At 64.4% G+C, this 461,373-nt stretch carries 390 protein-coding genes, 12 tRNA genes, 1 other RNA gene, 1 pseudogene and 1 riboswitch (2 of these 405 only partly in view); of the genes and pseudogenes, 155 read left to right on the top strand and 249 right to left on the bottom strand.

What is annotated here, in order from left to right; all coding sequences use genetic code 11:
• The 3 genes from lpdA to aceE form a co-directional block, all read right to left on the bottom strand.
• Positions 1-171: the 5' end (the start) of a dihydrolipoyl dehydrogenase gene (gene lpdA / locus ACEN8U_RS20085; protein WP_310106581.1), read on the bottom strand. 1,593 nt of this gene lie to the left of the window's left edge; only the first 171 of its 1,764 coding nucleotides appear in the window; its start codon is at positions 169-171; the stop codon falls past the left edge of the window.
• A 262-nt stretch (positions 172-433) separates the two neighbouring features.
• Positions 434-2,101 (bottom strand): dihydrolipoyllysine-residue acetyltransferase, encoded by a 1,668-nt coding sequence (gene aceF / locus ACEN8U_RS20080; RefSeq protein WP_041745559.1) that lies wholly within the window; start codon positions 2,099-2,101, stop codon positions 434-436.
• An 85-nt stretch (positions 2,102-2,186) separates the two neighbouring features.
• Positions 2,187-4,883: a pyruvate dehydrogenase (acetyl-transferring), homodimeric type gene (aceE, locus tag ACEN8U_RS20075; RefSeq protein ID WP_015003196.1), complete on the bottom strand. Its 2,697-nt coding sequence runs from the start codon at positions 4,881-4,883 to the stop codon at positions 2,187-2,189.
• Between the two features lie 275 nt (positions 4,884-5,158).
• On the opposite strand from aceE, the gene fixL reads away from it, so the two are divergent.
• The 3 genes from fixL to folD all read left to right on the top strand — a co-directional run bounded on the left by fixL (position 5,159) and on the right by folD (position 9,587).
• Positions 5,159-7,675: an oxygen sensor histidine kinase FixL gene (gene fixL, locus ACEN8U_RS20070; RefSeq protein WP_035493787.1), complete on the top strand. Its 2,517-nt coding sequence runs from the start codon at positions 5,159-5,161 to the stop codon at positions 7,673-7,675.
• Entirely contained in the window at positions 7,672-8,316 is a 645-nt protein-coding gene (gene fixJ / locus ACEN8U_RS20065) for an oxygen response regulator transcription factor FixJ (RefSeq protein ID WP_006051254.1), read from the top strand. The genes fixL and fixJ overlap by 4 nt, the downstream gene beginning before the upstream one ends.
• Before the next feature lie 410 nt (positions 8,317-8,726).
• A complete protein-coding gene (gene folD / locus ACEN8U_RS20060; protein WP_013588936.1) occupies positions 8,727-9,587 on the top strand; it encodes a bifunctional methylenetetrahydrofolate dehydrogenase/methenyltetrahydrofolate cyclohydrolase FolD in 861 nt (286 codons plus the stop codon).
• A gap of 261 nt (positions 9,588-9,848) precedes the next feature.
• Here folD and ACEN8U_RS20055 read toward each other — a convergent pair whose 3' ends face one another.
• The gene (locus ACEN8U_RS20055; protein WP_015003199.1) at positions 9,849-11,015 is read right to left on the bottom strand and encodes an acyltransferase family protein; all 1,167 of its coding nucleotides are present in this window, start codon (positions 11,013-11,015) and stop codon (positions 9,849-9,851) included.
• Between the two features lie 293 nt (positions 11,016-11,308).
• Here ACEN8U_RS20055 and ACEN8U_RS20050 point away from each other — a divergent pair, with 293 nt between their 5' ends.
• Positions 11,309-13,417, top strand: a complete 2,109-nt coding sequence (locus tag ACEN8U_RS20050) for a M3 family metallopeptidase (protein ID WP_015003200.1) — start codon at positions 11,309-11,311, stop codon at positions 13,415-13,417.
• Between the two features lie 161 nt (positions 13,418-13,578).
• Here ACEN8U_RS20050 and ACEN8U_RS20045 read toward each other — a convergent pair whose 3' ends face one another.
• Positions 13,579-14,871, bottom strand: a complete 1,293-nt coding sequence (locus ACEN8U_RS20045) for an amidohydrolase family protein (protein ID WP_015003201.1) — start codon at positions 14,869-14,871, stop codon at positions 13,579-13,581.
• A 207-nt stretch (positions 14,872-15,078) separates the two neighbouring features.
• On the opposite strand from ACEN8U_RS20045, the gene ACEN8U_RS20040 reads away from it, so the two are divergent.
• Positions 15,079-15,777, top strand: coding sequence for an aspartate/glutamate racemase family protein (locus ACEN8U_RS20040; protein ID WP_015003202.1), 699 nt, complete (start codon positions 15,079-15,081; stop codon positions 15,775-15,777).
• 145 nt (positions 15,778-15,922) lie between these two features.
• On the opposite strand, the gene ACEN8U_RS20035 is transcribed toward ACEN8U_RS20040, so the two are convergent.
• The 4 genes from ACEN8U_RS20035 to ACEN8U_RS20020 all read right to left on the bottom strand — a co-directional run bounded on the left by ACEN8U_RS20035 (position 15,923) and on the right by ACEN8U_RS20020 (position 18,414).
• Positions 15,923-16,264: a hypothetical protein gene (locus ACEN8U_RS20035; protein WP_368608187.1), complete on the bottom strand. Its 342-nt coding sequence runs from the start codon at positions 16,262-16,264 to the stop codon at positions 15,923-15,925.
• Entirely contained in the window at positions 16,249-16,851 is a 603-nt protein-coding gene (locus tag ACEN8U_RS20030; RefSeq protein WP_015003204.1) for a type VI secretion system amidase effector protein Tae4, read from the bottom strand. Before ACEN8U_RS20030 ends, ACEN8U_RS20035 begins: the two co-directional genes overlap by 16 nt.
• Positions 16,841-17,413: a hypothetical protein gene (locus ACEN8U_RS20025; RefSeq protein ID WP_310106598.1), complete on the bottom strand. Its 573-nt coding sequence runs from the start codon at positions 17,411-17,413 to the stop codon at positions 16,841-16,843. The genes ACEN8U_RS20030 and ACEN8U_RS20025 overlap by 11 nt, the downstream gene beginning before the upstream one ends.
• Before the next feature lie 924 nt (positions 17,414-18,337).
• Positions 18,338-18,414: transfer RNA gene (locus ACEN8U_RS20020), tRNA-Met, on the bottom strand.
• Positions 18,415-18,709: 295 nt separating this feature from the next.
• On the opposite strand from ACEN8U_RS20020, the gene xth reads away from it, so the two are divergent.
• Positions 18,710-19,489 carry an exodeoxyribonuclease III gene (gene xth / locus ACEN8U_RS20015; protein WP_015003206.1) on the top strand — a complete coding sequence of 260 codons (780 nt, stop codon included), beginning with the start codon at positions 18,710-18,712 and terminating at the stop codon, positions 19,487-19,489.
• Between the two features lie 47 nt (positions 19,490-19,536).
• Here the strand turns inward: xth and ACEN8U_RS20010 are convergent, their stop codons facing one another.
• The 4 genes from ACEN8U_RS20010 to glnA all read right to left on the bottom strand — a co-directional run bounded on the left by ACEN8U_RS20010 (position 19,537) and on the right by glnA (position 26,092).
• The gene (locus ACEN8U_RS20010) at positions 19,537-21,681 is read right to left on the bottom strand and encodes a prolyl oligopeptidase family serine peptidase (protein ID WP_015003207.1); all 2,145 of its coding nucleotides are present in this window, start codon (positions 21,679-21,681) and stop codon (positions 19,537-19,539) included.
• A gap of 145 nt (positions 21,682-21,826) precedes the next feature.
• A complete protein-coding gene (gene ntrC / locus ACEN8U_RS20005) occupies positions 21,827-23,344 on the bottom strand; it encodes a nitrogen regulation protein NR(I) (RefSeq protein ID WP_015003208.1) in 1,518 nt (505 codons plus the stop codon).
• A gap of 47 nt (positions 23,345-23,391) precedes the next feature.
• The gene (gene glnL, locus ACEN8U_RS20000; RefSeq protein ID WP_013588946.1) at positions 23,392-24,534 is read right to left on the bottom strand and encodes a nitrogen regulation protein NR(II); all 1,143 of its coding nucleotides are present in this window, start codon (positions 24,532-24,534) and stop codon (positions 23,392-23,394) included.
• Positions 24,535-24,676: 142 nt separating this feature from the next.
• Positions 24,677-26,092, bottom strand: a complete 1,416-nt coding sequence (gene glnA, locus ACEN8U_RS19995) for a type I glutamate--ammonia ligase (RefSeq protein ID WP_013588947.1) — start codon at positions 26,090-26,092, stop codon at positions 24,677-24,679.
• Between the two features lie 437 nt (positions 26,093-26,529).
• On the opposite strand from glnA, the gene ACEN8U_RS19990 reads away from it, so the two are divergent.
• Positions 26,530-26,994, top strand: coding sequence for a rhodanese-like domain-containing protein (locus ACEN8U_RS19990; protein ID WP_015003210.1), 465 nt, complete (start codon positions 26,530-26,532; stop codon positions 26,992-26,994).
• Positions 26,995-27,104: 110 nt separating this feature from the next.
• Here the strand turns inward: ACEN8U_RS19990 and ACEN8U_RS19985 are convergent, their stop codons facing one another.
• The 4 genes from ACEN8U_RS19985 to ACEN8U_RS19970 form a co-directional block, all read right to left on the bottom strand.
• Positions 27,105-27,935, bottom strand: a complete 831-nt coding sequence (locus ACEN8U_RS19985; RefSeq protein WP_015003211.1) for a competence/damage-inducible protein A — start codon at positions 27,933-27,935, stop codon at positions 27,105-27,107.
• Positions 27,936-27,972: 37 nt separating this feature from the next.
• A complete protein-coding gene (locus tag ACEN8U_RS19980) occupies positions 27,973-28,806 on the bottom strand; it encodes an EI24 domain-containing protein (RefSeq protein ID WP_015003212.1) in 834 nt (277 codons plus the stop codon).
• 150 nt (positions 28,807-28,956) lie between these two features.
• Positions 28,957-29,952: a sterol desaturase family protein gene (locus ACEN8U_RS19975; protein WP_015003213.1), complete on the bottom strand. Its 996-nt coding sequence runs from the start codon at positions 29,950-29,952 to the stop codon at positions 28,957-28,959.
• A gap of 72 nt (positions 29,953-30,024) precedes the next feature.
• A complete protein-coding gene (locus ACEN8U_RS19970; RefSeq protein ID WP_013588952.1) occupies positions 30,025-31,044 on the bottom strand; it encodes a beta-propeller fold lactonase family protein in 1,020 nt (339 codons plus the stop codon).
• 578 nt (positions 31,045-31,622) lie between these two features.
• Here ACEN8U_RS19970 and ACEN8U_RS19965 point away from each other — a divergent pair.
• Positions 31,623-34,562: a YadA-like family protein gene (locus ACEN8U_RS19965; RefSeq protein WP_015003214.1), complete on the top strand. Its 2,940-nt coding sequence runs from the start codon at positions 31,623-31,625 to the stop codon at positions 34,560-34,562.
• A 362-nt stretch (positions 34,563-34,924) separates the two neighbouring features.
• Here the strand turns inward: ACEN8U_RS19965 and hrpA are convergent, their stop codons facing one another.
• A complete protein-coding gene (gene hrpA / locus ACEN8U_RS19960) occupies positions 34,925-39,142 on the bottom strand; it encodes an ATP-dependent RNA helicase HrpA (RefSeq protein WP_015003215.1) in 4,218 nt (1,405 codons plus the stop codon).
• A gap of 23 nt (positions 39,143-39,165) precedes the next feature.
• Here hrpA and argA point away from each other — a divergent pair, with 23 nt between their 5' ends.
• The 3 genes from argA (at position 39,166) to proP (ending at position 43,229) form a co-directional block, all read left to right on the top strand.
• Positions 39,166-40,554: an amino-acid N-acetyltransferase gene (gene argA / locus ACEN8U_RS19955; RefSeq protein ID WP_013588955.1), complete on the top strand. Its 1,389-nt coding sequence runs from the start codon at positions 39,166-39,168 to the stop codon at positions 40,552-40,554.
• 109 nt (positions 40,555-40,663) lie between these two features.
• A complete protein-coding gene (locus tag ACEN8U_RS19950) occupies positions 40,664-40,939 on the top strand; it encodes an oxidative damage protection protein (RefSeq protein WP_013588956.1) in 276 nt (91 codons plus the stop codon).
• Between the two features lie 790 nt (positions 40,940-41,729).
• The gene (gene proP / locus ACEN8U_RS19945) at positions 41,730-43,229 is read left to right on the top strand and encodes a glycine betaine/L-proline transporter ProP (protein WP_238558521.1); all 1,500 of its coding nucleotides are present in this window, start codon (positions 41,730-41,732) and stop codon (positions 43,227-43,229) included.
• 84 nt (positions 43,230-43,313) lie between these two features.
• Here the strand turns inward: proP and ACEN8U_RS19940 are convergent, their stop codons facing one another.
• The 5 genes from ACEN8U_RS19940 to ACEN8U_RS19920 form a co-directional block, all read right to left on the bottom strand.
• Positions 43,314-43,802 carry a metallophosphoesterase family protein gene (locus tag ACEN8U_RS19940; protein WP_015003218.1) on the bottom strand — a complete coding sequence of 163 codons (489 nt, stop codon included), beginning with the start codon at positions 43,800-43,802 and terminating at the stop codon, positions 43,314-43,316.
• 175 nt (positions 43,803-43,977) lie between these two features.
• Positions 43,978-44,784: a hypothetical protein gene (locus ACEN8U_RS19935; RefSeq protein ID WP_015003219.1), complete on the bottom strand. Its 807-nt coding sequence runs from the start codon at positions 44,782-44,784 to the stop codon at positions 43,978-43,980.
• 2 nt (positions 44,785-44,786) lie between these two features.
• Positions 44,787-45,362 carry a TMEM175 family protein gene (locus ACEN8U_RS19930; protein WP_015003220.1) on the bottom strand — a complete coding sequence of 192 codons (576 nt, stop codon included), beginning with the start codon at positions 45,360-45,362 and terminating at the stop codon, positions 44,787-44,789.
• A gap of 88 nt (positions 45,363-45,450) precedes the next feature.
• A complete protein-coding gene (locus tag ACEN8U_RS19925) occupies positions 45,451-46,851 on the bottom strand; it encodes an FAD-containing oxidoreductase (RefSeq protein ID WP_015003221.1) in 1,401 nt (466 codons plus the stop codon).
• A 127-nt stretch (positions 46,852-46,978) separates the two neighbouring features.
• On the bottom strand, positions 46,979-49,282 hold the full coding sequence (locus ACEN8U_RS19920; RefSeq protein ID WP_041745565.1) for a putative bifunctional diguanylate cyclase/phosphodiesterase: 2,304 nt from the start codon (positions 49,280-49,282) through the stop codon (positions 46,979-46,981).
• Between the two features lie 248 nt (positions 49,283-49,530).
• On the opposite strand from ACEN8U_RS19920, the gene ACEN8U_RS19915 reads away from it, so the two are divergent.
• Positions 49,531-50,118, top strand: a complete 588-nt coding sequence (locus ACEN8U_RS19915) for a lysozyme inhibitor LprI family protein (protein ID WP_015003223.1) — start codon at positions 49,531-49,533, stop codon at positions 50,116-50,118.
• Between the two features lie 88 nt (positions 50,119-50,206).
• On the opposite strand, the gene ACEN8U_RS19910 is transcribed toward ACEN8U_RS19915, so the two are convergent.
• Positions 50,207-50,551: a transcriptional regulator gene (locus ACEN8U_RS19910; RefSeq protein ID WP_015003224.1), complete on the bottom strand. Its 345-nt coding sequence runs from the start codon at positions 50,549-50,551 to the stop codon at positions 50,207-50,209.
• A 59-nt stretch (positions 50,552-50,610) separates the two neighbouring features.
• The gene (locus ACEN8U_RS19905) at positions 50,611-52,035 is read right to left on the bottom strand and encodes a PLP-dependent aminotransferase family protein (RefSeq protein ID WP_015003225.1); all 1,425 of its coding nucleotides are present in this window, start codon (positions 52,033-52,035) and stop codon (positions 50,611-50,613) included.
• A gap of 161 nt (positions 52,036-52,196) precedes the next feature.
• Here ACEN8U_RS19905 and ACEN8U_RS19900 point away from each other — a divergent pair, with 161 nt between their 5' ends.
• Entirely contained in the window at positions 52,197-54,557 is a 2,361-nt protein-coding gene (locus ACEN8U_RS19900; RefSeq protein ID WP_015003226.1) for an FdhF/YdeP family oxidoreductase, read from the top strand.
• A 4-nt stretch (positions 54,558-54,561) separates the two neighbouring features.
• Here the strand turns inward: ACEN8U_RS19900 and ACEN8U_RS19895 are convergent, their stop codons facing one another.
• The 6 genes from ACEN8U_RS19895 to ACEN8U_RS19870 all read right to left on the bottom strand — a co-directional run bounded on the left by ACEN8U_RS19895 (position 54,562) and on the right by ACEN8U_RS19870 (position 60,439).
• Positions 54,562-55,065, bottom strand: coding sequence for a M48 family metallopeptidase (locus ACEN8U_RS19895; RefSeq protein ID WP_015003227.1), 504 nt, complete (start codon positions 55,063-55,065; stop codon positions 54,562-54,564).
• Positions 55,066-55,119: 54 nt separating this feature from the next.
• Positions 55,120-56,418 (bottom strand): L-fuconate dehydratase, encoded by a 1,299-nt coding sequence (locus tag ACEN8U_RS19890; protein ID WP_041746308.1) that lies wholly within the window; start codon positions 56,416-56,418, stop codon positions 55,120-55,122.
• A gap of 45 nt (positions 56,419-56,463) precedes the next feature.
• Positions 56,464-57,405, bottom strand: coding sequence for an ABC transporter substrate-binding protein (locus tag ACEN8U_RS19885; protein ID WP_015003229.1), 942 nt, complete (start codon positions 57,403-57,405; stop codon positions 56,464-56,466).
• 91 nt (positions 57,406-57,496) lie between these two features.
• A complete protein-coding gene (locus ACEN8U_RS19880; protein WP_015003230.1) occupies positions 57,497-58,522 on the bottom strand; it encodes an ABC transporter permease in 1,026 nt (341 codons plus the stop codon).
• A gap of 16 nt (positions 58,523-58,538) precedes the next feature.
• Positions 58,539-60,050: a sugar ABC transporter ATP-binding protein gene (locus ACEN8U_RS19875; RefSeq protein WP_041746310.1), complete on the bottom strand. Its 1,512-nt coding sequence runs from the start codon at positions 60,048-60,050 to the stop codon at positions 58,539-58,541.
• Positions 60,051-60,354: 304 nt separating this feature from the next.
• Positions 60,355-60,439, bottom strand: a tRNA-Leu gene (locus ACEN8U_RS19870).
• Positions 60,440-60,620: 181 nt separating this feature from the next.
• On the opposite strand from ACEN8U_RS19870, the gene ACEN8U_RS19865 reads away from it, so the two are divergent.
• From ACEN8U_RS19865 to ACEN8U_RS19840, 6 genes are all read left to right on the top strand, one after another.
• Positions 60,621-61,688, top strand: coding sequence for a LacI family DNA-binding transcriptional regulator (locus ACEN8U_RS19865; protein WP_015003232.1), 1,068 nt, complete (start codon positions 60,621-60,623; stop codon positions 61,686-61,688).
• Between the two features lie 83 nt (positions 61,689-61,771).
• On the top strand, positions 61,772-62,851 hold the full coding sequence (locus ACEN8U_RS19860; RefSeq protein WP_015003233.1) for an ABC transporter substrate-binding protein: 1,080 nt from the start codon (positions 61,772-61,774) through the stop codon (positions 62,849-62,851).
• The gene (locus tag ACEN8U_RS19855; protein WP_015003234.1) at positions 62,848-63,672 is read left to right on the top strand and encodes an ABC transporter permease; all 825 of its coding nucleotides are present in this window, start codon (positions 62,848-62,850) and stop codon (positions 63,670-63,672) included. Before ACEN8U_RS19860 ends, ACEN8U_RS19855 begins: the two co-directional genes overlap by 4 nt.
• A 49-nt stretch (positions 63,673-63,721) precedes the next feature.
• Complete coding sequence (locus tag ACEN8U_RS19850) at positions 63,722-64,627, top strand: ABC transporter permease (protein WP_015003235.1); 906 nt, start codon at positions 63,722-63,724, stop codon at positions 64,625-64,627.
• Complete coding sequence (locus ACEN8U_RS19845; RefSeq protein WP_238558522.1) at positions 64,624-65,742, top strand: ABC transporter ATP-binding protein; 1,119 nt, start codon at positions 64,624-64,626, stop codon at positions 65,740-65,742. The genes ACEN8U_RS19850 and ACEN8U_RS19845 overlap by 4 nt, the downstream gene beginning before the upstream one ends.
• 44 nt (positions 65,743-65,786) lie before the next feature.
• Positions 65,787-66,614 (top strand): phosphodiesterase, encoded by an 828-nt coding sequence (locus ACEN8U_RS19840; RefSeq protein WP_041746312.1) that lies wholly within the window; start codon positions 65,787-65,789, stop codon positions 66,612-66,614.
• A gap of 21 nt (positions 66,615-66,635) precedes the next feature.
• Here the strand turns inward: ACEN8U_RS19840 and ACEN8U_RS19835 are convergent, their stop codons facing one another.
• The gene (locus tag ACEN8U_RS19835) at positions 66,636-67,151 is read right to left on the bottom strand and encodes a DUF2569 domain-containing protein (RefSeq protein ID WP_015003238.1); all 516 of its coding nucleotides are present in this window, start codon (positions 67,149-67,151) and stop codon (positions 66,636-66,638) included.
• A gap of 186 nt (positions 67,152-67,337) precedes the next feature.
• Between ACEN8U_RS19835 and ACEN8U_RS19830 the strand changes: the two genes are divergently transcribed.
• Positions 67,338-68,552 carry an MFS transporter gene (locus ACEN8U_RS19830; protein ID WP_015003239.1) on the top strand — a complete coding sequence of 405 codons (1,215 nt, stop codon included), beginning with the start codon at positions 67,338-67,340 and terminating at the stop codon, positions 68,550-68,552.
• Here ACEN8U_RS19830 and ACEN8U_RS19825 read toward each other — a convergent pair.
• The 5 genes from ACEN8U_RS19825 to ACEN8U_RS19805 all read right to left on the bottom strand — a co-directional run bounded on the left by ACEN8U_RS19825 (position 68,549) and on the right by ACEN8U_RS19805 (position 70,863).
• Entirely contained in the window at positions 68,549-68,977 is a 429-nt protein-coding gene (locus ACEN8U_RS19825) for a response regulator (RefSeq protein ID WP_015003240.1), read from the bottom strand. The genes ACEN8U_RS19830 and ACEN8U_RS19825 overlap by 4 nt on opposite strands.
• A gap of 20 nt (positions 68,978-68,997) precedes the next feature.
• Positions 68,998-69,630, bottom strand: a complete 633-nt coding sequence (locus ACEN8U_RS19820) for a response regulator transcription factor (RefSeq protein ID WP_013338705.1) — start codon at positions 69,628-69,630, stop codon at positions 68,998-69,000.
• 115 nt (positions 69,631-69,745) lie between these two features.
• Entirely contained in the window at positions 69,746-70,318 is a 573-nt protein-coding gene (locus tag ACEN8U_RS19815; RefSeq protein ID WP_013588982.1) for a ferritin-like domain-containing protein, read from the bottom strand.
• 95 nt (positions 70,319-70,413) lie between these two features.
• Positions 70,414-70,575, bottom strand: coding sequence for a DUF1328 domain-containing protein (locus tag ACEN8U_RS19810; protein WP_006052455.1), 162 nt, complete (start codon positions 70,573-70,575; stop codon positions 70,414-70,416).
• A 111-nt stretch (positions 70,576-70,686) separates the two neighbouring features.
• Positions 70,687-70,863: a DUF1328 domain-containing protein gene (locus tag ACEN8U_RS19805; RefSeq protein WP_013338703.1), complete on the bottom strand. Its 177-nt coding sequence runs from the start codon at positions 70,861-70,863 to the stop codon at positions 70,687-70,689.
• A gap of 255 nt (positions 70,864-71,118) precedes the next feature.
• On the opposite strand from ACEN8U_RS19805, the gene ACEN8U_RS19800 reads away from it, so the two are divergent.
• Together ACEN8U_RS19800 and ACEN8U_RS19795 are read left to right on the top strand one after the other, a co-directional pair.
• The gene (locus ACEN8U_RS19800) at positions 71,119-72,657 is read left to right on the top strand and encodes a sensor histidine kinase (RefSeq protein WP_015003243.1); all 1,539 of its coding nucleotides are present in this window, start codon (positions 71,119-71,121) and stop codon (positions 72,655-72,657) included.
• A 219-nt stretch (positions 72,658-72,876) separates the two neighbouring features.
• The gene (locus ACEN8U_RS19795) at positions 72,877-73,011 is read left to right on the top strand and encodes an entericidin A/B family lipoprotein (protein WP_006052452.1); all 135 of its coding nucleotides are present in this window, start codon (positions 72,877-72,879) and stop codon (positions 73,009-73,011) included.
• Positions 73,012-73,287: 276 nt separating this feature from the next.
• Here ACEN8U_RS19795 and ACEN8U_RS19790 read toward each other — a convergent pair whose 3' ends face one another.
• Positions 73,288-74,082, bottom strand: coding sequence for a DUF4397 domain-containing protein (locus tag ACEN8U_RS19790; RefSeq protein ID WP_015003244.1), 795 nt, complete (start codon positions 74,080-74,082; stop codon positions 73,288-73,290).
• A 360-nt stretch (positions 74,083-74,442) separates the two neighbouring features.
• Between ACEN8U_RS19790 and ACEN8U_RS19785 the strand changes: the two genes are divergently transcribed.
• Positions 74,443-76,491: an NADPH-dependent 2,4-dienoyl-CoA reductase gene (locus ACEN8U_RS19785; protein ID WP_015003245.1), complete on the top strand. Its 2,049-nt coding sequence runs from the start codon at positions 74,443-74,445 to the stop codon at positions 76,489-76,491.
• Between the two features lie 190 nt (positions 76,492-76,681).
• Here ACEN8U_RS19785 and ACEN8U_RS19780 read toward each other — a convergent pair whose 3' ends face one another.
• From ACEN8U_RS19780 to ACEN8U_RS19760, 5 genes are all read right to left on the bottom strand, one after another.
• Complete coding sequence (locus ACEN8U_RS19780) at positions 76,682-77,611, bottom strand: EamA family transporter (protein ID WP_015003246.1); 930 nt, start codon at positions 77,609-77,611, stop codon at positions 76,682-76,684.
• A 431-nt stretch (positions 77,612-78,042) separates the two neighbouring features.
• Positions 78,043-78,273 (bottom strand): pentapeptide MXKDX repeat protein, encoded by a 231-nt coding sequence (locus ACEN8U_RS19775; RefSeq protein WP_015003247.1) that lies wholly within the window; start codon positions 78,271-78,273, stop codon positions 78,043-78,045.
• Between the two features lie 109 nt (positions 78,274-78,382).
• Positions 78,383-79,174, bottom strand: coding sequence for a molybdopterin-dependent oxidoreductase (locus ACEN8U_RS19770; RefSeq protein WP_015003248.1), 792 nt, complete (start codon positions 79,172-79,174; stop codon positions 78,383-78,385).
• Between the two features lie 31 nt (positions 79,175-79,205).
• Positions 79,206-79,844 carry a cytochrome b/b6 domain-containing protein gene (locus tag ACEN8U_RS19765; protein WP_015003249.1) on the bottom strand — a complete coding sequence of 213 codons (639 nt, stop codon included), beginning with the start codon at positions 79,842-79,844 and terminating at the stop codon, positions 79,206-79,208.
• Positions 79,845-79,873: 29 nt separating this feature from the next.
• Positions 79,874-80,716, bottom strand: coding sequence for a DUF1223 domain-containing protein (locus ACEN8U_RS19760; protein WP_041745571.1), 843 nt, complete (start codon positions 80,714-80,716; stop codon positions 79,874-79,876).
• Between the two features lie 573 nt (positions 80,717-81,289).
• On the opposite strand from ACEN8U_RS19760, the gene ACEN8U_RS19755 reads away from it, so the two are divergent.
• The 6 genes from ACEN8U_RS19755 (at position 81,290) to ACEN8U_RS19730 (ending at position 88,540) form a co-directional block, all read left to right on the top strand.
• Complete coding sequence (locus ACEN8U_RS19755; protein WP_015003251.1) at positions 81,290-81,709, top strand: GreA/GreB family elongation factor; 420 nt, start codon at positions 81,290-81,292, stop codon at positions 81,707-81,709.
• A 213-nt stretch (positions 81,710-81,922) separates the two neighbouring features.
• A riboswitch (TPP riboswitch) is annotated at positions 81,923-82,041 on the top strand.
• Between the two features lie 130 nt (positions 82,042-82,171).
• A complete protein-coding gene (gene thiC, locus ACEN8U_RS19750) occupies positions 82,172-84,103 on the top strand; it encodes a phosphomethylpyrimidine synthase ThiC (RefSeq protein ID WP_041746314.1) in 1,932 nt (643 codons plus the stop codon).
• 265 nt (positions 84,104-84,368) lie between these two features.
• Positions 84,369-84,581 (top strand): glycine zipper 2TM domain-containing protein, encoded by a 213-nt coding sequence (locus ACEN8U_RS19745; RefSeq protein ID WP_015003254.1) that lies wholly within the window; start codon positions 84,369-84,371, stop codon positions 84,579-84,581.
• Between the two features lie 263 nt (positions 84,582-84,844).
• On the top strand, positions 84,845-85,360 hold the full coding sequence (locus ACEN8U_RS19740; RefSeq protein WP_015003255.1) for a hypothetical protein: 516 nt from the start codon (positions 84,845-84,847) through the stop codon (positions 85,358-85,360).
• 290 nt (positions 85,361-85,650) lie between these two features.
• Complete coding sequence (locus ACEN8U_RS19735) at positions 85,651-87,249, top strand: L-lactate permease (protein ID WP_015003256.1); 1,599 nt, start codon at positions 85,651-85,653, stop codon at positions 87,247-87,249.
• Between the two features lie 364 nt (positions 87,250-87,613).
• Positions 87,614-88,540, top strand: a complete 927-nt coding sequence (locus ACEN8U_RS19730; RefSeq protein WP_015003257.1) for a DMT family transporter — start codon at positions 87,614-87,616, stop codon at positions 88,538-88,540.
• Between the two features lie 475 nt (positions 88,541-89,015).
• On the opposite strand, the gene ACEN8U_RS19725 is transcribed toward ACEN8U_RS19730, so the two are convergent.
• Positions 89,016-89,171, bottom strand: a complete 156-nt coding sequence (locus ACEN8U_RS19725; protein ID WP_015003258.1) for a hypothetical protein — start codon at positions 89,169-89,171, stop codon at positions 89,016-89,018.
• A 186-nt stretch (positions 89,172-89,357) separates the two neighbouring features.
• The gene (gene bamC / locus ACEN8U_RS19720) at positions 89,358-90,596 is read right to left on the bottom strand and encodes an outer membrane protein assembly factor BamC (protein WP_013588998.1); all 1,239 of its coding nucleotides are present in this window, start codon (positions 90,594-90,596) and stop codon (positions 89,358-89,360) included.
• Between the two features lie 346 nt (positions 90,597-90,942).
• On the opposite strand from bamC, the gene ACEN8U_RS19715 reads away from it, so the two are divergent.
• From ACEN8U_RS19715 to ACEN8U_RS19705, 3 genes are all read left to right on the top strand, one after another.
• Complete coding sequence (locus tag ACEN8U_RS19715) at positions 90,943-91,398, top strand: DUF2844 domain-containing protein (RefSeq protein ID WP_015003260.1); 456 nt, start codon at positions 90,943-90,945, stop codon at positions 91,396-91,398.
• A gap of 39 nt (positions 91,399-91,437) precedes the next feature.
• Positions 91,438-92,715, top strand: coding sequence for a DUF3443 domain-containing protein (locus ACEN8U_RS19710; RefSeq protein ID WP_015003261.1), 1,278 nt, complete (start codon positions 91,438-91,440; stop codon positions 92,713-92,715).
• A 142-nt stretch (positions 92,716-92,857) separates the two neighbouring features.
• The gene (locus ACEN8U_RS19705; RefSeq protein WP_310106891.1) at positions 92,858-94,759 is read left to right on the top strand and encodes a glycosyl transferase family 1; all 1,902 of its coding nucleotides are present in this window, start codon (positions 92,858-92,860) and stop codon (positions 94,757-94,759) included.
• A gap of 199 nt (positions 94,760-94,958) precedes the next feature.
• On the opposite strand, the gene ACEN8U_RS19700 is transcribed toward ACEN8U_RS19705, so the two are convergent.
• A complete protein-coding gene (locus ACEN8U_RS19700; protein ID WP_015003263.1) occupies positions 94,959-95,537 on the bottom strand; it encodes a hypothetical protein in 579 nt (192 codons plus the stop codon).
• 302 nt (positions 95,538-95,839) lie between these two features.
• On the opposite strand from ACEN8U_RS19700, the gene leuA reads away from it, so the two are divergent.
• Positions 95,840-97,558 carry a 2-isopropylmalate synthase gene (gene leuA, locus ACEN8U_RS19695; RefSeq protein ID WP_041746316.1) on the top strand — a complete coding sequence of 573 codons (1,719 nt, stop codon included), beginning with the start codon at positions 95,840-95,842 and terminating at the stop codon, positions 97,556-97,558.
• A gap of 205 nt (positions 97,559-97,763) precedes the next feature.
• Here leuA and ACEN8U_RS19690 read toward each other — a convergent pair whose 3' ends face one another.
• The 8 genes from ACEN8U_RS19690 to ACEN8U_RS19655 all read right to left on the bottom strand — a co-directional run bounded on the left by ACEN8U_RS19690 (position 97,764) and on the right by ACEN8U_RS19655 (position 107,594).
• The gene (locus ACEN8U_RS19690; RefSeq protein WP_015003265.1) at positions 97,764-98,531 is read right to left on the bottom strand and encodes an amino acid ABC transporter ATP-binding protein; all 768 of its coding nucleotides are present in this window, start codon (positions 98,529-98,531) and stop codon (positions 97,764-97,766) included.
• On the bottom strand, positions 98,531-99,208 hold the full coding sequence (locus ACEN8U_RS19685; protein ID WP_013338679.1) for an amino acid ABC transporter permease: 678 nt from the start codon (positions 99,206-99,208) through the stop codon (positions 98,531-98,533). Before ACEN8U_RS19685 ends, ACEN8U_RS19690 begins: the two co-directional genes overlap by 1 nt.
• A 22-nt stretch (positions 99,209-99,230) precedes the next feature.
• Positions 99,231-100,013, bottom strand: coding sequence for an amino acid ABC transporter substrate-binding protein (locus ACEN8U_RS19680; RefSeq protein WP_015003266.1), 783 nt, complete (start codon positions 100,011-100,013; stop codon positions 99,231-99,233).
• Between the two features lie 352 nt (positions 100,014-100,365).
• Positions 100,366-101,817, bottom strand: a complete 1,452-nt coding sequence (hydA, locus tag ACEN8U_RS19675) for a dihydropyrimidinase (RefSeq protein ID WP_015003267.1) — start codon at positions 101,815-101,817, stop codon at positions 100,366-100,368.
• 50 nt (positions 101,818-101,867) lie between these two features.
• Positions 101,868-103,379: an NCS1 family nucleobase:cation symporter-1 gene (locus ACEN8U_RS19670; RefSeq protein ID WP_015003268.1), complete on the bottom strand. Its 1,512-nt coding sequence runs from the start codon at positions 103,377-103,379 to the stop codon at positions 101,868-101,870.
• Positions 103,380-103,470: 91 nt separating this feature from the next.
• Positions 103,471-104,799: an NAD-dependent dihydropyrimidine dehydrogenase subunit PreA gene (gene preA / locus ACEN8U_RS19665; RefSeq protein ID WP_015003269.1), complete on the bottom strand. Its 1,329-nt coding sequence runs from the start codon at positions 104,797-104,799 to the stop codon at positions 103,471-103,473.
• A 67-nt stretch (positions 104,800-104,866) separates the two neighbouring features.
• The gene (locus tag ACEN8U_RS19660; RefSeq protein ID WP_015003270.1) at positions 104,867-106,216 is read right to left on the bottom strand and encodes an NAD(P)-dependent oxidoreductase; all 1,350 of its coding nucleotides are present in this window, start codon (positions 106,214-106,216) and stop codon (positions 104,867-104,869) included.
• Between the two features lie 70 nt (positions 106,217-106,286).
• The gene (locus tag ACEN8U_RS19655) at positions 106,287-107,594 is read right to left on the bottom strand and encodes a Zn-dependent hydrolase (protein WP_015003271.1); all 1,308 of its coding nucleotides are present in this window, start codon (positions 107,592-107,594) and stop codon (positions 106,287-106,289) included.
• Positions 107,595-107,935: 341 nt separating this feature from the next.
• Here ACEN8U_RS19655 and ACEN8U_RS19650 point away from each other — a divergent pair, with 341 nt between their 5' ends.
• Positions 107,936-108,649, top strand: a complete 714-nt coding sequence (locus ACEN8U_RS19650) for a TetR/AcrR family transcriptional regulator (protein WP_041746318.1) — start codon at positions 107,936-107,938, stop codon at positions 108,647-108,649.
• A 19-nt stretch (positions 108,650-108,668) separates the two neighbouring features.
• Here ACEN8U_RS19650 and boxA read toward each other — a convergent pair whose 3' ends face one another.
• The 4 genes from boxA to ACEN8U_RS19630 all read right to left on the bottom strand — a co-directional run bounded on the left by boxA (position 108,669) and on the right by ACEN8U_RS19630 (position 114,271).
• Entirely contained in the window at positions 108,669-109,913 is a 1,245-nt protein-coding gene (boxA, locus tag ACEN8U_RS19645; protein WP_041746319.1) for a benzoyl-CoA 2,3-epoxidase subunit BoxA, read from the bottom strand.
• A gap of 85 nt (positions 109,914-109,998) precedes the next feature.
• Positions 109,999-111,426: a benzoyl-CoA 2,3-epoxidase subunit BoxB gene (boxB, locus tag ACEN8U_RS19640; protein ID WP_015003274.1), complete on the bottom strand. Its 1,428-nt coding sequence runs from the start codon at positions 111,424-111,426 to the stop codon at positions 109,999-110,001.
• Positions 111,427-111,493: 67 nt separating this feature from the next.
• Positions 111,494-113,164: a 2,3-epoxybenzoyl-CoA dihydrolase gene (boxC, locus tag ACEN8U_RS19635; protein ID WP_015003275.1), complete on the bottom strand. Its 1,671-nt coding sequence runs from the start codon at positions 113,162-113,164 to the stop codon at positions 111,494-111,496.
• Positions 113,165-113,278: 114 nt separating this feature from the next.
• Positions 113,279-114,271 (bottom strand): helix-turn-helix transcriptional regulator, encoded by a 993-nt coding sequence (locus ACEN8U_RS19630; protein ID WP_310106907.1) that lies wholly within the window; start codon positions 114,269-114,271, stop codon positions 113,279-113,281.
• Between the two features lie 182 nt (positions 114,272-114,453).
• Between ACEN8U_RS19630 and ACEN8U_RS19625 the strand changes: the two genes are divergently transcribed.
• From ACEN8U_RS19625 to ACEN8U_RS19595, 7 genes are all read left to right on the top strand, one after another.
• Positions 114,454-114,921, top strand: a complete 468-nt coding sequence (locus ACEN8U_RS19625) for a DUF4863 family protein (protein WP_015003277.1) — start codon at positions 114,454-114,456, stop codon at positions 114,919-114,921.
• Positions 114,922-114,929: 8 nt separating this feature from the next.
• Positions 114,930-116,525, top strand: a complete 1,596-nt coding sequence (locus ACEN8U_RS19620; protein WP_015003278.1) for a 3,4-dehydroadipyl-CoA semialdehyde dehydrogenase — start codon at positions 114,930-114,932, stop codon at positions 116,523-116,525.
• A 149-nt stretch (positions 116,526-116,674) separates the two neighbouring features.
• Positions 116,675-118,279, top strand: a complete 1,605-nt coding sequence (locus ACEN8U_RS19615) for a benzoate-CoA ligase family protein (RefSeq protein WP_015003279.1) — start codon at positions 116,675-116,677, stop codon at positions 118,277-118,279.
• Between the two features lie 8 nt (positions 118,280-118,287).
• Positions 118,288-119,202: an alpha/beta fold hydrolase gene (locus ACEN8U_RS19610; protein ID WP_015003280.1), complete on the top strand. Its 915-nt coding sequence runs from the start codon at positions 118,288-118,290 to the stop codon at positions 119,200-119,202.
• A gap of 72 nt (positions 119,203-119,274) precedes the next feature.
• Positions 119,275-119,610: a hypothetical protein gene (locus tag ACEN8U_RS19605; protein WP_041745574.1), complete on the top strand. Its 336-nt coding sequence runs from the start codon at positions 119,275-119,277 to the stop codon at positions 119,608-119,610.
• An 81-nt stretch (positions 119,611-119,691) separates the two neighbouring features.
• On the top strand, positions 119,692-121,803 hold the full coding sequence (locus tag ACEN8U_RS19600) for a phosphocholine-specific phospholipase C (RefSeq protein ID WP_015003282.1): 2,112 nt from the start codon (positions 119,692-119,694) through the stop codon (positions 121,801-121,803).
• A 260-nt stretch (positions 121,804-122,063) separates the two neighbouring features.
• Positions 122,064-123,863: a methyl-accepting chemotaxis protein gene (locus ACEN8U_RS19595; RefSeq protein ID WP_015003283.1), complete on the top strand. Its 1,800-nt coding sequence runs from the start codon at positions 122,064-122,066 to the stop codon at positions 123,861-123,863.
• Positions 123,864-123,904: 41 nt separating this feature from the next.
• Here ACEN8U_RS19595 and ACEN8U_RS19590 read toward each other — a convergent pair whose 3' ends face one another.
• The 3 genes from ACEN8U_RS19590 to ACEN8U_RS19580 form a co-directional block, all read right to left on the bottom strand.
• Entirely contained in the window at positions 123,905-124,285 is a 381-nt protein-coding gene (locus ACEN8U_RS19590; RefSeq protein WP_041746323.1) for a DUF5594 family protein, read from the bottom strand.
• An 82-nt stretch (positions 124,286-124,367) separates the two neighbouring features.
• Entirely contained in the window at positions 124,368-124,556 is a 189-nt protein-coding gene (locus tag ACEN8U_RS19585; protein WP_015003285.1) for a hypothetical protein, read from the bottom strand.
• 169 nt (positions 124,557-124,725) lie between these two features.
• Complete coding sequence (locus ACEN8U_RS19580) at positions 124,726-125,634, bottom strand: LysR family transcriptional regulator (protein WP_015003286.1); 909 nt, start codon at positions 125,632-125,634, stop codon at positions 124,726-124,728.
• A gap of 141 nt (positions 125,635-125,775) precedes the next feature.
• On the opposite strand from ACEN8U_RS19580, the gene ACEN8U_RS19575 reads away from it, so the two are divergent.
• From ACEN8U_RS19575 to ACEN8U_RS19565, 3 genes are read left to right on the top strand one after another with little or no spacing between them, the layout of a single operon-like run.
• Positions 125,776-127,896 (top strand): 3-hydroxyacyl-CoA dehydrogenase NAD-binding domain-containing protein, encoded by a 2,121-nt coding sequence (locus ACEN8U_RS19575; protein WP_041746325.1) that lies wholly within the window; start codon positions 125,776-125,778, stop codon positions 127,894-127,896.
• A gap of 60 nt (positions 127,897-127,956) precedes the next feature.
• Positions 127,957-129,165 carry an acyl-CoA dehydrogenase family protein gene (locus ACEN8U_RS19570; RefSeq protein ID WP_015003288.1) on the top strand — a complete coding sequence of 403 codons (1,209 nt, stop codon included), beginning with the start codon at positions 127,957-127,959 and terminating at the stop codon, positions 129,163-129,165.
• Between the two features lie 15 nt (positions 129,166-129,180).
• The gene (locus ACEN8U_RS19565; RefSeq protein ID WP_015003289.1) at positions 129,181-130,335 is read left to right on the top strand and encodes an acyl-CoA dehydrogenase family protein; all 1,155 of its coding nucleotides are present in this window, start codon (positions 129,181-129,183) and stop codon (positions 130,333-130,335) included.
• Positions 130,336-130,580: 245 nt separating this feature from the next.
• Here ACEN8U_RS19565 and ACEN8U_RS19560 read toward each other — a convergent pair.
• The 15 genes from ACEN8U_RS19560 to ACEN8U_RS19490 all read right to left on the bottom strand — a co-directional run bounded on the left by ACEN8U_RS19560 (position 130,581) and on the right by ACEN8U_RS19490 (position 144,598).
• A tRNA-Pro gene (locus ACEN8U_RS19560) sits at positions 130,581-130,657 on the bottom strand.
• Between the two features lie 62 nt (positions 130,658-130,719).
• Entirely contained in the window at positions 130,720-131,127 is a 408-nt protein-coding gene (locus ACEN8U_RS19555) for a MerR family transcriptional regulator (RefSeq protein ID WP_028363555.1), read from the bottom strand.
• 45 nt (positions 131,128-131,172) lie between these two features.
• A complete protein-coding gene (locus ACEN8U_RS19550; protein WP_006052505.1) occupies positions 131,173-131,583 on the bottom strand; it encodes an integration host factor subunit alpha in 411 nt (136 codons plus the stop codon).
• Between the two features lie 69 nt (positions 131,584-131,652).
• Positions 131,653-134,088, bottom strand: coding sequence for a phenylalanine--tRNA ligase subunit beta (gene pheT / locus ACEN8U_RS19545; RefSeq protein WP_015003290.1), 2,436 nt, complete (start codon positions 134,086-134,088; stop codon positions 131,653-131,655).
• Positions 134,089-134,232: 144 nt separating this feature from the next.
• Positions 134,233-135,246 carry a phenylalanine--tRNA ligase subunit alpha gene (gene pheS, locus ACEN8U_RS19540; RefSeq protein WP_015003291.1) on the bottom strand — a complete coding sequence of 338 codons (1,014 nt, stop codon included), beginning with the start codon at positions 135,244-135,246 and terminating at the stop codon, positions 134,233-134,235.
• 158 nt (positions 135,247-135,404) lie between these two features.
• The gene (rplT, locus tag ACEN8U_RS19535; RefSeq protein WP_006052502.1) at positions 135,405-135,764 is read right to left on the bottom strand and encodes a 50S ribosomal protein L20; all 360 of its coding nucleotides are present in this window, start codon (positions 135,762-135,764) and stop codon (positions 135,405-135,407) included.
• A 29-nt stretch (positions 135,765-135,793) separates the two neighbouring features.
• A complete protein-coding gene (gene rpmI, locus ACEN8U_RS19530; RefSeq protein ID WP_006052501.1) occupies positions 135,794-135,991 on the bottom strand; it encodes a 50S ribosomal protein L35 in 198 nt (65 codons plus the stop codon).
• Positions 135,992-136,249: 258 nt separating this feature from the next.
• Entirely contained in the window at positions 136,250-136,774 is a 525-nt protein-coding gene (infC, locus tag ACEN8U_RS19525; RefSeq protein ID WP_075643713.1) for a translation initiation factor IF-3, read from the bottom strand.
• Positions 136,775-136,823: 49 nt separating this feature from the next.
• A complete protein-coding gene (thrS, locus tag ACEN8U_RS19520) occupies positions 136,824-138,731 on the bottom strand; it encodes a threonine--tRNA ligase (RefSeq protein ID WP_041746327.1) in 1,908 nt (635 codons plus the stop codon).
• Between the two features lie 267 nt (positions 138,732-138,998).
• A tRNA-Val gene (locus ACEN8U_RS19515) sits at positions 138,999-139,075 on the bottom strand.
• A 214-nt stretch (positions 139,076-139,289) separates the two neighbouring features.
• Positions 139,290-141,533, bottom strand: coding sequence for a RelA/SpoT family protein (locus ACEN8U_RS19510; RefSeq protein ID WP_013589034.1), 2,244 nt, complete (start codon positions 141,531-141,533; stop codon positions 139,290-139,292).
• A 72-nt stretch (positions 141,534-141,605) separates the two neighbouring features.
• Entirely contained in the window at positions 141,606-141,959 is a 354-nt protein-coding gene (locus tag ACEN8U_RS19505; protein WP_013589035.1) for a RidA family protein, read from the bottom strand.
• Positions 141,960-142,040: 81 nt separating this feature from the next.
• The gene (locus ACEN8U_RS19500) at positions 142,041-142,952 is read right to left on the bottom strand and encodes an alpha/beta fold hydrolase (protein WP_041745582.1); all 912 of its coding nucleotides are present in this window, start codon (positions 142,950-142,952) and stop codon (positions 142,041-142,043) included.
• A 297-nt stretch (positions 142,953-143,249) separates the two neighbouring features.
• A complete protein-coding gene (locus ACEN8U_RS19495) occupies positions 143,250-143,891 on the bottom strand; it encodes a CoA transferase subunit B (RefSeq protein ID WP_013589037.1) in 642 nt (213 codons plus the stop codon).
• A 2-nt stretch (positions 143,892-143,893) separates the two neighbouring features.
• On the bottom strand, positions 143,894-144,598 hold the full coding sequence (locus ACEN8U_RS19490; protein WP_013589038.1) for a CoA transferase subunit A: 705 nt from the start codon (positions 144,596-144,598) through the stop codon (positions 143,894-143,896).
• Positions 144,599-144,745: 147 nt separating this feature from the next.
• Here ACEN8U_RS19490 and ACEN8U_RS19485 point away from each other — a divergent pair, with 147 nt between their 5' ends.
• Positions 144,746-145,291, top strand: a complete 546-nt coding sequence (locus ACEN8U_RS19485; RefSeq protein WP_013339932.1) for a LuxR C-terminal-related transcriptional regulator — start codon at positions 144,746-144,748, stop codon at positions 145,289-145,291.
• An 18-nt stretch (positions 145,292-145,309) separates the two neighbouring features.
• On the opposite strand, the gene ACEN8U_RS19480 is transcribed toward ACEN8U_RS19485, so the two are convergent.
• Together ACEN8U_RS19480 and ACEN8U_RS19475 are read right to left on the bottom strand one after the other, a co-directional pair.
• A complete protein-coding gene (locus ACEN8U_RS19480; protein WP_015003296.1) occupies positions 145,310-145,753 on the bottom strand; it encodes an acyl-CoA thioesterase in 444 nt (147 codons plus the stop codon).
• 80 nt (positions 145,754-145,833) lie between these two features.
• Positions 145,834-146,610 carry an SDR family oxidoreductase gene (locus ACEN8U_RS19475; protein WP_013589040.1) on the bottom strand — a complete coding sequence of 259 codons (777 nt, stop codon included), beginning with the start codon at positions 146,608-146,610 and terminating at the stop codon, positions 145,834-145,836.
• Between the two features lie 188 nt (positions 146,611-146,798).
• On the opposite strand from ACEN8U_RS19475, the gene ACEN8U_RS19470 reads away from it, so the two are divergent.
• Positions 146,799-148,472, top strand: coding sequence for an electron transfer flavoprotein-ubiquinone oxidoreductase (locus ACEN8U_RS19470; RefSeq protein ID WP_413658620.1), 1,674 nt, complete (start codon positions 146,799-146,801; stop codon positions 148,470-148,472).
• A 72-nt stretch (positions 148,473-148,544) separates the two neighbouring features.
• Here the strand turns inward: ACEN8U_RS19470 and ACEN8U_RS19465 are convergent, their stop codons facing one another.
• The 4 genes from ACEN8U_RS19465 to ACEN8U_RS19450 all read right to left on the bottom strand — a co-directional run bounded on the left by ACEN8U_RS19465 (position 148,545) and on the right by ACEN8U_RS19450 (position 153,830).
• Positions 148,545-150,023, bottom strand: coding sequence for a tetratricopeptide repeat protein (locus tag ACEN8U_RS19465; RefSeq protein ID WP_015003298.1), 1,479 nt, complete (start codon positions 150,021-150,023; stop codon positions 148,545-148,547).
• A gap of 50 nt (positions 150,024-150,073) precedes the next feature.
• Positions 150,074-151,174, bottom strand: a complete 1,101-nt coding sequence (gene aroC, locus ACEN8U_RS19460; protein ID WP_013589043.1) for a chorismate synthase — start codon at positions 151,172-151,174, stop codon at positions 150,074-150,076.
• 99 nt (positions 151,175-151,273) lie between these two features.
• Positions 151,274-153,238 (bottom strand): MFS transporter, encoded by a 1,965-nt coding sequence (locus ACEN8U_RS19455; protein ID WP_041746329.1) that lies wholly within the window; start codon positions 153,236-153,238, stop codon positions 151,274-151,276.
• A 133-nt stretch (positions 153,239-153,371) separates the two neighbouring features.
• Complete coding sequence (locus ACEN8U_RS19450; protein ID WP_013589045.1) at positions 153,372-153,830, bottom strand: CBS domain-containing protein; 459 nt, start codon at positions 153,828-153,830, stop codon at positions 153,372-153,374.
• A 273-nt stretch (positions 153,831-154,103) separates the two neighbouring features.
• Here ACEN8U_RS19450 and ACEN8U_RS19445 point away from each other — a divergent pair, with 273 nt between their 5' ends.
• The 3 genes from ACEN8U_RS19445 (at position 154,104) to ACEN8U_RS19435 (ending at position 156,862) form a co-directional block, all read left to right on the top strand.
• Positions 154,104-155,504: an O-acetylhomoserine aminocarboxypropyltransferase gene (locus ACEN8U_RS19445; protein ID WP_041745587.1), complete on the top strand. Its 1,401-nt coding sequence runs from the start codon at positions 154,104-154,106 to the stop codon at positions 155,502-155,504.
• Positions 155,501-156,334: an alpha/beta fold hydrolase gene (locus tag ACEN8U_RS19440; RefSeq protein WP_015003301.1), complete on the top strand. Its 834-nt coding sequence runs from the start codon at positions 155,501-155,503 to the stop codon at positions 156,332-156,334. Before ACEN8U_RS19445 ends, ACEN8U_RS19440 begins: the two co-directional genes overlap by 4 nt.
• Before the next feature lie 207 nt (positions 156,335-156,541).
• Entirely contained in the window at positions 156,542-156,862 is a 321-nt protein-coding gene (locus tag ACEN8U_RS19435; RefSeq protein ID WP_015003302.1) for an Mpo1-like protein, read from the top strand.
• 44 nt (positions 156,863-156,906) lie between these two features.
• On the opposite strand, the gene ACEN8U_RS19430 is transcribed toward ACEN8U_RS19435, so the two are convergent.
• Positions 156,907-158,220 carry a YihY family inner membrane protein gene (locus tag ACEN8U_RS19430; protein ID WP_015003303.1) on the bottom strand — a complete coding sequence of 438 codons (1,314 nt, stop codon included), beginning with the start codon at positions 158,218-158,220 and terminating at the stop codon, positions 156,907-156,909.
• Between the two features lie 154 nt (positions 158,221-158,374).
• Here ACEN8U_RS19430 and wrbA point away from each other — a divergent pair, with 154 nt between their 5' ends.
• Genes wrbA through ACEN8U_RS19410 form a run of 4 tightly spaced genes read left to right on the top strand, consistent with a single transcriptional unit; the run spans position 158,375 to position 161,825 of the window.
• Positions 158,375-158,977: an NAD(P)H:quinone oxidoreductase gene (gene wrbA, locus ACEN8U_RS19425; protein ID WP_015003304.1), complete on the top strand. Its 603-nt coding sequence runs from the start codon at positions 158,375-158,377 to the stop codon at positions 158,975-158,977.
• Positions 158,974-159,492 (top strand): DUF2069 domain-containing protein, encoded by a 519-nt coding sequence (locus ACEN8U_RS19420; protein WP_015003305.1) that lies wholly within the window; start codon positions 158,974-158,976, stop codon positions 159,490-159,492. The genes wrbA and ACEN8U_RS19420 overlap by 4 nt, the downstream gene beginning before the upstream one ends.
• Positions 159,493-159,539: 47 nt before the next feature.
• Complete coding sequence (locus ACEN8U_RS19415; protein WP_015003306.1) at positions 159,540-160,958, top strand: FAD-binding oxidoreductase; 1,419 nt, start codon at positions 159,540-159,542, stop codon at positions 160,956-160,958.
• 48 nt (positions 160,959-161,006) lie between these two features.
• Positions 161,007-161,825 (top strand): metallophosphoesterase, encoded by an 819-nt coding sequence (locus ACEN8U_RS19410; RefSeq protein ID WP_015003307.1) that lies wholly within the window; start codon positions 161,007-161,009, stop codon positions 161,823-161,825.
• Positions 161,826-161,886: 61 nt separating this feature from the next.
• Here the strand turns inward: ACEN8U_RS19410 and ACEN8U_RS19405 are convergent, their stop codons facing one another.
• Together ACEN8U_RS19405 and ACEN8U_RS19400 are read right to left on the bottom strand one after the other, a co-directional pair.
• On the bottom strand, positions 161,887-162,045 hold the full coding sequence (locus tag ACEN8U_RS19405) for a hypothetical protein (RefSeq protein ID WP_167330877.1): 159 nt from the start codon (positions 162,043-162,045) through the stop codon (positions 161,887-161,889).
• 294 nt (positions 162,046-162,339) lie between these two features.
• The gene (locus ACEN8U_RS19400) at positions 162,340-163,278 is read right to left on the bottom strand and encodes a LysR family transcriptional regulator (RefSeq protein WP_015003309.1); all 939 of its coding nucleotides are present in this window, start codon (positions 163,276-163,278) and stop codon (positions 162,340-162,342) included.
• Between the two features lie 168 nt (positions 163,279-163,446).
• Between ACEN8U_RS19400 and ACEN8U_RS19395 the strand changes: the two genes are divergently transcribed.
• The 4 genes from ACEN8U_RS19395 to ACEN8U_RS19380 are packed head-to-tail and all read left to right on the top strand — an operon-like array spanning position 163,447 to position 168,265.
• A complete protein-coding gene (locus tag ACEN8U_RS19395) occupies positions 163,447-164,979 on the top strand; it encodes an efflux transporter outer membrane subunit (protein ID WP_041745592.1) in 1,533 nt (510 codons plus the stop codon).
• Positions 164,980-164,990: 11 nt separating this feature from the next.
• Positions 164,991-167,201, top strand: coding sequence for an FUSC family protein (locus tag ACEN8U_RS19390; RefSeq protein WP_015003311.1), 2,211 nt, complete (start codon positions 164,991-164,993; stop codon positions 167,199-167,201).
• Positions 167,191-167,391 (top strand): DUF1656 domain-containing protein, encoded by a 201-nt coding sequence (locus ACEN8U_RS19385; RefSeq protein WP_041745594.1) that lies wholly within the window; start codon positions 167,191-167,193, stop codon positions 167,389-167,391. The genes ACEN8U_RS19390 and ACEN8U_RS19385 overlap by 11 nt, the downstream gene beginning before the upstream one ends.
• Positions 167,392-167,404: 13 nt before the next feature.
• The gene (locus ACEN8U_RS19380; protein WP_013589059.1) at positions 167,405-168,265 is read left to right on the top strand and encodes an HlyD family secretion protein; all 861 of its coding nucleotides are present in this window, start codon (positions 167,405-167,407) and stop codon (positions 168,263-168,265) included.
• 100 nt (positions 168,266-168,365) lie between these two features.
• Here the strand turns inward: ACEN8U_RS19380 and ACEN8U_RS19375 are convergent, their stop codons facing one another.
• Positions 168,366-170,042 carry a methyl-accepting chemotaxis protein gene (locus ACEN8U_RS19375; protein WP_041745596.1) on the bottom strand — a complete coding sequence of 559 codons (1,677 nt, stop codon included), beginning with the start codon at positions 170,040-170,042 and terminating at the stop codon, positions 168,366-168,368.
• Positions 170,043-170,460: 418 nt separating this feature from the next.
• Here ACEN8U_RS19375 and ACEN8U_RS19370 point away from each other — a divergent pair, with 418 nt between their 5' ends.
• Entirely contained in the window at positions 170,461-171,750 is a 1,290-nt protein-coding gene (locus ACEN8U_RS19370) for an MFS transporter (protein WP_015003313.1), read from the top strand.
• A 293-nt stretch (positions 171,751-172,043) separates the two neighbouring features.
• Positions 172,044-173,936: a propionate--CoA ligase gene (locus ACEN8U_RS19365; protein ID WP_041746331.1), complete on the top strand. Its 1,893-nt coding sequence runs from the start codon at positions 172,044-172,046 to the stop codon at positions 173,934-173,936.
• Here the strand turns inward: ACEN8U_RS19365 and ACEN8U_RS19360 are convergent.
• Positions 173,933-174,883, bottom strand: a complete 951-nt coding sequence (locus tag ACEN8U_RS19360; protein ID WP_015003315.1) for a 5'-methylthioadenosine/adenosylhomocysteine nucleosidase — start codon at positions 174,881-174,883, stop codon at positions 173,933-173,935. The genes ACEN8U_RS19365 and ACEN8U_RS19360 overlap by 4 nt on opposite strands.
• Positions 174,880-177,243: a UvrD-helicase domain-containing protein gene (locus ACEN8U_RS19355; RefSeq protein WP_015003316.1), complete on the bottom strand. Its 2,364-nt coding sequence runs from the start codon at positions 177,241-177,243 to the stop codon at positions 174,880-174,882. Before ACEN8U_RS19355 ends, ACEN8U_RS19360 begins: the two co-directional genes overlap by 4 nt.
• A gap of 126 nt (positions 177,244-177,369) precedes the next feature.
• Here ACEN8U_RS19355 and ACEN8U_RS19350 point away from each other — a divergent pair, with 126 nt between their 5' ends.
• The gene (locus ACEN8U_RS19350; protein ID WP_310106945.1) at positions 177,370-180,270 is read left to right on the top strand and encodes a valine--tRNA ligase; all 2,901 of its coding nucleotides are present in this window, start codon (positions 177,370-177,372) and stop codon (positions 180,268-180,270) included.
• Between the two features lie 71 nt (positions 180,271-180,341).
• Entirely contained in the window at positions 180,342-181,223 is an 882-nt protein-coding gene (gene galU, locus ACEN8U_RS19345) for a UTP--glucose-1-phosphate uridylyltransferase GalU (RefSeq protein ID WP_041745598.1), read from the top strand.
• A 132-nt stretch (positions 181,224-181,355) separates the two neighbouring features.
• Here the strand turns inward: galU and ACEN8U_RS19340 are convergent, their stop codons facing one another.
• The 4 genes from ACEN8U_RS19340 to ACEN8U_RS19325 all read right to left on the bottom strand — a co-directional run bounded on the left by ACEN8U_RS19340 (position 181,356) and on the right by ACEN8U_RS19325 (position 184,676).
• A complete protein-coding gene (locus ACEN8U_RS19340) occupies positions 181,356-181,583 on the bottom strand; it encodes a sulfurtransferase TusA family protein (RefSeq protein WP_041746333.1) in 228 nt (75 codons plus the stop codon).
• A gap of 153 nt (positions 181,584-181,736) precedes the next feature.
• On the bottom strand, positions 181,737-182,786 hold the full coding sequence (locus ACEN8U_RS19335) for a Gfo/Idh/MocA family oxidoreductase (RefSeq protein ID WP_413658619.1): 1,050 nt from the start codon (positions 182,784-182,786) through the stop codon (positions 181,737-181,739).
• Complete coding sequence (gene iolG, locus ACEN8U_RS19330; RefSeq protein WP_015003321.1) at positions 182,783-183,802, bottom strand: inositol 2-dehydrogenase; 1,020 nt, start codon at positions 183,800-183,802, stop codon at positions 182,783-182,785. Before iolG ends, ACEN8U_RS19335 begins: the two co-directional genes overlap by 4 nt.
• Positions 183,795-184,676 (bottom strand): MurR/RpiR family transcriptional regulator, encoded by an 882-nt coding sequence (locus ACEN8U_RS19325; protein ID WP_015003322.1) that lies wholly within the window; start codon positions 184,674-184,676, stop codon positions 183,795-183,797. Before ACEN8U_RS19325 ends, iolG begins: the two co-directional genes overlap by 8 nt.
• A gap of 243 nt (positions 184,677-184,919) precedes the next feature.
• On the opposite strand from ACEN8U_RS19325, the gene ACEN8U_RS19320 reads away from it, so the two are divergent.
• The 7 genes from ACEN8U_RS19320 (at position 184,920) to iolB (ending at position 193,993) form a co-directional block, all read left to right on the top strand.
• Positions 184,920-185,966, top strand: a complete 1,047-nt coding sequence (locus tag ACEN8U_RS19320) for a sugar ABC transporter substrate-binding protein (protein ID WP_013589071.1) — start codon at positions 184,920-184,922, stop codon at positions 185,964-185,966.
• A gap of 139 nt (positions 185,967-186,105) precedes the next feature.
• A complete protein-coding gene (locus ACEN8U_RS19315) occupies positions 186,106-187,254 on the top strand; it encodes an ABC transporter permease (protein ID WP_015003324.1) in 1,149 nt (382 codons plus the stop codon).
• 13 nt (positions 187,255-187,267) lie between these two features.
• Entirely contained in the window at positions 187,268-188,110 is an 843-nt protein-coding gene (locus ACEN8U_RS19310) for an ATP-binding cassette domain-containing protein (RefSeq protein ID WP_051156754.1), read from the top strand.
• 63 nt (positions 188,111-188,173) lie between these two features.
• A complete protein-coding gene (locus tag ACEN8U_RS19305; RefSeq protein WP_051156755.1) occupies positions 188,174-190,258 on the top strand; it encodes a bifunctional 5-dehydro-2-deoxygluconokinase/5-dehydro-2-deoxyphosphogluconate aldolase in 2,085 nt (694 codons plus the stop codon).
• Positions 190,255-192,237: a 3D-(3,5/4)-trihydroxycyclohexane-1,2-dione acylhydrolase (decyclizing) gene (gene iolD, locus ACEN8U_RS19300; protein ID WP_015003327.1), complete on the top strand. Its 1,983-nt coding sequence runs from the start codon at positions 190,255-190,257 to the stop codon at positions 192,235-192,237. Before ACEN8U_RS19305 ends, iolD begins: the two co-directional genes overlap by 4 nt.
• 11 nt (positions 192,238-192,248) lie before the next feature.
• On the top strand, positions 192,249-193,196 hold the full coding sequence (iolE, locus tag ACEN8U_RS19295) for a myo-inosose-2 dehydratase (RefSeq protein ID WP_015003328.1): 948 nt from the start codon (positions 192,249-192,251) through the stop codon (positions 193,194-193,196).
• Positions 193,193-193,993, top strand: coding sequence for a 5-deoxy-glucuronate isomerase (iolB, locus tag ACEN8U_RS19290; RefSeq protein WP_041745601.1), 801 nt, complete (start codon positions 193,193-193,195; stop codon positions 193,991-193,993). Before iolE ends, iolB begins: the two co-directional genes overlap by 4 nt.
• Positions 193,994-194,011: 18 nt before the next feature.
• On the opposite strand, the gene ACEN8U_RS19285 is transcribed toward iolB, so the two are convergent.
• From ACEN8U_RS19285 to ACEN8U_RS19245, 9 genes are all read right to left on the bottom strand, one after another.
• Positions 194,012-196,285 (bottom strand): hypothetical protein, encoded by a 2,274-nt coding sequence (locus ACEN8U_RS19285; protein WP_167330886.1) that lies wholly within the window; start codon positions 196,283-196,285, stop codon positions 194,012-194,014.
• Between the two features lie 318 nt (positions 196,286-196,603).
• Positions 196,604-197,323 (bottom strand): ABC transporter ATP-binding protein, encoded by a 720-nt coding sequence (locus tag ACEN8U_RS19280; protein ID WP_015003331.1) that lies wholly within the window; start codon positions 197,321-197,323, stop codon positions 196,604-196,606.
• Complete coding sequence (locus tag ACEN8U_RS19275; RefSeq protein WP_015003332.1) at positions 197,320-198,084, bottom strand: ABC transporter ATP-binding protein; 765 nt, start codon at positions 198,082-198,084, stop codon at positions 197,320-197,322. Before ACEN8U_RS19275 ends, ACEN8U_RS19280 begins: the two co-directional genes overlap by 4 nt.
• Positions 198,081-199,403: a branched-chain amino acid ABC transporter permease gene (locus ACEN8U_RS19270; protein ID WP_015003333.1), complete on the bottom strand. Its 1,323-nt coding sequence runs from the start codon at positions 199,401-199,403 to the stop codon at positions 198,081-198,083. The genes ACEN8U_RS19275 and ACEN8U_RS19270 overlap by 4 nt, the downstream gene beginning before the upstream one ends.
• Entirely contained in the window at positions 199,396-200,334 is a 939-nt protein-coding gene (locus ACEN8U_RS19265) for a branched-chain amino acid ABC transporter permease (RefSeq protein WP_015003334.1), read from the bottom strand. The genes ACEN8U_RS19270 and ACEN8U_RS19265 overlap by 8 nt, the downstream gene beginning before the upstream one ends.
• A 4-nt stretch (positions 200,335-200,338) precedes the next feature.
• A complete protein-coding gene (locus tag ACEN8U_RS19260) occupies positions 200,339-200,794 on the bottom strand; it encodes an acyl-CoA thioesterase (RefSeq protein WP_015003335.1) in 456 nt (151 codons plus the stop codon).
• Positions 200,795-200,897: 103 nt separating this feature from the next.
• Positions 200,898-201,428 (bottom strand): NUDIX domain-containing protein, encoded by a 531-nt coding sequence (locus tag ACEN8U_RS19255; protein ID WP_015003336.1) that lies wholly within the window; start codon positions 201,426-201,428, stop codon positions 200,898-200,900.
• Positions 201,429-201,445: 17 nt separating this feature from the next.
• Positions 201,446-202,477, bottom strand: coding sequence for a threonine aldolase family protein (locus ACEN8U_RS19250; RefSeq protein ID WP_015003337.1), 1,032 nt, complete (start codon positions 202,475-202,477; stop codon positions 201,446-201,448).
• A gap of 150 nt (positions 202,478-202,627) precedes the next feature.
• Positions 202,628-204,076, bottom strand: a complete 1,449-nt coding sequence (locus ACEN8U_RS19245) for a YbfB/YjiJ family MFS transporter (RefSeq protein WP_015003338.1) — start codon at positions 204,074-204,076, stop codon at positions 202,628-202,630.
• A gap of 259 nt (positions 204,077-204,335) precedes the next feature.
• On the opposite strand from ACEN8U_RS19245, the gene ACEN8U_RS19240 reads away from it, so the two are divergent.
• Positions 204,336-205,298 (top strand): LysR family transcriptional regulator, encoded by a 963-nt coding sequence (locus ACEN8U_RS19240; protein WP_041745603.1) that lies wholly within the window; start codon positions 204,336-204,338, stop codon positions 205,296-205,298.
• 274 nt (positions 205,299-205,572) lie between these two features.
• Here the strand turns inward: ACEN8U_RS19240 and alaS are convergent, their stop codons facing one another.
• Complete coding sequence (gene alaS / locus ACEN8U_RS19235) at positions 205,573-208,197, bottom strand: alanine--tRNA ligase (protein WP_015003340.1); 2,625 nt, start codon at positions 208,195-208,197, stop codon at positions 205,573-205,575.
• 376 nt (positions 208,198-208,573) lie between these two features.
• On the opposite strand from alaS, the gene ACEN8U_RS19230 reads away from it, so the two are divergent.
• A complete protein-coding gene (locus ACEN8U_RS19230) occupies positions 208,574-209,794 on the top strand; it encodes a CaiB/BaiF CoA transferase family protein (RefSeq protein WP_015003341.1) in 1,221 nt (406 codons plus the stop codon).
• A gap of 280 nt (positions 209,795-210,074) precedes the next feature.
• On the opposite strand, the pseudogene ACEN8U_RS19225 reads toward ACEN8U_RS19230, so the two are convergent.
• Together ACEN8U_RS19225 and ggt are read right to left on the bottom strand one after the other, a co-directional pair.
• Positions 210,075-210,635: pseudogene (locus tag ACEN8U_RS19225) on the bottom strand (RBBP9/YdeN family alpha/beta hydrolase).
• Positions 210,636-210,765: 130 nt separating this feature from the next.
• The gene (ggt, locus tag ACEN8U_RS19220) at positions 210,766-212,529 is read right to left on the bottom strand and encodes a gamma-glutamyltransferase (RefSeq protein ID WP_041745607.1); all 1,764 of its coding nucleotides are present in this window, start codon (positions 212,527-212,529) and stop codon (positions 210,766-210,768) included.
• Between the two features lie 452 nt (positions 212,530-212,981).
• Here ggt and ACEN8U_RS19215 point away from each other — a divergent pair, with 452 nt between their 5' ends.
• Complete coding sequence (locus ACEN8U_RS19215) at positions 212,982-214,691, top strand: glutamine--tRNA ligase/YqeY domain fusion protein (RefSeq protein WP_013589092.1); 1,710 nt, start codon at positions 212,982-212,984, stop codon at positions 214,689-214,691.
• A gap of 127 nt (positions 214,692-214,818) precedes the next feature.
• Here ACEN8U_RS19215 and ACEN8U_RS19210 read toward each other — a convergent pair whose 3' ends face one another.
• Together ACEN8U_RS19210 and ACEN8U_RS19205 are read right to left on the bottom strand one after the other, a co-directional pair.
• Positions 214,819-215,280, bottom strand: coding sequence for an NUDIX hydrolase (locus ACEN8U_RS19210; protein ID WP_041746338.1), 462 nt, complete (start codon positions 215,278-215,280; stop codon positions 214,819-214,821).
• Positions 215,281-215,389: 109 nt separating this feature from the next.
• Positions 215,390-215,779: a hypothetical protein gene (locus ACEN8U_RS19205; RefSeq protein WP_015003345.1), complete on the bottom strand. Its 390-nt coding sequence runs from the start codon at positions 215,777-215,779 to the stop codon at positions 215,390-215,392.
• 143 nt (positions 215,780-215,922) lie between these two features.
• Between ACEN8U_RS19205 and ACEN8U_RS19200 the strand changes: the two genes are divergently transcribed.
• Positions 215,923-216,246 (top strand): hypothetical protein, encoded by a 324-nt coding sequence (locus tag ACEN8U_RS19200; RefSeq protein WP_238558523.1) that lies wholly within the window; start codon positions 215,923-215,925, stop codon positions 216,244-216,246.
• Between the two features lie 68 nt (positions 216,247-216,314).
• Here the strand turns inward: ACEN8U_RS19200 and ACEN8U_RS19195 are convergent, their stop codons facing one another.
• A complete protein-coding gene (locus tag ACEN8U_RS19195; protein ID WP_041745609.1) occupies positions 216,315-217,769 on the bottom strand; it encodes a cytochrome-c peroxidase in 1,455 nt (484 codons plus the stop codon).
• A gap of 210 nt (positions 217,770-217,979) precedes the next feature.
• On the opposite strand from ACEN8U_RS19195, the gene ACEN8U_RS19190 reads away from it, so the two are divergent.
• Positions 217,980-219,557: an acid phosphatase gene (locus ACEN8U_RS19190; RefSeq protein ID WP_015003348.1), complete on the top strand. Its 1,578-nt coding sequence runs from the start codon at positions 217,980-217,982 to the stop codon at positions 219,555-219,557.
• 142 nt (positions 219,558-219,699) lie between these two features.
• On the opposite strand, the gene ACEN8U_RS19185 is transcribed toward ACEN8U_RS19190, so the two are convergent.
• Positions 219,700-219,776 (bottom strand) — tRNA-Arg (locus tag ACEN8U_RS19185).
• 78 nt (positions 219,777-219,854) lie between these two features.
• Positions 219,855-220,685, bottom strand: coding sequence for an undecaprenyl-diphosphate phosphatase (locus tag ACEN8U_RS19180; RefSeq protein WP_013589098.1), 831 nt, complete (start codon positions 220,683-220,685; stop codon positions 219,855-219,857).
• A gap of 699 nt (positions 220,686-221,384) precedes the next feature.
• On the opposite strand from ACEN8U_RS19180, the gene ACEN8U_RS19175 reads away from it, so the two are divergent.
• From ACEN8U_RS19175 to ACEN8U_RS19140, 8 genes are all read left to right on the top strand, one after another.
• A complete protein-coding gene (locus ACEN8U_RS19175) occupies positions 221,385-222,293 on the top strand; it encodes an aldose 1-epimerase (RefSeq protein ID WP_015003349.1) in 909 nt (302 codons plus the stop codon).
• 153 nt (positions 222,294-222,446) lie between these two features.
• Positions 222,447-223,193, top strand: coding sequence for a peptidoglycan DD-metalloendopeptidase family protein (locus ACEN8U_RS19170; protein WP_051156757.1), 747 nt, complete (start codon positions 222,447-222,449; stop codon positions 223,191-223,193).
• A 100-nt stretch (positions 223,194-223,293) separates the two neighbouring features.
• Positions 223,294-223,620 carry a hypothetical protein gene (locus tag ACEN8U_RS19165; RefSeq protein WP_013589101.1) on the top strand — a complete coding sequence of 109 codons (327 nt, stop codon included), beginning with the start codon at positions 223,294-223,296 and terminating at the stop codon, positions 223,618-223,620.
• Positions 223,621-224,565: 945 nt separating this feature from the next.
• Positions 224,566-224,874: a DUF2288 domain-containing protein gene (locus ACEN8U_RS19160; RefSeq protein WP_015003351.1), complete on the top strand. Its 309-nt coding sequence runs from the start codon at positions 224,566-224,568 to the stop codon at positions 224,872-224,874.
• Complete coding sequence (locus ACEN8U_RS19155; protein WP_015003352.1) at positions 224,871-226,247, top strand: MATE family efflux transporter; 1,377 nt, start codon at positions 224,871-224,873, stop codon at positions 226,245-226,247. The genes ACEN8U_RS19160 and ACEN8U_RS19155 overlap by 4 nt, the downstream gene beginning before the upstream one ends.
• A gap of 284 nt (positions 226,248-226,531) precedes the next feature.
• Positions 226,532-226,708 (top strand): hypothetical protein, encoded by a 177-nt coding sequence (locus tag ACEN8U_RS19150; protein ID WP_013589105.1) that lies wholly within the window; start codon positions 226,532-226,534, stop codon positions 226,706-226,708.
• Positions 226,709-226,937: 229 nt separating this feature from the next.
• Positions 226,938-227,096 (top strand): DUF3309 family protein, encoded by a 159-nt coding sequence (locus tag ACEN8U_RS19145; RefSeq protein ID WP_006051997.1) that lies wholly within the window; start codon positions 226,938-226,940, stop codon positions 227,094-227,096.
• Between the two features lie 73 nt (positions 227,097-227,169).
• Positions 227,170-227,246, top strand: a tRNA-Pro gene (locus ACEN8U_RS19140).
• 817 nt (positions 227,247-228,063) lie between these two features.
• Here the strand turns inward: ACEN8U_RS19140 and ACEN8U_RS19135 are convergent.
• On the bottom strand, positions 228,064-228,549 hold the full coding sequence (locus tag ACEN8U_RS19135) for a hypothetical protein (RefSeq protein ID WP_310106971.1): 486 nt from the start codon (positions 228,547-228,549) through the stop codon (positions 228,064-228,066).
• A 3-nt stretch (positions 228,550-228,552) separates the two neighbouring features.
• A complete protein-coding gene (locus ACEN8U_RS19130; protein WP_015003353.1) occupies positions 228,553-231,153 on the bottom strand; it encodes a glycoside hydrolase family 19 protein in 2,601 nt (866 codons plus the stop codon).
• A gap of 438 nt (positions 231,154-231,591) precedes the next feature.
• Between ACEN8U_RS19130 and sixA the strand changes: the two genes are divergently transcribed.
• Complete coding sequence (sixA, locus tag ACEN8U_RS19125) at positions 231,592-232,050, top strand: phosphohistidine phosphatase SixA (RefSeq protein ID WP_015003354.1); 459 nt, start codon at positions 231,592-231,594, stop codon at positions 232,048-232,050.
• Between the two features lie 348 nt (positions 232,051-232,398).
• Complete coding sequence (locus tag ACEN8U_RS19120) at positions 232,399-233,211, top strand: GNAT family N-acetyltransferase (protein WP_013589107.1); 813 nt, start codon at positions 232,399-232,401, stop codon at positions 233,209-233,211.
• A gap of 118 nt (positions 233,212-233,329) precedes the next feature.
• Here ACEN8U_RS19120 and ppx read toward each other — a convergent pair whose 3' ends face one another.
• Entirely contained in the window at positions 233,330-234,955 is a 1,626-nt protein-coding gene (ppx, locus tag ACEN8U_RS19115) for an exopolyphosphatase (RefSeq protein ID WP_015003355.1), read from the bottom strand.
• Positions 234,956-235,157: 202 nt separating this feature from the next.
• On the opposite strand from ppx, the gene ppk1 reads away from it, so the two are divergent.
• Complete coding sequence (gene ppk1 / locus ACEN8U_RS19110) at positions 235,158-237,221, top strand: polyphosphate kinase 1 (protein WP_041745614.1); 2,064 nt, start codon at positions 235,158-235,160, stop codon at positions 237,219-237,221.
• A gap of 107 nt (positions 237,222-237,328) precedes the next feature.
• Here the strand turns inward: ppk1 and phoR are convergent, their stop codons facing one another.
• The 11 genes from phoR to ACEN8U_RS19055 all read right to left on the bottom strand — a co-directional run bounded on the left by phoR (position 237,329) and on the right by ACEN8U_RS19055 (position 249,533).
• A complete protein-coding gene (gene phoR / locus ACEN8U_RS19105; RefSeq protein WP_015003357.1) occupies positions 237,329-238,642 on the bottom strand; it encodes a phosphate regulon sensor histidine kinase PhoR in 1,314 nt (437 codons plus the stop codon).
• Between the two features lie 45 nt (positions 238,643-238,687).
• A complete protein-coding gene (gene phoB, locus ACEN8U_RS19100) occupies positions 238,688-239,389 on the bottom strand; it encodes a phosphate regulon transcriptional regulator PhoB (RefSeq protein ID WP_006051991.1) in 702 nt (233 codons plus the stop codon).
• Positions 239,390-239,415: 26 nt separating this feature from the next.
• Positions 239,416-240,120 carry a phosphate signaling complex protein PhoU gene (phoU, locus tag ACEN8U_RS19095; protein ID WP_013589111.1) on the bottom strand — a complete coding sequence of 235 codons (705 nt, stop codon included), beginning with the start codon at positions 240,118-240,120 and terminating at the stop codon, positions 239,416-239,418.
• A gap of 27 nt (positions 240,121-240,147) precedes the next feature.
• A complete protein-coding gene (gene pstB, locus ACEN8U_RS19090; RefSeq protein WP_013589112.1) occupies positions 240,148-240,996 on the bottom strand; it encodes a phosphate ABC transporter ATP-binding protein PstB in 849 nt (282 codons plus the stop codon).
• Positions 240,997-241,013: 17 nt separating this feature from the next.
• Positions 241,014-241,910 (bottom strand): phosphate ABC transporter permease PstA, encoded by an 897-nt coding sequence (gene pstA / locus ACEN8U_RS19085; protein ID WP_013589113.1) that lies wholly within the window; start codon positions 241,908-241,910, stop codon positions 241,014-241,016.
• Complete coding sequence (gene pstC, locus ACEN8U_RS19080) at positions 241,907-242,908, bottom strand: phosphate ABC transporter permease PstC (RefSeq protein ID WP_015003359.1); 1,002 nt, start codon at positions 242,906-242,908, stop codon at positions 241,907-241,909. Before pstC ends, pstA begins: the two co-directional genes overlap by 4 nt.
• 203 nt (positions 242,909-243,111) lie before the next feature.
• Positions 243,112-244,143: a phosphate ABC transporter substrate-binding protein PstS gene (pstS, locus tag ACEN8U_RS19075; protein WP_015003360.1), complete on the bottom strand. Its 1,032-nt coding sequence runs from the start codon at positions 244,141-244,143 to the stop codon at positions 243,112-243,114.
• A gap of 331 nt (positions 244,144-244,474) precedes the next feature.
• Positions 244,475-245,833 (bottom strand): phosphoglucosamine mutase, encoded by a 1,359-nt coding sequence (gene glmM, locus ACEN8U_RS19070; RefSeq protein WP_015003361.1) that lies wholly within the window; start codon positions 245,831-245,833, stop codon positions 244,475-244,477.
• A 26-nt stretch (positions 245,834-245,859) separates the two neighbouring features.
• Positions 245,860-246,672, bottom strand: a complete 813-nt coding sequence (folP, locus tag ACEN8U_RS19065; protein WP_015003362.1) for a dihydropteroate synthase — start codon at positions 246,670-246,672, stop codon at positions 245,860-245,862.
• A 172-nt stretch (positions 246,673-246,844) separates the two neighbouring features.
• Positions 246,845-248,734 carry an ATP-dependent zinc metalloprotease FtsH gene (gene ftsH / locus ACEN8U_RS19060; RefSeq protein WP_013340014.1) on the bottom strand — a complete coding sequence of 630 codons (1,890 nt, stop codon included), beginning with the start codon at positions 248,732-248,734 and terminating at the stop codon, positions 246,845-246,847.
• 136 nt (positions 248,735-248,870) lie between these two features.
• Positions 248,871-249,533, bottom strand: coding sequence for an RlmE family RNA methyltransferase (locus ACEN8U_RS19055; RefSeq protein WP_015003364.1), 663 nt, complete (start codon positions 249,531-249,533; stop codon positions 248,871-248,873).
• Positions 249,534-249,746: 213 nt separating this feature from the next.
• Between ACEN8U_RS19055 and ACEN8U_RS19050 the strand changes: the two genes are divergently transcribed.
• Complete coding sequence (locus tag ACEN8U_RS19050; RefSeq protein ID WP_013589119.1) at positions 249,747-250,274, top strand: YhbY family RNA-binding protein; 528 nt, start codon at positions 249,747-249,749, stop codon at positions 250,272-250,274.
• Positions 250,275-250,356: 82 nt separating this feature from the next.
• Here ACEN8U_RS19050 and ACEN8U_RS19045 read toward each other — a convergent pair whose 3' ends face one another.
• The 6 genes from ACEN8U_RS19045 to gloB all read right to left on the bottom strand — a co-directional run bounded on the left by ACEN8U_RS19045 (position 250,357) and on the right by gloB (position 259,403).
• Positions 250,357-250,866: a DUF4149 domain-containing protein gene (locus tag ACEN8U_RS19045; RefSeq protein WP_015003366.1), complete on the bottom strand. Its 510-nt coding sequence runs from the start codon at positions 250,864-250,866 to the stop codon at positions 250,357-250,359.
• A gap of 20 nt (positions 250,867-250,886) precedes the next feature.
• Entirely contained in the window at positions 250,887-251,363 is a 477-nt protein-coding gene (greA, locus tag ACEN8U_RS19040; RefSeq protein WP_013589121.1) for a transcription elongation factor GreA, read from the bottom strand.
• Positions 251,364-251,594: 231 nt separating this feature from the next.
• Complete coding sequence (gene carB / locus ACEN8U_RS19035) at positions 251,595-254,849, bottom strand: carbamoyl-phosphate synthase large subunit (protein WP_310106981.1); 3,255 nt, start codon at positions 254,847-254,849, stop codon at positions 251,595-251,597.
• Positions 254,850-255,004: 155 nt separating this feature from the next.
• A complete protein-coding gene (gene carA / locus ACEN8U_RS19030; protein WP_013589123.1) occupies positions 255,005-256,174 on the bottom strand; it encodes a glutamine-hydrolyzing carbamoyl-phosphate synthase small subunit in 1,170 nt (389 codons plus the stop codon).
• Between the two features lie 610 nt (positions 256,175-256,784).
• Positions 256,785-258,455, bottom strand: a complete 1,671-nt coding sequence (locus tag ACEN8U_RS19025; protein ID WP_041746342.1) for a transglycosylase SLT domain-containing protein — start codon at positions 258,453-258,455, stop codon at positions 256,785-256,787.
• A gap of 156 nt (positions 258,456-258,611) precedes the next feature.
• A complete protein-coding gene (gene gloB / locus ACEN8U_RS19020; RefSeq protein ID WP_015003369.1) occupies positions 258,612-259,403 on the bottom strand; it encodes a hydroxyacylglutathione hydrolase in 792 nt (263 codons plus the stop codon).
• Between the two features lie 18 nt (positions 259,404-259,421).
• Between gloB and ACEN8U_RS19015 the strand changes: the two genes are divergently transcribed.
• From ACEN8U_RS19015 to ACEN8U_RS18995, 5 genes are all read left to right on the top strand, one after another.
• Entirely contained in the window at positions 259,422-260,294 is an 873-nt protein-coding gene (locus ACEN8U_RS19015; RefSeq protein ID WP_041745618.1) for a class I SAM-dependent methyltransferase, read from the top strand.
• Positions 260,291-260,737: a ribonuclease HI gene (gene rnhA, locus ACEN8U_RS19010; RefSeq protein ID WP_013589127.1), complete on the top strand. Its 447-nt coding sequence runs from the start codon at positions 260,291-260,293 to the stop codon at positions 260,735-260,737. Before ACEN8U_RS19015 ends, rnhA begins: the two co-directional genes overlap by 4 nt.
• Positions 260,738-260,847: 110 nt before the next feature.
• Complete coding sequence (gene dnaQ / locus ACEN8U_RS19005; protein ID WP_013589128.1) at positions 260,848-261,582, top strand: DNA polymerase III subunit epsilon; 735 nt, start codon at positions 260,848-260,850, stop codon at positions 261,580-261,582.
• A 48-nt stretch (positions 261,583-261,630) separates the two neighbouring features.
• Positions 261,631-261,705, top strand: a tRNA-Val gene (locus ACEN8U_RS19000).
• A 507-nt stretch (positions 261,706-262,212) separates the two neighbouring features.
• Positions 262,213-264,090, top strand: a complete 1,878-nt coding sequence (locus ACEN8U_RS18995; RefSeq protein ID WP_015003371.1) for an ABC transporter ATP-binding protein — start codon at positions 262,213-262,215, stop codon at positions 264,088-264,090.
• A gap of 72 nt (positions 264,091-264,162) precedes the next feature.
• Here ACEN8U_RS18995 and ACEN8U_RS18990 read toward each other — a convergent pair whose 3' ends face one another.
• The 3 genes from ACEN8U_RS18990 to ACEN8U_RS18980 all read right to left on the bottom strand — a co-directional run bounded on the left by ACEN8U_RS18990 (position 264,163) and on the right by ACEN8U_RS18980 (position 266,972).
• The gene (locus ACEN8U_RS18990) at positions 264,163-264,627 is read right to left on the bottom strand and encodes a DUF2214 family protein (protein ID WP_015003372.1); all 465 of its coding nucleotides are present in this window, start codon (positions 264,625-264,627) and stop codon (positions 264,163-264,165) included.
• Positions 264,628-264,772: 145 nt separating this feature from the next.
• Entirely contained in the window at positions 264,773-265,627 is an 855-nt protein-coding gene (locus tag ACEN8U_RS18985; protein WP_015003373.1) for a hypothetical protein, read from the bottom strand.
• Positions 265,628-265,907: 280 nt separating this feature from the next.
• On the bottom strand, positions 265,908-266,972 hold the full coding sequence (locus ACEN8U_RS18980; protein WP_013589132.1) for a glycosyltransferase family 4 protein: 1,065 nt from the start codon (positions 266,970-266,972) through the stop codon (positions 265,908-265,910).
• 668 nt (positions 266,973-267,640) lie between these two features.
• Here ACEN8U_RS18980 and ACEN8U_RS18975 point away from each other — a divergent pair.
• Complete coding sequence (locus ACEN8U_RS18975; RefSeq protein ID WP_049799295.1) at positions 267,641-269,512, top strand: ABC transporter ATP-binding protein; 1,872 nt, start codon at positions 267,641-267,643, stop codon at positions 269,510-269,512.
• Between the two features lie 115 nt (positions 269,513-269,627).
• Here the strand turns inward: ACEN8U_RS18975 and otsA are convergent, their stop codons facing one another.
• Entirely contained in the window at positions 269,628-271,094 is a 1,467-nt protein-coding gene (otsA, locus tag ACEN8U_RS18970) for an alpha,alpha-trehalose-phosphate synthase (UDP-forming) (protein ID WP_015003376.1), read from the bottom strand.
• 82 nt (positions 271,095-271,176) lie between these two features.
• Positions 271,177-271,926 carry a trehalose-phosphatase gene (gene otsB / locus ACEN8U_RS18965; protein ID WP_015003377.1) on the bottom strand — a complete coding sequence of 250 codons (750 nt, stop codon included), beginning with the start codon at positions 271,924-271,926 and terminating at the stop codon, positions 271,177-271,179.
• Positions 271,927-272,440: 514 nt separating this feature from the next.
• Between otsB and ACEN8U_RS18960 the strand changes: the two genes are divergently transcribed.
• Genes ACEN8U_RS18960 through ACEN8U_RS18950 form a run of 3 tightly spaced genes read left to right on the top strand, consistent with a single transcriptional unit; the run spans position 272,441 to position 274,445 of the window.
• Positions 272,441-272,998: an SCO family protein gene (locus tag ACEN8U_RS18960; protein WP_051156790.1), complete on the top strand. Its 558-nt coding sequence runs from the start codon at positions 272,441-272,443 to the stop codon at positions 272,996-272,998.
• Between the two features lie 9 nt (positions 272,999-273,007).
• On the top strand, positions 273,008-273,490 hold the full coding sequence (locus ACEN8U_RS18955) for a copper chaperone PCu(A)C (RefSeq protein WP_015003379.1): 483 nt from the start codon (positions 273,008-273,010) through the stop codon (positions 273,488-273,490).
• 34 nt (positions 273,491-273,524) lie between these two features.
• Positions 273,525-274,445 (top strand): cytochrome c oxidase assembly protein, encoded by a 921-nt coding sequence (locus ACEN8U_RS18950; protein ID WP_015003380.1) that lies wholly within the window; start codon positions 273,525-273,527, stop codon positions 274,443-274,445.
• Between the two features lie 72 nt (positions 274,446-274,517).
• Here the strand turns inward: ACEN8U_RS18950 and ACEN8U_RS18945 are convergent, their stop codons facing one another.
• From ACEN8U_RS18945 to uvrC, 7 genes are all read right to left on the bottom strand, one after another.
• Positions 274,518-275,042 carry a GNAT family N-acetyltransferase gene (locus ACEN8U_RS18945; protein ID WP_015003381.1) on the bottom strand — a complete coding sequence of 175 codons (525 nt, stop codon included), beginning with the start codon at positions 275,040-275,042 and terminating at the stop codon, positions 274,518-274,520.
• A 338-nt stretch (positions 275,043-275,380) separates the two neighbouring features.
• The gene (locus tag ACEN8U_RS18940) at positions 275,381-276,139 is read right to left on the bottom strand and encodes a TraB/GumN family protein (protein ID WP_041745620.1); all 759 of its coding nucleotides are present in this window, start codon (positions 276,137-276,139) and stop codon (positions 275,381-275,383) included.
• Between the two features lie 166 nt (positions 276,140-276,305).
• Positions 276,306-276,379, bottom strand: a tRNA-Cys gene (locus tag ACEN8U_RS18935).
• A gap of 98 nt (positions 276,380-276,477) precedes the next feature.
• Positions 276,478-276,553 (bottom strand) — tRNA-Gly (locus ACEN8U_RS18930).
• A 75-nt stretch (positions 276,554-276,628) separates the two neighbouring features.
• Positions 276,629-276,704, bottom strand: a tRNA-Gly gene (locus ACEN8U_RS18925).
• A gap of 247 nt (positions 276,705-276,951) precedes the next feature.
• Positions 276,952-277,545: a CDP-diacylglycerol--glycerol-3-phosphate 3-phosphatidyltransferase gene (pgsA, locus tag ACEN8U_RS18920; protein WP_013589141.1), complete on the bottom strand. Its 594-nt coding sequence runs from the start codon at positions 277,543-277,545 to the stop codon at positions 276,952-276,954.
• Between the two features lie 186 nt (positions 277,546-277,731).
• Entirely contained in the window at positions 277,732-279,954 is a 2,223-nt protein-coding gene (uvrC, locus tag ACEN8U_RS18915; RefSeq protein ID WP_015003383.1) for an excinuclease ABC subunit UvrC, read from the bottom strand.
• 152 nt (positions 279,955-280,106) lie between these two features.
• On the opposite strand from uvrC, the gene earP reads away from it, so the two are divergent.
• The 4 genes from earP (at position 280,107) to ACEN8U_RS18895 (ending at position 284,471) form a co-directional block, all read left to right on the top strand.
• Positions 280,107-281,309 (top strand): elongation factor P maturation arginine rhamnosyltransferase EarP, encoded by a 1,203-nt coding sequence (earP, locus tag ACEN8U_RS18910; RefSeq protein ID WP_041745622.1) that lies wholly within the window; start codon positions 280,107-280,109, stop codon positions 281,307-281,309.
• Positions 281,310-281,706: 397 nt separating this feature from the next.
• Entirely contained in the window at positions 281,707-282,264 is a 558-nt protein-coding gene (gene efp, locus ACEN8U_RS18905) for an elongation factor P (protein WP_013589144.1), read from the top strand.
• 261 nt (positions 282,265-282,525) lie between these two features.
• On the top strand, positions 282,526-282,732 hold the full coding sequence (locus ACEN8U_RS18900; protein ID WP_041745626.1) for a CsbD family protein: 207 nt from the start codon (positions 282,526-282,528) through the stop codon (positions 282,730-282,732).
• A gap of 356 nt (positions 282,733-283,088) precedes the next feature.
• Positions 283,089-284,471, top strand: coding sequence for a sigma-54-dependent transcriptional regulator (locus ACEN8U_RS18895; protein ID WP_015003385.1), 1,383 nt, complete (start codon positions 283,089-283,091; stop codon positions 284,469-284,471).
• 87 nt (positions 284,472-284,558) lie between these two features.
• Here the strand turns inward: ACEN8U_RS18895 and nagZ are convergent, their stop codons facing one another.
• The 22 genes from nagZ to ACEN8U_RS18785 all read right to left on the bottom strand — a co-directional run bounded on the left by nagZ (position 284,559) and on the right by ACEN8U_RS18785 (position 305,032).
• On the bottom strand, positions 284,559-285,587 hold the full coding sequence (nagZ, locus tag ACEN8U_RS18890; RefSeq protein WP_015003386.1) for a beta-N-acetylhexosaminidase: 1,029 nt from the start codon (positions 285,585-285,587) through the stop codon (positions 284,559-284,561).
• A 67-nt stretch (positions 285,588-285,654) separates the two neighbouring features.
• Positions 285,655-286,095, bottom strand: a complete 441-nt coding sequence (gene acpS / locus ACEN8U_RS18885) for a holo-ACP synthase (RefSeq protein WP_015003387.1) — start codon at positions 286,093-286,095, stop codon at positions 285,655-285,657.
• A gap of 26 nt (positions 286,096-286,121) precedes the next feature.
• Complete coding sequence (gene pdxJ / locus ACEN8U_RS18880; protein WP_015003388.1) at positions 286,122-286,886, bottom strand: pyridoxine 5'-phosphate synthase; 765 nt, start codon at positions 286,884-286,886, stop codon at positions 286,122-286,124.
• Positions 286,883-287,803, bottom strand: coding sequence for a DNA repair protein RecO (recO, locus tag ACEN8U_RS18875; RefSeq protein WP_015003389.1), 921 nt, complete (start codon positions 287,801-287,803; stop codon positions 286,883-286,885). The genes pdxJ and recO overlap by 4 nt, the downstream gene beginning before the upstream one ends.
• Complete coding sequence (gene era / locus ACEN8U_RS18870) at positions 287,790-288,689, bottom strand: GTPase Era (RefSeq protein WP_028362844.1); 900 nt, start codon at positions 288,687-288,689, stop codon at positions 287,790-287,792. Before era ends, recO begins: the two co-directional genes overlap by 14 nt.
• A 52-nt stretch (positions 288,690-288,741) precedes the next feature.
• On the bottom strand, positions 288,742-290,175 hold the full coding sequence (rnc, locus tag ACEN8U_RS18865) for a ribonuclease III (RefSeq protein ID WP_041745628.1): 1,434 nt from the start codon (positions 290,173-290,175) through the stop codon (positions 288,742-288,744).
• 205 nt (positions 290,176-290,380) lie between these two features.
• Complete coding sequence (gene lepB / locus ACEN8U_RS18860; protein ID WP_013589153.1) at positions 290,381-291,274, bottom strand: signal peptidase I; 894 nt, start codon at positions 291,272-291,274, stop codon at positions 290,381-290,383.
• An 18-nt stretch (positions 291,275-291,292) separates the two neighbouring features.
• The gene (lepA, locus tag ACEN8U_RS18855) at positions 291,293-293,086 is read right to left on the bottom strand and encodes a translation elongation factor 4 (protein ID WP_015003391.1); all 1,794 of its coding nucleotides are present in this window, start codon (positions 293,084-293,086) and stop codon (positions 291,293-291,295) included.
• Positions 293,087-293,311: 225 nt separating this feature from the next.
• On the bottom strand, positions 293,312-293,584 hold the full coding sequence (locus ACEN8U_RS18850) for a glutaredoxin family protein (RefSeq protein ID WP_015003392.1): 273 nt from the start codon (positions 293,582-293,584) through the stop codon (positions 293,312-293,314).
• Positions 293,581-295,092: a DegQ family serine endoprotease gene (locus ACEN8U_RS18845; RefSeq protein WP_015003393.1), complete on the bottom strand. Its 1,512-nt coding sequence runs from the start codon at positions 295,090-295,092 to the stop codon at positions 293,581-293,583. The genes ACEN8U_RS18850 and ACEN8U_RS18845 overlap by 4 nt, the downstream gene beginning before the upstream one ends.
• Before the next feature lie 35 nt (positions 295,093-295,127).
• Positions 295,128-296,171, bottom strand: a complete 1,044-nt coding sequence (locus ACEN8U_RS18840; RefSeq protein WP_015003394.1) for a MucB/RseB C-terminal domain-containing protein — start codon at positions 296,169-296,171, stop codon at positions 295,128-295,130.
• A gap of 4 nt (positions 296,172-296,175) precedes the next feature.
• Positions 296,176-296,808 (bottom strand): sigma-E factor negative regulatory protein, encoded by a 633-nt coding sequence (locus tag ACEN8U_RS18835; protein ID WP_041745630.1) that lies wholly within the window; start codon positions 296,806-296,808, stop codon positions 296,176-296,178.
• A gap of 81 nt (positions 296,809-296,889) precedes the next feature.
• A complete protein-coding gene (gene rpoE, locus ACEN8U_RS18830; protein WP_006051939.1) occupies positions 296,890-297,489 on the bottom strand; it encodes an RNA polymerase sigma factor RpoE in 600 nt (199 codons plus the stop codon).
• 115 nt (positions 297,490-297,604) lie between these two features.
• On the bottom strand, positions 297,605-297,988 hold the full coding sequence (locus ACEN8U_RS18825; RefSeq protein WP_041745633.1) for a protein YgfX: 384 nt from the start codon (positions 297,986-297,988) through the stop codon (positions 297,605-297,607).
• A gap of 115 nt (positions 297,989-298,103) precedes the next feature.
• On the bottom strand, positions 298,104-299,342 hold the full coding sequence (gene fabF / locus ACEN8U_RS18820; RefSeq protein ID WP_013589160.1) for a beta-ketoacyl-ACP synthase II: 1,239 nt from the start codon (positions 299,340-299,342) through the stop codon (positions 298,104-298,106).
• A gap of 243 nt (positions 299,343-299,585) precedes the next feature.
• A complete protein-coding gene (gene acpP / locus ACEN8U_RS18815) occupies positions 299,586-299,825 on the bottom strand; it encodes an acyl carrier protein (RefSeq protein WP_004197638.1) in 240 nt (79 codons plus the stop codon).
• Positions 299,826-299,976: 151 nt separating this feature from the next.
• The gene (fabG, locus tag ACEN8U_RS18810; RefSeq protein ID WP_015003398.1) at positions 299,977-300,726 is read right to left on the bottom strand and encodes a 3-oxoacyl-ACP reductase FabG; all 750 of its coding nucleotides are present in this window, start codon (positions 300,724-300,726) and stop codon (positions 299,977-299,979) included.
• A 73-nt stretch (positions 300,727-300,799) separates the two neighbouring features.
• Positions 300,800-301,735: an ACP S-malonyltransferase gene (gene fabD / locus ACEN8U_RS18805; protein WP_015003399.1), complete on the bottom strand. Its 936-nt coding sequence runs from the start codon at positions 301,733-301,735 to the stop codon at positions 300,800-300,802.
• A gap of 94 nt (positions 301,736-301,829) precedes the next feature.
• A complete protein-coding gene (locus ACEN8U_RS18800) occupies positions 301,830-302,819 on the bottom strand; it encodes a beta-ketoacyl-ACP synthase III (protein ID WP_013589163.1) in 990 nt (329 codons plus the stop codon).
• Positions 302,819-303,925 carry a phosphate acyltransferase PlsX gene (gene plsX / locus ACEN8U_RS18795; RefSeq protein WP_035482186.1) on the bottom strand — a complete coding sequence of 369 codons (1,107 nt, stop codon included), beginning with the start codon at positions 303,923-303,925 and terminating at the stop codon, positions 302,819-302,821. The genes ACEN8U_RS18800 and plsX overlap by 1 nt, the downstream gene beginning before the upstream one ends.
• 172 nt (positions 303,926-304,097) lie before the next feature.
• Positions 304,098-304,277: a 50S ribosomal protein L32 gene (rpmF, locus tag ACEN8U_RS18790; protein WP_006051932.1), complete on the bottom strand. Its 180-nt coding sequence runs from the start codon at positions 304,275-304,277 to the stop codon at positions 304,098-304,100.
• A 101-nt stretch (positions 304,278-304,378) separates the two neighbouring features.
• Positions 304,379-305,032 carry a DUF177 domain-containing protein gene (locus ACEN8U_RS18785; RefSeq protein ID WP_041745637.1) on the bottom strand — a complete coding sequence of 218 codons (654 nt, stop codon included), beginning with the start codon at positions 305,030-305,032 and terminating at the stop codon, positions 304,379-304,381.
• A 297-nt stretch (positions 305,033-305,329) separates the two neighbouring features.
• Here ACEN8U_RS18785 and ACEN8U_RS18780 point away from each other — a divergent pair, with 297 nt between their 5' ends.
• The gene (locus ACEN8U_RS18780) at positions 305,330-305,947 is read left to right on the top strand and encodes a Maf-like protein (protein WP_041745639.1); all 618 of its coding nucleotides are present in this window, start codon (positions 305,330-305,332) and stop codon (positions 305,945-305,947) included.
• Complete coding sequence (locus ACEN8U_RS18775) at positions 305,944-306,663, top strand: SAM-dependent methyltransferase (RefSeq protein ID WP_015003403.1); 720 nt, start codon at positions 305,944-305,946, stop codon at positions 306,661-306,663. Before ACEN8U_RS18780 ends, ACEN8U_RS18775 begins: the two co-directional genes overlap by 4 nt.
• Before the next feature lie 50 nt (positions 306,664-306,713).
• Here ACEN8U_RS18775 and ACEN8U_RS18770 read toward each other — a convergent pair whose 3' ends face one another.
• From ACEN8U_RS18770 to ACEN8U_RS18755, 4 genes are all read right to left on the bottom strand, one after another.
• Complete coding sequence (locus tag ACEN8U_RS18770) at positions 306,714-307,718, bottom strand: S49 family peptidase (protein WP_015003404.1); 1,005 nt, start codon at positions 307,716-307,718, stop codon at positions 306,714-306,716.
• Positions 307,719-307,803: 85 nt separating this feature from the next.
• Entirely contained in the window at positions 307,804-308,226 is a 423-nt protein-coding gene (locus ACEN8U_RS18765) for a Rieske (2Fe-2S) protein (RefSeq protein WP_015003405.1), read from the bottom strand.
• A complete protein-coding gene (locus tag ACEN8U_RS18760) occupies positions 308,223-308,882 on the bottom strand; it encodes an HAD-IIIA family hydrolase (RefSeq protein WP_013589170.1) in 660 nt (219 codons plus the stop codon). The genes ACEN8U_RS18765 and ACEN8U_RS18760 overlap by 4 nt, the downstream gene beginning before the upstream one ends.
• Positions 308,875-309,912, bottom strand: coding sequence for an RluA family pseudouridine synthase (locus ACEN8U_RS18755; protein WP_015003406.1), 1,038 nt, complete (start codon positions 309,910-309,912; stop codon positions 308,875-308,877). The genes ACEN8U_RS18760 and ACEN8U_RS18755 overlap by 8 nt, the downstream gene beginning before the upstream one ends.
• Before the next feature lie 728 nt (positions 309,913-310,640).
• On the opposite strand from ACEN8U_RS18755, the gene ACEN8U_RS18750 reads away from it, so the two are divergent.
• The 5 genes from ACEN8U_RS18750 (at position 310,641) to ACEN8U_RS18730 (ending at position 317,599) form a co-directional block, all read left to right on the top strand.
• Positions 310,641-313,895, top strand: coding sequence for an Rne/Rng family ribonuclease (locus ACEN8U_RS18750; protein WP_413658618.1), 3,255 nt, complete (start codon positions 310,641-310,643; stop codon positions 313,893-313,895).
• A 202-nt stretch (positions 313,896-314,097) separates the two neighbouring features.
• Entirely contained in the window at positions 314,098-315,207 is a 1,110-nt protein-coding gene (gene moaA / locus ACEN8U_RS18745) for a GTP 3',8-cyclase MoaA (protein WP_015003408.1), read from the top strand.
• A gap of 9 nt (positions 315,208-315,216) precedes the next feature.
• The gene (mobA, locus tag ACEN8U_RS18740) at positions 315,217-315,855 is read left to right on the top strand and encodes a molybdenum cofactor guanylyltransferase MobA (protein ID WP_015003409.1); all 639 of its coding nucleotides are present in this window, start codon (positions 315,217-315,219) and stop codon (positions 315,853-315,855) included.
• 62 nt (positions 315,856-315,917) lie between these two features.
• Positions 315,918-317,237 (top strand): gephyrin-like molybdotransferase Glp, encoded by a 1,320-nt coding sequence (gene glp / locus ACEN8U_RS18735; RefSeq protein WP_015003410.1) that lies wholly within the window; start codon positions 315,918-315,920, stop codon positions 317,235-317,237.
• 86 nt (positions 317,238-317,323) lie between these two features.
• Positions 317,324-317,599 (top strand): hypothetical protein, encoded by a 276-nt coding sequence (locus ACEN8U_RS18730; protein ID WP_006053283.1) that lies wholly within the window; start codon positions 317,324-317,326, stop codon positions 317,597-317,599.
• Between the two features lie 180 nt (positions 317,600-317,779).
• On the opposite strand, the gene ACEN8U_RS18725 is transcribed toward ACEN8U_RS18730, so the two are convergent.
• The 5 genes from ACEN8U_RS18725 to pncB form a co-directional block, all read right to left on the bottom strand.
• Positions 317,780-319,237 (bottom strand): DNA recombination protein RmuC, encoded by a 1,458-nt coding sequence (locus tag ACEN8U_RS18725; protein WP_015003411.1) that lies wholly within the window; start codon positions 319,235-319,237, stop codon positions 317,780-317,782.
• Entirely contained in the window at positions 319,234-320,223 is a 990-nt protein-coding gene (locus ACEN8U_RS18720; protein ID WP_015003412.1) for a 2-hydroxyacid dehydrogenase, read from the bottom strand. Before ACEN8U_RS18720 ends, ACEN8U_RS18725 begins: the two co-directional genes overlap by 4 nt.
• 54 nt (positions 320,224-320,277) lie before the next feature.
• A complete protein-coding gene (locus ACEN8U_RS18715; protein WP_015003413.1) occupies positions 320,278-321,681 on the bottom strand; it encodes a sodium:proton antiporter in 1,404 nt (467 codons plus the stop codon).
• Positions 321,682-321,798: 117 nt separating this feature from the next.
• The gene (locus ACEN8U_RS18710) at positions 321,799-322,461 is read right to left on the bottom strand and encodes a LutC/YkgG family protein (protein ID WP_015003414.1); all 663 of its coding nucleotides are present in this window, start codon (positions 322,459-322,461) and stop codon (positions 321,799-321,801) included.
• A gap of 156 nt (positions 322,462-322,617) precedes the next feature.
• Positions 322,618-323,814, bottom strand: a complete 1,197-nt coding sequence (gene pncB / locus ACEN8U_RS18705) for a nicotinate phosphoribosyltransferase (RefSeq protein ID WP_015003415.1) — start codon at positions 323,812-323,814, stop codon at positions 322,618-322,620.
• A 298-nt stretch (positions 323,815-324,112) separates the two neighbouring features.
• Between pncB and fdxA the strand changes: the two genes are divergently transcribed.
• The 8 genes from fdxA to ACEN8U_RS18665 all read left to right on the top strand — a co-directional run bounded on the left by fdxA (position 324,113) and on the right by ACEN8U_RS18665 (position 328,765).
• Positions 324,113-324,436: a ferredoxin FdxA gene (gene fdxA, locus ACEN8U_RS18700; protein WP_013340080.1), complete on the top strand. Its 324-nt coding sequence runs from the start codon at positions 324,113-324,115 to the stop codon at positions 324,434-324,436.
• A 115-nt stretch (positions 324,437-324,551) separates the two neighbouring features.
• Positions 324,552-324,627: transfer RNA gene (locus ACEN8U_RS18695), tRNA-Asn, on the top strand.
• 62 nt (positions 324,628-324,689) lie between these two features.
• Positions 324,690-324,765 (top strand) — tRNA-Asn (locus ACEN8U_RS18690).
• Positions 324,766-325,050: 285 nt separating this feature from the next.
• Complete coding sequence (locus tag ACEN8U_RS18685; protein ID WP_041746349.1) at positions 325,051-325,545, top strand: CreA family protein; 495 nt, start codon at positions 325,051-325,053, stop codon at positions 325,543-325,545.
• 123 nt (positions 325,546-325,668) lie between these two features.
• The gene (locus ACEN8U_RS18680; RefSeq protein WP_015003418.1) at positions 325,669-326,499 is read left to right on the top strand and encodes a helix-turn-helix transcriptional regulator; all 831 of its coding nucleotides are present in this window, start codon (positions 325,669-325,671) and stop codon (positions 326,497-326,499) included.
• Between the two features lie 49 nt (positions 326,500-326,548).
• Positions 326,549-327,313, top strand: a complete 765-nt coding sequence (locus tag ACEN8U_RS18675) for an AzlC family ABC transporter permease (RefSeq protein WP_041745644.1) — start codon at positions 326,549-326,551, stop codon at positions 327,311-327,313.
• Entirely contained in the window at positions 327,310-327,639 is a 330-nt protein-coding gene (locus ACEN8U_RS18670) for an AzlD domain-containing protein (RefSeq protein ID WP_015003420.1), read from the top strand. The genes ACEN8U_RS18675 and ACEN8U_RS18670 overlap by 4 nt, the downstream gene beginning before the upstream one ends.
• Positions 327,640-327,997: 358 nt before the next feature.
• The gene (locus ACEN8U_RS18665; RefSeq protein WP_015003421.1) at positions 327,998-328,765 is read left to right on the top strand and encodes a DUF4088 family protein; all 768 of its coding nucleotides are present in this window, start codon (positions 327,998-328,000) and stop codon (positions 328,763-328,765) included.
• A 99-nt stretch (positions 328,766-328,864) separates the two neighbouring features.
• Here ACEN8U_RS18665 and ACEN8U_RS18660 read toward each other — a convergent pair whose 3' ends face one another.
• The 3 genes from ACEN8U_RS18660 to ACEN8U_RS18650 form a co-directional block, all read right to left on the bottom strand.
• The gene (locus ACEN8U_RS18660) at positions 328,865-330,997 is read right to left on the bottom strand and encodes an ATP-dependent helicase (RefSeq protein ID WP_310107320.1); all 2,133 of its coding nucleotides are present in this window, start codon (positions 330,995-330,997) and stop codon (positions 328,865-328,867) included.
• A gap of 305 nt (positions 330,998-331,302) precedes the next feature.
• Entirely contained in the window at positions 331,303-331,584 is a 282-nt protein-coding gene (locus tag ACEN8U_RS18655) for a hypothetical protein (RefSeq protein ID WP_015003423.1), read from the bottom strand.
• 157 nt (positions 331,585-331,741) lie between these two features.
• Positions 331,742-332,242 (bottom strand): hypothetical protein, encoded by a 501-nt coding sequence (locus ACEN8U_RS18650; protein ID WP_041745646.1) that lies wholly within the window; start codon positions 332,240-332,242, stop codon positions 331,742-331,744.
• A 397-nt stretch (positions 332,243-332,639) separates the two neighbouring features.
• Between ACEN8U_RS18650 and ACEN8U_RS18645 the strand changes: the two genes are divergently transcribed.
• The 5 genes from ACEN8U_RS18645 to fumC all read left to right on the top strand — a co-directional run bounded on the left by ACEN8U_RS18645 (position 332,640) and on the right by fumC (position 339,332).
• Positions 332,640-332,858, top strand: a complete 219-nt coding sequence (locus ACEN8U_RS18645) for an RNA-binding S4 domain-containing protein (protein ID WP_013589190.1) — start codon at positions 332,640-332,642, stop codon at positions 332,856-332,858.
• Between the two features lie 429 nt (positions 332,859-333,287).
• Positions 333,288-334,700 carry an MATE family efflux transporter gene (locus ACEN8U_RS18640; protein ID WP_310107019.1) on the top strand — a complete coding sequence of 471 codons (1,413 nt, stop codon included), beginning with the start codon at positions 333,288-333,290 and terminating at the stop codon, positions 334,698-334,700.
• A 495-nt stretch (positions 334,701-335,195) separates the two neighbouring features.
• Positions 335,196-336,155 (top strand): ketopantoate/pantoate/pantothenate transporter PanS, encoded by a 960-nt coding sequence (gene panS, locus ACEN8U_RS18635; protein ID WP_015003427.1) that lies wholly within the window; start codon positions 335,196-335,198, stop codon positions 336,153-336,155.
• 112 nt (positions 336,156-336,267) lie between these two features.
• The gene (locus tag ACEN8U_RS18630) at positions 336,268-337,917 is read left to right on the top strand and encodes a phospholipase D family protein (RefSeq protein ID WP_051156791.1); all 1,650 of its coding nucleotides are present in this window, start codon (positions 336,268-336,270) and stop codon (positions 337,915-337,917) included.
• Between the two features lie 14 nt (positions 337,918-337,931).
• Complete coding sequence (gene fumC / locus ACEN8U_RS18625; protein WP_041745650.1) at positions 337,932-339,332, top strand: class II fumarate hydratase; 1,401 nt, start codon at positions 337,932-337,934, stop codon at positions 339,330-339,332.
• 70 nt (positions 339,333-339,402) lie between these two features.
• On the opposite strand, the gene ACEN8U_RS18620 is transcribed toward fumC, so the two are convergent.
• The 4 genes from ACEN8U_RS18620 to ACEN8U_RS18605 all read right to left on the bottom strand — a co-directional run bounded on the left by ACEN8U_RS18620 (position 339,403) and on the right by ACEN8U_RS18605 (position 342,869).
• On the bottom strand, positions 339,403-339,909 hold the full coding sequence (locus ACEN8U_RS18620) for an acyl-CoA thioesterase (RefSeq protein ID WP_013589195.1): 507 nt from the start codon (positions 339,907-339,909) through the stop codon (positions 339,403-339,405).
• A 94-nt stretch (positions 339,910-340,003) separates the two neighbouring features.
• Positions 340,004-341,167: a GlxA family transcriptional regulator gene (locus ACEN8U_RS18615; RefSeq protein ID WP_041745652.1), complete on the bottom strand. Its 1,164-nt coding sequence runs from the start codon at positions 341,165-341,167 to the stop codon at positions 340,004-340,006.
• On the bottom strand, positions 341,167-342,318 hold the full coding sequence (locus tag ACEN8U_RS18610; RefSeq protein WP_015003432.1) for an MFS transporter: 1,152 nt from the start codon (positions 342,316-342,318) through the stop codon (positions 341,167-341,169). Before ACEN8U_RS18610 ends, ACEN8U_RS18615 begins: the two co-directional genes overlap by 1 nt.
• A 419-nt stretch (positions 342,319-342,737) precedes the next feature.
• Positions 342,738-342,869, bottom strand: coding sequence for a hypothetical protein (locus ACEN8U_RS18605; RefSeq protein ID WP_013589198.1), 132 nt, complete (start codon positions 342,867-342,869; stop codon positions 342,738-342,740).
• Between the two features lie 217 nt (positions 342,870-343,086).
• Between ACEN8U_RS18605 and ACEN8U_RS18600 the strand changes: the two genes are divergently transcribed.
• A complete protein-coding gene (locus tag ACEN8U_RS18600; RefSeq protein ID WP_041746355.1) occupies positions 343,087-343,800 on the top strand; it encodes an ArsR/SmtB family transcription factor in 714 nt (237 codons plus the stop codon).
• 272 nt (positions 343,801-344,072) lie between these two features.
• Positions 344,073-346,532 (top strand): DUF6600 domain-containing protein, encoded by a 2,460-nt coding sequence (locus ACEN8U_RS18595; protein ID WP_015003435.1) that lies wholly within the window; start codon positions 344,073-344,075, stop codon positions 346,530-346,532.
• Between the two features lie 89 nt (positions 346,533-346,621).
• Here ACEN8U_RS18595 and ACEN8U_RS18590 read toward each other — a convergent pair whose 3' ends face one another.
• Both ACEN8U_RS18590 and ACEN8U_RS18585 read right to left on the bottom strand, forming a co-directional pair.
• Positions 346,622-347,593, bottom strand: a complete 972-nt coding sequence (locus ACEN8U_RS18590) for a thymidylate synthase (protein ID WP_041745654.1) — start codon at positions 347,591-347,593, stop codon at positions 346,622-346,624.
• Between the two features lie 312 nt (positions 347,594-347,905).
• Positions 347,906-349,300: a sigma-54 dependent transcriptional regulator gene (locus ACEN8U_RS18585; RefSeq protein WP_013589202.1), complete on the bottom strand. Its 1,395-nt coding sequence runs from the start codon at positions 349,298-349,300 to the stop codon at positions 347,906-347,908.
• 534 nt (positions 349,301-349,834) lie between these two features.
• Here ACEN8U_RS18585 and ACEN8U_RS18580 point away from each other — a divergent pair.
• Positions 349,835-350,182, top strand: coding sequence for a hypothetical protein (locus ACEN8U_RS18580; RefSeq protein ID WP_081588224.1), 348 nt, complete (start codon positions 349,835-349,837; stop codon positions 350,180-350,182).
• Positions 350,183-350,297: 115 nt separating this feature from the next.
• The gene (locus ACEN8U_RS18575) at positions 350,298-350,798 is read left to right on the top strand and encodes a dihydrofolate reductase (protein WP_013589204.1); all 501 of its coding nucleotides are present in this window, start codon (positions 350,298-350,300) and stop codon (positions 350,796-350,798) included.
• A gap of 36 nt (positions 350,799-350,834) precedes the next feature.
• On the opposite strand, the gene pmbA is transcribed toward ACEN8U_RS18575, so the two are convergent.
• Positions 350,835-352,205, bottom strand: coding sequence for a metalloprotease PmbA (gene pmbA / locus ACEN8U_RS18570; RefSeq protein ID WP_013589205.1), 1,371 nt, complete (start codon positions 352,203-352,205; stop codon positions 350,835-350,837).
• A 268-nt stretch (positions 352,206-352,473) separates the two neighbouring features.
• Here pmbA and yjgA point away from each other — a divergent pair, with 268 nt between their 5' ends.
• Positions 352,474-353,085, top strand: coding sequence for a ribosome biogenesis factor YjgA (gene yjgA / locus ACEN8U_RS18565; protein ID WP_015003439.1), 612 nt, complete (start codon positions 352,474-352,476; stop codon positions 353,083-353,085).
• Positions 353,066-353,722 (top strand): molybdopterin adenylyltransferase, encoded by a 657-nt coding sequence (mog, locus tag ACEN8U_RS18560; protein WP_015003440.1) that lies wholly within the window; start codon positions 353,066-353,068, stop codon positions 353,720-353,722. Before yjgA ends, mog begins: the two co-directional genes overlap by 20 nt.
• 15 nt (positions 353,723-353,737) lie before the next feature.
• Here mog and orn read toward each other — a convergent pair whose 3' ends face one another.
• Positions 353,738-354,349 (bottom strand): oligoribonuclease, encoded by a 612-nt coding sequence (gene orn / locus ACEN8U_RS18555; RefSeq protein WP_015003441.1) that lies wholly within the window; start codon positions 354,347-354,349, stop codon positions 353,738-353,740.
• A gap of 165 nt (positions 354,350-354,514) precedes the next feature.
• Here orn and ACEN8U_RS18550 point away from each other — a divergent pair, with 165 nt between their 5' ends.
• Genes ACEN8U_RS18550 through ACEN8U_RS18540 form a run of 3 tightly spaced genes read left to right on the top strand, consistent with a single transcriptional unit; the run spans position 354,515 to position 357,064 of the window.
• Entirely contained in the window at positions 354,515-355,774 is a 1,260-nt protein-coding gene (locus ACEN8U_RS18550) for a M48 family metallopeptidase (RefSeq protein WP_015003442.1), read from the top strand.
• Positions 355,771-356,742: a ribosome small subunit-dependent GTPase A gene (gene rsgA / locus ACEN8U_RS18545; protein WP_015003443.1), complete on the top strand. Its 972-nt coding sequence runs from the start codon at positions 355,771-355,773 to the stop codon at positions 356,740-356,742. Before ACEN8U_RS18550 ends, rsgA begins: the two co-directional genes overlap by 4 nt.
• 1 nt (position 356,743) lies before the next feature.
• Entirely contained in the window at positions 356,744-357,064 is a 321-nt protein-coding gene (locus ACEN8U_RS18540; RefSeq protein ID WP_015003444.1) for a putative signal transducing protein, read from the top strand.
• Positions 357,065-357,181: 117 nt separating this feature from the next.
• On the opposite strand, the gene ACEN8U_RS18535 is transcribed toward ACEN8U_RS18540, so the two are convergent.
• The 6 genes from ACEN8U_RS18535 to rpsP all read right to left on the bottom strand — a co-directional run bounded on the left by ACEN8U_RS18535 (position 357,182) and on the right by rpsP (position 361,516).
• Positions 357,182-358,120, bottom strand: coding sequence for a CobD/CbiB family protein (locus ACEN8U_RS18535; protein ID WP_013589212.1), 939 nt, complete (start codon positions 358,118-358,120; stop codon positions 357,182-357,184).
• A 113-nt stretch (positions 358,121-358,233) separates the two neighbouring features.
• Entirely contained in the window at positions 358,234-358,953 is a 720-nt protein-coding gene (locus ACEN8U_RS18530) for an NUDIX hydrolase (protein WP_015003446.1), read from the bottom strand.
• A gap of 91 nt (positions 358,954-359,044) precedes the next feature.
• A complete protein-coding gene (rplS, locus tag ACEN8U_RS18525; protein WP_013340112.1) occupies positions 359,045-359,431 on the bottom strand; it encodes a 50S ribosomal protein L19 in 387 nt (128 codons plus the stop codon).
• A 145-nt stretch (positions 359,432-359,576) separates the two neighbouring features.
• On the bottom strand, positions 359,577-360,344 hold the full coding sequence (gene trmD / locus ACEN8U_RS18520; protein WP_015003448.1) for a tRNA (guanosine(37)-N1)-methyltransferase TrmD: 768 nt from the start codon (positions 360,342-360,344) through the stop codon (positions 359,577-359,579).
• A gap of 38 nt (positions 360,345-360,382) precedes the next feature.
• Positions 360,383-361,117 (bottom strand): ribosome maturation factor RimM, encoded by a 735-nt coding sequence (gene rimM, locus ACEN8U_RS18515; protein ID WP_041745657.1) that lies wholly within the window; start codon positions 361,115-361,117, stop codon positions 360,383-360,385.
• A gap of 144 nt (positions 361,118-361,261) precedes the next feature.
• Entirely contained in the window at positions 361,262-361,516 is a 255-nt protein-coding gene (gene rpsP, locus ACEN8U_RS18510) for a 30S ribosomal protein S16 (protein ID WP_013340116.1), read from the bottom strand.
• Between the two features lie 177 nt (positions 361,517-361,693).
• On the opposite strand from rpsP, the gene ACEN8U_RS18505 reads away from it, so the two are divergent.
• On the top strand, positions 361,694-362,869 hold the full coding sequence (locus tag ACEN8U_RS18505) for a PQQ-dependent sugar dehydrogenase (RefSeq protein WP_041745659.1): 1,176 nt from the start codon (positions 361,694-361,696) through the stop codon (positions 362,867-362,869).
• Positions 362,870-363,133: 264 nt separating this feature from the next.
• A complete protein-coding gene (locus ACEN8U_RS18500; protein WP_015003451.1) occupies positions 363,134-363,601 on the top strand; it encodes an NINE protein in 468 nt (155 codons plus the stop codon).
• A gap of 25 nt (positions 363,602-363,626) precedes the next feature.
• On the opposite strand, the gene ACEN8U_RS18495 is transcribed toward ACEN8U_RS18500, so the two are convergent.
• Together ACEN8U_RS18495 and ACEN8U_RS18490 are read right to left on the bottom strand one after the other, a co-directional pair.
• Positions 363,627-364,772 (bottom strand): PA0069 family radical SAM protein, encoded by a 1,146-nt coding sequence (locus tag ACEN8U_RS18495; RefSeq protein ID WP_015003452.1) that lies wholly within the window; start codon positions 364,770-364,772, stop codon positions 363,627-363,629.
• A gap of 128 nt (positions 364,773-364,900) precedes the next feature.
• Positions 364,901-365,401, bottom strand: a complete 501-nt coding sequence (locus ACEN8U_RS18490) for an Lrp/AsnC ligand binding domain-containing protein (RefSeq protein ID WP_015003453.1) — start codon at positions 365,399-365,401, stop codon at positions 364,901-364,903.
• 167 nt (positions 365,402-365,568) lie between these two features.
• Here ACEN8U_RS18490 and ACEN8U_RS18485 point away from each other — a divergent pair, with 167 nt between their 5' ends.
• Positions 365,569-366,855, top strand: a complete 1,287-nt coding sequence (locus ACEN8U_RS18485; protein WP_041745661.1) for a D-amino acid dehydrogenase — start codon at positions 365,569-365,571, stop codon at positions 366,853-366,855.
• 145 nt (positions 366,856-367,000) lie between these two features.
• On the opposite strand, the gene ACEN8U_RS18480 is transcribed toward ACEN8U_RS18485, so the two are convergent.
• From ACEN8U_RS18480 to ACEN8U_RS18455, 6 genes are all read right to left on the bottom strand, one after another.
• Entirely contained in the window at positions 367,001-368,791 is a 1,791-nt protein-coding gene (locus tag ACEN8U_RS18480; RefSeq protein WP_015003455.1) for an acyl-CoA dehydrogenase, read from the bottom strand.
• A 120-nt stretch (positions 368,792-368,911) separates the two neighbouring features.
• Positions 368,912-369,847 carry an electron transfer flavoprotein subunit alpha/FixB family protein gene (locus ACEN8U_RS18475; protein ID WP_015003456.1) on the bottom strand — a complete coding sequence of 312 codons (936 nt, stop codon included), beginning with the start codon at positions 369,845-369,847 and terminating at the stop codon, positions 368,912-368,914.
• Between the two features lie 16 nt (positions 369,848-369,863).
• Entirely contained in the window at positions 369,864-370,613 is a 750-nt protein-coding gene (locus ACEN8U_RS18470; protein WP_028360816.1) for an electron transfer flavoprotein subunit beta/FixA family protein, read from the bottom strand.
• Positions 370,614-370,850: 237 nt separating this feature from the next.
• Positions 370,851-371,648 carry a MetQ/NlpA family ABC transporter substrate-binding protein gene (locus tag ACEN8U_RS18465; protein WP_015003458.1) on the bottom strand — a complete coding sequence of 266 codons (798 nt, stop codon included), beginning with the start codon at positions 371,646-371,648 and terminating at the stop codon, positions 370,851-370,853.
• A gap of 15 nt (positions 371,649-371,663) precedes the next feature.
• Complete coding sequence (locus tag ACEN8U_RS18460) at positions 371,664-372,317, bottom strand: methionine ABC transporter permease (RefSeq protein WP_015003459.1); 654 nt, start codon at positions 372,315-372,317, stop codon at positions 371,664-371,666.
• Positions 372,307-373,341, bottom strand: a complete 1,035-nt coding sequence (locus ACEN8U_RS18455; RefSeq protein WP_015003460.1) for a methionine ABC transporter ATP-binding protein — start codon at positions 373,339-373,341, stop codon at positions 372,307-372,309. The genes ACEN8U_RS18460 and ACEN8U_RS18455 overlap by 11 nt, the downstream gene beginning before the upstream one ends.
• Before the next feature lie 248 nt (positions 373,342-373,589).
• Here ACEN8U_RS18455 and ACEN8U_RS18450 point away from each other — a divergent pair, with 248 nt between their 5' ends.
• Positions 373,590-374,522 carry an alpha/beta hydrolase gene (locus ACEN8U_RS18450; RefSeq protein ID WP_015003461.1) on the top strand — a complete coding sequence of 311 codons (933 nt, stop codon included), beginning with the start codon at positions 373,590-373,592 and terminating at the stop codon, positions 374,520-374,522.
• Positions 374,523-374,543: 21 nt separating this feature from the next.
• Here ACEN8U_RS18450 and ACEN8U_RS18445 read toward each other — a convergent pair whose 3' ends face one another.
• Together ACEN8U_RS18445 and ACEN8U_RS18440 are read right to left on the bottom strand one after the other, a co-directional pair.
• Complete coding sequence (locus ACEN8U_RS18445) at positions 374,544-375,344, bottom strand: enoyl-CoA hydratase (RefSeq protein ID WP_015003462.1); 801 nt, start codon at positions 375,342-375,344, stop codon at positions 374,544-374,546.
• Between the two features lie 133 nt (positions 375,345-375,477).
• Positions 375,478-376,401, bottom strand: a complete 924-nt coding sequence (locus tag ACEN8U_RS18440) for a histone deacetylase family protein (RefSeq protein ID WP_015003463.1) — start codon at positions 376,399-376,401, stop codon at positions 375,478-375,480.
• Positions 376,402-376,688: 287 nt separating this feature from the next.
• Here ACEN8U_RS18440 and mltB point away from each other — a divergent pair, with 287 nt between their 5' ends.
• The gene (mltB, locus tag ACEN8U_RS18435; protein WP_015003464.1) at positions 376,689-377,846 is read left to right on the top strand and encodes a lytic murein transglycosylase B; all 1,158 of its coding nucleotides are present in this window, start codon (positions 376,689-376,691) and stop codon (positions 377,844-377,846) included.
• 136 nt (positions 377,847-377,982) lie between these two features.
• On the opposite strand, the gene cysM is transcribed toward mltB, so the two are convergent.
• The 17 genes from cysM to gyrA form a co-directional block, all read right to left on the bottom strand.
• On the bottom strand, positions 377,983-378,885 hold the full coding sequence (gene cysM / locus ACEN8U_RS18430; RefSeq protein WP_015003465.1) for a cysteine synthase CysM: 903 nt from the start codon (positions 378,883-378,885) through the stop codon (positions 377,983-377,985).
• Positions 378,886-379,139: 254 nt separating this feature from the next.
• Positions 379,140-379,505 (bottom strand): ComEA family DNA-binding protein, encoded by a 366-nt coding sequence (locus ACEN8U_RS18425; protein ID WP_013589233.1) that lies wholly within the window; start codon positions 379,503-379,505, stop codon positions 379,140-379,142.
• A 76-nt stretch (positions 379,506-379,581) separates the two neighbouring features.
• Entirely contained in the window at positions 379,582-380,574 is a 993-nt protein-coding gene (gene rfaD / locus ACEN8U_RS18420; protein WP_013589234.1) for an ADP-glyceromanno-heptose 6-epimerase, read from the bottom strand.
• Positions 380,575-380,719: 145 nt separating this feature from the next.
• Positions 380,720-381,727 (bottom strand): D-glycero-beta-D-manno-heptose-7-phosphate kinase, encoded by a 1,008-nt coding sequence (gene rfaE1 / locus ACEN8U_RS18415; protein ID WP_051156758.1) that lies wholly within the window; start codon positions 381,725-381,727, stop codon positions 380,720-380,722.
• Positions 381,693-383,096 carry a UDP-glucose dehydrogenase family protein gene (locus tag ACEN8U_RS18410; RefSeq protein WP_015003467.1) on the bottom strand — a complete coding sequence of 468 codons (1,404 nt, stop codon included), beginning with the start codon at positions 383,094-383,096 and terminating at the stop codon, positions 381,693-381,695. Before ACEN8U_RS18410 ends, rfaE1 begins: the two co-directional genes overlap by 35 nt.
• Before the next feature lie 81 nt (positions 383,097-383,177).
• Positions 383,178-384,353 carry a lipopolysaccharide assembly protein LapB gene (gene lapB, locus ACEN8U_RS18405; RefSeq protein WP_015003468.1) on the bottom strand — a complete coding sequence of 392 codons (1,176 nt, stop codon included), beginning with the start codon at positions 384,351-384,353 and terminating at the stop codon, positions 383,178-383,180.
• A 70-nt stretch (positions 384,354-384,423) separates the two neighbouring features.
• On the bottom strand, positions 384,424-384,717 hold the full coding sequence (locus ACEN8U_RS18400) for a lipopolysaccharide assembly LapA domain-containing protein (RefSeq protein WP_013589238.1): 294 nt from the start codon (positions 384,715-384,717) through the stop codon (positions 384,424-384,426).
• A 333-nt stretch (positions 384,718-385,050) separates the two neighbouring features.
• Entirely contained in the window at positions 385,051-385,374 is a 324-nt protein-coding gene (locus tag ACEN8U_RS18395; protein WP_006050255.1) for an integration host factor subunit beta, read from the bottom strand.
• 106 nt (positions 385,375-385,480) lie between these two features.
• Positions 385,481-387,214 carry a 30S ribosomal protein S1 gene (rpsA, locus tag ACEN8U_RS18390; protein WP_013589239.1) on the bottom strand — a complete coding sequence of 578 codons (1,734 nt, stop codon included), beginning with the start codon at positions 387,212-387,214 and terminating at the stop codon, positions 385,481-385,483.
• Positions 387,215-387,388: 174 nt separating this feature from the next.
• The gene (gene cmk / locus ACEN8U_RS18385; protein WP_013589240.1) at positions 387,389-388,075 is read right to left on the bottom strand and encodes a (d)CMP kinase; all 687 of its coding nucleotides are present in this window, start codon (positions 388,073-388,075) and stop codon (positions 387,389-387,391) included.
• A gap of 35 nt (positions 388,076-388,110) precedes the next feature.
• Positions 388,111-389,415 (bottom strand): 3-phosphoshikimate 1-carboxyvinyltransferase, encoded by a 1,305-nt coding sequence (aroA, locus tag ACEN8U_RS18380; protein ID WP_015003469.1) that lies wholly within the window; start codon positions 389,413-389,415, stop codon positions 388,111-388,113.
• Positions 389,416-389,476: 61 nt separating this feature from the next.
• A complete protein-coding gene (locus ACEN8U_RS18375; protein ID WP_015003470.1) occupies positions 389,477-390,418 on the bottom strand; it encodes a prephenate dehydrogenase in 942 nt (313 codons plus the stop codon).
• Positions 390,419-390,470: 52 nt separating this feature from the next.
• On the bottom strand, positions 390,471-391,583 hold the full coding sequence (hisC, locus tag ACEN8U_RS18370; protein WP_041745662.1) for a histidinol-phosphate transaminase: 1,113 nt from the start codon (positions 391,581-391,583) through the stop codon (positions 390,471-390,473).
• An 86-nt stretch (positions 391,584-391,669) separates the two neighbouring features.
• Complete coding sequence (gene pheA / locus ACEN8U_RS18365) at positions 391,670-392,752, bottom strand: prephenate dehydratase (RefSeq protein ID WP_013589244.1); 1,083 nt, start codon at positions 392,750-392,752, stop codon at positions 391,670-391,672.
• Positions 392,753-392,852: 100 nt separating this feature from the next.
• Positions 392,853-393,935 carry a 3-phosphoserine/phosphohydroxythreonine transaminase gene (gene serC, locus ACEN8U_RS18360; RefSeq protein WP_013589245.1) on the bottom strand — a complete coding sequence of 361 codons (1,083 nt, stop codon included), beginning with the start codon at positions 393,933-393,935 and terminating at the stop codon, positions 392,853-392,855.
• Positions 393,936-394,282: 347 nt separating this feature from the next.
• Positions 394,283-394,885: a DUF2059 domain-containing protein gene (locus tag ACEN8U_RS18355; RefSeq protein WP_013589246.1), complete on the bottom strand. Its 603-nt coding sequence runs from the start codon at positions 394,883-394,885 to the stop codon at positions 394,283-394,285.
• A gap of 121 nt (positions 394,886-395,006) precedes the next feature.
• Positions 395,007-397,643: a DNA gyrase subunit A gene (gyrA, locus tag ACEN8U_RS18350; RefSeq protein ID WP_015003475.1), complete on the bottom strand. Its 2,637-nt coding sequence runs from the start codon at positions 397,641-397,643 to the stop codon at positions 395,007-395,009.
• 476 nt (positions 397,644-398,119) lie between these two features.
• Between gyrA and ompA the strand changes: the two genes are divergently transcribed.
• From ompA to ssrA, 4 genes are all read left to right on the top strand, one after another.
• Complete coding sequence (gene ompA, locus ACEN8U_RS18345; RefSeq protein ID WP_013340148.1) at positions 398,120-398,767, top strand: outer membrane protein OmpA; 648 nt, start codon at positions 398,120-398,122, stop codon at positions 398,765-398,767.
• A gap of 195 nt (positions 398,768-398,962) precedes the next feature.
• A complete protein-coding gene (ubiG, locus tag ACEN8U_RS18340; protein WP_013589248.1) occupies positions 398,963-399,661 on the top strand; it encodes a bifunctional 2-polyprenyl-6-hydroxyphenol methylase/3-demethylubiquinol 3-O-methyltransferase UbiG in 699 nt (232 codons plus the stop codon).
• Between the two features lie 28 nt (positions 399,662-399,689).
• A complete protein-coding gene (locus ACEN8U_RS18335; RefSeq protein ID WP_015003476.1) occupies positions 399,690-400,403 on the top strand; it encodes an HAD family hydrolase in 714 nt (237 codons plus the stop codon).
• 174 nt (positions 400,404-400,577) lie between these two features.
• Positions 400,578-400,947: a transfer-messenger RNA gene (ssrA, locus tag ACEN8U_RS18330) on the top strand.
• Positions 400,948-401,155: 208 nt separating this feature from the next.
• On the opposite strand, the gene ACEN8U_RS18325 is transcribed toward ssrA, so the two are convergent.
• The 5 genes from ACEN8U_RS18325 to ACEN8U_RS18305 all read right to left on the bottom strand — a co-directional run bounded on the left by ACEN8U_RS18325 (position 401,156) and on the right by ACEN8U_RS18305 (position 407,583).
• Complete coding sequence (locus tag ACEN8U_RS18325; RefSeq protein ID WP_051156759.1) at positions 401,156-402,664, bottom strand: TolC family outer membrane protein; 1,509 nt, start codon at positions 402,662-402,664, stop codon at positions 401,156-401,158.
• Positions 402,657-404,759, bottom strand: coding sequence for a peptidase domain-containing ABC transporter (locus ACEN8U_RS18320; RefSeq protein WP_015003478.1), 2,103 nt, complete (start codon positions 404,757-404,759; stop codon positions 402,657-402,659). Before ACEN8U_RS18320 ends, ACEN8U_RS18325 begins: the two co-directional genes overlap by 8 nt.
• Before the next feature lie 2 nt (positions 404,760-404,761).
• Complete coding sequence (locus tag ACEN8U_RS18315; RefSeq protein WP_041745663.1) at positions 404,762-405,955, bottom strand: HlyD family efflux transporter periplasmic adaptor subunit; 1,194 nt, start codon at positions 405,953-405,955, stop codon at positions 404,762-404,764.
• Between the two features lie 122 nt (positions 405,956-406,077).
• Positions 406,078-407,037, bottom strand: a complete 960-nt coding sequence (locus ACEN8U_RS18310; RefSeq protein WP_041745664.1) for a hypothetical protein — start codon at positions 407,035-407,037, stop codon at positions 406,078-406,080.
• Positions 407,038-407,295: 258 nt separating this feature from the next.
• A complete protein-coding gene (locus ACEN8U_RS18305; RefSeq protein ID WP_148281808.1) occupies positions 407,296-407,583 on the bottom strand; it encodes a hypothetical protein in 288 nt (95 codons plus the stop codon).
• Positions 407,584-407,864: 281 nt separating this feature from the next.
• Here ACEN8U_RS18305 and ACEN8U_RS18300 point away from each other — a divergent pair, with 281 nt between their 5' ends.
• Positions 407,865-408,224, top strand: coding sequence for a hypothetical protein (locus ACEN8U_RS18300; RefSeq protein ID WP_041745665.1), 360 nt, complete (start codon positions 407,865-407,867; stop codon positions 408,222-408,224).
• A 134-nt stretch (positions 408,225-408,358) separates the two neighbouring features.
• On the opposite strand, the gene ACEN8U_RS18295 is transcribed toward ACEN8U_RS18300, so the two are convergent.
• On the bottom strand, positions 408,359-408,622 hold the full coding sequence (locus ACEN8U_RS18295) for a hypothetical protein (protein WP_015003482.1): 264 nt from the start codon (positions 408,620-408,622) through the stop codon (positions 408,359-408,361).
• Between the two features lie 124 nt (positions 408,623-408,746).
• Positions 408,747-409,826: a substrate-binding domain-containing protein gene (locus tag ACEN8U_RS18290; protein ID WP_015003483.1), complete on the bottom strand. Its 1,080-nt coding sequence runs from the start codon at positions 409,824-409,826 to the stop codon at positions 408,747-408,749.
• A gap of 134 nt (positions 409,827-409,960) precedes the next feature.
• Between ACEN8U_RS18290 and ACEN8U_RS18285 the strand changes: the two genes are divergently transcribed.
• The 4 genes from ACEN8U_RS18285 to ACEN8U_RS18270 are packed head-to-tail and all read left to right on the top strand — an operon-like array spanning position 409,961 to position 415,226.
• On the top strand, positions 409,961-410,446 hold the full coding sequence (locus ACEN8U_RS18285; protein ID WP_015003484.1) for an NAD(P)H-dependent oxidoreductase subunit E: 486 nt from the start codon (positions 409,961-409,963) through the stop codon (positions 410,444-410,446).
• Entirely contained in the window at positions 410,443-412,002 is a 1,560-nt protein-coding gene (locus ACEN8U_RS18280) for a formate dehydrogenase beta subunit (protein WP_310107058.1), read from the top strand. The genes ACEN8U_RS18285 and ACEN8U_RS18280 overlap by 4 nt, the downstream gene beginning before the upstream one ends.
• 15 nt (positions 412,003-412,017) lie before the next feature.
• The gene (gene fdhF, locus ACEN8U_RS18275; RefSeq protein WP_041745669.1) at positions 412,018-414,963 is read left to right on the top strand and encodes a formate dehydrogenase subunit alpha; all 2,946 of its coding nucleotides are present in this window, start codon (positions 412,018-412,020) and stop codon (positions 414,961-414,963) included.
• Positions 414,964-414,971: 8 nt separating this feature from the next.
• Positions 414,972-415,226 (top strand): formate dehydrogenase subunit delta, encoded by a 255-nt coding sequence (locus tag ACEN8U_RS18270; protein WP_015003487.1) that lies wholly within the window; start codon positions 414,972-414,974, stop codon positions 415,224-415,226.
• Between the two features lie 16 nt (positions 415,227-415,242).
• Here ACEN8U_RS18270 and ACEN8U_RS18265 read toward each other — a convergent pair whose 3' ends face one another.
• From ACEN8U_RS18265 to ACEN8U_RS18255, 3 genes are all read right to left on the bottom strand, one after another.
• Positions 415,243-416,970, bottom strand: a complete 1,728-nt coding sequence (locus ACEN8U_RS18265; RefSeq protein ID WP_015003488.1) for an FAD-dependent monooxygenase — start codon at positions 416,968-416,970, stop codon at positions 415,243-415,245.
• A 134-nt stretch (positions 416,971-417,104) separates the two neighbouring features.
• Positions 417,105-418,358, bottom strand: a complete 1,254-nt coding sequence (locus ACEN8U_RS18260) for a cation diffusion facilitator family transporter (RefSeq protein ID WP_015003489.1) — start codon at positions 418,356-418,358, stop codon at positions 417,105-417,107.
• Positions 418,355-418,714, bottom strand: coding sequence for an ArsR/SmtB family transcription factor (locus ACEN8U_RS18255; RefSeq protein ID WP_051156792.1), 360 nt, complete (start codon positions 418,712-418,714; stop codon positions 418,355-418,357). The genes ACEN8U_RS18260 and ACEN8U_RS18255 overlap by 4 nt, the downstream gene beginning before the upstream one ends.
• Before the next feature lie 123 nt (positions 418,715-418,837).
• On the opposite strand from ACEN8U_RS18255, the gene ACEN8U_RS18250 reads away from it, so the two are divergent.
• Positions 418,838-420,685 (top strand): tetratricopeptide repeat protein, encoded by a 1,848-nt coding sequence (locus ACEN8U_RS18250; RefSeq protein ID WP_015003491.1) that lies wholly within the window; start codon positions 418,838-418,840, stop codon positions 420,683-420,685.
• A gap of 162 nt (positions 420,686-420,847) precedes the next feature.
• Here the strand turns inward: ACEN8U_RS18250 and ACEN8U_RS18245 are convergent, their stop codons facing one another.
• Entirely contained in the window at positions 420,848-422,149 is a 1,302-nt protein-coding gene (locus ACEN8U_RS18245) for an MFS transporter (protein WP_041745671.1), read from the bottom strand.
• Between the two features lie 308 nt (positions 422,150-422,457).
• Here ACEN8U_RS18245 and ACEN8U_RS18240 point away from each other — a divergent pair, with 308 nt between their 5' ends.
• Together ACEN8U_RS18240 and ACEN8U_RS18235 are read left to right on the top strand one after the other, a co-directional pair.
• Entirely contained in the window at positions 422,458-422,991 is a 534-nt protein-coding gene (locus ACEN8U_RS18240; RefSeq protein WP_041745676.1) for a GNAT family N-acetyltransferase, read from the top strand.
• A gap of 336 nt (positions 422,992-423,327) precedes the next feature.
• On the top strand, positions 423,328-424,629 hold the full coding sequence (locus ACEN8U_RS18235; RefSeq protein WP_015003494.1) for a hypothetical protein: 1,302 nt from the start codon (positions 423,328-423,330) through the stop codon (positions 424,627-424,629).
• A gap of 67 nt (positions 424,630-424,696) precedes the next feature.
• On the opposite strand, the gene ACEN8U_RS18230 is transcribed toward ACEN8U_RS18235, so the two are convergent.
• The 3 genes from ACEN8U_RS18230 to ACEN8U_RS18220 all read right to left on the bottom strand — a co-directional run bounded on the left by ACEN8U_RS18230 (position 424,697) and on the right by ACEN8U_RS18220 (position 429,187).
• A complete protein-coding gene (locus tag ACEN8U_RS18230) occupies positions 424,697-425,425 on the bottom strand; it encodes a DUF2968 domain-containing protein (protein WP_310107069.1) in 729 nt (242 codons plus the stop codon).
• A 343-nt stretch (positions 425,426-425,768) separates the two neighbouring features.
• Complete coding sequence (locus tag ACEN8U_RS18225) at positions 425,769-427,301, bottom strand: gamma-glutamyl-gamma-aminobutyrate hydrolase family protein (protein ID WP_041745683.1); 1,533 nt, start codon at positions 427,299-427,301, stop codon at positions 425,769-425,771.
• Between the two features lie 128 nt (positions 427,302-427,429).
• Positions 427,430-429,187, bottom strand: coding sequence for a cation:proton antiporter (locus tag ACEN8U_RS18220; protein ID WP_015003497.1), 1,758 nt, complete (start codon positions 429,185-429,187; stop codon positions 427,430-427,432).
• 168 nt (positions 429,188-429,355) lie between these two features.
• On the opposite strand from ACEN8U_RS18220, the gene ACEN8U_RS18215 reads away from it, so the two are divergent.
• The 10 genes from ACEN8U_RS18215 to guaD all read left to right on the top strand — a co-directional run bounded on the left by ACEN8U_RS18215 (position 429,356) and on the right by guaD (position 442,458).
• Entirely contained in the window at positions 429,356-430,039 is a 684-nt protein-coding gene (locus tag ACEN8U_RS18215; RefSeq protein ID WP_015003498.1) for a DUF2848 domain-containing protein, read from the top strand.
• Between the two features lie 22 nt (positions 430,040-430,061).
• Positions 430,062-431,411: an MFS transporter gene (locus tag ACEN8U_RS18210; protein ID WP_041745684.1), complete on the top strand. Its 1,350-nt coding sequence runs from the start codon at positions 430,062-430,064 to the stop codon at positions 431,409-431,411.
• 175 nt (positions 431,412-431,586) lie between these two features.
• Positions 431,587-432,267, top strand: a complete 681-nt coding sequence (locus ACEN8U_RS18205) for a GntR family transcriptional regulator (RefSeq protein WP_013589273.1) — start codon at positions 431,587-431,589, stop codon at positions 432,265-432,267.
• Between the two features lie 77 nt (positions 432,268-432,344).
• On the top strand, positions 432,345-433,724 hold the full coding sequence (locus tag ACEN8U_RS18200; protein WP_015003500.1) for an amidase: 1,380 nt from the start codon (positions 432,345-432,347) through the stop codon (positions 433,722-433,724).
• Positions 433,725-433,840: 116 nt separating this feature from the next.
• Positions 433,841-434,350 (top strand): disulfide bond formation protein B, encoded by a 510-nt coding sequence (locus ACEN8U_RS18195; protein WP_015003501.1) that lies wholly within the window; start codon positions 433,841-433,843, stop codon positions 434,348-434,350.
• Positions 434,351-434,708: 358 nt separating this feature from the next.
• Complete coding sequence (gene xdhA, locus ACEN8U_RS18190; protein WP_015003502.1) at positions 434,709-436,253, top strand: xanthine dehydrogenase small subunit; 1,545 nt, start codon at positions 434,709-434,711, stop codon at positions 436,251-436,253.
• On the top strand, positions 436,253-438,718 hold the full coding sequence (gene xdhB, locus ACEN8U_RS18185; RefSeq protein ID WP_041745686.1) for a xanthine dehydrogenase molybdopterin binding subunit: 2,466 nt from the start codon (positions 436,253-436,255) through the stop codon (positions 438,716-438,718). The genes xdhA and xdhB overlap by 1 nt, the downstream gene beginning before the upstream one ends.
• Positions 438,719-438,835: 117 nt before the next feature.
• A complete protein-coding gene (xdhC, locus tag ACEN8U_RS18180) occupies positions 438,836-439,852 on the top strand; it encodes a xanthine dehydrogenase accessory protein XdhC (RefSeq protein WP_015003504.1) in 1,017 nt (338 codons plus the stop codon).
• Between the two features lie 61 nt (positions 439,853-439,913).
• Positions 439,914-440,996 (top strand): adenosine deaminase, encoded by a 1,083-nt coding sequence (locus ACEN8U_RS18175; protein WP_051156760.1) that lies wholly within the window; start codon positions 439,914-439,916, stop codon positions 440,994-440,996.
• Between the two features lie 94 nt (positions 440,997-441,090).
• The gene (guaD, locus tag ACEN8U_RS18170; RefSeq protein ID WP_041746365.1) at positions 441,091-442,458 is read left to right on the top strand and encodes a guanine deaminase; all 1,368 of its coding nucleotides are present in this window, start codon (positions 441,091-441,093) and stop codon (positions 442,456-442,458) included.
• 18 nt (positions 442,459-442,476) lie between these two features.
• Here the strand turns inward: guaD and ACEN8U_RS18165 are convergent, their stop codons facing one another.
• A complete protein-coding gene (locus tag ACEN8U_RS18165; RefSeq protein ID WP_015003507.1) occupies positions 442,477-443,709 on the bottom strand; it encodes an NAD(P)/FAD-dependent oxidoreductase in 1,233 nt (410 codons plus the stop codon).
• A gap of 120 nt (positions 443,710-443,829) precedes the next feature.
• On the opposite strand from ACEN8U_RS18165, the gene ACEN8U_RS18160 reads away from it, so the two are divergent.
• The gene (locus tag ACEN8U_RS18160; protein WP_041745688.1) at positions 443,830-444,558 is read left to right on the top strand and encodes a class I SAM-dependent methyltransferase; all 729 of its coding nucleotides are present in this window, start codon (positions 443,830-443,832) and stop codon (positions 444,556-444,558) included.
• Between the two features lie 72 nt (positions 444,559-444,630).
• On the opposite strand, the gene ACEN8U_RS18155 is transcribed toward ACEN8U_RS18160, so the two are convergent.
• The 18 genes from ACEN8U_RS18155 to ACEN8U_RS18070 form a co-directional block, all read right to left on the bottom strand.
• Positions 444,631-445,083 (bottom strand): excinuclease ABC subunit A, encoded by a 453-nt coding sequence (locus ACEN8U_RS18155; protein WP_015003509.1) that lies wholly within the window; start codon positions 445,081-445,083, stop codon positions 444,631-444,633.
• 69 nt (positions 445,084-445,152) lie between these two features.
• Positions 445,153-445,578 carry a hypothetical protein gene (locus ACEN8U_RS18150; RefSeq protein ID WP_015003510.1) on the bottom strand — a complete coding sequence of 142 codons (426 nt, stop codon included), beginning with the start codon at positions 445,576-445,578 and terminating at the stop codon, positions 445,153-445,155.
• Between the two features lie 47 nt (positions 445,579-445,625).
• The gene (locus ACEN8U_RS18145; RefSeq protein ID WP_015003511.1) at positions 445,626-446,867 is read right to left on the bottom strand and encodes a beta-ketoacyl-[acyl-carrier-protein] synthase family protein; all 1,242 of its coding nucleotides are present in this window, start codon (positions 446,865-446,867) and stop codon (positions 445,626-445,628) included.
• Positions 446,864-448,090 (bottom strand): beta-ketoacyl-ACP synthase, encoded by a 1,227-nt coding sequence (locus ACEN8U_RS18140; protein ID WP_015003512.1) that lies wholly within the window; start codon positions 448,088-448,090, stop codon positions 446,864-446,866. Before ACEN8U_RS18140 ends, ACEN8U_RS18145 begins: the two co-directional genes overlap by 4 nt.
• Positions 448,090-448,815, bottom strand: coding sequence for a 3-ketoacyl-ACP reductase FabG2 (locus ACEN8U_RS18135; RefSeq protein ID WP_015003513.1), 726 nt, complete (start codon positions 448,813-448,815; stop codon positions 448,090-448,092). The genes ACEN8U_RS18140 and ACEN8U_RS18135 overlap by 1 nt, the downstream gene beginning before the upstream one ends.
• On the bottom strand, positions 448,812-449,297 hold the full coding sequence (locus tag ACEN8U_RS18130; RefSeq protein ID WP_041746367.1) for a hotdog family protein: 486 nt from the start codon (positions 449,295-449,297) through the stop codon (positions 448,812-448,814). The genes ACEN8U_RS18135 and ACEN8U_RS18130 overlap by 4 nt, the downstream gene beginning before the upstream one ends.
• Before the next feature lie 5 nt (positions 449,298-449,302).
• Positions 449,303-450,487, bottom strand: coding sequence for a beta-ketoacyl-[acyl-carrier-protein] synthase family protein (locus tag ACEN8U_RS18125; protein ID WP_041745689.1), 1,185 nt, complete (start codon positions 450,485-450,487; stop codon positions 449,303-449,305).
• The gene (locus tag ACEN8U_RS18120) at positions 450,484-452,943 is read right to left on the bottom strand and encodes an MMPL family transporter (RefSeq protein ID WP_015003516.1); all 2,460 of its coding nucleotides are present in this window, start codon (positions 452,941-452,943) and stop codon (positions 450,484-450,486) included. The genes ACEN8U_RS18125 and ACEN8U_RS18120 overlap by 4 nt, the downstream gene beginning before the upstream one ends.
• Positions 452,943-453,611, bottom strand: a complete 669-nt coding sequence (locus ACEN8U_RS18115) for a LolA family protein (RefSeq protein WP_041745690.1) — start codon at positions 453,609-453,611, stop codon at positions 452,943-452,945. The genes ACEN8U_RS18120 and ACEN8U_RS18115 overlap by 1 nt, the downstream gene beginning before the upstream one ends.
• Positions 453,599-454,030, bottom strand: coding sequence for an acyl-CoA thioesterase (locus tag ACEN8U_RS18110; RefSeq protein WP_015003518.1), 432 nt, complete (start codon positions 454,028-454,030; stop codon positions 453,599-453,601). Before ACEN8U_RS18110 ends, ACEN8U_RS18115 begins: the two co-directional genes overlap by 13 nt.
• The gene (locus tag ACEN8U_RS18105) at positions 454,027-455,640 is read right to left on the bottom strand and encodes an HAL/PAL/TAL family ammonia-lyase (RefSeq protein WP_015003519.1); all 1,614 of its coding nucleotides are present in this window, start codon (positions 455,638-455,640) and stop codon (positions 454,027-454,029) included. The genes ACEN8U_RS18110 and ACEN8U_RS18105 overlap by 4 nt, the downstream gene beginning before the upstream one ends.
• Positions 455,627-457,351, bottom strand: a complete 1,725-nt coding sequence (locus ACEN8U_RS18100) for a glycosyltransferase family 2 protein (RefSeq protein ID WP_015003520.1) — start codon at positions 457,349-457,351, stop codon at positions 455,627-455,629. The genes ACEN8U_RS18105 and ACEN8U_RS18100 overlap by 14 nt, the downstream gene beginning before the upstream one ends.
• On the bottom strand, positions 457,351-459,045 hold the full coding sequence (locus tag ACEN8U_RS18095; RefSeq protein WP_015003521.1) for an AMP-binding protein: 1,695 nt from the start codon (positions 459,043-459,045) through the stop codon (positions 457,351-457,353). The genes ACEN8U_RS18100 and ACEN8U_RS18095 overlap by 1 nt, the downstream gene beginning before the upstream one ends.
• Positions 459,042-459,707, bottom strand: a complete 666-nt coding sequence (locus ACEN8U_RS18090) for a membrane protein (RefSeq protein WP_015003522.1) — start codon at positions 459,705-459,707, stop codon at positions 459,042-459,044. The genes ACEN8U_RS18095 and ACEN8U_RS18090 overlap by 4 nt, the downstream gene beginning before the upstream one ends.
• Entirely contained in the window at positions 459,707-459,958 is a 252-nt protein-coding gene (locus ACEN8U_RS18085; RefSeq protein WP_027212374.1) for an acyl carrier protein, read from the bottom strand. The genes ACEN8U_RS18090 and ACEN8U_RS18085 overlap by 1 nt, the downstream gene beginning before the upstream one ends.
• A 2-nt stretch (positions 459,959-459,960) precedes the next feature.
• Positions 459,961-460,260: a phosphopantetheine-binding protein gene (locus ACEN8U_RS18080; protein ID WP_013589298.1), complete on the bottom strand. Its 300-nt coding sequence runs from the start codon at positions 460,258-460,260 to the stop codon at positions 459,961-459,963.
• Positions 460,235-461,029, bottom strand: a complete 795-nt coding sequence (locus ACEN8U_RS18075; RefSeq protein ID WP_041745692.1) for a lysophospholipid acyltransferase family protein — start codon at positions 461,027-461,029, stop codon at positions 460,235-460,237. Before ACEN8U_RS18075 ends, ACEN8U_RS18080 begins: the two co-directional genes overlap by 26 nt.
• Positions 461,013-461,373, bottom strand: the final stretch of a protein-coding gene (locus ACEN8U_RS18070; protein WP_041746369.1) for a beta-ketoacyl synthase chain length factor. Its footprint extends 443 nt past the window's final position; only the last 361 of its 804 coding nucleotides appear in the window; its start codon lies off the right edge, out of view; it ends in the stop codon at positions 461,013-461,015. The genes ACEN8U_RS18075 and ACEN8U_RS18070 overlap by 17 nt, the downstream gene beginning before the upstream one ends.

Genomic DNA, 461,373 nt, shown 5'->3' with positions numbered 1-461,373 from the left:
CTTGACGGTGCCGGCGGTATCGCTCGGCACTTCCATGGAGGCCTTATCGGACTCGAGCGTCAGCAGCGACTGTTCCTGTTCGATCGTGTCGCCCGGTTTGATATTGACTTCGATGACATCGACGTCCTTGAAGTCGCCGATATCCGGCACTTTTACTTCGACGAGACTCATAGTGTCCCCTTCTTGTGTTGATGGTGGTGCACAAAGAACCCGTATCCGTCCGCCGAAAAGCTGGCAGCGCGGCGGACAGAATCACCCTTTGCCGTCCGCCCAAGGACGCGCCTTTCTTTGCTTACTTTTCTTTGGAAGACGAAGAAAAGTAAGTGCCGCCCCGCACAAGGGGCAGCGCTAATGGACCGACGTGAAAACAGGTTCTACAGAAGCGCGGATCACCGCCAAACACCCAGCAGCGCCCCGCGCAAAAACACCACAATCAAAGAATCACACGCCGAAAATCGGCAAGAATCGACCCAAGATACGCATTGAACCGCGCAGCCTCAGCACCGTCGATCACACGATGGTCGTACGACAGCGACAGCGGCAGCGTCAGACGCGGCACGAACTGCTTGCCGTCCCACACCGGCTTCATCGCGCCGCGCGACAAACCGAGAATCGCGACTTCGGGTGCGTTGATGATCGGCGTGAAGTTCGTGCCGCCAATGCCGCCCAGCGACGAAATCGAGAAGCAGCCGCCTTGCATCTGATCGGGCTTGAGCTTGCCTTCGCGCGCAGCCTTCGACAGGTCGGTCATTTCCTTCGCGATCTCGACGAGGCCCTTCTTGTCCGCGTCCCGAATCACCGGAACGACGAGACCGTTCGGCGTGTCCGCAGCAAAACCGATGTGGTAGTACTGCTTGAAGACGAGATTGTCGCCGTCGAGGCTCGCGTTGAAGGTCGGGAACTTCTTCAGCGCCGACACGACCGCCTTGATCACGAACGCCAGCATCGTGATCTTCACGCCGGCCTTTTCGTTTTCCTTGTTCAACTGCACGCGCAGCGCTTCGAGCTCGGTGATGTCCGCCTCGTCGTTGTTCGTGACGTGCGGGATCATCACCCAGTTGCGGTGCAGGTTCGCGCCGGAAATCTTCTTGATGCGCGACAGCGGCTTCGCCTCGAACGGGCCGAACTTCGAGAAGTCGACCTTCGGCCACGGCAGCAGGTTCAGCTCGCCGCCCGCCGCCGCAGGCGCGGCAGCACCGGCGGGCGCCGCGCGCTGGCCCGTCATGACGCCCTTGATGAACGCGGTGACGTCGGCTTGCGTGATGCGGCCCTTCGGACCCGTGCCCTGCACTTGCGTCACGTCAACGCCCAGTTCGCGCGCGAACTTGCGCACCGAAGGCGAAGCGTGGCTGATGCGGCGCGTGCCGCCCTCGCCTGCCGGAATCAGCGGCGCCTGCGCGAGCGCGGACGGCGAGGCCGGTGCGGGCGACGGCGCGACGGGCGCGTCCGACGGTTTCTCGGCTTCGTGTTTCGGCGCGGCGGCGGGTGCCGGCGCGGGCGCTGCCGCACCGCCTTCGGCTTCCACCACGACGATGACCGAGCCTTCCGACACCGTATCGCCGACCTTGACCTTCACTTCCTTGACGACGCCGGCGGCCGAGCTCGGCACGTCCATGGTCGCCTTGTCGGATTCCAGCGTCACGAGCGACTGCTCTTTCTCGACGCGATCGCCGACCTTCACCGCGACTTCGATCACGGGAATGTCTTTGTAGTCGCCGATATCCGGCACCTTGACTTCCTGAAGGCCACCGCCGCCCGCTGCCGGAGCCGCGGCGGGCGCGGGCGCTGCGGCCGGTGCAGGTGCCGCAGCCGCAGCCGCAGCCGGAGCCGGGGCCGGAGCGGACGCCGCCGCACCGCCCGCCGCGCCGTCCAGCACGACGATCAGCGAACCTTCCGACACGTTGTCGCCCACCTTGACCTTGACTTCCTTGACGACGCCGGCGGCCGAACTCGGCACGTCCATGGTCGCCTTGTCGGATTCCAGCGTCACGAGCGACTGCTCTTTCTCGACGGTGTCACCCGCCTTGACCAGCACCTCGATCACAGGAATATCCTTGTAATCGCCGATGTCCGGCACCTTGACTTCGATCGCTTGACTCATTGTTAGTGTCTCCTGGGCCGCGCACGCGGCCGCCCCCGATCGCTCAGGGACGGCGCGCACGCCGTGGCACACGGGGAATGATGCCTTAGACGGTCATCGGGTTGGGTTTGGCGGGATCAAGGTTGTACTTCTTGAGCGCCTCGGCGACCACCTTGCGTTCGATCGTGCCTTCGTCTGCCAGCGCGTTCAGCGCGGCAACCGTGACCCAGTAGCGGTCCACTTCGAAGAAATGACGCAGCTTCTCGCGCGTGTCCGAGCGGCCGTAGCCGTCCGTGCCCAGCACGACGAAACGTTGCGGCACGAACGCGCGGATCTGCTCGGTGAGCGCACGCACGTAGTCGGTCGAAGCGATGACCGGACCTTGCGCGTCCTTCAGCAGCTTCTCGACGTGCGAGAGCTTTTTCTCTTCCGTCGGATGCAGGAGGTTCCAGCGCTGGACTTCGTGGCCTTCGCGCGCGAGTTCGGTGAAGCTCGGCACGCTCCACAGGTCGGCAGCGACGCCCCAGTCGTTCTTCAGCAGGTCGGCGGCGGCGATCACTTCGTTGAAAATCGTGCCCGCGCCCATCAGTTGCACGCGCGGCGCCTTGCTGTCGGCCTCGGCCTTGCGGAACGCATACATGCCCTTGATGATGTCCGACGCCACGTTCTCACCCTGCGGAATCGCCGGGTGCTCGTAGTTCTCGTTCATCACCGTGATGTAGTAGTACACGTCTTCCTGTTCCGCGACCATGCGGCGCAGGCCGTCCTGCATGATGACCGCGAGTTCGTAGCCGAAGGTCGGGTCGTAGCTGATGCAGTTCGGCACCGAGGCGGCCCACAGCAGCGAGTGGCCGTCTTCGTGCTGCAGACCTTCGCCGTTCAGCGTGGTGCGGCCCGCCGTGCCGCCCAGCAGGAAGCCGCGCGAGCGCATGTCGCCCGCGGCCCATGCGAGGTCGCCGATACGCTGGAAGCCGAACATCGAGTAGAAGATGTAGAACGGAATCATGATCTCGCCGTGCGTCGAGTACGACGTCGCGGCTGCGATCCAGTCCGACATGCCGCCGGCTTCGTTAATGCCTTCCTGCAGGATCTGACCGGTTTCCGACTCACGGTAGAACATCAGCTGATCGGAATCTTCCGGAATGTACTTCTGGCCGTCCTGGTTCCAGATGCCGATCTGACGGAAGAGACCTTCCATGCCGAACGTACGCGACTCGTCCGGCACGATCGGCACCACGCGTTTGCCGAGCGCCTTGTCCTTCAGCAGGATGTTGAGAATCCGCACGAACGCCATGGTCGTGGAGATTTCGCGGCCCTCGCCCGTGCCCTTCAGAAGCGGCTCGAATGCCGACAGGTCCGGCACCGGGAGCGACTCGGCCTTCTGGCGGCGCGCCGGCAGATAGCCGCCGAGTTCCTGGCGGCGGGCGCGCATGTACTCGAGTTCTTTCGAACCTTCTTCAAACTTGAGGTACGGCACGTTGACGAGATCTTCGTCCGAGATGGGCAGACGGAACTGGTCGCGGAATTTCTTCAGCTGCTCCACCTGCATCTTCTTCTGCTGGTGGGTAATGTTCATGGCCTGGCCGGCTTCGCCCATGCCGTAGCCCTTGATCGTCTTCGCGAGGATGACGGTGGGCTGACCCTTTGTCTGAGTGGCTTCGTGGAACGCGGCGTAGATCTTGTGCGGATCGTGGCCGCCGCGGTTCAGGTTCCACACGTCTTCATCCGACCAGTCGGCGACGAGCGCCTTCAGTTCCGGCGTGTTGAAGAAATGCTCGCGCACGAATGCGCCCGACTCCGACTTGTACGTCTGGTATTCGCCGTCGACGACTTCCATCATGCGGCGCATGAGCGCGCCCGACTTGTCGCGTGCGAAGAGCGCGTCCCAGCGGCTGCCCCACACGACCTTGATGACGTTCCAGCCGGCGCCGCGAAATTCGCTTTCCAGTTCCTGGATGATCTTGCCGTTGCCGCGCACCGGGCCGTCGAGGCGCTGCAGGTTACAGTTAATCACGAACACGAGGTTGTCGAGGCGCTCGCGGCCGGCCATGCCGATCGCGCCGAGCGATTCCGGTTCGTCCGTTTCGCCGTCGCCGAGGAAAGCCCACACCTTGCGGCCATCGGTCTTAGCGATGCCGCGCGCCTGCATGTACTTCATGAAGCGCGCCTGGTAAATCGCCATGATCGGACCGAGGCCCATCGACACGGTCGGGAATTGCCAGAAGTCCGGCATCAGCCACGGGTGCGGATACGACGAGATGCCCTCGCCGCCCACTTCCTGGCGGAAGTTATCGAGCTGCTGCTCGGTCAGGCGGCCGAGCAGGAACGCGCGCGAGTAGACACCCGGCGACGAGTGACCCTGCACGAACACGAGGTCGCCGCCATGCTCGGGCGACGGTGCGTGCCAGAAATGGTTGAAGCCGACGTCATACAGCGTGGCTGCCGACGCGAACGACGCGATGTGGCCGCCGACGTTGGTGTCCTTGCCGGCGCGCAGCACCATGGCGATGGCGTTCCAGCGGGTGTACGAACGGATGCGGTGTTCGATGTCCTGGTCGCCGGGAATTTTCGCCTGGCGCGAGACCGGAATCGTGTTGATGTACGGGGTGTTGGCGGAGAACGGCAGGTGTTCGCCATGCACGCGGGCAAACTCGATCTGCTTCTCGATCAGGTAATGGGCACGGTCGGGGCCAACAGCAGAAATCACGCCATCCAGCGCTTCGAGCCACTCGCCGGTTTCCTGGGGATCGTCGTCTTTTTCAGCGGCGACATATTTCATGACTTCGTCGGGTACAGCGGACATGCTCGTCTCCTGGATATAGAGGAACGCTCTGTGAACAGACGACGCGGACGAAGCACGGCCGCGGCAGCTTCGGCCGATTGTAATAAGGGTCCTGACGTCGGCGCAACAAAATTTTCGAATTACGAGATTGATTCTCATAATGCGAAAAATTGTTGCGGCGCAACCTGATTTGACTGCCTTTGAGCCGATACGTCGGCTAGTGTGCGCCGATTAGCGGCACTTTCCGTGATTTTTTGCGCCATTTGCGAGGGACGCGCTGCGCTACAATGCCACGCATGTTCACCGAACGGCTTTTCGCTCGATCGGCGCGCACCGCTGGTTCGCCGGCGGATTCGTCGCCGTCCTCCCGCTGGCACCATGGGCCATGGTGGTCCAATTCCTATTTGCTCACGCCGCTTCTGTCGATCCTCGTGTTCCTGGTCGTCATGAGCCTGATTTTGTGGAGTCTGAACCGGCGCGAGCAGCAGCAGCAGGAAGACACGCTTTACCGCAACGTCGCCTGGGCGCAGCAGCAGATCCGCCTTTCCATGACGGGCGCGCAGGAACAGATCCAGGCGCTCGCGCGCGACCTCGCCGCGGGCCATGCCGATCCTCATTCGTTCCAGGTGTCCACCACGGACATCATGCAGGGGCATCCCGAAATCCTCTACATGAACTGGTACACGAGCCAGCAGCAGCCGCGCTGGCCTAATACCGCGTTGCCCGTGTTCGGCCAGCGTCTTGCGAGGCCGAACGACACGCAAATGGACGAGGCGGTCAAAGCCGCCTTTGCCGAGGCGCGCAGCACGCGCCGCCAGGTCTACTCGCCGCTCATCTACGACGACGTCGGCAACGGCTACATCACGCTGCAGACGCCGGTGTTCCGCGACCGCGACTTTCTCGGCTCGATCGCCGCCGTGTTCTCGGTGGAAGGCATTCTCAAGCACGACATTCCGCCTGAGCTGTCGGCCAAGTACAAGATTTCGATCATCGACGCGAACAACCGCGAGCTGACCACCACGTCCACGCGGCCGCGCCTGCCGCGCGACATGTTTTACGACCTGCCGCTCGACCCGCCGGGCCAGGGCGTCTCGGTGCGCGTGTACGCGTTCCCGCAAATGACGAACTTCACCAACAACACGCTGGTGTGGCTCGTCGCGGGTCTGTCCTGCTTCGTGCTGTGGAGTCTGTGGAGCCTGTGGAAACACACGCGGCAGCGTTTCGAGGCGCAACAGGCGCTGTATGCGGAAGCCTTCTTCCGTCGTGCAATGGAAAACTCCGTGCTGATCGGCATGCGCGTGCTCGACATGCACGGCCGCATCACGCACGTGAATCCGGCGTTCTGCCGCATGACCGGCTGGGACGAAAGCGACCTCGTCGGCAAGACGGCGCCTTTCGCGTACTGGCCGCGCGACGCCTATCCGGAAATGCAGCGCCAGCTCGACATGACGCTGCGCGGCAAGGCGCCGTCGTCGGGCTTCGAGCTGCGGGTGCGCCGCAAGGACGGCTCCACGTTCCATGCGCGCCTTTACGTGTCGCCGCTCATCGACAGCTCGGGTCGGCAGACCGGCTGGATGTCGTCGATGACGGACATCACCGAACCGAAGCGGGCGCGCGAGGAACTTGCCGCCGCGCACGAGCGCTTCACCACCGTGCTCGAGAGTCTCGACGCCGCCGTGTCCGTGCTCGCCGCCGACGAAGCCGAGCTGCTGTTCGCCAACCGCTACTACCGGCACCTGTTCGGCATTCGCCCGGACGGCCATCTGGAACTGGCGGGCGGCGGCTTCGACAGCTCGCAGGCGTCCTCGGATTCGATCGACATGGTGGACACCTTCGCCGGCCTGCCCGCCGCCGCGCTGACCGAGAGTACGGCCGACGCGCAGGAAATCTATGTGCAAAGCATCCAGAAATGGTTCGAGGTGCGCCGTCAGTACATTCAATGGGTGGACGGCCACCTCGCGCAGATGCAGATCGCAACCGACATCACCACGCGCAAGCAGGCGCAGGAACTGTCGCGCCAGCAGGACGAAAAGCTGCAATTCACGAGCCGCCTCATGACGATGGGCGAAATGGCCTCGTCGCTCGCGCACGAACTGAATCAGCCCCTCGCCGCGATCAACAACTATTGCTCCGGAACCGTTGCACTGGTTAAATCGGGTCGGACGACGCCTGACAATCTGCTGCCCGTGCTCGAAAAGACCGCCCAACAGGCGGTGCGCGCCGGCATGATCATCAAGCGGATTCGCGAGTTCGTGAAACGCAGCGAGCCGAAGCGTCAGGCCACGCGCGTCGCGGACATCGTCGCGGACGCCGTGGGTCTCGCGGAAATCGAGGCGCGCAAACGGCGCATTCGCATCGTCACCGACATGCGCTCGCGGCTGCCGGTCATCTACGTCGACCCGGTGCTGATCGAGCAGGTGCTGGTGAACCTGTTGAAGAACGCCGCCGAGGCCATGGCGGAAGCGCGGCCCAACGCGGTCGATCCGGTGATCCGCGTGGTCGTGCGGCTGGAAAGCGGCTTTGTCTGCATCAGCGTCGTCGACCAGGGGCCGGGCGTCGACGAAGCAACGGCCGAGCGGCTGTTCGAACCGTTTTACAGCACCAAGTCCGACGGCATGGGCATGGGGCTGAACATTTGCCGTTCGATTATCGAATCGCACCGCGGTCGTCTGTGGGTGGTGAACAACGTCGAGTCCGACGGCCACATCACGGGCGCCACGTTCCACTGCAGTCTGCCTATTGGAGAGCCTGACGGCCCGAGCAACGGCGGGTCCGAGGCGCCGACACCACAAACCGTTACGGGAGAGCTATGAACAGCCCAGTCACCACACAGGAAACTGTCTTTGTCGTCGACGACGACGAGGCCGTGCGAGATTCGCTGCGCTGGCTGCTGGAGGCGAACGGCTACCGCGTGCAGTGCTTCTCCAGCGCCGAGCAGTTTATCGACGCGTGGCAGCCGCACCAGCATCCGGGCCAGATCGCCTGCCTGATTCTCGATGTGCGGATGTCCGGCATGAGCGGACTGGAACTGCAGGAACGCCTGATCGCCGACAACGCGTCGCTGCCGATCATCTTTGTGACGGGCCACGGCGACGTGCCGATGGCGGTGTCCACGATGAAAAAAGGCGCGATGGACTTCATCGAAAAACCGTTCGACGAAGCCGAACTGCGCAAGCTCGTGGAGCGCATGCTCGACAAGGCGCGCAGCGAAAGCACCAGCGTGCAGCAGCAGCGCGCGGCGGCCGAGCGTCTCGGCAAGCTGACCGCGCGCGAGCATCAGGTGCTCGAGCGAATCATCGCGGGCCGCCTGAACAAGCAGATCGCCGACGACCTCGGCATCAGCATCAAGACGGTGGAAGCCCACCGCGCGAACATCATGGAAAAGCTCAACGTCAACACGGTCGCCGATCTGCTGCGACTCGCGCTGTCCAACAAGCCGCAACCGGCACAATAAGCGTCGGCGGCGCGCGCGGCACTCGCCGCGGCGCGCCGCGCACCGTCGGCCGGATGGATGCTGTCCGGCTCGCCAGCGGGCTTTCGTCCGCTTCGTTGGTCCGCTTTGTTGGTCCGCTTTGTTGGTCCGCTTTGTTGGTCCGCTTCGTTGGTCCGCTTAGCCAGTCCGCTTGGTCCCTTCTGTCCGGACTCGCGCCCCAGCTTCTGCACTTCCTTGCACCGCCGCCTGGCATCCTTGATGCGGACCTCGGCGGCCTGGCCGCTCGCGCCGGTATAATGACGGACTTTGCAGCCACGCCTATCGCCGATCGGCTTCGCGCGCTTTTCCTGTGCCGACCCATTGCTGCCGAAAAGCGCCATCGTGCGCGGCACGCGCTGCTCCGCTTTCCACACTGCCCCTCTCGACCGACCATGACTGCCAAACTGATCGACGGCCTCGCCCTCTCCAAGACCCTGCGCGCCGACGTCGCCGCGCGCGCCGCCGCCCTGACCGCCCGCGGCCATCAGCCGGGCCTCGCCGTCGTGCTGGTCGGCGACAATCCGGCCAGCGAGGTGTACGTGCGCAACAAGGTCAAGGCGTGCCACGACAACGGCCTGGGTTCGTCGCTCGACCGCTATCCGGCGGACCTGTCCGAAGCGGAGCTGCTGGAACGTATCGACGAACTCAACCGCGACCCGCGCATCCACGGCATTCTCGTGCAACTGCCGCTGCCGCCGCATATCGACAGCCACAAGGTGATCGAGGCGATCGCCCCTGAGAAGGACGTGGACGGCTTTCACGTCGCCAACGCGGGCGCGCTCCTGACCGGCCAGCCGCTGTTCCGGCCGTGCACGCCTTACGGCGTGATGAAAATGCTGGCCGCCTATGAGATTCCGCTGCAAGGCGCGAACGCGGTGGTGATCGGCCGCTCGAACATTGTCGGCAAGCCGATGGCGCTGCTGCTGCTCGAAGCCGGCGCCACCGTCACGATCTGCCACAGCAAGACGCGGGACCTGGCTGCGCACACGCGCCACGCCGACATCGTGGTCGCCGCCACCGGCCTGCGCAACATTCTGACCGCCGACATGGTGAAGCCGGGCGCTGCGGTGATCGACGTCGGCATGAACCGCGACGAGGCCGGCAAACTGTGCGGCGACGTCGACTTCGCGGGCGTGAAGGAAGTGGCCGGCTACATCACGCCGGTGCCGGGCGGCGTCGGTCCGATGACCATTACGATGCTGCTGGTGAATACCATCGAAGCTGCTGAGCGCGAGGCCGCCCGCAAGGGCTGAAGCAAAAAGGAAAGCGCTGGGCAACTGCCAGCCCGGCGCTTTCAACTCGCTACGCAACCCACGATGCGACGAGCGGCGCAACCCACCGCTCGACTCACTGCTCCACCGGCACCCCACCGACATTAACCATCAACCGCGCGTCCAGCATCCGCGTGCCGTTGATTCACGCTGTCCGGTTCATGGGTGTCCGTCGTCTTGGTACCCCGCCTCGCATTACACTCTCATATCAGTTCAAATCCGCGCTGGCTGACTGCAGCCCCCTCAGCGCACGGTTTGACGCGCGCCGCGCCCGGCGCCCGCCGCCGCTTCCCCCGTCGCCTCCGCCGCCACCGTGCGCCGACGCGCGAGGCGCGCGCGACACCACATCAGCACCGGGCGCTCGACGCAGTGCCACGACACAGCCGCACACAGCAGGATCAACGGCGCGGCGACCAGCACGGCCGTCACGTGGCTCAATTGCGGCGCGATATTCGCGACGCATTGCTGCACCATGAAGCCATACAGATAGATGCCGTACGAGTAGTCATGGCGCGGCACGAAGCGCCGCAATAAGGGCGTCGTCCCGGCCCACAGCACTACGTACACGAAGGCCAGATAGAAGAGCGGCTGTGCGCCCGCCGTGTCGCGGAACACCAGAAACACCATCGTGAACCCGAGCACCGCCAGACCGCCGATGCTGATGCGCTCGCGCCAACCATACAGCAGCATGCCGAGCATGAAAAACGGCTCCGGCCAGAACGAATAGCCGCCGGGCGTCTCGCTGAAGTCGCGCAGACCAATCTGCACGAGCGGCAGCGAATGCGGGCCGAGATGCGGCGCCACATGCACGCGCAACACGAACGCGGCAATCCCGAGCGCCGCCGCCAGCGCCGCGCCGCGCGGGCTCGACAACAGCCCGAGCATGCCGGTCACGAGCACGATGAGGTAGCAGCGCACTTCGAGCGGCAGCGTCCACAGCGGAGCGCAGACGTCGACGGGAAAACGGTTGTGTTCAAACACGCCGGGCAGCGCCCAGCCGGTTTTCATGACGATGGTGGAAAAGTTGTCCAGGTTCGACCACGTCATGCCCGAGCTGAAATACGCTCGCAAAGGCAAAGTCGTAAATAGCGGCCCGACGACGAACACCGTCACCAGCGAGCCGAGCGCCACCGCCGGCCACAGGCGCGCGATGCGCAGCACGGCGAAGCGCGGCACCGAGCGTTGCCGGTCGAAGCTCGCGGTCACGAGCATGCCGCTCAGCAGGAAGAACGCATAGACACCGAGCGCGCCGAAGCCGTCGAAACCGAGCGCGTTCTGCACCCAGTCGCTCGTGCCGTCCGGCGCCTGCAGCAGATACGAATGACCGTAGACGACGGACACGGCGGCCACGAGCCGCACCAGGTCGAAGTTGTTGCCGTTGCGCGATAGAGCATGCGAAAGCGGGTGCATCGAGACCTCTGGCAGGAAAACGCCGGCAACCGCGAGCCCGGTTGCCGTGCGACCGCTCGACAATGAGCGAGGGACACGTCAGGATGCGGCGCGGCACTCTTTCGCACCGTTCGCTTTCGCACAGAAGCGCCGCGGGCCGCGACATCTGGTAATTTGTAGGCCGGCATTGGAATCGGCCCACCCTGCCCCAATAATGTCGATGTCAGGTGCACAACCGGCACCGCCGCGCGCGCGGCGCCGCGCACCGGCTAAAGTACCGAATACCCGTTCACCCGCGTCAGACAGGAAGCCTCATGTCCACTACCGTCCCGAATCACGACAATCCGCTCCTCGATTTCTCCGACCTGCCGCGCTTTGGCGAAATCCGCCCCGAACATGTCACGCCCGCGCTCGACGTGCTGCTCGCCGACGCCGCAGCCGCGGTGGAGCGCGCGGCCGAGCCCATCACACCGGCTTCGTGGGCCGATGTCGTCGAGCCCGTCGAGCGCGCGACGGAACCGCTGTCGCGCGCGTGGAGCATCGTCGGTCATCTGAACGCCGTCGCCGATACGCCCGAACTGCGCGCCGTGTACGGCGAAAACCTGCCGCGTGTCACCGAATTCTGGTCGAGCGTCGGACAAAACCTCGCGCTGTACGAGAAATACAAGGCGCTGAACGCCAGCGACGACTTCGCATCGCTCACCGGCGAGCGCAAGAAGATTCTCAGCAACGCGCTGCGCGACTTCCGACTGTCGGGCGCGGAATTGCCCGAAGACCAGAAGCCGCATTTCGCCGAATTGCAGGAACGCCAGGCCGCGCTGTCGAAAGCGTTTTCAGATCACGTGCTCGATGCGACCAACGCGTATGCGTACTTCGTGGAAGCCGGCAATGAGACGGAACTCGCCGGCCTGCCCGACGACGTGATCGAAGCCGCGAAGGAAGCAGCCGAGCGCGAAGGCAAGAGCGGCTATAAATTCACGCTGCATTTCCCGTCGTATTTTCCGGTCATGCAGTACTCGGAAAACAGGCCGATGCGCGAAGCGATGTACCGCGCCTATGTGACGCGCGCGTCCGAGCTCGGTCCGCAATACGGCAACGGCAAGCCCGAATGGGACAACACGGCGGTGCTCGCCGAGCAGCTGAAGCTGCGCGCGGAAGAAGCGCACATGCTCGGCTACCGGAACTTCGCCGAAGTCTCGCTCGCGCCAAAAATGGCTGAATCGCCGGAACAGGTCATGGCGTTTCTCGAAGACCTCGCCACGCGCGCGCGGCCGCATGCCGAGCAGGACTGGAAGGAGCTGCGCGAATTCGCGGCCGGTGAACTGGGTCTCGCCGACCTGCAACCCTGGGACATGACGTTTGCCGCCGAGCGCCTGCGCCAGAAGCGCTATTCCTTCTCCGAAAACGAAGTCAAACAGTACTTTCCGGAAGACGCCGTGTTCAAGGGACTGTTCAAGGTCACGGAGACGCTCTTCGGCGTGCGTATTCGCCGTGACGAGGCGGCCGTGTGGCATCCGGACGTGCGCTTTTTCCGCGTCGAAAACCAGGACGGCGGTCTCGTCGCGCAGTTTTACCTGGATCTGTACGCGCGCGAAGGCAAACGCGGCGGCGCGTGGATGGACGACGCGCGCGGCCGTCACAAGCATACGCACGGCGGCGTGCAAACGCCGGTGGCCTATCTGACCTGCAACTTCTCGGCGCCGGTCGGCGGCAAACCCGCCTGCTTCACGCACGACGAAGTCATCACGCTGTTCCATGAATTCGGCCATGGGCTGCATCACATGCTCACGCGTGTCGACGAGCTCGGCGTCTCGGGCATCAACGGTGTCGAGTGGGACGCGGTCGAACTGCCGTCGCAATTCATGGAGAACTTCTGCTGGGAGTGGGACGTGCTCTCGGACATGACATCGCACGTCGACACCGCCAGGCCGCTGCCGCGCGAACTGTTCGACAAGATGCTCGCCGCGAAGAATTTCCAGAGCGGTCTCGGCACTTTGCGGCAGATCGTGTTCTCCATGTTCGATATGCAATTGCATACCGGCTTCGACGTGGATGGCACGAAGAACGCGACGCAACTTGCGAGCGAGATCAACGAGCGCTTCCACGTCGTGCCGCAAGCGCCCTTCTCACGCTGGCCGAACACGTTCAGCCATATTTTCGCGGGCGGCTATGCGGCGGGCTACTACAGCTACAAGTGGGCCGAAGTGCTGTCCGCCGACGCCTACGCGGCATTCGAAGAAGCCGCCCAGGCGGCGAGCGGCAGCGTGCTCGATCAGACCACGGGCATGCGTTATCGCAAGGAGATTCTGGAGGTCGGCGGCAGCCGCCCGGCCATGGAATCGTTCAAGGCGTTCCGCGGACGCGAGCCGAACATCGACGCCTTGCTGCGGCACAGCGGCATGGCGCCGGCCGCGGCGCATTGACCGCTTGCTGTGAAGCGTTGAGCGAACGCGCGGCGCGGGTTCTGCTGTTCCAGCGCCGATAAACGAAAGCCGGTGTTCCGCGCGAGCGGGCACCGGCTTTTTTGTCTGCTCATGCGATGGCGCGCGTGCTCGCCGATTGACGTGCGCGCGGCGCGCGGCAGTCAGTCGCGGTGCAGCTTGAAATCCACTTCGGCAGGACGCCCTTCGAGCGACAGCGCCGCGCGCGCCGCCGGCGCCCGGCTCACCACTTTGCCCCGGCTGATGACCGCGAGACGCGCCGCGCGCAGGCGGATCGCTTCGACGGGATCGCGTGCGTCGAGCAGCACGAGATTGGCGGCGCAGCCCGGGGCGACGCCGTAGCCGCCCAGACCGAGAATGCGCGCGCCGTTTACCGTGACGGCGTCGAAGCAGGCGTGCATGCCGTCGACGCCCGTCATCTGCGCGACGTGCAAGCCCATGTGCGCGACCTCCAGCATGTCGCCGGAGCCCAGGCTGTACCAGGGGTCCATCACGCAATCGTGACCGAAGGCGACGTTGATGCCGGCCGCCATCATCTCCGGCACGCGCGTCATGCCGCGCCGCTTCGGATACGTGTCGCTGCGCCCCTGCAACGTGATGTTGATGAGCGGATTGGCGATGGCCGACACGCCCGATTCGCGCATCAGCGGCAACAGCTTGCTCACGTAGTAGTTGTCCATGGAATGCATGGACGTCAGATGCGAGCCGGTGACACGCCCCTGCAAGCCGAGCCGCAGCGTTTCGGCCGCCAGCGTTTCGATGTGGCGCGACAGCGGATCGTCCGATTCGTCGCAGTGCATGTCCACGCGCAAGCCCTGTTCGGCCGCGTACTCGCACAACATGCGCACGGATTGCGCGCCGTCCGCCATGGTGCGCTCGAAATGCGGAATGCCGCCGACCACGTCGACGCCCATTGCGATGGCGCGCTTGAGGTTCTCGAAAGCGCCGGGGCTACGCAGCACGCCGTCTTGCGGAAAGGCCACGAGTTCCAGATGCAGATACGGCGCCACGCGGCGCTTCACCTCGACAAGCGCCTCAACGGCCAGCAGGCGCGGGTCGCACACGTCGACGTGACTGCGGATCGCCAGGAGCCCGCGCGCCACCGCCCAATCGCAGTACTGCAGCGCGCGCTCGATCAGCGCCTCCTGCGTGAGCTGCGGCTTCAGTTCGCCCCACAGCGCAATGCCTTCGAGCAGCGTGCCCGACGCGTTCACGCGCGGCAAACCGTAGGAAAGCGTCGCGTCCATATGGAAATGCGGATCGACGAAGGGCGGCGTGACGAGCGAGCCGGCGGCGTCGATTTCCTCGCGCGCGGCGGCGGCGAGGTTTGCCTCGACTGCGACGATGCACCCGGCTTCGATGCCGATGTCCACCGGATGCCGCGCTTGCGGCGCAGTGCGTGGCGGCAGCATTGCGCGGCGGATGATCAGATCCATATCTCGCTCCTTTTCTGTGGGCGTTCGCGGGATGGTTGACGACGATTCTATCGGCGTCAGAAAGGCGGCGCGGACTTTGTGCAAATGTGGCGGATAAATTCGAGATCCCGTACTGGCCGGCAGCGCGAAATCCGTACCGGCAACTCGCGCCGCGGCACCCCTATACTCGGCTCAGTCTTGCAGATTTGTTCATTCGGGAGCGCGCAGATGAAAACGATAGGGGTGATCGGCGGCATGAGCTGGGAGTCGTCCGTCGAGTACTACAAACTGCTCAATCGCCACGCGAAGGCGCGCCTCGGCGGTCATCACAATGCGCGCAGCCTGATGCTGACCGTCGACTTTGCGCCGATCGAAGCGAATCAGCGCGCGGGCGACTGGCACGCGCTCGGCGAGCAGATGGCGGATGCAGCGCGCCAACTGGAGCGCGGCGGCGCCGAACTGGTGATGCTCGCCACCAACACGATGCATCGCGTGTATGAATCCATCGAGCGGGCCATTCACGTGCCGTTCCTGCATATTGCGGATCCGACCGGCAGCGCGCTGCGCAAAGCGGGCGTCGAACGGGTCGGCCTGCTCGGCACCCGTTATACGATGGAGCAGACGTTTTACACGGGCCGGCTGCGCGAACGCTACGGCCTCGAGACGCTCGTGCCCGACGAAGCGGAGCGCGCCGGCGTGCATCGCATCATTTACGACGAACTGTGTCACGGCAACGTGAAGAGCGAATCGCGTGCGGTGTATCAAACTGTGATCGAATCCCTGCGCGCACGCGGTGCAGAGGCGGTGATTCTCGGCTGCACGGAAATCACACTGCTGATCAAGCCGGAAGACTCGGCGCTGCCCGTTTTCGATACCACGGCGCTGCATGCGCAAGCGGCTGTGGAGTGGGCGATTGCCAGTGAGTGAGGCGGCAACGCGCACTGCAGCGATGCGTGACGCGGTGCCGTCGGCAGGCTCACGCGACTCACAAACCGCTCGAGCTCACGCGTGAACTGCTGTGCGCGTTGCTCAACGAAAAGCCTCGCCGATGCGGGGCGTTCAAGCTGCTCAGTCAACGCCAGATAGCGGCATAGAAGATCATATAGAAAGAAACCGTACCTAAAGCGAGTAACAACGCCGTGCCGATTCGCGGTGCAGTGCTATTGGCGGTTCTAAATCCTGCCATTGCCCAAATGATGGTCGGCGCGAAGATGAACGCGGCGATAAACGCATAGCGGAAGGCTGAGACGTCGCAATGCTCAATGTCCCAACAGCCGCGCCAACGCGTCATGAACAGCGGCCACGATAGCCGCTGCGACAGTCGACTAATCCATAATGCCGATTGCCACGACAACACCATGCCGACGCACATATAAGCGATTGACCACCCGACGCGCTTCACTTGATTTCCCAAAAGAGAATCTGTTTCGATTTGCCGAGGTCGGAGTACCACGCCGACGATATGCCGAGCGTGAAGCGCATAAATGTATCGACCGCACCACCGAAGCCTGGCGAGGTCAGTTTGCTGCCGTTCCATAGATCAATATGGCCGCCGCTTGCACTGTCAGTGCTCTCCTCGTCGCGTGTCCAGTATTGCGAGAACTGAACGATCCCGGTACGTCCCCTGATGACATCTTGCCAGTACGGCCCGGTTATGTCTTCAGCTTGAGGCAGTCCCGCAAAAGGTTGCAGCTTGAGCCATTGTCCCATCTCATCGGCACGCGTTGCCGTTGCCTTACCGTCCAGAATGATGCGACCGATGCTCGGCTGGCTGGAAGAAGGTCGAACCAACTTTGAGGAAAACGACTTCATGTCGATACCGACGCGATGGAGTGCAACGCTCATGCGAATGGCGCATTGATTCTTGTACGCGGGGTTGGCGTACGGGTTGCTGCCTGGATAGTTCGCCCAAAGCTGCGCGAACGACACCGTTTTTAATGGCACCTCCTTGATCGAGCCCGGCGTGCCGTTCGTACGTACAAGGGTCTTTTTATTCGGCATTGTTCCACCCCTCCTGGATCAGGGCTTCTTCGCCCCAATAGACCGTATAGGAAGCGGCGGCGTCGGTGAACACACGCGGCAACAGTCCGCGAGCATCAACGCGCCCGCTATGCACCGCACCCGCCGATGTTTCGATGAAGTACGGATAGCCGACAATCGTGGAATGATCGCCAGTGGTCAGCACCTGTTCGTCATAACCTGCTGCGAATGCGGTACCGATTGATGCACCGGCAACGGCCTTACCCGTCAATCGGGCCGCGTCTTCCGCCGAAAATTTCATGCTCATATTTCGCTGCGCGAAGAACACGGGCGGCGGCGTGCAACCGCATATATTGATATCTCCGCTTAGCGCCCATTGCTCGCCGTTTGGGCCGGTGCCCGGCCAACGCGGCCCTTGGGGCGCTATGTAACCCTCCTGTTTGCACGCGTTGCACCATGTCTTCATGTAGAGCGTTGAAATCTGGATGCGCGGCGGAGGGTTCGAGCACGAAACAGAATCAAGTCCTTCGATAACCGTCGCTTCGCCGCCCCGATCCCCCATACCAAGGAATGAGCGGATCATGCAGCTTCGCCTACGAATAAACCGGGTTCATCGTCTGTGACGAAGACGGTTGATAAACGCGGTGCGCGATGAGAGCGATTGCTAACGGCATCGCCGTCCTCTGGCTGGCTACCGACGACAGCGTGACGGTGCGTACAGCGACCGTTGCAAAATGCGAACAACATCCCTTTTCGTTCTTGATCTGCCATTCCACGGTCTCCAGTGAGTAGAAAAGGCGACAGGCGGATGAACCAAGCGGCAGCCTGCGACGGGTAAACGAAGCGTGGATGCCATCGTCGGTGGACCGTCAAGAGGTGGATATCAGCCAATTCCGAAACAGGGCGCGATCTATTCCACACGCATAGCCGCGTAGTCAAGTTTGAGATTGCACAATTTCCGCCTAAGTCTCGGGGACCACTCATCGTCCACGCTGACAGGTACCGATGCACAGCGCAAGCCGCTCGTGCGCGTTGCCAATTTGACGACCTCTCGCCCTGGTCAGGTCATTCGTGGGGGGCGTGTGCGCCGCGCTCGCGATCGTGCTAATGCGCTGATGCGCTGATGCGCTGATGCGCTGATGCGCTGATGCGCTGATGCGCTGATGCGCATGAAAGAATCAGCGTAAGCATAGTGGACCGCTGCGGGGTAACGCAGAACGGTCATGCTACGGATAGGTCGCCGCCGTTGGATCAGCGGTTCGGAGTTGCATGACAACCCATTGCCCCGCTAATCGCCGAGGCATACCTGCGACTGAACGTAGGCGGATCGTGGCCACAGAGACATTCGGGGGGCTCAACAGATAGGCAACAAAAAACCCGCTCGTGGCGGGTTCAGTTTTTTTGCATGCCGGCATAGCATGGCGCGGCGATTGTCCAGTGACGGACTAAGAACAAATCGGCGCAATCATCTTGGAGACAGAAAACCGGCTACATGCGTTGCTGTTATTGGTTGCGGGGACAGGATTTGAACCTGTGACCTTCGGGTTATGAGCCCGACGAGCTGCCAGACTGCTCCACCCCGCGTCAGAGAAAAGAGATTGTATAGGGATGTGGGGGAAACGTCAACCTGCTACCGCAGAAACGTCGCCGGTTTTCTACAAAACGCGGAGCACATCGGCACATTGCTTCGTCATCCTTATCGAACCGCAAGCGCGGCAACGGGCTCTCGGCGCACACATCCACGCCCCTCTTCGCCACGACTGGCTGCGTCACCGTTGATTCTCGCTTGCCGTGAGACGATCCGACGACGCGAAAATCCTCGCTGCGCCTCCACGCTGGTAAGCTACGGCTCCTGCGCCATTCAGCTCGAGAATTTCCCGTGAAAATCGCCACCTGGAACGTCAACTCTCTCAAAGTCCGTCAGCAGCATGTGATCGACTGGCTCGAAACGAGCCGGACCGACGTGCTGTGCCTTCAGGAATTGAAGCTGCCCGACGAGAAGTTCCCGCGCGCCGAGCTGGAAGAGAAAGGCTACCGGAGCTGGTTCGCGGGCCAGAAGACGTACAACGGCGTCGGCATCCTCGTGCGCGAGGGGCTTTCTGTCGACGAAGCCAGCGTCGTGCGGAACATTCCGGGCTTTGAAGACCTGCAGCAGCGCGTGGTCGCGGCGACCGTCCACGGCGTGCGTGTCATTTCCGCGTACTTCCCCAACGGCCAGGCGCCCGGCACGGACAAGTTCGCGTACAAGCTGCGTTGGCTCGCCGCGCTGCACGACTGGGTCAGAAGCGAGATGGCGCTGTATCCGAAGCTCGCGCTGCTCGGCGACTACAACATCGCGCCGGACGATCGCGACGTGCACGATCCGAAGGCATGGGAAGGCCAGAATCTGGTGTCGCCCGAAGAACGCGCCGAGTTCGTGCGCTTGACGGAGCTCGGTCTCGTCGACGCCTTTCGCCAGTTCGATCAGCCGGAAAAAATCTACTCGTGGTGGGACTACCGGATGATGGCGTTCCGCCGCAACGCGGGGCTGCGTATCGACCACATTCTGCTGTCGAAGCCGCTCGCCGAAACGTGCACATCATGCGAAATCGACAAGGTGCCGCGCAAGTGGGACCAGCCGTCGGATCACGCGCCGGTGGTCGCGCAAATAGGCGCGTAACGGCAGACAGGCGCAGCGACCGGCGACCGGCCACGCGCTCCCTCCGCTCAAGCCGAAGCGCCCAACGTTCCCCACAGGAACCCGAACACCATCGCGTCATGCTCGGCCTGCTCCAGCTCGTCGGCGCCGCCGTGCCCGCCTTCGGTGTTCTCGCGATACCACACGTTGTCTACGCCGAGCGCCTGCATGCGCGCCGCCATCTTGCGCGCGTGGCCGGGATGCACGCGATCGTCGGCGGTCGAGGTCGTGAACAGCACCGGCGGATACTTCACGCCCGCCGACACGCGATGGTACGGCGAATAAGCGGCGAGCACGCGCGCGTCGTCGGGATCGTCCGGATCGCCGTATTCGTCGATCCATGACGCGCCCGCATGCAGCAGGTGATAGCGGCTCATGTCGAGTAGCGGCACCTCGCAGACCACGGCGCCGAACAGCTCGGGACGCTGCACCATGCACGCCGCCACCAGCAGGCCGCCGTTGCTGCCGCCCTGAATGCCGAGCTGCCTGGCGGTCGTCACGCCGCTCGCAACGAGCGCCTCGGCCACCGCGATGAAATCGTCGAAGGCGCGTTGCCGGTGTTCGATTTGCGCCGCCGTATGCCAGCGCGTGCCGAACTCGCCGCCGCCGCGAATGTGCGCGACCACATACACGCCGCCGCGCTCGAGCCAGCCGATGCCCTGCCCCGTCAGATAGCTCGGCAGCAAGGGAATCGCGAAACCGCCGTAGCCGGTCAGAAGGCACGGCCGCGCCGGTTGCGCGACTGCCGCCTCGCCGGCGGAATCCATGCGTGCAGCCGTTTGCGCGTCGCGCGGGCCGATCACCGTGTACGGCACACGCGTGCCGTCCGCGGAAACCGCATGGCCGCCCGTCACCGTGAAGCGCGTGGCGTCGAACTGCGTCGGCCAGCGGTCGAGCAACGCCCAGTCGTTCAGATCGTCGCGGGCAAGATCGGCGAGCCAGTACGCGGGCGGCCGCAGATAGTCGTCGGTATCGACGAACACTTCATCGTTCAGCGTCGACTCCACCGGCGAGACGTCGGCCTGTCCGTCGTCGCGCGACGGAAAGACGCGCTGTTGCCACTGCCACGTCTGCGCGGCGGATTGCGTCGGCGCGAACAACAAGGTCCTGTTCTGTACGTCTTCCAGATACGACACGATGAGCTGGTTGCGCGTATGCGTCCATTCGCACGCGGACGTCTGCGAAGTCGGCATGAACAGCGGCGTCACCTCGCGCTCGCCGCGCATGAACGCGTCCTCGCGAATCGCCAGCAACGCGCCGCCCGGATACACGACGTCACGGCAGTGCCAGTCGAGCCGCGGCTCGAGCAGAAGCCAGCCCTGCCAACCGCTCACCGCCACATGCGAGGGCACGTCATAGCGGCGCCAGGCATCGGCGGCAACGGGCGTGCCATCTGCCATCTCGAGATAGTACGTGTGCGAATCGAAGAAATCGACGCTGCTCACCACCGTGTGGCGCTTTTCCACCGGATCGTAATGCGCTTCCACGCCGATGTCGCCATGCGCGCCTCTGAACACAACCGGCGCGTCGGCGAGCGCGGTGCCGCGCGTCCAGCGCCGCACCTCACGCGGATAGCCCGAGCGCGTGAGGCTCTTGCGCCCATTGTCCCAGCCGACGTAAAGCGTATCGCGGTCGATCCACGACGCCGTGTGCTTGCCCGCCTTCGGGATCGCGAAACCATCGTCAAGAAAGCGCCGCGCGTCGATGTCGAACTCGCGCACCACCAGCGCGTCCGAGCCGCCGGGCGACAGCGTGATCAACGCGCGGTCGCCGTCCGGATAGAGAATGTCCAGTTCGACGCACACCCAGGGCGTGCCCTCCGCCTCGCCGAGCGCGTCGAAGTCGATCAGGTTCTGCCAGTCAGGCTTGCCGGCGCGCCACGCCGCCCACGGAGTGCGCCGCCACAGCCCTTTGGGATTGTGCTCGTCCTGCCACAGGTCGTATGCCCACTCTTTCCAGCGATCGGGAATGACGGGGCGCTCGCGCGGCAGATAGGCATCGGCGAGCCGTTGCCTGAGCGCCTCGAATGGCGCGCCGCTGCACCACGCGGCGCGCGTGCGGGCATTCTGCTTCTCGACCCATGCCAGTGCATCGGGGTCGTCGAGCGCTTCGAGCCAGAGGAAAGGATCGGGGGAAAGCGGCCAGGGAGAAACAACGGAAGAAGCGGAAGGCATCGTGGGCTGTCGGATGAAAACAGCGTTGATTATGCCTTGCCGCGGCTCGAACACGCTCGGGTGCGGCTCCGACACGTATGGAACGCGGCTCCGACGCGGGCAGAACTCGGGGTGACCGCTCCCGCACGCGGTCAACCCCGAGCTCTCACGGTTCCAGGTTCAGTTCCTGAATCTTGCGCGTAATCGTGTTGCGGCCGATGCCAAGACGCTCCGCCGCCTCGACTTTGCGCCCGCGCGTGAAGTCGAGCGCCTCGCGTATCACCGCGGCTTCAAAGCGGCGCGCGAGTTCGTCCATCACATCCGCGGAATTCTCGCGCAGCAGGCGCGCGACTTCGGTGCGCAAGCCGCCTTCCCATGCGCTCACGGGCGCCGCGACTGGCATCCCGCCCACCGTGCCGGCCTGCGCCGCGGCACTCGCCCCATTGATCGGCGCCGTGGCCGCGAGGCTCGCGTCCGCCATGCCGATCGCCGCACCGCCACCGCCGGCAAGATCCGTCGCGCCCGCCTGAGCGGGACTGAGATCCGGCGGCAAATCCTTGATCTCAATGGTCTGCGCAGGCGCCATCACCGTGAGCCAGTTGGCGAGATTCTCCAACTGCCGCACGTTGCCCGGAAACGGCAGCGACGCGAGATAAGCGAGCGCTTCCTCAGAGACGCGCTTGGGCTCCACGCCCAGATCACGCGCGCTCTTTTGCAGGAAGTGCCGCGTGAGCAGCGGAATATCTTCGCTGCGCTCGCGCAACGCCGGCAAACGCAAGCGAATCACATTGAGACGGTGATACAGGTCCTCGCGAAACAGTCCCTGACGCACGCGCGATTCCAGATTCTGGTGCGTGGCCGCGATCACGCGCACATTGGCGCGCAGCGGATTGTGACCGCCGACACGATAGAACTGGCCATCCGACAGCACGCGCAACAGCCGCGTCTGCAGATCGAACGGCATATCGCCGATTTCGTCCAGAAACAGTGTGCCGTTCTCCGCCTGCTCGAAACGGCCCTGGCGCATGGCCTGCGCGCCGGTGAAGGCGCCGCGCTCGTGACCGAACAGTTCGGACTCCAACAGATCTTTAGGAATCGCCGCGGTGTTCAGCGCAATGAAGGGACCGTTCGCGCGTGGGCTATGTCGGTGCAACGCACGCGCGACCAGTTCCTTTCCGGTGCCCGATTCGCCGGTAATGAGCACGGTTGCGGCGGAATGCGACAAACGGCCGATCGCGCGAAACATGTCCTGCATGGCGGGCGCCTGGCCGAGCATTTCCGGTGCATCGGCGACGCGCTCATCCCACGTCTGCTCGCCGCGCATGCTTTCGTCCACTGCGCGGCGGATCAGCTCGACCGCCTTGTCGATGTCGAACGGCTTCGCCAGATACTCGAAGGCGCCGCCCTGGAACGCGGCCACCGCGCTGTCCAGGTCGGAGAACGCCGTCATGATGATGACCGGCAGACCCGGCACCTTGTCGCGCACGGTTTGCAGCAGTTCGAGGCCCGAGCCGCCCGGCATCCGGATGTCGGACACCAGTACCTGTGGGCTTTCGTGGTCGAGTGCCGCCGACGCCTCGCGCACGTTCGCGAAGCTGCGCGTCGCGAAGTTCTCGCGCGCGAGCGCTTTTTCGAGCACCCAGCGAATCGATTGATCGTCGTCTACTATCCAGATCGGCTTCATATAGGTCTGTCAGAAGTCTTGAGATGCCTGCGGTGAACACAGGCGTGTCAGTAGTCGAGCGGCAGCAGAATCTGAAACTCGGTGTGGCCGGGCCGGCTTTCCACTTCGATCAGGCCGTCGTGCTGCTGCACGAACGTCTGCGCGAGCGTGAGGCCGAGACCGCTGCCGTCCTCACGCCCCGATACGAGCGGATAGAAAATGCGGTCGCGGATGTCCTCGGGAATGCCCGGGCCGTTGTCGACAATATGCAAGTCCAATGCCAGCTTACATAAGCGTTTCGACACCGTGATCTTGCGCGCAATGCGCGTGCGCAATTCAATGCGCGCGTCGCCTTGCGAAATGCGTTCGCGCAGCGCCTCGGCTGCATTGCGCACGATGTTCAGGAGCGCCTGGATCAGTTGCTCCTTGTCGCCGCGCAGGTCCGGCACGCTCACGTCGTAATCGCGCTCGATGGTGAGGCCGCGCGGAAACTCGGCGAGAATCACCTGGCGCACGCGCTCGCAGACTTCGTGAATGTTCACGTCGCCGACGATATGCGGATGGCGGTGCGGCTCCAGCAAACGGTCGACGAGCGTTTGCAGCCGGTCCGATTCCTTGATGATGACCTGGGTGTACTCGCGCAACTCGTCGCGCTGACGCTCGCCGAGTTCGAACTCGAGCAGCTGCGCCGCGCCGCGAATGCCGCCGAGCGGGTTCTTGATTTCGTGCGCGAGATTGCGGATCAGCTGTTTGTTGACGGCCGTGAGGTCGTTGATGCGCTCCTCGCGGTCGCTGCGCAAATGGCGCTCGTTCTCGAAGAGTTCGAGCAGCACATAGTCTTGCGCGCTTTCCAGAAAGCCGACGATCGCGTGGACGTGCAGCGGCTCGTGACCGGGCCGCTCGAGCACGGCATCGAGATGCGTCGCGTGAAAACGGTGGGCGGCAATCGCGGTGATGGTCGCGATCAGTTCGTCCGCATTCGAGAAGATGTCCGGCCACGCCATCTGCGTCAATTGCTTGCGCGAGAGCTCGAGCATCGACTCCGCCGACGGATTCGCAAACGCGACACGCAGCGTGCGCTTCTCGAGGATCAGCACGACGGTCGGCAAGGCCTCGAAGCCCGGCAACAGTCCGGAGGCGACGAGCTGCGCGTCGTCCGACAGCGTGTCGACGTGCCCTTTTCTCGCCTTGATCAGATTTTTTAGAACCATCTTGCAGTCTGGCCGATAGGAGATGGTGGCAAACCACTGCGCCGGTCTAACGAAAAAGGGACGGCGCCGCCGTCCCTTCGTGACCGATCGCGAGCGTCGGACAACGCGCTTCGCCGTTCGACAGGCGAAGCGCCATTGCCGCTTACAGCGAGTAGTACATTTCGAATTCGATCGGGTGCACCGACTGACGATAACGCTGCAGCTCGTTCGTCTTCAGTTCGATGTACGCGTCGAGCATCGAGTCCGTGAACACGCCGCCGCGCGTCAGGAATTCGCGGTCGCCGTCCAGCGCGTCGAGTGCCTGGTCGAGGCCGGCGCACACGGTCGGGATCTTTGCATCCTCTTCCGGCGGCAGGTCGTACAGGTTCTTGTCGGCAGCTTCGCCCGGATGGATCTTGTTCTGCACGCCGTCGAGACCCGCCATCATCAGCGCGGAGAAGCACAGGTACGGATTCGCCATCGGATCGGGGAAGCGCGTTTCGATACGGCGGCCCTTCGGGTTGCTCACGTGCGGAATACGGATCGACGCCGAACGGTTGCGAGCCGAGTAAGCGAGCTTCACGGGTGCTTCGAAGTGCGGCACGAGACGCTTGTACGAGTTCGTCGACGGGTTCGTGATCGCGTTCAGCGCGCGAGCATGCTTGATGATGCCGCCGATGTAGAACAGCGCGAATTCCGACAGGCCTGCGTAGCCGTTGCCCGCGAACAGGTTCTGACCGTCCTTCCAGATCGACTGGTGAACGTGCATGCCCGAACCGTTATCGCCGACGACCGGCTTCGGCATGAACGTGGCCGTCTTGCCGTACGTGTGCGCGACGTTCTGGATGATGTACTTCATCTGCTGCAGCCAGTCGGCGCGTTGCACCAGCGTCGAGAACTTGGTGCCGATTTCGTTCTGGCCCTGGCCCGCGACTTCGTGGTGATGCACTTCGACCGGAATGCCGATCTGCTCGAGCAGCAGACACATTTCCGAGCGGATGTCCTGGAACGTGTCGACCGGAGCGACCGGGAAGTAGCCACCCTTCGTGCCCGGACGGTGGCCGGTGTTGCCGCCTTCGAATTCCTTCGACGACGACCACGGTGCTTCTTCCGAACCGATCTTGACGAAGCAGCCCGACTGGTCCGTGTTCCACTGGACGGAGTCGAAAATGAAGAATTCCGGTTCCGGGCCGAAGAAGGCCGTGTCGCCGAGACCCGAGCTCTTCAGATAGGCTTCGGCGCGCTTGGCGAGCGAGCGCGGGTCGCGCTCATAGCCCTTGCCGTCCGCCGGTTCGACGACGTCGCAGGTCAGCACCAGAGTGGATTCTTCGTAGAACGGGTCGATGAAGGCCGTGTTCGCGTCCGGGACCAGCAACATGTCCGATGCTTCGATGCCCTTCCAGCCGGCAATCGATGAACCGTCAAACGCATGGCCGCTTTCGAACTTGTCTTCATCGAATGCCGACACCGGCACCGAAACGTGTTGCTCTTTGCCGCGCGTGTCGGTGAAACGGAAGTCGACAAACTTGACGTCTTCGTCTTTGACGAGTTGAACGACGTCGGCCACGGATTTACTCATAACCTATCTCCTGATTAACGAATTCGGCGGATTCAGCCGCCGCCCAATCTAGCTGACCCGTCCCGGCGCGTCCACCCCTCAATTGTGAAGAGCGAATATGAAAATTAGCCGTCGCAGATCGATCGGCGCTAATAAAGCAGCAACTGTGCCATGTATGCGCCAACACGGCGCGCAGGCACGCGGCGCGCGCGTCGGCGGGGAATGCGCGCACCGAAGGGTATGCAGCCCTTAAATTAGCGCGACCGCCATCGCACCAGAATGGGGCGTTTCAGGAAGCGAGGCGGCCGCATATCTCTCTTTTGGTGCATTCGCTGGATTTTGCACCATTTGTGAGCATAACGCACCGCCGGACGAGGCGCTCGGCCCCTCACGCCCAGCCGCCCTCGCGGCCGCAAGACGGCGCGCTAGAATAATCCTTTACCCGAGGAGACCGACGCATGAGCTCGCTAGAACAGCTGTATTCGCAAGCGGACAAACGCCGCACCGACAATCAGTTGCCGTATGCCGGCGCGCTCTCGCCGGCCGAGGCGTTCGAGCTGCTGCAGCTCGATCCGCGCGCCCGTCTCGTGGACGTGCGCACGCGCGCCGAACTCGACTGGGTCGGCCGGCCGGTGGTCGGCGACGGGCAGTATGCGCACGTGGAATGGACGCGCTATCCGGGCGCCGTGCCGAACCAGGAATTCCTGAGCCAATTGGGCGACGTGGCGTCGCCGGATACGCCGGTGCTGTTTCTGTGCCGCAGCGCCGCGCGCTCGAAGCTCGCCGCGATCGCCGCCGCACAGGCCGGCTTCACGAAGGCTTATGACCTGCTGGAAGGTTTCGAAGGCGACAAGGACAGCCAGGGCCACCGCAAGACGGTATCGGGCTGGTGTTTCCGCGGCTTGCCGTGGATCGGCGCATAAGAGCCCACACGCCCACGGCTGCGGGCCGCGTTCGCAGCCAGCCTCGCCGCACGCACGAGCTTGGCCAGCCGGCTCGGTAAAGTCGCTGGAGTGGGCAGGGCTGGCAAAGATCAGCCGCGCGGTTTCGCCGCCGCGGCCTCGTGCTCGACGATGTCGCCGCCGAGCAGATGCACGCCTTCGCGCAGCTTGACGAACGCCGCCGCTACCGCTTCCGGCTCGCCCTTCACACCCAGGTCTATGTGATGGCGCGCGTAGACGCCGCCGCGCTCGGCGTCGCCGACGCTCGGCAGGCTGAACACCCGCACGCCCGGAAAATCGTGCTCGATTTTCTCCATCAGCGGCGTGAGACGCGACTCCGGCAACTCGAAGACCAGCAGCGACTTTTCCGAGTGCGGCATCGCGTGGTGCAGATGCGCGTAGTGCGTGTCGAGCACCCACTCGATCATCGGCCACGCCATGACGGGGAAGCCCGGCACGAAGTAGTGCTCGCGGATCGAGAAGCCGGGAATCTTGTTGTAGCCGTTCGGAATGATCGCCGCGCCTTGCGGATACGTGCCCATGTTCAGCCGGTGCAGATTCTCCGGCGAATTCAGATCGAGCGGCGTGGCCGCTGTCGCCGGATACATGTCGCGGATGCGCTCCTGAATCAGCTGCTGCGCCTCTGGATGCAGTTGCAGCGGCACGCCGAGCGCGGCCGCCGCGCATTGACGCGTGTGGTCGTCCGGCGTCGCGCCAATGCCGCCCGTGGAGAACACGATATCGCCGGACTCGAACGTGCGCCGCAGCGTGGCCGTGATGCGCTGCGGATCGTCGCCGATGTACTCCGCCCAGCCGAGCGACAATCCGCGCGCGCCGAGCAGTTCGATGACTTTCGGCAAATGCTTGTCGACGCGCCTGCCCGACAGGATTTCATCGCCGATGATAATGACGCCAAATGCCATTGCCGCCTCTTGGGTTATCTCGTTCGTTAATCGGTAGTCAATACGGAACCGGCGCGGCGTGCCGCCCGCCGCCGGCCTCGTCCGCGCGCATGCGCTGCAGCGCCCGCAGACAGTAGTAGCCGAACCAGAGCGCCGAAAACACGAGGATGAACGCGTAGATCCAGATCGTCACCGCGGTGATGACCGGAAACAGCACCACGAGCCACACCGACGACGCCCACAGTAGCGTCGGCAGCGAACCGAGCAGACCGCTCCCGACGCCGATGAGCAGCAGCGGCAAGCGGAAGCGCCGCAGCAGCGCGCGCCGTTCGTCGCGGGTGGCGTGCAGCGCGAGTGCGTCGTACGTCATCACGCGGTAAGTCAGCCAGCCCCACAGGAGCGGCGGAATCAACGCGAAAAACGGCGGCACGAGCCACAGCGGCAGCGTCACGATCAGCAGCACGAGACATACCAGCGTCGTCCACAGCGCCTCACCGAGGCTACCGTACCACGTTCCGCCGCGGCGCATTTCGAGGCTGGCGAATTGGCGCGTCGACAGAAAACGGATGACGGCCGGCATGGAGAGCGTGGCGATAAGCAGCAGGACCGTGACGACAATCAGCGGGATCGTCATCGCGATCACGAGGAACGGCGCAATAGCCGCATGCAGCGCCGAAAAGCCGAGCGAATCGAAGAGGTGGTAAAGCGTGACGGTGAACGACCAGCTCTCGAGCCAGCTGCGGGTCGCGCCGATCAGCGTCTGCCACGAAAACCACAGGATCACGCCCCACCCGACCGTTGCCGCGACGAACGGCATAAAGGTCAGCCAGAGCATGCGCGGGTGGAGCGCGCTTGCGAGTGCGCGCCCGAACGAGCGCAAAAGGTCATTCATGCGAGCCAGTGACGGTGAGTGCAACGATCAATGAAGGAAGCGACGCAGCGGTCGTTGAATACGGACCGCGAGGGCAAACGTGGACAGCATAAACCACGTGACGGGCCGCCGGGGAGACGGACGGCGCACGAAAAAGAAAGTCGGGTGGGTTCAGAGCGCGGTCGCACCGCCCTCGGTGCGGCGCCGTGCGGTAAGGCGCCGGCCGATGCGCACGAAGGCAAGCCAGTGCTGCGCCCAGAAGCCTTCGCCGTATGCACGCCCTTGCAACTGGTCGCTGATGCCGGTCGGCTCCAGGTCGCGGCTCCACGACACGCTGCGAAACAGCATGTCCCACCACGGAAAGAGCACGCCGAAGTTGCAGCCGTATTTCAGGCCCTCGTGACCATAGCCGATCGCATGATGGCGCCGATGGAACGTCGGGCTGACGAGCAGACGCTCGCCGAGCCAGCCGAAGTACAGGCGGATGTTGGCGTGCTGCACGCTCTGCGCGAGATTCGTGATCGCGACCAGCACGACGAACTGCGACGGCGGCACGCCGATCACAAGCGCGATGACCGCGAAAAACGACGCCTGCAGCAGGTCGTCGAGCAGATGATTGCGGTCGTCGGCCCACAGCGACATTTGCTGCTGGCTATGGTGCACCGCGTGCAACTCCCACCACACGCCGATGCGGTGCTGCCAGCGGTGATACCAGTAGCCGGCGAAGTCGAGCGCGAGCAGGTACATCGCGAACGTGACGAGCGGCTCTGTGGTCACGCCCGGCCACAGGTTGTCGAATTCGATATTCGAAATGTTGTGCAGACGCAGCCACGCCTGAACATTGTCGAAAAATGGCTGCAGCGCGAAGAAAAAAAACAGGTTGAGAATGCCGAGCTTGGCGATCCACGTATAAATGACGTCGACGCGCACGGCCTTGCGGTTGTCCCATTGCTCGACCGGACGCAGCGCCTCGAGCGGCCGCAGGATCGCGTACATGGCCAGCACCTCGAGGACGCCCACGATCACCCAGTAAAGGCTGTCGTAGGTGTCTTCGTCGTAGTCCATCAGATCGAAGTGGAACAGCAGCGGCTGCACCACGTTGACGTACAACAACGTCTGCGCGGCGGAGACGAAGTTGTCGAGTGAGGAGAAGATCAGATGGAACATGGCGCTGGTCGGTGACTTCGATCTGGGCGGCTCGCTATCGCGCGGCAACGCGCAGCTGGAATATCTCCATTATCACGCGCCGTTCGGCGCCGTGACCGGCGCGCGGTTAAAGAAATAGATGCCGTGCGGCGAGCGGCCGACGGCGATCGTCTGGATCAGCTTGCGCGTGCTCAGGTCGATAACGCCGACGTGCTTCGCAAAGCGGAACGTTACCCACAGATAGCGTTTGTCGGCGGAAAGTTCCATGTCGTCGGGGCCGGGCATCAGACCGGTGATGTCGCCGACGTTGGTGAGCGATTCTTCGTCGATGATGCTGATCGTGCTCGCCACCCGGTTCGACACCGCGACGTGCCTGCCGTCCGCGAGCGAGCGGAAGTTGTGCGCGCCGTTGCCCGTATGGATCGTCTTGACGATCTTCTGCGTGTGCCAGTCGACCACGGCGACGTAATCGGCGCCCGTCATGCCGACGAGCAGATACTTCTCGCCCGGCGTCATCCACAGCCCCGCCGGCACCTTGCCGACCTTCATTTTCCACTTCACGGTTTGCGTGGGCAGATCGATCGCGGCGAGTTCGCCCGAAACCTGCAGCGTGACGAAGACCGTTTTGCTGTCGTTCGTGAAAGCCATGTGGCTCGGCATGACGGCGAGCGGCAGACGCGACGCGAGCGTCATCTGGTTTTTCTGGCCGTCGTAGTGATAGATGTCCAAGCGGTCAAGGCGCAGCCCGGTCGTGACGAGCCACTTGCGATCAGGCGAAAAGCCGATCTGGTACGGGTCTTCGATGTTTTCGACCCAGCGCTGGACTTGCCCGGTTTTCGGGTCGACGAACATCAGATTGTTGGACACCGAGTTCGCGACGATCAGCGAGGAATTGTCCGGCGTGGCCATCAGGTGATGCGGTTCTTTGCCGGTCGGCACCGTGCCGATGACCTGACGGGTCGTCTCGTCGATGAGGCTCAGCGTGGCTTCGGCGGAATTCAGCACGATCACGTTGTTGGCGCGGGCCGCCGGAGAAAAAAAGCCTGCCGCGGCGGCGAGAGCAACGCCTGCGGCGAACGTGGCTGTGACGCCGGGAAGAAAAAATTTACGCATGAAAACTCACTTCGGAGAACGGCTGTCATTGTAGAACGTTTGCCGCTGCCTGCGGTTGACGCAAGTCGGGTTCAGCGACGAGGAAAATGAAGGGCCGGATGAAGGCTGGCGGCGGCCCTCAAACGGGGGATTGGGCGCCATTTTCTAATGGACAGGCTCTCTTAAATCATTATTTGCTTATTAAGAATTAACTCAGCTCAGCCAGCCTTCGCTAAGAACCAATTCGATAATTCTCATTGGTTTTTAACTGCAGCGCAAAAAATCCGCTGTCGATTAAGACCACAAAATCGGTTTTGCATATTTCGGATTTGGCTTATTGGTGCGCTCAGCGCCTGACGCAGACAATCGTGCGCACTCATCGTCCAGCCTCTTTTTAACCTGGGGCGCAGCGAGTGAGCGCGATCAATGCGGCTGAACAACGGACATACACGACCGCAACAACAATTAACGGCAGAAGAAACACGGCGATTAGTCATCATTATTCGCCGTGATCCAGTACGCCCCCAATGGACGATGACCCGTCCACCGATTATCGCGCCGCGCCGCCCCGAAAATAGCAGCACGGAGTTTTAGAATAAATGAATAAAGTCCATCACTCAGTCTGGTGTGAAACGACGGCGACGTGGGTAGCCGCGCCGGAGACATCCACAGCGAAGAAGAAGCGCGGAAGCGTACGGAGAAAAGTTGTCGTCGCGACGGTGCTGGCCGCGGCGGTGTTGGCCGGCCCGGACGCGATGGCGGCCGGTTTGGACGCGACCGAGGCCGGACCGTTCGCCAATGCCTCAGGAGACTTCGCAGTTGCTGTCGGCTTCAACGCGACTGCTTCGGGCGCCATTGCCGTTGCCGAGGGTGCAAACGCAATTGCTGCGGGCGACGGCTCTATCGCGCTCGGCGCGAACGCCGCCGCAACCGGCTCGGGCTCCACGGCGACGGGCCTGGCTGCGAGGGCGGCGGGCGATTTGTCCACCGCCACAGGGGCGATTTCAGCAGCCACGGGTGCACGGTCAGTGGCGACCGGGTTCAATGCGCTCGCGAGCGGCGTCGATTCGATCGCGGCAGGCTCAGGAGCACTCGCGCGCAACGACGCCAGTGCCGCGTTCGGCAGCGGCGCTCAAGCCAACGGAACGCTCTCTACCGCGCTCGGCTATCACGGGAGCGCGTCAACCGCCGCATTGTCCGGCGGAGCGTTTGCCACGGCCGCAGGCGACTATTCGGTCGCCCTCGGGTACACGGCCGTGACCAGCGGGTTGAGTTCGGTGGCGCTCGGCTATGCGGCCAACGCCTCGGGCAACAATGCGTTCGCGGCCGGCCCCTCGGTGATGGCCGCAGGCGACAACTCCACGGCACTGGGCTATGCCGCCTCCACGACGGGCCTCAACTCCGTTGCGCTCGGATCTGCCGCCACGGCTTCGGCGGACAACAGCGTCGCGCTCGGTGCCGGGTCGAAAACAGGCACTGACCTCACGACCCCCGCATATGTACCCGCCGGCGCAGATCCCGCGACCATCGCCGGTATGAATGCGACAGGCGAAGTGTCGGTCGGCTCCGCAAACAACGAGCGGCGCCTGACCAACGTCGCCGCGGGCGCGGCCGCTACCGATGCCGTCAACGTCAGCCAGTTGCAAGCAGCCACTGCAGGCGTGTCGCGGTACTTCAAGGCGAATGGGCTGAACGACGGCACCGACGACGCATCCGCCACCGGCACGAACGCTGTCGCTATCGGCAGCTCCGCTCTGGCCACCGGCGCCAATGCGGTCGCTATTGGCAGCTCGGCGCTCGCCACCGGTGAAGCCAGCTTCGCCGCCGGCACGAACGCCGCGGCGCAGGGCGCGTTCAGCACCGCCGTCGGCGGCTTCTCCAGCGCAGTCAACGACGGCTCCACAGCTCTCGGCTATCAGGCAAGCGCGACGAACGACAACGCCACGGCACTCGGCTACCGCGCCAGCGCAACGGCGCCGAATTCGGTCGCACTCGGCCAGGGTTCGCTCGCCGATCGTGCCAACACCGTCTCCGTCGGCTCCGCAGGCAACGAACGCCAGATCACCAACGTCGCCGCCGGCACCGCGGACACCGACGCGGTCAACCTGAGTCAGCTGCAAGCCGTCAGTGCCAACGCCTCGCGCTACTTCAAGGCGAATGGGCTGAACGACGGCACCGACGACGCGTCCGCCACCGCCGCGAACGCTGTCGCCATCGGCAGCTCCGCTCTGGCCACCGGCGCCAATGCGGTCGCTATCGGCAGCTCGGCGCTCGCTACCGGTGAAGCCAGCTTCGCCGCCGGCACGAACGCCGCGGCGCAGGGCGCGTTCAGCACCGCCGTCGGCGGCTTCTCCAGCGCAGTCAACGACGGCTCCACTGCTCTCGGCTATCAGGCAAGCGCGGCGAACGACAACGCCACGGCACTCGGCTACCGCGCCAGCGCAGCGGCGCCGAATTCGGTCGCACTCGGCCAGGGTTCGCTCGCCGATCGTGCCAACACCGTCTCCGTCGGCTCCGCAGGCAACGAACGCCAGATCACCAACGTCGCCGCCGGCACCGCGGACACCGACGCGGTCAACGTCGCCCAGCTGAAAGCGGTAAGCGACCAGGGCGCCGCCACCGCCGCGAAGCTCGACGGCGCGGTCATGTACGACCGCAACGCCGACGGCAGCGTCAACAAAAATAGCGTCACGTTAGGCGGCGATGCAGCGAGCGGCGGCACGGTGCTTCACAACGTCGCGAATGGCGTCGATCTTTCCGATGCCGTCAATGTCGGTCAACTGAATGCGGCCATCGGGGCGGTCAACAACGCCGTCGTCAACGCGGCCAACCCGTTCTTCAGCGGCGAAGGCGATCGCGACACGGAGGGTGCGGTGTCGACGGGCACGCACTCGCTTGCCGCGGGCGCCAACGCCCAAGCCACCGGCACCAACAGCAGCGCAATCGGCGCCGGCGCGTCTGCAACCGGCAGCAGCGCGACAGCGGTCGGCGCCAACTCTTCCGCAAGCAGTAACAACGCAGCGGTATTCGGCGCAAACTCTTCTGCTATCGCCAACAACGCGACCGCCCTCGGCGCAGGCGCCACTGCTAGCGCTGCCAATTCCGTCGCACTGGGCCAAGGATCTGTGGCGGATCGTGCGAACACGGTATCGGTCGGTGCCGCGGGCCAGGAGCGCCAGATCGCCAACGTCGCCGCCGGTGTGCAAGGTACCGACGCCGTGAACGTCAACCAGTTGCAACAGAGCGTGAGCGGCGCAGTCGGCGAGGCGCGAAGCTACACGGACGACCAGATCCGCTCGGCACGACGCGATTCGTACGGCGGCACCGCGTCTGCGTTGGCCATGGCAGGTCTGCCTCAGGCGGTCCTGCCCGGCCGCGGCATGGTCGCGATGGCCGGTGGCACCTATGGCGGACAGTCGGCGCTGGCCATCGGCGTGTCGCAGTTGTCGGAGACCGGCAAGTGGGTCTACAAGCTGCAAGGCAGCACGGATTCGCGCGGCCAGTTCGGCGCATCGGTTGGGGCAGGCATGCATTGGTAAGCGGGTGCGGCGTGACGGCACCCTGTCGCGCCGTCCCGCCAGTGCATGGCGCAACATAGGTAGTTTGTCACCAGCAGGTAGGCGCGGGCTCGACAGCGGCCCGCGCGTGTTTGCGCGTGGTGCGCTCCACCGACAATGGAGCGTGCCACGCGCCTTTTTTCATCTCGGGAAAAGTCAGAAGCGGGAAACGCGTGCACTGCCGACGCAGGCACAACCGCAAACCACCGGCGAGCAGCTGCCCAGAGTGCAAACACATCACCCGCGACCGCGCCCCGAAGAGTCGAAGCCGAAATAGCAGCGAGGCAAGCGGCAAGCGGCAAGCGCGAATCAGACTCGCCAGCCGCGCCGCCCACTCTGCCCCTTCACCGCTGCATCGAATCCCACACCTTATAAAGCCGCTTGACCGACACCGGCATTGGCGTGCGCAGTTCCTGCGCGAACAGCGACACACGCAGCTCTTCGAGCAGCCAGCGGAACTCCGACAGACGCGCGTCCGGCACGCCGCCGCGCTGCGCGACCGCCCGCTGGTAGTGCTGCAACAACGGCTGAAATTCTGCGAATTGCCGCGTATCGCGTGCGGGGTCGGCCTTCAGCTTGTCGATGCGCAACCCAATGCCCTTCAGATAGCGTGGGAAATGCGTGAGTTGCGAATACGGCGTATCGACCACGAAACGCTTGCTGACCAGCGCGTCGAGCTGAGTCTGCATGTCGGCATGGGCCGCCGCGAACGGCCTGGCCTGCACGAGCTTCTTCAGCACGGCCGCGTATTCGCCGAGAATCTGGCCGACCAGCCGCGCGATTTCCTGCGCCAGCAAGGTGAGCCGGCTGCGTCCTTCATCGCGGCGCGTGTGAAAGCTGACGTCGTCGTCCGGTAGCGGATCTTGTAGACACGCGCGGTCGAGCGCGGTGTCGATCAGCTGATCACGCAGCTCTTCCTGCGTGCCGCGCGTCATGAACTGCATCGCCATTTCGCGCAAGCCCGGCAGATTTTTCTCCAGATACTTGATCGGCTCCTTCAACTGCAAGGCGAACAGTCGACGCAAGCCCGCGCGATGAATCCGCGCCGCCTCGTCCGGCGAATCGAACACCTCGACGTCGCAATGCGTGCCGCGGTCGACGAGCGCCGGATAGCCGAAGAGCGTCTGCCCGCCGCGGCGAATTTCGAGCAACTCGGGCAGCTTGCCGAAATTCCACGTGGTGAGGTTTTCGTAGATCGCGGTGCCGGCGGTCCGCTCGCCCGGCTCGGGCGTCTGCGGCCCGGTCGAGGAGGCGCTTTTACCGCGCGCGCCCGGCGCCACCGGCGCGGCCCCGCCCGTCCCCGCCGCGTCCGCGAGCGCCGCGCCCGCCGCGCTCGACGCGATCTTCTGAAAATGCTGCTGCGCCTGCCCGCCGAATTCCGCGCGCAGTTGCGCCAGATTGCGGCCCATCGCGAGCTGCCGCCCGTGCTCGTCGATCACCTTGAAGTTCATGAACAGATGCGGCGGCAGCGTCTCGAGCTTGAAATCCGCCTGCTTGAGCGCGACCTGCTTCTCTTCGCGGACATCGGCAATCAGCGCTTCGAGCAGACCGCCCGCGGCAAAGCGCGGCGCCTCATGCCGCTCGACGAAGCCGGCCGCGTACTCGGGCAGCGGCACGCAGTGGCGGCGCAATTTCTGCGGCAAGGACTTCAGCAGCAGCTGCGTCTTCTCCTTGAGCATGCCGGGCACGAGCCACTCGCAGCGCCGCGCGTCCACCTGATTCAGCGCGAAAAGCGGCACGGCGAGCGTCACGCCGTCGCGCGGCGACCCCGGCTCGAAGTGATAGGTGAGCGCCATCTCGACGCCTGCCATCGTCATCCGTTTCGGGAACAGGTCGGTGGTCACGCCGGCAGCTTCGTGGCGCATCAGATCGTCGCGCGACAGGTACAGCAGGCGCAGCTTGTCCTCGGGCTGGCCGCTCTTCTTCACCTCGTCGCGATACCAGCGCTCGAATGCCGCGCCCGTATAAATGCCCTTCGGCAGCGCCTGGTCGTAAAAGCCGTAGATCAGCTCATCGTCGACGAGCACATCCTGACGGCGCGACTTGTGTTCCAGTTGCTCGATGTCGGCGAGCAACTTACGGTTGTGCGAGAAAAATCCGAGCTTCGTGTCGAATTCGCCTTCGACAAGCGCGCCGCGAATGAACAGCTCGCGCGCCCGCGCCGGGTCCTGCTTGCCGAAGCTCACGCGGCGGCGGTGATAGATCGGCAACCCGTACAGCACGGCGCGCTCGAACGCCGACACTTGCGCCGCGCGCTTTTCCCAATGCGGCTCGGACAGCGATCTCTTCAGCAGATGCGCGCCGATCTTCTCGATCCATTCGGGCTCGATCCTCGCGATGCAGCGCGCGTAGAGACGGCTCGTCTCGACCAGTTCCGCCGCCATCACCCACTTGCCCGCTTTCTTCACGAGCGCGGAACCCGGCCACAGATAAAACTTGATGCCGCGCGCGCCGAGGTAATACGGCTCGTCGTCGGCTTTCAGGCCGATATTGCCGAGCAGGCCCGTCAATAGCGCAAGATGGACCTGCTCGAACGTGGCCTCGGCTTCATTCAGACGCCAGCCGTGCTCGCGCACCACCGTCAGGAGCTGCGAATGGACGTCGCGCCATTCGCGCAGCCGCACTTGCGACAGGAAGTTCTTGCGACATTCCTCGTGCAGTTGCTTGTTCGACTTCTTGTGCGAAATTGCCTCTTCGAACCAGTTCCAGATCTTCAACCACTGTAGGAATTCGGAGCGCTCGTCGACGAAACGGCGATGTGCCTGGTCGGCCTGTTCCTGGGCCTCAATCGGCCGGTCGCGCGGATCCTGTACGGACAATGCACTCGCGATAATCAGTACTTCCTTCAGCGACTGCTGATCGCGCGCGGCGAGAATCATCCGGCCGACGCGCGGATCCAGCGGCAGGCGCGCGAGCTCGCGGCCGAGCGGCGTGAGCTGGTTGTCGTCGTCGACGGCGCCGAGTTCGTTGAGCAGTTGATAGCCGTCGGCGATGGCGCGGCCGGGCGGCGGCTCGATAAATGGAAACGTCTCAATCGCCGTCAGATGCAGCGACTTCATGCGCAGAATCACGGAAGCGAGCGACGAGCGCAGAATCTCCGGATCGGTAAAACGCGTGCGGCTCTGATAATCGCTCTCGTCGTAAAGACGAATGCAGATGCCGTCCGCCACCCGCCCGCAGCGCCCTGCCCGCTGATTCGCGGCGGCCTGCGAAATCGGCTCGACCTGCAACTGCTCGACCTTGTTCCGATACGAGTAGCGCTTCACGCGCGCGAGGCCCGTGTCGACCACATAACGGATGCCCGGCACGGTGAGCGAGGTTTCCGCCACGTTGGTCGCGAGCACGATGCGCCGCGCGTTCGAAGTGCGGAACACGCGCTCCTGCTCGGCGGCGGAAAGCCGCGCGAACAGCGGCAAGATTTCCGTGTGCGGCGGATGGTGCTTGCGCAGCGCCTCGGCGGCATCGCGAATTTCGCGCTCGCCCGGCAGGAACACCAGCACGTCGCCGGGACCCTCGCGGCACAATTCGTCGACGGCGTCGACGAGCGCCTCCATCAGATCGCGGTCCGTTTCGCGCTGCGTCTTCGGCCGATCGCCGCGCGACGACGCGCCCGTTCCGCCCGCCGTGCCTTGCGCCGCTTTGACGGCAGCGCTTTCTTCCGCGACCGGACGGTAGCGCACCTCGACCGGATACAGGCGGCCGCTCACTTCGATCACCGGCGCGGGTTTGTCCTCGCTGCCGAAATGGCGCGCGAAACGATCGGCGTCGATCGTCGCCGAGGTCACGATCAGCTTCAAATCCGGGCGCCTCGGCAGAATTTCCTTCAGATAGCCGAGCAGAAAATCGATGTTGAGGCTGCGCTCGTGCGCCTCGTCGATGATGAGCGTGTCATACGCCTTCAGCAGCGGGTCGGTCTGCGTCTCGGCGAGCAGAATGCCGTCCGTCATCAGCTTGACCGATGCGCCCGGCGACAGGTTGTCGGTAAACCGCACCTTGTAGCCGACGACTTCGCCGAACGGCGTGCCCAGTTCCTCGGCGATGCGCCGGCCCGTTGCCGAAGCGGCGATGCGGCGCGGCTGCGTGTGGCCGATCAGCCCCGAGCCGCCCGCGCCGAGGCCGCGACCGAGCGCGAGGCAGATCTTCGGCAGCTGCGTGGTTTTGCCCGAGCCGGTCTCGCCGGACACGATCACGACCTGGTTTTCCGCAATAGCTTTTGCTATCTCGTCACGGCGGCCGGAAACGGGCAGCGCCTCGGGAAACGTGATGGGCGGAATGGGATTCGGCTCGCGAGCGGGCCTCGATTCGCGCGGCTCGCGGGTGGCTTTCGGCTCGCGCGGCTCGCGGATGGCCTTCGGCTCGCGGCTGGCGTTGGCCTCGCGCGGAGCACGATGCGGCTCGCGCGCCTTGCGGGGCGCGTTCGGCTTGCCACGGTCCGCGTCCTGTTCGGGACGGCGCTTCGCGTCCTGTTCGGCGCGGCGCTTCGCGTCGCCGGCCTTCGTTTGATCGGCGGCCGGCGCCGCATTCTCGTTCGCCGCGGCGGGACTTTTGGGTACATTCGACATGGGGGCGCATTATAATCCCGGGCATGAATTCCCAAACCGACCTCGTCCCCGCGCCCGCGAGCGTTCCGGCCCCTGCTGGAGCATCGGAAGACCTCGCCCAGCACGCGCAATTCGTCGACTGGATGCGCTCAGTCGCCCCTTACATCCACGCGTTCCGCAACAAGACGTTCGTCGTCGGGTTCGGCGGCGAAGTGGTGCATCAGGGGCTCCTGAATGCGCTCGTGTCGGACATCGCGCTGCTGCAGGCCATGGGCATCCAGATCGTGCTGGTGCACGGTTCGCGCCCGCAGGTCGAGGAGCAGATGAGTCTGCACGGCGTCGAGTCCGAGTTTTCGCACGGCATGCGCATTACCGACGCGCGCGCGCTCGAATCCGCGAAAGAAGCGGCCGGCGAAGTGCGTCTGGACATCGAGGCGGCCATCAGCCAGGGCTTGCCGAATACGCCCATGGCGCACGCGCACATCAGCGTCGTGTCGGGCAACTTCGTGACGGCACGCCCCGTCGGCATTCTGGACGGCGTGGACTTCGCGCACACCGGCGTGGTGCGCAAGATCGACGCCGATTCGATCCGCCACTCGCTCGCGAGCCGCAAGCTCGTGCTGCTCTCGCCGCTCGGCTTTTCGCCCACCGGCGAAGCATTCAATCTGTCGATGGAAGACGTGGCCTCCGCCGCCGCGATCGCATTGCGCGCCGACAAGATCGTGTTCCTGACCGAAACGCCCGGCCTCATGCAAGCCGGCGAGGACGGCCCGGAGCTGATCCGCGAACTGTCGCTCGACGACGCCTACAAGCTGCACGAAAGCGGCGAGGTCACCGGCGACGCGGGCTTCTATCTGAAGCACTCGATCCGCGCGTGCCGGGGCGGCGTGGCGCGGGCGCACATCATCCCCTACGCGCTCGACGGCAGTTTGCTGCTCGAACTGTTCCTGCACGACGGCGTCGGCACGATGATCTCGTACGAGAACCTGGAAAGCCTGCGCGAAGCCACGCCGGACGACGTCGGCGGCATTCTCGCGCTGATCGAGCCGCTCGAGTCCGACGGCACGCTGGTGCGGCGCGGGCGCCATCAGATCGAGCGCGACATCGACCACTTCTCGGTGATCGAGCACGACGGCGTGCTGTTCGGCTGCGCGGCGCTGTATCCGTACACGCAGGAGCGCATCGGCGAAATGGCCTGCCTGACCGTCGCGCCGGAAGCGCAAGGCACGGGCGACGGCGAGCGCCTGCTCAAGCGCATCGAGCAGCGCGCGCGGGCGCGCGGCCTCACGCGTATTTTCGTGCTCACCACGCGCACGGAACACTGGTTCCTGAAGCGCGGTTTCGTGAAGGTCACGGTCGACGACCTGCCCGAAGACCGCCGCCGACTGTATAACTGGCAGCGCAAATCGCTCGTGCTGATGAAACAGCTCTGAGCGGCCCCCTATAAGCGACCGGCCGTCGTCGAATGATCCGGTCATTTATTTTTTATGGGCCGGCGTCAGTGCTGAAGCACTACGCCGGCCGACAGAGGAGAAGCCCAACATGACTCGTATGGTTCAATGCGCGAAGCTCGGCAAGGAAGCCGAAGGCCTCGATTTCCCGCCGCTGCCGGGCGAACTCGGCAAGCGGATCTACGAAAGCATCTCGAAGGAAGCATGGCAAGCGTGGTTGAAGCAGCAAACCATGCTGATCAATGAAAATCGTCTGAACATGGCCGACCCGCGCGCGCGCCAGTACCTGATGAAGCAGACCGAGAAGTTCTTCTTCGGCGAAGGCGCGGACACCGCGCAGGGCTATGTGCCGCCTGCAGGCGAATGAACGAATGACTGGTGAGCGCTCGATCGCAGCAATCGGGCGTCACGCCCTTACCTGCACCACAACGAAATCCGCGCCTCATGCGCGGATTTTTTTCGCACGAACACTTCGTCGCTCAACCTCCGGCGAGCGCCCGCAAAACTCCCCAAACGGTACATTTTCAGGCCGTTTTAAGCCCCTTCTCCAGACCGCCCGATTGCCCGAATCCCGCTCCCGGCAAGGGATTGCGCGCCGTTCACCGCCCTCCCCGGCGAATCCGGGTTTGCACGATCCTCTGCCATCGTGCTAACATGTGTGTCGTTCCAACAGCAATTCACCTTCATTCGCGTTCTCTGACCTTGCGACACATAGTGCGTGCACTGCGAGTGCCCGCACTGCGGCGTGTCCATCGCGATGGAACAGTTTTTATACAAGAAGGCTTGTCGGTCGTATCGCAGGTTGAGTCAGTTCTGAGGGTCGTCCCGAAGGCGTCGCAACCGCGAATCAAGCACCGGCCTTTTTCGTTTCAAGCCTTCCCGTGACGTGGAATCCGGCGCCGAGCCGCCCGCGTCTTCATGCGCCTGCCCCCCTTTCACGGCCACGCAGGTGCAACAGTCAGCACAATCTAGACGAGTGTTTTTTCGCGACCTGGCTCGCGAGGCACGGGCACTTGCTGTTTTCGCTGCTTGCGCAGCGTTTGGCGAGTCTTTTGCGTTTTCTTTCTATGCGCGCCCACTTTTTCGCCGTCGCGGCGAGAAGGCCCTCGCCCCGTTTCTCGAAACAACACTTCCCAGCAACCGTGGCGGAACGCATCATGAGTTTCGTCGCAGTCATCGGAGTTTTTACCTTGACCGCTTCCAGCAACGGCTTCTGGCGACACCAACAAGAACAACGCCTTTCCCTCGACGACATCACGGTCGTCGACCACTCTCTCTTGAAGCGTGCCGTCGGCGCCATGGCGCTTGGCAACGCAATGGAATGGTTCGACTTCGGCGTGTACAGCTACATCGCTGTCACGCTCGGCAAAGTGTTCTTCCCGTCGTCGAGCCCGTCCGCCCAGTTGATCGCGACCTTCGGCACGTTCGCCGCCGCGTTTCTGGTGCGCCCGGTCGGCGGCATGGTGTTCGGGCCGCTCGGCGACCGCATCGGCCGTCAGCGCGTGCTGGCAATGACCATGATCATGATGGCGCTCGGCACGTTCGCCATCGGGCTGATTCCGAGCTACGGGTCGATCGGCATTCTCGCGCCGGCCCTGCTGCTCGTCGCGCGTCTGGTGCAAGGCTTTTCGACCGGCGGCGAATACGGCGGCGCGGCGACCTTCATCGCCGAATTCTCGACGGACAAGCGCCGCGGCTTCATGGGCAGCTTTCTCGAATTCGGCACGCTGATCGGCTATGTGCTGGGCGCGGGCACGGTCGCCGTGCTCACCGCGACGCTGTCGAACGACGCGCTGCTGTCGTGGGGCTGGCGTGTGCCGTTCCTGATCGCCGGTCCGCTCGGACTCGTGGGTCTCTACATCCGCATGAAGCTGGAAGAAACGCCCGCGTTCAAGAAGCAGGCCGAGCAACGCGAAGCCGAGGAAAAGGCGCTGCCGAAGCAGTCGTTCCGTCAGTTGCTCGTGCAGCAATGGAAGCCGCTCCTGCTGTGCGTCGGCCTCGTGCTGATCTTCAACGTGACCGACTATATGGCGCTCTCGTATCTGCCGAGCTACCTGTCGGCGACGCTGCACTTCAATGAATCGCACGGCCTCTTCATCGTCCTCCTCGTGATGGTGCTGATGATGCCGGCAACGCTCGCGGCCGGCCGCCTCTCGGACGCGATCGGCCGCAAGCCGGTCATGCTGTTCGGCTGCGTCGGTCTCTTCGCGCTGTCCATTCCCGCGCTCCTCCTGATCCGCATGGGCACGGTGCTGCCGGTGTTCGCCGGCCTGATGATTCTGGGCGTGCTGCTCTCGTGCTTTACGGGCGTGATGCCCTCGGCGCTGCCGGCCCTCTTCCCGACGAAGATCCGTTATGGGGCGCTGGCCATCGGCTTCAACATTTCGGTGTCGCTGTTCGGCGGCACGACGCCGCTCGTGACCGCGTGGCTCGTCGAGCGCACCGGCAATCTGATGATGCCCGCGTACTACCTGATGGGCGCGTCGCTGATCGGCATCGTCTCGGTCGTCGCGCTGCGCGAAACGGCCCGCAAGCCGCTGCTCGGCTCGGGTCCGTGCGTGGCGACGCGCGCCGAAGCACACGCTGTGCTGCGCGGCGAACGTGAAGCCGAAGAGATGGACGAAGGCTACGCGGCGACCGCTACGGCGCGCGCGTGATCGCGGCAAACGCAGTGCAATGCTGCGCTCGTCGTGAAGACTTGAAGTAGTGGACAAAGGGTCGGCGCAAGAGCCGGCCCTTTTTCATTCCAGCAACACATCGACCCTCGCCTCGGCGTGTGCGCCTTCGATGGTCAGCAGTCCCGCCGAAACCGGCAGCTTGAAACGCCGCGGCCCCGCGCTGCCGGGGTTGACGAACAGCACGCCGTCGCGCTCGCTGATCGACGGCTTGTGCGAGTGGCCGGTCACCACGACCTTGATGCCCTGTGTGCGCGGATCGGCTGGCACCTCGGCCATGTCGTGCACGACCAGAATCACGACCTGCTGCACGGTAAGCGTCGCATGGGTCGGCAGCGCCGCGGCCCACTCGCCCACGTCGTTATTGCCGCGCACCACCGTGAGCGGCGCGATCTGCGCGAGCGCGTCGAGCACCGCCTGATTGCAGATATCGCCGGCATGGATGATGGCGTCACAGTTGGCGAGATACGCGAGCGCTTCCGGCCGCACGAGGTTATGCGTGTCGGAGATCAGGCCGATGCGGCTCGACGGCGGACGATGTTGGGCTGGAGTCATGAAGGAAGTGTTGGCAAAGCTCCGCTTTGCGAGCAAACGACGCGCCCGCGGGCATCTCAATCGACCGGCGACCGCAGCGACGTTTCGCAGCTCGCTCGGCCGTGCTTTGCGCCACGCCCAGCCCACACGCGGCGAACGCTCGCGTGCAGACGGCCGCTCCCATACTCGCGCGAGACTATTCGACCCGCCGCTGCAACGAAGCCTCCGACGATCCTGCTCGCACCGGCCGCCGCGCATCCAGCATGCGCCGCGTCGCGCCTTGCACGACGATCGAAATCGCCGACGCGCACGCAAAGCTCGCCCACACGCCATAGCGTGGCAGCATTGCCGCGGTCGCCGCGAAGAACGCCGCGAACGAGCCGCGCCCCACTACCATGCCACGCATCAGCAACGCGACGAAATGGGGCCCGTGCTCGCGCTGTGCCGACACGGCAAGCACAATCCCGAGCAGCGGAAAGACCGACAGCAGGCCGCTCCAGGTCGCCCCCATCGATGCCGACAAGCCAGTGACCGCAAGCGTCAACAGCGCGCCGGCGAGCATGCGCGCGACGAGATCCGCCCGCCCGGCCCGCGCGGCCGGCACCTGTCCCGCGACGCGCGGCAAAACGCTCTGCGAAATCGCGACAGCCGTGCAAGCCGCCGCAACGGCCCACGCGAGCGAGCGCGGCAGTTGTGCGAGCAACAGCGCCGCCACGAGCCACGCGCTCATGCCCGCGACGACCGCGACCGGCCACGACAAACGGCGGCAACTCAACGCATACGCAAGGTTGAATGCTTCCGACGCGGCAATCGCCGCAATCGAGGCAACCGACGCCTGCGCCGCGAACGACGGCCCGCGAGCCAGCGCGAGCAGCAGCACGATCGGTCCCGCGACGACCGGCAGGCCCGCGAGCCAGCCCGCCACCGACGGTCCCCACATGCGCCCCGCCATCGTCAGCGCGGCGAGAAACGCCGGCACGAGCGCGAGCTTCAACGCGAGCATGCTCAGGCTTCCAGAACGTGTTCGATACGCCTGTCCGGCACGAGCCACCACGCCGCCGCGAGTGCATAGAGCGCCGCCGATGTCCACGGCGCCACGAACGCGAGCACGATGCCCGCCAGATAAATGGCAACGGAAACCTTGCCCTTGAAGTCGTTGCCGACCGCCTTCGCCAGCGCGGAATCGCGGCCGTGCTGGCGAACCAGCAAGCGCGTCAGAATGAAATAGGCGATTGCCGACATGAACAGCACGACGCCGTACAGCGCGGTCGGCCACGAAGCCAGGTGATTCTCGCCGACCCAATGCGTGACCGCGGGCAGCAGCGACAGCCAGAAAAGCAGATGCAGATTCGCCCACAGCACGCCGCCGTTGACCTTCTGCACTGCATGGAACATGTGGTGATGATTGTTCCAGTAGATGCCCACGTAGATAAAGCTCAGCACATACGCGCAGAACACCGGCACCAGCGGGCGCAGCGCGGCGAGGTCGAAGCCTTCCGGCACCTTGATTTCGAGCACCATGATCGTGATGATGATGGCGATCACGCCATCGCTGAAGGCTTCGACGCGTCCCTTGCCCATCGGCTGTTCCTCGAGTGAATGCGGTTGAATGGCCCGCGATTATCCGCGATGCCGCGACGCCTTGTCGATCCGCGCGCCACGCCCCCTGCTACTTCAACGGCTTCAGCCCGTCGAGCAAGGTGGGGATCAATTCGCTGATGGTCGGATGGATGTGCATCGCGTATTGCAAGGTCGGATAAGGCGCGCCCGCCGTCATGATGTCGATGAACGTGTGGATCGCCTCGTCGCCTTCTATGCCGTGAATCGCCGCGCCGAGAATCTGCTTGCTGCGCGCGTCGGCGAGCACCTTCATGAAGCCGTCGGTTTCGCCGCGTTCGCGTGCGCGGCCCACGCGCGACATCGGCATCGTCGCGATCAGCGCATCGCGTCCGCTCTTGCGCACGTCCTCTTCCGAGAGCCCGACGCGCGCGAGCGGCGGATCGACGAAAACGGCATAGGCCATGATGCGCGTGTCGACCGTGCGCGCACCGCCGTCGAGCAGATTGGCCGCGACGATCTGGTAATCGTCATAAGACGTATGCGTGAAAGCGCCGCGCCCGTTGATGTCGCCGATCGCCCAGATGCCCGGCACGTTGGTGCGCAGCTGGCCGTCCACGGGAATCGTGCCGTGCCGGTCCACTTCGATGCCGGCGGCGGCGAGGCCGAGGTCGTCGGTATTCGGTTCGCGGCCGGTCGCAAAGAGCAGGTGCGACGCCTCCAGCGCCGGCACATTCTGTTCGAAGCCGATGCATACTTCATTCGCGCGATGCGGATGCGGCTCGACGCGCGAAGGCTGCACGCCGAAGCGAAACTCCACGCCCTCGCGCGCCAGCACTGTCTGCACGGACTCGGCGAGATCGGCGTCCTCGCGCGTGAGCACGCGCTCGCCGCGCACGAGCACGGTCACCTCGCTGCCGAAGCGGCGAAACACCTGCGCGAATTCGAGCGCGATATAACTCCCGCCGACAATCACCAGCCGGCTCGGCAGCTCGGTGAGCTCGAGCAGGCTCGAGTTGGTGTAATAGCGGATTCGCTCGATACCTTCGAGCGGCGGCACCACCGCCCGCGTGCCGGTATTGAGGAAAATTTCGCCCGCGCTCAGCTCATGCAGCACCGTGCCGTCCGCCCCGCTGATGGACAGCGTATGCGGCCCCGTGAAGCGCGCGTGGCCGTTGAATACGGTGACGTTTTCCGTGCCGCGCAGCCATTGTTCGACGCCGTCGCGCGACTGCCCGATGATCTTGTCCTTGCGCGCTTTCACCGCCGACAGATCGACGTTGACCGCCCCGCTCACCAGCACGCCGAGCCGCGCCGCGTGGCGCGCCACGTGCGCCGCCCGCGCGCTCGCCACATACGCCTTGGTCGGCGTGCAGCCCACGTTCACACAGGTCCCGCCGAACGCCGCGCGCTCGACGACCGCCGTGCGGCGGCCGCTCTTGCCAAGACGCACGGCGAGCGGCGCGCCGCCCTGGCCGGTGCCGATCACGACTGCGTCGAAGTGCTGTGCCATGGCGACTCTCCTCGCGGCTCGGATGCCGGTCGTTGCATCTTACGCCCAGTCGCCGTCACGCTTGTGCCACGCTGCCAATTAGCCGTGGTCCGGCCGCCTTGTCACACCGGACAATGCGCGGTGCGGCTCAGGTGACCGCCGGCGCATACGCATCCGCCAGCGCGCGCGCATAGGCGCTCGCGCCGACCGGCCGGCTGTACAGATAGCCCTGCTGCTTGTCGCAATCGATGGAACGCAGAAACGCCGCCTGCTCGGGCGTTTCTACGCCTTCCGCGGTGACGTTCATGCCGAGCGAATGCGCCATGGCCACGACGGCCTGGGTGATCGCAATCGAATCCCGATGATCCGGCAAACCGGCGACAAACGACCGGTCGATCTTCAGGTTATGCAGCGGAAAGCGCTTCAGATACGACAGCGACGAATAGCCGGTGCCGAAGTCGTCGACGGAAATACGCACGCCCGTCGCGCTCAGCGCGAGGAGCATGGGAAGCACGGTGTCGCTGTCGCTCATCAGCAGCCGCTCGGTGATTTCCAGTTCGAGCGCCGCCGGTTCGAGCCCCGACTGGTCGAGGCAGCGCCTGATGCGCTCGACGAGCCCGTCGTTGAACTGGCGCGGCGACAGATTCACGGCGACGATCAGCTCGGGCGCGAGCGTGCGCCGCCAGTGCGCCGCCTGCTCGCACGCGTGCGCGAGCACCCATTCGCCGATCTCGGCGATGAGGCCCGCGTCTTCGGCAACCGGAATGAACTCGGCCGGCGAGACGTTGCCGAGCTCGCTGTTGTACCAGCGCAGCAGCGCCTCCGCGCCGATGGTGCGGCCGTCCTGGCTATCGACGATCGGCTGATAGACGAGGCTCAGCTCGTTGCCGGCGAGCGCGCGGCGCAGCGACTGCTCGATCAGGAAGCGGCGCTGCAACTGCTGATTGAGCTCGGCGGTAAAGAACTGGAAGTTGTTGCGGCCGCGCTGCTTCGCGTAATACATGGCCGAGTCGGCGTTGCGCATCAGCGTGGGCGCGTCCTGGCCGTCGTCCGGAAAGCGGCTGATGCCGATCGAGGCGCCCAGGTAGTACTCGTTATCCGCCACCGCGAACGGCACGGCGATTTCATCGAGGATGTGGCGGGCAAGCGCGATCAGCCGTTCGCTGCAGTCGCAGGCGCTGACCACGATCACGAACTCGTCGCCGCCCACGCGCGCGAGCGTGTCGTCCGGGCCGACGCAACCGGCGAGCCGCCCGGCGACGCTTTTCAGGAGCGCGTCGCCGGCCTCGTGACCGGCGGTGTCGTTGACCTTCTTGAAGCCGTCCAGATCGACGAACAGGACCGCGACGCTCGCGAGCTCGCCGGTGCCGTCCGGCCCGCCGGGCGCGAACAGGCTGTTCATCCGCTCGGTCAGATAGGCGCGGTTGTATAGACCGGTGAGCGAATCGCGGGTAGCGAGGAATTTGAGCTGGCGCTGTGCCTCGCGCACCGGCCCGATGTCGGTGAAAGAAATCAGCACGGAGTCGGGCTTGCTCTGGCCCGGCTTCAGGATCGGCACGACGTTCTCGGTGATCCAGATGACCTCGCCGCTCACGAGCTCGATGGCGAGCGTGACGCCGAGCATCGGTTTGCCCGTGGCGAGCACCTGGTTCGTGGGCCGCTCGTCTTCCGTCACGGGCGAGCCGTCCTCGTGAAAGCCGCGCACCATCACCGTGCGAATGCTGCGTCCGACGATCTGCGGCCCCGTGCGCAGCATGCGCTGCGCGCTCGGATTGCAGGCCAGCACGACGCCCTCGCGCGACTGCACGACAATGCCTTCGATCAGATGATCGACGACGAGCCGGTGATGCTCCTCGCTGTTGGCGAGGCGCTGCGCCATGGCGTCCTGATGCACGGCGAGACCGACGCTGCGGCTGATGTCGCGCAGCATGGTCTCTTCCTGCGGAGTCGGCCGGCGCGGCTCGCGATAATAGACGGCGAACGCGCCGAGCATGACGCCCGCGTCGTTTTCGAACGGCACCGACCAGCACGCGCGCAGCCCGTGCGGCAGCGCCAGCGCGCGGAAGTCCGCCCACAGCGGGTCGGTTTCGATGTCCTCGACGACCACGAGGCGCCGCTCGTACATCGCGGTGCCGCACGAGCCCGCGCGCGGGCCGATCGCCGCGCCGTCGATCGCCGTGCTGAAGCGCCTTGGCAACGACGGTGCGCCGCCCATGCGCACATGCATGCCGTCTTCGTCGAGCAACAGGATGGAGCAGGACGCGCCCGCGCCCAGCAGCGCTTCCGCGCGCAGACACACCTCATCCAGCAACTCCGGCAACGGCGTATTACGGGTGATGAGCCGCAATACGCTGCGCTCCGACGCGAGTACCTCTTCGGCCAGATCCGGCCGGTAACGGCCATCGCCGGGCGTTGCTTCCACCTCCCTACATGATGTCGCTTCGCGGTTCATATATGCCCCCCAACCCAACATCGGCAAGTTTATGTAAGCAGCGCATCAGGGTATACCCGTCAAATGCCCGAAGACCCTGTTGGAAGCGCCTGTATTTGCCATGCCTTGCACTATCGCGGCGCCGGCCACACCGCGCAAGGCAATATCTGGTAATCACCTGTCCGAATTGCTGCTTTTTCCGCCGTCCGCATGAGGTGCGATCGGACCATCATCCGTTGCATGAGAAACCCTGCATCGCGTGAACCGTCATGAAAATCGTCCGCCCCGCTCTGATCGCCGCGCTGCTGATTGCGCATTCGTCCGCTCACGCCGCGAGCTTCGATTGCAGCAAGGGGCGCTCGCTCGCCGAAAAAATAATCTGCCACGACCCGGCCCTGTCGCGCCTCGACGATACGTTGGGACAACTCTACTGGAAAGCGCGGCGAAAAGTGAGCGACCGGCGCGGCTTCATCACCGACAGCGACAACAAATGGGCCTGGCGCGAGACCCATTGCCGGGACGCCGCGTGCCTCGGGACGTGGTATGCGACGCGCATCGACGAATTGCGGCAACTGATCGCGAGCATGCAGGCGGGTGCGGGCGCGGCCACTGCCGCGGCCGCGCCGCCGCATTCCGGCGATGTGTCCAGCCCCGCGCAATCCGAGCCCGCGCGCCAACCTTCGATGTCCGCGCCTTCCGCCGTCGACGCCGCCATGCTTCAGTGCACCGCCGCGCATCCGGGCCTTGCGATCGGCGAGCCTTGCTCGAGCGTGCTCAGGCAGAACGGCAGTCCGTGGAAGTACCGGCCACACGGCGGCGACTGGTTCTGCGGCGTCGCGATGCTGGGGCGTTCGTGAAAACGCACATGAGAACGCACATGAGAACGCACATGACGACGCACTTAAGGACGCAAACATGCGGCGCCCGGCGCAGCTTCGCAGTCCACTAGTGCAGCCTCGGCGGCACGTCCTGACCGGAAGAGTCCGGCTCGGGCGCGTCGTCGTCCGCGGGACCGCCCTCGCCGAACAGCCCGGCGCACACATCGCGCCCGGTTTCGGTGAGCCGCGCGGTGCCCGCGCCTTCCTCGTTGAACGTCGTGCTCACGAGACCGCCGTCGACGAGCGCCGTCAACTGCCGCCGCAGCACGCTCATCGGCACGTTCGCCTGCTTCGAGAGCCGCGCGAGCGACCACGCGCCGCCGGGCGTCGCCCGCGCGGGCAGTTCGGTGTGCGCACGCCAAAGCTGCCTGAGCACGGCGAGCAGCAGCGGGTCGATCTCATCGTCATCCATTCGTGTCTCCTTGTATTATCCGTCGGCCGCCTGTCTGCGAGCCCTGACGGTACGGCTTCTCACACCATCTGCGTCACCAGCTCGCCGAGTGTCTTCAACGCTGCCTCGCTTTGCGTCGTCCACGGATAGCTGTAGTTGAGCCGGATGAAATGGCGGTAATGGTTGCGCGTAGAAAACATCATGCCGGGCCCGACGGTGATGCTGCGCGCGAGCGCCGCCTGGTAAAGCTTCATCGAATCGATGTGCTCCGGCAGCTCCACCCACAGCACATAGCCGCCTTGCGGCGCGGAGAGGCGCGTGCCCGCCGGAAAAAAACGCCGCACCATCGCGCTCATGATGCTCGCCTGCTGGCGATAGACCTTGCGAACGTGCCGCAGATGCCGGTCGTAGCCGTCCTGGCGCAGATAATCGGCCACGGCGACCTGCGGCACCGAGGGCGTCGTCAGCGTGTTCAGGAACTTGAGCTTCTCGACCTGCGCGCGAAAGCGTCCCGGCAACGCCCAGCCGATCCGGTACGAAGCGGTCAGGCTTTTGGAAAACGACGCGCAATGCAGCACCAGGCCCTGCGTGTCGAAGCTTTTCAGGCTCGCGGGCCGGGCCTCGCCGAAATACAGCTCCTGATACACATCGTTTTCGATGACGGGAATCTGATGCACGGCGAGCAATTCGACCAGTTGCCGCTTGCGCGTGTCCGGCATCTGAAAACCCAGCGGGTTCTGGAAGTTCGGCATCACCATGCAGGCGGCGATCTTCTGGCGCGCGATCACCTGCGCGAGCGCGTCCAGATCGATTCCGTCGACGGGATGGGTCGCCACCTCGATCGCCCGCATGCCGAGGCGCTCGATGGCGTGCAGCATCGCGTAATAGGTGGGCGATTCGACGGCGACCGTGTCGCCGGGCCTCGCGACGGCCTGCAGACTCAGGTTGATCGCCTCCGTCGCACCGACCGTGATGATGATTTCCCCGGGATCGACCGGCATGCCGTTTTCCGTGTAGCGGCGCGCGATCTGCCGGATCAGTTCGGGGTTGCCCGGCGGCAGATCGTCGAGCAGGTTCCAGCTTGCCTGACGGCGCGCAATCGCGTTCGCATACTGATTGATGCGCCGCCACGGAAAGAGCGATGGGTCCGGATACGGCGAGCCGAACGGCACGGCATCGTGCGCGCGGATGCTGCGCAGCGTGGACAGCACGAGCCGGCTCACGTCAACTTCCGCGGCGACGGGCGGCGCGGGCGTGCCGTTGCCGCGACGGGTTTCGGGCCGGAGCGCGGCGAGCGCCGCTTCGCGTACGAAATAGCCCGATTGTGGCCGCGTTTCGACGAGGCCGCGGCTCTCAAGCAGGGCATATGCATGCAGCACCGTCTTGATGCTCACGCCGTGCTGCTGGCTCGCCTGCCGCACCGACGGAATCCGTTCGCCCGCCGCGAACACGCCGCGGCGCACGGCTTCGGCGATTTCGTCGGCGAGCTTTTCGTAGAGTTTCAAGGACGTGGCTCAATAAAGACGGATTTCCCGCGCGTCAGTCTATGACAAAACGCAGTAACTGTATCCCTTCCCTTTTTGTTTTTCTGTATGCTGCACTGCGATTGGAACACAGTAGGCTTGTCCCATCGGCCAAAAGCCATGACAGACCACGCGCGGCAACCATGAAGAACACCGACATTCGCAGCACATCCGGCGCCCACGCGAGCCAGAAAGCCCGCGGCGACGCCCGTATCGAGCCGTACACCCACCCGGCGGCCGGCTGGGGCGCGCTCAAGTACGTCGCCATCAACCTGATCAAGGAAAAGGTGACGGGCGGCAATTACCGCACGCTGCTCAAGCAGAATCAGCCCGACGGCTTCGACTGCCCCGGCTGCGCGTGGCCCGACCGCGAGCACGCGTCCACCTTCGAGTTCTGCGAGAACGGCGTGAAGGCCGTGGCCGCCGAGGCCACCAGCAAGCGTGTGACGCCCGCATTCTTCGCGGAGCACACGGTCGCCGAACTGATGGCGCAGTCCGACTTCGAACTGGAACAGCACGGCCGCCTGACCGACCCGCTCGTCTATGACGCGATCAGCGACCGCTACGTGCCGATCGGCTGGGACGAAGCCTTCGACCTGATCGCGAGCCACCTGAAGCGCCTCGACGATCCGGATCAGGCGGCGTTCTACACGTCGGGCCGCGCGAGCAACGAGGCCGCGTTCCTGTACCAGCTGTTCGTGCGCATGTACGGCACTAACAATTTCCCCGACTGCTCGAACATGTGCCACGAAGCGACGAGCCGCGGCTTGCCGGGCACCGTCGGCATCGGCAAAGGCACAGTCACGCTCGACGACTTCGAACACGCCGACACGCTGCTCATCTTCGGTCAGAATCCGGCGACCAACCACCCGCGCATGCTCGGCGAGTTGCGCGAATGCGCGAAGCGCGGCGCGACCATCGTGTCGATCAACCCACTCAAGGAGCGCGGGCTGGAGCGTTTCGCAAGTCCGCAGCATCCGGTGGAAATGCTCACCCTCGGGAGCACGAAGATCAGCTCGGTGTTCATTCGCCCGAAGGTCGGCGGCGACTTTGCGCTCATCAAGGGCGTCGCCAAGCGCGTGATCGAACTCGACGACGAAGCGCAGGCGTCTGGCCTCGAACGCGTGCTCGACGTCGCGTTCATCGCGGAACATACGGTGGGCTTCGAAGCGTTTGCTGAAGATTTGCGTGCCGAAAGCTGGGACACGATCGTCGCGGAATCCGGCGTGCCCTATGAAGACGTGCTCAAGCTCGCGGACATCTACGCAAAAGGCCGCGCGGTGATCTCGACGTGGGGCATGGGCCTCACCCAGCACAAGAATTCGGTGGCGACCGTGCAACTGCTGTCGAACCTGATGATGATGCGCGGCAACATCGGCCGGCGCGGCGCGGGGCTGTGCCCAGTACGCGGACATTCGAACGTGCAAGGCGACCGCACGGTCGGTATCGAGGAAAAGCCTACGCAGGCCTTTCTCGACCGGCTCGGCGAGGTCTACCGTTTCGAGCCGCCGCGCGAGCATGGGCTCGACGTCGTCAACACGATTGCCGCGATGCTCGACGGAAAAGTGAAAGTGTTCATCGGCCTGGGCGGCAACTTTTCGATCGCGACGCCCGACACGCCGCGCACGTGGGAAGCGATGCGTTCGTGCGATCTCACGGTGCACATCACGACGAAGCTGAACCGCAGCCATCTCGTGCACGGCCGCGATGCGCTGATTCTGCCGACGCTCGGCCGCACCGAAATCGATCTGCAGAACGGCGTCGCGCAAGGCGTGAGCGTCGAGGATTCGATGAGCATGGTGCATATCTCGTACGGCATGAACAAGCCGGCGTCCGAGAATCTGCTGTCGGAGATCGCGATTGTCGCGCGCATGGCACATGCGACGCTCGGCAGCGACAAGGTCGACTGGCTCGCGCACGCCGCGGATTACTCGCTGATTCGCGACGGCATCGCCAAAGTGATCGACGGCTTCCACGATTACAACGAGCGGCTCAAGCGCCCCGGCGGCTTCCATCTGGGCGTCGCGTCGCGCGAGCGGATCTGGAAAACGCCGAGCGGCAAGGCGCAGTTCCTCGTGCATGCCATTGCGCTCGACACGCCGATTCATCACGCGCGCAAGGAGCATGGCGAGCGCCTGCTGACCCTGATGACAACGCGTTCACACGATCAGTACAACACAACGATTTACGGACTCGACGACCGTTATCGCGGCGTGTACGGACAGCGTCGCGTGCTGTTCGCGAACCGGGACGACATCGCGATGCTGGGCTTCGCAGCGGGACAGCGCGTGGATATCACGAGCGTGTGGGCCGACGGCATCGAGCGTCATGCGGACGGTTTTCTGCTCGTCGAATACGACATTCCGCGCGGTTGCCTCGGCGCCTACTATCCGGAAACGAATCCGCTCGTGCCGCTGTCGTCGGTCGCGGACGGCGCGGGCACGCCCACTTCGAAGTCGATTCCTGTGTTGCTGAAGGCGTCGTCGGTAGAAGCGGTGGCCTGAGGTATCACGCCTGCACCTTCGCCAACTCGCGGTGCGTGAGATAGAGCCGCAGATCGAACTCGATCTGATGGTAGCCCGGCTGCATGAACTCGCAGAGGCGGTAAAACGCCTTGTTGTGATCGCTTTCCTTCAGATGCGCGAGTTCATGCACCACGATCATCTTCAGAAATTCCGGCGCCGCCGCCTTGAAGAGCGACGCAATGCGGATTTCCTTCTTCGCCTTGAGCTTGCCGCCCTGCACGCGCGAAATGCTGGTGTGCAGGCCCAACGCATGGCGCATCACGTCGAGCTTGCTGTCGTACGTCACCTTGTCGATCTGCTCCGCGCTGCGTAGATGTTCGCGCTTTAACTCGGCGCAGTAGGTGTAGAGCGCGCGATCGGTCTGCACGTCGTGCGTGTTCGGATAGCGCGCGGCGAGGTACGGGCCGAGTTGTTCGTCGGCGATGAGTTTCTTCACTTTCTCGAGCAGCGCGGGCGGATAGCCGCTCAGGTATTTCAGGTGGTGCATGGTATCGGGGTCGCGCGAAACGTCCAGTTTACACGGCTCTCGCGCGACGATGCCTCACACGCGCCACACCGGCCCGCCGGGAAAATCATGCTGATCGAGCGATGCCGCGTGAATTTCGATGCTGTAGCCGGGACGTTGCGGCGGCAAATAGCGCCCGTTGCGGATCACCACCGGGTCGACGAAATGCTCATGCAAATGATCGACGTATTCGAGCACCCGGTTCTCGAGCGACGCGGACACACAGATATAGTCGAATAACGAAATATGCTGGACGTACTCGCATAAACCGACGCCGCCCGCGTGCGGGCACACCGGCACGCCGAACTTTGCCGCCATCAGCAGCACGACGATCACTTCGTTCAGACCGCCGAGGCGGCAACTGTCCACCTGACAGAAGTCGATCGCGCGTGCCTGCAGCAACTGCTTGAACATCACGCGGTTATGACAGTGCTCGCCGGTTGCCACGCCGATCGGCGCAAGCCGCTCGCGAATGGCGGCGTGGCCGAGAATGTCGTCGGGGCTCGTCGGCTCCTCGATCCACCACGGGTCGAATTGCGCGAGTTGCCGCATGTTCGCGATGGCTTCATCCACATCCCACACCTGGTTGGCGTCCATCATCAGCTTGCGGTCCGGGCCGATTTCCTCGCGCAGAATGCGGGCGCGGCGCAGATCTTCGGCGAGATTGCCGCCGACTTTCTGCTTGAAATGCGTCCACCCTTGCGCGACGCCTTCGCGCGCGAGGCGGCGAATCTTGTCGTCGTCATAGCCGAGCCAGCCCGCGGACGTCGTGTAAGCCGGGTAGCCGTGCGCGAGCATCTCCTGCTCGCGCGCGGCCCTGGTCCCGGCATGACGATGCAGCATCGCAATCGCTTCCTGCGGCGTCAGCGCGTCGGTCACATAGCGGAAATCCAGGCACCGTACGAGTTCTTCGGGACTCATGTCGACGAGCAGCTTCCACACCGGCTTGCCTTCCGCTTTCGCCCACAAGTCCCAGACCGCGTTGACGACGGCCGCGGTGGCCAGATGAATCGCGCCCTTGTCCGGGCCGATCCAGCGCAACTGGCTGTCCGAGGTCAGCGCGCGCCAGAAGCCGCCCATGTCGGCGGCAATCTCCCGCAGCGTTTTGCCGACGACGAGCGGCGCAAGCGCCTCGACCGCCCTCACGCAGATCTCGTTGCCGCGGCCGATCGTAAACGTCAGACCGTGGCCCACGAGCCCTTGCGGCGCATCCGTTTCGAGCGTGACGTAGGTGGCCGAATAATCGGGCGCGGCGTTCATCGCATCCGAGCCGTCGAGCGAACGCGAAGTCGGAAAGCGGATGTCGCGCACCGACAGCCTCTTAATCGTAGTGATCGTGGTCATGTCACACGCTCCAGGACGGCTGCATTCACGCGACGATCAATCGTAGAGTACCGCGGCGATCTTCGGATCGTTCATGTTGCTCTTGTCGTACCAGTAGAAACCGGTATCGACTTTCTTCGGCAGCTTCTCGCCCTTGAGCGCCTTGACCGCGGAATCGACCACACATTTGCCGATGCCGATCGGGTTCTGCGTGATCGCGCCGGCCATCAGCCCGGAATTAATGTCCTCCTTCTGCTCCTTGCCCGAGTCGTAGCCGATCAGCACGAGCTTCTTGCCCGACTCCTTCACGCCGATCGCCGCGCCCTCCGCGGAGCCTTCGTTGGCGCCGAAGATGCCCTTCAGGTTCGGGTTCGCCTGAATCATCGCCTTGGCGATTTCCGCCGATTTCAGATGGTCGCCGCCGCCGTATTGCACCGACACGATCTTCACGTTCGGATGCTTGCTCTTCATCTCGTTGAGGAAACCGTCGCGCCGGTCGATGCCCGTGCGGCTCGTCTGATCGTGCACGATTACACCGACTTCGCCGGCATTGCCGATGGCCTCGGCCATCTTGTCGGCGGCGAGCGCGGCGGCCGCCAGATTGTCGGTCGCGCAGGTCGTGAGCGGGATGTCGCTGTCCACGCCGGAGTCGAATGCGATGACCGGAATCTTTGCGGCCTGCGCTCTTTTCAGCAGCGGAATGGCCGCCTTGCTGTCCAGTGCGGCAATGCCGATGGCTTGCGGCTTTTTCGCGAGCGCGGCCGACAGCATGTCGATCTGCTTGTCGACCATGGCCTCGGTTTCCGGGCCCTCGAACGTGATGCGCACCTTGTGTTCCTTCGCGCCCTGCTCCGCGCCGGCTTTGACCGCCTGCCAGAACTGATGCTGGAAACCCTTGGAAATGAGCGGAATATAAACGTCCTCCGCGTGAGCAAAATTCACTGCGCCGACGAGCGCGCTCACGCCGACCACGACGCCGAATGCTTTTCGATTCAACATGGACTCTCTCCTCCTAAGGTGTGGACCCTTCTTCTTCGCTGTCGGGGATGCGTTGCAGTGCCGCCCCTTGTTGATGTTGTCCGGTGCAGGCTCAGCGCTTCCTGCGTCGCAGGATGTCGGCGTAGACCGCGAGAATGATGATGAGACCCGTCACCACGATCTGCCACTCCTGGGCGACGGACATGATGCGCAAGCCGTTGGTCAGCACGCTCATGATGAACGCGCCGATGATCGTGCCGAGAATCGTGCCGGAGCCGCCCGAGAGCGACGTCCCGCCGATCACGACCGCGGCAATCGCTTCGAGCTCGTAGCCCTGGCCAAGCGCCGGTTGCGCCGAGTTCAGGCGCGACGCGATGAGCAGCCCCGCGACGCCGCAAATCGCGCCGCCGAGGCCATAAATGGCGATCTTCCAGCGGTCGACGTTCACGCCGGAGAGCCGCACCGCTTCTTCGTTGCTGCCGAGCGCGAAGGTATAGCGGCCGAGCGCCGTGCGATTCAGCGTGAGCGAACTGACGATGGCGAGGAAGAACAGGATCAGCACGGCGTTCGGAATCGGCAGGCTCGGCAACAGGTAGCCGATCAACGAGTCCTGCGAAATCATGTAGAAATTTTCGGTGTCGGTGAAATAGATCGGTTTGTCCGCAGATACGACAAGCGAGAGCCCCTTCAGCAGCAGCATCATGCCGAGCGTCGCGATGAACGGCGGGATTTTCATCTTCGCGGTGAGGGTGCCCGAAATGGTCCCGCAAAGCGCGCCGGTGCCGATGGCGGCGAGCACGCCGAGCCACATCGGCAAATGCCAGTAGGTGAGGAACACGCCGCAAATCACCGCCGTGAAGGTCATCAACGTGCCGACCGAGAGGTCGATGCCGCCCGTGATGATGACGAAGGTGGAGGCGATGGCGAGCACGCCGTTGACCGCCGTCGCCTGCAGAATGCCGAGGATGTTATCCATCTGCATGAAAGCCGGCGACGCAAAGCTGAAGAACACGAGCAGCAGAATCAGGCTCGTGAACGCCAGAAGCTTCTGCAAAGCCGTCGGCGAAAAAATGCGGGCCTTCAGGCCGCTCAGGCGCCGCTCGCCGGCCAGCGCGGGGGAATCGGATGGCAGTGTCATGGGGTCCTCGCGAGGCTCACGCCGCTTTGAGTGTTTGGCGCTGCGTGGCCAGATGCATGATGCGCTCCTGCGTCGCCTCGTTGGCGCCGAGCTCGCCGGTAATGCGGCCCTCGCACATCACGACGATGCGGTCGCTCATCCGCAGAATCTCCGGAAGCTCCGACGAAATCATGACGATGGCCTTGCCTTCGTCCGCGAGCGAGCGAAGCAGCTTGTAGATTTCGCTTTTGGCGCCGACGTCGATGCCGCGCGTGGGTTCGTCGAAGAACAGCACGTCGCAGTCGCGCTCGAGCCATTTGGCGATGACGATCTTCTGCTGGTTGCCGCCGGACAGCAGCCGCACTTCCTGGCTTGGCGACGGCGTGCGAATCGCGAGCAGACTGATGAAATGGGTCGCGCGGCGCCGCATCCGCGCGCGGCGCAGGAAGAAGTTGAACGACAGGAAGCTTCGCAGGTTCGACATGACGATGTTCGACTCGACGTCCATGCCGGTGGCGAGCCCGAAGCGCTTGCGGTCTTCCGACAGATAGCCGATGCCTTGCGCGACCGCATCGCTCGGGTTTCTGATCGTGGCTTTCGCGCCTTTCACGAGGATTTCGCCGGACTCAACGGGGTCCGCGCCGAACACCGCGCGCGCGACCTCGGTGCGGCCTGCGCCCATTAACCCGGCAAAGCCGAGAATCTCGCCCTGACGCAAGGTAAAGCTCACGTCGCGCACAAGCGGGCCGGCGTTGAGATGCCTGACTTCCAGCGCGGCCTCCCCTTGCGCCGCGGCGCGCGCGGCGGGCGCCACGTCTGTGAGCGTGCGCCCGACCATCATGCCGATGATGGCCTCGACGGTCGTATTGGCGGCGTCGACCGTGGCGACATATTCGCCGTCGCGCAGCACGGTGACACGGTCGGCGATCTGCTTTAACTCGTCCATCTTGTGCGAGATGTAGACGACGCCCACGCCCCGTCCTTTCAACTCGCGGATGATGCGAAAGAGCTCGGCGATCTCGGCGTCGTTCAGCGCGGAGGTGGGCTCGTCCATGATGAGCACGCGCGAATCGAACGAGAGCGCCTTGGCGATTTCGACCATTTGCTGGCTCGCGACGGTCAACTCGCCGACCAGCGCGCGCGGGTCCAGATTCACATGCATGCGTGAAAGAATCTCGCGCGCTTGCGCGTTCAGCCTGTCTTCGTCGAGAAAGAGGCCAAGCCGCCCGCGCGGCTCGCGGCCGATGAAGATGTTTTGCGCGACCGTCAGGTGGTTCATCAGTTGGAGTTCCTGATGAATGATGCCGACGCCCGCCGCTTGCGCGTCACGCGGACACTCGAATGACACCGGCTGGCCGTCGACGAGAATATCGCCCGAATCGCGCCTGTACACGCCGGCGAGGATTTTCATGAGCGTGGATTTGCCGGCGCCGTTCTCGCCCATCAGCGCATGGACTTCGCCCGCCAGCAGTTCGAACTGGACGTCGTGAAGCGCCCGCACGCCGGGAAAGCTCTTGCTGAGCTTGTTGACGGAAATGAGGGGGGTCATGGCGCGGAGCCGGCGAAGGGCGCGGCGCGCGCGCAGCATGCGCTTGCCTCAACCCGGGAGACGGGTCGCGAAAGCGCCGGACGGCGCGAGGTTGTTTGACTGAAATCGCAACGAGAAGCCAGGCACATGCTCGCCCCCCCCCAAACCGATGTCCGACGATTCTACGACGCCCGGCGGTAAGGCCTCAAGATCAGGCATTCCCCAGTGTCTGGAGTGGTTACGTGAGTGCGGGTTTGCGCACAGTGTGGGATGGGTGGGGTCGAGGGAATGGGGGCGACCGGTTTGCGAAGCGTGGGAAACAGCATGGTGCCGGGGACCGGACTCGAACCGGCAAGCCGTGAAGCGGCGGATTTTAAGTCCGCTATGTTTACCAATTTCATCACCCCGGCGAGGGTGGGGAAAAACGCGTGGACGCGCATTCTACCATTGGCCGCAGGGCCGGCAAAACGTACGCATGACCCGCCTGCCCGGCGAACGAGCCCCCCCTCCGCCATCACTCCCCAAGTCATCGGCGAGTCATAAACCTCCCCGATAATCCGCTCCGAAAACGTTTACAACCGAGCGGAAATCATGACCCCGACGATCAAGGATGTCGCTGCGCACGCGGGCTTTTCCATCGCGACGGTCTCGCGCGCGATCAACGCGCCGCACACCGTAAGCCCCGTCACGCTCGACAAGGTCCGGCAGTCCATCGACGCCCTCCAGTTCCGGCCGAGCCCGCTCGGCCGTCAGCTGCGCGGCGAGCGCACGCGCCTGATCGGCGTGATCGTGCCGACGCTTGCGAATCCGGTGTTCGCCGAATGCCTGCAAGGCATCGACGAACTCGCGGCAGCGCAGGGCTACCGCCTCATGCTGATGACCACCCAGTACGACGCCGATCGCGAACGCCGCGCCATCGAAACGCTGCGCGAACATCGCGTGGAAGGCCTCATTCTGACAGTCGCCGACGCCGACACGCATCCGCTGCTCGATCAACTCGACCGCGACGGCCTGCTCTACGTGCTGATGCACAACGACACCGAACGGCGCCCATCGGTCTCGGTCGACAACCGCCTCGCTGCCTATGAAGGCGTGCGCATGCTGATCGCGCACGGCCATCGCCGCATCCTCATGCTCGCGGGCACGCTCGCCGCTTCGGACCGCGCACGCCAGCGCCACCTCGGCTACGCGCAGGCCATGCAGCAGGCCGGGCTCACGCCCGCGCCCGCGCTCGAAGTCGATTTCAACGCCGACGAACTAGCGCCCTCCGTGCTCGCGCATCTGACGCAAGGCGCGAACCGCCCGAGCGCTCTCTTTTGCAGCAACGATCTGCTTGCGATGGTCGTGATGCGCGGCCTGCGCCGCGCGCGTCTGCAGATTCCGCGCGACATGTCGATTCTCGGTTTCGACGGCCTCGCGATGGGCGAGCTGCTGTCGCCGCCGCTCGCGAGCGTCTGCGCGCCGAATCGCGAGATCGGCTGCGCGGCATGGCGGCGTCTGCTCGCGCGCGTCACCGGCAGCGACGCGGGCCGAGGCGCTGCGCCGCTCGCGCTGACGCTGCCGCACAGTGTGCGCGAAGGCGCGACCATCGCCGCCATTTCGAACCATCACGGCAGCGCTGCACTGCATGCGCGCCCGCACCTTCATCTCGAGTCCTGACTAACTCGCTGGGATTCGCTGAACCCCTCGCCTCAAACAACAACCCTGAACCACCCGCTCTTGTCCCTTCCTGGAGAACCGCAGTGACCCGCTTTTCCATACGCCTTGCATCGCCGCTTACATCGCTGATGCGCCGTCTCGCGCAGTCCACCGTCGTCGCGCTGGGCGCCGGCGCCGTCGCGACCGCCGCCCTTGCCGTCGTCATGCCGCAAAGCGCACACGCCGACGAAACCGCCATCTGCTACAACTGTCCGCCGGAATGGGCCGACTGGGCAAGCCAGATCAAGGCCATCCAGCAGAAGACCGGCATTCGCGTGCCGTTCGACAACAAGAACTCCGGCCAGTCGATTGCGCAACTCATGGCCGAGCAGAAAAGCCCCGTCGCGGATGTCGTCTATCTCGGCATCTCGTCCGCATTCCAGGCGAAGGACAAGGGTGTGGTCGAGCCGTACAAACCCGCGCATTGGGACGACATTCCCGCGAACCTGAAGGACCCGCAAGGCTACTGGTTCACGATCCACTCGGGAACGCTGGGCTTTTTCGTCAACAAGGACGCGCTCGAAGGCAAGCCGGTGCCGCGCTCGTGGGCCGATCTGCTCAAGCCCGAATACAAAGGCATGATCGGCTACCTCGATCCGTCGAGCGCGTTTGTCGGCTATGCGGGCGCGGTCGCCGTGAATCAGGCGCTCGGCGGCTCGCTCGACAACTTCGAGCCGGGCCTCGACTGGTTCCGCAAGCTCAAGGCAAATGCGCCGATCGTGCCGAAGCAGACCGCCTACGCACGCGTCATGTCCGGCGAAATCCCGATTCTGCTCGACTACGATTTCGATGCCTATCGCGCGAAATACAAGGATCACGCCAATGTCGAATTTGTGATTCCTAAAGAAGGCACGATTTCCGTGCCGTATGTGATGAGCCTCGTGAAGGGCGCGCCGCACGAAGCAAACGGCAAGAAAGTGCTGGATTTCGTGCTCTCCGACGAAGGCCAGAAACTGTGGGCCGACGCTTATCTGCGCCCGGTTCGCGCGAATGCGATGAGCCCGCAGACTGCCGCGAAATTCCTGCCCGCCAGCGACTATGCCCGCGCCAAGCCGGTCGACTTCGGCAAGATGGCCGAAAAGCAGGCGAGCTTCGGCGAACGCTATTTGCAGGTGATGCATTGAACGACATCACGTTCCCGTTGCGCTGGCGCATCGCACTGCTCGCGCCGGCGCTCGCGGTTTTCATCGCGTTCTGGCTGCTGCCGATGGGGGCGCTCGCGCAGCTGAGCGGCGACGGCCACGCGTTCGCCACCTATCGCGCGATGCTGACGAATCCGCGCTACATGTCGAGCCTCGGCGCAACCGTCGTGCTGTCCGCGGCGGTGACGGCTGCCACGTTGGTACTCTCCGTGATTGCCGGTTTGCTGCTCGCGCGCCGCGACTTCGCGTTCAAGCGCACGCTGCTCGCGTTGCTGACCTTCCCGCTCGCGTTTCCCGGCGTGGTGGTCGGCTTCATGGTCATCATGCTGGCAGGACGCCAGGGGCTCGTCGGCGCGTTGTCGCTCAAGCTCACCGGCGATCGTTGGGTATTCGCGTATTCGATGAGCGGGCTTTTTCTCGGCTATCTGTACTTCTCGATTCCGCGCGTCATCGTCACGGTGATGGCTTCGGCCACCAAACTCGATGCGTCGCTCGAGGAAGCCGCGCGCTCGCTTGGCGCATCGCCATGGCGCATTACACGCGACATCGTGTTGCCTGCGCTGTCGCCCGGTCTGATCGCCGCGGGCGCGGTGTGCTTCGCCACCGCGATGGGCGCGTTCGGCACGGCGTTCACGCTCGCCACCGACATCGACGTCCTGCCGATGACCATCTACACCGAGTTCACGCTCAACGCGAACATGGTGACGGCGGCGGGCCTGTCCATCGTGCTCGGCATCGTCACATGGGCGGTGCTTGCTCTCGCCCGCAGCGTGAGCGGCTCTGCCGTCGCGGCCAGCGCATGAGCGGCGCATCACGGCCGCGGGCCGCCTCAACGGAAAGAAAAAGCTTCTTATGAACTCGATCACTGCTACTTCACAGCCTGCCGGCGAGCGTCGCTCGCGCGTTCGCATGCCCGATGCCAGAGCATGGCTCGCGGCGGGCCAGTGGTTCGTCACGCTGTCGCTGTGCGCGTTTCTGATCGTGCCGGTCGCGATGTCGATCCTCGCCGGTTTGACGGTCAACTACTTCAAGGGCATCGCGAGCGGCTTCACGCTGCGCTGGCTCGGCGAAGTGTGGACGCAGTACCACGGCTCGGTGTTTCTCTCGCTCGAAGTCGCGGCTGCGACGCTCTTCATTACGCTGTTCACGGGCGTGCCCGCGGGCTATGTGCTCGCGCGCAGCAAGACGCGGCTCTCGCGCGTCATCGAAGAGTTTCTCGTGCTGCCCATTGCGCTGCCCGGGCTTGCCTCCGCGCTGGCGCTGCTCGTGGTGTATGGCGGCTTCACGATGTTCCGCATGAGCGTCGCGTTTATTGTCGTCGGCCATGTCGTGTTTACGCTGCCGTTCATGGTGCGCGCCGTCGCCGCCGTGTGCGCGAGCAGCGATCTGCGCACGCTGGAAGAAGGCGCCGCGAGTCTCGGCGCGAGCTTCATGCAGCGCTTCGTGACCATCGTGCTGCCCAATGCGAGGCCCGGCATCGTGGCGGGCGCACTCGCGGTGCTGACGCTTTCCATCGGCGAATTCAATCTGACGTGGATGCTGCACACGCCCGACACCAAGACGCTGCCGGTCGGTCTTGCCGACACCTACGCGTCGTTGCGCATTGAAATTGGCAGTGCCTACACGATTCTCTTTTTCATCATGACGATGCCGCTGCTCGTCGCAATGCAATGGCTCGGCGTCGATGCGACCGGCCAGCGCAACGCGGCAAAAAAACGCGGCGCCGTTTCTGTTTCGAAGTCCAAAACGACGCCATGACACTTGCCTCAGCTTCCTCCTCCGCTTTTTCCACTGCTTCTTCTTCCGCTTCGGCCTCCCGTGCCGCCTCGGTGCCGATCACGCTGACGCAGTGCGCGAAAACGTTTCGCGGCTCGCGTGTGCTCGAACCGGTCGATCTGCGCATTGAAGCAGGCGAGACACTCGTGCTGCTCGGCCCCTCCGGGTGCGGTAAAACGACCACGCTGCGCATGATCGCGGGCCTCGAAACACCCGACGCGGGCGGCCGCATCGCATTCGGCGACGACGACGTCACCGCGCTGCCCATTGAAAAACGCCAGGTGGGCATGGTGTTCCAAAGCTACGCGCTGTTCCCGAACCTGACGGTGCGCGGCAATATCGGCTATGGTCTGAAAATCCGGCGCATGCCGGCAGACACCGCGCGGCAACGCGTCGACGAACTGCTCGCCATGATGCGTCTCACCGCGCACGCCGACAAACCGATCGATCAGTTGTCGGGCGGCCAGCGTCAGCGTGTCGCGCTCGCACGCGCGCTCGCCGTGCAGCCGCGCGTGCTGCTGCTCGACGAACCGCTCACGGCGCTCGACGCCCGCTTGCGCGACGCGTTGCGCAGCGAGATGAACGCGCTGCTGCGCGAACTCGGCATCACGACAATCTATGTGACGCATGACCAGGCCGAAGCAATGGAACTGGGCGACCGCATCGTCGTGATGAGCGCGGGGCGCATCGAGCAGATCGGCTCGCCGCGCGACATTTACTATCGGCCGGCGAATCGCGCGGTCGCGCAGTTCGTCGGCACGATCAACCGCGTTGCCGGCGAGCGCCGCGGCAGCATGCTGACGACGACAGGCGGCGCCGTGCCGCTGCCCGCCGCGCAGGCGAACGCGTTGGCAGAGCGCGACGCGAAGCACGAAATTTTCTTCCGCCCCGAAGACGCGTTTCTCGCCGATCCGGCTCACGCGCAGCTGCGCGGCTGCATCGAAAGCAGCGCATTTCTCGGCGAGCGCACGCGCCTCACGATCAGCGGCGCCGCCCCCGATGCGCTGCTCATCGACGTCGCGGGCCGTGTCGAACTCGCGCGCGGCACGCCGGTCGGCATCTCGATCGGGCAGGACGCGCTGATTGCGCTATCGTAATGACGCCGCGCGTTGCACTCGCGCGCAACAATGAGGATGACCCCATGCTGCTGGCTCAAATTAGCGACCTGCATATCAAACGGCCCGGCGCGCTCGCCTATCGCCGCGTCGATACTGCGGCCTATCTGGAACGCTGCGTCGCCGCGCTGAACGCGCTCGATCCTCGTCCGGACGCCGTCATCATGACCGGCGATCTCGTCGATCAAGGCGAACCGCAACAGTACGAACACCTGAAGGCGCTGCTCGCACCGCTTGAAATTCCCTACTTTCTGCTCGTCGGCAATCACGACGACCGGGCCGCGTTGCGCGCGGCGTTTCCCGATCGCGCGGAACTGCACGGTGGCGGCGAGTTCGTGCACTACGCGCTCGACGTCGGTCCGCTGCGCCTGATCGCGCTGGATTCGATGGTGCCGGGCCACAGCGCCGGCACGCTATGCGACGCGCGGCTCGCGTGGCTCGCGGCGCAACTCGACGCGGCGGGCGGCAAGCCGACGGTGGTCGCGCTGCATCATCCGCCGTTTGCGTGCGGTATCGGACATATGGACAAACTGCGGCTCGATCCCGCCGCGGCGAGCCGCCTCGCAGCGCTCATTGCGTGCTATCCGAACGTGGAGCGCGTGATCTGCGGACATGTGCATCGCCCGATGTTCGTGCGCTTTGGCGGCACCATAGCGTCGGCCATACCGGCGCCCGCCCATCAGGTGGCGCTCGATCTGCGCGACGACGCGCCGTCCGCCTTCATGATGGAGCCGCCCGCGTATGCGCTGCATCGTTACGAGCCGGGCGTCGGCATTGTCACGCACCACGCGTATGTCGATTCGGCCGAGGGTCCGTATCCGTTCTATGAGCCGGAAGGCGCGCTGATCGATTGAACAGGCCTCGTGGCGACGCCCTCAGCGGTTCACAAAGATTCGACGCACGCGCCGGGACGCCCTGAAATAAGGGATCCCGAGCGCGGCGGCGACAATGGCCTGCAGCGGACCGTCGAACGGAATCGCAATGTCCACGCCGATTGCGTGCGTCATATAGGCACTCGCCAGATACGCGCCGATTCGCATGGTGAGAATTGCCCCGAGCCACACCTGCACATGCGACGGCAAGCGCGCCGACCTGCGCCACGCGAGCAGCGCGAACCACCCAACGCCCGCGACCATGAAGGCACCGGTCACTACGTCGAAAGCGGTCATGGCGATCACCGTGCGATACCACCCATGCGTTTGCGGCCACGTGAAAACCGCAAGCAGTTCCCATTCGAGCAGCATTTTCAGCGGGTCGCGCAGCGCCATGGCGGTGGCGAGCGCCCACGCCGTGAGGCAGATCAACGCGACAATCAGGCATCCATCGATGCGCTGTGGCGCCAGCCCGGCTTGCGTGCCGCGGCGGGTCGAACGGGAGGTGAGCTCTTTCATCGGATCGTGCGAAGTTGGCCGGAATAGCGCGCCGATTCTACGAACCCGCGCCCGTCGAACCTCGCATTTTTGTCACAACACCGCGTTGCGCAGACCTGGCAGCGCGGCAGCACGATCCGGTTCGCTCCGGTATGATCGGCACGCTTGAGGACCGCGCATGGGCCGGTCCGCCGACTGCCCTCTTTCATGTCCACGTCCAACGCGTCCACACCCGTTTCCGCCGACCCGTCGCTGCGGGGTCTGCTGCTTCTGCTCGCCACCATTGCCGGCGTGGCGGTCGCGAATATCTATTACAACCAGCCGCTTCTCGACAACTTCCGGCAATCGTTTCCTGCGAGCGCTTCGTGGGTCGGCGTCGTGCCGGCGGTTACGCAGCTGGGCTACGCGGCCGGCATGCTGCTGCTCGCGCCGCTCGGCGATCGCTTCGACCGGCGCGCCTTGATCCTGCTGCAAACCGCGGGCATGTGCGTCGCGCTCGTCATCGCGGCCACCGCGCCGGCGCTGCCGGTGCTGATTGCCGCGAGCCTCGCGATCGGCGTGCTCGCCACCATTGCGCAGCAGGCCGTGCCGTTCGCGGCCGAACTCGCGCCGCCGTCCGAGCGCGGTCATGCGGTGGGCACGGTGATGAGCGGCCTGTTGCTCGGCATTCTGCTCGCGCGGACGGCGGCCGGTGTCGTCGCGCAATACTTCGGCTGGCGTGCGGTGTTCGCCGCGTCGGTGGTGGCATTGCTCGCGCTGGCGGTGGTGATCGTTCTGCGTCTGCCGAAGAGCAAGCCGACTTCGACGCTGCCGTACGGCAAGCTGCTCGTGTCGATGTGGCATCTGGTCGTCGAGCATCGCGCGTTGCGTGAGGCGTCGCTGACGGGTGCCGCGCTCTTTGCCTCCTTCAGCATCTTCTGGTCGGTGCTCGCATTGCTGCTGGCGGGGCCGCCCTTTCACCTCGGACCGCAGGCAGCGGGCCTCTTCGGCATTGTCGGCGCGGCGGGCGCGCTTGCCGCGCCGCTCGCGGGCAAGTTCGCCGATCGGCGCGGACCGCGCGCGATCATCACCCTCTCTATCGTGCTGGTCGCGATTTCCTTCGTGGTCTTCGGCTTCTCGGCGAAGAGCATCGCGGGGCTCGTGATCGGCGTGATGGTGCTGGATGTGGGCGTGCAGGCCGCGCAGATTTCGAATCAGTCGCGCATCTATGCGTTAAAGCCGGACGCGCGCAGTCGCGTGAATACCGTGTACATGGTTGCGTATTTCATCGGCGGAGCGCTGGGTTCCGCGGTGGGTGCGGCTGTGTGGCCGGTATTCGGATGGGTGGGCGTGAGCGTGGCAGGCTTGCTGTTCGCGGGCCTTGCCGCCTGGAACCATCTGGCGCTGCAAGCGAGAATGAAAACCAACGAGGAGCGCGCCTAGCCGTGACTGCGCGCGAATGCGTACTCGTGCAGCGCGTCGATCACGCGGTCGAATTCGAACGACTTGTCGTAGAAGTGCCGCACCCCGTACTGCTCGCAGCGCTCGCGGTACGCCGGCAACGCGTGATTCGTGAGCACCGCCGCGAACACCGAGTCGATCAGACCTTCGCGCTGCAAATAGGCCAGTACGGGCACGCCCGAGCCGCGTTTCAACTGCAGGTCGACGATCACCGCGTCGAACGCTTCGTCGCCGAGCAGCGCGATGGCTTCGTCGGCGGAATCAGCATAGGCAGCCACGCGCAGCGAACCCGACGCGTCGATGGCCTCCACCAGACTGCGGCGGATCAGCGGCGAATCTTCGATAAGCAGCACGCGCAGCGGCGCGCGGCTGGCTGACTCGGCAACAGGATTCGATTCGCTGTTCATCGGGATCTCTCGATCGTCCATTATTCGATCAGGCCGTTCTTGATCGCGTAGTAAGTGAGATCGGCGTTGTTGGCGAGGCGCATCTTCTCGAGCACGCGAGCCCGGTACGTGCTCACCGTTTTCACGGAGAGGTGCAACTCCTCGGCAATCTGCGTGGGGATCTGCCCCGCGGCCAGCTTGCAAAAAATCTGGAACTCACGCTCGGAGAGCGCCTCGTGCGGCCGCGCCGCCGCCGGCTTGTCCAGGTTGTCGGCCAGCGTGTCGGCCACCGCCTCGGACAGGTAGCGATGCCCGCGCGCCACCGCGCGAATCGCCCGCACGATTTCGTCCGGTTCGCAGTCCTTGTTCAGATAACCGTTCGCGCCCGCGCGCAGCAGGTTGATCGCGTACTGACTCTCCGGATAGCCGGAGAGGATCAGCACGCCCTGCTCCGGGCGCACCTGCTTGATGACGCGCAGGGTGTCGATGCCGTTCTTGTCCGGCATCGCAATGTCGAGCAGGACGACGTCGAATGCCTGCTCGCGGACGAGGCTGATGGTTTCGTCGCCCGTGGCGGCTTCCGCCGCGACGCACATATCCGGCTCGTCGGCGACGAACTGTCTGAAACCCCCTCGGACGATCGCGTGGTCGTCAGCTATCAACACTCGAATCATCGGCTTGGTGTCCGTACGATGGAGTCGCTCCAAAGCAGACATTGTAATGATCTCGCGCAGCATTTCGACATGAGGGCGGCCGCCGCCGGCCGCACGCTCGTGCTGCCGGGCACGCTCACTCGCGGCCCTCGAGCAGATCGGCCATGTCGTCCGCATGCTCTTCCTCGACCGCGAGAATTTCTTCGAAGAGACGCCGCGTCGTGACGTCCTTCTCGCCGAGATAGCGGATGATCTCGCGGTAGGTGTCGATTGCGATACGCTCGGCAACCAGGTTCTCGCGGATCATGTCGGTGAGGTTCTCGCCTTCCTTGTACTCGGAATGCGCGCGCGTCTTGAGGCCGTCCGGTGCGAAGTCCGGCTCGCCGCCAAGCTGCACGATGCGCTCGGCGATGCGGTCGGCGTGCTCCTGCTCTTCGGCCGCGTGCTCCGCGAATTCCGTGGCCACGGCTTCCGAGTTGATGCCTTTTGCCATGAAGTGATGCCGCTTGTAACGCAGCGTGCAGACGATTTCCGTCGCGAGCGCGTCGTTGAGCAGCTTGAGCACCGTGTCGCGGTCCGCGCCATAGCTTTGCGTCACGGGCCCATCCGACATGTGCTTGCGGGCGTCGTCGCGGATCTTCTGGATGTCCATCACGAACGGATCGCTCGACTGAGATGCCGCGCCCTGGGCGCGAGGTGTGTTCGCCATTGAGTTTCTCCTTTATCCGTATTGAGGGAATGGGCGCATCGCAAGGCGTGCCCGCGATGCGCCGTGACGGTGATGGCCGGCTCTAAGGGTCGGCTCTACGTTCGGAACACGCCGAGCAGCAACGTGACCACGAACACGACGAGGAAGATGTAGAACAGTATCTTGGCGATTTCGGCCGCACCCGCGGCGATGCCGGTGAAACCGAACACCGCGGCAATAATGGCGATGACGAAAAAGACGATGGCATAGTGAAGCATGGCAACTCTCCTTCTTGTTGGTATCCGCGTGGATTCTCGTGCTTTGCGCTACGCGAGCGCCGCTTGGGGAACGCGCCCGGTCAAGGACGCCTCGAAAGACCGGAAGCGGCGCTAATCGACAATTTTTTTCGTCACCACGAAGCCGAGCACGAGGAAAACCACGCACAGAATCACAAATACGACGAACAGGAACTTCGCGATGGCCGCCGCGCCCGCAGCGATGCCGGTAAAGCCAAGAAGGCCGGCTATCACCGCGATGACGGCGAAGAACAACGCCCACTTCAGCATGATGGCTACCTCCTGAAACAATGAATGAGATCAGGGTTCATCCTATCCAGCGGCGGCGGCGGGCGCATTCCGACGCGCTCCGGTTTTCGTGTGAGAATCCGCTTACATTCGATTACGGCAGCGTTACGGCGCCCGCATTTGCCGGTGGCAGCGGCGCCCTGCGGCGCTCGCGCGAGGGCGACGAGCGCTACACTGATCCTATTCAGGGAGTCGAAGGTGTCAAACGTGCAGAACGCGCCAGATTGGCGGAACGACATGCAGCATGTAGCAGGACACGATGCCGGACATGAGCCCGGACACGAGGCACGGCATCAGGCGCAAATCGAAACGGGAAACCACGCGCAAGCCGAAGCGCCCTCCCGCAGCGCCGCCGCACGGCTGAGCGCCTGGATGCGCACCCGCAGCTGGGCGATCGCGATGACCGTGGCCATCGTGATCACCGTCGGCGGGCTCGTCATTCTGGAGACCGCGCGCGAGCGCATTGCAGCCGAGTACGAGACGGCGCTCGAAGCGCGCGACGTCACCGTGCAATTGAGCGCGCTGGCGAGCCAGCTATCGCGTTTGAGCGCCCAGCAAAACGAGTTTCTTCTGACGAAGCGCGACGACGCGGCCCACGCCTTCTGCGCGACCGCGACACGCATTCGCGCGAGCGAAGAACCGCTGCAGCGCTTTTACCGCGGCCCAAAGGCCGATAGCGCCGAGCTCGCGAGCTTCACGCAGATTCGCGCGCTGATCGACGCTCGCATCGGCGCCGGCGCTGCGGCATTGCAGCGCGCCGCGGCGCAACCGCTCGATCTGGCCGCATGCGGCAGCACGAGTGGTGCGCAAGCGGTGGACGCGGCGCTCGTCGACAGCACGCTCAGCCTGCTGCGCGACAACGAAGAGCGCCGCGCGCAGCACGCGCTCGCGGCGAGCCGCGCCGATCAGCGCATCTCGACACTGTGCGCGGCGGGGCTGTCGGCGCTCAATATCGTGTTGTTCATTCTGCTGTTTCGCAACCTCGGCATCCAGATCGACAGGCAGGCACGCGTGCAGCGCCAGTTGATCACGCAGCAAGGCGAACTCGACCAGCTCGTCAACGAACGCACGCGTCAACTGGAAGCACTCGGCTGGCATCTGCAAGCCGTCAGCGAAAACGAGAAAACGCAGCTTGCGCGCGAACTGCATGACGAACTCGGCGCGATCCTGACCGCGAGCAAGATGGACGTCGCGTGGGCGAACCGCAAGCTGAAGGAGAGCGCTCCCGACATCGCGCAGAAGCTGCAGCGCGCGCTCGCCAACCTCGATCAGGGGATCGCGCTCAAGCGCCGCATCATCGAGGACATGCGACCCACCGTGCTCGCGAACTTCGGTCTCGTGACCGCGCTGCGCACGCTCGCCGACGAAGCGGCGCAGCGCAACAACTGGACGCTGAACCTGCGGCTTCCCGCAGACGATATTCAACTCGACGAGCAAACGGAAATCGCGCTTTTTCGCGTCGCGCAGGAAGCGCTGACGAACGCGGCGAAATACGCGCGCGCGTCGCAGGTGTCGATCGGTCTGCAAATCGGCACGGGCGAGGTAACGCTCGATATTGCCGACAACGGCGTGGGCATCATGCCGGCCGACCTCAAGCGCACGCATACGCATGGCCTTCTCGGCATGCGCCAGCGCGTCGCCGCGCATGGCGGGCGCTTCGACATCCGGCGAGGCGTGCCCAAAGGCACCGACATTCATGTGGTCATGCCACGCGCGAGCGCCGCCTCGCAACCGGGCAGCGACGCCTCGTCCGCACCGGCGAACACGCATTTATGAACGCCGCGCCAATGCCCCCGCACACGCGCCTGTAGGAGTGCGCCGACGCCAACACCAGAGCGCGCCTACAACAAAATCGCAGCGCAGCCGACAGCGCGGCATGCGCCCTTTTTTTAACATGCAATCAGACCGGATCGACTGGCGCAAGCCACGGTCGGCAGCTAGCAAAACCGCTAGCGGGCCACGTCAACCGATACCTTCTCGACAAGGAGAACTTCCATGAATCGACTGATCGCTTTGCTCCTCATTGCAGGCACGGCCGCGCTGGCCGGTTGCAACACGATGGCAGGTGCCGGCCAGGATATCTCGAAGGGCGGCGACGCCCTCACCAATCAGGCTGAAAAGGCGAAGTAAATCGCCGCTTCCTGAAAGCCATGCGTCGTGACGGCGCGTGGCGCATCGCCGTGATGCATCGTCGACGCCCGCTGCGGGACACCGCAGCGGGCTTTTTATCGTCTGCGACTCGCGCCTGCTTCGAGGCTCGCATGCATCGCGGTGATAGGCGCGTGCAGCGCCGCCAACCGTCTGCACAAACAAAGCGGCGACCCACTTGCGTGGATCGCCGCCCCGTCCTCCCCAGGACTTGCCGCTATGCCATGCGCTGCAGTGCGCGCATGCTTGCTAGCGAGCTTATACGCCCGTCAGCGTATTCGAGAGTTCGACGCTCGGTGTGCTGGTGTTGCCGTTCTGCACGATCAGCAGATGAATCTGACCCGCCGCCAGCTGGCTCAGCGCACCGCCGATCGGCACCGACGTGATGAGCCAGTCGGCGTTGTTGGACAAGGTGAACGACTGCGACTGGTAGATCGGCGTCTTGCTGCCCGCCGCGGTCGCGATCAGCACATACTGGCCACCCGATACGTAGATCGAGTCCTGGCCGCTCGCCGGGACCGCGTTCTTGAACGCGACGCCTGCCATGGTCGGCGAGACGCTGCTGATGTTGGTGTTGCTCGCCTGCACCAGATACAGGTCGAGATTCGGCGCGTTGCCCGATGCATTGAAGCCGCGCACGCGCGCGCTGTTGGACAAGAGGCCCTTGTCGAACGGATCGTCGATCAGGCCGATGTCCGGCGCGGCACTGCCGGGTAACGCGAGCACGGTGTATTCGTGGCCCTTGGCGACATTCGCGAAATTGCCGCTCGCGAGCGGGGTCGTCGTGCCGGTTGCCGCGTAGGCGACGTTCGTCGAGCCGGTGTTGATGTTGGTGAAGTTCGTCACGCCCTTATACGAGACATTCGTCTGCCCCGACGGTGCGCTGCCGTTGACGAGAAAATCCACCGCTGGCCCGCTCGGGATCGCGTGCACGAAATGGATTTCCGGGTTGGTGAGGCCGAGTTCCTTGCCTACGTCGTCGGAGCCTCCACCGCACGCGCTCAGCACGGATGCAACGGCAATCATGGCCGCCATGGTTCGAATCAGTTTCATTCTGTTCACCTATCTCGATGTCGGGCTTTCCGCCCATTCATATGCGGGCGCACGCTCTGGACGGCACCATCAGAAACCGTGTTTTGCATCATTCGATCGGTCCCGTTCCGGCTGTCCTTGGCGAAGCACTCCCTCCTATCCCTGCGCGCAGTACGCCGTTTTTAGCGGCGCCGCGCGGTCCATGTCGATGGACGCACCCAATGAGCAATGCCTGTGCCGCGACGATCGAATTGGCTTATGTGCGCGCGAGAATGTCTTGTCCGGCAACATGCCGCGAGCATTAGAAGCTTTCCTCTGATGGTGGGCATGATCGCGCGGTGTATCGTGCGTGCGCACCCCATACTTACAACGGCAGCCTGTATGTCTTACCAACGCTTACTCGCTGAGCTCGATCTCGGCTTTACCCGCTTGCGCAATCGCGTCGTGATGGGCTCCATGCATACGGGCATGGAAGACCGCTTCTGGAATTACCCGAAGCTCGCCGAATACTTCCGCGAGCGCGCGCGAGGCGGCGTGGGGCTCATCATTACAGGCGGCATTTCGCCGAATCGCGAAGGGTGGCTGCTGCCGTTCGGCGGCACGCTCAACTCAGTGTTCGACCTGCGCAATCATCGGCGGCTCACGCAAGCGGTTCACGAGGAAGGCGGCAAGATCGCGCTGCAGATCCTGCATGCGGGTCGTTACGGATATCAGCCGTTCGTTGTGTCCGCATCGGCGTTGAAGTCGCCGATTTCGAAGTTCAGACCGCGCGCGCTCAGCATCGCCGGCATTGAGAGAACCGTGCGCGACTATGCGCGCTGCGCAAGACTCGCGCAGCGCGCGGGCTATGACGGCGTCGAGATCATGGGCAGCGAAGGCTATCTGGTGAACCAGTTCCTCTGCCCGCGTACCAACCGGCGCACGGACCGTTACGGCGGCAGCATCGAGAACCGCATGCGGATTGCGCGCGAAATCGTCGAGCGGGTGCGCGAGGCCTGCGGAGAGCGCTTTATCGTCGTATACCGGCTTTCGCTGATCGACCTGGTGGAAGGCGGCAATACGTGGGAGGAAACCGTGCAGGTCGCACGCGCGCTGGAGGCGGCCGGCGTCACGATCTTCAACACCGGCATCGGCTGGCATGAAGCGCGCGTGCCGACCATCGTCACCTCGGTGCCGCGCGCCGCGTTCGCCGGATTGAGCGCGCGCCTCACGGCCGCCGTGAACGTGCCGGTGATCGTCTCGAACCGCATCAACACGCCCGAGGTCGCGGAGGCCCTGCTTGCCGACGGCGCGGGCGACCTCGTCTCGATGGCGCGGCCGCTGCTCGCCGATCCGGAATTCGTACTGAAGACCGCCGCCGGACGCACGGAAGAAATCAACACCTGTATCGCGTGCAATCAGGCGTGCCTCGATCATACGTTCAGGAATCAGCGCGCCACCTGCCTCGTCAATCCGCGCGCGGGACGCGAGACGGAACTGGTGTACCGGCCCGTCGCAGGTCCACAGAACGTGCGCTCCGTTGCGGTGGTCGGCGCCGGGCCGGCGGGCTTGTCGGCGGCGACGGTGGCGGCCTCGCGCGGACATCGCGTGACGCTCTTCGATGCGGCCGCAACCATTGGCGGCCAGTTCAATCTCGCGATGCGCGTGCCGGGCAAGGAGGAATTCCGCGAGACCATTCGCTATTTTCAGAGCCAGCTCGAGCGGCACCGCGTGGAGGTGCGGCTCGGCACGCGCGCGGATCCCGCACTGCTTGCGGCGGGCGCTTACGACGACATCGTGATCGCTACCGGCATCGTGCCGCGGCGGCCAGCCATCGCCGGAATCGACGCGCCCCATGTTCTGTCGTATGTCGACGTGCTGCGCGGCGCACCGGTGGGCCGCCGCGTCGCGGTGATCGGCGCGGGCGGCATCGGCTTCGACGTCAGCGAGTTTCTGCTGCACCGCGCCGACGAACCGCTGCCGGTGCCGCGCGATGTGTGGCTCGACGAATGGGGCGTCGATCTGTCCGTCAGCGAGCGCGGCGGCCTGAAGCCGCCGGCGCCTGCCCGGCCGGCGCGACAGATCTGGCTACTGCAGCGTAAGCCCGGCAAGCTGGGCGCGGGCCTCGGCAAGACGTCCGGCTGGGTGCACCGCGCGACGCTCGCAAGAAACGGCGTGACGATGCTCGCTGGCGTTTCGTATCTGGAGATCGGCGCGCGTGGCTTGAAGATCGAGCACGGCGGCGCCGGGCAATGGCTGGAGGTCGACAATATCGTGGTGTGCGCGGGGCAGGAATCGCTGCGCGATCTGTATCCGCGCGACTTTGCACGGGAAAAACCGGCGGATGCCGGTGGCCCGCGTTATCACCTGATTGGCGGCGCGGCGCTGGCCACGGAGCTGGATGCGAAGCGCGCGATTCGCGAAGGCGCGGAACTGGCTGCGCGGTTGTAGCGTGCCTAAGAGCCTGCGTGCTGCGTGCCGCGTGCTGCCTGCGGCGTGCGCGTGCTGCGTGCTGCGTGCGGCGTGCTGCCTGCGGCGTGCGGCGTGCGGCGTGCGGCGTGCGGCCCCCAGAATAACTGCGCGAGCCTGACCGCGTGAGCCTCGCCCTTGGCCCGCTCCGGCGCCTGGACGGCAGAAAGCCTCAGCCGCGCCCTTTCTTCCGATAATCGAGCCAGAAAGACAGACCCACGCTGACCAGAATGACGACGGTGGCGATCACCGTCGAATGCGTGACCGGCTCGCCGAGCAGCAACGCGCCGAGCGCCACGGCCACGACCGGATTCACATACATGCAGCTGCTCGCGATGATCGGGCTCGTGTGCCGGATCAGGAAACCATAGGCCACGTAGGCGGCCATCGTGCCGATCAGCATCAGATAGATGAACGCCAGCACCGGCAGGACATGCACGTCGAGCATCCGCTCGCCGGAGACCCACGCGACCATGGTCGACATGGCGCCGCCCAGGCCGATTTGCAGCGACGTCGATAAAAACAGGTCCGACGGCAGTTTCAGGCGGCTGGCCAGGTGGGCGCCGCCCGCCCAGAAGAGCGCACCGCATAGAATCGCGAGACTGCCGCCCGCCGAACCGGGCGCGCTGTCGCCATGGCTCAGGATTGCGATGCCGACGAGCCCGAGTCCCACCGCGAACCACTCGCCTTTGCCGATCTTGCGCCCGGCGACCGCCGCGATCACCGTCGCGAAAAGCGGTACCGTTGCGACCATCACCGCCGCGGTGCCGGTGCCGACCGTGCGCATGCCATACGCGAGCATGCCGCTCGACAAACCGACCAGCATCGTGCCGACAAGTCCGGCATTGCGAATTTCCGCGAGGCTCGGCCATACCGGCTCGCGGCGCGCCGCGAGCGCGAAAAGTCCGACGCCCGCGAAGAGGTTGCGCAGGCCCGACATCAGGAGCGGCGGGAACGAGCCGAGCGCGACGTGCACGGCCAGATAAGTGGAGCCCCACACCAGATAGACGACGCCCAGCGCGAGCGCGATCTGGCCGTTGCGCGAACGCGGCAAACGGATCGGGAAACCACGCGAAAACCAGCCTGAGAGTTCCTGCGACATACCGTCAACCCGCCCGCGCCGTTCGAGATTCCCGCTGCGGGGACGGCGGACACCGCATCGGCGATGCGGTCAAACGGGCGAGGCTGGCGGACATGATGGTGGAGCGAAGGACGATAGTTGGCTAACAGAGAAAGCCATACGGAACTGCCAAGCCGCGCCGGCAGCACCGGCAGATTCGCGGCGCGCGCCCTGTCAATGCAGGCCCAAAGCACTGCGAATGCACGGCGCGCATCGCATTATGCAGTAAGCGCCCACCGCACCAGGCGAAAGAATCGTAACTTTTGGTGCGCATGCAACAAAAAGCCGGGGCCAAACCGCGCCCCGGCACGCTGGGTGAGTTGTGCCGCCCACCGCGGCTTATGCGCCGCGCATCAGGCCCGACGCGGCGCGCCGCGATGCTCCGCGCGGGCGGGCCGCACGCGCCACGTCGCTCAGTTGCTCATCGCACCCGACGCCTCGTGCTTGATGCCCATCGCGTCGCCCTTTTTCATCTTGTCGTGCTTCATGGCGTCTTTTTTCATGTGGTCCTTCGACATGGCATCTTTCGACATCGCATCGTGCGACATCGAACCGTTGGACATGGCACCGCTCGCCTCAGCGAACGCGGCGCCGCCGCTGGTCAGGAGGGCGACGGCGACTGCGGCGATTGCAAGCTTTTTCATGGGATGACTCCGTTTGTTGTGGATGAATCGAACCGGCTCGTGCCGGCATCTTTCCGAAGCTTCTGCCGAGCGGGACCGCACGCGCCTCGCGCATGCGGCGACCCGCGCGTCAGGAGCCTCCGAACCAGTTGTAACCCTGATCGACCCAGTAGCCGCCAGGATAAGTGTTGGTCACGAACATCTCGACGATATGCTTCGGATTCTTGTAGCCGAGCTTGGTCGGCATGCGCAGCTTCATCGGGAATCCGTATTTCGCGGGCAGCCGCTCGCCGTCGTAGGAAAAAGTGAGCAGTGTTTGCGGATGCAATGCGGTCGGCATGTCGATGCTTTCGTAGTAATCGTCCGCGCATTTGAAGCCGACGTACTTCGCGCTCGTATCCGCGCCGATGCGCCGCAGGAAGTCGCCGAACGGCGTGCCGCCCCAGCGGCCGATTGCGCTCCATCCTTCCACGCAGATATGCCGCGTGATCTGCTCTGCGTGCGGCAGCGCGTAGAGCTCGGGCAAGGTCCACACGCGCTGACCGGTGACGAGGCCGCTGATCTTCAGCCTGTAGTCCGATGCGTCGACCTGCGGCACCTCGTCGATGCCGTAGTACGCGTTAAATGGAAACGGTCGCGTGATTTGCGCTTCAGTGTAGGTCGGCGCGAGCAGCTTCGGATTGAACAACGCGGCTTGCGCGCGATCGTTCAGGCGCGAAACGGCGGTGAGAAACTTGTTGACCGATTCGTCGTCGGTGAGCGAGCAGCCCGTCAGCAGCGACAGCCCGCCGAGTGACAGAAGCTGCTTGCCGAAAAGACGCCGCGACGGCATGGAGAGCTCGCGGCGCGCGTCGATCAGGATCGACTCGCGGTCCAGCTTATGGGCGCGCTTTACCGGTAATTTTTCAGGTGGCTTGTTCATGATTCGGCATCCGTAATATTGAACGATGCGCTTAGCGCCCACGCAACATGGCGACGAGCGAACGCGGCACGAGCGCGACCATCACGAGATGCACGACGATAAACGCGGCCATGATCGCCATCGCGCAGAAGTGGACGATGCGTGCGTTGTCGTAGCCGCCCATCAGTTCGCGCAACAGCGGAAACTGCACCGACTTCCAGATGGCGAGCCCGGACAGCACGAGCACGATGAGATCGAAAACGACGAACAGGTAGGCGAATTTCTGCACTGCGTTGTAGACCCGCAGGTCGGCGTGCGAGAGCTTGCCCGTCAACGCGGCGGTGAAATCGCGCCACACTGCTCGCGGCGAGAGCGGCAGGAACTTGCGCATAAAACGACCGCTCGCGAGGTTCATCGCAAGATAGACGAGCCCGTTGAAAACCAGCAGCCACATCGCGGCGAAGTGCCACTGCAGCGCGCCGCCGAGCCAACCGCCCAGCGTGATTTGCGTCGGAATACTGAACGAAGCGAAAACCGGGGACGCGTCGTAAATGCGCCAGCCCGAGAGCATCATCACGATCGCCGCGAGCGCGTTGAGCCAATGCGTGACGCGCACCCAGAGCGGATGGATCGCGCCGCGCGCGGGCTCGGCAGGCGGCGCATTGCCGCGAACAACGTGAGGCGTAGCCATGAAACTCTCCTGTGATTGACGAGGTGCGTTTAATGGCAGAACGCGAGGTCCGCCACTTGCAGCACGTCGCCGGTTGCTGCGTTTTCGACGAAGGCGACCACACCGAATCGGTCGGCGGAAAAGTCGGTGCCTGTATTCGCGCCGGCATCGGCGAGCCGGATGTCGCGACGAATGTGCGCATTGCCGCCGACAAGCGGCACCGGGCCGAACCATTGCCGCACCACTCGCTCGTGATGCAAGGTCGCGCCACGGTTTTCTCCCGCGCCCACCTGCGTGCTCAGCGCGTTTTCATACACGGCGACATAGGCGTCGAGTCGGGCCGCGGCGTCGGCGATCCGGCTGTCGAAGCGGGCCGCGACGTCGAACGCGCCGCCCGCTCGCGGCGTGATGTCGAGTGCGACGTCGGCGTCGGACGGCTGCCCGATCAGCTGAGCCACGCGGCTATTGAAACTCTCCGGCCGCGACCAGCTTCGCAATTCGCGGCCCGCGACGAAGACCTCGGGCGTATAGATCGTGTGGTCGCCGGCAAGATGGGTCAGCGACTCCTGACGCTCGGTGAAACGGTGCTGCGAGAAGCGGTCGGTCCAGCCGAGGCTGTTCCAGTAATCGACGTGCAGCGCGAGCGGCACGACGCTTCGTGCGGCGCCGCCGTTTTTCCATTGACCAAGCCACGCGTCGGCGGGCGGGCAGCTGTTGCAGCCTTCGCTGCTGTAAAGCTCGACGAGCGCCACGCGGTGCGCGGGACTGCGCGCGCTGCACATCGCGCCGGCTGCGCTCGCGAGACCGCTCGCGCACAACAGCGCGAGTGCGGTGACGAGTGCAACGGCGCGCGTGAACCGCCCGGCTTCGTGGTGCATGAAGACTGATTGCATGACGTGCTCCGATCAGGATCTGCACGTTTGTCGAAGGGCGCGGCCGGTTATGACACCGCGCTGCAAGTTTTTTTGCCTGTTTTTTCTGCGCTTTTGCAGGCTGGCTGCGGCGAGTGTCCACGCGCTGTCGCCGGTTTCTAACGCTCATTCTTTCAACAGCGAAATGTTCGCCAAGGCCGTTGAAAGACGCCGTGCTAACATGCTCCTATCCTCCGCGCTACTTCTCTGCGTTCTTCGCATTGCTCGAATTGCAGTTGCGCGCCGTCCACTTCATTCGACACCTGCCGGCCACTCATGCGTTTGCCGACCTCCCGCGCCCTAACCCGCTTGCGCTTTGCCAGCGCAACCGGTCGCGCGCGCGTGGAGTGCGCGCCGCAATGGGCCGGCGAACCGTCGCCAACGCTTGCCGCAGTAACGGCCCCGCTCCAGGCCGCCCGGCACTCCGACTGACGCAGTTCTCCCGCTTGGCTGAAACCGCGTCGTTGCCCCTAAGGGGACTGTCGGAGCGCCGGGCCGATCCCATCCGCGTGACCTTTCCTCGCAGAGATTGCAGATCGAACTGGAGCAGCAACCGTGAAAACGACCCGAAGGACCAAGCAGTGTTACCTCACCGAACTCGACGTCGCCCGTCTTGAGAAACACGCCGCCGCGCCCGGCGCGAATGCGCGCTTTCAGGAGATGCTCGACGACGTCCTGGAACGCGCCGTGATCGTCGACTCGCGCGACATTCCCGCCAACGTAGTGACGATGAATTCGCAGGCCACGCTCGTCGACGAAACAAGCGGCGAAGAGATGACATGGACGGTCGTCTATCCGCCCGACGCCGACTTCGCGCATGGGCGCCTGAACGTCTTTTCGCCGGTGGGCCTTGCGCTGCTCGGCGCGAAACGCGGCGAACAGATCCGCTTCATGCCGCCAAGCGGCGACGAAAAAGTGCTGAAGCTCGCGAAAATCCTGTATCAGCCCGAAGCCGCCGACGACTTCACGCTCTAGCCGCACGGCCGCCTTCCAGGCGCGGCAGGTGCTGCGGCGCGTCATGGCAGGCGCGCCCGTCAATACAAGCATAGTCCGCTCATGGCGGCGCGTTGGCCGCTGTGCGCACGCCGGCTCTCAGGCGCAAAAGTAGACCGCTGCGGCATGCCCGCCCCGGCGGCGCAGCATCGCGCGGCGGTTGCCAAGCGCCGCCCGCCCGGTGTATCGTGTGCGCTGCTAACGCGGGGGTCCTGCGGTGCACTGGGGTTGGAGGTCCGTGCAACGTGGGTGAGAAATACCCTTTGAACCTGATCTGGATAATGCCAGCGCAGGGAAGCGTACGGATTTCGCACTCCAGCTTTTGAGCCTCACCCCTCGCGAATTCCGACTACTTCCGTCTCGTCTCCTGCTTAGCGGCCCCACATCGAATGGGACCGGACTCAGGCGTAAAAGCGTCGCTCCGGCCCACACATGGAGAACCGCATGAACGCCAATCCGAAGTTTCTTTCCGCCGACGCCCACGTCGACGAAGCCGCCGTCGCGCCGCTGCCGAATTCCCGCAAGGTCTACGTGACCGGCTCCCGTCCCGACATCCGCGTGCCGATGCGCGAAATCACCCAGGCTGACACGCCGGACAGCTTCGGCGGCGAAAAGAATCCGCCCGTCTACGTCTACGATACGTCCGGCCCCTATTCCGATCCGGACGCGAAAATCGACATTCGCGCCGGCTTGCCCGCGCTGCGTCAGCGCTGGATCGAAGAGCGCGGCGACACGGAAGCGCTCACCGGCCTCACGAGCGACTACGGCCGCGAGCGCGCCGCCGACCCGGCCACCGCGGAATTGCGCTTTCAGGGCCTGCATCGCACGCCGCGCCGCGCACTGCCCGGCAAGAACGTCTCGCAGATGCACTATGCGAAGAAAGGCATCATCACGCCGGAAATGGAGTACATCGCGATTCGCGAGAACCAGCGCCGCGCCGAATACCTGGAGAGCCTCAAGACGAGCGGCCCGAATGGCGAAAAGCTCGCCGCGATGATGGGCCGCCAGCATCCGGGCCAGGCGTTCGGGGCGAGCGCGTTCGGTCCGAACGGCGTGACCGGAATCACGCCGGAATTCGTGCGCGAAGAAGTGGCGCGCGGCCGCGCGATCATTCCGAACAACATCAATCACCCGGAAAGCGAGCCGATGATTATCGGCCGCAACTTCCTCGTGAAGGTGAATGCGAACATCGGCAACTCGGCGGTGACCTCCTCCATCGGCGAGGAAGTCGACAAGATGACGTGGGCGATCCGCTGGGGCGGCGACACGGTCATGGATCTGTCCACCGGCAAGCACATTCACGAAACGCGCGAGTGGATCATCCGCAATTCGCCGGTGCCGATCGGCACGGTGCCGATCTATCAGGCGCTCGAAAAAGTGAACGGCAAGGCGGAAGACCTGACGTGGGAAATTTTCCGCGACACGCTGATCGAACAGGCCGAGCAAGGCGTCGACTACTTCACGATCCACGCGGGCGTGCGGCTGCAATATGTGCCGCTGACCGCGAAACGCATGACCGGCATCGTGTCGCGCGGCGGCTCGATCATGGCCAAGTGGTGCCTCGCGCATCACAAGGAAAGCTTCCTGTACGAGCATTTCGAAGACATCTGCGAAATCATGAAGCAGTACGACGTGGCCTTCTCGCTCGGCGACGGCCTGCGCCCCGGTTCGATCTACGACGCGAACGACGAAGCGCAGCTCGGCGAACTGAAGACGCTCGGCGAACTCACGCAGATCGCGTGGAAGCATGACGTGCAGACGATGATCGAAGGCCCAGGCCACGTGCCGATGCAATTGATCAAGGAAAACATGGACCTGCAGCTGGAATGGTGCGACGAAGCGCCCTTCTACACGCTCGGGCCGCTCACCACCGACATCGCGCCGGGTTACGACCACATCACGTCGGGCATCGGCGCCGCGATGATCGGCTGGTTCGGCACGGCCATGCTTTGCTATGTGACGCCGAAGGAGCACCTCGGCCTACCGAACAAGGACGACGTGAAGACCGGCATCATCACGTACAAGCTCGCCGCGCACGCCGCCGACCTCGCGAAGGGCCACCCGGGCGCCCAGGTGCGCGACAACGCGCTCTCCAAAGCGCGCTTCGAATTCCGCTGGGAAGACCAGTTCAACCTCGGCCTCGACCCGGACAAGGCGCGCGAATTCCACGACGAAACCCTGCCGAAGGATTCGGCGAAAGTCGCGCATTTCTGCTCGATGTGCGGTCCGCACTTCTGCTCGATGAAGATCACCCAGGACGTGCGCGAGTTTGCAGCGCAGCAAGGCGTTTCCGACGACGAAGCGCTGAAGAAAGGCATGGAAGTGAAGTCGATCGAGTTCATGAAGAAAGGCGCTGAAATCTATCAGCGGCAGTGAGGTTTGGGCCGCGCATCGGTCGCGGCCGCGGTCCGACTCGATGCGCGCACAACTTCCTGCTGTCTCCCGAGCCCGCCACCCGGCGGGCTTTTTTGCGTCCGACCGCTCAGGCACGCGGCATGCTGCACTCGGGGAAACATTTGATTACGAAACCGTCAGTCTGCTGACAACCTCATACAACTCGAAACTGGTTGCGGCGATAAGATCAAACCAACCAATGCATAACGACAGGCGGCTTCGAATCACAACAAGGGAGTGAGTCATCATGAAATCGATTCGTAAAACGGGTTCGCTTGCGGTGCTGGTCGCGCTTGTCGCAAGCCTTTCTGCGTGCGAAGGTATGACGACGCGCCAACGCGACACGGCAATCGGCGCGGGCGTGGGCGGCGCGGCCGGCGCGGTGATCGGCGGCAGTGCGCTTTCCACGCTCGGCGGCGCGGCTGTGGGCGGTGTGATCGGCAACCAGGTGGGCAAGTAAGTCTTTGAGCATCAGGCTGCGGAGCGGGCCGGGCGCACTGCCCCGCCCGCTCGCCGCTTGCCGGTTCGCATGAAAATGATGAATACGGCAGCGATGAACACCGCAGCGCACCGGGAGCCGCCGCGCGCGGCTGCAATGCGGCGAAATACGCCGTTACGGTTTTGCCCTCCTCCTCGCGCCTCATGGGCGTAAGCTCGTGCGATAACGGGCCGACGACGGCGTCGGTCGCGTTGCTTGCACGTTGTTTGCAACCGGAGCGCGCCATGAAGTCCCGCGTCATCGACTCTTTTCGTCTTAATCGCACGCGTCTGCCGGGCATGCCGCCCGTGCACGCCGCCCTTCATGCACGGCTCCCGCTGAGAGCCGCCTCCGGCCTACTGCTCGCGGCGTCGCTCGCGGGCTGCTACTACCCGTACGGCTACTATCCGGCTTATTACCCCGGCTATCCGTCCTATTACGCGACGGTGCCCGCCGGCGCGACTCGGCGCGAAGTGCCGCCCGCCACGGCCGGCGACTCGTCGGTCGGGCCGTCCACACAACAGCAGCCGCCCGTGCAGCAAGGCCAGCAGATCCAACCGGAGCCGGGGTATGCGGGTTCGCCGCCTGCCTACGTGGTTGCCGAGCCGCCGGTGTATGTGGCGCCGGCTTATCCCGTCTACTATCCACCGCCGGTCTATCCCGCCTGGTATGGCTATGGCTATCCGGGCTGGTATGGGCCGGCGGTGTCGATCGGCTTCGGCTGGTCGTGGGGCGGCGGCGGGCGGGGCCGGCATCACTGAAGGGCTTTGCGCAATGCGGGTGGCCTGCGCCGGTCGCCTGAGCCGGTCGCTCCAACGGCGTGCGCACGACGCCGTTTGCGCACGCCCCTGTGCGCTTCCGCTCCTCCGGTAGTTTCCCTTCTTGACGCGCCAGCTTCGCGCCCTATGCTTGCTTAAGCCGCACAGTAAGCGTTTAAAAGGGAACCGCCCGGCAATTTTTTTGTCCGGGCGGCACTCATCCGTCCTGCACCAGCGACGCGTCCCGTCATTCTCAATTCCGCGTCGATTCGAACAACAACGAAGGAGACGTGATGTTTCATCAACTACTCACTCCCATCGGCAATTCGCTGCTCGCGTCGTTCCTCGTCGCGGCGCTGCCGATCATCGTCGTGCTGGTGCTGCTCGGCTGGGCGCGCCGGCCCGCGTGGCAGGCGTCGCTCGCGGGGCTCGTCGTCGGTTTGATTGTCGCGATCGGCGGATGGAAGTTTCCCGTGGGGCTCGCGCTCGACTCGGTGGCGGCAGGCGCCGTGTTCGCGTGCTGGCCGGTCATGTGGATCGTGTTCGCCGCGATCCTGCTGTACAACATCGCGCAGCGCTCGGGCCGCTTCGCCGCTTTTCGCATGTGGATGATCGACAATCTGCCGAACGACCGGCGCGTCGTGCTGGTGGTGGTCGGCTTCTCGTTCGGCGCGCTGCTCGAGGGCATTTCGGGCTTCGGCACGCCGGTCGCCATCACCAGTTCGCTGCTTATCCTGCTCGGTTTTCCGACGCTCGAGGCGCTCACCTTCACGCTGATCTTCAACACGGCGCCGGTCGCTTTCGGCGCGCTCGGCGTGCCGATTACGGTGCTCGGCGCGGTCACGCATCTGCCGGCCGATTCGCTCGCGAAAATGGTCGGCCGCCAGTTGCCGTTTTTCGCGCTCGTGCTGCCGTTTTATGTGATCGCCGTGTATGCGGGCTTTCGCAACATGCTGCGCGTCTGGCCGGTGTTGCTGGTGTCGGGCGCGAGTTTCGCGCTCACCCAGTTCGTCGCGTCGAACTATGTGAACTACAGCTTGACCGACGTGTTGTCGTCGATGGTCTCGCTCGTCGTCACCATCGCATTCCTGCGGGTATGGAAACCGGCGGCGGACCCGGCGTTCGCGGTCGACATCGACCGGGTCGGCGAAGTGCGCGGCAAGATCGGCGGCGGCCAGGGCTGGTATCCGTGGATCATCGTGTCGGTTGTCGTGATTGTCTGGACAGTGGCGAAGATTTTTCTGATCGGCGACGTGAAAATTCCTTGGCCAGGGCTCGATAAAGCTGTCTTCATCACGTTGTACAACACGCCGTATGGCGCGATCTGGGACTTCCAGCCGCTCGCGACGGGCACCGCGATCCTCGTCGCGGCGATCATCACGAGTCTCGTCGTCAAACTCAGCGCGCGCGAATTCGGCGCCGCCATCGCCGACACATGGGTGCAGACGCGCATCGCGATTCTGACGGTCGCAACCATCGTCGGGCTCGCATATCTGATGAACTACTCGGGGCTCACTTATACGCTCGGACTCGGCGTCGCGTCCGTCGGACCGTTCTTCCCGCTGGTGTCGGCATTCCTCGGGTGGGTCGCCGTGTTTCTGTCAGGCAGCGACACGTCCGGCAATGCGCTTTTCGGCAATCTGCAGGTGGTCGCGGCGCATCAGCTGAATCTGAATCCCGTGCTGATGGCGGCGACCAATTCGTCGGGCGGCGTGATGGGCAAGATGATCTCGCCGCAAAACATTTCGACCGGCGTGGCAACCACGGAACTCAAGGGCAAGGAAGGCGTGGTGTTCGCGCGGACCTTCAAGCACTCGATTCTGCTGACCGTGCTGCTCGGCATTCTGGTCTGGCTGCAGCAGAACGTGCTGCAGGGGATGATTCCGCATTGAGGCTTGACGGATTGGATGGGCGTGGCTGGGCTGTGGGCTCGGCTACGTTCTCTTTGCTCGACTGCTGGCGGCTCCAACGCGCGCCTCACCGGCTGACCGCGCGTCCTCACACGTCTTTTCGATGGCGGATGCGCCACCCACGCGGCTGCGCCTCCAAGCCTCTTCGCCTCCCAAACAATCGCAATTTTTCTCACATCAACGTGAGAATTGCTCGCTTTGCGCGCCGCGCGTCGACGCTTACGATCACGTGTGTCAGACGTCCTCTCCCGATACTTGCCGTTTCATTCGAACGTGAAACGTTTTGGGCTATCGCGCTGTTACGATGCGCAGGCGTCTCGACTCAACCGCGCGCGACGCCACCACAATGAACGCCAAAAACCTTCTCCAGTTGCTGATCCTCGCGGCCCTATGGGGCGCGTCCTTTCTGTTCATCCGCGTCGGCGTGACCGACTTCGGCGTTGCTCCGCTGATGGCGCTGCGCGTCGGCATCGGGGCGCTGTTTCTGATCGTCGTGCTCCTCGCGCGGCGTCCGTGGCAACAATCCGCAACGATCCTGCGCACGCGGGCCTTCCCGCTGCTCGTGGTGGGCATCCTCAACTCAGCCGCGCCGTTCTGCCTGTTCGCCTATGCCGAGTTGACGCTCTCCGCGGGCGTGACCTCGGTCATCAACGCGACCACGCCGCTGTGGGGCGGTCTCGTCGCCTTCCTGTGGCTGCGCGACCGGCTGAGCGCGCTGCGCACGCTCGGCCTCGTCATCGGTTTTCTCGGCGTGCTGATGCTGGTGTGGGACCAGATCGCCGCGCCGAGCGGCTCCGCGGCAACGCCTTTGAGCACCGCGCTCGCAGCGGGCGCGGCGCTTGGCGCGACGCTGCTGTACGGCATCGCCGCCAACTACACGAAACGCTACCTGACGGGCGTCGACGCGCTCACCGTCGCGGCCGGCACGATGACCGGCGCGACGATCGTGCTGCTGCCGCTCGCCGTCATCTACTGGCCGAGCGCGCCGGTGTCGCTGCACGCGTGGGGCGCGGTGCTGGCGCTCGGCGTGGCGTGCACGGGCATCGCCTACATGCTGTTCTTCCATCTGATCGCCGTGGCGGGCCCGGCGCGCGCCATCACCGTGACGTTCGTGATTCCGATCTTCGGCATTCTGTGGGGTGCGCTGTTTCTCGGCGAAGGCGTGTCGGCCGGCATGCTCGAGGGCTGCGGCGTGATTCTCGTGGGGACGGCGTTGGCGACCGGCGTCGTCAAGCGCCTGCCGTGGCTGGGGACGCGGCGCGCGGATACCTGAGCCTGGCTGTTTCGGCGGCTCAAAAAATTGCCCGCACCCCACCGGAGTGCGGGCAAAAAACCGTCGCCCTACGAGGATAGGCGACGGGGCCACCGGGGCCTGCGCGTCACGCGCGCGGCCGTTGTCGGGCTGAGCGGGGTCTATGACCGACGCTCGACTGGATGGGCAGTGGCAGATCGAGCCCGCTGCGGGGAGCTGCGGCAATCCGGCCCCATCAACCTCTAAAAGCACCATACGTGCCAGTTACGGCAAAGCAATAAGGATTCGACGCAAGCCGTTGATTGTGCGGTGGATTTTTACGGTCCGACCGCGCTCGTAGCGGGCCGTCGTCAAGCGCGGGAAAGTTACGTCACCGGGGTAACGTCAGCGAAGTAACGTGACGTTCGGCCATAGCAGCGCGCGCGAGCTGCGCACCGCCTGCTGCGGGTGGATACCTGAAGTGAAGGTAGGGATAAACAGGCGCTCCGGCGTGGATTCAGCGCATCGGCCACTTCGAGCGCAGCGCGCTGGATTGCCGGGCCCGCATGGCTCGCGGCTCGCGCGGCTGCCGTGGACTCAACGCGGCGCCGCACACCAGCGCGAGCACCAGCAGGCTCGCGGCCCACATCCAGTAAGGGATCACGTCGAACATGGCCATCTCCGGTGGATGCCGGTTTGCGCCGGCACCCTCATGACAAGCAAGACATGTGCACGGCGGCTCGGGCACAGCGCGCGCCATCGTGCCCGCCAAGCCCAAGCGAAGGCCATGAAAAAAACCCGCCCGGAACGCAAAGGTCCCGGACGGGTTTCGGAGCGCTTGCCGCCGCTGCGGCGCGCGTCAGTGCAGCTGGTCGGCCATGAGACTCAGAATCTGCCGCGCCTGCGGGCTTTCGTCGATACCGCCCTTGTCGTCCACGACGGCCACGCGCGTCTGGTCCGGCGTCAGCGCCCGCACGTTCACGCGATACTGCTTGGCCACCTTTTCCTTCTTGCCGTGGAACACCTGGCTCCAGAAGCCCTGTTCAGCCGACGACATGTCCTTCGGATCGACGTAGCGCACGAAATACAGGCCGCGCGTCAGATCGCGGTCGTCCACGGTGAAATTGCTGCGGTCGAGCGCGAGGCCCACGCGCAGCCACGCGCGGTCATACGGCTCGCCGAGCGTGAGCTCGTTCGACGACAGCTGCGCCGCCGGACCACCGTTTGCCGCGTCCGGGTCGCGCACGGGCTGCTGGGCCGCCAGCACGACGTTTTGCGCCGCCGTAGCCGCGGCCGCCGACTTCGCGCCCGCCGTCGCCGCATTGGGCGCCGTTTGGGCACCGGCTGGCGAGAGCGCCGCGGTTTGCGCGCCGCCCGACTTGCCGCGCGAATCGGCGAGCGCGAGCGCCGCCATCAGGCGCTTCAGGTATTCCTGCTCCAGACCGGGATCGTTCGGCTTGGGCTGCCACGTGCTCGAATCGTTGTTCGTGCCAGTCAGCGCCTCGCGCATGCCCTTCTGGCTGATGAACACATAGGTGCCGCCGTTCGGCGCCGGTTCGAGGCGCGTGCGGTACTTGTTGCGCTCAGAGGTGACGTAGCTGTTGCCCATGGCCTTCGACAGCGTGCTGCGGATCAGGCCGTCGTTGATCTGCGCGTGGGTTTCGTTCCAGTCGGTCTCCATCACGCCCTTGTCGCGTTGATCGACGACCAGCAGGAAACCCTGCTCCTGCCAGAAGCGGCGGATTTGCGGCCACGCCTCTGCCGGCGTCTTGCTGTCGATCACGAGCCAGCTTTCTGTGCCGTCGCGCTGAATATGCATGCCGCTCACGGGCGGCACGACGGAAAGCGTGTTCGCCGCCGGCGCCTGAGCCTGCACCTGGCGCAGCGTGGACAGCGAGGTTTCGCCGCCTTGCGGCGGCAGCGAACGCTGATCGGCCGTCTCGTCGATCAGGTTCGGCGGGACGGCGAGTGACACCTGCTTCGATTTCGAGTCGCTCTTGTAATCGACCTTGGTCGGCGACGACGTGCCGCAGCCGGCGACCAGCCCGCCCGCCATCAGCATTACTGCAAACCGCTTGGTAAGACGAAGATCAGTCATGTTCGGGGAATCCTTCCGCTACGCCACGGCAAGATTCCGTGGATCAACCCAACATTTTACCGATCCCGGCGAGCCCTGTGCAAAAACTGGGGTTTGCCCCGCCTAGTGCCCGCTTCAGCATGCGCGGCTTTTAACAATCGACAACTATTCCGAACAACGTGTCAGAGGCATGCGCGCTCGCTGTCAGAACATTGTTTTCAAAGACTCTTTCCGGTTTCGGCCCACGACCGTTTTTGGGATGACGCAAGTCTCGCAGACGGCCGTCCTGCGTGATCGTGAAACACGGGTGCTATCTTCAAAACGCCTTTCCGAGAAGCCCCGAACGCCCCACGCAGGAGACGCCGTCATGCCGCAAATCCACTCTTTCCGCCTCCTCGGCACCTTAGCGATCGCCGTCGCGAGCTTGTGCAGCAGCGCCAACGCTTGCGCCCAACTCGGCGGCGTGATGGCGCCAAGAGCCGGCATGAGCGCGCCCCAGAGCCTGCTGAACGGCGCGCTGCGCCTGCGCACCTCGACGGATGCCGGCAACACGACCATCAACGAGTACGGCACGAGCAGCGGCGAAATCGTCGCCTACACGTGGCAAGGCCCGACCATGCCGGATCTGGCCGCGCTGCTCGGCAAGTACGCCGGCTCTTATCGGGCGGGCGCCGCAGCGGCGGCGGACGGCAATCTGCACGCGTCGCGCGTCGTACGGCCGGACGTGATCGTCGAATCGGGCGGGCCGATGCGCGGCTACGCGGGCCGCGCCTGGCTGCCCGGCGCGCTGCCGCCGGGCGTGACGGCCGACGACCTGCGCTGACGCGCCCGCTCCCGAACCACTGCCGACCTCCTTGACGCCATGAAGCCGAACCATCGTCTTTGCGCCCTGCTCCTCGTCTGCGCCGCCCTGACCGCTTGCGGAGGCGGCGGAGGAGGCAGCGCCCCGACCACCGCGTCCAACACGAACGCACCCGCCGGCACGGCAAGCTCGCCCGCAGCCGAGGCGCCCGTTGCCGCTTCGAGCCCCAGCAGCACGAGCGGCACCAGCGTCGCCCAATCGAACACGCCGAACGTCCAGCCGATCGTCGTGCACGCCGCGCCGCGCCTCACGCGCAACATGCTGACCACGAGCGTCACGCTGTGTCAGCCGGGCACGGACCAGTGCGCGACCATCGACAACATTCAGGTGGACACCGGCTCGCACGGCCTGCGCATTCTCGCCTCCGCGTTGCCGGCGAGCCTGCCGCTCGCGGCAGTGGCGTCGGGCGGCGGCGTCTCGGGCGAATGCGCGGTCTTCGGCGGCGGTTACGCGTGGGGCGCCGTGCGCAGCGCCGACGTGCGGATGGCCGGACAACTGGCCGCCTCGATCCCGATCCAGTTGATCGCCGACCCCGCAGTGCCGTCGGTGCCCGCGGACTGCGCCGGCTCCGGCCCGTCGATGCTCACGCTCGACACGCTGCGCGCGAACGGCATCCTCGGCGTGGGCGTATTCGCAGCCGACTGCGGCGCGGCCTGCGCCAACGCGGCACTGCCCCGCTGGTACTACAGCTGCGACGCAAGCGGCGCGTGCCTGCCGAGCGCGCAGCCCGTCGCGCAGCAGGTGGTCAATCCGGTCAGCCGCTTCGCGCTCGACAACAATGGCATCGTGATCGAGCTTCCCGACGTGTCGGACAGCGGCGCGGACACCGTAGCGGGCACGATGATCTTCGGCATCGACACCCAGGCGAACAACACGCTCGGCAACGCGAGTGTGCTCAAGGGCAGTCCGCAAACCGGTTACGTCAGTACGGCGTACGAGGGCCAGACCTATGCGCAAAGCTATCTCGACACCGGCTCAAACGGCCTTTTCTATCGCGACACGCAACTGCCGCAATGCGGCTACTGGTACTGCCCCGATTCCACGCGCTCAGCCAGCGCAACGATCAGCGGCACAAACGGCGCGTCGGCCACGGTGAGCTTCGCTGTCGGCAACTCGCGGGTTCTGTTTGCCTCGGCGAATAATGCCTTCGACAATCTCGCCGGCCCGGCTGCGAGCGGCTTCGGCTGGGGCTTGCCGTTCTTTTTCGGCCGCCGCGTGTACACGGCGATCGCGTCGCGCGCGACGTCCGCGGGGCCGGGTCCGTACTATGCATTCTGAAGGTAAGACCGCATTCGAGCTGCTGAAAATTCACAAACTGGCGGAAAGCACATATTCGATATGGGGTGGCTGCGATAATCGCCGCTCGCGACTAACGCTTCACGAAGATAGTTAGTCCTGCATAACTGTCAACCGTCACTCCATGGAAGAAGCCACCTTTTCGCTCGACGAGTTCGAGCAGCTCGTCTATACGCGGCAGCATGTTCGCGCGGCAATCCAGCTGCTCTCCGCGTTGGCGCTGCTTCAGCACAAACGCGGCGAACTCGACGGGAGCTTCCTCGCGTCGGGCATGACCGGGTTGACGCCCGCGGAGCAACGCAGGCGCTTCTGCACGCGCCTCGCAAGCGCGGCTTCCACGCTGTTCGCCGACCCTGACTTCAGGCCGCCAGCCGAATGTTTCGGGCTCTTTTTAACGTTGCATGAATGGGTGGGCCTGCTGTTCTCCGCCACGCCGTTCGGCGACGCGGACCATGTCGCTTGCCACCTCAACCCGCGCGGCAAGGAAGACCGGCAGTTTCTCGCTGGCGACAGTTTTGTCGAGAAGCTGTGCGTGCTCTATTCGACGGAGTCCGAACGCGAACTCGACTTTGCCGCGCTGTGGGCGTACGACAAAGTCCTGGCGGCCTGTCTCGCGCTCGTCCTTCTGGCGCCCGTTTTCAAGGGCTCGGCAAGCGCGCACATGAAGCGCGAGGCGCTGATCGAATGGCTGCCCGGCAAGCTGCAACAAATCGGGAATCTCGACGATCTGCCCACCGCCTTGCTGCACAACGCCTACATGTTCTGCAGCTACGCACAAACGCCGCGCAGGCATGAGATCAAGCGCGACATCAACGTACTGGTGCGGCGCAAGCTCGCCGAACTGGGCCTGACCGATCTGCCGGCGGTGCCGCAGGCGCGTGCCGGAGCGGATGCGAACACAAGGCCGCGCAAGAAGCCGTTGATGCTGGTGGTGCTCGAATGGTTCGGCGGCGCGCATTCCATCTACCGCACGCACTCCCGCACGCTCGAAGGCGCGCGCGAGCATTTCGAGGTGGTGGCTTTCGGCTTCGGCTATGCGATCGACGACATCGGTCGCGCGGTGTTCGACCGCTTCATCGAACTGGAGGAGCCCGAGTATATCGGCGAGTGTCTGCGCACCATTCGCGACTTTGCCGAGCGCGAAAAGCCGGAGGTGCTGTATATGCCGAGCGTCGGCATGTTCGTGCTGACCATCTTCATGTCGAATCTACGCGTCGCGCCGCTGCAGATCGCGGGACTAGGTCATCCGGCCACCACGCATTCGGACAAGATCGACTATGTGAGCGTGGAGGAAGATTATGCCGGCGATCCCGCGTGCTTCAGCGAACGCTTGTTGAAGCTGCCCCAAGACGGACAGCCGTACCGGCCTTCGGTGGCATTGCCGGCCATTGCCCCGATCATTCCGCCGCGGCGTGAAAAAGTGCAGGCGATCATCACCGCGAGCGCAATGAAGCTCAACCCCGCATTTCTCGATACGTGCCGGGAAATCGGCGAGCGCGCAGCCACGCCCGTCGAGTTTCATTTCATGAGCGGCGTGCATGCCGGACTCCCGCTGGATCATATGCGCGAGGTCATCGGCCGCGCACTGCCGGGGTCGGTGGTGCACGGGTTTCATCTGTATCCGGACTATCTGGAACGGGTCAACGCTTCCGATTTATTTCTGAGTCCGTTTCCGTTCGGCAATACGAATGGCATTGTGGACGCGCTCACGCTCGGTTTGCCGGGCGTGTGCATGCGCGGGCGCGAAGTGTTCGAGCGTATCGACGGCGCGCTGTTCGACCGCGTGGACATGCCGGCGTGGGCCACGGCGGATAGCATTGAGGCATATATCGCTGCCGCAGTGCGAATGATCGACGGGCACGACGAACGCGTTGCGTTGCGACAGCGGCTGATCCATACGCACGCGGTAGAGCGTTGCTTTGAAGGCCGGCCTCAAGCGTTTGCTGAACGCGTCCTCGCCTTGATGAACGAAGCGCGGAGCGGATGCCAGGCCGAGGCAATGGAGCTGTCGGAAGAGAAGCCATGATGCGACGGCGGTGCGCACGGGGTCATTCCACGCTTTTGGAGCGGCGTCCGCCTTGCCACCTGCGCGTGCAACGGCGCCTGCGGGTATTCTCGCGCTTGGCGCCCGAAGAGCTGATCGCCTGGCAAAAGCATCAGCATGTGCGAATTCGTGGCCGCTTCGCGACAAAACGCGGCGCACGAATTCGGTGGTGCTCGAGAACTTACTCCTGTGCTTCGCCCGAATCTGGCTCGGACGGCGCCGCCAGCTTTGCCGGGGCAAGCCAGCTAAACGTGGCGAGCGTCGGACCATGGAACGTACATTCGGCAGCTGCAGCTTGCACGATCTTCTTCGGCTTGCCGGATTTGAGCGCCAGCGCCTGCGCGTCTGACGATGCCGACGGCGAAGCTGCTGCAGCGCCCACGCCTGATGCGGTCGCCCCCGCGGCCGTTGCCGCTCCGGAAGCCGCCGACGTTGCGGAACCGCTCGCGGCCCTCGACAGCGACGAAGCCGCCGAAGCCCCCGCGGCCCCGGACGCCCTCGAAGCTCCAGACGCCCCCGAAGCCCCACCCGCCGCCTCAGACGCCGTCACCCCATGCTCGATCGCCCCTTCCACCACCACACGCGAACCGCCGATGCCGGCGCCGGTATGGCCGATCTTGAGCGTATCGGACGAGGTTTCCGCGAGTTTGCTGCGCATCAACTGCTCGCACGCGTCCGAGTTCCTGTACACAGTGGTGCAGGCCGCGAGCAGCGCCGCAGCGGTCGCGACGCACGCGAGAGTGAGAATCCGAATCTTCATTGACGTTCCGTTTTTCAAACCGTCGCGAATTGTAGCCTGGGCGCCGTGCGCGAGCCTGCGCTTGACGTCGTCCCAATAATATGTTCCTATTGCGCACTATGTACCGCGCCCAGACCACCCTATCGCTACTACTAGCCCGCTCTACCGGGCTAGGTCTGCTGCTGCGCGCTTCCAACTGAATCACCCGAAGCACCGCTTAATTTCCCAGTAACTGACCCAGCCCCGGTTTCCGACCGGCGGCCCTGCTTCGCGTTTTTGTCGTCCGGTCGACTCCCTGCTTGTCGAATCCACGGATGATGAAAATGTTGAAAAACCCTGCCACCAAGTACCGCTCGTTCAAGCCCATCAATTTGACGGACCGCCAGTGGCCGTCGCGCACCATCACACGCGCGCCGATCTGGATGAGCACCGACCTGCGCGACGGCAACCAGGCGCTGTTCGAGCCGATGGACAGCGAGCGCAAGATGCGCATGTTCAAGACGCTGGTGCAGATCGGTTTCAAGGAAATTGAGGTCGCGTTTCCGTCGGCATCGCAGACGGACTTCAACTTCGTGCGCGAGTTGATCGAAGGCGGCCACATTCCGGACGACGTCACGATCGAAGTCTTGACGCAAGCGCGCGACGACCTGATCGAACGCACCTTCGAATCCTTGCGTGGCGCGCCGCGCGCAATCGTCCATTTGTACAACGCGACGGCGCCGGAATTCCGCAAGATCGTGTTCGGGCTCGACAAAGACGGCGTCAAGCAACTTGCGCAAAACGCCGCGCGCACGATGAAGCGTCTCGCCGACGCCGCGCCGGAAACGCATTTCACGCTGCAATACAGCCCTGAAGTATTCAGCGGCACCGAGCTCGAATTTGCAAAGGAAGTCTGCGACGCGGTATTCGACATCTGGCAGCCGACGCCCGAGCACAAGGCGATCGTCAATCTGCCGGCCACAGTCGAAATGGCCACGCCGAATGTGTATGCCGACCAGATCGAATGGATGCACCGCAATCTCGCGCGCCGCGATTCGCTGATCGTCTCCGTGCATCCGCACAACGACCGCGGCACCGCTGTCGCCGCAGCCGAACTGGCGGTGATGGCGGGCGCGGACCGCATCGAAGGGTGCCTCTTCGGCAACGGCGAGCGTACCGGCAATGTCGACCTCGTCACGCTCGCGTTGAACCTGTACACGCAGGGCGTCGATCCCGGGCTCGATTTCTCGAACATCAATGAAGTCGCGCGCACGGCCGAGGAATGCACGCAGTTGCCGGTGCATCCACGTCACCCGTATGTCGGCGATCTGGTGTTCACCGCGTTTTCGGGCTCGCATCAGGATGCGATCAAGAAGGGTCTTGCCGCGCAAAAGCCCGATGCGATGTGGGAAGTGCCCTACATGCCGATCGATCCGAACGACCTCGGCCGCACTTACGACTCCGTGATTCGCGTGAACAGCCAGTCCGGCAAGGGCGGTATCGCGTATCTGCTCGAGCAGAGCTACGGCGTGGTGTTGCCGCGCCGCCTGCAGGTGGATTTCAGCTCGGCCGTGCAGCGCTTTACCGATACGAGCGGCCAGGAAGTCACGTCGTCGCAGATCTGGGAACTGTTCCAGCAGGAATACGTGCGCAACACCGCGCCGGTGCATTACGTCGGCCATAGCCTGTCCGAGCAGGACGGACGCGAGCGCATCAAGCTGACCGTCGAGATCAACGGCACGCGCCGCGTGCTGCATGGCGAAGGCAACGGCCCGCTCGACGCCTTGATGCACGCGATGGACGTGCCCGTGCGCATCCAGCACTACGAAGAGCGTGCGTTGACGCAAGGCGCCGATGCCCGCGCGGTGGCGGTCGCCGAAATGGCCGGCGCGGATCTCACGGGCAGCGCGTTCGGCGTGGGTATCGACGCGAACCTGGTGACCGCGTCGATCCGCGCGGTGATCAGCGGCGTGAACCGCGCCTATGCGCGTGCGAGCGACGAGGCGAAGCAGCGCTTCTTCGACACGGCGCTGAACGACGAAACCGAGCGCGCCGAGGCATAAGATGCGCGTAAGCAGACCGTGACGGCCTGACACGCAAAAAGGGGCGCCCGGAAGCGCACAGCAAGCGAGAGGTTGGATCGAGGTCCATCAACTGGCTTGCCGTTCGCTTTCGGGGGCCCCTTTGCTATTTACCCTTTTCTGATTCGACTACCCGAACGCTTGCTGTCGCTGGACGCCACACCGCCACGCGGAGACGAAGCCCGCTTCACCCCGTCCACGCGTCCGGCAAACTGTGGGTGAGCGTCGACACGAAACGCGCGGTTTCTTCCTGCTGCGGCCGCATGAAGACATCGCGCGACGCACCCGCTTCCACCACCACGCCGTTGTTCAGAAACACCACGTCGCGCGCGATGGTCGCGGCCAGCCGCAAATCGTGCGTGGCCATCAGCATGGTCATGCCTTCGCTCGCGAGCTGCTTCAGCACTTCCACCACTTCCGCGGCGAGGCCGGGATCCAGTGCGGACGTGGGTTCGTCGCACAACAGCACTTCCGGCGACGGCGCCAGCGCACGCGCAATCGCCACGCGCTGCTGCTGTCCGCCCGATAACGTGACGGGCCACGCATCGCCCTTATGCGCGATGCCGACCTTCTCGAGCAATTCGTCCGCGCGTGCTCGCGCCTTTTCCTTGTCCCACTTCAGCACGGTCAGGAGTCCTTCCATCACGTTCTGACGCACCGTGAGGTGCGGAAACAGCTGGAAGTTCTGAAACACCATGCCGGTGCGGCGGCGAATGGTCAGCACCGTCTCACGCGACGGCCGCTCGTTCGGACTGAAAGTAAGCTTCTGATCGCCGATTTCCAGCGAACCCGCCTCGGGAATCTCCAGCAGGTTCACACAGCGCAGCAGCGTGCTCTTGCCGCTGCCCGACGGTCCGATCAGCGCGGTCACGTTGCCCTGCGCGAGCTGCAGATCGACGGCATTGAGCACGCGGTGCCCCGAAAAATACTTGTCGATTTTTTCCAGTCGGATCATCAGTTGCCCGCCTGAAAGAGTGCGTGACGGCCGAACTTGCGCTCGAGCCTCACTTGCGCCGACGACAGCACCGAACTGAACAGCAGATACACGAGCGCAGCCTCGGTATAGAGAATCAGCGGTTCATAGGTGACCGAAGCAATTCGCTGCGCCGCCTGAAACACCTCGGGCACGGTCAGCACTGCCGCGAGCGAGGTGTCCTTCACGAGCGCAATAAACGAGTTGGACAACGGCGGCAACGCGACGCGCGCCGCTTGCGGCAGGATCGCGCGACGCAGCGCCTGTTCGCGCGTCATGCCCATCGAATACGCGGCCTCCCACTGCCCTTTCGGAATCGACTCGATCACGCCGCGAATCACTTCCGAGTTATACGCTCCCACGTTCAGCGAAAAACCGATGATCGCCGCGGTCAACGGATCGAGCACGATGCCGACGTTCGGCAGTCCGTAGAAAATCACGAATAGTTGCACGAGCAACGGTGAGCCGCGAAAGAGCCACACGTAGAAGCGCACCGCCGCCACCGCCCATTTCGGCCCGAAAAGCCGCACGAGCGCGACGATAAACGCGAGAGCGAGCCCGATAGCGAACGACGCCAACGTGAGCGGCACCGTGAACACAAGCCCCGCATACAGCAGGGGCCACAGCGACTGCGCCATCAGATGCAACCATGCCGGCATGATTCAGACTCGCGAAAGGCGTTTACTGGGAGACGTCTTTGCCGAAGTACTTCTGCGAAATTTTCGCGTACGTGCCGTCCTTCTTCATATCGGCGAGCGCCTTGTTGATCGCCGCGACGAGTTCGGGGCTGCCCTTGCGGATCAGCACAGCCGACTTGTCGCTGCTGTCCGCCGATGTATCCAGCGCGGCGATCTTCACCTTCGCATCCGGCTTGTGCTTCTTGAAGTCGAGGAACGAGAGCGAATCGTTGACGGTTGCATCGACGCGACCCGCCGTCAGCAGGTCGATCGACTCGTTGAAGCCCTGCACGGGAATGACTTCGGCGCCATGCGACGCGGCGATCTTGCCGAAGTTGCTCGTCAGCGTGTTGGCCGACTTCCTGCCCTTCAGATCGTCGAAGTTCTTGATCGTGTTGTTGTCCGAGCGCACGATCAGCGCCGCGTGCGACGTGATGTACGGGTCCGAGAAATCGTATTTCTGCTTGCGCGCGTCCGTCACCGCGACTTCGTTGATCACCGCGTCATAGCGGTTCACGTCGAGCCCGGCGATCAGGCCGTCCCATTTGCCTTCGACGAATTGCGGCTTGACGCCGAGCCGCTGCGCGATTTGCGTGCCGATCTCCACGTCGAAGCCGGTCAGCTTGCCCGATTCGTCGTGGTAGGTGAACGGCGCGTAGGTGCCTTCCGTACCGATCCTGAACACGCCCGATGACTTGATCTGCGCGAACTCGTCGGCCGCGAAGACAGGGCTCACGGCGACTGCATGCAACAGCGCAACCAGCAGAATGGAACGAATCGACTTCATGAGTGGCTCCCTAAAGTGGCCAGGCCGTATGCCTGGTCTTGTGTTGGCAGTCCCGCACGCGCTCACGCCCGGCGGAGTGGGCGGACTGTAGCAAACGGCTTGCCTTTTTACAAAGGATCAGGTTTCCAATCCATATGCGCATGCGTGCTAAGCCGCAGCCATGGCGTCCGTCATCGCATGAGGTTCAACTCTACAGCAGATATCAGGACGCGGCATGCATCGCAACATGGAACGTGGGCCGGGCGCCATCGGGGAAAACGCGAGACGGTCGTGCCGCGGCGAATGCGCGGCAGGAGGGGAACCGCGGCGCGGGACGTGCACGCCCGCGCCGCCTGTCAGGACTGGACAAACGCTACCGCTCCACCGGGTGCGGCTCTTTCAGCTTGTTGGACACGCGAATGGCGTCGAAGTAAGCCGGATTCGGCGGACGGTTCTGATATTGGCCCGCGCCGCGCACGGCGCGCAGGTCGCCGTCGGTCCAGGCAAGCGCCCCGCGTGTGAGCGTATGCATGGCTACGCCTTGCACGGTCATGCCTTCAAATACATTGAAGTCGACTTTCTGATGATGCGTCTTCACCGAAATGGTCCTGCTTGCATTGGGGTCCCACACGACGATGTCCGCATCCGCGCCCACGCGTATCGCGCCTTTGCGTGGGTACAGGTTGAAGATCTGCGCCGCATTCGTCGACGTGATGCGCACAAACTCGTTCGGCGTGAGACGCCCCGAGTTCACGCCGTGGTGCCACAGCACCGCCATGCGATCTTCCACACCGCCGCAGCCGTTCGGGATCCTCGTGAAGTCTTCGCGGCCCATCGCCTTTTGCGACGCGCAGAAGACACAATGGTCGGTCGCGGTGGTGTGCAACTGCCCTGCCTGCAAGCCGCGCCACAGCGCCTCGCGATGCTCCGCGGAGCGAAACGGCGGGCTCATGACATGCGCGGCGGCACGCGTCCAGTCAGGGTCGCGATACACCGCCTCGTCGATCACGAGGTGCCCCGGCAGGACCTCGCCGAACACGCGCAGCCCCTCGCTGCGCGCGCGGGAGATCGCGTCGACAGCGTCTTTGGCGGAGACGTGCACGATATACACCGGCACGCCCAGCACCTGAGCAATGCGAATCGCGCGGTTGGCCGCCTCGCCTTCCACCTCCGGCGGCCGCGACAGCGGATGCGCCTCGGGACCGGTGAATCCCTTTGCCAGCAACTGGCGCTGCAACTGGAACACGAGCTCACCGTTTTCCGCGTGCACGGTGGGCAATGCGCCGAGTTCGAGCGAGCGCGAGAAGCTGTTCACCAGCACTTCGTCGTCGGCCATGATCGCGTTCTTGTAGGCCATGAAATGCTTGAAGCTCGACACGCCGTGCTCGTGCACGAGCGTGCCCATGTCGCGATACACCGAATCGTCCCACCACGTGACGGCCACATGAAAACCATAATCCGCCGACGCCTTCTCCGCCCAGCCTCGCCACGTCCTGAATGCTTCCATCAGGCTTTGTTTAGGACTGGGAATCACGAAGTCGATGATGCACGTCGTGCCGCCGGACAACCCCGCCGCCGTGCCGGTATAGAAATCGTCGCTCGCCGTGGTGCCCATGAAGGGCAGCTCCATATGCGTGTGCGGATCGATGCCGCCCGGCATCACATACTGGCCGCCCGCATCGACGATCGCAGCGCCGGCCGGCGGCTCCAGGTCCACGCCGATCTGCAGGATGGTGCCGCCGTCCTGCGGGTCCGCACATAAAACGTCGGCGCGATAAGTGTTGTCCGCGTCTATCACGGTGCCGCCGCGAATCAGGGTCGTCATGTTCGCCTCCTTATGAACTTGCGTATGCCGCTGCCTTGCCGGCTATGTTTTCACGCACTCGCTACACGTGCGCTCGGCCCCTTGCTGAACTTCATCCACGCGCTATAGACAATGGATGCCAAGGCAAGCCCGACAAACCACGCATACGTGTAGAGCGTATTGAAGATCGACGGCACGTTGGCGAACGAAGCGGGAAATGCGGTGTGCAGGAAGCCGGGCAGATTCGGCAGCACGCCAATGACGAGAGCGACCACCGCGCCGATATTCCAGCCGCCGGTGTAGCTGTATTCGCCGCGCTCGTCGAAAAGTTCGCGTGTATCGAGGCGCGTGCCGCGAATCAGGAAGTAATCGACCATCAGAATGCCTGCGACGGGACCAAGCAGCGCCGAATAGCCGACGAGCCACGTGAAGATGTAGCCCTGCGTGGTCGCGAGAATCTTCCACGGCATCATGACAATGGCGATGGTGGCGGTGATCATGCCGCCCGCGCGATACGAAATGCCCTTCGGCCACAGGCTCGAAAAATCATAAGCGGGACCCACGAGATTGGCGGCCAGGTTGCAGCACATCGTGTCGAGCGTGAGGATGACGAGGGCAATGCCGACGCCGACACCCGTCATGCGGCTCGTGAGATCGATAGGATCCCATATCGCCTTGCCGTAGATCACCACGGTCGCCGAGGTCACGACGACGGAGATTACCGACAGCAAGGCCATCGGCACGGGCAAGCCGATGGATTGACCGACCATCTGGTCGCGCTGCGTTTTCGCAAAACGTGTGAAGTCGGGAATGTTGAGCGCAAGCGTGGCCCAGAATCCGACCATCGCGGTGAGGCTAGGCCAGAAGGTCACCCAGAATAAGCCTTCTTTCTTGCCGCCCGCTGCGAACTGCGACGGTGCGGAGAGCATCGAGCCGAGGCCGCCCGCCTTCGACGTCGCCCACCACACGAGCGCGATGCACATCACGATCTTGATCGGCGCCGACCAGCTTTCGAGCCAGCGAATCGAATCCGTGCCGTGCACGATGAAGTAAATCTGCAGCGCCCAGAACACGAGAAAACAGGCCAGCTGTCCAACGGAGATGTCGAGGAACGGCAAGGCCGCGCCATGCAGCGCGTTGCCGGTCAGAATGTTGAGCAGCGTGTAGATTGCGCTGCCGCCAAGCCACGTTTGAATCCCGTACCAGCCGCACGCGACGATAGCGCGCAGCATCGCAGGCAGCTTCGCGCCCTGCGTGCCGAACGACGAGCGCACCAGCACCGCATACGGAATGCCGTGCTTCGCGCCCGCATGGCCGATCAGCAGCATCGGCACGAGAACGATCACGTTGCCGAGCAACACCGTCAACACAGCCTGCCACGGCGACATGCCCTGCTCGGTCAAGCCCGCGGCGAGCATATACGACGCGATGTTCATCACCATGCCCACCCACAGCGCTGCGAAGTGATACCAGCGCCATGTGCGCTGCGCGGTGCTGGTCGGCGCGAGGTCGTCGTTGTAAAGACTGCTGCCTTGCGCGCCGGCCGCGAAGTGCGGGTCGGCGGGTTGCGCGGTCTGCTTCATCGAAAGATCTCCACTTGATCGTAAAAGCCCGCGCGGCTTCTTCGGCGCGTCGGGCGTTGAAGGAACCAGCCGTGACGAATCGCTCTGTATTTCAGGCTGCTTTCACTGCGTGCGCCGGCTCTGCGCTTGCGCCCGCTTCGTGTGGTTCGCTCTGCGCCGCATTCACGCGCGCCGGATTGTTCGGATGCGTGGTCCAGTTCGCGTACTCGCCGTTGTCCACGCGTTCCATCGTGATGCATTGTTCGACCGGACACACGTGCATGCACAGATTGCAGCCCACACATTCGGAGTCCACCACTTCAAAATGCCGAACGCCATCTTTTTCTTTCATGATGGCCTGATGCGCAGTGTCTTCGCATGCGATATGGCACAGCCCGCATTGAATGCACTTGTCCTGATCGATGCGTGCCTTGATGCTGTAGTTCAGATTCAGATACTTCCAGTCGGTGACGTTGGGCACGGCCCGACCGCGAATATCGTCCAATGTCGCGTAGCCCTTTTCGTCCATCCAGTTGGACAGGCCGTCCGCGAGATCGCTGACGATACGAAAGCCGTAGTGCATGGCCGCGGTGCAAACCTGCACGCTGCCTGCGCCCAGCACCATGAATTCGGCCGCATCGCGCCACGTCGAAATACCGCCTATGCCTGAAATAGGCAGATTCGGCGTTTGTTCGTCGCGCGCGATTTCCGCGACCATGTTCAAGGCGATCGGCTTTACCGCTGGGCCGCAATAGCCGCCGTGCGTGCCCTTGCCGTCGACCATCGGCAACGGCGACATGGCGTCGAGATCCACAGCGACGATCGAGTTGATCGTATTGATCAACGACACGCCGTCCGCACCGCCCTTGTACGCTGCACGCGAACCGAGGCGAATATCGGTGATGTTCGGCGTGAGCTTCACGAGGCACGGCAGCCTCGTGCCCTCCTTCACCCAGCGCGTGACCATTTCGATGTACTCGGGCACCTGGCCGACCGCCGAGCCCATCCCACGTTCGCTCATGCCGTGGGGGCAGCCGAAATTCAATTCGACTGCATCGGCCCCGGTATCTTCGACAAGCGGAAGAATCCACTTCCAGTCGCGCTCGTTGCACGGCACCATCAGCGAGACGATCATGGCTCGCTCGGGCCAGTCGCGCTTCACTTGCGCGATCTCGCGCAGATTCACGTCCAGCGGACGGTCGGTAATCAACTCTATATTGTTGAGGCCCGCGATGCGCTGGCCGTTCCATTGCACCGCGCCGTAACGCGAACTCACGTTGACCACGTGCGGGTCGAGGCCGAGCGTTTTCCACACCACGCCGCCCCAGCCCGCTTCGAACGCGCGGTTCACGTTGTAGGCTTTGTCGGTCGGCGGCGCGGAAGCGAGCCAGAAGGGATTCGGCGAAGTAATGCCGGCAATCGTGCAGCGCAGATCGGCCATGTTCGGCTCCTTGGGGACGGCTGTTTTTGTGCGATTCGTTTGACGCGGTAAGCGGCGCTAAGCTGTGCTAAGCGGCCTTTATGGCGGTCCGGGCAAACTGCGCATGGATGGATTCGGCGGCGAGCTTGCCGTCCTGCACAGCCTGCACCGTCAAGTCGACGCCGCCCGTCGCCGCGCAATCGCCACCCGCCCACACGCCGGCCAGCGACGTCTGACCGCTTGCGTCGACGGCGATGCGACTGCCGTCGAGCGTCAACAGTTCGCGTTCCATGCCCACCGCCACGAGCGTCTGGCCGATTGCCTTCAGCACCATGTCCGCTTCGATCACGAAGCGCTCCGCGTCGCCGGTGCTTAACGTTCGTTCGAACTCCGCACCCGTCACCATGCCGCCCTCGCCGATCAAACGGACAGGCGTTGCGTGCGTGACGAGCGTGACGCCGTTGGTCTGCGCGAAGTCGCGTTCGGCCCACGTTGCGCTCATCGATTCGACGCCGCGCCGATACACCATCGTCACCGACGTCGCGCCGAGCTTGCGGCTTTGCACGGCCGCATCCACGGCCGTATTGCCGCCGCCGATCACAGCCACGCGGCGGCCTACCGGCACCGTGCCGAAGTCGCGCGCGCTGCGAATCTGCTCGATGAAATCGACTGCGTTCATCACCCCCCGCAGGTCTTCGCCCGCCATGGCGAGCGCACGCACGCCGGTGAGGCCAATACCCAGAAAGACCGCGTCGTATTGCTTGCGCAACGCGTCGAGTTGCACATCGCGGCCGAGCGCCATGCCGTGCCTGATCTCTATCCCGCCCACCGAGCACAGCCACTCCACTTCGCGCTGCGCGAAACCGTCGACTGTCTTGTAAGCCGCGATGCCGTATTCGTTGAGGCCGCCCGCTTTTTCATGTGCGTCGTAGATCGTCACGTTGTGTCCGGCCAGCGCGAGACGATGCGCGCAGGCGAGTCCCGCCGGACCGGCGCCAATCACCGCAACATGCCGGCCGGTTTCGGGTGCGCGCGAAAACAGCGCTTCACCGCGCGCCATCGCCCAATCGGCGGCATGGCGTTGCAGCGCGCCGATCGCGACCGGCTTCGCGTCCTGATGGTTGCGCACGCAAGCACCTTCGCAAAGAATCTCGGTCGGACACACGCGCGCGCACATGCCGCCGAGCGGATTGGCCGACAGGATATCCACGGCCGCGCCCTTCAGGTTGCCGTTGCCGATCTTGCGGATAAAGCCCGGTATGTCGATCTGCGTCGGGCACGCGTTCACACACGGCGCGTCGTAGCAGTAGTGGCAGCGGCTCGCCGCCGCCGCGGCGGCGGTCGCGTCGAGCAACGGTGCAATGTCGGAGAACTCGCAGGCGAGCTGTTCGGGCGACAGGCGCTGCGCGGCGATGTCGCCGGTTTGCTTGATGGCCATACACGTTCCTTCTGTCGATGTGAGGACGCCGACGGTATTTTTCCGGCACTGCGCTAAAACGTTAGATGTACTAGGCGACCGGCTCGCTTGCGCGCTCCAGCATGGCGTGCAGCAGTACGTTCGCGCCTGCCTCGATCCATTCGAAGGTGGCGTCCTCGATTTCGTTATGGCTGATGCCGTCGACGCACGGCACGAACACCATCGAAGTCGGCGCGACCTGCGCGAGATAACACGCGTCGTGCCCCGCACCCGAGACCATGTTGCGATGCGAGTACCCAAACCGCTCGGCCGCCGCGCGCACGGACTTCACGCAGGCTTCGTCGAAAGCAACCGGCGCGTAGTAAAAGATCTGCTCCAGCTCGGTTTCAAGCCCAATGCCGCCCGCAATTCGCGCAACGCCCTCACGCAACGCCGCATCCATTTTTGCGAGCACCGCATCGTCCGGATGACGGAAGTCGACGGTAAAGAACACACGGCCCGGAATCACGTTGCGCGAGTTGGGGTGCACCTGCAGCATGCCGACCGTCGCGCAGGCGAGCGGCGCATGGTCGAGGCCAATACGATTGACGAGATCGACGACGCGCGCAGCACCGAGCAGCGCATCGCGCCGCCGCGGCATCGGCGTCGGGCCCGCATGCGCCTCCTGGCCCGTCAGCGTGATTTCGTACCAGCGCTGGCCTTGTGCGTCGGTGACCACGCCAATGGTTTTCTGCTCGGCTTCGAGAATCGGTCCCTGCTCGATGTGCAGTTCGAACGCCGCATGCAACTTGCGCCCGCCGCAGGGCACATCGCCTGCATAGCCGATGCGCTGCAACTCTTCACCGATTGTCTTGCCGTCGACATCCTTACGCGACAAACCGTAGTCGAGCGAAAACACCCCCGCGAACACGCCGGAAGCCACCATGGCCGGCGCAAAGCGCGAGCCTTCCTCATTGGTCCAGATCACCACTTCGACGGGATGCTCGGTTTCGATGCCATGGTCGTTCAGACTGCGAATCACTTCGAGCCCGCCCAGCACACCGTAAATGCCGTCGAAGCGGCCGCCTGTCGGCTGCGAGTCGGCGTGCGAGCCGGTCATGACCGGCAACGCGTCGGGATTGCGCCCCTCGCGACGCATGAAGACGTTGCCCATCTGATCGACACTGACCGTACAGCCCGCTTCTTTCGCCCAACTAACTATCAGATCGCGCCCTTCCTTGTCGATATCCGTCAGCGCAAGGCGGCATACGCCGCCTTTGGGCGTTGCGCCGATCCTGGCCATCGTCATCAGGCTGTCCCATAGCCGCTTGCCGTCGACCCGGATCGACGTAACGTCTTGCGCGCTCCCCGGCAGGTTGTCCTTCGGGGCGCTCTTCAGCGCTTCAGTAACCGCGTTCATTCGTCTCGCTCCTTTCGGTGAACCGACATGAAACTGGTGCATGGGCGGCGGCTTTTGGGGCGTGTCCGCACGGCGGCGGTGCACGTTCGATACGCCAGGCCGCCTCTGATAGCAAGGGCAAACCCTGATGCATCTCCCGCTCTTTCAATCCTGTCCAGTTGGACAGGTTGTAGACGATTAACACCGCCAAATCAATGCTTTTCGCACGAACGCAATGAGAGCGAGAAGCGTGCCATTGCATTGCAGCACTGCCCGGCCTAGCACGAGAAATACGCGTGTGAGCTCGCCGTCGAGCGACTAGAATGAAGCGCGACGCGGCACACATGCCGCCGAAGGCGAACATGAGAGACGACGACGTGGCTGCGGGCATCACCGAAAACGACGAGACGCGCGCGCCTTTGCGGCGGCGCAAGGCGCACATTCGCGAGTCGAACGAAGCCCATCTTCTGGCGTGCGCCGAGGCGGTTTTCGCCGAGCGCGGACTGGACGGCGCGAGCACGGCGATGATCGCCGAGCGCGCGGGCTTACCGAAAGCCAACGTGCACTACTACTTCCCGACCAAACTCGCGCTTTATCGGCGAGTACTCGAAGACCTCTTCGAGGACTGGTATCGCGCGGCCGACACCTTTGAATGCAGCGACGATCCCGTCGAAGCCATCGGCGGATATGTGCGCGCAAAGATGGAGCTGTCGCGGCGGCGTCCGCTCGGCTCGAAAGTGTGGGCGAGCGAGATCATCCACGGCGCGGAGCATATGGAAGACATCCTCATGCAGCGCGTCAAGCCTTGGCTCGACAGCCGCGTGAAAGTGATCGACGACTGGATTGCGCGAGGCCTGCTCGCCCCCGTGAACGCGCGCACGCTGATGTACATGATCTGGGCAACGACACAGCACTACGCCGATTTCGACGCGCAAATCCGCGCGCTGAAAGGCAAGCGCGCGTTGACGCAAAAATCGTTCGAGGCGACGACCGAAGAAGTCGTGCAACTGGTGATTCGCGCGTGCGGCGCGGTGTCGCCCGCGCAGCGCGAGGAAGGCGCCGATCCTTCGCGTTAGAAATGTGCGCGGCGCCGCGTCAATACGTTTCCAGATGCAGGCGCCCTTCCTTTTTCAGCCTCGCCCAGAGCGCCTCCCAATCCATCTGATGCTGCTCGGCGATCTCCTTGAGCGCTTGCAGCACACCGTCTTCCATGCCCTTCAGGCCGCACACATAGATGTGCGTGTTCTCGTCCTTCAGCATATACGCGACGTCAACCGCGCGTTCGCGCATGGCGTCCTGCACATAGCGCCTCGGTTGCCCCGGTGTACGCGAAAACGCCAGGTTGGTGTCGATAAAGTCTTTCGGCAGATTAGTTAGTGGGCCAAAGTATGGTAATTCCTCTTTGGTACGCGCCCCGAAAAACAGCATCAGTTTTCCGGTCGCGCCTTTCAGGCGGCGGCGCCGCCGGTACTCGGTCATCGCACGCATCGGCGCGGAGCCTGTGCCCGTGCAGATCATCAGCAGATGTGAGTTCGGATGGTTCGGCATCAGGAAGGTGCCGCCAAACGGACCGATAACCGTGACCACGTCGCCCTTTTTCAGGTCGCACAGATAGTTCGAGCAGACGCCGTCGATCGAGTCGCCATGCTGTTCGGACACACGCTTCACGGTCAGCGAAACGTTGTTGTAGCCGGGCCGCTCGCCGTCGCGCGGACTCGCAATCGAATACTGGCGCGCGTGATGCGGACGACCATCGGCGGCCGCGCCCGGCGGCAGCACGCCAATCGACTGGCCTTCGAGCACGGGAAACGGCATTGAGCCGAAGTCCAGCACGATGTGATGGATATCGCTTTGCGTCGACGCGTCGGTCAGCCGATAGTTGCCGACCACGGTCGCGGTGGTCGGCGCCTTATGCGTATAGAGGTTCACGTACGGTTTGGCCGCGGACCACGGCGGCACGACGGAGCCGCGTACCGTGTCGACTTCAATCCCGCTTGCATTCCCTGCGGTGTCCGCGCTCGTGTCGGCGGCAACGGGGGATTGGTCGACACTGGCCACGGCCATCGTGTTCTGCTCCGGCAGCACGTCCCATGTGAACTGTTCCTCGATCGGGTACGCGTCGGCCTTCAGCACCGTGCGCCAGTTGTCGATCGCGCCTGTCGGACATGGCGGCACGCACGCCATGCAGCCGTTGCAAACATCCGCCCTCACCACGTAGTTGTTTTCGTCGTGCGTGATCGCGTCGATCGGACAGGTCTCTTCGCAGGTATTGCAGCGAATGCAGATCTCCGGATCGATCAGATGCTGCCTGAGAACCTCGATCGACACTGGGCCGTTCATGACTTCCTCCACCATGTAGTGCTTTGTAAGCGCGCCGCGCGCGCTTCGTTGCTTCGAGCCGCCGTGCGCTCCCGTTCAGCTTCTCTTAGTTAAAGCGCACGTATTCGAAATCCACAGGCTGACGGTTCACGCCCATCGCGGGCGGCGCAATCCAGTTCGCGAACTTGCCGGGCTCGACCACGCGGCCCATCAGCGACGCGACGAATGCGCGGTCTTCCGGCGTGGCGAGCCACTTGCTTTCGTTGGCGGCCCACTCCGCTTCGCTCACGACGCGTCCGTCCGGCGAGACACGCGTGCCCGCGAAGGTGCCGATCTGGCGGTTGAAGGCTTTATGCGGCACGGTCATGCGAAAGTCGATGCCGGCCTTCTCGAGCACCTTGTTCCAGCGCCCCACGCCCGCCACCGAGTCCTTGATGTAATCGTCGCGCAGCACTTCGTTCATCGCGTTGAGCATGGGCACTTCGCGCTCCACCAGCTTGCCGTCCTGCACGTCGAGCAACTTGTAGCTTTGCCCGTTCAATTGATGATCGTCGTCACGCTTGCTTTCTTCGTAGCGCCCTTTCAGGCCCGAGCTGTAGAACGTCGCCGCGTTCGACGAATGATCGGCGCCGAACAGGTCGATCGTCACCGAGTAATGGAAGTTCAGATAGCGCTGGATGGTCGGCAAATCGATCACGCCCGCTGCTCGAATCCTGGTGACCTCGTCGGTGCCGAGTTCGTTCATCACCTGGGCGGTGCGCTGAATCACGCGGGACACGCCCGATTCGCCCACGAACATGTGGTGCGCTTCTTCAGTCAACATGAACTTCGTGGTGCGCGCGAGCGGGTCGAAGCCGGACTCCGCCAGTGCGGAGAGCTGGAACTTGCCGTCGCGGTCGGTGAAATACGTGAACATGTAGAACGCGAGCCAGTCCGGCGTTTTCTCGTTGAACGCGCCGAGAATGCGAGGATTGTCGTCGTCGCCGGAGCGTCGGCCCAGCAATGCTTCGGCCTCCTCACGACCGTCCCGTCCGAAGTAACGATGCAGCAGATACACCATGGCCCAGAGGTGCCGGCCTTCTTCCACGTTGACCTGAAACAGGTTGCGCAGGTCGTACATGGAAGGCGCGGTGAGACCGAGGTGCCGTTGCTGCTCGACCGAAGCGGGCTCGGTATCGCCTTGCGTCACGATAATGCGCCGCAGATTCGCGCGATGTTCGCCGGGCACGTCCTGCCATGCAGCCTCGCCCTTGTGCTCGCCGAAATGGATCTTGCGATCCTGCTCGCCCGGCGTGAGGAAAATGCCCCAACGGTAATCGGGCATCTTGACATGATCGAAGTGGGCCCAGCCGCCCGCGTCCACGCTCACTGCCGTGCGCAGATACACGTCGTAGCCGTGCGAGCCTTCCGGTCCCATGTCGCCCCACCAGGACAGGAAGTTCGGCTGCCATTGTTCGAGCGCGCGCTGCAGCGTGCGGTCGTCGGCGAGGTTGACGTTGTTCGGAATCTTTTCGCTGTAGTTGATGGTCGACATGGTCGGTTCCTTGCAATGCTGAAGGTGAGAGGCGCGTATTGGGCGCAGGGTCGCTTCGCAGCGGGCGTCAAACCCGCGAGACGTCGAATTGCGCCTTGCTGCCCTTGCCGTACACCTTGAGCGCACCCTTCTCGCCCACAGCGTTCGGCCGGTTGAAGATCCAGTTCTGCCATGCGGTGAGACGGCCGAAAATGCGCGTCTCCATCGTTTCGGGCCCGTTGAAACGCAGGTTCGCCTCGAGCCCCGTCAATGCGTCCGGCGACATGGCTGCGCGTTCCTCCAAGGCGATGCGGATTTCGTCGGCCCAGTCGATGTCATCGGGCGCCGCCGTGACGAGTCCGAGACGCTCCGCTTCGACGGGCTTGATCGGCTGACCGATGCGCGAACGCACGGCGTCGAGTGGTTCGGCCTCCTCATAGAAGCGGCGTGCGAGCCGGGACTGATGCGTGACCATTGGATAAAGACCGAAGTTGACTTCCGACAGCGTGATCGCCGGCTCCTCTTCTTCGTTGCCCGGCAATGCGGCCATGTAGGAGCGGTCAGCGGCGAACGCCAGTTCCGCGAAGGTGCCGGCGAAACACGAGCCCGGTTCGATCAACGCGAAGAGTGATCGCGACGACACGTCGATGCGCGCCAGCGTGCGGCGCAACAGGCCAATCGTTTCGCGCACGAACCAGTGGTCCTTGTGCTGCATCAGCACGGCGTCCACGGCGAGCACGTTGCGCGCGTCGCCTTCGGTGCGGAACACCCAGGTGCCGACTTCGAGTTCGTTCGTGCGCAGCGAAAGAATCGCGTCGTCGAGTTCGCGAGCGAATCGCAGCGGCCACCAGTTCGCGCCTGCAGCGACGATTGCATCGACATCAGCGGGCTGTTCGCCTTGCGGCGCGCGGGCGGTGAAGGTCGCGATGCGCTTCGCGCGGTCGATCGTCACGTCGAGCGTGTGATAACCGAGGCCGTCTTCGCGATCGGTGCGCTCGATGCGCGTCAATTTCACGCCTTGCGCGTCGGACGGACGGTCGCTTTGTGCGGCGAGTTCGAGCGCCCGGGCCTGAATGGCCGCATCGAACTGATTAGGCTTCACCACTTCATCGACGAGACGCCACGCCTTCGCACGCTCGCCGCGAATACCTTCCACCACGGTGCAAAAGATGTCGGCGCGATCATGGCGCACCTTGCGCTTGTCGGTGACGCGCGTGAGACCGCCCGTGCCGGGCAGCACGCCGAGCAATGGCACTTCCGGCAGCGACACCGACGACGAGCGGTCGTCGACCAGATAGATTTCGTCGCAGGCGAGCGCGAGTTCATAACCGCCGCCTGCGCACGCACCATTTACCGCCGCGAGAAATTTGAGCCCCGAATAACGCGACGAGTCTTCGAGGCCGTTACGCGTTTCGTTGGTGAACTTGCAGAAATTGACCTTCCACGCATGCGACGACACACCGAGCATGAAGATATTCGCACCCGAGCAGAACACGCGGTCCTTCAGACTCGTCACAACGACGGTCTTCACTTGCGGATGCTCGAAGCGGATGCGCTGAACAGCGTCGTGCAGTTCGATATCGACGCCAAGGTCGTACGAATTGAGCTTCAGCTTGTAGCCGTCGCGAATGCCGCCGTCTTCCGCGATATCGATACCCAGCGTCGCGACGGGGCCGTTGAAACTCAGCTTCCAATGCTTGTACTGCGAGGGGTCGGTGCGGTAGTCGACCGGGGCGATAGCGGTTTCTGCTGTGGACATGGGCGTCTCCTGACTAGACGATGCGAGTTGTTGATCGAACAATAGTGCATCGTCACATCCATGTAAAGCATTTTAATGCATGTTACCGCGTAAACCCCGAGGTCCGAGTGCAGGTCAGCTAGCCGACGCTTCGTCCGGCGATTCGGACGCGAGCCGCGCGGCCAGGCGGTCGCGCAGTTGGAGATAGGCGTCGGCCAAAGTTTTCTCGCTGGTGTCGAACGTCATGTCGGCACGACCGTACAGCTCGCTACGGCCCGCGAGAATCCGCTTCAGGTCGTCCATCGCCTCCTTGTTGCCGGACATGGGGCGCAAATCGCCTTGGGCGACGACCCGGCGCATGTGCTCCTCCGGCGCCGCCTGCAGCCACACAGTGAAGCAGTGCGACAACAGCGCGTTGAAGGTGCCGGACTCCGACACGAGGCCGCCCGGCGATGCAATGACCGCGCGCTCGTGCTCCTGTATCACCGCCTCCAGCGCCCGGTGCTCGTAGCGCCGGTAAGCGCTTGCGCCGTACAGCGAGTGAATCTCCGCTGGCGGGCATCCGGCGAGCTGCTCGATCACCCGCGTGAGCTCGACGAACGGCACCTTGCGCTCCTGCGCGAGCATCCGGCCGAGCGTCGATTTGCCTGCGCCGCGCAGCCCGATCAGCGCGATCCGGTCCTTGCGATGCGGGTCGCGCGGCGCCTGCGCGAACATCTCGGCAAGCGCCATGCGCGCGCGCTGCAACGCCGCCTGATCGCGCCCATGCAGCAGTTCGCGAATCAGCAGCCATTCGGCCGAAGCCGTCGTCTCATCGCCGATCACTTCGGCGAGCGGGCAGTTCAAGGTTGCCGCGATCTGCCGCAACACGAGCACCGAGGCATTGCCGACCCCCGACTCCAGATTCGCGAGATGCCGCTCTGAGAGACCGGTCTCCGCGGCCAGCGTCTTGCGCGTCATGCCGCGCCGCGCGCGTAACAGCCGCACGCGCTCGCCCATCGCCGTGAGGAACGGGTCGCGCTCCTCCCGCTCGCCGGTCCGCTCGGCCCGGTCCGGGCGACCCGCTTCCTCATCGGCCGCGTGAGGCGATGGCGCGCTCGACGGCAGTTCGGTGTAATTCCGGTTCATATTCCATACCTCCCAAACCACAATATATGTACTATAGTGCTTGACACCCACCCCGTGAACGGTTAATTTTCGCCCAACATTGATCTATATACAAAGACTGCCGTGATTTTTCGCGCGGCGTCGCGGAGACCGCGTAGCGCGTCACATGCATTAACGTGCGTGCGCACAGCCCGGAGGCTTGCATGTCCCCAACCGATTTTCAGCGGCTGATAGCCGATGTCACCGCCCAGCTGCCCGGCCGGCCGCTGGATGCCGAACTCGCCGCCTGGCTCAACAGCACCTATCCCGCTCACAGCCCGACCTTTCGCGATCTGGCCGAGGCCTGCCGCGCCGGCGTCGCCGAAGGCTGGCTGTGCAACCGCGAGGCCGGCGGCATTCGCTATGGCCGCATTTTCAAGGCGCTGCCGGACACGCACGGCTTTTCCGTCGACGTGGTCCACATGAAGGACTTAGCCGGCCCGCATCACGTTCATCCGCATGGCGAGATCGATCTCATCATGCCGCTCACCGAAGGCGCGACTTTCGACGGCCACCCGGCGGGCTGGTGCGTCTACGGGCCGGGGTCCGCGCATCGCCCGACCGTGGCGAACGGCGAGGCACTCGTGCTTTATCTCCTGCCGCAAGGCGCAATCGAATTTACCGCTGCGTGAGCACTGTCATGACCGAACTGTTGAAGAACCACGTCGCGGGCGAATGGGTCGCGGGCGCCGGAGCAGGCGTCACGCTGCGCGACCCGGTGACGGGAGAAGCGCTCGCGCGCGTGTCGAGCGAGGGACTCGACCTTGCGAACGCCTTCCGTTTTGCACGCGAAGAAGCCGGCGCGGCACTTCGCGAACTGACCTATGCACAGCGCGCCGCTCGCCTTGCCGACCTCGTCAAGCTGCTGCAAGGCAAGCGCGACGACTACTACGCCATCGCCCTCGCCAACTCGGGCACGACGCGCAACGATTCAGCGGTCGATATCGACGGCGGCATTTTCACGCTGTCTTACTACGCGAAGCTCGGCGCGGCGCTCGGTGACGTGCATGCGCTGCGCGACGGCAACCGAGGCGCGCTCAGCAAAGATCAATCGTTCAGCGCGCAGCATGTGCTGACGCCGACGCGCGGCGTCGCGCTATTCATCAACGCGTTCAACTTCCCCTCGTGGGGCTTGTGGGAAAAAGCGGCGCCCGCGCTGCTTTCGGGCGTGCCCGTTATCGTGAAGCCTGCCACTGCGACGGCGTGGCTCACGCAGCGCATGGTCGCCGATGTGGTCGACGCAGGCATTCTGCCGCGCGGCGCGCTCTCAGTGATCTGCGGCGGCTCTGGGGGCCTGCTCGATCAGATCCAATCATTCGATGTCGTGTCCTTCACCGGCTCGGCGGAGACGGCCGCGACCTTGCGCGCGCATCCGGCCTTCGTCGTGCGCGGAGCGCGGCTCAATGTCGAGGCGGACAGCCTGAACAGCGCGATTCTCTGCGTCGATGCCACGCCGGACACGCCTGCGTTCCAACTGTTCATCAGCGAAGTCGTGCGCGAAATGACCGTGAAATCCGGACAAAAATGCACGGCGATCCGGCGCGCGTTCGTGCCGGACACGGCGCTCGAGGCTGTGGTCGATGCGCTCAAAGCGAAGCTGGGCAAAGTTACCGTCGGCAATCCGCGCAACGACGCCGTGCGCATGGGCTCGCTTGTGAGCCGGGCGCAATGCGAGAACGTGCTGGCAGGAATCGCCGCCTTGCGCGAGGAAGCGGTGCTCGCGTATGACGGCTCGTCAGCAGCCCTTATCGATGCGGACGCAACAATCGCGGCTTGCGTGGCCCCGCATCTGTTCGTCGTCAACGATCCAGATAGCGCGACCCTGTTGCATGACCTCGAAGTGTTCGGCCCCGTGGCGAGCGCCGCGCCGTATCGCGTCGCGAGCAATGCCGGTAGTCTGCCCGAAGCGCATGCAGTTGCCCTTGCGCGACGCGGGCACGGTTCGCTCGTCGCGTCGATCTATTCGAACGACGACGCACATCTCGGCAGGCTGGCGCTCGAACTCGCCGATTCGCATGGCCGCGTGCATGCGGTGTCGCCGTCCGTGCAGCAAAGCCAGACAGGCCACGGCAATGTGATGCCGATGTCGCTGCACGGCGGACCGGGGCGCGCGGGCGGAGGCGAAGAACTCGGCGGTCTGCGCGCACTCGGCTTTTATCACCGGCGTGCCGCGGTTCAGGCGTCGGCAGCTGCGCTCGAAGCACTCGGCCAGGTCACTTCTCTGCCCACGGCCTGACGATGTCCGCTACGTCAGCGATAACCGCCAAGACGCAGGAGATGAGCGCCCTCTAACGCACCAGCGCACCAGCGCACCAGCGCACGCAAGCATTGAGCGGATCATGAGCACATAACAGCCGGACCGCCCCCACTCGATGGAGGAGACATATGGAAGCCCTGTTCGAACCGGCTGCAAGCCAGCCCGCCGTAACGGCCGAGCCGCCGCCCGCGCGCTTCAATTTCGCGGCTCATCTGTTTGCATTGAACGCGTCGCGCGCCGCCAAAACCGCTTACATCGACGATAGCGGGACGACCACCTACGGCGAACTCGAGGAACGCTCGCGGCGCTTCGCGACTGCATTGCGCGAGCTGGGGGTGCATCCCGAGGAACGCGTGCTGCTCGTCATGCAGGACAGCGTTGCACTGCCGATCGCTTTTCTCGGCGCGCTGTATGCCGGCGTGGTGCCGGTGGTGGCGAACACGCTGCTCACGCCCGCGGACTATGTGTATATGCTCACGCACAGTCATGCGCGCGCGGTGATCGCGTCGCGCGCGCTCGCGGCGCATGTCACGCAAGCCATGGAGACGGCCGAGCACGACGGCTGCCAGCTTATCGTTTCCAGACGCGCATCGGCCGCAGTAGAAGACACGCCGCTCGCCGCGCCCGTGTTCGAAGACCTCGTCGATGCCGCCGAGCCTGCCACGAGGCCCGCTGCAACCGGCAGCGACGACATCGCGTTCTGGCTGTATTCGTCGGGCTCGACCGGCAAACCGAAGGGCACGGTGCATACGCACGCCAATCTCTACTGGACTGCGGAGCTCTATGCGAAGCCGGTGCTCGGCATCGTCGAGAACGATGTGGTGTTTTCCGCGGCCAAGCTGTTCTTTGCCTACGGTCTCGGCAACGCGTTGACGTTCCCGCTCTCGGTCGGCGCCACCGCGATTCTGATGGCAGAGCGCCCTACCGCCGACGCTGTCTTCGCACGTCTCACGCGCCATCGGCCGACCGTTTTCTATGGCGTGCCGACGCTCTACGCGAGCATGCTCGTCTCGCCGAATCTGCCCGCGCGCGAGGACGTCGCGATGCGCATTTGCACGTCAGCGGGCGAAGCCTTGCCACGCGAAATCGGCGAGCGCTTTACGAAGCACTTCGGCTGCGAAATTCTCGACGGCATCGGCTCCACGGAAATGCTGCATATCTTCCTGTCGAATCGCGCGGGCGCGGTCGAATACGGTACGACGGGGCGCCCTGTGCCCGGCTACGAGGTCGAGCTGCGCGACGAGAGCGGCCATGCGGTCGGCGACGGCGAAGTGGGCGACCTGTACATCAAAGGACCCAGCGCGGCGCTCATGTACTGGAGCAACCGCGAAAAGTCGCGCGCCACGTTTCTCGGCGAATGGATCCGCAGTGGAGACAAATACTGCCGCCTGCCGAATGGCTGCTATGTTTATGCGGGCCGCAGCGACGATATGCTGAAGGTCAGCGGCCAATACGTGTCGCCGGTCGAAGTGGAAATGGTGCTGGTCCAGCACGACGCGGTGCTGGAGGCCGCGGTGGTCGGTGTGGATCACGGCGGTCTCGTCAAGACGCGTGCGTTCGTCGTGTTAAAGCGCGAGTTCGCCGGGTCTGAGATACTGGAGGACGAATTGAAGGCCTTCGTGAAGGAGCGGCTCGCGCCGCATAAATATCCGCGCGACATCGTGTTCGTCGACGATTTGCCGAAAACCGCCACCGGCAAGATCCAACGCTTCAAGCTGCGCGAACTATCATAAGGTGATACATGCAGAGCCCCGCCGTCGGCACGCCGACCCTCCATTTCGCCGAGTTGCCTGGAAGCGGTTCGCGCGAGCCGCTGCGCATCGAATACCGTTGGCTCAACCCCGCGGCGGCCGGTGCGCCACTGGCGGTCTTTCTACACGAAGGACTCGGCTCGATCGCCATGTGGCGCGACTGGCCGCAAGCGTTATGCGAGCGACTCGGCCTGCGTGGGCTCGTGTATTCGCGCCCCGGATACGGCTCGTCGACACCGCGTAAGCATCACGTCAAATGGCCGGTGGATTTCATGACGGACCAGGCGCGCGACATTCTGCCCGCGCTTCTGGACGCGCTCAAGGTGGACATGCATGAACGCCGGCGCATGTGGGTGATCGGCCATAGCGACGGCGGCTCGATCGCGCTGCTCTATGCGGCGCTCTTTCCCGACGCGCTCGCGGGTGCGGTGGTCATCGCGCCGCATCTGTTCGTCGAAGACCTGTCGGTGCAAAGCATCGCGCAAACAAAAGTGCTTTACGAAACGACTGATCTGCGCAACAAGCTCTCGCGCTACCACGCGGACGTCGATTCTGCTTTCTACGGCTGGAACGATGTCTGGTTGAATCCGGCGTTCCGGCAGTGGTCGATTGCAGAGCAACTCGCGTCGATCGACAAACCGCTGCTCGCCGTGCAAGGCTATGACGACAACTACGGCACCATGGCGCAGATCGACACGATTGCGCGGTACGTCGCGCATGCGCAGCTCGCGAAGCTCGAGGCTTGCGGACATTCGCCGCATCGCGACGCCCCGGATCGACTGAACGACGTTATTGCGGCGTTCGTGTCGCGGCATGCCTGGCCGCAACCCCTCCGATCCCCAACAATTCCCCAACCCTCACCAAATCCTCAAATTTCCAAAACTTCACAAAAGTTACACAGGTAAGCGGATATTCTTTTTGCACCGCTGACCGGGGCATGCCGATGCCCGCGAGTTTCCCGTGCAGGAGAAATCGCCATGTCCTTTGTGTGGAAGCCGTGCATTGCCTCGCATGCCAAACGTTTGGCGATAGCGCTCGTGACGCTGCCGCTGTGCGCGCTGCTCGGCGCATGCGGCAACGACGACGCGAAGGCGCCTGACCCAGGCCAGCCTGGCCTCGTCGACAACAGCAACGCCAGCGGCGGCGCAAATGGCAACCCCGGCGCCCTATCGGCCAATCCGTCTTCCGTAGGGCCCGCGCCCGCCGCCGTCACGATTCAAAGCCCTGCACTACCCGCATCAAACGCCGACCCGGCATTGTCCGCAGCCGCTTCGGCGCCGCTCGCCACACCTGTTGTCCATACCGTTGATTGAGTTCCGCGCTTCACGCAACGCGCGGCTCAGGGTCGCGCGCCGCGGGGAGTGTTCCCCCTCGAAGACCCGAAGGCTCATACCATGACCTCAAAAAATCGCCGTGATTTTCTACGCTCGGCCGCGCAGGCGGCAGGTTCCTTCACCGCGTTGAGCATGCTGCCGGCCGGCATCCGCAACGCACTCGCCATTCCGGCCAACAACAAGACGGGCACGATCCGCGACGTCGAGCACATTGTCGTGCTGATGCAGGAAAACCGCTCGTTCGACCACTACTTCGGCACGCTGCGCGGCGTACGCGGTTTCGGCGATACGCGCGCGATCAATCTGCCGAACGGCAAGCCGGTCTGGTATCAGCCGCTCGCCGCCGATGCCGGCTACGTGCTGCCGTTTCGCCCCAGCGCGCCGAACCTCGGGCTGCAATTCCTGCAAGACCTCGCGCACGACTGGAACACCACACACGCCGCATGGAACGGCGGCCGCTATGACCAATGGGTGCCCGCCAAAAGCGCGACCACAATGGCCTACCTCACGCGCGAGGACATTCCGTTCCACTACCAGCTCGCCGACGCGTTCACGATCTGCGACGCGTATCACTGCTCGCTGATGGGCCCGACCGATCCGAACCGCTACTACATGTGGGCAGGCGGCGTGGGTAACGACGGCACGGGCGGCGGTCCGGTGATCGACAATTCGGAGCTCGGCTACGGCTGGTCGACGTACCCGGAAGTACTGCAAAACGCCGGCATTTCGTGGAAGATCTATCAGGACGTCGGCACGGGTCTCGATGCGAACGGTTCGTGGGGCTGGACCCAGAACGCGTACATCGGCAATTACGGCGATAACTCGCTCCTCTATTTCAACCAGTACCGCAACGCGCAGCCGGGAAATCCGCTGTACGACAATGCACGCACCGGCACGAATGCCTTGAAGGGCGACGGCTATTTCGACATCCTCAAGCGCGACGTGCAGAACAACACGCTGCCGCAAGTCTCGTGGATCGTCGCACCGGAAGCCTATTCCGAGCACCCCAACTGGCCGGCGAATTATGGTGCGTGGTACATCGACCAGGTTTTGCAGATTCTGACCTCGAATCCGGAAGTCTGGAGCAAGACCGTACTCCTCATCAATTACGACGAGAACGACGGTTTCTTCGACCATATGGTGCCGCCGTGTGCGCCCAGCTCCAGTGCGAACGGCCTGTCCACCGTCGACACCGTCAACGAGATCTATCCGGGCGACGCAAAGAACGTCGCCGCGCCGTACGGCCTCGGCCCGCGCGTGCCCATGCTCGTCGTCTCGCCGTGGTCGAAAGGCGGTTACGTGTGCTCGCAGGTGTTCGACCATACGTCCGTGATCCGCTTTATCGAACAACGCTTCGGCGAGCAGCACAATCTTGGCGAGTCGAATATTTCGCCGTGGCGTCGTGCGGTGTGCGGCGATCTGACTTCGGCATTCAACTTCAGCAATCCGAACGATGCGTTCCCCACGCTACCGAGCACGAGCGGCTATGTGCCCGCGGATAAGAACCGTCATCCGGACTATGTGCCGTTGCCGCCTGCGATTCAGGCGGTGCCGCGTCAGGAACCGGGCGTGCGCCCCGCTCGCGCGCTGCCGTATGAGCTCTTCGTGCGCGTACACGGCGAAGGCGCGGAGAAAACCGTGACGCTGCGCTTCGTCAATACGGGCAACGCAGGTGCGGTATTTCAGGTCTATCGCGCGAATAGTCCCGACGCGCCGCGCACCTACACCGTGGAAGCCGGCAAGCGCCTGCAGGACCAGTTCGCGCTGAACGCAGACGGCACCTACGATTTCACCGTGCATGGTCCGAACGGATTCTTGCGCCGCTTTACGGGGCGGCCGGTTGCCCGCAGCTGGTGGAATGGCTCCGATATCGCGCGTCCGGAAGTGCTCGAAGGTTACGACGTCGCGAACGGCAATCTGCAATTGCGGCTTGAGAACGTGGGCAGTGCGCACTGCAAGTTCACCATCGTCAATGCGTACGACCCGAAGCATGCGATCAAGCGCGTGGTGCGCGGCGGCGATACGGACGAGCTTTATCTCGATCTTCGCAATGCGCACGGCTGGTATGACCTGGCGATCACGGTCGACACCGACCCGCTCTTCACGCGCCGCTTTGCGGGCCATGTGGAGACGGGCAGGAGCAGCATGAGCGATCCTGCACTGGGCGCGTGATCGTCGACTGAATTTTCATGTTGTCATGCAACGGCCGCTGCGATAGACACGCAGCGGCCGTTCTTTCATGCTGCCACGATCGCGTTTTCTCGGACCGGGTCACAATCATCAGACGTATTGCAATCTCGGGAGCGTGCGCCAGGTCCCGCGTAAACAGGGAGAAACGCGTACTCAAGTCTTTGCGCACACGAGCCGTATACAACCTGTGAGGCGCCCGCCTCATCGACCACGACTCATTGCTCATCCGAAAGACTCCCACCATGTTTTCTTCCATTCGCGCGCGGATCGTTGCGCTGTGCGTCGCCATCGTTGTCGTTGCGCTCGCAACTAATGCGGTTCTCAACTATCTCGTCGCCAATTCGTATAACGCCGATGCCATCGACAGCAGCCTCACCGCCGTCGAGAGCGGCCATGCGGCAGGTATCAGCGACTGGGTCGCGGCCAATAGCCAGATGATCGACTCGCTGCAGGACGCCGTGCTGCAACCGGACCCCTCCGCGGCGCTCAAGCAGATCGCCGCCGCCGGCAAGTTCACCAATGTCTATGTGGGCTACGCGGACAAAACGGCAAAGTTTTCCGACCCGACCGGCATTCCCGCCAACTACGATCCGACCGGGCGCCCGTGGTACAAGCAGGCTGCGGCGGCGGGCAAACCGGTGGCAACGCCGCCCTATGTCGACGTCGGCTCTGGCAAGCTCGTGGTCGCGTTCGCCGCGCCCGTGGTACGCGACGGCGCCGTCAAAGGCGTGGTCTCGGGCGACGTCGCGATGGACAGCGTGATCGCCAATGTGAAGTCGATTCATCCGACCCCCGCGAGCTTCGGCATGTTGATCGACGCGAGCGGTCAGATCGTCGCGCATCCGGATGCAAAGCTCACGTTGAAGCCGGTGTCCGACCTGGTGATGGGGCTCGCGGGCGACAAGCTCGCGGCGCTCTTTCACGCGGAACGTCCGATACAGATGCAAGTAAACGGCAGCGCCAAGTTGTTGCGCGCGCAACCGATTCCGGGCACCGACTGGTACGTGGTCGTCGCGCTGGACAAAGCCGAAGCCACCGCCGGCATGCGCTCGCTGCTGACCGCGTCGGTCATCGCGCTGGTGGTGATTGCCGGTATTGCAGCGGCGATCGTCGCCGCCGTCACCGCGGTCTCGTTCCAGCGCCTGTCGAAAGTGCGCGATGCCATGGACGACATCGGCTCCGGCGAAGGCGACCTGACGCAGCGCCTGCCCGCCATCGGCAACGATGAAGTCGCGCAGATCGCCCGCTCGTTCAACACGTTCATCGAAAAACTGAGTCACGTCATGCGGCAGATTCGCGACGCGAGTGAATCGGTGCGTGTAGCATCGAATGAAATCGCCGCGGGCAACGTCGATTTGTCCGGCCGTACCGAATCGGCCGCGGCAAGCCTGCAGGAAACCGCGGCGTCGATGGAGGAGATCACGTCGACCGTCACGCAATCGGCGAGTGCCGCAAAGCAGGCGGACACGACGGCCGTATCGGCATCGCAGGTCGCGTCGCGCGGCGGCGCCGTGATTTCCGAAGTAATTACGACGATGGCCGAGATTCAGCACGCGTCGGTGAAGGTCTCGGACATCATCGGCGTGATCGACGGCATTGCATTCCAGACCAACATTCTTGCGCTGAACGCCGCAGTGGAAGCCGCGCGCGCCGGCGAACAGGGCCGCGGTTTCGCGGTCGTGGCGGGCGAAGTGCGCAGCCTCGCGCAGCGCAGCGCGCAGGCGGCGAAGGAAATCAAGGCGCTGATCGAAGCCACCGTCGCAAGCGTCACCTCGGGCTCGAGCCAGGTGCGCCAGGCCGGGGAAACGATGAGCGAGATCGTCAGCAACGTCGCGAACGTGACGACGATCATCTCCGAGATCACGCAAGCGGCCAACGAGCAGACGCGCGGCATTCAGGAAGTGAACCGCGCAGTGAGCCAGCTCGACGAAATGGTCCAGCAGAATGCGGCACTCGTCGAACAGTCGACGGCCGCCGCAGCCGCTTTGCAGACCCAGGCCGTGAGCCTTGCCGGTGCGGTCACCCAGTTCAAGCTGGACTAGAACGCCGGCGCACAACCGCGAGTCAAACGCAGCGCGCGGGCTTACGACTCGAAGTCGAGCCCGCCGATCAGCGCGACGGGCTCCGCTTGCGTATGCGACGCAAAATCGAGTTCGCGCGCGTGACGCCAGGCCGCGAGCTTGCGCGGCAGCGCGGCAAGATAACGGGCAAATCGCGCTTGCCCTTCATCTTTCATCAACCGCTCGATCTCGTCGCTGTCCCACGTCAGATACAGATTCAACGGATGCGCGTAGTGAGCGATATGCTCGAGCGCCGCCGCGTGAATGTGGAGTCGTGTGGGACGACCGGGACCGCCGTACGGCAGCACTTCCGTGTGCACCGTCGTGGCGAAGCACGCTGCAATGGCCTCGGCAATGCGAGGCGCGAACTCTTTGTCGAAACGGTCGGCAGTGTCTGGGCGCATCTGATTCTCCGGCGTGCTGCGCAATGAGCGGAGCATCGTAGCACGCACGGTGCGCGCCAGCGGGCGCACTTTCTAGCAGGCGCTATCCGACGCGCTTGCCTCTTTGCGCCCGAGCGTTGCGCCTGCGAATCGCAAAACTGATGAGCGCGGCAAACGCAGCCGTCGCTGCATAACCGGCAAGGCGAATGGCCTGCTCGGCCGGCAGGCGCGCGATCAGCAGCGCCGCAACCGCGCTCGCGAGCACGGTGAGCAAGGCAACTGTCCACTTCATTCTGGTCTCCCCTGACGTTTCGACGTGCTGCCGGACGGCGCGTCTGCGCTCTTGTTCACAGCATACTGAGGGCAGGCGGCGGCGCAATTGTCCATAACCCGCAAGCCGCGCCGAACACTCTCAGTAAGCCGCGCCCGCCACCCAGCCGAAACCCTGCGAAAACCGCAAACTAGGCCGCACCGCCTCTTCCGCTCGCGCGCGCGTGTTCGAGAATGAATTCGATGAACGTCGCCGCCGCCCGCGTGTGATGGCGGTTCGGCATGTACAGCATGTACATGTTCGTGCCGAAGATGCTCAGGCGCCACTCGTCGAGCGTCGTCACCACGTCGCCTCGTTTCAGATCGTCATGCACCACGTAGTCGGGCACGATGCCGACGCCCAGTCCCGCCAGCACCGCCTGCCGCAGAAACAGAAAATTCTCGGAGATGATGGTCGGTTCGAGCAACACCTCATGACGCTCGTCGTGTAGATAAGCGGCGACGCGCAATTGCCGCCCCACCACGGCTGCCGTGATCAGCGGCGCGGTGCGCAGATCGTCGAGCTGAACCGGCATGCCGTGGCTGTCGGCGAACGAACGCGAAGCGCAGGCAACGTAGCGCACGGACCCCATATCGCGCGCGACGAGATTTTGCGGCGGCTCGGACATGATCCGCACGGCGATGTCGACTTCGTCGCGCATCAGATCCTCCACGCGGTTCTCGAACAGCACATCCAGCACAATGCCGGGATAGCGCCGCTTGAATTCGATAAGCCACTCGGACATGACGAGCTGGCCGTAACCGCTCGGCACGCTTAAGCGCACGCGCCCTTGCAGGCTTTGCCCGAGCGTCGTCACCGATTCGCGCGCGGCGAGCAGCGCGTTCCGGATCGCGCGGCCGTGCTCGTATAACTGCAGACCGATCTCCGTGGGCTCGACGCGGCGCGTGGTGCGCCGAACGAGTTGCAAGCCGACCGAGCGCTCCAGCTGATTCAGGTGATAGCTCACGTTCGCGCGGCTCATTTTGAGGCGCCGCGCGGCTTCGCTCAGGTTGCCCGCGTCCAGGATTTCCACCAGGAGGGTCAGCGAATTGACGTCCACGAAAAGGCCTTTGTCAAATTTACTTTGACAGTCTGTCAACCGTTCATGTGATTGTCAATGAACCTTGACCGCTCCACAATCGGCGGCATTCGCGCGAAGCGGCATCGGCGCGCGCCGACTATCAGCCAGGAGACGACACGCATGACCCCTATCCCTTCAGCCGACGTCGTGACGCGCGAATTGCGCGGCAAGGTGCTGCTCGTGACGATCGACCACGCGCCCGTCAACGCCCTTTCCGCGGACGTGCGGCGCGGCCTGCTGGCCGCGATCGAAGCCGCGGACAGCGACCGCTCGGTGGAAGCGGTGCTGCTCGTCGGCGCGGGCCGTAACTTCATCGCCGGTGCGGATATTCGCGAGTTCGGCAAGCCGCCGGTGCCGCCCTCGCTGCCGGACGTGTGCAACCGCATCGAGGCGTGTACGAAGCCGGTCGTCGCGGCGATTCACGGCGCGGCGCTCGGCGGCGGTCTGGAAGTCGCGCTCGCGGCGCACTACCGGATTGCCGTCGAAGGCGCGAAGCTCGGGTTGCCCGAAGTGCAACTCGGCCTGCTGCCCGGCGCGGGCGGCACACAGCGCACGCCGCGCCTGATCGGCGCCAAGGCCGCGCTCGATCTGATGTTGAGCGGCCGCCACGCGAGCGCCAAAGAAGCCCTCGCGCTAGGCCTCGTCGACCGGCTCGGCGCAAGCGGCGACATCCTCGCTGAGGGCCTCGCCTATGCGCACGCGCTGCTGGCCGCCCATGCAACAGCACGCCGCACGCGCGACGCCGCCGCATTGAGCGACCGCGCGGCCAGCCTCGCGGCGCTCGCCGCGGCGCGCACGGAAACGGAAAAAAAGTCGCGCGGTCTCTTTTCGCCGCTGAAGATCGTCGATGCCGTCGAGGCCGCCGTCACGCAGCCATTCGAAGAAGGTTTGCGCGTCGAACGTCAACTCTTTCTGCAATGTCTCGACAGCCCGCAACGCGCGGGCCTGGTGCACGCGTTTTTTGCCGAGCGTGAAGTGCTGAAAGCGCCCGAGACGCGCGATGCAAAACCACGCGCACTCGAGGCAATCGGCGTAGTGGGCGGCGGCACGATGGGCGCCGGCATTGCGGTGGCAGTGCTGGACGCGGGTCTGCCCGTGACGATGATCGAGCGCGACGAGGCATCACTCGCGCGCGGCCGCGCGCACATCGAGAAGGTCTATGACGGACTGATCGCGAAGGGCCGCATGAGCGCGGCGAAGAAGGCCGAACTGATGGCGCGCTGGACCGGCAGCACGTCGTACGAAGCACTCGCGAACGCCGACCTCGTGATCGAGGCCGTGTTCGAAGATCTCGCAGTCAAAAAGGCCGTGTTCGCCGAACTCGATCGCGTCTGCAAAGCGGGCGCGGTGCTCGCGACCAACACGTCGTATCTCGACATCGACGCGATAGCCGCCAGCATTTCGCGGCCCGCCGACGTGATCGGTCTGCACTTCTTCTCGCCGGCCAACATCATGAAGCTGCTCGAAGTCGTCGTGCCGAGGGCCGTGAGCGCTGACGTGGTCGCGACCGCGTTCGAGCTTGCGAAGAAACTGCGCAAGACGCCTGTGCGCGCGGGCGTGTGCGACGGCTTCATCGGCAACCGTATTCTGGCGGTGTATCGCAGCGCGGCCGACGCCATGATGGAAGACGGCGCGTCGCCCTATCAGATCGACGCGGCCGTGCGCGCGTTCGGCTTTCCGATGGGACCGTTCCAGGTGGTGGACCTCGCGGGCGGCGACATCGGCTGGGCCGCGCGCAAACGGCGCGCCGCGACGCGCAATCCGGCGGCACGCTATGTACAGATCGCCGACCGCCTGTGCGAGCGCGGCTGGTTCGGCCAGAAAACGGGCCGTGGATTTTATCTGTACCCCGAAGGATCGCGCAGCGGCCAGCCGGACCCGGAAGTAGAGGCGATTATCGACGCGGAGCGCGCACGCGCCGGCATCACACCGCGCTCTTTCACCGACGATAAGATCATGCGCCGCTACATGGCCGCCATGATCAACGAAGGGGCGAACGTCGTGCATGAGCGGATCGCGCTGCGCCCGCTCGACGTCGACGTGACGTTTCTGTATGGCTACGGATTTCCGCGCTATCGCGGCGGTCCGATGAAATATGCGGACATGGTGGGCCTGCCGCGCATTCTCGCGGACATTCGCGAGTTTGCGAAGGAAGATCCGCTGCTCTGGCAGGCGTCGCCGCTCCTCGTCGAACTCGTCGAGCGCGGCGCGGATTTCGCGAGCCTCAATCAGACAGTCTGACACGGCGCAACCGCCGGCATAGCCCGGCGCGACCGCTCAACCTCCCCACAGGGAATTGCGATGAACCTGAATTTCACGCCCGAAGAAGAAGCCTTTCGCACCGAGGTGCTCGCGTTTCTGCGCGACAAACTTCCGCAGCGTCTTGCCGACAAAGTGCAGGGCGGCCGGCGGCTCACGCGTGAAGACATGGCCGAATGGCACGCCATTCTCAACGAGCGCGGCTGGCTCGCGAACCACTGGCCGCGGGAATACGGCGGGCCCGGCTGGAGCCCGGTGCAGAAATTCATCTTCGAGAACGAATGCGCGCTCGCGGGCGCGCCGCGCGTCGTGCCGTTCGGCGTCAATATGCTCGGGCCCGTGCTGATCAAATACGGCAGCGATGCGCAAAAGCGTCACTGGTTGCCGCGCATTCTCGACGGTTCCGACTGGTGGTGTCAGGGCTATTCGGAACCCGGCGCGGGTTCCGACCTCGCGTCCGTGAAAACCACTGCAGTGCGCGGCGTGGATGCGGATGGCGAGCACTACATCGTCAATGGTCAGAAGACGTGGACGACGCTCGGCCACTACGCGAACATGATTTTCTGCCTCGTGCGCACTGCGACCGACGTGCGCAAGCAGGAAGGCATCAGCTTCCTGCTGATCGACATGACAACGCCAGGCGTCGAGGTGAGGCCGATCATCACGCTCGATGGCGAACATGAAGTCAACGAAGTGTTTTTCACCGACGTGCGGGTGCCCGCCGCCTATCTCGTCGGCGAAGAAAACAAGGGCTGGACCTACGCGAAGTATCTGCTGACGTACGAGCGCACGAACATCGCGGGCGTCGGCTTTTCGGTGGCGGCCTTCAACCGGCTGCGCAAAATCGCGGCAAAACAGCGGCGCAACGGGCGGCCGCTCGCAGAAGACCCGGCGTTTGCGGCGCGCATGGCGCGCGTCGAAATCGATCTGGAGAACATGAAGACCACGAACCTGCGCGTGATTGCCGCAGTGGCGGGCGGCGGCGTGCCGGGCGCGGAAAGTTCGATGCTCAAGATTCGCGGCACCCAAATCCGTCAGGAGATCTCGTCGCTCACGCGCCGCGCGATGGGACCGTATGCGCAGCCGTTTATCGAAGAAGCCTTGCACGAAGGCTATCGGGGTGAGCCCGTGGGACCCGATGAGGCGGCGAGCGCGGCGGCGCAATACTTCAACAATCGCAAGCTGTCGATTTTCGGCGGGTCGAACGAGATCCAGAAGAACATCATTTCCAAAATGATCCTCGGACTGTAAGAGGAAGCGTACGTCATGAATTTCCAGCACACTGAAGATCGCCGCATGCTCGCCGAGACGCTGAACCGTTTCGTCAGCGAACAATACGGCTTCGGGACGCGCGATCGGATCGCCCGATCGCCCGAGGGTTTCAGCCGTGAATTGTGGAATCGCTTCGCAGAACTAGGCATTATTGGCGCGCTGTTCGACGAAACGAGCGGAGGCTTCGGCGGCGAGGGCTTCGATATTGCCGTGGTGTTCGAGAGCCTCGGACGCGGCCTCGTGGTCGAGCCGTTTCTGGACACGCTCATTGTCGGCCAGGCGATTGCTCGCAGCGGCAATGACGCGCAGCGCGCACGGCTTGGCGAATTGATCGACGGCTCACGCATTGCCGCGTTCGCGCACGGCGAGCCGGATAGTCACTACGAGCTGGCCCGCGTGACGACGCGCGCGCAGCGCAAAAGCAGCGGCAGTGGCAGCGGCAGTGGCAACGCGTGGCAACTGAGCGGCGCCAAGGCGGTCGTCCAGCACGGCGAGCACGCCTCCCTCTTCCTGGTGTCGGCGCGCACTGAGGGCGAAGACGATTCCGAGCACGGCGTGAGCCTCTTTCTCGTGCCACGCGACGCGGTGGGCGTGAGCGTGCGCGGCTATCCGAAGATCGACGGCGGACGCGCGGCGGAAGTCAGTTTCGACAACGTCATGCTCGGCGCCGACGCGCTCATCGGCGAGGCAAACAACGGCTTTGCCACGCTCGAATACGCCATTGCGTGCGGAGTACTCGCATTATGCGCGGAAGCGCTCGGCGCGATGGAAAGGGCGAAGGACTCCACGCTCGACTACCTGCGCACGCGCAAGCAGTTCGGCGTGGCGATCGGCAGCTTTCAGGCGTTGCAGCACAGAATGGCCGACATGCTGCTGGAAATCGAGCAGGCGCGCTCAGCTGTGATCAATGCCGCGGCGGCGCTCGGCGCCGAGCGCAAGGTGCGGGAGCGAGTGGTGTCGGCGGCCAAGTACAGCATCGGCAGGATCGGCACGCTGGTCGCGCAGGAATGCATCCAGTTACATGGCGGGATCGGCATGACGTGGGAGTTGCCGCTTGCTCACTACGCCAAGCGGCTCGTGATGATCGATCATCAGCTAGGCGATGAGGATCATCACCTGGAGAGGTTTGTCGCGTTGGGGCGCGAGTGAAATTCGCGAGCGCGCTTGTCGTTCTGGCCGGGGAGTACCACTGCCAGGATGGCCGTCTCCAGTTATCAGCCCGCGCCGCCCCGACACTCCCCACTTTTTCGATAAGTTTGCGTTGAGACGGATAACCACTGCGATTGATACACACCCCGACGCCGGGGGCTTTGTGGGGGTCTTCACTGTGTGGGGGGCTTCGGTCAGAAACGAAAAAGGCCTTACAAGCATTGCTTGTAAGGCCTTGATTTCTTTGGTCGGGGCGAGAGGATTTGAACCTCCGACCACCTGCACCCCATGCAGGTACGCTACCAGGCTGCGCTACGCCCCGAACAGCAAGAAATTATAACAGACACTTCATTCGATGAGAACCGCTTGCACTAACAAAGCCGCTTAACGATTCAACAGATCGATCACATGCAGCAGTTCCTTGCGCAACTGCTCGACATCGACTGCGACGGTAGTGGGCGCCGGCGGCGCGATGCCCTCGACCTGCTCGCCGGCTTCGGCCGGCGCACCGTGTGCGCCGCCGCCGTGCGAATCGAGCCGGTTGCGCGCACCGTTGATGGTGAAGCCCTGCTCGTACAACAACTCCCGGATTCGCCGGATCAGCAGCACCTCGTGATGCTGATAGTACCGGCGATTGCCGCGCCGCTTCACCGGACGCAACTGCGTAAACTCCTGCTCCCAATAGCGCAACACGTGCGGCTTCACACCGCATAGTTCGCTGACCTCACCAATCGTGAAGTAGCGTTTCGCCGGAATCGGAGGCAAGACGACTTTTTCCATCGTCGCTGTCATCGTCAGTTAGCCGTCGTGGTGGTTGCGCAGGAACGCACCAGTCGGTCAGCGCGTGAAGCTCGCTTCCGCGCCGTTTTCGACCAGAGCCTTCAGCTTTTGACTTGCATGGAACGTCACAACGCGGCGCGCGGCAATCGGAATCGCCTCGCCGGTTTTCGGATTTCTGCCGGGACGCTGCGGCTTGTCGCGCAACTGGAAGTTGCCGAAGCCCGAGAGCTTGACGCTGTCGCCGCTCTCCAGCGCGTCGCGGATCACCTCGAAAAACGCTTCAACCATGTCTTTCGCTTCCCGCTTGTTGAGCCCGACATTGTCGAACAGCAACTCGGCAAGTTCCGCCTTGGTGAGCGTCGGCGTTTCGGTTGAAACGGCGGCGGGTGATGTCGGAATTTCTCGAATCATGGCGCTGCGTTGCGCCGTAAGAAGCGCTTCGAAATCACTCGAGTTCATTTCATTCATATCTATCAAATGGCGCGCGAGACAGAAAACAAAGGATGCGGAAACAGCCGTGCAATTGTTAAATGCGGGTTATCCGCGCAACCGTGCGCCATATACTCGAGCCAGACGTTCCACCAGAGTCTGAATGGCCAGATCGACCGTTTCGTCCTGAAGGGTCCCGCCAGTATCTTGCAAGGTAACCCGGAACGCAAGGCTTTTCTCGTGAGCCGCCAGACCACCGGAAGTGTTTGATTTTGGACGGAATTCGTCGAAAAGCGCAACCCTCTGAACGGTCTTGCAGGCGGCCTCCGACTGGGCCTTCTGGAGCTCGTCGAGAAGCGCCTGCACCTCGATTTTCTGATCGACAACCACCGCGATATCGCGCCGCACCGGCGGGAATTTAGACACTTCCGACGGTGTGGGCAATACGCGTTGCATTAATGCGTCCGCTTCCAGTTCAAACAGAATCGGCGCATGCGGTAAATCGTATTTTTGCATCCAGCGCGGATGCAGTTCGCCAATCCAGCCGATCGCGCGGCCGTTCAGTTCAATGCGCGCGCTGCGCCCCGGATGCAGCGCCGGATGCTCCGCTTTCACGAAGCGCGCCACCGCCGGCGCGAGCAGCGCCTCCACGTCGGCCTTGACGTCGAAGTAGTCGACCGTGCGCGCGGGCGCGCCCCACTGCTCCTCGAGCGCCGGGCCGTAAGCGAGGCCGCCGATCATCTTCGGCTGCGCGAAGCCTTCGACCGTCAGTTCGCCGGCCTTGATCGACGGATCGTGCAGGAACACGCGGCCGGCTTCGAACACGCGCACGCGATCGGCGGTGCGGCGGTTCAGATTCGTGCGCAGCACATGGATCAGGCTGCCGAACAGCGTGGTGCGCATGACGGAGAGCTGGCTCGCGATCGGGTTCAGCAGGCGCACCGGCTTGTCGTTGCCGGCAAAGTCCTGTTCCCACTCGGCGTCGACGAAACTGAAGTTCACCGTTTCCGCGTAGTCGCGCGCGGCGAGCGTGTGGCGCAGAGTGTGGATCGAGCGGCGCGTTTCGTGGGTGGCGCGCATTTCGCTCTTCGCGACCGGCGGCCGCGCAGGAATCTTTTCGAAGCCGTAAATGCGCGCGACTTCCTCGATCAGGTCCTCTTCGATTTCAATGTCGAAGCGGTACGACGGCGGCGTCACCGAGAAGGTGTCGCCGTCGCGCTCGAACGGAAGACCCAAGCGCGTGAAGATCTGGGCGATCTCGTCGGCGCCGATCGCGACGCCGATGATGCGGTTTGCGCGCGACACGCGCATCTTCACCGCCTGGCGCTGCGGCACATTGACGATCTGGTCGTCGACCGGGCCCGCCTCGCCGCCGCAAATATCGAGGATCAACTGCGTGATGCGCTCAATATGCTCGACGGTCGTCGCATAGTCGACGCCGCGTTCGAAGCGATGGCCCGCGTCCGTCGAAAAGTTGTACTTGCGCGAGCGGCCGCGAATGCTGTCGGGCCACCAGAATGCGGCTTCGAGGTAGATGTTGGTGGTGTCGAGCGTGACGGCCGTGCTGTCGCCGCCCATGATGCCCGCGAGGCTTTCAATGTGCCGGTCGTCGGCGATCACGCCGACCGTTTCGTCGAGCTCGACGGTGTTGCCGTTCAAGAGCTTGAGCGTTTCGCCCTTGCGGCCCCAACGCACCTCCATGCTGCCGTGGATCTTGTCCAGGTCGAACACGTGCGACGGACGGCCCAACTCGAGCATCACATAATTGGAAATGTCGACGAGCGCCGAGATGCTGCGCTGACCGGAACGCTCCAGACGTTCGACCATCCATTGCGGCGATTTCGCACGCGCATTGACACCGCGGATGACACGACCAGAGAAACGGCCGCAGAGATCGGGCGCCGAAATGCGCACAGGCAGTGTCTCGTCAAGCTTGACTTGCACCGGCTTGATGTCGAGCGGACGCAACGGCGCGCCCGTGATGGCGGACGTTTCGCGCGCCACGCCGAACACCGACAGGCAGTCCGCCTTGTTAGGCGTCAGCTTGATTTCGAAAACGGTGTCGTCGAGATTCAGCGTTTCGCGGATGTCCTGGCCGATCGGCGTATCGTCCGGCAGGATCAGCAGGCCGCTATGATCTTCGGAGAGCTTGAGTTCGCGCGCCGAGCACAGCATGCCCTGGCTTTCCACGCCGCGCAGCTTCGACAGTTTGATCGCGAACGGTGCGCCGCCCTCTTCGGCCGGCGGCAGTTGCGCGCCGACCAGTGCGACCGGCACCTTGATGCCCGGCGCCACGTTCGGCGCACCGCAAACGATGTTCAGCGTCGCGCCGGTGCCGGCGTTGACCTGGCAGACATTGAGCTTGTCTGCGTCCGGATGCTTGACGACTTCCAGCACCTGGCCCACTACGATCTTCGAGGTAGGCGGCGCGGCCGGTCGCAGGTCTTCCACTTCGAGACCCGCCATCGTCAATGCGTGCGACAGCTCGTCCGTCGTCAGTTGCGGATCGACAAAGGTTCTCAGCCAGGATTCCGGGAATTGCATGGTTCTGTGTACGTTCTGATCGGGTTAGGTCCGCGTGAGGCAAATGCGAGCTTCACTGCAAGTCACTGCCGGGACACCTGGCGGCATGCACTGGGTGCGTTGCCGCGCTCTATGCTTGTCGCGCCGCGCGCGGCGCGTGCTCGGTCAGGCAAACTGGCGCAGGAAGCGCAGGTCGTTTTCGAAGAAAAGACGCAGGTCCTGCACGCCATAGCGCAACATGGTGAGCCGCTCGAGGCCGCTGCCGAACGCGAAGCCGATGTAGCGCTCCGGGTCGAGGCCCATGTTGCGGATCACCGTGGGATGAACCTGCCCCGAGCCGGAAATCTCGAGCCACTTGCCCGCGTTCTTGCCCGTTTCGAACAGCATGTCGATTTCGGCCGACGGTTCGGTAAACGGGAAATAGGACGGGCGAAAGCGCACCCGAATATCGTCGCGCTCGAAGAACTTCTTGAGGAAGTCGGTATAGACGCCCTTCAGGTCGGCAAAGCTGATGTTCTCGTCGATCCACAGGCCTTCGACCTGGTTGAACATGGGCGAGTGAGTCGCGTCGCTGTCCACGCGGTACGTGCGCCCCGGCACGATCACCTTGATGGGCGGCGTGTTGGTGCGCGCGTAACGCACCTGCATCGGGCTCGTATGCGTGCGCAGCAGCAGTTGGCGGCCGTCGGCGTCTTTGCCGTCGACATAGAACGTGTCCTGCATGGACCGCGCCGGATGATTTTCCGGACTGTTCAGCGAAGTGAAGTTGTACCAGTCGGTTTCGATCTCGGGGCCGTCGGCCACGTCGAATCCGATGCTGCCGAAAATCTGTTCGACGCGCTCCCAGGTGCGCATGACCGGGTGCAGGCTGCCAACATGAGCGCCACGGCCCGGCAAGGTAACGTCGATCGCTTCGGCGGCGAGGCGCTGGTTCAGCAACGCGTCGGCTAGCGCCTGACGGCGTGCGGTCAATGCGGCTTCAACTTGTTGCTTGACGAGGTTGATCCGTGCGCCTTCGGTCTTGCGCGTGTCGGGATCGAGCTTGCCAAGGCCCTTCAACAGTTCGGTCAGCGCGCCCGACTTGCCGAGAAAGCGCGCTTTCTCGTTCTCGAGCGTGGTGACGTCGGAGGCTTCTGCGAAGGCTTTTTGCGCGTCGGCGACAATCTGGTCCAGATCCATTGATCCCATCATTTCAACGTCAGTGTTCTATCGAAACAAAACCGGTTCTACCAACAAAAACGGGGCTCGGTGAGGAGCCCCGTTTTTGTTGCAGCGTCACCGAGACTACCGGATGTTCGCTGCAACGAACCACGCAGTGTTAATTGCCAGAAGCGCAATCAGGCTGCAACGGCGGCTTTCACCTGCTGAACGATCGCAGCAAAAGCAGCCTTGTCGAACACAGCCATGTCGGCCAGCACCTTGCGGTCCAGTTCGATCGAAGCCTTCTTCAGGCCGTTGATGAACACGCTGTACGTCATGTCGTGCTGACGCACCGCCGCGTTGATACGCGTGATCCACAGTGCGCGGAACACACGCTTCTTGTTGCGGCGGTCGCGGTAGGCGTACTGGCCTGCGCGCATGACCGCCTGCTTGGCGATGCGATAGACGTTATTGCGACGGCCGCGGTAACCCTTGGCCAGCTTGATGATCTTCTTGTGACGGGCCCGTGCGGTAACCCCACGTTTTACTCGAGGCATGTTTCGCTCCTATGAGTGTCGGTTAAGGGTTAAGCGAACGGCAGCATTGCGCGCACGGAGTTCAGATCGGAATCATGAACGGCCGTCGAACCGCGCAGATGGCGTTTGTTCTTGGTGGTTTTCTTGGTAAGAATGTGGCGCTTGAAGGCCTGACCGCGCTTGACGGTACCGCCCGGACGCACCACGAAGCGCTTTGCAGCACTCTTCTTGGTCTTCATCTTCGGCATGACAACTCCATTATTAGATGGACATGGGTGTGCGGTCGGCCAGATGGCCATGACCCGCCCTTCGAAACCCATTCCACTTGGTATGCAGACTGCCGATACCGCCGGCAGCCGCTTTTCAGGAAACGACGCGCATCTGCATAAGCGCCGCTCCGAAACCCGCTGACGCCGCACCGGACACCCGGCGCGACATCGTCAACCTGCATAACCAGAGCGCGCACCACACGGTGCGCCGCTGCTCTGGCCGTTTCACTTCTTGCTTTACTTCTTTTTCTTCGGAGCGAGCACCATGATCATCTGGCGCCCTTCCATTTTCGGCATTTGCTCGACCTGACCGACTTCGTCCAGATCGGTGCGCAGGCGTTCCAGCATGCGCATGCCGATTTCCTGGTGAGCCATTTCGCGGCCACGGAAACGCAGCGTGATTTTCGTCTTGTCGCCGTCTTCGAGGAAGCGAACGAGGTTACGCAGCTTGACGTTGTAATCGCCGTCGTCGGTACCCGGGCGGAATTTGACTTCCTTGACCTGGATGACCTTCTGCTTGAGCTTCGCCTCGTGTTGCTTCTTCGCTTCCTGGTACTTGAACTTGCCGTAATCCATCAAACGGCAAACCGGCGGGACCGCTTGAGGAGCGATTTCGACCAGATCCACATCTTGCTGTTCCGACATGCGGAACGCATCAGCGAGTTTCACGATGCCGAGCGGTTCGTTCTCGACGCCGACCAGACGCACCTCGGGTGCCGTAATTTCACCGTTGATGCGGTGCGCAGACTTATCAGTAGCGATGTTACGTTTCCTCTAAAAATTAAAAAAACGAGCCGGGCTGCCAAGTGGCTCAGTTGAACGACTGCACGTCCTGGCGCAGACGCTCAATGAAGGTCTCGACAGGCATCACGCCTAGGTCGACACCGCCACGGGCACGCACGGCTACCGTTTGGGCTTCACGCTCCTTGTCGCCGACCACAAGCAGATACGGCACCTTCTCGAGCGTGTGCTCACGTATTTTATAGCTAATCTTCTCGTTGCGCAAATCAGCCTCCACTCTAACCCCTTGTTTTTGCAACGTTTGGGCCAGAGACTGGGCGTATTCCGCCTGACTTTCGGCGATATTCATCACCACGACCTGCATCGGCGCGAGCCACGCAGGCATTGCACCGGCGTGGTGCTCGATCAGGATGCCGAGAAAGCGCTCCATTGATCCGACGATTGCCCGGTGCAGCATGATCGGCCGCCGACGGCTATTGTCTTCCGCGACATATTCTGCGCCGAGACGCTCCGGCAGGACCATATCGAGCTGCAACGTGCCGCATTGCCACGAGCGGCCGAGCGCGTCCTTGATGTGGTACTCGACCTTCGGACCGTAGAACGCGCCCTCGCCCGGCAATTCTTCCCAGCTCACGCCGCACGCGGTCAGCGCTTCGCGCAGACCCTGCTCCGCGCGGTCCCAGGTTTCGTCCGTGCCGGCGCGCGCGTCCGGGCGCAACGACAGCTTGATCTCGACATTGTCGAAGCCGAAATCCTTGTACACGCTCATCGCGAGCGTGTTGAAGGCGATCGACTCGCTGATGAACTGGTCTTCGGTACAGAAGATGTGCGCGTCGTCCTGCACGAAACCGCGCACGCGCATCAAGCCATGCAGCGCGCCCGACGATTCGTTGCGGTGGCACGAGCCGAACTCCGCGTAACGCAGCGGCAGGTCGCGATAGGAGCGCAAGCCGTGGTTGAACACCTGCACGTGACCCGGGCAGTTCATCGGCTTGATCGCGTAGTCGCGCTTTTCCGATTCCGTCGTGAACATGTTTTCACGATAGTTCTGCCAGTGGCCCGACGCTTCCCACAGCGACCGGTCCATGATCATGGGCGTCTTGATCTCGAGGTAGCCCGCCTCGTTCACGCGGCGGCGCATGTACTGCTCGACCTGCTGCCACAACGTCCAGCCGCGCGGATGCCAGAACACCATGCCGGGCGACTCGTCCTGCATATGAAAGAGGTCGAGCTGCTTGCCGAGCTTGCGGTGATCGCGCTTTTCGGCTTCTTCGAGCATGTGCAGATACGCGTCCTGGTCTTCCTTCTTCGTCCAGGCCGTGCCGTAGATACGCTGCAGCTGTTCGTTCTTCGAATCGCCGCGCCAGTAGGCACCCGCGACCTTCATCAGCTTGAAGACCTTGAGCTTGCCGGTGGACGGCACGTGGGGGCCGCGGCACAGGTCGGTGAAGCCGCCGTGCGAGTACAGCTTGATTTCATCGCTAGCGGGAATCGACTCGATGATCTCCGCCTTGTACTTCTCGCCGATGCTCTTGAAGTAGTCCACCGCCTCGTCGCGCGACACGACACGGCGCGACACCGGCTCGTCCTTCTTCGCGAGCTCCTGCATGCGCTTTTCGATCTTTTCCAGATCTTCGGGCGTGAAAGGACGGTGATAGGCGAAGTCGTAGTAAAAGCCGTTATCGATCACCGGGCCGATGGTGACCTGGGCTTCGGGATACAGGTCCTTCACCGCGTAGGCGAGCAGGTGCGCCGTGGAGTGACGAATGATATCGAGACCGTCTGCGTCTTTTTCCGTGACGATGGCAAGCGCCACGTCGCGATCGATCAGCGTGGACGTGTCGACCAGCTCGCCGTCGATCTTGCCGCCGAGCGCGGCCTTCGCGAGGCCGGGGCCGATAGACGCGGCCACTTCGGCGACGGTCACCGGATGCTCGTACTGTCGAACAGAACCGTCAGGCAGACGTATCGAAACCATTGTGTTCTCCGTGGTGCCGACCGGCGGCGGCACATACAACCAGGTGAAAAAGCCAAAAAAAATGCGGCCCCGCTTTCGAGGGGCCGCATTCACATTTCCTGCAAACTGCACTGGCGAAAGTGGTCCTCGACTAGCGTCGCTCCGAAGTGGTTTCGGTCAACGTTCGCGGTGCCATAACCGTATCGCCCTTCGCCGTATTCGCCTTTTGCGCCACAGGCGCTTACTGCAGTTTGCGAAACCCCGGCCATGCCGGAATTTCTTTTTCGTTGGTAGGCTCGATTGGACTCGAACCAACGACCCCCACCATGTCAAGGTGGTGCTCTAACCAGCTGAGCTACGAGCCTGAAGAAACGAGATTATATGGAGCCCCGCACAGCTTGGCAAGTACTTTTATGCACCGACTTTAAATCCCGGCACGCGCCGGTTAATCAACGACAACGCAACGACAACGCAACGACAACGCAACAACAACGCAACAACAACGCGCCACCAACAACGCGCAACGACCAACCCGCCGCCTGTCCGACAAACGCACCGGCTGGTCGATCGTGTCCGCCGTCAGCCCTTGCGCGAGGCGCGCACGACGCCCGTCACTTCACCGAGCAGCGTGCACGCGCGCTGTATCTGGGCGGCGCTCGACACCTCAACCGTGAATTGCATGAACGCGGCATTACGGCGTGTCTGCGTCTTCACACCGATTACATTCATTTTCTCGCGCGCGAACACTTCCGAGATATCGCGCAGCAGCCCCTGGCGGTCGGTTGCCTCGATCGACAGGTCGACCGGATACACGGACTGCCCACGGCCGCTCATTACGTCCGCGGACCATGCCGTTTGCAGCACGCGCTCCGGCGCCCGCTCGGCCATGCGCAAAAACGTCGGGCAGTCGCTGCGGTGAATCGACATGCCTTTGCCGCGCGTCACGAAGCCCGCGATGTCGTCGGGCGGCGCCGGCCGGCAGCAACGCGCGAGTTGCGTGAGCAGTGCGTCGACGCCGACCACCAGCACTCCGGTCGACGCGCCTCGTGCAACGCTCGCGCCGCTGCTGCGCTTTTCGAACTGCTCCGGCGCCTCGACCACCGGCTCCGGCGGCGGCGCGTCGCTCAGCGCCTGCTCGATAAGCCGCAGACTGAACTCTTCCTTGCCGACGACGGAAAACAGGTCGTCGGTCGTCTTGAAGCCGAGCCTGGCGGCAAGCTGATCGAGATTGACCGACGTCTTGCCCTCGCGCTGCAAGGTCTTTTCGACCATCGCGCGGCCACTCGCAATGTGCTCCTGCAATTCGACTGCGTTGAACCACGCACGCACCTTCTGACGCGCGCGCGAGCTATGCAGATAGCCGAGCTGCGGATTGAGCCAGTCGCGCGACGGGCCGCCTTCTTTCACCGCGACGATCTCGACCGTCTGACCGTTCTGCAACTGCGTGTTGAGCGGCACCATCGCGCCGTCCACGCGTGCACCACGGCACCGATGCCCCAGCTCGCTATGCAGGTGATACGCGAAGTCGATCGGCGTCGCGCCGTGCGGCAACGCGATCACCCGCGCCTGCGGCGTCAGCACGTAAATGTGGTCGTCGTCGAGCGTGGCCTGGCGGAGCTGCTCCCACGGCTGCGCCGCGCGTTTTTCGCCATGCTCGCCCTCGGACACATCGTCTTTCCACGCAAGCAGTTGACGCAGCCACGCAATCTTCTCGTCGTACTTCTCGTTGGCGGCGAACTGCCCGCCGTAGCCGCGCGCGCCGGCCTCCTTGTAGCGCCAGTGTGCCGCCACGCCGTATTCCGCGAACTGATGCATCTCGTGCGTGCGGATCTGCACTTCGAACGCGCGACCGTCGTCGCCGATCACGACGGTGTGCAGCGACTTGTAGCCGTTCGGCTTGGGCCGAGAGATGTAGTCGTCGAACTCCTTCGGCACCGGTTGCCACAAGTTGTGCACGATGCCGAGCACGGTGTAGCAGTCCTTGATGTCCGGCACGATGACGCGAAACGCGCGCACGTCGTACAGTTCGGCAAAGTCCAGCTCCTTGCCGCGCATCTTGCGCCAGATGCTGTAGATGTGCTTCGGCCGCCCGCTCACTTCCGCGCGAATGCCGGCCGCGGCGAGTTCCCGCTGCAGGCGTTCAATGGCCTGCGCCACATAGCTTTCGCGCTCCACCCGCTTCTCGTCGAGCAGCTTCGCAATGCGCTTGTAGACAACCGGCTCCTCGAAGCGGAACGCGAGATCCTCGAGCTCCCACTTCAGTTGCCAGATGCCGAGGCGGTTGGCGAGCGGCGCGTAAATATCGAGCGTCTCGCGCGCCACGTCGGGCGAAGGCGTGAGTTTTGCCGCCGCGTAATAGCGCAGCGACTGCAGCCGCGAGGCGAGCCGGATCAACACCACGCGAATGTCCTGCGCGAATGCAAGGAGCATCTTGCGCAGGGCCTCGACCTGCGCTCGCCGCGCGGCCTGGGCGTCGCGCCCCGCCTCGGGCATGGCGTTCTGCGCGGCGCGCAAGCTCACCGTGCCGAGGCGCAGCAGCTTGCGCACGTCGCCGACGAGTTGGGCAACCTCTTCGCCGAAGTTGTCGGCGATCACACGCTCGGGCTCCTGCAGATGCGGCGTCAACGCGAAGAGCGCCGCCGCCAGCACCGCCGGCGGATCCACGTTGAGCGTGCGCATGATGGACGCGGTGCCCGCCGCGTGATCGGCCAGCAATTCGCCCGATGACAGACGCACCTCGCCCGCGTGCTGCCGCACGAACGCCATCGCATCGTCGAAAGACGGGAGAGGATGCGGCGCACTTGTAACGGTTTCGGTATTCATGGTGCGGCGGCCCAGCGGGCCCTGGCAAATCAACGGAATTTCAACTGCAACTGCTCGGTCGTGCGCGGCAGCTTAGCTGCGCTGCGCGGCGACCACGACGATTTCGACGAGGCACTTCGGATTCGCGAGCTTCGCCTCGACCGTGGCGCGCGGCGGCGTGGCGCCTTGTGCGACCCACTCGTCCCACACCGCGTTCATGCCGGCGAAGTGAACCATGTCCGAGATATAGATCTGCACGGACAGCAGATGTGACTTGTCGCTGTTTGCTTCGCCGAGCAGACGGTCGATGTGGCCGAGCACTTCGCGCGTCTGGCCGGTGATGTCCTGGTCCGCGTCTTCCGCGATCTGACCGGCGAGGTACACGGTGCCGTTGTGGACGGCGATTTCCGAGAGACGCTTGCCGACATGGTGACGAATGACTGCCATGGAAATTCCTGATAGGGGTAGAAGTGAGTTGAATGGAAATGCGGTTCGCATGACGCGCAAAGCGTCGCGCGGAACTGCATATTATGACGCGTCGGCGCCGGAGCTAATAAAGAACCGCCTCGCAATGTCGATCTGATCCGCCGACAGAAACGCCGGCGCGTGCCCCACACCGTTTATTTCGACGCTCGAAACGTCGCGCCCCGTCTCGAGCATTTTCGCCACCGTTTCGCGTGCCAGCAAATCGGACTGCTCGCCTCTCACCACGAGCACCGGGCCTTGAAAAGACGCGAGCGAATGCCACAGCGCGGCCTCGCCGAGCTTCGCGGTCTCTTCCGTGGTCGCGGCAAAAGGCTGAGCGATGCGCGGATCGTAGCGGAACAGCCACGTGCCGTTTTCCTCGCGCAGGAGCGGCGTGTTGATCTCGCGCCATTCGTCCGGCGTGAGCGGCCCGAAGGTCCGCGCCAGAAACGCCGCGTGATCCACGCCTTGCTGCAGCGAGTCGAACCGCACCGGCTTGCCGAGATAATCGCCAATACGCTTGACGGCCTCCGGCTCCAGGTGCGGACCGACGTCGTTCAGCAACAGCTTGCGGATGGGTGTCTCGGCGAGGCCAGCGAGACCGAGCCCGATCAGGCCGCCCATGGAGGTGCCGAACCAGTCGACGGACTCCACGTTCAGGCGGGCGATCAGCGTGACCATGTCCGCGACGTATTGCGGCACGCTATACAAGTTGGGGTTGGCGAGCCACGACGACAAGCCCCGGCCCACCACGTCCGGACAGACCACCCGATAAGTGCCGGCAAATTGGGCCGCCAGCCGGTCGAAGTCGCGGCCGGAGCGCGTCAGGCCATGCACGCACAACAGCACGCGCGGATTGTCCGGATCGCCCCACTCGGTGTAAGCGACACGATGCAGGCCCGCGGCGCTCGCGCACTGCACATAACGTTGGCGAGGCGCGGGTCGCTCGCCGGCGAAGGCTGTTGTTGCGGTCATCTGGGGTCCTTGCAAAAGCGCTGCAAAACGGGCTTGCGTGCGCACGCCAAGGCGATAGCTCACGGCACGCGGCACATCGTCGAATGATGGCTTCGGACGATTGTAAACCGCTTTGGCGCGAGGCAAGGATCGGCCGGGCGGCATAGGACGAACCCGCCAGAACCACGGCCGCAGATGAAAAAAACGGGCGAGACTCACGCCTCGCCCGCTTCGACACCTGCCCGGGTCAACGCCTTCCGTTCGCTGTCCCGGCCCACGCATAAGCGTCGGCGCGACAGCGGCCAGGCTGACCTGAAATCAGCTCACGGCGCTGACATCCAGCGGCGCGCCCGTCTTCGCCTTGATCTCGTCGACGCTCACGCCCGGCGCCAGTTCGGTCACCTTCAGGCCGTCGTCGGTGACTTCGATCACGCCCAGGTCGGTAATGATCTGGTCGACCACGCCCACGCCCGTCAACGGCAGCGTGCATTCCTCGAGGATCTTGTGCTGATCGCCCTTCGCGACGTGCTCCATGAGCACCACCACGCGCTTGACGCCCGCGACCAGGTCCATGGCGCCGCCCATGCCCTTGATCATCTTGCCGGGGATCATCCAGTTGGCGAGATCGCCCTTCTTGCTGATCTGCATGGCGCCGAGAATCGCCAGGTTGATGTGGCCGCCGCGAATCATCGCGAACGAATCCGCCGACGAGAAAATCGACGAACCCGGCAGCGTGGTCACCGTCTGCTTGCCCGCGTTGATGAGGTCCGGATCCACTTCCTCCTCGGTCGGCGAGGGGCCGATGCCGAGCAGGCCGTTCTCCGACTGCAGCCAGACTTCGACGCCCGGCGGCACGTGATTCGCGACCAGCGTCGGCAGGCCGATGCCGAGGTTCACGTAGAAGCCGTCCTGCAATTCCTTCGCCGCACGCGCGGCCATTTCGTCACGAGTCCATGCCATGATCAGTCTCCTTTCGCGCGGACGACGCGTTGTTCGATGCGTTTTTCCGGATGCGCATTAAGCACGATGCGCTGAACGAAGATGCCAGGCGTATGAATCGCGTCCGGATCGAGCTCGCCGACTTCGACGATTTCCTCGACCTCCGCAACGGTGATCCGGCCGGCCATCGCGCACATCGGATTGAAGTTGCGCGCGGTGCGGCGATAGATCAGGTTGCCCGACTTGTCGGCCTTCCATGCCTTGACGAGCGCAATATCCGCGGTCAGCGAATGTTCGAGCACGTAGTGGTTCTCGCCGAACTGGCGCGTTTCCTTGCCCTCGGCGATCAGCGTGCCGTAACCGGTATTCGTGAAGAATGCCGGAATGCCCGAACCGCCGGCGCGCAGCTTCTCGGCGAGCGTGCCCTGCGGCGTGAATTCGAGTTCGAGTTCGCCGGCCAGATACTGGCGCTCGAACTCCTTGTTTTCGCCGACATACGACGAAATCATCTTCCTGATCTGGCGCGTTTCGAGCAGCAGACCCAGACCGAAGCCGTCGACGCCCGCGTTGTTGCTGATGCAGGTGATGCCCTGCACCTTCGTGTCGCGCAGCGCAGCGATCAGCGCCTCGGGAATGCCGCACAGCCCGAAGCCGCCGACGGCGAACGTCTGCCCGTCCTTGACGATGTCTTTCAGCGCCTCGGCGGCGCCTGGATAGACCTTGTTCATCAGTATGTCCCTTCCTCTATGGAAACCCGAAACCGGTTTATTGCGGCTGTGACCTGCTTTCACCGCGTTCTCATGTGCCCGAAAGAGTACGCTCCTCGCGCCATGCGGCACAATACGCAAAAATACATAAGTGATTGCCGCCCGCCCATGCCAGCACTGGATTATCAAACCGCTTTTCATCTCGCGCCGATCGGGCTCGTGCTGTCGCGTGAACGGATTATCGAAGACTGCAATGACGAGCTGGCGTCGATTTTCGGTTGTCCGCGCGAGGCGCTGCTCGGGCAATCGTTCCAGATTCTGTACCCGTCGGCGGACGAATTCGAGCGGATCGGCGCACGCATTCCGCCCATCATGACCGCGCAAGGCAGCTACGCCGACGACCGCATCATGAAGCGCGCCAACGGCGAACTCTTCTGGTGCCACGTGACGGGCCGCGCGCAGCGGCGCACCGACCCGCACGCGGCGGGCGTCTGGACATTCGAGGACCTGAGCGCGACGCGGCGCGTGGCCGTCGAACTGACGCCGCGCGAGCGGGAAATCGCCGCGCAACTGGTGACGGGAAAAACCAGCAAGCAGATTGGACGCGTGCTCGACATCAGCCCGCGGACGGTGGACGTGTATCGCGCGCGGCTGATGCGCAAATACGATACGGGGAATGCGACCGAGCTGCTGCAGCGGCTGCTCGGCCACTGAGGGCCGCGCTTCGCGAACTCAGGCCGCCGGCTCGGGAGCCTTCACGAGAGCCGCGCGTTCGATCGTCGCGCGCAGCACGTCGGGAACCGGCACCGACTTGCCGGCCGCGTAGTCGATCCACACGCAGCGCGCGGCTCCGCGCGCATAAACCGTCTTCGGATCGTCGGCGCGCACCAGTTCGAAGCCGGTATCGAAACTGCTGCGCCCGGGCGTCGCGACGCTCATGCGGCCGATCACGTCGCCGGGATAATGCAGTTGCTTGAGAAATTCCATCGACGCATTGACGATCACCGGTCCCTGCCCGTCCGCGTTGCTGCCGGTCAGCCCGAGCTCTTCGAACCAGGAAATCCGCACCTGCTCCATGTAGCGGAAATAGACCGTGTTGTTGACATGGCCGAATGCGTCCATGTCGCCCCAGCGGATCGGCATCGACATCTCAAAAACTGCGTGAAAATCGCTCATTGTGCTTCTACTCTTCCTACTTCTTCAGGGATTAAATCCGGCACGCATGCCGCACCGACGTCCGGCATAGGCCGGCGAGGTCACGAGAGGCCGAAGCCGTCGTCGGCGGCGATCACCGAGCCGTTGATGAACTGCGATTCGTCGGCCGCGAGCAGCAGCAACAGGCCGTCCAGATCGTCGGGCTTGCCGACACGATGACGCGGCAGCATCGAGATGAGCTTTTGCCCCTGCTCGGTCGACCAGTGATGATGGTTGATCTCCGTGTCGATATAGCCCGGACAGATCGCATTCACATTGATGCCGTGCTTGCCCCACTCGAGCGCCATGGCCTTCGTCATGTGGACGACGGCCGCCTTGCTCATCGAATACAGGCCGATTTGCGGCAGCACGCGCAGGCCCGCCATGGACGCGATATTGATGATCCGGTACGACGGTTTCTGCGCATTGTTGCCGCGCATGATCATGCGCTTGGCCACTTCCTGCGCGACGAAGAAGGCGCCGCGCGTGTTCGTGTCGAACACGTACTCGAAGTCGGCGGGCGTAACTTCGGAGAGCTTCTGCGTGGTCGACACGCCCGAGTTGTTCACCAGAATGTCGATCGTGCCCGCCTCGGTCTCCGCGTGCGCGACCGCCGATTTGATGCTTTGGTAGTCGGTCACGTCGAGCGAGACCACGTGCGCCGCGCCGCCCGACGCCTCGATCTCGGCGCGCAGTTCCTTCAACCGCTCGGTGCGCCGGCTTGCCAGCACGACCTTGGCGCCCGCCTGCGACAGCACTTGCGCAAAGCGCTTGCCCAACCCGCTCGAGGCGCCCGTGATCAGCGCGACTTTGCCTTCCAGATTGATCGAACGGCCCATTGTCGTTCCTTGTTCGGTGGTAGTTACGAATGCGGTTGTCAGTTGCGGCCCCGAGCGATGCCCGGGTCAATACCGTATCACAGAAATAGAACGATCGTGCTAATCTCCGCTGATCCGGTTGCAGTGCAAGAATCCATCGCCCACAATACGATCCCGAAAAAAGCATTCTAACGGTAAGAGGAGCATCAATGACCCCCGCAAGTCTCATCGAGCAGTACGGCCCGCGCGAGTCGATGGAATACGACGTCGTGATCGTCGGCGGCGGCCCGGCTGGCCTTGCTGCGGCGATCCGCCTGAAGCAGCTGGCGGCCGACAAGGGCGTCGAGCTTCGCGTCTGCGTGCTGGAAAAAGGCTCGGAGATCGGGGCGCATATCCTCTCCGGTGCGGTGATGGACCCGCGCGCCATCACCGAACTCATTCCCGACTGGAAGGAAAAGGGCGCGCCGCTCACGGTGGACGTGACCGAAGACCGTTTCCTGTTCCTCACCGAAACGGGCGCCAAAAGCGTGCCGAACTGGGCGCTGCCGGACAACTTCAAGAACCACGGCAACTTCGTGATCAGTCTCGCGAATGTCACGCGCTGGCTGGGCCAGCAGGCCGAGGCGCTGGGCGTCGAGATCTTCCCGGGCTTCCCCGCGGCGGAAATCCTGTACAACGACGACGGCTCGGTGAAGGGCGTCGCGACCGGCAATCTCGGCATCGGCAAAGACGGCCAGCCGACCGAGAACTTCCAGCTCGGCATGGAACTGCACGCCAAGTACACGCTGTTCTGCGAAGGCGCGCGCGGGCATCTGGGCCGCCAGCTGAACGACAAATTCAGGCTGCGCGACGGCGTCGATCCGCAGGTCTACGGCATCGGCATCAAGGAGCTGTGGGAGATCGATCCGTCAAAGCACAAGCCGGGGCTCGTCATGCACACGGCGGGCTGGCCGCTGCAAACCGACACCTACGGCGGCTCGTTCCTCTATCACATGGACAACAACCAGGTGGTGGTGGGCTTCGTGGTGGGGCTCGGCTACACGAATCCGTATCTGTCGCCGTTCGAGGAATTCCAGCGCTACAAGACGCATCCGGCGATCCGCCACTTCCTCGAAGGCGGCAAGCGCGTGTCGTACGGCGCGCGCGCGATCACGGCGGGCGGGCTGATGTCGCTGCCGAAGCTGGTGTTTCCTGGCGGCGCGCTGGTCGGCGACGACGCGGGTTTCCTGAACGCGTCGCGCATCAAGGGCTCGCACGCGGCGATCAAGACCGGCATGCTCGCCGCCGACGCCGCTTTCGAAGCCGTTCAGGCGGGCCGCCAGAACGACGAACTCGCGGCTTACCCGGAATCGTTCAAGACCTCGTGGCTGCACACGGAGCTGTACAAGGCGCGCAACTTCAAGCAGTGGATGAGCAAGGGCTTGTACCTCGGCACGCTGATGGTCGGTATCGAGCAGAAGGTGTTCGGCGGCAACGTGCCGTGGACGCTGCACCACCAGCATTGGGATCACGAGATGCTGAAGCCCGCGTCGCAGTGCACGCCGATCGTCTATCCCAAGCCGGACGGCAAACTGACGTTCGACCGGCTTTCGTCGGTGTTCATCTCCAACACGAATCACGAGGAGAACCAGCCCGCGCATCTGACGCTGAAGGATCCCACGGTGCCGGTCAAGGTGAACTGGCAGACGTATGCCGGCCCGGAGTCGCGCTACTGCCCGGCAGCGGTGTACGAGTTCGTGAAAAACGACGACGGCAGCGAACGGCTCGTGATCAACGCGCAAAACTGCGTGCACTGCAAGACCTGCGACATCAAGGACCCGACGCAGAACATCGTGTGGGTAACGCCGGAAGGCGGCGGCGGACCGAACTATCCGAACATGTGATGCCGCGCTGTGCAACGCAAGCCGGTGCCCGTGCGGGCGTTGCACAGCCGACTCACTCGAGTGAGCTAAGCCTTAGCCGCGCGCCATTAGTTCGATGCGCGCGCGCACCCGCTCCACCACTGGCGCCCACGCGCCCACCGCGGGTTGCCTGAACAGTTCGAGCGAATCGTACCAGGGCGTTGCCGTCGACTCGCTGCCCCAGAACCATGCCGACACGTGGTCGAGCATCAAGCACGTCGGCACGCCGAGCGCGCCCGCGAGATGAGCGGGCCCGCTGTCGATTGTGACCGTCAGATCGAGGTTCGCCAGCAACGCGGCGACATCGTCGAAGCCCGCCTGAAAGTGCGGCGTGAGGTCGACCACATCAAACCCCTTCGCGCGCCACTGGGCGACCGTCTCGCCACGTCCCGGCGACAGCGCGAAATAAGTCACGCCCGCCACGCCGAGTAAAGGCTCCAGTTGCTGTGCCGGCACGGAGCGCCGCACGTCGCGGATATGGTCCGGGTTGCCGTTCCACACCAGGCCGACCGTCCGATTGTCGGGATTGGCATACACGCAGGCTTGCACACGCCGCCGCCACATTTCCACATGATGCGGGTCCGCACGTAAATAAGGCGCGCCCCACCCCGCCGCATCCCGAATGCCGAGGCGCAGCGGCAAGCTCATCAGCCCGCAATGAAAATCCGGCCGGGTATCCAGACTTGTTTCGAGCCGCAGATCGGCGGGCAACGTCCGTTCGAACAGAGGCCGCAACGGCCCGTCATGACCGAAGATCACTGTGCCGCCGTCGCGCCGCGCCCGTTCGGCGAGTAGCGGCAGAAAACGCACCGCCCACAGGCAATCGCCGTTGCCTTGCTCGCCATACACGACGAGCGTCTTTCCGGCCAGCGACTCGCCTTGCCACGGCGCGCTCATCTCGGCGAGCGCGTGCTGCGCGTGATTCAGCTCGCCACCGGCGAAAGCAACGCGCGATTCGTAATGCGTCCAACCTTCGGCGAAACGCCCGCTGCGAATCTCGAGTTCGGAAAGGTCGAACAACGCATGCGCATTATCCGGCGACAATGCGAGCACCTGACGCAGCAACGCCTCCGCTTCTGCAAAGCGCGCCTGCTCCCTGATGCATAACGCCAGCTTGTGCAGCGCCACCGGATTGCCCGGCACGACGCGCACGGCCTCGCGCAGCAACTGCTCGGCGGCAGCGAAGTCGTCGCGATGCTGGACGGCGGCCGCGCGCCAGACCAGCGCATTCGCATCCGCGGAATTTTGCGTGAGCAGCAGCGAGGTTGCCGATTCGACCAGCCCCCAGTCACGTACGGCAAACGCCGTCTGCGCGATGGTGTGAAGCAGCGCCGGCTCGCACGTTGGATCCGCCTCGTAAGCGCGCACCAGCGCGACGAGCGCTTCACGTTGCAGCGCTTTGTCGCGGCCCGCCTGCTGCAGCAGCGCCTGAGCGAACGCGACACAGTCGTGCGCGGTGGCATGCGGCGCCCACGCGCGTGCGCGCAACGCCGGCAGGTCAGGACCTGCCGGCTCGAGAGCAAGATGATTCATGCGAAAAACGCCGCGCGCGTAGTGCGATTGAAAAACGCTGACAGCGTGGCTTACGGCGCGCTAGCCGCGATCTTCGGCGTGCTGACGGAGACGTCGCCGCATTGGGCGCGGTGGCGCAACGCGTGGTCGATCAACACGAGCGCGAGCATGGCTTCCGCGATGGGCGTGGCGCGAATGCCGACGCACGGGTCGTGCCGGCCGAACGTTTCGACAACCGCCGGCTGCCCCGCCTTGTCGATGGAGCGGCGCGGCGTGCGGATGCTGGAGGTCGGCTTGATCGCGATCGACACGGTGATGTCCTGACCGGTCGAAATACCGCCGAGCACACCGCCCGCATGATTGCCGACGAAGCCTTCCGGCGTCAGCTCGTCGCCGTGCACGGAACCGCGCTGCGCGACGCTCGCAAAACCGGCGCCGATCTCCACGCCCTTCACCGCGTTGATCCCCATCATGGCGTGAGCGATGTCCGCATCGAGGCGATCGAACAGCGGCTCGCCGAGGCCGACCGGCACGCCCGAAGCCACCACGTTGATGCGCGCGCCGATCGAGTCGCCGTCCTTGCGCAGCGCGTCCATATACGCTTCCAGCTGCGGCACGATATCCGCGTTCGGTACGAAGAACGGGTTCTCGCGCACCTGCGCCCAATCGACGAAGGGCACGTCGATCTCGCCGAGCGCCGCCATGTAGCCGCGCACCTCCGTGCCGAATTTCTCGCGCAGCCATTTCTTCGCGACCGCGCCGGCCGCGACCGTGGGCGCAGTCAGGCGCGCCGACGAACGGCCGCCGCCGCGATAGTCGCGAATGCCGTACTTCTGCCAGTAGGTGTAGTCGGCGTGGCCCGGACGGAAGGTATCTGCGATATTGCCGTAGTCCTTGCTGCGCTGGTCCGTGTTGCGAATAAGCAGCGCAATGGGCGCGCCGGTGGTTTTGCCCTCGAACACGCCCGAGAGAATCTCGACCTTGTCTTCTTCCTGACGCTGCGTGACGTGGCGCGAGGTGCCCGGCTTGCGGCGGTCGAGTTCGAGCTGGATGTCGGCTTCGCTGAGCGCCATGCCCGGCGGGCAGCCGTCGATCACGCAGCCGATTGCCGGGCCGTGCGATTCGCCGAAGGTCGTGACAGTAAAGAGCGTACCGAGGGTGTTGCCGGACATGAGCGTCGTCCAAAGAATGCGGGGAAGACGCTATTATGCCAGCCCGTCGGGCGCGAGACCGCGCCGGGCGCCGGCTTATGACTTCTGGACAAGGCCGTCTTACTTCCGCGCGCCGCGCAATTCCATGACGACGCTCTGAAGCCGCTCCGGCGTGGCAAGCGCCGGTTCTATCGGCTCGCCGACCGCGAGTGTCAGACGGCTCATCACGCCTTTTTGCACCGGCCGCGGCCAGCGCGCGTCGGCGGCGCGGGAAAACACACTGCCCCACAGCCCGCGCAGCGCCATCGGAATCACCGGCGCGGGCGTGCGGCGAATGATTTCGGTGACGCCATGACGGAACGGATTCATGTCGCCGGTCCGGGTGAGCTTGCCTTCGGGGAAAATGCACACCAGCTCGCCTTCCGCGAGCGCCTGCGCGCAGCGCTCGTAGGCGCTTGCCAGAAGCTGCGCGTCCTGATGCGCGGGCGCAATCGGAATGGCCTTCGCATGACGAAACACCCAGCCGGCGAACGGTGTGCGGAAGATCTGATGGTCCATCACGAAGCGGATGGGCCGCGGGCTTTCGGCCATGATGACGACTGCATCCACGAAACTCACGTGGTTGCACACGAGCACGGCCGCGCCCTCCTCGGGAATCCGCTCGGCATGCACAAGGCGAATCCGGTAAAAGGTATGCACCAGCAGCCACGCGATAAAGCGCAGCAGAAACTCCGGTACGAGCGAATAGATGTAGGTCGCCACCACGATATTCAAAAGCGCGGTCACAAGAAAGATGGCCGGAATGCTGAAGCCCGCCGCCGTCAGCGCGACCGCCATGAGCGCCGAGACGATCATGAAGAGCGAATTCAGGATATTGTTCGCGGCGATGATGCGCGCGCGGTGGCTCGGCTGGCTGCGGCTCTGGATCAGCGCATAGAGCGGCACGCTGTAAAAGCCGCCGAACATGGCGAGCAGGAACAGATCGGCGAGCACGCGCCAATGCGCGAGGCGCCCGAGAAACTCGCCCACGCTCAACAGGTGCCCCGCGGGCGGCAATGCGTGGCTCGCGAAAAAAAGATCGATGGCGAACACGCTCATGCCGATCGAGCCGAGCGGCACGAGGCCGATTTCGATACGCCGCTTGGAGAGCTTTTCGCACAACAGCGACCCAAGGCCGATACCGATGGAGAACGTGCCGAGCAGCACGGTGACGACGTCCGGGTTCGCTGACAGCACGTCTTTGGCGAAGCTGAAGAACGACGACAGAAACGTGGCGCCCACGAACCAGAGCCACGATATGCCGAGCAGGCTCAGGAACACCGTGCGGTTTTCGCGCGCGAGCCTGAGATTGCGCCACGTCTCGCTAACCGGATTCCAGTTGATGCGCAAGTCCGGCTGTGGCGCCGCCGTCACCGGCACGAAGCTCGACACCACGCGCCCGACGAGCGCAATCGCCACGCACGCGCAGGCGAGCACGAGCGCGCCGTGCTCGACGAAACCCGCGCTGGCGCCGCCGACAATCGTGCCGACGAGAATCGCGACGAACGTGCCCATCTCGACCATCCCATTGCCGCCGACCAGTTCCTGGCTCGACAGATGTTGCGGCAAGTACGAATACTTGACCGGGCCGAATACGGTTGAATGCACACCCATCAGAAACGTGCACAGATACAGAAGCGGTGCGCTGTGCAGCAGAAAACCCGCGCCGCCGATCAGCATGACGACGATCTCGAAAGTCTTGACGAAACGCGTCAGCATCGCCTTGTCGTACTTGTCGGCGATCTGCCCGGAAGTGGCCGACAACAGCACGAACGGCAGGATGAAAATGGCCGAGATCAGAAACGCCGCGGTTTTCGCGTCGACGCCCGAGAAGCGCGCCGCCTGAAATGTGACGAGCGACGTAAAGCCGATCTTGAAGACGTTGTCGTTCATCGCGCCGAGAAACTGCGTCCAGAAGAACGGCGCGAAACGGCGCTCGCCCAGCAATCTGAACTGCGAATCATGGCTGCTACGCTCGCGCGCGGCGCGGCGGGCGGCCGGCAGCGTGGGCGTGGGAGGCGTAGGAGGCAAGGGGCTCTGACTCATGAAGTTCGCCAACGGATTGAGAAGTGGGCGCCTGCGCAACACCGCCGCAAGCCGTGCGACGAGCCATGGCGGCACGCACAAAAAAGGCGCGCGCTTTCGCGCACGCCTTCACTCGATGCTAACCCGCCGCGCGTCAACGCGCCGGCTGCTGCCCCTGCTCTTCCGGCCAGTCGCGGATATACGCCTTCAGCATGCGGTTTTCGAAGCCCTGCTCTTCGACCACGGCCTTCGCCACGTCGTAGAACGAAATTACGCCCATCAGCGTGCGGCTTTCCAGCACAGGCAGATAGCGCACGTGATGCTCGAGCATCATGCGGCGCACTTCGTTGACGTCCGTTTCCGGCGTGCAGGTAAGCGGATGATCGTCCATGACCTTACGGATGGTGGACGTGCCCACGCTGCCGCCATTCTCCTTGAGCGTGAGAATGATTTCGCGGAAGGTCAGCATGCCGACCAGGTCGCCGTATTCCATTACGACGAGCGAGCCGATGTCGTGCTCGGCCATGGTGACGACTGCGTCGTGCAGCGCGGTATCCGGCGTAACCGTGAATAGGGTGTTGCCTTTGACTTTAAGAATGTCGCTGACTCGCATGATCTGTCTCCCGAAATACCCGCTAGGCATGTAATGCATCAATGACTTTCGATCCTAGCGGAAAGGCCCATAAAAGGAAAGCGGCCCGCCCATCAAGGCGCGGCGGGCGCTGCGCCGTTCCGCGCCGTTGCCGCGGGCGCCGCGCGGCACGCGCTTGCCGCTGCCGCGCAGGCGCGCGCATGGGGAAAACCGCGCTTGAAGCAATACCTGCCGGTGATACGATGGCCGCCACCTTGACCTTTCGCGAGGCTGTCCGTGGCCTCGCCGACCAGCATGTCCGCCAACCGTTTCGATACGCTTGCGCTGCACGCCGGCGCCGCCCCTGATCCCGCCACTGGCGCGCGCGCCACGCCCATCTACCAGACCACCTCGTTCTCGTTTCGCGACGCCGACCACGCCGCCGCGCTCTTCAATATGGAGCGCGCCGGACACGTCTACTCGCGCATTTCGAATCCGACCGTGGCCGTGTTCGAAGAGCGCGTCGCCGCGCTGGAAAACGGCGCGGGCGCGATCGGCACGGCGAGCGGCCAGGCCGCGCTGCATCTCGCGATCGTCACGCTGATGGGCACGGGCTCCCACATCGTCGCTTCGAGCGCGCTATATGGCGGCTCGCACAATCTGCTGCATTACACGTTGCGCCGCTTCGGCATCGAAACGAGCTTCGTCAGACCCGGCGATATCGACGGATGGCGGGCGGCCCTGCGCCCGAACACGCGCCTTTTGTTCGGCGAAACGCTCGGCAATCCGGGCCTCGACGTGCTCGACATCGCCACCGTCGCACAGATCGCCCACGAGCACCGGGTGCCGCTTCTGGTCGACTCGACCTTCACCACGCCTTACCTGATCAAGCCGTTCGCGCACGGCGCGGACTTCGTCTACCATTCGGCGACCAAATTCCTCGGCGGCCACGGCACGACCATCGGCGGGGTGCTGGTGGACGGCGGCACGTTCGACTTCGACGCCTCCGGACGCTTTCCCGAATTCACCGAGCCCTACGACGGCTTTCACGGCATGGTGTTCAGCGAGGAAAGCACCGTTGCGCCGTTCCTGCTGCGCGCGCGCCGCGAAGGCTTGCGCGACTTCGGCGCGTGCCTGCATCCGCAAGCCGCCTGGCAGCTTCTGCAAGGCATCGAAACCTTGCCGCTGCGGATGGAACGGCACGTCGCCAACACCCGCCGCGTGGTCGAGTTTCTCGCCGGACAGGCGGCGGTCGAAGCGGTCGCCTATCCCGAACTGCCGACGCATCCCGATCACGCGCTCGCGCAGCGGCTGCTGCCGCGCGGCGCGGGCGCTGTGTTCAGCTTCAATCTGCGCGGCGATCGGGACGCCGGCCGCCGCTTCATCGAAGCGCTGTCGCTCTTCTCGCATCTGGCCAACGTCGGCGACGCGCGCTCACTGGTGATTCATCCTGCTTCCACCACGCACTTCCGGATGGACGCCGCCGCGCTCGCCGCGGCGGGCATCGCGGAAGGCACGATCCGGCTCTCGATCGGCCTCGAAGATCCCGACGATCTCATCGACGACCTGAAGCGCGGTTTGAAAGCGTCACAAAAAGCCTCGCAAAAAAGAGCCCCCAAAGCAGATCCCGAAGCGGCCCAAAAAACTCCGCAGAACGGCGCGCCCACACCAGGCGGCTTCCCCACCTCACAACCGCGCCGCCCGGAGTCCGCATGATCCTGACCGTTCAAGGCAAGCCCGCCTACGCCTACACCGGCGGCAAACCGTTCGATCCCACTCTGCCGACGGCCGTCTTCATTCACGGTGCCGAGCACGACCACAGCGTGTGGGCGCTGCAAACGCGCTACTTCGCGCACCACGGCTTCGGCGTGCTGGCGGTGGATCTGCCCGGACACTGCCGCAGCGCCGGTCCCGCGCTGCGCACCATTGCGGCGCTGGCGGACTGGCTCGCCGCCCTCTTCGACGCCGCGGGCGTCGCGCGTGCATTCGTGGCCGGCCATAGCATGGGCTCGCTCGTCGCACTCGACTTCGCCGGCCGCCATGCCGAGCGGACCACGCATCTCGCCCTCCTCGCCACCGCGTTGCCCATGGCGGTCTCCGAGACCCTGCTAGCAGCCGCGCTCCACGACGAGCCCGAGGCCATCGCCATGGTCAACCAGTGGTCGCATTCCACGCTCGCGGCGAAACCCTCGTGTCCCGGTCCCGGCTTCTGGCTGCGCGGTATGAATCAGCGGCTCATGGAGCGGGTTTCGGCGAGGGGCGAAACGCAGCTCTTTCACACCGATTTCATGGCCTGCAACAGCTACACGGACGGCCTCGCGCGCGCCGCGCAGGTGCGCTGCCCGACGCGCCTCCTGGTTGGACGCCGCGATGCGATGACGCCGCCGCGCGCCGCCAAAGCGCTCGCCGATGCGCTCGCGCAGGCCGGCGCGCCGGTCGACACCGTCACTCTCGAGGCCGGACACGCGCTGATGACCGAGCAGCCCGATGCCACGCTCGACGCGCTGTTCAGTTTCGCTTCGCGTCCCGCTCGCGAAGCGGGCTAGCACGGGCGCCCCGCCAGACCTTCGATGCCTTCACGATAACGGCTGCGAAGCGGTGACGCCATCGTCCGAATGGCCAGGTTGCGCGTGACACACGATAGCCGCACAATGGATCGAGCCTGTCCTGTGCCGGGCATCCGGGCGCGCCGCGAACAACCAAGGCAAAGCGACAGGCGCGCAACCGCAACCCGTAGCCATCCGGAGGCCGTTATGGCTCATACCGCGCATACCGATCACTTCGCGAACTTCGCGGAGTTTTATCCGTACTATCTGAGCGAGCATCGCAACGTGGTCTCGCGGCGGCTGCATTTCGTGGGATCGCTCGGGGTGATCGGCTGCCTCGCCATGGCGCTCGCCACCGGCGACTGGCTGTGGCTGCCGGCGGCCGTCGTCTGCGGATACGGCTTTGCCTGGGTCGGCCATTTTTTCTTCGAAAAGAACCGGCCGGCAACTTTTCGCCATCCGCTCTATAGCCTGATGGGCGACTGGGTGATGTTCAAGGATATCTGCGTCGGCAAGATTTCGTTGTAAAGCGACCCGCGGGCCTCAAACCGCCGCCGCGCCGGGCCTGCGGGCTACGCCGCCTGATGCGGCATGGAAGAGGTACCGCGCTCGTCGTGCTCGGCGGCCGCCGCGCGCGCGGCGGCGCGGGTCGCGAGCAGCGTGGCGAGCGTCACCTTCAGCCGGTCGTTTTCGAGCGCGGCGAGCAGCGTGGCGCCGTCCACGCGAGTAGACGCGAGCTGCAACTGATATTCGAGCTCCGCGCGATCCATCACGAACAGGTCGTAGAGCTGCTGCACGGTGATCTGCGCCGGGTTCGCGAGCAGCAGAAAATGCGGGCGCGAGGCGTCTTCCTGCAACTGCGCGATCCATTCGACCTGTTCGAGCTTTTGCAGCAGATTGACCGTCGTATCCATATCGCGGCGAAGCATGCGCGAAAGCTCGGGCACGGTGTAGCCGCGCTTGCCGGCCTCGCGCGCTTCGCTAAGCCGCGCAAGCAGTTCGAGCGAATCGAAGAGATTGCTGCCCTCGAAGGTCGGGCGATGGAACTGGCCGATGCGGATGGCCGGCAACGCCGACGCGATCATCGCGCCCGCCAGCGTGATGAACCAGCACAGGTACATCCACAGCAGGAAGAGCGGCACGGCCGAGAACGCGCCGTACACCGCGGTGTAGGTGGGCATGCGGCGCACGTAATAGCCGAAGCCGCGCTTGGCGAGCTCGAACGCGATGGCTGCCGTCACCCCGCCAATCACCGCGTCGCGCCATTCCACGCGGCAGTTGGGCAGATAGACGTAGAGAATCGTGAAAGCGAGCGCCGTGAGCGGCAATGCGGTGCCCGCCAGCGCCCATTCGATCACCGGCGTCATGCGTTGGGCCGCGCTGAACGTCATGGACTGCGTGAACAGATACGACGAGATGGAAAGACTCACGCCGATCAGAATCGGACCCAGCGTGATGATCGCCCAATACACAAGGATGCGCTGCGCGATGGGCCGCGCCTTGCGCACGCGCCAGATCACGTTGAACGCGGATTCGATCGTCATCATCGTCATGACGCCGGTGAGAAACAGCAACACCATGCCGATGGTGGTCAAGCCCTTCGCCTTCGACGCGAACTGATTCAGATATTTGAAGATCTGGCTGTTCAGTTGCGCGGGCATCAGGTGATCGGCGAGGAAAAACTGCAGCGACTCCTGGAACGAACTGAAGAGCGGAAACGCCGTAAAGAGCGCGAACGCCACGGTGGCGAGCGGCACCAGCGCGAGCATCGTGGTGAACGTGAGGCTGCCGGCCACTTGCGCAATACGGTCTTCGCCGCTGCGCTTGGCAGCGAACTGCGCGAGCCGTTTGAGCGTATCGAGATCGAAACGCGCCTTGGACAACAAACCTGCCTCCTTGCTTCGTCAACCGGTGTGTGCGGACCGCCTGGCAGAACCTGCAACGCACCTTGCGCGAGGCCTGGCCGAATGGCTATGAACGGCTGGGAACGGCCTGTAGAACGGCCCCAAGCCCTATAATACCCGTTCACCGATGAGGCTTATGAAAGACATTCTCGTGCTCTATTACAGCCGTCACGGCGCCACGCGCGAACTCGCGCTCGCGATCGCGCACGGCGTGGACAGCGTCCCCGGCATGCAGGCACGCGTGCGGACGGTGCCGCCCGTCTCGACCGTCTGCGAGGCGACGCAGCCCGACATTCCCGCTGAAGGACCGCCTTACGTCGAACTGCGCGATCTCGAGGAATGCGCCGGTCTCGCGCTCGGCTCGCCCACCCGTTTCGGCAACATGGCGGCTTCCCTCAAATACTTTCTGGACGGCACCACGCCGCAGTGGCTCTCGGGCGCGCTCTCCGGCAAGCCGGCCTGCGTGTTCACGTCGACCGGCAGTCTGCACGGCGGCCAGGAATCCACGCTCTTGTCCATGATGCTGCCGCTCTTGCACCACGGCATGCTGATCGTCGGCATTCCCTACACGGAAACGGCGCTCACCACCACGCAAACCGGCGGCACGCCGTACGGCGCGTCGCATTTCGCGCGCGCGGGCAGCGCCGCCCAGGGCATTTCCGCCGACGAAAAAACGCTCGCCGTTGCGCTCGGGGCGCGCGTCGCGCGCACGGCGGCTTCCATGAGCGAAAGGCCGTGAGCAGCGCGCCACCGCGGCACAACCGCGCTGCGGCGCTCGGCGCGACCGCCTCCCTCGTCGCGCTGATTGCGTTGTCCATTGCCTGGGAGCTGTGGCTCGCGCCGCTGCGCTCCGGCGGCTCGGCGCTCGTGCTCAAGGCCGTGCCGCTGCTTCTCGCGCTGCCGGGCGTGTGGCGGCAGCGTCTTTACACGCTCCAATGGGCGTCGATGCTGATCCTTCTCTATTTCGCCGAGGGCGTCGTGCGCGGCTGGAGCGACCGTGGTTTGAGCGCGGGCCTCGGCTGGCTCGAAGCCGCGCTCGCCATCGTGTTTTTCGTCGCTACGCTTGCCTACGTGGCGCCCTTCAAGCGCGCGGCAAAGAAGGCCGCGAAAGATGCCGCCCCAAACCCGGCGAACGAGGCGACAAAGGAAGCGGCGAAAGAAGCGACGAGAGACTCGGCGAAAAGCGGGGCGAACAACGCAGCCCAGCACGCCGCGGCGCCGCGCGGCGAACGTCCGGGCAGCGCGGACGTCTGACAGTCATCCACCTCGCTTCCCCGCCCGAACCCCGCTCACCCACCGACATGACCCAAACCGCTTTTCTCGCAGCCTGCCGCGACGCCATCGGCGTCGCCCATGTGTTGACCGACGCGCACGACACGGCGCCCTATCTGACCGACTGGCGCCGCCGCTACACCGGCGCGGCCTGCGCGGTGTTGTGCCCTGCCTCGTCCGCCGAGGTCGCGGCGCTCGTGCGGCTCGCCGTCGAACACGGCGTGCCTCTCGTGCCGCAAGGCGGCAACACAGGTCTCGCCGGCGGCGCCACACCGGACGCGAGCGGCGCGCAGGCGGTCGTCAGCTTGCGGCGGCTCAACCGGGTGCGCGACATCGACCCGCACAACAACACGATCACGGTCGAAGCCGGCGTGATCCTCGCCGAAGTGCAGCAGCGCGCGGATGAAGCCGGGCGCCTCTTCCCATTGAGCCTCGCGGCGGAAGGCAGTTGCACGATCGGCGGCAATCTCGCGACCAACGCGGGCGGCACCGGCGTGCTGCGCTACGGCAACACGCGCGAGCTGTGCCTCGGCCTCGAAGTCGTCACGCCGCAAGGTGAACTGTGGGACGGCCTGCGCGGGCTGCGCAAGGACAACACCGGCTACGATCTGCGCGACCTGTTCATCGGCGCCGAAGGCACGCTCGGCATCATCACCGCCGCGGTGTTGAAGCTGCATCCGCAGCCCGCGGCGCGCGTCACGGCGCTTGCCGCGCTCGCCTCGCCGCATGCGGCGCTGGATTTTTTGTCTCTTACACAAAGCATCGCCGGGCCGCTTCTGACCGGCTTCGAACTGATGTCGGACTTTTGCCTGCGGCTCGTGGGCCGGCACTTCGAGCAGATGCGCTATCCGTTCGCCGAACCGCACGCGCAAATCGTGCTGCTCGAATTGTCCGACAGCGAGAGCGAGGACCACGCGCGAGCACTCTTCGAGCGTCTGATGGAAAAGGCGCTTGAAGACGGCGTGGTGCAGGACGCCGTGGTCGCCGAAAGTCTCGCGCAGTCGCGGGCGTTCTGGAATCTGCGCGAACATATCCCGCTTGCGCAGGCTGAGGAAGGCCTGAACATCAAGCACGACATTGCGGTGCCGATTTCGCGCATCGGCCACTTCATCGAGGAGACGGACGCCGCTGTTGCACAGGCCGCGCCCGGCTCGCGCATGGTGACGTTCGGCCATCTCGGCGACGGCAACCTGCATTACAACGTGCAGGCGCCCGAAGGTGTCGACGCAAAGGCGTTCCTCGCGCAGTACCAGAGCCCGATTAACCAGATCGTGTACGACAGCGTGCATCGGCATCGCGGCAGCATCAGCGCGGAACACGGGCTCGGTCAGCTGAAGATCGACGAGGCGATGCACTACAAGCAGGACGTCGAGGTCCAGTTGATGCGCACGCTCAAACATGCACTCGACCCGCTCAACCTGATGAACCCGGGCAAAGTGCTACGCTGAGAGCGTGAGGCGACGGATCGATATTCAGCGCTGCAAGGAGCCGTATTCGTGAAAATTCGTGTGCTGTCCGATCTGCATCTGGAGAACGACGAGCCGGAACTGATTCCGCATGCGCAGGCGGATCTGATCGTGCTCGCCGGGGACATCCACAACCACGCGGCAGGTCCGCGCTGGGCCGCGCAAACCTTCGACGGCGCCGCGCCTGTCGTCTACGTGCCGGGCAATCACGAATACTACGACGGCGAGTTCGGCGCGCTGGAGGCCGCGTTGCACGACGCGGCCTCGCAGGTCGAGAACGTGCACGTGCTGAACAACGCCGCGCTTATCGATCCGCAGGGCCGCTGGCGCGTGCTCGGCACGACATTGTGGACGGATTTCGCGCTATTCGGCGCGGACCACGCGGCGCTCGCCGAATCGATCGAGGCGGCGCGGCGCGCCATGCTGGACTTTCGCGGCCTCATTCAGATGAACTGGCCGCACGGTGTGAAAAACTGCGCACGCGACGAAGCGCGCGACTTCGCACCCGGCGACGCGCTCGCGCTGCATCGCCAGGCGCGTGCCTGGCTCGAGAACGAGCTCGCGAAGCCGTTTGCCGGCCAGACGATCGTGGTCACACATCACGCGCCGCATCGTTTGAGTCTGGCTGAGCGTTACGCAGACGACCGCGTGTCGGCGGGCTTCGTCAACCACCTGCCCGAGCTCGTGCGTGCGCCCGTCGCGCTGTGGATTCATGGACACACGCATACGTCGTTCGACTACACGGTGAACGGCACGCGCGTGGTCTGCAATCCGCGCGGCTATTTCGATCGCCGCAGCGGGCAGTGGGAAAATCCGCTTTTTGCGTGGGACAAGGTCGTCGAAATCTAGCGCGGCGCTCTCTGTCAGCGCTTCAGGCAAGCACCGCCCACACACTCGACTGGTGAAAAGCCTACTGACGGTCCCGCTGCTTGCCGTTTTCAGGACGCTCGACCTTGATCGGCGCAAGTTGCGGCTGCTGCTCGCGCACGCGGCGCAGCAGGTCGCGCGATGCGGCAATGCCGATCAGTCCAAACATGACGGCCACGCCGATCATCAGATGCGTATCCATGAAATCCTCGTCCTTCGGTGAGTGCGATTGCTAAACGGTGGCGACGCGGTGGCGGCGCGGTGGCGGCGGAAACAGAAGCGCCGGTTGAGCACGCAGCGCATGAACGACACGGTAGCAAATCGAGCCGGGCGCGGAAGTAAGGAAATGTTGCGGCGCGGCGCCGATGTAACCGGCGGCACGGCAAAACGCCGCCGCTGATGCCCAACCGGCCAACAGGCCAACAGGCCGAGCGGGCCAACGCACCGAGAGGACTGCGACGGCCGGCAGTCAACTGGCGGTCAGGCCGCGCGCCGCCTAGGTCCTCGCAAACTCCCGCAACTCGGCTTGGTCGACCGCGAGCGTCGTCGGCAGCTCGTCGCGCAGATGCTCGATCCACGTGCGGATCTTGGCGTCCAGATACTGGCGCGACGGATACAGCGCATACAGATTCATTTCCTGCGACGTGTAGTCGGGCAAGAGCCGCACCAATTCGCCCTTGCGCAGGCCGCTGATCGCCGAGTAGATCGGAATCAGGCCGACGCCCATGCCGCTCGCCACCGCGACGGCCATGGCCTCCGCGACGTTCACCTGGAAGGTGGCCGGGCCGAGCGTGATGGTTTCCTCGCCGTTCGGGCCGTCGAACGTCCATTTGTCCGGCGGAAACACCGGCGTAACCATTTGCAGGCAGCTGTGGTGCTCCAGGTCGGCGGGCGTGTGCGGCACCCCGTGCTTTTCCAGATAAGCCGGCGACGCGCACGCCACGCTGAACGCGCTGCCGAGGCGCTGTGACACGAGCCCCGAATCGGGCAGGCCGGTGGCGAGCGTGAGGGACACGTCGAAACCCTCGTCGAGGAGATCGGGCATGCGCTGCGCGAGCGTGAGCTCCACGTGCACTTCCGGGTAACGCTCCTGATAGCGGCCCACGGCCGGCACGACGTAATGCTGGCCGAAGCTCGTCATGGCGTGGACCTTCAGCTTGCCGGACGGACGCGCATGCGCGTCGCTGGCCTCGGCTTCCGCCTGATCGACATAGGCGAGAATCTGCTCGCAGCGCTGCAGATAGCGCTCGCCCGCTTCGGTCAGCGCGATGCGGCGCGTGGTGCGGTTCAGAAGGCGCGTGCGCAGATGCGCTTCAAGATCGGACACCGCCCGCGACGCGTAGGCGGTCGTCGTATTGAGGTGCTGCGCGGCACCGGTGAAACTGCCCGCTTCGACGACGCGGACAAATACGCGCATGTTCTGAAGCGTATCCATACCTTTCCTTTGCAACTATCCAGTCCGAACCCTGCCGATTGTTACACGATCCGCAAAACCGATTATCACGCGTTTCGTAAAAATCCCTTGCATCTTTACCGGTTATTCCCCAATCCGTCCAAAAATATAATTGGCCGATCGCTTCTATAGTCAGTTCTGGAGGAAATCGTGCAGTCTCCGGTGTCGAAAAGGATCACCGCAGCCCCGGTTCTTGCGATCCTATTAACAATTGCCGGCTGTGCAAGTACCGGAGGCGTCGCCCCGCAAGCGACCCGCACCGACCCCGCGTCGCTCGATGCGGGCAGCGCGATCCGCGCGGCGGATGCCGACGCCCGCTGGCCCGCCGCCGACTGGTGGCGAGCCTATCGCGATCCGCAACTCGACGCCTGGATCGAAGCCGCGCAGGCCGGCAATCCGAGCCTCGCAGCCGCCCAGGCGCGCGTGCGCGAAGCCATGTCGATGGCGGGCGTCGCGCGTTCCGCGCTCGCACCGCAAGTGAACGGCGAACTGTCGATCAAGCGCCAGCAATGGGCCGACAACCTGTACTACGGCCCGGGACCGCTCGCGGGCGAGCAATCGTGGAACAACACCGGCACGCTCGCGCTGTCGTATCACCTCGACCTGTGGGGCAAGGACCGCAACGCCGCCGAGCGCGCCCTCGACGCGGCGCACGCGCGCGCCGCCGATGCCCGCGCCGCGCAACTCGAACTGCAGGCGAACGTGGTGCGGACCTACATCCAGATGTCGCTCGATTACGCGCTGCTCGACATCGCCCGCGCAACCTTGCAGCAACAGCAGCAAATCGCCGACCTGGCCAGCCGGCGCCTGAAAGGCGGCATCGGCACGCAACTGGAAGTGAGCCAGGCACAGACGCCGCTGCCGGAATACGAGCGCGAAATCGACGCTCTCGAGGAAAAAATCGCGCTCGGGCGCAACCAGCTCGCGGCGCTCGCGGGCAAAGGCCCAGGCGCGGGCGAGACGATCCAGCGGCCGGTGCTCTCGCTCGCCGCGCCCGCCGGCCTGCCGAGCGCGCTGCCTGCGGAGCTGATCGGCCATCGGCCGGACGTGGTCGCCGCGCGCTGGACCGTGGCGGCGCAGGCACGCGGCATCGACGTCGCGAAGGCCGGGTTTTATCCGGACATCGACCTGCTCGCGTCGATTGGCGGCTATGCGGCGATGGGGCCGCTCTTCCAGTTCCTGAAGAATCCGTCGCATAGCTGGAGCGCCGGGCCGGCGCTGTCGCTGCCGATTCTCGACGGCGGCCGCCTGCGCTCGGAGCTCGGCGCGGCATCGGCCGGTTACGACGAGGCGGTGGAGCACTACAACCAGACGATCGTCGGCGCCCTCAAGGACATTTCGGACCAGGTCATCCGCATCCGCTCGCTCGACACGCAGGCAGAGGACGCACGACGGTCCGAGGCCGCCGCGCGTAAGAACTACGAACTGTCGCGCGAGGGTTATCGCCGAGGTCTGACAGATTATGTGAACGTACTGATCGCGCAGAACCAGTTGCTGCGCGCGCAGGAAGGCGTCGCGAAGGTTCAGGCGGAGCGCCTCGGCGCGCATGCGTCGCTGGTCACGGCTCTGGGCGGCGGCCTCGACGATCCCGCCAACGGCCCGGTGGCCAGCGCGACGCTGCCGGGGCACGGCAAGGGCGAGCAGAAAAACACCGCCGCAGCCGCCACGTCCGCAGCCGAGTGAGGAAGCCCGTCATGTCGACAACCTCTGCCCGCGCCTCGCGCCCCACGTCGTTCGCCGCCTGGTACAGCGCCGCCTCCGACTGGGCGCGCACCGACGGCCTCACGTGGATCTACCTTTTCAAGGCGCTTGCTGCGTGCTTTCTCGCGCTCGGCATCGCGATGAAACTCGACCTGCCGCAGCCGCGCACCGCCATGACCACCGTCTTCATCGTGATGCAGCCGCAAAGCGGCATGGTGTTCGCGAAGAGCTTCTACCGGATCTGCGGCACGCTTGTCGGTCTCGTCGTGATGCTCGCGTTGATCGGGCTGTTCGCGCAGCAGCCGGAGCTGTTCATCGCGACCACGGCGATCTGGGTCGGCATCTGCACCGCCGGCGCCGCGCGCAACCGCAACTTCAGGTCTTACGGCTTCGTGCTGGCCGGCTACACCGCCGCGTTGATCGGCATTCCTGCCTCGCAGCATCCGGACGGCGCGTTTCTCGCCGCGCTCACGCGCGTCGCGGAGGTCGTGCTCGGCATCGTCTGCGCGGGCGCCGTGAGCGGCCTCGTATTTCCGCAGTTCGCCGGCCTGCAGATGCGCGGCGCCGTGCGCGCGCGTTTCTCCGCGTTTGTCGACTACGTGTCGGCGTCGCTGGCCGGCCGCAACGACCGCGCGCAGATCGAGGCGACCAATGCGCGCTTCGTCGCGGACATCGTCGGCTTCGAGGCGGCGCGCAGCGTCGCGGTGTTCGAAGGCCCGGATTCGCGGATGCGCGGCGGCCGCCTCGCGCGCCTGAACAGCGAGTTCATGACCGCGTCGACGCGCTTTCACGCGCTGCATCAGTTGATGAACCGCTTGCGCGAGGCCGGCACGCACGGCGCGGCGATCGCCATCGACGCGCTCGAACCTTACTTCAGGGAAATCGCGCCCTTGCTCGCGAAGTCCGGCGAACCGGTGCTGAGCGCCGCCGACGCCGCGCACGCCGCCGCCCAGCTCGACGCTTACAAGGCCGAGCTGCCGCGCCGCGTGCGCGCCACACGCGCCGCGCTCGAGGTACATCCCGATGCGCCGCTGCTCGACTTCGATACGGGCGCGGAACTGCTGTACCGCTTTATCGACGACCTGCATGCCTACGCGGCCACGTATGCGTCGCTGGCCGTGGACACGCATGAGCGCGAGCGCTGGGTCGAGCGCTACGAGCCGAAGACGAACGCCATCGCGGCCGGCGTCGCCGGTCTGCGCGCGGCGCTCGTGATGATGGTGCTCGGCGCGTTCTGGATCGCCACCGCGTGGCCGAGCGGCTCGACGCTCACGCTGAACGCGGCGGCGGTGTGCGCGCTGGCATCGTCGTCGCCGGATCCGAAACGCACCGTGTTCCAGATGGCCGGCGGCACGCTCGCCGCCTCGGCGATGGGCCTGCTCGCGGTCTACGGCGTGTTCCCGCGCATCGACGGATTTCCGCTGTTGTGCGCCACGCTCGCGCCGTTCCTGCTGCTCGGCGTGTTCATGACGACGCGGCCTGCGCTGGCCGGCTACGGCGTCGGCTATTGCATTTTCTTCTGCTTCCTGGCCGGCCCGGACAACGTGGTCCACTACGATCCGAGCAGCTTTATCAACGACGCCATGGCGCTCGTGCTGTCCATGCTGGTGTCCTCCGTCGCGTTTGCCGTGCTGCTGCCGCCGTCCACGCCGTGGCTGCGCAACCGGCTGCTCGCCGACCTGCGCCGTCAGGTCGTGCTCGCGAGCCGGGCGCATCTCGCCCGCGTGCGTTCGCGGTTCGAAAGCGGCGCGCGCGATCTGATGTTCCAGATCGACGCTCTCGCGCAGGACGATCCGGCGGCGCGGCGCGACACCTTGCGCTGGCTCTTCTCCGTGCTCGAAGTGGGCAACGCGGTGATCGACCTGCGCCGCGAAGTCGCGACGCTGCCCGCCGAGGCGCGCTATGCGAACACGATGGCGTGGCGCGTGTCGCTGCGCGCCATGTGCGATGCGCTGAGCGCGCTCTTCGAGCGGCCGCGTGCGGAGCGCCTCGACCGCGCGCTCGCCGCGACCGTCGACGCGATCAGTGCCGTGCAGTCCCTGCTTGTGGCATTCGCACCGCCGCGCGAGGAGCGCCATCAACTGCAGCGCGTTCTGAGTCAGCTGCATTTCATCCGTACCGCGTTGCTCGATCCGCAGTCGCCGCTCGCGCCGTTGACGGCTGCGCGGGCCGACGCATCTGAAGGAGTGGCTCATGCCGCGTGACATTGCCGTTTTCGACGCCTACGTGCCCACCATCGTGCTGCTGTTCGTCGTGGGCGCCGCGCTCACCTGGGTGCTGGATCGCGTGATCGCCTATACGGGCGTCTATCGCGTGGTGTGGCATCCGTCGCTTTTCCGGGCCAGCCTGCTCGTGTGTGTGTGCGGCCTGCTGGGACTTGCCGTTTATCGTTGATCAGAGTCGAAACATGACTATCCGAAATCTTATTGGCTTCGTTGCGACAGCCGTTATTTTTATCGTCGCGATCGTGTTGGGACGCATGCTGTGGGTCCATTACATGGACGAACCGTGGACGCGCGACGCGCGCGTGCGCGCCGAAATAGTGAACGTTGCGCCGGACGTCTCGGGCGCCGTGGTCGATCTGCCGGTCAAAGACAATCAACTGGTGAAGAAAGGCGACCTGCTGATGCAGATCGATCCGTCGCACTACGAGATCGCCGTCGAGCAGGCGCAGGCCGCGGTGGCCGCGCGCAAGGCCGAGCTGCAGATGAAGCGCGACGACGCGCGGCGGCGCGCGGACATGGATTCGCTCGTGGTGTCGAAAGAAAGCCAGGAGAATGCGGCGCACACGGCGTCGGCTGCCGAGGCGGCCTATCAGCAGGCGCTCGCCGCGCTCGACGCCGCGAAGCTGAATCTCGCGCGCACGCGCGTCGTCTCACCCGTGGACGGCTACGTGACCAACCTGAACGTGTTTCGCGGCGACTACGCGACGGCCGGCGCGGCGAAGCTCGCCATTGTCGACAGTCACTCGTTCTGGGTGTACGGCTACTTTGAGGAAACCAAGCTGCCGCACGTGCGTATCGGCGACAAGGCCGAAGTGCGCCTGATGAGCGGCGGCACGCTGCAAGGCCACGTGGAAAGCATCTCGCGCGGCATTTACGACCGCGACAATCCGCAAAGCCGCGAACTGCTCGCCGACGTCAATCCGACGTTCAACTGGGTCCGCCTCGCGCAGCGTGTGCCGGTGCGCGTGAAGATCGACTCGGTGCCCGACGGGGTCATGCTGGCGGCGGGCATTACCTGCACCGTGGTCGTCAAGGAGAGCTGAGGGAAGGCCGTGAACGGGCCGTGGGCGGGCCGTGAGCGGCCTGGAGCGGGCCGCGCGCACGCTCGAGATAGCGGCAGGCCGCGCGCCTGCCGCACCGTCTTTATAGCCGGAACTTGCCCACCATCTGCTTGAGGCCATGAGCCTGATCGTCGAGCGATCTCGCCGCGGCGGTCGCCTGCTCGACAAGCGCCGCGTTCTGCTGCGTGCCCGAATCCATCTGCGCGACGGCCAGATTGATCTCCTCGATGCCCGCGCTCTGCTCCGACGAAGCCGCCGAAATCTCGCCCATGATGTCGGTCACCCGCTTCACCGCCTTGACCACTTCGTCCATGGTCTGGCCGGCGTCCTGCGCGAGGGTCGAACCGTTGCTCACGCGCTCCACCGACGTGCTGATCAGCCCCTTGATCTCCTTCGCGGCGGCGGCGCTGCGTTGCGCGAGGTTGCGCACTTCCGCGGCGACGACCGAAAAGCCGCGGCCTTCCTCGCCGGCCCGCGCCGCCTCGACCGCCGCATTCAGCGCCAGAATGTTGGTCTGAAACGCGATTCCCTCGATCACGCCGATGATGTCGCCGATGCTGCGCGCGCTCTCGTTGATCTCGTTCATCGTCGCGACGACGCGGCTCACCACCTCGCCGCCCTTCTCCGCGATCTCCGACGCGTTGTTGGCAAGCGTGCTCGCCTGCTTCGCGTTGTCCGCGTTCTGGCGGACCGTCGAGGTCAACTGCTCCATGCTGGTCGCGGTGCGCTCGAGCGCCATCGCCTGCTGCTCGGTGCGCTGCGAAAGATCGGCGTTGCCCATTGAAATTTCGCTCGATGCTGTCGCGATCGCGTCCGCACTCGACGCAATGTCCGACACCGTGGTCGCGAGACCGCTTTGCATATCGGAAAGCGCGTACAGCACGCTCGACTTGTCCTTACGCCCCAGCGTGATGTGATTCGACAGATCGCCCGCCGCGATCCGGCTCGCGATTTCCTTCGCGTAGGCCGGCTCGCCGCCCAGCTGGCGCGCGAGGCGCCGCACCACCCACTCGCTGATGGCGGCCGCGAGCACGATCAGCCCGATCGTCATCACCGCCAGCATCACGAACGACGAGTGGTAAATGAAGCCGGAGGCGTCGATGGTCGCCTTCGCCGCCGTGCCGCGCTCCGCGACGAGTTCGTCGACGAGTTTTTCGAGCTTGCCGGTTTCGACCAGCAGCGATACGTCCTGCGTGCCGACCTGCCAGTTCATTTGCGACAGGTCGAGCGGCTGCGCTTTCACGAGCGTGACGAAGTCCCGCAGATGGGTGCTCCATGTGGTGACGGCGGCGGCAAACTTCTTCTGATTCTCGACGGCTTTCGCGTTCGATTTGTCGACGTACTGCTGCAGCGTGCCCAGCTCGGCGGCAAGGCCGTTCAAGCCCTTGTCGATGTCGGCGCCCAGTTCGTCGCGCTCCTTCGCGGTGGTCGCGGTCAACAGCATTTTTTGCGCGCGGCTCGCGCGCAGCATGTGTCCGCGGGCTTCCTCGGCGGCGCGGCTCGCGACGTGCCCCTGGTCGTAGATGGATTGCGCGGAGGCGTTCAGGCGGCTGATCTGCGTGAGCGAAAACACGCCGATGACAAGCGTCCCGACCAGCAGCACCGCAAAAGCGAGGCGCAACATGGCCTTGACGGACAGGCCCTTGAGCCGCGCGACCCGCGCACGGCTACCTTTTCCCCGCGACGGCAACCTCCCCGCCGCTTCTGCGTCCGGAACGAACCCCGCGCTTTTCCGGCTGCCCAGCGAAACTGCTTTCATATTCCCCGTCCCCACGTTTAGAACCTGCCGCAAAGGTCAATTCCGGCATTGCTTCTTTTCCTTCCGGGTCTACGGCATCGGCGTCCGCGATCTTTAGTGTGGTTTGCCCCGGTTTTGCCCGTACCGACGATCGTGTATCACCCGGTCCTCGGCACGCCGCTTTGTGAGCGCGCGCCGCGCCCGTTTTATACATGGCCAAAAATCCGTCTGACTTATTTATTGGGACGCACCGCCGGGCCGCGCGACCCATGTCCGATTCGCGACAAAACTTGTCCTTACAATTCAGCCGAGCCACATTACACTTCGACGAATAGCTGAGCACACGCGACGCCGCGTCGTTATGCCGCAACGACGCCGGTCAGCACGGCGACGCGCCGCCAGCCAGGGATTGCCCCGTCCTCTCTCTTCTAAAAAACGTATGGAAACCAGCCTCGATAAACGCGCACTTGCCAGCGCGTCAGCCCGTCCCGGCAGTACCGCGCCTGCCGCCGCCGCTTCGGCTGCCTCACCCTCGGGCGCGCAACCGGCCGCCACAGTGCAGCGCACGGTGTACTCCGTGCTCGGCGCGATCAGCTTTTCCCATTTGCTCAACGACATGATCCAGTCGTTGATCCTGGCCATTTACCCGATGCTGAAAGACAACTTCTCGTTGTCGTTCGGACAGATCGGCCTGATCACGCTGACATATCAGATCACCGCTTCGCTGCTGCAGCCGCTCGTCGGCATTTACACCGACAGGCATCCGAAGCCGTACTCGCTGCCCGTCGGCATGGGCTTTACGCTCGCCGGGCTGCTGCTGATGTCGATGGCGCCGAATTTCGGCGTGCTGCTGGTGGCCGCGGCGCTGGTCGGCTGCGGGTCGTCGGTGTTTCATCCGGAGTCGTCGCGCGTTGCACGCATGGCGTCCGGCGGCCGCCACGGACTTGCGCAGTCGCTGTTCCAGGTGGGCGGCAATGCGGGATCGTCGCTCGGGCCGCTGCTCGCCGCGCTGATCGTGATTCCGCACGGCCAGCGCAGCATCGCGTGGTTCTCGGTGGCGGCGCTCGTCGCGATGGTCGTGCTCACGCAGATCGGCCGCTGGTACAAGCAGCATCCGTCGATGAAGAAGGCGCGCAGCCAGACCGTTCACGCGACGCTGTCGCGCAACCAGGTCATGTTCGCGATGGGCGTGCTGATCCTGCTGGTGTTTTCGAAGTACTTTTACCTCGCGAGCATTAACAGCTATTTCACGTTCTATCTGATCGACAAATTCCATCTGCCGGTGCAGGCGGCGCAGGTACATCTGTTCGTGTTCCTCGCCGCCGTGGCCGCGGGCACGGTGATCGGCGGTCCGGTGGGCGACAGGATCGGCCGCAAATATGTGATCTGGGTGTCGATTCTCGGCGTCGCGCCGTTCACGCTGCTGCTGCCCTACGCCAACCTGTTCTGGACGGGCGTGTTGACGGTGATTATCGGCGTGGTGCTGGCTTCGGCCTTCTCGGCGATTCTCGTCTATGCGCAGGAGCTGATTCCGGGCAAGGTCGGCATGGTCGCGGGGCTCTTTTTCGGCTTCGCGTTCGGGCTCGGCGGTATCGGCGCGGCGGTGCTCGGCGAACTCGCCGACGCGACCAGCGTCGCGTATGTCTACAAGGTCTGCTCGTTCCTGCCGCTGCTCGGCGTGCTGACGGTGTTCCTTCCCGACGTGGAAGGCAAGCGCGCCAAGGCCTAAGCGGTTCGTCCTGAAGGCATGAGAAAAAGGCGCTGCGGCGCCTTTTTCTTTTGGCGCACTGGCGCACTGGCGGGCGGCGGCGGTCCGTCCGCTTTCGCGGGGCAATGCGCTTTGCGGCGGCCCCGTCCGCCCTCGCGGGCCGCTCGGCCCGCGCCGCTCATGGTGAACCCGCGTTGTCCGCCACGCGGCGCGTACTCTATGCTTCCTTGACATGGCTCGCGCCGCCGCCATCCGCGGCCGCGGTGCGCCGCGTCTTCCACGTTTGCTCACCCGCACCCGAAGGATCGCCGCCGATGACCCGCTACCGCGACTTCCACCGCCGTTCGATCGACAACCCAGAGGCGTTCTGGCGCGACGAGGCGCGGCGCATCCATTGGGAAACGCCGTTCGAGACAGTGCTCGACCGCTCGAATCCGCCGTTCGCGCGCTGGTTTGTCGGCGGGCGCACGAACCTGTGCCATAACGCGGTGGACCGGCATCTGGCCGAGCGCGCGCAGCAAAACGCGCTCGTGTATGTGTCGACCGAAACGGGCATCGAGCGGCGCTACACCTACGCCGAACTGCACGCCGAGGTCAACCGGATGGCCGCCGTCATGCGCTCGCTGGGCGTGAAGCGCGGCGCCGTGGTGCTCATCTATCTGCCGATGATCCCCGAAGCGCTTTTCGCGATGCTCGCGTGCGCGCGCCTCGGCGCGATTCACTCGGTCGTGTTCGGCGGGTTCGCGGCGCCGAACCTGGCCGCGCGCATCGACGACGCGAAGCCGGTGCTGATCGTGACCGCCGACGCCGGCGCGCGCGGCGGCAAGGTGATCGACTACACGCCGCTCGTCGACGAAGCGCTCGCGCGCGCGAGCCACAAGACGCCGCGCGTGCTGCTGATCGACCGGCAGCTCGCGCCGGAGCGCCTGAACGCCAGCTATCTGGTCGACTACGAGCCGCTGCGCGAGCAGTTCTTCGACGCCCATGTGCCGTGCGAATGGCTCGAGTCGAACGAACCCTCCTACGTGCTCTACACCTCCGGCACGACCGGCAAGCCCAAGGGCGTGCAGCGCGATGTGGGCGGCTACGCGGTCGCGCTCGCCGCGTCGATGGAGTACATCTTCGAGGGCAAGGCCGGCGACACGATGTTCACCGCGTCGGATGTCGGCTGGGTGGTCGGCCATAGCTACATCGTCTATGCGCCGTTGCTCGCGGGGCTCACCACCGTCATGTACGAAGGCACGCCGATCCGCCCCGACGGCGGCATCTGGTGGCGCCTTGTCGAACAGCATCGGATCAACCTGATGTTCACCGCGCCGACCGCGCTGCGCGTGCTGAAAAAGCAGGACCCGGCGCTGCTGAAGAAAGCCGACCTGTCGAGCCTGCGCACGCTGTTTCTGGCCGGCGAGCCGCTCGACGAGCCGACCGCCTCGTGGATCGCCGGCGCGCTCGGCAAACCGGTGATCGACAATTACTGGCAGACCGAAACCGGCTGGCCGATGCTCGCGATTCCGCGCGGCGTCGAAGCGCTGCCGACCAAGCTCGGTTCGCCGGGCGTGCCCTCGGCCGGTTTCGCTCTGACCTTGCGCAACGAGCTGACGGGCGACCCGTGCCCGCCCGGCGAGAAAGGCGTTCTGACGCTGAACTACCCGCTGCCGCCGGGTTGCATGTCCACGGTATGGGGCGACGACCAGCGCTTTGTCAGCACCTACTGGTCGAGCATTCCGAACCACCAGGTGTATTCCACGTTCGACTGGGGCATTCAGGACGAAGACGGCTACGTGACGATCCTCGGGCGCACGGACGATGTGATCAACGTCGCGGGTCACCGGCTCGGCACACGCGAGATCGAGGAGGCGCTCTCCAGCCACCCGGCCGTGGCGGAAGTCGCCGTGGTGGGCGTGACCGACTCGCTGAAGGGTCAGGCGGCGATGGCCTTCGTGGTGTTGCGCGACGCGCAGGCCTACGCGGAGGGGAACACGCGCACGAAGCTGCAAGACGATCTCATGACGACGGTCGACCGCCAGCTCGGCGCGATTGCGCGGCCCTCGCGCGTGGTGATCGTCTCAATGCTGCCGAAGACGCGCTCCGGCAAGCTGCTGCGCCGGGCCATCGCGGCGCTCGCGGAGGGACGCGAGCCGGGCGATCTGCCGACCATCGAGGATGCCTCGGCGTTGCAGCAGGTGCGCGAGGGCTTGCAGGCCTAGCGACCGCCGCTGCGTGCCTGAAGAAAACGCGTGAGAATCGCGTTCGAATACGCCGCCGCGATCTCCGTCAAAAACGAAACGAACGAAGCCGGCGCGTGGTCGTCGGCGGTATCGGAGATGGTACGCACCACCGCGCACGGCACGCCGTACTCGTGACAGACCTGGGCGATCGCCGCGCCTTCCATCTCGACGGCGAGCGCATCGGGCAAGGCTTCGCGCAGCGCCTCTACGCCCGCCGAGCTCGCCACGAACTGATCGCCGCTGATGATCAGACCGCAATGCACCTGCGGCTCGCGCGTGCCGAACCGTGCCGCCGAGGCCGCGCCCTCTTCCGCGACGAACCGCTCGCAGGCTTGGGCAAGTTGCGCAGCGAGCGCCGCGTCCGCTGCAAAACGCGACATGCCGAGCAACGGCACTTCGAAGCGCGGAAAGAGCGGCGACGCGTCGAGGTCGTGTTGCAAGAGCGCATTCGCCACGACGATGTCGCCGACCCGGACCTGCTCGCCGACACCGCCCGCGACGCCGGTAAACACCACCGCCTCGACGTCGAAGGCATGAATCAGCGCGCTGACCGTGGCCGCCGCCGCGACCTTGCCCACGCGCGCAAGCGTGACGACGCACGGCGCGCGGTGCACGGTGCCGACGTGATAATCGCGCCGGCCATGCGTGACGGTGCGCACGCCGGACTCCGCGCGCATTGCTTCGATCAGGTCGCCGAGCTCCTGCGGCAGGGCCGCGAGAATGCCGAACGGTCTCTCGGGAACGCTCGCGCCGCTGCCGTGCGCAGCGCGCTCCTCGCTTCCGACGCCGGCCGCACCCGCGTTGCCCGCCGTGTTGGGCCCGACCGCGGCCGCCGCGCTTGCCACTGAATTTGCCGCCGAATCTGCCACTGAACTCGCCGCAGCATTTGCCACCACACTTGCCGCCGAATCTGCATTCGCGCTCATTCGACCGCCTGCAATTTGGCGACCGCGAGCGCGAGCCATTTCTCGCCGTGGCGCTTGAATTTGACCTGCGCCTTGGCATCGGTGCCGCCGCCTTCGAGCGCAGTGATCGTGCCCTCGCCAAACCTGGTGTGGAACACCTGCTGGCCGACGCGGAAACCGGTTTGCGCCGCGCGCTGCTCGTTGGCGAAAGCCGGCAATGGCGCCGCCGGCGCCGAAGTCCCGCCGCCGTAGCCCTGCTGACGGTCGGGCCGCGCGAACCAGTCGCGCCCGTAGCCCGCGTTGTCCGATCGGCCGCCCCAGCGCGCGCCCGCCTCGACCTTCGGCGTGAGCCACTTGAGCGTTTCCTGCGGCAATTCGTCGAAGAAACGCGAGCGGATGTTGTAGCGCGTCTGGCCGTGCAGCATCCGGCTTTGCGCGAACGACAGGTACAGCCGTTCCTTCGCGCGCGTAATGGCCACATACATGAGACGGCGCTCTTCTTCGAGCCCGTCCGACTCCATCGCGCTGTTCTCGTGCGGGAAGAGCCCCTCTTCGAGGCCCGTGATGAACACAGCCGTGAATTCCAGACCCTTGGCCGCGTGCACCGTCATCAACTGGACGGCTTCCTGGCCGGCTTGCGCCTGGTTGTCGCCCGCTTCGAGCGACGCGTGCGACAGGAAGCCGGCAAGCGGCGTCATGGTGTCCGGGTTTTGCGCCGGGTCCGCGATGCCAGGCGCGTCCAGCACGACGGTGTTGGGGTCGTCGGTGGCGACGGCCAGTTCCGGCGCGGCGGTCGCGCCGGGGCGCAGCGGAATGGAGCGCGCGGGCGTGTCCATGCCGTAGCCCTCTTCGCTGACGAACGCAGCCGCTGCATTGACCAGTTCCTGCAAGTTCTCCAGCCGGTCCTGGCCTTCGCGCTCGTTCTGATAAAAATCGGCGAGGCCGCTTGCGCGCACCACGTATTCGACGGTTTCCGGCAAGCTCATCTGCTGCGTTTCCGCGCGCATCTTGCCGATCAGGTTGGCAAACGCCGACAGGCTCGACCCCGCCTTGCCGGCGACATACGGAATCGCCGCGGCCATCGAGCAGTTGTAGAGCCGCGCGGCGTCGGCAAGTTGCTCAATGGAGCGCGCGCCGATGCCCCGCGTCGGAAAATTGACGACGCGCGCGAACGCGGTGTCGTCGTTCGGATTGTCGATCAGGCGCAGATAGGCGAGCGCGTGCTTCACTTCCTGACGCTCGAAAAAGCGCAAACCGCCATACACGCGGTACGCAATGCCCGCATTCACGAGCGTGTGCTCGATGGTGCGCGACTGCGCGTTGCTGCGATAGAGCACCGCGATTTCGCTGCGCGAGGTGCCGGTGCTGATGAGCGCCTTGATTTCTTCGACGATCCAGCCGGCTTCCTGCGTGTCCGTGGCGGATTCGTAGACGCGCACCGGCTCGCCGTGGCCTGCGTCCGTGCGCAGATTCTTGCCGAGACGCCGCGAATTGTTCGCGATCAGCTGGTTGGCGGCATCCAGAATATGGCCGTGCGAACGGTAATTCTGTTCGAGCTTGATCAGATGGCGGACATTGAACTCGTGCTCGAAGTCGCGCATGTTGCCGACATTCGCGCCGCGGAACGCGTAAATGGACTGGTCGTCGTCGCCGACCGCGAAAATCGCGTTCGTCTGACCCGCGAGCAGCTTCAGCCACGCGTATTGCAGCTTGTTGGTGTCCTGAAACTCGTCGACGAGAATGTGCCTGAAGCGCGCCTGATAGTGCGCGCGCAACGGCGGATTATGCGCGAGCAGTTCATAGCAGCGCAGCAGCAGCTCGGGGAAATCGACGACGCCTTCGCGCTGGCACTGCTGGTCGTAGGCTTCGTACAGTTCGACGAATTTGCGGTTGAAATTGTCGGTGGCGTCGACGTCTTTCGGCCGCAGGCCCTGTTCCTTCGCGTTGTTGATGAAGTACTGGAGGTTTTTGGCCGGGTACTTTTCGTCGTCGATGTTCAGGCCCTTCATCAGACGCTTGATCGCGGAAAGTTGATCCGCGGTGTCGAGAATCTGGAACGTGGCGGGCAGACCGGCGTCGCGATGATGCGCGCGCAGCATGCGGTTGCACAGGCCGTGGAAAGTGCCGATCCACATGCCGCGCGTGTCGATGGGCAACAGCGCCGAAAGGCGCGACATCATTTCGCGCGCGGCCTTGTTGGTGAAGGTCACGGCCAGAATGGTGGCCGGCGACGCAAGGCCATGCTGGATGAGCCACGCGATGCGTGTAATGAGTACGCGGGTTTTGCCGCTGCCCGCGCCGGCGAGAATCAGCGCGGGCTCGTTGGGGAGCGTGACGGCGGCGTGTTGTTCGGGGTTGAGATTGGCTAGCAGGTCGGGCATTTTTTCGGAGGGACGGCGGGGTGTTCGTCATTATATGCCCCGGCGGGGATGCGGTTTTTTTGCCTGCCCGCGCCCCCGGCGCCCCTTATAATCGAACATTCTCCGCATTTACCAGCCGATCGACACATGAGCGAGACCCCGAGCGACACCCAGCGCGATACCTCTTCCACTCTTGCCAAGAGCTTCGAGCCGCACACCATTGAAGCTCACTGGGGCCCCGAATGGGAAAAGCGCGCCTACGCGGCGCCCGTTTTCGACGGCAGAAAAAAGGATTTCTCGATCCAGTTGCCGCCGCCGAACGTCACGGGCACGCTGCATATGGGCCACGCGTTCAATCAGACCATCATGGACGGCCTTGCCCGCTATCACCGCATGCTCGGCGAAAACACGCTGTGGGTGCCGGGCACGGACCACGCGGGCATCGCCACGCAGATCGTCGTCGAACGGCAGCTGGACGCCAAGGGCGTGTCGCGCCACGATCTCGGCCGCGAGAAGTTCGTCGAACGCGTCTGGGAATGGAAGCAGGAATCCGGCTCGACCATCACCAATCAGGTGCGGCGTCTCGGCGCCTCCATCGACTGGTCGCGCGAATACTTCACGATGGACGACAAGATGTCGGCCGCGGTGCGCGACGTGTTCGTACGCCTCTATGAGCAGGGCCTCATCTATCGCGGCAAGCGCCTCGTCAACTGGGACCCGGTGCTGCTCACCGCGGTGTCCGACCTCGAAGTCGTCAGCGAGGAGGAAAACGGCCACCTGTGGCATATCCGGTACCCGCTCACCGACGGCTCCGGCCACCTGACCGTCGCGACCACGCGCCCCGAAACCATGCTCGGCGACACGGCCGTGATGGTCCATCCGGAAGACGAGCGCTACGCGCACCTGATCGGCAAGACCGTCACGCTGCCGCTGTCCAACCGCGAAGTGCCGATCATCGCCGACGATTACGTGGACCGCGAATTCGGCACGGGCGTCGTCAAGGTCACGCCCGCGCATGACTTCAACGACTACCAGGTCGGCCTGCGCCACAAGCTGCCGCAAATCGAAATTCTCACGCTCGACGCGAAGATCAACGCGAACGCGCCGGAAAAATACCGCGGCCTCGACCGTTTCGAAGCCCGCAAACAGGTGGTCGCCGATCTCGAAGCGCTCGGCGCGCTGGAATCGGTCAAACCGCACAAGCTGATGGTGCCGCGCGGCGACCGCACCGGCGTCGTAATCGAGCCGATGCTCACCGACCAATGGTTCGTCGCGATGAGCAAGCCGGCGCCGGATGCGACATTCGGCACCTTCAATCCGGGCAAATCGATTGCCGAAACCGCGCTCGACGTGGTTCGCAGCGGCGAAATCAAATTCGTGCCGGAAAACTGGACGACCACGTATTACCAGTGGCTCGAAAACATTCAGGACTGGTGCATCTCGCGCCAGCTGTGGTGGGGCCACCAGATTCCCGCGTGGTATGGCGAAAACGGCGAAATTTTCGTCGCGAAGACCGAGGAAGGCGCGCGGGAAAAAGCGGCCGAAGCCGGCTACACCGGCCCGCTCAAGCGCGACGAAGACGTGCTCGACACGTGGTTCTCGTCGGCGCTCGTGCCTTTCTCGTCGCTCGGCTGGCCGAACGAAACGCAGGAACTGAAACACTTTTTGCCGTCGTCGGTGCTGGTCACGGGCTTCGACATCATCTTCTTCTGGGTCGCGCGCATGGTCATGATGACCACGCACTTCACCGGCAAGGTGCCGTTTCACACGGTGTACGTGCACGGTCTCGTGCGCGACGCCGAAGGCCAGAAAATGTCGAAGAGCAAGGGCAATACGCTCGACCCGATCGATATCGTCGACGGCATCGGGCTCGACGCGCTCGTCGCCAAACGCACCACCGGCCTCATGAATCCGAAGCAGGCGGCGTCGATCGAAAAGAAAACCCGCAAGGAGTTTCCGGACGGCATTCCGGCCTTCGGCACGGACGCGCTTCGCTTCACGATGGCGTCCATGGCGACGCTCGGGCGCAACGTCAACTTCGATCTGGCGCGCTGCGAGGGTTACCGCAACTTCTGCAACAAGCTGTGGAACGCCACCCGCTTCGTGCTGATGAACTGCGAAGGCCACGACTGCGGCTTCGGTCAACCGGCACAGTGCGGCGAATGCGGGCCGGACGGCCATCTGCATTTCTCGTCGGCGGACCGCTGGATCGTGTCCCTCCTGCAGCGCGTGGAAGCGGAGGTCGCCAAGGGCTTTGCCGACTATCGCTTCGACAATGTGGCCAACGCCCTATACAAGTTCGTGTGGGACGAATACTGTGACTGGTATCTCGAACTCGCCAAGGTGCAGATCCAGACGGGTCAGCCGAACCAGCAGCGCGCCACGCGGCGCACCCTGCTGCGCGTGCTCGAGACGGTGTTGCGCCTCGCGCATCCGGTGATTCCGTTCATTACCGAGGCGCTGTGGCAGAAAGTTGCACCGTTGGCCGGGCGTTATCCCGCGGACAAAGCCGAGGGCGAAGCGTCCATCATGGTGCAGCCGTACCCCGTTGCCGACCTGTCGAAGATCGACGAAGCAGCAGAGCAATGGGCGGCCGACCTGAAGGCCATGATCGATGCGTGCCGGAATCTGCGCGGCGAAATGAATCTGTCGCCGGCAGTGAAGGTGCCGTTGCTCGCCACCGGCAACGCGGAGCGTCTCGCGACTTTTGCTCCGTACGCCCAGGCATTGGCCCGTCTGTCGGAAGTGCAGATCATCGCCGACGAAGCAACGCTCGACGCGCAGGCAGATGGCGCGCCAATTGCTATCGTAGGAAGTGACAAGCTCGTGCTGAAGGTGGAGATCGACGTCGCGCTGGAACGCGAGCGTTTATCGAAAGAAATTGCGCGGTTGAGCACGGAAATCGTCAAGTGCAATGGCAAACTGCAGAACGAGAGTTTCGTCGCCAAGGCACCGCCCGCAGTCGTCGAGCAGGAGCAGAAACGGCTGGCGGATTTCGAAGCGACTGTCGGCAAGCTGAAAGCGCAACTCGCGCGCTTGCCGGCCTGATCGACGCTCCACGCCCGCCCGCGCGGCGGGCGCGGACTGATAGCTAAACCAGAGGACTCAGGGTAAATCACATGCTAAAAGTTACAAAGGCGGTATTTCCGGTAGCAGGTCTTGGCACCCGGTTCCTCCCTGCCACGAAGGCAAGCCCGAAGGAAATGCTGCCGATCGTCGACAAGCCGCTGATTCAATACGCGGTGGAAGAAGCCATGGCGGCCGGCATCACCGAAATGATCTTCGTCACGGGCCGCAGTAAACGGGCGATCGAGGACCATTTCGACAAGTCATACGAAATCGAAGCCGAGCTCGAGGCACGCGGCAAGGACAAGCTGCTGGAACTCGTGCGCAGCATCAAGCCGAGTCACGTCGACTGTTTCTACGTACGTCAGCCCGAAGCGCTCGGCCTCGGCCACGCGGTGCTGTGCGCGGAGAAGCTGGTGGGCGACAATCCGTTCGCCGTGATTCTCGCGGACGACCTGCTGTACGGCACGCCGCCCGTCATGACGCAGATGATCGAGGTGTTCGACCACTATCACAGCTCCGTGATTGGCGTCGAAGAAATCCCGCCGCAGGACACCAAGTCGTACGGTATTGTCGACGGCAAGGAATGGGAAGACTCGATCATCAAGATGTCGGGCATCGTCGAGAAGCCGGAGCCGAGCGTCGCGCCGTCCAATCTCGGCGTGGTGGGCCGCTATGTGCTGAAGCCGCGCATTTTCGACCACATCCGTTCCCTCAAGCCGGGCGCGGGCGGCGAACTGCAGCTCACGGACGCCATCCAGTCGCTGCTCGCCGACGAACAGGTGCTCGCATACAAGTATCACGGCACGCGTTTCGACTGCGGCAGCAAGCTCGGCTATCTGAAGGCGACGGTGGAATTCGCGCTGCGCCATCCGGAAGTGGCTGCGGATTTCGAGGAATATCTGCGTACGCGTTCGCCGGTGCTGGAAGGCTAAGCGGCGTTTGAGGCAGAGAGGCCCGCCGCCCTCGCGTCGGGCTCACGTAAAAAAGGCGCTGTGCTCCGCTTTCGCGGGCACAGCGCCTTTTGTTTGAGCGCGTCAGCTTTCCGAGTACTCTTGAGCGAAATTTCAGCGACGCTTCATCAAAAACGTGAACACCTTGTCTTGCGCCGAACTTTCGACGATCTCGTTGCCCGTCTGCTTCGCGAACGCGGCGAAGTCGCGCTGCGAGCCGGGGTCGGTGGCGAGCACCTTGAGAATCTGACCGCTTTCCATATCGGCAAGCGCCTTCTTGGCGCGCAGGATGGGCAGCGGGCACATCAGCCCGCGCGCATCGACTTCCTTGTGAATCTGAATTTGCATCGACGATGACCTTCGGGACAAGGCGCCGTATGCGACGCCGGACAGAGGGTCAAATTCTACCGCAGCCGCAGCCGGCTTGCCGGTGGCCGTCGACGCCAACGCCGCGAACCACGCCGCCCATAGCGTCGCCGCACGGTCAGGAAAGCGCTATAGCGTCACCGCCTGCCCGCTGTGCAGCGACTGCCGCAACGCATTGCCGATCCGCGTGGCTTCGAGCGCGTCGGCGAGCGTCGCGCCGGCCTCGCGCTGCGCCCCAGCCCCGCCCTGCACCGCCGCGACGAAAGCACGCGCCTCGTGCAGGAACGCTTCCTCGAACCGATCGAAGAAAGTCGGCGTGCACTCGTTGCGAATGCCGGACGCATCGACAATCTCCACACGATTCGCGCGCGGATTGCGGCCGATTGCGAGCGCGCCGGCCGTGCCGATCACTTCGCTGTGCGTATCGTTGCCGTGCGCCTGGGTGCGCGACGCGTAGAACATCGCGAGCTTGCCGCCCTCGAATTCGCAGATCGCCACACCGTTGTCGACATCGCCGAATTCACGCAGACCTTCGTGCAGCGCGACCGCGCCCGCCGCGAACACGGGGGGCGCGCGCGGCTTGCCGAGCAGCCAGCGCGCGACGTCGATGTCGTGCACCGTGCAATCCAGGAAGATGCCGCCCGAGGTCGCCGCGAAGCGCACGAAAAAACCGTCGGTATCGTTTTTGTCGGTGGTCTGCGAGCGCACCAGAAACGGCCTGCCGATCGCGCCTGCCGCGATCTTGTCGAACGCGTCCTTGTAGCTCGGATCGAAACGCCGCATGAAGCCGATCGTCGCCTGTAGATGCGGAAAGCGCTCGGCCTCGGCCAGCACGCGCTCGCATTCGGCGAGATCGAGCGACAAGGGCTTTTCGCAGAACACGTGCTTGCCCGCGCGCAGGGCGTCCACGATCTGCTGCGCGTGCAGCGACGACGGCGTGACGAGCCACACCGCGTCCACGGCGCTGTCGTCGAGCAGCTGCGCGTAATCGTCGTAAAGACGCGGCGCCGGCAAGGCCTCGCGCGCCCATGCGCGCTCGTCGTCGAGCGGACTGCACGCGGCGACCAGTTCCGCGCCCGGCACGCGATACGCGAGATTCTCCGCATGACGCTTGCCGAGCCGCCCGAGGCCCACCACGCCGACGCGAAGCCGCTGTGTGCTCGCCGTCGGCGCGCTCATCGTGCGTCCTCATCGAGCTTCACCGCGCGGCCCTCACGCCACGACCGTGTGGCGGCCTCGGCGAGTTCGAGCGCCTTCACGCCGTCGGCGACAGTCGTGCGCACCGGCTTGCCTTGCGTCACGGCGTCGAAAAAATGCGCGATTTCGAGCGCGTAGGCCGCGCGGTAACGTTCGAGGAAAAACGCCTCCGGCACGTCGCTCGACACTTCGGTCTTCGAATACGCCGTCACTTCGGTGGGCCTCACATTGCCTGCTTGCAGCATGCCCGTGCTGCCGAGCACTTCGAAGCGCTGATCGTAGCCGTACGCGGCGCGGCGCGCGGTGTTGATCTGGCACAGACGGCCGCGCTTCGTGCGAATAGTCACCGCGGTGGAGTCGATGTCGCCCGCGTCGGCAATCGCCGGATCGGCAAGGCAGCTGCCGGTGGCATGCAGCGTGTCGGCGTCGTCGTCGAGAATCCAGCGGAAAATGTCGAAGTCGTGAATCAGCATGTCCTTGAAGATGCCGCCCGAATGACGAATGTACTCGACGGGCGGCGGCCCCGGATCGCGGCTCGTCACGACCAGCATTTCCGGCGTGCCGATCTCGCCCGCGTCGAGACGCGCCTTCAGCGCGGAAAACGTCGGGTCGAAGCGCCGCTGAAAGCCGATCATGCACACCACGCCCGCGCGTTGCACCGCATCGGCGCAGACACGCGCGCGTTCGAGCGTGAGGTCCACCGGCTTCTCGCAGAACACATGCTTTTTCTGCGCGGCCGACTTCACGATCAGGTCGGCATGCGTGTCGGTGCTCGAGCAGATCACCGTGGCGCCCACCGACGCGTCGCCCATGGCGCCGTCGATATCCGCCACCTGCGCGCCGTGCTCGGCGGCCAGCGCCGCGGCCGCCTCGCGGTTCACATCGACCACATATTTGAGCCGCACGCCCGGCTGCCGCGCGAGATTCGCCGCATGAATCCTGCCGATGCGGCCCGCGCCGAAGACCGCGACGTCGATGGGTTTTGCTGCGTCAGTCATCGTATCCTCCAGTGTCTTTGGATTCTTCCACGTTCAATTCGAGCTTGTACGCAAGCGCGATGAAAAGCGCCTGGCACAGGCAGATCGTGCTGGTGAGCGAGCGGAACGCGAAGGCGCTGCCCTCTTTCACATACAGTTGGGTGCTGGCGTAGCGCGCGAGCGGAGATAGTTGGCTGTCCGTAATAACCAGCGTCTTAGCCTGATGATGATGCGCGACGCGCAGACAATACTGCGTTTCTTTTGCATAGGGCGCGAAACTGATAGCGATGACCACGTCGCCCTTTTTCACGCTGCGAATCTGCTCGCGATACATGCCGCCGAAACCGGAGACGAGATGCACACGCTTGGGCGTGTGCTGCAACGCATAGACGATGTAGCTCGCCACCGGAAACGAGCGCCGTACGCCGATCACATAGAGGTTGTCCGCCTGCTGCAGCATCTTGACGGCGGCGTCGAACTGCTTGTCGTCGAGGCCCGCTTCGAGTTCTTCCAGGCCGCCGCGCGAAGCCGCAATGAATTCGCGCGCCACCGCTCCGCCGGACAGCGCGCCCGGCTTTTCGTCGATCAGCTTGCGAATGCGCTGCTGATAACTGGGCGAGGACGCGCCCTGCCCCGTGTAAGCCTGGCGGAACACCGCCTGCAAGTCGGAGAATCCGGAAAAGCCGAAGCGCTGCGCAAAGCGCACCACCGCCGACGGATGCACACCGCAGCTCGCGGCAATATCGCTCGTGCGATCCACCATCACGCTCGCGCGATGCTGCTCGATATACGTCGCGACATTCTTCAACTGACGCGGCAGCGCCTCGTAGTTTTCCGCGATGCGCTGCATCAATTCTTCGACGCTCGGCAATTCTTCCGTGCTGTCTTCCGCCATGGCTCTCTCTTTCGTGCTTTATCGCAGTGCGGCAGAGCGTCACAAAGGCGCGCCGCACGGCAGGTTGACGTTGCCGATTATAGGCAGCGCACCGCATAAATGGAACGTATTTTCCATTTTTATTCACCGTGAAATTTCTGTTGCACCACCCTCGAAGATGACCTAATCTTGGTTGTGAGCGATGGCGCTTCGGCGAACGTGCGTCGCTCCCTTCAATAACGACAGACCGAGAAAGGTGGAGACATGAGACTTTGCAAGGGCAAGGCTACGCTCAGGGTTCTGGTGACGGCATTGACGTTGGCAACGGGATTCGGAGCGGCCTCGGCCGCCCGCGCGGCCGACGCTCATTTCGTGCTGATCAGCCACGCGCCGGACTCCGATTCGTGGTGGAACACCATCAAGAACGCGATCAAGCAGGCGGACGAAGACTTCAACGTCGAGACCGACTATCGCAATCCGCCCAACGGCGACATCGCCGATATGGCACGACTCGTCGAACAGGCCGCGGCGCGCAACTACGACGGCGTGATCGTCACCATCGCCGATTACGACGTGCTGAAGAGCTCCATCAACAAGGTCACGGCCAAGAAGATTCCGCTCGTCACGATCAATTCCGGCACCGAGGAACAGAGCGCGCAACTCGGCGCGATCATGCACGTGGGCCAACCCGAATATGTGGCGGGCAAAGCCGCGGGCGAGAAAGCGAAAGCCGCCGGCGTGAAGTCGTTTCTGTGCGTGAACCACATTGCGACCAACACCGTTTCGTTCGACCGTTGCCGCGGTTTCGCGGACGCGCTCGGCGTCGACTACAAGGCCTCCACCATCGATTCCGGCCAGGACCCGACCGAAATCCAGTCGAAGGTGAGCGCCTATTTGCGCAATCATCCGAACACCGGCGCGATTCTCACACTGGGACCGACGCCCGCCTCGGCCACCTTGAAAGCGGTCCAGCAAATGGGCCTCGCCGGCAAGATCTATTTCTGCACGTTCGACTTCTCCGACGACATCGCCAAGGCCATTCAGAACGGCACGATCCAGTTCGCGATCGATCAGCAGCCCTATCTGCAGGGCTACATCCCGGTCGCCGTGCTCGCCATCGTGAAGAAGGACCACACCACCGACCCGGCGAAAATCCGCCAGATCCTCGAAGCGAATCCGAAGTTCAAGGCGCGGCTCGCCACTTACGGTCTCGCGCCGTCGTATGGGCCGAAGAACATTCGCTCGGGTCCGGGCTTCATCACGAAGGACAACCTCGACAAGGTCATCAAGTACGCGGGGCAGTACCGCTGATTCTTTTTCCTAGCTAGTCACGCGCGCGGCGGGCTTCGCTCCCGCCGGGCGGCTTCGCCGCCAGCGCGCATTTCACCGGCTGTCGCTCTCGCACCGCGTTCCCGCTGCCCAGACGCACAGCCGGCTCCAAGGAGACATCATGGGTGTAGCCGGCAAACACTTTCCACCGCACGTCGATTCGAACAGCGCCGGGCCGCGCCCCGATACCGACGAGCGCGTGCGCAAGGAATCCTGGTTCGGTCATTTGCTGAACCGCCCCGAATTCGCCGCGATTTCCGGCGCGGTACTGGTGTTTCTCGTTTTCGCGCTCACAGCCGGCAGCTCCGGCATGTTCAATCTCGACGGCGTGATGAACTGGTCGCAGGTGTCCGCTTACCTCGGCATCCTCGCGGTCGGCGCGTGCCTGCTGATGATCGCGGGCGAATTCGACCTTTCCATCGGCTCGATGATCGGCTTTGCCGGCATGATGGTCGCGATCCCGACTGTCTATTTTCACTGGCCTATTTCGCTTGCCATCCTGTTTGCATTCGCCGGCTCGATGCTGCTCGGCGCGCTCAACGGCTATCTCGTGATGCGCACGCGGCTGCCGTCGTTCATCGTCACGCTCGCTTTCCTGTTCATTCTGCGCGGCCTCACGCTCGCGCTGTCGATCATGTTCGCCGACCGCACCATCGTCTCCGGCGTCGGCGATCTCGCACAAAAGGACTGGCTCGCCAACGCGCTCTTTCACGGCGTTGCGCTGAAAGGCCTCTTCACGATGCTCGCGCATCACGGCATCGGCACGCTGCTCGACAACGGCCACGCGCTCGTGCCTGGCATTCCGAAGGTGATTCTGTGGTGGTTCGGCCTCGCCGCGATTTGCGCGTTCGTACTCGCGAAAACGCGCGCCGGCAACTGGATTCTCGCGGTCGGCGGCGACGCCAATGCAGCCAAGAACGTCGGCATTCCGGTGCGTCGCGTGAAGATTCTGCTGTTCGTGCTGACCGCATTCTGCTCGTGCCTCTTCGCCGTGCTGCAAGTGTGCGACATCGGCTCGGCGGCGGCCGACCGCGGCTTGCAGAAGGAATTCGAAGCGATCATCGCCGCGGTGATCGGCGGGACGCTGCTCACGGGCGGTTATGGATCGGTGGTCGGCGCCTGCTTCGGCGCGCTGATCTTCGGCGTGGTGCAGATCGGCATCACCTATACGAATGTCAGCTCCGACTGGTTCCGCGTATTCCTCGGCGTGATGCTGCTGATCGCGGTGCTGTTCAACCACTACGTGCGCCGTCGCGTGTCGCAATCGTAACGAGGAGACGACCATGTCCGATACGAACCCTATGCCCCATGAAGCGCCGGTGGCGGCGGCCGCCGCACCTCAGGACGACGTGATCCTCGCGCTGGAAAACGTCAGCAAGTACTTCGGCAAGGTCATTGCGCTAAGCGGCGTGACGCTGCGCCTGAGGCGCGGCGAAGTGCACTGCCTGCTCGGCGACAACGGCGCGGGCAAGTCGACGCTCATCAAGACGCTGGCCGGCGTGCATCAGCCGTCGTCGGGCCAGTATCTCGTGGACGGCAAGCCGGTGCTGTTCGAGTCGCCGAAAGACGCGCTGGACCTCGGCATTGCCACCGTCTATCAGGATCTCGCGCTCGTGCCGCTCCTCTCCGTCGCGCGCAATTTCTTCATGGGACGCGAACCGCAAAAGAAACTGTTCGGTCTCCTGAACGTCATGGATCTGGAAACGAGCGCGACCACCGCGCGCGACAAGCTGGCCGAAATGGGTATCAATGTGCGCGATCCGCATCAGCCGATCGGCACCATGTCGGGCGGCGAAAAGCAGTGTCTGGCGATTGCGCGCGCGATTCACTTCGGCGCCCGCGTGCTGATTCTCGACGAACCGACCGCCGCGCTCGGCGTGAAGCAGAGTTTCAACGTGCTGAAGCTGATTCACAAGGCGCGCGCGAAGGGCATCTCGGTCATTTTCATCACGCACAACGTGCACCACGCGTATCCGATCGGCGACTCGTTCACGCTGCTCAATCGCGGCAAATCCCTCGGCACGTTCACCAAGGAGACCATCAGCAAGGATGAAGTGCTCGACATGATGGCGGGCGGCGCCGAGATGCAGAAGATGATCGGCGAACTCGAAGGCGCAACGATCTGATTCATTCGCGCGGCGGCTGCTGCCGTGGCACCGGCTGCCGCGCTCCGTCATTCAGGACTATTCATGGCTCATTCCAGTACATTCAGCGGCATGCCGGCGCAGACCCCGCGCGCAGCGCATGAAAGCGCGGGCGCAGGCGTCTCCGGCGCGAACACCGGCAGCCGCTTCGCGCCGGGCCGCAGCCGCGACATCGTGTGCCTTGGCCGCGTCGCCGTCGACCTTTACGCGCAGCAGGTCGGCGCGCGCCTCGAGGACGTGTCGAGCTTCGCCAAATATCTCGGCGGTTCGTCCGCGAATATCGCGTTCGGCTGCGCGCGTCTCGGGCTGGCAGCAGCCATGCTCGCGCGCGTCGGCAACGACCATATGGGCCGCTTTCTCACCGAGACCTTGACGAAGGAAGGCTGCGACGTGAGCCACGTGCGCGTCGATCAGGAGCGTCTGACCGCCCTCGTGCTGCTCGGACTGAAGGACCGCGATACGTTTCCGCTCATCTTCTACCGCGAGAATTGCGCGGACATGGCCGTGGACGAAGCCGATTTCGACGAGGCATTCATCGCGTCGTCGAAAGCGCTGCTGATCACCGGCACGCATTTCTCCACCGAGCAGGTGAACCGCACCAGCCGCCGCGCGCTCGACTATGCGCGGCGCAACCAGGTGCGCACCGTGCTCGACATCGACTATCGCCCGGTGCTGTGGGGCCTCACCGGCAAGGCGGACGGCGAAACGCGCTTTGTCGCGAGCGAAGGCGTCACCGCGCATTTGCAGCGCATTCTGCCGCTGTTCGATCTCGTCATCGGCACTGAGGAAGAGTTCCGCATTGCCGGCGGCAAGAGCGAACTCGCCGACGCGCTCGCGATGGTGCGCGCGGTCACGCCCGCCACGCTCGTGCTCAAGCGCGGGCCACTCGGCTGCCAGATCTTCGACGGCAAGGTGCCCGCTTCGCTAGACGACGTGCCGGTTCACGGCGGCGTGGAAGTCGAAGTGCTGAACGTGCTGGGCGCGGGCGATGCATTCGCCTCGGGCTTTCTCTCGGGATGGTTGCGCGATCAACCACTCGACGCCTGCGCGCGCGCCGCGAACGCCAGCGGCGCACTCGTCGTCTCGCGTCACGCGTGTGCGCCGGCCATGCCGACGCCCGCCGAACTCGAGTACTTCCTTCGCGAGGCGAAAGCTGATCCCGAACGCATGCGCCGCCCGGATCGCGACGCGACGTTGGCGCGCCTGCATCGGGTGACGCCCGCGCGCAAGCCGTGGCCCGAAGTGCTCGGCTTTGCGTTCGACCATCGCAATCAGTTCTTCGAACTTGCGCAGCAGACGGGCGCAAGCGAGGCGCGTATCGCCAGGCTCAAAGGCCTTTTCGTCGATGCGGTCGCGCAGACCGAAAACGCACTGGGCCTGCAAGGCCGCATCGGCGTGCTGATCGACGACCGATATGGCCAGGACGCGCTCAACGCTGCCACCGGCCGCGGCTGGTGGATTGGCCGTCCGGTGGAATTGCCCGGCTCCGTGCCGCTCGTGTTCGATCATGGTCGTTCGGTGGGCACGACGCTCGTGACGTGGCCGCAGGAACATGTCGCGAAATGCCTCGTGCAATTTCATCCCGACGAACCCGTCGAACAGCGTCTCGAACAGGAAGCACAATTGCGCGCGCTTTACGATGCGACGCAGGCAAGCGGCCACGAACTGCTGCTCGAAGTGATTCCGCCGAAGCACGCGAACTTGCCGCAAGCACCGGACGTGGTGTACCGCGCGTTGAAGCGCCTCTACAACATCGGCATCTACCCGGAGTGGTGGAAGCTCGAACCGATGGACGAGGCGCAATGGCGCGGCGTCGACGCATTGATCGCGGAACGCGATCCGTATTGCCGCGGCGTGGTGCTGCTCGGTTTGTCAGCGGGCGTCGAGCAGTTGAACGAGGGCTTTCGCGCGGCGGCGCGCTCGTCGACGTGCCGCGGCTTCACCGTGGGCCGCACGATTTTCCACGAGCCGAGCCATGCGTGGCTCGCCGGTGAAATTGGCGACGACGAATTGATCGCGCGCGTACGCCGCACTTTCGAAACGCTGATCGCATCGTGGCGCGCGGCGCGCGAATCCGCCGCTGCCAGGCGCGATGCCAATCCGCATGTTCATCAGGAGCAGGCTGCATGAACCAGCGCTTTTCAGATCATCAGGGCGAGCAGCACGCAGCGACATCCGCGAGCGGCGCGGTGCCGGGCGACACGATCCGCCTGACCACCGCGCAAGCGCTCGTGCGCCACCTGGCCGCGCAACGCGTTGCGACGGAGGACGGGACGGGCACCGAGCCGCTCTTCGGCGGCGTGTTCGCGATCTTCGGTCATGGCAATGTGGCGGGCATGGGCGATGCGTTGTATCAGCATCGCGACGCATTGCCCACGCTGCGCGCGCACAACGAACAGGCGATGGCGCATAGCGCGATTGCGTATGCGAAAGCGCATTTCCGCCGCCGCATGATGGCGGTCACGACGTCCATTGGACCGGGCGCAACTAATTTGCTGACCGCCGCCGCGCTCGCGCATGTGAACCGTCTGCCGGTGCTGCTATTGCCCGGCGACATTTTCGTTTCACGTGCGCCGGATCCCGTTCTTCAGCAGGTCGAAGATTTCTACGACGGCGGCGTCTCCGCGAACGACGCGTTCAAGCCCGTATCGCGCTACTTCGACCGTATCGTGCACCCCGCGCAATTGTTGAGTGCGCTGCCGCGCGCACTGCGCGTGCTGACCGATGCCGCGTCGTGCGGCCCCGTCACGCTCGCGTTGCCGCAAGACGTGCAGGCGCAGGCGTGGGACTTCCCCGTCGATTTCTTCGCGCCGCGCGTCGTGACGTTTTATTCGCCCGCGCCGCGCATCGACGAAATCAGCGCTGCAATTGAACGCCTGCAGCGAGCGCAGCGTCCGTTGATCGTCGCGGGCGGCGGCGTGCTGTACGGCCGCGCGACTCACGCGCTGCAACGCTTCGCCGCCGCGCACGGCATTCCGGTCGCGGAAACGCAGGCGGGCAAGGGATCGCTCGCCTGGGACGATCCGTTGAACGTGGGTGCATTGGGTGTGACGGGTTCGCCTGCTGCGAATGCGCTCGCGCGCGAGGCCGATTGCGTGCTCGCGCTCGGCACGCGCCTCCAGGACTTTACGACCGGCTCCAATACGCTTTTTACGCAGGCGGACGTGATCGGCATCAACGCCAATGCATTCGACGGCCTCAAGCATCGTGCGCTCGTGGTCGAAGCAGACGCGCGCCTTGCGCTCGAGGCACTCGACTCGCTCAATGCGGGCCTGCAAGACTGGCATGCGGATCGCACATGGACCGCGAAGGCGCACGAACTCGCGGCAACCTGGCGCGACACGGTGTACGCACTCACGCATGCGCCGCAGAGCGCTGCCGTGCTGCCCTACGAGGGCGATGTCATCGGCGCCGTGCAACGTTCGGCCGCCGACTCGGCGGCGAACGACATTGTGGTGTGCGCAGCCGGCACTTTGCCCGCGGAACTGCACAAGCTGTGGCGCGCGGCGAGGCCCGGCGCGTATCACGTCGAATACGGCTACTCGTGCATGGGCTATGAGATCGCGGGCGGCCTCGGCGCAAAGCTGGCACGGCCCGAGCGCGAAGTGATCGTGATGGTGGGCGACGGCAGCTATCTGATGATGAACAGCGAGATCGCGACCTCGGTGATGCTCGGCGCGAAGCTGATCGTGGTCGTGCTCGACAATCGCGGCTACGGCTGCATCAACCGGCTGCAGCAGGCCTGCGGCGGTGCGCCGTTCAACAATCTGCTCGAAGACTGCATGCAAGGTCCGCTCGGCGCGCCGCGCATCGACTTCGCCGCACACGCGCGAGCGCTGGGAGCGCTTGCCGAACACGCAGCGAATATCGGCGAACTGGAGGCCGCGCTGCAACGTGCGCGCGCCGCGGATGGCACCTACGTCATCAGCATCGATACCGACCCCGCGCGCACCACCACGGAGGGCGGCTGGTGGTGGGAGGTCGCGGTGCCCGAAGTATCGCCGCGAGCGAGCGTGCGCGACGCGCGGGCCCATTACGACGCGCAGATCGCGGCCCGCGGCAACCGCAACTGCAACGACAACGCCAACGCCAACGCCCATAACGACTGAGGATCGCTCGCATGACCGCTTTCAACGTACGCATCGGCATCAATCCGTTGTCGTGGATGAACGACGACCTGCCCTCGCTCGGCGGCGAGACGCCGCTCGACGTCGCGCTCACGGAGGGTCGCCAGATCGGCTATCAGGGCTTCGAACTCGGCAACAAGTTTCCGCGTGAGCCCCAGGCTTTGAAGACGCTGCTCGCGCAATACGATCTCGCGCTTGTCTCGGGATGGTATTCGGGCCGCCTCGCGCGGCGCAGTGTCGAAGACGAAATCGCCGAAGTCGGTCCGCATCTCGACCTCCTCGCGCAAAACGGCGCGACTGTGATGGTATATGGCGAGGTGGCCGATTCGATTCAGGGCGCGCCGAAGCCGCTGTATCAACGGCCGCGTTTTTTCGGCGACGCGCAATGGGCCGCGTATGCCGCCCGCGTCGACGAATTCGCGCGCTATACGTTAAGCCGCGGCGTGCGGCTTGCGTACCATCATCACATGGGCGCCTATGTGGAAACGCCCGCCGACGTCGATCAGCTGATGTCGCGCACGAGCGACGCCGTCGGCCTGCTGTTCGACGCGGGACACATCACGTTTGCAGGCGGCGATCCGATCAGCGTGCTCGATAAGCACATCGGCCGCGTCTGCCATGTGCATTGCAAGGACGTGCGCCCTGCCGTCATGAGGCTCGCGCGCAACCGCAACTGGAGCTTTCTCGACGCGGTGATCGCAGGCGCCTTCACCGTGCCGGGCGACGGCGCGGTCGATTTTCCGTCGATCATCGCGCGTCTGAAGCAGCATGGTTATTCGGGCTGGCTCGTGGTGGAGGCCGAGCAGGACCCGGTCGTCGCGCCGTCGTTCGAATACGCGCAAAAGGGCTTCAGAACATTGCGCGCGCTCGTCGATGCGCCGCCCGGAACGAGGGGCAACGATGCCGGGCGCAACCCGCAGAACACGCAGGAGGCAGCATGAGTCTATTGGTGAAGGCCGAGCGCGAGGGCCAGACGATCGCGCGAGTGACACCTGAATCGGCGTGCTGGCGATACGTCGGCTTTGCCGCTTATCGCCTCGGCGCGAGCGAAGTCGTGCACGTTTTCGAACCGTCGCGCGAAGTTTGCATTGTCGTGCTCGCGGGTGCGGTGGACATCGAAACGCCGGACGCGAAATGGACCTCGCTCGGTTCGCGCGACAGCGTGTTCGAAGACGCGGCGCCGTATGCGGTCTATTTGCCGCCCGGCGTGCGCGCCGCGGTGCGTGCCTGCCGCGATGCCGAGATCGGCGTGGCGAGTGCGCCTGCAAAAGGCGAGTTGCCCGCGCGCCTGATCGAGCCCTCTTCGATGAAGCGCTCGACGCGCGGCAAGAGCCTGAATACGCGATACGTATGCGACATTCTTCCGCAAACCGAACCGGCCGAGTCGCTGCTGGTGGTCGAGGTGCGAACGCCGGGCGGGCATGCGTCGAGCTATCCGCCGCATAAGCACGACACGGACAACGTGCCGCACGAGAGTTCGCTCGAGGAGACGTACTACCATCGGCTGAACCCGCCGCAGGGCTTTGCGTTTCAGCGCGTGTACACGGACATGCGCGACATCGACGAATCCATGGCGGTCGAGGATCACGACGTCGTGATGGTGCCGCGCGGCTATCATCCCGTCGTCGTGCCTTATGGCTACGATTCGTATTATCTGAACGTGATGGCGGGTGCACAGCGGGTCTGGCATTTCCGCAACGATCCCGCGCACGAGTGGATCATCAACAAGGAAGATTGAGCGGTACGGCTCGCCGCGTCATTGGCTGCGCGCGGCGAGATCCACAGCGAGCGCACCGTCGGTGCCCATTCGTACAGTCCCTTTTGCCACATCCCGGCGATAACCATATAGATCGAACTTCATCGCGCCGGAATTTGAGCTGTCCTGAATGAAGGTCCGCGCGTTCGTGACGAGCGAGTTGAACATCTTGACGTCGCCGGACTCGATCCATACATAGCTCTTTGCAGCGTTGGGCGGCGGCTTCGCGACCGCTGCACCGGCGTCGCGCCTGAATTTGAGCACGAGGCCCTCGTCGGTCACCGTCGCGCTGGCGAGCCGACCTTGCAACACAGGCGGCGGAAATACGGTGTACTGATCAAAGACGAGTTCGTTGCCTTGCAACACCACGCCCTTGCGCGCGAAGGGCGTCAACGAGGCGAGTGGAATATCGAGCGCGCGCAGCAGTCCGGCCTGCGGCACGCCCAGCACTTTTACGGAGGTCGGCTCATAGACGAGATGCCGCTCGTCTCGCGCGACAAGGGTGCCGCTCATCGTCGTCGGCAGCCAGATGCCCGGGAAGTGATTCCACAGTTTGATGCCGCCCGTGACTTCGAGCTTGCCGTCCATGGGCTTCAATTGCAGGTCGTTGAGCGAGCGCGGCTCGTAATCGAGCAGATAGTCGTTGAACAGCGCGGCCATGGCCGGCCACGGCTCGACCACCTCGCCGCCGATAATGCGGATGTCGTACTGCGCGGGATCGTCGAGATCGACCGGCTGTCCCGCTGTCTTCTGGATCATTTGCGCGTCGAGTGAGCGCACATGAAAGCCGATGCGCCCGGCCACGTAGAAGTCGACGTTCTCGACGTGAATAAGCGGAGCCGGGCCGAGCGAATGCCGCTCGTCGCGAGGTGCAGGGGTTCGAATCCCCTCCCCCTTTGTCGCACGCGAAAACGCCGTGCGCAGGCTGACAGGCTTCGCGCGCGCCGCCCACGCGGCTTGCAGACTCTGCGGCACGCGTTGCCACACGAGCCGCGCCTCGGCAAGCGCCGCCTGCTGCGCGCGAATGAAGCTGTCGTTAAAGCGCGCACTCGCGCTGCCCACTTGCAGCGGCGCTTGTTTCGCCGCGCTGGCGAGCGTCGCGTAGGAAGGCAGGTGCACGTCGAGCGCGCCGGCTTCGTCGAATGTGAAATAGCCGGCAGCCATCTGCTCGCGATAGTGATACAGATCGAGCACGAAGGGCACGCTCGCGTCGAGCGGCGTCAACGCCATGTCGATATTCATCGGCATCGAGCGCATGAATTTCACGTCGCCGCCTTGCACCAGCATGCCGCGCGCGGGCATGGTCGCGGGCCAGTCGATGTGCTGCAGCGTGCCGTCGTCGAGCGTGAAGCGCACGCCCGCCGCACTCGTGACGATGGTCGCGATCCGCATGCGCAGCGCAGGCGGCGGCGTCAGCTTTGCGACCTGCATCACGACGTCGTCGCCGTCGAGCCGCGCAATCGGCGTATCCACTTTCAGCAGATCGGCCATCTTCACGTGCGCGGCCTGCATCAATCTGTCGGCGGCAACGCCCGCGACCTCGATGTGATCGGCATGGAACACGAGTTCGTCGGCGCCGCGCATCGCGAGCGATCCGGCGAGCGCGATGGGCACCCATGAGCCGCGATGCATCTCGCCGGTGATGCGCAAGCTGCCGCCGTCCTGCGGCACGACACGCATATTGCGCAGCGGCGAGCCCTGATACTGGAACAGATAGCGGTTGAAAATCGCCGTCAGCTTCGCACTGTCGAGCGTGACCTCGCCGCGATGCACGTCGATGGTCACGCTCGTCGGGTCGTCGAATACGATGGGCTCGCCGGCATGCGCGGGCACGAGCGTCGCTGCCATGTCGTGAATCATGAAGCCGATGTCGCCGGTCACGCGAAAGTCGACATCGCGCGCGAACATCAGCGAGCCGTCGATGCCCGAGTCGCGCAGCGTCAGCGCGCGGCTGCGCGTGACGCTCATGCCGCTTGCCGACGGCACGCGTGCCGCGATGCCTTGTTCGAAGGCGAGTTGTCTGGCTTTTGCAGCTTCGATCGCGGGACGTGGCGATGACGCGGACTGCGCGGCTGAGGTGCTTGCAGTTTGTGCGTCTGCGCGGGTCGCCGCTTGCGGAGCCGGGCTCGCCGCTTTTGAAGCCGGGCCCGCCGTTTCACTTGCCGTCGCACTTGCCGTCGAACTCGCATCGGCGCACGCCGACATGCACAGGGCCGCGGCGAGCAGCACGGTACCCGCGACAAGCGGCATGCGCCATCCACGCCTGGGTGCCATACACAGCTCGCAAGCGGGCCTGCCGTCGAAAGCGCCGGTCTCTTTCATGATGTCTCCTCCCTGAACCCGCGACGGGTGTCGCCGCGCGTCTTCGAATGATTGTCTTTATTTGTCCGCGCGCTGCCGACAAGATTTCTGGAGGACGCTCACCAAACGATCAAGCGTTTGAATCGCGGTAACGAACCGCTGCGAAGCCGCGTGCGCTGGGCGCAAGCCGGGTGCCGGCGACAAAGATTCAAACGCTAATTACCGCGCCGTTTTTCCGGCGCGACGTCGGACCGCCGGGCGGGCGAGCGAAGAAAGCTCACGAGAGCCGGTTCAACCCACGCCGAGCCAATCGCGCATCACATCGGTGCGCTGCAGGAACTGGTCGAGCTCGCCTTCGAAGACGATTTCGCCGTGCCCCATCACCGCGACGCGGCTCGCCATGTCCCGCGCCATGATGAGGCGCTGCTCGATCAGGAGCATCGCCATGCCGCGCTCGCGCAGCACACGCAGACACTGCGCGACCTGCTGCATGACGAGGCTCGCGAGGCCTTCGCCGGGTTCGTCGATCACCAGCAGATCGGGATCGCGAAGCAGCGCCCTTGCGAGCGCGAGCATTTGCTGCTCGCCGCCCGACAGCGCGCCCGCCCGCGTGCGCTTGCGCTCGCGCAGCACGGGAAAGAGCGTGTATGCGTCGTCGAGCGAAAAGCGCGGCGTGCGAGCGCGAGGGCCATCGCCGGGCGCAATGCCGAGTTGCAGGTTCTCGCCGACGCTCAACGTGGGAAATACATCGCGATGCTCCGGCACATAACCGATGCCGAGTCGCGCGATCTCAAAGGTCCGCAGCCCGGCCAGCGAGCGGCCCGCGAAGCGTAATTCGCCGTCGCGTTGCACGAGGCCCATGATCGCGCGCGCGAGCGTGGAGCGGCCCGAACCGTTGCGACCGACAAGCGCGAGCACTTCGCCCGCGTGGATCCGCAGGCTCACGCCGTGCAAGGCCTGGCTCGGGCCGTACCACGCGTCGAGTCCGCGAATGTCGAGTAATGGCGTCATGCGCCGCCTCCTTCGTCGAAACCTTCGCCGAGGTAGGCAGCGCGCACCGCGGCGTCCGCGCGAATCGCCGCAGGCGCACCGGTTGCGATAATGCGCCCTTGTACAAGCACTGAAATACGATCGGCGATCGCGAAGACGGCGTCCATGTCGTGCTCGATCATCAGCAGTGTGCGGCCTGCGGTGGTCTCGCGGATCAGCTCGATGGTGCGCGCCGCTTCCGCGCGATTCATGCCGGCGGTCGGCTCGTCGAGCAGCAAGGTATGCGCGCCGCCCGCGAGCGCGATGCCGAGATCGAGCGCGCGTTGTTCTGCATAGCTAAGCGTGGCCGCCTCGTCGCGAGCGCGATCGCCGAGGCCGACGGCTTCGAGCACCTGTGACGCGCGTGCATCGACCGTGGACGAACCCGCGAAACGCTGCCACCAGCGCAGACGGTCGCGCTCCGCGAGCAGCGCGGCGCAGCGCAGGTTGTCGAACACGGAGAGGCGCCCGAACACGCTCGTACTCTGGAAACTGCGCGCGAGGCCGCGGCGCGCGATAGCCGCCGGCGCAAGCCGTGTGATCTCCGCGCCGAACAGATCGATGCGTCCCGCGTTCGGCCGCGCGCCGCCGGCGATCAGATTGAACAGCGTCGATTTGCCCGCACCGTTCGGACCGATCAGCGCATGCCGTTCGCCGGGCTCGATCGCGAGATTCACGCCACGCAGAATCTGCGTGGCGCCGAAGCGTTTTGCGACGCCATACAGCGCGAGCGCCGGGATCATCGTGCGTCTCCGGTGTTTTGCAGCGCGCGGGTGCGCGCGGCCAGCCGGGTTTGCGCGCGGTTTGCCGCAAGCGCCGCCAGCGCGCCGCCGCCAACCAGCGCGCCGACCGCGACGGCGAGCCGCCACGGTGACGCCAACACGAACGACACAAGCGAAGGCCCTGCCGGGACGCGCAGTGCGGCGCCTTCGTCCGCGCCGAATTGCACGGCGTAGGCCCACTGCACCGCCAGCACGACGGCCGCGCTCCACAGCACAAGCGCAGCCGCGCCGGCCACATAGACAGCCGCGCACGCACGCCAGCCGCACTGCGCGAGCCGCGCCGCATGCCGCTCGACGAAGCCGGCGAGCCCATCGGGCGAGGTCACCACGATCACGATAAACAACAGCCCGAGATAAAAGAGCCACGCCCGCGTGACGCTGGCCACCGCCACGCTGAAAAACGTCAGCACGACCGCGCCCGCGACCGGCCCGAAAAAAGCACCCGTGCCGCCGATCACCGTCGCAATCAGCACCGAGCCGGAGCGCACCATGCTCACGCTTTCCGTCGACACCAGCTCCACGTTGATCAGCGCGAGCGTGCCCGCGACGCCCCCAAAAAACGCCGACATGACGACGACGCCATGACGAATCCGGCGCGGATAGCAGCCGATTGCCGCCGCGCGCGCCGGGTTGTCGCGGACCGCGTTGGCAAGGCGCATGAACGGTGTGCGCGAGAGCGCAAACATGGCCGCGCTTGCAAGCAGGCACCACAGCGCGATCAACGTGTAGGCTTCGCGCGCCGGGCCGAAGGTCCACGCGCCGAACGTGGGCCCGCTTGCGCGGTCAATGGCGACGCCGGCCTCGCCGCCGAACCAGTCGGGCAAGCTCCACGCGGCGGCGGAAACGAGTTCGCCGATGCCGAGCGTGATCATGGCGAAAGCGGTACCCGCGCGGCGCGTCGCTATGAAGCCGAGCAGCACGCCACATAGCGCCGCCCCGATTCCGCCGATCAGCGGCAGCAGCGCAAGCGGCACGTCGGCCCGGTTGAACGCCTGCGCGGCAATCAGCGCGCCGAGGCCGGCATACGCCGCATGTCCGAACGATAGCAACCCTGTTTCGCCCAGCAGCAGATTGTACGAAAGCGCGAACACGATCATCGTCGCCGTCTGCGCGAGGTAGGCGAGCAGCCAGCTTTGCTGCGAGACGAGAGGCGGCAGCGCCAGCAGCAGGACCAGCGCGAGCCACGGCAAGAGACGGTGCCTGCGCGCGGCTTCGGGTCGCGCACGGGCCGCGGGCGTTGCCGTCCCGACTCGCGTGGTCGGCCTGAACAGTTCACGCATGGTCGTCGCGCCGTCCGAACAGTCCGCGCGGGCGCAGCGCCAGCATCGCGACGAGCAGCAGATACGGAATCAGCGGCGCAAGCTGCGCGAGCGTCAGCGCGTCCCATTCGCTCGGCAGAGAAGCATCGAATGCGGCGAGCACGTCGCCGAGCGAAAGGTCGCTCGCCACTGCCAGCGTCTGCACACAGCCGATCAGCAGCGATGCCGCCAGCGCGCCGCCGAGCGATCCGAGCCCGCCGATCACGACGACGACGAACACGATCGAGCCCAGCGATTCGGCCATCGCCGGTTCGATTACGGAAAGCGGCGCGCCGATCACGCCGGCCAGTGCCGCGAGCGCCGTGCCTGCCGCAAACACGCCGGTGAAGACGCGCGGCACATTGTGGCCGAGCGCTTCGACGGCGCTTGCGTGCGTGAGCGCCGCGCGCACGATGAGGCCCGTCTTCGACACGCGCAGCACCGCGTGCAACAGCGCCAGCATGACGAGCGAGACCGCCATCATGAACGCGCGATAACGCGCGAAGCTCGCGCCGTACAGCGTGAAGAGCGGACCGTCGAGCGCCGCCGGCACATTCGCGCCGAGCGGGCTCAGCCCCCAGCCGAGTTTGACGAGTTCGCCGATCACATACGCCGCGCCGAACGTCAGCAGCAACTCGGCGAGATGCCCGTGACTGCGCACGCGCCTCAGCAGCCACCGCTCGAGCGCCGCGCCGATCAATCCGACGACGAGCGGCGCGACCACGAGCGCCACCCAGAAACCGGCTCGCGCCGCGACCGAATAGCCGACGTAAGCGCCGAGCATATAAAAGCTCGCGTGCGCGAAGTTGAGCAAGCCGAGCATGCTGAAAATCAGCGTCAAGCCGGCCGACAGCATGAACAGCAGCAGCCCGAAGCTGATTCCGTTCAGCAGATTGATGACGAGCGACTGCACGTGTCTAGTCCGCCGCCGCATTGCCGGCGACGCCGAGCGGCACAAGCGCCGCGCGCAGCGCGTCAGGCAGATTCACCGGCCGGCGCGTCGCGCGGTCCACGTACACATGCACGAAGTGTCCCTGGGCGGCGGCTTCGTCGTCACCCTCCCGGAACAGGCCGACTTCATAGCGCACGCTGGAACCGCCGAGCCGCGCGACGCGCAGGCCTGCGTCGACGCGCTCGGGAAACACCAGCGGCGCGAAGTAATTGCAGTGTGTTTCGACCACGAGTCCGATGGTCGCGCCGCGCTCGAAATCGAGCACGCCGACGCGGATCAGATACTCGTTCACGACCGTGTCGAAGTAGCTGTAATAGACCACGTTGTTCACGTGGCCGTAGACGTCGTTGTCCATCCAGCGCGTGGTGATGGTCAGGAAGTGCGGGTACGCGCTGCGCGCGGTGGGTGCGGGTTTGGACATCGGCGTGGGCTCGGATGGGTGGGCTACGGTCTGGGCTCAGGCTTTGCGCGAAGCGCGGCGGCGTCTCGTTGGCTTGCGAGGCGAAGCTGACGAACGCGCACGCTTACTGCCCCGGCTTGTCGACGAATTCGAACGGCAGGCCGCGTCGCCGCATCCATTCGCCGAGCGCCTGGCCGGTGCCCGCGCGCCACGGCCGCAGCTTCGCCGGCTCGATGAGGCGGTATTCGAGCAGTTCCGGCGACAGCGAAACCGTGCCGTGCGCTTTCACGTGATACGCAATGATCAGTTCGTTCTTGCGGATGAATTCGTACACGCCGATCAGTTCGACCGACTCCGCGTGCAGCGACGTTTCTTCCCACACTTCGCGCGCAATGCCCTCTTCCGGCGTCTCGCCGTTTTCGAGAAAGCCCGTGATCAGCGCGAACACGCCTTCTGCCCACGCGGCGTTGCGCGCGAGCAGGATTTTGCCTTCGTATTCGACGATGGCCGCGACGACCGGCAGCGGATTGTTCCAGTGGACGTAGCCGCATTGCGCATCGGGACAGGTCTGGCGGATGCGGCCGCCTTCATGCTCGGCGTCGGCGCGCTCGATGAGGGGCGTCGCGCAGCGCGGGCAAAATCGGTAGTCGGTCATGGTGGAGGTTGGTTTTTTTATGCCGCGCACAACTCGCGGACTTCCGCCGCGAAGCGCTCGACTGTCTCGGGCTGCGTGTCCCACGCGCACATCAGCCGGCAACCGCCCGCGCCGATGAATTCGTAGAACTTCCAGCCGCGCGCACGCATCGCCTTGGCGGCTTGCACCGGCAACTGCGCGAACACGGCGTTCGACTCGCGCGGGAACATGATGCTCACGCCGGGAATTTCCTGCAAGCGCGTTTGCAGCCGCTCGGCCATTGCGTTCGCGTGACGCGCGTTGCGCAGCCACACGTCGTTATCGAGCAGGCCGAGCCAGGGTGCGGAAATGAAGCGCATTTTCGACGCAAGCTGACCCGCCTGCTTGAGCCGGTAGGCGAAGTCGGCGGCGAGCGCACGGTCGAAGAACACCACCGCCTCGCCCACCGGCAAGCCGTTCTTCGTGCCGCCGAAACAGAGCACATCGACGCCGGCTCGCCAGGTGATTTCCGAAGGATGCACGTCCAGCGCGGCGACCGCGTTCGCGAAGCGCGCGCCGTCCATATGCACCTTCAGATGACGCCGCTTGGCGATCGCCGCAATCGCGCGGATTTCCTCGACGGTGTAGACGGTGCCGACTTCCGTCGACTGCGTGAGCGTGACCACTTTCGGCTTCGGATAGTGGATGTCCGCGCGGCGCGTGACGACCGCCTCGATCGCATCAGGTGTGAGCTTGCCGCCGACGCCCGCCGCCGTCAGCAGCTTCGAGCCGCCGGAGAAGAACTCCGGGCCGCCGCATTCGTCGGTTTCGATGTGCGCGAGCTCATGGCAGATCACCGAGTGATAGGACTGGCAGAGCGACGCAAGCGCAAGCGAGTTGGCCGCCGTGCCGTTGAACACGAAGAACACTTCGCAGTCGGTCTGGAACAGTTCGCGCAGACGGTCGCACACCTGGCTCGTCCAGGAGTCGTCGCCGTAGGCCGGCTCGTGGCCGCTGTTGTTGGCGGCGATCAGCGCGTCGAGCGCTTCGGGACAGATGCCGGCATAGTTGTCGGACGCGAAATGTTGCATGACGGGCGGCGCGACCGGCGACAGACGCGCGGGGATGACGGAAAGCGGTCATTTTAGTGCGCCTGCGTTGTTTTGCCACGGTGGGGGGTTAGGGGGCTCGGCGGGCTCGGGGGGCTCGGGGGGCTCAGGCGCCACGGCCGCCACCCCGGCTCAGGCGCAGCCGCAATCCGGCATGCGCCCCCGTCCGCGAGGCATCCGCGCGACGACGACGAGGCCCGCCGCGCCCAGCAGCAGCGCGCCCGCCGCGAGCCACAACGCGGGCGAAAACGAGCCGGTGCGCGCGGCAATGGGCGCGGCCACCAGTGGGCCGACGATCTGGCCGAGGCCGTAGGCGGCCGTCGCGTAGCCCATGAGACCGGCCGCCTCGTTGCCGCGCAGACGCCGCGCCTCACGCATCGCGAAGAGCGTGATTGCGGTGAACGGCACGCCGATCAGGATACTTCCCAGCGAAAAACCGCCCGCCGTCGGCCAGATGATGCCAAGCGCGATACCGACAGCCTGCAACACGTAGCTGCCGGCCAGCAGCACGCGGTTGTCGAGGTGCAGCGGCAGGCGCGCGGCCAGCAGGGCACCGACGATCAGCGCTGCACCGAACATCGGCCAGAACAGGTCCGGCCACGGCGAGCCGGGCAACGCATGGCGCGCGATCACCGGCAGAAACGTCGCGGTGATGATGTAGCCGAAGCCGGGCACACCATAGAGAACAACGAGCCAGAAGGCGTCCGCGCGATGGGTGGGGGTGAGCTTGTCGATTGCGGGGTGGCTTGCCTCGCGGTGTATCGCGGCCGCGGCATGGTTTGGGGCGCTTGTGCTTGCGCCTGTGCTTGTGCGTGCATCTGCCGTCACCGGGTCCGGGTTCGACGGGAAGGCGCGGCCAGTCGCTTGAGTGGCGCCCGCTTGCCCCGCGCGGGCCGATTGACCATCGCGCCCGGCTTTGACGGACTCCGCTGAACCGCGCCGAGCCGTTTCGCGATCCGACGCAGCCGCCGCGCCAAACGCGGGCCAGACAATCGCCGCCAGCACCACCGAAATCAAACCGAAGCCGATCCATCCCGCCGTCGCGCCATAACCGCCCGCGGCGCTCACGAGCAACCCGGTCCCGACGATGCCCACGCCAGGCCCCGTGTAAATCACGCCGCTCCATGCCGGCTGACCAAGTTCCGCGAGCCGCCGCAAGCCCCACTGCGACGCGAACACGAAAGTCCACGCGCTGACCGCCCCGGCGACGAAACGCACCGCCGCCCAGACCCAGAACTGGCTCGTGACGCCCATTGCCAGCGTCAGCAGCACCGTCAGCGCGAGCCCCACGCGTACCATCCGCGCGGGCTCGACGCGCAACGCCGCGCAGGTGAGCGCGCCGAGGAAGTAGCCCGCGTAATTGAAGGACGCGAGCCAGCCGCCATGCTGAATGTCGATGGGCGGCTGACCGAACGCGCCGCCGTGGAGCATCAGCGGCAGGAGCGGCGTGAACGCGAACCGCCCGACGCCGAGTGCGACGGCGAGCGTCACCATGCAGGCGAGCGCGGCTGCAAGCGCGGCGCGCCGGGCCGCGCGCGGCTCGGCCGGAATGCGTTCGGCGTGGGAAGCGAGATCGTTCATGGCCAGCTATTCACGAAAATTGAAGAAGCGGAGGACACCGTGCGGGGATCGCACGGCAATCGCAGGGACCGTCGGCCGTGCAAGGCAGTGCGAGGCAATCAGATGCGATGGAATGCACCCGCCGCTGCTGCGACCACCCGCCGGGAGCCGCGGAAAGCCTCCAGGCAGCCCGGATTCCAGCGGACCACCTCATATTAGCTTGACGTTTCAATCATGGAAAATGAATAATTTGGATACTATCCATCGCAAGGAGAGAATTGTGGACTTGGCCGCCTTGACGATATTTCGGGCCGTTGTGCGAGAGAACGGCGTGACGCGCGCCGCCGCGAAGCTCAACCGCGTGCAGTCGAACGTCACCACGCGCATCAAGCAGCTCGAAGAGCAACTCGGGGCCGAGCTTTTCATCCGCGACGGGCGGCGCCTCGTGCTGACGCCCGCCGGCGAGACGCTCCTGCCCTATGCCGAAAGGCTACTCGCTCTCGCCGACGAAGCGCGGCACGCGGTGCGCGCGGACCGCCCGAGCGGACGCCTGCGTCTCGGCACGATGGAAAGCGTTGCGGCGACGCGTCTTCCCGGCCTGCTCGCCCGCTATCACCAGAAATGGCCCGATGTGGCGCTCGAACTCGAGACCGGCACGACCGGCAAACTGATCGAGCGGGTGCGCGAATTCGAGGTGGATGCCGCGCTCGTCGCCACCCCGCTCGACCCGACGAGCCTCGGCGAATTGTTCGAGACTGTGCCGGTGTTCACGGAGGAGCTCGTCATGCTGACTCCGCGCGGGCATCGGCCGATTCGCGAAGTGCGCGACGTCGCGCTGTCGACACTGGTGGCGTTCGAGCGCGGCTGCGCGTACCGGGCTTATATCGAGAAATGGTATCTGGAGCACGGCGTGAGGCCGGCTCGGGTGCTGGAACTCGGCTCGTACCACGCCATCGTGGCTTGCGTGGCCGCCGGGGCGGGTGTCGCGGTGGCGCCCCGCTCCGTGCTGGGATTGGCTGCGGATGCAAGCAATATCGCCGTGCACGATCTGCCCGACATCGGCGCAGTGGACACGCTGCTCGTCTGGCGACGCGGGCATTTTTCGTCAGCGCTCAATGCGCTGAAGCAGACGCTGACGGGGCAAAACGGCATGGGCGACGCCGAAGATGAGGAGCACGCGGGTACGGATACGCTCGCCAATGCACGTCTTCACGCCAGCGCGGGGGCCGATGACATCGGCTGATTTTTTTGCTCACATGCCGCGGGATGTCGCGCGCTTGGCCTGACGCGCCGGCATCAGACGGGCGCGTGACGCTTTTACGATCAGGCGCCAAGTCGGAGTCACGGTGGAGTCACGGCGGAAAAAAAACGCAGGGTCACGTAATGCGCCGGCAAGTTGGCGCGCCACGTGACCCTGTGGATGTTGCTTCACGCTCAGGCCTGTTTCATATTCCAGCCAACAGGCCATTGTCGGCCGGCGCCCAAGCCCCGACCTGGCAGCGATTTAAAGCAGCGATTCAAAGCTGCGCTTCGACCCAGCCCTTCACGCCGGCAAGCGCTGCCGGCAGATTCGCGGGCTCCGTGCCACCGGCTTGAGCCATGTCCGGCCGGCCGCCGCCCTTGCCGCCTACCTGCTGCGCCACGAAGTTGACGAGCTCGCCGGCCTTGACCTTCTTGCTCGCGTCCGCCGTCACGCCGGCAATCAGGCTGACCTTGCCGCCTTCAACGGAAGCGAGCACGATCGCCGCGCTCTTCAGCTTGTCCTTGAGCTTGTCGACCGTTTCACGCAGCGTCTTCACGTCGGCGCCTTCCAGCGTGGCGGCGAGAACCTGCACGCCGGCGACTTCGATCGCCTGGCCGGCCAGTTCGTCGCCCTGGCTCGACGCCATTTTCGACTTGAGCGCGCTCAATTCTTTTTCCAGCTGCTTCACCTGGTCCTGGACCTGGGTGATGCGTTGCGTGAGCTCGGACGGCTGCGCCTTCAGCACCGACGCCGCGGCATTGATGCGCGCATCGAGGTCCTGCACGAAGCGCACCGCGTTATCGCCGGTGATGGCTTCCACGCGACGAATACCCGCCGCCACGCCGCCTTCCATCACAATCTTGAAAAGGCCGATGTCGCCGGTGCGATGCACGTGCGTGCCGCCGCACAACTCGCGCGAAAAGCCCAGGTCGAGCACGCGGACTTCGTCGCCGTACTTTTCGCCGAACAGCGCCATCGCGCCGCCCTTCACCGCTTCGTCGAACGGCATGACGCGCACGATGCCCGGCGCATTGGCCAGCACTTCCGCGTTGACGATTTCCTCGACGCGGCGAATCTGTTCGTCCGTCATGGGCGCGTTGTGTGCGAAGTCGAACCGCGTCTTGTCCGGGTCGACGAGCGAGCCCTTTTGCTGCACGTGCGAACCGAGCACTTCGCGCAGCGCCTTGTGCATCAGGTGCGTGGCCGAGTGGTTGCGAGCCGTGCGCGCGCGGCGCACCGCGTCGATTTCAGCCTTCACCACGTCGCCCACTTTCAGGGTGCCCTGCTCCAGCGTGCCGTGATGACCCACCACGTCGGCCTGAACCTTTAGCGTGTCGACCACCGCAAAGCGCACGCTCGCGTTGGCGAGCAGGCCCTGGTCGCCGACCTGGCCGCCCGACTCGGCGTAGAACGGCGTGTGGTCGAGCACCACCACAGCCTGCTGACCCTGCGCGACTTCCTGCACCGACGCGCCGTCCACATACAGCGCGACGACCTTCGCGTCGTCGAAGACGATTTCCTCGTAGCCGTGGAACGTGGTCTTGGCGCCCGAGTACTCGAGGCCTTGCGCCATCTTGAACTTGCCGGCCGCGCGGGCCTGCTCGCGCTGACGCGCCATAGCTTCGTCGAACGCGGCTTCGTCGACCGTCACTTCGCGCTCGCGGCACACGTCCGCCGTCAGGTCGAGCGGGAAACCGTACGTGTCGTGCAGCTTGAAGGCGAGCTCGCCGTCGAGCGTCTTGCCGCCCTTCTTTTCGAGCTCGGCCAGCGCGTTTTCGAGAATCGACATGCCGTGTTCGATGGTCTCGAGGAAGCGCTCTTCTTCCTGACGCAGCACGTCGGTCACGCGCTGCTGCGCGTCTTTCAGTTCCGGATAGGCGCTCCCCATCTGCTCGACGAGGTCGGCCACCATGCGATGGAAGAACGAGCCCTTCTTGCCCAGCTTGTAGCCATGGCGGATAGCGCGACGCACGATACGGCGCAGCACGTAGCCGCGCCCCTCATTACCGGGAATCACGCCGTCGACGATCAGAAACGAGCACGCGCGAATGTGGTCGGCAATCACCTTCAGCGAATTGTTCGTGAGGTCGCTCACACCCGTTTCGCGCGCCGCAGCCTTGATGAGCGCCTGGAACAGATCGATCTCGTAGTTGCTGTGCACGTGCTGCAGCACGGCAGCAATACGCTCGAGGCCCATGCCGGTGTCGACGCACTGCTTGGGCAGCGGCGTCATGTTGCCTTGCGCGTCGCGATTGAACTGCATGAACACGAGATTCCAGATCTCGATGTAGCGGTCGCCGTCTTCCTCAGGCGATCCCGGCGGGCCGCCCCACACTTCCGGGCCGTGGTCGTAGAAGATTTCCGAGCACGGTCCGCACGGGCCGGTGTCGGCCATTTGCCAGAAATTGTCCGACGCGTAGCGCGCGCCTTTGTTGTCGCCGATACGGATGATGCGCTCCACCGGCACGCCGACTTCCTTTGCCCAGATGTCGTGCGCTTCGTCGTCTTCCTGATAGACGGTCACCCACAGCTTTTCTTTCGGCAACTGGTAGACGCCTGTCAGCAATTCCCACGCATAGTGGATGGCGTCACGCTTGAAGTAGTCGCCGAACGAAAAATTGCCCAGCATTTCGAAGAACGTGTGGTGACGCGCGGTGTAGCCGACGTTTTCCAGGTCGTTGTGCTTGCCGCCTGCGCGCACGCTGCGCTGCGCGGTCGTGGCGCGCGAATACGGACGCGATTCCGCGCCGAGGAACACATCTTTGAACTGCACCATTCCCGAATTGGTGAAGAGCAGTGTCGGGTCGTTGCCGGGCACAAGGCTCGACGAGCGAACGATCGTATGGCCCTTCGATTCGAAGAACTTGAGGAATTTCTCGCGGATTTCGGCGGCTTTCATGGCGTGCGGGGGACGGTCCTGACTATTCCTGACTTTTACCGGCGGCATCGTGAGATGCGCCAACTGTTTGTTTCTTAAACGACTGATTATACGGGATCGGCGCCCTTGCGCGGCAGCGCCGCGGGCTTGCTGGCCATTCGGCCAGGTCGGGCCGGGCAGTTTGCCGGGCTGATTGAAGATACCCGCCGTCGCCGGTGTGGTGAGCCGATCCGGCTGTCGTGCATGCGGTGGCGCTTCCGGCATACCGCCGCGAGAGTCGCGTCTGAATCGTCCTATGACGTTCGGCCGACTGCGCCGGCCCGCGCGAATCGCTTAAGATGGCCCACATCCGCGGCGCCTCGCGCGCCGACCGCTTACATGGGAGACACTTGCAGACATGGGCGCTCTTAGTCATATCCGCGTACTGGACCTCACGCGGGTGCTCGCCGGCCCCTGGTGCGCGCAGACGCTTGCCGATTTCGGTGCGGACGTCATCAAGATAGAACGCCCGCAGGTGGGCGACGACACGCGCCACTGGGGCCCTCCGTACCTCCGGACGCCGGAAGGCGCGGACACGCGCGAGGCGGCCTACTACCTCGCGGCGAACCGCAACAAGCGCTCGGTGACCGTGGACATCGCCTCGCCCGAAGGGCAGCGAATCATTCGCGAACTGGCCTCGCAAAGCGACGTGGTGCTGGAGAACTACAAGGTCGGTCAGCTGAAGAAGTACGGACTCGACTACGCGTCGCTGAAAGAGGTGAAGCCCGATCTGATCTACTGTTCGGTGACGGGCTTCGGGCAGACCGGACCGTATGCGCAGCGCGCGGGCTACGATTTCATCGTGCAGGGCATCGGCGGCTTCATGAGCATTACCGGCGAGCGGGACGGCCAGCCGGGCGGCGGTCCGCAAAAGGCCGGCGTGGCGATTGCGGACCTGATGACCGGCATGTATTCGACCATCGCAGTGCTCACCGCGCTCACGCACCGCGACCGCACGGGCGAGGGTCAATATATCGACATGGCGCTGCTCGACGTGCAGGTCGCGATGCTCGCCAACATGAATTCGAATTACCTCGCAAGCGGTCAGCCGCCAGTGCGCTGGGGCAATGCGCATCCGAACATCGTGCCGTACCAGACGTTCCAGACGAGCGACGGCTGGATCATCGTCGCGGTCGGCAACGACGGGCAGTTCCGCAAGTTCGTCGAGGTCGGCCAACGCCCGGAACTCGCCGACGACGCGCGCTTCGCGACGAATCCGGCACGTGTGCGTCACCGTGACGTGCTTGTGCCGATTCTCGCCGAGATGGTCCGCCTGCAGGGCAAGCAGCAATGGATCGCAGCGCTGGAAGCCGCGGGCGTCCCGTGCGGGCCGATCAACGATCTCGCGGAAGTGTTCGGAAACGAGCAGGTGGTGGCGCGCGGCATGCAAGTGGACCTGCCGCACCCGTCCGGCGGCACGGTCAAGCTGGTGCGCAACCCGATCAATATGACGGGCACGCCGCCGCAGGCGCTGACGCATCCGCCAACGCTGGGTGAACACACGGAAAGCGTGCTGCGCGAGATGCTCGGTTACGACGACGAACGGATCGCGGCGTTGCGCGCGCAGGCGGTGATTTGAGGCTGAACGGGCGTCGGCGTGGCGGGGAGCCGCGGGTCAGAGGGAAGCAGGTGGCTCTCCCGGCTCCTCGGCTCTTCGGGTCCTCCGCTCCTCGGCTCCTCGGCTCCTCCGCTCCTCGGCTTTGTCGGCTCTTCGGCTTTGTCGGCTCTCCCGGCGCACGGCGGCCCACCGCAACTCGCCGGTCCATGACGTAATAACAGTTCGCTGGCGTGCGCCCGCCGCGGGCCAGCCTGACGACCCGACTACCCCACCACCCGCCTCGCGCTCCGTCGCGGCCTTTTCAGACCGGGTTGCCGAGCGAGGCGAGCCATCCGCGCGCCTCGTCCCAGTCGCCGAGTCCGCTGTCCGCATTGATGTGTCCGCGCGCGCCCACGTCGAGCCAGCGGCTGCCCCATGCGTGTGCGCACGATTGCGAGAACGGCACGCCGCCGTAGGGATCGTCGGCGCTGGAAACGACGATGCTCGCAAACGGCAAGCGCGCGAGCGGCAACGGCGCGAAGCCGCTCGCATCCTGCGGAAAATGCGGCCCCGCCGGGTCGGGTACGGCCACGAGCAGCGCGCCGGCGACCTTGGCGAGTTGCGCGGCGCTCGCGTACTGTGCGGCCCAGAAGGCGGTCGTCAGGCAGCCCAGGCTGTGAGCCGCCAGGAGCACCGGCGCGTCGGCGGCGGCCACCGCGGTGTCGAGCGCGCGGCACCATGCGTCGCGCACGGGATGATCTCAGTCGGGCATCTGCACGCGGGTGAATGACCGATCGAGCGCCTCCCAACGAGTCTGCCAATGGCCGGCGCCCGAGTTCTGGTAACCCGGCAGCACCAGTACGTGTGGTTTTCGTGCGTTCATGATGTTCCCCGTAGTGTTGTTTTTAGCGTTGCCGTCGCGAAGAGTTCAATTGCGCGGAAACAGATGGCAAGACCGCCAGGACCGCCAAGGCGGCGACCACCGTCGTGACCGGCTGCCGCTGAGAGCGTGATCAAGGTATCACGCGGGACACGCCGATGCCGCGCGGATCGGAAGCCGGCTCGGGCGTGGTGCCCTCGATGCGGATCATCTGCACGTCGCCGTTGAACGACTGACCTTCCAGCGCGTAGCCCATCGCTTGCAACTGCGCGGCGAGTTCGCCGCCAATCGGACGATACGGCTCGAAGTAGATCGTCTTTTGCGGCAGCAACTGATGGTGAAAGCGCATCGCCGCGAGCGCGTCGGCGGGCGTCATGTTGAAGTCGTAAAGGTCGGTCATGACCTGGAAGATCGAGGTCAGAATGCGCGAGCCGCCCGGCGTGCCGATCACGAGCGACACTTTGTTGTCCTTCAGGACGATGGTCGGCGTCATCGACGAAAGCGGACGGCGGCCCGGCAACACGCTGTTGAGATCGGCACTGCTCGCACCGCTCCCGCCCGGCGCGCTCACGGCGACGGGCTTCGTGACGAAGTCGTCCATCGCGTCGTTGAGCAGAAAGCCCGCGCCGTCGACCACGACGCCCGAGCCGAATTCGCCGTCGAGCGTCATGGTGTTCGACACCGCGTTGCCCCATTTGTCCACCACCGAGAAGTGCGTGGTCTGTGCCTTTTCCGGCGCCGCCTCGCCCGAGCCCGGCTTGACCGGCGCCGCGCCCGGCACTTCGTCGGCTTTGACTTCGTCGGCGCGTTGTGCGAGGTAGGCGTCGTCGAGCAGCTTGTCGACAGGCAATGTAGACGAGTCCGGGTCGCCCAGGTACTGCTGGCGGTCAGCGAACACGCGGTCTTCGATTTGCGCGACGAGATGAATATAGGGCGCCGAATTCAGCTCAATCCCGTCGAAAGCCTGCTTCAGATCGGCTTTCATTTTCAGCATCTGTATCAATCCCACGCCGCTCGAACCGGGCGGCGGCGCGCTCAGCACCTGGTAGCCGTTCCAGTTCGCCGACAACGGCTGGCGCCAGATGGCCTTGTACTGCAGCAGATCGGCCTTCGTCACGAGACCATGGCCGTACATCTGCTGTGCGATCAGATCCGCGGTGCGCCCCTCGTAGAACTCACGGCCACCGTCGCTCGCAATACGCGCGAGCGTTTGCGCGAGCTCAGGCTGGCGGTACATGGCCCCCGCCTTGAGGCTCGCGAAATAAGCATCGAAATTGGTCTTGCCGGCAAACGTCTTCGCCGTGGCGTCGCGCCGCTGCTGTAGCCACGGGTCGACCTGAAAGCCCTCCGTGGCGTAACGGATCGCGGGCGCGAGCACCTGTTTCCACTTCAGCTTGCCGAAACGCTGCTGCGCCTGCCACATGCCGTCGACGGTGCCCGGCACGGCCACCGCGCGATGGCCGACTGCGCTCATGCCCGGCACGACGTTGCCCTTGTCGTCGAGATACATGTCGCGGGTCGCCTGTTGCGGCGCGCGCTCGCGATAGTCGAGGAAATACGGTTTGCCGTCGACGAAGAGGGTCATGAATCCGCCGCCGCCCAGATTGCCCGCGTCGGGGCGGGTCACGGCGAGCGTGAAGGCGATGGCCACAGCCGCATCGACCGCGTTGCCGCCGGCAGCGAAGATCTGCTGGGCGGCGTCGGCGCTGTAGCGGTCCGGCGTCGCGACCGCGGATGCTGCGAATACGGCCTTGGGCAGCGCGGTCTTCGCAAGCGCCGGAGCAGGCGCGAGCACACCGGCGGTAAAGGTCGCGCACAGCGCGGCGAGCGCGAGGCGTCGGGCGAAAGAAGTGAAGACATCGGGCGCGCGAGGCGCGTCGTGCGTCGGCATTGACATCCGAAAACTCCGGCACTGAGGGAGACTGGCAGTAAAGCGAGGGAAACCGAAGGCAAACTGAGGCGCCATATTAGCGTCCGCGCGAGTGCGACGGCTCACCGAGGCGCCGTCGAGGGCGGCAAGCTCCAGGGGCAACCGCCCGCGAGAACGGGCGCGAAAAAAAACGCAGCAACCACCCGCCGCACGCCGCACGCCGCACGCCGCACGCCGCACGCCGCACGCATCCTAAGTCGCCGGGCCGCGCCGGAACAAACCGATTTACCTCCTGTTACAGCACCCATCCGCGCGCCGCCGCGTGGCCGCGGCGCGTCCACGTCGGCCTCAAAACCCCCACCCGAGCCGCTCGAGCGTCGGTTGCACGCCGCACTCGCCTGTCGCATCGAGCCTCGTCAGGTAGAATTACCGGATAAGTGGGCGCACTGCGCGCCCCCGACAGACTTTCACCACCTCGCATGAATACCGAACGCAACGACGCGCCAGCGGCATCCAATTTCATCCGCAACATCATTGACGACGACAACCGCTCCGGCAAGTGGGGCCAACGCGTCGAAACGCGCTTTCCGCCCGAGCCGAACGGCTATCTGCACATCGGTCACGCCAAGAGCATCTGCCTGAACTTCGGCGTGGCGCGCAGCTACGGGGGCGTGTGCCACCTGCGTTTTGACGACACCAATCCGGAAAAGGAAAGCGTCGAATACGTCGACTCGATTATCGACGCCGTGCGCTGGCTCGGCTTCGAATGGCAGAAAGACGGCAAGGAGCACCTCTATTACGCGAGCGACTACTACGACAAGCTGTACGAATTCGCCGAGCTGCTGATCGAGCGCGGCAAGGCGTATGTGGACAGCCAGTCGGCGGAAGAAATGCGCGCGAACCGCGGCTCCGCGACCGAAGTCGGCACGCCCTCGCCGTTCCGCGAACGCTCCGTGCAGGAAAACCTCGACCTGTTCCGCCGCATGAAGGCCGGCGAGTTCAAGGAAGGCGAGCACGTGCTGCGCGCGAAGATCGACATGTCGTCGCCGAACTTCAATATGCGCGATCCGGTGCTCTACCGCATTCGCTTCGCCCATCACTACCGTACCGGCGACACATGGTGCGTGTATCCGATGTACGACTACACGCACTGCATTTCGGACGCGCTCGAAAACATCACGCATTCGCTGTGCACGCTGGAGTTCGAAGACCACCGTCCGTTGTACGACTGGATTCTGAACGAGCTCGCCGAAGCCGGCATTTTCACGCGCCCGCTGCCGCAGCAAATCGAATTCTCGCGCCTGAATCTGACCTACGCGATCACCAGCAAGCGCAAGCTGCTGCAACTCGTGACCGAAGGCCACGTGGACGGTTGGGACGACCCGCGCATGCCGACCATCGTCGGCGTGCGTCGGCGCGGCTTCACGCCCGAGTCGATCCAGCTGTTCTGCGAGCGCATCGGCGTGACCAAGGTCGATTCGTGGATCGACATGAGCGTGTTCGAAGGCGCGCTGCGCGACGATCTCGACGAAAAGGCGCCGCGCATTGCGGCCGTGCTGGACCCGCTCAAGCTCGTCATCGACAACTTCCCCGAAGGCCTCACCGAGCCGTGCAGCGCGCCGGTGCATCCGCACCATCCGGAACAGGGCGTGCGCGAGTTTCCGATTTCGCGCGAGCTGTGGATCGAGCGCGACGACTTCACTGAAACGCCGCCGAAAGGCTATTTCCGTCTCTTCCCGGGCAACAAGGTGCGCTTGCGCTACGGCTATGTGATCGAGTGCACGGGTGCGGAGAAGGACGAGAACGGCAACATCGTCGCGGTGCATTGCAACTACTTCCCGGACAGTAAGTCGGGCACGGAAGGCGCGAACAACTACAAGGTCAAGGGCAACATCCACTGGGTCAGCGCGGCAGCCGCGTGCCCGGCCGAAGTGCGCATCTACGACCGCCTGTTCAAGGAGCCGCAACCGGACGCGGGCGGGCGCGACTTCCTGGAAGCGCTGAACCCGGACTCGAAGCGCGTGGTCAACGCCTACCTGGAGCCGGGCGCGCACGGCGCGCTGCCCGAGCAGCGCTATCAGTTCGAACGGCACGGCTACTTTGTCGCGGACCGCGTCGACTCCAAGCCGGGCAAGCCTGTGTTCAACCGGATCGTTAGCTTGCGCGACAGTTGGGGCAAGCCGGCTTGAACGGCTAAGGACTCAGCGCGCGAGTCGCGCGTCGGATGACCGAAGAGGGCGTGCATCGCGTTTATCGGATGCACGCCTTTTTCTTTGCGCGGGCTGGCTTCGCCGTTCGGGCGGGTCGTGAGCGTCGCTACAGAGACGAATGCAGCGACCGATGCAGCTCGGTGAGCGAAAGCGTTGTCTGAAAGAGCCGCGCGAGGCTGCGGCTCGCGTACTTTTCCACCTCGTCGGGCGCAGTCCAGCGATACGCGTCCATCTCGGGGATCAGCGTGCCGTCCGAGCGGCGCGGAAACAGCGACGTGCACGTGCATGAACCCAGGTCGAGCTCATCGGCGGTGGCGCGCGCCGCGAACAGGTGCAGATCCTTGTCGCGCCGATAAACAAACAGGCCCAGGTCTTTCAGACGCTCGGGCGCGAGCGCGATTCCGGTCTCCTCGATCATCTCGCGCAAAGCGGTGACCGCCGGCGCCTCGCCTTCTTCGCCGTGGCCTTTCGGAATATCCCAGTGCGACGTGTCGGTCGCGTGCGCGAGCAGCACGCGTCCTTCGGGATCGAGCAGCACGATACCGCACGAGACGACCCGCGGGCTCATCACCGCACCGGCCACAACAACCACAACGACCACATCGGCCGGGTCCGGCGCGCGACTCGCAGAGGCGCCCCGCGACCGCCCGCGCGCGTGTTCGCGACTGCGCGCATGCTCAACGCTTTTTCTGCAATTGCCATTTGCCGGCGCCCTCTTTGCAGAACTGCGGACGCAGCGTCATGGACTGCCCTTTCGCATTCAGCACGACGCCCACGTCGCGGCAGGTGCGCTCGCCGTCCTTCGACGTGCTCGCGACGGTGATGGCGGCGTCGATCTTCACACTGTTGCGGGTGCCTTCATTGACCCAGTTGGTGCTTTCCCCGTCCTGCTTTTCGTCGAGCGCGGTAAAGACAGCCTGCTTGATCGAGTCGACGTCGCGCTGTTTCATATAGCTGATCGGCGTGTCGCTGAGAAAGCCGAGGTTCGCCGCTTGCGCGCCAATGGCCGCGCCAAGCAGAAGCGCCGCGGCGGTGACTTGACGGAAGGCACGGTGTCGCATCGACATGAAGAGTTCTCCTCTGAAACGTTTCGGGCGATCACGCGCGCTAATTGCGGCTCGTGATCTGGACCCCAAAAGCATAGCACGCCCCTTTGCGACAGCCGGGACGCACGCGTGGACCTGCCCCACAGCGTCTGAGAATTTTTAGGATGACTCCCATATCCCCGCCCGGGGCGTCTTCCTATGATTGGCCGTATTGCGCGCTCGCGCTGAATGACTTCAAACCCCTCATCATGGAATTGTCCGTTGCGCTGGAAATCTTCGCCGTCGCACTTGCGCTGCTGTGCGTCGCGCTGGTGCCCGTGGCGATTCGACGCGACCCCGGTCTTGCGCGCCCGATCGTTCGCATTGACGGATTTCGGCGCCCACGCTGGCCGAGCGTCGTGACGCGCGTCGGCGTGGCGTGCCTGCTCGTCTCCTTTGTGCTTCTACTGTCGGCCTGTTATTGCATGCTCGCGGACCCGCGAGTCTGAACCCGCTCGCCGCGGCTGTCCCGATGCCGCCGCGCAGTCGCCCGTTCAGGGCGACGCTGCGCCCTCACTCAGTGCCCTGCCTTGTAGCCGTCGGTGAGCGTGTTCAGAAACGCGACTATGTCCTTGATCTCGGCCTCGTCGAACGCGGGCTGGTCGCCGGGCTTGCGGTCGAACGGCGGCTCGGTGTTCAGATTCGCCCAATAGCGCTTCGGCAAATCGTCGAACTTCTGCACCTTGCCCTTCACGACCGGATAGAACTTCCCGGGATTCGTGTCGCGCTCGGCATAGAAGTGCAGCACCTCTTCGAGCGAGTGATAGATGCCGTTGTGAAAGAAGCTCTTTTTCAACGCGACGTTGCGCAGCGTCGGCGTGCGGAAGATGCCGCAGAACTCCGCGCGTCCCTTGAGATCGGTGCGCTCCGGACCGCACGCGCCCAGGTCGTAGAAACGGGGATCGCGATTCACGGCGAGCGCGCGGTTGCGCGGCACGCCGATCGCGATCAGGCCGAAGTCGCTGAACTGCGGCGGCGCGCCGTCCCGGCTGCGCTGGCTAATGTGGCAGCTCGCGCAATTGCCCTTCTTTTCGTCGTTGAAAAGTTGCAGACCGTGCAGCTCGGCCTGGGTGAGCTGCGCCTTGCCCGCCAGATAGGCGTCGTATTTGCTGCTGTACGGGTAGAACAGTTCGGGCGTCTGCTCGAAGGTTTCGAGCGCCTGCAGAACCGCCTTGAAGGTCGCGTCGTCGCTATCCAGAATATGTTCGCCAAATGCTGCTCGAAAATCGGCGGCATAGGGCGCGGCCTTGATCGCCGCGCTCACCTTCGCGGGCGAACTGCCCATCTCGAACGACGACAGCAGCGGAATACGCGCCTGGTCGCCGCCGCGATCCACGCGGCCGTCCCATGTGAGCCCGCCGGTCGGGCCCGCGTCGACGCTCTCGTCGCCTTCGTCGTCGGACTCGTGATAGTGCTCGGCGAACGCCGGCACCGCTTGCAGATACTTGAGCGTCGGCGCGGCGCGCATGCCCGTCCGATGCATGTCGTTGCCGCCCAGTTGCACGGACAACGCGTTGGCCGGCGCAAACCCGTGGTCCGGGCTGTGGCACGACGCACACGCGAGCTTGCCGGAACCGGAGAGCGACGGGTCGAAGAACAATTGCTTGCCGAGCGCGGTCATCTTGCGCACCGATTCGTAGACTTGCGCGCGCGTTTGACCGCCGTTCGGCGCCGCTTCGCGAGCGGCCACCACTTTCAGCGCCTGCGCGGCAATCGCCACCGCAGGCGGATTCGCCGGCGCGTGCTGGGCGCTCGCGCCCACGTCCGCGGCAACAGCCGGCGCGCCCGAATCGCAACCCGCGAGCCCGGCGCTCGCCGCCACCGCCGCCAAGCCGAACCGGCACAAAAACCCGAACGCAAATCCGGCGGACGCCGGTCTGGCGCGCCCGCCTTGCGCGGCCCCCGCTTGGGTGCGCCGTGGCGCCGTCGCACGCCCTGCTGTTTTTCGGATCCCCGTCAGACCGAGTCGCATAGGAATGTGGTGAATGTGCGATATCGAAGCTCGCGAGCGTATTTCATCAGTATGTCGTCGACATGACATCCAGCCGACGGAAATCGCCGACCCAAAGCGATCCGTAATGAATACATCGTTCTGTCAAATTGCGTCGCCACACTTTCGCACGCGGTCAACGAGCGATGCCCTGCACGCGGCCCGTCCCCAACGAGAGAGAGAACTCCCAACATGAACAAGAAACTGATCTGCGCGACGCCGCTGGCGATCGCCGCAGCGCTGAGCCTGTATGCATGCGGCGGCAACGAGGTCACGCAACCCGACATCACGTCGATCAAGACCGTGGTGGTGATCTACGCGGAAAACCGCAGCTTCGACAACCTGTACGGCAACTTCCCGGGCGCGAACGGTTTGCAGAACGTCACGGCGGCATCCGCGAAGCAGCTGGACCGCGACGGCTCGACGCTCGCGACGCTGCCGCAGGTCTGGAACGGCCTCACGCAAACCGGCGTGACGCCGGTCGTCACGCAGGCGATGACGGCCAATCTGCCCAACAGTCCGTTCGCGATCGACGACCCCAACGGGTTCAACACGCCGATCACCGTGACGACGCGCGATCTGTATCACCGCTTCTATGAAAACCAGATGCAGATCGACGGCGGCAAGAACGACAAGTTCGCCGCGTGGGCGGATTCGGGCGGCCTCGTCATGGGCCATTACACGCTCAATGCCGACAAGCTGCCGCTGTGGAAGATCGCGCAGCAATACACGCTCGCCGACAACTTCTTCATGGGCGCATTCGGCGGCTCGTTCCTGAATCACCAGTGGCTCGTGTGCGCGTGCACGCCTGTCTATCCGAATGCAGACAAGAGCCCGGCAGCCGGCTCCATTTCGGCCGTGCAAAGCGACGGCGTCACGCTCAAGCTCGCGTCGAACTCGCCGGCTTCGGCGCTGAACGGTCCGCCCAAGTTCGTGCTGTCCGGCAATCTCACGCCTGACTTCTTTGCGGTCAACACGATGCAGCCGCCGTATCAGCCGAGCGGCAACAAGCCGGCTTCGGGCGGCGACGCCACGCTTGCCGATCCGGGCGCGGCGACGACATTGCCCGCGCAGACGCAGCAGCATATCGGCGATCTGCTGAACAACGCGAAGGTGTCGTGGGCCTGGTATGGCGGCGCGTGGGGCGCGGCGTTGTCGGCGGCACAAAGCGGTACGTCGAATGTGATTTACGGCGCGAATCTGAGCACGCCTAACTTCCAGCCGCATCACCAGCCGTTCAACTACTTCGCCGATCTCGCGCCGGGCACCGCCAACCGCACGCAGCATCTGCTCGACGGCGGCCTGAGTGGTTCCGAGTTCATCAAGGCGATCGACAGCGGCACGCTGCCGCAAGTCACGTTCTACAAGCCGCAGGGCAACCTGAACGAGCACCCGGGTTATACGGACGTCGCGTCGGGCGATCAGCACATTGCCGATGTCATTTCGCATCTGCAGAAGAGCCCGCAGTGGAACAACATGCTGGTGGTCGTCACCTACGACGAAAACGGCGGCTTCTGGGACCACGTCGCGCCGCCGAAGGCCGACCGCTGGGGTCCGGGCACGCGCATTCCGGCGCTCATCATCTCGCCGTTCGCGAAGAAGGGTTTTGTCGATCACACGCAGTACGACACGACCTCGATTCTGCGCTTCATCACGCACCGCTTCTCGCTGCCGACGCTGCCGGGCATCGCGGCGCGTGACGCGGCGCTCGTCGCCAACGGCGGCAAGCCGATGGGCGATCTGACGGCGGCGCTCGACATCAAGCAGTGAACGGGTGATGGCGAGGCAACAACGGTAAGCAACAGTCGCCCGCGCGGGCGGCTCTCGGCGGGCAGCTTCGGCTGCCCATTTTTATTGGGCATAAAAAATCCCATCACCGAATTGCGGTAGATGGGATTCTTCATGCAGACAATGGCGCGGCGGGCGAGGATCGAACTCACAACCTCAGGTTTAGAAGACCTGTGCTCTATCCAATTGAGCTACCGCCGCACAAGGCTGGGCCCGGATTATAACCGATCGCCCCGCACCCGCCCGCACGCCAGCAAACGGCGGGCACGCCCAGCATGATCAGACCGGCTGCGGATGCAGCACAAACCAGCCGAGGAACGCGATGCCCGCGATCACGCAGTAAAGGCCGAACGACGCGAGACGTCCGCGGCCCTCGAAATAGCGCATCAGGAAGCGCACGCTGAGATACGCGGCGATGGCCGTCAGCACGCCGCCCAGCAGCGCGTCGGCAAGCTGGCCCGGCGCATGAAAGAGCTTCGGCAGTTCGAGCAGCCCGGCCGCGAAAATGATCGGCGTACCGAGCAGGAACGAAAACTCCGCGGCCTTTTCGGCGGTGAGGCCTGCTGCATTGCCCGCGATCATCGTGAGACCGCTGCGCGAGAAGCCCGGAATCAGCGCGCCGATCTGCGCGAGGCCGACAAAAAACGCCTGGCGGAAATTCATCTTCTCCGGCGCCTGATGCGCGCGCGAGCGCTGCAAGCGGTCGCCGAGCCACAGCAGCACGCCGTTGACGATCAGCGCAATCGCGACAATGCGCAGGTCGTGGAAAATCAGTTCGAGCCGCTTTTCGAGCAGCAGCCCGACGAGCCCGGCCGGAATCGTGCCGATGATGAGCGCCCACATCATGTGTGCGTCGTCATTGCGGCGTCCGCCAAACGACGAGAAAAAGCCGCGCACGAGCGCGCACCAGCGCTCGCGGAAATACCACAGCAACGCGAATGCGGTGCCGAGGTGCAAGGCGACGAGAAACGGCAGCAACTGTGGCGCGTGTTTATCGATATGCATGCCGAACAATGCGGGCACCAGCAGCGTATGGCCGAGACTGCTCACCGGGAAGAGTTCGGTCACGCCTTGCAGCACGCTCAGGAAAATCAGAAACGACAGGTTCACGCGGCAGTCCTTGTAAGGAAAATGTCGGGGACGAGCGCCGCACAAACGACTTCCGGCGCGTCGAAAGGCGCACCGATTATGCCTGGCTGCCAGGTCAGCGCCAAGCGTTTGGGCCGTATTAGGGGAAATTTTGACGCGCTGCGTCACGATCCGACAGGATCTTGACGTGAAACGCCCATCAGAAAGAGCCGCCCGTCAGTCGCGGCCCTTGAATCATCCAATGGCGCGAGGCGAGATCAGCGCGCTCGCGAGGGGACCATGCTGACGAACTGCAAGCCATGCATCGCGTGAGCGTCGGGCAGCGCAGCGGCGAGCCGCGCGGATCAACGCTCGAGCTTGTAAAAGAAGTAGACGGTGCTGGCGGTGAACATGCCGAACAGCGCGACACCCATTGCCATTGCGAGATCCATGACGCCTCCTGAGCGATCTCGCCCGGCGGTAGATATCACCGGGCAGTGAGACGGATTATCGGCAAGAACGGCCAACTCGCGACACTCGCAATTTCCCGAGAAGGGTTTCCCCGTAGCGCAAAGCAGAGCAAAATCGTCGTCTCGGCCGGCCCGGCTTGCCGGTGCGGCGGGCAGGAAATCGTCTGAAAGACGGAGGCAGCGCCGCTGCCGGGGCCTGCCTCTCCCGCCGCCGAAGCGCCGTCAGCCGGGCCTGCCCCAGGCTCAACCCTTTTTCATCACGCCATCGACCATGCCTCTTTCACCGCAGCAGGACATTCTCGAAATCGCCCAGGACGCCTCCGTGCTCCGCTTCGCGCCGCAAGCCGGCGGCCGTCTGCTTTCGTGGGTCATCGACGGCGAGGAAGTGATTCATTGGCCGGAACACGCGGACTGGAGCCAGCCTGCGCGCATTCGCGGCGGCAACCCGCTGCTGTTTCCGTTTCTCGGACGCCATCGCGTGGACGGCAAGATCGGTTACTGGCGCGACGCGCAAGGCACGGTGCGCGAACTGCCCATGCACGGCTTTGCGCGCGATCTGCCGTTCGACGCCCACGCGGACGTGCACGGCGCCGGCCTGCGCCTCGTGCTGACCGACAGCGAGGCGACGCGCGCCGGCTACCCGTTCGGCTTTCGCTTTGAAGCGGCGTATACGCTCGTCGACGCGCACACGCTCGACGTCACGCTGACCACCGCCAATACCGGCGACGCACCGTTGCCCTACTACGCCGGCCATCACTTTTACTTCACGCTGCCGCACACGCAGCGCGCGCAGACGTCGCTCGAATTGCCGCCCACCGAACGGCGCTTCCAGCAGGACGACGGTTCGATCAGCGCGGCCGAGCCGGGGGAAGCGCGCTACACGCTCGACGAAGCGCGCATCCACGACCGCTTTCATTGCCTGACCGGCGTGCCGGATCGGCCGGTCAAGCTCGTTGCGCCGGGCCTTGACCGCGTCATCACGATCGACCTGCAGCGGCCGAACTCCGTGCCGTGGTACTGCGTGACCACGTGGACCGAAGCGCCGGAGTCCGACTTCTATTGCGTCGAGCCCTGGCTCGGCTTGCCCGATGCGATTCATAACGGGATGGGGCTGCGCTGGCTCGAACCGGGCAAAACCGAAGCCGCCGCGTTGCGCATTCATGTGGGCAAACGCCGCTGAACGGCGAGTGACGCCACGCGCGGGCCGGTGCGCTCAAAATGGCGCCTCTGCCCGTTTTCGCGATGCTGCAACGCAAAACCGTTAGAATCGGACGCTTTGTCTCTACCTGCCGCGTGATCGGGATCGGCGCGCGGCAGCGCTTTGCGAGGTCCAATGCCTGGAACAACAAGAATGATTAAACGACTCGCCTGCGTGTCGTTGGTGGCGCTCGTCGCCGCGTGCGGGTCGGCGCCGGTGGGGCCGGGGTTCTATCGCGTCGAACGGGGCGACACGCTCTCGAAGATCGCGCGCAGTCACCGGCAATCGGTGCAAAGCATCGCGCGCTGGAACAACTTGACCAACCCGGACAGCATCGAGGTCGGACAGGTACTGCGCGTCGAGCCGCCCAACGGCGCGACCGCGACGAGCGGCGCCGTGCGCAGCAGCGGCACCGGCAGCGCGAGTGCGTCTGCGGGTTCAGCGGCGGGATCGTCTGCGGGTTCGGCTTCCACGCGCTCTGCGGCGGCCGACAATGCGCCGTCCGCGCCCGCGTCGTCCATTTCCCTCGTGTGGCCGACTAGCGGCAGCGTGATTCGCGGCTTCGACGGCGCGAACTCCAAGGGCATCGACATTGCCGCCCCCGCGGGCACACCCGTGGTGGCGGCGGCAGCGGGCACGGTGGTGTACGCGGGCAATGGCTTGCGCGGTTACGGCAACCTGCTGATTCTCAAGCACAACGCCGAGTATCTCACCGCATATGCGCACAACCGCGCGCTGTTCGTGAAGGAAGGCGAAACCGTCGCGCAAGGCCAGAAGATCGCCGAGATGGGCGATACCGATACCAACCGCGTCATGCTGCACTTCGAGTTGCGCTATCAGGGCCGCTCGATCGACCCGTCGCGAGCCTTGCCGCCGCGTTAGGCGAGTCGGCGGCCTAGGGAACCCCGCGTGCTATAAACGCTCAATCCGGCACACGTGGCCTCGCGCCACGCCTTTCATGTCATCTGTAAGGAATTCTGCAATGAAGAGCGCATTGGCGTCCGTCGCAACGGCCGCGGCGATCGGCGTCGGCCTGCTGACACTCGGCAGCCTCGCGGGCTGCTCCACGACCACCACCATGACCTACCTGCCGAGCGGCGACACGGGCTTCGCGATCAACTGCAGCGGCAGCGACGCAAGCACGAGCTGGGCGGAATGCTACAAACGCGCGGGCGAGGTATGCGGCAACTATGGCTACGACGTCGTATCGAAGGACGTGGATAACGGCGCCACTTCCGGCGGTACCGTCGGCGGTATTTTCGGTGCGAATGTGAAAAACCGCTCGATGGTGGTTCGCTGCAAGCAATGACGTGGGTGGGCTGCGCCGCCGGATGGCGGCGAGTCCGGGCGGCCGCGCCGCCAGCGCCCGGAACGCGGTTCGATGCGCACGGCGAAGGCGAGCAGCGCCGCGCACCCCATGGGCCACAGCGCCACGAAAATGATGACCCCGTTCATAATCGGCGAAAGAAAATGTAAGCTTCATGATCCGCCTCGCCTGTGTACTCGCAATGACCGCCGTAAAAACGCCGCAAAAAAAAGCCCGGCGCGAAGCCGGGCTAACGGGGGTTCGGCGCATATCGGCAAAGGACCGGTTCACCATGCGCCAGAACCAAATTTAACAACGGGGTTTTACAAGCGCAATATATTAATTTCCTGACCAATGTGATGCGACGCACGGATTTCGCGCTCTGTGAACCAGAAATCGCTCAAATAAACGGCAATGGCGGCCCGCCATTCCGCTCACTGCAGATTGATTAACAGTGCGATTAAAGCGGCTTAACAGGCTGGAAACCCGCATGTAGCAAGGCGGATGCCACCCGGCGGCAATTAGGCTGAAGAAAATCGGGCCCCGCCCCGCGGCACGTGCAATCGACGTGATTCGGCGGCTCAATGCGGGTTGAAGTGCTTAGTGCGCCAGCGCACCTTTTCGATCAAATAGCCGCATTCGCCGAAACTCTCCGCCAAAATGTCGCAACCGCACATTCGCAAATGGCGAATTACCATTCTCTAAATCTGCCGACGAATTATCGAGTTTTAAATCATCCGCTCTCGTTACCAATAATCTGATGTTATTCATTCGCCTCGCCAGGCGCAAACCCGCCCAAAGTGATAGCCGGCTCTCCGGCAATCGTTTTACATGATGTGCAATCGCCAATTCCGGGCCGTTGAACCGGGCAGCGTGAAGGTTCAGAATCGGACGCAGGCTGCCATCGCCGATGGTTTATAGTAACGACCCCGCCAGAATCCGCTTACGATGACTTCCCACGACGCCACCCACACCCCCCTGTACGCCAAGCTCCTCGCCGAAACCGCCAAAATCGGCTGGCCGGAGCTCGAGCGCTTTTTTGCGCGCGGCATGCTGCTGCGCGTCGCGAGGGACCTCGATCTCGTGAGCGTGGCGGAAGCCATCGCCAACGACGACACCGCGCAGGTCACCCAATGGCTGTCGGCCGGGCTCGTCGAGCGCGTGCAAGCGGAAACCGCCGCCGACTTCGCCGCACGGGACCCGGACCTGTGGGCGGTGGTCGTCTCGCCGTGGGTGTGCGTGCAGGAGCGCCATTGAGCGAAGCGGCGCCCGCGCTGCCTGTCAGCTGCCACCGCCGCGTGCTGGCACTCGCGTTTCCGATTGTCCTCGCCAACCTGACTCAGCCGATTCTGGGTGCAGTCGATACCGCCGTCGCCGGCCATCTGAACGGCGCGTCGTATCTGGGCGGCGTGGCACTCGGCGGCCTTTTCTTCAACTTCGTGTTCTGGAGCTTCGGCTTTTTGCGCATGGGCACGACGGGCCTTGTCGCGCAGTCGCACGGCGCGGGCGACGACGCCGGATTGCGCGATAACGTGGTCCGGGCGCTGTTGCTCGCGGCGGCAATCGGCGCCGTGGTGCTCGCGCTGCAAGTGCCGTTGATCGACTACGCGTTGCGCGCGCTCGGCGGCAGCGACGCCGTGCAGCGCAACGCCCGCCTCTACTGCCACGCGCGCATTGGGGCCGCGCCGCTCGCGCTCGGCAACTATGTGGTGCTCGGCTGGCTGTTGGGCACCCAGCGCGTGAGGCTCGCGTTGCTGTCGCAAGTGTTCATCAATGGCGTGAACATCGCCGCCGTGTTCCTGTATGTGTATCGCTTCGATTGGGGCGTCGCCGGAATCGGCGCGGCGACCGCGACGGCGGACGCGCTCGGCTTCGTTCTCGGAGTCGCGTTGCTGTGGCGCGCGAGGCCGCGCGGACTGCCGCCGCTGACTCGCTCTGCTCTCTTCGATGCCGCAGCGCTGCAGCGGCTCGTCGCCCTGAATCGCGACATCTTCGTGCGCACGCTGTGTTTGCTGCTCTCGTTCGGCTGGTTCGCACACCTGGGCGCGCGGCAAGGCGACGCCACGCTCGCCGCGAATGCGCTGCTGCTCAACTTTCAGACCTTCATGGCTTATGGGCTCGACGGCTTCGCGCACGCCGCGGAGGCGCTGGTCGGCGCGGCAATCGGCGCGCGCGACCGGCATGCGTTCGTGCAGGCGATCAAGGCGACGGCGTGGTGGTCGGCGCTCGGCGCGGTCGGCTTCGCGCTCGTGTACGCGGGCGCCGGCGCGTGGATCGTCGAACGTCTGACGGATCAGCCAAACGTGCGAGTGGCCGCCGAACGCTATCTGCCGTGGGCAGTGGTGTCGCCCGTGGTGTCGGTGGCGGGTTATGTACTCGACGGTGTGTTCATCGGCGCGACGCGCACGCGCGAACTGATGACGTCGATGATCGTGTCGTTCGCGATCTTCGTGGGCGCATCGTGGCCGCTCCTCGCTCTCTACGGCAACCACGGACTGTGGGCTGCCATGCTGCTCTTCATGGCCGCGCGCGGCGTGACGCTGGCGCGCCATCTGCCGGAGCTGGTTCGCGCGCTGGCCGGCCCCGGGGCTCAGCGTGCGACGGGCGCGGGCACCATCGCGGGCGGGTGAGTGTCGGTCGGCACGCCGTGGTAATCGGCCGGATCCTGCGGCGGCCCGGCGCGGCGCCCGGACGGGCCATTCGTACAACCGGCGACACTCGCGGCGAGCAGCAATGCAATCATCGAAACGCGGAACATGGACGCAAATCTCTCTAACGAAAATGAAACCTAAGACGGGAGCGCGGAAGTCTACCCGCAACGGGCATTCCACGACGCCGCGCGCGCGGCCGCCACTGCCATTTCGCGATGGGTGACCTACTATGAAGTCACAGCCGGACGTCAAAGGAGACTGCCATGGACGCTGAATCGATTGCAGGTCTGGTCGGACTCGCAGTAGGTCTCGCGGTGCTGCTCGCCCTGTCCATTTTCGAATCGCGGACTTATCGCCGCGAACACGGCGAAGGCATGCTGCATCACTGGGTGACGCATCAGCACATGCACATGCCGCACTGGATGCGCCGGCGGCATTAAACCCCGCGGTTGCGCGGTTCGTCTGCAGGTCGTCCCGCGCCCGCGGGTGGATGTCGTGTGCGCGCGCTTTTGTCTGGCCTGACGAAGGGGGCCGGTCTCGGGCACGCGTGTTGCTGATCCGGTGGCTGCAAGAAGCGCGTGCGTTGTGCGTCGCTTGCGGCGGCACACAGCGTGCGTCGGATCAACCATGCGGCCCACTATCCGTCGGGGCCGGACAGGGAGAACTCAAATGACGATCGGAACCATCCTGCTCATCGTGCTTATCCTGCTGCTGATCGGTGCGCTGCCGACCTGGCCGTATAGCAGCGGTTGGGGCTACCGCCCGACCGGCGTGCTCGGCGTCGTGCTGATCATCGTTATCGTGCTACTGGTTCTAGGACGCATATGACGCGGCGCGCCTCGCTCCGACGCAATTCGCGATTGACTCTGGCACCTGTTGCCCCTTAGAATCTCGGATTCGTCGGAGCGTAGCGCAGCCTGGTAGCGCATCTGATTTGGGATCAGAGGGTCGAAGGTTCGAATCCTTTCGCTCCGACCACGAAACAAGCAATTAGCCCAACCTTAACCGGTTGGGCTTTTGTTTTGCGCACTCATGTAGGCGCTGTGTAGGCAAAATCGTTCAGCTCGATCCGCCCGTTCTCGCACTGGCGTTATGGCTTCAGTCGATGCACCAGTGCGTACATTGCGGCACGGTTTGCAGCCGCCACCGCTTCATAGCGCTTTTGCCATTCATCGGGTGTACCTTCCGCACGTGCGGCACGCGGACGCATTAGCACGGATTCAGCCTCATTACGCTCGTCCAAGACAGCACCGATCGACGTGCCGGGCACCTCTGCCGCCGGCACCAGCGGCTTCCTCCCAGGCTCGGCAAACCTCATCGCAAACCAGCATGCAACGTCGCTGAGTGTCCCGCTATAGCCGGCCCTCGCGAGACTGATTGAAAGCCCCAGAAGTGCCGCGCCAGACAGGTACTCACGAAGGGCTGGACGGGGTATCCTTGCGTCGCTGAGTGCCGATGCGACGTCGAACGCGGCGTCCACATCTCCGCAGATGCCGGTTCCACGTACTTTGCCGCCCAAGGGTCCGCGACCTTCAGTACGGCCCGCAACGCGTAGTGCCTAGCAAAGGATTTGTCGCGCGGCATAGGGTCGCCTCTCGCGCGGATCAACCGCAGTGGTGAGTGAGGACAAAAAGCTACTGCGGCACACGGCCTGTCGCAATCGGACGCAACACCGCCACCCGATGATGCGGGGGCGGCGCATGTCTGTGGTGACTTGCCCGAATCACATAAGAACGCGGTGGCGGCAAAACATTGTTCCACAGCGCGATATTGAATAAATTCGGGACAAATTATTTTACCTCGCGCCGATTGCTCGATAGGCTTCCTTTGTAATTACATGATATGCAACTTCACGTATGGATGCATCATTGCCGCAAACAAGGTCGGAGATTTTTTTATCACTTTTATAAACGACGACTCCAGCGGACGATATTGTCCCGTCATCGGATTTTACAGTTTTATCATAAATAAAATATGTATATCCCGATCTTGAAAACCGAATATGCGCTTCACCGCCGCCGGAATAAGGTATATTGGAAAAGTGAAAAACCCTCCGTCTCTCCCCGCCGCCATCGGAAATTTCAAGATTTAATCTTCCCTCGATTCCATTGCGATACGTTAGAACGCGCGCATCACTGGACCGGCACAATGATGAAATAGATTTCTGTAATTTGCAGTTAAAAATCGCTGCTTCTCCGGACTTACACAATCCCTCAGCATGCGCCGCCGCGACCAGCCCGATTCCCAGCACAAATGCTGTGCCAAATTGACTAAAATTCATTAATCACTCCGTCGGCAAACCCAACAAAGATGCTACTGCATTGTACCGAGCAAGCCGGTCCGCATACCCGTTCTGGCCGCCATTTACGATTTGGGTTACCTCAGCAACCGTCCCGGCATCAGATGTTGAATTCAGGTTAACTCGCGCCCAAAAAACAAAGGCGGATTCAACAGCGTACTCCAGCTGAGTCGATACCAAATTCGGATTCCCAATGAAATCCTGCATGCTTTCCGGTGACCTTCGGTTGTGCTCGTCTTGAAATGATTGATATCCATCCTTGCCCGTTACCTGTATGAATCCGCGCCCGCGATATTTATACCCATCCCCACTTTCTTCACCACCATTTCCCATACGATTTGCATATACATAGTTTGCAAGATGCTCCGGATTATGCGCGTAGTAATTTTCTTGAGACCAAAGTTTATCTCGCAATCGGCCATGCGCACAATCGTCACAACTTGATTGGTAGTTCCCTGGGCCACCCTTACATCCAAAAGTTTTCCGCATTTTTTGAGGTCTATAGTCCAGCCCCTCTTCGGATGATCTAAGTTTGCTTTCGTGCGCCGCCTGCGAAAGAAAATGCGCAATTCTCTTCGGCGTGTTGACCTGATAGGCTAAAGCGTACCTGTTTAGGTACGGCAAAATGCTCTCGTAATAGGCATCCGAGTTTAATGGCTCGACTGCCTTTAACATCGCGAGCGTTATCAACGAACTACTAAATTGAAAGTTCGCCGCCAGCGCAATCGGATTGATGTGATACACATCGGAGCCGGGAAAGCCGGCGACGCCAGCCGCCACCTCATCCCACCACACCAGCTTCGCAATGCGCTTGTTTTCCTCTTCGTGCTCGGCCTTTGGCCCTGTGCGCTGCTCGATGGCGCTTACCAGTTCCTGCCACTTCGCCGGGTTGGCCCATTCGCTTTCGTGCTTCGCAATGAGGCGCGACGCGCGAAAGGCCGCCCACGGAAAGCCCCCGCCTTGCGCCTCCGAACCGGAACCGCAGAGTTGATCCGCCGCGTGACTGCCGTCACCGGTCGGGTACAGCGTGCGGTAGATTGCAGCCATGAGCGGGCTGAGCGTGCCAAGCGAACCCGCACCGGGTGTATCACTGCCCAGCGCGTAATCCATATAGTCGCTCGTGGTCGCGAAAATCGTATGCGTAGGGTCGTGGTCCTCGTCGTGACAATCGAAGTCGATCCAGCTTTGCGGAAACTCGCGGGTCACGCGACCACCGGCAAAGCTCTGTTCGCGCACCCATCCCGAAATCGCATTGCGTTGCACGTCTGCGCCGTCTACCTTCCACCAGTGTCGCGTCGTCCCGTCGTTGCCTGGTGTCGTTTCCATGAACGAGCCTGCCGCATTCTTTTGCAGCACAGCGGACGCCTCGACCTGGATGACATCGGTTTGCTTCGCCGCCGCGCTTTTTTGCGGTGGCGTGCCTCCGTTCGGAGCAATGTCGTACAGCGTGGTCCCATTTTGAACGCGCAGCATCGTCGGCTCGGGCGACAAACCGATTTGACTCCATTGGGCCGGGTTCATGCAGTTGGCGTCAACCCAGGCGCGTCCAGCCTCGATGAATTGCCTGATACTTCCATCGCAGAACACCTCGATGTGCGCCATCCGCGCCGCCGCCGAAGATCGGTCCAGCGCGTCATAGCGGCCAAGGTGGCCCATCAGGTCGCCCGCCTTGACGGGAATTCCACCGCCCGATCCCTGCAGATCGCCAGCGCTGCACGTCTGGTCCGTTGTGACCATAATCCGGTCGAAGATCGAATCGCGGATGCTTTCTTCCGCGACCGGCCCGCCGTTCTGCGCGCCCAGGTAGATCCAGCCGTCAATGGCGTCAGAGGCCGCGACGTAGTCTCCCGCTATGGGCGCATACAGCGTTGCACCGTTAAGGTCCGTTAGCTGGCCCCACGTTGCGCCGTGGACCGTCTGAGTCTTGCCGATGGTCACGCTCGCGCCCTGCGGCAGGATGCCCACAGCAGCGCCATTAGGCGTTTTGCGCACATGCAGCCCCACCTGCGACGGGTCCGCAGTCTGTCCAGGTCGCGGCGACGGCCTGTCTTGCGCGTACTGCGTCACCTGCCACTGCCGCGACCAGTACGCCGGTTTCTGCCGCTTCGGAAAGTTGCTCTCGTAGTCGGCGTTCGACATGAGGTGCATGTACAGGCTGTACAACGTCAGCTTGGTGCCGCGCGGAAACTCCATTTCGTGGCGCACAAGGGCGAAGCCCGTACTGTAAGCGGCCTGAAACGGCGCGCTGCTGCCTTCAATTGCCAGCTCGCTTACCGGGTAGTCCTTGTTGGCGCGGTAAGCGATCAGCACGCCGTCCGCGATGCATCGCAATCCGGCATCAAGATCCAGCGCCTGGCCCGCGCCTGCCTCCGTGACGTGGATGCCGCCGTGCCACATGCCCTTGCGGCTGGCGAGGTACGATCCGGATGGCTCGCTCGCAGCGAGCAACCGGTAAATGTCGTGCTCGTCCATGAACTGGGCCGCCGCATTGCCCTGCGCCTTGCGCCGGAAGGGGAAGGCAAAGGCCAGTTGCCTGAGGTGGGTTGCGGGCGGCTGGGGATGATTCGGCACTGGGCTGTTCGTCATGGATGCGGTGCGCTGGTGTATGGATAGGGTCGCACCACGCTAATTTGCGCCAGCAGCCAGCGTCAATCAGTGCCCGTCTGATTTTTTGCAAACAATCGTCAAAATCAAATCTGGATCAAAGAACCCGCGTAGGCTTCGGCTTCGCGGGTTTTTGCGTTTCTGCGCTGCTGCTTTGCACCCGATGGGGTGATGGACCTTCGCATGTCGGAACATTTGAGTGCGCCGCCCGCGTCCGGGACCGCGATCTGCTAAAGCACCCGCGGCACCCGCGGCATCCGCGCATGGCATGCTCGAGAGCATGAGAAACAAGCGGCAAACAGGCAACCAGCCTGCCGACTCACCCGACTTGCAGCGCGCTGCGCGCGCATGCCACAGTGGACACCATCGCAGCACCGCGCAGCGCATTGCAACTCGTACACGCAGACACAAGGAGCCCGCATGAATCTGATTCTATGGCGTCACGCCGAAGCCGAAGACTATGCCGCCACAGATCTCGCTCGCGCGCTCACCACGCGCGGCCGCAAGCAGGCGCAGAATGTGGCGAAATGGCTGCGCACGCGGCTGCCGGACGACGCCGTGGTCCTCGCGAGCCCCGCCGTGCGCACCATCCAGACTGCGGAGACGCTCAGCGACCATTACCGCGTCGTGCGCGAGCTCGCGCCGAATGCAAGCGCGCCTGACGTGCTCAATGCGGCCGGCTGGCCGAAAGGCATCGCCGAAACGGTGGTGATCGTCGGTCATCAGCCGACGCTCGGCCATGTCGCGGCGAAGCTGCTCGCCGGCAGCGACGCAAGCTGGCCGGTCAAGAAAGCAGGCCTCTGGTGGATCGAGAGCCGCGAGCGTCACGGTGACGATCAGGCGGTGCTGCTCGCGGCGATGACGCCGGACCTCGTCTGACCGACGAGACACGTCGCGCGCGTGCTCCTGTGCCAGGCTGCCGTTGGCGTGCCGCATGCCATGACAGGCCGTCGCGTGGGCTAGCGGCTTCGAAGAATTCCTGAGCCACGTGACGTAGAAGCCAGTGTGCTGGCAGCTGAGCAAGAAGTTCAGTAAGCCGCTCCGCAAACGGTCTAATAATCGGGTAACCGAGCAGCCAGGCTGGCGGCCAACCGAGCATCGCACTGCGCAGTTCATCCACTGGCTTACATCCAGTCATCCAATCGTCACAGCTTTGCCACGCGAGCGTCACCGGGCGTTACTACATTGGCGAAAAAAGACTCACCCTTTTTCGACCAGGACGCCCCAATGCGAGAACTGCCGACGCCTACCCTGCCCCTCGCTTCGATCTTCGAGTCGCGTCGCCTGCCCCGCGCGGAAGAGACGGTTACCGCGCAACATCGGCTGCGAGTCACGTGGGCTCGCACCGACGAAGAGCTTCGCGAGGCGCAGCGTCTGCGTTACCGTGTGTTCGCCGACGAAATGGGCGCGCGCCTCGCGGGCCCTGCCGGCCTCGACGTCGATTCGTTCGATCCATACTGCGATCACCTGCTGGTGCGCGACCTCGATACGCTGAAGGTGGTCGGCACCTACCGCGCGCTGCCGCCGCATCAGGCGGCGCGCATTGGACGCCTCTACGCGGAAAGCGAGTTCGACATCTCCCGTCTCACGCATCTGCGCGCGAAGATGGTGGAGGTGGGCCGCTCGTGCGTGCATCCCGACTATCGCAGCGGCTCGGTGATCATGTCGCTGTGGGCCGGCCTTGCGGCCTATATGAAGCACAACGGCTACGAGACGATGCTCGGCTGCGCGAGCGTCGCGATGGTCGACGGCGGCCACTATGCAGCAAACCTCTATTGCTCGCTGCGCGACAGCGCGCTCACGGCGCCCGAATATCGCGCATTCGCGCACACGCCGCTGCCCGTGGACGAACTGCAAACCGGCGCCAATGTCGCGCCTCCGCCGCTCGTCAAAGGATACCTGCGTCTCGGCGCGAAGATTTGCGGCGCGCCCGCATGGGACCCGGACTTCAATACGGCCGATTTCCTGACCCTGTTCCGTCTTTCGGACATCAATGCGCGCTACGCCCGCCACTTCCTCGGCGACGCATTGCCGCGCTAGGCGCGCACGCGCAGCGCCAGGTGCATGAACACACAAGCAGAAAAGCCCGGCAAAAACCGGGCTTTTCTTCATCTTCAGCCTGCTTCGCCCAAGCGCGGGCAAGGCTCGGCGTCATGCATCAGTCGTCCGTATAGACCACTCGATACGGAATGCCAACCTTTTCCCACTCCGCCGCCTCCTGAATCAGGCTGTAGTCAGTGAGCGGATTATTGGCGACCCATTCATTGGGCAAACGCACCTCATAACCGCCGTTCGCCTGCGCGACCGTAATGCCGGGCAGCCCGACGTCGGCACGCCGGCGGCACAACAATGCCGCGAGCCGCAGACAGAACAGCAACGGCCACTCGACCTCGCGCGTTTGCGACAGCTTGCCGAGCTTGCCCGCATGACCGAGCACGAGCGAGGCGAGCCGCGCCTGGTCGGTGCGCGAAAAGCCGGGCATGTCCGCGTTGCTCGCGATATACGCCGAATGCTTGTGATACGCGCTGTGCGAAATCGACAAGCCGATTTCGTGCAGCGCCGCTGCCCAGCCGAGAAACATGCGATTTTCGACGCGGCGTTCTTCGTCCGGCTCCGCGAACTGATCGTAGAAACGCACCGCCAGCTCGCCGATGCGCCCCGCCTGCGGGCGGTCCACGCCGTAGCGGCGCATGAAGCCTTCCACGGTCACCGTGCGCATGTCTTCATGCTGCGAACGGCCGAGCAGATCGTAGAGCACGCCAAGGCGCAACGCGCCGTCCGTCGTGTCGACGTAATCGACGCCCAGTTCGTCGAACACCGCGATCATGATCGACAGACCCCCGGCCAGGACGGGAATGCGGTCCGCCTTCAGCGCAACGAGCTTCAGCCGATTGACGTTTTCCGCCTTGATCAACGCGCGTTTCAGGCGCTCGAGGCCGCCGCGCGAAATGCCGTGCGTAACGCCGGGGTCGTTAAAGCCGTTCGCCTCGACGAGTTCGGCGAGCGCGCGCGCCGTGCCGGACGAACCGATGGCCTGCTCCCAGCCCGTCTTTTTGTATTCCGACGAAATGATCTGGATTTCGCGGCCCGCGGCCAGTTCGGCCTGACGCATCGTGTATTCGTCGACGTTGCCTGCGGGGAAAAATGCCCGGCTATGGCTCACGCAGCCGATATACAGGCTCTCCATCTTGATCGGCGTGTAATGCGAGCCGATGATGAACTCCGTCGAACCGCCGCCGATGTCCACCACGAGCCGCTTGCCGGGACTCGCCGGCACCGAATGCGCGGCGCCCGCGTAGATGAGCCGCGCTTCCTCGCGGCCCGCAATCACTTCGATCGGAAAGCCGAGCGCCGCTTGCGCTTCACCGAGGAATTCGCCGGCATTCTTTGCGATGCGCAGCGTGTTGGTCGCAACCGCGCGCACATGGTCGGGATGAAAGTCGCGCAGGCGCTCGCCGAAGCGCTTCAAGGCGTCCCAGCCGCGCACCTGCGACGCCCGGTCGAGCATCTTGTCACGCGACAGACCCGCGGCGAGCCGCACCGGCTCGCGCAACGCATCGACCTGATAGATCTGGCTGCCGGCGTCGGTTTCCTCGACCCGGCCGACGATCAGCCGGAAGCTGTTCGAACCGAGATCGACGGCAGCAAGGAGTTGTGGGGTATTGACCATCGGGTATGCGGACTCCATGCGCGCGAGCGCGGCAGCGGTGGATGCGAGCAAGGCGGAACCTCCGCCCGAGGTTCCCGGCGCCTTGCGACCGGCCGCGCTGTTCAAAGACGCCATTCTAAGCGTACCGGAGCTCACGATGTCACCTCGCGGAGATGGGGGTGCCCCATGCTCCCATACGAACTGCGTCATCTTGACGACAGGCGAGGAACACAGCGTAGAATTTATAACATTGAGAATGTCATAACAATGTCATCATATTGTGAGAATTTCCGAGCGTCTTTCCGCCCCTATATCCGAAATTCCATTCTCGCTGCCGATGTCCATCCGCTACCCCTTATTGAATCGCGAGCTGGGCATTCTGGGTTTCAACGAGCGTGTGTTGGCGCAGGCTGCCGACCCCGCCGTCCCTTTGCTCGAACGCCTGCGTTTCATCTGCATCACCAGCAGCAACCTCGACGAATTCTTCGAAGTCCGCATGGCCGGTCTGCAGGAGCAGATGCGCGACAATCCCGGCGCGCTGTCGCCTGACGGCATGTCGCTGCAGCACGTGTACGACCTCGTGGTCGAGCGTGCGCAAAAGCTCGTGCATCGGCAGTACACCATGCTGCACGACACCGTGCTTCCCGCGCTCGAGGCAGAAGGCATCTATTTTCACGGCACGGAAGCATGGAGCGAAGCGCAGACCGAATGGGCGCGCAATTATTTCTTCGACGAACTGCTGCCCGTGTTGACGCCGATCGGCCTCGACCCGGCGCATCCGTTTCCGCGCGTGCTCAACAAGAGCCTGAACTTCGTCGTCGAACTGGAAGGCAAGGACGCCTTCGGCCGCCAGGCGATGATGGGCATCGTGCAGGCACCGCGCGCGCTACCGCGGCTCGTGCGCATGCCGCAGGAACTATCGGGCTATCCGCATGGCTTCGTGCTGCTGAGCTCGCTGTTGCAACGCTTTGTCGGCGAGCTGTTCCCCAATCTCGTCGTGCGCAGCTGCAACCAGTTCCGCATTACGCGCAATAGCGAGCTCTTCGTCGACGAAGACGAAATCACCAACCTGCGCGTCGCGTTGCAGGGCGAACTGCCGGCGCGGCATCTGGGCAACGCGGTGCGGCTCGAAGTATCGGCGGAAACGCCCGCGCATGTCGTGCGGCGCCTGCTCGACGAAAGCAGCCTCAGCAACAAGGACTGCTATTACGCGAATGGTCCTGTGAATCTCGTGCGTCTCATGCAGTTGCCGGAAATGGTGGATCGGCCGGACCTGAAGTTCGTGCCGCACATTCCCGCCATTCCCGCGCCGATCGCCAACGCCGCCAGCATGTTCGACGTGATCGATCAGGGCGACGTGCTGCTGCATCATCCGTACGAAAGCTTTCAGCCGGTGCTCGAGTTGCTGCTCCAAGCGGCCAAGGACCCGAATGTGGTCGCGATCAAGCAGACTATCTACCGCACGGGCACCGACTCGCCGCTCATGGATGCGCTGATGCAGGCCGCGCGCAACGGCAAGGAAGTGACGGTGGTGGTCGAACTGCTCGCGCGCTTCGACGAAGAAACCAACATCAACTGGGCGTCGCAGCTGGAAGCGGTCGGCGCGCACGTCGTGTACGGCGTGGTCGGCCACAAGTGTCACGCCAAAATGATGTTGATCGTGCGACGCGCAACGGTGGGCGGCAAGACGACGCTTAAGCGCTACGCACACCTCGGCACCGGCAATTATCATCCGCGCACCGCACGTCTTTACAGCGACTTCGGTCTGATGACCGCCGATCCGAAAATCTGCGAAGACGTGCATCACGTGTTCCAGCAGCTTACCGGCATTGGCGGCGAACTGAAGCTGCACGAGCTGTGGCAGTCGCCCTTCACGCTGCATCCGAAGCTGGTGGAAGCCATCCGCGCCGAAGCCGACCATGCGCGCGCGGGCAAGAAGGCGCGCATTGTCGCGAAGATGAACGCGCTGCTCGAACCCACGGTGATTGCGGAGTTGTACGAAGCGTCGCAGGCTGGCGTGAAAATCGACCTGATCGTGCGCGGCGTATGTTCGCTGCAGCCCGGCGTACCGGGTCTCTCGGAGAACATCACGGTGCGCTCGATTGTCGGGCGCTTTCTCGAGCATCATCGCATTTATTATTTCTACGACGACGGTCGCGAGCAGGTGTATCTGTCGAGCGCGGACTGGATGGATCGCAACTTCTTCCGCCGCGTCGAAGTCGCGTTTCCGGTCAACAATCGGCGGCTCAAGCGCCGCGTGATCGCCGAAGGTCTCTCGGCATTTCTCGGCGACAATCAATCGGCGTGGCTCATGCAAAGCGACGGCCATTACCGTCGACGCCGGCCCGGCAAGTCCTCGCGCAACGCGCAGATGAGCCTGCTCGCGAAGTTCTGTTCGTGAATCGGGGTGCTCGCCTCAACGAGCGCTGAAGTCTTACGACGCGCCTCGCGCGGCCACGAGAAAAAAGCCCGCTGCTCAGCGGGCTTTTTTTCTCCGACCGTCAGCTGTCATGCATGCGCCGGCTGCCGCCGCGCCGTGCGATACAGCGGAAATCTGACGGAAAACGTACTGCCCCGCCCTTCTTCGCTTTTGACGTCGAGCTGCGCATCATGCCGTTGCAGCACGTGCTTGACGATCGCGAGTCCGAGACCGGTACCTCCCGTATCGCGCGAGCGGCTGCGGTCCACGCGATAAAAGCGCTCGGTCAGACGCGGAATGTCCGCGGCCGGAATGCCGAGGCCGCTGTCGGTCACCGAGAAGACCGCCGCACCGCCCTGCGTGAGCCAGCTCACCTTGATCGTACCGCCGTCAGGCGTATAGCGGATCGCGTTGGTCACGAGATTGCCGAACGCGCTCAGAATCTCGGTTTCGACGCCCGTGACGGTCAGGCCTTCGTCGGCTTCGAAGGTGATGGTGTGGTGGTCGCTCGACAGGCTTTCCGCGTCGTCGCGCAGATGGCGCAACACCGCGCGCATGTCGATCATCTGATCGCTCGGCGGCTTGTTGTCGCCCTCCAGTTTGGCAAGCACCAGTAGATCGTTGACGATGTGCCGCATGCGCGACGCCTGCTGCTCCATCAGGTCGAGATAGCGCGTGCGCTCGGCTTCCGCGAGCGGCAATTCGCGCATCGTCTCGAGAAAACCCGACAGCACCGTGAGCGGCGTTTTCAGTTCGTGCGACACGTTGGCGACGAAATCGCGGCGCATCGCATCCGTGCGTTCCAGCTCCGTAATGTCTTGCGACAGCACCAGCTTGCGGTTCTCGCCATAAGGGAACACCTGCACGGAGAGCACGTTTTGCCGCTTCTCGCCCATGCCGCGCATGATCAGCATTTCTTCGTACTGGTGCGAATTCAGGTACCGCACGAAGTCCGGCTGACGCACCAGATGCGTGATGTGCTGACGCAGATCGCGCTTCGCGTCGAGGCCGAAATGCACTTCGGAGATGGCATTGCACCACTCGATCTGGTCATGATCGTCGAGCATGGCCACCCCATTCGGCGAGGCCTGAATCGCCTGGATGAAGCGCGAGTGCTGCTGCTCGACCTGGCGCACCTGCGCATGCCAGCGCTTCGCGAGCTTGTGCAGACGGTAGTAGATTTCGCCCCAGATGCCGGGCGCACTCGGCACCTCGCCGTAGACCGGCGCGTCGAGCAAACGCCACAAACGCTCTTTATGGAAGGTGCCGACGAGGCTCTGCACGAGCAGCATGACGACCGCGAGGATCAATGCTGCCTTCACGTTCACGAATGCGCCGACCACCACGCACAGTATGGCGAGCAGCACGATCGAAACGATGGAGCGCGCCCAGATGATGTTCATGGTCTAAACGATCGAAGAGAACGGCGTGCGCGCCGCGGCGAGAGGTCAAGCGCTCTTGGCCAGACGGTAGCCGCTGCCGCGGACCGTCTCGATCATAGCATCGCAACCCGCCGGCTTGAGTGCCGCGCGCAGACGCTTGATATGCACGTCCACCGTGCGCTCTTCGACGAACACATGGTCGCCCCACACCTGATCGAGCAATTGCGTGCGGCTGTGCACGCGCTCGGGGTGCGTCATGAAAAAGTGCAATAGACGGAATTCGGTCGGACCGAGGTCCAGCTTGATCTCGCTGCCTTCGGCGTGCGCGGCCACCCGATGCGTAGCCGGGTCGAGCTTGAGCCCGTTGATCGCGACCACGTCTTCGGTGAGTTGCGGCGCGCGGCGGCGCAGCACCGCCTTGATGCGCGCCATCAGCTCTTTCGGCGAAAACGGCTTGGTCACGTAGTCGTCCGCGCCGATTTCGAGGCCGAGCACCTTGTCCTGCTCGTCGCCGCGCGCGGTCAGCATGATGATCGGGATGTGCTTCGTGCGTTCGTTGTTGCGCAGGTCGCGCGCGAACGCAATGCCCGACTTGCCCGGCAGCATCCAGTCGAGCAGGACGAGGTCAGGCAATACGTCGCTGATCAGGTTCTGCGCCTGTTCCGCGTTGTACGCGCGAATCGGGCAGTGTCCGGCGTGTTGAAGATTGACCGAAATCAGTTCGGAAATAGCGGGCTCATCTTCAATGACGAGAATGCTGCTGGGCATCGGCACCTCTGGTCCTTATCTCTGGATTAACTGAGCGCTTCGCGTTCGAGCGCGTCGCGCGACTTGTGCCGCACGTCCGTGCCCTTCACGATGTAAATGATGAATTCGGCGATGTTCTTCGCGTGGTCGCCGATCCGTTCGATCGCCTTTGCGATGAACAGGAAGTCGAGTCCCACGGAAATGGAGCGCGGATCTTCCGTCATGTACGAAATCAGCTTGCGCACGAACGCGCGGAATTCCTCGTCGATCGCCTTGTCGTCGCGCACGATCTGCGCGGCGGCGACCGTGTCGAGGCGCGCGAATGCGTCGAGCGCACGGCGCAGGATCGACACCGCCATTTCGCCCGACAATTTGATCTCGGCGATATTGATGGTGCGCGACGCGCCGTCTTCCATGAGACGCTTCGTGCGCTTGGCGATTTTCTCGGCTTCGTCGCCGGCTCGCTCGAGATTGGTAATGGTCTTCGAAATCGCAATCAACAGGCGCAGGTCGCGCGCGGCCGGCTGACGGCGCGCGATGATGTTGCTGCACTCCTCGTCGATTTCCACTTCCATCGTGTTCAGGCGATCTTCGGCGGCGATAACCTGCTCGGCGATCTCGAGATCGAATTCGTTGAGCGCCTGCATGGCTTTGACGATCTGCGATTCGACGAGGCCGCCCATTTCGAGCACCTTCGAGGAAACCAGATTCAGGTCGGCGTCGAACTGGCTGGAGAGGTGTTTGTCGGACATGTCGTACTCCGTTGGGTTGCCCGGCGCTTAGCCGAAGCGGCCAGTAATGTAGTCTTCCGTTTCCTTGCGGACCGGCTTGATGAAGATCTTTTCGGTGTCGCCGAACTCGATCAGCTCGCCAAGGTACATATAGGCAGTGTAGTCCGAACAGCGGGCCGCCTGTTGCATGTTGTGCGTGACGATCACAACCGTGTAATCGCTCTTCAATTCAGCGATCAGTTCTTCGATGCGACCCGTCGAAATGGGGTCGAGCGCCGAGCACGGTTCGTCGAGCAGCAGCACTTCAGGACGGATCGCGATGCCGCGTGCAATGCACAAACGCTGCTGCTGGCCGCCCGACAGGCCATAGCCGCTCTGGCCGAGCTTGTCCTTCACCTCGTTCCACAGCGCCGCCTTGGTCAGGGCCCACTCGACGCGGTCGTCCATTTCCGAGCGCGGCAGCGACTCGAACATTTTCACGCCGAACGCGATGTTGTCGTAGATGGACATCGGAAACGGCGTCGGCTTCTGAAACACCATGCCGATGCGCGCGCGCAGCAGCGAAATATCGCGCTTCGAGGTCAGCAGGTTTTCGCCGTCCATCAGGATCTCGCCTTCGGCGCGTTGCTCCGGATAGAGCGCATACATCTTGTTGAACGTACGCAGCAACGTCGACTTACCGCAGCCCGACGGGCCGATGAACGCCGTCACCTTGCCTTCGGGAATCTGCAGGTTGATGTTCTTCAGCGCGTGATACTTGCCGTAGAAGAAGTTCAGGTCGTTGACCTCGATCTTCGGGCGCGACGGCGAGGGCTCCTGGCCGCCTTGGGCGGGATCGAAACCGGCGGGCGCAGTGGGACGCGAGATCGGATTGAGTTGAGTTTCTGCCATGTTCATCGGATTACACTCCGCCCTTACTTGTTCGAAAAGATCGTGCGCGCGAGGATGTTCAGTCCCAGCACCGCGAGCGTGATCAGGAAGACGCCGGCCCACGCGAGCGATTGCCATTGCGCGAACGGACTCATCGCAAACTTGTAGATCGTGACGGGCAGATTGGCGACCGGCTGGCCGAGATCCGCCGAAAAGAACTGGTTCGACAACGCGGTGAAAAGCAGCGGCGCGGTCTCGCCGGCGATGCGGGCCACCGCCAGCAGCACACCGGTGACGATGCCGGCCACGGAAGCCTTCAGCGTGATCGACAGCACCATCTTCCACTTCGGTGTGCCGAGCGCGAACGCCGCTTCACGCAAGGCGTTGGGCACGAGCTTCAGCATATTTTCGGTCGTGCGGATCACGATCGGAATCTGCAGCAGCGCAAGCGCGAACACGCCGGCCCAGCCGCTGAAGTGACCCATCTTCGCGACGACCAGCGCGTAGACGAAGAGACCGACGACGATGGACGGCGCCGACAGCAGAATGTCGTTGATGAAGCGCGTGACGCTCGCGAGCCAGCGCTTTTGCCCGTACTCGGCAAGATAGACGCCCGCGAGAATGCCGATCGGCGTGCCGACGAAGGTTGCGAGCACAACCAGCAGCAGGCTGCCGACAATCGCGTTGGCGAGACCGCCGCCGTCGGTGTTCGGCGGCGGCGTGGACTGCGTGAACAGTTCGATGGACAATCCGCCGACGCCGAGGCGCAGCGTCGTGTACAGAATCCAGATCAGCCACAGGAGACCGAAACCCATCGCCGCAAGCGACAGCGTCAGTGCGATCGCGTTCTGCATGCGCCGGCGCCCTTGCAGACGCTCGCGCATTTTCTCGAGCGCGGCGGCGTCGCTCGAGCCCGGCATGTTCAAGGTGGGCTGGCTCATTTCGCGCCCTCCCCTTTCTCGAGACGAAGCAGCATGATCTTCGAAATCGCCAGCACGATGAATGTGATTACAAAGAGAATCAGGCCGAGTTCCATCAGCGCCGACGTATGCAGGCCCGGGTCGGCTTCGGCGAATTCATTGGCGAGCGCCGATGTGATGCTGTTGCCCGGCGAAAAGAGCGACACGTTGTCGAGCAGGTTCGTATTGCCGATCACGAAGGTGACGGCCATGGTTTCGCCGAGCGCGCGGCCGAGGCCGAGCATCACGCCGCCGATCACGCCGCTCTTCGTGAAGGGCAGCACGATCTTCCACATCACTTCCCACGTCGTGCAGCCGATGCCGTAGGCCGATTCCTTCAGCAGTACGGGCGTGACTTCGAAAACGTCGCGCATCACCGACGCGATGTACGGAATGATCATGATGGCGAGAATCACGCCGGCGCACAGAATGCCGATGCCGATGGGCGCGCCCTGGAACAGCGCGCCGACGACCGGAATGCCGCCGAGCACCGCGCCGAGCGGCTTCTCGAACCACGTCGCGAAGATCGGGGCAAACACGAGCAGGCCCCACATGCCGTACACGATCGACGGAATCGCGGCCAGCAGTTCGATCGCGATGCCGAGCGGCCGGCGCAGCCACGCGGGCGAGAGTTCTGTGAGAAAGAGCGCGATGCCGAAGCTGACGGGCACCGCGATGATGAGTGCAATGATGGACGTGGCGATCGTGCCGTAGATCGGCACCAGCGCGCCGAACTGCTTGCTGGGCGGATCCCATTGCGCGCTCCACAGGAAGCCGAGGCCGAACTGCCTGATCGACGGCATGGAAGCGATGATCAGCGAAACGATGATGCCGCCGAGCAGCATCAGCGTCACGATGGCGGCGAGGCGCGCAAGGCCGCCGAAGATCACGTCGCCGGCGCGGCTGGGCGCCTTCTGCTGCGACGCGCCGCCGGGCGGAGTCGCCCTCGGTGCGCCGGACGCTAATTGGATATCGGACATAAGAGCCTGATGGACCTTTTCCAGTTGCCATGCGACGTATGTCGCGCGGCGGGTCATGCATGTGTGCGCTACGATCCGGGCGCCGCTTCCGCGGGCAGAAATCCGCCGGTAAAAGCGGCGCCGGTCAATGCCATTGGCCGTCCTCACACGAGGACGGCCAATGTGTTACATGAAGCCGTGGCGGATGACCGCTGCGGCCACGCTTACTCGGCGAGCGGCTTGCCCGACGCGTCCTTCACCTTCGACTTCCACTGCGTCTTGATTTCCGACACGACGGAATCCGGCAGCGAGATGTAGTCCAGATCGTTTGCAGCTTGCGTGCCGTTCTTGAACGCCCAGTCGAAGAACTTCAGCGTTTCGCTGCCTTGCGGCGCCTTTTCCTGCGTCGTATGCAGCAGCACGAACGTTGCGCCGACAATCGGCCATGCGTTCTTGCCCGGCTCGTTCGTCAGGATCTGGTAGAACGACTTCGACCAGTCCGCGCCTGCTGCCGCTGCCTTGAACGTATCCGTCTTCGGCTCGACGACCGTGCCCGTCGAATTCTTCAGCGCGACGTAGGTCATGTGGTTCTGCTTCGCGTACGCCCATTCCACATAGCCGATTGCGCCCGGCAGACGTTGCACGAAGGCGGCGACGCCGTCGTTGCCCTTGCCGCCCGTGCCGGTCGGCCAGTTGACCGTCGAACCTTCACCGACCTTCGACTTCCACTCGGTGTTGACCTTCGACAGGTAATTCGTCCAGATGAAGCTCGTGCCCGAACCGTCGGCGCGGCGCACCACGGCGATGTCGGTGTCCGGCAGCTTGATCTTCGGATTCAGCGCGACGATCGCCGGATCGTTCCACTTCTTGATCTTGCCCAGATAGATGTCGCCCAGCACTTCGCCCGACAGGACCAGCTCAGCCGGCTTCACGCCCGGCACGTTGACGACCGGCACCACGCCGCCGACCACCGTCGGGAACTGGAACAGGCCGTCCTTCGCGAGTTCGTCGTCCTTGAGCGGCGCGTCCGAGCCGGCGAAATCGACCGTCTTCGCGATGATCTGCTTGATACCGCCCGACGAGCCAATGCCCTGGTAGTTCACCTTGCCGCCGCCCGACTTCTGATAAGCGTCGGCCCACTTCGTGTAGATCGGTGCTGCGAAGGTGCTGCCCGCGCCGGTGATGTCGGCTGCCTGTGCTGCCATCGCGAAGAACGCGCCAGCGACGCCAGCGAACACGGTTTGCATCAATTTCATCGAAACCTCCAAGGTGTGAGCGGTATGAAACACGAACACCGCGAAGCTTAGGGTCTCTTTGTGACAGTAACGTGACTAACCGTGAAACGCATGTGACAGTGCGTTTACTAACGTGAAAGGCGTTGCAGCGGAAAAGTCAGCGGTTTGGCGGCGCGTGACCGATGCCTGTACAGATTAGGCGAAAAAGATGGGGCGCGAACGTTTGCGAGCGCGCGGCGCGGCCTTCGCGTGCGGCGTGGCAAGGTTCGTATGCTGATGACGCGCGGCGTGCTGCAGGAAGGACGGAGCGCCCGGCGATCTGCTCCGTCCATGCGTGTAAATAAATGTCCGCTTAAGCCGTTGCCTGCTGCACGGCCGCCGCGATCGATTCCGCATGACGGACTGCGTCGTCGACGTGTTCCGCTTCAACCATCACGCGCAGCACCGGCTCCGTGCCCGAAGCGCGAATCAGCACGCGCCCGCGGCCATCGAGCGCGTCTTCGGCGCCGGTGATTGCGCGACGGATCGTGTCGCTGCTTTTCCAGTCGGCGTCCGGCTTCATGCGCACGTTGATCAGCTTCTGCGGGAACAGCGTGACGCCGTCGAGCAGTTCGGCGAGCGTCCGGTCGCTGCGCTTCATGGCGGCGAGCACGAGCAGCGCCGAGACAATGCCGTCTCCCGTGGAATGGCGATCCAGCGACAGAATATGGCCGGAGCCTTCCGCGCCGAGCTGCCAGCCGTGCTCGCGCAGCTGTTCGAGCACATAGCGGTCACCCACGGCCGCGCGCACGAATTTCACGCCGGCCGCCTGCAGCGCGACTTCGACGGCCATATTGGTCATCAGGGTGCCGACCGCGCCTTCCACCTTGCCGTCCGTCGCGATGCGGTCCTTGACCAGCACGTACAGCAGCTCGTCGCCGTTATAGAGGCGCCCCGCTGCGTCGACGACCTGCAGACGGTCGGCGTCGCCGTCGAGCGCAATGCCGAGGTCCGCGTGGTTCGCGCGCACCGCCCGCACGAGCGCGTCCGGCGCCGTGGCACCGACGCCGTCGTTGATATTGAAGCCGTTCGGCGCGACGCCGATCGGAATCACCTCCGCGCCCAGCTCGTGAAAGACGTGCGGCGCGACGTCGTACGCGGCACCGTGCGCGCAGTCGACCACCAGCTTCAGCCCGCGCAGATCGAACGCCGCCGGAAAGGTGCTCTTGCAGAACTCGATGTAGCGGCCGGCGGCGTCATCCAGACGCCGAGCCTTGCCGAGCTGCTCCGACGCCGCGCAGGCGAGCGGCAGCTCCAGCTGTTCTTCGATCTGCGATTCGACCTCGTCGGGCAGCTTGTTGCCGTCGGCGGAGAAAAACTTGATGCCGTTGTCGTAATACGGATTGTGCGACGCGCTGATCACCACGCCGGCCGCGAGCCGCAACGCGCGCGTCAGATAAGCAATGCCGGGCGTGGGCATCGGACCGGCCAGCATCACGTCGACGCCGGCGGCCGAAAAGCCCGATTCGAGCGCCGCTTCGAGCATATAGCCCGACACCCGCGTGTCCTTGCCGATCAGCACCGTGGGCCGCGTGCCCGTGCGCGCCCAACGGTCCGCGCCGACCAGCACCTTGCCTGCCGCATAGCCGAGCCGCAGCACAAACTCCGGCGTAATGGGGCCTTCGCCGACTTTGCCCCGAATTCCGTCCGTGCCGAAATAACGACGTGCCATCTTGTGTGTTCCTCCTTGCTTGGGGCTCAGCCGCGCCGGCCGGCGTGATTCGCCGCGTCGCGCAGGGCTGCCCATACTTTCAATGCGTCTACGGTTTGCGCGACGTCGTGCACGCGCACGATGGCTGCGCCGCGTTCGGCTGCCAGAACCGCTGCCGCCACGCTGCCCGCCACGCGTTCCGGCGCCGGGCGGCCGGTGACCGCGCCGATCATGGATTTGCGCGACATGCCGGCGAGAACGGGGTACGGCGGCTCGGCGCGCGGCGCGGTGTCCGCGAGACGTGCGAGCAGCGCGTAGTTATGCTCGACCACCGCCTTGCCGAAGCCAAAGCCCGGGTCGACGCTAATCCGCTCGCGCGCAATGCCGGCCTGCCTGAGCACCGCCACCCGCTCTTCCAGAAACTGACTGACTTCGCCGACGACGTCGCCATAAACCGGCTCGCCCAGCTGCATGGTTTGCGGCTCGCCCAGCATATGCATCACGCACAGGCCGCAGTTGCTCTCGCGCACGGCTTCGACGGCGCCGGGCATGCGAAAGCCCCAGATATCGTTGATCAGGTCGGCGCCGGCGCTCAATGCGCGCCGCATCACTTCGGGCTTGTAGGTATCGACGGAAAGCGGCACGTTGGCGCCGTGCAGTTGCTCGATAAGCGGGATCACGCGTTCGAGTTCTTCGTCGAGCGGGACCGGCGGGGCGCCGGGGCGCGTCGATTCGCCGCCGATGTCGATCATGTCCGCGCCTTCGAGCATCATGCGCTCGGCGTGGCGCAGCGCATCGCCGCGCATCGCGTGCTGGCCGCCGTCGGAGAAAGAATCGGGCGTGACGTTCAGGATGCCCATGACCAACGGGCGTTCGAAGCTCAGCTTGAATCGGCCGCACTGCAGCGGCTCGGGAAGGGAAGGCGGAGAGAAAGCGGGTGTGGGCACGTAGCGTTGCGTTAAATGAATGCGGATAAATGCAAAACGGGCCGGTGTGGAAACACACCGGCCCGCACTTTCTACTGACAGCCGATCAGGCCGGCGCCGTCGCGCTGCCCGGCTTGACCTCGGTGCCGGGGCTGCCGCCCGACGACGCGTCGCTGGCCGACGGCGGCGAGCTCTTCGGCGAGCGCGGCGGACGTCCGGCCATGATGTCGTTGATCTGATCGGAATCGATCGTCTCCCACTCCATCAGCGCGGCGGTCATGGCTTCGACCTTGTCGCGGTTTTCTTCCAGCAGGCGCTTGGCGAGGTTGTATTGCTCGTCGAGCACGCGGCGGATTTCCGCGTCGACCTTCTGCTGCGTCGCTTCCGAAATGGTGCGCGTGAAGCCGCGGCCGAACGGCGTGGCGTCGTTTTCGTCGTCCACGTAGACCATCGGTCCCAACGCGTCCGTCATGCCGAAGCGGGCCACCATGGCGCGCGCGGTTTGCGTGGCCTTGTTGAAGTCGTCCGACGCGCCCGTGCTGATCAGGTTCAGGAACAGCTCTTCCGCGACGCGGCCGCCGAACAGAATCGCGAGACGGTCGAGCAGATAGTCTTTCGAGTACGTCTCGTTGTCGTGCTCCGGCAACTGCCACGTAACGCCCAGCGCGCGACCACGCGGAATGATCGTGACCTTGTGCACCGGATCCGCCTTCGGCAGCAGCTTCGCAATCACGGCATGGCCGGACTCGTGGTATGCGGTGGCGCGCTTCGACTCTTCGCGGATCACCGCCGACTTGCGCTCCGGACCCATGAAGATCTTGTCCTTCGCGTCTTCGAAGTCGGTCATTTCAACAATGCGCTTGCCGCGGCGCGCCGCGAACAGCGCCGCTTCGTTCACGAGGTTCGCCAGATCGGCGCCCGAGAAGCCCGGCGTGCCGCGCGCGATGACCGCCGCGTCGACGTCGTTCGAGATCGGCACCTTGCGCAGGTGAACTTTCATGATGTGCTCGCGGCCGCGGATGTCCGGCAGACCGACATACACCTGGCGGTCGAAACGGCCCGGACGCAGCAGAGCCTTGTCGAGCACGTCGGAGCGGTTCGTGGCAGCAATCACGATGACGCCGGAGTTCGCCTCGAAACCGTCCATTTCGACGAGCATCTGATTCAGCGTCTGCTCGCGCTCGTCGTTGCCGCCGCCCATGCCGGCGCCGCGATGACGGCCGACCGCGTCGATTTCGTCGATAAACACGATGCATGGCGCGTGCTTCTTGGCCTGCTCGAACATGTCGCGCACGCGCGCCGCGCCCACGCCGACGAACATTTCGACGAAGTCCGAACCCGAGATGCTGAAGAACGGCACCTTCGCTTCGCCCGCAATGGCGCGCGCGAGCAGCGTCTTACCGGTTCCCGGCGGGCCGACGAGCAACACGCCGCGCGGAATACGGCCGCCCAGCTTCTGGAATTTCTGCGGATCGCGCAGGAAGTCGACCAGTTCGGAGACTTCTTCCTTCGCTTCGTCGCAGCCGGCGACGTCGGTGAAATTGATTGCGTTGTTGTTTTCGTCGATCAGACGCGCACGCGACTTGCCGAACGAGAAGGCGCCGCCTTTCCCGCCCCCTTGCATCTGTCGCATCATATAGAACCAGAAACCGATGATCAGGATCGTCGGCCCGAGGTAATACAGCGCGGAAACCAGCGCATTGGGTTCGTCGTCAGCCTTGCCGCTCACCTGAACGCCATACTTCATCAGATCGCCGACCATCCAGATGTCGCCGGGCGATACGATCTGGTACTTCTGGCCGTCTGCTGGAGTGACCGTGAGGTTCCGCCCCTGGACAATGACGTTCTTGACTTTGCCGTTCTTCGCGTCGTCCATGAACTGCGAATAGGAAACGCCTTCCTGGACACGGGGCTTGTCGAACTGCTTGAACACCGTAAATAGCACCAGTGCGATAACCAGCCACACTGCTGCCTTCGAAAACATATTGTTGTTCAAAGCACCACTCCTTCACTTAGACGGGCGCCTACATTTGCCTTGCGGCACCACGAAAGCATTCTAATCCAGTCCGCAGACCCCTGCCATAAGGTTTCGCTACCACAGAAATAGCATGGCGGGGGCTGCGCGGGACGCCCTAGACGGGCTTCTTCAGATGCTTACCCAAAATAAACGTTTCTGACGACTTGTCCCGCGAAGCCTTGGGCTTGCGGGCAGCCACCACCTTGAACTGGCGCTTGAACTTTTCGACAATCTGGCTGTAACCGCTGCCGTGAAAGCATTTGACTAAAAGGGCTCCATCCGGTTTCAGGTGATTTTGCGAGAATTCCAGCGCGAGATCACACAAATGCTCGATTCGCGCCGCATCCGCCACCGCCACTCCCGACAGGTTGGGCGCCATATCCGAAATTACAAGATCGACTTGCCGCTCGCCGACTAATTCTTCCAGCTGAACCAGCACGGAGTCTTCGCGGAAGTCGCCCTGAATGAAGTGGACGTCGGCGACGGGCTCCATCGGCAGGATGTCAAGCGCGATGATCGTGCCCTCAATGCCGCCCTCGCGCTCCGCGTCACGCTGCGCGCCTTTGGCGAGCTTGTTGCGCGCGTACTGGCTCCAGCTGCCCGGCGACGACCCGAGATCCACGATCACCTGCCCCGGCCGGATGAGCTTGTCCTGCTCGTCGATTTCCTTCAGCTTATAGGCGGCGCGGGCGCGATAGCCTTCCCGCTGCGCCATTTTCACGTACGGATCGTTGATGTGGTCGTGCAGCCACGCCGTATTGAACTTGTTTTTTGCCATTAAACGTTGAACTCTTGCTGCGTCATGTCACGCTTTAGCGGATAATACGCGGTTAATTCGCGCGGCGACCGCCAGAAAACCGGCTGTTATCCGCGATTCTGTTGTCCTTGCGCGCCGCCTGCCGCAGTGTCCCAATCGTGTTCCGCTCCACCGCGTCGAAAGACGGGATGGGGAACGCAGGTGCCGCCATTTTAGTCGAGTCTCCCACTTCACATGCCCGCCCTCAAAGTCTCCTCCGACCAACGCGCCGAGTTGCGCTCCCAGGCACATGCGCTCAAACCGGTCGTGCTCATCGGCGCGGAAGGCTTGACTGACGCCGTGCTCGCCGAGATCAAGGTTCACCTCGCCGCTCATCAGCTCATCAAGATCCGCGTATTCGGCGACGAACGCGAGGAACGGATCGCGATTTACGAACAGATCTGCGACACGCTGAACGCCGCGCCGATCCAGCATATCGGCAAGCTGCTCGTCATCTGGAAGCCGGAAGCGGCCGCCCAGCCCGCGGCGAAAGCCAAACGGGGCACCCTGCCGAGCGCGCGCGAAGCCGCGGTCGAAGCCAAACCTGGCAAGGGCCGCGCGCCGCGCGTCGTCAAGGTCGTGAAGCCGAGCGAAGTGCCCATGCGCAAGCCCAAGGCGAAGGCGGTGCTGGTGCGCGGCAACGAGCGCGTCACGCAAGGCGGGAACATCAAGCGCGCGAAGAAGCGCCAGACCAGCACGAAGCGCGCGCATCAATCGAAGTAAGCCGGCCGGCCAAGGCGGCGAGATCCGCGCCTGGCCCGCGCCGTGGCTTGTGGGCGGCTTGCGTTGAGCGGTTTCCGCTTCCCTAGCCCGCCGCCTCTCCGGGAACGTCGCGCGCGCCCTGCCGCGCGGCGCCGGCTCCGCTGTCCACGGGCAGCTTCCACACGAGCGCAATGCCGAGCAGGCTTTCGATCAGATAGAACACGCTGGACGCACCGTGCAGCATGCCAAAGCGCGCTGCATACGCGGAATGCGCGAGGTCCGTGCCCGCTTCGAGTGCGGCGACGCGCATCGCATTCATAAACGGCTGCAACGCGAAGTACCCCACGAGCACGCAGATCAGCATGCCGGCCACCAGCCAGCGCAAACGCCGATAGGCATTACCGCCGCGCCGGACCATCACGTTGGCGAGACCCAGCAGCAAAATGCCGCAGACGGCGCCCAGCACGCCTTCTACGCGAAACAACTGGGCCGCCACCGCGCCCGCCGTCGTCCGGTCGAGCGAACTGAACAGCACGGGCGCAACGGCATAGCCGATAGTCAGCAGACTGCCGACCCACACGACCGTCAAGAGACGAAAAATTCGATGCGGCATCAGAGACACCGGAGCCGCCTTCAAACGTAGCTGACCGCGATGATTTCGTACTCGCGCACGCCGCCCGGCGCCTGCACCGACGCCACGTCGCCTTCGGACTTGCCGATCAGCGCGCGCGCGATCGGCGAGCTGATGGAGATCAGACCGTGGTCGATGTCCGCTTCGTCGTCGCCGACAATCTGATATTTGACCGACGCGCCCGACTCCAGGTCTTCCAGTTCGACCGTTGCGCCGAATACCACGCGGCCGTCGGCCTCTACTTGCGACGGGTCGATCACCTGCGCGCCCGCCAGCTTCGATTCGATTTCGGCAATGCGGCCTTCGATAAAGCCCTGTTTTTCTTTCGCGGCATCATATTCCGCGTTTTCGGACAAATCGCCCTGCGCGCGCGCTTCCGCAATCGAGTTAATCACGGCGGGACGCTCGACCGATTTGAGTCGCTGCAATTCGTCGCGCAGCATGTCTGCGCCGCGCTTGGTCAATGGAATAGTGCTCATAAACAACTCTCGAGAAAACGCCGGGCCGCTTCCAGTTTTCGTGGCCCTTTTTGGGGATCTGGCGCAAAAGCGGCAGAAGCGGGCACTGTGGAACGAAAAACGGCCGTAAAAAAAATCACCGCGGTTAAGTGCATTTCGCGGGAGCCGGCGGACGGGGGAAAACCCCGACCACAGCACCTGCGAAACGCCGCTTAACCGCGGCACTTACATCCTGGACAGGTATTCGAAGCCTTAGTTTAGGCGAGCGTGCAAGCCTTGTAAATCATAGACTTCCAGGTCCTTCAGGTAGCGCAGGCCCTCGACCGCCGCGCGCGCGCCCGACATGGTCGTGTAGTACGTGACCTTGTTCGCCTGCGCGCTCATGCGGATCGAGCGCGAATCGGCAATGGCGGCACGGGTTTCGTCGACGGTCGTGAAAACCAGCGCAATCTCGCCGTTCTTGATCATGTCGACAATGTGCGGACGGCCGTCCTTCACCTTGTTGACGACCTTCACCGGTACGCCGGCCGCTTGAATCGCGGCAGCCGTGCCTTTGGTCGCGACGATCGGATAGCCGAGCTCGTGCAGCATGCGCGCGACTTCGACGGCCTTCGGCTTGTCGGCGTCCATCACGGTCAAGAGCACCGTGCCCGACTCCGGCAGGCGCGAACCCGCCGCGAGTTGCGACTTGAAGAGCGCCTCGCCGAACGTACGGCCCACGCCCATCACTTCGCCGGTGGAACGCATTTCGGGTCCGAGCACCGGATCGACCGCCGGGAACTTGACGAACGGGAACACCGCTTCCTTCACGCTGAAATACGGCGGCTCGACTTCCTTCGTCACGCCTTGCTGGGCGAGCTTCTGGCCGACCATGGCGCGCGCGGCGATCTTGGCGAGCGGCAGGCTCGTCGCCTTCGACACGTACGGCACCGTGCGCGACGCACGCGGATTCACTTCGAGCACGTAGATGATGTCTTCTTTCGAACCGTCCGCCTGCGGAACCTGCTGGATCGCGAACTGCACGTTCATGAGGCCCACGACGTTCAGCGCCTTCGCCATTGCGCCAGTCTGACGCTTCAGTTCGGCCACGGTCTCCTTCGACAGCGAGTACGGCGGCAGCGAGCAAGCCGAGTCGCCCGAATGCACGCCCGCCTGTTCGATGTGCTCCATCACGCCGCCGATGAACACCGCGTCGCCGTCGGAAATGCAGTCCACGTCGCATTCGATCGCGTCGTTCAGGAAGCGGTCGAGCAGCACCGGCGAATCGTTCGACACCTTCACGGCCTCGCGCATGTAGCGCTCCAGATCGCGCGGCTCGTGGACGATTTCCATGGCGCGGCCGCCCAGCACGTACGACGGACGCACGACAAGCGGATAGCCGATTTCGTCGGCGAGCTTGAGCGCTTCGTCTTCCGTGCGCGCCGTGCGGTTGGGCGGCTGACGCAGGCCGAGGTCCTGCAGCAGCTTCTGGAAGCGCTCGCGGTCTTCTGCCGCGTCGATCATGTCGGGCGACGTGCCGATGATCGGCACGCCGTTCGCCTCGAGATCGAGCGCGAGCTTCAGCGGCGTCTGGCCGCCGTATTGCACGATCACGCCGATCGGCTTTTCCTTGTCGACGATTTCGAGCACGTCTTCGAGCGTGAGCGATTCGAAGTACAGGCGGTCGGACGTGTCGTAGTCGGTCGAAACGGTTTCAGGGTTGCAGTTCACCATGATCGTTTCGTAGCCGTCTTCGCGCATGGCGAGCGCGGCGTGCACGCAGCAGTAGTCGAACTCGATGCCCTGGCCGATCCGGTTCGGACCGCCGCCGAGCACCATGATCTTTTTGTTGCTGGTCGGATTCGCTTCGCACTCTTCCTCGTAGGTCGAGTACATATACGCGGTTTTGGTGGCGAATTCCGCCGCGCAGGTATCCACGCGCTTGTACACCGGGCGCACGTTCAACTCGATGCGGCGTGCACGCACGTCCGCCGGCTTCGCGCCGACGAGCTTCGCGAGACGGCGATCGGAAAAGCCGCTTTGCTTCAGATATTTGAGTTCTTCTTTCGAGAGGCTGGCCAGCGTACGGCCCGCCAGCGCCTTTTCCTTCAGCACGATCTGTTCGATCTGCGCGAGGAACCACGGGTCGATCGACGTCTCTTCGAAAATCTCTTGAGCCGTCATGCCGATACGGAACGCGTCGCCCACGTACCAGATGCGGTCCGGGCCCGCTTCGCCGATCTCGCGAATGATCTCGTCGCGATTCGTGGTCTTTTCGTCCAGACCATCCACGCCGACTTCGAGGCCGCGCAGCGCCTTCTGGAACGACTCCTGGAAGGTGCGGCCGATGGCCATGACTTCGCCGACCGACTTCATCTGCGTGGTCAGGCGCGAATCGGCTTCGCGGAATTTCTCGAACGCAAAGCGCGGAATCTTCGTGACGACGTAGTCGATAGTCGGTTCGAACGAGGCAGGCGTCTGGCCGCCGGTGATTTCGTTCTTCAGCTCGTCGAGCGTATAGCCGACGGCCAGCTTGGCGGCGACCTTGGCGATCGGGAAGCCGGTGGCCTTCGACGCCAGCGCCGACGAACGCGACACGCGCGGATTCATTTCGATCACGATCATCCGGCCGTCTTTCGGATTGATCGAGAACTGCACGTTCGAGCCGCCGGTGTCCACGCCGATTTCGCGCAGCACCGCGAGCGACGCGTTACGCAGCACCTGATATTCCTTGTCGGTGAGCGTTTGAGCCGGCGCGACGGTGATCGAGTCGCCGGTGTGGATGCCCATCGGGTCCAGGTTTTCGATCGAGCAGACGATGATGCAGTTGTCCTTTTTATCGCGGACCACTTCCATCTCATACTCTTTCCAGCCGAGCAGCGATTCTTCGATCAGCAGCTCGCGCGTGGGCGACAGATCCAGGCCGCGCTTGCAGATTTCCTCGAACTCTTCGCGGTTGTAGGCAATGCCGCCGCCCGATCCGCCCAACGTGAACGACGGACGGATCACGACCGGGTAGCCGCCGGAGCCGGTTTCCGCCGCGATGCGCGCGTGGACCTGCAGCGCTTCTTCCATGGAATGCGCGGTGCCCGACTTGGCCGAACCGAGGCCGATCTTCGTCATCGCGTCCTTGAACTTCTGGCGGTCTTCCGCCTTGTCGATGGCTTCCGGCGACGCGCCGATCAGCTCGACCTTGTACTTGTCCAGCACGCCGTGCGCGTGCAGGTCGAGCGCGCAGTTCAGCGCCGTCTGGCCGCCCATGGTCGGCAGAATCGCGTCGGGGCGCTCCTTCGCGATGATGCGCTCGACCACTTCCCACGTGATCGGCTCGATGTAGGTGACGTCGGCCGTGTTCGGGTCGGTCATGATCGTCGCCGGATTGCTGTTGACGAGAATGACCTTGTAGCCTTCCTCACGCAGCGCCTTGCAAGCCTGCGCGCCCGAGTAGTCGAACTCGCACGCCTGGCCGATGATGATCGGACCCGCGCCGATAATGAGAATGCTCTTGATGTCTGTCCGCTTGGGCATAACGCTCTCGCTAATGTATTCCTGTGTCGACCGGAGTTGGCGCTTCAGCGCCTTACTCCCGTTCCACGCAACTTGTTTGCCATTCTTTCCGTCGACGCGCGCCGCCTGTGCGGGACGCGCGCTGTGCCTCTCGCCGCGCTTCGGCGGGCTCCTGCTTATGCCGCCGCAGTCTTGCCGGCCTCGGTCTTGCCGGCCTTTTTCGCGTCCATCAACGCGGTGAAGCGGTCGAACAGATACGCGATGTCGTGCGGACCCGGCGACGCTTCCGGGTGGCCCTGGAAGCAGAATGCCGGTTTGTCGGAGAGCGCGAAGCCTTGCAGCGTGCCGTCGAAGAGCGACACGTGCGTCACGCGCGCGTTGGCGGGCAACGTGGCGGCATCCACCGCGAAGCCGTGGTTTTGCGACGTGATGACCACGCGGCCATCTTCCAGATCTTTCACCGGATGGTTCGCGCCGTGGTGACCCGTCTTCATCTTGACGGTTTTCGCGCCGAGCGCGAGACCCATGATCTGATGGCCGAGACAGATGCCGAAGGTCGGGATGCCGCGCTCGATCAGCTCTTTTGTGGCCTGAATCGCGTAGTCGCACGGCTCCGGGTCGCCCGGCCCGTTCGACAGGAAAATGCCGTCCGGGTTGAGCGCGAGCGCGTCCGCCGCGCTCGCCTGCGCCGGCAGCACGGTGACGTGACAGCCGCGCTCGGCCAGCATGCGCAGAATGTTGTACTTGACGCCGTAGTCGAACGCGACGACACGGTACTTCGGCGCGTTCTGCTTGCCGTAGCCCTCACCCAGACGCCATTCTGTCTGCGTCCACTCGTAGCGTTCCTTCGTCGACACGACCTTGGCGAGGTCCATGCCCGCGAGGCCCGGAAACGAGCGCGCGAGTTCGACGGCCTTTGCTTCGTCGTCGGAACCGGCAAGGATTGCGCCGTTCTGCGCGCCCTTGTCGCGCAGAACGCGGGTCAGCTTACGGGTATCGAGGCCGGCGATGGCCACCACGCCTTCGTCCTGCAGATACTGGCTGAGCGTGCGCTCCATGCGGAAGTTCGACGCGAGGACCGGCAAGTCGCGAATGATCAGCCCGGCGGCATGGACTTTCGTCGCTTCGACGTCTTCGGCGTTCACGCCGACGTTGCCGATATGCGGATACGTGAGGGTCACGATCTGGCGCGCGTAGCTCGGGTCAGTCAGGATTTCCTGATAGCCGGTGATAGCCGTGTTGAACACGACTTCGCCGATGGTATGCCCGGGGGCGCCGATCGAATAACCACGAAAGACCGTGCCGTCGGCGAGCGCGAGCAGAGCGGGAGAAAATGACGGCAACACGGGAGACTCCTTGGGGGAACACCCTGTTGCCGACCTGCCTATCCGGTTTGCGAGCCGCAGCGGACAGCATCGTGCGATGCGCGCGCAGACTCGCTCGCGTACTGCCGTTGACGTTGCAAGGGGCGCGATGGGTCCATTGTGTGGACGGATCGGCAAGGTGCGGGCCCTTCTTGCGACGCCTGTGGCGCGCGGCGGATGAACGGTATGGGAGAGGTAGGCGCTAGGGTGCGGGTTGATAAGCTCAAACCTTGAAATTATAGCCTGAAACTGCCCTTCTCTCCAAATGTGAGATGGCCGGGCGCGCGCGTGGAGGCGCGCACGGAGCCGGCGAAAGCCTTATTGGAGGCGGCTAGCGCTGGTGCAGACCACATCCGCGAGAGGCGATTCGGGATAGCGCCCAGCCGCCACTTGGGCTCATGGGAATCGCCCGACAGGTTCTTACGCCGTGGCTCGGCAAGCGGCGCGGCGTGCCGCCGGGTGACAGCTTAGGTGCGCCCCAAATGAAAAACGCCGTCACCACAGGGTGACGGCGTCGAAAAATCCGGGAGTGCGGAGGCTTCTGCGCGGACCGGCACTTCAACCGCCGCCGCGGCGCACCCAAACATCCGGCTTACTTGCTCTTTTTGGTGCTGGCCGCGCTCTTCGTTGTCTTGCTGGAGGTCGAGGCCGACACCTTCGTCACCTTGCCGGCAGGCGCCGCGGACGCTTTCGCTTTACCGGCCTTCGTCACTGGCTCCGACACCGTCACGACGGCGGAATGGCCCCGGCCCTTCCTGGTGTCGCCGCGCGATTCGCGCTTCGAGCCGCCGACGCGCGTGCCGATCTTCTGGACACCGCCGCCCTCGACGTCGGTCGCGATACGCTCCGGCCCCGGCTCGCTCGGAACAGCCTTGCCGACCGGCACATGCAGCACCACCACCTGGCCGCGCGACACGCTGTCGCGATGCGTGCGGTTCCATGCCTTCAACTGGCCGACGGACACGCCGTAACGCAGCGCGATAGCCGCCATCGACTGATTGCGGCGCACCCGGATCAGCATCTTGCGCGTGTCGGGGACGTCGGGCTCCATCGCGAGCACAGCGCTTTCTGCGACGTCGGCGCTGATGTCCTCGTCGTCGTCCGAACCGCGCGGCACGACGATAGTGGAACCCGGCTTCAGACGCATGCCGACCGGAATCTTGTTCACTTCCATCAGCGTGTCGGCGTCGACGCCGATTTTTTGCGCGATGGCCGCCGGCGCCGAGCGCTCCGTGACCGTGTACGTGGTCCACGACGACAGCGAACCGGAATAGGTTTTCAGGTTGCGCTCGAACGCGCTCGCATTGTCGAACGGCAGGAGAATCTGCGGCTGCGTGGCGCCGAGAATGACCGGCTTCCTGAACGACGGATTCAGCGAGCGGAATTCGTCGAGCGACATATTGGCCAGTTTGGCGGCCATGTCCACGTCGATGTCGTGCGACGTGGTCACCGTCACGAAATACGGGTGATTCGGAATGGACGGCAGCGTGAGCCCGTACATTTGCGGGTTCATCACGATGTTCTTGACCGCCTGCAGCTTCGGCACATAGTTGCGCGTTTCGTTCGGCATGCGCAAGCTCAGGTAGTCGGTGGGCAAGCCCGCCGCTTCATTGCGCGCGATGGCGCGCTGCACGTTGCCCTCACCCCAGTTGTAGGCGGCGAGCGCGAGCTGCCAGTCGCCGAACATGTCGTGCAGGCGGGACAGATAGTCGAGCGCGGCGCTGGTGGACGCCAGCACGTCGCGGCGCTCGTCCTGCCACATGTTCTGCTTGAGGTTGTAAGTGCGGCCGGTGCCCGGCATGAACTGCCACATGCCGGCCGCCTTCGCCACCGACAACGCCTGCGGGCTGTACGCCGACTCGATGAACGGCAGCAACGCGAGCTCAGTCGGCATATGGCGCGCCTCGAGCTCCTCGACGATGTGATACAGGTACTTCTGCGAGCGCTCGGTCATGCGCTGCACGTAGTCGGGGCGCTGCGCGTACCAGTTGACCTGCATGTCGACGAGGTCGGTCTGCAAGTCGGGCATCTGGAAACCGCGGCGAATCCGGCCCCACAGATCGGCGTCCGCGCTCGTCAGCTGCGTGACGGAGCCCTGGTCGACGTTGATAGTTTGCTTGGCGGTGGCTGTCTTGCGAAGTGCGTCGGCTACGTCTTGCTGGCTGGCGGGATTTGTTGCGGTGGTGGGGCTGACCGTTGTTGGTCCCTGGCTCGCGCAGGCGGCGAGCGTCAGGACCAGCAACGCACTAAAGATAAATCTCATGAACGTCTCGGCTTCCACAAGGGCTGGAATTTGCAGCCGATAGTACGAAACCGCAACGTCTACGTCAATCGGAAATTGACAAAAAAATCAAGCAAATCTAGGGCTTGGCGAATTCTTCCGATTCTTCGCTTGAGGAAAACCCCGACGCCGACCCGGTCACCTGAAGCGGTTCTTCCATTCGCGCATCAAGGTGAACGCCGTCAGCCGGTCGGAAATTTTCTCGTGCAACTGCTCTTGCAGCGTTGCGTGGACGGCGGGACTGTCAGAGCGCAGGAAAGGATTCACCGCGCGCTCATGGGCAATGGTGGTCGGCAAAGTCGGCTGATTGCGCGCCCGCAGCTCGCTCGCCTTGTCGCGCCAGGCCTGCAGCTCGACGTTGCCCGGCTCGCAGGCGAGCGCGAATCGTATATTGGAGAGCGTGTATTCGTGCGCGCAGTGAACCTGCGTCGCGCCGGGCAGCGCGGCAAGCGCGTCGAGCGACGCGAGCATCTGGGCCGGCGTGCCTTCGAAGAGCCGCCCGCATCCGCAGGCGAAAAGCGTGTCGCCGCAAAACACGTGAGGCGTGCCGCCGCGATCCGCGGCCTGGAAATACGCAATGTGGCCGCTCGTGTGCCCCGGCACGTCGAGCACGCTGAATTCCAGTGCGGGCTTCGCAATCGTCACCCGATCGCCGTTTTTGAGACGTTGCGTGACATGCTCGATCGCTTCGCCGGCGGGCCCGTAGACGGGAACGGCCTGGCCTTTCAGCAGATCGGCCACCCCGCCGACGTGGTCTTGATGATGGTGCGTGAGTAAAATAGCGCTCAGCCGCCACCCGCGTTTGGCCAGATAGGCGCGAACAGGAGCGGCTTCGCCCGGATCGACGACGACCGCATGGTGCCCGTCGGAAACGACCCAGATGTAATTGTCTTCAAACGCCGGGACCGGTACGTACTCGAGCGCATTCATAGGCGACGCATTTTTGATATGACTGACCGAGCGATTATAGACTGGCCCGCCTGGACGGATTCGCCGCCTGGCCGCTACGTGCTCGAGTGGGAACAAACCCAGCTCGACCGGGTGGTCTCCGACGTGTTCGGCTACCACGCCCTGCAGCTCGGCCTGCCGCAGCTCGACGCCTTGCGCGAAAACCGCATGCCCTGCCGCGGGCTGGTGCTCGACGCCGCCAGCGGCGCGAGCGCACCCTACAGTTTTCCGCGCGCAGGCCCGCACGGCGGCCATGGCGGGAACGGAGCGGGCAACGGCATGTACGCGGGGCCGGCGCCCGGCGGCTACGCGCCGCTGCCCGCGCCCGGCGGGCGCAGCGCCGTCTGGTGCGACTTGCTGGATTTGCCTTTCGAAGCCCAAAGCGTCGATCTGCTCGTGATGCCGCATACGCTCGAATTCACGAGCGATCCGCACCGCCTGCTGCGCGAGGCCGAGCGCGTGCTGATGCCGGAGGGTCAGTTGATCATTCTCGGCTTCAACTCGCTGTCGCTATGGGGCGCCCGGCAATCGGTCGGCAAGATGACCGGGCGGCCGTTCGTGCCCGCCGCCGTCGACCTGATCGCCTTCACGCGCCTGAAAGACTGGATCAAGCTGCTCGGCTTCGATCTTGAACGCGGGCGCTTCGGCTGCTATCGTCCGCCGCTCGACAGCGACCAGTGGCTCTCGCGCTACGGTTTCATGGAAGCCGCCGGCGACCGCTGGTGGCCGATCTTCGGCGCGACCTACATGATCAAGGCGATCAAGCGCGTGCGCGGCATGCGCCTCGTCGGGCCGCTGAAGGTCAAAAAACCCGTCCTCGCCGCCGGCCTCGCGCCCGCCGCCACACCGAACACACGCAACCACACTCAATGACAGCGAACATCATCGACATTTATACCGACGGCGCCTGCAAGGGCAACCCGGGCCCCGGCGGCTGGGGCGCCCTTTTGCGCTTCGGCGATCAGGAAAAAGAGCTGTTCGGCGGCGAAGCGAATACGACCAACAACCGCATGGAGCTGATGGGCGTGATCTCCGCGCTCGAAGCATTGAAGCGCCCGTGTCAGGTCGTCGTGCACACCGACTCGCAGTATGTGCAGAAAGGCATCAGCGAATGGATTCACGGCTGGAAGAAGAAAGGCTGGGTCACGGCCGCGAAGCAGCCGGTGAAAAATGCGGATTTGTGGAAGCGGCTCGACGCGCTCGTCGCCCAGCATGAAGTGCAATGGCGCTGGGTGCGCGGGCACAATGGCCACCCGGAAAACGAGCGCGCCGACCAGCTCGCCAACCGCGGCGTGGCGTCGCTCGCGGAACTGTGACGCCAGGGCGCTTCACCTGCGCTCTTTTCTCTGCGCCGTGTACTGCGTCTTCGGCGGCATTTTTCTGTGCTGATTTCCGGCTGCAACTTTTCAGGCAAAGCTAATCCGACATGCGTCAACTCATTCTCGATACTGAAACGACCGGCCTCAATGCGCGCACGGGCGACCGCATCATCGAAGTCGGCTGCGTCGAACTGGTGAACCGCCGCCTCACCGGCAACAACCTGCACTTCTATATCAATCCGGAGCGCGACAGCGATCCGGGCGCGCTGGCGGTCCACGGCCTGACCACCGAGTTTCTCAGCGACAAGCCGAAGTTTGCGGAAATAGCCGACGAGTTTCGCGATTTCATTCAGGGCGCGGACCTCATCATTCACAACGCGCCGTTCGACATCGGCTTCCTGGATGCCGAATTCGCGCTGCTCGGCCTGCCGCCCGTGAGCACGCATTGCGGCGAGATCATCGACACGCTCGCGCGCGCCAAGCAGATGTTCCCCGGCAAGCGCAATTCGCTCGACGCGCTGTGCGATCGCTTCGGCATCAGCAATGCGCACCGCACGCTGCACGGCGCGCTGCTCGACTCGGAGCTGCTCGCCGAGGTGTATCTCGCGATGACGCGCGGCCAGGAAAGCCTCGTCATCGACATGCTGGGGGAATCGCATGCCGGTGGCGAAGCGCATGCGCCGCGCGTCGCGCTGGACTCGCTCGACCTGGTGGTGATCGCAGCCAGCGACGAGGAACTGGCCGCGCATCAGGCGGTGCTCGACGGCCTCGACAAGGCGATCAAAGGCACGAGCGTGTGGCGTCTGGAACCTGCGCCCGTGTCGGATGAGCAGGCCGCTTAAAAAGTGCTGGACGAGCCAGGAAATCCCTGACATAATCTCAATCTCTTCGGGTGGTTAGCTCAGCGGTAGAGCACTGCCTTCACACGGCAGGGGTCACTGGTTCGATCCCAGTACTACCCACCAGATTCTTGGTGTGTCGATCACCGAAGACAAAGGGCTTACGCAGCAATGCGTAAGCCCTTTTTCCGTTGTGCCGTTTTGTCTTTTTTGCTTTGTGTGCTCTGGCTCTGCAAGCGCAAGTGCGGTCAACACCGAAACCTCGTCGTTTGCGGCAGTCAGCCGTGCTGATATAGTCGGTTCTCGGGCATTCGCTCCGTCTACTTCTCCACCTCATCGACTACAGGGAGGCGTCACATGTTCGCAGTGCATATGGCTGTCCCTGACATAGTCCCGCGACGCGTTACTTCGTCGCTCTCTCGTGGCTCGCGGTCGCTGATCCGTCAGTAAGCCGTTGCCCTTCCCGGAGCAGCCCGACAAGGCGCTCCACGCAATTCCAGACAGTCAGTCCAGAGCTCGGTACGCAGGCCTATCGCCCGCCGCCGCATTGCCGTTCAACGGCACGGTCGACTGTCTCTTCATTCTGCTTTTGACTGGAACCCCGCTGCGTCACGCGCACCCGGGTTGTCACACATGACCGGAAAAAAACTCGACTTTCGCGGGCAGGCCTTCAAGGATGTCCTCGGCTTCACTTTCCATCACTGGGCGCAACAGCCGTGGCGGATCGTCGTCATTGCCGCGCTCGTCATGCTCTCCGCCGTGGCGGACGTGCTCACGCCGATGTTCGCCGGCCGTCTCGTCGACGCCATCGCGTCCGGCCCGGCCGCGCGCGGCAGCGCCTGGCACGCGGCCATCACGGCGTTCGGCGTGCTCGGCGCGCTGGGACTCGGCGCGACTCTGCTGCGCCAGGGTATGTACTTCAACATCATCAAGCTGACGCTCAAGATGATGAGCGAGATCGCCGCCAACGCGTTTCATCGCGTGCAACGGTTTTCGACCGACTGGCATGCGAACAGCTTCGCCGGCTCGACGGTACGCAAGATCACGCGCGGCATGTGGGCGCTCGACCTGCTGAACGACACGCTGCTGATCGCGCTCTTTCCGTCGCTGATCATGCTGGTGGGCGCGACGCTCCTGCTCGGCTGGCGCTGGCCGATGATGGGCGCGGTGGTCGGCGTCGGCTCGCTGGTCTACATCGCCGTGACGGTCGCGCTGTCGCTCGGCTACGTGGCGCCCGCCGCGCGCCTCGCCAATGCGTGGGATACGCGCATGGGCGGCGCGCTCGCGGACGCAGTGAGCTGCAACGGCGTGGTCAAGGCCTTCGGCGCGGAAGTGCGCGAAGAGCTGCTGCTTGCGCGCGTGATCGGCAAGTGGCGCGAGCGCACGCGCCGCACGTGGACCCGCGGCACGATCAACGGCGGCGTGCAGGGCGCGATGCTGGTGGCGATCCAGACTGCCATTCTCGGCACCGCGCTGGTGCTGTGGCTGCGCGGCGAGGCGAGCGTGGGCGACATCACCTTTGCCTTGACGATGTTCTTCATGCTGCAAGGCTATCTGCGCGAGGTCGGCATGCATATCCGCAACCTGCAGCGCTCGGTCAACGACATGGAGGAACTGGTGTCGCTCGAGCGGCAGCCGCTCGGCATAGAAGATCGGCCCGGCGCCGGTGCCATTGCGATCGGCAAAGGCGAGATCCGCTTCGAGTACGTCACGTTTCACTACGGCGCGAACGCCACCCCGCTCTATCGCGACTTCTCCGTGCGCATTGCGCCGGGCGAACGCGTGGGGCTGGTCGGCCATTCGGGTTCGGGCAAAACGACCTTTATCAAGCTGATCCAGCGTCTCTACGACGTGTCGGAAGGCCGCATCACGATCGACGGTCAGGACATCGCCCAGGTGAAGCAGGCGTCGCTGCGCAGCCAGATTGCCATCGTGCAGCAGGAGCCGGTGCTGTTTCACCGCTCGCTCGCCGAGAACATCGCGTATGCGCGTCCCGACGCGAGCCGCGCCGACATCGAGCGAGCCGCGCGGCTCGCCAATGCGCACGAGTTCATCAGCGCCCTGCCGCACGGTTACGACACGCTGGTCGGCGAGCGCGGCATCAAGCTCTCGGGCGGCGAGCGTCAGCGGGTGGCGATCGCGCGGGCGTTTCTCGCGGACGCCCGCATCCTGATCCTCGACGAAGCCACGTCGAGCCTCGACAGCGAAAGCGAAGTCCTGATCCAGCAGGCTATGGAACGGCTGATGGTGGGCCGCACGACGCTCGTCGTGGCGCACCGGCTGTCGACGGTGCGCGCGCTCGACCGCCTGCTCGTGCTCGACAAGGGCAAGGTGATCGAGGAAGGCACGCACGAAACGCTGATCGGCCTCGAAAACGGCGTGTACCGGCGGCTTTTCGAACGCCAGGCGCTGGAATTGATCAAGGGCCTCGGCGAAGCGCCGCTCGCGCACGAAACGCGGCGCATGCGCAGCGCCGCAATCGACGATTCGAGCTTGCTGGTCGGAAAGTAAGAACGGCAACGAGGGCACGCGTCGGGCGCAAGCGTTTATCGCCGCAAGCGCTTTGCGCGGACGCGCCGCCGGTCACACCACGCCGGAAGGCAAACCGATGCCGCGCGCCATGCCCGTCGCCGCGAACACCATCAGCACCAGCAAGACGGTCTGAATCACACTCAGGTGCGCATAACGCCGCGCGTGGTGCAGATCCGGCGCCTCGCCCTTGCGGATCGACGCGCGCCAGCGCATCAAGGCCAGCATCGACGGCACTTCCAGCACGATGATGATGACGAGCAGCGCCATCTTCACGTGAAAGAGCGGCTCGTGGACATAGTAGTCGGCGCCCTTTTCGTAAGGACCGAAAAGCCGCAGCAGTCCGGTCGCGACCAGCACCGCCGCGGACAGCCCCCAGCGCGTGTCGGCGCGGAACACCGAGCGTAGCGCGGCCGGCACCGCCGCGCGGCGCAGCGACCACGTGCGCCGCAAGATCGACGCAAGCGCAAAGCCATAGGCGAGCAGATGAAGAGCGGCAAGTAACCAGCGAACCAGCATAGCGACTCCTGCAAACGACACGGCACATGGATTGTTATCACTCGCCCGCCATCCGGCGCGGGCGGCATCTTCATTTCATTATCGGCCAGGGCTTACTTTACAACGCGCTCGTCAGTCGCAGCATGTGACCGACTGCACACAGCGCTCACGCTTGCCGCAAGGTGCTGTCGAGCGCGCGCGCCGCCACGCGGTCGCCTTCGGTCGTCAGCGCGGCGCGAAATACCGTCTGCCGGTTGTGACCTGCTGCGGCCGGCGAATCCCACAGCAACTCGATCTTCGGACGCCGCCCGAATGCGGCGCGGGCAAGCGACGGCGCACCGGTCGAGCGCGGCGCCGCGGCCGTGGCGAGCGTGTCGCCCGCGGCATGGAGCGCGACCATCGGCGTGGGCGGCGCCGCAGACCGCGTGCCTGGAGCGTCCGCCCAACGCACCGAGAGCTCGCGGGCGTCGTACTGCCCCACCTTGCGACGCTCGGCCCACACGCTCACGGTCCGCGTCAGCGGATCGAGCGAGACCGCATAGCGCCCGATTGCAAAACGGCGCGCGGCAATGTTCGTGCGCCACAGCGCGCGCGGCCGGCAGATCCACAGAACCGCCGCATAGAGCGCGGGCGCGGCCAGCAGCCAGCCGTTCGTCGCCGCCACTGTTTGCGCGGCGCGGCGCCAGCCGGCACTGACCGCGAACGCACTGACGATCCAGATGGCGAACACCAACCCGAGGAAGGCGAAGAGACGCAGCGTTTGCCGCAGCCACTGCGGCAACGGATGGAACGGCCGCTCGGCAACCGCGCGCGCGCCGGGCAAAAAGATCAGCAGAAACAGGAAGACGAGGTTGATGCATGCCCACGGCGACGACGCCATGGCCGACAGCGATGTCGTCAGATTCATCTCCGACATCGAAAACAGCCAGCGGGCGAGGAGCACGAGACCGATGGCGCGCAACGCGAAAATCGTTCCGGCGCCGGGCGCGGCATTCGCACGCGTCTCTTTCGTTCTCGCCAAGGCATCCTCCTGTCGTCGGCGGCGCCGCAGCCAAATTTGCGGCACGGCCATTATAGGGATATTACGAATCTCGGCTCGCTGCGGGGGCCGCGAAACACTCAGTTTGCATCGCAGAAAGCGAAAAAACGCGGCGCCGATGCAACAACGCCCCGCGAGCGGCTTGCACGCGGGGCGTTGCGGGCGGCCGGCGAAGCGCCCAAAGGGCACTTTATCCGCCGAACCTGTTGGCTGCGACCGGTCGTTTCCGGTCTCGCACGCTTACTTTGCGCTTGGTTCGCGCTTAGTTCGCATTCACTTCGCGCAGCACGGTGCGGTGCTTCTGACGCAGCAGCTCTTCATACGTGGCGACGTAGTTGCGCGCCATCACCTTCGACGAGAAGCGCGCCTCGAACGCCTCGCGCACCTTCGCGCGCGGCAGTGCATGCAGGCGCTTCACCGCGGCGACCGCGCTGATTTCGTCTTCCACGACGAAACCCGACACGCCGTTCTCGATCACTTCCGGCACCGAACCGCGATTGAACGCGATCACCGGCGTGCCGCACGCCATCGCCTCGATCATGACGAGGCCGAACGGCTCCGGCCAGTCGATCGGGAACACCAGCGCATGCGCGTTGCCGAGGAACTCACGCTTTTCGGCTTCGCCGATTTCGCCGATGTACTCGACGTGCGGCAGCGCCATCAGCGGCTTGATCACTTCTTCGTAGTACGCGCGGTCGGCCTTGTCGATCTTCGCCGCGACCTTGAGCTTCATGCCTGCCTGGCCGGCGATGCGGATCGCGCGGTCGAGGCCCTTCTCCGGCGAAACGCGGCCGAGGAAAGCGAGGTAGCCCGGCTCGACATTCGGGATCGGCTTGAGCACGTCTTCCGGCAGGCCGTGATAGACGGTCTGCAGCCAGTTGGCCTGCGGCAGCGGAATGCGCTGGTTGTCCGAGATCGACACGACCGGCACGTCCTTGAACGTGTTGAAGATCGGTTGCAGTTCCGGCAGGTCCAGACGTCCGTGCAGCGTGGTCAGGAACGGCACCGGCTGGCGTGCGAACAGCGAAAACGGGTAATAGTCGATGTGGAAGTGCAGCACGTCGAACTCGTCCGCGCGGCGGCGCACTTCTTCGAGCAGCAGCATGTGCGGCGCCATCACGTCGCGGATGGTGGGGTCGAGGCGCAGCGCTTGCGGCCAGAACGCTTCCAGCTTTGCCGAGGTTTGCGAATCGCCGCTCGCAAAGAGCGTGACGTCGTGGCCCTGCTCGACCAGCGCTTCGGTCAGATAGGACACCACACGTTCCGTACCACCGTACAGCTTGGGAGGAACCGCCTCGTGCAACGGAGCGATTTGAGCGATTCGCATAATGGAGAACTCCTCGTAAAAAACCGGCAAAAGTACTGCGTTTGGTAAAAGCGACTCGCTTGCTCGCCAGGGCAGTCGGCCGGACACGCCGGCACAGGCCTGATTCTCTCGAGATATCCTGCGATAGATCGCTTCAGTCTAAATAGCCCGGACGATGATCACCGTCCATGCCTGTGCGGTAAACGCACAGGCGTGCCCGACGTTGACAAACTGTCAGAAATTTCGGCAGGGCTTACAGCGCATGCATTATCAATGCCGGAACTTACGCTGCGCCACAGCATTTCAAAGTCTTTACGTTGTTACAAGGGGGATACACTTTGCAAACCCTTGTTTTGCAAGACAGTTCTACAGTAACCACTGGCTGGCGCGGCCGCCTCGTACAGGCTCGCCGGCGGCGTTTTGTAAGTTCGTGCATGAGGCTTGCCGGCACCCGTTGAAAAGACTCCAGCAGCCCGGCTGAATGCAATTTGTAATTATATCCCGAAAAATTCCGCAATCCGCGTGAACCCCTGCGGCCGCCACCGGTCGAGCTAGAGGTAGATCGCGGACGTCCATCGCGACATCAATCGCGCCAAAAGCCCGGATACACAGGGCGCAATCGCCGTTGCATGTTTACAATGCGAAGCATTGGCTTCGCCGCGGAACTTTTCGCGTGGCCCATGCCTTGCATGCACACCCCCGAACCCCACCGACCTCTCGCTCAATTGGAACATCTGACCATCGCCCAGCGCAACGCCCAGAACGCAAAGCTCGCGAGCTATGCGCACAGGCCGCTTGCGTTCCTTTTCCGCTTTATCCGCCGCCATCCGCTCGCTCATGCGACCGTGCTGTGCAGCGTGATAGCGGCCGTGGGCTGTGCGCTCGCTTCGCAGTACGCGATCAAGCATCTTATCGATGTGCTCGGCACCGGCCGGCATCATCCGGGGCCGCTGTGGGGCGCGTTCGCGATCCTCGTCGGGCTGATCGCAGCGGACAACCTGCTGTGGCGGGTCGGCGGCTGGGTGGCGGCGCACACGTTCGTGGCCGTGACCGGCGACCTGCGGCGCGACCTGTTCCAATACCTGAGCGGCCATTCGCCGACCTACTACGCCGAAAAGCAGCCGGGCATGCTGGCAAGCCGGATCACCGCGACCTCGAACGCGGTCTACACGGCCGAGAACACCACGGCCTGGAACGTGCTGCCGCCGTGCATCGCCGTGCTCGGCGCGATTTTCATGATCATCGCGGTGAACCCGCTGATGGCGGGCGGCCTGATGCTGTGCTCGGCCATTCTGTCGGTGGTGCTCTACAAGCTCGCCGGCCGCGGCTCGGTGCGCCATCACCATTTCGCGACCAAGGCGGCGTCGGTGGACGGCGAACTCGTCGACGTGATCAGCAACATGGGCCTCGTGCGCGCGTTCGGCATGACCTTTCGCGAGCAACAGCGGTTCGGCGCGACGGTCAAGGCGGAAATGGACGCGCGTCAGCAGAGTCTGCTCTATCTGGAGAAGCTGCGCCTGCTGCACGCGGTCATCACGGCGCTGCTCTCGGCGGGCCTGCTCGGCTGGGCGCTGGTGCTGTGGGATCAAGGCAAGGCGACCTCGGGCGATATCGTGCTCGTCAGCTCGCTCGGCTTCACGATTCTGCACGGCACGCGCGATCTGGCGGTCGCGCTGGTGGACGTGACCCAGCACGTCGCGCGTCTCGCGGAAGCCGTGCGCACGCTGCTCGAGCCGCACGGCATGCCCGATCGCGACGGTGCGACCGAACTCGTGCCGCAAGGCGGGCGCGTCGACTTCGAAGGCGTGACGTTCGCCTATCCGCGCCGCCGGCCGATCCTCGATCATTTCGACCTGCACATCGAACCGGGCCAGCGGGTCGGGCTCATCGGCAAGTCGGGCGCGGGCAAGTCGACCGTGCTCGCCCTGCTCCAGCGTTTCTATGAGACGCAAGGCGGCGCCATCAGGATCGACGGCCAGGACATCGCGACCATCACGCAGGACAGCCTGCGCCACGCGATCGCGCTGGTGCCGCAGGACATTTCGCTGTTCCATCGCACGGTGTACGAGAACATTGCGTATGGCCGTCCCGAAGCGAGCCGCGAAGAAGTGCTGGCCGCGGCGCGCGAGGCGCGCTGCACGGACTTTATCGAGGCGATGCCGGAAGGCTTCGACACGATTGTCGGCGACCGCGGCGTGAAGCTCTCCGGCGGCCAGCGCCAGCGCATTGCGATTGCACGCGCCATCCTGAAGAACGCGCCGATCCTGCTGCTCGACGAAGCCACCTCGGCACTCGACAGCGCCTCGGAAGAAGCCATCCAGAAGGCGCTGGACCGGCTGATGGTGGGCCGCACGGTGATCGCGATCGCGCACCGCCTGTCCACACTGCATAACTTCGACCGCATCATCGTGATGAGCGCCGGCAAGGTGATCGACGACGGCAGCCCCGAAGAACTGCGCCAACGCCCCGGCCTCTACCGCGACCTGCTGTCCAAGCAATACGGCAAGGGCACGACGCTGCACATCGGCGGCAAGAAGGTCGACGAACAGCATGTGATCTGAGCGGCCGCGCGTCGCACCCAAGCGAGGAGCGCGTCAGCAACGCGCGGGGATCGCCAACGAAAAAAGCCGCTGTCGAGCGGCTTTTTCTTTTCAGCTGCGCCGCGCACGAAGGCGGCTAGCCCTCGCTTGCCAGAACCTCGCGCGCGCTTTTCTTCCCCACGCGGGCGCGCGAGCGCGCGCCGGCGGTGCGCGTTGCACCATCGGTGCTCTGCAGATCGCGCATGAAGTTGTCGCGCCAGACCGACACATTGTTCTCCCGCAATTGCGCCATCATGCCGCGGTGACGCGCCTGGCGCTCCGCGAGCGGCATGTCCAGCGCCGTCGCGAGCGCATCGGCCATTCCGTCGATGTCGACCGGATTGACGATCAGCGCGCCGTCGAGCTCCTGCGCAGCGCCGGCAAAGCGCGACAGCACGAGCACGCCGGGATTCTCCGGGTCCTGTGCCGACACGTACTCCTTGGCGACGAGGTTCATGCCGTCGCGCAACGGCGTCACGTAGCCGACGTGCGCGGTGCGAAACAGCGCGGCGAGCACGGAGCGCTCATATTGCTTGTGGATGTAGAGGATCGGCGTCCAGTCCAGCTCCGCGAAGCGTCCGTTGATGCGGCCCGACTCCCCTTCCAGCTGCAGGCGGATGTCCTGATAGGCGTGCATGTCCGCGCGCGTGGGCGGCGCGATCTGCAGGAACGACACCTTGTTGCGCTGCGCGGTGGCGTGTTCCAGCAGACGCTCGAACGCGCGAAAACGCTCGACGAGTCCCTTCGAATAATCGAGGCGGTCCACGCTCATGATCAGCTTGCGCGAATGCAGCGTCGCTTTCATCGTGCGCACGGGCTTGCCGCGTTCGCCCGCTTTCGCGAGTTCGGCGATTTCGTCCGGATACACGCCGATCGGATACGCCGCGGCGCGCAATGTACGGCCAAACGCGCGAATGGCGAGCGGGCCGGCGGCGGATGCCTCGACCGTACCGTTCGCCTCGTTGACGATGTAGTCGCAAAACGCGCGCAGATCCGGTGCCGTCTGAAAGCCGAGCAGATCGAACGAACACAGAGCTTCCACGAGCTCGCGATGCGGCGGCACGGCGAGCAGCACTTGCGACGCCGGAAACGGAATATGCAGGAAAAAGCCGATGCGATTCTTTACGCCCGCCGCGCGCAGTGCCTCGGCGAACGGAATCAGGTGATAGTCGTGGACCCAGATCACGTCGTCGTCGCGCAACAGCGGCACCAGTTGCTGCGCGAGCCACGCATTCACGCGGCAATAGCCGGCGAAATCGTGCCGGTCGTAATGCAGCAGATCGGCCCGATAGTGGAAAGCCGGCCACAGCGTCGCGTTCGAGAAGCCGCGATAGTACTGGTCGTAGTCGCGGCGCATCAGCGCAATGGTCGCGAAGGTCACGGGGCCGCGCTCTTCGACCTTGATCTGCGGCTGGCCGGAACTCAGCACTTCGCCGCTCCAGCCGAACCACATGCCGCCGGTTTCCTTCAGCGCGTCATATACGCCGACCGCGAGACCGCCCGCTGCCGGGCCGCCCTCCGAGATCGGCGCAACCCGGTTCGAAACGATAATCAGTCGGCTCATGAAGCGCTGTCCCCGATGTAATGCGTCGTTGTCGCGCTATGTCGTGCGCGTTGTAAGCGTTGCGGCGCGGGCGAAGCAAGCGTCATGCGCCACGCGCGGCCGCGACCACTGTCTGCAGCCAGTCGAGCAGCGCGCTCACGGAGTCGATGCGCGTGCGCGCCGTGGTCTCGCCCGCGCCGACCTTGATGGACAGCCCGTCGCGCTCGTTGACGACCGCAAAGCCTTTTTCGTCGGTCAGGTCGTCGCCGGCAAACACCGCCTTGCGTCCGACAAACGGCGGCTCGTCGAGGAACGCGCGCAGCGCGCGGCCTTTGTCGACATCTTTCGGCTTGATCTCGTAGACCATCTTGCCCGGCTGCAGCACATATGAGCTCGGGTAGTCCGCGACGAGCCGCTGGGTCGCCTCGCGCGCCGCCGGCTCGCGGTCCGGCGCGTTGCGATAGTGCAGCGCGAGCGCCGCGCCCTTGATTTCGAGCAGCATGCCGGGGTTGGCGTTGACCACGTCGGCAAGCACCTGCTCCATACGCAGAAGCCGCTCGTCGTGAAAGCCGATGCGTTGCGTGTCGCCATTCGCGTCGCGCCGCTCGGCGCCGTGCAGACCGGCAATCGGCAAATCGGGCATGCCGAGAAAGCTGTCGATGCTGTCGATGCCGCGGCCCGACACCACCGCGACCGCCCCGTTCGTCAGGCGGCGCAGTTCGCTCAGCAGGTCGATCACGCGGGGCTGCACCTGCACGCCGTCGGGCGTAGGCGCGAGCTCGACGAGCGTGCCGTCGAAATCGAAGAAAAACGCGGTCTCGCTCGGAGACAGGAAAGCTGGAAGTGCGTGCATCGGTCAATTTGCCTTTCGGCCTGTGCAGCCGGAAAAGTGTGCGCATCTTACCGCGCATCCACCAATTTTTCGAGAAACGAAGCCGCGCCGACAGCGCGAAGGCGCGGCGGCGGCGCCCGATCAGAGCGCGCTCGCCCGCATTGCGTTCAAAACGGAAACGATCCGGCTTCAGCCGGCTTTCAGCCACGTGCGTCAAATTGCCTCGCAAACCGCGCTCCCGTGGGCTGTGAGCGACGCCCTCCGTCAATTTGCGATACAGTCGCAGCCACACGAGACTTTGGCGTTACGACGATTTTTGTTCACTATCGCGAACCGCACGCTTCGCGAGGCGCGCGCCTTGACGGCGTCGGAGCGCACACGCGGCGGCAAGTGCCGCTCTTCAATCGAGTCATGGATACCTGCTTTGTTCCCGACCCTCTCACTGCGACGGCTGCAACCTGACCGGGCGGCATCGCGCCGCGCCGGAACGACGCGCCGGCTGGCGCCGGCGGTCAGGGCGGGCGCGCTCGCCGCCATGGTCGCGCTGGCGGGCTGCACGAATGCCGGGCCCCCCTGGCATTTGACCAATGTGAGCGGCCATTTGCCGGACCTCGATTTCTCGCTGACAGGCGACGACGGCCGTCCCGTCACGGGCGCTTCGTTCCGGGGCCGCGCGTCGCTCGTCTATTTCGGCTACACGCATTGCCCCGACGTCTGTCCCGAAACCATGGGACGGCTGATGGAGGTGCTCGCCAAACTGGGCCCCGACGCGCAAAAGGTGCGCATTCTCTTCATCACCGTCGACCCCGCGCGCGACACGCCGCAGGCGTTACACGACTATGTCGGCGCATTCGACTCGAAGCATGCCGAGGGACTGACCGGCACCGACTGGCAAATCGAGTCGCTCGCAAAGCGCTACCGGGTTGCGTATCAGATGGAAAAACGCGACCCCAACGGCAATTACGAAGTCACCCATAGTTCCGCCGTCTACGTTTTCGACGCACAAGGCCGCGCGCGCCTGCTCGCGACCGACAACGACACGCCCGATGCCATTGCAGAAGACCTGCGCCGCATCGTCGATCAACGCTCCTGACCATTGACCATGACTTTTATCACGAACCACGTCCGAACTCTGTCCGCGCGTGCGGGCGCATTGGCCGGCGCCCTTGCCCTCTCGCTTGCCTTCGCGAGCAACGTCAACGCGGCCGGCGCGCAGGCGATCACCGCCAAAAACGCGTGGGTGCGCTGGCTGCCGAACAACCTGCCGGCGGCCGGCTACGTGACGCTCGTGAATGCCGGCGACAAGCCGGTCGACCTCGTCGACATTTCGAGCAGCGATTACGGCGACGCGATGCTGCATCAAACGGTGTCGAACGGTTCGTCGCAGAAAATGGTGATGGTCGACAAGCTCACGGTGCCGGCGCACGGCCAGGTGGCGATCGCGCCCGGCGGCTATCACGTCATGCTCGAAGATGCGAAGCACAAGATCGCGCCGGGCGACACGGTGCACCTGAAACTGAAGTTCTCCGACGGCGCCACGCTCGACACGCCATTCGCCGTGAAGTCGCCGGCGCAGACCAAGTAAGCCCGACTGTGCCACTGTCCCACTGTCCGCAGCAATGAACCTGCTCTACTGGCTCGATCCCTGGGAATTTTCGCCGACGGTTGTGCTCGCGCTGCTTGTGCCCGCCCTATTGTTCGTGCGCGGCGCGGGCCGGGCAAAGGTATCGATGGCGCGGCGCATTGCCTTCTGGTTCGGGCTCGTGGCCTTGTACGTGGCGTTGCATACGAGGCTCGATTATTTCTTCGAGCACGAGTTCTTCATGCATCGCGCGCAGCATCTCGTGCTGCATCACCTTGGACCGTTTTTTATCGCGCTGTCGTATCCCGGCGCCGCCTTGCGCGCGGGCATTCCGTTCAGCTGGCGGCAACGCTTCGTGCGGCCCGTTCTGGCCACGCCGGCCGTGCGCAAGCTGCTCGATGTCGTCATGCATCCGGTCGTCGCGGTGGTGCTGTTCGTCGGGCTCGTCTACTTCTGGCTGATGTCGCCCATCCATTTTGTCGCGATGCTCGACTGGCGGCTTTACCGCGTGATGAACTGGAGCATGGTGATCGACGGCCTGCTGTTCTGGTGGCTCGTGCTCGATCCCCGGCCCGCGCCGCCCGCCCGTTTATCGCCCGGCAAGCGCGTGCTGGTGGTCATCGCCGCGGTTCCGCCGCAGATCGTCCTTGGCGCGTTTATCTTCTTCACGCCGCACGAGCTGTATCCGATCTACTCGATCTGCGGCCGCGCGTTCACATGGCTGAGCCCGATGCGCGATCAACAGATCGGCGGGCTGCTGCTGTGGATTCCCGGTTCGATGATGAGCGTGATCGGCGCGCTCATCGCGCTGCGTCACTGGATGCGCTTGTCCGCCCGCGGTCGCCTGCGCGGTGAGCGCCGCGCGATGGCGCGGGGAGCTGCGCGGGCCGACGCCAACCGCGCAACGAATGCACTCGCCGCGAGAACCGCCTCGTCAACCGACACGAGCCGCGGCTGATGCGCCCAATGATGTGCGACTCGCGCGGCGCTTGAAGCGGCGTCGATGCCGCGGCCGAAGCCGTGAGCCGCTTTATGCCGAACGCATCCAGACGTGCGGAATGCCGTCTTCTTCGTGAATCTCCGAGACTGGCTCGAAACCGAATGCGCCGTAGAAACGTTGCAGATGCGCCTGTGCATGCAGGCGAACCGGCGTGCCGGGCCACTGCGTGCGAATGTGCGCGATCGCGCGCTCCAGCATCGCGTTGCCGAGGCCGATGCCGCGAAAGTCCGCGGTCGTCAGCACCCGGCCGATGCGGATATCGGCGTCGTCGGCGTCGGGCAAAAGCACGCGCAGATAGCCGGCAAGCGGCGGCCGCGTCGTGAGCGCCGCGGCTCGCGCGCACTCACCGGCGGGGGCGCCGAACGCGAGCAGATGCCACGCGTCGAGGTCGAGTCCGTCGATATCGCCATACAGGCAGTTCTGCTCGATCACGAAGACTGCGCTGCGCGCGGCGAGCATGGCGTAGACCTCGGCGCTCGTCAGTTCGTCGAACGCTTTCCAGCGCCATTCGAGTGCCGCGAGGCGCGCGGCGGCGGTTTGCTGCGGTTCAGTCATGAGAGGATTTTCTTTTTGAGTCGCGCCGTTGCAAGCAACAGCGCGATAAGGGCGAGGCAACGAGCCAACGCTCATGGCTCACGGCGACGACGCCATGATGCGGCGCGCAGCATCCGGATGGTGCTTCGGTTATTCAGGAAACCGTGTGATTTTACGCGTCTCGGCAAGGTCGCCGCTGGTTCGCGCCGCTTTGTTGCACAGCTTCGTTGCACAGTTTTGTCGGGCAGCGTTGTGGCCCAGCTTCGTTGCGCCGCTTTCTGGCGCTGCTTTGTCGCGCCGCTTTCTGGCGCCGCTTCGTCGCGCCGTTTCGTCATGCAGTCACTCCCGCAGCTTCCGCCCTACTCGCTTTCGAACACCGGTTGCACAGGCCGCGCGAGACATTCGACGAGATTCCCCGGTCCACACAGATGCAGCGCGCCCATCACCACCAGCGTGCGCTGCGCTCGCGGGAACAGATTTTTCACGCGCTCAGCCCACAGGCGATTGCGCGTATCCAGAATCGCGCGCCGGATCTCGGGCAAGGCGAACATCGGCGATTCGACGGCGATGCGATGCACGGCCGCGAGATCGCCCTCGAGCCACGCCGCGTAGATGCGCTCGAGCGTGCGCTGCGGCTCGCCGACGTCCTTCATCAGCGCTGCGAGCGCGGCGGCGACGACATCGGGCGGAATCGACTCGAGCGCGTCGGCGACTTCGCCCGCCGTCTCCAGATACTCGAAAGGTTTCCCATGCGCAAGCGCCCACCGCAGCATGCGCGGTTCGACGCCCTCGACGAGCTGCTGAAAAAGCGTCGGCGCGACGATCAGCGCGGCCCACGGCCTGAGATCGGCGAGCGGCGCCAGCGGGCCTTCAGTCGGCCATGCGGCTTGCAACTGCGTCCACGCGTCGGCGGAAAGAAGCGCGTGCAGGCGTGGCACGCCGCCGGCGGACCCGGCTTTCAGGAACGGCAGGATGGTCGGCGGATCGGATTCGAATACCAGCGTTTCGGCCCAGTCATAGGCTTCGTCGACCCAGGGCGGCGTTCGGCGGCTCGCAGCGGGAAAGAGATGCATCGAGCCAAGCAGGCGCACTGTCGTGCCGGGAATGTGCAGATACATGCGTGTCGGATGGCGAAGGGCGAAGAGCAAAGCCGCATTGTGCGCCATGTCGTCGGCGTGGTGCCGCTGGCGTTGGAGGCCTCGCACTGCACACGCGTTCAAGCCGGCGCCGAGCGCAGAAAAAGAAAAGCCCCGACAGGTCGGGGCTTTTCTGCACTTCAACTACTGGAGGCGCGAGCCGGAGTCGAACCGGCCTAAACGGCTTTGCAGGCCGCTGCATAACCGCTTTGCTATCGCGCCGCAAGCGGATTGGAACCTAGCTGCAGATTCGCTGATTTGTCTCGTGGACAACCGTCAGCCCACCAAACAAAAAGGGAAGCGTTGCTTCCCCTGATGTATGGAGCGGGAGACGAGGCTCGAACTCGCGACCTCAACCTTGGCAAGGTTGCGCTCTACCAACTGAGCTACTCCCGCATTGCACTGCTTCGCAACGCCTTGCACTTTGACTTCGCCACACTACTTACTGAACAACGCGCTGCTTCAAAAATCTGGAGCGGGAGACGAGGCTCGAACTCGCGACCTCAACCTTGGCAAGGTTGCGCTCTACCAACTGAGCTACTCCCGCATTGCACTGCTTTCTTCTACTGCCACCGACGCTCAGAACTGCGTGCATCGGAGAAACGAGATTATGGAGAAACGACTGAAACGTGTCAACCCCCTTTGCTAATCTCTTTAACTGAACAGATTTCACTCACGGGCTTGCCGCTTGTCGCTGCTTATCGCCGCGCTTATCGTCGCGCTTTTCGTCGTGCTTCTCGCCACTTGTGGCTGCCTCTCGCCGCCATACGACATAGCCGGGACAACGCGGGAACTCAGACCACCCCGCCCCGTTCGCGGATTTGCGGCCACGCGAGCTTCATGTAATAGAGCATCGACCAGATGGTCAGGAATGCCGCGAGATAGATGAGCCACAGGCCCCACGTGCGCGTGTCGATGGCCACGCCGCCGCCGAACGACAAGGGACCGTTGAACAGCAGCATGGGAATCGCCACCATCTGGCAAGCCGTCTTGAATTTGCCGAGCGAGTTCACGGCGACGCTCTTTGACGCCCCGATCTGCGCCATCCATTCGCGCAGCGCCGAAATGGCGATCTCGCGTCCGACGATCACGAGCGCAATTGCCGAGTCGATGCGCGCGAGCTGCACGAGCACGAGCAACGCGGCTGTCACCATCAGCTTGTCGGCGACCGGATCGAGAAACGCGCCGAACGCCGAGGTCTGATTCCACTTGCGAGCCAGGTAGCCGTCGAACCAGTCTGTCAGCGCGGCCAGCACGAAGATGGTCGCCGCCGCGAGATTGCGGTGCGCCGGGCTCATCATCATGTCGGGCAAATAGAACACGCCGACGACGAGCGGAATCAGAACGATCCGCAGCCAGGTCAGGAAAATCGGGAAGTTGAACGGCATGGGCAGGCGCAGCGTCTGACAGGAGAGATGCAATTGTGCCGTGTCACCGTGCCTGCCACAAGCAAAGCGGCGCCGCGAGCCTGGGTGTGCGCCTTACGTGTGCGCCCCACGCGTGAGCCTGAGGCGCCGGCCCTCACGGGGCGCGCGGCGGCTGCCGCCCGGGCGCCGAGCGGCGAGCGTCACGAATCAGTGCAATTGCCGGTAGATCTGCTCAGCGAGCGCCTGCGAAATGCCTTCGACGCTCGCGAGGTCCTCCACGCTTGCCGCGACCACCCCGCGCAAGCCGCCGAAGCGCGCCAACAGCCGCTGCCGCCGCTTCGCGCCCACGCCCTCCAGTTCTTCGAGCCGCGACGTCTGGCGCGTCTTGCCGCGCTTCGCGCGCATGCCGGTGATGGCAAAGCGGTGCGCCTCGTCGCGGATTTGCGCGACCAGCATCAGCGCGGCGCTTTCCTTGCCGAGTTCGAGCGGCGCGCGGCCGTCGGCGAAAATCAGGGTTTCCAGGCCGACCTTGCGCCCCTCGCCCTTCGCGACGCCGACGAGCATCCCCGTGTCGAGGCCGAGCTCGGTGAACACCTGGCGCGCGATTTCGACCTGGCCCTTGCCGCCGTCGATCAGCACGATGGTCGGCAGAATGCCGCCCGACGCGACCGGCTCCGCGGCCTCCGGCGCCAACGACGGATCCGCGGCCGCATCGCTTTGCAGCTCGACGGCTTCGTCGGAGGCGTTCGCGGCGGCTTGGGCGACCATCTTCTCGTAGCGGCGCGTGAGGACCTGGCGCATGGCCGCGTAGTCGTCGCCGGGCGTGATGCCGGTAATGTTGTAGCGGCGATATTCCGACGACTGCATCTTGTGATGGTGATACACCACGCACGACGCCTGCGTCGCCTCGCCCATCGTGTGGCTGATGTCGAAGCATTCGATCCGCACGTGCGCGAGGTCGTCGCACTCCATGCCGAGCGTGTCGGTGAGCGCGCGCGTGCGAGCCTGCTGCGAGCCTTGCTCCGACAGCAGCCGCGCGAGCGCGAGCCGCGCATTCTGCTCGGCCATCGCGAGCCACGCGCGACGCTGGCCTTGCGGCTGACGCAGCACGGTGACCTTGTGGCCGGCCTGCTCGATCAGCACGTCGACGAGTTCGCGCGTAGCCGGCGCGTGACTGACGACGAGCACGGGCGGCACGCGGTTGCCCAGATAGTGCTGGGCGATGAACGCCTCGAGCACTTCGGATTCGATGCCGCCCGCCGCGCGGCGTTTGCGCGGCTTGGCGGCTTCGCTGCCGGATGCGGGGTCGGTGTCGGCGCTGCCTGGGTCGACGCTGTCCGAGTCGTCGTCGGCTGGGTCATCGTCGATTGCCTCGCCCTCGCTCCCTTCCTCGTCTTCCGGCGGCAGCTCCTCTGCAATGGCGAGCGCGTCGGCGTCCGCTTCCCGGCCTGCGTCGTGTTCGACCGACGAACCCGTGTCCGGCGCGATGCCCGCCAGCGCGTCCTCGTCGCCGGCATCTTCCAGACCGCCCTCTTCCGCGGTGAGCGCGCTTTCCACGTGCGCGGGAAAATAGGCTTTATCGCCGAGGTGCCGCCCGCCGCGCACCATCGCGAGGTTCACGCAAACCCGCCCGCCCAGCGCGACCACCGCGAGAATGTCGACGTCGCTGTCGCTGCCCACTTCAATGGCCTGCTGATGCAGCACGGTCGAGAGCGAACTCATCTGGTTGCGCACCGCCGCCGCCTGCTCGAACTTCAGCTCGCTCGCGAACGCGTGCATCTTCTGCTCGAGTTCCTTCATCACCTCGCCCTGGCGGCCGAGCAGAAAGCGCGATGCATTGGCGACGTCGCGCGCGTAATCCTCTTCGCTGATGTTCGCGACGCACGGCGCCGTGCAGCGCCCGATCTGGTGCAGCAGGCACGGCCGCGTGCGGTTGTTGAAGACCGAGTCCTCGCAGGTGCGCAGCTGGAATACGCGCTGCAGGATCTGAATGCTCTCGCGCACCGCCCAGGCGCTCGGAAACGGCCCGAAGTACTGGTTCTTCCGATCCACCGAGCCGCGGTAGTACGCCATGCGCGGGAACTTGTGGCCGGTCAGTTTCAGATACGGATACGACTTGTCGTCGCGAAACAGAATGTTGTAGCGCGGCGCGAGCGCCTTGATCAGATTGTTTTCGAGCAGCAGCGCCTCGGCCTCGGAACGCGTGACGGTCGTCTCGATACGCGCGATGCGCGTCACCATCATCGCGATGCGCGGCGACAGCTGCGTTTTCGTGAAATAGCTCGACACGCGCTTTTTCAGATCGCGCGCCTTGCCGACGTACAGCACCGCGCCGTGCGTGTCGTAATAGCGATAGACGCCTGGCAGATGCGGCAACTGGGCGAGCACTGTCTTCGGCTCGAATTCGATGCTTGCTTCGGGTTCGGTCATGCAGATGGGCTGGGTGGAACGGTCTCGCGAAGAGTCGCGCCGCCGGACGCGCGCCCGCGTTGCGGCCGGCGCGCGAAAATCGGACGGATGCTGTGTACAGGTGCTTTAGAATCGCCAGTTTAGAACATTCCGCGTCCGCCCGAGCCCTGCTCATGTCCTCCACTGCGCCGCTCCCTGGCTCTCCCGCCGCGCCGCCGGGCCCACCGGCCGCGGCCATCGCGTGCGATATCTTCTGCGCGGTGATCGACAATTTCGGCGACATCGGCGTGTGCTGGCGTCTTGCGCGGCAATTGGCCGCCGAGCACGGCTGGCAGGTGCGCGTCTTCGTCGACGATCTGCATGCGTTCCAGAAGCTGTGCCCGTCGCTTGCGCCGGATCGCGCGCGGCAGACGGTCGCCGGCGTCGTCATCGAGCATTGGCATACGCCCGCGCACGCGGGCGACACGCTGGAGACGGCCGACGTCGTGATCGAGGCGTTCGCCTGCGAGCTGCCGCCGCTCTACGTGGCGGCGATGGCGCAGCGCGAGCGCGCGCCCGTGTGGATCAACCTCGAATATCTGAGCGCCGAAGACTGGGTCGCCGACTTTCATTTGCGGCCGTCGCCGCATCCGCGCTATCCGCTCGTCAAGACGTTCTTTTTTCCCGGACTCGGGCCGGGCACGGGCGGCGTGCTGAAGGAACGGAATCTGGATGCCGCGCGCGCCGCGTTCGAAGCATCGCCGGCCGCGCGCGATGCCTGGTGGCGCGAAACCGTCGGCCGTGCGCCGCCCGCCGACGCGACCGTCGTATCGCTTTTCGCGTATGAGAATCCCGCCGTCGACAGCCTCCTCGAGCAATGGCGCGACAGCGCGGAACCGGTGGTGCTGCTCGCGCCGGAGGGCCGCATTTCCGGTGCGCTGGCGCGCTTTTTCGGGCTGCCTGCGTTCGGCGCGGGTGTCCATGCGGAGCGCGGGGCGCTGAGCGCGCACGGCCTCGCGTTCACGGAGCAAGCGGGCTACGACGCGCTGCTGTGGGCGAGCGACCTGAATTTCGTGCGCGGCGAGGACTCCTTCGTGCGCGCCCAGTGGGCCGCGAGGCCATTCGTCTGGCACATCTATCCGCAGGCCGACGACGCTCATCTGCCGAAACTCGATGCCGCGCTCGCGCACTACGCGCGCACGCTTCCCGCCGAGCCCGCCGCTGTGCTCGCGCGCTTCTGGCACGCGTGGAACGGCGGCGGCGCCCCCGACTGGGCGGCGCTGTGCCGTCACGCTCCCGCGCTCCGGCGGCGCGCGGTCGAATGGGCCGGCGAGCTGGCGCAAGTGGGCGACCTCGCGGGAAATCTGGCCTTGTTCACAAAAACTCAGTTAAAATAAGCGGTTATCCAACGGCCGACGACGCAAGCGCGGCCCGATCGCAGCAAAAATCCTGGTCGAAAGCGGGTTCGAGCGAACTCGTGAAAGCGCCCGGACCGCGCTGCCGACCGGCGCCACTCGTGTACACGCCCGCATCGGGTAAAAAAGCAGGTAACGGACTGCGGGATAGTTGGAATGGCGGCGGCTAATAGGCAACATCAGTCGCAACGTCGGCGGCAACGTCGGCGGCAACGTCGGCAACAGCGCCACCGAATCCCGCGGCAAGCCCGCCACGCTTCATGCACGCTTCCCGCCAGGCCGTCCCGGCGCGGCGCGAGGTGCAGGAAACGTCGAAGCCGCTTGCGCCGTATGCCGTTGAGCACCAGTTACAGCTACTTATTTCGTACAGGACAGTTTTATGAAGACCGCACAGGAACTCCGCACCGGCAACGTCGTAATGATCGGCGCAGACGCCATGGTCGTGCAAAAGGCCGAATACAACAAATCGGGCCGCAACTCCGCCGTCGTCAAGATGAAGTTCAAGAACCTGCTGACCGGCGCAGGCATGGAAAGCGTCTACAAGGCAGACGACAAGTTCGACGTCGTCGTGCTCGAGCGCAAGGAAGTGACGTACTCTTACTTCGCCGACCCGATGTATGTGTTCATGGACGCCGACTACAACCAGTATGAAGTCGAAGCCGAAATGATGGGCGACGCAATGAACTACCTCGAAGACGGCATGGCTTGCGAAGTCGTCTTCTACAACGACAAGGCCATCTCCGTCGAACTGCCGACCACGCTGGTCCGCGAAATCATCTATACGGAACCGGCTGTCAAGGGCGACACGTCGTCGGGCAAGGTGCTGAAGAACGCCAAGCTCAACACGGGTTTCGAACTGCAAGTGCCGCTCTTCTGCAACATCGGCGACAAGATCGAAATCGACACGCGTACCCACGAGTACCGCAGCCGCGCCTAAGCGCCGGTCACCTCTCTTAGCGCGACGCATCGCGCTTGAGAAAAAATGAGAAAGCGCCCAGATTGGGCGCTTTTTCTTTTTTGTGCCGCCGAGTATCGTTGAGGAAAACTTTACCGGCAATTTTCTCAAAATTGCCGGCGCCGCCGCCCGTTCTTGCCGGCTCTCGCCCGGGTAAGCCATTGATCTAGCAAGCCAAAACGCATTGGCACAAGTCATGCTAGTCAACACTTACCTTATGTTTCTCGACTGCGGAGATGCGAGATGAACGACGACATCGCGGAAGGCAAGTGGAAGCAACTGGTTGGCAAAGCCAAGGCGGCATGGGGCGAGCTGACCGACGACGAATTGACGAAGGCCGAAGGCCGCGCCGATCGTCTGGCCGGCCTGATCCAGGAACGTTACGGCAAGACCCGCGAAGAAGCTGAGCGTGAAGTGCGCCGCTTCTTCGACAGCAACCGGGATATCTGACGCGAGAAAGTGAGGTAAGTACCGGCGCCCTTGCCGTCACATCGTGGCCGCAAGGACGCCGGCGGATTCCGACGAGGGCGGCGCGACGCGGAACAGCGGGTCGCGAATCGCCCTTTTGCTGCAACAAAGGACCAGAACTACGTGAGTCGACTCGCCGCCCGCACCGCCCGGCGTCATGCCCGCCGGATCCGCACTCATGCCGACTGGAGGGCCGCTGCCGCGCCGACTCCATCGAGGCAGCGCGCGTGGCGACGCATCCGACCGACAGTACCGGCCAGCCATCGCGCCCGCGCCGCACGCCCCGCTCCGGGCGCGCAGAAGCAGGTCTTTCATCCATTTAATAAGTTGCGCTCGCCATGCCACACGCCCTGATTGTTGAAGACGATCCCAATAGCCTGTCGGGCCTGTCCGCCATTCTTGCCGCCGACGGCTTCTCCGTCGACACGGCGACGACCATCGCCGAAGCGCGGGCCGCGCTGACGCGCTTCATTCCCGACGTCGTGCTCGTTGACCTGAATCTGCCCGACGGCAGCGGCCTCGACCTGTTGCAGCATTTGCCCGCGCATCCGCCAGGCGGCGCCCTGCCCGTCATCGTGATGACCGGCAACGCGACCGTCGAAAGCGCGATCGAGGGCTTGCGGCACGGCATCTGGGACTATCTGCTGAAGCCGGTAAACATTCCGCGGCTGCGCAGCCTGCTCGCGCGCATTCCGCGCCCGTACGAGCTGACCGAGGAAGTGCAGACGCTGCGCGCGTCACTGCGTCAACTCGGCCGCTTCGGCTCGATGCTCGGCCGCAGCCCGGCCATGCAGCACGTCTACGACACGATCGAACACATCGCGCCGACGGAAGCCGCCGTGCTCATTTCGGGCGAAGCCGGCACCGGCAAGCAGGTCGCGGCCCGCACGATGCACGACATGAGCCGGCGCCGCAAAGGTCCGTTCGTCACGCTCGACTGCCGCGGCGCGGGCGGCCCGCCGGCGCTCCGCTCGCTCGACAGCGTGTTGTTCGGCCACGAACGCGGCGCATTCAGCGGCGCGGAACAGCGCGAGCCGGGCCTGTTCGAGCAGGCGAGCGGCGGCACCCTTTTCATCGACGAAATCGCGGAGCTGCCGCGTGCGCAGCAGGAGGCACTGCTGCGCGCGCTCGATTCGCAGACTTTCATGCGTGTCGGCGGGACGAGCCAGGTGGTGACCGATTTCCGTCTGATCGCGTCGACGCGCAAAGTGCCGCGCGCTGCGGTGGCCGACGGCAGCCTGCACGAAGACCTGGCGCTGCGCCTCGAAGCCGCGGCGGTGACACTGCCTCCGTTGCGCGAGCGCGGCGAAGATCCGGCGCTGATCGCGCAGGCTATCGTCGACGAACTGAATCACGACGCTGCGGCGCGCGGCGCGTCGGAGATCGCGAAACAGATCGGGCCGAATTTCCTGCGCGAATGTCTGAGCTACGAATGGCCCGGCAACGTGCGCGAGCTCGAGGACCGCGTGCGGCGGGCGTATCACGCGTCGGGCGACGTGCTCGAATCGTTGCGCGCGGACGAAGCCGGCTCCGTCAATGGCCGCGATCTGAACGGCAGCCGTGTGCAGGTTACGGTCGGCACGCCGCTCGCGGACGTCGAAGAAATGCTGATTCGCGCGACGCTCGACGCAGTCGGCGGCACGCGCCATCGGGCGGCGTCGCTCCTCGGCATCAGTCCCAAAACGCTCTATAACAAGCTGCAGCGAATGCGGCTGAACTGACGCGAGCCGGCCGCCTGCGGGCATCGGATGCAAAAACGGCGTCTCATTCGAGACGCCGTTTTTTGACTACCGCCCGCCGCTTGCGGCTCAGGCGAACACGCTGCGCAGCAGCGCCTGCGCTTGCAGATACTGCGGCTGCGCGATCAGCTTGCTCCACTTGATCGGCTTGCCGCGAGCCCGCATGCGCTTCAAGCGCTGCTGCGATTCCTTCGACGGCGTAAAGCGCAACTCGTCCAGCACCTTTTCGGCCTGGTCGGGCTGATTGCAGATCAGCACCATGTCGCAGCCGGCTTGCAGCGCGGCAGTCGCGCCTTCGGTGAGCGTGCCGCCCTGGCGCGCGGCTTCCATCGAGAGGTCGTCGCTGAAAATCGCGCCCTCGAAACGCAGCTTGCCGCGCAGTATGTCCTGCAGCCACACGCGCGAAAAACCCGCCGGCTTCGAATCGACTTGCGGATACACCACATGCGCCGGGATCACCGAGCCGAGCGCGAGGCCTAGCCAGTCATAAGGCGCGACATCGTCGCGCAGGATTTCGTCGAGCGAACGGTCGTCGACGGGCATCGCGACGTGCGAATCCGCATGCGCGAAACCATGCCCCGGGAAATGCTTGCCGCAATTGCTCATGCCGGCGAGCGCAAGACCGTGGTTGAGGCTTTTCGCGAGCAGCGTCACCACGCGCGGATCGCTGTGGAACGCGCGATCGCCGATCACCTGCGACTGACCGTAATTCAGGTCGAGCACTGGCGTAAAGCTCATGTCGATCCCGCAAGCGCGCAGCTCCGATGCAAGGATATAGCCGACCGCGGTGGCGACCTTGGTGGCATGCAGCACGTCGCTGTCCCACAGCGCGCCGAGCTTGCCCATGGCCGGAAGCACCGTGAAGCCGTCCGTGCGGAAGCGCTGCACGCGTCCGCCTTCGTGATCGACGGCAATCAGCAGATCCTCGCGAATCGCGCGGATCGAATCGGTCAACGCGATCAGTTGCGCGCGGCTTTCGTAGTGGCGCGCGAACAGGATCACGCCGCCGGTCATCGGGTGAGCAAGGCGGCGCTTGTCGTCGTCGTTCAGCGTTTTGCCGACCACGTCGAGCATGACCGGTCCGGGAATGGTTTTCATCGAATTCCGTTGGAAGAATGCGTGAAGCAGGAAAAGCCGCGGCCGCGCGGGCCGCGCCTCGGTGTTGTTATCCAGCGGCGCTCGAGGGATGCGCGCCGCGCGCCTCGTCGACGTGCGTGGTTTCGGCGATCACGAACGACACCGCGTAGTCGCGCTCGTCGCTGATCGTGACGCGCGCCGTGATGCCGCGCGCGTCGAGCCATTCGGCGAGTTCGCCGGATGCGACCACCATCGGCTCGCCGCTCGGCTTGTTGAGCGTTTGCAGCGCGCGCCATGTCATCGGCCAATGCATGCCGAGACCGATCGCCTTGGAGAACGCTTCCTTCGCCGAAAAACGCGTGGCGAGAAACGCGAGGCCGCGCGCCGCCGAACGCGCGTGGCGTGCGTGATAGACGCGCAGTTCGTCGGGACCGAGCACTTTCTCGGCGAAGCGGCCGTTGGTGCGCTGCATGACCGCCGCGACGCGGCTCACCTGCACGATGTCCGTCCCGATACCGTAGATCGCCATATGCGTTAGCGGCCCGTGCGACGGCATCAGGCGCGCGCGCCGAGACGCGCGGCGACCATGATCGCCTTCATCTCGCGCACCGCGTTGTCCCAGCCGGCGAAAATCGCGTGCGCGACGATCGCATGACCGATGTTCAGCTCGACAATGCCGTCGATCGCCGCGATCTGCTGGACGTTCGTGTAGTGCAGGCCGTGCCCGGCGTTGACCTTGATGCCGAGCGTCGCGCCGAACTCGACCGCGCGGACCACGCGCTCGTATTCGCGCTGCTGTTCCGCGGGGTCGTGGGCTTCGGCGTAGCGCCCGGTGTGCAGTTCGATCACCGGCGCGCCGGCTTCGTGCGCGGCGCGAATCTGCGTTTCGTCCGGATCGATGAAGAGCGACACGCGCGAGTTCGCGTCCGCCAGTTGCCGGCATGCGGCGCGCACGGCCTCGAACTGGCCGGTCACATCGAGACCGCCCTCGGTCGTCAATTCCTGGCGCTTTTCCGGCACGAGGCAAACGTCGTGCGGCTGCACTTCGCAGGCGATGTCGAGCATTTCCTGCGTGACCGCGCATTCGAGGTTCATCCGCGTTTTCAGAAGCGGACGCAGCGCGCGCACGTCCGCGTCGACGATATGGCGGCGGTCCTCGCGCAAATGCAGCGTGATGGCGTCCGCGCCAGCCTCTTCCGCCATCAGCGCGGCGCGGATCGGATCCGGATACGGTGTGCCGCGCGCGTTGCGCAGCGTGGCGACGTGATCGATATTCACGCCGAGATCGATCACATTCGGCGACGTTAGGAAGAAGCTCATAAGTTCTGCAAGTCGATCAGAATCTGGCGCGTCGCGAGCGGCGTGCCGCCAAGATAAGTGTTGAGCAGAAAGCGCATCAGCGTTTTGCTTTGCGCCACGGTCTGCGCTCGATGGTAATCGTCCTTTTCCATATCGAGCAAGGTCTGGCCTGCGACCACCGGCCATTGCGCCGGCAAGTCGCCGGACGCTTCGCGCACGCCGCGTTCCGGGTCGAACACGTAGCGGCCACCGGCTTCGACGGCTCTGCGCGTGACCGTGCGATCCAGCGACATCGCGTAACCGGTCTCGCGCAACAGCACGCGCTCGAAGGAGCGGAGCACCTGGACCGGCGGCTCGTCGTGCGCGAGGCGCGTCATGGTGACCACGTAGTGATGGAAGAGTTGCGGATGCGGATCTTCGCGCGCACAGAATTTGACGAGCAGCTCGTTCACGTAGAAACCGCACAGGAGCGCGTCGCCGGTCAGAGGCAGCATGCCGCCGACCCATTCGGCGCCGGTGAGCGTGCGCACTTCCGACTTGCCCGACCATGACAGCGCGAGCGGCTGGAACGTCTGCAAGACGCCGCGCAACGCCGAGTGCGGCCGCTTCGCGCCCTTTGCGACGAGCGCGAGACGCCCGTGATCGCGCGACAGCACGTCGATGATCAGACTCGTCTCACGGTACGGATAGCTATGCAGAACGAAGGCGGGCTGCTCGGCGATCCGGTATTCGGAAGCTGCGCCCCCGCGCGACGACTTGCGGGCTGGCGCCTTGTGCGCCGGATCGCCGGCCGCGGCGCCGGCTTCAGCGGATTTTTTTGCGGATGATGTGCGGCTAGCGCGAGCGGACTTCGAGCGCTCGCGAGACGGCTCGGCCGGCTCCGAATCGTCCGGACCGGTGTCGGAATTCAGCGTGACCCACGCGTCATTCGTACCCATACGCGCGAAGTCCTGCTTCATTGTCGGCCCAGCCGCTCTTCACCTTGATGAAGGTTTCGAGATAGACGGGGCCGTCGAACAGCTTTTCCATGTCGAGGCGCGCCTCGGTGCTGATCTGCTTCAACTTGGCGCCCTTCTGGCCGATGATCATCGCCTTGTGCGTGTCACGTTCGACGAGAATCGTCGCGAAGATACGGCGCAGGCGCCCTTCCGTTTCGAACTTGTCGATCAGCACGGTGCTCGTGTAGGGCAGTTCGTCGCCGGTCCAGCGGAACACTTTTTCGCGCAGAATTTCCGCCGCCAGAAAGCGCTCGCTGCGATCGGTGAGATCGTCTTCGCCGTAAATCGGCGCGCCTTCCGGCAGGTAGGGCTTGACGGTCGCCATCAGACGCTTGATGTCGTCGGGGTTCTTGGCCGACAGCGGCACGATCTCGTTGAACGGGCGCAGGGCGCTCATCTGCTGCATGAACGGGAACAGCGAGTCTTTGTCGGACACGCGATCGAGCTTGTTCGCGATGAGCAGCGTGGGCACCGAAGGCGGAATCAGGTCGAGCACTTTCTGATCGTCTGCGCCGAAACGGCCGGCCTCGATCACGAACAGGATCGCGTCCACGGCGGTGAGCGTGGACGTCACCGCCCGGTTCAGCGACCGGTTCAGCGCGCTGCTGTGCTTGGTCTGGAAGCCGGGCGTGTCGACGAAAATGTACTGGGCGTCTTCCAGCGTATGGATGCCGGTGATGCGATGGCGCGTGGTCTGCGCCTTGCGCGACGTGATGCTGACTTTCTGGCCGACCAGCGCGTTCATCAGCGTCGATTTGCCGACGTTCGGGCGGCCGACGATCGCGACCATGCCGCAGCGAAAACCAGTGGGAGTGGGAGCGTTCATATTCGGGCTACGGCAGGTTCGGATCGACGCGCGAAAAGGCGCGCCTTGGCAATCAATGGCCCGCGTCGGCGACGCGCGTGGGTACCGCGTCGGCTACGCCGGGTTCGTGTTCGGTGCGCGCCGCGGCGCTGGTCGCCGGAGAGGCGCCGCTGCCCGCTGCCTCGCGGCTGCGGTGCGGCTTGTCCGTGCCGCGGGCGGTGGCGTCGGCGGGCTTCGTGTCGACGGGTTTGGTTTCAGCGGGTTTCAGGTCGGCGGTCTTTGGGTCGGCGGTCTTTGGGTCGGCGGTCTTTGGGTCGGCGGTCTTTGGGTCGGCAGCTTTAGGGTCCGCACTCTTTGAATCTGCGGCCCGCGGTTCGGCGGCCTTCAAGTCCGCGACTCTCGACTCCACCGCCTTCGATTCAGTCGGCTTGTCTGCCGCGGATTTCTCCGCCGCCTTCTCCACCGGTTTCTCGCTCACCTGGGCGGCAGGCCTATCCAGCCTGTCGGCTTTGTCCGCCATGTTGCCTCTTTCGGCCTTCTCGGTCTTGTCCGCGCGTTCGAGCCTCTCCGGCGCGCTGTACTCCACGTGGGCGGCGCGAATCACGGCAAGCGGTGCCGCGGCAGTCGCCACCGCGAGGGCCGCCCGCTCACCGACGGGCTCCGCGCCCGCCACCGCGCGCGCTTCGCCTCGCGCCGCCGCGCGTTCGTTTTTGCGGTCCGGGCTGCGCAGATCCAGCGCCGCCTGCACGCCGGTGACGCCTGGCACGATTTCGGCCTCAGCCTTTTTCGCCGCGCGGGCGCCCTTTGACCGCTTCGACTTGGAGACGACCGCAGGCGCTGCGGCCATGACTTCGTCGAGCGCTTTTTTCGCTGCAGCCTGCTCCGCCGCCCGGCGGCTCGCGCCGGAACCGGACACTTTCACGTCCAGCTTGGGCACTGTGCATTCGACTTCGAACTGCTGATTGTGCGCCGCACCATGGGTCGCGACAACGGTGTAGGTGGGCAGCGCAATCTTGTGCCCTTGCAGATATTCCTGCAGAAGCGTCTTGGCGTCCTTGCCGAGCGTGCGCGGGTCAATGTGATCGAGAATCGGCACGTAAAGACGCTTGATGACGGTCTGTGCGGCTTCAAAGCCGCCGTCGAGGAACACCGCACCCAGCACGGCTTCCAGCGTGTCGGCAAGGATGGACGGCCGGCGGAAACCGCCGCTGCGCAGTTCACCCTCGCCGAGGCGAAGTCCTTCCGAAATATTCAGGGCCTGAGCAATTTCGTAAAGCGATTGCTGCTTGACCAGATTCGCACGGACGCGCGACAAATCGCCCTCGTCCAGCTTGCCGAAACGTTGGAACAAAAGCGCAGCCACCGCGCAATTCAGAACGGAGTCGCCGAGAAATTCGAGCCGTTCGTTATGCGTGGAGCTATGACTGCGGTGCGTTAAAGCCTGGCGCAGCAATTCCGCATTGCGAAATTCGTAGCGCAGACGGCTTTCCAACGGAGATGAGGGCATGGGCAGAGTATAACGCGGGCGCCGTACCGGGCGAAAACGTGGTACGGCCAGCGGAAAAAGCGTGGTGAAGCGACGTTACCGGAGTTTCTTAAAGTGGCGTGGCAACACACCGCCGCTTTGACGGCCGCGTTCGTGATCGATCATGGACATGCGATCAGTCGATAAGCGGCGCGGCTCGCGGCGTGTCATGCAATTCACGCGAAGCTCACTGGAACGAACCAATGCGCTTGAGATTGCTGAAGTTCATCCAGATAAAAAACGCGCGGCCGACAATATTCTTATCCGGCGCAAAACCCCAATAGCGGCTGTCCGCACTGTTATCGCGGTTGTCGCCCATCATGAAGTAATTGCCCGGCGGCACCTTGCAGATAACGCCGCGTGCGTTGTAGGTGCAGTTATCGCGATAGGGATAATCTTCCGCGCCGACGATAAACGGCGGCACCGCAGGATTGTTCAGAATCGCATTCTTGCGGCCGTCCAGGTTTTCTTCAAACTGCTTTGCATAACCAAGACGTTCCTCGTCGAGATAATCGGGCAGCGGCGTTTCGGGCACCGGCTTGCCGTTGATCGTCAACTGCTTGTCCTGATAGGCGACCGTGTCGCCCGGCAAGCCGATCACGCGCTTGATGTAGTCGACCGACTCGTCTTTCGGATAGCGGAACACCACCACATCGCCGCGCTCAAGCGGCCGGCCCTCGGTGATTTTGGTGTTCGTGATCGGCAGACGGATGCCGTAGTCGAATTTATTGACGAGAATGAAGTCGCCCACGAGCAGCGTCGGCACCATGGAGCCCGACGGAATCTTGAACGGCTCCACGACGAACGAGCGCACCACGAAAACCACCAGAATCACGGGGAAAAAGCTCGCCGAATATTCGAGCCACCACGGTTGGCGCAGCTTGTCGTCGCGCAGACGAGCGCGCGTTTGCGCGGCGTTTTCATCGGCGAAACGCTCGCCGATGCGTTCCTGCTGACGGTCGAACTCCGCGACCGCCGCTTCCGCCGCGCGCCGCCGTTGCGGCATGAAAACCAGTTTGTCTGCGACCCATGCGACGCCCGTCAAAATGACGAGCACAAAAAGAATCAGCGCAAAATTCATAGGGTTCCGTTGTTCGTCTTATTTGTCTTCGACACGCAGGATGGCGAGGAAAGCCTCTTGCGGAATCTCGACGGACCCCACTTGCTTCATTCGCTTCTTGCCTGCCTTCTGCTTTTCCAGCAGCTTCTTTTTACGTGTAATGTCGCCGCCGTAGCATTTTGCCAGCACGTTCTTACGCAAGGCTTTAATGTTCTCACGCGCGATGATGTTCGAGCCGATGGTCGCCTGAACCGCGACGTCGTACATTTGACGCGGAATCAGCTCGCGCATTTTCGCCGCCACTTCGCGGCCGCGATACTGGCTTTGCGAGCGGTGCACGATGACCGACAGCGCGTCGACCTTGTCGCCGTTGATCAGCATGTCGACCTTCACCACATCCGACGCCCGGTATTCCTTGAACTCGTAATCCATCGACGCATAGCCGCGCGAAATGGACTTCAGGCGGTCGAAAAAGTCGAGCACGACTTCGCCCATCGGAATCTCGTAGGTCAACTGCACCTGGCGGCCGTGATACTGCATGTTGATCTGCGTGCCGCGTTTTTGCGTACACAGCGTGATCACCGGGCCGACGTAGTCCTGCGGCATGTACAGATTGACCGTGACGATCGGCTCGCGCACTTCTTCGATCTTCGACGGGTCGGGCATCTTGGCCGGATTCTCGACCATGATGACGGTGCCGTCGCGTTGCACGACCTCGTACACGACGGTGGGCGCGGTGGTGATCAGGTCCATGTCGAACTCGCGTTCGAGACGTTCCTGCACGATCTCCATGTGCAGAAGACCCAGGAAGCCACAGCGGAAACCAAAGCCCAACGCTTGCGAAACTTCAGGCTCGTAATGCAGCGATGCGTCGTTCAGTTTCAGCTTTTCCAGCGAGTCGCGCAGCGCGTCGTACTGATTCGCCTCGACCGGATAGAGGCCGGCGAACACCTGTGGCTTCACTTCCTTGAAGCCCGGCAGCGGCTCTTCGGCGGGACGGTTCACGAGCGTGACGGTATCGCCCACCTTCGCGGCGGCCAACTCCTTGATGCCCGCGATGATGAAGCCCACCTGCCCTGCCGACAACGTTTCCAGATTCTTCGACTTGGGCGTGAACACGCCGATGTGCTCGACCGGATACTGCGCGCCGGTGGCCATCAGGCGGATCCTGTCTTTCGGACGCAGCGTGCCGTTGACGATACGCACGAGCATGACGACACCGACGTAGTTGTCGAACCACGAGTCGATAATGAGCGCCTGCAGCGGCGCTTCCGGATCGCCCTTCGGCGGCGGCACTTTGGCGATCAGCGCCTCGAGCACGTCTTCGACGCCGAGACCGGTCTTCGCGCTGCAGTGCGTGGCGTCGGTCGCGTCAATGCCGATCACGTCTTCGATTTCGGCGATCGCGTTTTCCGGATTCGCGGCCGGCAAGTCGATCTTGTTGAGCACGGGAACGACTTCGACGCCCAATTCGATTGCCGTGTAGCAGTTGGCGACCGTTTGCGCCTCCACGCCCTGGCTCGCGTCCACCACCAGCAGCGCGCCTTCGCACGCGGACAGCGAGCGGCTGACTTCGTAGGAGAAGTCGACGTGGCCCGGCGTGTCGATCATGTTGAGGTTGTAGACCTTGCCGTCGCGCGCGCGATAGGACAGCGCCGCGGTTTGTGCCTTGATGGTGATGCCGCGCTCGCGCTCGAGATCCATCGAGTCGAGCACCTGGGCTTCCATCTCGCGGTCAGACAGACCGCCGCAAATCTGGATGATGCGATCGGCGAGCGTCGACTTGCCATGGTCGATGTGCGCAATGATCGAAAAGTTACGAATATGATCCATTCAGTGCCGATCAAGCAAAAAAGGCGCGCTCGGACAATAGCGGAGCACGCCTTGTAAGTAGGTGAAAAACTTATCTATTTTAGCCGAAAAGGCCGACGCCCGGCGCATCTTGCGCGCTTTGGGCGAGAAGCGGGTTCCCGAAAGACGCCCGAGCCGGGCAGAAAAATCCGCTTCCGACGTGCGTAGGCAATCGGAGGAAACACTCGCGGCAGAGCCCGACTGCCCTCAGCGAGCCGGTTCGGCGCCGGCAACGCGAGCCGCCAGCGCGCCGCGCACGCGTGCTTCGTCCAGATGGTAGTGACAGAGCTGCACGCCGTCGCACACCAGCACCGGCACGAGTTCGTTGTAGCGGGCCTCGAGCAACGGATCGCTGTCGACATCGATCACGACGACCTGCGCGCCGAACTCGGCCAGCAAGGGCTCGAGCGCCGCGCGCATGTTGTCGCACAAGTGGCACCACGCGCGCCCGTAGAGCGTGAGCGGCGCCGTCTTCGTCATTTCTGGACGCCGCGCGGACGAATCGGCACGAACTGCGTGTTCTCGCCGCGGCGGACCAGCAGCGCGACCATTTTCTGCGAGTCCAGATGCGCAGTGAGTTCGTCGAACTGCTTCGCACTCGTGATGTCGGTGTCGCCCACGCGCAGGATGATGTCGCCCTTCTGCAAGCCGACCCGCGCGGCCGGACCGTCCACCGCGTCGATCTGCACGCCGTTGCGCAGTTTGAGCGTGCGCAGCTGATCGGCTGGAATATCACTGACGGCCAGCCCGAGCGCGTTCGTGGCGCGCTGCTTCGGCGCCTGCGGCTTCTTCTGATCGGCCTTCGACGTCTTGTCAGGCTGCATCTCGGCGATCGTGACCGGCAGATCCCGCGTTTGGCCCTTGCGCCAGACGGTGATGGTCGCCTTCGTGCCCGGCTTCGTGTCGCCGACCATGCGCGGCAGGTCCGTCGCCGTATCGACCGAATGGCCGTTGAACTTGAGGATGATGTCGCCCGGCTGCACGCCCGCCTTGTCCGCCGGGCCGCCCGGCTCGACGCTGCTGACGAGCGCGCCTTGCGCCTTCGGCAAGCCGAGCGAGTCCGCGACATCTTTCGTCACTTCGCCGATTGCCACCGCGATGCGGCCGCGCACCACCTTGCCCGACGCTTTCAGCTGGTCGGCCACGCGCATTGCCTCGTCGATCGGGATGGCGAACGAGATCCCCATGAAACCGCCGGTGCGGCTGTAGATCTGCGAGTTGATGCCGATCACCTCGCCCTGCATATTGATGAGCGGGCCGCCCGAGTTGCCGGGATTGACGGCCACGTCGGTCTGGATAAACGGCAGATAGTCGCCGGTATCGCGTCCCTTCGCGCTGACGATGCCGGCCGTGACTGTATTCTCGAGGCCGAACGGCGAGCCGATCGCGACGACCCACTCGCCCACGCGAACCTTATTCGAATCGCCGATGGTGATGGTCGGCAGGTTCGCGGCGCTGATCTTGACGACCGCGACATCCGTCCGGTCGTCCACGCCGATGAGCTTCGCCTTGAACTCGCGCTTGTCGGTCAGCGTGACGTAAATGGTGTCCGCGTCGTCGATGACGTGCGCATTGGTCATCACGTAGCCGTCGGCCGACAAGATGAAGCCCGAGCCCACGCCACTGTTCTGTTCCGGATCGTTGCTGTCCGGCCCGTCCTGGCTACCACCGCTACCACCGTTATCGCCGCCGCGCGGCGCGCCGGGCGATTGTGGCGACTGCGGCATCGGAATGCCGAAGAAGCGGCGGAAGAACTCGGACATGTCGCCGTCGTCCATGCCGGGCGGCAATGCGCCCCGCGGCCCCCCGCTGCTCGTCACGCGCGTGGTCGTGCGAATGTTGACGACAGCCGGACCGACCTTGTCGACGAGGTCAGTGAAGTCGGGCAGATTGGCTGCGGAGGCCGCCGACGCCGTGTGCGGTGCGAACGGCAAACATGCCGCCACTACCGCGGCCGCGAGAAATTTGCGCACCGAGAAAGTCGTCATATCGTAGGAAGCCGAGGGATGCAGGAGTCGGAGAATTACTTCGGAGCCTTGTATTCTATGGCAGACGCAAATTGCTGCAACGTGGCCTGAGGGACTTCACCGAGCAGGGTAATCCAGAAGTCGCCGCGGCGCTTCACCAGCACGTGCGTCGCGCCGCTGCTGCCCGCGCCTTCCTTGCGCGTGTTGTTCTCAACCGGCTCGATGAACACCGAGACCGCGGCGAGACCGTCGGAAAACACCGCCTGATCGACCGGAATGGTCGGTTGGCCGGCTTCGCGCGCGGCCATCGGACGGCGCAATTCGCGAATCTTGCGAAAACCCGGCACGGCCGAGCCGAATTGCCACCCTTGCGCAGCCATGTCAACCGGCTCGATGGGCGGATGCACCACCGTCCAGCCGGCGGTGTTGCGAATACCGTTCACGATACCCGCCTTCTCAACCGGCACACCGATGCGAATTTGCGAAAAGGACAGTTGTTCGAGCACCTGGCCGTTCGGATCGAGCGTTTGAGCGCGCAGCAGCAAGCCCGTTTTCTTGTCGGCCCACAGCTTGTAAGCGAAACGGTAGGCGTCTTTGGGGTCGAGTTCGATCACCTGGCTTTCGACGCCCGCCACGCGATCGTCGCCGAGCAATTTCGGCTCGTATACGGACAGCACCTGCTCGCCGCTCACAGCCAGCAAGGCGGGGAACGAGTCTTTGTTCTGGCGCTTTTCGACCACACACAAGTGGCGCTCGGGCACGAACGTGTAGAGCTCGTCGTTATGACGCAGCATCTTGCGCGGCTTGCCGTCGAGGCTCTCCAACTGCTCGAACTCGCCTTCGGCCCGCGTCGCGTAATGGGCGATGCGCGACGTCTGAACGAAATTGCCGCGCTGATAGACGAACGCGCCCTCGTAGTTCTGCTGCTGCGCGGCCTGATGAATGCGGTCCAGCAGATCGGCGGCCGTGCGGCGGGCGACGAGCGGGTCCTCGGTTTGTGCAAATACCCGCGGTGTAGCGGACAACAATACGGCTGCGCAGAACAGGAATGCCGGCAGCCGCCCCCAGATAGTCGTTGTATTGAACCGCGGAGTCTGCATCAAACTATTGGCCTTGCGTGGAAACGGCGGCAGCGCGAATCAGCGGCATGGAGCCCGGCATGACCGGTTGCTGCGCGAATTGCTGATGGGCTTCCAGATACTGGTCGAGGCTCGCGTCGCGAATGATATTGGCGTCTTGTGCCGCCGGCATGACATTGGCCGCGGGCACGGGCGCCATGGCGACCTTCTGCAGCGCGTCGCCATGCGACGACACGGAGGCAACCTGGGTGGCACCGGGGCCGCCAGGCACGCCTTGCAACTGCGGGACCACTATCCACGTGAGCGTAGCGGCCGCGGCTGCCACGGCAAAGGCCGGCACCACACGGCGACGCAAAGCCAGCAGGCGCCGCGCGACCGGCTGCGCAGCCGGCGCGAGCAAATGCGGCTCGCTCTCGAGGCGCGCAGCCAAGCCACTCAGGAAAGCGCTGCTGGCCGCGGAACTGACCGCGAGATCGTCGGAACGCAACGCGTCGCCGATCAGATGATAGCTGGACCATGCGGCGCGATCTTCGCCGTCCAGCTCGGACAGAAACCTGTCAAGATTCAGATGCTCTTCGCCGAACAGCTCACCGTCGACAAAAGCGGACAGACGCTCGCCGCGCGAACTGGCTTGCGATTGCATCGAGACCGACCCCATGATGCTCCCCATCTTACAAAAACCCCGTAGTGACACCACTAATCCAGATATTGCACCCGCGCCCCGTGCGGCCGGCTGGGCTTACCAGCGCTTGCCTTCAGGTGTGTCAAGCAACGGACGCAATTTTGCCGCAATGGCTTCGCGAGCGCGGAAAATTCGCGATCTGACGGTGCCGATCGGGCAGCCCATCATCTCAGCGATTTCCTCGTAGCTCAAACCTTCAATTTCACGAAGAGTAATGGCGGTGCGCAGCTCTTCCGGTAAAACCGCCATCGCAGCATTGACCGTCTCGGCGATCTGCTTGCTCATCAACATCGACTCAGGCGTGTTGATATCCCTTAGTTGGTCGGCGTCGGAGAAAGTTTCAGCTTCTTCAGCATCGGCTTCCGTCGATGTCGGCGCGCGCCGGCCCTGGGTCGCAAGGTAGTTCTTCGCCGTGTTGACCGCAATCCGGTACAACCACGTATAAAACGCGGACTCGCCGCGAAATTGCGGCAACGCGCGGTAAGCCTTGATGAAAGCGTCTTGCGCGACGTCTTCCACTTCGGCGGGGTCGCGCACGAGGCGCGAGATCAGCCGGAGAATCTTGCGGTGGTATTTGGAGACCAGAAGCTCGAACGCGGCCTTGTCGCCCTTCTGGACGCGTTCGACCAGCACCTGATCAATTTCTTTTTCGCTCACCTGATAAATCCGTTAACTTGAGGGCGCATGACGGGGGCACCATTGTAGCGTCCGCCCCGACAGGGCGCGTTACGGGGGACATGCCGCCCGGTAACAGCGGTTACAGTCGTAACAGTCACGCGCCGGCGCGCCGCCGGGCCCGCACCGCGAGCTCGCGGAAAATCGCTGGCGGGACTGTGTCGGCGGGCACAAGCAGCGTGTGCCGGCGGCCCTCGTCCGGCTTCAGGACGAGCACGAGCAAACGGTCGCTCCAGTGCGCGCAGCCGGCTATGCGGCCTTGCGCGAGCAGAACACCCGCCCGCCCCCACGCAGTGAGGCTCTCGCGCCCCATTGTCAGCGCGACAGGCTGCGCCCGGTCGTGCCTCACCGAGCACAGCGCAAGAAGCGCGAACGCGGCAAGCGCCAACGGAAGTGCCTGCAGGACGCCCAGCCACGACGACACGCAGCTATAAACCGCCGCCGACGCCGTCGCGACGCAAGCGGCAGACACAGCACGCATCGTAAAAGAGCGCCGCAGCGCGATTCGCTGCGGCGCTCTCGCGGACGTAGCCGTCTCAGGGGAAAGCGCCGGCGAGGCCGGCGCCGTCGGCTGGCGCGTCACCCGGCTGCGAGCCTCAGGCGCGCTTGAAGACCAGCGTGCCGTTCGTGCCGCCGAACCCGAACGAGTTCTTCAGCGCGACGTCGATCTTCATCTCCCGCGCGGTGTTGGCACAGTAGTCCAGGTCGCAAGCGGGGTCCTGGTTGAAGATGTTGATCGTGGGCGGCGACACCTGATGGTGCACGGCAAGCACGGTGAACACCGACTCGAGACCGCCGGCGCCGCCAAGCAGGTGACCCGTCATCGACTTCGTCGAATTCACGACGATGTTTTTGGCGTGGTCGCCGAACGCGCGCTTGATACCGGTCGTTTCAGCCAGGTCGCCGAGCGGCGTGGACGTGCCGTGCGCATTCAGATAATTCACCTGATCGGCGTTGACGCCCGCGTTCTTCAGGGCTGCGAGCATGCAGCGGCGCGCGCCGTCGCCATCTTCGAGCGGTGCGGTCATGTGATAGGCGTCGCCACTCATCCCATAGCCGCCGACTTCGGCGTAAATCTTCGCGCCGCGCGCCTTGGCGTGCTCGTACTCTTCGAGCACCATCACGCCGGCGCCTTCGCCGAGCACGAAACCGTCGCGGTCCTTGTCCCACGGACGGCTCGCCGTTGCCGGATCGTCATTGCGTTGCGACAGCGCGCGCGCCGCCGCGAAGCCGCCGATACCGAGCGGCGAGACAGTCGACTCCGCGCCGCCCGCGATCATCACGTCGGCGTCGCCATATTCGATCAGGCGCGAAGCCTCGCCGATACAGTGCAGACCCGTCGTACACGCCGTCACGATGGCGAGATTCGGGCCCTTGATGCCGAACTTGATCGACAGGTGACCCGAGATCATGTTGATGATCGACGCCGGCACGAAGAACGGCGAGATGCGGCGCGGCCCGCGATTGAGCAGTTCGGTTTGCGTGACTTCGATCATCGGCAGGCCGCCGATACCCGAACCCACCACGACGCCGATACGTTCCGAATTTTCGTCGGTGACTTGAAGGCCGCTGTCCTGCATCGCCTGGATGCCTGCGGCCACGCCATAATGGATGAACGTATCCATGTGGCGCGCTTCCTTACCGGGGATGTAGTCCTCGATATTGAAGCCCTTCACCTCGCCGGCGAAACGAGTCGAGAAGTTCGACGCGTCGAACTTCGTGATATTGGCAATACCCGACTTGCCGGCGACCAGATTGGCCCAACCGTCGGCAACATTATTGCCAACAGGCGAAATCAGCCCCAGGCCTGTAACAACAACACGACGGCGGCTCACGGTAACCTCTTTTTCATAGATGACAAAAACAAAAGCCACAGCGGCCACAGGAACCTGCCCTGTGCACCCTGTGGCTGTTAAGTCGGCAATCGCGCGGAAACTTGCGCTGTCAACATCGCTGGCTCCTGCATGGCAACGCTTGCGGCAAGCGGCGTGGCAAAGAACGCCGGCCCCGATAGCGTCGGCAACCGACGCGGCAGGGCGTCATGCGCCGCTAACGCCAGGACGCAGGTGCGAATGACCTTAGGCCTTGACGTTTGCGCGAGCGTAGTCGATCGCTTGCTGAACGGTGGTGATCTTCTCGGCTTCTTCATCCGGAATTTCCATGCCGAATTCGTCTTCGAGGGCCATCACGAGTTCAACCGTGTCCAGCGAGTCGGCGCCGAGGTCGTTCACGAACGAAGCTTCGTTCTTGATTTCCGCTTCGGCCACGCCCAGTTGTTCTGCGACGATCTTCTTGACGCGCTGTTCGATATTGTCCATTACCCCTCCAAGGGAAAGAAGTTCAAAAATACAGGTGCGCGCATTTTATCAGGTTTGACCCGGCAAAAAAGCGGCGCATCAGGTTGCTGTCAAGGCATGCGCCCGACGCATTCGAGGAACGCATCAAGGCGCGGATAGTAACCGAATTTGGTTACGACATGTACATTCCGCCGTTCACATGCATCGTCGTGCCGGTGATGTAACCGGCTTGCGGCGACGCGAGAAAAGCGACGGCGTGCGCGATATCTTCTGGGCTGCCGAGACGGCCGAGCGGAATCTGTGTTTTGAGCGCGGTTTGCTGTTCTTCGGGCAAGGTGCGCGTCATGTCGGTGTCGATGAAGCCAGGCGCCACGCAGTTCACCGTGATGCCGCGGCTGCCGATTTCACGTGCGAGCGCGCGCGTCATACCGGCCACGCCTGCTTTCGCCGCGGCGTAGTTGACCTGCCCCGGGTTGCCGGCCGAACCGACCACCGACGTGATGTTGATAATGCGGCCGCCCTTCGCCTTCATCATCGGGCGCAGCACCGCGCGCGACAGACGGAACACCGACTTCAGGTTCGTGTCGATCACCGCGTCCCAGTCGTCGTCTTTCATGCGCATGGCCAACTGGTCCTGCGTGATGCCGGCGTTGTTCACCAGCACGTGCAGCGCGCCGAATTCCTTCACCGTGCCGTCGATCAGCGCTTCCGCAGCCGCCGCGTCGTTCACGTCGAGCACCGCGCCGCGGCCGCTCACGCCAGCCGCATTGAACGCTTCACTGATGGCCGCCGCTCCGCTTTCGCTGGTCGCCGTACCGATCACAGTGGCGCCCTGGCGCGCGAGCTCCAGCGCAATGGCGCGGCCAATGCCGCGCGAGGCGCCCGTGACGATTGCGATGTGCTTGTCGAGATTCTTTTCCATCTGTCGATCCGAATGCCCTTCGGAGGGCTGATTGATTGCTGATGCTTGCTGCGCTGTCTGTGCGATGTCGCACTCAGTTGGCTGTCAGGAGCTTGAGCGTTTCTTCGAGCGAGGCCGGATCGAACACCGACGCGCCGATCAGATTGCCGTCGATGCGCTTGGTCAATCCCGCAAGGACCTTGCCCGGCCCGCATTCGACGACGTGCGTCACGCCCTGCGCCGCCATGGCCTGCACGCTCTCGACCCAGCGCACGGCGCCCGCCGCCTGGCGCACCAGCGCGTCCTTGATCTGCGCCGGCTCGTTGACGATGGCGACGTCGACATTGTTGATGACGGGGATGGACGGCACCTGCACGTTGACGCTTGCCAGGTATTCGCGCAGCTGATCCGAAGCCGGCTTGAGCAGCGACGAGTGGAACGGCGCCGACACCGGCAGCGGCAGCGCGCGTTTTGCGCCCTTCGCCTTCGCGACTTCGCAGGCCTTCTCGACGGCGGCCTTATGGCCCGCGATCACGACTTGCGACGGCGCATTGAAATTGACCGCTTCGACGACGCCCGCCGCCGACGCTTCCGCGCACACCGCGCGCACCGTGTCGTCGTCGAGACCGAGAATCGCCGCCATGCCGCCTTCGCCGACGGGCACAGCCGTTTGCATGACTTGCGCACGGAAACGCACGAGCGGCACGGCGTCGCGAAACGCGATGGCGCCCGCCGCGACGAGCGCCGTGTATTCGCCGAGACTATGGCCGGCGACGAGAGCCGGCGCCGGGCCGCCTGCCTGCTGCCACGCGCGGTAGATCGCGTAGGCCGCCGTCAGCATGACCGGCTGCGTGTTGGTGGTGAGATTGAGATCTTCCGCGGGGCCTTCGGCGATCAGCTTGCCGAGGTCCTGATTGAGCGCGTCGGACGCTTCCTGAACCGTCTCGCGCACAATGGGCTGATCGGCGAAAGCGTTGAGCATGCCGACCGATTGCGAACCCTGTCCAGGAAAAACGAACGCAAATTTCATATCGTCCCCAAAATCGATTTAGTCAGATGTAGGCGCGGCTCGTGAGCGCGCGGCGCGAGGCGCCTTGCAGGCGCCGCCCTGAGTCAGCCGCCGCTTAGTAACGGATGACCGACGCGCCCCACGTGAAGCCGCCGCCAACGCCTTCGATCAGCACGTTCTGGCCGCGCTTGATGCGGCCGTCGCGCACCGCGACGTCGAGCGCGAGCGGAATGGAGGCCGCCGACGTATTGCCGTGCTCGCCCACCGTGACGACCATGCGCTCCTGCGGCAAGCCGAGCTTGCGGCAAGTGCTTTGCATGATGCGGATATTGGCCTGATGCGGAATGAGCCAGTCGATCTGATCCGCCGACAGATTCGCTTTCTCGAGTGCCTCGACCGCGACTTTTTCCAGCACGTTGACGGCCAGCTTGAACACCGCCTGCCCGTCCATGTGCAGGAACGCGCTGCCCGCCACCACGCCGCCGTTCACGTTGCCCGGCGTGCAGAGAATGTTCGAATGGCTGCCGTCCGCGTGCAACGCGCTCGACAGGACACCCGGTTCTGCCGAGGCCTGCAGAATCACCGCGCCCGCGCCGTCGCCGAACAGCACGCAGGTGGTGCGGTCGTTGAAATCGAGAATGCGCGAGAACGTCTCCGCGCCGACGACAAGCGCCGTGCGATGCTGGCCGCCGCGAATCAGGCTGTCCGCCATGGACACGGCATAGGCGAAACCGGAACACACGGCCTGGACGTCGAACGCCGCGCCGTGATTCCTGATGCCGAGCTTGTTCTGCAGCAAGCACGCCGTGCTCGGAAACACGAAGTCCGGCGTGGAGGTGGCGACAATGATCAGGTCGATGGCTTGCGGGTCGATGTCCGCCGCTTCGATCGCGCGCTGCGAGGCAATCTGCGCGAGGTCGCTCGTGGTGACGTCCGGGTCGGCGAAGTGACGCGCATGGATACCCGTGCGGGCCACGATCCATTCGTCGCTCGTCTCGACGCCCTGCTTCGCGAGACGCTCGGCGAGGTCCTGATTGGTGACGCGCGCGGGCGGCAGATAGCTGCCGGTTCCCAGAACGCGGGAATAAATTGTCGATTGAGCCATTATGCCTTCGAGGATTGCGCAGCGTAGGGCTCGGCCGGCTGGCCTGCGATGGGGCTTGCGTGACCCGCACCGCTTGCGTCGCGCGCCGCCTGTTCAAGAGAACCGGCGTTCTCTTCCATCGCTCGCGCAAGGCGCTCCAGCACGCCGTTTTTGACGGCATCATACCCGCGTTTGATAGCCCACTCAAACCCGTAGGCATCCGCCGAACCGTGGCTTTTGATCACCAGTCCGCGCAGGCCGAGCAGCGCGGCACCATTGTATTGCCGATGATCGACGCGCTTCTTGAAGCGCATCAATACCGGCAACGCGAGCACCGCCATCACCTTCGTGAGCCACGAACGGCCGAACTCTTCCTTGATGATGTTCGACAGCATCTGCGCGAGGCCTTCGGACGTCTTGAGCGCCACATTGCCGACGAAACCGTCGCACACGATCACGTCGACCGTGCCCTTGAAGATGTCGTTGCCTTCCACATTGCCGTGAAAGTTGAGCGTGCTCGCGCGCAGCAGTTCGCCGGCACGTTTGATGGTGTCGTTGCCCTTGATGACTTCCTCGCCGATATTGAGCAGCCCAATGGTAGGCCGCTCCTTACCTTCGAGCGCGGACACGAGCGCGTGCCCCATCTCCGCGAATTGCAGCAGATGCTGCGGTTCGCAGTCGACGTTGGCGCCCAGGTCGAGCATCATGGTGTAGCCGTTGGGGTTCGGCAGCGCGGACGCAATCGCCGGACGCTCGATGCCCGACAGCGTTTTCAGCACATAGCGCGAAACCGCCATCAGCGCGCCGGTATTGCCGGCGGAAATGCAGGCTTGCGCCTCGCCTTCCTTCACGCGGTTCAGCGCCACGCGCATGGATGAATCTTTTTTCTTGCGCAGCGCGACTTCCACCGGATCGTCCATCGCGACGATCTCGGAAGCGGATACGACCGTCAACGCCGACAGGTCCTGAGCCTTCAACTTCTTCAGCTGCGCACGAATCGCACTTTCAATGCCGACGAGCAGCAACTGCGCGTCAGGATGCGAGCGAACGAAGTTGACGGCAGCGGGAACGGTCACGGACGGGCCGTGGTCGCCTCCCATGCAATCTATCGTGAGCTTTACTGTCATGGAGTGCGGCGAATTTCAGACGCTCTGCATGGGATCGCAGTCAGCGCTGAAGCTGCAACTGCAATCGACACAAAAAAGCGGCAATTCAATGCCGCCTTTTTGCCGAGCCGGGAAAATGTCAAGCGAACTGATCGCCACGCGAAACGCCGGTTGGCGCAACGCAGTGAAACGATTAGTCGTTCTTCGTCTTGACGACTTTCTTGCCGCGATAGTAGCCGTTCGGGCTCACATGGTGACGCAGATGCACTTCGCCCGTGCTCGGTTCCACAGCCAGCGGCGCTGCCGTGAGGAAATCGTGCGAACGGTGCATGCCGCGCTTCGACGGCGACTTCTTATTTTGTTGAACTGCCATGACTAACTCCTAAAAATTTTCCGAATTCTAACACAGCCCGACGCGGTGTCCGCCATTGGCCGAATGGCCAATGCGCCCGCCTCGCGCTCCCATGCAACTGTTCAGTGCTTCTTGTCGCCCGGCTCGCCACGCTTGAGACTTTCGAGCGCCGCGAACGGATTCGGCCGCTCGGGCTCGCCGCCCTCATCCGCGCCGCCAGCCTCGTCCAGCGCAGCTTCGTCACCCTCGCCTTCGGCACCGGCCGCACCGGAGATGAGACTCTCGTGCACCTCGGGACAAACCTCGTGCTTGGGCACGAGCGGCAAGGAAAGCAGCAACTCTTCTTCGATCAGGTCGACGAGATCGAACTGGCGCGAGCCCACGATCACTTCGACCTCATCCTCGTCGAGCGGAAATTCTTCGGCTTCCGCCTCAGTGTTGACGATCCGGTAGGTCGCGTCGACATTGAACGCCTGCGAGTACGGTGTCATGCACCGCTGACATTCGAGCCAGGCCGCGCCGTGAATCGCCATCCTCAAGTAAGGCTGGGGACCCTCGGTGCCGTCGTCCTGCAATTCCGGCTGCGTCGCCCCTTCGGCTTGCCAGGTGAACGCGGTGTCGCGGTCTGGCGCTTCTGCCGGGACTTCGTTTAACATGCGCGGCAGTTGCGAGACGCGCACGACACCCGCGGCCTGCCGGCCGCTCCGCGCAAATTCGAACAGATCGAGTTCATGCGGGTCGGACAGACCTGCAGGTTTGCCAGGATGTTGAGTCATGTGCGCTCCTGCGTCGGCAATGTTCGCCGCCAAGTTTTGCTGCCAGGTTTCACCGCTAAATCACGGGACAAATCAGTTTGCGAGAAAACCGCGTAGCTTCAGTGATGCGCCAGCAGCCGTTCTCCGCTTGCTTCTATTCACTGCTGCGGCACGCACCGAGGCTCGCGTAACGCAAGCATACCGATGAAAAGCCCAAAATCATATCCGTTTTGTCTTTTCGAGTCAAACACTTAAGTCCGTACTTGCGCAGCATTCGCGCAACTGCGTACGCCCCGCCCTTCCAGCCGTCAACCGCTCATGCCTGATTCCCTAAAAAGCCCGCCACGCCTCATTCTGGCGTCGAGTTCGTCGTACCGCCGCAAGTTGCTCGAGCGTCTTCGCATTCCATTCGACGTGGCCGTGCCCGCGATCGACGAAACCCCGCACGCCAGCGAAACGCCCGAAGCCACCGCTTTGCGGCTCGCGGAGGCGAAGGCGCGCGCGGTGGCCGCGGCGCTTGCGCCGGACGACGCCGTGCTTGTGATCGGCTCCGATCAGGTCGCGACTTACGACGGCCTGCAAATCGGCAAACCGGGCACGCACGAGAAGGCGCTTGCGCAACTGCAGGCGATGCGGGGACGCGAAGTCCTGTTCCATAGCGCGCTGTGTCTTTTCGACAGCCGCTCGGGAGCCGCGCAGAGCGTCGACGTCATCACTCGCGTGCGTTTTCGCAATCTGCCGGATGCAGCGCTCGAAGCCTATCTGCTCGCCGAAACGCCCTATGACGTCGCGGGCAGCGCGAAGTCCGAGGGACTCGGCATTGCACTGCTCGAAGCGATCCACTCCGACGATCCGACGGCTCTCGTCGGTCTTCCGCTGATCGCGCTGTCGGACATGCTGATGACGGCGGGCTACCCGCTTTTGGGGGCGCAATGAGCGGCACGCTCTATCTGATCCCGAACACCCTAGGCGAAGGCGACGCCGACGCGCTCGGCGCCGTTCTCCCTGCTCCGGTTCGCGCCCGCGCCGCGGCGCTTCAGTACTACATCGGCGAAAACGCGAAAACGACCCGCGCTTTTCTGAAGAAAGTCGGCACCGAGCGGCCGATTCAGGAGATCGAGATCCGCGAACTCAACGTCAATACGCCGGCCGGCGAGATCGATAAACTGCTCGCGCCGGTCTTGGCCGGCACGGATGCCGGACTGGTGTCGGAAGCAGGCTGCCCGGCAGTTGCCGATCCGGGCGCGTTACTGGTGCGCCGGGCGCACGAGCGCGGCGTGAGGGTCGTGCCGTTCGTCGGCCCGAGCTCCATTCTTCTGGCACTGATGGCCTCGGGGCTCAACGGGCAAAGTTTTGCGTTTCACGGCTACTTGCCGGTCGACGCAGCAGAAAGGGCCAAGCGCCTGCGCGAGTTGGAAATGCAATCGCGCAAGGGCAAGCAGACGCAGATCTTTATTGAGACGCCGTACCGCAACCGGGCGCTGCTGGACACCTTGCTGGCCACCTGCGCACCTTCGACGCTTGTCTGCGTCGCTGTCGATCTGACGCTGGACACGGAAACCATCCGCAGTCACACGGTGGCGGACTGGAAGAAGAAACCTGCCATTGACCTGCACAAGCGGCCGGCGATCTTTCTCATATTGGCGACGTAAAGCCCGCACGCCGCGAGGAGAGGCCGCGTGCAACCGCGCGGCCGCCAACCTCAGCGCAGATTGAGCCTTGCGCCAGACGCCAGCGCGTGCACCGCGCCACCGCCCACTGCCGCGCCGAACTTGCGCGCGACGCGGTCGGTAATGCTCTCCTTCACCGTGTAGTCGACGATGTCCGGCGCCTTGATGATTTCGCGCGCCACGTAATTGGCATCGCCGAAACCGTCGGCGAGACCGAGCTCCACGCTTTTCTGGCCGGTCCAGAAAAGGCCGGAGAACATGTCCGGCGTCTCGTGCAGACGCTTGCCGCGCCCTTGACGCACGGCGTCGATGAACTGGCCATGAATCTGGTCGAGCATTTCCTGCGCATGCTGATCCATTTTCGGCGTTTCAGGCGAGAAGGGATCGTAAAAGCCCTTGTTCTCACCGGAAGTATGCAACCTGCGCTGGATCCCGAGCTTATCCATCAGCCCGGTGAAGCCGAAGCTGTCCATCAGCACGCCGATCGAGCCGACGATACTCGCCTTGTCGACGTAAATCTTGTCGCCGGCCGCCGCGGCATAGTAACCACCGGACGCGCACATGTCCCCCACCACGACGTAGAGGGGAATTGACGGATGTTTGGCACGCAAACGCCGCATTTCCTCATAAATGATGCCGGCCTGCACCGGACTGCCACCCGGGCTGTTGCAACGCAGGATGACGCCCGCCGTGCCCGCGTCCTCGAACGCGCTTTCGAGCGCGGCGCTAATATCTTCGGCGTTCGCGCGCGTATCGGCGGATATTTCGCCGTCAAGTGCAATGAGCGCCGTGTGGCGGCCCGACGCGGCGATCTTGTCGCCGGAGAAATCGAACACGGCCCATACCACGAGGCCCAGCACGACGAGGAACAATAGCCGGAAGAAGATCTTCCAGCGGCGCGCCGCCCGCTGCTCGTTAATGGCGGCGAGCGCAATACGCTCGAGCGCCGCGCGCTCCCAGCCGGGTTCGTCGGCGGAAGCGCGGTTGCGGCCGCTCATGGGCGGCTCTTTCGTTTCAGGCGTCAAGTTGTCGGACATGCGGACTCGGGAATGGTCGGGAAAGACGGGTAAAACGCGAAAAGCGGCGCGAAAGCTGAGCGCGGCGGCTAATCACGGCGGCAGATCACGGCGCGGCGGGACGCAATTCGCCGTCCGGCAACCAGAAAACGGCGCGGCCTTCGGGCGTGTCGCGCTCGTCCACCCGAAGCGCGCGCAACCGGCCGCCACGGCACGGACCGCCTACGCATTTGCCGGTATCCGGCGCATAAATGGCGCCATGTGTGGCGCACATCAAGTATAAGCCGGACGATTCGAAGAACTGACCCTCCGCCCAGTCGAGTTCCATGGGCACGTGCGCGCAGCGGTTCAAGTAGCCATAGGCGCGACCGTCATAGCGCACGAAAAACACCACAACCTCATCCGGGCCGATTCTCGCCGCGCGCCGAACGCCCATGCCGCCGTCGACCAGCTCCTCCGAGCCGCACACCCGCACGGCCTGCGCCGCAGCCTCCGCGGCCTGCCCGCTCGCGTTGTCGGTCGAACTCATGCGTTTTCCTTCAACCAGCCCGACAATGCGCTGACGCTAGACGCCACGTATTTCGGCGCGAGCGCGGAGAGCGAGTCGGCCGGATGGGCGCCGTAAGTCACGCCGATGCCCGCCACGCCCGCATTGATCGCCATCTGGAGATCATGCGTGGTGTCGCCGACCATCACCGTGCGCAGCGGGTCTTGCCCGAGCTCGCGCGTCAGTTCGTGCAGCATGGCCGGATGCGGTTTGGAGAACGTTTCGTCCGCGCAGCGCGTGCCGTCGAACAGGCTCGTAAGCCGCACCTGGTCGAGCGCGCGGTTCAGCCCGACGCGACTCTTGCCCGTCGCCACCGCGAGCAGATACCCCTGATCGCGCAGTTCCTGCAGCATCTCGCGCACGCCGGCGAACAGCTCCGTGGTCTGGTCCTTGACCAGATAGTGGAAGCGGTAGCGCTCGGCAAGGCGCGGGTAGTCGGCGGGATCGAGCGTGGGCGCGGCGATCTGCAGCGCGTCGCGCAAGCCAAGCCCGATGACGTAGCTCGCCGCTTCGTCCGCGGGCACCGGCAGGCCGAGATCGCGGCAGGCCGCCTGGATACTGCGCGTGATGTGCACGGTCGAATCCATCAGCGTGCCGTCCCAGTCGAAGACGATCAGATCAAATTGCTCTCTAGCCATGCGATGCCGTCTCCGGGTGTGACCCATTTCGTAGTTCGTTCAATTGCGCGATGAAGTTGCGGCACTCGGCCGGCAAGGGCGCCTCCAGCTGCAGCGGCGCGCCGGTTGCCGGGTGCGTGAGCTTCAACCGGTAAGCGTGCAGGAACATGCGCTTGAGCCCCGGCTTTGCGTTCGCGCGGGCGAGCGCCTTGTTGAGCGCAAAGTCGCCGTATTTGGCATCGCCGACGATCGGCAGTTCCAGGTGCTGCAGGTGCACGCGGATCTGATGGGTACGGCCCGTCTTCAACTCTGCCTCGAGCAGCGCGTATTCCGGCCAACGGTCGATCAGATTGAACACCGTGTGAGACGCGAGACCGTCAGCCTGCACGCGCACACGCCGTTCGCCGTCGGCGGTCACGTATTTGTGCAGCGGCTCCCTGACCGCCCGGCGACGCCCCCAGTCGCTCGCCCATTCGCCGTGAACGCACGCATAGTAGCGTTTATCCATCCGGTTTTCGCGAATCTGGTCGTGCAGATTCACGAGCGCCGAGCGCTTCTTCGCGAGCATCAGGATGCCGGAAGTTTCCCGGTCCAGCCGATGCACCAGTTCGAGGAATTTGGCCTGCGGACGCGCCTCGCGCATCTGCTCGATCACGCCGAAAGCGACGCCGCTGCCGCCGTGCACCGCGACGCCGGCCGGTTTGTCGATTACGAGCAGATGCTCGTCTTCGAAAATGATTCTGAACTGTGCGCTCGGCACGGGCGCCTGAGCGGCCGCCTCGTCGTGTTGCGCGACGCGAATGGGCGGCACGCGCACCAGGTCGCCGAGTTCGAGCCGGTATTGCGCGTCGATCCGGCCCTTGTTCACCCGCACTTCCCCGCTGCGCAAGATGCGGTAGATGTGGCTCTTGGGCACGCCTTTACAGACGCGCAACAAAAAGTTGTCGATGCGCTGTCCGGCCGCGCTGTCGTCGATCTCGATGACCGAGACCTGATCGCTCGCGACCGCGCTTGATACCGATTTCTGGGATATTTTGCCTAACTCTTTCATTCTGAATATAATTTGCCCAGCAGTCTGCGGCGGCCGGCGCAGTGTCCGGAATCCGGGCGGATTGCGCAGGTGCAAGCGTAAATCGTTATTTTACTTGCGCCGGGGGCTGGTTGCTCGCCCTGAAAATGAGATGCAACAAGTTGCATGCACGAGGTCAGTGCCCGGCAGGGACGGCGCCCACAGGCGCGTTCGGTCAAGGCCGGCCTCGACGGTAACGGAATTTTGGTAAAAAAGAATTTAACTTCCAGCTTCGGTATCGGGCGGCGTCACGCCCGGCTGTACGAAGCTGCTGGTTGCGAAAATACGGCGTGCGCCCGTGGCGTCTTGTAGAAAGTACAAGACTTGGCGACGTCAAAATGAGGCGAGACACCCCCAGCAGGAAAAGACGCGCCGCCTGCGCGAACTTCCCGTTGCGGCATGACCGCACCTTCGACCCTCCGGTCCCGCGCCCAGCAGGCGCGCCGGCGAGGGGGACGGGGGTTTTTGAAGGTCTGCCGGCAGAACCCGCGGCGTGTCGGGTCGTAATTTGAAGCCGTGTTCGCATGTGCCCTGCGGCACCGTGCCCCTGCGTTTATAGGGCCGGGCCCCCTCAGGCAATTCTCCCGCCATTCTTCCCGCTCCAGCGTGCTTGTGAAAACACAATAAGGCGCGGCATGCCGCTGCCTCCTGTTCTCGCGACTGACAACCGCAAGAATCGGAGGCCGGCCGAGCCGCTCTGGAGCCGTTCAATGAAACGCATGTTGTTCAATGCGACGCAGCAGGAAGAGTTGCGCGTCGCCATCGTCGATGGGCAAAAACTCATCGACATCGACATCGAAACCGCCGGGCGCGAACAGCGCAAAGGCAATATTTACAAGGGCATCATTACCCGCATCGAGCCGTCGCTCGAAGCCTGCTTCGTCAACTACGGCGAAGATCGCCACGGCTTCCTGCCGTTCAAGGAAGTCGCCCGCCAGTATTTCCGTGACGGCGTCGACATGCGCTCCGCGCGCATCCAGGACGCGCTGAAGGAAGGCCAGGAACTGATCGTCCAGGTCGAAAAGGAAGAGCGCGGCAACAAGGGCGCAGCGCTCACCACGTTCATCTCGCTCGCCGGCCGCTACCTCGTTCTGATGCCGAACAACCCGCGCGGCGGCGGCGTGTCGCGCCGTATCGAGGGCGACGACCGTCAGGAACTGCGCGAAACCATGGCGCAGTTGCAGTTGCCCGAAGGCATGAGCATCATCGCGCGCACGGCCGGCATCGGCCGCAGCGCCGAAGAACTGCAATGGGACCTGAACTACCTGATGCAGCTGTGGCGCGCCATCGAAGCCGCGTCGCAAAGCGGCTCGGCGGGTCAGCCTATGCTGATCTATCTCGAATCGAGCCTCGTGATTCGCGCGATTCGCGACTATTTCCAGCCGGATATCGGCGAAATCCTGATCGACACCACGGAAATTCATGACCAGGCGCGCGCCTTCATGGACATCGTGATGCCGGACAACGTCGGCAAGGTGAAGCGTTACCACGACGACGTGCCGCTCTTCTCGCGCTTCCAGATCGAGCATCAGATCGAAACGGCGTATTCGCGCACGGTGCCGCTGCCGTCGGGCGGCGCGATCGTGATCGACCACACCGAGGCGCTCGTCGCGATCGACGTCAACTCGGCCCGCGCCACCAAGGGCGCCGACATCGAGGAAACCGCCGCGCGCACCAACCTCGAAGCCGCCGACGAAGTCGCGCGCCAGTTGCGCCTGCGCGACCTGGGCGGCCTGATCGTGATCGACTTCATCGACATGGAGTCGGCCAAGAGCCAGCGCGAAGTCGAGCAGCGCCTGAAAGACGCGCTCAAGCACGACCGCGCGCGCGTCCAGATGGGCAAGATTTCGCGCTTCGGCCTGATGGAACTGTCGCGCCAGCGTCTGCGCCCGGCTCTGTCGGAAGGCAGCCACGTGACCTGCCCGCGCTGTAACGGCACGGGCCACATCCGCGATACCGAATCGTCCGCGCTGCAAGTGCTGCGGATCATTCAGGAAGAAGCGATGAAGGAAAACACCGCGGCGATCCATTGCCAGGTGCCGGTCGAAGTGACCGCCTTCCTGCTGAACGAAAAGCGCTCGGAGATCAACAAGATCGAGTCGCGCTTCAAGGTCAACGTCGTGCTGGTGCCGAACAAGCATCTCGACACGCCGCATTACAAGCTGGAGCGTCTGCGTCACGACGACGCGCGCCTCGACGATCCGCGCGCGTCGTGGAAAATGGCCGAGGAAGCGGCTCGCGAAATGGAGTCGGAAACCGGCTACAGCAAGCGCACCGAAGAAGTGAAGCCGAAGCAGGAAGCGGCGGTCAAGGGCATCACGCCTGAAAAGCCGGCGCCGAGCGCACCGGTTCGTCCGGCGGCAGAACCGGCTCCCGTGGCGGCGACGCCGGCGAGCGGCGGGTTCATCGGCTGGTTGAAGAATCTGTTCGGCATGCAGCCGGCGGCGCCGGCGACTGTCGTACCGGCCGCGCCCGAAAAGCAGGCACGTCCGCAACGCGGCGAGCGCCAGGAGCGGGGTGAGCGTACCGGCGAGCGCGGCGGCGACCGCAACCGTAATCGCCGTGGCGGCGCGGGCGCCCGCGATGCCGCGGCACGCCCGGAAGGCACGAACGGCGGTCGTCAGGGTCAGCAGCCGTCGCAGCGCCGTGAGGAACGCGAACCGCGCGAAGGTCGTGAAGCACGTGAGCCGCGCGAGGCACGTGAACCGCGCGGCAACCGCGAAGGACGCGAGCCGCGTGAAGCCCGCGAGAGCCGCGAGAGCCGCGAGAGCCGCGACAATCGTGACAATCGTGACAATCGCGGCGGCGACCGTGCCGAAACGGCAGAAAACACGCCGCGCGGCGAACGTCAGGAACGCGGTGAGCGCCGTGAACGGGGCGAGCGCGCTGAGCGCGGCGAGCGTCGCAAGCAGCAGGCGGAAAGCGCGGACGCCTTGACGCAACCCGACACGCAAACCGCGGAAGAACTGGTGCCAAACCAGGCCGCCGTCACCGAAAATGCTGCGCCGGCCGATCGGGAAGCCGTGGCGCGCGAGGGTGAAGAGCGTCGTCGCCGCCGTCGCGGCCGTCGCGGCGGTCGTCGCGAGCGCGAAGAGGACGTGAACGGCAACCTGGCTGCGGATGTTGCCGAAGCCGAGGGCGACAACGTCAACGTCAGCGAAGAAGCCCCGCTGCGTGCGGCTCAGCAGCCGGCGGAACGCAAGCCGGAAGCAAACGAAGCCGCCGTAGCCAAGGAAATGGCGCCGGTGGAAGTCGTCGTGGCGGCTGTCGCGACCGAGCAGGCCGTGGTCACCGAGCTGCATGCGGCTACGGAAACGCCCGCTCTCGCCGCCGAAAAGGCCGCGAAGACGGAAACCATCGTGCCGGTCGCTGAGGTTCCGGCTGCTCCGGCGGCTGTCGAGCCGGTCGCAGAGGTGCCCGTCGCGCAAGCTGCCACGCCGGTGGAACCGGCGCAGACGGCGCCTGCGGCTGCGGAGACGGTGTCGCTGGTGGAACCGGTCGTTCGCGAACAGGCCGCCGAGGTGCAAGCCGCGCCGGTTCAGGCGCAGCCCGCCGCTCCCGCTGAGGTAGTTGCAGCGCCGGCCGCTGAAGTCGCGCCGCAAGCGGAAATCGTCGAGCCCAAGCCGGCTGTGACCGCAGCCGCGCCGGCGGTGGAACCGGCCGCTGCAGCCGCCGCACCGCAAGCGCCGCAAGCGCATCAAGCCGCGCCGGCAGCGGACGCGCCGCAAACCGCGCGGCCGTCGCAGGCAGCGTTCAATGGCGGCGTTTCGGCCGAAGCGCTGAAGCCGGTGCTGGAAAAAGCGGGGCTCGTCTGGGTCAATACCGACGCGGACAAGCTGCGCGCCGCCCAGGAAGCGGCTGCCCAGACCGTGAAACCGCCGCGTGTCGTGCGCGAGCGCAGGCCCTTGCCGCCCGTCGACAGCACGCCGATGCAGCAGGTGGAAACGGTGCGACATCCGCAGTAAGTCTGTGGCGCATCGCGTCGTGTCGAAAAGCCCGCCCTTACCGGCGGGCTTTTTTTCGCCCGAATCCGCCGCCGGACAGACACGGGTCCAACCGCCCTCCTCCCCGTATACCCCGACAGCGCCGGCCTTCCCCCAGCCGCGAGATGCATTTCCGCTAGAATGAATCACTCGTCCTTCCGGTTTGACGCAACGCAAGCAACCCATGTCCCGACGCATCATCCCTGTTGCCGATCTCAGCGCGGCGCCTGTCATCTCCGGGCCGCTGCAGACACCTAACGGCGCGCTGCACGACACCCTCGCACGCCCGCTGCGCGACCTGCGTATTTCGGTGACGGACCGCTGCAATTTCCGCTGCGTCTACTGCATGCCGCGCGCCGTCTTCGACAAGGACTATGCGTTTCTGCCGCACAGCGCGTTGCTGACTTTTGAGGAAATCGAACGGCTCGCGCGGCTTTTCGTCGCGCATGGCGTCGAAAAAATTCGTCTGACGGGCGGCGAGCCGCTCCTGCGCAAGAATCTGGAGTTCCTGATCGAGCGGCTGTCGCAGCTCACCACGCCGGCCGGCCGGCCGCTCGACCTGACGCTGACCACCAACGGCTCGCTTCTCGCGCGCAAAGCGCGCAGCCTGAAAGACGCCGGTCTGTCCCGCGTCACGGTCAGCCTCGACGCGCTCGACGACACGCTGTTTCGCCGCATGAACGACGCTGACTTCGCGGTCGCCGACGTGCTCGACGGCATTGCCGCCGCGCAGGCCGTGGGCCTCGCGCCCGTCAAGGTCAACATGGTGGTCAAGCGCGGCACGAACGACAGCGAAATCGTCCCCATGGCGCGCCACTTCAAAGGCTCGGGCGCGGTGCTGCGCTTTATCGAATACATGGACGTCGGCACGTCGAACGGCTGGAATATGACCGAAGTGCTGCCGTCAGCCGAGGTGATCGCGCGCATCGCCGAGCATTTCCCGCTCGCGCCGCTCGAAGCGCACAGCGCCGCCGAAACCGCCCAGCGCTGGGGTTACGCAGACGGCAGCGGCGAGATCGGCGTGATCTCGAGCGTGACGCGCGCCTTTTGCGGCAGCTGCACGCGCGCGCGCCTTTCGACGGAGGGCAAGCTGTACCTGTGCCTCTTTGCCTCGGCCGGACATGATCTGCGCGCGTTGCTGCGCGGCGGGGCGAGCGATGCCGACATCGCCACCGCCGTCGCGGAAATCTGGCAGGGGCGCGCCGACCGCTACTCGCAACTGCGCGGCAGCAATACCGCCGAGCCGGGCGCGCAGGATGCGCGGCGCGTCGAGATGTCGTATATCGGCGGTTGATTCGCAGGCATGCAGCGACTCCCGCGTCCATCGCGCGAACAGATCACGGGCCTCGTGCTCGCAGGCGGCCGCGGCACCCGCATGGGCGGCGTCGACAAGGGCCTGCAGCCGCTCCACGGTGAACCGTTGGCCGCCCACGTCCTCACGCGCCTCGCGCCGCAGACGGGCGCGCTGCTGATCAGCGCCAATCGTCACGCCGATATCTACGCGGCGCTGGGTGCGCCGTTCGGCGCGAAAGTCGTCGCGGACACGCTGCCCGAATTTCCCGGACCGCTCGCCGGTTTGCTCGCCGGTTTGCGTGCGGTACGCAGCGATTACCTGCTCAGCGCGCCGTGCGACAGCCCGTGGCTGCCCGCCGACCTGGCCGCGCGCCTCGCAGACGCGCTCGCGTCCAATTCGGCCGACATCGCGACCGTCACGACTTGCGACGCCGGAGGCAAGCGGTCGCTCCACCCCGTCTTCGCGCTGCTGCACACCCGTCTCACCGACGATCTCGCGGACTTTCTGCAGGCCGGCGAGCGTAAGGTTCGCGCGTGGTACGCGCGCCACAAGACCGTGGAAGTCGCCTTTGCCGACGAGCGCGCGTTTTACAATATCAATTCTTTACAAGAACTCGCCGACCTCGAGCGTCATCGGGGCCCCGGCTGAAATCCCGCTCCGCCGCACGGCCTCTGCCAGTCCCGCCGCCGGCCGCGACGTCCAGCTTCTTCATGACCACGCACAACGAATTTTCCCGCTGCGTCGCGCAGTACGATCCTCACGCGCTGCCTGTGCCGGCCGCTCAGGCGATCACGCGCGAATGGGCCACGCCGGTCACGGCCGTCGAGCGCGTCGCGCTGCGCGACGCACTCGACCGCGTGCTCGCCGCGGACATCGTCTCGCCCATCGACGTGCCGTCGCACGACAATTCGGCGATGGACGGCTATGCGTTCAATGGCGCCGCGCTGGCGGCAGCCGCGCCGGCCGTCGAACTGACGGTCGTCGGCAAAGCCTTGGCGGGCCATCCGTTTCCCGGCCGCGTCGAGGGCGCGCAATGCGTGCGCGTGATGACGGGCGCGTGCATTCCGCAAGGCTGCGACACGGTGGTGCCGCAAGAGCTGGTTGAGCGCAGCGCAGACTCGGCTTCGATCCGCTTTTTAGCCGACGCCGTGCGCGCCGGCGCAAACCGGCGCCTTGCCGGCGAAGATCTCGCCCGCGGCCACGCGGCGTTGCGCGCGGGCCGCGTGCTCCGCGCGTCCGACCTGGGCTTGCTGGCTTCGCTCGGCATCGGCGAAATCAATGTCCGGCGGCGCCTGCGCGTCGCGTTCTTTTCGACCGGCGACGAACTGCGCTCGCTCGGCGAACCGCTCGACGCGGGCTCCGTGTACGACAGCAATCGCTACACGCTCTTTGCCATGCTGCGGCGCCTGAACGTGGACACCCTCGATCTCGGTGTGATCCGCGACGAACCCGCCGCGCTCGAGGCCGCGCTGCGCAGCGCCGCGGCGAGCGCGGACGTGGTGCTGACCTCGGGCGGCGTCTCCGTCGGCGAGGCCGATTTCACGAGGCAGATGTTGCAGACATTCGGCGACGTCGCGTTCTGGAGCCTCGCCATGCGCCCGGGCCGCCCTCTCGCGTTTGGCCGCGTCTGGTCCGGCGGGCGGCCGGGTCTTGGGCTGCCTGCGTTATTCTTCGGTCTGCCGGGCAATCCTGTGGCCGTCATGGTGACGTTCTATCAGATCGTGCGCGAGGTCCTGCTGCTCATGTCCGGCGCAACGCCACAACCGCTGCCGGTGATCCAGGCGGCAAGCCAGTGCCCGATCCGCAAGCGGCCCGGACGGACCGAGTTTCAGCGCGGCATCGCCACGCAGGCTGCGAACGGTGCTAACGGTGCAAACGGCCAGTGGCAGGTCACACCGACAGGCTCGCAGAGCTCGGGCGTGCTGAGTTCGATGAGCGAGGCCAACTGTTTCATCGTGCTCGGCCACGATGAAGGTGACATCGCCGAGGGCGAACGCGTGAGTATCATGCTGTTCCATGGCCTGATCTGACGGTTCCGCGCGTTCACGACCCGGCGCTTTCTCGCGTTCACGTTTTGCTTTACCCATTACCACTACGACATGCGGGTTTGACTTACATGAAAAAACAGATCTCGTTCATTGCACCGGGACAAACGGCTAAAGCACTTATCCTCGTCTATCTGACGTTTTCGGTGCCTATCGTGCTGCTCGGCGTGCTGGTCGCGTTCGTGCGCTATGGCTCGGTCGAACTGAGCACGGTGTTCAGCGCCCTGCTGTTGAACGCGATTCTTGGCTTCATCCTGCTGTGGATTGCCTGCCACGCGTACAACTGGGTCGCGTCGCGCTTCGGCGGCATTGAGATCCAGCTGACGGACGCACCGGAAGAAGCCTGACCCGCGTTGCAAGGCGGGCCATGGTGGCCGCGCCGGCCACTGCTACCGCCGCCCGCGACGCCGGCCTAGCCGTCGCGACGCCGGACCGATGCCGGACCGATGCCGGCCGTCGCGCGAGGCCGATGCCGGCTGCTGACGTCAACGTTGACGGTTCACACGCCGCGCCGGCCTCCTGCCGCCTCACTGCTCGTCGGGCTCGATGCCCGACAATGCACCGCCTATCAAGCCATTCGCCTCCTCGCCCGGCAACGCTTCCACGTCGCGCAGCTTGCGGCTCATGACGCGAGTGCGCGTCTCCGCTGCCTCGATGGAACGCGTGACCGTTTCAAGCTGCGTCTTCGTTTTCGCAAGCACGTCGCCGAATTTGCCGAACTCCGTCTTGACCGCGCCGAGCACCTGCCACACCTCACTCGAACGCCGTTCGATTGCGAGCGTACGGAAACCCATCTGCAAACTGTTGAGCAGCGCGGTCAGCGTGGTCGGGCCGGCAATCGTGACGCGGTAATCGCGTTGCAGCAGGTCCGAGAGCCCTGGCCGGCGCAGCACTTCGGCGTATAGACCCTCGGTCGGCAGGAACAGCAGCGCAAAATCTGTGGTGTGCGGCGGCGACACGTATTTTTCTGCGATGGTCCGCGCCTCGGCGCGAATCCGCGCTTCCAACGCGCGTGACGCTTCTTCCACCGCGACCGGATCGGCGCGTTCCTGCGCGTCGATCAGACGCTCGTAGTCTTCGCGCGGAAATTTCGCGTCGATCGGCAGCCACACCGGCGCTGCCGCGCTGCCGGCGCCGCCCGCTTCGACCCGTCCCGGCAAGCGGATGGCGAACTCGACGCGGTCCGCGCTCTTCGGCACGGTGGCCACATTCTTCGCATATTGGTCCGCGGTGAGCATCTGCTCGAGCAGCGCTTCAAGCTGGACTTCTCCCCATGTGCCGCGCGTCTTGACGTTCGTCAGCACCTTCTTGAGATCGCCGACGCCCGCCGCCAGCGTCTGCATCTCGCCCAAACCGCGGTGCACCTGCTCGAGCCGGTCGGACACGAGCTTGAACGATTCGCCGAGGCGCTGTTCGAGCGTCGCATGCAGTTTTTCGTCGACGGTACGGCGCATTTCCTCCAGCTTCGTGGCGTTGTTCGCCTCGATGTCCTTCAGCCGCTGCTCGATGGTCGCGCGAACCTCGGCAAAGCGCCGATCGTTCGCTTCGGTCAGTTGGCCGAGTTGCAAGCTGAGCGTATCGCCGAATTGCTTGAGCGAGCGCCCCTGTTCATCGCGCGCCTGCTGCGCCTGTTGCTGCAGGCTGTGCCGCACGGCGTCGAGCTGCTGCGCGAAGCCGTCGATCTTGCCGCCCTGCACGGTCGTCATGCTGCTGAATTGCGCGGCGAGCGTCTGCTGGAAATGCGCGAAGCCACTGCTCTGCTCAGTGCGCGACACGCGCGCCGTCTCGGCGATGTCATTGCGCAATTGCCGCTCGAGACGCTCGTACGCGTGCGCCTGCGCATCCGCCGCGGCGTCGATGCGTTCGCTCAGCAGTTCGAACTGTTCCTGCCCGGCCGCGGCGCGCTGCCCGCGCATCAGGATGGCCAACGCAAGCACGAGCGCCACCGCCAGCACGGCGACGGCCGCGATAAGCACCATCGTCATGCACGTGCCCGGCCGATAACTTCGGCGTTGATCGGATTAGGCGGCTGACCCGCGCGCGGGCCTTCGCCGAGACCGGCAATCAGGTTATCCGCGGCGAGGTTGGCCATCGCGCGGCGCGTGGCTTCCGTGGCGCTCGCAATGTGCGGCGTCAACACGACGTTTGGCACGGTGAGCAAGTCCGGGTTCAGATTCGGCTCGCCTTCGAACACGTCGAGGCCCGCGGCGGCGATCTGCTTCGCGCGCAGTGCCTCGACGAGCGCCGCATCGTCGACGATGCCGCCGCGCGCGATATTGGTCAGCGTCGCAGTCGGCTTCATCAGCGCGAGTTCGGCCGCGCCGATCGTGTGATGGTTCTCGTTCGTGTAGGGCAGAACGAGCACGACATGATCGGCACGCCGCAGCAGGTCCTGCTTCGATACATATTCGGCGTTCAGCTCCGCTTCGATTTCCGGCGCGACGCGCGAACGGTTGTGATAGATAACCTGCATATTGAAGCCGCGCGCGCGCCGCGCGAGCGCCTGACCGATCCGCCCCATGCCGATCACGCCGAGCGTCGAGCCATAGAGGTCGCTGCCGAGAAAGCTGTCGTACGACCATTTCTGCCATTTGCCCGCGCGCAGCCAGTGCTCCGATTCGGCGATGCGCCGCGCCGCGGCCATCATCAGCGCCCAGCCGAAGTCCGCCGTCGATTCGTTGAGCACGTCCGGCGTATTGGTGCCGAGCACGTTCGCCGCGTTGAACGCCGCCATGTCGAAATTGTTGTAGCCCACGGCCATGTTCGACACCACACGAAGACGCGGCGCGGCCGCGAGCACGTCGGCGCCGATGGGGTCGCCGGCCGTGAGCGCGCCGTCCTTGTCGGCGAGGCGGCGCTTCAATTCCTCCGCGGACAGCACGTCGCCCTGATTCCAGTCGACGTCGAAATAGCGTTGAAGCCGTTCGATCACGTCAGGAAAGATCGGACGGGCGACGAGTATCTTCTGCATTGCAATTCTCCGTGTAGCGTGTCGAGTTCGACGGCCTCGGCAGCAAACTCAGTGTCAGAAAAACAGCCAGCCAGTGACGAGAAAAAGCGGCAGCAACACCGCACCGGACCAGCCGAGATAAGCGAAAAAGCCCGGCATACGCACACCGCGCGACTCCGCGATGGCCTTCACCATGAAGTTGGGCGCATTGCCGATATAACTGTTCGCGCCCATGAACACCGCGCCGGCTGAAATAGCGGCAAGCGTGGTGGCCCCGGCGGTCATGAGCGACGCCGCGTCGCCGCCCGCGAGGTTGAAGAACACGAGATACGTGGGCGCGTTGTCGAGAAACGAAGATAGCAGCCCCGTCGCCCAGAAGTACATGGCGTTGTGCGGTTGACCCGCGGCGTCGTTCACGAGATGCACGACGCCGGCAAACGCACCCGCTTCCCCCGCGCGCAGCATCATGATGACGGGAGCAATGGTCACGAAGATGCCGGCAAAGAGTTTGGCGACCTCTTCGATAGGCGCCCAATTGAAGTCATTGCCCGCGCGAGCCGCGCGCGGCGTCCACGCAAGAGAAAGCAGTGTGACGCCGATGAGCGCGACATCGCGCACGACGTTTTGCAACGCCACGTGAGTGCCGAGCACGTCGAAGCTCACGCCCGGCTTCCACAGCCCGCTCATCAGCACGAGGCCGATCACTGCGCCGAGCAACAGGAAGTTGATCTTCCCGTCGATACCGAGACGCGGCGAGTCAGGCGTCGGATCAAGAAAACGTGAGCGCTCCTCTTCCCGCTGATGGAAAAAGTACCCATCGAGACAATAGAACGCGACGAGCAGCACGCCGCAAACAAACAGCATCGGCAGCGCGAGATGCGTGGTCGTCCAGAAGAAGTCGACGCCCTGCAGAAAGCCGAGGAAAAGCGGCGGATCGCCGAGAGGCGACAACGAACCGCCCGCATTGGCCACCAGAAAGATAAAGAACACGACCACATGAACGACATGCCGGCGATTGTCGTTCGCGCGCAGCAACGGCCGGATCAGCAGCATGGCGGCGCCGGTCGTACCCATCACGCTCGCGAGCAAGGTGCCGAGTGCGAGAATGGCCGTGTTCAGGCGCGGCGTGCCGTGCAGATTGCCGCGCACGCAGATGCCGCCCGCGACCGTATAGAGCGCGGTCAGCAGGACGATGAACGGAACATATTCTTCGAGCAACGCATGCATGAGCGTGCCGAACGCTGCGCTTGCGCCGAAGGCGAACGCGAACGGTACGAGAAACGCCAGCGCCCACGCCGCCGCGATCTTGCCGAAATGGTGATGCCACACAGCCGGCGCCACAAGCGGAAACACGGCAATCGAGAGCAGCACGCCCGCGAACGGCAGTCCCCACAGCGCCGAAAGCGACGCGCCGTTCAGAGTGGCGGCGCATGCCAACTGAGGCCAGCTCGTGAGCGTCAAGACAGCCACGAGCACCATGCTCGACGGCACGGCACGTCGATTCATAACCTGGAAATCCCTCTTCTGAATGGCAATGGATAACGCAGACCGGCACGTGCGCATGAAAAACGCATGCAAAAACGGCCGCCGCCCGGCTCACGCGCCGAGTACGACGATCACGTGGACGCGGTAAGGTCCATGCGCGCCGAGCACGATGGTCTGCTCGATATCGCCGGTGCGTGAAGGCCCCGATACGAAGTTGACGGCGCGCGGAAGCTCGCCCCGCTCGCTACGGATCAACGCAAATGCTTCTTCATGTCCTGCCACGATGCGCGAGGCGGGCACAATCGCAATGTGCGTTTCCGGCAGCAGGCCGGCCGATGCATAAGTTTGCGGCCCCGAGAGCAGCACGAGCGAGCCCGTCTCCGCCGTGGCGCAGAAGCAGCCTGTGAGCCCCACCACGTCGCCCTCTTGCGGCTTGCGAAATTCGACAGCGACACCGGCGTCGTTCCAGCGCAGATCCTCCAGCGTTTGCCATGCAATGGCTTGCAGCGGCAGCGCATGTTCGACCAGATAGCGATGCGCAGCAGCCGGCACGTCGCTCAGCGACGCGACAGTGTCGACCGTGGTCGACATTTTCTGCGCTTCTTCGATAAAGCGCGCGGTGAGATCGAGCGGCATGTCCGGGCGCGGCCCCTGCGGATGGCGCGCCAGATAATCCGCCACGGCCTCGCGCTCGGACGCCGACGGCTCGGGCTCGCGGCCTTGCGCCGCGCGAATGCGCGCCAGAATGTTGCGGCGGGCGATCGATGTGTCCATATGCGAAAGTCCTCGAGAGTCTCGTGTCGACAGCCGTGCGATATGCAACATAGGCAGCCTATGCAGCGCTTGCATGCCGGGAATTATACCGGCCGCCCTCGCGGCGAACACCCTGGCCGGACGGCATAGGAACACATCGGACACACGCGCAACGCGTTACTTCGCGGGCTCTTCCTCGGGCTGTGCGATGCCGAACACCTGGCGCAAATACGCGAGATACGCCTTGTCGTCGCACATGTTCTTGCCCGGCGAATCCGACAGCTTGGCCACCGGCTGCCCGTTGCAGCGGACCATCTTGATGACGATCTGCAGCGGGTTATAACCCAGGTCGTTGGTGAGATTCGTGCCCACGCCGAACGCGAGCTTGCAGCGGCCGCGAAAACGCTCGTACAGTTGCAGCACCTTGGGAATGTCGAGCGCGTCGGAGAACACCAGAATCTTCGTGCGCGGATCGCAACGGTTCGCCTCGTAGTGCTTGAGCAGGCGCTCGCCCCAATCGAACGGGTCGCCCGAGTCGTGGCGCGCGCCGTCGAACAGCTTGCAGAAGTACATGTCGAAGTCGCGCAGAAACGCCTGCATGCCGTAGACGTCCGACAGCGCGATGCCGAGGTCGCCGCGATATTCCTTCGCCCACATTTCAAAGCCGAAAATCTGCGAATCGCGCAGCCGCGGACCCAGCGCCTGACACGCCTGCAAATACTCGTGCGCCATCGTACCGAGCGGCGTGAGCCCGTGCTTCATCGCGTAATAGACATTGCTCGTGCCGGCGAACTGCTCGCCGAGACCGTCCTTCAGCGTGAGAATCACTTCTTCGTGCCATTGCTTCGAGAAGCGGCGACGGGTGCCGTAATCGGCGATCTTGCAGTCGGCAAATTCCGGTCGGGCGCCGAGCAGTTTCATCTTTTCGACGAGGCGTCCGCGACCTTCACTGTAGTCCGGTTCCTGTTGCGTGTTGCGGAAGTAGACCTCGTTGACGATCGCGAGCATCGGAATCTCAAAGAGGATGGTGTGCAGCCACGGCCCCTTGATCTCGATGTCGATCTCGCCATTGTTTTTGGGCGACGGCTCGATCGAAATGTACTTCTCGTTCAGATGGAAAAGCGCGAGAAATTCGATGAAATCGCCCTTGATGAAGCGCATGCGCCGCAGGTAGTCGAGTTCCTCGTCGGTGAAACGCAGCTTGCAGAGCTTGCGCACTTCCGCGCGAATCTCGCCGATATACGGCACCAGGTCGACGTTGGGCGTGCGGCAACGGAAGCGATACTCGACGTTGGCCGCCGGAAAGTGATGCAGGACCACCTGCATCATCGTGAACTTGTACAGATCGGTGTCGAGCAGCGAAGTAATAATCATGATGGTGCGAACGGGACCGCGGGAAAGACGGAAAGGCCTGACTCAACCCATGCATACGGCGCGCGTCGTGCGCACCGGCTTGACGCATGTTACCCGAATGCGCCCGCATTCAGGCTTCCGCACGCGGCCCGCCGGCCGCCGCCCTCGCCCGTCGCGTTACTTCCGGCGGACGCAATAAACTAATCACGAAAACATATAAAAGCCAGGGTGCGATGCCGCATGCGCCTCTTGACGTTACGTTACAATAGCGCTTTTGGCGTTTGCGCCTTCCCCGATTCCGCATGCAGGAGCTGCCTGAATGACTCACGTTGTGACCGAAAGCTGCATCAAGTGCCGCTATACCGACTGCGTCGATGTGTGCCCGGTGGACTGCTTTCGCGAAGGTCCCAACTTCCTCGCGATCGACCCCGATGAATGCATCGACTGCGCCGTGTGCGTCGCCGAGTGCCCGGTGAACGCCATTTACGCCGAAGAAGACGTGCCGGGCGACCAGCAGAACTTCATCGAGCTGAATGCCGACCTCGCCAAGAGCTGGCCGAGCATCACGAAGACCAAGGCGCCGCTGCCGGAAGCCGACGAGTTCAAGGACGTCAAGGAAAAGCTCGCGCTGCTCGTGCGCTGAGCGTTTCCGCCTGCCGCGTGTCCTGCCCGCGTCAATCAAATTGAGATGAACGCGAGGTATTGACAGGCGCTTAAGCTGCTCCTACAATTTCGTTTCTCTGCTGTTGTTGTTCTGTTCCTCGATAGCTCAGTCGGTAGAGCGCCGGACTGTTAATCCGTAGGTCCCTGGTTCGAGCCCAGGTCGAGGAGCCAAGAATTGCAAAAGCCCGTTAACCAAGACGGGCTTTTTTATGTAGATCAAGTTGTACTGCTGTTCCTCGATAGCTCAGTCGGTAGAGCGCCGGACTGTTAATCCGTAGGTCCCTGGTTCGAGCCCAGGTCGAGGAGCCAAAATTTGAAGGCCCGCATTCGTGCGGGCCTTTTCTTTTTGTGCGCTTGCTTATGCGTTTTCTTCTGCGCCTTTTTGTGCATCGACGCGTGTTGCGGTGCGACCCACTGGCCGCGCTGTTAACCGTTGCGCCACATCCGCCGGGTTCCCGCGCTCGCCGTCGCCATCGCATTCATCCGCCAACAGCCTGGCCTCTCATCGCGCGGATCCCGCGGCGGTATACGATGACGGCTTCGCAGCGCACGGCCGCGCTGCCCAACGCACTTCGGCCATCAGCTGGCAATCTCATGAAACTTATTTCATCGCGCATGGCGCTTGCAGGCGCCTCTGCAGTTCTCTCCGCCGCCGTTGTCGTCGTGCCTGTCGCTCACAGCGAAGAAGTCGGCAGCGTCAATACGAACTTTCACATCACGGGTTCGGATCGCGTGGTCGTTGAGGCGTACGACGATCCGCTTGTGCAAGGCGTGACCTGCTACGTGTCGCGCGCCCGGACCGGCGGCGTGAAGGGCACGCTCGGTATCGCGGAAGATCCCACGGAGGCGTCCATCGCCTGCCGCCAGGTCGGCGCGATCCATTTCACTGGACCGCTGAAGCAGCAGGCCGACGTGTTCTCAGTCAGCATGTCGTTGATCTTTAAGGCTTTGCACGTGGTGCGCGTGGTCGACACCAAGCGCAACGCGCTCGTGTACCTCACGTACAGCGACCGCGTGGTGAGCGGCAGCGCGAAAAACAGCGTCAGCGCGGTGCCCATGCCGGCCGGCACGACGATCCCGCTGAAGTGACACACCATGCGCGCGCCGCGTCCTACGAGAAAGCGCACCGCCGCCGCGGCGACGCACGGCGCGCCCCCGCGCGCGCCAACGCTCATGCCGCGCTAAACTGAGTGGCTGTGCGAGAGCCCTGCCATGACAGCCGCCCACCGTTTCCGCAATTCCGCCCGTTACTGGCGCACGCCGCTGCTGCCCGGCGCGGATCTGCTTACGGCCGAATACCACGACCATGAATTCGCGCCGCACTGGCATGACGCGTACACGATCCCGGTGATCGTGGCGGGCGCGGAGGGTTATCGGTATCGCGGCTCCGACTATGTCGCCGAAGCGGGCGGCGTGCCGATCATCAACCCGGGCGAGCTGCACACCGGCTCGAAGGCGGTGGAAGCCGGCTGGCGCTACCGCGTAATGTACGCGCCGGTGCCGTTCATCCAGCAACTCGCCAACGACGTCGCCGGCAAGCCGCAGCCGCTGCCGTGGTTCGCGCCCGGCGTGATCCGCGATCCGGACCTTGCCGCGCGGCTCGCCAACGCCCACCGCCGGCTCGAAGCCGGCACCGACTGCCTCGCCGCCGAGGCCGCGATGCTCGACGCGCTGTCCACGTTGCTCGTGCGCTATTCGCAGACGCAGCCGGAGCCGGCGCGCGTCGCGCCTGACGACGCCCGCGTCGCCGTGATGAAAGAACGTCTGACAGGCGACCTGCTCGAACCCGTCACGCTCGCTCAAGTGGCCGACGCCGCCGGCCTTTCGCCGTTCCACGCGGCGCGCCTCTTCACTCGCGCGACCGGGCTGCCGCCGCACGCATGGCGCAACCAGGTGCGCCTGCAACGCGCGCTGGCGCCGCTGCGCGCGGGCGTTCCGGTGACGGAAGTGGCCGCCGCCAGCGGCTTTACCGACCAGAGCCACTTCACGCGACATTTCCGGCGCATGTTCGGCGTGCCGCCGGGGCGCTGGCAGGGACTTTGATCTGCGAGCGCGCGCAAGAACGTACAAGTCCCGCCGCGCCGCGCCCGCTATGCTTCCCGGCTCAAGGAGGCAAGTCTTGACCCAGTCGAAACCATTAAAGGAATTCACCGCCGGCGCGCGCGACATCATCCCGATGATGGTCGGCGCCGGGCCCTTCGGCGTGATCTACGGCACGCTCGTCGCGTCCGGCCCGCTGCAGCTGTGGCACGGCCAGCTGATGTCGCTCGTCGTGTTCGCCGGCTCGGCGCAGTTCATCGCGCTCGGGCTGATTGCCGGTCACGCGAGTTTCGCGGTGATCTGGGCGACCACGTTCGTCGTCAATCTGCGGCACGTGCTGTACAGCGCGACGCTCGCGCCGCACGTCGCGCATCTGCCGGCGCGCTGGCGCTGGGCACTCGGCGCGCTGCTCACCGACGAAGTGTTCGCCGTCGCCTGGGAGCACTACCGCAACCGTGAGCCGGGCACTGTCGGCCCGCATTATTTCTTCGGCGCCGGTCTCGCGATGTATCTGAACTGGCAGTCGTGGACGGTGGCGGGCCTCCTGTTCGGCGCGGCCTTCCCCGGCCTGCAGTCACTCGGGCTCGATTTCGCGATGGTGGCGACGTTTATCGCGATCGTCGTGCCGCAACTGGTGGCCTTGCGCTATCTCGCGGCGGCGGCGACGGCCGGCACGTTGGCCTTTCTGTGGCAGGCGTGGCCGTACAAGCTCGGCCTGCTCGGCGCGGTGTTCGCGGGCGTCGCCGTCGGCGTCGTGCTCTCGGCGCCGCGGCTTCGCCCGCGGCGCGCGCGCCGGTCCGCGGAGGCATCGCGATGAACTACGTCGTCCTCATACTCGGCATGGCGCTCATCACCTGGGTGATCCGCGCCGCGGTGTTCGTCTTCGGCGACCGGCTGGTGTTTCCGCCGCTGGTGCGCACCGCCCTCGGCTTCGTGCCGGTCACCGTGCTGACGGCCATCATCGTGCCGATGGCCGTCTCGCCGCACGGCGCGGAGACCGGCGCGGAGCTGACCTGGCGCAATCCGCAACTGGTCGGCGCGCTCGCCGCCATCGCGGCAAGTGCACTGACGCGGCGGCCGCTTCTCACCATCGCGATCGGGCTGACGGTGTTTTTTGTCTGGCAGTGCGTGGTGCTCAGGTAAAGGCGCGGGCTGCCTGCCCTGGTAAGCGCCTACTCACACGGCAGGCCGCGACAGCCTCGGATCTGATCGTCGCGAGGCCGCTCAACGCGGCGGCTGGCCACCGCCGGGGCGTATCCGCCGGGCACAATGAGCGCCGCCTGGCAAAGCTTTGACGCCTGCGCGCTACCCGATAAAACCCTTAAGTTTCCCGTCGATCCGCCGATATGCAGTCGAGGTCCGCTCGCCGGGAGACATCCCGGCCAAGACGCGGCAACAGGCAGGAATCAAGCGCGCGGCGATCGCGCGTCGCATCTTCCGGGTCCGCTTGCGACCGGAACACACGACAAGGCCGCGCGGCAGCACCAAACGGGATAGACACATGGGTCAAATCACCCTCACGCTCAAAGACGAGACCATTGCGACGCTGCGCAAGGATTTCGACGCTTTTCTGCGCGTATCGCTGAAGCTCGATCCGCAGTTCGCGACGCCGTCGTTCGAGGACTTTTTGCGCGCCAAGCTGCTCGACAACATGGTGCCGCTGACGGAACACGCGGTTCAGCGGATGTTGCAGGGCGGCCAGTACGCGTGGGCGAAACGCACGCTGGACAAGGAGTTCCCGGACGTCGTCGCGATCCTGATGCAACAGGCGGGCGAATTCGGCTTCGGCTTCGCGGCCCGCTCGGAGTGGACGCCCGAAGAGCTGGCCAAGCAATGCCGCGACTGGGCGGCCGCCATCGTCAAGGAAGCCGAAGGCGACGCCGTGCTGGTCGACCCGCTGGCCGCGCAGATCAAGGGCGCGGTGCAAGACATTCAGGCGCTCGAGGAAATCATGCAGACGCCCGCGTGGCGGCTCGTCGAATCGCTGCGTCAGCGCGTGTACGAGGCGAAGGTGGCGTGCGAAACGACGGTGGGCAGCACGGCGCGCGAGAAGCTCGGCGAGCTGCGCGGGTTGTTGCGGCTCGGCATTTCGCACGGCTCGTTCCAGAAGCAGGAAGCGCAACAGATCATGGAATATCTGCGCCTGCTGAAACCGGAAATCTTCGTCGAGGAGCCGTACGACGTGTTCTCGCGGATGGCGGCATGGCTGCGTAACTTCTTCGTCCCGCCGCGTCCGACCGCCCAGCAGCAGCAGCGCCAGTCGCGCTGAGCGCCCGCTCGCGAGCGCGCCGCCACGCCCCCTCGGCCGACCGGCAGCTAGTCGTCAGCTGTCAGCTAGCCGGCAGCCGCGCGCACGGCCGCCTTCGGCTCAGTCCCACATCTTCCTGAGCCTCGCCCCGATTTCCAGTCTGGCCTGCGCCGCGGCGGCCAGCCCCGCGGCGCTCGGCGCGCTCGGCACGGGGACGCGCGGCCACGCGTAGGTGTCGAACAACGGCATGAGATGCGCGGGAATGAAGCGCGTGCGCGACGCCCAGACATGGCGGTCGCCGAGATGCGTCTGGTTGTGCACATAAAAACGCTGCGGCACGACGATATGCAGGTCTTCCTTGGCGCGCGTCATTGCTACATAGAGCAGGCGGCGCTCTTCGTCGATGTCTTCTTCGCTGCCCGTGCCCAGATCGGACGGAATGCAGCCGTCGACGCCATTCAGCACGAACACGTTGCGCCACTCCTGCCCTTTCGCCGAATGGATGGTGGACAGGATCAGATAGTCTTCGTCGACGAGCGGCACGCCCGACTCGTCGCTGGTGGCGTCGGGCGGATCGAGCGTGAGTTCCGTCAGGAAGCGTTCGCGCGACGCATACGTGCCCGCGATGCTTTCCATTTGCAGCACGTCGGCATGGCGGATCGCAGCGTCTTCGTGATTGCGCGCGAGATGCGGCTCGTACCAGCGCCGTACCATCTCGAATTCGGCGGGCCACGGCGTCTCACGCCCGTACGCGCTCCACATCAGCTTGACGAACGGACGCCAGTCTTCCTGCGCGCGAGGCGGCGGGGCGAATGCCGCGAGCGCGCCTGCCGCCGTCGCGAGCGCATTGTCGGCGGCGTCGCCCGCGCGGGCGACGATGTCGTCCAGCACCTTCGCGGCGGTGGCCGGCCCCACGCCCGGCAGCAGTTGCACGACGCGAAAACCCGCCACCCGGTCGCGCGGATTCTCGGCCCAGCGCAGCACCGCGAGCACGTCCTTGACGTGAATCGAATCCAGAAACTTGAGCCCGCCGAATTTCACGAACGGAATATTGCGCCGCGTGAGTTCGATTTCGAGCGCGGCGCTGTGATGCGCGGCGCGAAACAGCACGGCCTGCGACTTCAGCTTCATGCCCTGCTCGCGTGCTTCGAGTATCTGCTCGACGACGTAGCGCGCCTGGTCGGCCTCGTCGGCGACCGTCACGAGACGCGGGCGCTGTGCCGATGCCTTGTCGGTCCAGAGGTTCTTCGTGTAGCGCTCGCTGGCCAGCTCGATCACCGCATTCGACGCCGCGAGGATCGGCTGCGTGGAGCGGTAATTGCGCTCCAGCGTGATGCGCGTGGCGGGCGGGTCGAATTGCGCGGGGAAGTCGAGAATATTGCGCACGGTCGCGCCGCGAAACGAATAGATGGACTGGGCGTCATCGCCCACCACGGTCAGGCCGCGCCCGTCGGGCTTGAGCGCAAGGAGAATGGACGCCTGCAGGCGGTTCGTGTCCTGATATTCGTCGACCAGCACGTGGTCGAAGCGCGCCGAGAGATCGGCGGCAATGGCCGGCTCCGCGGCCATATGCGACCAGTAGAGCAGCAGGTCGTCGTAATCGAGCACGCTCTGCTTCTGCTTTGCGTCGACGTAGGCGGCGAACAGCATGCGCAAATTCGCTTCCCATTCGCGGCACCATGGAAACGCGCTCTCCAGCACCTGGTCGAGCGACGCGCCGGTATTCACGACCCGCGAGTAAATGGCGAAGCAGGTGCCCTTGGCGGGAAAGCGCCGCTCTTTCGCCGACAGCCCCAGTTCATGACGCACGAGGTTCATGAGGTCGGCGGAATCTTCGCGGTCGTTGATCGTGAAGGCGGGCGCGAGGCCGATAAGCTCCGCGTATTCGCGCAGGAGCCGCGCGCCGACGCTATGAAACGTGCCGGCCCAGGTCAGCCCTTGCGCGAGCGCGGCGCGCGTGCCGAGCGCCGCCGTGGCGATGCGGGTGACACGGCGGGTCATTTCCAGCGCCGCGCGGCGCGAAAACGTCAACAGCAGGATTCTGCGCGGGTCGGCGCCCTTCACCATCAGATTGGCGACGCGATGCGCGAGCGTGTTGGTCTTGCCGGAACCCGCGCCTGCGATCACGAGCAGCGCGCCGGACGGCGCGTGCGGGGTATCGGCGCCGTATTCGACGGCCTCACGCTGTGCGTCGTTGAGCTTGGCGAGCCACGCGGCGGCGTCGGAGGGCGGAGATTCGGCGACGGAAAGCACGATGTTCTGGCAGGCGTTGAATGGATCGAGAATGGCGACGCATACTGTATATCCATACAACCCTGGCGCACAAGCGCCCTTTTTTCGGGACACGGGGCGCGACGTGCCGGCGAGCTTCGGGCGACGTCCCGGCGGACTGCCGCGTGAGCGGCATGGGCTGTGTCGCGCCCACGGCGTCGGACAGCGCTCGCACAAACAACAACGGCCCGTTCGCTTCGCGCGACACGGGCCGTGATCGTCAGCGGGTGACTGGCCTGCTCTTAAGAAAGCTCCGGAAAGCCACCCGTCGAGAAGCGACACGCAGCTTATTGCTTCTTCGCGTCCTTCAGGTTGGCTTCGGCGTTGGCCTTGTCGGCGTCGGCCTGAGCCTCGGTTTTTTCCTTGTCCGCCTTGGCTTGCGCGACAGCCGCCTTCTTGTCCGCCTTCGCCTGCTGCCTGGCGGCCTTCTTGTCGGCGTGCGTGACCGGCGCGGCGGCCGGATCGCTCGCCTGCGCCAATGCAACCGACGACAGGCACCCTGCAATCAACAGCGCGCCGAGCCGGCCGGCAGCGGTTTTCAGGGATTTCGTGGATTGAGCGTTATTCATTGCTATACCTCCTTGCCAAAGCTGACAGATCACGCGGGACCGACGCCCGCCTGAGCGCGAATCCGGCGTCGCAGGCACGCGACGCCAAGGTTCGACCTGCGATGAATGCGGGTTAGCGCGCCGAAAACGCGCGACTCAATGCCGGATCAATGCGAAATCAATGCTTGACTTCGCCGCCCTCGGCCTGGTCGCCGGCCTGGCCTTGCATGTTCATCTTCATTTCATTGTTGGCGGCCTGCTTGTCCGCCTTCATGTTGATTTTGGCGTCGCGCACCTGCTCCTTGTATTCGGACTTGGCGGCCTTTTCGTGCTGCTTGAGCTCGGCCTTCGATGCCTTCTTCGACGCGCGGTACTCGGCATTAGCCTTCGCGTTGGCTTCGCGCTTCTGCACGAGCGGATCCGTCGAGCCCGACGCCGTCAGGCGGGTCGGTGCCGGCGTCACCGGCTGCACGCCTTGCGCAGCCGGCGCGAGCTCGGCGCCCGGTGTCTGGGTCTGCGTCGGCGCTTGCGCCGGCACTTGCGCCTGAACCTGCGCCTGCGTATTCACGCCCGCGGCCGCCTGCACCGGCTGAACGGGCTGCGTGGTCTGTGCCATAGCCGCGCTAGCGGCGAATGCGGTCATGGCGGTACCAATCAGGAGCGTACGAATCTGGGTCATGGCAATGTCCTCTCTAAAGTTGTCGTGACGCGGGAAAGACGCCGTGGCACCGCGTCCTGGCGATGCCGGTCGGGACGCCGCCCGGTCTGCTCATAGCCGAACTCGATCCGGCAAGCTTTGCTGCTGAGACCCACTTTACGAGTGAAGTCGTTTCGTGGCGACCGGTGTTACGCGACGTTTCACTTTCTGACAAGCGCATAACATCTGCTTGCATTTGCTTGCGATGTGCCGGCCGGGACGCGGCGACACGGCAGTAACGCCGGGCCGGCGTAGCGGCAGCGGCTGAGCGGCGGCTCCCGCCAAGGCAGCGCCCGGGGCAGCGGTAAAGACAGCGCGCCTTCTTCAGGGCAAGCTTGTGGCTTATGATGCGAACCCCTCGCCCGAAAGTGCAAAGCCCATGCCCAATCTAGATTTCACGCTCACCGGCGACTACGTCGAACTCCACAATCTGCTGAAGATAACGGGGCTCGCGGAAAGCGGCGGCCAGGCAAAAATGATGGTCGCCGACGGCGCCGTGACCGTCGACGGCCGCGTCGAAACGCGTAAAACGTGCAAGATCCGCGCGGGTCAGGTGGTGTTGCTCGGCGATACGCGAATAGCGGTTCACGAAGCTTGAGCCGGCGCGGCGAAAGACCACGAGAATCCGCGACGAGCGCGCGCACCAGAAACGTGCGTTATCCATCGACATTACAGCGGTCACACAATAAGCTGTCGGTTTCGCCAGACAAACCGATGCGCTGACGCGGCTTGACGCCGGGCCGGCGCGTGAGTTGCGGGTTATGGCGCCATCGCCGGCATGGTGGACCTGGCAGCGCGGCGCGTCCGTGCCGGCGCATGCGTGGCGGGTCCGGGGGCCGGGGGCCGGGGTCCGGGGGTCCAAAGTCCAAGGCCGAAGGGCGCGGGTCCAGCGGCGCGACGGTGCGCTGCGGCGATTGCCGCCGCAGCCCAAGCCGCGGAGGCGCCAAAGCCCGCGTCACAACGCCCGCCCGTCTGCCCCATGCGGCCGCAATACGCCCGTCTGACAACAGATCAACACGCACACTCCATGACCCAATCCGGCTTCACCCGGACGACCGCCCGTCCGCCGACTTTCTCGCGCCACGCCGCCGACACCGCCCGGCTCGCCGCGCCGCTCGCCATTGCCCAACTGTCGCAAATGGCGATGGGCGTCACCGACACGATCCTGCTCGGCTCGCTCGGCCCCGACGCGCTCGCGGCCGGCGGGCTCGGCGCGAACCTGTTTTTCGTCGTCGTGACGCTGCTGCAGGGCGTGCTCACGTCGGTCAGCGTGAGCGTGTCGCATGCGCGCGGCGCGCAGGACGAAAGCCGCGTGCCGCACATCTACTGGACAGGTCTGGTGCTCTCGGTGCTGCTGTCCGTGCCGGCGTTCGCGTTGCTTTCCTTCGCGACGCCGATTCTGCTCGCGTTCGGCGAACCCGCGCTGCTCGCGCACAACGTCGGCCAATACGCGGCCGTGCTGCGCTGGGGCGCGCTTGGCAGCCTGATCGGCGTCGGCCTGATGCGTTCGTTTCTGCCGGCGATCGGCGCGGCGCGACGGCTGCTGTGGGTGTCGCTCGTGAGCGTCGGCGTGAACGGCTTTTTGAACTACGGGCTGATTCATGGCGCATACGGGCTGCCGCGGCTCGGCTTTCTCGGCTCGGCCGCGGCGACGTCGATCACCGTCTGGCTCACGGCGCTCGTGCTGATGGCGCTGCTGCACCTGCGGCCGCGCTATCGGCACTTCGTGGTCGCGACCGGCCCCAACGTCCCGCTGATGGGTGAGCTCTTCGGCATCGGCTGGCCGGTCGCCATCACCTACGGCGTCGAGTCGACGCTCTTTCTCGCCACCGGCCTGATGGTCGGCCTGCTCGGCGAGTCGCAACTGGCCGCGCATCAGATCGCACTGAATGTCGCGTCCGTCGCGTTCATGGTGCCGCTGGCGATCGGCCAGGCGGCCAATGTGCGAGTCGGCTTCTGGTCCGGCGCCGGACAGCCGCTCGCCGCGCGCCACGCGGGTTTCGTCGCGCTTGCGCTCGGCGTCGGCTTCATGACGCTCTCGGGCATCGTGCTGATCGCGGCGCCGCACTGGATCGTCGGCCTGTATCTGCATCTGGACGATCCTGCGAATGCGGCGACCGTCGCGCTCGCTAGTTCGCTGCTCGGCGTGGCCGCCATTTTCCAGATCGTCGACGGAATGCAGACAGTCGGTTCAGGTTGCCTGCGCGGCCTGAAAGACACGCGCATTCCCATGATGGCGGCCGCTTTCGGTTACTGGGTAATCGGCTTTCCTACCGGCTACACACTCGCGTTTCATTTTGGGCTCGGCGCGCGCGGTTTATGGTGGGGACTCGCGGCAGGTCTCGCGAGCGTCGCGCTCCTGATGACGCTGCGCTTTCACAAGCTGAGCCAGCGCCGCGTGCCGGCGGCCGCGGACGCGCCGCCCGCCGCATCGGTTTAAAGCGACGACGACGAGCGGGCACGCCGCGCCACTCACGAGGCGCGGCCGCGGGCAAGATCCCGGCGGCGGTCATCGCAACGCAGCGACGAGCCGCTTGCCGGCGCCGCGCCGAACGCTCACCTTCACTCATCGGCTGAGATGCAAACTCGTTGCGCGCGCAACGAGTCGCTGAGCACGCTTGTCGCCTCAACGGTAAAATGCCGCTTTTGGCGCAAGTCGCGCAAACCGCGTCGTTGCGCTGAAAACACGCCCGCGCGCCCCACAAAGGACCGCGCCGCCGGCAGGTCCGCCATCCGCGGACGCATTGCTCCCGTTGTCGACGAACGAACCTCATCCGCCGCGACGCGCACGCTGCGCGGCAGGTGCTGACGCGCGCTCGCCGTCATGCGCGGCGGGCCGCGGCTGCGGCACATCGCCGTTCGTCACCGCCCCGCGCGCTGGCCGATAGAACGCTCCCGCTTCTCGCAAAAAATACATTACCAAGGACCTCGTCTCATGCTTGCCCGCATCACCCGTCTCTTTCCGCTTTGGGCCGTGCTCGTTTCTATTGCCGCATATTGTTCGCCGGCTTCGTTCGGCGGCATCGCGCCGCACGTCACCACGCTTCTGACCATCATCATGCTGGCGATGGGCGTCACGCTGTCCGTCGCGGACTTTCAGCGCGTCTTCACGCGGCCCGCGCCGGTGATCGCCGGCATCGTGCTGCATTACCTCGTGATGCCGCTCGCCGCCTGGGTGATCGCGAAGGCATTGCGCATGCCGCCCGACCTGACCGCCGGCATGGTGCTCGTCGGCAGCGTGGCGAGCGGCACGGCGTCAAACGTGATGATCTATCTCGCGCGCGGCGACGTCGCGCTCTCGGTGACGATCAGCGCGCTGTCCACGCTCGTCGGCGTATTCGCGACGCCGCTGCTCACGCGTCTTTACGTGGATGCGTCGATCGCCGTCGACATCCACGGCATGCTGATGAGCATTCTGCAAATCGTCGCGCTGCCCATCGTGGTCGGGCTCGCGGTGAACCATCTGTTCGGCAAGGCGGTACGCAAGGTGGAACCCGTGCTGCCGCTCGTGTCGATGGTCGCGATTCTGCTGATCATCGGCGCGGTGGTGGGCGGCACGCAAAAGAGCATTGCGTCGGTCGGTCTCGTGGTCATGCTCGGCGTCGTGCTGCATAACGGCATCGGCCTGCTCGGCGGTTATTGGGGCGGGCGCCTCCTCGGTTTCGACGAAGCGGTGTGCCGCACGCTCGCCATCGAAGTCGGCATGCAGAACTCGGGCCTCGCGGCGACGCTCGGCAAACTCTATTTCACGCCGATCGCCGCGTTGCCGGGCGCCCTCTTCTCGGTCTGGCACAACCTGTCGGGCTCGCTGCTGGCGGGCTTCTGGGCGGGACGTCCGGCGAAAGGCTCGACGCATCCGGACGGCGAACGGGTGCAGAACGCCGAGCGTGTCTGACGATTCGGGCCACCGCAAGCCCGGCCCGATTCCCCTTAGAATGGATTTCTCGGCAGCGTGTGTCCATGCACCGCGCCGCCGCACGAAAAGCCTGAACAAAAAGGGGAAGAGCGTGCAGTGGCATCTACAACAAAAGCAGACCGCAACACAGCGCAAACGCGCACTCAGTTCTGCGAGACATTTCTTCCTGCTGTGCTGCGCATCGGCATTTCTGACCGCGTGCGCGAGCAAGCCGCCCGCCACCGCGTTCGATCGCACCGTCACTCACGCGCTGCCCGCCACCGACAACACGCCGCTTCGCGCGGCACTCCAACCGCTCGAAGCCGCTCATCCGGGCGAGTCGGGCTTTCGCGTGCTATCGAGCGGCACAGACGCTTTGCAGATGCGCATTGCACTGGCGCGAGCCGCGACGAAAACGCTCGACATGCAGTACTACATCGCCAAGGAGGACACCACCGGCAAGCTGCTGCTCGGCGCGGCGCTCTATGCAGCGGATCACGGCGTGCGCGTGCGCATGCTGGTCGACGACCTGAATTTCAAGGACATCGACCAGGTCATGGCGGGCCTCAATTCGCACAAGAACATTGAGATTCGCGTTTTCAATCCGTTCGGCAGCGCGCACCAGGGCGTATTCGAACGCACCACGAATCTGTTCACGCAGATCGGCCATTTCACGCGCCGCATGCACAACAAGGCGATGATCGCGGATAACCAGCTGGCGATTGTCGGCGGCCGCAATCTCGGCGACGAATACTTCAGCGCGAGCGAGGTGCTCCAGTTCCGCGACATCGACGTGCTCGCGGCCGGCCCGATCACCGCGGATGTTTCCGCGAGCTTCGACGACTACTGGAACAGCAGCCTCGCCTATCCGCTCGGCGTGCTGAACAAGCAGACGTTCGAGCCGAAGGAACTCGACCAGACACGCGACGATCTTCGCAAGCACTGGCGCACGAATGCCGATCCGTACAACGCGAAGCCGCTGAACGCGACGCCGCTCGCCGCGCAGATTGCCGGCAGGCAGCTCGGCCTGACATGGGCGCAGGCCGAGTTCAAGGTGGATGACCCGGAGAAGATCGAGAAGCCCTCGCCGGACTACATAAGCCCGCCGATGCAGCGCCTCGGCGAACTGATGAAGGATGCACACAAGGACTTCCTGATCGTGTCGCCCTATTTCGTTCCGCACGATGCAGGCGTGAAGACACTCGGCGAGCTCACGCATCGCGGCGTACGTGTAGCAATCCTGACGAATTCACTGGCGGCCACCGACGCCGTCGCGGTGCAAGCGGGCTACAGTCCGTTTCGCGTGCCGCTGCTCAAGCAAGGCGTCGAACTGTATGAATTCCGGCCGCGCCAGGAAACGCCGCCGGCGGGCTTCGCCGGCTCGCAATCGCGTGCGAGCCTGCATGCGAAGACGTATGTGATCGACCGCCGCATTCTCGTGATCGGTTCGATGAACCTCGATCCGCGCTCGGCGCATCTGAACACCGAACTCGCGCTGGTGATTCACAGTCCGCCGCTCGCGGCGCAGGTCGCCGACATCTTCCAGCGCGCCATCGGACCGGAAGAAAGTTATCACGTCACATTGGCTGACGAGGCGCAACTCACCTATCTGCGCTCCATCGGCGCGCCGCCGTCGCTGCTCGTGTGGACGGATGTCGAGAACGGCACGCGTCGAAGCTATATTTTCGACCCGCAGGCAGGCTTGTACCGGAATCTGCTAACGGGGCTATTCTCCCTATTGCCGGTCAACGCAGAACTTTAAAGCGGAGCTGAACCATGACTGAAGACGTACGAATGGAGCGCGATACGTTCGGTGAAATCGCCGTGCCCAATGCCCGCCTGTGGGGCGCGCAAACGCAGCGCTCGCTGCAGAATTTCCGCATTTCCACCGAGAAGCAGTCGCCCGAACTGATCACCGCGCTCGCCGTCATCAAGCGCGCCGCAGCCGAGGTGAACTTAGGCCTCCGCATGCTCGCCGAAGACAAGGCGCGCGCGATCATGCAGGCGGCCGACGAGATCATCGACGGCAAGCATCCCGAAGAATTTCCGCTCGCGGTCTGGCAAACCGGCTCCGGTACGCAGACCAACATGAACCTCAACGAGGTGATCGCGAATCGCGCGAGCGAGCTGCTCGGCGGCCAGCGCGGCGAGTCGCGCAAGGTCCATCCGAACGACGACGTGAACCGCGGGCAATCGTCGAACGACGTGTTCCCGACGGCCATGCACGTGGCCGCCGCGCATGGCATCGTCAAGCATCTGCTGCCTGCGCTGAAGACGCTGCGCGATACGCTCGACGGCAAGGCGAAGGCGTTTGCCGGCATCGTCAAGATCGGCCGCACGCATTTGCAGGACGCCACGCCGCTCACGCTCGGTCAGGAATTTTCCGGCTATGTCGCGCAGCTCGATCACGGCATTCGTCACGTCGAATCGGCGTTGCCGCATCTGTATGAACTCGCGCAGGGCGGCACGGCGGTCGGCACTGGTCTGAACGCGCATCCGCAGTTCGCGCAGAAAGTGGCGGCGGCCATCGCGCAGCTCACGGGCGTGCCCTTTGTGTCCGCGCCCAACAAGTTCGAAGTGATGGCCGCAGCCGACGCGCTCGTGTTCGCGCACGGCGCGCTGAAGACGGTGGCCGCGAGCCTGAACAAGATCGCGAACGACATCCGCTGGCTCGCCAGCGGCCCGCGCTGCGGGCTCGGCGAGCTGTCCATTCCCGAAAACGAGCCGGGCAGCTCCATCATGCCGGGCAAGGTCAACCCAACGCAGTCGGAAGCCGTGACCATGCTCTGCGCACAAGTGTTCGGCAACGACGTCGCGGTGAATATCGGCGGCGCGAGCGGCAACTTCGAGCTCAACGTATTCCGGCCGATGATCGCGCACAACGTGCTGCAATCCATCCGTCTGCTGACGGACGGCGCGCACAGTTTCAACGAGAACTGTGCGGTCGGCATCGAGCCGAACCGCGAGCGGATCGACACGCTGCTCAACGAATCGCTGATGCTGGTGACGGCGCTCAATCCGCATATCGGCTACGACAAGGCCGCGCAGATCGCAAAGAAGGCGCACAAGGAAGGCACCACGCTGAAAGCCGCGGCGCTCGCGCTCGGCCACGTGACGGAGCAACAGTTCGACGAATGGGTCCGTCCGGGCGATATGGTGGGGCACTCGGCGCCGTGATGGCGCCCCCACTTCGCAGGTCGGGCGGCTCGCGGCGAGCCGCCCGCTCAGCGCCGCCGCACCCAGGCGTTCAGATCTTGCCCTGTGCCACTTCTTCCGGCTTCAGTTCGACGATCGCGTCGAGCGCTTCCTTGACGTCCATCGCGTAGCGGGCGAGGCGCTTCTGCTCGTCGGTCTCAGGCACGAACGACGGCACCTGCACCGGGTGGCCGTTCTCGTTGACGGCGACCATCACGACGAGGCAATCCGTGGTTTGCAGCAACTCGCCGCCCTTTGGGTCGCCGGCCTGCACCGACACGTGAATATGCATGCTCGTGCGCCCCGTCGCCACGACGCGCGCGCGCAGTTCCACGAGGTTGCCGACCAGAATCGGCCGGCGAAAGCGGATGTTGCCGACACTCACCGTCACGCAATAACGCCCCGACCACACGGCCGCGCAGGCGTACGCGGTTTCGTCGATCCACTTCATCAGCGCGCCGCCGTGCACCTTGCCGCCGAAGTTGACCGAACTCGGTTCGGCGAGAAAACGGAAGGTGGTTTCGGAACGGTCCAACGGCGCTGCGGGATGGCTGCTCATCTTGACTCCGGTCAATCGGATGCATTGAAAGGAGCCGATTATACGAGCGCAATATTGACGGCGTAGCCACGAATCGGGCTTCCGGCCGCGCCTTTCAGCGGGCGGCGACGCCCGCGCGGTCCGCGAGACCGACGCCGGCATCGACACCGACCGCCACGCCACCCGCCGACGACGCCACCGCCGACATGAACCGTTCCCGATACTCGAGCGGCAGCACGCCGAAGCGCCGCACGAATGCGCGCCGCAGATTCTGCTCGCTGCCGAAACCGCAGTCGAGCGCGATCCGCTTGAGCGGCCGGCGCGATTCGGCCAGCGCCCGCGACGCCGCCTCCAGACGCAGCGCCGACACCGTCTTTGCCGGCGTGCGCCCCACTTCGTCGACATAGCGGCGCGCGAACGTGCGCGGCGTCATGCGCGCGCGCTCGGCAAGCCGCTCGACTGTCAGATCTTCACGCAGATGCGCGGCCATCCAGCTATGGAGAGCGTCGAACGGCCCGCCCGCCGACGCCTGTGCCGCCAGCGCCGCGCTGAACTGCGACTGGCCGCCCGGCCGCTTCATGAAGACGACGAGCCGCCGCGCGGCCTGCATCGCGACGGCATGACCGAGATCTTCCTCGATGAGCGCCAGCGCGAGATCGATGCCCGCGGTCACGCCCGCCGAGGTCCAGACGGCGCGCTCGCCTGCGCCGCTGCCGGCGTCGCGGATGAAAATCGGATCGGCGTCGACATGAACATTGGGAAAACGGCGCGCCAGCTGCGCCGCGTCGCGCCAATGCGTGGTCGCTCGACGGCCGTCGAGCAGGCCCGCCGCGGCCAGATAAAACGCGCCGGTGCAGACCGAGCACACACGGCGGGCGCGCGGCGCATTGCGCCTGATCCACGCGACCAGTTCAGGCTGCAGCGGGCGGTGCTCGTCGACGGGAACGCCCGGGACGATCAACGTGTCGATCGGTTCGGCGTCGAGCGAGTCGAGCCGCTCCGTCACGACCGGCAGGCCCGGAAACGTCTGCAGGACACCGCCGTCGACGGAGGCGACCGTCGTGCGATAGGCCACGGGCCGCGCCGGGGGCGCCCCCGGCATGGACAACGCGCGCTGGCCGTTGCTACTTCCGGCATCATTCCCGGTGTCATTCCCAGCGCCATTCCCGCCGCCCGCCGCCATGGCCAGCTCCGCGCGCCAGAACGCCTCCAGCGGTCCGCACGCGTCGAGCAACACGAGATCGGGTGCAACGGCGAACACAATATGCCGCACGCTCATCACGCCACTCCTGCGGCCGCGCGGCGCCTCGCCGAGCGCGCATAGGCCAGCGTCGCAAGCGCCGCCACGGCGAGCAGCGGGAAGATGGCCGCATTGATCGTCGCCCAGCCGAAACGCGCCAGCAATTGCCCGGCGAACAGCGAACCGAGCGCGGAACACGCAAAGGTCGCGAATTCGCTGGTGGCCTGCGTCCTCGCGCGCTCGGACGGCCGGTAGGACTGCGCAAGCAGCGTCGAGCCGCCGACGAACATGAAGTTCCAGCCGACGCCGAGACACGCGAGCGCCGCGTAGAAATGCGCCAGGTCGGTCGAACGCAGCGCGAACACGCCGCACAGCGCCGACAGCATGATGCCCGCGCCGATCACCGGCAATACCCCGAAGCGCCCGATCAACCGCGCCGAAAACAGCGACGGCGCGAACATGCCGACCAGATGCCACTGAATGATCGCGGCGCCGTCGCCGATGCTGTGACCGCACGCCACCGCCGCAATCGGCGTCGCGGTCATCACGAACATCATGACGGCGTAGCCGAGCGCATTGTTGGCGAGCGCCGCCGCGAAAATGGGCTGCCGCACGATCTCGCCGAGGGGCCGCGGTGCGTCATGCGACGCGACCGCGGCGGGCACGGGCGCCATGTCGCGGTACAGCAGCATCAGCAGCACGATCGACGCGAGCCCGAGTCCGGTGACGAGCGCATACGAGCCCGCGAAGGCCACCGGCGCGAGCCAGTCCTTGCTCCACGCGGCGAGCAGCGGCCCGCACACGGCCGCGACCACGCCGCCGGTGAGCACCGTCGAAATCGCCCGGCTCTTGCCTTCGAGCCCGACGGCGTCGGCGGCAGCGAGCCGGTAGTACTGCGCGAACGCCTGAAACACGCCGACCGTCGCGGTGCCGGCGCAAAAGGCCCAGAAATCGTGGTGAAAAATCGCCCACACGGACACGGCGCCGCCCAGCGCGCCGACGCCCGCGCCGAGCACGAAGCCCGCGCGGCGGCCGATGCGCGCCATCAGGAACGACGCGAAGATGGTTGTGAGCGCGGCGGCCACGGTGATCAGCGAGAAAGGCAGCGTGGCGAGCGCCTTGTCGTCGGCGAGCGTATAGCCGACGAGCCCCGTCAGCGTGAGATCGATCGATACCGATGAGGTGTACAACGCCTGGCAGACCGCCAGGACGCGCGCGGCGCGCCGGCCCTCGGGGTCTGAGCCGTGCCGGTCCGCCGCGGGCGGAGCGGAGCCGGTCGCGGGAGCGGCGGTTGGGGCGGCGGTTGTGGTGACGGCGGTTGTGGCGGCGGTTGTTACGGCGTTTGTGGCGTCGGTGGTGACCGCGGTTGTCGAAGCAGCAGTTGTGGCAGAAGCGGCAGGCGGCATGGATCGGTCCCGGCGGCGAAAAGTGGCCCTGGCGGTCACCGCCCGCACAGCGGCCATTCACGCTGGGGCGGCCACGGTGAGCGAGACGGCTCGAGTGACGAAAGCCTCATCGTCACATGACCGCGCGTGGCAGTCATGACAATGATGCATCACTTACTGCCAACCCGGCGACACCCGCGGCACGCCATGAGCCTATCGGCCGGTTACTTGTGGAAAGTAATACCCTCGTCGATCGTGCCGTACATCGTGACGCTGCCGTTGCCCGATGCCGAACCGCCCTGCGCGCAAGCGCCCAGCAACACAATGGACGCCACCAGCGCCAACACCATTTTCATGACCGCGTTCCCTGCAAAGACAGGCGTCGATTCTAGCCTGGCGCGGCAGGCGCACGCAGAAGCCCAATCCCGCATGCGGCGGCGCCGGGTTTTCGTAGCTGCTGCAATCCACGGTTCACGCTAAGCTGAAACATCGAATGCATGGGCCGCGTAAAGTGGCTGCATGACACGTTGCGCGGCCCGCGCAGCGCCCACACGACTGACCATGGAGCACCCCATGCCCGCCATCCTCGCAGACGAACACAATCATTTTCCCGGCCTCAGCCGGATCGGCGCGCTGCTGGCGGACCCCGGCCGCGCCGCCATGCTGTGGGCGCTCATGGACGGCAGCGCCCGCCCCGCCGGCGAATTGACGATGATCGCGGGACTGTCGCCGTCGGCGGCCAGCGCCCATCTTGCGCGTCTTACGGACGGCGGGCTGCTCGCGCTCGAGGTACGCGGCCGGCACCGCTACTTTCGCATTGCGTCGGCGGACATCGCGGCGTCCATCGAGGCGCTCGCCAACGTCGCGCAAGTCAGCGCGCCGCAGCGTCCGGCGCCGCGACCGGTGCGCACCGTGCCGACCGAGATGCGCTACGCGCGCACCTGTTATGACCATATGGCGGGCGAATTGTCGGTGCGCGTCTTCGAACGGCTCGTCGGGCGCGGCCTGCTGAGCGTGCAAGGCACGTCGCTGGAAGCCACGGCGGACGGCGCCGCCCGCTTCGCCGACTGGGGCATCGACCTGTCCGCGCAGCGCAGCCGCCGGCGCCGCTTTGCCTGCACGTGCCCGGACTGGAGCGAACGGCGCCCGCACCTGGGCGGCGCGCTCGGCGCAGCGTTGCTCGAATCGTGGGCGGCTCGCGGCTGGGTCGAACGAACCGAGCGGCCGCGCATTCTGCGGATTACGCCGGCGGGTCATCGGCATTTCGACGCGTTTCTCGCCGAGTGAGCGAGGCGGCGAGGCAGCGAGGCAGCGACGCGATGCGACGCCGCCTCGAAGCTCTCGAAAAGCGCGGTTGGGGCGGCTGCATCTTCGCCGAATGCGGGGAAAGTGGGAAAAGGCCCGGTCAAAAGGCCCGTCGAGGCCTGATCGAGAGGCCGATCGAGACCTTTTGTTACCGCTGGTGAGCCGGCCTTACAAATGTGGGGGCCTTGAAACAGACGGTACGGGTAGAGTGGTTCACGGATGCTGCATGTGCATCGTCCGTCGGAGAACGCATCATGAAAACCATGACACCACGCCTACCGTCCAGACATCGCACCCTCGGCTATACGCTGCTCGCGACCGCGGCCTTTCTGTTCGCAACGCAGTGCGCGCTCGCGCAGGAAGCCGGCCCTCCGCCGCAAGGCGCGGCCACACAGAACACCGATCCGCCGGGGCGCGTCGCGCGCCTGAACTACATGGCCGGAACCGTCACCACGGAACCCGCCGGCGCCGCCGACTGGTCTTACGCCCAGATCAACCGGCCGCTAACCACCGGCGACCAGTTGTGGAACGATCAGAACGCGCGCTCGGAACTGCATATCGGCTCGACGGCCGTGCGGCTCGGTCAGTCCACGAGCCTCGACCTGCTCAACCTCGACGACAACAGCGCGCAGCTCAAGGTCGCGCAAGGCACGCTGTCGGCGCATGTGCGGGAGCTGCCGCCGGGGTCTTCATATGAAATCGACACGCCGAACCTCGCGCTCGGTTTGAACGGACCGGGCGACTACCGCGTCGACGTCGCGCCGGACGGCAGCAGCACCACCGTCACCGTGCGCAGCGGCAACGCGACGGTTTACGGCGACGGCGGCGAGGTGCCGATCGCCGCCGGCCAGCAGATGCGCTTTGCCGGGACCAACCTGCAGGCGCTCGCGGACAACGGCGTGCCGGGCCCGGACGCCTTCGACCAATGGGCCGCGAGCCGCGACGCTGCGGAAGACCGCTCCGTGTCGGCGCGCTACGTCTCGCGCGAAATTCCGGGTTACCAGGACCTCGACGCCAACGGCACCTGGCGCACCAGCCCGGAGTACGGCGAAGTGTGGGTGCCGCGCGCGACGCCCGCCGGCTGGGCGCCTTACCACGACGGCCACTGGGTCTGGCAGGCGCCGTGGGGCTGGACGTGGGTCGACGACGCGCCGTGGGGCTTCGCGCCCTACCACTATGGCCGCTGGGCTTATGTCGACGATGCCTGGGCATGGGTGCCCGGCCCCGTCGTGGTGAGCGCGCCCCCGGTCTACGCCCCGGCGCTGGTGGCTTTCGTCGGCGGTGGCGGCGGCGGTGTCGACTGGGGCGTGAATCTGGCGATTGGCGGCGCGATAGCAGCGGGCGTAGCGTGGTTCCCGCTCGGCCCGGGCGAGCGCTGGCATCCGCAATGGGGTGGGCACGACAACTGGAGCCCGCGCTACTACGAACGCGTCAATCAAACGACGGTGGTCAACAACTACCACATCACCAACATCCATAACACGTACATCAACTATCGGGCGCCGCGGGCCGTGACCGCCGTGCCGGCGACGGCTTTCGTGCACGGGCAGCCGGTGGGCCGCTTCGCGCAGAAGGTCGATCCCGCGCAGTGGCGCAATGCGCGGATCAATCCGGGCGCGCCCGGCATCGCGCCGGTGCGCGAGAGCTTCGGCCCCGGTCAGCGCCGGGCGAGCGACCGGCCGCCGGCGGGCGTCATGAGCCGTCCGGTGGTGGCGACGCGCAGTCCGTCGCTACCGCCGGCTTACCACGACGCTCTTGCCCAGCGCTTCGCCCAGAGCGGGGCGCGCGTGCCGGGCGCGGGGCAGCCGATCGTGCGAACGTCGGTGCCTGCTCGCTTCGCCGGCGGGGCCGGTGCCTTGCCGACGCAGAATGTGCGGATCGTGCAGTCGCATCTGCCCGGGCGGATGCCGGGCGCGGCAGCAGGGGCGCCGGTTCCGCAGCCCGGGGCCGGTGTGCAGGCGGCGGGTGCGCCGTCGAACGGCGTGCCGCGTCCACCGCGTGAGAACGGCGGCAATGCGTCGGGCTTTGCGCAACAACACGGCATGGCTCAGCAAGCCGCGACCGACGGCCGCCATGAGCCGGCGTGGACACAGCCGCACGTGCCGATGGCCCAGGAAGCGCAGCAGAGCCGGCCGCGAGGCGGTGGGGACCCGCAGGCGGCAAGGCCCGGCGTCCCGCAGCAGGCGGGTGCCGACGCCAACGCAGCGATGCGCCAGCGCGAGACGCCGCATCCTGTCGACAATCCGGCGTTTGCGCAACGGCCACGTGTGGGAGAAGCGCAATCGCAGCAGCGGGTTCCACAGCCGGCGCAGCAGCAATACCGGCCGCAGGCGGTCGAGCGGGCGCAGGTCCAACAGGCGCCACGTCCGGAGGGTCGTCCGCAGCAGTCGCAGCCGGGGTTCGATGCGCGGGCGCAACAGCAGGCGCGTGCTGAGTTTCATCCGCAGCAGCAGATGCAGCCGCGTCAGGAACCGCGTGCGCAGCCGCAGCCGCAGCCTCGTGCGGAGTTTCATCCGCAGCAGGTTCAGCCGCGTCCCGAGCCGCAAGCGCAGCAGCAACCTCGTCCCGAATTTCATCCGCAGCCGCAGATGCAGCCGCGTCAGGAGCCGCGTCCGCAGCCGCAGGCGCAGCAGCCTCATCCGCAGCCGCAACCGCAGGCTCCGCATGGAGACCAGCATTCGGGCGGTGGCCACGACGAGCATCACCGAGGGTGAGCGCCTTCGCTACTTCGCAAGCCGCCGCTCCGCTGCATAAAAAAGCCCCCGCGATTGCGCATCGCGGGGGCTCTTTCCTGTCGCCTGTCTCAAACGGCCATCGGCGCTGTCAGCGGTTCGTGATGCCGGTAGCCAATCAGCGAAAAATCTGACGGCTCGATCTTCTCCAGCCATTCGGGTTCGTACACACCGGTCTGCGCATAGTCCGGTACGCGGTCGGAAATAGCCAACGTCGGGCTGTCATAAGGCTCGCGCGTGAGCTGCTGCTGCAGCATGTCGAGCTGATTTTCGTAGATGTGCGCGTCGCCGATAAAGTACGTGAACCAGCGCGGCGTATAGCCCGTCAACCGGCCGACCAGATGCAGCAACGCCGCGCCCTCGGTCAGGTTGAACGGCGTGCCGAGCCCGACGTCGTTGCTGCGGATGTACAGGCACAGCGAAATCTCGCGACGCGCGACGTTCGGCAGGAACTGATAAAGCAGATGGCACGCCGGCAGCGCGATCTGGTCCAGCACCGCCGGGTTCCACGCATGAAACAGAATGCGCCGGTCCGACGGGTTCTGCATGATCGTGTCGAGGCACTGGCGCAACTGATCGATTGCCTTATACAGCAGCACCTTGCGGCTGCCGTTTTCGTCGAACTCCGTCATTACGCGAAAGCCGCGCGCGGTCGCGTCGGCGAGCTGCGCGGCCGCGCCGGCGTCCAGCACCTTGTAGGCCGGCCACTGGCGCCATTGCACGCCGTACACGTCGCCGAGATCGTCCGGCCCCTCGCGATACGGGTTGGCCAGCCACTGCGGATTCTGGTTCGCGTTCGCGTCCCACACCTTGCAGCCGAGATCGCGGAAATCCGCCGCGCTGCGCGACGCACGCAGAAAGCCGACGAGTTCGCCCACGGCCGACTTGAACGCGAGTTTCTTCGTTGTCACCGCCGGGAAACCCTGCTGGAGATCGAAGCGCAACATGGCGCCCGGCATGCTGATCGTGCGGATGCCGGTGCGGTTCTCCTGCCACGTGCCGGTGTCGAGAATCGTGCGGACGAGGTCCAGGTATTGTTTCATGCGGGTTCCTTCGGCGCGGCGCAAGCGCCAGGCGGCGCGCGGCGAGATTGAGCGGAAAACCCGATTTTACCAAGCGCGGCCATCCGGCGCCGGCATTCACGCCGACGCATCCGCAGCGCACAGAATGCGCAAATACGCGCGAGAGGCGCGAGACCCAGCGAACGGGAACCAACAGGGGGCGCGGCGGACAACCCCGCGCGACAAGACGCAACAAAGTGCAGCGAGGTGCGGCAAGTGCAGCAAAGGCCGCGGCTTGCAACCGCCGGGCCGCCTCAGCGCCCCAAGGCGTTCACAAGCACGCCCCGCCGCGTTTCAGAGATGCGGCACCGAAGCCGGCAAGCCGCCGTGCGACGTCGACAGCGGTTCGCTTTCCATATGACGCATGCCATGCGAACAGAGCAGCCGGTACAAGGTCACGCGGGAAATACCGAGCTCTTGCGCGGCGTCGCCGAGCCGCCCGCGATGACGCAGCAACGCAAGCTCGATAGCCTGGCGCTCGGCGGCTTCGCGCGCCTGAGCGAGCGACACCGGCACGATCTCGACATACTCGGCCAGTTCGAGGTCGCGCGCGGTGATCGCACGTCCCTCGGACATCACGATCGCCCGCCGCACGCGGTTGATCAGCTCGCGGACGTTGCCCGGCCAGCCGTAGTTGTGCAAAGCCGCGATAGCGTCCGGCGCGAAACCGCGCAGCCGCCGGCTCGCGTCCTTCTTGAAACGCTCAAGCATATGACGCGCGAGCAGCTCGATGTCCTTGCCCCGCGCGCGCAGCGGCGGTTCGTCGATCTGCAGCACGCACAGGCGGTGATACAGGTCCGAGCGGAAACGTCCCTCGATCATCGCGGCGGTCATGTCCACGTGCGTCGCGGAAATGATCCGCACGTCCACGTCGATCGCGGAATGGCCGCCCAGCCGCTCGACCTTGCGCTCCTGCAAAAAGCGCAACAGGCTGGCCTGGCTTTCGAGCGGCAGGTCGCCGATTTCATCGAGAAAAAGCGTGCCGCCGTTGGCCGCTTCGACCCGGCCGATCTTGCGCTGGTTCGCGCCCGTGAACGCGCCGCGTTCGTAGCCGAAGAGTTCCGACTGGAGCAGGTGCGGCGGGATCGCGCCGCAGTTGATCGGCACGAAGGGCGCGTTGCGCCGCGCCGAGCGTTCGTGAATCGCGACTGCCGTCAGTTCCTTGCCGGTGCCCGATTCGCCGGAAATGAACACCGGCGCGTCCGTCATTGCGACTTTGCGGATGGAGCGGAAGAGCGCGAGCATGGCGTCGCACGAGCCGACCATTTCGCCTTCGGCGCCTTGCGAGGCGTCATTGGAAGCCGGTTCGCCGAGCGAAATCATGCCGTACGCATGGCCGACCGAGTCGACGATCCGGTCGCCGGAATACGGTACCGTCACATAGTCGAAACAATAATCGCGCACGAGGCGGCGCAGCGCCGCGTCCTGAAGCTGACCGGGCATGGTCGCGGCGACCCAGCCGACATTCGGCATGGTCAGACAGGATTCGAAAGCGGCAATTTCATGCGGCTGGAAATGACTGGACAGGTCGAGCAGGCCACCCGCTGCCGAACCGGCGCGTACGGCCCGGCGCGCGTCGCGCGCCGATCCCACCACTTCCACATGCCAGCCGCGCTGGTGGAAGCGGGTGTTGAGTTCCGCGCTCGGCTCGCGCGAAACGTAAATCAGTTGCCGCGTTGCGGGTTCCATTATTCAGATCCTCTCGTCAACGAACGTTAAGGATGATGCACGCACCTGAACCGCAATTCAGACACGCTGGCACATTCGGGATTCGCAAATAGCAAAAACCGAACGGCCATTCCATTCCGTGCGGACAGCTGATCCCCAGAAAGCGGCGTGTGTGTTTGAGACGGCCCGTTAGCGGGCTTTTTTAAATTCTGAGCTCTTTCCGAGAGCTTACTATACGCGCGCCGCTTGGAAAACAATTATGCGAATTTAATCCGCCTACCCTTGCCCAGCAAGGCGCACGGCTCGATAAATAAGTAATCAGCTTACGAATAAGCAATTGTGGAAGCGCTTTTCTCATACATAGCGGCGCAGGTAGTTCGTACCGCCGCAATTAACACTTAATAGGTATTTTCTTCTCGCCGTTTCAGACCTGAAACGTTTTCAGCCAATGTTGTTTAATTCGTCCGCGCGATGATGCGGCTGCCTGCCGACGGGCCAAGGGATTGGGCCCGGTGGCATGTGTTTCGCTAATTGGCGTACCTGAGGAGGCACATCATGCGATTACCGTTGTTGGGCATCCGTCGGATGCCAGTTGCGCTGCGCGCGGCGCTTTTGCCCGAGCGGCGTCCCGCCGCGGTTGCCGACGCGCTTTGCTCGCGGCAGAACCCCACCTTCGCATTCGAGGCGCCGGCGCCACGGCGCGCACTGACCGCGCTCGCGCGCGTGACCCTGAGCGCGCCCGCGCGCGCGACTCTGACCGCGCCCGCGCGCGTGACTCTGACCGCGCCCGCGCGCGTGACTTTGTGGGACGAAATTGCTCCGCCGCTGCCTTTGCCCTTACCAGTTCCGTCAGACGCCGCCCACACCGTGCAGCAGCTGGCGCCGGACGATCTGTGCAAATAGCTGGCGTGGTCCCCCGCGGCACTCGGGGCCCGCAAGCGGCCGAAGACAGGCCGCGCGGCGGCCCGGGCGCCGGTGTCAGGTAGAATCGGTGCGGTTACATTCCCCCTTCCATTCGATGACGACGCTCACTCTGATCGTCGCTCGCGCCAACAACGGCGTGATCGGCCGCGACAACCAGTTGCCCTGGCGACTTCCCGAAGACCTCGCTTTTTTCAAGCGCACGACCATGGGCGCGCCCATCATCATGGGGCGCAAGACGCACGAGTCGATCGGCAGGCCATTGCCGGGACGCCGCAACATTGTCGTGACGCGCGACGCGACGCGGCGCTTCCAGGGCTGCGACGCCGCCACCACGCTCGACGAAGCGCTGAAGCTCGCCGCCCAGGATCAGGCACCCGAAGCGTTTCTGATCGGCGGCGCGCAGTTGTATGTGGAAGGACTGCGTCTGGCGGACAAACTGATCGTCACCGAGATTTCGGCCGATTTTCAGGGCGACGCAACGTTCCCCGCAGTCGACCCTGACGAGTGGGAAGAAGTCGCGCACGAAACGCACCGCGCGGATGCGCCGAACGATTTCGACTACGCGTTCGTGACCTACAGGCGCAAGAGCCACTGAGGCGAGCGGCGCGGCGGCGCCGAAGCGAAAAACCGCTTACTGCCCCGCGATCGTCATCCGTTCGATCAGCACCGAGCCGGTTTGCTTCGTGCCGCGCGTGATCGTATCCGCGCCGATCGCGACGATGTGGCGGAACATCTCCTGCAGCGTGCTCGCCACCGTGATTTCCTCGACCGGATACTGGATCTTGCCGTTTTCGACCCAAAAGCCGGACGCGCCGCGCGAGTAGTCGCCCGTCACATAGTTCACGCCCTGCCCCATCAGTTCGGTCAGCAGCAGGCCGGTGCCGAGCTTGCGCAGCATTTCCTCGAAGTCGTCCTCGGCGCGCGTGTTGGAACTGAGCAGCGACAGGTTGTGCGAGCCGCCGGCGTTACCGGTGGTCTGCATGCCGAGCTTGCGCGCCGAATACGTCGAAAGGAAATAGCCTTCCACGACGCCGTCTTTCACGACGGAGCGCTGGCGGGTGCGCACGCCTTCCTCGTCGAACGGCGCGCTGCCCATCGCGCGCGGCACGTGCGGATCTTCGACGATCTGCACATGCGGCGCGAACACCGGCTTGCCGAGGCTGTCGACGAGAAACGACGTCTTGCGATACAGCGCGCCGCCGCTCGTGGCCTGCACGAAGGCGCCGAGCAGCCCGGCGGCGAGCGGCGCCTCGAACAGCACCGGCACCTTGCGCGTGTCGAGACCGCGCGCGCCGATGCGCGCGAGCGCCCGCTGCGCCGCGTAACGGCCGACGGCTTCCGGATCGGCCAGCTGTTCGGCGCTGCGCGTGGACGTGTACCAGTCGTCGCGCTGCATGTTGCGGCCGCTGCCGGCAATCGGCGCGCACGCAATGTAATGGCGCGAGTAGGGGTAGCCCGCGAGAAAACCACGCGACGTGGCGAGCACGAACTGCGAATGCTGGGCCGACACGCTCGCGCCCTCGGAGTTCTTGATCTGCGGATCGGTGGCGAACGCGGCGTCTTCCGCGCGACGGGCGATCTCCACCGCTTCGTCGGCGGACAGATTCCACGGGTGATAGAGGTCGAGGTCGCGCGGTTCGGTTTCGAGCAGCTCGGCTTCGGCGAGACCGGCGCAATCGTCTTCCGCGGTGAAGCGGGCAATGTTGTACGCCGCCGCGACCGTGTCCTTCAGCGCCTGCGACGAAAAGTCCGAAGTGCTCGCATTGCCGCGCTTGTTGCCGATGAACACCGTCACGCCGACCATCTTGTCGCGGTTATGCTCGATCGTCTCGACTTCGCCGCGCCGCACGGAGACGGACAGGCCGTCGCCTTCGGAAATTTCGGTCGCGGCGTCGGTGCCGCCGAGCGACTTCGCGTGACGAAGGATGTCCGAGGCGATTTCCTTCAGTTCATCCTGGGTGTGCGGAAAAAAGCGCTGCCTGACGTCCATGTCTGCTGCCATTGTGGTTGCCGTCCTTGTGGGGCCGAGCGGCCCGGGTATTCGTCCATGCGCGCTCGCACCTGCTCGCGCGACTCGCGTGCGCCTCGCCCGTGCCTCGTGTTCCTTCATGTACGGATCACAGGCGCATGGGCATCGTTGAAGTATCCCGCGATCATAGCAAGCTCAGCGCTCGCGCACCTGGCTTCGCAGCACGGTTTTTCGCACGACGAGCGCGGCGCCATACCGCGCCGGGGCGGGTTCCCGAGGTCCGGCACGCTACAATATCGGCATGACACGCAAAACCCGCATTCAACCCATCGAATCCGCCGAGCCGGAAGTCGACCAGAACGGCTACGACCGCCCGAGCAAGTCCCAGCTGAAGCGCGAAATGCACGCGCTGCAGGAGCTGGGCGCGGCGCTGATCGCGCTGCCCAAAGATGCGCTCAAGCGCATGCCAATGCCGGAAAAACTCGACGACGCCGTGCGCGAGGCGCGCCGCATCACCGACCACGAGGGCAAGCGCCGTCAGCTGCAATACGTGGGCCGCGTGATGCGCTCGCTGCTCGACGACGAAACAGCGGCGCTGCGCACCGCGCTCGACACGTACAACGGCGTCAATAAGGCGGAAACGGCCAAGCTGCACTGGATCGAGCGTACCCGCGAGAAACTGCTCGCCGACGACGCCGCGCTCACCGAATTCATCCGCCAGCACCCGAACGCCGATCCGCAAGAGGGCCGCACGCTGATCCGCAACGCCCGCAAGGAAGCGCAGCAGAACAAGCCGCCGCGCTACTTCCGCGAACTGTTCCAGTGGATCAAGAACGCGGACGGCCCTGCCGCCGCGACAGATTCCGCCGACGACGACGTTGAGGAAAACGACGATGACGACCGCGACGCCTGATTCCACGCAAAAGCTCGCGCGCAGCCACCCGGACGAGATCCTGATCGGTCTCGTGTCGATCAGCGACCGGGCGTCCACGGGCGTCTATGAGGACAAGGGCATTCCCGCGCTGCAGGAATGGCTCGGGGCCGCGCTGAGTTCGCCGTGGCAGGTCGTCACGCGGCTGATTCAGGACGACGCGCCGACCATCTCCGCCACGCTCATCGAACTGGTCGATCAGGCCGGCTGCGATCTGGTGCTCACCACGGGCGGCACCGGCCCGTCGCGCCGCGACGTGACGCCCGAGGCGACGCTCGCGGTCGCCACCAAAGAAATGCCGGGATTCGGCGAGCAGATGCGGCAGATCAGCCTGAATTTCGTGCCGACCGCGATCCTCTCGCGCCAGGTGGCGGTGATCCGCGAAACGGCGGATCACGCGGCGCTGATCATCAACCTGCCGGGCCAGCCGAAGTCGATCAAGGAAACGCTGGAAGGTTTGCGCGACATGGAGGCCGGCGGCGCCGTGGCGGTGCCCGGTATCTTCGCGGCGGTGCCGTACTGCATCGATCTGATCGGCGGGCCGTATGTCGAGACCCATGCCGACGTCGTGAAGGCGTTCCGCCCGAAGGGCGCGGTGCGCGCGCCCCGGCCGGCCTGAGCTGTTCCGCGCGGCTTATTCCGCGTTCATCGACGCGTCCGGCGCGGGCGGAATCAGGAAGTGCTCGCGGTAGTACTTCAGCTCGTCGATCGATTCGTGAATGTCGGCGAGCGCCGTGTGCATCGCGCGCTTCTGGAAGCCCTTGTAAATGGCCGGCTGCCAGCGCCGGCACAGTTCCTTGAGGGTGCTGACGTCGAGATTGCGGTAGTGGAAGAAGGTCTCCAGTTCCGGCATCCAGCGCGCCATGAAGCGGCGGTCCTGGCAGATGGAGTTGCCGCACATCGGCGATTTGCCCGGCGGCACGTAAGCGCCCAGAAAATCGCGGATCAGCACCGTGGCGTCGGCTTCGCTCACCGTCGAGGCCTTCACGCGGTCGATCAGCCCGGAGCGCCCGTGCGTGTTCTGATTCCACTGGTCCATTTTCGCGAGCGTCTCGTCGCTCTGATGGATAGCGAGGACCGGACCTTCGACCATTCTGTCGAGCGTCGAATTCGTCACCACCACCGCGATTTCGATGATGCGGTCGGAGTCGGGGTCGAGCCCGGTCATTTCCATGTCCAGCCAGACGAGATTCATGTCGCTGCGCACGAGCGGCGGCTGTTGGGCGGTTTCGAGGATGTCAGTCATGAAGGCAACCCTGAGGGCCGGGCCGAAAGCTTGCCTGGAAGCTGCGGCGCTGCGGCGATGGTTCGTATGAGATGGTTAGGGACGGTTGTAGCCGGTTCAAGCAGGTCCCCGCTGCGAGGCGGGAAGAAACATATAATTCTCGCATAGATACCACGGAATCCACGGATGCCTACCCTTTACTTCACTGTCCTGTTCGTCGTCGCCGTCGTGGCGATGGTCGGCACCAAGCTGTGGCTCGCGTCGCGGCAGATCCGCTTTGTCGCGCGCCATCGCGAAGCAGTGCCGAGCCAGTTCGCCGGCACGATTGCGCTGGCCGCCCACCAGCGCGCCGCGGACTACACCGTCGAGCGCACGCGCCTCACCATGATCGAAATCGTCGTGGGCGCCGCCGTGCTGATCAGCCTCACGCTGCTCGGCGGCGTGCAGGTGCTCGACCTCGCCGTCACCGACTGGCTCGGCCGCGGCTACCTCGGCCAGATCGCGCTCGTCGCCGCGGTCATCGTTATCACCAGCGCGATCGACCTGCCGTTCGACTACTACCGCCAGTTCGTGATCGAGCAGCGCTTCGGCTTTAACCGGATGAGCCTGCGCATCTTTGTCGTCGACCGTGTGAAGGGCGTGTTGCTCGGCGCGGCGTTCGGCCTGCCGCTGCTCTTTGTCGTGCTGTGGCTGATGAACCAGGCGGGAAGTTTCTGGTGGCTGTGGACGTGGATTGTCTGGGTCGTCTTCCAGATGCTCGTGCTCGTGCTCTACCCGTCTTTCATCGCGCCGCTTTTCAACAAATTCGAGCCGCTCAGGGACGAAGCGCTGAAAAGCCGCATCGAAGCGCTGATGAAGCGCTGCGGCTTCGCCGCCAAAGGGCTCTTCGTGATGGACGGCAGCCGCCGCTCCGCGCACGGCAACGCGTACTTCACGGGCTTTGGCGCGGCCAAGCGCATCGTGTTCTTCGACACGCTGCTCGCGCGCCTCTCGGGCAGCGAAATCGAGGCGGTGCTCGCGCATGAGCTCGGCCATTTCAAGCGCCGTCACGTGATCAAGCGGATGCTGGTCACCTTCGCCCTCAGCCTCGCGATGCTCGCGCTGCTCGGCTGGCTCACACAGCAAGTGTGGTTCTACGAAGGGCTCGGCGTGAGACCGTCGCTCGTCGGCGGCAATAGCGCGCTCGCGCTCGTGCTGTTTTTCCTCGCACTGCCGGTGTTCGTGTTCTTCGTCACGCCGCTCGGCAGCCTGACCTCGCGCAAGCACGAGTTCGAGGCCGACGCGTTTGCCGCGACGCAAACCGACGCGCAAGACCTCGTCAACGCGCTCGTCAAGCTGTACGAAGACAATGCGTCCACGCTGACGCCCGATCCGCTCTACACCGCGTTCTATTACTCGCATCCGCCGGCGTCGCAGCGGATCGACCGACTGTTGCGGCACGCATGAGCGGCCGCTCCCGACAAACGCCGCGCGCAGCGTCCGGCACGCGCGTAGGCGGACTCGTCGTGGCCGCGCATGGGCGCCACTATCTGGTCGCGCCGGAACACGGCGGCCCGATGCTCCAGTGCTTCCCGCGCGGCAAGCGCAGCGAGGTGGCGGTGGGCGATCGCGTGATTTACGAGCCGACCTCGGCCGATCAAGGCGTGATCGTCGAAATCGGCGAGCGGCGCAATCTGCTGTATCGCTCCGATCAGTACAAGTCGAAGCTGTTCGCGGCGAACCTCGACCAGTTGCTGATCGTGCTCGCCACCGAACCGCATTTCAGCGAAGACCTGCTCGGCCGTGCGCTCGTTGCCGCCGAGGCCAACGAACTCAAGCCGTTGATCGTGCTGAACAAGATCGACGTGACCGATGCGCTCGAAGGCGCGCGCAGGCGGCTCGAGCCGTATCGCGCGCTCGGCTACACGGTGCTCGAAGTGTCGATCAAGGCGCAACCCGAGGCCGCCCGCGCGGCGCTGATCGAGCATCTGCGCGGTCACTCGACGTTGTTGCTCGGCCAGTCGGGCATGGGCAAATCCACGCTTGTGAATCTGCTGATTCCGGACGCCGAAGTCGCCACCCGCGAAATTTCGACTGCACTGAACAGCGGACGCCACACGACGACCTTCACGCGGCTTTACCCGCTGCCGGCCGCGCTCGCCGGGGCGGAAGGCGCCGACGACGGCAAAACCGGCGCGCTGATCGACTCGCCCGGCTTCCAGGAGTTCGGCCTGCATCATTTGACCGAAGGCCGGCTCGAACGCGCGTTCCCGGAATTCCGGCCGCTCCTGCCCAACTGCCGCTTCTACAATTGCCATCATTTGCACGAGCCGGGCTGCGCGATTCTCGAAGCCGTTGCGGACGGCCGCATCCGTCGCGAGCGGCACGCGCTCTATGCCCAACTCGTGCATGAAGCCAGCCAGATCGTGCGCTGACATGAAGCTGATGCGCGCGCCGAACCTCATCATCGGACAGCATTGGGTCAACGTGCTCGCGGCCGCCGGCGTGGCGTGCGAGCTGCACAATCGTTATCTGAACGGCGCGCTCGGCGACATTCCCGCGGATCAGTGCGCGCCGGAATTGTGGCTCGTGGATGACCGCAACGAGGCGCTGGCGCGACGCCTGATCGAAGCTGCATCGCGCGGCCCGGCGGCCGGCTCGCCCGGTTGGCAATGCCGCCAGTGCGGCGAGAAGCTGGAAGCGCAGTTCACGGTGTGCTGGCAGTGCGGGACGGTGCGCGATCCATTGGATGGATGAGGTGCCGGCCACGCGGCTGCGGCTTGGTCAGCGGGTTAGGCGGTCGAAAAAAACGGGCGACTGCCCGTTTTTTTTCTGCGCACTCCCTTTTGCGAGGCCTGAAGCGCTAGCCTCGTCTCAAGCGAGCCAGACCGCGATGGTCAGCATCAGCAGCAGAATCATCCACAGCACGACCGCGCGCCAGACGAGGCCCACCGCCGATTGCAGCGTGCGCGGCGTGCAATCGTCGCCGACCTGCATCGGGCCGCCGTCGCCGGTGGCGAGTGCGTCGAGGCTTGACGGCTCGGCAAGCGGCCCGCTCAGTCGCGCGCCCAGCGCCCCGCTGCCCGCGGCGAGCAGCACGCCGTCATTCGCGTCCGGCCACTGGCGCGCATGGTTGCGCCACGCGTAAATCGCGTCTTCGAAATTGCCGACAATCGCAAAGCCGAGCGACGTGAGCCGCGCCGGAACCCAGTCGATCACGAAGAAGGCACGCTGCGCAAAGCTCGAAAACGCGACGGTTCGATCGTCGACCGGGCGCGCCCACGTGCGCGACAGATATTCGGCGATCCGATACAGCACAGCACCCGCCGGCCCGACCGGAATCAGAAACCAGAAGAACACGCCGAACACATGGCGATGCGATGCCACCACCGCGTGAATCAGCGTGTGGCGGACGATCTCGCTGACCGGCATGTCGAGCGTGTCGAGGCCGGTCCATTCGTTGAGGATTTCGCGCGCGCGCGGCACGTCGTCGTTATTGAGCGCGAGATGGATGTCCGTAAAGTAATGGCTGAACTGGCGAAAACCGAGCGTGAAGTACAGCACCGCGACGTTCCACAGGAACGCCAGCACAAAATGGATGTTGTAGAGAACGTAGTAGATGAGCGCGACGGCCAGCGTCCAGGGCACCACGACGACGAGCCAGGCAAGCAGGCCGTGCTTCGGCTTGCCCGCATCGAATCCGTGCGCCGCCGACTCCGCATGATATTGAAGCAGCGCGGATACCGGATTGTTCGGCGACAGCGCGCGCACCTGTTCAATGATGAGAGCGAGCAATACGGAAAAAAAAGTCATGCGATGCGCCGTGCTTTTCGAGTTTTACGATTGTTTCGTAACGATAGCACAGGGTCGGATGCCGCTGAGCGGGGACGTTGCCAAACACCCAACGCGTGCCTGTAAGACATGCCTCAGGCCGCGAGAAAGCGATAGAAGTTGCGCAGCATCGCGGCCGTCGCGCCCCAGATGAAATAATGGCTGCCCGTGCCGCTCTCGCCTTTTTCGGCTGCTTCGAGCGACGCGCCGCGTGGATACGGCATCGCGAAAAAGCGGCGCTCGCCGCCCTCGTAACGGAACACCCGCTCTTCGTGATGCGCCGGGTTCATCAGGAAGGCGAGCGGCACCTCGAAGACTTCCGCGACCTCGAGCGCGTCCGCTTTCAACGCGAACGGCGGGTGGACGAGACCGATCACGGGCGTCACGCGAAAGCCCGTGCCCGTCAAATAGTCGGGCAGCGCACCGAGTACTTCCACACGCGAAGGCGCGAGGCCGACCTCCTCTTCCGCCTCGCGCAAAGCGGTGGCGGTGGCGTCGGCATCGAAAGGCTCCTGACGGCCGCCCGGAAAGCTGACCTGGCCGGCGTGGTCGTTCAGATGATCGGCCCGCTGCGTCAGCAGCACGGTCAGGCCATGCGCGCGAATCACGAGCGGCACGAGGACGGAGGCGACCCGAGGGTCGGCGCGAATGTCGCGCCAGGGCGCTTCGACGATCGGCTCAGGGGTCCACGAAAGCGACTGTTCGAAGCGGGCGCGCAGACCGTCTGGCGTAAGCCGCTCCGCCGCGACCGGCGGTAGATGAGCGCCCGTTGCTTCGACGGGCAGCGTTTGAGGTTCAAAGACGGGGCGGATCAACGGATCTCTCGAATGACGGATGGAGGCGATGCCGCTATTTTGACCTGGCCAACAAAAAAGCACCCGCGAGGGGTGCTTTTCCTTACAGCATTTACGCCTGGGAAGCAGCGCGGTCTTTCGAGACCAGCTTTTCCTTGATTCGAGCCGACTTGCCCGAACGGTCGCGCAGGTAGTACAGCTTTGCACGACGCACGTCGCCGCGACGCTTCACGACGATGCTTGCCAGCAGCGGCGAGTACGTCTGGAACGTACGCTCGACGCCTTCGCCCGACGAAATCTTGCGGACGATAAACGACGAATTCAGACCACGGTTACGCTTGGCGATCACGACGCCTTCGTAAGCCTGGACACGCTTACGCGTACCTTCAACCACGTTCACGCTGACAACCACCGTGTCGCCGGGGGCGAATTCGGGGATGGTCTTTTCGCCGAGGGCGCGCGCGATTTCTTCCTGCTCGAGTTTTGCAATCAGATTCATCACTGACTCCTAAGTCCATCTTGTCGGCGTTCGTACCTGCCTGGCATGACATGCCCGGCTACGGCCCCGATAGAGGATGGGTTCACATCAGGCGCCGCACACGCATGTACGGCGCCGCCCGGTGTCCGCTCGAAAGACCGGGGCTTTACGCCTTCGGCTCTTCCTGTGCGAGACTTGCGAGCCATGCCTCGTCGGCACGGCTCAACATCTTGTTCTTTCTGGCCTTGACAATCAGGTCGGGCCGCTTGCGCAACGTATTGCGCAAAGCTTCGCGCCGACGCCACGCTTCAATCTCCGCATGATGGCCGCCGAGCAGCACATCGGGCACACGCACGCCCTGATATTCCTCGGGCCGTGTGTAGTGCGGACAATCGAGCAGTACGTCGACAAAACTATCCTGCACCGCCGATTGCGAGTCGTTGAGCACACCCGGCAACTGACGCACGACGGCATCCATCAAGGCCATGGCCGGCAACTCGCCGCCCGACAGCACGAAGTCGCCCAGACTGACTTCTTCGTCGACAACCCGGTCGAGCAGGCGCTGGTCGATCGCCTCGTAGCGGCCGCACAGCAGGATCAGCCCGGGTTGTTCGGCAAACTTCATCACACGCTCGTGATTCAGCGTGGCGCCTTGCGGCGACATCATCACGACACGCGGTGCGCCGATACCCTGCTCCGCCTGCGCCGCTTTGGCCGCTGCGATCGCGTCTTCCAGAGGCTTGGCCAGCATCACCATGCCGGGCCCGCCGCCGTACGGGCGATCGTCGATCGTGCGGTAGTTGTCGGTGGTGAAATCACGCGGATTCCACGTACGCAACCCATAGCGCTGCTGCTTTGCTGCCCGGCTGGTAATGCCCCAGTCGGTCAGCGCGCGGAACATGTCGGGAAAGAGCGTGACGACATCGAACTGCATCGCTCTCTCCGTTTTAGCGAACTCGATTTGCTCAACTATCAATAATCGGCTTCCCATTCGACGGTGATCTGCTTCGCCGCCTGGTCGACCGCTTTGACAAACACACCGACGAACGGGATCAAACGTTCGGCGGCGACCGGCTTGCCGGTTTTGTCGGCCGCCGGATATTCGACGCGCAGCACCGAGTGCGCGCCGTTGTCGATCATGCCAGCCACCTTGCCGAGATTCGCCCCGGCAAGATTCACTACCTCGAGGCCGATCAGGTCGACCCAGTAAAACTCGTCGGCTTCGAGCGCCGGGAATTCGCTGCGGCTGATATAGACGCGGGAGCCGCGCAATGCCAGCGCCGCGTCGCGGTCAGCGACGCCGCCCAGATGGGCCACCACACTATCGCTATGCAGTTTTGCCTGCAGCGACGGCGCGGATTGGCGCTCGCGGCCCTTCATGAGCCACCAGCGCTTTGCGCTCAGCAACGCGTCGCCGCCCTGGCCGGCATCCGCATGCGCGGCCACCTTGACCCAGCCTTTGAGGCCGTAAGCGTCGACGATTGCGCCGACTTCGACCGCGTCAGCCGGCCAACTCTCCGCCGTTTCCGGGCGCATGGCTGCTGCCTCGGAAGCGGCGTTTGCCACATTGGCTTTCGCCTTGCCTCCAGCCCGCTCGCCCGGCTTGCGGACGAATGCACCGAATGGCGCCTCGCCAGACGTCTTTGCGCGCGGGCTTGCCTCTTTTGCCTTCGCGCGACCTGAACTGCCGGAACCACGCTCAGACATGACCAAACCTCAGACTAAATCTCAGCTTGAGCCGCGCTACCAGCTTCGACGCCAGTTTCGGCAAAACTTCTTGCGCATCGGACTGCTCACGCGGATGGCGCGAGCCGCCGGCCAAACCGACGCCGATACGCACGCGAGCTACCATTAAGCAGCCGGCTGCGCCTTTTGCGCTTCTTTCACGAGACGCTCGACGGTCGGCGACAGTTGTGCGCCAACGCCTTGCCAATACGTCAGGCGGTCTTGAGCGATACGCAGAGCTTCGCCCTTCGTAGCGATCGGGTTGTAGAAGCCAACGCGCTCGATGAAGCGGCCGTCACGACGGTTACGCGAGTCGGTTGCGACGATGTTGTAGAACGGGCGCTTCTTGGAGCCGCCACGAGCCAAGCGGATGATGACCATACTAGAATCCTTGAAAACCGGGGTTCGGAACGACTGAAACACGCGATTATAGCGGGAAACTGACGCCATAACAAACACTTACCGGGATAAACTGAGCAATCGGGTTGCGCCGCCCCTACAGCGCGGGCTCGGAACCTCGCGCCGGCCCTCGCGCAAACGCCTGAACAACCTGACGGAGTGCCCGTGAAATCCCAGCCGCGAACTGCCCTTGCGCTCCTCTTTTTCGCTTGTCGCACCGCGTCTGTCTGCCTTACGCACGGTTTTCGCCCGGCAGCCGCTGCATTGCTGACCACCTTCGCCTGCCAGGCCCTGGCCGCGCCGCCTGTGGAGCGCATCAAACTGCCGCCGGGCTTTCGCATCGAAGTCCTCTCGGACGCGGTGCCGAGCGCGCGAGCCATGGCGCTCTCACCAAAGGGCATTCTCTATATAGGCAGTCTGGACGGTCACGTCTATGCGCTCGAACTGCAAGGCGCACGCGTTGCCGCGCGCCATGTGGTGGCGACCGGCCTCGAAGCTCCGATAGGCGTGGCATGGCACAACGGCGCGCTCTATGTCTCGGCGGTGTCGCGAATTCTACGCCTGGACTCGATCGACACGCGCCTCAATGCGCCGCCGCAGCCCGCCGTGGTCACCGACACATTGCCCTCCGAAACCCATCACGGCGCGAAATTCATTGCGTTCGGCCCGGACGGCAAGCTCTATGTCCCGCAGGGAGCGCCCTGCAACGTCTGCCTGAAGGACCGCGACCGCTATGGGCTGATCGGCCGCATGGACCCGGACGGCAGCCACTACGAAGTGGTGGCGCGCGGCGTGCGCAACTCCGTCGGCTTTGCATGGCATCCGGCGACGCGCGAGCTCTGGTTCACCGACAACGGTCGCGATCTGCTAGGCGACGATCTACCGGACGACGAGCTCAACCGTGCCTCGCGCGCCGGCCTGGATTTCGGCTTTCCCTACTGCCACGCCGGCGTGATAGCCGATCCTGAGTTCGGCGCGGGGCACCCCTGCAACGCGTTCACGCCGCCGGTGGTGAAGCTGGGCGCGCATGTCGCTGCGCTCGGCATGCGCTTTTATAGCGGCTCGATGTTCCCGCCCGACTATCGCGACAACATTTTCATTGCCGAGCACGGGTCATGGAACCGCAGCAAGAAGGCCGGCTACCGCGTGGTGCGAGTCGTCACTGACCCGGACGGCAGCCATGCGCGACAAGAGGTGTTCGCCGAGGGCTGGCTTCAGTCCGGCGAAACCGTCTGGGGCCGCCCAGCCGACGTTCTGCCGCTACCCGACGGCTCATTGCTCATTAGCGACGATTACGCCGGCGCTATCTATCGTGTCAGTTACCCGGCACATTGACTGCCCACGTTGCCGTGAGGACACAATCCAAGCGCGCCGCCCTGAGGCGGAACGCCGCGTGACCGCCGGCACACGCCCGGCGTAGAATGCGCGACGGTCCGCGCGCAACGGTGCGCCGCGCTTGTTCATCGGCTGTTTTCACCGCCCGTTATCGCCACCCGTTTCGCCACTGCTTTCACCGCCCGCTACCGCCCATTACCTCCCTATCACCTCCCCATTACCGAGCGCCGGTTTTCAACCGCCTGTCACTCTGACCTCTCTTACATGTCCACGTCTTTCTCGACCTCGACTTACTTCCGCTCCAAAACGATCACAGCTGCGCTGGCTTTCTTCCTGGGCACGCTCGGCGCGCACCGCTTTTATCTTTACGGCCCGCGCGACATCTACGGCTGGGCGCATATTATCGGCACGCTGCTCGGCATTCCCGGCGCGATGCTGCTGGTAGCCAGCGAACGCGCTTCAACGCTCGGCTGGGTGCTTGCCTTTCCGGGCGCCGTATCGATTCTGGCCGCATTTCTCGCCGCGATCGTCTACGGGCTGCGGCCGGACGACAAGTGGGACCGGCAATTCAACGCGCACACGCAGCGGAAAAGCCGCTCGGGGTGGACCGTTATCTTCGTGGTGATCTTTTCGCTGCTGATCGGCGCCTTTCTGCTCATGACCGGTCTCGCCATTTCCTTCCAGACCTACTTCGAAACGCAAGTGCAGGCAGCAAAGGCGCTGTCCCAATAGCGGCGGCACGCCCCCCCCCGATACGCTAGAAAAGATCGAGTTGCCGCTTGTCAGGACGGGGGACCGGGACTCGCGGCGCCTCGTTCCGCTTGAAATGGGACATATCCAGAATGCCCCGGTCGCGCTGGTTGAGCCCCAAACGGCGAACGGCCTTGTGGAATCGCTGCTTCAGCAGGTCTGCCCACAAGCCTTCGCCCTTCATTCGGGTGGAGAAAGCCGAGTCGTAGTCTTTGCCACCGCGCATATCCCGCACGCGCGCCATGACCCGCTCGGCGCGATCCGGAAAATGCGCAGCAAGCCAGTCTTTGAAAAGCGGCGCAACCTCCCACGGCAGACGCAGCACGATATAGCTCGCGTTGCACGCTCCGGCTTCCGCGCAAGCTTCCAGCACGCGCTCCATGTCCGGTTCGGTGACAAACGGGATGACGGGCGCAATGCTGACGCCGACTGGAATGCCCGCCTCGCTCAGTGTGCGAATGGTGCGTAGGCGCCGCGACGGCGTGGCCGCGCGCGGTTCGAGCGTGCGCGCAATGTCCGCGTCTAGTGTGGTGATGGTGATCGCCGCCATGAATTGGCCGCGGGCCGCCATGGGCGCGAGCAGATCCAGGTCGCGCTCGATCAGCGACGACTTGGTAATCGCCGCGAACGGATGATTGCGCTCGCTCAGGACCTCGACCACCCGACGTGTGAGCCGCCAGTCGCGCTCGGCGGGCTGCCACGCGTCGGTGTTGACGCCAAGCGCGATGGGCTCCGGCTCGTATGACTTTTTCGACAGTTCGCGCTCGAGCAACTCAGGCGCGTTGACCTTTGCATAGATCCGGCTTTCGAAGTCGAGCCCCGGCGAGAGTCCGAGATAACTGTGCGTGGGCCGCGCAAAACAATAGATGCAGCCATGCTCGCAACCGCGATATGGATTTAACGACACGCCAAACGGAATATCCGGCGACGTATTACGCGTCAGAATGCTTTTCGCCCGTTCTTCGAACACCTGCGTGCGCAGCACCTTGGGCGGTTCGCTTTCGTCCGCCGTGGCAACCCAGCCGTCGTCCACGGCCTCGCGCTGATCGACTTCGTAGCGGCCTTGCACGTTGGTCACCGCGCCGCGGCCTTTGCGGGGCACGGGCGGCGCGATGACAAACTCGGCGGCGGAAGAGGTATCGGGTTCAGTCACGGCTCATCAGCAACAGGCAGAACATGGGCACAGGCAGAAACAGGCAGACCCAGGCAGAAAACAAAACGGCGCAAACACCTGTATAAATATACAGTGTTTACGCCGTTTGTCGAGCCCTTCCGGAAGGCCTAACGCATCGCGTCGTCTCCCACCGGAATGGTCAGGGTTTCCTTGATCTCCTCCATCACCACATAGCTTTTCGACTGCACAGCGCCGGGAAGCTGCAACAGGATGTCGCCCAGCAGCTTGCGGTAATCGGCCATTTCGCCGATGCGCGCCTTGATCAGATAGTCGAAGTCGCCCGACACCAGGTGGCATTCGAGCACCTCGGGAATCTTCTGCACCTCGCGGCGAAACTGGTCGAACATGTTGCCGCTCTTGTGATCCAGCGTGATTTCCACGAACACCAGCAGCGCCGCGCCCAGCTCCGCCGGGTTCACGCGGGCGTAATAGCCGGTGATCACGCCGTCGCGCTCCATGCGCTTGACGCGCTCGATACACGGCGTGACCGAGAGGCCGACCTGCTCGGCGAGGTCTTTCATGGCCATGCGACCGTCCTGTTGAAGCAACCGGAGGATCTTGTGATCGAGCTTGTCGAGGGCCCGGACCGGCTGGCGTTGCGTGCGCATAGTGTTTTTGCTGAAATTCTCAAAAATACGATAACAAAACCTGCAAGCTCGCCAATAGTATAGCGGTTAACACTGGGCGCATCGCATTACACGTCGTTAATCGAATGATTCAGACCAACCGACGCACGCACCGCCCTTCAAATCCTTGCGAATTTTCTGGAGCAGCTATGCGAGTCGTCGTTTTGGGTAGTGGCGTCGTCGGGGTGACGAGTGCGTATTATCTGGCGCGAGCGGGTCACGAAGTGACGGTTATCGATCGTGAAGCGGGCCCCGCGCTCGAAACCAGTTTCGCCAACGCCGGCCAGATCTCGCCGGGCTATGCGTCGCCGTGGGCCGCGCCCGGCGTGCCGCTGAAGGCCGTCAAGTGGATGTTCCAGAAACACGCGCCGCTCGCCATCCGCCTCGACGGCACGCAGTTCCAGTTGCAGTGGATGTGGCAGATGCTGCAGAACTGCACGGCTTCGCGCTACGCGGTCAACAAAGGCCGGATGGTCCGCCTCGCGGAATATAGCCGCGATTGCCTGCAGGCGCTGCGCGCGGAAACCGGCATTCAGTACGAAGGCCGTACGGGCGGCACGCTGCAGGTCTTCCGCACGCAACAGCAGTTCGACGGCGCGGCGAAAGACATCGCCGTGCTGCGCGAAGCGAACGTGCCGTACGAACTGCTCTCGGCGGCTGAACTCGCGCAGGCCGAGCCGGCGCTCGCCGCGGTCTCGCACAAACTCACGGGCGGCCTGCGCCTGCCGGGCGACGAAACCGGCGACTGTCAGATGTTCACTACGCGCCTCGCCGCGCTCGCCGAGCAGATGGGCGTCAAATTCCGCTACAACACGCCGATCGACGCGCTCGCCATGGCCGGCGACCGGATCGCCGGCGTGCAATGCGGCGGAGAACTCGTGCGTGCTGATTCGTTCGTCGTCGCGCTGGGTTCTTACTCGACGAAATTCCTCTCCGGCCTTGTGAAAATTCCGGTGTATCCGCTGAAGGGGTATTCGATCACCGCGCCGATTGTCAATGAAGCCGCGGCGCCGGTCTCCACGGTGCTTGACGAAACCTACAAGATCGCGATCACCCGCTTCGACAACCGGATCCGCGTCGGCGGCATGGCTGAGATCGTCGGCTTCGACAAGTCGTTGCGGCAAGCCCGCCGTGAAACGCTCGAACTGTGCGTGAACGATCTGTTCCCGGGCGGCGGCGATACGTCAAAGGCCAGCTTCTGGACCGGCCTGCGCCCCATGACGCCGGACGGCACGCCTATCGTCGGCCGTACGCCGGTGCCCAATCTGTTCCTGAACACGGGTCACGGCACACTCGGCTGGACGATGTCCTGCGGTTCCGGCCAGTTGCTTGCCGACGTGATGTCAGGCAAACAGCCGGCGATCAAGGCAGACGACTTGTCGGTGCATCGCTATCTCGGCGAGACCGGCGGCACGCCTCGCCCGGCTTATGCGTGAAGTTGCGCGCGCCGAGCGCCATGCTCGGCGGCGCATCTGACAGCAGTTTCTGATCGCACAAACCGGCTCGGCAAAAAGAAACGGCGCCTTCCTACAAGGCGCCGTTTCTATTCCGGCAGCAGTTTGCGTCAGATCCGAAGCTGCATCAGAATTGATCCACCGACAAACCCAACACGCCCTCGCCGCCCTTCGCACTCACAATCGACGCCTCCAGCGCGCTCGCGAGCGGCAACACATGCTCGGCATAGAACTGGGCGGTCGCGATCTTGGCGCCGTAGAACTGAGGATCTTCGTCGCGCTTCTGATTGGCGACGAGCAGCGCGCGCGCCATTTGCCAGCCGCCGAGCACAATGCCGGCGAGCTTCAGATACGGCACGCTGCCCGCGAACACGGCGTTCGGATCCCGCTTCGTGTTTGCCACGACGAAGTCGACCGCCGCGCTCAACGAACGCTCGCCCTGCGCAAGATACTTCTTCATCGACTCGAAGGCCGCGCCCGGTTGCGAGCCAAGCGCCTCGACCGTTTGGGCCACCTCGGCAAGCAGCGCCTTCGCGACCTTGCCGCCGTCGCGCACGGTCTTGCGTCCGACCAGGTCGTTCGCCTGGATCGCGGTCGTGCCTTCGTAAATGGGCAGAATGCGGGCATCACGGTAATACTGCGCGGCGCCCGTTTCTTCGATGAAGCCCATGCCGCCGTGAACCTGAACGCCGAGGCTCGTCACGTCGATCGACGATTCGGTGCTCCAGCCCTTCACGATCGGCACGAGGAATTCGTAAATCGCCTGATGTTCGGCGCGCTTCGCTTCGTCGGGATGGCGATGCGCAATGTCGCTGTGCGCGGCCGCCACATAGGCGAGTGCGCGCGACGCCTCGGTGAGCGCGCGCATGGTAGAGAGCATGCGGCGCACGTCGGGATGCTCGATGATCGCGACAGACTGTTTCGCGGAGCCGTCGACGGGACGGCTTTGCACACGTTCCTTCGCATAGGCGGCTGCCTTCTGATAGGCGCGTTCCGACACGCCGACGCCCTGCATGCCCACCGCAAAGCGCGCCGCGTTCATCATGATGAACATGTACTCGAGGCCGCGATTTTCTTCGCCGATCAGATGCCCGATCGCGCCGCCGTGATCGCCGAATTGCAGCACGGCGGTCGGACTCGCTTTGATGCCGAGCTTGTGCTCGATCGAGACGCAGTGCACGTCGTTGCGCTCGCCGAGCGACCCGTCTTCATTCACGAGAAACTTCGGCACGATGAAAAGCGAGATGCCCTTGACGCCCTCGGGCGCGTTCGGCGTGCGGGCCAGCACGAGATGCGCGATGTTCTTCGCCATGTCATGCTCGCCCCACGTAATGAAAATCTTCGTGCCGAAGATCCGGAACGAACCGTCGCCTTGCGGCTCGGCGCGCGTGCGCACGAGCGCGAGATCGGAGCCCGCCTGCGGCTCCGTGAGGTTCATCGTGCCGGTCCATTCGCCGGAAATCAGCTTGGGCACATAGGTCTGTTTTTGCGCGTCGCTGCCGGCGGTCAGCAGTGCTTCGATCGCGCCGTCCGTGAGCAAAGGACACAGCGCGAACGACAGATTCGACGCGTTCAGCATTTCCACGCAAGGCGTGGCGATCAGCTTGGGCAGGCCCTGGCCGTCGTAGTCGACCGGATGCTGCACGCCTTGCCAGCCGCCTTCGGCAAACTGGCGAAACGCGTCCCTGAAGCCGGGCGTCGCGGTGACCACGCCGTCCTTCCAGCTGCTCGGGTTGCGGTCGCCCTCGACGTTTAGCGGAGCCAGCACTTCCCCGCACAGTTTCGCCGACTCTTCCAGCACGGCCTGAGCAGTGTCGAGATTCGCGTCTTCGAAGCCCGGCAGCGTCGCAATCTGTTCGAGGTTCGCCAGTTCCTTCATCACGAACAGCATGTCCTTGATGGGCGCCGTATAGCTCATTTTCTGTTCTCCTCCTGCGTGATGGAAAAAGGGCGCGGGACTTGTTCGGTCCTGCGCCCTTCGCGTGTCGCCAAACGCCTCGTATGGCTTGTTAGATGGCTTGATGTGGCGCCGGGACGCTTAGCCGAGTTCGTTCACGAGTTCCGGCACGAGTGTGAACAGGTCGCCCACCAGCCCATAGTCCGCGACGCTGAAAATCGGCGCTTCGGGGTCCTTGTTAATCGCGACGATGACCTTGCTGTCCTTCATACCGGCCAGATGCTGGATCGCGCCCGAAATGCCCACGGCTACATACAGTTGCGGTGCGACGATTTTGCCCGTCTGACCGACCTGATAGTCGTTCGGCACGAAGCCCGCGTCCACCGCCGCGCGCGATGCACCCAGCGCCGCGTTGAGCTTATCGGCGAGGGGCTCCAGAACCTGCGTGTAGTTTTCGCCGTTACCGAGCCCGCGGCCGCCGGAGACGATGATCTTCGCCGACGTCAATTCCGGACGGTCCAGCTTCGTGACTTCGCGGCTCACGAACTGCGAGATGCCTGCGTCGGCTGCCGCTTCGATCTTCTCGACCGATGCGCTGCCGCCTTCGGCCGCGACCGCGTCGAAACCGGTGGTGCGGACCGTGATGACCTTGATCGGGTCCTGGGATTGCACCGTTGCAATCGCATTACCGGCGTAGATCGGGCGCTCGAACGTATCGGCCGAATCGACCGCCGTGATGTCGCTGATCTGCGCGACGTCGAGCTTCGCGGCGATACGCGGCGCGATGTTCTTGCCGTACGCGGTCGCGGCGGTGAGGATGTGCGAGTAGTCCTTCGCGATGTTCAGCACCGTGGCCTCGACGTTTTCCGCGAGACCTTCGGCGAGTTGCGGCGCGTCGGCGAGCAGCACTTTGCTGACGCCCGCAATTTTCGCCGCTGCGTCGGCTGCTGCCTGCGCGTGGTGGCCGGCCACCAGCAGGTGAATGTCGCCGCCGATCTTCTGCGCGGCTGCAATGGTGTGCAGCGTCGCGGCCTTGATCGACGCATTGTCGTGTTCTGCAATTACCAGATTCGTCATTTGCCCTGTCTCCCTGTCACAGCACCTTGGCTTCGGTCTTCAGCTTCTCGACCAGCGTCTTCACATCCGGCACCTTCACACCGGCGGAGCGCTTGGGCGGCTCGGCGACCTTCAGCGTCTTCAGACGCGGCGTCACGTCGACGCCCAGGTCTTCGGGCTTGATCGTTTCCAGGGGCTTTTTCTTGGCCTTCATGATGTTCGGCAGCGTCACATAGCGCGGCTCGTTCAGGCGCAGATCGGTCGTGACGACAGCGGGGAGTGTCAAAGACAGCGTTTCCGCGCCGCCGTCGACTTCGCGCGACACGGTGGCCTTGCCGTCCGCGACCACGACCTTCGACGCAAACGTCGCCTGCGGCAGGCCAGCCAGCGCGGCCAGCATCTGGCCCGTCTGGTTCGAATCGTCGTCGATCGCCTGCTTGCCGAGAATGACTAGTTGCGGCTGTTCCTTGTCGACCAGCGCCTTCAGCAGCTTCGCGACCGCGAGCGGCTGCAGCTCTTCATTGGACTCGATCAGGATCGCGCGATCCGCGCCGATGGCGAGCGCCGTGCGCAGCGTTTCCTGCGACTGCGTCACGCCCGCCGACACGGCGATCACTTCCGTCGCCACGCCCGCTTCCTTCAGACGCACCGCTTCTTCCACCGCGATTTCGTCGAACGGATTCATCGACATCTTCACGTTCGCGATATCGACGCCCGTGCCGTCCGACTTCACCCGGACCTTCACGTTGTAGTCGACCACTCTCTTCACTGGCACCAGGATTTTCATGCACACGCTCCAAAGTTACGAATACGTCAACCCAGCGAACATTATAACGACTGCCCTCGGGGCAGCCGTCTCGCGGGCGCTCTAGCAGGAGGATATCGCTCCCCAGCGGCGTGACGGCAATATCGAACGATCGTTCTATTTTAACCGCGAAAAAACCCGGGCGACAACCCCGGGTTCCGACTCACGACTCTAATTTTCATATCGCCGACTTGTCATGCAAGGTGTGATGTCTGCCGATCACCACGCTGTGATCACTGCGCCGCCGAATTTGCTCTCCACAAACTGCTTCACTTCCGGCGAATGGTAGGCAGCGACCAGCTTCGCGACCCACGGCTTGTTTTTGTCGGCCTCGCGGATCGCGATGATGTTCACGTACGGGCCCTTCGGGTCTTCGATCGCGATTGCGTCCTGGTTCGGCTTCAGGCCCGCTTCCATCGCGAAGTTGGTGTTGATCGCCGCGGCGTCCACATCGTTCAGCGAGCGCGGAATCTGCGCGGCGTCCAGCTCGACGATCTTCAGCTTCTTCGGATTCTCGACGATGTCGAGCGGCGTCGCCTTCAGCCCCGCGTCGCTACGCAGCTTCAGAAGCCCCTGCTTTTGCAGCAGCAACAGCGCGCGGCCGCCGTTGGTCGGATCGTTCGGCACGGCGATCTTCGCGCCCGGCTGCAGATCGGCCAGCTTTTTCAGCTTCTTCGAGTAGATGCCCATCGGGTACGTGACCGTATCGGCGACGCGGATCAGCTTGTAGCCGCGGTCCTTGACCTGCGCCTGCAAGTACGGATCGTGCTGGTAGCTGTTCGCGTCCAGATCGCCGCCCGCGAGCGCCGCGTTCGGCTGAACGTAGTCGGAGAATTCGACGATCTTGATGTTCAGGCCGTTCTTCGCCGCAACCGTCTTGACCACTTCCATGATCTGCGCGTGCGGACCGCCGGTCACGCCGACCTTGATGGTGTCTTCCGCGTGCGCCGTGTTGGCGGCGATGAGCGAGGCGGCGCCCAATGCCGCGGCCAGCTTGAGAATGAAACGACGTTGCATGATGGACCTTTTGATTTATTTATGGCTCAGACGACGCACGAGCCAATCCCCGAACGACTGCACCAACTGCACGAAGACGATCAGAATCACCACGACCGTCAACATCACTTCCGGCAGGAAACGCTGATACCCGTAGCGAATGCCCAGGTCGCCGAGACCGCCGCCGCCGATCGCGCCCGCCATCGCCGAATAGCCGACCAGCGAGACAAACGTGATGGTGAGCCCGGCGACGACGCCCGGCAGCGATTCCGGCAACAACACCTTGAAGACGATCTGACTGGTGGTCGCGCCCATCGCCTGCGCGGCCTCGATCAGGCCGCGGTCGACTTCGCGCAGCGCCGTTTCGACGAGACGTGCGATGAACGGCGCGGCGGCGATGGTCAGCGGCACCACCGCTGCCGCCGTCCCGATCGACGAACCGACCACGAGGCGCGTGAACGGAATCACCGCCACGAGCAGAATGATGAAAGGCGTCGAACGCACCGCATTGACGATCACACCCACCGCACGATTGACCGCGAGGTTCTGCAGCACGCCCTGGCAATCCGTCAGATACAGCAGCACGCCGAGCGGCAAACCGACCAGCGCACCGACCAGTCCGGAAATGCCCACCATCACGAGCGTTTCCCAGAACGACTGGACGAACATATCGAACATTTCACTCAACATACGAGAGCTCCTCCACCACCACGCCCTGTTGCCGCAGATACGCGAACGCCTCTGCCACCTTCGCCGGCTCGCCGCCCGCCAGCACCGCGAGCGAGCCGAACGCCTGTCCCTGAATCTCGTCGATCTGCCCGTGCAGGATGTTGAAGTCCAATTCGTAGCGGCGAATCGTCTCGGAGAGAATCGGCTGATCGACGCCGGAACCCGTGAACGCGAGCCGCAGCAGATGACCGCTGCCGGTCTTCAGGCGCTCGGCGACACGCGCCTTCATCGCGGGCGGCAGGTCCTGCGCGATCACGTCGCCGATCAGCGCGCGCGTGACTTCGTGATGCGGCTGCAGGAAGACGTCGATCACTTTGCCCTGTTCGACGACGCGGCCCGCGTCGAGCACCGCGACGCGATCGCACACCTGCTTGATCACATCCATCTGATGGGTGATCAGCACGATGGTCAGATTCAGTTCGCGATTGATGCGCTTGAGCAGTTCGAGAATCGCGCGCGTGGTTTCCGGATCGAGCGCGGACGTCGCCTCGTCGGAGAGCAGCACTTTCGGCTTGCTGGCGAGCGCCCGCGCGATACCGACGCGCTGCTTCTGGCCGCCGCTGATCTGCGCCGGGTAGCGATCCTTCTGCGCGGAGAGACCCACCAGTTCGAGAAGCGGCAGGACGTTCGCTTCGATTTCGTCACGCTTCATGCCGGCGAGCTCGAGCGGCAGCGCGACGTTGTCGAACACCGTGCGCGACGACAGCAGATTGAAGTGCTGGAAGATCATGCCGATTTCGCGGCGCGCCTCGCGCAACTGCGCGGCGGGCAGCGTGGTCAGATCACGGCCGTCGACGACGATGTTGCCTTCGGTCGGCCGCGTCAGCAGATTGATGGTGCGCACGAGCGTGCTCTTGCCCGCGCCGCTGCGGCCGATGATGCCGAACACCTCGCCCGCCGGGATCGACAGATTGACGTTGTGCAGTGCCTCGACCCAGCCCCGGGGTCCGGCGAACCGCTGGCAGATATTGCGTATTTCGATCATGGAAAAACGAAACGGCGGGTTTGCCGACGAGCGTCGTGCGCTCCCCGGCCAGCGGCCGCCGTGACTTTTATTGGGATTTGAGCCCGGGATTCTACCGCAGGCCTGACATTTCCTTTAATAATCAATTCCGATCCTTTCATAACTGAGCGGAATTAGAGAATGCAGCCGAGAGCGCGAACGACGCGGCATCGCCGCGTCAATCTATGATCTCGCCAACCACGACAAGGACAACAAGGGACGCCTCTGCCATGGAGACTCCGCAAGACCTCTTCGCCAGTCCCGATGAAAGCGTCGCGCAGCCGCTGCATTCGACCGTCACCACGGCGGACGCACTAGCGCTGCCGCTGTACCGCTGGCCAACGAGGCAACCGCCGCGCGCGCGCGTGGCGCTGATTCACGGACTGGCCGAGCACGCCGGCCGCTACGCGGCGCTGGCCGCGCGGCTCAACGCTGCGGGGATCGAACTGCTGGCCATCGACTTGCGCGGCCACGGCCGGTCGCCCGGCAAGCGGGCCTACGTCGACCGGTTCGACGATTACCTGCTGGACGCGCGGGCCCTGCTCGACGCGGCCGTGCAAAGCGCCGCGCCGGCATCCGCGCCGCTCTTTCTGATGGGCCATAGCATGGGCGGCGCAATCGCCGCGCTTTACGCGGTCGAGCATTCCGGCATCCGAGGCGAAGGGCCAGGAAGCCGCGCGAATCTGCGCGGTCTGATTCTGTCGAGTCCCGCGCTCGCGCCGGGGCGGGACGTGCCCGCCTGGATGCTCAGGCTCAGCCAGTTGATCAGCCGCCTGTGGCCCAGCTTTCCGGCGATGAAGATCGACGCCGCCCTGCTCTCTCGGGTTCAGTCCGTCGTGGACGCGAACCGCAATGACCCGCTCGTGCATCGCGGGCCCATTCCGGCGCGCACCGGCGCAGAGCTGTTGCTGGCGATGGCGCGCATCGAGCGCGGCCGTGCGGGGCTGCGCCTGCCGCTCCTCGTCTATCACGGCACCGCCGACAAGCTCACCGAGCCGCAAGGCAGCCGCATCTTCGGCGAGCAAGCCGGCTCGCCGGACAAGACGCTCACACTATATGAAGGCAGCTATCACGAGACGATGAACGACCTCGACCGTGATCGCGTAATCAGCGGCCTGATCGCGTGGATTGTTCAACGAGTGGACGCGGCGCCGGCGCAATAGCGCATTCGCGCTTGGGGTCGATCAGCGCTGCCAGCCGGGCGGGCGTTTGTCGATGAACGCCTGCACGCCTTCGAGCGCGGAGTCGTCCATCATGTTGCAGGCCATGGTCTGGCCGGCGAGCTGATACGCGGCCTCGATGCCCATTTCGAGCTGCCGGTAGAAAAGGCCTTTGCCGGCGCTCACCGCTTCGACGGGCTTTGCGCAGATGGAGGTGGCGAGCCGCGCCACTTCGGCGTCGAGCGAGTCCATCGGCACGACGCGATTGACGAGACCTTGCTGCTTCGCCTCGGCGGCGTCGATAAAGTCTCCGGTCAGCAGCATTTCAAGCGCCGCCTTGCGCGACAGATTACGCGACAGCGGCACCGACGGCGTCGCGCAGAAAAGCCCGAGGTTCACGCCCGACACGGCAAAGCGCGCGGTGTCGGCGGCGACCGCCAGGTCGCACATCGCAACGAGCTGGCAACCGGCCGCCGTCGCAATGCCGTGCACGCGCGCGATTACCGGCTGCGGCAAGCGCTGGATCGTCATCATCAGTTTCGTGCAGCGGGCGAACAGTGCCTGGTAATACGCGAGCGAGGGCGCCGCGCGCATTTCCTTCAGATCGTGTCCCGCGCAGAACGCGCGCCCCGCGCCGGCGATCACGACCACGCGCGCCGGCGAGCTCGCAACGTCGTTCAAGGCGGCTTGCAACGCGTCGAGCAAGCCCTCCGAGAGCGCATTGAAAGCGTCCGGCCGGTTCATGGTGAGACGGACGACGCCGGGTATGCCGTACGCGTCGGTTTCCGTTGTCACCAGCGATGCGTTCTGTGCATTCGCATTCATGGCTCGCTCCGTTCGCTGACTTCGTTCGCTGACTTCGCTTGCTGACTTCGTTCGCTGCGTCCATTCGCTCGCTTGGTTTGCTCGCTCGGTGTGCCCGATCAGTGCGTCGCGGCACCGGCTGCGCGGCTGCCCTTCAGATTCCGGCCAGTGCGCGCACGTGAGCGACCACGCTGCGCCCAAGCGCCGACAGGTTATAGCCGCCTTCCAGACAGCTCACGATGCGTCCGCCCGCATGGCGTTTCGCGATCTCGCGAATCTGGTCGGTGATCCACACGTAGTCGTCCTCGACCAGACCCATGTTGCCGAGATCGTCTTCGCGATGGGCGTCGAAGCCCGCGGAAATGAACAGCATCTCCGGCTTGAACTCATTGAGGCGCGGCAGCCACAGCAGGTCCACCGCCTCGCGCACGGCCATGCCCTTCGAGCGGGCGGGCATCGGCACATTGCACATGTTGGGCGCCTGATTGTCGGCGCCGGTGAACGGATAGAACGGATGCTGGAAAAAGCTGCACATCAGCACGCGCGAGTCGCCGGAAAAAGCCGCCTCCGTGCCGTTGCCGTGATGCACATCGAAGTCGATGATGGCGACGCGCTCCAGGCCGTGCACCTCGAGCGCATGACGCGCGGCAATGGCCACGTTGTTGAAGAAGCAGAAGCCCATGGCGCGGGCGGGCTCGGCGTGGTGGCCTGGCGGGCGCACGCTGCAGAATGCGTTGTCGAAGCGGCCTTCGATGACCGCGTCGGTCGCCGCCACCGCCGCGCCCGCCGCACGCAGCGCGGCCTGCAAGGTATGCGGATTCATCGACGTGTCCGGATCGATCTCCGCGAGACCTTCGACGGGCGAACGGCTGCGAATGTAATCGACGTGCGCCTGCGTATGCACGCGCAGCAGCGCGGCTTCGTCGGCGAGCGGCGGCGACTCGCGCTCGATCAACGCGTCGATGCGGCTCGCGATCAGTTGATCTTCAATGGCCTGCAGCCGTGCGGGGCATTCGGGATGCCATTGCCCCATATCGTGCAGCAGACAGTCGGCGTGGGAATAGAAGCCTGTTGCCATGATTCTCTTCTGCGGCGCAGCGCCTTCACAGCGCGCGCGGCGGGTCTCCTTCCATGGGCGCGCGCCTCTCGCGCGCCAACATCTACCAAGTTACCACACCATGTGCCTGTGACGCGCGTGGCACAGTTTTGCAAGAGGCCTCGGGTATACTGCCCCTTCCGTTTTCCTCCCGTCTTCGTCCTTTCGCACCGCGCCCCCAGCTCACTATGACCGTCAAGCTTGCCCTGTCTGCACGAAACCGGCTCAGCACCCGAACCATCGCCGCCGCACTCTCCGTCGCATCGTGCATGTTCATGGCAACCGCGCCGGCCCTCGCGCAGAGCGTCGGCAAAAAACCGCCGGCGCTGCTCGCTCAGGCCCAGCCGCAAAGCCCGGTGCCGCAAGGGCAAACGTTTGAGGAAGAAATCATTCCGCAGCGCTACGCGAACAATGCGAATGTCGATGCGTTCATCAACGACATGGTGGCGCGCTACGATTTCGACGAGTCCGCGCTGCATGCGCTCTTTGCCGGCGTCAGCTATTCGGCGACCGCGGTGAAGCTCGTCACGCCCTCGCCGTCGCCCACGGTCAAGAACTGGCGCGCCTATCAGGCGCGCTTTCTCGATCAGATCCGCATCAACGCGGGCATCCGCTTCTGGCGCGCGAATCAGGCCACGCTGCAGCGCGCCTATGAGGAGTTCGGCGTGCCGCCCGAGGTCATTGTCGGCATTCTCGGTGTGGAGACGATTTACGGGCGTTTCATGGGCAATTTCCGCGTGCTCGACGCGCTGACCACGCTCAGTTTCGACTATCCGAATACACCTAATCGCGCGGACCGCCAGGCGACCTTCCGCAAGAATCTCCAGGACTACCTCGTGTGGACGCGCGATTCGCAGATCGATCCGACCACCGTGCTGGGTTCGTATACGGGCGCGATCGGCATTCCGCAGTTCCTGCCGAGCAGCATCGTGCAATATGCAGTGAGCTACGACGGCAAGAAAGACATCGACCTGCGCACGAGCCAGGCGGACGCCATCGGCAGTGTCGCGAACTATCTGCGTCAGAACGGCTGGGAGAATGGGCGGCCGGTCGTATGGAAAATCGGCACGGACGCGGGCAGCCTCGGCGTCGCGCAAGCTGCCGCCGACGGCGCTCCCGAACCGCATTGGCCGCTCGACCAGCTGCTGCGCGCGGGGCTTGTGCTCAACGAGCCGGACGTGAATGTCGCTTCCGAAGCGGGAACGCCGGTGACGGTGGTCGATCTGCCCACGCCCGGGCGCGGCACCGAATACATGCTCGGTCTGAAGAACTTCTACGTGCTCACGCGCTATAACCGCAGCTTCTTTTATGCGCTAGCGGTTTACCAACTGGGGCAACGCATCAAGTCGCAAATGGAAGCCAGCGACGCGGCCAACGCCACAAACAATGGGAACAACGCGGCGGCGCCGGGTGCGGCTTCGCAATAAGCGGGGACGCGGGACCGTCTGCTCTCTTCGTTGCGACGTAATGCGATGAACAAAAAAAGCGCCCGCGGGCGCTTTTTTTACTGGCCGTGACGTTCAAGCTCAGCGCTTCGGGCGCCAAGCTCGCCCGATTGCACACTCAGGCGGGAAACACGCCCGTCGACAAATAACGGTCGCCGCGATCGCAGACGATAAAAACAATGGTCGCGTTCTCGACCTGCCGCGCCACGCGCAACGCCACTTCGCACGCGCCGCCTGACGAGATGCCCGCGAAAATCCCTTCTACCGACGCCAGACGCCGGGCCATGGCCTCCGCCGCGGCCTGACTCACGTTTTCGACGCGGTCCACGCGGCTGCGGTCGAAAATTTTCGGCAGATAGGCTTCCGGCCATTTGCGGATGCCGGGAATGCGCGAGCCTTCCTCCGGCTGCGCGCCGATGATCTCGATTGCCTGGTTCTGCTGCTTCAGATAAGTGGACACGCCCATGATCGTGCCCGTCGTGCCCATGGACGACACGAAATGCGTGATGCGCCCTTCGGTATCGCGCCAGATTTCAGGGCCCGTGCCCTCCACATGCGCCGCCGGGTTGTCGGGGTTCGCGAACTGATCGAGGATGATGCCCTTGCCGTCGCGCTGCATCTGCTCGGCGAGATCGCGGGCGTATTCCATGCCGCCCGTGACGGGCGTGAGAATGATTTGCGCGCCGTACGCGGCCATGCTCTGGCGGCGCTCGACCGACAGGTCTTCCGGCATGATCAGCACCATCTTGTAGCCGCGGATCGCGGCCGCCATGGCGAGCGCGATGCCGGTGTTGCCGCTCGTCGATTCGATGAGCGTGTCGCCCGGTTTGATTCGGCCGCGCGCTTCCGCCTTTGCGATCATCGACAAAGCCGGGCGATCCTTCACCGAGCCGGCCGGATTGTTGCCCTCGAGCTTTGCCAGGACCACATTGTTGCGGCTGCGGATCTCGTCGTCGGTGAGCCGGACGAGTTGCACGAGCGGCGTATTGCCGATGGTGTCTTCAATCGTTTTGTAGGCCATATCGGTTCAGGTGCTGTCGATGCGCGGAGTCTTCAAGCCGTCGATTTTAAACCACGGTGCCGCCGGCTGCCGCGCGGCCCTTCTGCTCGCATGGATGCAGTCCGCTCGCACGCAAAAAAACCGCGGCTGAGTACCGCGGGAAGCCAGTCATACGAATGACAGCTTAAGGAGCGTTGTTGCCGGCTCCGACCATGAAGGACAACGATGGCGAACCGCGCGCAGCGCAACGTGCGCCGCGCGCGGCTCGCGTCAGACTATTTCTTCACCGCCACTGAAGCGCCGCCCTTGGGCGTATTGGCCGCAACGGCGGCGCCTTTGGTCTGTGAAGACGCCGCAACCTGCGGGCCAGCAGCCGCGCCAGCCGGACCGACAGCGAGACCCTCCGCCTGCAGGCGCTCGACGGTATGCCCGCCCATGCCCTTGACGCGCTTGCTGAGATCGGCCGGGTCCTTGAACGGACCATGCGCTGCACGCTCTTCGAGAATGGCTTTCGCTTTGGCAGGACCGATGCCCTTGATGCCGCGCAGCGCGTCCTCGTTAGCCGTGTTGACGTCAACCGACGCATACGCGTGACCGAAAGCGGCGAGCATGGCCGCGGTAACCAGAATTTTTCGAAACATATGGAATCTCCCTCATACAACCGGTCGGCGTCATCACCAACCGGGAGATTCCAGTTTAAACAGGTGTGCGTACTAATTACACCTGGCCGAATAGCCAACGTACGTAGCGGTCGACACCTTCCTGCACGCTCAGAAACGGCGCGTCGTAGCCGGCCGCGCGCAGCTTCGACAGGTCCGCCTGCGTGAAGCACTGATACTTGCCGCGCAATGCGTCGGGGAACGGAATGTATTCGATCAGCCCGCGTTGCACCTGGTCGGCGAGCGAAAGCGGCGGCTCGTTATTCAGCGCGCGCAGCGTGTTGACGACCGTGCTCGCGATGTCGTTGAACGGCTGCGCGCGACCGCTGCCGAGGTTGAAGATGCCCGACTTGTCCGGATGGTCGAAGAAGAACAGGTTCACCTTCACCACATCTTCGACGGAAACGAAATCGCGCGTCTGTTCGCCTGCGGCATAGCCGTTGTATTCGCCGAACAACTTGACCTTGCCCTCGGCGCGGAACTGGTTGAAGTTGTGAAACGCGACCGACGCCATGCGCGCCTTATGCGTTTCGCGCGGACCGTACACGTTGAAATAGCGGAAACCGGCGATCTGGCTTTTCGCGCCCGGCAGCACGCGGCGAATCACCTGGTCGAACAGGAACTTCGAATAGCCGTACACGTTGAGCGGCTGCTCGACCTCGCGTTCCTCGACGAAACGGCTCGAGCCGCCGTAAGTCGCCGCCGACGACGCGTACAGGAACTGGATGTTCTGCGCGAGGCAGACCTCGAGCACGTCGCGGCTGTAGCGGAAGTTGTTGTCCATCATGTAGCGACCGTCGGTTTCCATCGTGTCCGAGCAGGCGCCTTCGTGGAAAATCGCGCGCACGCGGCCGAAGTCGCCGCGCCTGAAGCGTTCGAGGAATTCGGTCTTGTCCAGATAGTCGTCGATTTCGCAGTCGACCAGATTCTTGAACTTGTCGGCGCGCGTCAGATTGTCGACCGCAATGATGCGTTGTTCGCCGCGCTCGTTAAGCGCTTTCACGAGATTGCTGCCGATAAAGCCGGCCGCGCCGGTGACGATGAGGGTCATGATGGTCCCGCCGTAGTGTGGCTTGCATGAGACCGGAGCGAGCGCCAGCGCGCGTGCTCCGGTCGACAGGTTCAGTCGACGCGCCGCCGGTCCTCTCGCGCCGCACTCAGCGGCGCGCGCTCACGAGAGGACCGGGCGGGCCGCATCAATGAAAGAGTTCGTCGTAGTCGACAGTGGCCGTGCCGAGTTTGCCGACCACGATGCCGGCCGCGCGATTGGCGAGTCCGACCGCTTCGACGAGCGTGAGACCCGCGCCCAGCATGGTGGCGAGCGTGGCGATCACGGTGTCGCCTGCGCCCGAAACATCATACACTTCGCGCGCGACGGCCGACGTGTGCAGGATGCCGTCGTCGGAAAAGAGCGTCATGCCCTCTTCCGAGCGCGTGAGCAGCAAGGCCTTGAACTGCAGATCCGCGCGCAGTTTGCTCACGCGCTCAGTCAAGTCCTCTTCCGACTTCCACTGGCCGATCACCTCGCGCAACTCGGCGCGATTCGGCGTGATCAACGTGGCGCCGCGGTAGCGCTCCCAATCGTCGCCTTTCGGGTCCACGAGCACCGGCTTGCCGGCCGCGTGCGCTCTCGCAATCATCTGCGTGACGTGGGTCAGGCCGCCTTTGGCGTAATCGGACATCAGGATCACGTCGTGCGACGGCAGCAATTCGTCAAAGCGCGCGAGGCCCGCGAGCAACACCTCATGCGCCGGCGAGTTTTCGAAATCGACGCGCAGCAGCTGTTGCTGACGCGACAGCACGCGCAGCTTGATGGTGGTGAGCAGCGCGGGGTCGCGCTCCAGATGCGGATTCACGCCGCTCTCGCCGAGTAATTGCACGATGCGCTCGCCGGGTTCGTCGTGTCCGACGACACACAGCAGACCCGCCTGCGCGCCCAGCGCCGCCGCGTTGCGCGCGACGTTCGCGGCGCCCCCGAGACGGTCTTCCTGGCGCTGCACGTGCACGACCGGCACCGGCGCTTCCGGCGAGATGCGGTTCACGTCGCCGAACCAATAGCGGTCGAGCATCACATCACCGACGACCAGCACGCGCGCGGCCGCGATCTGTGCGCGCGGCACCACCGTCAGTGCAGGCGACGGCGACGGCGCGATGGAGGCGGGCTTCGCCTCAGGCATCGGCCGCAAGTTCAGAGGGTTGGGCATAAGGGCGTCCAATCGAATGGTAGTCGATGCCGAGTTCGTTCATCGCATCCGGCTCGTACAGATTGCGGCCGTCGAAAATGACCGGCGACTTCAGCACGGATTTCAGATGCACGAAGTCCGGGCTCTTGAACTCCTTCCATTCCGTGACGATGACGAGTGCGTCGGCGCCCGTGAGCGTTTCGTCCTGCGTGCCCGTGAAGGTGAGGCGCGCGAGCTGCTCCGGCGCGTCGTGCAGATCCAGGGCGAAGACACGGCGCGCTTCAGTCACGGCGACCGGATCGTACGCGCGCACCTGCGCGCCGCGCGCGAGGAGTTCGGCGATCACGCGACGGCTCGGCGCTTCGCGCATGTCGTCGGTATTCGGCTTGAACGCGAGGCCCCAGACTGCAAACGTGCGGCCTGCCAGATCGTTGCCCCACTTGTGCGTGATCTTCTGCACCAGCACGTCTTTCTGCTGGTAGTTCACTTCCTCGACGGCTTCGAGAATGCGCAGATTGTGGCCGCTTTCGCTCGCCGTGCGGATCAGCGCCTGCACGTCCTTCGGGAAGCACGAGCCGCCATAGCCGCAGCCCGCATACAGGAAGTGATAGCCGATGCGCGGGTCCGAGCCGATGCCGCGGCGCACCGCCTCGATGTCGGCGCCCACCCGGTCCGCGAGATTCGACATTTCGTTCATGAACGAGATGCGCGTGGCCAGCATCGCATTGGCCGCGTATTTGGTGAATTCAGCCGAGCGCACGTCCATGTACAGCGTGCGCTCGTGGTTGCGGTTGAACGGCGCGTAAAGGCGCTTCATCAGTTCGCGCGCGCGCAGGCCGGCTTCGTCTTCGTCGCTGCCGAGCACGATGCGGTCGGGCCGCATGAAGTCGTCCACGGCCGCGCCTTCTTTCAGGAATTCGGGATTCGACACGACCGAGAAGCGGTGCTTGTCGCTGCCCGCGAGCCCGCGTTTCGCGAGCTCTTCCTCGACGACTGCGCGCACGCGCTGCGCCGTGCCGACAGGCACCGTCGACTTGTCGACGATCACCTTGAAGCCGTTCATCGTGCGGCCGATATTGCGCGCCGCTTCCAGCACGTATTGCAGATCCGCGGAGCCGTCTTCGTCGGGCGGCGTGCCCACCGCGATGAACTGCACGTCGCCGTGAGCGACACTCGCCTCGATGTCCGTCGAAAACGTGATGCGCCCGGCCGCGCGCGTGCGCGCGATGATTTCCTGCAGGCCCGGCTCGTGAATGGGCACGCCCCCATTGTTGAGGATTTCGATCTTGCGCGGGTCGACGTCGAGACAGAAGACGTCGTTGCCGATTTCTGCGAGGCACGCGCCTGTGACGAGACCCACATAGCCAGTGCCGATAATGGTGATTTTCATACGCTTTCCGGTTGAAGGTTCCGGTGATGATTTCCGGCGATAAAGCCGGTCACGAACACGCTGCCAAAGCCGTCCGCGACCTCAGTTCGACGCGGTGATCGGCTCGACCCGGCGCGGCGCGTAGGTTTCCCAACCGCTGCAGCCGGGGCACTGCCAGTAGAAAAGCCGCGCCCTGAAGCCGCAATTCTGGCACGTGTAGCGCGGCAGATTTTTGGTGCGCTGGCGGATCAGCGTGCGCATCAGTTCCAGCTCGCTGCGCCGCGGCTCTTCCGCGACTGCCTGCTGCGCTTCGAGCAGGCGCGTCATGCCGGCGAGGTTCGGCGACTTCTGCATCTGCGAACGCGCGAGCGCGTGCGCTGCGTCCGGCCCGCGCAGCGACGCCACGTGCTGATACGCGACGTCGAGCAGATCGTTGCTCGGATAGCGATCGACCCAGCTGGTGAGCAGATCGGCGCCGTCCTGCGCTCGGCCGAGCGCTTCATAGGCCTTCATCAGCTTGTCGGCGACGAGCGGCAGATAAGCGGGATTCTGCTCCTCGACGCGCCGCCACTGGGCGATCGCCGCCTCCTGCGCACCCGCCGCGGCGTCGACGTCGCCGAACAGAATGGTGGCACGCACGTTGGTCGCATTCGCCTTCAGCGCGAAGCCGAGCTGGCGGCGCGCCTCGTCAGGCTTTTTCTGCTGCAGCGCTTCCTGCGCGAGCTCGCAATGGAATTGCGCGATTTCCTTGTCGAGCGATTCCGCGCCCATGGTTTCCAGATGCCGCGCGGTGTCGATCGACTTGACCCAGTCCTTCTCGATTTCGTAGATGGTGAGCAGCGCGCGCTGGGCGCCCAACGCGTAGTCGCCGGTTTCGAGCGAACGGAAGGTTTCTTCCGCGCGATCCAGCAAACCGGCCTTCAGGAAGTCCTGCCCCAGTTCGAACAGGGCGTGATCGCGCTCGCTGACCGGCAGGTCCGCGCGGCTCAGCAGATTCTGATGTACGCGGATTGCGCGGTCCGTCTCGCCGCGGCGCCGGAAGAGATTACCGAGCGCGAAATGCAGCTCGACGGTTTCCGGGTCGAGCTTGACGACTTCGATAAAGGCGTCGATCGCCTGGTCCGGCTGCTCGTTGAGCAGGAAGTTCAGGCCGCGGAAATAGGAGCGCGGCAAATTGGCGCTTTCTGACAGCAGCGTCTTGAGGTCGTAGCGCGCAGCCATCCAGCCGAACGCGAAAGCGACGGGGATGACGAGCAGCCACCAGAAGTCTAGATCCATGCGATGAATGCAAATGAGCCGGAAGGCAGGAACGGGATGCCGCGCGAAACGCGTGCGGCGAGCGAAACAATCAGATCAGCGGCGGCATGGGCGGCTGTTCGACGGCCACCGGCGCCTCGCGCGCCACCCGCAGCTCGCGCTTTAACCGGCCATTTTCCATGCGCAGGCGGACGACGGCCGGCATCGACGAAACAAGGCCCGCGAGCAGTCCGACTACGAAAAACGCGAGGCCGATCAGGATAAGCGGCGCCGACCAGGCGTAGCCAGCGAGGAAATTCAGCGTAGCGGGTTGTGTATTGGAGAGTGCCAGTACGAGCAACAGCACGAACACCAGTACACGGATCAGCCAGACGATAAATTTCATGAATAGATCTCTTGACGGCAGTTGCGGGGTGACGCCGGCCTGATGACGCGTCGCGCCACGGTGTTAGCCCGCGCCGAAGTGACCCGTATTGTAATTGAAGCCCTCCCGGCTGGGCAGGAAGTGGCCGAACGCCGGCGTACAGAAAAGCGCAGGCGCACATGCGGTTGAAAATGCGGCCCGGTGCGCGAGTACCAGCGGAGAGAGAGCAGGCAGGAAACGCGGGCGAAAAAAAAGCGCCCAAAGGCGCTTTTTCTGGTCTTTTGCCGACTGGCATTGGCCGCTGACGCCGCCAACGCCACGCTGCGAAACTGCACAGCGCGCACAGCGGAGCATTTACAGATCGTCATCCGGCTCTTCGGCCTTCAACGGCTCGCCCGCGCGACGATCGACCCGCTCGCGCAACTCCTTGCCCGGCTTGAAGTGCGGCACATACTTCTCAGGTACCAGCACTTTTTCGCCCGACTTCGGATTACGCCCGACGCGGGAAGGACGGCGGTTCAGGCCGAAGCTGCCAAAACCTCGAATTTCGATGCGATGACCTTTGGCAAGCGCCTCCGACATCGCATCAAGCATCGTCTTGACCGCGAAATCCGCATCTTTCAATACAAGCTGCGGAAAACGCGTAGCCAGTTGGGCGACCAATTCCGATTTGGTCATACTGCAGCAGACCTCTCAAGAAAACGCCGAGCCGCCCCCGGTGACCCCGCGAGGGGTACCTGCCGCCAGTTCAAAGTCTGTGCGGCAGGTTGGGGGCATTCCTCAATTACTGGTTCTGGCCGTCGAGCTTGGCCTTCAGCAGCGCGCCGAGGTTCGTCGTGCCGGTGGCAGCTGCGCTGGAATCCGACGAAGCCAGGCCGCGGATCGCTTCCTGTTGCTCAGCCGAGTCCTTCGCCTTGATCGACAGGTTGATGCCACGCGACTTGCGATCGATGTTGATGATCATCGCGTTGACCTTGTCGCCTTCCTTCAGCACGTTGCGTGCGTCTTCCACGCGGTCTTGTGCGATTTCCGAAGCGCGCAGGTAGCCTTCGACTTCACCCGACAGCTGAACCACTGCGCCCTTTGCATCCACCGACTTGACCGTGCCGTCGACGATCGAACCCTTGTCGTTCATTGCAACGTAGTTGCTGAACGGGTCGCCTTCGAGCTGCTTGATGCCCAGCGAAATGCGCTCTTTCTCGACGTCGATGCCGAGAACGATCGCTTCCACTTCGTCGCCCTTCTTGTACTTGCGAACCGCTTCTTCGCCCGTTTCCGACCAAGACAGATCCGACAGGTGAACCAGACCGTCGATGCCGCCCGGCAGACCGATGAAGACGCCGAAGTCGGTGATCGACTTGATTGCGCCTTGCAGCTTGTCGCCCTTCTTGAAGTTGCGGCTGAAGTCGTCCCACGGGTTCGGCTTGCACTGCTTCATGCCGAGGCTGATACGGCGGCGGTCTTCGTCGATTTCGAGAACCATGACTTCGACTTCGTCGCCCAGCTGGACAACCTTCGACGGTGCAACGTTCTTGTTCGTCCAGTCCATTTCCGACACGTGGACGAGGCCTTCGATGCCCGATTCCACTTCGACGAATGCGCCGTAGTCGGTGATGTTGGTGACCTTACCGAACAGGCGCGTGCCCGACGGGTAACGGCGCGAGATGCCTTCCCACGGATCGTCGCCCAGTTGCTTGATACCGAGCGAAACGCGGTTCTTTTCCTGGTCGAACTTGAGGATCTTCGCGGTGACTTCCTGGCCGACCGACAGCACTTCCGACGGGTGACGCACACGGCGCCATGCGATGTCGGTGATGTGCAGCAGGCCGTCGATACCGCCCAGGTCCACGAACGCGCCGTAGTCGGTGATGTTCTTGACCACGCCTTCGACGATCGCGCCTTCCTTCAGCGTTTCGAGCAGCTTTGCGCGCTCTTCGCCTTGCGTTGCCTCGATGACAGCGCGGCGCGACAGCACGACGTTATTACGCTTGCGGTCGAGCTTGATGACGCGGAATTCCAGCGTCTTGCCTTCGTACGGCGTCGTGTCCTTGACCGGACGCGTGTCGACGAGCGAACCCGGCAGGAACGCGCGGATGCCGTTGACCATGACGGTCATGCCGCCCTTGACCTTGCCCGTGATCGTGCCGGTCACGAGTTCGTTGTTGTCGAGTGCCTTTTCCAGCGACAGCCACGAAGCCAGACGCTTCGCCTTGTCGCGCGACAGGATGGTGTCGCCATAGCCGTTTTCCAGCGCGTCGATCGCGACGGAAACGAAGTCGCCCGCCTGCACTTCTACCTCGCCCGCGTCATTCAGGAACTCTTCGAGCGGGATGTAGGCTTCGGACTTGAGACCAGCGTTGACGACCACGAAGTTGTGGTCCACACGCACGACTTCGGCGGAGATCACTTCGCCGGCGCGCATGTCTTGCTTGGTCAGCGACTCTTCGAACAGAGCCGCAAAAGATTCGGTATTCGGGGTAGAGGTTTGCAGGTCGGACATAAAAATCAAAATTTGCATGGTTCTCGCGGCGCCCGGCTGGCCGAACGGCCAGCAACTACGGCAAAACTGCGAATGCCACGCGGGGTTAAGGGGTTAATACAACACTTCGCGACAACCGCGAAGCACCTACCAGCAACGGACAACCACCGCGCGCGCCGCCGGTTCGAAATGGCGATGAAACAGCAACTTCGATCAGCTTTGCGGCACGAGCGCTTCGTACCATTGCACTACCTGCTCGACCGCCTGATCGACCGACAGGGCGGACGTATCGAGCAGCTTTGCATCCGCTGCGGGCTTAAGCGGCGCGGCTGCGCGCTGACTGTCACGCTCGTCGCGCTCACGCAAATCCCGGAGCAAGTCATCAATATTAGCAGAAAATCCTTTTTGTATCAATTGCTTATGCCGCCGCGCCGCGCGGGCCTCCACGCTGGCGGTCATAAAGACCTTCAGAACGGCGTCCTGGAAGATCACCGTGCCCATGTCGCGACCGTCGGCGACGAGCCCCGGCTCCTTGCGAAAAGCCCGCTGACGCGCCACCAGCGCCGCGCGCACCGGCGCGTGCACGGCAATCGCGGAAGCGCGGCTGCCGACTTCCTCTGCGCGAATTTCCGCGGAAACGTCGACGCCGTCGAGCTGGGCAAGACCTTCACGAAACGTGATATGCAGATCGTCGATCAGCTTTACAAGGGCGTCGACGTCCTCCGCCCCTACCTTGTAGCGCATGCTGGCAAGCGCCGCGAGCCGGTACAGCGCGCCGCTGTCCAGCAGGTGAAAGCCGAGGCTGGCGGCGACCAGTGCGGCCACGGTGCCTTTGCCCGAAGCACTGGGGCCGTCGATCGTAATGACGGGCGTCTGGTGAAAGGGACGGATCGGTTTCATCGAAAAAGTCGCACGTCAGGCGATTCGTACGCGAATCAGGGGTGAGCAAGCGCTGCGAAGCGCTCGAAATAATCGGGAAAAGTCTTGCCGACGCACTTGGGGTCGTTGATCCGGACCGGCACGCCGCCGAGACTCACCAGCGAGAAACACATGGCCATGCGGTGATCGTCGTAAGTGTCGATGGACGCGTTCGGAATCAGCTTTTCCGGCGGCGTGACCATCAGGAAGTCTTCGCCCTCCTCGACTTTCGCGCCGACCTTGCGAAGCTCCGTCGCCATGGCCGTGATCCGGTCGGTCTCTTTGACGCGCCAGCTCGCGATGTTGCGCAGCGTGGTCGTGCCGTCGGCGAACAGCGCGGCGACCGCGATGGTCATGGCGGCGTCCGGGATCAGATTGAAGTCCATGTCGATCGGATCCAGCTTGCCGTGGTCGTTGCCGACGCCGCGCACTTCGATCCAGTCCTCGCCCATTTGCAGGTTCGCGCCCATCTTGATGAGCGCATCCGCGAAGCCGACGTCGCCCTGAATGCTCGACCGGCCCACGCCCTCCACTTTCAGGGGCCCGCCGCCGAGCACGCCCGCCGCGAGGAAATACGACGCCGACGACGCGTCGCCTTCCACCATGATCGTGCCCGGCGACTGATAGCGCTGCCCCGCCGGCACGACGAACTGGTGCCAGCCGTGGCGCTCGACGTTGATACCGAAGCGCGCCATCAGCTTGATGGTGATCTCGATGTAGGGTTTCGAGATCAGTTCGCCGTCCACCTGAACCGTGCTGACGCCGCTTGCCGTGCGCACGAGCGGCAGCGTCATCAGGAGCGAAGTGAGGAACTGGCTCGACACGTCGCCGCGCACGCGAATCGGCGCTTCGGCGGAGATCTGCGCCGGGCGGATGCGCAACGGCGGATAGCCCTCGTTTTCCTCGTAGTCGATTCTTGCGCCGATCTGCCGCAGCCCGTCGACGAGATCGCCGATTGGCCGCTCGTGCATGCGCGGCACGCCGTGGATGCGGTAGTCGCCGCCGTTCACCGACAGCGCCGCGGTCAGCGGACGCACCGCCGTGCCCGCGTTGCCGAGGAAAAGGTCAGCCGTGCGCGCCGTGAATGCGCCGCGCGTGCCGGTCACGACACAGGTATCGCCGTCGCGCTTGATCCGCACGCCGAGCTTTTCGAGCGCGTCGAGCATGACGCGCGTGTCGTCGGAGTCGAGCAGGTTCGTGATCGTCGTTTCGCCTTCGGCGAGTGCGGCGAGCAGCAACACCCGGTTCGAAATGCTTTTCGAGCCAGGCAGACGAACCGTGCCGGACGCACGAGAAAAGGGTCCGAGATCGAGGAATTCCATGATTGAGTCCAGTTTCCGGTTATTGCGGCGCGCTGATTGCAATGCGCTTATCTCAATGCGCTCATTTTGAGCCGTCGGCCGACGCCACGCCGCCCGCGCGCTGTTCCTGCCACTCGGTGCGTGCCACGCGCGAGCGGGCGAAGACGCCTTCGAGCGCGGCGCCGTCCGCCGCTTCGATCGCCGCCCGCAGCCGGGCGAGCACGGCCGTATAGGCGTCGAGTTCGTCGAGCAGCGCAACGCGATTGGCGACACACACGTCGCGCCACATTTCCGGGCTCGACGCGGCAATCCGCGTGAAGTCGCGAAAGCCGCCCGCGGCAAAGGAAAATTTCAGCGCGGCGTCGGGCGAATTGAGAATCTGCTCGACAAGCGCAAACGACAACACGTGCGGCAAATGGCTGACGGACGCAAACACGCGGTCGTGCTGCGCAGGCGCCATGTCGCGCACGAGCGCGCCGGTCGCGCGCCACATGGCCGCGACGCGCTCCACGGCATGCGGCGCGTTTTCCGGCAACGGACACAGCACGACATTGCGGCCCACGTAGAGATCCGGCAATGCGGCCTCGACGCCGCTCGCCTCGCGGCCCGCAATGGGATGCCCCGGCACGAGCTGGCCGATGCGCGCGCCGAGCGTGGCGCGGGCCGCGGCCACGACATCGGACTTGGTGCTGCCGGCGTCGGTCACGACTGTGTTGGCGTCGAGAAACGGCGCAATGCGCTCGAGCAGCGGCTGCGTCTGCGCGACTGGCGCCGCGAGCAGCACGACGTCGGCGCCGGCAAGCGCTTCGCGCAACGCCGCGTCGTCGTCGAGAGCCGCCGCACGATCGATCACACCGAGTTCCAGCGCGCGCGCACTCGACGCCGCCGAGCGGCCCACGCCGATTACCGTGCGTGCGCCATCCGCCTCGCCGCGCTCGCGCAGCGCGCGCGCGAGCGATCCGCCGATCAGGCCGACACCGAAAATCACCAGCTTGTTAAAAGAGAACGCGGCCACGTCGGTCACAGAAAAAGCGCGCCTTTCGGGAAAACGAGGCGCGCGGGTCAAAATTCGCCGCCTACGCGGTGGCGAGCGTTTTTTCGAGCGCGGCGATGAACGCCTCGTTTTCTTCGGGCAGCCCGATCGTCACGCGCAGCCATTGCGGCAAACCGTAATTGCCGACCGGACGCACAATGACGCCCTGCTTCAGCAATTCGAGATTCACGCGGTTGCCGGCTGCGTCATCGTCGCCGACGCGCACCAGCACGAAGTTACCGTCGGACGGCACATATTCGAGACCGAGCTTGTCGAATGCTTCTGTCAGACGGCGATAGCCTTGCGCGTTGAGCGCTGCCGACTTCTCCAGAAACGCCTTGTCGTTGAGCGCGGCAATGGCTGCAGCCTGCGCGAGCGTGTTGACGTTGAACGGCTGGCGCAGACGGTTCAGGAGATCGGTCAACTGCGGCTGCGCAATCGCGAAGCCCACGCGCAGGCCGGCCAGGCCGAACGCCTTCGAGAACGTGCGCGACACGAGCAGGTTCGGATAACGGCGCACCCATTCGATCGAGTCGTAGCGCTTTTCCGCCGGCAGATATTCCGTGTACGCCTCATCCAGCACGACGGCCACGTGGCGCGGCACCTTGTCGAGAAACGCTTCGAGCTTCGGACCTTCGATGAACGTGCCCGTCGGATTGTTCGGATTGGCGACGAAGATGAGCCGCGTGTCGTCGGTGATCGCCGCGAGCATCGCGTCGAGATCGTGGCCGAACTTCACCGCCGGCACGACGATCGCGCGCGCGCCCAGGCCTTGCGTGGCCAGCGCGTAAACCGCGAACGAATACTGCGCGTAAATGATGGACTGCCCTTTTTCGACAAACGCGTGCGCGGCGATTTCAAGAATGTCGTTACTGCCGTTGCCGAGCGTGATCCAGTCGGACGGCACGCCGTAGCGTTCGCCGAGCGCCGTCTTCAGCTCGAATGCATTCGCGTCGGGATAGCGGCCCAACTCGCTCGCGGCTTGCGCCATGGCCCGTTGCGCCGACTCAGGCATGCCGAGCGGATTCTCGTTCGACGCCAGTTTCACGATTTTCGCTTCGTCCAGCCCGAACTCGCGCGCGACTTCCGAAATCGGCTTGCCCGCGATGTAAGGCGCAATGGCGCGCACGTAAGAAGGACCGAAGGACGTTGTCATGAAATCTCCGAACGATTATTAGAAAAAGTCGCGGCGAGTGCACCGCCGCACTGGCTGGCCGGCGCTTGCTCGGGGGTTGCCAGTCATCAGCGGGCGCGCGGATACGAGCCCAGAATCTTCAGGAAGGCCGCTTTCTCGCCGAGCTCGGTCAACGCGGCGGCCACGGCCGGATCGTCGCGATGGCCTTCGACGTCGATATAGAAGTAGTACTCCCACGTGCCGACGCGCGCCGGACGCGATTCGAAGCGGGTCATGGAAACGCTGTGGCGCGCAAGCGGCTCGAGCAGCTTGAACACCGCGCCCGGCTCGTTCGGGACCGACACGATCAGCGACGTCTGGTCATGGCCGCTCGCCCCCGTGCGCTCCTTGCCGATCATCACGAAGCGGGTGCGGTTGTGCGGATCGTCCTGAATCAGCGCGTACGCAACCTGCAAACCGTAGTGCGTCGCCGCGCGATCGCCGGCGATGGCCGCGACGGTCGGATCTTCCGCCGCCATGCGCGCCGCTTCGGCATTGCTCGACACGGCCTGGCGCTCGAGATGCGGCGCGTTGCTCGCGAGCCAGCGCTGGCATTGCGCGAGCGCCTGCGCGTGCGCGCAGACGCGGGTGACGCCGGTCAGACCGCCGTTCAGCGTCAACAGATTGTGATGGATCGGCAACGCAAGCTCGCCGCCGATGGTCAGTTGTGTTTGCAGCAGCAAATCCAGCGTGCGCGACACCGCGCCTTCGGTGGAATTCTCGACCGGCACCACACCGAATTCCGCCGCGCCAGCTTCGACCGAGCGGAACACTTCGTCGATGGACGGGCACGGCAGCCCTTCGATCGATTGACCGAAGTACTCGTGCATGGCCTGTTCGCTATAGGTGCCGACCGGCCCCAAATACGCCGCCTTGATGGTCTTTTCCAGCGCGCGGCTCGCGGCCATGATCTCGCGCCAGATCGCGCTGATGTGTTCGCTCGCGAGCGGCCCTTCGCTCATGTCCTGCAGACGGGCGATCACTTGCTGCTCGCGCTCCGGGCGAAAGACCGGCGCGTTGAAATGCTTCTTGACCTCGCCCACTTCGAGCGCCACCGCGGCGCGCTGATTGAGAAGCGCGATCAGCTGCGCGTCGAGCGCGTCGATGCGCTCGCGAAGAGGTTTGAGCCGATTGTTGAGTTCGTCGTCCATGCGTGAAAACGGTCCTGCCCGTAGTTGCTGCAAAGAATTGCCGCAAAAAAACTGCTGCAAAAATGCGTGCTGGAAAGGATGCGCGCCGAATGCCCGGCACTCAGGCGCTGTGCTGTTCGAATTCCTTCATGTATTCGACAAGCGCTTTCACGCCTTCGAGCGGGACAGCGTTGTAAATCGACGCCCGCATGCCGCCGACGGACTTGTGGCCCTTGAGCTGCACCATTCCCCGCGCTTTCGCGCCGGCGAGGAAATCTTCGTTGCGCGACTCGTCGGCGAGGAAAAACGGTACGTTCATCCGCGAGCGCGAGCCACGCTCGACCTTGTTCAGATAGAAGCTGCTCGAGTCGATTGCGTCGTACAGCAGCTTCGCTTTTTCGAGATTGCGTGCTTCCATTGCGGCGAGGCCGCCCTGCTTTTTCAACCACTTGAACACGAGCCCGGCGATGTAGATCGCATAAGTGGGCGGCGTGTTGTACATGGAATTGTTTTCGGCAACCGTCTTCCATTCGAACGCCGACGGGCAGATAGGCAGCGCCCGGTCGAGCATGTCCTCGCGCACGATCACGACCGTCACGCCCGCCATGCCGATGTTCTTTTGCGCGCCGCCGAACAGCACGCCGTATTTGGCGATGTCCATGGGACGCGACAGGATGTGCGAAGACGCGTCCGCCACCAGCGGAATATTGCCGAGGTCGGGAATCTCGAAGGTCTCGACACCGTGGATCGTCTCGTTCGTGCACAGGTGCACGTAAGCGGGATCGTCCGACAATTGCCATTCGGAAAAGGCCGGCGCGCGAGTGAAACCGTCCGCTGTCTGGCCGCTCGCGGCGAGATGCACGGAGCCGTACTTCTGCGCTTCCTTGAACGACTTTTGCGACCAGGAACCGGTGATGACAAAGTCCGCGCGCGGTTTGGTGCCAAGCAGGTTCATCGGCACGATCGCGTTTTCGCCGAGACCGCCGCCCTGCAGGAACAGGATCCGATGGCTCGCCGGCACGGCCAGCAGCTCGCGCAGATCGGTCAGCGCTTCCTCGTGGATCGACATGAATTCTTTCCCGCGATGGCTCATCTCCATCACGCTCATGCCGCTGCCTTGCCAGTCGAGCATTTCGGCGGCTGCCTGACGCAGCACTTCTTCGGGCATGGCCGCTGGGCCGGCGGAGAAATTAAAGACGCGCATCGTGAGATCCTGAAAGCGGCGCGAATACGAAAAGTCGCGCACGAGTCGCTGAATCGGTTGAGTCCGTTGAATCGGTAAAGCGGCCGCCGCGCAAAGACGCTGCGGGAAAACGGCCATGTTTCAGCCGACGCGAATAACAACCCGGCTGGCCGCGACTGTCGACAATCGCAGCCGTATTTTGAGCCGCCGGCGTCGACAATTGAGCGCCGAAAAAACAATGGCCGCTTGCGCACATGCGCAAACGGCCATTATCGCATTGTCCCCGCTAACCCGCCAAACGCGGCGGCCCTGAAATCGGACCACCGGTGGCGCGCCAGCGCGGTATCCGCGCGGCTTTCGCCTGAGGCTTACTTAGCCGGCTTGACCGAAGCGACTTCCTTGTCGGCCTGGTCACGCGTTGCCTTGATCGATTGCGGCATGTACTTCTGCATCAAGCCGTTGACGACGTCGCGGCCAACCTGGTCCTGAACCTGGATGAACTTGCGACCGGTCGGGCTCTTGTAGAAAGCCGTCAGATCCTTGATTTCCGACGTGCTGTAGTACTTTGCGTACGCGTCGTACTGAGCCTGCATGGCGTCCTGGCGGAAGCCGTCCGTCGCGAAGACCTGACCCGCGCCGTCAACCAGCTTCGGCACTGCGTTCTTTTGCAGCGTAGGGACGGAAGCCTGCTTCTGCTTGTCCGTCATCGTCTTGTTTTCGCTCAGCGCGTCCGACAGGATAGCCGGGACGAGCTGCTTTGCCTGCATTTGCGCGCTGTTGCCGATTGCGCCCACGAGCTTCTGTGCGTCGATTGCGTCCAGCAGGTCCTTGATGGCAGCCTGCTTGGCCGGATCAACCGGTGCCGCGGCAGCAGCCGGCGCCGACGGAGCCTGGCTCTGAAGCGCTTGAGCCATGGCAAAGGTCGGCACGACGGCAGCCAGCAACGCCAGTTGTTTGAATCGTTTCTGCATCATTACTCCCTAATAGAAATTAACTTGAACTGCCAGCCGCGCGGAAAGCGTGTCGGCCCGACACGCCGTTCTTTCCCGCAGAGCTTTCAATCAGTACCGAGCGCGAAGCCAAAACCGCGGATCAGGCTGCGCCACCGTCTTCCCCGCCGTTCCCACCTTCGGCGGGACCCTCGGCGTCGCCTTCGACATCGCCTTCCGCTTCCGCCTCGGCAACCTGCTGCAGACCTGAAAGCTTGGTCCCTTCGTCAAGGCTGATGAGTGTAACACCTTGAGTTGCACGGCCCATTTCTCGAATTTCCGACACGCGCGTACGGATCAGAACGCCCGTGGTCGTGATCAGCATGATCTGCGCTTCCGGGTCGACCAGCGTGGCGGCGACGACCTTGCCGTTGCGCTCGGACGTCTGGATCGCGATCATGCCCTTCGTGCCGCGGCCGTGACGGGTGTATTCGGTGATCGGCGTGCGCTTGCCGAAGCCGTTTTCCGTGGCGGTGAGCACCGACTGCTGCTCGTCGCCCGCTACCAGCAGCGCGATCACGTTCTGACCGTCTTCGAGCTGCATGCCGCGCACGCCGCGCGCCTCGCGGCCCATGGGCCGCACGTCGTTCTCGTCGAAGCGGACCGCCTTGCCCGAGTCGGAGAACAGCATCACGTCGTGCTGACCGTCTGTGATGGCGGCGCCGATCAGGTAATCGCCGTCATCCAGACCGACCGCAATAATACCCTTGCGCAACGGCCGGCTGAAGGCTTCGAGTGGCGTCTTCTTTACCGTTCCTAACGCAGTGGCCATGAACACGAACTTGTCGGCGGAAAATTCCTTGACCGGCAGCACAACCGTGATCTTTTCGCCTTCCTGCAGCGGGAACATGTTGACGATCGGACGGCCGCGCGAATTACGCGAACCTTGCGGCACTTCGTAGACCTTGACCCAGTACACGCGGCCGCGGTTGGAGAAGCACAGAATGTGGTCGTGCGTATTCGCGATGAAGAGTGTGTCGATCCAGTCGTCTTCCTTCATGGAAGTCGCCTGTTTGCCGCGACCACCGCGCTTTTGCGCGCGATATTCCGACAACGGCTGCGATTTCACGTAACCCGCGTGCGACATGGTCACGACCATTTCTTGCGGCGTGATCAGGTCTTCGGTGTTCAGTTCGGTCGCATTCAACTCGATCTTCGAGCGGCGCGCGTCGCCGAATTCGGCCTTGATCGACGTCAGTTCGTCGACGATGATCGCCGTAATGCGTTCCGGCCGCGCCAGAATGTCCAGCAGGTCGGCGATCTGCGCCATGACGTCGCGGTACTCGCCGATGATCTTGTCCTGCTCGAGTCCGGTCAGGCGTTGCAGACGCATCTGCAGGATTTCTTGAGCCTGAGTGTCGGACAAGCGGTACAGGCCGTCAGCCTGCATGCCGAACGACGGATTCAATCCGTCAGGACGGTACGCATCGCGACCGCCCGCCGACGCGTTTTCCGTCTCGGCGCGCGACAACATTTCGCGCACCAGCGACGAATCCCACGGACGCGCCATCAATTCCTGCTTGGCGATAGGCGGAGTCGGCGCAGCTTTAATGATGGCGATGAATTCGTCGATGTTCGCGAGCGCCACCGCGAGGCCTTCGAGCACATGCCCGCGTTCCCGCGCCTTGCGCAGTTCGTATACAGTGCGCCGCGTCAGCACTTCCCGCCGATGCGACAGGAAGCACGACAGCATCTCCTTCAGGTTCAGGAGCTTCGGCTGGCCGTCGACGAGCGCGACCATGTTCATGCCGAACGTGTCCTGGAGCTGCGTCGCTTTATACAGATTGTTGAGAACGACTTCCGGCACCTCGCCGCGCTTCAGCTCGATCACGACGCGCATGCCGCTTTTGTCGGACTCGTCGCGAATGTCGGAAATGCCTTCCAGCTTTTTCTCGTTGACCAGCTCGGCAATACGCTCCAGCAGCGAGCGCTTGTTCACCTGATACGGCAATTCGTCGACGATGATCGCCATGCGCTGGCCGCGGTCGATCTCTTCGAAATGCGTGAGCGCGCGCATGACCACGCGGCCGCGGCCCGTGCGATAACCGTCGCGCACGCCCGCCACGCCGTAGATGATGCCGGCGGTCGGGAAATCGGGCGCCGGAATGATCTCGATCAGCTCGTCGATCGTGGCTTCCGGGTTTTTCAGCAGGTGCTGGCACGCGTCGACAACCTCGTTCAGGTTGTGCGGCGGGATGTTGGTCGCCATGCCGACCGCGATGCCGGACGAGCCATTGATCAGCAGATTAGGAATGCGCGCCGGCAGAATGGCCGGCTCGTTCTCGCTGCCGTCGTAGTTCGGCGTGAAGTCGACCGTTTCCTTGTCGATGTCGGCCAGCAGCTCGTGGCCGATCTTCGCCATGCGGATTTCGGTATAACGCATGGCCGCGGCGTTGTCGCCGTCGACCGACCCGAAATTGCCCTGGCCGTCCACCAGCATGTAGCGCAACGAAAAGTCCTGCGCCATCCGGACGATCGTGTCGTAGACAGCCGTGTCGCCGTGCGGATGGTACTTACCGATGACATCGCCGACGATACGCGCGGACTTCTTGTACGCGCGGTTCCAGTCGTTGTTCAGCTCGTGCATCGCGTACAGCACGCGCCGGTGCACCGGCTTCAGGCCATCGCGGACATCGGGAAGCGCACGCCCTACGATCACGCTCATCGCGTAATCGAGATACGAACGGCGCATTTCCTCCTCGAGGGAGATTGGCAGAGTCTCTTTGGCGAATTGATCCATTATCCGTATCTTTTACGTGCGAAGGCAGCGAGAACCCGACACCTTCGCGTAAGCATTGCAGACGCAACGCATCACGCGATTCTAACATGCCGCCAATCCCGACCCTGCGGGCAGACGTATACCTATTAGCAGACCGTCTCGAAAAAGTTCCGCAGCGGGCGTTTTTTGTGTCGGTCAGGCTCGATTCGTGCGTAGGGCAATTCGCCGCTCAGCCATGACTGGCGGGACGCTCCGGGCGATTGCGGTGTTGCGCATGCACCACAATTGGAGGGGGATTTGATCGGGGGCGGATTTTTTTATCGTCGGAAGGGAACGATATGGCAAAATGCCAACGCACAAAGAGTCAGACACTGCTCGAAGTCTAGACACAGCGTTTTTTGTTCCGCACCAATGTTATACTTCGAGCAATGTATGACTTGTCTTCGTCAACAGGCTCGCAGTAAACCTGCGGTAATCTCAATTTCGAGAGGAGAAATATGAATAAACTTTCAAAGCTCGCGTTCATTGCAGCTACCGCGGTTATGGCTGCATCCGCCATGGCACAGTCGGTGCCGGCGTCGCGACAAGCTACCAATGACAACTGGGTGAATGGTACTGGCGAATACGTGTGGATGAACGGCACGAACGAGCTTTGCTGGCGCGATGCATTCTGGACGCCGGCAACGGCTAACGCCAAGTGCGACGGCGCACTGGTCGCCCAGGCTCCGACGCCGCCGGCTCCGGTTGCACCGGCACCGGCTATCACCAGCCAGAAGATCACGTATCAGGCTGACGCACTGTTCGACTTCGACAAGGCTATCCTGAAGCCGGCCGGCAAGGAAAAGCTGGACGACCTGGCATCGAAGATCCAAGGTCTGAACCTCGAAGTCGTCGTGGCAACGGGTTACACGGACCGCATCGGTTCGGACAAGTACAACGACCGTCTGTCGCTGCGTCGCGCTCAAGCTGTGAAGGCATACCTGGTCAGCAAGGGCATCGAATCCAACCGTATCTACACGGAAGGCAAGGGCAAGCGCAACCCGGTCACGACCGGCTGCAACCAGAAGAACCGCAAGCAACTCATCGCCTGCCTCGCACCGGATCGTCGCGTGGAAGTCGAAGTTGTCGGTACTTCGAAGCAGTAAGCTACCTCTGCGCAGTATCAAAAGCCCCGCTTCGGCGGGGCTTTTTTATTGCCTCGTGACCGCGAGCCGTCAGCGTCACGCGCGCCCTCCCGCCGCCTGTGCCCCGGCGGCATTTTGCCGCCCCGGCCCCTCCCCTATATACTCCGGGTTTATCCTCGAGCGCCCGCTCACCGCTCTCATCGAGGCCGCTTCGCCATGACCAACGCCGATCCCCACGAACTGCAGAAATTCAGCGACCTCGCGCATCGTTGGTGGGACCCGAACGCCGAATTCAAACCGCTGCACGAACTCAACCCGGTGCGTCTGAACTGGATCGACGCCCACGCCCATCTCGCCGGCAAACGCGTGCTGGACATTGGCTGTGGCGGGGGGATTCTGTCGGAATCCATGGCGGGATTAGGTGCGGATGTGAAAGGCATCGACCTGTCGAGCGAGGCGCTCGGCGTCGCGGATCTTCACAGCCTTGAAAGTGGTGTAACCGTTAGTTACGAGGAAATCGCCGCCGAAGCGCTCGCTGCTCGTGAACCGGGCACCTACGACGTCGTGACCTGCATGGAAATGCTGGAGCATGTGCCGCAGCCGTCGGCGATCGTCGAGGCATGCAAGACGCTCGTGAAACCGGGCGGCTGGGTGTTCTTTTCCACGCTCAACCGCAACGTGAAGTCTTATCTCTTTGCGGTGATCGGCGCCGAGTACATTGCGCGGATGCTGCCCAAGGGCACGCACGACTACGCGCGTTTCATCCGCCCGTCGGAACTCGCCGGCTTCGTGCGCGCTGCGGGCCTGCGCACGACGGACATCAAGGGTATTGTGTACAACCCGCTCTCCAAGCACTTCGCGCTTTCCGCGGACACGAGCGTGAATTACATGCTCGCGTGCCGTCGCGACGCATAATCCGCCTAACGCCGATAAGACCGAATCAATGAGCGACCCCACGCCCCTGCCCCAGCGCGAAGACAACGAAGATTGGCTCGGTCTTTGCCATGCCGTGCTGTTCGATCTGGACGGTACGCTTGCCGACACTGCGCCCGATCTGGCTGCGGCCGTCAACAAGATGCGTCACGATCGCGGGCTGGAAATGGTGCCGCTCGAAAAGCTGCGGCCGCTGGCGTCGGCGGGCGCGCGCGGACTGATCTGCGGCGGGTTCGGCATTGGGCCGGACCACCACGAGTTTGCGTCGATGCGCGAGGAATTTCTCGCCAACTACGAAGCCGATCTTTGCATCGAAACGACGCTCTTTCCGGGCATCCCTGAGCTGCTGGACGAACTCGACGCACGCGGCGTGCGCTGGGGCATCGTCACGAACAAGGTCGCACGGCTCACGGAGCCGCTGATCGCGCAACTCGGTCTTGAAGAGCGCGCGGGCTGCGTGGTCAGCGGCGACACGACGCCGCACTCCAAGCCCCATCCCGCGCCCTTGCTGTATGCGGCGCGCGCGTTGGACACCGCGGCCGAGCGCATCGTCTATGTCGGCGACGATTTGCGCGACGTCCAGGCAGGTTTTGCAGCCGGCATGAAGACGGTGGCGGCGGCCTACGGCTATTGCGGCGACGACATTCCGCCCACGCAATGGCACGCGCAGCATGTCGTGCAGTCGCCCGCCGAGCTGCAGCGGCTGTTGCGCGATATCGGCTGAGTTTGTCGACACATGGCGCCCGACCGGCCGCCCGTCGTACGGGGCTCTCGTGGGGCAGCAGCGCTGCCGGCTCAGACTCCAGCTCGACCGAGACAGGGACGAGGCGGGGACGAGACAAGGCCGTCAAATTATTGTAAAATATACGTTGGCTCGAAGTTCCGAGCAACGAACCGCGGGGGCGACCTGGTTTCGACAGGGGTTGCGAAGCGGCTAGGGCATGTCGAGGACCCGTCACCTCGTTAATCAATGGGAAAAACGTAACTGCAAACGACGATACGTTCGCACTGGCAGCCTAAGGGCCGCCGTCCTCTGCCTAGTTCACTGACGGGCTAGTGTCGCAAGACCGGTAGCAATACCGACAGAGGTCATATACGTCAGTTAAGCCTTGACGGAGTCACGACGTCCGGGTCGAAAATCTAGTGAATCGCCGTAGTGCAGCGTGTTCGTCCGCGTCACTGCGGTTAAATCAAAAGACAGAACTAAACATGTAGAACTGGTCGTAGAGTGCTTCTGGACGCGGGTTCGATTCCCGCCGCCTCCACCAGACACCTTGCAGCAAAACGGCACTGCGCGGCACTGCGGCACTGCCATGGGCAGCGCATTGACGAAGACCCCGACGGCGCCAGCCGGGCGGGGTTTTTTCATGGTGACGCCGGATTCCCGTTGCGAACGCGTCGACTTGCAGGTCGGGCGCGCCGTGCGGATACAGGGCTTGCCCAAGACACGCCTTACTTTGAGCGGCTTGCCGACGCTCACGGACGAATGGCCGATAGTGCCCGCAACACGTCTGCGTCGAACTTTGGCCGTCGCGTGTCCGCTTCCGCCAACGCCGGTTGCATATTCGTGATGGGCGCCGAATGACGCGCGTCTGCGGGCGCCACCCCCTGCTTCACTTCCGCGCTGGCCGGCTTTCGGCCCGCCTCGGCATCCGCCACTATCCCACCGCCCACCGCCCCATTCAGCAACAGCTCATTGACGCGCGCGATCTCGTCGACGTCGAGACTTGCGGCGGCTGCCTTCAACTGAAGCAGCGCCATCACGGTTGCATAGCGCGCACGAATCAAATCGCGCCGATTCGCGAAATACGCCTCCGAGGCCCGCAACACATCCGTACTTGCACGGCTGCCCACGCGATAGCCGACCTTGGTCGCATCCAACGCTGCCTGCGAACTCTGCACCACACGCGACAGCACGTCGACCCGCGCGACGCCGGCATGAAAACGCGACCAGTATTCGCGGGCGCTCGCGCCCGCTGTACGGGTCGCCGCGACCAGCTCGTCTTGAGCCTTATCCTGCAGTGCCAGTTTTTCGTCGATTGTCGCGGTGTTCGCGCCGCCCTCGAAAATGGGGATGGTCACCGACAGCATCGCCGTCGTGGTCGTCGTGGGACGCATATAGCCCGACGCAGCGCCAGCCGGCGTGTGGCTCGCCGTCAGACTGACGACCGGCAGCCGCGCCGCGCGCGCCTTCTCCACCTCAAGCTCGGCAATATGGTGATCGACCTGCTTCTGTTGCACGGTGTAGTCGTGGGCCGCCGCCTGGGACGCCCAGCTTTCGACATCGGGCGGACTGAGTCCCGGCAGGCCGGCAGCCTCCGAAACACGCGAGAGCGCCTCGAACGGCTCTCCGGTGAGGTGCTCGAGCGCCAGCCGCTTTAAGTGCACCTCGTCGCGCGCGTCCTGTTGTTGCAATTGCGCCTGCTCGCGTGCCGCTTCGGCGTCCCGCACGTCGATGACCGTCGCCTCTCCCACCCGCCGCTTGCGGACCAACTCGCTCAGGTGCAGATCGAGCGTGGCCGCGTAATCGTTCGCGCGCGTCATTTCGTCTTCGGCAGCAAGTTCGTCGAAGTATGCCTCTACTGCCCGTAAAATGACTGCTTGCCTCGCGCGCGCGAAGTCCACCGCGCCGCGCGCCGCGACGAAGTCCGCCTGCCTGTACGTCGTCCATTTGCTCCAGTCGAACACAGGCTGGGTGAGCACGACGGTCCATCCGCTTTGCCAGTAGTGGGTGTTGGGGAGGCCTTCCGTCACCACACTGTTGTAGGCCCGCCCCCACCCACCCACCACCTGCGGCAGGAGCGCGGCGCGCGCTTTCGGCACGGCTTGCCCCGCCGCTCTCGAACCCGCCCGAAACGCCGCGAGATCGGCGTCATGATCGGTGCTCCGCTCGACGACGCCAAGCAGGTCCACTGCAGCGGCGGCTCCGGCATAGGCCACCGTCGCGAGCATGACCAATGCACCTGTCAACGCGCGCTTATTCATTCACCACCACGCCTTCGCGGGCCTCGCAGAGCAGTTGGCCGTCGACCAGCCGATAACGCGTGCCAAACGCCGCTGCCAGCGCCATGTCATGCGTGATGACCACGACCGTGCGATCCAGACGCAGCAGCAAGTCGACGACACGCCGCGCCGACGCGGGGTCGAGATTGGAAGTCGGCTCGTCGAGCAGCAGCAATTCGCGCTGCTGGTACAACGCGCGCGCAAGCAGCAGACGCTGGCGCTGACCCGCGGAAATATTGGCGATCGTGTCGCTGATCACCGTGCGCGTGCGCATCGGCAAACGCATGACATCGGCGAGCAGACCGACGTCGTCCAACAACGCGTGAATCCGCGCTTCGTCGGCATTGCCGCTGAAAAGCGACACATTGTCCGCAATAGAGCCATGCAGGATCAGATCGCCTTGTCGCATGTGAACCGCATGCCGGCGGATTTCGTCGACACTGAGATTCGAAGCGGCGATCCCATTCAACGCGACCTCACCCTCCTGCAGCGGCTCGGCCGCCGCCAGCAGTTTGAAGAGCGTCGACTTGCCGCTTCCCGACGCGCCGGTGATCACGATCTTGTCGCCCCTCCGAATCACGATGCTCGCGTCTTTCAGCACAGGCTGATCGGACACGCCGTAACGAAACGTGATGCCGCGCACGTCGATGCGCTCGAATCTGCGCACCTCGACGGCCTTATGCAGGTCGGCCGGCGGCGTATAGCGCTCCGCCTCGCAATCGACGATATCGCTCACGCGCGCGACCGGCACACTCAGCATGAAATAGTCGAACGCCGCGTTGACGGCCCGGGCAAAGCGCTCCGACAGCAACGACTTGTAAATCAAGAACGAATAGAACACACCGACCGAGATGGCACCGCCCAGCATCAGGCGCGCGGCGAACCAGCTCACCGCGATCATGTCCGCATAGTCGATCAGCTTCAGAATCGCGTCGCGTGCGCTTGCGAGCCGGCTGTTCTGCACGAGCGCCGCGATGTATGCGCGGTATTTCGTCATGAACATTGCGGTACGCCGCGTCTCGCCCTGCGACAGTTTAATGAGCGACGCCGCGCGAATCGTTTCAATGAGCGTGTCGTCACAGCGCGCCGATTCTTCGAGGACGAGCGCATGCGTGTCGCGCATGCGCGCGAAAAGCGCAAAAGCCACCGCCACGTAGATCATGAAGATCAACAACGCAATCAGCGTCAGTTGCGGGCTTTGCACCAGCATCAACGCCAGAGCGAGCATGCCGACGGCGATGTCGATGGCCGCCGAGATCGCCGTGCGCGTCGAAAAAACGCTGATTTCGTCCTGCGCCTTGACTCGCGCGAACAGATCGCCGACGTGGCGCTTCTCGAAATACGGGATCGGGTTGCGCAACAATTTTGCGACAATGCCCTCGGTCATGTTCATCTGCACGAAACCGTGCAGAAGCTCGACGAGATAAGTCTGCACGTATTGGCTCAACGCGCCTGTCGCGAAGATGCCGCCGAACGTCAGCATGAGCACGTTCAGCAGATTAAGGTTGTCGGCGGCCACCACGTCGTCGAGCAGCAGGTTGCCGAGATACGGCATGGCGAGGATTGCGAACTGGCTGCCGAGCGCGACGAACATGACCTTCGCGATCTGGGCGGCGAGTTGCGGATTGAGCGAGCGCACCCGAGCGAGCGCCTGCGGCACGCGCGACCTGCTGCGCGCACGCGGCATGTCCGGCGTGGCCGCGCATTCGAGCAGATAGCCTGAAACATTCGCGACGAACGTGTCCATGGCGATGCGCCGCCGTCCGCTCGCCGGGTCGATAACCTGCACATAGCCGCGAGCGCACTTCTCGAACACCACGAAATGCGCGCCGCCGAAGTGCAGGATCGAACCGCGCTTGATGGCCGGCAAGTCGCCGGCGTCAAAACGGTACGCCTGCACTGCGAGACCGAATTCGACCGCGACGTCGTACAGGTCCATGAGCGTCAAACCGTTCGCCGAGATCGGCCTGAACGCCTGCAACTCGCGCACCTCGACAGCGCGGCCGAAGTGCGACAGAACCATGGCCAGGCACGCGTAGCCGCATTCGGCGACTTCATTTTGATAGATGGCGCGCATTGTCACCCCCGCAGGATGCGGAAAAGCGGCGCGAGCACCCATTCGGCGATGGTGCGGCGCTCGATCACGATGCTCGCCGTCGCCGTCATGCCCGGCAGAATGTCAAAGCGCTGCCGCTCGAATTTGAACTGGTCGTCGCTCAGCGTGGCCCAGGCCATGTAATCGCCCTCGCCGCCGTGCGCTCCCGAAGCGCCGGTCGGCGAGATGGCCGAACGCACCGTGGTTCGCGAAATAGAATCGATGCGAGCCGCGTAGCTGCCGAACTTCGCGTACGGGAAAGCGTCGAGCTTGAGCCGCACCACCTGCCCTTCGCGCACGAAGCCGCGCCGGCGCGAAGGAATGCGCAACGCGGCGCGCAGCGGTTGCTTTCCTCCTGTTGAAATGACAAGCGCGACGTCGTCCGGCGCAAGCGTGCGGCCGCGGACGAGGCCGGAGAATGTGACGACGCCGGCTTTCGGCGCAGAAATGGTCGCGTCCTGGCGAATCTGCTCGAAGCGCATGCGAATGTCCTGCAGTTCGCGTGCGTAACGCGCGGAGAGTTCGGCAAGTTGCGCTTCGAGGCTCGCGTGCGTGGCGATCGTCGCCGCCAGTTCGGCGTTGAGTTGCTGACGCCGCGCGGCGCTTTGCGCGACCGACACCTTCGTCTCGTGGGTCAGCGCCCTCGCCTGCTCGATGCGGTCCGCGGTGACGTAATCCGACACCGAATCGAGCCGCGCGAGCGCGCGTTGCGCTTCCGCGGCGAGTTGCCGGTTCTGGCCCGATTGCTCGTCGAGTGCCGCAATTTCCGCGCGACGGCTCTCGGCGGCGAGCCGCGCAGCGTCAAGTTGCGCCGACAGATCGGCCTTGCGCTGCAGATATTGCGCTTCGCTCGTGCGGATCTGCTCGTCGCGCGCGTGTTCGTCGAAAGCCGGCCGCTGCCGGCCATCGCTTGCCAGAGACAGATCGCGTTCCAGCCGGAACAGCGGCGCGCCCTGCTCGACCCGTGCCGGGCTCGTGACGTAAATCTCGGAGACAAGCCCGCTCAATCCCTGAACCTTGATTTCCGACGGCGACACGATCTCCGCGCGCACGTCCTGTTTCAACTCGACTTCGTGAACAAACGCAAAAACGACCGCGCCGACGACGAGCGTGGACGCCACATAGGCGAGCCAACGCCAGGAGACGTCCCTGAACTGCGGGAGATGAGTAGGTTGCATAAGTTGTTGCCGTCGGATGCGAGCCGGGTTGTTGTTGCGAGTGCTCGCGAAAAGTGCAGCGAAAATGCGGTGCAAGCGGCCTTCCTACCGGATGCGTGGAAGCCGCTGGACGTCGAAATGGTTCAGCGGGCGGGCGCGAACGAATACATGGACGGATGCCCGGCGACCAGCCAGTCCGCGTAGTTGTCGGCCACCGCGGCTTCGATATATCGCGCCACCTGTTGCGGTGCGCCTGCCATGGCAAGCGGCAACGGGTCGAACACTTCCGCACTGAAGCGGCCGCGCGCAAAACGCAGATAGAACGGCAACAAGATCGCGTCGAATTGGGCGCCAAGGCGAAACACGCCGTGATGAATGCGCGCGTCGCGCCCGAACATCGAGACACTCACCGTCTCCATCGGATACCGGTGCAGCGTAAAAGGCGGCACGTCGGCAAACAGCACTGCGACGCCGCTGCGCTTCAACGCCCGCGCGACGCGAAGGCCCAGGCCGTTGCGGTCGTCCTCGCCGTACGTATACAGCACGGTGACACCCGGGATAAGCGCCTGATCGTCGCCATATAGATTGCGCGGCACGCCGGACACGACGGCGATCGACTCCAGATCGAGCAGCGCCCGCAATTCGTCGATCACGTAGATGTTCGCGTACTGCGATACATAGTGAAACGGCGACACGATGACAGGCCGCTCGGGCTCCGCCGCACGCAATTGAGCGATTTTGCCGGCGAGCGCACATGCAACTGCCTGCAAATCCGGCCATGCTTCTTTTCCGCGCGCCAGCCGGCCGAAATAGATCCGCTGGTCGATCAGGCGCTCGCGAACGCGACCGGCAGCAACGCGGCTGGAGCGGGGCAACGTCAGATTGAGGACGTTCCGGCCTATATCCAGACGGCACATGCCCTCCCAACGGGTGCGCGCACGTGCAAGCGCAGCGATGCTCCAAAGGGTGGCGGCAAGCGGTTCGATCGATGCAAGCGGCAAGCGGGCAATCGCCGCGTGCTTAAGCCATGACCTGGCGCGGGCTGACCCGTCGCGCAGCAACACAAAGAAGCGTAAGAAGACGGCCGGCAGCCTCATATTCATGTTGACACGCCCGTCGGGACAGCGCCCCCGGCACTGTCCCGACGGCGAGCATCAGCTGCGCGCCACAGGAGCCGCGCTCTTCAGCGGTTGAGGCTGGGTCGTTTTGCTAGTCCCGCAGCTGCTCTTGCAGCAACCACCGGCAACCGTGGACTTGGCCAGCTCATTGCGATTGATCTTTTGCATTTTTTGTTTACCTGGTGAATTGAATTAATAGGATCACTCACGAGCCATTGAACAGCCGGTTAATCAACCAGCAAATCAATGACCCAATCGAGTGCCGCGAATTCTAGCACCGGAATTTTTATCAAAAATCACCTTGACACAATTTTGCACTTTATTATTCATCCAGCTATAACCGGACCATCGAATAAACGGGCGCATCCGGTGTGCGCTAAACTCAAGCGCAATCGCGCACTTTAGCCTGCCTCGGTTGTCACGGAGGCCGAATGCTGCGCGGCGATAACCGACATCGACGCCAAGACAAATACAATCGATATAAATGACGGACATTTTAAAATTCACTGAAAGCATCTTGGAAATTTCCATGCATAGAATCAGAAATTTCACATTAAACAAAATGAACTTACCGGATACACCATCCCGGAAAACCGTAGATTTCAAAACGGAATATGGTTGTTCCCAAAAGCGAGCGTAGCCTCCTCCAGGCCACGCCACCGCCGCGGGAAGTCGAGGCAACGCACAAAGATGCAGTCCCAGGGGAATAAACGCCCCGGCTCATCCGTTGATGGGTGACGCGTGCACGCATGCCCCGTCGCATGCCCACTCACGCGAAAGACACGAAACACACGAAAAACAGGAGCCCCATCATGCGTAAGACCCTCCTCTGCGTCGCCCTCCTCGCGCTCCAACACAGCGCTTTTGCCGAGCCTCCGAAAGTGGTCGACGGTCGCCTCGTCACCGCCGACGGCATGACGCTTTACACCTTCGACAAAGACACGACGCCGGGCACGAGCGCCTGCACCGGCGGCTGCACGAGCTATTGGCCCGCTGCGGTGGCGAGCCCGTCGGACAAGCCGTCCGGCGACTGGACGCTGATTCCGTCGGCGGACGGTAAGCAGCAGTGGGCGTACAAAGGGCATCCGCTCTATCGCTACGCGGCGGACAAGCAGGCGGGCGACATGAAAGGAGACGGCTTCAAGGACGTCTGGCACACGGCGAAACCCTAGCCCGAGCGGCGAGGCGAACTGAGGCCAATGAAAAACGCCGGCAAAGCGCCGGCGTCCCGAGTCATGCAGCGATTCGTCCAACAATCTATGCAACGATTAATGCAACCCAAGCGAGCTGCAGCCAGCCGCCCAACTTAGTCCTTCGGACACTGCAGGTTGCAGCCGTTCGGATCGCCGAGGTCGCCGCGCTTGCGCATCGCCGATTTCTTGCCGGACTGATACTTGTCCGACGGTGCCGACGCGGCAAACGGCATTTGCGGATGTTCAGCGAGCCGGAACTGGTCTTGCAGAATGCCGCCCGGCACGCCCGGCGAGTTCTGCGCGAAAGCGACGGAAACGGTCGCGAGAAGCAAGCCGGCCGACGCGGCCGCGGCACATGCATGTAGAAGAACTTTCATATCGGTTCGAAGCGCGGCAATGCGCGCAGTTGGGCAAAAGGCGGAAAGCTTAGAGAGTATCCCAAACGAAAGCCAGCCGCAGCGGCCCGCGCACGCGGATGTGCGCGCTGATGTTTACCAGCGCTTACGCGCCCGCGCCGCTCAGCCCGGCGTCGAGATCCACGAGCTTGCCGCACTCGCTCGGATCATAGCCTTGCAACTGGTCGACGCTCGCGTGAAACGCACTGCCACGCAGCAGTTCGATCACCGCCGACAGCGGCGCGCGCTCGAGCCGCGCCCGGTCGCAGGCGAAGTAATAGTCTTCGTCGACGGCGGGCAGGAAATCCAGCCCGAAATGATGCGCCGCGGGTTCCACACCGAAGCCCACGTCCGCCATGCCGCTCGCGACAAACGCCGCAATCGCCGAATGCGTGAGTTCCGCCGACGCATAGCCGTTCACGCGATCAGGGTCGATGCCCAGCTTGCGCAACGCGAGGTCGAGCAGCATGCGCGTGCCGGAACCATGCTGGCGATTCACGAAGCGGATGTCGTCGCGCGACAGATCGGACAGGCCGGCAATCCGCTTCGGATTGCCCTTGCCGAGAAAAAGGCCCTGCTTGCGCCGCGTCAGATGCACGAGCACGTGGCGCTGCGGATCGAGCCAGCGCCGGTACGTGTCGGCGCACGCCGCGCGAAATTCGCCGAGCGGCAAGTGAAAGCCGGCCAGATCGCATTCGCCGCGCGCGAGCGCGCTGACCGCATCCACGCCATCGCGATACTTGATGTCCACCGGCAGCTCGCGTGCAACGAGCGCCGTGACGAGCGCCGCCACCGCATAGCCATGCGACGCGTGAATGCGCACGTGATCCACGGGCGGCGCGAGCCAGCGGTTCAGATCGCTCGCCACTTCGCTGGCGAGCGCCTGCATGTTGCCGTCGAGCCGCTCGCCGCACAGACGCTGCGCGCGCAGCACCGCCTGCCCCAGGTCGGACAGCACGGAACCGCGGCCGCGCTCCTTCGCAATCAGCGGACCGCCGAGACGCTCCTCGATTCCGCGCAACAAGCCCCACGCGTGACGGTAGGACAAACCCTTAAGCGCCGCCGCCTGCGCAATGCTGCCGGACTCGTTGACGAGCGCGAGCAGCGGCACGACGTCCGACAGGCTTGCCTCCCGGCCGTCCGGGCCCTTCAATATTAGTTGCGCGTGGCACTCGATTCTGATCATATATGTACAGGCATTTCCTATTGCGTCGGCCGTTTCGCCCGCCTATCGTTCGGCTATCCCATATCGAATAGACGAAGCATAAGTGCACGCATTATGAATAACAAGTGCATATATGACTTTGGAGGAGCCCCCACTTGGACGATCTCATCGCCATCGCGCCGGAAGAGCTCGTAGCGCGCCACGCGCAACCCGGCAGGTCGCTGGTCGCCGTACTGCACGCGATTCAGGACGAACTCGGTTACGTGCCGCCCGCCGCCGTCGCGCCGCTCGCACGCGTGATGAACCTGTCGCGCGCAGAAGTGCACGGTGTCATCACCTATTACCACCACTTCCGCACGGAACCGGCCGCGGCCGTCACGGTGCAGCTGTGCCGGGCGGAGGCTTGCCGCAGCATGGGCACCGAAGCGCTCGCGCAGCACATCGAGTCGCATACCGGCTGCCGCTTCGACGCGGCGCACGAGGCCGGCGCCGCGGTGGAACTGGAGTCGGTGTACTGCCTCGGTCAATGCGCGCTCTCGCCGGCGATGATGGTCAACGGCACGCTGCACGCCAAGGTCACGCCGCAAAAATTCGACGCGATTTTCGCGGCCGCCAGCAAATGCGTGGAGGTGACGGCATGACGCGTATTTACGTTCCCCGCGATTCATCGGCGCTCGCGCTCGGCGCGGACGCGCTCGCCGACGCGATCCAGGCCGAGGCTGCGCGCCGCGGCATCGCCATTGAGCTCGTGCGCAACGGCTCGCGCGGCTTGCTGTGGCTCGAACCGCTCGTCGAGGTGCAGACGCCCGAAGGCCGCATCGGCTATGCGAACGTCGAGGCGAGCGACGTCGCAGAGCTGTTCGATGCAGGTTTTGTCGACGGCGGCGAGCACGCGCGCCGCGTCGGCGTGGTCGACGAGATTCCGTATCTGAAGAAGCAGCAGCGCCTGACGTTCGCGCGCATCGGCATCACGGACCCGCTTTCCATCGACGACTACGTCGCGCACGGTGGCCTCGAAGGCCTGCGCAACGCGTTGCAGACGGACGGCGACGCCGCCTGCGAAGCGCTGATCGAATCGGGCCTGCGCGGACGCGGCGGCGCCGCGTTCCCGGCCGGCATCAAATGGCGCACGGTGCGCGCCGCCAAGGCCGCGCAGAAGTACATCGTCTGCAATGCCGACGAAGGCGATTCCGGCACGTTTTCCGATCGCCTCGTGATGGAAAGCGACCCTTACGTGCTGATCGAAGGGATGATCATTGCGGGCGTCGTGACCGGCGCAACCGCCGGCTACATCTACGTGCGCAGCGAATATCCGCACTCCATCGCGACGCTCGAAGCGGCTATCGCGAAGGCTCGCGCGGCCGGCTGGCTCGGCGACAGCGTGCTCGGCTCCGCTCATCGCTTCGAACTGTTCGTCGCGAAGGGCGCGGGCTCGTATGTGTGCGGCGAGGAAACGGCGCTGCTCGAGTCGCTGGAAGGCAAGCGCGGCATTGTCCGCGCGAAGCCGCCGGTGCCGGCGCTCGTCGGCCTGTACGGTCAGCCGACGGTAATCAACAACGTCATCACGCTCGCCACGGTGCCGATCATCTTCGCGCGCGGCGCTGCGTACTACAAGGACTTCGGCATGGGCCGCTCGCGCGGCACGCTGCCGTTCCAGCTCGCGGGCAATGTGAAGCAAGGCGGCCTCGTCGAGCTGGCGTTCGGCGTGACGCTGCGCGAACTGCTGTACGACTTCGGCGGCGGCACGGCGAGCGGCCGGCCGGCGCGCGCGGTGCAGGTAGGCGGTCCGCTCGGCACCTATCTGCCGGAAAGCCAGTGGGACATTCCGATGGACTACGAAGCGTACGCGGCGGTCGGCGCAGTGGTCGGCCACGGCGGACTCGTCGTGCACGACGACACGTCGAATCTCGCGGAGCTCGCGCAATACGCAATGCATTTCTGCGCGATCGAATCGTGCGGCAAGTGCACGCCCTGCCGCATCGGCTCGACGCGCGGCGTGGAAGTCATCGGCCGGATTCGCAACGGCGACACGTCCACGCGGCAAGTGCAGTTGCTGCGCGATCTGTGCGACACGATGGTGTCGGGGTCGCTCTGCGCGATGGGCGGCATGACGCCGTATCCGGTGCTCTCCGCGCTCGACCATTTCCCTGAAGACTTCGGCCTCGCCGGCGCCGATGCCCCGAAAGCTGCGGCCTGAACGAGGAGCCCAACCATGTCAGATATGCTCAACTCTCCCGCGGGCGGCTGCGGCTCCGGCAATTGCGCGTGCAAGTCGCAGGCGCAGGCGCGCGCCGGCAACGCCTATTTCGACGACACCGATTACGGCACGCCCGCGCGTCATGCGGATGTGGACGTCACGCTGGAAATCGACGGCCAGTCCGTCACCGTGCCGGCCGGCACGTCGGTGATGCGCGCCGCGATCGAAGCCGGCGTCAACGTGCCGAAGCTCTGCGCGACCGATTCGCTGGAACCGTTCGGCTCGTGCCGCCTGTGTCTCGTCGAAATCGAAGGCAAGCGCGGTTATCCGGCTTCGTGCACGACGCCGGTCGAAGCCGGCATGAAGGTGCGCACGCAAACCGATCGTCTGCAATCGCTGCGCCGCAACGTGATGGAGCTCTACATCTCCGATCACCCGCTCGACTGCCTCACCTGCCCCGCGAACGGCGACTGCGAACTGCAGGACATGGCGGGCGTGACGGGCCTGCGCGAAGTGCGCTACGGCTTCGACGGCGCGAATCACCTGAAGGACCAGAAGGACGAGTCGAACCCCTACTTCACCTACGATCCGGCGAAGTGCATCGTCTGCAATCGCTGCGTGCGCGCGTGCGAGGAAACGCAAGGGACGTTCGCGCTCACCATCGCCGGACGCGGTTTCGAATCGCGCGTGGCCGCGAGCGAAAACCAGCCGTTCATGGAGTCGGAGTGCGTCTCGTGCGGCGCCTGCGTGGCCGCATGTCCGACCGCGACGCTGCAGGAAAAGACGGTGGTCATGCTGGGCCAGGCCGAGCACTCGGCCGTCACCACCTGCGCGTATTGCGGCGTCGGCTGCTCGTTCAAAGCGGAGATGAAGGGCAACCAGGTCGTGCGCATGGTGCCGTACAAGAACGGCCAGGCGAACGAAGGCCACGCGTGCGTGAAGGGCCGCTTCGCGTGGGGCTACGCGACGCACAAGGACCGCATCACCAAGCCGATGATCCGCGCGAAGATCACCGACCCGTGGCGCGAAGTGAGCTGGGAAGAGGCGATCAATTACGCGGCCTCCGAGTTCCGCCGCATCCAGGCGAAGCACGGGCGCGATTCGATCGGCGGCATTACGTCGTCGCGCTGCACGAATGAAGAAACCTATCTCGTGCAGAAGCTCGTGCGCGCCGCGTTCGGCAACAACAACGTCGACACCTGCGCGCGCGTCTGCCATTCGCCCACCGGCTACGGCCTGAAGACGACGCTCGGCGAATCGGCGGGCACGCAGACCTTCGCGTCCGTCGACAAGGCCGACGTCATCATGGTGATCGGCGCGAATCCGACCGACGGCCACCCGGTGTTCGGCTCGCGTCTGAAGCGCCGCGTGCGCGAAGGCGCGAAGCTGATCGTCGTGGATCCGCGCCGCATCGACATTGTCGATACGCCGCACGTGAAGGCGTCGCATCACCTGCAACTGCGCCCGGGCACCAATGTGGCGATCGTCAATGCGCTTGCTCATGTGATCGTGACCGAAGGCCTGCTCAATGAGGCATTCATTGCCGAGCGCTGCGAAGGCCGCGCGTTCGAGCAATGGCGCGATTTCGTCGCGCTGCCGGAAAACGCGCCCGAAGCAACCGAAGCGATTACCGGCGTGCCGGCCAAGGACGTGCGCGAAGCCGCGCGCCTTTATGCGACGGGCGGCAACGCGGCAATCTACTACGGCCTCGGCGTCACGGAACACGCGCAAGGGTCGACCATGGTGATGGGCATTGCGAATCTCGCGATGGCCACCGGCAACATCGGCCGCGAAGGTGTCGGCGTGAATCCGCTGCGCGGCCAGAACAACGTGCAGGGCTCGTGCGACATGGGCTCGTTCCCGCACGAACTGCCGGGCTATCGCCATATCAGCGACACGATCGTGCGCTCGCAGTTCGAGGACGCGTGGAACGTCACGCTGCAACCCGAACCGGGTCTGCGCATTCCGAACATGTTCGACGCGGCGCTCGACGGCAGCTTCATGGGCCTTTACTGCCAGGGCGAGGACATCGTGCAGTCGGACCCGAACACGCACCACGTGGCCGCGGCTTTGTCGTCGATGGAATGCATCGTCGTGCAGGACATCTTCCTCAACGAAACCGCGAAGTACGCGCACGTGCTGCTGCCCGGCTCGACTTTCCTGGAAAAGGACGGCACCTTCACGAACGCGGAGCGCCGCATCTCGCGCGTGCGCAAGGTCATGCCGCCGGTGCCGGGTTACGCCGACTGGGAAGTCACGCTGATGCTTTCGCACGCGCTCGGCTACGAGATGAACTACACGCATCCGTCCGAGATCATGGACGAGATCGCGCGCCTCACGCCGACCTTCCACGGCGTGTCGTACCGGAAGATCGACGAACTCGGCAGCATCCAGTGGCCGTGCAACGAAGAAGCACCGGACGGCACGCCGACCATGCACGTTGAGACGTTCGTGCGCGGCAAGGGCAAGTTTGTCATCACGAAGTTCATTGCGTCGCCGGAAAAGGTCACCCGCAAGTTCCCGCTGCTGCTCACCACGGGGCGCATTCTGTCGCAGTACAACGTGGGCGCGCAGACCCGCCGCACGGAGAATTCGCGCTGGCACGACGAGGACCGGCTCGAACTGCATCCGCACGACGCGGAGGAGCGCGGCATCAGGACGGGCGACTGGGTCGGCATCGAGTCGCGCGCGGGACAAACCGTGTTGCGCGCGAAGGTGACGGAGCGGATGCAGCCGGGCGTCGTCTATACGACGTTCCACTTCCCCGAATCGGGCGCGAACGTGATCACGACCGACAGCTCCGACTGGGCCACCAACTGTCCGGAATACAAGGTGACCGCCGTGCAGGTGATGCCGGTCGAGCAGCCGTCGGAGTGGCAGAAAGAGTATTCGCGCTTCAACGCGGAGCAGCTGGAGCTGCTCAAGCAGCGCGAGCTGGCCAACGCGACGTCGGGTAAGTGAGGCAAGCCATGGACACTCAGAATCTGATCGACATGGCGAACCGCATCGGCGACTTCTTCGCTTCGATGCCGGATCACGAAGAAGCCGTCGCGGGTGTGGCCGATCACATCCGCCGGTTCTGGGAGCCGCGCATGCGGCGCGCGCTGCTCGCGTCGCTCGATGCGCCGCAAGCGGGCGGCATCGAGATGTCGGCAATCGTCAAAGAGGCGCTCGTGAAAAACCGCGAGCGCCTCACGCCGGCCACGGAGCCGTCCATCGCCTGATGGCGCGGGCGGCCGCTTACAAGGCCGCCTGCTCGGGTATCTGTCCGCCGACCGTGAACCATGTTTCGCAGTGCCGCAGCAGGCCGTTCAGGTCCGAGCCGGTGCGCCCGCGTGCGCTGATGTAGCCGTCCGGCCTCAGCAGATAGAACGACGGCCGCGTGCGTCCGTACGATTCGGCCAGTGACGGCCCGCCGTCGCCGGTCGTATCCGTCACGCGCCAGATGCGCACGGCGCCCGGCAGCAAACGCTCCATTTCCACGCTGAGACGCTCCAGCTCGGCGTCGGGCGGCGGCTCGTGCTTTGCATCGGGGTCGAGCGGCTTGCCGTCGACGGGCAGCGGCGGCACGAGCAGAAAGAGCGAAAAGAACGCGGGATCGTGCAGATCGTAAATACAGCCGATGCCCGGCGCGCGTCCGAGCGGACCGTCGACCACATGCACCACCGCATCCGGCGCGCGTTCGCCCGCGCGCGGTCCGCCGTCGAGCACACGTTCGAGCGTGAGCGGACTGCGCCGGTACTGGATCGACAACTCGCTGATGGTCTGCCGCGCGGCATCGCGCAGCGGGCCGAGCGCCGCGAGAACCGGCATCACGCGCTCGCGCAGCAGCTTGAGCGGCCCGTGGTCCGCCTCCGCCATCTGCGTGATGAAGCCGGTTTGCCGCAGCACATCGCGCTCTATCGGATGCCGCTCGAGATGATAGGTGTCGAGCAGCCGATCGGGCGCGGCGCCCTTCAGTACGCGCGCGAGCTTCCAGCCGAGATTGAACGCTTCCTGAATGCCGGTGTTCATGCCCTGCGCGCCGGCCGGACTGTGCACGTGCGCAGCGTCGCCGGCCAGAAACACGCGGCCGACGCGCAGGCGCTCCACCATCCGGCTGTTCACATGGAAGTAGGAGGACCACGCGAGGTCCGACACGTCGACGCGTTCATGCACGCGCCTCGCGAGCAGCGCCTTGCATTCCTCGAGCGACGGCGCGCGCATGCGGGAAAGCGGCGGCTCGCCGAGCACCACCGGCGACGGCGGCGCGGCGGGCTGCGGTGCGGGCTCGACGGCGTGATCCGCGATCAGCCGATGCCGGCCGTGCCCCATCGGGAAGAGCGCGACGAGGCCTTCGCCGGAAGCGAAGATGTGGAACTCGTCTTCGGGCCAATCGGTTTCGGCATGTAAGTCGGCGAGCAGGAAGGTCTGCTCGAGCGTCTTGCCCTCGAAGTTGAGGCCGAGCCCGTGGCGAATCAGACTGTGCGCGCCGTCGGCGGCGATCATATAGGACGGACGCAGCGTTTCCGTGTGACCGTCGGCGCGCCGCAGCGTCGCCTGCACGCCGGCCGAGCCTTGCGAGAACATCGTGAGTTCGACGCCTCGCTCGATCGTCACGCCGAGCGTCGCGAGATGTTCCGTCAGAAGACGCTCGGTCACCGACTGATCGAGAAACAGCAGATACGGATAACGCGTGTGCAGCGGATCGAAGTCGAGCTGCGCGAGGCGCATGCCGTTTGAAAACAGATTGGCCACGCGCGCGCGATGGCCGAGTTCGAGAAAGCGCTCGGCCAGCCGATGCTGCTCCAGCAGTTCGAGCGTGCGCGCCTGAATGCCGATTGCGCGCGAGTAGGGGTTCGGCTGCATTGCACGGTCGACGAGGCGCACGGGAATGCGCGCGCGCGCGAGGGTCATGGCGGCGGCCAGCCCGGTCGGCCCCGCCCCGACGATCAGCACCGGCGCCTCATGGTTAGCGGCAGCGTCCATGCGAAACTCCGCAGAGCACAGTGCGCTCTAGTGTACGCCCGCGCCCGTGCGCCGGACGGCGCACTGCATCAATTGCGAGGCGTATCGCGCATTGCGCGGGTGGCGCGGGTGGCGCGGATGCGCGCGTGCCCGGTTCAGTGCGCGGCAGGCGGGCGATCCATCGCGCAACGATGATTGGTGGTGCCGAGGTCCACTTGCAGCGTCGCGTGCTGCATCGAAAAGCGTTCGCGCAAGACGAGCACGATGCCGTCGAGCTGCTCGTCGCCGGGATGGCCCGCCGGCATCACCAGATGCGCACTGAGCGCATTGCCCGTGGTCGACAGCGCCCAGATATGCAGATCGTGCACGTCCTCGACGCCCGGCTGGTCGGCGAGATAGTCGCGAATGCGCTCGACGTCGACGCCCGACGGCACCGCATTGAGCGCGAGGCGCACCGAGTCGCGCAGCAGGCCCCACGTCCCGTAGACGACGACCGCGACCACGAGCAGGCTCATCAGCGGGTCGAGCCAGCTCCAGTTGGTGTAGAGAATCACGAGCCCGCTGATCGCCACCGCCGCGGACACGCCTGCATCGGCAGCCATATGGAGGAAGGCGCCGCGAATGTTCAGGTCTTCCTTCTGGCCGCGCATGAAGAGACAGGCGGACAGCCCGTTGACGACCATGCCCACGGCCGCGACGACGAACACCGCGAGCCCGCCGACGGGCGCCGGGTTCATCAGGCGGCCGATCGCCTCGGCGACGATCACGCCGCACGCAAACAGCAGCAGCGCCGCATTGGCCAGCGACGCGAGGATCGACGAGCTGCCGTAGCCGAACGTGTAGCGCGCGGAAGGACGGCGCGTGGCGAGCCAGGCGGCGCCCCAGGCGAGTAGCAGGCCGAGCACGTCGGACAGATTGTGGCCGGCGTCGGCGAGCAGCGCGGTGGAATGCGCGAGCACGCCGTACACGGCCTGAATGACGACGATCGCGACGTTCAGCGCGACCGCCAGCGCGAAGGCGAAGCCGTGGCCGGCGACGGGCGCGTGGTGGTGATGGTGGTGGCCGTGGCCGCCGGCGTGGTTATGGCTGTGGTCGTGGTTGTGGTCGTGGCCGTCGTTGTAGCCATGGCTGTGCCCGTGCCCGTGGTCGTGGCCTGGGTCGTGGCTATGCTCGCGGCCTTGATTGTGCTCGTGGCCCTGCCCGTGGTCCTGGCTATGGCCGTGGCCGCAGTTGTGACCATGGTCGCGGCCTTGATCGTGGTTATGGTCGAGCGCGTGGCCGCCGTGACTGCCGTCCTGCCCGCCCTCACGCCCGCCCTCGCCTGCGGGACTGCGGCCCGGCCCCCCGCTTTCCAGCGCGCCCACCGACACCGGTGCGTGCTCGTCTTCTCGTTGTTCGATTTTCTTCATGGCAGATCCAATGCGTCGTCACGGGTAGGCTCGGCGACGTGCTCGAGCATGCCGGCCAGCATCGCACTGATATGGCGATCGGCGGCAATGTAAAACACCTGCTTGCCTTGCCGCTGCGCCCGTACGATTCGCGCCGCGCGCAGCAGCCGCAAATGATGGCTCACGAGCGACGGCGACAAACCGAGCTCGTCGGCAATCGCGCCCACCGCTCGGCGCTCGTCGACACAGGCGAGTACGATGCGCAGGCGCGTCGGGTCGCCTAGCAACCGGAACAGATCGGCAAGCGGCACGAGGGTATCCGCAGAAGGCGGTTCAAAGCCCGCCGGCGACGTCGCCGAAGCGTCAGTAGGTAACATGGCGGCCCACATATGAACAGGTGTTCACATGTTAAGCGAAACGGCCGACCAGGTCAAAACCGGGCGAGCCGCGGCGAGTGTGGGAAAATGCGGCCTCTGCCTTACCCGAATTCCATCCCCGTCATGCAACCTGTATTTGACCGCGCTTTCGCGGCGCATCGTGACGGCCGCCTCGACGACGCCGAACGCGGCTACCGCGCGACGCTCGACGGCAATCCCGCGCACGTCGACGCGCTGCATCTGCTGGGCGTGCTGCGCCACCAGCAGGGCCAGCACGCCGAAGCCGCCGAGCTGGTGCGGCGCGCGGTCAATCTGCGCCCGCAGGACGCCGCGCTGCAGTTGAACCTCGGCAATGCGCTGAAGGCGCTCGGCCAGATCGACGAAGCCATCGCACAGTTTCGCAACGCGCTGACACTGGCGCCGTCGTTCCCCATGGCGCATTACAACCTCGGCAATGCCTATGCGGCGGCGGGCCGTCACGAGGACGCCGCCGACGCGTTTCGCCGTTCGTTGCGCCTGCAACCGGACGACGCCTCGTCGCACAACAATCTCGGCAACGCGCTGCACGCGCTCGGGCGTCACGAGGAAGCCATTGCCTCGTTCCGGCGCACGCTGGAGTTGCGCCCCGGCCATGCCGGCGCGCTCAACAACATGGGCATGTCGCTCAATGCGCTCGGCCGCGCGGACGAAGCCATCCCCTGTTTCGAGGCTGCGCTGGCCGCGGAGCCGCGTTTCGTCGCCGCGCACTTCAACCTTGCCAATACGTTCGACGCGACGGGTCGTCACGCGCAAGCGGTCGCGTCGTTCGAAGCCGCGCTCGCCTTGCAGCCGAATCTGCCGCCCGCCATCTTCGGCATGGGCAACGCGCTGGCCGCGCTCGGGCGCCACACAGAGGCCATTCCTTACCTGGAACGCTCGGTCGGGCTCGATCCGCAATTCGCGCTCGCGTGGCTCTGCCTCGGCAGCGCGCATCAGGCGCTGGGCGCGCACGCCACCGCCCTGCGCGCGTTCGATCAGGCGTTGCGCCTGCAACCCGATCTCGCCTCCGCGCATATGAACCGCGCGCTGGCGTGGCTTGCATTGGGCGATTTCGCGCGCGGCCTGCCCGAATACGAATGGCGTCTGCAAACCGTCGCCGAACCGGCTATCGAAACGCTGCCGCGCTGGCACGGCGAGCCGCTTGCCCAGCGCACGCTGCTGATCCACGCGGAACAAGGCTTCGGCGATACCTTGCAGTTCGTGCGCTTCGTCCCGTTCGCGGCGCAGCGTGCGGCGCGCGTGGTGCTCGAAGTGCAGCCGGCGCTCGTGCCGCTCCTCGATCCGGTCGCCGAGGCATGGCGCGTGACACTGATTTCGCGCGGCGCGCCGCGCCCCGCAGCCGACGTGCAATGCCCGCTGCTGAGCTTGCCGCTTGCGCTCGGCACGAGGGCCGAGACGATTCCCGAGCGCACACCCTACCTGAGCGCGCCGCCCGCCTATCGGCGCAAATGGCGCGGCTCGCTGGGCGGTCAGGCAAAGCGCAAGATCGGGCTCGCATGGTCGGGGCGCATCCAGCAGAACGAAACGCGCTCGATGCCGCTCGCCGCACTCGATCCGCTTTTCGCGCTGGAAGGCATCGACTGGATCGTGCTGCAGCCGGATCTGAGCGCGCAGGAACGCGCGGCGTTGGACGCGCATCCGCACGCGGGCCGAATTCATCGCTTCGACGGGCGGATCGGCGACTTTGCCGATACCGCCGCGATCATCGAGCGGCTGGATGCGGTGGTGTCGATCGATACGTCGATTGCCCATCTCGCGGGCGCGCTCGGCAAGCCGCTATGGCTGATGCTGCCGTTCGCGCCCGACTGGCGCTGGTGTTCCGACAACGCGCGCAGCACCTGGTACGCGAGCGCGACGCTCGTGCGTCAGCCCCGCCCCGGCGCATGGCGCGAGGTGGTCGAGACGGTGGCCGCCAGCGTGCGGCGAGCTTAGCCGCCGGAAACCTGCCGCCGCGCTTGCGCCGCCCGAAAAAAACCCTGCAGCGCGATACGCGTGCAGGGCTTCAGTGATCGACTCAGTCGACCCCGCGTTTTCGGCAGCGCAGGGTTCTTTGCATCGGCGCGCCGGCGCCGCGAGCGGCAGCCGCGCGCTCCATCACGCGCTTTTGTATTGATCGCGCGATTCACGCGTGCGGTACAGCACGAGCGTCGCAATCAATCCGCAGATGGCCGCGACGCCGAGGAACAGACCCGGCGCGGCCTTGTTGCCGGTGGAATGGATCAGCAGCGTGGAGATGGCCGGCGTGAAGCCGCCGATCGTCGTCGCAAGGCTGTAGGCCAGCGAGAAACCCGCGGTGCGCACGGCGACCGGCATCACTTCGGTGAGCGCGACCACCATCGCGCCGTTATAGCTGCCGTACAGGAACGACAGCCACAGCTCGACGATGAGCAGACGCGCGAACGACGGCTCGGCGACGAGCCACTGCAGCGCCGGATAAGCGCTGACAATGGTGAGCGCCGTGAAGGCCAGCAACACCGGACGGCGCCCGATGCGATCCGACAGCGCGCCTGCGAGCGGCAGCCAGATCAGGTTCGACAAACCGATACAGACGGTGACGACGAGCGTGTCGATGGCCGAAAGCTTCAGCACTTCCTTGCCGAAGGTCGGCGTATAAGCGGTGATCATGTAGAACGACACGGTCGTCATGATCACCATGCCCATGCCGCCCAGCACCGTGACCCAGTTCGCGGCCATGCTTTTCATGATCTCGCCCATGCCCGGGCGATGCTTGCGCGCGGAGAATTCCTCGGTTTCCTTCAGCGAACGGCGAATCAGGAAGAGGAAGGGCACGATCAGGCAGCCGATCAGGAACGGCACGCGCCAGCCCCACGCGCTCATCTGGTCGGCGGGCAGCGCCTTGTTGAGCATCACGCCGAGCAGCGCCGCGAATACCACGGCGACCTGCTGGCTGCCCGACTGCCACGCGCAGTAGAAGCCCTTGTTGCCCTTGGTCGCGATTTCCGACAGATACACCGACACGCCGCCCAGCTCCACGCCCGCCGAAAAGCCTTGCAGCAGCCGGCCGAGCAGCACCAGCACGGGCGCCACGAGGCCGATCGTCGCGTAGCCTGGAATGGATGCCACCGTGAGCGTGCCGAGCGCCATCAGGCCGAGCGTGAGGATCAGCCCCTTGCGCCGGCCGTAATGGTCGATGTACGCGCCGAGGACGATTGCGCCGAGCGGACGCATCAGGAAGCCCGCGCCGAACACGGAAAGCGACAGCATGAGCGAGGCGAAGTCGCTGCCGCTCGGAAAATAGGTCCTGGCAATCGCGGAGGCGTAGTAGCCGTAGACCATGAAGTCGTACATTTCAAGAAAGTTGCCGCTGACTACGCGGAACACTGTCTTGACCTTGGATTCTTCCGCGGAAGAAATAGCGTGGGACGCTGTTGACATGACATTCTCTGATAAGCCCATGCCGCCGAGGCCAGCGGCGATCTGGCAGTTGAAACGATCCGCCGTGGAAGAGGCAGATGCCACAGGCAAACGCTCAGGCGCGGTCGAGCCACGCCGGGGGCGCCGGATGCTGCAGGCGAACGGCTTTGAGCGGTATCAGGATAAATACTGCTAACCGCCAAAAGCCACGCCACGCCATGTTACCGTTGATAGCACCGTTGTGTATTCCCGACATTCTCATTACAGCCGGTGCGACTCTTCTCGCCCGCTGGAATTGCGACTCGGCATTTTCCGTTGATGACGTCCTCATGCAGACCTCCCCCGTCCTCTCGCTGCGCCCCGCTACCGTCGCGGATGCCGCGCTGATCGCCTCGATTCACAGCACGAGCTGGCGCGCCACTTACCGCGGCCTGCTGCCCGACACTTTTCTGGACGGCGAGGTCACAGAGGAGCGCGCCGCCTATTGGGAGGCACGCATGAGCGCGCCGGGCAGCGAGCGCCGCATGGTGCTGATCGCGGTTCTGGGCGACGAGCCGATCGGCTTCGTCTGCGTGGAGCGCCAGCCGGAATCCGCGTGGGGCGTGCTGCTCGATAACCTTCATGCGTTGCCGGGCTATCAGGGCATTGGCGCCGGCAAGCTGTTGATGCGCGCCGCCGAGGACTGGGCTCGCGCGCAGGGCGAGACGCAACTGTATCTATACGTGCTCGAGGGCAACGTGCCGGCCATCGGCTTTTATGAACGGCAAGGCTGGCAGTTCGCCGGCGCAGAGCCGGACCGCATGGGCGGCGTGGATATCACGGCGTTGCGCTATGTTTATCGATTGGACAGGTCGAGCGTTTGATCGGGGCGCTCGATCCAGGCGCTTGACCAGGCGTTTCATCCAGCCGTTTGAAGGGCGCTCGACCGTTTGATCCCGGACACATCGTCATCTATTTTCGGAAACGTCCGAGTCTTGGGCCCTCGGTTCCGTCGCATCATCTTCTTTTCCCGACGATGGCTTTCCTGGTAAGGCGCTGATGCGTCCGCTCGCTCTCACGTGCGCGGTTTCGTGTTCTGCGCCTGCGCGCTGTTGCGCTCACGTCATTGCGCGAGGCGTGTCTTGCGTAGTGCCTGGAGGCTCTCGTCGCTGACCCACGGATGCCAGGCGGCGTCCCTGCCCGAGGCGCTGAAGAGAGCGATGGCCACCACCCCGTTAACCGTAGTCGAAGGCGCGACGGCGTTGCCGCGCTCGCGCCCGTTCAGTGATGTGCCGACGCCCTTTGGCGGCGGGTGGTCGTTGCGCGCGCCGGGCTACTGCCTGGATGGGCGGCTGCACGGGCTGTACGGTGCGATCCTCAAGCGATTCGACCTCGACGAGCAGCCCATTCGTTCATTCTGCCGATGGATGGCGCCGGAGAATCGGCGCCCGCTCGCTGCGGCGGCATTCGGCGCGACAGTCGCGAGCGGCGCGGGAATCGGGCGTTCGGCCAGCGCACCGGAGGCACAAGCGTCGGAGTTTGCACACGACGCGGCTTCAGCGGCTTCAGCGGGCGTGGCAGGTTCTGCCGCTGCGCATGCGGTCACGTTGACGGAGCTTTCACCCTGGCCCGAGGCGCCCGTTTCGCCCAACATTTTCGCGCCCGTGAAAGCGCATGCATCTGAAACTGCGCGGCAAGCGTCCCGCGCGACATTAGTGCCGTGGTGGATCCTCGCGGGCGGCGCCTGCGCGCTGAGCGGCGCGGCATTGCTTGCGTGGATGCCGCCACGTCATGACGGCATCGCTCATCCCGATAGCGCTAAGGACACGAAGTCCGCGGATGGAGCCGTCGCCGAGCGCAACACCGTTGCTGCGCAAGCGCCGTTGCGCGGTAGCGTGGGAGGGTCGAAAAAGCGTGACGAAGCCGCGCATGCGAAGCCCACGAGTGCGGCTTCCGTGACGCAGCTTGCCAATGGTGCACCGACGCTCGATCTCGGCAGCGGCAGCGGCAGCGGCAGCGGCAGCGGCAGCGGCATGATGCTCAGTAAAGCCGAGCCGCGGAGAGAGACCGCACAACGGACTGTGCCGCAGGTAGCGACAGTTGCGCCCGCGGTTGCGCCGCCAGTTGCGCGGGTCATGCATCCAGACAAGGAAGTGGTAGCGAGGAACGACGATCGTCGTCGGGACTTGCAAAGACATGTTGCCAGAGCCGCTGCGCCAAGCCATCCGCGTTACACGGCCAGCGACGCGTCGAGCCCGGTCGTGCCGTCACCCGTATCGCGGCGCTTCGTCAAGCCGTCGGTGGCGGGCTCGTACTCTCCACTCGCCTCCTCGCCGTTAGGCACCGACGACTACGCGTCCGTGGACATCCGCGCACACGCGCTCGCGAGCGGCGGGGCGCGGCAATCGCAAGAAGCGCAGCCGCCGTCATCCGCGAATGCATCGGCCGACAACGGCCAGCAGTGGATCAACCGGCTCTCGCAGCGCCGCGTCACCGAAGTCCCGGATCAGTTCATCAGATAGCCAAGCGAATGGGCGCAAAAAAACCCGGCCACTATGAACGGCCGGGCTTTTTTCGCATCCCAGGCTTTTACCTCTGGCCTGGCAGACCCATTTCCGTCTGCCGCTGCAATTGCATGACCTGCCCTTGCACTTGCCGCAGTTGCGCCTGCGCCCGCTCCTTCTCCTCGCGCAATGCAGCCGCTTCGTTTTGCGTCTGACGCTGGCAGTCGTTCACCTTCGCCTGCTGCGTGCGGGCAACGTCCAGGTCGGCCTGCAAGCGTTTCGCGCGGTCTTCGGACAACGCGATCACGTCCTGAATATAGGCCTTCTGCGCCTGCAACTGCGTGCGCTGGATCTCTATCTCGGACAGCTGTGCGGTTTGCTGGACGAAGCCTGCGTAAATGGCTTCCGCCCGGCCGGCATCTGCCGATTTGATCACCCGCCAGAAATGCTTGTCGTGGAATAACGCGACGTAGTATGTCATTTCGCGTGCATAGAAAAACAGGCTCGCGCCGTAACTGCCGTTGTAAGTGGTACGCAGTTCGCTCAGCCGCGCGTCCTGGATCATTTGCATCAATTCGGCGACATTGCCTTGCGCCTCCGCCGTCGTCGTCGTGCCCGAGGAAGACGAGGCCGATGCCGCCTCGCGCAGCGCGTCGGCAACGGGCTGCGGCGTCAGCGTGTTCAGGGCCGGCCGCGTGCCGACGATCGGCGCGGCCTCTTCGCCTTGCGCGGCGAGCGCGAGGCCGCCGTTGTGCAACAGCGTGCACGAAGCTGCGAGCAGCATGGCGCGCCGTATAAATAAGGGGTGCTTCATACCTGCATGCTCCATGCGGATCCATAAAACAGCCTTGGATTATCGCGCGGATTAGTGCTTAAGCGAAGCATTGAAGCGTCGCAAAAATAGACTTTAAATCGAGATAAAACTACGGTGTGCGAATTACACGACACGCGGGCTTATCTCGAAATAATGCATGGCCGGATAGGGGCAACGCACAATAGCCGCCGAGCGTCTTGCGGCATCTCCTTGCGCATCTCCCCGCGCATCTTCCGATCAAGCGCCAAAAAGAAAGCGCCGCTGGATCAGCGGCGCCTCGGCGAATCGAACTTTCAGAATCCGAGCCGCGTCACTCACGCCGACCCGGACGTTACGAGATGCGCTAAAAACGCGTTTCCCGCGCCACTCTCAGAAACGTGTCGAGCAGCGGCGTGCAATCGAGCAGCTCCGGCCCGCCCGCGCGATGAAACTCCGGATGCCATTGCACGCCCATGACGAACGGCGCGCGCCGGTAACGCACGGCTTCGATGATGCCGTCAGATGCCGACACCGCCTCGATATTCAGGTCGCGGCCCAGCGTCTTGACCGCCTGATGGTGGATCGAGTTGACGATCGCATCGCGCCGCCCCGGAAACATGTTGGCGAGCGTCGAGCCATCCGGAAAATGAATCGCGTGGCGGTGCTGATCGTAGTCTTCGTTGACGTGCGCGCCGGCGGTCGGCACGTCGGTAGCGATGTCCTGATACAAGGTCCCGCCGAACGCCACGTTGATCAGTTGGCAGCCGCGGCACACGCCGAGCACGGGCTTGCCCGACTCGACGAATTCGTGCAGCAGCTCCAGCTCGTACATGTCGCGCACGCGATCGCCGGGCCATTCGGGCCGCGTCGCGGTTTCCGCATACGACTGCGGCGAGACGTCGGCGCCGCCTTGCAGCAGCAGGCCGTCGAGATGCTTCGCGTAGTCGCGCAGACGGATATTGCTTGGATGCAGCATGCCCTGGTGGCCGACCGTCGGAATCATGAAGACCAGCACGTCGCGCGACATCACCCAATGCGCGATGGACTCCTCGAGATATTGCAGCGTCTTGCCGCGCAGGCCTTTCGCGCCGGGCTCAGGATGAAAGATGCGCGCCGATACGCCGATGCGCAGCGTGCGCTGCGTAATCCGCTGACCCGCGCGGTCGAACAGCTGGCGCGCGCGCGCCGCGATGATGCGCCCGAACACCGACCACGCGGAATCGGTCTGCTTCAGATAGCGCGGCGGCGAAGGCGGCAACGCATTCGGCGGCGGCGGGTTGCTCGCGCTGAAATCCGGCGCGGCGCCGAAACCCGGCGGCGGCGAGCCCGCGGCGCGCGGGGTGGATGCGGCGGCGTCCTCGGCGGCGAGCACTTCGTCGGTGGAGGTAATGAGCTCGCCTTCAATCGGTTCACTCGTCAACGGAGCGGCGCTGCGAGCTGGTGCGGCGGGCTGCGCGGGCGGGATGGACGCCGCCGCCTCGCGGCCGCGCGCGGAACGCGCATCGCGCTCATGAACGTCCGCCTCCTGCTTCGCGACCGAAGCGGCGGCCGAGCTGCGCGCTTGTTCCGCGTCGCGTTGCTGAGCCGTGCGACTGTCGGCGGGCGTGACGGTGGACGCGCTCACGGGCGCGTCGGTCGACGACCTCGCCGCCGCTTCCGACGAACCGGTCGACGCGGGAACCGAGCCCGACGAAGCAGACGCCCCAGGCGAGCTCAGCGGATCTTTCACGGGCGACTGAATGGCGTCTTCATGGGAGAGCGGCAGCGAAGCCGCCGGTTCGACGGGCGCCTGACCGGGCGTTGCGGACGTCGGCGGCGCTGCAGACGTTCCCGGCGATGCCGAAGGCGGCGTTGGATTACCGGGTAGACCGGCGTTTTCAGGTTTGTTTTCGCTCATGACTGTCGGACAGGCGCCTTCCACGCGAACGAATGAATATGCCCTGATTATCCGCCAGCGTGCCGGACCGGGCAAACGCGCACACAATTGCTCACATTGTCCGGCCGCGCCGCCCACTGCCCTCCTACTTACGGATCGGGCTGTTCGTCGAAAGTTTCGCGCAGCGCGATCTGCATGGCCGCGTGAATCTTCACGCACCAGCGCCAGACGAGCGCAAGCAGCAGCGCTGCGCAGATCAGCACGGCGGCCAGCAGGCCCGTCGGCGGCAGAATACCGCCCGACAGCGCCGCCACCAGCAGAAACACGCCGACCATGCAGACCACCGGCACGAGATCCGAGATCGCATAACGCAGCGCGCTCGTGAAGCGCCCCGCCGTCGCCGGCTGCACGCTCACCTCGGCGAGCAGCAGCGCGAGCGATTTGGTCTTGCGATAAACCGCGACGAGAAACGGCATGGACACGAGCAAGGCGGCGCTCCACAGCACCACGCGCTGCATCGGCTCAGCGCTGACCCAGTGCGTCAACAGACTGCTGACGTAGGGCGCGCCGTAAGACATCATCAGAAAGATGGCCGCGACGAGGGCGAGATTCACCGCAATCTGCAGGATGATTCGCCGTGTCATGCTGAAAAGCGTCGGCTCGCCGCTGGCCGTGCTCAAGCTCCCCAACCACTGGCTGTATAGGCCGAACACGTTGACGAGCGTGCGCGGCATGGCATCCGCAAGACGGCGCGTGAGCGGATCCGCGGCGCGGATCAGGTAGGGCGTGAAGAGCGTCGTCAGCGCCGACACCGCCACCGCGATCGGATAGAGAAACGCGCTCGTCACCTTCAGCGTCAAGCCGAGCGACGCGATGATGAACGAGAACTCGCCGATCTGCGAAACGGTCATGCCGACACGCATGGCCGTGCGGCCGTCCTTGCCCGCGAGGAAGCTGCCGAGCCCGCACGACACGATCTTGCCGACGATCACCGCGACCGTGATCACCGCGATCGGCCACGCGTAGTCCACGAGCACCGCCGGGTTCAGCATCAAGCCGATGGTCACGAAGAAGATTGCGGAAAACGCGTCGCGCAGCGGCGCAATCAGATGCTCGATACGATGCAGATGCCGCGACTCGGCCATGATCGCGCCGATCAGAAACGCGCCGAGCGCAATGCTGTAATCCAGCTTGACGACGAGCAGACAGAAGCCGAAGCAGAACCCGAGCACGGCGACGAGCAGCATTTCGTCGCTGCGGGCACGCGCCACATAGTGGAGCGCGCGGGGCACGACGAGAATGCCGACCACGAGCGACACCGTCATGAACAGCAACAGCTTGCCGAGCGTGACGACGGCCACGCCCGCGCTCAGCTGGCCGGTTTGCGCAATGCCGGACAACAGCACGAGCATCGCAATGGCGAGAATGTCCTCGACGATCAGAATGCCGAACACGAGCTGCGCGAACGTCTCGCGCTTCAGGCCGAGCTCGGACAGCGCCTTGACGATGATCGTCGTCGACGAAATGGCGAGAATGGCGCCGAGGAACAGCGAGTCCATCGGGCTCCAGCCGAACGCGCTGCCGATCTCGTAGCCGAGCCACAACATCAGCACGATCTCAGACAGCGCTGCGACGATCGCCGTCGCGCCGACTTTGAAGAGCTTGCGCAGACTGAATTCCAGACCGAGTGAAAACATCAGGAACACGACGCCCAGTTCGCCGAGCGTTTTGATGGTCTGTTCGTCGTGGATCAGTTGAAACGGCGGCGTGTACGGTCCGATGATCACGCCCGCTGCAATATAGCCGAGCACGACTGGCTGCTTCAGGCGATGGAACAGCACGGTGACGACGCCGGCGAGCGCCATCACGACCGCCAGATCCTGAATGAAGCCGATGCCTTCGTGCATGCGAGTTTCCTTACAAAAAGTAATGTCGAAGAGAAGTGTAACAAACACGTCCCGGCGCACGCAGTGTCGCTTGTCGCCACGGGCCGCGGTCGCCAGATATTTTTGACACACTGGACGCCTGTGAAATATCACAATAATATTTGCCGCATATTTTTATGGAGTCCACTGATGCAGCTGTCTTTTCAGGTCCTCGAACGTTCGGGCGCAGCGCGGCCGGTTCCGATTGAAGTGCACCGTCTGACCATTGCCGGCTGGGCGGGCCGCGATCAGGCGGCGATCGAACATCACATTGCGGAGCTGGCGGAACTGGGCGTGAAGCGGCCGTCCACCACGCCCTGCTTTTATCGCCTCGGCTCGGAACTGCTGACGCAGGCCGAACAGATCGACGTGATCGGCATGAAATCGAGCGGCGAAGCGGAATGCGTGCTGGTGCAGTCGGACGCGCGTCTCCTCGTCACCGTGGGCTCGGATCACACGGATCGCGAAGTGGAAGCCTACGGCGTGACCGTCTCCAAGCAGGTGTGTCCGAAACCCGTCGCGCGCGACGCCTGGCCCTTTGAAGACGTCCGCGAACATTGGGATCAGCTGGAGCTGCGCGCCTTTGCCGTCACGAACGGCGAGCGGCGGGTCTATCAACAGGGCAGCGTCGCGTCGCTGCTGTCCGCCGCCGACCTGCTCGCGCGCGCGCCGCTTCCGGCAGGCGCCGCCATGTTCTGCGGCACGCTCGCCGTGCAAGGCGGCATTGTCGGCATGGCGGACGGCGACGCGCTCGAACTCGAATTGCACGACCCGATCCTGAAGCGCACGCTGCGCCACGCCTATCGCGTGCGCGCCCTGTCCATTGTCGAATGAGCCATTGTCCAACGAGGCATTCATGAGCATCCCTCCGCCCTTAGCCGCCGACGCGTCCGCCGACGCCTCGCTGGAAGCCGCCGCTATCCGCAAGATCACGTGGCGCATCATGCCGTTTCTGTTTCTCGTCTACGTGCTGTCCTATCTGGACCGCGTCAACATCGGCTATGCAAAGCTGCAGTTCACGGGCGACCTGGGCCTCTCCAACGCGGCCTATGGCCTCGGCGCCGGCATATTCTTCTTCGGTTATTTCGTGTTCGAAGTGCCGAGCAATCTGCTGCTGAAGAAATTCGGCGCGCGCGCCACCATCGCCCGCATCACGATGCTGTGGGGGCTGCTGTCGTGCCTCATGATGTTCGTGCGCAGCGAGACCGCCTTCTATGTGCTGCGCTTTCTGCTCGGTGTCGCCGAAGCGGGCCTCGTGCCCGGTGTGGTGCTTTACCTGACCTTCTGGTTTCCGTCCGACCGGCGCGCGCGCATGGTTGCGGTGTTCATGGCGGCGATTCCGGTGGCAGGCATCGTGGGCGCGCCGCTGTCGGGCTTTCTCATGTCGGCGCTGCACGAAGCGCATGGCTTGCGCGGCTGGCAGTGGATGTTCCTGATCGAAGGCATTCCGTCGATCCTGGCCGGCTTCTGGGCGCTCGCCGTGTTGCGCAACACGCCCGCCGAGGCCGCCTGGCTCACCGCCGATGAAAAGCGCGTGATCCTTGCCCGCCTCACTCGCGAGAACGCCGCAGCCGCCGCGCAAGGCGCCGAGCATAGTCTCGCGGCGGCGCTGCGCTCCGGCCGCTTCTGGCTCCTCACGCTGATCTACTTTTGTCTCGTCACCGGCAATGCGGGCTTCTCGTTCTGGCTGCCGCAGATCGTCAAGGACCTCGGCGTGACGAACCTCGTCAGCAATGGTTTCGTCACCGCGATCCCGTATCTGGCGGCAGGTATCGGCATGATCCTGATCGGCCGCTCTTCCGACGTCACCGGCGAGCGCCCCTGGCACTATGCCGTGTGCTGCTTTATCGGCGCGGCCGGTCTGCTCGGCAGCGCGTCGGTCACGAACTCGATCCCGCTTGCGGTGACCGGCTTGTCGATTGCGTATGTCGGCATTCTGGCGGGCTTCGGCATTTTCTGGTCGATGTCGACGACCTTCCTGCAAGGCACGGCCGCCGTCGCGGGCATTGCTGTCATCAACTCGATCGCCAACCTGGCCGGCTATGTTAGTCCGTATGTGCTCGGCATCGTCAAGGACGCGACGCACAGCGTGACGTTCGGGCTCGTGCTGATTGCGGGCGCGCTGATCGTCGGCGGCCTCGTCACGCTGATGATGCCGCGCGTCAAAGTGCAGCATGCGGCGTCTGCCGTGCCGGGGCGCGCGTGAGGCGGCCTTCAGGCCGATCATGAGGCGCCGAGAAGCGCCGATGAAAGCGCCCATGAAGCACCCACGAAGCGCGCACCACATGCGCAGGAAGCGCCCATAACGGCGCGCGCCCCGCGCAAAACCTCGTTCCAGCTTGCTCTACAATGCGCGGACGACATCGCCCGCACCTTTTCACATGACGCTTTTGCAGACCGCCCGCCCCCCGAGGCCCACCCGAGCGACCGCCAATGCGAGTCTCGCCGAACAGGCTTATGCGTTCGTCAAGCGCGAGATCATCACCATGCGTTTGCGGCCGAGCGAGGTGCTCAACGAAGCGGAGTTGATGGCGCTGACCGGCATCGGCAGAACGCCCGTGCATCAGGCGCTGCACCGGCTCGTGCACGAAGGCATGCTGACCATCATGCCGCGCAAGGGCATCATGGTTCGCCCGGTTTCGCTCGACGACGTGCTCGCCATCATCGACGTGCGCCTCGTCAACGAAACCTACTGCGTGGAACTCGCCGCGCGCCACGCGCAGCAGCACGACTACGACGCGATGCAGGCGCTGCTCGAGCGCTCGGCCGTGTGCGTCGCCGCGCACGACATAGAAGGCATGATGGATATCGACCGCGAATTCCATCTGGCCATTTCGGCCGCCTCGCGCAACGCGGTGCTCGCGGACATCCTGCGCGGACTGCACGAGCGCTCGCTGCGCTTCTGGTTCATTTCGCTATCCGAACCGCATCATCTGGAAGACGTGCACGAGGAACACCTGGAGCTGTTCCGCCTGCTGCGCGAGCGCGACGCAGAAGGCGCGCGGCGCTCCGTGCAAAAACATATCGAGGCATTCCGCGCGACGCTCTTCAACCGCATCTGACCGAACGCATCGAACCAGCCCGCCCCGGTGACCCACGCGAGGCGGCTTCACACAGTCAATCCGGATCGACCGACATCATGGCCACTGAATTCACGCCCTTCCCGCCGCTTGCCCAACTCGCCGCCGACCTCGCCGCGGGACGCACCACGAGCCGCGCGCTCGTCGAAACCGCGCTCGAGCGGATCGCCGATCCAGCCGGCCAGGGCGCGGTCGCCTTCATGCACGTCGACGCCGAGGGCGCGCGCGCGGCCGCCGACGCGCACGACCGCCTGCGCGCCGCGGGCACCGTGCTGTCGCCGCTCGCGGGCATTCCCGTGTCGGTGAAGGACCTGTTCGACATCGAGGGCCAGCGCACGCGGGCCGGCTCGACCGTGCTCGCCGACGCGCCCGCCGCCACCGAGGACGCCGTTGCCGTCGCGCGCCTGAAACGCGCGGGCGCCGTGATCGTCGGACGAACCAATATGAGCGAGTTCGCGTTTTCCGGACTGGGCTTGAATCCCCACTACGGCAACCCGCTGTCGCCGTACCGGCGCGACGTGAAAGGCGATGAGCGCATTTCGGGCGGCTCGTCGTCAGGCGCGGCCGCTTCCGTTGCCGACGGCATGGCCGCTGTCGCGCTCGGCACCGACACCGGCGGCTCGATCCGCATTCCGTCCGCGCTGTGCGGCCTGACCGGCTTCAAGCCGACCGCCGCGCGCATCCCGAAGCAAGGCGGCGTGCCGCTTTCGTCGACGCTCGACTCGTTCGGCCCGATCGGCGTATCCGTCGCCTGCTGCGCGCTGGTGGACCGCATGCTGGCCGGTCTGGAGCCGCGCGTGCCGGCCGCGCGTCCGCTCGAAGGCGTACGCCTCGGCGTGCTGACCCACTATGTCACCGACGGCGTCGAGCCGGCGGTCGCCGCCGCCATCGACACCGCGCTCAAGCACCTGGAAGCGGCGGGCGCGATTGTCAGCGAGGTGCGCTTTGCGCCGCTCGACCGTCTGCCGGAGATCAACCGCTTCGGCTTTGCGCCGATCGAGGCGTATGCATGGCATCGTCCGTTGCTGGACAAGCATCGCGATCAATACGATCCGCGCGTGCTGGTGCGCATTCTCAAGGGGCAGCCCGCCAGCGCCGCCGACTACCTCGACCTGCTCGCCGAGCGCGAGGCGATGCTCGCCGAAGCCGCGCGCACGCTGTGGCAGCGCTTTGACGCCGTGGTCGCGCCGACCGTGCCGGTGGTGCCGCCGCGCGTCGCCGAACTGGTGGCCGACGACGATCTGTTCGGCCGCACCAATGCGCTCATCCTGCGCAATCCGGGCGCCTTCAATTTCCTCGACGCCTGCGCGCTGTCGCTGCCCTGCCATTTGCGCGGCGATGCGCCGGTCGGCCTGATGCTGGCGGGTGCGCCGCATGCCGACGATGCGCTGCTGTCCATCGGCCGCGGCGCCGAAGCGGTACTGAACGCAATCCGCTGACGGACCGGCGGCATGGCGGCGCGCGTGCGCGCGTGGCGTCGTGGGGGCGGGGGTTCGCGCTAGAATCGCGGGCACCCGCCCTTTTCATGTCAATTTTGCCGACCGCCACACGATCCATGAACAACGACAACGCGATGCTGCGCCGCGAGCGCTCCCTGCTCACCCTGCTCGGCCTGATCTGCGTCGGCCTCGTGGCCGGCGCGCTCTATCTGCAGTACTTCAAGCACGAAGATCCGTGCCCGTTGTGCATCATCCAGCGCTATTTCTTCCTGCTGATCGCGATTTTCGCGTTCCTCGGCGCGCGCTTTAACAGTTGGCGCGGCGTGCGTCTGCTCGAAGTCATGGCGGCGCTCGCGGCGCTGGCCGGCATCGTCACGGCCGTGCGGCATGTCTATGTACAGGCCAATCCGGGCTTCAGCTGCGGCTTCGACGCGTTGCAGCCGATCGTCGACAGCCTGCCGCCTGCCCATTGGCTGCCGGGCGTGTTCAAGGTGGCGGGGCTGTGCGAAACCGCCTATCCGCCGATTCTCGGCCTGACTTTGCCGATGTGGGCGCTCGTCGGCTTCGTGCTGGCGTTCGTGCCGCTCGTCGTGAGCCTCGTGCGCAATCGCGGGCGCGTGTCGTAAGCAGTTTTCCGCCGGTTGGGTGGGGGCGGTCTCGCAGCGCCTCCCGGCCTGCGGCGGCGCGGCCAAACGGCCACGGCCGCGCTTGCCCGCCTCCCCGCCCTGCCCTCCTTGCCCTTCCTCCCAGACGCAACTTCCCCGCCTCGCGTCGATCCCACCCAGATGTGCACCCCGAGTGCGCGCGCCATATCAGACTGATCTCATTGCTTGTTGCGCATAAGCTTCATTCGACATCGGAAATATTTTTGCGGCGCGGGAATGCTATCTTCGGATCTGGATGGCGATCTACGTGCGCGAGGCCGGCTTTGGCGCGACCCCATGCGTAACGCGCGCCCGGTCCGCACTGTCTTCTGGATTCGCCATGACAACGCAAACCATCCGCTTTTATCGCCAGGGGTCCGTCCACGAGGTCGCGGGCGTGCCCGCGTCGCGCACGCTGCTCCAGCATCTGCGCGAAGACCTGCATTGCACCGGTACCAAGGAAGGCTGCGCTGAAGGCGACTGCGGCGCCTGCACGGTCGTGGTCGGCGAACTCGACGCGCACGGCGCGCTGGCGCTGAAAGCGGTCAACGCCTGCATCCAGTTCCTGCCCACGCTCGATGGCAAGGCGCTTTTCACCGTCGAAGATCTGCGCGCGGCCAATGGCACGCTGCATCCCGTCCAGCAGGCCATGGTGGACTGCCACGGCTCGCAGTGCGGCTTCTGCACGCCCGGCTTCGTCATGTCGATGTGGGCGCTGTACGAAAACCAGCCGGCAGCCGCGGGCCTCCCCACGCGCGACGAAATCAACACCGCGCTCTCGGGCAACCTGTGCCGCTGCACGGGCTACCGGCCGATTGTCGACGCCGCCCAGAAAATGTTCGACTACGCGCAGTACCCGCGCGTGACGCTCGATCGCGAGGCCGTCCAGGCGGCGCTGCGCGAGCTGCAACGCACGGACACCTTCGAGTACCGCGCGCCCGATGCGCGCGGCGCCGCCTTCGGCACGCCCGCGTTTTACGCGCCGGTCACGCTCGACGCCTTCGCGCGTCTGCGCGCCGAGCATCCCGAGGCGCGGCTCGTCGCGGGCAGCACCGACATCGGCCTGTGGGTCACCAAGCAATTCCGCGATCTCGGCGACATGCTGTATATCGGCAATGTGCGCGAATTGAAAACGATCGGACGCGACGCGCAAACGCTCTCCATCGGCGCTGCCGTCTCGCTCGAAGACGCGTATGCCGCCCTCGCCGCCGACTATCCGGAACTCGCCGAACTGTGGACGCGCTTCGCGTCGCTGCCCATCCGCAACGCCGGCACGCTCGGCGGCAATGTCGCAAACGGCTCGCCGATCGGCGATTCCATGCCCGCGCTGCTCGCGCTCGGCGCCGAAGTCGTGCTGCGTCACGGCGCCAAAACGCGCACCTTGCCGCTCGATGCGTTCTACCTCGGCTACCAGAAAACCGCGCTCGCCGCGGGCGAATTCGTCGCCGCGCTGCGCGTGCCGCGGCCCGCGGGCAACCTGCGCTTTCGCACGTACAAAGTCTCAAAGCGCTACGATCAGGACATCTCGGCGGTGTGCGCGGCCTTCGCGCTGCATCTCGGCGAGGGCGGCACCATCCGCGAGGCGCGCGTCGCGTTCGGCGGCATGGCGGCCACGCCGAAGCGCGCCCAAGCAACCGAGGCGGCGCTGAACGGCGCCACCTGGAACGAAGCGACCGCGCGGCAGGCCATGAATGCGCTCGCCGCCGACTACCAGCCGCTCACCGACATGCGCGCGTCGAGCGCCTATCGGCTGAAGGTGGCGCGCAATCTGCTGTGGCGCTTTCACCTGGAAACGCGTGACGACGCGCCGCTCGCGCTCTTCGACGTGAACGTGTTCGCGTTCGAAGCCGGCGCGCCCGACGCCATGGCGAAGGAGCCGTCGTGATGAACCGCACCGATGCATTTGTCGAACGCGCCGCGAGCGCCGGCACCGAACCGGCCGACCGGCAGGCCGCCGCGCGCGGGAGCGATGCCGCGATCGGCGTCGGACTGCCGCATGAATCGGCCGAGCTGCATGTGAGCGGCGAAGCGGCCTATACCGACGACATCGCCGAACTGCACGGCACGCTGCACGCCGCGCTCGGCCTGTCGCGCCATGCGCACGCGCGCATCGTGTCGATGGATCTCGACGCGGTCAGACACGCGCCCGGCGTACTCGCCGTCCTCACCGCCGACGACATCCCCGGCGAGAACAATTGCGGTCCGGTGCTGCACGACGACCCGATTCTCGCCGCTGACGAAGTGCTGTACCTTGGCCAGCCGGTGTTCGCCGTGATCGCGGAAAGCCACGAGCTCGCGCGCCGCGCGGCTGCGCTCGCAAAAAGCGACGACGTGGTCCGCTACGAACCGCTCGAAGCGATTCTCACGCCGGCAGAGGCCAAGGCCGCGAAACAGTTTGTGCTGCCGCCCTTGCATCTCACGCGCGGCGATCCCGCGGCGAAAATCGCCGCCGCGCCGCATAAAATCCGCGGCACGTTCGAAGTCGGCGGCCAGGAGCAGTTTTATCTGGAAGGCCAGGTCGCGTATGCGGTGCCGAAAGAGATGGACGGCATGCTCGTCTACAGTTCGACGCAGCATCCAAGCGAAATGCAGCAGGTGGTCGCGCACATGCTCGGCTGGCCCGCGCACAACGTGGTGTGCGAATGCCGCCGGATGGGCGGCGGCTTCGGCGGCAAGGAATCGCAGTCGGCGCTGTTCGCGTGCGTGGCCGCGCTCGCGGCCAGGGTGCTGCGCCGTCCGGTGAAGCTGCGCGCCGATCGCGACGACGACTTCATGATCACCGGCAAGCGGCACGACGCGATCTACGAGTACGAAGCCGGTTTCGACGACAGCGGCCGCATTCTCGGCGCGCGCGTGGAAATCGCGTTGCGCGCGGGCTATTCCGCGGACCTTTCGGGCGCTGTGGCGACACGCGCCGTGTGCCACTTCGACAACGCGTACTATCTGTCCGACGTCGACATCGTGGCGCTCTGCTGCAAGACCAACACGCAATCGAACACCGCGTTTCGCGGCTTCGGCGGGCCGCAGGGCGCGCTCGTGATGGAAGTGATGCTCGACAGCATCGCGCGTCAGTTGAACCGCGATCCGCTCGACGTGCGCGTGGCCAACTACTACGGCATCGGCGAACGCGATACCACGCCTTACGGCCAGCAGGTCGAAGACAACATCCTCGCGCCGTTGACCGACGATCTGCTCGGCTGGAGCGACTATCGCGCGCGCCGCCAGGCGATTGCCGCGTTCAACGCGAAGAGCCCGGTGCTCAAGCGCGGCCTTGCATTCACGCCGGTCAAGTTCGGCATTTCGTTCAACGTGCCGTTCCTCAATCAGGCCGGCGCGCTCGTGCATGTCTACAAGGACGGCTCGGTGCTCGTCAATCACGGCGGCACGGAGATGGGCCAGGGCCTCAACACCAAGGTCGCGCAGGTCGTCGCCAATGAGTTCGGCTTGCCGCTTGCGCGCGTGCGTGTGAGCGCGACGGACACGTCGAAGATCGCGAATACATCGGCGACCGCGGCGTCCACCGGCAGCGATCTGAACGGCAAAGCCGCCGAAGACGCCGCGCGCACCATCCGCGCTAGGCTCGCGGAACTGGCGGCGAGACAGCTCGGCGGCCATGCGGACGACGTGCGCTTCGCGAACGGCGAGGTGACGGTCAACGGCGGCGCGATGCCCTTCGAGCAACTGGTCGGCGCCGCGTATCTGGCGCGCGTGCAGTTGTGGTCGGACGGCTTTTACGCGACGCCGAAAGTGCATTGGGACGCCAAGACGCTGACGGGTCATCCGTTTTATTACTTCGCGTACGGGGCGGCCGTGTCCGAAGTGGTGATCGATACGCTGACCGGCGAATGGAAACTGCTGCGCGTGGACGTGTTGCACGACGCGGGGCAGTCGATCAATCCGGCCATCGACCTCGGTCAGGTGGAGGGCGGTTTCATTCAGGGCATGGGCTGGCTCACCAGCGAAGAACTCTGGTGGAACCGCGAGGGCCGCCTGATGACGCACGCGCCGTCCACCTACAAGATTCCCGCGGTGAGCGACACGCCCGCCGCGTTCAATGTGCGGCTGTATCAGAATCAGAACGCGGAGCCGACCGTGTTCCGCTCGAAGGCTGTGGGCGAGCCGCCGCTGTTGCTGCCGTTTTCGGTGTTTCTCGCGATTCGCGATGCGATTGCCGCGGCCGCGCCGGCGGCGCCGACCGCCCCGCCGTTGCGCGCGCCGGCCACGCCCGAAGCGATTCTCGACGCACTGGACGCGCTCAACTCACCGGGCACGTTCCACGCGGACCGCGCGAGCGCGCTTTCATCGGCGCAACCCGCAAGTCAGGGCACAGCGGAACCGGCGCCTCGTTGAAGCCTCGCCAAGCCAATAACGAACGTCACATCATGAAGACCCGACGCCATCCCACTCAGCGCGTCACGCTCAACCGGCCGCACGCACCCCGCGCGGCATTGTACGGAGAACTGCCGGATGCAAGCCTGGCTACCTGACCTGCAACAACTGCTCGCGCATGGCGACGCCGCCGTGCTGGTGACGGTCGCGCGCGTCGAAGGTTCGGCGCCGCGCGAGGCCGGCACGAAGATGATCGTCACGCGCGATTCGGCGAGGCATACGATCGGCGGCGGCCATCTGGAATGGAAAGCGATCGAGACCGCGCGCCAGGTGTTGCGCGACGGCATGCGCTCGCCGCATATGCGCCGGTTGGAGCGTTTCGCGCTCGGCCCGAGCCTCGGGCAATGCTGCGGCGGCGCAGTCATACTCGCATTCGAGCGGCTCGACGTGGGCGACCTCGGCTGGATTACGTCGCTGGCGAAGCGCGTGGCCGCCGGTCAATCGACGGTGCGTAGCGTATCATTCGGCCCCGCGCCGGATGCGGTGATGCTGTCCGACCCCGAGCCGGGCGTGGATGCCGCCGACTGCCTGCTGTGGGACGGCGCCGGTTTCGACGACAGCGGCGCGCTGCTCACCGAAACCATTGCGCCGGGCGACTTCCCGGTTGTACTGTTCGGCGCGGGTCACGTGGGCGCCGCGCTGGTTCGGGTGCTCGCCACGCTGCCTTGCACGGTGCGCTGGGTCGACGAACGCGATGCGCAGTTCCCGCCCGTCGAATCGCTGCACGCGCATAACGTGAAGATCGACGCGAACGACGCGCCCGACGAAGCCGTCGACGAGGCCGCGCCGAACACCTACTTCATCGTGATGACGCACAACCATACGCGCGACCTCGAACTCGCCGAGCGCATTCTTCGGCGCGGCGACTTCGCGTTCTTCGGCATGATCGGCTCGCACAGCAAGCGCAAGCAGTTCGAGCATCGGCTGGCCGCGCGCGGCATCGATCCTGCGCGAATTGCGCGGATGAAATGCCCGCTCGGCGTGGACGGCATTGTCGACAAGTCGCCGGAAATCATTGCGATCTCCGCGGCGGCGCAACTGCTGCAAGCTGTCGAAGCCAACGCGAGCGTGCATCGCGCGGCGCAAGCGGTTTGATCCACGGCCGCCCGGCATTGCGCATCCGGCACGCAAAAACACCTCCCTTTCCTGACCGACCATGACTAAAACAAACTCTGCACCACTTATCGACAAAGCCATGCGCGCGCCGAAGGCCGAGCTGCACATTCACATTGAAGGCTCGCTCGAGCCCGAACTGATTTTCGCGCTCGCCAAACGCAATGGCGTGAAGCTCGCTTACGACTCGATCGAAGCCTTGCGCGCCGCGTATGCCTTCACCGACCTGCAATCGTTCCTCGACATCTATTACGCCGGCGCGAGCGTGCTGCTGCATGAGCAGGACTTCTACGACATGACGATGGCTTACGTCGAGCGCTGCCTCGCCGACAACGTGATTCACAGCGAGATCTTTTTCGATCCGCAGACGCACACCGAGCGCGGCGTGCCGATCGCGACGGTGGTGGCCGGCATCGAGCGCGCGCTTGCGGAGGCGGAACAACGCGGCATGACGAGCAAGCTCATCCTGTGCTTTCTGCGGCATCTGTCCGAGGACGATGCGCTCGCCACTTTCGAAGAGGCGCGGCCGTTGTTCGAGCAGTACAAGCATCGCCTGATCGGCGTGGGGCTCGATTCGTCCGAGCGCGGCCATCCGCCTTCGAAGTTCGAGCGCGTGTTCGCGCAGGCGCGCGCAATGGGCCTGAAGCTCGTCGCGCATGCGGGCGAGGAAGGACCGCCGTCGTACATCTACGAAGCGCTCGACGTGCTGAAAGTAGACCGCGTGGATCACGGCGTGCGCAGCATCGAGGACCCGGCGCTCGTCACGCGTCTTGCCGACACGCGCGTCGCATTGACCGTGTGTCCGCTGTCGAACCTGAAGCTTTGCGTATTCGACGACATGACGAAACATACGCTGAAGGATCTGCTGGATCGCGGCGTCGCGGTCACGGTGAATTCGGACGATCCCGCGTACTTCGGCGGCTATGTGAACGCGAACTACGCAGCCACCATCGACGCGTTGAAACTCGACGATGCCGAGGTCTACACGATCATCCGCAACGGTTTCGAAGCGTCGTTCGTGACGCCGGAGCAACGCGCCGGGCTGATCGCGAAGCTGGACGCCTATTGGGAACAAAGCGGGCACCAAAGCGGAATCCAAACCACGATTCAAAGCGGCCCGCATTGACGGCGCCGTTGTATTGCAGCGCGGGCAGCACGAGACGCATGCCGAAGGAACGCCGCCCGCGCTGCGCAGTTTTTATTTCGGAGACGGCTTTCCCATGACTCATTCTGCACAAGCGTCGGCGCAATCCGCCTTTCGCGCGCAATTGCTGACCTTCAACGGCGATCCCTCGCGCTCGCCCGAGGCGGCGGTCTTTCACGAAGACGGCCTGCTGATCGTCGAGGACGGCCACGTCGTCGCGACGGGCGCCTATGCCGCGCTCGCGCCGCGGCTCGCGCCAGGCACGCCGGTGCAGGACATGCGCGGCAAGCTGATCGTGCCGGGCTTTATCGACACGCACATTCACTATCCGCAGACCGACATGATCGCGTCGCCCGCGCCGGGTCTGCTGCCATGGCTCGATACCTATACGTTCCCGACCGAGCGCCGCTTCACCGACGAAGCCTATGCGCGCGACACGGCGAGCTTCTTCCTCGAAGAGTTGCTGGCCTGCGGCACCACGACGGCGCTCGTGTATTGCACGGTGCACAAACAATCCGCCGATGCGCTTTTCGCCGAGAGCGAGGCGCGCAACCTGCGCATGGTCGCGGGCAAAGTGCTGATGGACCGCAACTGCCCCGAGTTCCTGCGCGACACCGCGCAATCGGGTTACGACGACAGCGCGGAGTTGATCGGCCGCTGGCACAACCGCGGCCGCCAACTGTATGCGCTCACGCCGCGTTTTGCGCCGACTTCGACGGAAGCGCAACTGGAAGCGTGCGGCGTGCTGGCGCGCAAGCATGCGGATGTGTTCGTCCAGAGCCACGTCGCGGAAAATCTCGATGAGGTGAAGTGGGTCAACAGTCTGTTCCCCGGCCACCGCAGCTATCTGGACATCTACGATCATTACGGGCTCCTGCGCCGCCGCGCGGTGTACGGCCACTGCATTCACTTCGACGCCGAAGACCGCCGGCGCATGGCGCAAACCGGCACGGTCGCGTCGCATTGCCCGACGTCGAATCTGTTTCTCGGCAGCGGCCTGTTCGATTTCGACAAGGCGGATGAAGCCGGCATGCCCGTTGCGCTCGCAACGGATGTGGGAGGCGGCACATCGTTTTCGATGCTGCAGACAATGAATGAAGCGCATAAGGTCGCGCGCCTGACGGGGCATCATCTGACGGCCACGCGCATGTTTTATCTGGCGACGGCGGGCGCCGCCGCAGCACTCGACCTCGCGGACAAGGTCGGCACGCTCAGGCCGCAGTCGGAAGCCGACTTCGTGGTGCTCGATCCGCAAGCGACGCCGCTGCTCGCACGCCGCACGGCACGCACCGAATCGCTCGAAGAACTGCTGTTCGCGTTCGCGCTGCTCGGCGACGACCGCGCTGTGTATGAAACGTATGCGGCCGGCCGGCGCGTGCATCGCCGCGACGAGGTGCGCGCACATGCGCCGCGCGCTGCGCGGCTCGCGCAAGTTGTCGCGTGAGAATGTGCGGCGGCGCCGTTAGCGCTGCATGCATACCTCGTGCAACGCATTGAGCCTGCGTACCGGATCGGCGACGTACGGGTTCGATTCGTCCCATGCGTAGCCGGCGAGCACTGCGCTGATCATGCGGCGAATCGACGGCGTCTGGTCCGGATAGAAAATGATGTCCTGCAATTCGCCCGTATACCAGCGCTCGACAAATGCGCGGAACGTGTCGATGCCCTTGCGCAACGGCACGTCGTAGTGCGCGGACCAGTCGACCTGCTCGCCGTCCAGTTGACGGTTTAAGGTCTGCACCGCGAGATGCGCCGAGCGCAGCGCGATCGTCACGCCCGATGAGAACACCGGGTCGAGGAACTCGCCGGCGTTGCCGAGCAGCGCATAACCGGGCCCGTGCAAACGCTCGACGTTCGCCGAATAGCCGCCAATGTGACGCACCGGCATCATGAACGGCGCGTCGCCGATCAGCCGGTTAAGCGTCGGCTCTTTCTGGATCAGCGCGCGCAGCGTCGCCTCGCGCTCGCTCTCCGGTACATCGAGAAAGCTCGACTCCGCGACGCAACCGACCGACGAACGGCCGCCCGCCAACGGAATCATCCAGAACCATACGTCGCGCCGCTCGGGATGCGTGGCTACGCAGATCTTGTTGCGGTCGCTTGCGGCGGGCGGCAGACCGTCGTAGACGTGCGAAAACAGCGCGGCGCGCGTGGGCATGCGCGTGGGCGCTTCCAGATTGAGAAGACGCGGCAGCACACGGCCAAAACCGCTTGCGTCGAATACGAAGCGCGCTTCGATCCGATAAGCATGGCCGGTCTCGTCGATCACGTCGACGCCAGGTTCGGCACCTTCGGTATGGACCGCCTGCACGGTGTGGCCGAAGCGCACGTCCGCGCCCTGTTGCGCCGCGCAACGAATCAGAATGTCGTCGAACACCGCGCGCTCGACCTGATACGTGGTGCCCCACCCCGCCGAATGCTTGTCGCGGAAATCGAACGACGACGACTGATCGCGATACACGAAGTGCGCGCCGTTCTTGTACTGGAACCCGGCCTCGACCACCGCTTGCAGCATGCCCGCTTCCTCGAGATAAGCCATGCTTTGCGGCAACAGACTCTCGCCGATCGAAAAACGCGGAAAGTGCTGACGCTCCAGCACGAGCACCGAGCGGCCCGCGCGGCGCAACAGCGCGGCGGCAACCGCGCCGGCCGGCCCCGCGCCGATGATAACGACGTCGACCGCCGTGTGCTTCATGACATGTGTACTCAAGTTTGCCTCAATCGTTTGCTTGCTCGATGCAGCGTTACGCTGCATCCTTACGCCTTGTTACCTTGTATCTCTAACAGAACAGACCACTTCCCCGGGGAGCCCTGCGTGTCGCCGTCTCACACATCCACCGTGCCCTTCGTGCCGGAAACCGCATTCGGAATCTGGTTCCTGCGCACTCACACGTGGGAACACCATGTGCTGCGCGTCGCCATCAACGACCTCAGGCGTTTGATCGACACGCCGCTGCCTGCGGAGCCCGTCATCGTCGACGTAGGCTGTGGGCAGGGCATTTCGTTTCGCCTGCTCGCCGACGCGTTCAAGCCGCGCCGCATTGTCGGCGTCGACTATCACGAGCCGTCGCTTGCGCTCGCCGCCCATGCCGCGCACGCGTGCCGCGACAGGATCGTCGACATCGAACTGCTGCACGGCGACTGCGCCGATCTGCCGCTGACCGATGCCAGCGCCGACATCGTGTTCTGCCATCAGACTTTCCATCATCTCGTCGAGCAGGACCGCGCGCTCGCCGAGTTCCGCCGCGTGCTGAAGCCCGGCGGCGTGCTGCTGTTCGCCGAATCCACCGACGCGTACATCAAGTCGTGGGTGATCCGTCTTCTCTTTCGCCATCCGATGCATGTGCAAAAAAGCGCGGACGGCTATCTCGACATGATCCGTCGCGGCGGCTTCAGTTTCACCGACCGCAACGTTTCTTTGCCTTACCTGTGGTGGAGCCGCGCGAAAGACTTCGGTCTCCTCGAACGGCTCGGCCTTGATCGTCCGCAACCGGGCAAGCGTCGCGAGACGCTCGTCAATGTCGCGGCAAGAAAGGCGGACTGAAGAAGACCGGCTGAGCCAGTCCCGCTGTCAGGCCGGCTCCCAGGCCGAGCAGGCCGGCCCCTTCAGGCGGACTTACTTGCGCAGCGTGACCACATCCCCCTTTAGCGCGACGCCGGCAATCACCGCACCTGCGCCGCAGGTGAACTCGGTCGCGCTCTCGCGCACTTCGTTCTTGTAGTTGCTCTTGATGTTGATCACCGCGTTGCCGCCTTCCTTGCGCGCACGGTCCTGCAACTCGATCACCGCTGAGAGGAACACATGCTGGCAGGCCGCAGCATCGCTCTTGCCGAACGCATTGGTCTTCTTGTTCGTCGCGAATTCGCCGATCGTCTTCACGACAGCCGGATGATGCTGGCCCGCGAAATACAGTGCGATATCGTCGCCGACCTTGCCGGGCTCGCTGTGCAGCGCTTCGTCGATCGGATAGTTGCCGACCGTGTCGCGCGCGAAGGCCGGCGCGGCACTCAGCATGGTGAACGAAGCGGCGAATGCAATTGATGTGACGAACATCAGATGACGTTTCATTGATACTCCTGCGTGGTTGTTATGCGTTTTACGATCTGCGTATCCCGTGCTTCGTGACCGCGTTCAGATTCAGTTCGCCTCCAGCGTGACCAGCCTGCCGCTCACCGCGATGGCGGCCGCGCTCGGGCTCACGCCGCAGGTGAACTCGCGTGTCGAGTTGCTTTCGCTGCTGTGAAAGCGCGTCTTGACGTCGATCACCGCATTTGCGCTGCGTTCGCGAGCGGCCGCGCGCAGCTTGCCGATCGCTTCGCCGAGCGCTTCGCGGCAGGCGTCGTCGGGACCGGCAACCTTGCGGGCAATCCGCACGGAGTACGAAACATCCCCCAATTCCTTCTTCACGGCAGGATGACTCTGCTCCCCGAAATACACCGGCACGCCGCCCCGCGATTCGCCGGCCACCGCCGCGAGCGGTAGCGATTTCACCTGCGTCGCACAGCCGGCGAGCGTCGCGGCTGCTATCGTCAATGCGCCCAGAACTGAGGCTCTTTTCATCATCGTTGTTCTCATTCTTATCACCTTCGTTTCTAAAAGTTGCGGCCCGTTCAGCCGCCTTGCCACGCTTCGAACATCAAACCCGCACAGCTTCCGCCGAAGCCGAACGAGACCGACATCGCGGTGCGAATGCGCGCCTCGCGCGTCTCGCGCACGAGAGGGATGCCGTCGATTTCCGGCTCGGCTCTTTCTATCCCCGTGGTCGCCGCGATAAAACCGTCGCGCATCATCAACAGCGTGTAGATCGCCTCGTGTGCGCCGCATGCGCCGAGCGGATGCCCCGTCATGCCCTTCGTCGACGAAAACGCCGGCACGTCATGCCCCGATCCGGCACCGAACACCTGTTTCAACGCGAGCAGTTCCTCCACGTCGCCAAGCGGCGTGGAAGGCGCGTGCGTGTTGATGTAATCCGGACGCTGGCCGGGCGCCCCGCTCAGTGCGCCACGCATTGCACGCGCGATGCCGGCCGCGCGCGGCGTGACCATGCCGGCATCGGTGCAATCGCCGAATCCCGTCAGCTCCGCGTAAATGCGCGCGCCGCGCGCCAACGCGTGATCCAGCGCTTCGAGCACGAGCACACCCCCGCCCGATGCGATCACGAAGCCGTCGCGCCCGCTGTCATAGGGACGCGACGCGCGTTGCGGCACGTCATTAAAGCGCCGCGACAAGGCGCCCATCGCGTCGAACATCAGCGTCATGTTGTCGTGCAGGCACTCGCTGCCGCCCGCGAGCACGATCTGCTGGCGCCCGCTCTGGATGAGCTGCATTGCCTGCCCGATCGCGAGTGCGGAGGTGGTGCACGCGGACGACGGCGAATAGCTGACGCCTTCGAGTCCGAACACCTGCGCCACATTTGCCGACGCCGTGCTGCTCATTGCGTGCGGCACCGTGTAAGGCGGCACTTTCTCGACGCCGCGCGTGTGCGCAATCGTCATGGCGGTGTCGTAGCTCGACATGGTGCCGACGCCCGAGCCGATTACCGTGCCCGCCAGCGGCGAGCGCAGCATCGCGGCGTTAAGCCCTGCGTCGTCGATTGCCTTCTTCGCGGCGTGACAGGCGAAGCGCGCGGTGTCGCCCATGAAGCGTTCGAGCTTGCGCTCGAACGGCGGCTCGTTCGCAACGGAGGCGACACCCGCGACCTGCGAGCCGAACCCGCGTTCGCGCCATGCTTCGATCCGCTCGATATGCGAGCTGCCCGCGCGCAATGCCGCCGACACTTCGTCGAGCGTGTTGCCGAGGCACGACACAATGCCCATGCCGGTGACCACCACGCGTTGCAGCTGCACGCTCATCGAACGCGCCTGAAAATCAACGACGTATTGATGCCGCCGAACGCAAAGTTATTGCTCATCACGAGTTCCGCGTCGATTTCCCGCCCCGTGCCGACGATGTAGTCGAGCGGCGCGCAAGCCGGGTCCACGTTCTGCAGATTGAGCGTGGGCGCATACCAGTTGCGCTTCATCATTTCAATGGTCCACCAGGCTTCGAGCGCGCCGCACGCGCCGAGCGTGTGGCCCACGTAGCTTTTCAGCGAACTGATCGGCATGCGCTCGCCAAAGGTCTGCGCCGTGGCGTGACTTTCGGCAACATCGCCGCGGTCCGTCGAGGTGCCGTGCGCGTTCACATACTCGATGGCCTCGGGCGGCAGCTGTGCGTCTCGCAGAGCAAGCTGCATGGCGAGCGCCATGGTTTCCGCGGTCGGCTGCGTCATGTGTGCGCCGTCCGAATTGCAGCCAAAGCCGACAATCTCCGCGTGAATCCGCGCGCCGCGCGCGAGCGCGTGTTCGTATTCCTCGAGCACCAGCGTGGCTGCGCCTTCGCCGACCACGAGGCCGTCGCGCGCGGCGTCGAACGGACGCGGCGTCAATTGCGGGTCGTCGTTGCGCGTGCTCGTCGCATACAACGCGTCGAATACGGCGACGGCGGGCCCCGACAACTCTTCGGCGCCGCCGGCGAGCATCAGCGTCTGCTTGCCGGTCTGGATGGCTTCATACGCGTAACCGATCGCCTGGCTGCCCGACGCGCACGCGCACGAGGTCGGAATGATGCGGCCCTTCAGATCCCAGAAGAGACTCACGTTGACGGCCGTGGTGTGCGGCATCATCTGCACATAGCTGTTCGACGTGACGTCGCTCATCGAGCCGGTTTCGAGCATCGTGCCGAATGCACGGATCGGCTGCACGGAACCCGACGACGAACCGTAGGCGACGCCCATGCGGCCGTCCTTGATGCCGGCGTCGTCGGCGAGGCCCGCATCGGCGAGCGCGAGTTCGCTCGCGCGCACCGAATAGAGCGACACGGGCCCCATGGAACGCGTTTTCTTGCGCGGATAATGCGCGGGCGTAGCGAACTCGGGCAACGGACACGCGAGCCGCGTATGCAAGGACTCGAAATAATCCCACTCGGGCATGCGCCGCACCGCATTCACGCCGCCTTTCAGGCGCGCTTCGATGGCAGTCCAGTTATCGCCGAGTGCTGTGACGCCGCCCATGCCGGTAATGACGACGCGCTTCATCAGATCATCCCGCCGTTCACGCCGATCACCTGGCGCGTGACATACGAGGCCGCGTCCGACATCAGGAAGCTGACCACCGACGCCACTTCCGCAGGCTGACCGACGCGATTCATCGGCACTGTTTTGAGCGCCTGCTCGAGCGGCATTTGATCGAGCATGCCGGTTTCAATCAGACCGGGTGCCACGCAATTGACGGTGATGTTGCGCGTGGCCAGTTCGACGGCGAGCGCCTTGGTCGCGCCGATCAGCCCCGCCTTCGCCGCGCTGTAGTTCACCTGGCCGCGGTTGCCCATCACGCCCGACACCGACGCAATGGTGACAATGCGCCCGCCCTTGCGCGCGCGCACCATCGGCATGGTGAGCGGATGCACGACGTTGTAGAACGAGTCGAGGCCGGTCTCGATCACCACGTCCCAGTCTTCGTCGGTGAGCGCGGGAAAGGCGGCGTCGCGCGTCACCCCCGCGCTGCACACAATGCCGTAGTAGGGGCCGTTGGCCGCGACATCCGTTTCGAGCACCTCGCGGCACACCGCGCGCTCGCGCACGTCGAACTGCAGTACGCGCGCCGCGCCGCCCTGCGCGGCGATGCCCGTCGCGACTGCTTCGGCTTCGGCGCGTCCCGTGCGGCAATGCACGGAGACCGCGAAGCCGTCGGCGGCCAACTGGTACGCAATCGCGCGGCCAATGCCGCGGCTTGCGCCGGTAACGAGAACACGCCGGCTCATGAACTGAAACTCCCCTCGATGAATGACTGAAAATTGGACGGCTGGAACACCTTGATCACAGCCTCGGCGCACAGTATGTCGCCGTCGTGAATCGTGCATTCGTATGCGCCGTGTCCTTCCTCGCTGCGCAGCAACTCCGTCACGTGAATCAGCAGTTGCGCGCCGCGTGCGAACGACGGCTGCAGCGCCTTGAAGCTGCGCGAGCCGAGCAGCACGCCGGGGCGCGCGCGGCCGCCGCCGCGCATCGCGACCAGCGCAACGTGCGCGGCGATAGCCTGCGCCATCAGTTCGATGCCGATCCACGCAGGCATTGCGCCTTGCGCGTCCCCGTACCACGCGTCGGCACGCACCGTGGCGCGCGCGCTCAGCGTCTCTTCACTGAAAGCGCTGACGGCGTCGATCAGCAGCATGGTGCCGCGATGCGGGATGATCGCTTCAATCGGCTGTTGCAACAGTTCTTCGGTGCTTCGTCTCGGGTTCATCGCGCTCATCCTGCAAGAATCAGACTGACGTTGCTGCCGCCGAACGCAAATGAATTGCTCATTGCGTATTGCGTACCCGCGCCGCGCGGCAAGAACCGTTCGCTTTCGACGAGATCCAGCACCGGCAATGCCGGGTCGGCCTCGCCGTCCCACACATGACGCGGCAGCGCGACATCATGACGCGCGAGCGTGAGCCACGCGAAGCCGAGTTCGGTCGCGCCCGCCGCGCCGAGTTGATGTCCCGTCAGCGGCTTGGTGCCGCTTGCCGCCACGCCTGCGGGAAACACACGCGACATCAGCTTCGCTTCCATCTCGTCGTTCTTGCGCGTTGCCGTGGCGTGCAGATTGACATAGCCAATCGACGACGGCGCGATGCCCGCATCCGCAATAGCCTCGCGCAACGCGAGTTCGCCGCCCGCGCCGTGCGGATCCGGCGACGAAATGTGATGCGCGTCGCTCGATTCACCGACGCCAGCTAGACGTACCGCCGCTTCGTCGCGGCTCATGAGGAACACGGCCGCGCCTTCACCGACATTGATCCCGCAGCGATTGCGGCTCATTGGATTGCTGCGCGCGTCGCTCGTCGACTCGAGCGACGCAAAGCCTTGCACCGTCAGTTCGCATAACGAATCGACACCGCCTACCACCACGGCGTCGCACACCTGCAACTGCAGTAAGCGCCGCGCCGAGGCAAATGCCTTCGCGCTCGACGTGCAGGCGGTCGAAATCGTATACGCCGGCCCCTTCACGCCGAGTGCGGCTGCCGCGAACGGCGCAGCCGTGCCGATCTCCATCTGCCGGTAATTGAAGTTAGACGGCAGCGCGCCCGCTTGCGCCTGATAGACGAACGCGGCTTCGGCCGCTTCAATGCCCGACGTGCTCGTGCCGAGCACCACACCGATTCGCCCGGCGCCATAGCGCTCGCGCGCCGCTTCGACGGCGGGCGCGATCTGCGCGAGGGCGGCCAGCAGCAGGCGATTGTTGCGGCAGTCGTAGCGCGCGAGATCTGTGGGCGGCGCCATGTCGAGCGGCGTCACGACACTGCCCACGAAGGTGTCGCCGATTCCCGTGTGAACCGTCGCCATGCCGCGTGCGTCGCTCGCCGCGAGCGCCGGCACGATGCTCGTGAGGTCGCCGCCGAGCGCGTTGATCATGCCGAGCGCGTGCAAATAAACTGATGGCGCTTTCATGCGGACCTCCTCGATTCTGATGGCATGCCGATCGGTGCGAGCAACACCGATACGGCAATGCCGAGCGCAAGTGTTGCGCCGAAGCTCTTCAACGCGGGCATCGCGCTCATACCGAGCATGCCGAACGACAGCAGCGTGGTCGCCGCGGACAACAGCACGCCGGTCCACACCGCACCGAGATCCGCGTCAGCGCGCAAGCATCCTTCGCGCAGGAATACCGCGTAGTTTGCGCCGACACCGAGCACGAGCATCAGCGCCAGCCAGTTGAACAGATTGAGCGGCACGCGCGCATAGCCAAATGCGGCGAGCGTCACGCCGACCGCCAGCAGCACCGGCAAGGTCACCTCGACCCCGCCGCGCACGCGCTGCAGGAAAGACACCGCGTGCCGTGCATCGTGTGAGGCAGCGGGCTGCGCGGCGTAACGCACGATCAGGAGCACGAGAACGAGCGTGAGCGCGCCGCCGAGCCACCAGCCGCTATCCACGCGATAGGCGCCAAAGAGCTTCGACACGCTCGCGGCCTTGTCGACGAAGACCACGCCCGGAACAGCGCGCGCGGCAGCCATCAAGGCGGGCTCGTTGCGCGGCGTCACGCCTTGCGGAATCACCACGGCCGCATAGGCTTTGCTCGCGGCATCGACCTGGCCGAGCCACAAGTGCCGGTAGGGTTGCGACCATGGCGCGGCGAGCCATCGCTCGACGGTCAGCGGCGCCTGAGGTTTGGTTTGCGCGGCGATCCACGCATTGGCAACGTCGTCCTTGAAGCCTGCTTGCAGCAGTGTGGCGCGCAAGGCGGCCGGGTCGGCGAATACATGTTGCGCGAGCAACCCGCGGCCCTCGTTCTGCTGCCGTGCCGATGGCACGAATTGCGCGACCGATTGATAACCGCCCACTTTGTTCGGCGTACTGTTCAATGCGTCGAGCTTCACGCCGAGCGCCTCCGCGCGCTGCAACACCGTCTCCGGTGTCTCGCCGCGCACGACAAAAAACTGCGCGCTGTTATCCACGCCGACCGCGCCGCGTACCTTGTCCTCCTGCGCAACCAGCGACGCGTCACGCTGAATGAGCAGGTGAATGTCGTCGTCGCTCGTGAGGCGCAGCCAGCCTGGAATCGCGGCGGCCAGCAACAGCGCCGCGACGAACCACGCACGCCTGCCGCCTATCGCGCGATGCCAGACGCCCAGCCACTGAGCCGCGCGCACGAACAGGCGCCGCGGGCTGAGCCTCGGCGGGGACGGCAGCAGCGCGGGCAACAGCCACATCACCGAGGCAAACGCGGTCACGATGCCCGCCATCGCGAAACAGGCGATCTGTTTGAGCGCCGGAAACGGCACCCATGTGAGGATCGCGTAGCCGAGCAGGCTCGTGGTCAGCGCAACGGCGAGCGCCGGACGCACGGCGCGCGCGCCGCGCCGCGCATCCCAGTCGCGCTCCGCGCCGAGATACACCACGAAATACTGGATTGAGTAATCGACTGCTTCGCCGATCAGACTCGCGCCGAACACGAGCGTCAGCAAATGCAGTTTGTCGAACACGAGCAGCGTGACCGCCAGTGCGCAGAGAATGCCGAGCGCAGTCGAGACGAAGCCGAGCAGAAGCAGACGCGGCGAGCGGAACACCCACATCATGAGCAACGCAATACCGAGGAGCGACGCGATGCCGATCACATGCACTTCGCGCTCCGACGCGCTGCGTGCCGATTCGGCGTAAAACACGGCGCCGGTGCGTGCCACCGACACGTCTGGAAACGCCTGCTTAAGCGCGCTCTCGCCTTGCGACACCGCGGTCAGCACCGCGTGCTGTGTCTTCGTTTCATAGGCCGAGCCGGGCAGCGTCGCGACGACGAGCACGCTCGTGGCATTGCCTTGATGCGAGACGAGCAGGCCGTCCTCGAATTCGAGGTTGGAGGTCGCAAGCGGCAGATTGCCGAGCCAGTGTTCGAGCCAGCCGAATGGATCATCGGATAGCGATGTGGCGAGGCCGCCGCGCAATGGACTGTAAATGCGTTGAGCGAGTGTGTCCTGCAGCGAAGAAGCCGACGCACTGGAAATTGCATCGCGGTCGGCGGTCGTCAGCAAGCCGAAGCGATAGGGCATGTACAGCGCCGCGATCCGCGACAGGTCGAAAGGCGGCAACTGTGCCGTCACCGAAGCAAACGCACCGCTCTTTTGCAGCGACGCGCCGAGCTGCTTCGCCGCCGCTTTCGCGTGCGCGTCGTCGCGACTCGTGACGAGAAACACGGTGCGGTCGCCGAGCGCGCTCGCGAGCGCATCCACGGCTTTTTCGGCGACAGGGTCCGCTTCGGTTGCGGGCAACAGCGCGAGCAGGTTGGTCTGCAACGGCGACGGTCCCGCGAAACGCCAGCCGCAATACAGCGCCGCGACGAGCGCGAGCAGCAGCCACGCGGCGCGCACGCCCCACGTGTGTCTCGCGGACCTGTGTTGCAGCACGTCCATTACGGCGCCCCAAGCAGCGTGCGTTCGGCAGGCGCCGGTTCGCTGACCATTTCGCTTCTGCTGAACTCGAGTTGCGTGGTGTCGCCGTTGGCAAGCGCAATGCGCAAACTCTGCAAGTAATCGCCCCCGCTCATCTGCAGGCCCTTGATGGATTGCGCGATCTGCGGCTGATTCGGCGTGAGCTGCAAGCGCCAGTGCGCGGCGCTGCCCTCGGCCTGCACGTCGAATTGCGAATACAGCGCGGACAGGTCGCCGCCGAGCATGGCGCGCATCATCTTCGAGACTTGCGCGACGCCGCGTGCGCCCTGCGCGCTGTGCGTGGTGACGCGCCGGCCGTTCGCGTCGACTTCGGCGACGCCCGCATCGGTCATCACATACGTGGCCTTGTACGGTGTCGCGATCTGCCAGATCACACCGCGCTCGCGCAGAAACAGCAGCGAGCCCGTGCTGACGAGCGGCTGCTTCATTGCGGCAAGCGTCTGGGTTTGCGTGAATTGCGCGCGCACGCCCTTGGCGGCGCCAAGGTGCGCCGCGATCTGCGAGACGAGTGCGGGATTGCCGTCAGCGGATGCCGCCACAGCCTGTGAGCCCGCCGCGCACAATGCGCTCGACAACGTGAGCGCAGCGAGCACCTTGATCAGCCGCCCGCGAGAAATCACTGCCCCCATACGCGCTCCAGTTTCTCGAAGACGACGGGCGGCGACACGAATTGCAACTCCTCAGTCGCGGCATCGACAGCCACCTGAATCGTGTAACCCTTCGTGAGCCGCGTGCCCGACGCGCAATCGACGATTTCATAGCCTATTTTCAGGCGATTTTCATGTTCGAGCAGTTGCGTGCGCACGTCGATCTTCTGACCATATGTAGCGGGACGCACGTACTTCAAATGCGCTTCCACGATCGGCCACAGATAACCCGACGCCTGCATTTCGCGGTAGTCGTAATCGAACGCACGGAGAAGCGCGGCCCGGCCGATCTCGAAGTACTTCAGATAATGACCGTGCCAGCAAACGTTCATCGCATCGACGTCGTGGAACGGCACCTCGACTATGGCACTGGCGCTGAGTACCTTGCGCGCGACGTTCATGCTGGCTGGCCTCCGCGATAATCATGCAGCAGCTCGCATGCTGCAATGCGCGCGGTCAATGCACGCAGATCGTGTTCGAGCGCGCGGTCTTCGTCGACGAAAGGCGACTGGGCGCCGACGCTTTCCATAAACGTGTGCAACGGTCCGGGAACCGGCGTCGCGCTGTCGATTCTGACGCGCAAACGCGCTGCCTGCACGGCAGCAAGCGTATGCGCCGCGGCCACCTGCTCGGTTAGTTCGAGCACACGCAGGCAGTCGCGCGCGGCAATCGTGCCCATGCTGACCTTGTCCTGGTTGTGCGCCTCGGTCGAACGCGAAAAAACACTCGCGGGCATGGTGTTTTTCAGCGCCTCGGCCGTCCACGCTGACGACGAAATCTGCACGGCCTTGAAGCCATGATTGATAGCGGCACGCGCGGGCGCCGCGCCGCTCAGGTTACGCGGCAGGCCATTGTTGAAATTGACGTCGACGAGAAGCGCCAACTGCCGGTCCATCAGATCCGCGAGATTGGCGACTGCGACCTTCAGCGAATCCATCGCGAACGCGATATGTCCGCCATAGAAGTTGCCGCCGTGCAGCACGCGCTCATTGTCGGGGTCGATCAGCGGATTGTCGTTCGCACTGTTCAGTTCGTTTTCGACGTCGCGGCGCACCCAGCTGAGCGCATCGCGCGCCACGCCGATGATGTGCGGCGCGCAACGGATCGAGTAGCGATCCTGCAAGCGGTGGCCCGGCGTATCGTCGCGGCCCGTCAGATCGTCGCGAATCCATGCCGCAGCCTGCGCCTGACCGGCGTGCGGCTTCACTTCGAAAAGCGTCGCATCGAAATGCGCGGCGCGGCCGTCGAGCGCAATGGTGCAGAGCGCCGTGAGCCGCGCGGCGAGTCGCGTCAGATGATCCGCCCGCGCGAAGGCGAGACAGGCGAGACCGGTCATTACCGCCGTGCCGTTCATCAACGCGAGGCCTTCTTTCGGCGCGAGCGTGAGCGGCGTGTGGCCGAGTTCGCGCCACACGTCGCGCGCATCGCGCAGGCGTCCTTCGAACATCACGTCGCGTTCGCCCGCGAGCGCGGCGGCGACATACGAAAGCGGCGTAAGATCGCCGCTCGCGCCGACCGAGCCTTCAGACGGAATGCGCGGCAGCACACGCCGATTGACGAGGTCCGCGAGACGTTCGAGCAGCACGGGCCGCACGCCGGAAAAGCCATACGCGAGCGAGTTCAGACGCGCGGCGATGACGGCGAGCGTCTGTGCGTCGTCGAGATAATGGCCCATGCCGCAGCCGTGATAACGCGTGAGCTGCAAAGGCAAAGCCTCGACGAGTTCCATTGGCACGTCCACCACGCAGGCATCGCCGTAACCGGTGTTGACGCCGTACACGGTGGCGCCCGCCGCAAGATGGCGGCGCAGAAAATCCGCGCCGCGTTGAATGCGTGCGCGCCACGCGGGGTCCGCGCTCAATGCGACCGGCACGCGATGCTGCGCGATCGCCACTACTTCCTCGATACTCAGCTTGCGCGCACCGATGACGACGGGCGCCGCGCCGGCGCCGTGCGCGAAAGTCGCATCCGCGCCGGCACCCGGCACGTCGATCAGATCATGTTCGGCCATTCGCGCCTCGCTTGGGGCTGGCCCAGAAATCGAAGAAATTGAACCATTGGTAAGGTGCCTTGCGGCAATAATGTTCAAGACGCAGCGCATAACGCTGCGCCCACGCCGCGAGATGCTGCGTGCGTTCGCGGCGCGGCAACTCGATGCGCTCGGCGAACGGCTCGAAGTAAAGACGATAACCGTCGCGCTCTTTCAGGCAGAAGAACAGATACACAGGACAGCCAAGCGCATGCGCCAGCACATAGGGGCCTTGCGCGAACGGGGCGTCGGCGCCGAGAAAACGCGCCTCGGTCGTGCGGCCGGCCTCGTGCGCGGGCACGCGATCGCCCACGATCACGAGCAACTCGCCGGCGTCGACGCGCTCCTGCATCAACATCGCGGTTTCGGGCCCGAAGTCGGCGACTTCGAGCAGATGCCGCGCGAACTCGCTGTTCGCGGACGCCAGCACGCTATTGAAGCGCCGCGCGTGCTCGGTGTAGACCACGGCCGTCACTTTCGCATAAGCACCCCGCGCCGCGAGGGCGCGCGTCATCTCGAGATTGCCGAGATGCGCGCCGATCACGAGCGCGCCCTTGCGGCTCGCGATCAATGCTTCGAACGCCGAAGGATCTTCAAAGGTGACGTCGGCGTCGTTTACGCGGCCGGACCACGCCCCGAGCTTGTCGAAGCCCGATTGCGCGAACGCCAGCATATGACGATACGCGGAAAACCAGCCGGGGCGCGGCGTATCGCCATGCGGCGCGGCTTCGCGCAAACGCGTGAAGTAATGGGCCGAGGCCTCGCGCGCGGCGCGTCCCGTCAGCAGAAAATACGCGACCACAGGATGCAGCCACAGCGCGGTGAAACGCCGTCCGAACAACTTGCAACTGAGGGCAAGCAAAGACATGCCGAGATGACTGCCGCGCTCCGCGATACGCCACCAGTCCTGCCGGTTCACGTCGCCTTGCACCTCGGCGGGCGCGCCACGGCGCGGCATGAACTTGTGCGCGACGAGCATCGGCAGACGCAGCAGCATGCCGCACACGAGCCGCGTGTGACTGCGGCTGATGCGAACGTTGTCCCACAGCACGTCGAAATGCGACACGCCGTCGCTTGCATACCTGACGCGCGTCGGAATAGCGCGAAACGCCGCGCGCCGCCAATACAGACGCACGAGGATCTCGATGTCGAAGTCCATGCGCGTGGGTAACTGCACGCTGTCTATCAGTTCACACGCAAGGGCAAGCGGATACAGGCGAAAGCCGCACATCGAATCGCGGATGGTTAGCGAAAGCGTCTCGATCCACACCCACACGTGGGTCAGATAACGGCCGTAGAGGCGCGCTTTCGGCACGCTCTCGTCATACACGGGCCGGCCTAGAATCACGGCGCCCGGCTCGGCACGCGCGGCTTCGATAAAACGGGGCACGTCGCTGGCGTCGTGCTGTCCGTCGGCGTCGATCTGCAACGCGTGCGTGTAGTTCGCGTCGCGCGCCGCGCGCAGACCGGCCATCACCGCCGCACCTTTGCCGCCGTTGACCGGCAGACGCAGCAACGTGAGTTGCGCTGCGTACTGTTGCGCCAGTTCGGCGAGCACGTGTTGAGTCGCCTCGTCGCTGCCGTCATCGACGACGAAAATCGGCAGGCCGTGCACCGCGAGATGCGCGACGGTCGCGCCAATCGCATCCTTGTGGTTGTAGATCGGAATGACGATGCAGGGAGCGAAAATCATCAGGTGTCCTCCCGATACACAATCATGCCCGACGCACATTCGCGATCGTTCAACCGGTACGCGAACTGCACGCGCCGACGCGCGGCATCGTGTGCGAGCGTCAGCTTCAACACCGCACCAGGCGAAACCGGCGCCATGAACTTCAAACGATCGATCGAGTTCACGCCGCGCACACCCGGCAGTTGTTCGGCGGCAAGACGCATCGCCCAGTCGACCTGCACCACGCCCGGCAGAATCGGCAGTCCGGGGAAGTGGCCGGAGAAATGAACGAGCGTGGGCGGCACGCGCAATTCGTAGTGAAGCATGTCGCCGCTGCGCGCCTCGGCAAGCAGTTCGAAGCCTTCAGGGCGGGGCTCGAACGCGGCTGCGACCGCCGCGACCGGCAGCTTGCCGCGCGCGTCGAACGGCAGCGCAAAGCGAAAGCGCCAATGGCGCGGCAACACCACAGCGTCGAAGTAATCGGCGAGATGCCGCCGCAGACTTTGCGCGAGGCTCACGCGCCCTTCGTCGCGCAGCGCCTCATGGCCGGCTTCCGTCAACGCGACGACCGCGCCGACGCGCTCGCGCGCGCCGCCAGCGAGCGGCGCGATGGCCGCCTGCATCACATACGGATGCAGCGCGAGGCGTGCCTCCAGTTCCGGCAGCGACACACGCTTGCCGTCCAGCTTGAGCACGCGGTCCAGGCGCCCCTGCAAGCGGAAGCGGCCTTGCGCGTCGAACGCGATCTTGTCGTCCGTGCGATGCCAGCCGTCGTGGTCGAGATGCGGCGAGCGCACGTTGAGCGCGCCATCCTCGTCGCGACACACTGCGATGCCGGTCACCGGTTGCCAGGCATCGGTCTGATCCTGGCGACGCCATGCAATACCGCCCGTCTCCGTGCTGCCGTAGATTTCGAGGGGCGCGGCGCCGTAAGCCGCTGCGTATTGCTGCGCGGCTTCGAGCGCGAGCGGACCGCCCGACGAAAAGAACGCGCGCGGCGCAGGCGTCAATGTGGCGAAGCCCGGCAAGGCGGGCCAGCGCGACAGTTGCGCAGGCGTCGATACGATCACCGCGGCCCCGCCTTGCGCGATCTGCGTTTGCAAATGCAGCGGTTCGATGCTGATTGCGCGGTCGAATGCGCGACCGGCGGCAAGCGGCCACATCACGCGAAACAGCAGACCGTAGATATGGTGATGCGGCACGCTCGCGAGCATCGTCGCGTCGCCCGCCAGAACGCCCCACTGCTTCTCGAGCGTGTGCACTTCGGCGTTGAACTGCGCGAGCGTCTTGCGGATCGGCTTGGGACGGCCGCTGCTGCCCGACGTGTAGAGGGTGAGCGGCGCTTGCGGGTCGATGCGCGTGTTGTGCGCGGGTGCGAAGGCGTCCGCTTGCGTGTGCGGCGGCAGCGTGGCGTCCGTCAATATGGCGTCGTACGCTTCGGCGAGGTCGGCGAGATAGCCGGGCGTCGCGTTCGCGGGAATCACCGGTTCCTTGCCGCAGGCGAAGAGCGCGAACAAGGCGCAGGCGAAATCGAACGGATCGTCGATACACAACGCATAGCGCTGCGCCGCCAGCGATTGCACCAGCGACATCAGTGCCGCCACCCGCGCGCGAAAGGCTGCGCGATCGAGCACGGCGGCACCATCGCGGCAAACCGGAACGTTGCGGCCGGCTGCGTCGAGCGGCACCGCTAACAGATCGTGCAACGCGATCATGAGGCCGCCTCCGAACGCGCGGCGCGCGGCAGCACGACGAGATAACGCCACACGAGTTCCGCGACGAGCAGCACACCGATCAGCAGATAGGCAATCGCGCCGTTATAGAGCGACCAGCTCGCGCGGCTCCAGTAGAGTGCGGTATACGCGGAAAAAACGCCGTTCAGCACAAAGAACCCACACCACACCTGAGTCACGCGCCGCGTATGGCGCACCGCGCCGGGCGGCAGATCGCGCTTGCCGAGGCGCGCGAATTTTTCGATCATCGACGGACCGCGCACGAGCGTCGCGCCGAACGCGATCAGCAAACCGAGGTTGACGAGCGACGGATACAGGCGCAGCAGCAACTCGCTGTTGGTCAGCACAATCGCCGCGGACGCGCAACTCAGCAGACCGACCACCGTCCAGTCAATCGCGGAGAGGCGGCGCAGCGAGGTCGCGACCGGACCGCTGCCGGCCCAGCGCTGCAACCAGAGAATGGCAAACAGCATGCAGCCGACATAACGCGGCGTGTCCCAACGCCATGCACACAAGATCAATGCCGGATAGGCGAGTTTCACCAGCACTTGCACGACTGCCTTGAGCCGATGGCGCCCATCAGTGGACGAAGCGCCGTCGGCACGATCTTCCGCTGCCGGCGCTCGCGAGCGCGTGGCTGGCATCAGCCTTGAGCCGCGAGCAGCGATTCGACCGCGCCTATCACGTCGCCGACCGTGCGCACGGACTTGAACTCTTCCGGCTTGATGCGGCGCCCCGTCATTTCCTGCAGCTTGATCGCGAGGTCGACTGCGTCGATGCTGTCCAGATCGAGGTCTTCGAACAGATGCGCTTCAGGCGTCACGCTTTCGGGCTCGATTGCGAAGTTTTCTTTGAAGATGGCGCGGATGCGTTCAAGAATCTCTGCCTCGGACACGGTCATTCCCCTTTGCTATTGGTTTCGTTCGCGGTATGCGCCGCTTCGCGCTGACTCGCCACCAGCGCGGCCAGCGTGCTGATCGAGCGGAAGTGTTCGCGCGTGCGTTCGTCGTTTGCCGCAATGGTCAATTGATATTGTTTGCGCAGCACGATGCCGATTTCGAGTGCGTCGATCGAATCGAGACCGATGCCGTCGGTATCGAACAACGGTGCGTCGTCGTCGATATCGGCGGGGCTCAGGTCTTCCAGATCGAGCGCTTCGATCAGGAGTTGCTTAATTTCCAGTTTTAAAGAATCCATAATCGAACAGGTGCTGAGTGATATGTGCTTCGACGGCGCTCGTCACGCTGCGCGCGGCGAGTGCCGGTGTAATGTCGTCTGCTGCAAGCCGGTCTACCGGAAGCGGCGCGAGCACGTTCACGCGCATGCGGAACGCTCGCGCGGGCACGTGGTACCAGCGCATTTCTTTCGTGAACGCGGGCGGATCGCAATCCATCAGCACCGGCACGATCGGCGCGTCCGCCTTGAGCGCCATATGCGCGAACCCGCGCGAGAAAGCATGCAGCCGGTTGCGCGCCGGGCTGCGCGTGCCTTCCGGAAAAATGATCATGGTATAGCCTGCCGCGAGCTGCCTTGCGCCGGCTTCGACGAGTTCCGCGGGATCGGCGTTGCTCACATATTCCGCCGATCGCACGATGCCCCAGAAACACGGGTTGCTCCAGTGCGCGTTTTTCACGACGCAGCACGCGTGCGGCGTGAGCGAAAGCAGCACCATCACGTCGAGGTAGGTGGGGTGATTGGCCACCACGATAGACGGCTTGCGCGCGCGCAATGCGTCCGCACCGGAGACTTCCAGCTCCATCACGCCGACCCGCTGCAACACGGCGACGAGCGCGCGGAAAAACCAGTGGATCACGCCCGTCACGGCAAACTGTCGCGAGGCCCGATGCGGCCACAGCCACGCGAGCGGGAACACCAGCACCGAAAACAGCACGCCGCAGATGCCGAACACCACGAAAGCCATGCCGGTGGCGAAGAATCGCCAGGCGTAATCAAGCCGCTCGCTCATGCCATCCCCAATGCCATAGCGTACCGTCGCCTTGCCACGCGGCGGGTTTACCGGTTTCCAGACAATGCAGCAGCGCCTGGCTCTGCGTGGCGAAGCGGGTTGCGGTCTCAGCATCGGCGGCGCCGACTGCTTGGCTCATCTCGCTCATCTCACTCATTGCGCTCGCAGTACCGCTGGTGCTCACGGCACTCCCTGCGCCTTGCTCCGCTAGCTCCGACTGCTGCCCGACCGGCGATGCCAGGCGCGTGCACACCAGATGGCCGTGCCCGGCTTCGCTGCTGAGCAGCAGCGCAATCGCCCCGCCCTGCACTTCGTCTTCGATGGTTCCGTATGCCGGGTCGGCC

The sequence above is a fragment of the Paraburkholderia phenoliruptrix genome (genome assembly GCF_047325075.1).
GTDB classification, from domain to species: Bacteria; Pseudomonadota; Gammaproteobacteria; order Burkholderiales; family Burkholderiaceae; genus Paraburkholderia; species Paraburkholderia phenoliruptrix.
This window is presented reverse-complemented; position numbering and strand designations above follow the sequence as displayed.

Coding starts and splice junctions, on each gene's coding strand:
- aceF (WP_041745559.1), bottom strand. CDS start 2,101: ATGAGTCAAGCGATCGAAGTCAAGGTGCCGGACATCGGCGATTACAAG.
- aceE (WP_015003196.1), bottom strand. CDS start 4,883: ATGTCCGCTGTACCCGACGAAGTCATGAAATATGTCGCCGCTGAAAAA.
- fixL (WP_035493787.1), top strand. CDS start 5,159: ATGTTCACCGAACGGCTTTTCGCTCGATCGGCGCGCACCGCTGGTTCG.
- fixJ (WP_006051254.1), top strand. CDS start 7,672: ATGAACAGCCCAGTCACCACACAGGAAACTGTCTTTGTCGTCGACGAC.
- folD (WP_013588936.1), top strand. CDS start 8,727: ATGACTGCCAAACTGATCGACGGCCTCGCCCTCTCCAAGACCCTGCGC.
- ACEN8U_RS20055 (WP_015003199.1), bottom strand. CDS start 11,015: ATGCACCCGCTTTCGCATGCTCTATCGCGCAACGGCAACAACTTCGAC.
- ACEN8U_RS20050 (WP_015003200.1), top strand. CDS start 11,309: ATGTCCACTACCGTCCCGAATCACGACAATCCGCTCCTCGATTTCTCC.
- ACEN8U_RS20045 (WP_015003201.1), bottom strand. CDS start 14,871: ATGGATCTGATCATCCGCCGCGCAATGCTGCCGCCACGCACTGCGCCG.
- ACEN8U_RS20040 (WP_015003202.1), top strand. CDS start 15,079: ATGAAAACGATAGGGGTGATCGGCGGCATGAGCTGGGAGTCGTCCGTC.
- ACEN8U_RS20030 (WP_015003204.1), bottom strand. CDS start 16,851: ATGCCGAATAAAAAGACCCTTGTACGTACGAACGGCACGCCGGGCTCG.
- ACEN8U_RS20025 (WP_310106598.1), bottom strand. CDS start 17,413: ATGATCCGCTCATTCCTTGGTATGGGGGATCGGGGCGGCGAAGCGACG.
- ACEN8U_RS20010 (WP_015003207.1), bottom strand. CDS start 21,681: ATGCCTTCCGCTTCTTCCGTTGTTTCTCCCTGGCCGCTTTCCCCCGAT.
- ntrC (WP_015003208.1), bottom strand. CDS start 23,344: ATGAAGCCGATCTGGATAGTAGACGACGATCAATCGATTCGCTGGGTG.
- glnL (WP_013588946.1), bottom strand. CDS start 24,534: ATGGTTCTAAAAAATCTGATCAAGGCGAGAAAAGGGCACGTCGACACG.
- glnA (WP_013588947.1), bottom strand. CDS start 26,092: ATGAGTAAATCCGTGGCCGACGTCGTTCAACTCGTCAAAGACGAAGAC.
- ACEN8U_RS19990 (WP_015003210.1), top strand. CDS start 26,530: ATGAGCTCGCTAGAACAGCTGTATTCGCAAGCGGACAAACGCCGCACC.
- ACEN8U_RS19985 (WP_015003211.1), bottom strand. CDS start 27,935: ATGGCATTTGGCGTCATTATCATCGGCGATGAAATCCTGTCGGGCAGG.
- ACEN8U_RS19980 (WP_015003212.1), bottom strand. CDS start 28,806: ATGAATGACCTTTTGCGCTCGTTCGGGCGCGCACTCGCAAGCGCGCTC.
- ACEN8U_RS19975 (WP_015003213.1), bottom strand. CDS start 29,952: ATGTTCCATCTGATCTTCTCCTCACTCGACAACTTCGTCTCCGCCGCG.
- ACEN8U_RS19970 (WP_013588952.1), bottom strand. CDS start 31,044: ATGCGTAAATTTTTTCTTCCCGGCGTCACAGCCACGTTCGCCGCAGGC.
- ACEN8U_RS19965 (WP_015003214.1), top strand. CDS start 31,623: ATGAATAAAGTCCATCACTCAGTCTGGTGTGAAACGACGGCGACGTGG.
- hrpA (WP_015003215.1), bottom strand. CDS start 39,142: ATGTCGAATGTACCCAAAAGTCCCGCCGCGGCGAACGAGAATGCGGCG.
- argA (WP_013588955.1), top strand. CDS start 39,166: ATGAATTCCCAAACCGACCTCGTCCCCGCGCCCGCGAGCGTTCCGGCC.
- ACEN8U_RS19950 (WP_013588956.1), top strand. CDS start 40,664: ATGACTCGTATGGTTCAATGCGCGAAGCTCGGCAAGGAAGCCGAAGGC.
- proP (WP_238558521.1), top strand. CDS start 41,730: ATGAGTTTCGTCGCAGTCATCGGAGTTTTTACCTTGACCGCTTCCAGC.
- ACEN8U_RS19940 (WP_015003218.1), bottom strand. CDS start 43,802: ATGACTCCAGCCCAACATCGTCCGCCGTCGAGCCGCATCGGCCTGATC.
- ACEN8U_RS19935 (WP_015003219.1), bottom strand. CDS start 44,784: ATGCTCGCGTTGAAGCTCGCGCTCGTGCCGGCGTTTCTCGCCGCGCTG.
- ACEN8U_RS19930 (WP_015003220.1), bottom strand. CDS start 45,362: ATGGGCAAGGGACGCGTCGAAGCCTTCAGCGATGGCGTGATCGCCATC.
- ACEN8U_RS19925 (WP_015003221.1), bottom strand. CDS start 46,851: ATGGCACAGCACTTCGACGCAGTCGTGATCGGCACCGGCCAGGGCGGC.
- ACEN8U_RS19920 (WP_041745565.1), bottom strand. CDS start 49,282: ATGAACCGCGAAGCGACATCATGTAGGGAGGTGGAAGCAACGCCCGGC.
- ACEN8U_RS19915 (WP_015003223.1), top strand. CDS start 49,531: ATGAAAATCGTCCGCCCCGCTCTGATCGCCGCGCTGCTGATTGCGCAT.
- ACEN8U_RS19910 (WP_015003224.1), bottom strand. CDS start 50,551: ATGGATGACGATGAGATCGACCCGCTGCTGCTCGCCGTGCTCAGGCAG.
- ACEN8U_RS19900 (WP_015003226.1), top strand. CDS start 52,197: ATGAAGAACACCGACATTCGCAGCACATCCGGCGCCCACGCGAGCCAG.
- ACEN8U_RS19895 (WP_015003227.1), bottom strand. CDS start 55,065: ATGCACCACCTGAAATACCTGAGCGGCTATCCGCCCGCGCTGCTCGAG.
- ACEN8U_RS19885 (WP_015003229.1), bottom strand. CDS start 57,405: ATGTTGAATCGAAAAGCATTCGGCGTCGTGGTCGGCGTGAGCGCGCTC.
- ACEN8U_RS19880 (WP_015003230.1), bottom strand. CDS start 58,522: ATGACACTGCCATCCGATTCCCCCGCGCTGGCCGGCGAGCGGCGCCTG.
- ACEN8U_RS19875 (WP_041746310.1), bottom strand. CDS start 60,050: ATGACCCCCCTCATTTCCGTCAACAAGCTCAGCAAGAGCTTTCCCGGC.
- ACEN8U_RS19865 (WP_015003232.1), top strand. CDS start 60,621: ATGACCCCGACGATCAAGGATGTCGCTGCGCACGCGGGCTTTTCCATC.
- ACEN8U_RS19850 (WP_015003235.1), top strand. CDS start 63,722: ATGAACTCGATCACTGCTACTTCACAGCCTGCCGGCGAGCGTCGCTCG.
- ACEN8U_RS19845 (WP_238558522.1), top strand. CDS start 64,624: ATGACACTTGCCTCAGCTTCCTCCTCCGCTTTTTCCACTGCTTCTTCT.
- ACEN8U_RS19840 (WP_041746312.1), top strand. CDS start 65,787: ATGCTGCTGGCTCAAATTAGCGACCTGCATATCAAACGGCCCGGCGCG.
- ACEN8U_RS19835 (WP_015003238.1), bottom strand. CDS start 67,151: ATGAAAGAGCTCACCTCCCGTTCGACCCGCCGCGGCACGCAAGCCGGG.
- ACEN8U_RS19830 (WP_015003239.1), top strand. CDS start 67,338: ATGTCCACGTCCAACGCGTCCACACCCGTTTCCGCCGACCCGTCGCTG.
- ACEN8U_RS19825 (WP_015003240.1), bottom strand. CDS start 68,977: ATGAACAGCGAATCGAATCCTGTTGCCGAGTCAGCCAGCCGCGCGCCG.
- ACEN8U_RS19820 (WP_013338705.1), bottom strand. CDS start 69,630: ATGATTCGAGTGTTGATAGCTGACGACCACGCGATCGTCCGAGGGGGT.
- ACEN8U_RS19815 (WP_013588982.1), bottom strand. CDS start 70,318: ATGGCGAACACACCTCGCGCCCAGGGCGCGGCATCTCAGTCGAGCGAT.
- ACEN8U_RS19810 (WP_006052455.1), bottom strand. CDS start 70,575: ATGCTTCACTATGCCATCGTCTTTTTCGTCATCGCCATTATTGCCGCG.
- ACEN8U_RS19805 (WP_013338703.1), bottom strand. CDS start 70,863: ATGCTGAAGTGGGCGTTGTTCTTCGCCGTCATCGCGGTGATAGCCGGC.
- ACEN8U_RS19800 (WP_015003243.1), top strand. CDS start 71,119: ATGCAGCATGTAGCAGGACACGATGCCGGACATGAGCCCGGACACGAG.
- ACEN8U_RS19795 (WP_006052452.1), top strand. CDS start 72,877: ATGAATCGACTGATCGCTTTGCTCCTCATTGCAGGCACGGCCGCGCTG.
- ACEN8U_RS19790 (WP_015003244.1), bottom strand. CDS start 74,082: ATGAAACTGATTCGAACCATGGCGGCCATGATTGCCGTTGCATCCGTG.
- ACEN8U_RS19785 (WP_015003245.1), top strand. CDS start 74,443: ATGTCTTACCAACGCTTACTCGCTGAGCTCGATCTCGGCTTTACCCGC.
- ACEN8U_RS19780 (WP_015003246.1), bottom strand. CDS start 77,611: ATGTCGCAGGAACTCTCAGGCTGGTTTTCGCGTGGTTTCCCGATCCGT.
- ACEN8U_RS19775 (WP_015003247.1), bottom strand. CDS start 78,273: ATGAAAAAGCTTGCAATCGCCGCAGTCGCCGTCGCCCTCCTGACCAGC.
- ACEN8U_RS19770 (WP_015003248.1), bottom strand. CDS start 79,174: ATGAACAAGCCACCTGAAAAATTACCGGTAAAGCGCGCCCATAAGCTG.
- ACEN8U_RS19765 (WP_015003249.1), bottom strand. CDS start 79,844: ATGGCTACGCCTCACGTTGTTCGCGGCAATGCGCCGCCTGCCGAGCCC.
- ACEN8U_RS19760 (WP_041745571.1), bottom strand. CDS start 80,716: ATGCAATCAGTCTTCATGCACCACGAAGCCGGGCGGTTCACGCGCGCC.
- thiC (WP_041746314.1), top strand. CDS start 82,172: ATGAACGCCAATCCGAAGTTTCTTTCCGCCGACGCCCACGTCGACGAA.
- ACEN8U_RS19745 (WP_015003254.1), top strand. CDS start 84,369: ATGAAATCGATTCGTAAAACGGGTTCGCTTGCGGTGCTGGTCGCGCTT.
- ACEN8U_RS19740 (WP_015003255.1), top strand. CDS start 84,845: ATGAAGTCCCGCGTCATCGACTCTTTTCGTCTTAATCGCACGCGTCTG.
- ACEN8U_RS19735 (WP_015003256.1), top strand. CDS start 85,651: ATGTTTCATCAACTACTCACTCCCATCGGCAATTCGCTGCTCGCGTCG.
- ACEN8U_RS19730 (WP_015003257.1), top strand. CDS start 87,614: ATGAACGCCAAAAACCTTCTCCAGTTGCTGATCCTCGCGGCCCTATGG.
- ACEN8U_RS19725 (WP_015003258.1), bottom strand. CDS start 89,171: ATGTTCGACGTGATCCCTTACTGGATGTGGGCCGCGAGCCTGCTGGTG.
- bamC (WP_013588998.1), bottom strand. CDS start 90,596: ATGACTGATCTTCGTCTTACCAAGCGGTTTGCAGTAATGCTGATGGCG.
- ACEN8U_RS19715 (WP_015003260.1), top strand. CDS start 90,943: ATGCCGCAAATCCACTCTTTCCGCCTCCTCGGCACCTTAGCGATCGCC.
- ACEN8U_RS19710 (WP_015003261.1), top strand. CDS start 91,438: ATGAAGCCGAACCATCGTCTTTGCGCCCTGCTCCTCGTCTGCGCCGCC.
- ACEN8U_RS19705 (WP_310106891.1), top strand. CDS start 92,858: ATGGAAGAAGCCACCTTTTCGCTCGACGAGTTCGAGCAGCTCGTCTAT.
- ACEN8U_RS19700 (WP_015003263.1), bottom strand. CDS start 95,537: ATGAAGATTCGGATTCTCACTCTCGCGTGCGTCGCGACCGCTGCGGCG.
- leuA (WP_041746316.1), top strand. CDS start 95,840: ATGTTGAAAAACCCTGCCACCAAGTACCGCTCGTTCAAGCCCATCAAT.
- ACEN8U_RS19690 (WP_015003265.1), bottom strand. CDS start 98,531: ATGATCCGACTGGAAAAAATCGACAAGTATTTTTCGGGGCACCGCGTG.
- ACEN8U_RS19685 (WP_013338679.1), bottom strand. CDS start 99,208: ATGCCGGCATGGTTGCATCTGATGGCGCAGTCGCTGTGGCCCCTGCTG.
- ACEN8U_RS19680 (WP_015003266.1), bottom strand. CDS start 100,013: ATGAAGTCGATTCGTTCCATTCTGCTGGTTGCGCTGTTGCATGCAGTC.
- hydA (WP_015003267.1), bottom strand. CDS start 101,817: ATGACGACCCTGATTCGCGGCGGCACCGTGATAGACGCGGACAACACT.
- ACEN8U_RS19670 (WP_015003268.1), bottom strand. CDS start 103,379: ATGAAGCAGACCGCGCAACCCGCCGACCCGCACTTCGCGGCCGGCGCG.
- preA (WP_015003269.1), bottom strand. CDS start 104,799: ATGGCCGATCTGCGCTGCACGATTGCCGGCATTACTTCGCCGAATCCC.
- ACEN8U_RS19660 (WP_015003270.1), bottom strand. CDS start 106,216: ATGGCCATCAAGCAAACCGGCGACATCGCCGCGCAGCGCCTGTCGCCC.
- ACEN8U_RS19655 (WP_015003271.1), bottom strand. CDS start 107,594: ATGAACGCGGTTACTGAAGCGCTGAAGAGCGCCCCGAAGGACAACCTG.
- ACEN8U_RS19650 (WP_041746318.1), top strand. CDS start 107,936: ATGAGAGACGACGACGTGGCTGCGGGCATCACCGAAAACGACGAGACG.
- boxA (WP_041746319.1), bottom strand. CDS start 109,913: ATGAACGGCCCAGTGTCGATCGAGGTTCTCAGGCAGCATCTGATCGAT.
- boxB (WP_015003274.1), bottom strand. CDS start 111,426: ATGTCGACCATCAACTACAGCGAAAAGATTCCGAACAACGTCAACCTC.
- boxC (WP_015003275.1), bottom strand. CDS start 113,164: ATGTCCACAGCAGAAACCGCTATCGCCCCGGTCGACTACCGCACCGAC.
- ACEN8U_RS19630 (WP_310106907.1), bottom strand. CDS start 114,271: ATGAACCGGAATTACACCGAACTGCCGTCGAGCGCGCCATCGCCTCAC.
- ACEN8U_RS19625 (WP_015003277.1), top strand. CDS start 114,454: ATGTCCCCAACCGATTTTCAGCGGCTGATAGCCGATGTCACCGCCCAG.
- ACEN8U_RS19620 (WP_015003278.1), top strand. CDS start 114,930: ATGACCGAACTGTTGAAGAACCACGTCGCGGGCGAATGGGTCGCGGGC.
- ACEN8U_RS19615 (WP_015003279.1), top strand. CDS start 116,675: ATGGAAGCCCTGTTCGAACCGGCTGCAAGCCAGCCCGCCGTAACGGCC.
- ACEN8U_RS19610 (WP_015003280.1), top strand. CDS start 118,288: ATGCAGAGCCCCGCCGTCGGCACGCCGACCCTCCATTTCGCCGAGTTG.
- ACEN8U_RS19605 (WP_041745574.1), top strand. CDS start 119,275: ATGTCCTTTGTGTGGAAGCCGTGCATTGCCTCGCATGCCAAACGTTTG.
- ACEN8U_RS19600 (WP_015003282.1), top strand. CDS start 119,692: ATGACCTCAAAAAATCGCCGTGATTTTCTACGCTCGGCCGCGCAGGCG.
- ACEN8U_RS19595 (WP_015003283.1), top strand. CDS start 122,064: ATGTTTTCTTCCATTCGCGCGCGGATCGTTGCGCTGTGCGTCGCCATC.
- ACEN8U_RS19590 (WP_041746323.1), bottom strand. CDS start 124,285: ATGCGCCCAGACACTGCCGACCGTTTCGACAAAGAGTTCGCGCCTCGC.
- ACEN8U_RS19585 (WP_015003285.1), bottom strand. CDS start 124,556: ATGAAGTGGACAGTTGCCTTGCTCACCGTGCTCGCGAGCGCGGTTGCG.
- ACEN8U_RS19575 (WP_041746325.1), top strand. CDS start 125,776: ATGACCCCTATCCCTTCAGCCGACGTCGTGACGCGCGAATTGCGCGGC.
- ACEN8U_RS19570 (WP_015003288.1), top strand. CDS start 127,957: ATGAACCTGAATTTCACGCCCGAAGAAGAAGCCTTTCGCACCGAGGTG.
- ACEN8U_RS19565 (WP_015003289.1), top strand. CDS start 129,181: ATGAATTTCCAGCACACTGAAGATCGCCGCATGCTCGCCGAGACGCTG.
- ACEN8U_RS19555 (WP_028363555.1), bottom strand. CDS start 131,127: ATGACAGCGACGATGGAAAAAGTCGTCTTGCCTCCGATTCCGGCGAAA.
- ACEN8U_RS19550 (WP_006052505.1), bottom strand. CDS start 131,583: ATGAATGAAATGAACTCGAGTGATTTCGAAGCGCTTCTTACGGCGCAA.
- pheT (WP_015003290.1), bottom strand. CDS start 134,088: ATGCAATTCCCGGAATCCTGGCTGAGAACCTTTGTCGATCCGCAACTG.
- pheS (WP_015003291.1), bottom strand. CDS start 135,246: ATGGATCTGGACCAGATTGTCGCCGACGCGCAAAAAGCCTTCGCAGAA.
- rplT (WP_006052502.1), bottom strand. CDS start 135,764: ATGCCTCGAGTAAAACGTGGGGTTACCGCACGGGCCCGTCACAAGAAG.
- rpmI (WP_006052501.1), bottom strand. CDS start 135,991: ATGCCGAAGATGAAGACCAAGAAGAGTGCTGCAAAGCGCTTCGTGGTG.
- thrS (WP_041746327.1), bottom strand. CDS start 138,731: ATGGTTTCGATACGTCTGCCTGACGGTTCTGTTCGACAGTACGAGCAT.
- ACEN8U_RS19510 (WP_013589034.1), bottom strand. CDS start 141,533: ATGAATACCGAAACCGTTACAAGTGCGCCGCATCCTCTCCCGTCTTTC.
- ACEN8U_RS19505 (WP_013589035.1), bottom strand. CDS start 141,959: ATGGCAGTCATTCGTCACCATGTCGGCAAGCGTCTCTCGGAAATCGCC.
- ACEN8U_RS19500 (WP_041745582.1), bottom strand. CDS start 142,952: ATGACCGCAACAACAGCCTTCGCCGGCGAGCGACCCGCGCCTCGCCAA.
- ACEN8U_RS19495 (WP_013589037.1), bottom strand. CDS start 143,891: ATGGCATGGACTCGTGACGAAATGGCCGCGCGTGCGGCGAAGGAATTG.
- ACEN8U_RS19490 (WP_013589038.1), bottom strand. CDS start 144,598: ATGAACAAGGTCTATCCAGGCGCCGCCGAGGCGCTGAAAGACATCGTC.
- ACEN8U_RS19485 (WP_013339932.1), top strand. CDS start 144,746: ATGCCAGCACTGGATTATCAAACCGCTTTTCATCTCGCGCCGATCGGG.
- ACEN8U_RS19480 (WP_015003296.1), bottom strand. CDS start 145,753: ATGAGCGATTTTCACGCAGTTTTTGAGATGTCGATGCCGATCCGCTGG.
- ACEN8U_RS19475 (WP_013589040.1), bottom strand. CDS start 146,610: ATGGGCCGTTCGATCAATCTGGAAGGCAAAGTCGCGCTGATCACGGGC.
- ACEN8U_RS19470 (WP_413658620.1), top strand. CDS start 146,799: ATGACCCCCGCAAGTCTCATCGAGCAGTACGGCCCGCGCGAGTCGATG.
- ACEN8U_RS19465 (WP_015003298.1), bottom strand. CDS start 150,023: ATGAATCATCTTGCTCTCGAGCCGGCAGGTCCTGACCTGCCGGCGTTG.
- aroC (WP_013589043.1), bottom strand. CDS start 151,174: ATGTCCGGCAACACCCTCGGTACGCTCTTTACTGTCACGACCTTCGGC.
- ACEN8U_RS19455 (WP_041746329.1), bottom strand. CDS start 153,238: ATGAGTCAGAGCCCCTTGCCTCCTACGCCTCCCACGCCCACGCTGCCG.
- ACEN8U_RS19450 (WP_013589045.1), bottom strand. CDS start 153,830: ATGCGAGTCAGCGACATTCTTAAAGTCAAAGGCAACACCCTATTCACG.
- ACEN8U_RS19445 (WP_041745587.1), top strand. CDS start 154,104: ATGTCCGCCAACCGTTTCGATACGCTTGCGCTGCACGCCGGCGCCGCC.
- ACEN8U_RS19440 (WP_015003301.1), top strand. CDS start 155,501: ATGATCCTGACCGTTCAAGGCAAGCCCGCCTACGCCTACACCGGCGGC.
- ACEN8U_RS19435 (WP_015003302.1), top strand. CDS start 156,542: ATGGCTCATACCGCGCATACCGATCACTTCGCGAACTTCGCGGAGTTT.
- wrbA (WP_015003304.1), top strand. CDS start 158,375: ATGAAAGACATTCTCGTGCTCTATTACAGCCGTCACGGCGCCACGCGC.
- ACEN8U_RS19415 (WP_015003306.1), top strand. CDS start 159,540: ATGACCCAAACCGCTTTTCTCGCAGCCTGCCGCGACGCCATCGGCGTC.
- ACEN8U_RS19405 (WP_167330877.1), bottom strand. CDS start 162,045: ATGGATACGCATCTGATGATCGGCGTGGCCGTCATGTTTGGACTGATC.
- ACEN8U_RS19400 (WP_015003309.1), bottom strand. CDS start 163,278: ATGGATACGCTTCAGAACATGCGCGTATTTGTCCGCGTCGTCGAAGCG.
- ACEN8U_RS19390 (WP_015003311.1), top strand. CDS start 164,991: ATGTCGACAACCTCTGCCCGCGCCTCGCGCCCCACGTCGTTCGCCGCC.
- ACEN8U_RS19385 (WP_041745594.1), top strand. CDS start 167,191: ATGCCGCGTGACATTGCCGTTTTCGACGCCTACGTGCCCACCATCGTG.
- ACEN8U_RS19380 (WP_013589059.1), top strand. CDS start 167,405: ATGACTATCCGAAATCTTATTGGCTTCGTTGCGACAGCCGTTATTTTT.
- ACEN8U_RS19375 (WP_041745596.1), bottom strand. CDS start 170,042: ATGAAAGCAGTTTCGCTGGGCAGCCGGAAAAGCGCGGGGTTCGTTCCG.
- ACEN8U_RS19370 (WP_015003313.1), top strand. CDS start 170,461: ATGGAAACCAGCCTCGATAAACGCGCACTTGCCAGCGCGTCAGCCCGT.
- ACEN8U_RS19365 (WP_041746331.1), top strand. CDS start 172,044: ATGACCCGCTACCGCGACTTCCACCGCCGTTCGATCGACAACCCAGAG.
- ACEN8U_RS19360 (WP_015003315.1), bottom strand. CDS start 174,883: ATGAGCGCGAATGCAGATTCGGCGGCAAGTGTGGTGGCAAATGCTGCG.
- ACEN8U_RS19355 (WP_015003316.1), bottom strand. CDS start 177,243: ATGCCCGACCTGCTAGCCAATCTCAACCCCGAACAACACGCCGCCGTC.
- ACEN8U_RS19350 (WP_310106945.1), top strand. CDS start 177,370: ATGAGCGAGACCCCGAGCGACACCCAGCGCGATACCTCTTCCACTCTT.
- galU (WP_041745598.1), top strand. CDS start 180,342: ATGCTAAAAGTTACAAAGGCGGTATTTCCGGTAGCAGGTCTTGGCACC.
- ACEN8U_RS19335 (WP_413658619.1), bottom strand. CDS start 182,786: ATGAGCGCGCCGACGGCGAGCACACAGCGGCTTCGCGTCGGCGTGGTG.
- iolG (WP_015003321.1), bottom strand. CDS start 183,802: ATGACTGACGCAGCAAAACCCATCGACGTCGCGGTCTTCGGCGCGGGC.
- ACEN8U_RS19325 (WP_015003322.1), bottom strand. CDS start 184,676: ATGGCGGAAGACAGCACGGAAGAATTGCCGAGCGTCGAAGAATTGATG.
- ACEN8U_RS19320 (WP_013589071.1), top strand. CDS start 184,920: ATGAGACTTTGCAAGGGCAAGGCTACGCTCAGGGTTCTGGTGACGGCA.
- ACEN8U_RS19315 (WP_015003324.1), top strand. CDS start 186,106: ATGGGTGTAGCCGGCAAACACTTTCCACCGCACGTCGATTCGAACAGC.
- ACEN8U_RS19310 (WP_051156754.1), top strand. CDS start 187,268: ATGTCCGATACGAACCCTATGCCCCATGAAGCGCCGGTGGCGGCGGCC.
- ACEN8U_RS19305 (WP_051156755.1), top strand. CDS start 188,174: ATGGCTCATTCCAGTACATTCAGCGGCATGCCGGCGCAGACCCCGCGC.
- iolD (WP_015003327.1), top strand. CDS start 190,255: ATGAACCAGCGCTTTTCAGATCATCAGGGCGAGCAGCACGCAGCGACA.
- iolE (WP_015003328.1), top strand. CDS start 192,249: ATGACCGCTTTCAACGTACGCATCGGCATCAATCCGTTGTCGTGGATG.
- iolB (WP_041745601.1), top strand. CDS start 193,193: ATGAGTCTATTGGTGAAGGCCGAGCGCGAGGGCCAGACGATCGCGCGA.
- ACEN8U_RS19285 (WP_167330886.1), bottom strand. CDS start 196,285: ATGGCACCCAGGCGTGGATGGCGCATGCCGCTTGTCGCGGGTACCGTG.
- ACEN8U_RS19280 (WP_015003331.1), bottom strand. CDS start 197,323: ATGACGCCATTACTCGACATTCGCGGACTCGACGCGTGGTACGGCCCG.
- ACEN8U_RS19275 (WP_015003332.1), bottom strand. CDS start 198,084: ATGATCCCGGCGCTCGCGCTGTATGGCGTCGCAAAACGCTTCGGCGCC.
- ACEN8U_RS19270 (WP_015003333.1), bottom strand. CDS start 199,403: ATGCGTGAACTGTTCAGGCCGACCACGCGAGTCGGGACGGCAACGCCC.
- ACEN8U_RS19260 (WP_015003335.1), bottom strand. CDS start 200,794: ATGTCCAAACCCGCACCCACCGCGCGCAGCGCGTACCCGCACTTCCTG.
- ACEN8U_RS19255 (WP_015003336.1), bottom strand. CDS start 201,428: ATGACCGACTACCGATTTTGCCCGCGCTGCGCGACGCCCCTCATCGAG.
- ACEN8U_RS19250 (WP_015003337.1), bottom strand. CDS start 202,477: ATGCAACATTTCGCGTCCGACAACTATGCCGGCATCTGTCCCGAAGCG.
- ACEN8U_RS19245 (WP_015003338.1), bottom strand. CDS start 204,076: ATGAACGATCTCGCTTCCCACGCCGAACGCATTCCGGCCGAGCCGCGC.
- alaS (WP_015003340.1), bottom strand. CDS start 208,197: ATGAAAGCCGCCGAAATCCGCGAGAAATTCCTCAAGTTCTTCGAATCG.
- ACEN8U_RS19230 (WP_015003341.1), top strand. CDS start 208,574: ATGGGCGCTCTTAGTCATATCCGCGTACTGGACCTCACGCGGGTGCTC.
- ggt (WP_041745607.1), bottom strand. CDS start 212,529: ATGTCAATGCCGACGCACGACGCGCCTCGCGCGCCCGATGTCTTCACT.
- ACEN8U_RS19215 (WP_013589092.1), top strand. CDS start 212,982: ATGAATACCGAACGCAACGACGCGCCAGCGGCATCCAATTTCATCCGC.
- ACEN8U_RS19210 (WP_041746338.1), bottom strand. CDS start 215,280: ATGAGCCCGCGGGTCGTCTCGTGCGGTATCGTGCTGCTCGATCCCGAA.
- ACEN8U_RS19205 (WP_015003345.1), bottom strand. CDS start 215,779: ATGTCGATGCGACACCGTGCCTTCCGTCAAGTCACCGCCGCGGCGCTT.
- ACEN8U_RS19200 (WP_238558523.1), top strand. CDS start 215,923: ATGACTCCCATATCCCCGCCCGGGGCGTCTTCCTATGATTGGCCGTAT.
- ACEN8U_RS19195 (WP_041745609.1), bottom strand. CDS start 217,769: ATGCGACTCGGTCTGACGGGGATCCGAAAAACAGCAGGGCGTGCGACG.
- ACEN8U_RS19190 (WP_015003348.1), top strand. CDS start 217,980: ATGAACAAGAAACTGATCTGCGCGACGCCGCTGGCGATCGCCGCAGCG.
- ACEN8U_RS19175 (WP_015003349.1), top strand. CDS start 221,385: ATGCCTCTTTCACCGCAGCAGGACATTCTCGAAATCGCCCAGGACGCC.
- ACEN8U_RS19170 (WP_051156757.1), top strand. CDS start 222,447: ATGCCTGGAACAACAAGAATGATTAAACGACTCGCCTGCGTGTCGTTG.
- ACEN8U_RS19165 (WP_013589101.1), top strand. CDS start 223,294: ATGAAGAGCGCATTGGCGTCCGTCGCAACGGCCGCGGCGATCGGCGTC.
- ACEN8U_RS19160 (WP_015003351.1), top strand. CDS start 224,566: ATGACTTCCCACGACGCCACCCACACCCCCCTGTACGCCAAGCTCCTC.
- ACEN8U_RS19150 (WP_013589105.1), top strand. CDS start 226,532: ATGGACGCTGAATCGATTGCAGGTCTGGTCGGACTCGCAGTAGGTCTC.
- ACEN8U_RS19145 (WP_006051997.1), top strand. CDS start 226,938: ATGACGATCGGAACCATCCTGCTCATCGTGCTTATCCTGCTGCTGATC.
- ACEN8U_RS19135 (WP_310106971.1), bottom strand. CDS start 228,549: ATGAATTTTAGTCAATTTGGCACAGCATTTGTGCTGGGAATCGGGCTG.
- ACEN8U_RS19130 (WP_015003353.1), bottom strand. CDS start 231,153: ATGACGAACAGCCCAGTGCCGAATCATCCCCAGCCGCCCGCAACCCAC.
- sixA (WP_015003354.1), top strand. CDS start 231,592: ATGAATCTGATTCTATGGCGTCACGCCGAAGCCGAAGACTATGCCGCC.
- ACEN8U_RS19120 (WP_013589107.1), top strand. CDS start 232,399: ATGCGAGAACTGCCGACGCCTACCCTGCCCCTCGCTTCGATCTTCGAG.
- ppx (WP_015003355.1), bottom strand. CDS start 234,955: ATGGCGTCTTTGAACAGCGCGGCCGGTCGCAAGGCGCCGGGAACCTCG.
- ppk1 (WP_041745614.1), top strand. CDS start 235,158: ATGTCCATCCGCTACCCCTTATTGAATCGCGAGCTGGGCATTCTGGGT.
- phoR (WP_015003357.1), bottom strand. CDS start 238,642: ATGAACATCATCTGGGCGCGCTCCATCGTTTCGATCGTGCTGCTCGCC.
- phoB (WP_006051991.1), bottom strand. CDS start 239,389: ATGCCCAGCAGCATTCTCGTCATTGAAGATGAGCCCGCTATTTCCGAA.
- phoU (WP_013589111.1), bottom strand. CDS start 240,120: ATGTCCGACAAACACCTCTCCAGCCAGTTCGACGCCGACCTGAATCTG.
- pstB (WP_013589112.1), bottom strand. CDS start 240,996: ATGAACATGGCAGAAACTCAACTCAATCCGATCTCGCGTCCCACTGCG.
- pstA (WP_013589113.1), bottom strand. CDS start 241,910: ATGAGCCAGCCCACCTTGAACATGCCGGGCTCGAGCGACGCCGCCGCG.
- pstC (WP_015003359.1), bottom strand. CDS start 242,908: ATGTCCGATATCCAATTAGCGTCCGGCGCACCGAGGGCGACTCCGCCC.
- pstS (WP_015003360.1), bottom strand. CDS start 244,143: ATGAAATTGATGCAAACCGTGTTCGCTGGCGTCGCTGGCGCGTTCTTC.
- glmM (WP_015003361.1), bottom strand. CDS start 245,833: ATGGCACGTCGTTATTTCGGCACGGACGGAATTCGGGGCAAAGTCGGC.
- folP (WP_015003362.1), bottom strand. CDS start 246,672: ATGGGCATCCTGAACGTCACGCCCGATTCTTTCTCCGACGGCGGCCAG.
- ACEN8U_RS19055 (WP_015003364.1), bottom strand. CDS start 249,533: ATGGCAAAAAACAAGTTCAATACGGCGTGGCTGCACGACCACATCAAC.
- ACEN8U_RS19050 (WP_013589119.1), top strand. CDS start 249,747: ATGCCCGCCCTCAAAGTCTCCTCCGACCAACGCGCCGAGTTGCGCTCC.
- ACEN8U_RS19045 (WP_015003366.1), bottom strand. CDS start 250,866: ATGCCGCATCGAATTTTTCGTCTCTTGACGGTCGTGTGGGTCGGCAGT.
- greA (WP_013589121.1), bottom strand. CDS start 251,363: ATGAGCACTATTCCATTGACCAAGCGCGGCGCAGACATGCTGCGCGAC.
- carB (WP_310106981.1), bottom strand. CDS start 254,849: ATGCCCAAGCGGACAGACATCAAGAGCATTCTCATTATCGGCGCGGGT.
- ACEN8U_RS19025 (WP_041746342.1), bottom strand. CDS start 258,455: ATGAGATTTATCTTTAGTGCGTTGCTGGTCCTGACGCTCGCCGCCTGC.
- gloB (WP_015003369.1), bottom strand. CDS start 259,403: ATGAATGCGCTCGAGTACGTACCGGTCCCGGCGTTTGAAGACAATTAC.
- ACEN8U_RS19015 (WP_041745618.1), top strand. CDS start 259,422: ATGACTGACCGAGCGATTATAGACTGGCCCGCCTGGACGGATTCGCCG.
- rnhA (WP_013589127.1), top strand. CDS start 260,291: ATGACAGCGAACATCATCGACATTTATACCGACGGCGCCTGCAAGGGC.
- dnaQ (WP_013589128.1), top strand. CDS start 260,848: ATGCGTCAACTCATTCTCGATACTGAAACGACCGGCCTCAATGCGCGC.
- ACEN8U_RS18995 (WP_015003371.1), top strand. CDS start 262,213: ATGACCGGAAAAAAACTCGACTTTCGCGGGCAGGCCTTCAAGGATGTC.
- ACEN8U_RS18990 (WP_015003372.1), bottom strand. CDS start 264,627: ATGCTGGTTCGCTGGTTACTTGCCGCTCTTCATCTGCTCGCCTATGGC.
- ACEN8U_RS18980 (WP_013589132.1), bottom strand. CDS start 266,972: ATGCGAATCGCTCAAATCGCTCCGTTGCACGAGGCGGTTCCTCCCAAG.
- ACEN8U_RS18975 (WP_049799295.1), top strand. CDS start 267,641: ATGCACACCCCCGAACCCCACCGACCTCTCGCTCAATTGGAACATCTG.
- otsA (WP_015003376.1), bottom strand. CDS start 271,094: ATGAGCCGACTGATTATCGTTTCGAACCGGGTTGCGCCGATCTCGGAG.
- otsB (WP_015003377.1), bottom strand. CDS start 271,926: ATGCACGCACTTCCAGCTTTCCTGTCTCCGAGCGAGACCGCGTTTTTC.
- ACEN8U_RS18960 (WP_051156790.1), top strand. CDS start 272,441: ATGGTCGCGCTGGCGGGCTGCACGAATGCCGGGCCCCCCTGGCATTTG.
- ACEN8U_RS18955 (WP_015003379.1), top strand. CDS start 273,008: ATGACTTTTATCACGAACCACGTCCGAACTCTGTCCGCGCGTGCGGGC.
- ACEN8U_RS18950 (WP_015003380.1), top strand. CDS start 273,525: ATGAACCTGCTCTACTGGCTCGATCCCTGGGAATTTTCGCCGACGGTT.
- ACEN8U_RS18945 (WP_015003381.1), bottom strand. CDS start 275,042: ATGACTGAACCGCAGCAAACCGCCGCCGCGCGCCTCGCGGCACTCGAA.
- ACEN8U_RS18940 (WP_041745620.1), bottom strand. CDS start 276,139: ATGTATCTGCACATTCCCGGCACGACAGTGCGCCTGCTTGGCTCGATG.
- pgsA (WP_013589141.1), bottom strand. CDS start 277,545: ATGCCGTTCAACTTCCCGATTTTCCTGACCTGGCTGCGGATCGTTCTG.
- uvrC (WP_015003383.1), bottom strand. CDS start 279,954: ATGACCGAACCCGAAGCAAGCATCGAATTCGAGCCGAAGACAGTGCTC.
- earP (WP_041745622.1), top strand. CDS start 280,107: ATGTCCTCCACTGCGCCGCTCCCTGGCTCTCCCGCCGCGCCGCCGGGC.
- efp (WP_013589144.1), top strand. CDS start 281,707: ATGAAGACCGCACAGGAACTCCGCACCGGCAACGTCGTAATGATCGGC.
- ACEN8U_RS18900 (WP_041745626.1), top strand. CDS start 282,526: ATGAACGACGACATCGCGGAAGGCAAGTGGAAGCAACTGGTTGGCAAA.
- ACEN8U_RS18895 (WP_015003385.1), top strand. CDS start 283,089: ATGCCACACGCCCTGATTGTTGAAGACGATCCCAATAGCCTGTCGGGC.
- nagZ (WP_015003386.1), bottom strand. CDS start 285,587: ATGAAAACCATTCCCGGACCGGTCATGCTCGACGTGGTCGGCAAAACG.
- acpS (WP_015003387.1), bottom strand. CDS start 286,095: ATGGCGATCTACGGTATCGGGACGGACATCGTGCAGGTGAGCCGCGTC.
- pdxJ (WP_015003388.1), bottom strand. CDS start 286,886: ATGAGCTTCTTCCTAACGTCGCCGAATGTGATCGATCTCGGCGTGAAT.
- recO (WP_015003389.1), bottom strand. CDS start 287,803: ATGGGTACGAATGACGCGTGGGTCACGCTGAATTCCGACACCGGTCCG.
- era (WP_028362844.1), bottom strand. CDS start 288,689: ATGAACGCTCCCACTCCCACTGGTTTTCGCTGCGGCATGGTCGCGATC.
- rnc (WP_041745628.1), bottom strand. CDS start 290,175: ATGCCCTCATCTCCGTTGGAAAGCCGTCTGCGCTACGAATTTCGCAAT.
- lepB (WP_013589153.1), bottom strand. CDS start 291,274: ATGAATTTTGCGCTGATTCTTTTTGTGCTCGTCATTTTGACGGGCGTC.
- lepA (WP_015003391.1), bottom strand. CDS start 293,086: ATGGATCATATTCGTAACTTTTCGATCATTGCGCACATCGACCATGGC.
- ACEN8U_RS18850 (WP_015003392.1), bottom strand. CDS start 293,584: ATGACGAAGACGGCGCCGCTCACGCTCTACGGGCGCGCGTGGTGCCAC.
- ACEN8U_RS18845 (WP_015003393.1), bottom strand. CDS start 295,092: ATGACGACTTTCTCGGTGCGCAAATTTCTCGCGGCCGCGGTAGTGGCG.
- ACEN8U_RS18840 (WP_015003394.1), bottom strand. CDS start 296,171: ATGCAGACTCCGCGGTTCAATACAACGACTATCTGGGGGCGGCTGCCG.
- ACEN8U_RS18835 (WP_041745630.1), bottom strand. CDS start 296,808: ATGGGGTCGGTCTCGATGCAATCGCAAGCCAGTTCGCGCGGCGAGCGT.
- ACEN8U_RS18825 (WP_041745633.1), bottom strand. CDS start 297,988: ATGCGTGCTGTGTCTGCCGCTTGCGTCGCGACGGCGTCGGCGGCGGTT.
- acpP (WP_004197638.1), bottom strand. CDS start 299,825: ATGGACAATATCGAACAGCGCGTCAAGAAGATCGTCGCAGAACAACTG.
- fabG (WP_015003398.1), bottom strand. CDS start 300,726: ATGGAAAAGAATCTCGACAAGCACATCGCAATCGTCACGGGCGCCTCG.
- fabD (WP_015003399.1), bottom strand. CDS start 301,735: ATGAAATTTGCGTTCGTTTTTCCTGGACAGGGTTCGCAATCGGTCGGC.
- ACEN8U_RS18800 (WP_013589163.1), bottom strand. CDS start 302,819: ATGGCTCAATCGACAATTTATTCCCGCGTTCTGGGAACCGGCAGCTAT.
- plsX (WP_035482186.1), bottom strand. CDS start 303,925: ATGACAGTAAAGCTCACGATAGATTGCATGGGAGGCGACCACGGCCCG.
- rpmF (WP_006051932.1), bottom strand. CDS start 304,277: ATGGCAGTTCAACAAAATAAGAAGTCGCCGTCGAAGCGCGGCATGCAC.
- ACEN8U_RS18785 (WP_041745637.1), bottom strand. CDS start 305,032: ATGACTCAACATCCTGGCAAACCTGCAGGTCTGTCCGACCCGCATGAA.
- ACEN8U_RS18780 (WP_041745639.1), top strand. CDS start 305,330: ATGCCTGATTCCCTAAAAAGCCCGCCACGCCTCATTCTGGCGTCGAGT.
- ACEN8U_RS18775 (WP_015003403.1), top strand. CDS start 305,944: ATGAGCGGCACGCTCTATCTGATCCCGAACACCCTAGGCGAAGGCGAC.
- ACEN8U_RS18770 (WP_015003404.1), bottom strand. CDS start 307,718: ATGTCCGACAACTTGACGCCTGAAACGAAAGAGCCGCCCATGAGCGGC.
- ACEN8U_RS18765 (WP_015003405.1), bottom strand. CDS start 308,226: ATGAGTTCGACCGACAACGCGAGCGGGCAGGCCGCGGAGGCTGCGGCG.
- ACEN8U_RS18760 (WP_013589170.1), bottom strand. CDS start 308,882: ATGGCTAGAGAGCAATTTGATCTGATCGTCTTCGACTGGGACGGCACG.
- ACEN8U_RS18755 (WP_015003406.1), bottom strand. CDS start 309,912: ATGAAAGAGTTAGGCAAAATATCCCAGAAATCGGTATCAAGCGCGGTC.
- ACEN8U_RS18750 (WP_413658618.1), top strand. CDS start 310,641: ATGAAACGCATGTTGTTCAATGCGACGCAGCAGGAAGAGTTGCGCGTC.
- moaA (WP_015003408.1), top strand. CDS start 314,098: ATGTCCCGACGCATCATCCCTGTTGCCGATCTCAGCGCGGCGCCTGTC.
- mobA (WP_015003409.1), top strand. CDS start 315,217: ATGCAGCGACTCCCGCGTCCATCGCGCGAACAGATCACGGGCCTCGTG.
- glp (WP_015003410.1), top strand. CDS start 315,918: ATGACCACGCACAACGAATTTTCCCGCTGCGTCGCGCAGTACGATCCT.
- ACEN8U_RS18730 (WP_006053283.1), top strand. CDS start 317,324: ATGAAAAAACAGATCTCGTTCATTGCACCGGGACAAACGGCTAAAGCA.
- ACEN8U_RS18725 (WP_015003411.1), bottom strand. CDS start 319,237: ATGACGATGGTGCTTATCGCGGCCGTCGCCGTGCTGGCGGTGGCGCTC.
- ACEN8U_RS18720 (WP_015003412.1), bottom strand. CDS start 320,223: ATGCAGAAGATACTCGTCGCCCGTCCGATCTTTCCTGACGTGATCGAA.
- ACEN8U_RS18715 (WP_015003413.1), bottom strand. CDS start 321,681: ATGGTGCTCGTGGCTGTCTTGACGCTCACGAGCTGGCCTCAGTTGGCA.
- ACEN8U_RS18710 (WP_015003414.1), bottom strand. CDS start 322,461: ATGGACACATCGATCGCCCGCCGCAACATTCTGGCGCGCATTCGCGCG.
- pncB (WP_015003415.1), bottom strand. CDS start 323,814: ATGATTATTACTTCGCTGCTCGACACCGATCTGTACAAGTTCACGATG.
- fdxA (WP_013340080.1), top strand. CDS start 324,113: ATGACTCACGTTGTGACCGAAAGCTGCATCAAGTGCCGCTATACCGAC.
- ACEN8U_RS18685 (WP_041746349.1), top strand. CDS start 325,051: ATGAAACTTATTTCATCGCGCATGGCGCTTGCAGGCGCCTCTGCAGTT.
- ACEN8U_RS18680 (WP_015003418.1), top strand. CDS start 325,669: ATGACAGCCGCCCACCGTTTCCGCAATTCCGCCCGTTACTGGCGCACG.
- ACEN8U_RS18675 (WP_041745644.1), top strand. CDS start 326,549: ATGCTTCCCGGCTCAAGGAGGCAAGTCTTGACCCAGTCGAAACCATTA.
- ACEN8U_RS18670 (WP_015003420.1), top strand. CDS start 327,310: ATGAACTACGTCGTCCTCATACTCGGCATGGCGCTCATCACCTGGGTG.
- ACEN8U_RS18665 (WP_015003421.1), top strand. CDS start 327,998: ATGGGTCAAATCACCCTCACGCTCAAAGACGAGACCATTGCGACGCTG.
- ACEN8U_RS18655 (WP_015003423.1), bottom strand. CDS start 331,584: ATGAATAACGCTCAATCCACGAAATCCCTGAAAACCGCTGCCGGCCGG.
- ACEN8U_RS18650 (WP_041745646.1), bottom strand. CDS start 332,242: ATGACCCAGATTCGTACGCTCCTGATTGGTACCGCCATGACCGCATTC.
- ACEN8U_RS18645 (WP_013589190.1), top strand. CDS start 332,640: ATGCCCAATCTAGATTTCACGCTCACCGGCGACTACGTCGAACTCCAC.
- ACEN8U_RS18640 (WP_310107019.1), top strand. CDS start 333,288: ATGACCCAATCCGGCTTCACCCGGACGACCGCCCGTCCGCCGACTTTC.
- panS (WP_015003427.1), top strand. CDS start 335,196: ATGCTTGCCCGCATCACCCGTCTCTTTCCGCTTTGGGCCGTGCTCGTT.
- fumC (WP_041745650.1), top strand. CDS start 337,932: ATGACTGAAGACGTACGAATGGAGCGCGATACGTTCGGTGAAATCGCC.
- ACEN8U_RS18620 (WP_013589195.1), bottom strand. CDS start 339,909: ATGAGCAGCCATCCCGCAGCGCCGTTGGACCGTTCCGAAACCACCTTC.
- ACEN8U_RS18615 (WP_041745652.1), bottom strand. CDS start 341,167: ATGAGCGTGCGGCATATTGTGTTCGCCGTTGCACCCGATCTCGTGTTG.
- ACEN8U_RS18605 (WP_013589198.1), bottom strand. CDS start 342,869: ATGAAAATGGTGTTGGCGCTGGTGGCGTCCATTGTGTTGCTGGGCGCT.
- ACEN8U_RS18600 (WP_041746355.1), top strand. CDS start 343,087: ATGCCCGCCATCCTCGCAGACGAACACAATCATTTTCCCGGCCTCAGC.
- ACEN8U_RS18595 (WP_015003435.1), top strand. CDS start 344,073: ATGAAAACCATGACACCACGCCTACCGTCCAGACATCGCACCCTCGGC.
- ACEN8U_RS18590 (WP_041745654.1), bottom strand. CDS start 347,593: ATGAAACAATACCTGGACCTCGTCCGCACGATTCTCGACACCGGCACG.
- ACEN8U_RS18585 (WP_013589202.1), bottom strand. CDS start 349,300: ATGGAACCCGCAACGCGGCAACTGATTTACGTTTCGCGCGAGCCGAGC.
- ACEN8U_RS18580 (WP_081588224.1), top strand. CDS start 349,835: ATGCGATTACCGTTGTTGGGCATCCGTCGGATGCCAGTTGCGCTGCGC.
- ACEN8U_RS18575 (WP_013589204.1), top strand. CDS start 350,298: ATGACGACGCTCACTCTGATCGTCGCTCGCGCCAACAACGGCGTGATC.
- pmbA (WP_013589205.1), bottom strand. CDS start 352,205: ATGGCAGCAGACATGGACGTCAGGCAGCGCTTTTTTCCGCACACCCAG.
- yjgA (WP_015003439.1), top strand. CDS start 352,474: ATGACACGCAAAACCCGCATTCAACCCATCGAATCCGCCGAGCCGGAA.
- mog (WP_015003440.1), top strand. CDS start 353,066: ATGACGACCGCGACGCCTGATTCCACGCAAAAGCTCGCGCGCAGCCAC.
- orn (WP_015003441.1), bottom strand. CDS start 354,349: ATGACTGACATCCTCGAAACCGCCCAACAGCCGCCGCTCGTGCGCAGC.
- ACEN8U_RS18550 (WP_015003442.1), top strand. CDS start 354,515: ATGCCTACCCTTTACTTCACTGTCCTGTTCGTCGTCGCCGTCGTGGCG.
- rsgA (WP_015003443.1), top strand. CDS start 355,771: ATGAGCGGCCGCTCCCGACAAACGCCGCGCGCAGCGTCCGGCACGCGC.
- ACEN8U_RS18540 (WP_015003444.1), top strand. CDS start 356,744: ATGAAGCTGATGCGCGCGCCGAACCTCATCATCGGACAGCATTGGGTC.
- ACEN8U_RS18535 (WP_013589212.1), bottom strand. CDS start 358,120: ATGACTTTTTTTTCCGTATTGCTCGCTCTCATCATTGAACAGGTGCGC.
- rplS (WP_013340112.1), bottom strand. CDS start 359,431: ATGAATCTGATTGCAAAACTCGAGCAGGAAGAAATCGCGCGCGCCCTC.
- trmD (WP_015003448.1), bottom strand. CDS start 360,344: ATGCAGTTCGATGTCGTCACGCTCTTTCCCGACATGTTCCGCGCGCTG.
- rimM (WP_041745657.1), bottom strand. CDS start 361,117: ATGTCTGAGCGTGGTTCCGGCAGTTCAGGTCGCGCGAAGGCAAAAGAG.
- rpsP (WP_013340116.1), bottom strand. CDS start 361,516: ATGGTCATCATCCGCTTGGCTCGTGGCGGCTCCAAGAAGCGCCCGTTC.
- ACEN8U_RS18500 (WP_015003451.1), top strand. CDS start 363,134: ATGTCCACGTCTTTCTCGACCTCGACTTACTTCCGCTCCAAAACGATC.
- ACEN8U_RS18490 (WP_015003453.1), bottom strand. CDS start 365,401: ATGCGCACGCAACGCCAGCCGGTCCGGGCCCTCGACAAGCTCGATCAC.
- ACEN8U_RS18485 (WP_041745661.1), top strand. CDS start 365,569: ATGCGAGTCGTCGTTTTGGGTAGTGGCGTCGTCGGGGTGACGAGTGCG.
- ACEN8U_RS18480 (WP_015003455.1), bottom strand. CDS start 368,791: ATGAGCTATACGGCGCCCATCAAGGACATGCTGTTCGTGATGAAGGAA.
- ACEN8U_RS18475 (WP_015003456.1), bottom strand. CDS start 369,847: ATGACGAATCTGGTAATTGCAGAACACGACAATGCGTCGATCAAGGCC.
- ACEN8U_RS18470 (WP_028360816.1), bottom strand. CDS start 370,613: ATGAAAATCCTGGTGCCAGTGAAGAGAGTGGTCGACTACAACGTGAAG.
- ACEN8U_RS18465 (WP_015003458.1), bottom strand. CDS start 371,648: ATGCAACGTCGTTTCATTCTCAAGCTGGCCGCGGCATTGGGCGCCGCC.
- ACEN8U_RS18460 (WP_015003459.1), bottom strand. CDS start 372,317: ATGTTGAGTGAAATGTTCGATATGTTCGTCCAGTCGTTCTGGGAAACG.
- ACEN8U_RS18455 (WP_015003460.1), bottom strand. CDS start 373,341: ATGATCGAAATACGCAATATCTGCCAGCGGTTCGCCGGACCCCGGGGC.
- ACEN8U_RS18450 (WP_015003461.1), top strand. CDS start 373,590: ATGGAGACTCCGCAAGACCTCTTCGCCAGTCCCGATGAAAGCGTCGCG.
- ACEN8U_RS18445 (WP_015003462.1), bottom strand. CDS start 375,344: ATGAATGCGAATGCACAGAACGCATCGCTGGTGACAACGGAAACCGAC.
- ACEN8U_RS18440 (WP_015003463.1), bottom strand. CDS start 376,401: ATGGCAACAGGCTTCTATTCCCACGCCGACTGTCTGCTGCACGATATG.
- mltB (WP_015003464.1), top strand. CDS start 376,689: ATGTTCATGGCAACCGCGCCGGCCCTCGCGCAGAGCGTCGGCAAAAAA.
- cysM (WP_015003465.1), bottom strand. CDS start 378,885: ATGGCCTACAAAACGATTGAAGACACCATCGGCAATACGCCGCTCGTG.
- ACEN8U_RS18425 (WP_013589233.1), bottom strand. CDS start 379,505: ATGTTTCGAAAAATTCTGGTTACCGCGGCCATGCTCGCCGCTTTCGGT.
- rfaD (WP_013589234.1), bottom strand. CDS start 380,574: ATGACCCTCATCGTCACCGGCGCGGCCGGCTTTATCGGCAGCAATCTC.
- rfaE1 (WP_051156758.1), bottom strand. CDS start 381,727: ATGCCCAACCCTCTGAACTTGCGGCCGATGCCTGAGGCGAAGCCCGCC.
- ACEN8U_RS18410 (WP_015003467.1), bottom strand. CDS start 383,096: ATGAAAATCACCATTATCGGCACTGGCTATGTGGGTCTCGTCACAGGC.
- lapB (WP_015003468.1), bottom strand. CDS start 384,353: ATGGATCTAGACTTCTGGTGGCTGCTCGTCATCCCCGTCGCTTTCGCG.
- ACEN8U_RS18400 (WP_013589238.1), bottom strand. CDS start 384,717: ATGAAATTTATCGTCTGGCTGATCCGTGTACTGGTGTTCGTGCTGTTG.
- ACEN8U_RS18395 (WP_006050255.1), bottom strand. CDS start 385,374: ATGACCAAATCGGAATTGGTCGCCCAACTGGCTACGCGTTTTCCGCAG.
- rpsA (WP_013589239.1), bottom strand. CDS start 387,214: ATGCAAATTTTGATTTTTATGTCCGACCTGCAAACCTCTACCCCGAAT.
- cmk (WP_013589240.1), bottom strand. CDS start 388,075: ATGAAACCGATCCGTCCCTTTCACCAGACGCCCGTCATTACGATCGAC.
- aroA (WP_015003469.1), bottom strand. CDS start 389,415: ATGGAATTCCTCGATCTCGGACCCTTTTCTCGTGCGTCCGGCACGGTT.
- hisC (WP_041745662.1), bottom strand. CDS start 391,583: ATGACAACGTCCTTCGGTCCTTCTTACGTGCGCGCCATTGCGCCTTAC.
- pheA (WP_013589244.1), bottom strand. CDS start 392,752: ATGGACGACGAACTCAACAATCGGCTCAAACCTCTTCGCGAGCGCATC.
- serC (WP_013589245.1), bottom strand. CDS start 393,935: ATGCGCGTCTTTAATTTCTCCGCCGGCCCAGCGGCCATGCCCGAAGAA.
- ACEN8U_RS18355 (WP_013589246.1), bottom strand. CDS start 394,885: ATGCAGAAACGATTCAAACAACTGGCGTTGCTGGCTGCCGTCGTGCCG.
- gyrA (WP_015003475.1), bottom strand. CDS start 397,643: ATGGATCAATTCGCCAAAGAGACTCTGCCAATCTCCCTCGAGGAGGAA.
- ompA (WP_013340148.1), top strand. CDS start 398,120: ATGAATAAACTTTCAAAGCTCGCGTTCATTGCAGCTACCGCGGTTATG.
- ubiG (WP_013589248.1), top strand. CDS start 398,963: ATGACCAACGCCGATCCCCACGAACTGCAGAAATTCAGCGACCTCGCG.
- ACEN8U_RS18335 (WP_015003476.1), top strand. CDS start 399,690: ATGAGCGACCCCACGCCCCTGCCCCAGCGCGAAGACAACGAAGATTGG.
- ACEN8U_RS18325 (WP_051156759.1), bottom strand. CDS start 402,664: ATGAATAAGCGCGCGTTGACAGGTGCATTGGTCATGCTCGCGACGGTG.
- ACEN8U_RS18320 (WP_015003478.1), bottom strand. CDS start 404,759: ATGCGCGCCATCTATCAAAATGAAGTCGCCGAATGCGGCTACGCGTGC.
- ACEN8U_RS18315 (WP_041745663.1), bottom strand. CDS start 405,955: ATGCAACCTACTCATCTCCCGCAGTTCAGGGACGTCTCCTGGCGTTGG.
- ACEN8U_RS18310 (WP_041745664.1), bottom strand. CDS start 407,037: ATGAATATGAGGCTGCCGGCCGTCTTCTTACGCTTCTTTGTGTTGCTG.
- ACEN8U_RS18305 (WP_148281808.1), bottom strand. CDS start 407,583: ATGGAAATTTCCAAGATGCTTTCAGTGAATTTTAAAATGTCCGTCATT.
- ACEN8U_RS18300 (WP_041745665.1), top strand. CDS start 407,865: ATGCGTAAGACCCTCCTCTGCGTCGCCCTCCTCGCGCTCCAACACAGC.
- ACEN8U_RS18295 (WP_015003482.1), bottom strand. CDS start 408,622: ATGAAAGTTCTTCTACATGCATGTGCCGCGGCCGCGTCGGCCGGCTTG.
- ACEN8U_RS18290 (WP_015003483.1), bottom strand. CDS start 409,826: ATGATCAGAATCGAGTGCCACGCGCAACTAATATTGAAGGGCCCGGAC.
- ACEN8U_RS18280 (WP_310107058.1), top strand. CDS start 410,443: ATGACGCGTATTTACGTTCCCCGCGATTCATCGGCGCTCGCGCTCGGC.
- fdhF (WP_041745669.1), top strand. CDS start 412,018: ATGTCAGATATGCTCAACTCTCCCGCGGGCGGCTGCGGCTCCGGCAAT.
- ACEN8U_RS18270 (WP_015003487.1), top strand. CDS start 414,972: ATGGACACTCAGAATCTGATCGACATGGCGAACCGCATCGGCGACTTC.
- ACEN8U_RS18265 (WP_015003488.1), bottom strand. CDS start 416,970: ATGGACGCTGCCGCTAACCATGAGGCGCCGGTGCTGATCGTCGGGGCG.
- ACEN8U_RS18260 (WP_015003489.1), bottom strand. CDS start 418,358: ATGAAGAAAATCGAACAACGAGAAGACGAGCACGCACCGGTGTCGGTG.
- ACEN8U_RS18255 (WP_051156792.1), bottom strand. CDS start 418,714: ATGTTACCTACTGACGCTTCGGCGACGTCGCCGGCGGGCTTTGAACCG.
- ACEN8U_RS18250 (WP_015003491.1), top strand. CDS start 418,838: ATGCAACCTGTATTTGACCGCGCTTTCGCGGCGCATCGTGACGGCCGC.
- ACEN8U_RS18245 (WP_041745671.1), bottom strand. CDS start 422,149: ATGTCAACAGCGTCCCACGCTATTTCTTCCGCGGAAGAATCCAAGGTC.
- ACEN8U_RS18240 (WP_041745676.1), top strand. CDS start 422,458: ATGCAGACCTCCCCCGTCCTCTCGCTGCGCCCCGCTACCGTCGCGGAT.
- ACEN8U_RS18235 (WP_015003494.1), top strand. CDS start 423,328: ATGGCCACCACCCCGTTAACCGTAGTCGAAGGCGCGACGGCGTTGCCG.
- ACEN8U_RS18230 (WP_310107069.1), bottom strand. CDS start 425,425: ATGAAGCACCCCTTATTTATACGGCGCGCCATGCTGCTCGCAGCTTCG.
- ACEN8U_RS18225 (WP_041745683.1), bottom strand. CDS start 427,301: ATGAGCGAAAACAAACCTGAAAACGCCGGTCTACCCGGTAATCCAACG.
- ACEN8U_RS18220 (WP_015003497.1), bottom strand. CDS start 429,187: ATGCACGAAGGCATCGGCTTCATTCAGGATCTGGCGGTCGTGATGGCG.
- ACEN8U_RS18215 (WP_015003498.1), top strand. CDS start 429,356: ATGCAGCTGTCTTTTCAGGTCCTCGAACGTTCGGGCGCAGCGCGGCCG.
- ACEN8U_RS18210 (WP_041745684.1), top strand. CDS start 430,062: ATGAGCATCCCTCCGCCCTTAGCCGCCGACGCGTCCGCCGACGCCTCG.
- ACEN8U_RS18205 (WP_013589273.1), top strand. CDS start 431,587: ATGACGCTTTTGCAGACCGCCCGCCCCCCGAGGCCCACCCGAGCGACC.
- ACEN8U_RS18200 (WP_015003500.1), top strand. CDS start 432,345: ATGGCCACTGAATTCACGCCCTTCCCGCCGCTTGCCCAACTCGCCGCC.
- ACEN8U_RS18195 (WP_015003501.1), top strand. CDS start 433,841: ATGAACAACGACAACGCGATGCTGCGCCGCGAGCGCTCCCTGCTCACC.
- xdhA (WP_015003502.1), top strand. CDS start 434,709: ATGACAACGCAAACCATCCGCTTTTATCGCCAGGGGTCCGTCCACGAG.
- xdhB (WP_041745686.1), top strand. CDS start 436,253: ATGAACCGCACCGATGCATTTGTCGAACGCGCCGCGAGCGCCGGCACC.
- xdhC (WP_015003504.1), top strand. CDS start 438,836: ATGCAAGCCTGGCTACCTGACCTGCAACAACTGCTCGCGCATGGCGAC.
- ACEN8U_RS18175 (WP_051156760.1), top strand. CDS start 439,914: ATGACTAAAACAAACTCTGCACCACTTATCGACAAAGCCATGCGCGCG.
- guaD (WP_041746365.1), top strand. CDS start 441,091: ATGACTCATTCTGCACAAGCGTCGGCGCAATCCGCCTTTCGCGCGCAA.
- ACEN8U_RS18165 (WP_015003507.1), bottom strand. CDS start 443,709: ATGAAGCACACGGCGGTCGACGTCGTTATCATCGGCGCGGGGCCGGCC.
- ACEN8U_RS18155 (WP_015003509.1), bottom strand. CDS start 445,083: ATGAAACGTCATCTGATGTTCGTCACATCAATTGCATTCGCCGCTTCG.
- ACEN8U_RS18150 (WP_015003510.1), bottom strand. CDS start 445,578: ATGATGAAAAGAGCCTCAGTTCTGGGCGCATTGACGATAGCAGCCGCG.
- ACEN8U_RS18145 (WP_015003511.1), bottom strand. CDS start 446,867: ATGAGCGTGCAGCTGCAACGCGTGGTGGTCACCGGCATGGGCATTGTG.
- ACEN8U_RS18140 (WP_015003512.1), bottom strand. CDS start 448,090: ATGAAGCGCGTCGTCATTACCGGCATGGGCGGCGTCACAGCACTCGGC.
- ACEN8U_RS18135 (WP_015003513.1), bottom strand. CDS start 448,815: ATGAGCCGGCGTGTTCTCGTTACCGGCGCAAGCCGCGGCATTGGCCGC.
- ACEN8U_RS18130 (WP_041746367.1), bottom strand. CDS start 449,297: ATGAACCCGAGACGAAGCACCGAAGAACTGTTGCAACAGCCGATTGAA.
- ACEN8U_RS18125 (WP_041745689.1), bottom strand. CDS start 450,487: ATGAAAGCGCCATCAGTTTATTTGCACGCGCTCGGCATGATCAACGCG.
- ACEN8U_RS18120 (WP_015003516.1), bottom strand. CDS start 452,943: ATGGACGTGCTGCAACACAGGTCCGCGAGACACACGTGGGGCGTGCGC.
- ACEN8U_RS18115 (WP_041745690.1), bottom strand. CDS start 453,611: ATGGGGGCAGTGATTTCTCGCGGGCGGCTGATCAAGGTGCTCGCTGCG.
- ACEN8U_RS18110 (WP_015003518.1), bottom strand. CDS start 454,030: ATGAACGTCGCGCGCAAGGTACTCAGCGCCAGTGCCATAGTCGAGGTG.
- ACEN8U_RS18105 (WP_015003519.1), bottom strand. CDS start 455,640: ATGGCCGAACATGATCTGATCGACGTGCCGGGTGCCGGCGCGGATGCG.
- ACEN8U_RS18100 (WP_015003520.1), bottom strand. CDS start 457,351: ATGATTTTCGCTCCCTGCATCGTCATTCCGATCTACAACCACAAGGAT.
- ACEN8U_RS18095 (WP_015003521.1), bottom strand. CDS start 459,045: ATGATCGCGTTGCACGATCTGTTAGCGGTGCCGCTCGACGCAGCCGGC.
- ACEN8U_RS18090 (WP_015003522.1), bottom strand. CDS start 459,707: ATGCCAGCCACGCGCTCGCGAGCGCCGGCAGCGGAAGATCGTGCCGAC.
- ACEN8U_RS18080 (WP_013589298.1), bottom strand. CDS start 460,260: ATGGATTCTTTAAAACTGGAAATTAAGCAACTCCTGATCGAAGCGCTC.
- ACEN8U_RS18075 (WP_041745692.1), bottom strand. CDS start 461,029: ATGAGCGAGCGGCTTGATTACGCCTGGCGATTCTTCGCCACCGGCATG.